Below are 461,373 nucleotides of genomic sequence, written 5' to 3'. Positions count from 1 at the left end.
GCGACCTCGCGGTCCACCCAGTAGCCGACATGGCCCGAGCACATGGAGCCCCAGGTGATGCCCGCCACGGTGAGCTGACCCACCAGCCTGCCCCGGTACTCGATGACGAAGGGGAGCATCCGTCCGGCGTTGGCCTCGGTCCGCAGATGGCGGACCATCTGGCGGTAGGTCGGCCGCCGGGCGGCGGGCGCGCCGGGGACAGGCGGCGGAATGGTCGCCTCCCAGGGGCGCAGCCAGTCGCGGTTGCGGCGGTTGACCTCGCGCCAGTCGCGCTGGTCGCGCAGTTTTATGGGACGGAGAAGGATGTCGCCGTCCCTCAGGACCACCGGCCAGGACGCGTTCAGCGGGGGCCCCCGGCGGTGCTCGGCGCGGCCCCGGGGGAGGGTGCGGACGGGGTCGGCGAGGTGGGCCGGCCGGACGGGGAGGACCGGGTCGGGGAGGCGGACGGGGCGGACGGGGCCGGGTGGTCGCCGCCGCGGAGCTGGTCCACGGTGTGCGGCAGCAGCGGGCCGAGCACGGCGAGACCGTCGCGCACACCCCCGGTGGAGCCGGGCAGATTGACGATCAGGGTGCGGTCCGCGACCCCGGCGAGGCCGCGGGAGAGCACGGCGGTCGGCACCTTCTCCCGGCCGTGGGCGCGCAGGGCCTCGGGGATGCCGGGGATCTCGCGGTCCAGCACGGCACGGGTGGCCTCGGGGGTGCGGTCGGTGGGCGAGACACCGGTGCCGCCGGTGGTGAGGATGACGGCGTAGCCCGCGCGCACCCCGGTCCGCAGGGCCTGTTCGACGGGGGCGCCGTCGGGCACGACCAGCGGCCCGTCCACCGCGAAGCCGAGCGCCGCGAGCCCTTCGGCGAGGAGGGGGCCGCCCCGGTCCGCGTACACACCGGCCGCCGCCCGGTTGGACGCGGTGATCACGAGCGCGCGCGGGGCGCCGTCGCCGGTCGGACCGGTCGGACCGGGCGGACCGGTCAAGGGGCTTCGGCCCGGGCCGGGGCCCGCGTCGGCACCCGGGGCGGAGCCCGCCGCGCGGTCGCCGCCGATCGTCGCGGGGGCGCCGTCGGCGTCCGTGCCCCGGCCGTCCGGGGCCGGGTCCTGGGCGGAACCCTGCGTCCGGGGGCGGTCCTCGGCGGTGCCGTCCCCGCTCATGCCCGGCTCCAGTCGCCGGACTTCCCGCCGGTCTTCTCCTCCACCCGCACCTCGGTGATCACGGCGGCCTTGTCCACCGCCTTCACCATGTCGACGACGGTCAGCGCGGCCACGGTGACGGCGGTCAGCGCCTCCATCTCCACCCCGGTGCGGTCGGTGGTCCGTACCGTCGCGGCCAGCTCCACGGCGTCGTCCGCGACCGTCAGATCGACCGTCACCCCGGAGATCGCCAGCGGATGGCAGAGCGGGATCAGCTCGGGGGTGCGCTTGGCACCCATGATCCCGGCGATCCGCGCGGTCGCGAGCGCGTCGCCCTTGGGGACGCCCCCGCCCCGGAGGAGTTCCACCACCCGGGGGGAGACCAGGACCCGGCCGCTCGCCCGGGCGGTGCGGACGGTGACGTCCTTCCGGGAGACATCGACCATACGGGCCGCGCCCGCATCGTCGATGTGCGTCAGCCTGCTGTCGCTGTTCATCTCGTCGCCGCTCCCGGTCCGGGCCGTCCGGGCCCGCGCCGGGCCCAACTGGGCAGACACGGTACCTTCCCCGGGCCCCGGTCAGCCGAGGAGGACCACGTCCACCCCGGCGCCGGGCTGGAGCGCCGTGTCGTGCTCGGGCACCACGAGCAGGCAGTCGGCGTGGGCGAGCGCCGCCACCAGATGGGAGCCCGCGCCCCCCACCGGGGTGACGGTGCCGCTGTCGGGGTCGTACCGGCCGCGCAGGAACTGCCGTTTGCCCGGGGGTGAGGAGAGCGGCCCGTCCGCCTTCAGCTCGGCCCGCACCCGGGGCCGGTGCAGATCCTCCAGCCCCATCAGCGCCCGGATCGCCGGACGGACGAACAACTCGAACGAGACATACGACGACACCGGGTTGCCCGGCAGCGCGAGCAGCGGGGTGTGGTCGGGGCCGATGGTGCCGAATCCCTGCGGCTTGCCCGGCTGCATCGCGATCGTGCGGAAGTCGACCACGCCCCCGGGGCGCTGTGCGCCGGGCCCGCCCGGGGCACCGTCCGCCGGATCGTCCGCGTCCGGCCCACCGGCCGTCAGCTCACCCGCCGTCAGCTCGCCGACCCCGGACAGGGCCTCCTTGACCACGTCGTACGCGCCGACGCTGACGCCGCCCGTGGTGACCAGCAGATCGGCCCGGATGAGCTGGTCCTCGATGGTGGCGCGCAGGGTGTCCGCGTCGTCCGTGACCGCGCCGACCCGGTAGGCGAGCGCGCCCGCGTCCCGCGCGGCGGCGGCGAGGGCGTAGCTGTTGGAGTCGTAGATCCGGCCCTCGGCCAGACTCTCGCCGGGCTGCATCAGCTCGGAGCCGGTGGAGAGGACGACGACCCGGGGGCGGGGCCGTACCCGCACGGTGGCGCGGCCGATCGCGGCGAGCAGCCCGATCTGGGGCGGCCCGAGCACCGTGCCCCGGACCAGGGCGAGGTCACCGGCCATCACATCGCTGCCGCGCGGCCGGATGTACGCGCCCTCGTCGACGGGGCGGTGGACGCGGACCTCGCCGCTCGCCCCCTCGGGCGCCGCCTGGGCGGGCAGCATCGCGGTGGCCGCGCCGCCCCCGGTGCCGCCGTCGGTCCACTCGACCGGGACGACGGCCTCCGCGCCGGGCGGCAGCGGCGCGCCCGTCATGATCCGCGCGGCCTGGCCGGGGCCGACCGCCGGGGCCCATCCGCCGCCCGCGGCGACATCGCCGACGACGGTGAGGACGGCGGGGAACTCCTCGGTCGCGCCCCGCACATCGGCGACGCGGACCGCGTACCCGTCCATGGAGCTGTTGTCGAAGGGCGGCAGGGCGACGGGGACGGTGACGTCCTCGACGAGGACGCAGCCCTGCGCGTCCAGCAGATGCAGCTCGATCGGGTCAAGGGGCCTGATGGCCGCCAGGATGTCCTCCAGGTGGTCGTCCACCGACCAGATCGCGCTGCTCACCAGGTCACATCTCCTCGGTCACATAGCTGCGGAGCCAGCTCTGGAACTCCGGTCCCAGGTCATCACGTTCGCACGCGAGTCTGACAATCGCCCGCAGATAGTCGCCGCGGTCTCCGGTGTCGTACCGCCGGCCCTCGAAGACGACGCCGTGGACGGGGCCGCCGATCGACTCGTCCTCGACGAGCATTTCGAGGGCGTCGGTGAGCTGGATCTCGCCGCCGCGCCCGGGGCGGGTCTCCCGCAGTATGGCGAAGACGGCGGGGTCGAGGACATAGCGGCCGATGACGGCGAGGTTGCTGGGGGCGTCGGCCGGGTCGGGCTTCTCGACCAGCCGGGTCACCCGGACCACGTCGGACTCGTCGGTCGCGGTGACGGCGGCACAGCCGTAGAGGTGGATCTGCTCGGGGTCGACCTCCATCAGCGCGACGACGCTGCCGCCCTCGCGCTCCTGGATCTCGACCATGCGGGAGAGCAGCGGGTCCCGGGGGTCGATCAGGTCGTCGCCGAGGAGGACGGCGAAGGGCTGGTCGCCGACGTGGGGCGCGGCGCACAGGACGGCGTGGCCGAGGCCGCGCGGGTCGCCCTGGCGGACGTAGTGCATGGTGGCGAGGTCGCTGGACTCCTGGACCTTCTTGAGGCGGTTCTCGTCGCCCTTGCGGGTCAGGGCCTCCTCCAGCTCGTAGTTGCGGTCGAAGTGGTCCTCCAGGGCCCGCTTGTTCCGGCCGGTGATCATGAGGACGTCGGAGAGTCCGGCGGCGACGGCCTCCTCCACGACGTACTGGATCGCGGGCTTGTCGACGACAGGCAGCATCTCTTTCGGAGTCGCTTTGGTCGCGGGGAGAAAGCGCGTTCCGAGGCCGGCGGCGGGGATGACCGCCTTGCTGATCCTGGTGTTCGACTGAGTCATGTCCAGCACAATATCCGGTGATCGAAGCCGCACAGCGGGGGGAGAAGATGATGTTCCGGTTAACTTCGTCCGCAGAGAGCGGGATAGATACGGTAATGGGTGCCGTAATACGGAAGGTTTGCCGGAAATGATGGCCGAGACATCCGAGACGCCTGAGGCATTCGGTATGCGTGGGACAGCCAAGACGCCCGAGGCGTCCGGCGAGTCCGGGGGCGGGGCTCCCGGCCGGACTCCGGGCGGGGCACCCGGCGGGGCTCCGGACACGGCCGCGCACCGGGCCCCGGACAAGCGGGCCGTGCGGGGCGGGCTCCTCGCCGCCCGTCGGCTGCTGCCGCCCGAGGCCGTGGCCCTGGCCGCGGCCTCGCTCGCCCGGCACGCCCTGGACCTGCCGGAGCTGGGCCGCGCCGACACGGTCGCCGCGTATGTCTCCGTCGGCACCGAACCGGGCACCCGGGACCTCCTCGACGCCCTGCGCGCCCGCGGGACCCGGGTCCTGCTGCCGGTGCTCCTGCCCGACAACGACCTGGACTGGGGGGAGTACCGGGGCCCCGGGCGGCTGGCGCGGGCGGGGCGCGGACTCCTCGAACCGGACGGGCCGCGGCTGGGCCCCGACGCCGTCCTCGCGGCCGACGCCGTCCTCGTTCCCGGACTCGCCGTGGACCGGCGCGGGCTGCGGCTCGGCCGCGGCGGCGGCTCGTACGACCGGGTGCTCACCCGGCTGGAACGCTCCGGGGCGCGGCCCGCGCTGGTGGTGCTGCTGTACGCGGACGAGGTGGTCGCCGAGGTCCCCGCCGAGCCGCACGACCGCCCCGTGCACGCGGCCGTCACCCCGGAGGGCGTCCACCGCTTCCGGGCACCGGACGTTCCCTAGGAGCACCGGAGATTCCATGAGGGACCTTCCCTCACGGCGGCGGAACGCGGGAGCGCCCCCGGACGGTGGTCCGGGGGCGCTCTGCCGCCAGGTCGCGGCGGGCGTCTCACCTCGTCGCCCGCTCGTGTCTCACTTCGAGGTCAGCGTCAGCCGGTCGACCGTATTGGTGTCCACCGCGTCCGGTGTGAAGGACCAGTCGAGCAGTTCGCCGTTGGCCCACTTGTCCGTCTGGTCGGTGTAGTGCGCGCTGTAGGCGTGGCCCGAGGCGCCGGAGAGGTTGATCCAGTCCGACTTGTCCCAGTCGCCCACGTTGACCACCATCCGCATGGACGGCACCCAGACGACGTCGTAGCCCGCCGCCGCGTTCCAGCCGGTGGCGTTGACCGCCGCCTCACCGCCGCCGAGGTTCCACGGACCGCGGTTCAGCAGGAACTTCAGGAAGGCGGGGCCCTCGGCGCCGAGGGTCTGGTTCCTGAGGTTGAGCTGGTGCAGCCGACCCCAGTTCCACGTCGACATGTCCTTGCCCAGCTCGGCCGTCAGCTCCCAGCGGGCGTCCTCCATGGCCCGGGCGAACAGCTCGTCCCGGGTGTCGGTCTCCTCGTCCGTGCGGGTGCCGGGCGACTTCCACCAGGCGTTGTCCTCGTCCTTGACGATCTTCCGGATCACCTCGAACCAGCGGTCGCCGCCGTCCGGCTGCGCCGAGTCGGCGTCCCGTTCACCGCACTCGTCCTTCGGCTTGTTCTGCTCGTCGTGCAGGACCGTGCCGTCGACCGGGCGAACGCTCAGGCAGTCGCCCTCGACACGCAGTTCCTTCGGCAGCTTGTTGCCGAACGCCAGCTTGAGGATGTTCCGCCACACCGCGTTGAAGTAGGCGGCGGCCGAGGAGTCCGGCTCCTGGGTGTAGTCCCAGGTCTCCAGCAGCTTCTGCGCCTCGCGGACGTCCTTGTCCTTGACGTCGATCTTCAGCAGATAGGGCGTCAGCAGCTTGCCGATCTCGCTGGCGTTGTCCATCTGCATGGTGCGCATGTCCTCGGTGGAGATCTTGCCGCCACCCTTGATCTTGGACTCGATTAGATTGTTGATCCGCTGGCTGCGCGCACCGTAGCCGTAGTCGGTGGTGATCGGGTACGGGTACTTCTCCGGGTCGACGACCGCCTGGTTGGCGGTGACGATGTAGCCGCGCTTCGGGTTCAGCTCGTAGGGCATCTCGTCGAACGGGATGTACTCGTCCCAGACGTAGGCGGAGTCCCAGCCCGGCGCGGGGAGGGAGCCGTCGCCCTTGCCGCGCACCGGAATCCGGCCGGGGGCCTGGTAGCCGATGCTGCCCTCGCGGTCCGCGTAGATCAGGTTCTGCGAGGGGACGTCGAAGTCCTTGGCCGCGGCGCGGAAGGAGTCGAAGTCGGACGCGCGGTTCAGCGCGAGCAGGGCGTCGAGGGAGGTGCCGGGCTCCAGGGCCGTCCAGCGCAGGGCGACGCCGTAGCCGGTGGCGCGGTCGGGTGCCGCGCTGGAGACGGGGGCACGCTGGCCGACCTGGGCCAGCTCGGTGCTGCGGTCGGAGACCAGGGGTCCGTTCCGGGTGGAGCGGACGGTGATCGTCCGGCTCTTGCCGCCCGCGACCTCAATGACCTCCTTGCGGGTGGTCAGCTCCTGCTGCTCGTCGCCCACCTGGTAGGTGTTCCCGGTCAGCTTCTCCAGATAGAGGTCGGTCACGTCGGCGCCGAGGTTGGTGAGGCCCCAGGCGATGTCGCTGTTGTGGCCGATGACCACGCCCGGCATACCGGAGAAGGTGAAGCCCGCGGTCTGGTACTGGCAGCTCTGGGAGACCTTCCGGCAGTGCAGGCCCATCTGGTACCAGAGCGAGGGGAGCTGCGGGGCCAGGTGCGGGTCGTTGGCCAGCAGGGGCTTGCCGGTGGTCGTGTACTGGCCGGAGACGACCCATGAGTTGGAGCCGATGCCGCTGCCGTTGGGGCCGAGGAGCTGCGGAATGGTGTCCAGGGACTCGGAGAGGGCGGCGAGCTGGGTGTTCAGGCCCTGCGTGGCGTCCGCGGCGGTGCCGGGGAGCGTCCCGGTTCCGGTACCCGTTCCGGTACCCGTGCCCGTGCCCGTGCCGGAGGTTCCGGTTCCCGTACCCGTTCCGGAAGTGCCCGTACCGGTGCCCGTTCCAGAGGTGCCCGTGCCCGTGCCCGTTCCGGTGCCGGTGCCGGTGCCCGTTCCGGAGGTGCCGATGGTGCCCGTGGGCTCGGTCTCCGGGTCGAAGACGCCGGTGACGGGGTTGACGCCACCGCGCTCGACGACCGGCTTGTTCCGGTCCGCCGGGTATGCCGGATACAGGTCCTCGATCTGCTTCTTGCTCAGCCGGCTGGTCATCAGGGAGCGGTCGATCTCGTCCTGCATATTGCCGCGCAGGTCCCAGGCCATCGCCTTGAGCCAGGCCACCGAGTCGACCGGCGTCCACGGCTCGGGCCGGTAGCCGCTGTCCAGGTCGAGCGCCACGTACTCGACGGAGATCTCCTTCGGCGCCTTCTCCTTCAGATAGGCGTTGACCCCCGCCGCGTACGCCTGGAGGTTCTTCTTCGTCGCCTCCGACAGCTTCTCGTCGTACTCCTGCTGCGCCACCCGGCGCCAGCCGAGGGTCCGCAGGAACGCGTCCGTCTCGACCTGGCTCTCGCCGAACATCTCGGAGAGACGGCCCGCCGTCATATGGCGGCGCACATCCATCTCGTAGAAGCGGTCCTGGGCATGGACGAAGCCCTGGGCGCGGAAGAGATCCGCATCGGTGTCGGCGTAGATCTGCGGGATTCCGTAGTCGTCCCGCTTGACCTCCACATCGCCGCTCAGCCCCTCGATCCGGATCGTTCCGGTGGTCTGCGGGAAGGAGGCGCGAACGGCGCTCACCCCCCAGAAACCGGCGAATCCGACACCGCCGAGGAGCGCGAGCACCAGCAGGATCACGAGCAGGCGGGCGCGTCGCCCCTTCTTCTTCTTGGGCGAAGAGGCGGAATTTTTGGAGGGCATCGCTGTCCTTCGAGGCGCAGGCTGGTCCAGGAGTGCTGGAGCCAACCATAGGCGCAGCGCCATGGCGCCCCGGACGCGGTATCCGGAAGCCGCCTGCCGGAACGGGCCCTATTCGTGACCATCACGGCGTCAAGAAAACGTTAAAGATTAGGTAAGGTAACGAAGTGTCGCCGCCCGGATCAGCGATCCGGCACGTAGAGGCGCGAGGGGAAGGATCGGCCACTGACTGTCCAGCAGCTCAACGAACTCCTGCTCAACTGCTCGCTCGTGCTCCTCATCGCCGTCGCGGCGGTACGTGTCTCATCCCGCAGCGGGCTGCCCAGTCTGTTGATCTATCTCGGGATCGGCATCGCCATAGGGCAGGACGGGATCTTCGACGTCAAGTTCGACAACGCCGAACTGACCCAGGTGATCGGCTACGCGGCACTGGTCGTGATCCTCGCCGAAGGCGGACTCGGCACGAAGTGGCAGGAGATCAAACCGGCGCTCCCCGCCGCCGTCGCGCTCTCGACCGTCGGCGTCGCCGTCAGCGTGGGCATCACGGCGACCGCGGCGCACTATCTGGTCGGTCTGGAGTGGCAGCAGGCACTCATCATCGGAGCGGTGGTGTCGTCGACGGACGCGGCGGCCGTCTTCTCCGTGCTGCGCAAGGTGCCGCTGCCGTCGCGGGTGACCGGTGTGCTGGAGGCCGAGTCGGGCTTCAACGACGCCCCCGTGGTGATCCTGGTCGTGGCCTTCTCCACCGCCGGGCCGGTGGACGCCTGGTATGTGCTGGTCGGAACGATCCTGCTGGAACTGGCGATCGGCGCGGGCATCGGTCTCGCGGCAGGCTTCCTGGGCGCGTTCGGGCTGCGGCACGTGGCCCTGCCCGCCTCCGGTCTCTACCCGATCGCCGTCATGGCGATCGCGGTGGCGGCGTACGCGGCGGGGGCCATGGCCCACGGCAGCGGCTTCCTCGCGGTGTATCTGGCCGCCATGGTCCTCGGGAACTCGAAGCTCCCGCACGCCCCCGCCAACCGGGGCTTCGCCGAGGGGCTCGGCTGGATCGCCCAGATCGGGATGTTCGTCCTGCTCGGTCTGCTGGTCACCCCGCACGAACTGGTGGCCGACTTCTGGCCCGCGGTGGTCGTGGGCCTGGTGCTGACGATGGTGGCCCGGCCGGTGTCCGTGATGCTGAGCCTGCTGCCGTTCAGGATTCCCGAGCGCGAGCAGATCCTGATGTCCTGGGCGGGGCTGCGCGGCGCCGTGCCCATCATCCTCGCCACCATCCCCATGGTGGGCGGGGTCGCGGGCAGCGACCGGATCTTCAACATCGTCTTCGTCCTGGTCGTCGTCTACACCCTGGTCCAGGGGCCGACCCTGCCCTGGCTGGCCAAGGCCCTGCGGCTGGGCCCCGGCGGCCCCTCCGACCTGGGCGTCGAGTCCGCGCCGCTGGAGCGGCTGCGCGGCCATCTGCTCTCGGTGTCGATCCCGGAGGAGTCCCGGATGCACGGCGTCGAGGTCTCCGAACTGCGGCTGCCCGCCGGCTCCGCCGTCACCCTCGTCGTCCGGGACGGCAAGAGCTTCGTCCCCTCGCCCGCGACCGTGCTGCGCCGCGGGGACGAACTCCTCGTCGTCGCCACCGACCCGGTGCGGGACGCCGCGGAGAAACGACTCCGCGCGGTGGGCAGGGGCGGCAAACTGGCGGGCTGGCTCGGCTCCGGCTGACCCCGGCCGACAGCCGATATCCGGCAGGCCCCGGCGGGCATCGACCGGGACCATCGGGCGGCGGGGCCGCCACCGGAGCGGGGCCGCGGCCCCGGCGGACAGCCACCGGGCCGGCCACCTGGGCGGTTGTAGGATGGGACGACATTTGATCGACCCACCTCTGCCTGACGCAGAGCTGGCGCGACCGTATGGCGGCCGAGCAGTCCACCTCCCGGACCCGGTATCTACCGCAGTCCCGCGCGCAGAGGACAGCTCTCGGCCGTTCCCGCACCCCCGGCGGGCACCGCTACCAGGCGGCAGAAAGGCATGGCCGTGGCACCCACGGTCACCGACAGCGCACGCCCCGGATACGGACAGCTCCTCCGCACCCCCGGTGCCTGGACCTTCCTCCTCCCCGGCTTCGCCGCCCGGCAGCCCTTCGCCATGCTCACGATCGGCATCGTGCTGCTGGTCGAGCACACCACCGGCTCCTACGGCCAGGCCGGAGCGGTCGCGGCCGTCACCGGCGTCTCCATGGCCCTCTTCGCCCCGCAGAGCGGCAAGCTCGCCGACCGCTTCGGCCAGCGCGCCGTGCTGCTCCCCGGCGTCCTCGTCCACGCCGCCTCCGTCTCCGCCCTGACCTGGCTGGCCCTGGCGGAGGCCCCGATGTGGGCCCTGTTCGCCGCGGCCGTCCCGGCGGGCGCCTCCGTACCCCAGGTCGGCCCGATGGTCCGCGCCCGCTGGGCGGCCCGGCTGGACGGCTCACCGCTGATGCCGACGGCCGCCGCCTTCGAGTCGGTGACGGACGAGTTCACCTTCGTCGTGGGCCCCGTCCTCGCCACCGCGCTCTGCACCGGGGTGCACCCGGCGGCCGGACTGATCGCCGAAGCCGGACTGACCCTCGTCGGCGGTCTGCTCTTCGCCGCCCAGAAGCGCACCCAGCCGCCCGTCGTGCGCACCGCCGCGGACGGTGCCACGGCACCGCGCGCCTCCGCTCTCTCCGTCCCCGGGGTCCGCGTCCTCGTGGTCTCCTTCCTCGGTATCGGCTCGGTCTTCGGCGGTATGCAGGTCTCGATCACCGCCTTCAGCGAGCAGATCGGCAACCCCGGCATCAACGGCGTCCTGTACGGGGTCTTCGCCGCGGGCAACATGCTCGCGGGCATCGCCTGCGGCGCCATCGCCTGGAAGAGCGGCCCGCTGCGCCGGGTGCTGATCGGCTACGCCGGACTCACCCTGGCCGCGTCCACCCTGTGGGCCGTCGACTCCGCCCTGCTGCTCGCCCTGGTCGGACTCGTGGTGGGACTGTGTATCGCCCCCGCGCTGATCGGCGGCTACACCCTGGTCGACTCGCTGGTTCCGGCCACGGCCCGTACCGAGGCGTTCACCTGGCTGACCGGCGCGGTGGCCCTCGGCCAGGCCCTCGCGGTCACCGCCGCGGGCCGGCTGACCGACAGCGGCGGGGCCAGCGCGGGCTTCACGGTCCCGCTGATCGGCACCGCGCTGGCCCTGGTGACCCTGGTCGCGCTGCGCTCCCGGCTGGCTCCCCCGCGGGACCCCGACGGAACCGCGGACTCCGGCCGGATCGCCGCCCGGAGCGCGAGTGGCGTGGATCACCGCTCACCGGCGACGGTGGACTGAGACAGCGGAATACGTCACTATGGACCGTCGTTAGCACTCATTGAGTGAGAGTGCCAGGAGGAAGACCAGTGCCGACCTACCAGTACCAGTGCACCGAATGCGGCGAGGGCCTCGAGGCGGTGCAGAAGTTCACCGACGACGCCCTGACCGTGTGCCCGAGCTGCGACGGACGCCTCAAGAAGGTGTTCTCGGCCGTCGGCATCGTCTTCAAGGGCTCCGGCTTCTACCGCAACGACAGCAGGGGCTCCTCGTCGAGCAGCACCCCCGCCGCCGGGTCCGGTTCGAAGTCGTCCGACAGCAAGCCCTCGGCTTCCCCGTCGGCATCGTCCTCGACCTCGACCTCGTCGTCGTCTTCTTCGTCCTCGTCGTCCTCGTCTTCTTCGTCCTCGTCGTCCTCGTCTTCTTCGTCCTCGTCGAGCAGCAGCTCCGCCGCCTGACCTCGGACTCACTCCCGCAGGACCCCGCTGTCGCGCACGGCGGGGTCCTCGGCGTGAACGGCCCGCCGTTCGGCATACCGTGGGGTGACCATCCGCCGCTAGGGTGACGGTCATGGCTCAGACGAAAGCAGAGATCGGTGTTATCGGAGGCTCGGGCTTCTACTCCTTCCTGGAGGACGTGACCGAGGTCACCGTCGACACCCCCTATGGCACTCCCAGTGACTCGCTGTTCCTCGGCGAGGTGGCCGGACGGTCGGTCGCCTTCCTCCCCCGGCACGGCCGTGATCACCGTGTTCCCCCGCACCGCATCAACTACCGCGCCAACCTCTGGGCCCTGCGCTCCGTCGGTGTGCGCCAGGTGCTCGGCCCCTGCGCGACCGGCGGCCTGCGGGCGGAGTACGGCCCCGGGACGCTGGTCGTGCCCGACCAGATCGTGGACCGCACCCTGACCCGGAAGCAGACCTTCTTCGACGGGGTGACCCGCGAGGACGGGGTGACCCCGAACGTCGTGCACACGACCTTCGCCGACCCCTACTGCCCGGTCGGGCGCGGCGTCGCCATGAAGGCCGCGCGGGACCACGAGTGGGAGCCCGTGGACGGCGGGACGATGGTCGTCATCGAGGGGCCGCGCTTCTCCACCCGCGCCGAGTCCCGCTGGCACGCCGCCGCAGGCTGGTCGGTCGTCGGGATGACGGGCCACCCGGAGGCGGTCCTCGCCCGTGAGCTGGGCCTCTGCTACACCTCCATCGCCCTGGTCACCGACCTGGACGCCGGAACCGAGACCGGCGAGGGCGTCTCCCACACCGAGGTGATGCGGGTCTTCGGCGAGAACATCGACCGGCTGCGCTCGGTCCTCTTCGACGCCGTGGCCGGACTGCCCGGCGCCGAGGACCGCGACTGCCTCTGCACCCATGTCCACGACGGCTGGGACCTCGGCATAGAGCTGCCCTGACCCTCCGCCCACCGGCGACAGGACCCCGCCGCGCCCGCGCCACGGCCGGGCGCGGCGGGGTTCCGCCCACCCGGGAGCACTTGGGGCCGCGCCGCCCGGCGGCCGTGCGCACGGCCCGGGGCGGCCCACCGCCGCCGTACTCTGGGGGTATGACGACCGCCCCCGCCTCCGGCCCGCGCGATGCGAAGCACCACCCCCGACAGCAGCCGTCCCGGCCGGGGATCGTCTTCGACGATCCGCTGGACCAGCAGTCCTCGGACGACACGGACCGTGGGTGGGGTGAGCGGCCCACCACCGGCGGCGGAGCCGCCGACCTCGCGCGCTTCCTGGACGAGAAGCCTCCGCACCACCTCTGAGCGGCTTCGGGAGAAGCTCCCCGACGGGGATGCCCAGGAGCCCCGAGACGCCCGGGGGACCCGGGACAGAGTTCCCGACCGGGCCGGGGCCCCCTCCCGGAAGAAGGCCCCGGAGCAGATCCGGAAGGATCAGGAGGAAGAGCCGGCGGACGAGGGACCGGAGCCCGGTCCGGCACCGGGAGCAAAGCCCGTCCCCGCGCCACCGCCGCGCGACTGCGCCACCAGCGCGTCGCGGATCTCCTTGAGCACCTCCAGCTCCGACAGCTCCACGACCTCCTTCGTGCCTTCCTTCGCCGCGTCCCGGGCCGCCTTGCGCGCCAGATAGCGGGACATCGGCAGAACGATCAGGAAGTAGACGACCGCCGCCGTGATGACGAAGGTCAGGATGGCCCCGAGGACCGAGCCCCACAGAATCCGGATGCCCTCGGCCTGGCCGTTGACCACCTGGCAGGGGCCCTTGAGGCAGGAGCTGTAGGCGTCCAGGTTCTTGGTGCCGAAAGCGCCGACCAGGGGGTTGATGACGCCCTTCACCACGGAGTTCACGACTTGTGTGAACGCCGCGCCGATGACGACGGCCACGGCCAGGTCGATCACATTGCCGCGCATCAGGAAGGTCTTGAAACCCTCCAGAACGCCGACCTTCTTCTCGGTCACCACTGAGCCTTTCTTCGCTGGTACGGGGATGGGGGTCAGGCCAGGGCCTAAACCCTCCGCAACCTACGGCACGGCGCCGCGGCCCTGTCCACTCCGTACCGGCGAAGAGGTGACAGCCCTGCACACCAGTGCGAGTCCGAGCGGCTTCCCCGCCCTGCGGAACGCTCAGCACACCGCCACCGCCAGCCGGAGCGTGGCACTCGCCACGGCCAGAGCGGGGGCGGCACCGCGCGGGACGGAGAGCACCACCAGCGCGCCGCCGCCCTCCGAGGTCACCACCGGCCGCGGCACCTCGGCCACCCGGACACAGGAGGCCACCACCAGGGCGTCGGGCGGGCCGTCGGGTCCGTCCGTGACATCGGGGGCGGCGACCACATCCACCCGGTCGCCGGGGCGCAGCAGCCGGACCGTCTCCGCGTCCGCGATCCGTACCGGGACGGTCACGGGGCCCGCCCCCACCGGGCGCTGGGCCCGTCCGATCGCTCCGCCCGGACGGTGCCCGGTGTCCGTCGCCGGGCCGGGGTCCGCCGTCCCGCCCGGGGGCACCACGCCGTCGTCGGCTCCGGCCGCGCGCCGGGTGCCCCCGTCGCCGCGGTCCTCGGGGGCCCGGGGGGCCGAGGCGGCCAGGGCGGCGGCCGTCAGCGCGATCCCGGCCGCCAGGGTGCGGCGCCGTCGCCGTACCGCCCGCCGCAGCCGGTGGGCGCCCCGGCGCGTCCGCACCGGCCGGAAGTGCGGTACCCCCAGGGGCTCCAGGACCAGCGGGCCCGCCGGGCCCCGGACCCCCACCGGACGGCACCGGTGCGGGACCGCGGTGCCGTCCGGAGCAAGGGAAGGGCTGGCGGAAGGAGCGGATGAAGCGCTGGAGGAGTGGCTGGGGGAAGGACCGGAGGAGGGAGCAGGGAAGGGAGAAGAAGGAGAGGTCATGGGCTGTCGCACCGCCTTCGTCGCTCGATAGCGTGGCCCGGGCGGGACCGCACCGCGCAGAGCACCGCGCGGGACCGCCGGAAGGGCCGTTCGCTCCTCACGGTCCACTCTTCGCGCCGATCCCGCCGACGCCTGTGGACCGTCCACCGGTTGTGGACAACTCCCTCACCCACCCGGGTGGTTCTCCCCCGGCGGCGGCCCCGCCCACCGCCGGACCGCCCGCACCCCGCCCCTTCCCGTTCACTCCCGCCCCTCGTCCTCGCGTCCCCGCCCCGCCCCGTCCTGGCCCGGGTGCCCGGCGGGCGGGCCCCGGCGGCAGCGCGCGTCAACAGACCGCGTCAGCCCCCGGAGTGACGGTTTGACCCGCTCGGCCGCAGGCAGGCGGCCGTACGGCTCCCCCGGCCCCGCTCTCTGTTCTGCTGAGGGCATGACCGCCTCAGGCACCACCGGCAGCCCCTCCGGCGACCCTGCCGGGAACGGGCACGGCAACGGGAGCGAGGACGACGAGGACGACGGCTATGTCCCGCTGCGCCGGATGACCCCCCGCCGCCGGGACGAGGCGCACCGTGCGGCGACCCCGTTGGAGCTCTTCTTCGACCTCTGCTTCGTCGTCGCCGTCGCCCAGGCGGGCGCCCAGCTCGTCCACGCCCTGGCGGAGGGCCACCCCGTGAGCGGCCTCGCCGGGTACTGGTTCGTCTTCTTCGGGGTGTGGTGGGCGTGGATGAACTTCACCTGGTTCGCGTCCGCCTACGACTGCGACGACGTCCCGTACCGGATCGCGACGCTGATCCAGATCGCCGGAGTGCTCGTCTACGCCGCCGGGGTCCCGCGCGCCTTCCAGGACAACGACTGGGTCATCGCCGTCACCGGCTATCTGATCATGCGGCTGGCGCTGACGACGCAGTGGCTGCGCGCGGGCCGGGCCGAGACCGGGGAGGCCCGGAAGGTCGCCTTCACCTATGCGGCCGGGGTCTCCCTCTGCCAGGTCGCCTGGGTGGCCCTGCTCTTCGCGCCGGTGGGCTCGCGGCACTGGCTGTTCCCCCTCGTGATGGTGGCCGAGCTGCTCGTTCCCCTGTTCGCGGAGCGGCACCGGGAGACGCCCTGGAATCCGCGTCACATCGTCGAGCGGTACGGGCTGTTCACCCTGATCGTGCTGGGCGAGACGATGGCGGCGGCCACCGTCGCCGTCCAGTCCGCACTGGACGAGCACAAGGCGGTCGGCGAGCTGCTGCCGATCGCGGCCGGAGGGCTGCTGATCGTGTTCTCGGCCTGGTGGATCTACTTCGCCGTACCGGCGCACGAGCGGCTGATCTCCAACCGGCAGGCGCTGCCCTGGGGCTACGGACATGTCCTGATCTTCGGTTCGGCGGCGGCGATCGGCGCGGGGATGGAGGTGGCCGTGGAACACGCGGTCGGGGTGGCGCACATCTCCGCGCTCGCGGCGGGCGCCGCCGTGACCGTGCCGACGGCGGTGTTCCTGCTGATGGTCTGGCTGCTGCACGCGCGGCACTTCAAGCAGGGCGCCGCGCAGCAGTCCACACTGCCGCTCGCGACCGTGGCGATCCTGCTGTGCAGCTTCGCCGACGGGTGGTCGGTGCTCGCTGCCGGGCTGGTGTCGGCGCTGACGGTCGCGGTCGGTCTGACGCTCTCCCGGCGCGGCGGCATCCCCGTTCACCCCTCCCGGACGGATGGCAGGCGGACAGCATGAGTGACAGGACACCCCCGGCACCGGCGGGGCAGGGGAACGACGCGCTGACGGATGTGGCCGGGCTCCGGGTGGGCCACGCCCGGGTGCCCGGGGAACGGGCGCTCAGCGGCACCACCGTCGTCCTCGCCCCGCACGGCGGGGTGGTCGCCGCCGTCGACGTCCGGGGCGGCGGGCCCGGGACCCGGGAGACCGACGCGCTCGACCCGCGCAATCTGGTGCAGCGCGTCGACGCCGTGGTGCTCACCGGCGGCAGCGCGTACGGCCTCGACTCGGCGCGCGGGGTGATGGACTGGCTGGAGGAACGGGGCCGTGGGGTGTCGGTCGGCGGTCCGGGGCAGGTGGTCCCCGTGGTGCCCGCCGCCTGCCTCTTCGACCTGGGGCGCGGTGGGGACTGGCGGGCCCGGCCCGACGCGGCGACGGGGCGTGCCGCCGTCGAGGACGCGGCGCGCTCCCCGTTCGGCGCCCCGGTGGCGACCGGCGGCACCGGGGCGGGCACGGGCGCGGTCGTCGGCGGGCTGAAGGGCGGCGTGGGCACGGCGAGTGTCCGGCTCGCCGAATCCGGGGTCACCGTGGGGGCGCTCGTCGTGGTCAACGCGGTCGGGAACGCGGTCGATCCGCTGACCGGTGTGGTGTACGGACGGTATCTGGACGGCCCGGTGAGCCCTCCGCCCCCCGAGGCGCACGCGGAGGCGGTGCGGCGGCTGACGGAGGCGCGGGCGACCAGCGGCCCCACGCCACTGAACACGACCCTCGCGGTGGTCGGGACGGACGCGGACCTGACGCGTGCCCAGGCGCAGAAGCTCGCGGGAACGGCGCACGACGGCATCGCGCGCTCCCTTCGGCCGGTGCATCTCCTCAATGACGGCGACACGGTCTTCACCCTCGCCACCGGCGTGGTGCCGCTGGACCCGGAGCAGCCGCTCGCCCTCAACGAGGTGCTGGCAGCGGGCGCGGACCTGGTGTCCCGGGCGATCGTGCGGGCGGTCCTCGCGGCCGAGGGAGTCAATGGACCGGGTGGTTGGTTCCCGTCCTATCGGGAGCTGTACGACATCAACTGATCTACGGCTTATGGACGTTGCCCCGAAACCTGGGAACTTCACAAAGACTTCCCTCGTTTTTCGGAACGAGTGGACGCACTGTCAGATCGAGGGGCTACTTTTAGCAATCAGCGAGTTACTTGCGGCGACTGCCTGGAGACCCACTGTGAACGATCCGTATGAGACGACCGAGACTCACCTCAAGCGGCTCCTGGGCCGGGCGCTCAACTCCTTCGAGCTGCCCGACGCGACCGTCGAGCGTCTCGACTCGGCGTTGGCGCACGCGAGTTCACTGCACTCCTCGCACCACAGCGGCACCCTCGATCGGGCGACCTACCGGCACGCCTTCCTGCTGAGCGACGGCAGTTCCCTGGTCCTCTGGGAGCTGGTCCACAGCTCCGGGCCCGACATCCTTGAGCAGCACGAGCTGTACACGGAGGAGGCGGAGGTGCGGCTCGCCGCCTCCCGGCTGCCCGCCGGATTCCCCGGTTTCGCCGACGCGGGCGATCCGGACGAGCCCGCCGAGCGGGAGCGCCCCGGCCCCTTCGGCACCGTCCCCGGCCTCTCCGGGCCACCCGGGGCGCTGCCGGGGATCGACGCCGAGGTCGCCCTGCTCGCCGGAGTGATGGCCACTCCCCCGGCCGCGCTGCCCCGGATGTACGTCCCGGACAATTCGGCGGACCACGCCCGCCGTGTGCTGCGCCGCGCGGAGAACATGGACCGGCCCGGCGAGGAGACCGCCGGGCTGCTGCGGTCCGCCTTCGCCCACCACATCACGCAGGTCTTCGCCCGGCAGTGCCAGGTAGCGGGCAAGGACGCCGGTTTCACCCTCTACGAGCACGCCTTTCTGCTGTTGGACGGCGCCGAGGTGAGCCTGTGGGAGGTGGAGCACACAGCCACCCCCGACGGCCGCCACATGTGCGAGGTGTACGAGGCCGAGCACACCGCCCGGGAGGCGATGGAGCTGCGCGCCCGGGTGCGCTGAGCCCGAAGCCCCATCCGTAGCCGTACCGCCACCCCCCACACCACCCGGTGAGCGGTCCGCTGCGGTCACAGGGTGACCGCAGCCGTCCCGTCACCGTCGCGCTGTCAGCGGCCCGAGGTCGTGAGCTGCGGTTCCGGCGCTCCCGCCGCGTCACCGTCGCTGTCCTCGCCGCCACCGGCGGCGGCCCCTTCCAGATGCTGCTTCGGCCGCGCGGGCAGCAGGAACATCATCAGGAAGATCAGACCGAGCACTCCGGCGACCCACCCCAGGGAGTTCTGGAAGCCGTCCCCGAAGGCACGGCCGAGCATCTCCCGCAGCGCGTCGGGTTCCCCGGCGGGACCGCCCCCCGCAGCCGGGGCCTCGCCCGAGCCCGGATCGGCACTCCCGTGCCCCGAGATCCCGTCGCCGACAGCGGCGGGCATCGACCCGAAGAAGACCACCGAGACCAGTCCGAGGCCCAGCGCCGTTCCCGTCTGCTGCACCGTGCTGATCAGGCCGGACGCCGAACCCGCGTGCTCACGCGGCACCTCGGACAGGATCGCGTCCGTCAGCGGGGCCACGATCAGACCCATCCCCGCGCCCATGAGCAGCAGCGCGGGCAGCATCTGCCAGGGGCTGATGTCCGTGCCGTAGTGGTCGACCGACCACAGATAGAGGAGCACACCCGCGGCCATGGTGGCCGCTCCGGCCTGGAGCACCTTCCGGCCGAAACGGGGCACGAGCTGCTGCACGGAGACACCGGCGGCCACCGAGACCGCGAGGGAGAAGGGCACACCCGTCAGTCCGGCCTTCAGCGCCCCCCAGCCCAGACCGATCTGCATATAGAGCGTCCACACCAGGAAGAACACCCCCATGACGACGCCGAAGGTGAGCTGGACGGCGATACCGGCGGCGAAGCTCCGCACCCGGAACAGCGACAGCTCGACCAGCGGGGAGCCGTCCTTGCGTGTCTTGTACCGCTCGTACAGGACGAACGCGGCCAGCACCAGCGGGCTGCACAGCATGGAGACATGGCCCCACAGCGGCCAGTCCAGCTCACGGCCACGGGTGAGCGGGTAGATCAGCATCATCAGCGCGGTGGTGACCAGGACGACGCCGACCAGATCGAGCCGGAGCGCCTTCGGGGCGCGGGACTCGGCGATGTAGATCCGGCCCAGGATGACTCCGGCGATGCCCACCGGCAGGTTGATCAGGAAGATGGGCCGCCAGCCCAGGCCGAACAGGTCCCACTCGGTCAGCAGTGCGCCGAGTAGCGGACCGGAGACCGCGCCCAGTCCGACGATGGCGCCGAAGAGGCCGAAGACCTTGCCGCGCTCATGGGCGGGGAAGGTCGCGTGCACGATCGCGAGGACCTGCGGCACCATCAGCGCGGCCATCGCGCCCTGGAGAATCCGGGAGCCGACCAGCATCTCGGTGGTCAGGGCGAAACCACAGAGCGCGGAGGCGAGCGTGAAGCCGGTGATACCGATGAGGAAGAGCCGCTTGCGACCGTAGATGTCGCCGAGGCGGCCACCGGTGATCAGTCCGGCGGCGAACGCGAGCGCGTATCCCGCCGTGATCCACTGGATGGCGCCGAAGGACGCGTCCAGGTCGCTTTCGATGGCGGGGATCGCGATGTTCACGATGGTGACGTCGACCAGGTCCATGAAGGCGGCGGTCATCACGATCGCGAGGGCTATCCAGCGGCGGCGGTCCGCCGGGGCCTCCGGGCCCCCGGCGGCGGCCGGAGACCCGGGCTCGGCGGCTCTGCTGTGCGGTACGGAAGGTCCGCCCGTCCGGGCGGGAGTGGTCTGCGGGTGCGGCGGGCTGGTACCGGACGGGTCGTGTGAACTCATGGGAACGACACTAGGCGCCCTATAGGCCAGAACGCGTCCTATTAAGACGGCATCCTTGGCTCATGACGGACACCCCGGCGAGACTGCTGACCCTGCTCTCCCTGCTCCAGACCCCGCGTGAATGGCCGGGCAGCGAGCTGGCCCGGCGGCTGGAAGTGAGTCCCCGGACCATCCGCCGCGACATCGACCGGCTGCGGGAGCTGGGCTATCCCGTCGAGGCCACAAAGGGACCGGTCGGCGGATACCGCCTGGTCGCGGGCACAGCCATGCCTCCGCTCACCCTCGACGACGAGGAGGCCGTGGCGATCGCCGTCGGGCTGCGCGCCGGAGCGGGCCATGCCATCGAGGGCGTCGAGGAGGCGTCCGTCCGGGCCCTGGCCAAGCTGGAGCAGGTCCTGCCGTCCCGGCTGCGCCACCGGGTGACCGCACTTCAGGCGGCGACCTTCCCGCTGACCCGGGGCGACGGCGCGACGATCGACCCGCACACCCTCACGACGATCGCCGGTGCGGCCCGGGGGCAGGAACGGCTGCGGTTCGACTATCGCGCCGGGGACAGTACCCGCACCAAGCGGCTGGTGGAGCCCTACCGTCTGCTGTCGACCGGCTATCGCTGGTATCTCATGGCCTACGACCTGGAACGGGCCGACTGGCGGACCTTCCGGGTCGACCGGCTGACCGGGCCCTTTCCGACGGGCGAGCGCTTCACCCCCCGGGAGCTGCCGAAGGGAGGCGCCGGGGAACTGCTCGGGCACACCCTGATGCCCCGCCAGGAGTACGACGTGGAGGTGGAGTTCAACGCTCCGGCGGCGACGGTGGCGGCGCGGCTCCCCCGGTCCCTCGCCGCTCCGGAGCCGCTGGGGGAGGCGGAGTGCCGACTGCGGACGCGGTCGACGGACACCCTGGAGTGGCTGGCACTCCGGCTGCTCATGGTCGGCTGCGAATTCCGGGTCGTCGGGCCGGAGCCGCTGGTCACCCATGTCCAGGAGATGGCCGCCCGGCTGGCACGCGCTTCCGGCACCCGCTGACCGCAGGGCCCCTGGGCCCGTACGGACCCGAGGGGCCCGGGTCACGGGGACGGGACGCTCAAGCCGCCTCGTCGAAGCCGGTGTCCCGGGCCATGCGCTTCAGCTCCAGCAGCGCGTGCTTCTCGATCTGGCGGATGCGCTCACGGGTGAGGCCGTGCTCCTTGCCGACCTCCGTCAGCGTGCGCTCACGGCCGTCCATGATCCCGTACCGCATCCGGATGATCGACGCCGTCCGCTGGTCCAGCTTGCCGATCAGATCGTCCAGGCCCTCACTGCGCAGCAGGGTGAGCACCGACTGCTCGGGCGAGACCGCCGAGGTGTCCTCCAGCAGATCACCGAACTGGGTCTCACCGGCGTCGTCCACCGCCATGTTCAGGCTGACCGGGTCGCGCGCCCAGTCGAGGACATCCGTGACCCGCTCCGGGGTGGATCCCAGCTCCTGGGCGATCTCGGCGGCCTCGGGCTCACGGCCCTTCTCGCGGTTGAACTCGCGCTGGACACGGCGTATCCGGCCCAGCTCCTCCACCAGGTGGACGGGGAGCCGGATGGTGCGGGACTGGTCGGCTATGGAGCGGGTGATCGCCTGCCGAATCCACCAGGTGGCGTAGGTGGAGAACTTGAAGCCCTTGCTGTAGTCGAACTTCTCCACCGCGCGGACCAGGCCCGCGTTGCCCTCCTGGACCAGATCGAGCAGGGGCAGACCGCTGCGCGGGTAGCGCCGCGCGACGGCGACGACCAGCCGGAGATTGGACCGGATGAACACGTCCTTCGCGCGCTCACCCTCGGCAACCAGCGCTTCCAGCTCCTTGTGGGTGGCACCGCCGGCATCGCTCTCGACCCCCTGGTCGAGGATCTGCCGGGCATAGACGCCCGCCTCGATGATCTGGGACAGCTCGACCTCTTTGGCGGCGTCGAGCAGCGGCGTCCGCGCGATCTCGTCGAGATACATACCGACCAGGTCGCGATCGGCGGTCTCGCCGCTCACTGCGCGTACGCTACCGGCCCGGCCGGTGGTCCCCTTGGTCTCGGACCGGCGACGGGCGACGGCACGGGTTGCCATGCGAGCTCCCTTGCTGAGTAGGCCGCGACACCCTTGCGGGTGCCCTGCATCCGATGGAAACAACGACTGGAATCCGGACAGAATTCCCAGGCCCCTCGTCAATTTTTACGATCTTGCAGTATCCTGCCCGGCCGCCATGGGCGGGCAGTCGACCGATGGACCGGCAGAGGTGCAGGTCAGGCCAGGTCAGATCGGTTACGGAGGGCGATTCTCCGTGCCCGCCGCGCGCCGCCCCCAGCTGTCCCATGAGACGCCCGTCACATGTCCTGTCCGGCCCTTCCCCGTTTCTGCTCCCCCCGCTGGGAAGACGGCTCCCACCCCGGGAAAGGTTGCCCGGCCCCTCCCTCCCGGCCCCCTCCCGTCTCGGAGCACGCCCGTGCACGGGCGTCGACGCCCGGTCCGGGTCGCCACGGGGCACGGGGCCGGTGCTCACCCGCGCACCGCCCGGAGCCGGCGCCGGGCCGGGAGCCGACCCCGGCGCTGCTCGGCCCGGAGGTGTGGGAACACCGCCCGTCACGGACCTGACCTGCGGCTGCCTGGGGTCCGGCCGTGGAGGACCACCGCACCGCTGCTGCCGCGCCGCCGCCCCCGGACCGCAGCGGGGTCCTCGACGAGGCGCTCGACCGCATCCATGCCGCCGGGCCCGGGCGCGACGGCCGGATCGGCGGCCACGCGCCCATGGCGGTGGAGGCCCTGGTGCGCCAGGGTCGGGCGGGAACCGTCCACCGTCGGCTCGACCGCTGCCAGGACCTCCTGGAGGGGCATGCCCACGCCGAGCGCCGAGGTGACCGCCGGGAACTGGCCCTCGGCGGCCCCCGCCGCACCGCCGACCGGGCCCGCCGCTTCGAGCGCGAGACCGCCGAGCCCCTGACGCACCGTCCTCGCCGGGTGGTGGCCCCGGCCGCCCGCCCGGTCTGGCGGGCGGCGCCACCCCTGCGGTGATCCGCACCCATGGGCCCCGCGCCCTGCGCATCTGCGGACGGGCCCGGCGCGCCGTGCGTCAGCCGTACTGGACGGAGCGCTTGGCCAGCCCCATCCAGAAGCCGTCGATCACACTGCGCCCGGCGTCCAGCTCATCCTCTGCGGCCCCCAGCGTGACGAAGAGCGGGGCGAAGTGCTCGGTCCGGGGGTGTGCCAGCCGTCCCGCCGGGGACGTGTGCTCGAAGTCCAGCAGGGCGTCGATGTCGGCCGCCGCGAGGGCGCGCTGCCCCCAGTCGTCGAACTCGGCGGACCAGGCGGGAATTCCGCCCTGTCGCAGCGCCGCCAGATTGTGGGTGAAGAAGCCACTGCCGACGATCAGTACGCCCTCGTCCCGCAGGGGCGCGAGCCGCCGTCCGATCTCCATCAGCCGCTGTGGATCGAGGGTCGGCATCGAGATCTGGAGCACGGGGACATCGGCGTCCGGGTACATCTCGACCAAGGGGACATAGGCACCGTGATCCAGCCCCCGGTCGGGCATGTCCTGGACGGGAGTGCCCGCGCGGCGCAGCAGCTTGCGCACAGCGGCGGCGAGCCAGGGGGCGCCCGGGGCCTCGTACCGCACCGTGGAGTAGCGCTCGGGGAAGCCCCAGAAGTCGTAGACGAGCGGCCGGGTCTCCGTGGCGCCGAGCGTGAGCGGGGCCTCCTCCCAGTGGGCGGAGATCATCAGGATCGCCCGGGGGCGCGGCAGCCGGGCGGACCAGGCGGCGAGCTGCCCCGGCCAGACGGCGTCGTCCGCGAGGGGCGGGGCGCCATGGGAGAGATAGAGGGCGGGCGTCCGCCCTCCGGTCCTGTCCCCGGCCGGGGACCCGGCGGGGGAGGCTGCGGAGGAGGCGGCCTCAGCGGGCGGGGCGGAGGGACCGGCGGGGAAGCCGGGGGCGGCGGAAGCCGGGGTGGCGGTCATGACGGAACTCCATCATTTGAACTTTCAAGCTCCCCTCACCCTAGACCTATGTAGTTCAACATTCAAGGACAAGTCGTAGAGTGGTGGTATGAACACGGCATCAGCGGCAGGAGGCGAGCGCGAACCGCGCTGGCTCACCGATGACGAGCAACGGGTGTGGCGGGCCTACCTCCATGCCACCACCCTGTTCGACGACCATCTCGACCGCCAGCTCCAGCGGGACGCCCGCATGCCGCACATCTACTACGGGCTGCTGGTGCAGCTCTCCCAGGCGCCCCGGCGGCGCAAGCGGATGACCGAGCTGGCGATCGACGCCAAGATCACCCGGTCCCGGCTCTCCCACGCCGTCGCCCGGCTGGAGAAGAAGGGCTGGGTGCGCCGCGAGGACTGCCCGACCGACAAACGCGGGCAGAACGCCGTTCTGACGGACGAGGGCTTCGCGGTGCTGAAGCAGGCGGCACCGGGCCATGTGGAGGCCGTGCGCCAGGCCATGTTCGACCGGCTCACTCCCGAGCAGGTGCGCCAGCTCGGCGAGATCATGCGGATCGTCGCGGAAGGCCTTCAGCCCCAGGACCCGGCCGCCGACCTGCCCTGGCTGCGCTGAGCCCGCGCGCACCGCACCGCCGGGCAGCCCCCGCACCCACGCATGCCCTGTCCGGTCCGGTCCGGTCCGGTCCGGACAGGGCATCGCGCACCTCCGTCACCCCCCGGGAGGGGCGACGGAGGTGACGGGCCGCAGCGGGCGGGTGCCCCCGGGGCGGCCCGGGACGGCCTCAGTGGACGACGACCGGCACCTTCACCTCGTCCTCCGCGTCCCCGGTGCCGCCCCCGGCCGCACCGATCTCCGGACGTCCGCTGTTGACCAGCGTGAACGCGATCGCCGCCGAGGCGACCAGGATGCCGACCGCCCACCAGATGGCGGAGGTGAAGCCGTGCACCATGCCCTGGAACTCCAGCACCTTCGGATCGGCGGCGCCCGCCGCGTGGTCCGCGATGTACGCGGTGGTCGCCGACGCCGCGATCGTGTTCAGCAGCGCCGTACCGATGGCACCGCCGACCTGCTGCGAGGTGTTGACCATCGCGGAGGCGACACCGGAGTCCGCCGGGTCGACACCGAACGTCGAGAGCGACATCGCCGGCATGAACGCCGTACCCATGCCGAGACCCAGCAGCAACTGCGCCGGGAGCACCACCGTGGTGTACGAACTGTCCAGGTCGAGCTGGGTCAGCAGCAGCATGCCCAGCGCCGCGAGCAGGAAGCCCGGGGCCATCAGCAGCCGGGGCGCCACCCGGGTCATGAGCCGGGTGCCGATCTGGGTCGAGCCCACGATCATGCCGACGACCATCGGCATAAAGGCGAAACCGGTCTTGACCGGCGAGTACCCCCGGACGACCTGGAGGTAGTAGGTGAGGAACAGGAAGAGGCCGAACATCGCGATGACCGCGAGACCGAGCGAGAGGTAGACACCGCCTCGGTTGCGCTCGGTCAGGACACGCAGCGGCAGCAGCGGGGCCTTGACCTTGGACTCGACGGCGACGAAGGCGGCCAGCAGCACGGCGGAGAGGACGAACATGCCGATCGTCCAGCCGTCCGTCCAGCCGGAGTGCTCGGCGCGGGTGAAGCCGTACACCAGGGCCACCAGACCCGTGGTGGAGAGGATCACGCCGGGGATGTCGAGCGGGGCGCGGTTGCGGGCGCCGCTCGGCTCGCGGATCACGAAGTAGGCGCCCAGCGCGGCGACGACCGCGAAGGGGATGTTGACGTAGAAGGTCCAGCGCCAGTCGAGGTACTCCGTGAGGAAGCCGCCGAGCAGCAGGCCGACGGCACCGCCACCGCCCGCGATGGCGCCGTAGATGCCGAACGCCTTGGCGCGCTCCCGCGCGTCGGTGAACATCACCGCGAGCAGCGAGAGCGCGGCGGGCGCCAGCAGCGCGCCGAAGACGCCCTGGAGCGCACGGGCCCCGAGCATCATCGCCTCACTGGTCGCCGCGCCGCCGAGCGCGGAGGCCAGGGCGAAGCCGCCGAGACCGGCGACGAAGGTGCGGCGGCGGCCCCAGATGTCGGCGACCCGGCCGCCGAAGAGCAGCAGTCCGCCGAAGGCGAGGGCGTAGGCCGTGATGACCCACTGCCGGTTGCCGTCGGATATCCCCAGGTCCTGCTGGGCGGTGGGCAGCGCGATGTTCACGATCGTCGCGTCCAGCACCACCATGAGCTGGGCCAGGGCGATGAAGATCAGCGCCTTCCAGCGCTGGGGGTCGGCGGCACCCGGTTGGTTCGGGGCGAGGGGTTCGGACGGTCCGGTGGTACCGGTGGTGTGGGCTGTTTTTGACATGCGTGGAGCCACCTAGGAGAGCGAATCCGCTGAAAACGGAGAGAAGTATTGGGCTGGGTCGGCGGTACGGCGCGGCCGCGGTGCGGTGTCGGCTCAGCACCGCGGGTCACGCGTCGGTCCGGTCCCGTCCCGGTGCCGCTGTGCGTCGGCACCGCGGGGTCCGGGCACGGCGCGGACGGCGCGCCGTGCGGATCGTGGTCACACGGCGGTCGCCGCGCTACGGGTCATGCACGTCGTTCACCCATCGGTACGCGCACATTCGCCTCGCAGGGCCTCCAGGGTGACGGTGCTGCCGGGCAGTTCGGAGCGGGCGGGGGCTTCGAGACCGTCCACGAAGATCTGGACATGCCGGTGGACGAACCGGTCGAAGTGGGTGCACCCGGTCCCGGGCAGCGGGCGGGTGAGCTGGGAGAGCCCGACCATGAAGTCGCCGACCCCGACATCGGGGCGCATCCGGCCCGCGTCCTGCGCCCGCCGCACCAGCTCGGCCACGGCGTCCTCCAGCCGCTGCCGCCCGGCGATCAGCTCGGGGTGGTCGTGGTCGAAGGTGCCGGGGAGCATCAGACAGAGCGCCCCGATCTTCTCCTCGACCGCGTTGTCGGCGAAGCGGCGGACCGCGTCGAAGGGGTCGCTCGCGCGCCCGGCCGCCTCCTCCGCCTTCGCGGTGGAACGGGAGAGCACCGCCACCACGACCCCGTGGACCAGGGCGTCCCGGTCGGGAAAGTGCCGGTAGAGCGTGGCATTGCCGACGCCCGCCCGACGGGCGACGTCGTCCAGCGGGACCGAGGGGCCGAACTCCACGAAGAGCTCGCGCGCGGCCGACACGATCCGCTCCCGGTTCCGCAGGGCGTCCGCCCTGGGCCGGGAGGCCGACCGATGGCCGCCGCCCTTCGCGTGCACGCACACCTCGTGCGACGCCTCCTCGTACACCACGGCCCCCGTGACGCCGTCGGTGCCCGCGGGGCTGCCCGTGGGACTCATGACTCCATCCCCTCTTCTCCCTCTCACCCCTCGAAGCGGGGAAAGCCTCCCCATTTCTTGGGGACATGAAGTCAAACGGGGAACCCGTCCCCGCTTGTTTCCCCATTCGATGTGACCTGCATCACATCCACTATCTCGGTGGGCACCCGGACGGACCACCCCGCGCGCGTACGGCCGTCCCCCGTCACAGGCTGATCGGACAGAGCGCGGCCCGCGCCCGACGGGCCGCCCGGGACCGAAGGCGGTGGGCGGTATGCGGCGCGGACCTCACCGGATACGCCGGATACGCCGCCTCGGCACGCTCACCGCCCTCACGGCACTCTCCTTCGCCGCCCTGACCACGGCGGACGAGATCCCCTACGCCCCCAACAGGACCTCGGCCGGCCCGGCGGCGGTCCCGGGACGGATTGGGGTCGGCACCTGCCGCCTCACCCCCGGCCCGGGCGTCCAGATGTCCGAGGGCACACCGACGCCCCCCGGCTACTCCCGTTCCACCGGCGAGATCCGCGCCCTCAATCTGATGATCGACTTTTCGGACGCGGTCGGCGAGGGAAAGGCGCTGGACCGGCTGGCCGAATTCTTTCCCCAGACGACGGACTGGTTCCGCACCAGTTCCTACGGCCGCCTCCACTACCTCCCGCAGACACCCGTCCGCGACTGGCTGCGGATGCCCCTGCCGTTCGAGGAGTACGCCATAGAGCGCGGCGCCCCGTACGACCCGGCCTACCGCAAGCTCGTCGACGACGTGATCGCGGTCGCCGATCCGCAGGTCGACTTCAGCGCCTACGACCTCGTCAACGTCCTGGTCACCCCCAACGCCGGCCCCTCCGCGCTGGACACCGTGCTCTCCGTGACGTTCTCCGGCAACGCGGAGGCACCCGTCGCCGACGGCGTACCCCTCGCGAACACGTCCTTCGTCTACAGCCGCCAGGACGACGGCTCCGGAACCCACGCGGAAACCGGCTTCCGCGTCCTGCCGCACGAGAACGGCCATGTCTTCGGGCTGCCCGACCTCTACACCGCCGACGGCGGCGGCGCGGTCGGGCACTGGGACATCATGTCCGAGGACTGGGGGGTCAACAACGACCTGCTGGCCTGGCACAAGTGGAAGCTGGGCTGGCTGGACGCGCAGCAGATCGGCTGCGCCTCGGCGCCGGGCAGCACCACCTACACACTGACCCCGCTCGCCCGCCCCGACGGCCCGAAGATGACCTACATACCCCTGTCGGGGAACTCCGGTTACGCCGTGGAGGTCCGTACCCGGGGCGGCAACGACGAGGCCGTCTGCCGCCCGGGTGTCCTGATCTACCGGGTGCACGGCGACGTGGACACCGGGGAGGGACCGGTGACCGTGATGGACAGCCAGGAGGACAGCGGCGGCTGCACCCGGCGCCCCAATGTCCACGCGGAGCTGTCGGACGCGCCGTATCAGCCGGGGCAGACCTTCACCGACAAGGAGAACGGCGTGCGGATCGCCGTCCTCTCCGGACGAAGCGGAACCTACCGGATACACGTCACCCGCACCTGAGCCCCCGCTCCCCGCGGTCACCCGCGCCCGGGCGTCCCGCCGCCCGTCATCCCAGGCCGAAGAAGTCCTTCCGCAGCTCCCGCTTGAGGATCTTGCCCGTCGGGTTGCGGGGGACGTCCCCGAACACCACATGGGCGGGCACCTTGAAGGCCGCCAGCCGCCCCCCGGCGTACTCCCTCAGCTCCGCCTCCCCGGCGCCCGCGCCCGCGCGGAGCTGGACGACGGCCGCGACCTCCTCGCCGAGCTGGGGGTGGGGCACCCCGAAGACCGCCGCGTCCTCGACATCCGGATGCCCGTGAAGCACCCCCTCGACCTCGGCGCAGTACACGTTCTCGCCGCCCCGGATCACCATGTCCTTGAGCCGGTCCACGATCGTCACCCGGCCCTCGTCCATGACGGCCAGATCACCCGTGCGGAACCAGCCGTCCCGGAACGCGTCCGCGGTGGCCCGCTCGTTCTTCCAGTACCCGCGCATCAGCGACTGCCCGCGCAGCCACAGCTCACCGATCCCGCCCTCCGGCAGCGGCTCCCCGTCGGGCCCCGCGATCCGCGCCTCGACGGCCGGTGCCGGACGGCCGACACAGCCGGGCTCCCGCCGGTACTCGTCACCCTGACCGGCCATCACACCGCCGCTGGTCTCCGTCAGGCCGTAGCCGTTGCGCGGAACGATCTGCTCCCCGAACCGGGCGGTGAGCCGCCCCACGAGGTCCGGCGGCGCGGGGGCGCCCCCGGTGCCGAGGCTGTTGAGCGTCTCCAGACCGCCGCCGCGGCGGTCGGCGGCGTCCAGGAGCTGAAGGGCGGTCGTGGGCACACCGGCGTAGCCCGTGGCCTGGTGCCGGACGATCAGGTCGAGCGCCCGTTCCGCGTCCCACTTGCGCATGAGGACGAGGGAGCCGCCCACCGCCATCGACAGCACCAGCGAGCTGAACGCTGCGACATGGAAGAACGGGAAGGTCATCAGGGTGACGGGCGGGGGCTCCGCGCCCGGGACGGCACCCTTCGCGAGTGCGGCGGCGGCGATGTAGAAGAGGGGATTCCGGGCGGCTCCGGCCATCGCGAGCTGGGTGGCCACGGCACCCTTGGGCTGTCCCGTCGTCCCCGAGGTGTACATGATCATGGAGTCGTCCTCGGGCCGCACCTCGACAGCCGGAGGGGCGGTACCGGGATCGGCCGCGCCGAACTCCTCGTACCGTTCGACCGCGGGCGGAACCTGCGCGTCCGCGGCGTGGAACACGATCGTCCGCGCCCCGTTCGCACGGCGCCAGGCGTCGACCCGGGGCAGTCGCTCACCGTCCACGAGCAGCAGCCGCGGAGTGCAGTCGTCCAGCGCGTACGTCAGCTCCTCCTCGGTCCACCAGGCGTTGAGCGGAACGGAGACGAGCCCCGCGAGCTGCGTGGCCCAGAAGGCCACCTGCCACTCGGGGTGGTTCCGCATCGCCAGGGCCACGCGGTCGCCGCGGCGCAGCCCGTACTCCTCGTGGAAACGGCGCGCCAGCGCGCAGGACGCCGCGAAGAACTCCCCGTAGGTGCAGGTGGTCCGCTCGCCGATCAGGAACGGCCGGTCGCCGAAGGCGTGGACGGGCTCCATGAACTCTCTGAGCGTACGGGGACCCGTGGCGTAGACCAGAACGCCGTCCTCGCCCCTGGTCACGGCGAAGGGGGCGCCGGGCGCGCAGAGCGCGGCCTCGTGATCCCGGGGGTGCGCCATGTTCCCGCCTCTCTCCTGAGCGGCTGACCGACTCGGTCCCGACGAACCGCCCGGCGAAGGTACGCGGGCACCCCCTACCCGTCAAGGACCACGACCACACTCGGCCGGTCACGTCCCGGCGATCGTCGGGGCCCGCCCCCGAACCCCGCGCCTCGATCGCCGGCGGGGCCGAGAGTTCCAGCCCAGGGGCGCACTGCACGGGGACGATCGCGGACACCACAGCGAGCGCACGCAGCGAGCACCCCGCAAGGCTGAATTCCAGCCCCCGCGCCCGGCCTTCCCCGAGGCAGAGGGGCGAGCACCCCAGTGGCTGGATTCCGGGCCGTCGGGCCACCCGACCCGTATGCCGAAGGGCCCTGGCCCCGTGCCGCGCGTGGCGGTACGGGGCCAGGGCCCTTCCCGGTCGACCGGAGCCCAGGGCCCCTCAGGTGGTGCGGCGGCGACGGCCGCCGGGGCGGCGTTCGGAGGGGCGGAGGACGTGTTCGCCGGCCTCCACCGCGGTGAGCCGGCGCGCCGCGCCGAATTCGGCCAGCGCCTCGGCCAGCCGGTGCACGGACGGCTCGGGCGACAGGACGTCCACCCGCAACCCGTGCTCCTCCGCCGTCTTCGCGGTCGCCGGACCGATGCACGCGATCACCGTGACGTTGTGCGGCTTGCCCGCGATCCCGACCAGATTCCGCACCGTCGAGGACGAGGTGAACAGGACCGCGTCGAAGCCGCCACCCTTGATCGCCTCACGGGTCTCGGCCGGCGGCGGCGACGCCCGCACCGTCCGGTACGCGGTGACGTCGTCGACCTCCCAGCCCAGCTCGATCAGGCCCGCGACCAGCGTCTCCGTGGCGATGTCCGCACGCGGCAGGAACACCCGGTCGATCGGGTCGAAGACCGGGTCGTACGGCGGCCAGTCCTCCAGCAGACCCGCCGCGGACTGCTCACCGCTCGGCACCAGGTCCGGCTTCACACCGAAGTCGACCAAGGCCCGCGCGGTCTGCTCGCCCACCGCCGCGACCTTGATCCCCGCGAAGGCGCGCGCGTCGAGCCCGTACTCCTCGAACTTCTCCCGCACCGCCTTGACCGCGTTGACGGACGTGAAGGCGATCCACTCGTACCGCCCGGTGACCAGGCCCTTGACCGCCCGTTCCATCTGCTGCGGAGTACGCGGCGGCTCGACGGCGATGGTCGGGACCTCGTGCGGGACCGCGCCATAGGACCGGAGCTGGTCGGAGAGCGACGCCGCCTGCTCCTTGGTCCGCGGCACCAGCACCCGCCAGCCGAAGAGCGGCTTGGACTCGAACCAGGCGAGCTGGTCCCGCTGCGCGGCGGAGCTGCGCTCACCGACCACGGCTATCACCGGCCGGTGCCCGTCCGGGGACGGCAGCACCTTCGCCTGCTTGAGCGTCTGCGCGATGGAGCCCAGCGTCGCGGTCCAGGTCCGCTGCCGGGTGGTCGTCCCGGCGACCGTGACGGTCAGCGGGGTGTCGGGCTTGCGGCCCGCCGCCACCAGTTCACCCGCCGCCGCGGCGACCGCGTCCAGCGTGGTGGAGACGACGGCCGTGCCGTCGCTCGCGCCCACCTCGGTCCAGCAGCGCTCGCTCGCGGTACGGGCGTCCACGAAACGGACGTCCGTCCCCTGTGCGTCCCGCAGCGGCACACCGGCGTACGCGGGCACGCCGACCGCGGCGGCGACACCGGGGACGACCTCGAACGGGATGCCCTCGGCCGCGCACGCCAGCATCTCCTGGCCCGCGTCGGCGTCGAGACCGGGATCGCCGGTCACCGCTCGGACGACCCGCTTGCCGCCCCGCGCCGCCTCCATGACAAGATTGACCGCATCCCTGAGTACAGGGATTCCGGCGGCTGTTGACGCATCGTCAACAGTCGTCAGCTCCGGCGCGCTGACGCTCGCCCGCGCATGGCCGCGTACCACTTCGAGCACCTCTGGCTCGGCGATCAGTACATCGGCACCCGCGAGCGCCTCGACAGCGCGCAGGGTCAGCAGTCCGGGATCGCCGGGACCGGCGCCGAGGAAAGTGACGTGCCCGTGTGCCGAGAACGCCGAGGACGGGTTGGTGGTGGGGCTCAAAGTGCTCGCTCCCCCATAAGACCGGCCGCACCCTTGGCGAGCATCTCGGACGCGAGTTCGCGACCGAGCGCGATGGCGTCGCCGTGCGACGTGGGTACGGGACCGGTGGTGGACAGCTGCACCAGCGTCGAGCCGTCGGTGGTGCCGACGACGCCGCGCAGGCGCATTTCAGTGACAACCTCCTCATCGCCCAACAGGTCGGCGAGCGCTCCCACAGGTGCGCTGCAGCCGGCCTCCAGGGCGGCGAGCAGGGAACGCTCGGCGGTCACGGCGACCCGGGTGTGCGGGTCGTCCAGTGCGCCGAGCGTCGCGGCGAGGTCCGCGTCGGCCGCGGCACACTCGATCGCCAGTGCCCCCTGGCCGGGGGCGGGCAGCACGGAGTCGACCGACAGCACGTCGGTCACCTCGTCCGCCCTTCCGATGCGGTTGAGACCGGCCGCGGCGAGTACCACCGCGTCCAGCTTCCCGCTCCGTACATATCCGATCCGGGTGTCGATGTTGCCGCGGATCGGCACGGTCTCGATGCGCAGTCCGTGCGCGCGGGCGTACGCGTTCAGCTGCGCCATCCGGCGCGGCGAACCGGTGCCGACCCGGGCCCCGTCGGGGAGCCGGTCGAAGGTGAGCCCGTCCCGGGCCACCAGGACGTCCCTCGGGTCCTCGCGCCGCGGTATCGCCGCCAGCGCCAGCTCGTCGGGCTGCCCGGTGGGGAGGTCCTTCAGCGAGTGAACGGCGAAGTCCACCTCACCGCGCAGCAGCGCCTCACGCAGCGCCGCGACAAACACACCCGTGCCGCCGATCTGCGCGAGCTGCTCCCGGGAGATGTCTCCATATGTGGTGATCTCGACCAGTTCGACGGGTCGTCCGGTCAGTCGGCGCACCTCCTGAGCCACCTGTCCGGACTGGGCCATGGCGAGCATGCTGCGCCTGGTCCCCAGCCTCAGTGCCCTCTCGGTCATACGCGCCCTCGGTTCTTGACTTCTGCGTCATTCAGGTCGGCCCGGCTGACGGAGGCGACCGTCTCCGGGTCGAGGTCGAAGAGTGTCCGCAACGCGTCGGCGTACCCGGCGCCGCCGGGCTCGCTCGCCAACTGCTTCACCCGCACGGTGGGCGCGTGAAGGAGTTTGTCGACGACACGGCGGACGGTCTGGGTGATCTCGGCACGCTGCTTCTCGTCCAGGGAGGGGAGCCGGCCTTCGAGCCGGGTGATCTCCCCGGCGACGACATCGGCGGCCATCGTGCGCAGGGCGACCACGGTGGGTGTGATCCGGGCGGCGCGCTGGGCGGCGCCGAAGGCGGCGACCTCGTCGGAGACGATCCGGCGGACCTGGTCCACGTCGGCGGCCATGGGGGCGTCGGCGGACGCCTCGGCCAGCGACTCGATGTCGACCAGGCGGACCCCGGGCACCCGGTGGACGGCATGGTCGATGTCGCGGGGCATGGCGAGGTCGAGCAGGGCCAGCCGGACGGGGCCGCCGGGGACAGCGGTGTCGCCCGCGGGCCCGGGGGCGGGCACGGTGCGGACGGCCACCGGGCGGTCGGCGTTCTCCAGCCACAGCCCGTGCTGGGTCATCTCGTCGGCGGATGTGCCGCGGGTGGTGTCGAGTCCCACGGGACAGCGGGCGTCGGTGCCGTCGGCGGCCTCCGCGGACGCGGTGTCCACGGAACGGTCGTGCACCCGGCCGTCGCGCGCGGCGGTCGCGGCCAGCCGGGCGACCAAGCTGCCGTCCGGGGCGCGCAGATCGGCGGGCTCCGCCGGGGCGGGGACGCCCGCCGGGACGGCGGCGCTGGACTCGGCGAGCGCGGCGAGCACCGCGTCGGCGGTCAGCACCAGACCGGTCGCGCCGGTGCAGGACACCACCGCGTCGGCACGTGTCAGCTCGTCGGCCACGGAGGTCATGGGGACGGCCCGGGCGCTCGCCCCGGTCTCGGAGAGCACCGCCGCCAGCCGGGTCGCCCGGTCCAGGGTGCGGTTGGCGATCACCAGCTCGCCCACGCCGAGGCGGGCCAGCGTCGTCGCGGCGAGCGAGGACATCGAGCCCGCGCCGATCACCAGGGCGCGCTTGCCCGCGGCCCACTGCGCGACCTCGGCGCCGTCGGCGAGCTGTTCGAGGCCGAAGGTGACGAGGGACTGACCGGCCCGGTCGATCCCGGTCTCGCTGTGGGCGCGCTTGCCCACCCGCAGGGCCTGCTGGAAGAGATCGTTCAGCAGCCGCCCGGCGGTGTGCAGGGCCTGTCCGCGGGCGAGGGCGTCCTTGATCTGGCCGAGGATCTGCCCCTCGCCGACGACCATGGAGTCCAGTCCGCACGCCACCGAGAAGAGATGGTGGACGGCCCGGTCCTCGTAGTGGACATAGAGATAAGGAGTCAGCTCCTCCAGGCCCACCCCGCTGTGCTGGGCGAGCAGCGTGGAGAGCTCGGCGACACCGGCGTGGAACTTCTCCACATCGGCGTACAGCTCGATGCGGTTGCAGGTGGCCAGTACCGCCGCCTCGGCGGCGGGCTCGGTGGCCAGCGTGTCCGCGAGCAGCTTGACCTGGGCGTCCACGGAGAGCGCGGCCCGCTCCAGGACGCTCACCGGTGCGCTGCGGTGGCTCAGTCCGACGACCAGCAGGCTCATGCCGGCATCACGGCGGGCATGTCCCCGTCAGGTCCTTTCCGGCCCGGTCCCCCGGACTCCTCACCGGCCTTGCGCTGCTCGTGGAAGGCGAGGATCTGGAGTTCGATCGACAGGTCGACCTTGCGCACGTCGACGCCTTCGGGCACCGAGAGCACCGTGGGCGCGAAGTTGAGGATGGAGGTCACCCCGGCGGCCACCAGCCGGTCGCACACCTGCTGGGCGGCGCCCGCGGGCGTGGCGATCACACCGATCGACACCCCGTTGTCGCTGATGATCTTCTCCAGCTCGTCGGTGTGCTGGACCGCGATGCCCGCCACGGGCTTCCCGGCCATCGCCGGGTCCGCGTCGATGAGCGCGGCGACCCGGAAGCCGCGGGAGGCGAATCCGCCGTAGTTGGCGAGGGCGGCGCCGAGGTTGCCGATACCGACGATCACCACGGGCCAGTCCTGGGTGAGCCCCAGCTCCCGGGAGATCTGGTAGACGAGGTACTCCACGTCGTATCCGACGCCCCTGGTCCCATAGGAACCGAGGTACGAGAAGTCCTTGCGGAGCTTGGCGGAATTCACCCCGGCGGCGGCGGCCAGCTCTTCGGAGGAGACCGTGGGCACGGAGCGCTCGGAGAGCGCGGTCAGCGCCCGCAGATACAGCGGGAGCCGGGCGACGGTGGCCTCGGGAATTCCTCGGCTGCGAGTCGCCGGTCGGTGATTTCGGCCAGTTGCCACGGTGCTCCTGCGGGATGAGCGAGGCTCTGGGCGGCCAAGTGTTCCCAGACCGCCCCGTCGACAGCAGGCTATGTCTTTGTGAACGCGTGCACAAAGATGGTGTCCGTTTTGTCCGAGCAAAGTGATCGGGGTCACGCGCTTTGTCAGCGTAAACATGGAACCGCGAGCCGTACCGGGCCGTTCGAGCGACGAAGGGGGCAAAGCTGGACACACTCCTCACGTAGGGGCCCGCGGGACCGCTCCACTGTGCCCGGTTCCCCCGAGTCTCGATAGAGGCATGACAAGGAACGCCGGAGGCGTCCGCCGTCACAAAGGCAATCGCCACCTCCGCTTCCCGGGCCGCCCCCTCGGCCCTTGCGGGCCCCCGGACCCTCAGCCCTCCAGCTCGCGGCGCAGCCGCCCCGGGTCCACTCGCCAGAACGTGTGCTGCTCACCGTCGACGAGCACCACCGGGATCTGCTCCCAGTACGCCCGGTGCAGCTCCTCGTCCTGGGTGATGTCCCGCTCCTCCCAGGCCGCCCCGGTCTGTGCGCAGACCTCCGCGACCACGGTCCGGGCGTCGTCGCACAGATGGCACCCCGGCTTGCCGATCAGCGTGACCGTACGGTCGCCGGGCTTCTTCTTCCTACGCCGGAACAGAGGACTCATGCTTCCCATTCTCCGCCCGCGCCCGCCCCGCGGAGGGGCCGGGTCCGGTGAGCGGGGGCGCCGGAGGACGGAGCTCCCCTCACTGGTACACGGAACCGGAACGCCAGGAGTTCACCCCACCGTGCCCCGGCGGATCGGGAAGTTCCGAACAGACTGGCTATGCTCGCCCCATGGCCGCACTGGGATGGCTCACCCCCCGTAGACGCTCCGCCACCGCCCGGAGCGTTCTCGCAGGCGAGGCCGCCGCCGAAGCGGCGCGCAAGACCTCGCGGCAGTTCGCGGCGGAGGCCCCCGCGACCGGCGTCGGCACCGGTCCGGACGGGCAGGACGGAGCCGCGTTCCCCGCGGACGCCGCACTCGCCGCGGAGGCCGCAGACGACGCGGAGGCCCCGTTCCCCGTGGAGGGGGACGAGCGGGCCGCCGCCTTCTTCGACCTCGACAACACCGTGATGCAGGGCGCCGCGCTCTTCCACTTCGGCCGCGGTCTGTACAAACGGCAGTTCTTCCAGCGGCGCGAGCTGGCCCGGTTCGCCTGGCAGCAGACCTGGTTCCGGCTGGCGGGCGTCGAGGACCCCGACCATATGCAGGACGTACGGGAGTCCGCGCTCTCCATCGTCAAGGGCCACCGGGTCTCCGAGCTGATGAGCATCGGCGAGGAGATCTACGACGAGTACATGGCGGACCGGATCTGGCCGGGCACCCGCGCCCTCGCCCAGGCACACCTCGACGCGGGCCAGAAGGTGTGGCTGGTGACCGCCGCCCCGGTGGAGACCGCCACGATCATCGCCCGCAGGCTGGGGCTGACCGGGGCGCTCGGAACCGTCGCCGAGTCGGTCGACGGCGTCTACACCGGCAGACTGGTGGGCGAGCCGCTGCACGGCCCGGCGAAGGCCGAGGCGGTACGGGCGCTCGCCGCGGCCGAGGGGCTCGAACTGGGCCGCTGCGCCGCGTACAGCGACTCGCACAACGACATTCCGATGCTGTCGCTCGTCGGGCACCCCTACGCGATCAACCCGGACACCAAACTGCGCAGGCACGCACGCGAGCACGACTGGCGGCTGCGCGACTACCGGACCGGCCGCAAGGCCGCCAAGGTGGGCATCCCCGCGGCTGCCGGAGTGGGGGCGCTGGCAGGTGGCACGGCCGCCGCCGTCGCCATCCACCGCCGTCGCCGCTGACCCGGCGCGCGCCCGCTCGTTCACTCCGAAGAGTCGGAAATCGATCAAATTCGATCAGCATTCGTTCACAATTAGTTACTAAACCAGTCACTAATGTGGCACGGAAGCGACGGAAACGATGATTTGAGCAACTGGGCGTAGCACTGCCTTTACGAAGCGTTATTCTCCTCAGACGCATACGCGGGCCTCTCGGTCGCCACGACGGGTGATCAGCCCCGCACTGCTCGTGATGGAAGCTCTGCCTCTGGGAGTCCCGTGTACCCACACGTCGGGGTTGACGCCTCGGGCCTGGCTACGCTCCGCGCGGCGGTCCTCGACCACTTGCGCGGCTGCGTCCCCGCCGCGCACTTCGTCTCCGCCCTCGCTCTGCCCCGCCTCGCCACCGGTGGTCCCCCCACCACCATCTGCTATGCCCTGGCCGACGGATTCAAGGAGAGCCCGGCGCGCAGCGCCGTCGTCGAAGGGCGGCGTCCGGGCGGCGGACGCGGGGTCGCGAGACGGAGCGGACGGGGCAGCCACAGCGCCTCGACCACCGCCCGCCGCCCCAGCGCCGACAGCGACAGCGCCCGCATGATGGAACTCGTCGAACGTGCCCAGGCCGGTGAGGCCGAAGCCTTTGGGCGCCTGTACGACCAGTACAGCGACACCGTCTACCGCTACATCTACTACCGCGTCGGCGGGAAGGCGACGGCGGAGGATCTCACCAGTGAGACGTTCCTGCGCGCCCTGCGCCGCATCTCCACCTTCACCTGGCAGGGCCGCGACTTCGGCGCCTGGCTGGTGACGATCGCCCGCAACCTGGTTGCCGACCACTTCAAGTCGAGCCGCTTCCGGCTGGAGGTCACCACCGGCGAGATGCTCGACGCCAACGAGGTCGAGCGCAGCCCGGAGGACTCCGTCCTGGAGTCGCTGTCCAACGCCGCCCTGCTGGAGGCGGTGCGCAAGCTCAATCCACAGCAGCAGGAGTGTGTGACCCTGCGCTTCCTCCAGGGTCTGTCGGTCGCCGAGACCGCCCGGGCGATGGGGAAGAACGAAGGTGCGATCAAGACCCTCCAGTACCGGGCCGTGCGCACCCTGGCCCGGCTCCTCCCCGACGACGCCCGTTGACGATATCCGCCTGTACAACTCCGTACCTTTATATACCCGCCTGTATCCGTCCATGCCTGGCCGTATCCATTCCTACCCGCTCGACCGCACCACCCCGTCCCCCGACCTCAACCCACTATCGGTGACGCCTCGATGACGCACTGGTCCGATCATCCTTCGCGCGTAACCCATGTGCCGCGACACTCGTTGTCCGGGATGCAGGCTCCCTGTGGTCACGCCCTGCCCACAGCCATTCGATCGAACGTGTGGATGTGCTCAAGGCGTGCAACCATCCAGACACTCAGGGGAGTCGACCGTCATGACGAGAGGAGGTGCCGCCAGTGATCGCGAACGTATCGGCGCACCGGCGGGCGAACGCCTTCGCCCAGGCCCTGGAAGAGCAGGCGTCCGGAGAGCCGGCGGAGAACCCGGTCGAACCGACCGAGCGCGGACGGATGTTGGCTCTGACGTCCCGCCTCGGCGAACTGCCGGTGCCGGAGCTGGACCCCGAGGTCAAGGTGGTGCAGCGCGCCCAGCTCGTGGCAGCCATGGAGGCCATGCTCCAGGAGGGCACGGCGCGAGGGAGCGATTCCACGGGCCCCAGGGTGCCCGAGCAGCGGAAGTCCGGCCGCGGCGCCCATCGGGCCTCCCCGTTCCGGAAACTCCGCCCCCGCACCCGCTGGCAGAAGGGGCTCGCGGCCGGCAGCATCACCGTGGGGGTCGCGGCGGGGGCCTTCAGCGGGGTGGCCGCCGCCAGCTCCGACGCCCTCCCCGGTGACACCCTCTACGGGCTCAAACGCGGAATGGAGGACATCCGTCTCGGCATGGCCGACGGTGACTCCGACCGCGGTGAGCTGTATCTGGACCATGCCTCCACCCGGCTCAGCGAGGCCCGTCGCCTCATGGAACGCGGACGGGCGGGCGATCTGGACCACGAGTCCCTCGGCGAGGTCCGCCGCGCGCTCAACGGCATGCGCCACGACGTCAGCGAGGGCCACCGGCTGCTGCACGCCGCCTACGAGCGGGACGGCTCACTCGGCCCCATCCAGAAGCTCAACACGTTCTCCCGCTCCCACCGCGAGACGTGGAACGGTCTCCGCGACCGGCTCCCCGTCCAGCTCCAGGACGTGAGCAACGGGGTGAGCGAGGTCTTCGACGCCATAGAGCAAGAGGTCCAGCCACTCAAGTCGCTGCTGCCGGAGCTGCCCGCAGAGCGCCGCGCGCCCGGCGGAAGCACCGGTTCCACCTCCCGGCAGAGCGGCGGGGCGGCCACCCCGGGCGAGCGGACGATCCCCGCGTCCCCCAAGGCCCCCGGGACACCCTCGGGCAAGCAGACCACCAAGGAGCCGAGACCCTCGGGGGCCCCGGTCCCCGAGAGCGGTGGGCTGCTCCCGACGGAGGGGCTGCTCGCCCCTCCGTCGCCGGACACCCCCACGCCGCCCTCGGCTCCGCAGCCCGACCCGGCGTCCCCCGATGTCAGCATTCCGCCGCTGCTCGACGGCATCCTCGGGATCGACATCACCGGCGAGGACCAACCCTGACCCACCAGAAAGCGGGGGTGGTCCCGGAACATTCCGGGACCACCCCCGCTCCGTGCATCTGCCCGGCCCCGTACATCTGCCCCGCTTCGTGCGCTTGGGCGTCAGAGATCAGAAGAAGACCGATCTGCGCTGCACCAGCAGCTTGTACAGGGTGTGCTGGATCTGCTCCCGCACCTGGTCCGTCAGATTGAACATCAACATGGGGTCCTCCGCCGCCTCCGGCGGATGGCCCCCGGTCTCGATCGGCTCCCCGAACTGGATGGTCCACTTGGTGGGCAGCGGCACCGCCCCCATCGGCCCCAGCCAGGGGAAGGTCGGCGTGATCGGGAAGTACGGCAGCCCCAGCAGCCGGGCCAGCGTCTTCGAGTTCCCGATCATGGGGTAGATCTCCTCCGCGCCGACGATCGAGCACGGCACGATCGGCACCCCCGCCCGCAGCGCCGTCGAGACGAAGCCGCCCCGGCCGAACCGCTGGAGCCGGTAGCGGTCGCCGAAGGGCTTGCCGATCCCCTTGAAGCCCTCCGGCATCACCCCGACGACCTCGCCCCGCCGCAGCAGCCGCTCGGCGTCGTCCGCGCAGGCGAGCGTGTGCCCCGCCTTCCGGGCCAGTTCGTTGACCACGGGCAGGACGAAGACCAGGTCCGCCGCGAGCAGCCGCAGATGCCGCCCCGCCGGATGCCGGTCGTGCACGGCGACCTGCATCATCAGCCCGTCCAGCGGAAGCGTCCCGGAGTGATTGGCCACCACGAGCGCCCCGCCCTCGGACGGGATGTTCTCGATGCCCTTCACCTCCACCCGGAAGTACTTCTCATAGAGGGGCCGGAGCACCGTCATCAGTACCTGGTCGGTCAGCTCTTCGTCGTAGCCGAACTCATCGACCTCGTACTCACCGGTGATCCGGCGGCGCAGAAAGGCCAGCCCTTCCGCGAGCCGCCGGTCGAGACCGCCACCGTCGCCTCCGGACTCCGGACGGCGGGGGCTGCGGGGTGCGGAGGCCGAGGAGCCGGACGTCTGCTGTTCCCTGCGGGCCTCGGGTACCGGGCGTACCGCCTTCCGGGCCGCCGACTGCTGCCGCGCACCGGCCCCGCGCCCCGTCGTCCCGGCCCCGCCCTCACCACGGGCGGACCTGCGCACGGCGGAGTCCCGGGCGGCCTTCTTCGGCTTCGGGGCGGCTGTCTTCTGCCGTACGACCCGGGAGGCACCGCCCCGCCGACCGCCCCCGGTGCCTCCGCCGGAGCCGGTGCCCGCGCCACCGGAGCCCTCGGCGGCGGCGCCCGTGCCCCCGCCCCGGGCGCGGTCGTCGTCGAACGGAATGACCTTGGCGTCCGCCATCGTTGCCTACGCTCCTTGTCCGGCGTCGCTCCGGGCGGCGGCGTCCGCCGCCCGGCCGTCCCCCCGCTGCTGCGTCCGTGCGCTCCCCCGGCGGCCGCCCCGGGCGCTCCCGAGGGACCTCAGCCGCTCCCCGACCCGGTCCACGGCGCGTGCCACGGACTGCGGGGGCAGCAGCCCCGGCCCCCGGCTGCGGGCGAAGTCCGCGAAGGTCTCGGCGGTGCTGAACTTCGGGTCAAACCCCAGTGCCTCCCGCATCTGCGCGGTGCTCACCACCCGGCCATGGGTCAGCAGCCGGATCTGTTCGGGGGAGAAGTCCGTGACCCCGACCGTCCTCAGCGCGGTCCCGACCCAGGTGACCGCGGGCAGCAGTACCGGCACCGTGGGCCGGCCGAGCCGCCGCGAGCACTGCGACAGCAGCAGCACCCCGTCGCCCGCCACATTGAAGGTGCCGCTGTTGAGCGTCCCCGGCCGGGGCTCGTTCAGCGCGAGCTGGAGGGCGTCGACGACATCGTCCTCGTGGACGAATTGGAGCCGGGGGTCGTAGCCGAACACCGTCGGCAGCACCGGCAGCGAGAAGTACTCGGCCAGCGGCGAGTCGGCGCACGGCCCGAGGATGTTCGCGAACCGCAGCACGCACACGGCCACGTCGGGCCGCCGCCGGGCGAAGCCCCGCACATACCCCTCGACCTCGACCGTGTCCTTGGCGAAGCCACCGCTCGGCAGCGACTTCGGCAGGGTGGTCTCCAGGAAGACCGCCGGGTCGCGGGGGGCCGAGCCATAGACGCTCGTACTGGACTTCACGACCAGTCTGCGGACCGTGGGCGACTTCTGGCAGGCCCCGAGGAGCTGCATGGTGCCGATGACGTTGGTCTCCTTGACCGCCGTCCGGCCTCCCGTGCCCAGGGGGGTCCCGCTGACGTCGAGATGGACGACGGTGTCGACCGCGTGCTCGGCGAGGATGCGGCCTATCGTCGGGCGGCGGATGTCGGTACGGATGAACTCGGCGCCGTCGAGACGGTGCGCCGGTTCCTCCGCGTCGACCCCGATCACCCGTTCCACCCCGGGGTCCCGGTGGACGCGCCGTACGAGACGGCCGCCGAGCTGCCGGGCAACGCCGGTGACGAGCACGACCTTTCCCAAGATCAGCGCCTTCCCTGAGGTCGAACGTCCATGAGGTGAGGAGACCGCTCCCCAGCGTCACCGTAGCGGTTCACCGGTCCGGTGTGACGACCACCGGCCGCTCTTTCGGCCGGATGGAAAGGCCCCGAACGCGCCGTGGCCCTTCCACCAGGTCGGTGGAAGGGCCACGGTCACGTACAGCCGCCGTCTTACTTCTTGTTACGGCGCTGGACGCGAGTGCGCTTGAGCAGCTTGCGGTGCTTCTTCTTGGCCATCCGCTTACGCCGCTTCTTGATAACAGAGCCCACGACTACCCTCGCTCACTTCTCTTCACTCGGTGCGGGGCGTCTGGGCCCACACGACCTACGTCGGTCCAGCCTACCCGCCAGAGCATCGAGTTCGTAATCCGAGGGCAGCCGCCCGGCTCCGCTAGGCGGATTCCACCCCCACAAAGGACTCACGGAGATAGTCGTGCACCGCCTGTTCCGGCACCCGGAAGGACCTCCCCACCCGGATCGCCGGCAGATGACCGCTGTGCACCAGCCGGTACACCGTCATCTTCGACACCCTCATCACCGAGGCGACTTCCGCCACGGTAAGGAACTTGACCTCATTCAGAGGCCTCTCGCTGCCAGCAGCCATGACCCACCTGTACCTTCCGCACACGACGCCCACCGGCTTCCCCTCCGGTGACTCTTCGTCGCTGTGCGCTCACTCCCCAGACTAGGGGCGGGTGGTACGAGTGGGGAAGAGGAGCAGCCATCGGCCGCCTACTGTGACAGACACGCTCGATTGAGTACATAGCGCGTCAGCGGTCGGTAGTAACAGGACCGCACCGAGTCATCGGGCGGGACCATCGCGACGGCGCACCTCTCCTCCTCACCCCGGGCGGGGCGGGACCGTCGACGACTGCCGGGCCTATCCCCTCACCACCCGGCTGACCTGCCCCGCAGACCCGGCACAGCCCCTCGTGACCAGGCCGTGGAGCCAGGCACCGAGGGGGACGGGGCCCTCAGGGGGCCTCCGCAGCGGAAGGGTGGAATGGGCGTGTGCGCCGGTTTCATCGTGAATCGCCCGTGCGCCGGGTGCCCACGCCATCGCGACTCCCCGTACGTAGTCGAGCTGGTACAGACGTACTCCGAACCGGGTCGGTATGTCGACACATCGGCCCTGCGGGGGTGTGAGGACGAGACATCCTGCCGACGACAAAACGTCTGCCGGTCCACCGTAGAACCCCGGCCGTCCGCGCCGGAGGGTCCCGGGCCAGGTCCTAGACCAGCAGTCCCCGCAGCGGGAACACCGCCTTCCGGGTCGCCAGAACGGCGCGGTCCAGGGCGTCGGCGGGGTCGTACCCCTGCGCCCAGTCCCGCCAGGCCGCAGTCCGTCCGTCGGTCATCCGCCAGGGGCCGGGCTGCCGGGTCCGCGCGTACACCTCGTTCCGCCACTCCTCCGGAATTATCGACTCCGGATCAAGGGGGCTATGGGCGGCGATCGCCACCAGATGCGTCCAGGACCGCGGGACGACGTCGACCACGGCGTATCCGCCGCCGCCCAGCGCGATCCACCGGCCGTCCTCCGTGTACATGTGCGCCAGCGAGTGGCACGCCTCCTGCACCGTCCGCTGGGCGTCCAACGACACCGCCAGATGCGCCAGCGGGTCCTCGAAGTGGGTGTCCGCCCCGTGCTGCGTCACCAGGACCTGCGGACGGAAGTCCGCCAGCAGCTCCGGGACGACCGCGTGGAACGCCCGGAGCCACCCCTCGTCGCCCGTTCCTGCGGGCAGCGCCACATTGACCGCGCTGCCCTCGCCCGGCCCCGGGCCGCCGGTCTCCTCAGGCCACCCGGTGCCCGGGAACAGCATCCGCGGATGCTCGTGGAGCGAGACCGTCAGCACCCGGGGGTCGTCCCAGAACGCCGCCTGGACGCCGTCCCCGTGGTGGACGTCGACATCGATGTACGCGACCCGCTCCGCGCCCAGCTCCAGCAACCGGGCGATGGCGAGGGAGGCGTCGTTGTAGACGCAGAAACCGGCGGCCGAGCCCGGCATCGCGTGATGCAGTCCGCCCGCGAAGTTCACCGCGTGCTCGGCCTCCCCGCTCCAGACCGCCTCGGCGGCCCCCACGGACTGCCCGGCGATCAGCGCCGACGCCTCGTGCATCCCCGCGAACGCCGGGTCGTCCAGCGTCCCGATCCCGTACGCCTGATCGGCCGCGCGCGGGTCTTCCGAGGCCGCGCGTACCGCCGCCACATAGTCCGCGCGGTGGATGAGCCGGAGCGTCGACTCCCCCGCCGGCTTCGCCGCCACCACCCGCAGCGCCCGGTCCAGGCCGTAGGCCCGCACCAACTCCATGGTCAGCGCGAGCCGTACGGGGTCCATGGGATGACTGCTCCCGAAGTCGTACGCCGTTACCGCTTCATCCCACATCAACAACGCCCGGCTGGTCATGCCCGCCACCGTATCCGCCCCGTTCTCAGAAGAGGAGCGCGGGCAGTTCCGTCATCGACCCGAAGTGCGCGTCCGCCCCGGCCAGCCGCTCGGCGGAGGTCATCGCGGTGAAGCCGTACACCGTCATCCCCGCGGCCACCGCCGCCGCGACACCCAGCGCGCTGTCCTCGACCACGACACAGCGCTCGGGGGCGACTCCCATCCGCTGTGCCGCGTGCAGGAAGAGGTCTGGCGCGGGCTTGCCCCGACCCACGTCCTGGGCGCTGAAAACGATCTCCTCCGGGAACCAGCGGTCCAGTCCTGTACGGCGGTGACCTGCCCGAATCCGCTCATGGGTCCCCGAGGACGCCAGACAGAACGGCACTCCGCCGGCGGTCAGCCTCTCCAGGACGTCCGTCACGCCCTCGACCGGTTCCAGCTCCCGTTCGAACGCGGCCACGGTACGGGCGTGCAGGGTCGCGTCGAAGTCCGCGGGCAGCCGTCGGCCGCTCCGCTCCATGATCAGATCGTGGACGCGGTGGACCGCCGCCCCCATGTAGTCCCGGATGGAGTCCTCAAGGGTGGTCGGGTGCCCCAGCTCGGTCAGCCAGTCCGCCAGGATCGCGTTGGCGATGCGCTCGCTCTCCACGAGCACACCATCGTTGTCGAAAATCACCAGATCATGTCTCATGACGGCCACCCTAGATCGCCCGGAACATCCGGAACGCAAAAAAGCCTCGGCCCCCGTGCGTAATGCACGGGGGCCGAGGCATAAAATTTGTTCGGCGGCGTCCTACTCTCCCACAGGGTCCCCCCTGCAGTACCATCGGCGCTGAAAGGCTTAGCTTCCGGGTTCGGAATGTAACCGGGCGTTTCCCTAACGCTATAACCACCGAAACACTATGAAACAATCAACAAACCAGCAATGGGTTGTTCGTGGTTTCAGAACCAACACAGTGGACGCGAGCAACTGAGGACAAGCCCTCGGCCTATTAGTACCAGTCAACTCCACCGGTCACCCGGCTTCCATATCTGGCCTATCAACCCAGTCGTCTACTGGGAGCCTTACCCCATCAAGTGGGTGGGAGTCCTCATCTCGAAGCAGGCTTCCCGCTTAGATGCTTTCAGCGGTTATCCCTCCCGAACGTAGCCAACCAGCCATGCCCTTGGCAGGACAACTGGCACACCAGAGGTTCGTCCGTCCCGGTCCTCTCGTACTAGGGACAGCCCTTCTCAAGACTCCTACGCGCACAGCGGATAGGGACCGAACTGTCTCACGACGTTCTAAACCCAGCTCGCGTACCGCTTTAATGGGCGAACAGCCCAACCCTTGGGACCGACTCCAGCCCCAGGATGCGACGAGCCGACATCGAGGTGCCAAACCATCCCGTCGATATGGACTCTTGGGGAAGATCAGCCTGTTATCCCCGGGGTACCTTTTATCCGTTGAGCGACGGCGCTTCCACAAGCCACCGCCGGATCACTAGTCCCGACTTTCGTCCCTGCTCGACCCGTCGGTCTCACAGTCAAGCTCCCTTGTGCACTTACACTCAACACCTGATTGCCAACCAGGCTGAGGGAACCTTTGGGCGCCTCCGTTACTCTTTAGGAGGCAACCGCCCCAGTTAAACTACCCATCAGACACTGTCCCTGATCCGGATCACGGACCCAGGTTAGACATCCAGCACGACCAGAGTGGTATTTCAACAGCGACTCCACGAACACTGGCGTGCCCGTATCACAGTCTCCCACCTATCCTACACAAGCCGAACCGAACACCAATATCAAACTGTAGTAAAGGTCCCGGGGTCTTTCCGTCCTGCTGCGCGAAACGAGCATCTTTACTCGTAGTGCAATTTCACCGGGCCTATGGTTGAGACAGTCGAGAAGTCGTTACGCCATTCGTGCAGGTCGGAACTTACCCGACAAGGAATTTCGCTACCTTAGGATGGTTATAGTTACCACCGCCGTTTACTGGCGCTTAAGTTCTCAGCTTCGCCAGAACGAATCCTGGCTAACCGGTCCCCTTAACGTTCCAGCACCGGGCAGGCGTCAGTCCGTATACATCGCCTTACGGCTTCGCACGGACCTGTGTTTTTAGTAAACAGTCGCTTCTCGCTGGTCTCTGCGGCCACACCCAGCTCACCAAGCACGTTGGATCACCAGACATGGCCCCCCTTCTCCCGAAGTTACGGGGGCATTTTGCCGAGTTCCTTAACCATAGTTCACCCGAACGCCTCGGTATTCTCTACCTGACCACCTGAGTCGGTTTAGGGTACGGGCCGCCATGAAACTCGCTAGAGGCTTTTCTCGACAGCATAGGATCATCCACTTCACCACAATCGGCTCGGCATCAGGTCTCAGCCTTAATGTGTGACGGATTTGCCTATCACACGGCCTACACCCTTACCCCGGGACAACCACCGCCCGGGCTGGACTACCTTCCTGCGTCACCCCATCGCTTACCTACTACCACCTCGGGTCGTCGGCTCCACCACTCCCCCTCACTCCGAAGAGATCAAGGGCGGCTTCACGGACTTAGCATCAGAGGATTCGATATTGGGCGTTTCAAAGCGGGTACCGGAATATCAACCGGTTGTCCATCGACTACGCCTGTCGGCCTCGCCTTAGGTCCCGACTTACCCTGGGCAGATCAGCTTGACCCAGGAACCCTTAGTCAATCGGCGCACACGTTTCCCACGTGTGTATCGCTACTCATGCCTGCATTCTCACTCGTGAACCGTCCACCACTGCCTTCCGGCGCGGCTTCACCCGGCACACGACGCTCCCCTACCCAACCCAGCACCCGTTGGGGCTATCTGCTGGATTGACACGACTTCGGCGGTACGCTTGAGCCCCGCTACATTGTCGGCGCGGAATCACTTGACCAGTGAGCTATTACGCACTCTTTCAAGGGTGGCTGCTTCTAAGCCAACCTCCTGGTTGTCTCTGCGACTCCACATCCTTTCCCACTTAGCGTACGCTTAGGGGCCTTAGTCGATGCTCTGGGCTGTTTCCCTCTCGACCATGGAGCTTATCCCCCACAGTCTCACTGCCGCGCTCTCACTTACCGGCATTCGGAGTTTGGCTAAGGTCAGTAACCCGGTAGGGCCCATCGCCTATCCAGTGCTCTACCTCCGGCAAGAAACACACGACGCTGCACCTAAATGCATTTCGGGGAGAACCAGCTATCACGGAGTTTGATTGGCCTTTCACCCCTAACCACAGGTCATCCCCCAGGTTTTCAACCCTGGTGGGTTCGGTCCTCCACGACCTCTTACAGCCGCTTCAACCTGCCCATGGCTAGATCACTCCGCTTCGGGTCTTGAGCGCGCTACTGAACCGCCCTGTTCGGACTCGCTTTCGCTACGGCTTCCCCACACGGGTTAACCTCGCAACACACCGCAAACTCGCAGGCTCATTCTTCAAAAGGCACGCAGTCACGAGGATACGAGTAAACTCGCATCCCGACGCTCCCACGGCTTGTAGGCACACGGTTTCAGGTACTATTTCACTCCGCTCCCGCGGTACTTTTCACCATTCCCTCACGGTACTATCCGCTATCGGTCACCAGGGAATATTTAGGCTTAACGGGTGGTCCCGCCAGATTCACACGGGATTTCTCGGGCCCCGTGCTACTTGGGTGTCTCTCAAACAAGCCATGATCATTTCAGCTACGGGGGTCTTACCCTCTACGCCGGGCCTTTCGCATGCCCTTCGCCTATAACCATGGTTTCTTACTTGTCTCACAGCCGGCAGACTGTGAAAGAGAGATCCCACAACCCCGCATGCGCAACCCCTGCCGGGTATCACACACATACGGTTTGGCCTCATCCGGTTTCGCTCGCCACTACTCCCGGAATCACGGTTGTTTTCTCTTCCTGAGGGTACTGAGATGTTTCACTTCCCCTCGTTCCCTCCACACTGCCTATGTGTTCAGCAGCGGGTGACAGCCCATGACGACTGCCGGGTTTCCCCATTCGGAAACCCCCGGATCAAAGCCTGGTTGACGACTCCCCGGGGACTATCGTGGCCTCCCACGTCCTTCATCGGTTCCTGGTGCCAAGGCATCCACCGTGCGCCCTTAAAAACTTGGCCACAGATGCTCGCGTCCACTGTGCAGTTCTCAAACAACGACCAACCACCCGCCACCCCACCACAACATGGTGAGTTCACCGGGGCCGGCAACCGAAGACACTGGCAGAAGCCCGTGCCCTCAGACACCCAACAGCGCGCCCGGCCCAGCAGACCCCACCCCATCCACGTTCCACGCCGAAGCAGTACTAGTGAAAGAAGCAGACCCTACTGTGCCGAATAGTCAACGTTCCACCCATGAGCAACCGTGCGAGACATTCGCTCGCATCCGGCCATGTGCTCCTTAGAAAGGAGGTGATCCAGCCGCACCTTCCGGTACGGCTACCTTGTTACGACTTCGTCCCAATCGCCAGTCCCACCTTCGACAGCTCCCTCCCACAAGGGGTTGGGCCACCGGCTTCGGGTGTTACCGACTTTCGTGACGTGACGGGCGGTGTGTACAAGGCCCGGGAACGTATTCACCGCAGCAATGCTGATCTGCGATTACTAGCAACTCCGACTTCATGGGGTCGAGTTGCAGACCCCAATCCGAACTGAGACCGGCTTTTTGAGATTCGCTCCACCTCACGGTTTCGCAGCTCTTTGTACCGGCCATTGTAGCACGTGTGCAGCCCAAGACATAAGGGGCATGATGACTTGACGTCGTCCCCACCTTCCTCCGAGTTGACCCCGGCGGTCTCCTGTGAGTCCCCATCACCCCGAAGGGCATGCTGGCAACACAGGACAAGGGTTGCGCTCGTTGCGGGACTTAACCCAACATCTCACGACACGAGCTGACGACAGCCATGCACCACCTGTACACCGACCACAAGGGGGGCACTATCTCTAATGCTTTCCGGTGTATGTCAAGCCTTGGTAAGGTTCTTCGCGTTGCGTCGAATTAAGCCACATGCTCCGCTGCTTGTGCGGGCCCCCGTCAATTCCTTTGAGTTTTAGCCTTGCGGCCGTACTCCCCAGGCGGGGAACTTAATGCGTTAGCTGCGGCACCGACGACGTGGAATGTCGCCAACACCTAGTTCCCAACGTTTACGGCGTGGACTACCAGGGTATCTAATCCTGTTCGCTCCCCACGCTTTCGCTCCTCAGCGTCAGTAATGGCCCAGAGATCCGCCTTCGCCACCGGTGTTCCTCCTGATATCTGCGCATTTCACCGCTACACCAGGAATTCCGATCTCCCCTACCACACTCTAGCCTGCCCGTATCGAATGCAGACCCGGGGTTAAGCCCCGGGCTTTCACACCCGACGTGACAAGCCGCCTACGAGCTCTTTACGCCCAATAATTCCGGACAACGCTTGCGCCCTACGTATTACCGCGGCTGCTGGCACGTAGTTAGCCGGCGCTTCTTCTGCAGGTACCGTCACTCTCGCTTCTTCCCTGCTGAAAGAGGTTTACAACCCGAAGGCCGTCATCCCTCACGCGGCGTCGCTGCATCAGGCTTTCGCCCATTGTGCAATATTCCCCACTGCTGCCTCCCGTAGGAGTCTGGGCCGTGTCTCAGTCCCAGTGTGGCCGGTCGCCCTCTCAGGCCGGCTACCCGTCGTCGCCTTGGTAGGCCATCACCCCACCAACAAGCTGATAGGCCGCGGGCTCATCCTGCACCGCCGGAGCTTTCAACCCAAGGGCATGCGCCCCCGGGTGGTATCCGGTATTAGACCCCGTTTCCAGGGCTTGTCCCAGAGTGCAGGGCAGATTGCCCACGTGTTACTCACCCGTTCGCCACTAATCCCCCACCGAAGCGGGTTCATCGTTCGACTTGCATGTGTTAAGCACGCCGCCAGCGTTCGTCCTGAGCCAGGATCAAACTCTCCGTGAATGCTTCCAGGTAATCCTGGTCGACACACACGGGAGCGGAACCAGGAGCAAGGAATAATCACTCCCGGTCCACAGCGTCCTCGCTGTGTGCGCCCCCGCCACCCCACACAATGGGGATGAAACGGAGGACTTTTTCAAAGGAACCTCATCCCGGAGCAGAAGCTCCCGGACGGGGTATCAACATATCTGGCGTTGACTTTTGGCACGCTGTTGAGTTCTCAAGGAACGGACGCTTCCTTCAGGCCCTTTTCACCAGGCCCTCCGGGCAGTTTCCCTTCGGTCTTTCTTGCCTTTCGGCGTTTCCAACTCTACCAGATCCTTTTCCCGCCCCCCGGTCTCCCGGGATTCGGACCTTCAGATCCAGCGGCCAGTTGGACCGGCCTTTCGCCTTTCGGCTGCTCCGACTTTATCAGATCCTTTCGGTCCTGATTCCCGGTCGAAATCGGGTTGTCTTTCCGGCCCTTCGGCCGTTCCGACGAGTGAGACTTTAGCGGAATCCTTTGCCCTGACGCCAATCGAGGGCCGCACCCGAATGAGTGCAGATTCCACACTCCGAAAGAACGCGCCACAAAACAGACGACTGCGAGTCGCTTGCGGTGGTGAGGTCTTGCGGAATGGCTGCCCGGGGACCAACCGGAGTCGGCGCTCACGTCGGGCAACTCGGAGAACACTACGGAGTGGGCGCAAGCCCTGTCAACCCGGGGCCGGGTCCCGTACGCTCCCCTCCATGACAACGCGTATGTGCTCCCTTCAGTGGTGGCCCGCCTGACGGCGGCCACGACCGAGCATGTACTCACGGCCGCCGCCTCGGCGGCCGTTTCTCGTATCCCCGCTCCCTGGGGGTCGGGCCGCCGGAGACGGTGGCTCCGACCAGGACAGGAGAGCGGGATGAAGCGGATCTTCAGCGGGATCAAGCCCACGGGGCATCTGACGCTGGGCAACTACCTCGGGGCCCTGCGCCGGTGGGTCGAGACCGACCAGCACCAGGCGGACGCCGTGTTCTGCGTCGTGGACCTGCACGCGCTGACGGTGGAGCACGACCCCGGGCGGGTGCGCCGGCTCAGCAGGCAGGCGGCGACGCTGATGCTGGCCGCGGGGCTGGACCCGGAGCGGTGCACCGTGTTCGTCCAGAGCCATGTGGACGAACATGCGCGGCTCTCGTATCTGCTGGAGTGCACGGCCACCGACGGCGAGCTGCGGCGGATGATCCAGTACAAGGAGAAGGGCGCGCGGGCGCGGGCCGCCGGGGAGAGTGTGCGGCTGTCGCTGCTGACCTACCCGGTGCTGATGGCGGCGGACATCCTGGCGTACGGGACCGACGAGGTTCCGGTGGGTGAGGACCAGACACAGCACGTGGAGCTGACCCGTGATCTGGCGGTGCGGTTCAACCAGCGGTACGGGCACACGTTCACCGTGCCCCGGGCCACGCACCCCGAGGTGGCGGCGCGGGTCATGGACCTCCAGGACCCCACGTCCAAGATGGGCAAGTCGCACGAGCCGGGGTCGGGGATCGTCTATCTGCTCGACGAGCCGGATGTGACGCGGAGGAAGATCATGCGGGCGGTCACCGACAGTGGGCACGAGGTCCGGTACGACCGGGCGGAGCGTCCCGGGCTCGCCAATCTCCTGGACATCCTGGCCGCCTGCACGGGCGGCGATCCCGAGGAGCTGGCCGGGGCGTACCCGTCGTACGGAGCGCTGAAGAAGGACACGGCCGATGCGGTCGTGGAGCTGCTGCGGCCGGTGCGGGAGCGGCACGCGGAGCTGGTGACCGATCCCGGGGCGGTGGACGCGGTGCTGCGGAGGGGTGCCGAGCGGGCGCGGGGGCTGGCGCGGCCCCGGGTGGACGCGGCCTACGCGGCGGTCGGGCTGCTGCCCGCGGGATGAGACCGTCCGGGGCCGGGCCCGTCCGCTGTCGGACGGGCCCGGCCCCGGGGGCGCGGTGGGGTCAGCCGTTGCCGGAGGCCAGCTCGCGGCTGCGGTCGCGGGCGGCTTCCAGCGCCGCGATCAGGGCGGCGCGCACCCCGTGGTTCTCCAGTTCGCGGATGGCGCTGATGGTGGTGCCCGCGGGGGAGGTGACGGCCTCCCGGAGCTTGACGGGGTGCTCGCCGCTGTCACGGAGCATGACGGCCGCCCCTATCGCGGCCTGGACGATCAGGTCGTGGGCCTGGGCGCGGGGCAGTCCGAGGAGGATGCCCGCGTCGGTCATGGCCTCGACCAGGTAGTAGAAGTACGCCGGGCCGGAGCCGGAGAGGGCGGTGGCGGCGTCCTGCTGGGACTCGGGGACCCGCAGGGTCTTGCCGACGCCGCCGAAGATCTCCTCGGTGTGGGCGAGGTGGGCGCCGGTGGCGTGGCCGCCCTTGGAGATCACGGACATGCCCTCGTCGACGAGGACGGGGGTGTTGGGCATGACGCGGACGACGGGGGTGCCGGTGGTCAGCCGCTCCTCTATGTAGGAGGTGGGGATGCCCGCGGCGGTGCTGATGACCAGGCGGTCCGCGGTGACGTGCGGTGCCAGCTCGTCGAGGAGGCGCTCCATGTCCTGGGGCTTCACGGCGAGGATGAGGGTGTCGGCGCGCTTGGCCGCCTCGGCGTTGGTGACCGGTTCGACTCCGTAGCGGGTGCGCAGCTCCTCGGCGCGCTCGGAGCGGCGGGTGGTGACCAGCAGATCGGCGGGGCGCCAGCCGGCGCGGATCATCCCGCTGAGAAGGGCCTCGCCGATCTTTCCCGTGCCGAGGACTGCGACTGTCTGGGTCATGGCTCTGTTCACCTCGCCGATGGGGGTTGGTGGGGCCATCCTCGCACCGTGGGCGCGGTGGTGCCGTGGTGTCCGAGGGGCGGTACGGGCGGGTGCGCGGCGGGGCGCCGGGCACCCGCCCGGGACAGGGCCCGGGCCCTGTCAGCCGAGGCCCGGGAGGGAGGGGAGGAGGCCCGGGGCACGCCGGGCGAGGCGGAGGGTGCGGACGGTGGAGCGGACGACCTGTTCCTTGACGAGGACCGCGGCCCGGCCGGTCAGGATGCGGTCGCGGGGACTGTCGTCGGCGTTCACGAACTGGATCAGTCCCTCGGTGCGGCCGAGGCTCAGGCACTGCACCGCATAGCGGAAGTCCAGCGTCCCGGGGCGGCGGCCACGGCCCTCGGCGATGATCGCGGAGGCCGCGTGGAAACCGGTGGGGAGGGCGGTGGCGCAGCCCATGCGCAGGGGTCCGGCCGGGCCCGAGTGGGCGGCTGCCGCGTCGCCGACCGCGTAGATCTCGGGGTGGCCGATCGCTCGGAGGGTGCTGTCGACGGCGATGCGGGAGGTGCGCGGGTCGAGTGTGAGTCCGGCGGCCGCGGCGAGGGAGGTGCGGGGTGTCATCGCGGCGGACCAGACGACGGCGTCGGCGGCCAGGGAGTCCGGGTCGTCCACCCGTCGGTCCTCCTCCACCCGGACGCCCAGTCCGGCGAGGACGGTGCGGACATGGTCCCGGCCCCGGGGGGTGTGGCCCGCCGCGACCTGTCCGGCGGAGAGCAGCCGGACGGTCCAGTCGGGGTGGGCCTCGGCGATCTCGGCGGCCATCTCGATGCCGGTGAGGCCGCCGCCGACGACGGCCAGGGTGCCGGGGCGGTCCTGGAGCCGCTTGCGGAGGCGGTCGGCGGACTCGGCGGTGTAGACGTGTTCGCCGGTGACGTCGGGGGTGCGGCTGCCGAGGGCGTAGACCAGGCGGTCGTAGGGGTGGTGGTGGCCGTCGTCGGTGGTGACCGTGCGGGCGGCGGGGTCGAGGGCGGTGGCGCGGTGGGCGGTATGGCGGATTCCGGTGCCGTGCAGCAGCCGGGCGAGGGGGTGGGTGACGGTGGGGCGCGTGCCGGTGAGTTCGTGGAGGCGTACCCGTTCGGTGAAGTGGTCGGCGGGGTCGACGAGGGTCACCCGGGCGTGCGGGGCGAGCCGGAGCGCGGCCAGGAGTCCGCCGTATCCGGCGCCAAGGACGACGACGTTCCGCTTCTGCCGGGTGTGCTGCTTCGCGTTGGTGGTCATGCCCGGGGGACGACGCAGGGGCCCGGAGTGTGACGGTGCTCCGCGTCACACTCCGGCCCGCCGCGGCGGTCACCGCGCGGGCGGGGCCGCTGTGTCCCGGTACGTGATCCGGTCAGTGCAGGGCGTCCGGGGCGATGTGCGAGAGCTTGTCCGGGTTGAGAACGGCGTCGATGCTGGTGATCCGGCCCTGGTCGACGGTGAAGGCGTAGGTCGCCAGCACTCCGCTCTCCCGGTCGACGGCGATCGCGCCCGGGGCGCCGTTGATGTCGCGGACCACGATCCGGACGCGGTCGACGAGATCCCGCCGGACCACGTGTTCGATGAAGTGGGCGACCTTCTCCCGGCCGGTGACGGGCAGACGGGCGGCGATGACCTTGCCGCCGCCGTCGGAGCGCCAGACCACGTCGGGGTCGAGGATGTCGAGGAGCCCGCCGAAGTCGGCACCGGCGGCGGCGGCGAGGAAGGCGTCGACGGCGCGACGGTGCTCGGCCCGGTCCACCGTGCGGCGCGGGGCCTCGTCCCGGACCCGGTGGCGGGCGCGGGAGGCGAGCCGGCGGACGGCTTCGGGGGTGCGGCCGACGGCCTCGGCGATCTCCCCGAACGGGACGGCGAACACGTCGTGGAGGACGAAGGCGGTGCGTTCGGCGGGGGTGAGGCGTTCCAGCACGGTGAGCAGGGCGGTGCCGACCGACTCGTCCAGCGTCACCCGTTCCTCGGGGCCGTCCTGGGTCACGACCGGTTCGGGCAGCCAGGTGCCGGTGTAGGTCTCGCGGCGGGCGCGGGCGGAGGTGAGCCGGTCGTAGCAGAGGCGGCTGACCACGGTCGTCAGATAGGCCCGGGGGCTGTCCGCCGCGCCGTCCGGGAGCGCCTGCCAGCGCAGCCACGCGTCCTGGACGGCGTCCTCGGCGTCGGCCACCGATCCGGTGATCCGGTACGCGATGCCCCACAGTCGGCTGCGTTCCTGCTCGAACTCGGCCTGCTCGGCCATGGACGGGCCTTTCTCTCCGTGGCGCTCAGCGCTTGGCCGGGGTACGGGGGTCCCCGGTCGTGGCCGGTGGGCGGCGGGTGACCGTCAGCAGCACCGTGTACTCCTCGACGACCTGTCCATCGGGGAAGACCATGAGCAGTTCGTCCCGTTCGCGCCGGAGGGTGTCGGCGGCGGTACGCGGGTCCGCGGTCAGGAAGTTCGAGTGGCTGCCGATGTTGTCGAGGTGGGTGGCGAGGGGGACCCGGCGGGTCCAGCGGATGGAGCGTTTGACCGCGGGCACGGTGTCGGGCAGTTCGCGGGCCCGGCCGGGGGCGTCGTCCCCGAAGACCGCGCACAGCCGTTCCGACTGTCCGGCGATCCAGGGGACGCTGTGGTCGGCGGCGTTCCACCACACGGCGAGCGCCCCGCCGGGGCGCAGGACCCGCAGGGCCTCGGGGAGGGAGCGCTCGGGGTCGGTCCAGTGCCAGGACTGGGCGTAGGTGATCAGGTCGGCGGAGGCGTCGGCGAGCGGGAGGGCGTCTCCGTCCGCGCGGAGGAGGGGGACGGCGGGCAGGGTACGCCGGAGGCGGTCCGCCATGCCCGCGCCGGGTTCGACGGCGACGACCCGGGCGCCCCGGGCGAGCAGCGACCGGGTGGCGATGCCGGTGCCCGCGCCGACGTCGACGGTGTCGGCGCCCCCGAGCGGCCGTCCGGCCAGTTCCTCGACCGTGTCGAAGAGCGCGGCGGGGTAGCCGGGGCGGGCCTGGTCGTACTGGTCGGTCGCCCGGTCGAAGGAGCGGGCGCGGTGGGTGTCCTGCCAGATGTCCGGGGCGGGCGCGTGCGGGGCGCCGGCGGAGTGCGGAGGCGGTGCGGCAGCCATGGGACCTCTCGTTCGGGGCCGGGGTCCGCGCGCCCGGGGCGGCGGTTTCGGGCCGACGGCCCGGGGCGGCGGCCCGGGGCGGCGGCCCGGGGCGGCGGCCCGGGGCGGCTTCGCGGCCGAGGCGTGCGGGCGCTCCTCGCGGGAGGTGCCCCTGGGCGCGCCCCGTGCGTCAGCGGCGCTTGCGCCCTCGGTGTGCGGGATTGCCGGAGCGGGTGCTTCTGCGCCGGTCGTACCGGGCGCGGGCGGTCTTGTACTCCTCGCGGTGCAGCTTCTCGCCGGGGGCCTCGATCAGGGCCCGGCAGAAGTACGCCAGCAGGATGCCGACGAATCCGATGGCCTTGAGGCTGTAGAGCGAGTCCGGGCCGGTTCCGGTGGGGCGGCGGGTGAAGCCCTCCCAGGTCTTGCGGAACGCGATCGCGCTGCACACCGCGAACATGACGATGACCAGGCCGTTGACGAAGCCGCCGACCTCCGCGATGGTCAGGCCCTGGTAGCCGAGGCGCAGGACGAAGGCGCCCGCCGCCGCGGCGGCCAGGGCGCCGACGGCGACACCGGCCCGGCGCGCTCCGTAGCCGCCGTCGTGGTCGACCCAGGTCGTACCGAAGAAACGGATGGGCTCGGGCCGGGGGGCCGTGTCACCGCCGGTGCCGGTGCTCGTGCCGCCGCCGTGGCCGGGGTCTGTCTGCTCGCTCACGGAATCGATTATCCCCGGGAACGCCGCGGGACCCCACGGCGGCGGAACGGATCGACGCCCTCCGCCATCAGAAAAGGCAGGCGGGGCCAGAGGCGTACCAGGTCAGAGGCGGGCGAGGGCGTCAGGAGCAGGTGTCAGGAGCAGGTGTCAGGAGCAGCGGATGGCGACATAGCCGTCGCTGCCGGTCTTCACATACGCGTCGGACACATATTCGCCGTTGGCGACGCAGTCCCAGATGGAGGTGGTGCCGTAGGGACCGTTGACCGACTCGCCGGGCTTCTGGCAGAGGATCTGCACCGTGGCGTCGTAGGGCAGGACACGGACGATGCGGAAGCCGGTCCCGGGGCCGCTGCGGACGTTCACCCGGTACCCCGGGGCGACCGAGTAGACCTTGCCCGAGCGGGCCTTCGGCAGCGGCTCGGTGAGGGTCCCAACCACGCCAAGATCAACAGTTTCCGGGCGTACTCCTTCAAGTGCCATCGAACTCTCCCCCGTTGTTGTATGTGCGGATACGCACGCTACGTCGGAGGAAGGCTAACAAGCCACCCAGGGATCGCACGCACCATCGACTAAGCTCCGTGAGTCGCGTGCACCACCCACAGAACAGGGGTAGGAGATGCCGCCGCTGCGCAACACCGGACAGTCCCCCGAAGCGGAACGTCCCGAATATGCCGGGCAGTACCGCCTTGAGGCGTGCCTGGGCACCGGCGGGATGGGTGTGGTGCACCTGGCGGCCTCGGACTCGGGGCTGCGCCTCGCAGTCAAGGTCATCCATGCCGAGCACGCCTCGGACCCCGAGTTCAGAGCGCGTTTCCGGCAGGAGGTCGCGGCGGCGCGGCGGGTGAGCGGGGCGTTCACGGCATCGGTCGTCGACGCCGACCCGGATGCGGAGCGGCCCTGGATGGCGACCCTCTTCATCGAGGGGCCGACCCTGTCCGAGCAGGTGAAACGGAAGCCGCTGGACGGGGTCGCGCTACGGCGTCTGGGGGCCGGGCTCGCGGAGGCCCTGCGCGACATCCACCGGGCGGGGGTCGTCCACCGCGACCTCAAACCGAGCAATGTGCTGCTCGCGCCGGACGGCCCCAAGGTCATCGACTTCGGTATCTCGCGCCCCTCGGACAGCGATCTGCGGACCGAGACGGGGAAGCTGATCGGGACACCGCCGTTCATGGCGCCGGAGCAGTTCCAGCGGCCCCGGGAGGTCGGGCCCCCGGCCGATGTGTTCGCGCTGGGCTCGGTCCTCGTGCACGCGGCGACGGGCAGGGGCCCGTTCGACTCGGACAGCCCGTACATCGTGGCGTACCAGGTCGTCCATGACGAGCCGGATCTGACGGGGGTGCCGGGGGAACTCGTTCCGCTGCTGCGGCGCTGTCTGGAGAAGGAGCCGGAGCGGCGGCCGAGCCCGTACGAGGTGATGGTGGCGCTGCGGGCGGCCGAGCCCTCCTCCGGGTACGACACCCAGGCGCACATCCCGGCGCCGCGCACTCCCGATCCGGTGGAGCGGGTGCCCGCGGAGCCCGGCGGCGACTTCGGCGCGGCCCCCTGGACCGGCACCGGTACGGAGCCCGCCGTGACCGTGCCCGGCCCCGGTCGCGGGCGTCGGCGGGCGGCTGCGGGCGCGGGGGCGGCGGCCCTGGTGCTGGCGCTGGCCGTCGCGGGGGTGCTCGCCGTCCGCGGTCCGGGGGGCGGCGACGGCGGTGAACGGGGAGGGCCGAGCGCGTCCCCGCGGGCGGCGGAGCGGGACTTCGCGGGGTGGAGCACCGTACTGCGGCCGGGGAACGGCGAGAACCGGACACCGGAGTGCACGGCAGCGGCGGACGTCCCCGGGGTGTTCTGCGCCGCGCCGGGGCTGAAAGCCACCCGTCTGGATTCGGACACCGGAAAGCCGTCCTGGTCGCTCCCGGCCGGAGGCGGGTCCACCGGCGGGAGCGATGTGGCCATGCCCCCCGTGCTCGCGGGCGGGCTGCTGCACGTCATCGCGCCGGACAGCGGCAGGCTCGAAGCGCTGGACCCCGGGAGCGGGGCGGTCCGCTGGGACGTGCCCCGGTCCGCGTACGCCTCCGTCCAGTACACCGGCGATCTCGTGGTGCTGACCGGCCGGGACGGGCGGGCCCGCGCGCTCGACGCGGCGGGCGGGCGGGAGCGGTGGTCCCACCGGAGCGGTTCGGTCGGTACGCAGTGGGTGGGCGCGCAGGGTGACGAGGCGGCCGGGCTGCCGGTGCTGAGCTGGGCGCTGTCGGCGGACGGCCGCTCGACCCGGATCACCGCGTACGACCGGGACGGCGGGCGGTGGCTGTGGACCGAGCGGCTGACCGGGAATCTGCGCCCGGCGCAGCTCTCCGGGGGCGTGCTCCATCTGCTCTCCACGGACCGGGACCAGTACACGGACGCGGTGGTACGGCTCGATGTCCGTAACCGTACGGTGCGGAGGCTGCCGCTCGACGCGCCGGTGATGCAGGGACAGGCGTCGGTGTCGGGGCGGACCGTCCTCGTCAGCGGGTCCGGTACGGGTTCGGTCGTGGCGCTCGACGCGGAGAGCGGGGAGCAGCGGTGGCGGCGGGAGACGATGGCCTCCCAGCTCTCCCGGCCGGTGGCGGCGGGGAACGCGGTGTATGTGGCGGCCGGGGACGGCAGGCTGCTGGCGCTGGACGCGCGGAGCGGGAAGGTCACGGGGCAGACGCGGCCCCGGATGGACGACGGGGCGCACACCTACGCGCCCCGGCTGGCGGCTCCGGTGGTCATGGCAGGCGGCAGGGTCTTCGGGACCGCGCCGGACGGGTCGGTCTTCGGGCTGGACGCGGGGCGCGCCGCGCGCTGGTGAGCCCTGTCGTGGGTCTGCGGCGGCCCGGTGACGGCCTCGGCGCGGGAACCTCGGTGCGGGAAGAGCACACGCACCGGTTGCGGACCGGTGGCCGTCGGGACGGCGGGGGCGGCGCACCGTTCACGAGCACGGGCGCCGGGCTCCCGTGACGTCCGCCCGTGGGTCCGGCGCACCGGTACGGACCTACCGGTACGACCACCCGCCGATGCGGACCCACCCGTGCGGCTGCCGTGCCGGTGCGGACCTACCGGTGCGGCTGCCGTGCCGGTCGGAGCAGACGCGGGCGCGGGCACCGCGCCGGTGCCCCGTACCCGGCCCGGCGCCGGAACGGCCGTGCCCCCGGCCTCCGCCGGGCGGCGGGGACCGGGGGCACGGTCAAGCGGGAGAGGCGTCAGCCGGTCAGCTTGGAGACGTCGCGGACCGCGCCCCGGTCCGCGCTGGTGGCCATGGCCGCGTAGGCGCGCAGCGCCGCCGGGATCTTGCGTTCGCGGGTCTTCGGGGCGTACACGCCGCCCAGGGCCTCCCGGCGGGCGGCCAGCTCGGCCTCGGGCACCAGCAGCTCGATGCCGCGGCCGGTGATGTCGATCCGGATGCGGTCGCCGTCCTCGACGAGGGCGATGGTGCCGCCGGACGCGGCCTCCGGGGAGACATGGCCGATGGACAGGCCCGACGTACCGCCGGAGAAGCGGCCGTCCGTGACCAGGGCGCACACCTTGCCCAGGCCCCGGCCCTTGAGGAAGGAGGTCGGGTAGAGCATCTCCTGCATGCCGGGGCCGCCGCGCGGGCCCTCGTAGCGGATGACGACGACGTCGCCGGGCGCGACCTCCTTGCGGAGGATCTTGTCGACGGCCTCCTCCTGGGACTCGCAGACCACGGCCGGGCCCTCGAAGCTCCAGACCGACTCGTCGACACCGGCGGTCTTCACCACGGAGCCGTCGACGGCGAGGTTGCCCTTGAGGACCGCGAGGCCCCCGTCCTCGCTGTAGGCGTGCGCGGCGTCGCGGATGCAGCCGCCCGCCGCGTCGGTGTCCAGGGACTCCCACCGCTCCGACTGCGAGAACGCCTCCGCCGAGCGCTTGCAGCCGGGGGCCGCGTGCCACAGCTCGACCGCCTCGTCGGAGGGGGAGCCGCCGCGGACGTCCCAGGTCTCCAGCCACTGCTTGACCGACGGGGAGTGGACGGTGTGGACGTCCTCGTCGAGCAGTCCGGCGCGGTACAGCTCACCGAGGATGGCGGGGATGCCGCCCGCCCGGTGGATGTCCTCCATGTAGTAGGTGCCGCCGGGGGCGACGTTGGGCGCGACCTTCGCCAGACAGGGGACGCGGCGCGAGACGGCGTCGATGTCGGAGAGGTCGTAGTCCAGCTCGGCCTCCTGGGCGGCGGCGAGCAGATGCAGGATGGTGTTGGTGGAGCCGCCCATGGCGATGTCCAGCGCCATGGCGTTCTCGAAGGCGCCCCGGGTGGCGACGGAGCGGGGCAGCACGCTCGCGTCGTCGTTCCCGTAGTACCGCTGGGTGATCTCGACGACCGTGCGGCCCGCGTTCTCGTACAGGGCGCGGCGGGCGGTGTGGGTGGCGAGGACGGAGCCGTTGCCGGGGAGGGAGAGGCCCATCGCCTCGGTCAGGCAGTTCATGGAGTTGGCCGTGAACATGCCGGAGCAGGAGCCGCAGGTCGGGCAGGCGTTCTCCTCGATCCGGAGGATGTCCTCGTCCGAGATGCTCTCGTCGACGGCGTCCACGATGGCGTTGACCAGGTCCAGCTTACGGACGGTGCCATCGACGAGGGTGGCCTGGCCCGCCTCCATCGGACCGCCGGAGACGAAGACGGTGGGGATGTTCAGCCGCAGGGCGGCCATCAGCATGCCCGGGGTGATCTTGTCGCAGTTGGAGATGCAGATCAGGGCGTCGGCGCAGTGGGCCTCGACCATGTACTCCACGCTGTCCGCGATCAGGTCGCGGGAGGGCAGGGAGTAGAGCATTCCGCTGTGGCCCATGGCGATGCCGTCGTCGACGGCGATGGTGTTGAACTCGCGGGCGATGCCGCCGGCGGCGGTGATGGCCTCGGAGACGATCCGGCCGACCGGCTGGAGGTGGGTGTGGCCGGGGACGAACTCGGTGAACGAGTTGGCCACGGCGATGATCGGCTTGCGCCCGATGTCCGCGCCCGGTACCCCGGACGCGCGCATCAGGGCGCGGGCGCCCGCCATGTTGCGGCCGTGGGTGACTGTGCGGGACCTCAGCTCGGGCATCGTCGCTCGCTCCTCGGGAGAGTACGTCGGGTACGCGGGGTACGTCGGGTATGTCGGTACCGTCGGTACGCCACTGGACCGACCGGTGGGTCACCGGACCGGACTGATCGGTACGTCACTGGCCGACACGTCGGTACACCGGTACGTCATCGACACGTCCCGGTCCCGATATGACTCGCCAGGATACGAGCCTACGCCGGATGCCCAGGGTTCGGACAGGTTGTCCGGGATGCGGAACGAATTGCTCAGAAACGAATCGCTCAGAGCGGACGCGCGCCGCGGGCCTGTCGCGCGGGCGGCTCCTCGGGCTCCCCGGCCGCCCCCGTCCCCGTCCCCGATGTCTTGGCCGGTGCCGGTGCCGGTGCTCCGGGCGGCGGGGTCCCGACCGCTCCGGGCGGCGGGGCGGAGCGGCCCAGGTGGTGCCGGGCGAAGGCCAGCGCCTCGGCGAGGTCGGCCTCGCGGGCGGCCGCGGACTCGGCCCGGCGGGTGTTGACCTCGATGACCACATGCCCCTCGAAGCCGGTGCGCGTCAGCCGGCCGAGCACCTCCGCGCAGGGCTGGCTGCCCCGGCCCGGTACGAGGTGCTCGTCCTTGGCGGACCCCTTGCCGTCGGCGAGGTGGACATGGCCGAGCCGGTCGCCCATGCGGTCGAGCATCGCGAGGGTGTCGCTGCGGGAGGTCGCGGTGTGCGAGAGGTCGATGGTGAAGTGGCGGTAGTCGTCCTTGGTGACGTCCCACTCGGGGGCGTACGCCAGCATCTCCCGCTCGCGGTAGCGCCACGGGTACATGTTCTCGACGGCGAACCGGACGTCCGTCTCGTCCGCCATGCGCCAGATCCCGCTGACGAAGTCCCGGGCGTACTGCCGCTGCCAGCGGAAGGGCGGATGGACGACGACGGTCGACGCGCCCAGCCGCTCGGCCGCCGCGCGGGCCCGCTGGAGCTTCACCCAGGGGTCCGTGGACCAGACCCGCTGAGTGATCAGCAGACAGGGCGCGTGGACGGCGAGCACCGGTACACCGTGGTAGTCCGAGAGCCGGCGCAGCGCCTCGACGTCCTGGCTGACGGGGTCGGTCCAGACCATGACCTCGACGCCGTCGTACCCCAGGCGCGCGGCGATCTCGAAGGCCGTCGCCGTCGACTCCGGATAGACCGAGGCGGTCGACAGGGCGACCTTCACATCGGGGGTACGCGCCGCTGGATCTGCCACGGGAGACAGGGTACGGGGCCCCGCGCCGCGGTGCGGGGGGCGATCGGGCCGCCGCGCCACCGGTGCCGGGGCGTCATCGCGCGGGCAGCTCGGCCGGGAGGTGGTCGAGACGGCGCAGGATCACGCCCTCGCGCAGCGCCCAGGGGCAGATCTCCAGCTCATGGGCACCGAAGAGGTCCATCGCGCCCTCCGCCACCAGGGCTCCCGCCAGGAGCTGACGGGCCCGGCCGCTGCTGACGCCGGGAAGCTCGGCACGCTCGGCGTCCGTCATCTCCGCCAGCCGGGGCACCCACTCCTGGAGCGCCCGGCGGCTCAGGACGCGCTGGACGTGGAGGCCGTCGGCGTCCCGGGCGGCACCGGTGATCCTGGCGAGCTGCTTGAAGGTCTTGGAGGTCGCCACTATGTGGTCGGGGCGGCCGAAGCGGCTGAACTCCCCGACCGTACGGGCGATCTCGGCGCGGACATGGCGGCGCAGCGCGCGGACGTCCTCGGGGCTCGGCGGGTCGCCGGGGAGCGAGGAGGCGGTGAGCCGCCCGGCCCCGAGGGGGAGCGAGACGGCGGCGTCGGGCTCCTCGTCGATGCCGTACGCGATCTCCAGGGAGCCGCCGCCGATGTCGAGGACGAGCAGCTTTCCGGCGGACCAGCCGAACCAGCGGCGGGCCGCGAGGAAGGTGAGGCGGGCCTCTTCCGCGCCGGTGAGGACCTGGAGGTCCACCTCGGTCTCCGCCCGGACCCGGGCCAGGACCAGATCCGCGTTGCTGGCCTCGCGCACGGCGGAGGTGGCGAAGGCGAGCACCTGCTCGCAGCCCTGGTCCTCGGCCGCCTGGACGGCACGGTGAACCGTCGCGACCAGCCGGTCGACACCGCCGGCGCCGATGGCCCCGTCCTCGTCGAGCAGCTCGGCGAGGCGCAGCTCGGCCTTGTGGGAATGGGCCGGCAGCGGGCGGGCGCCGGGGTGCGCGTCCACCACCAGCAGGTGCACCGTGTTCGAACCGACGTCGAGGACTCCGAGTCTCATGGACTGACACGCTACTGCGCCCGGCGGACATACCCTTGCCATGTGCCAAAGACGAAAAAGGCGAAAAAGACGAAGCAGGACAAAGAACGGTCTTCGGTGGGAATCCAGGGCGATGAAAAGGGGCTGGACTTCCCCCGGGCGTGGGTGGAGTTCCCCGACCCGGCGGACGGCGAGCAGATCTTCCGCTGCGATCTGACCTGGCTGACCTCCCGCTGGAACTGCATCTTCGGCAGCGGCTGCCAGGGGATCGCGGCGGGGCGGGCGGACGACGGCTGCTGCACGCTCGGCGCGCACTTCTCCGACGAGGAGGACGAGGAGCGGGTGGCGGGGCATGTGGCCCGTCTCACCCCGGGGATGTGGCAGTTCCACGATGTGGGCGCGGAGACCGGGTGGATCCAGGAGGACGAGGACGGCGAGCGGCAGACCCGGCGGTGGAAGGGCTCGTGCATCTTCCAGAACCGGCCGGGCTTCGCCGGGGGCGCGGGGTGCGCGCTGCACATCCTGGCGCTGCGGGAGGGCCGGGAGCCGCTGGAGACCAAGCCGGACGTGTGCTGGCAGCTCCCGGTGCGGCGGACCTTCGAGTGGATCGAGCGGCCGGACGACACCAAGGTGCTCCAGGTGTCGATCGGGGAGTACGACCGGCGCGGCTGGGGCCCCGGGGGCCACGATCTGCACTGGTGGTGCACGTCGGCGACGTCGGCGCACGGGGCCGGGGAACCGGTGTACGTGTCGTACCGGGCGGAGCTGACGGAAATGATGGGCGAGGAGGCGTACGGCGTCCTGGTGGAGCTGTGCGAGGCGCGGCTCGCGGCGCGGCTGCCGCTGCTGGCTCCGCATCCGGCCGACGGCTGCTGCTGACGGCTGACGGCTGACGGCTGACGGCAGGTGACCGACAGCAGGTGACCGACCGGCTGGTGGCTGACGGCTGGTGATTGACAGCAGGTGACCGACGGCCGGCGGCCGCTGCTGACGACTCGCGGGGCTGCGCGCCGCAGGGCGGCCGGCCGCCGGGGCCTGTGCCCGGGGCCGCACCGGTCCTGGATCTCCGCGGGCGGGACGGGTGTCAGGGCGAGGTCGTCGCCGACGGTTCCGCCGGCATCGTCGGCGACGGCGGCTCCTCCGTCGGGGCGGGCGCCGTGGGCGAGGGGGCCGGGGTCGGCGCGGCCGTCGGGGTGGCGGAGGTGGGCCGGGGCCGGGGGGTCTGCGGTGTCCTCGGGCCGCGTCCCTCGACGGTCAGCACCGTCCCGGAGGGCTCCACACCCACCTTGGCCCGCCAGGGCCCGGCGGGCTGCCGGGCCTCGCGGTGCGCGACCGCCGTCACCCGGACCGTGACGTCCGCCCCCGGCGGGAGCACCCCCGAGGTGCGGCTCAGCCGCAGCCAGGAGGCGTCCGTCCACATCGACCAGGAGACCGGGGCGGCGCCGTGCGCCCGCAGGGTGATCAGGGTGGCGTCGCCGTGCGGCCGGGCCTCGACCGTGAGCCGTCCGGGGGCCCGGGCCAAGGGGCGGGAGGGCTGCGCGGACGCTCCCCCGGCGGACTCCACCGAGGAGTCGGGGGCCCGTGACCCCGCCGTGAAACCGGGTGCGGGCGCGCCGTCGGCCCGCCCGGTCTTCTGATAGCGCTCCTGCGGGTCGGTGTTCTCCCCGGCGTCCGCCCCGTTCTCCCGCGCGCTGACCGAGGTGCCGCCGCGCCCCTCCCCCATGAGGGGCGTGCCCCGGTACGAGGCCCACAGCGCCAGCAGCGGGGCGGCCACCACCGCCGCCACGACCGTGGTGGTCAGGGCGCGGGCCCGCAGCCGGTCGCGGCGGGCCGCGTGGTCGCGGGGGTCGAGCGGAAAGCCGTCCGGACCGAAGCGGGGCATCGCGGGGCGGGCCCGGCGGGTGTGGCGTATCGGGGGCCGGGCGGCGGCCGGGGGCGCGGACACCAGCGGCAGGGTGTCCGGCGTCCGGGGCTGGCCCGGCCAGGGCGCCCGGGCGCCGGCGCGCTCGGCGGCCCGGCGGCAGCGCGGGCAGTCGTCGACATGGCGGACGAGCGTGGTGCGGAGCGCCGGGGTGAGCGGGGCGCGGCGGTCGCCCGCGAGCCGGGCGACGGAGGCGCAGTCGCCGTCCGCGACCACGGCGAGCGCGGTCCGGGTGCGCTCGACCTCACAGGCGGCCGTGGCGAGCAGCTCCCGGGCGGCGATGGTGTCGAGACCCAGGACGGCGGCGACCTCGCGGTGGCCGAGACCGTGGCGAACGGCCAGCTCCAGGGCCTCCCGTTGGTCGGCGGACGTACCGGTGGCCTCGGGCCAGGACAGCGGGGCGAGCCCGGGGCGGTGGCGCCCGTCGCCGTCCGCCGGGGTCCCGGGGCGCGGGCCGGGGGCCGGGGGGCGGCCGGTGTGCGCCCCGGCGCGGTCCGGGCGCCGCTCGGCGAGATCGCGCCGACAGGCCCACCGGGCCAGCGCGTACAGCCATGCCTTGCGGGCCGGCTCCCGCTCGGGGCACCGGCCGCTCTGGCGCTCGGCGACCGTGAGCGCGGCGCCGAGCGCGGAGATGGCGGCGTCGTGATCGCGAAGAGTGAAGAGGCAGTAGGTGAACAGTCCGTCGGCGTGCGGCTCGTGGTGGGCGGGCGTTCGGCCGGACGGCGGAGTGGCCCGGCCCGGCGCGCGCCGGGCCGTCCGGTGTGCGCCGGTGGTGTCCGTGGGTCGGTCAAGCCTGCTGCTTGTCACGCCGAGAAGGTAGGCGCAGTGCGGACCGGCTTCGTAACTCTTGAGCGGTTTTAGCTCGTACGGGTGAAGGCCGTGCTCGGCGGGGGTCAGGAACGATTAATTCCGCCCCTTGTTGGCCCCCGGTGGTGTTCACGATCGCACATAACGTGACATCGCTCCGGGAGGTCGGGACACGGGTCCGGGACGGCGGGGACGGGAGTGGCTGAGGGGACGCGTCACGGGCGGGGAGCGACCGGAGCCGGCGGGCGTGCGACCGGACCGGAGGCGGGCGGGGAGGGGCGGCGCGGAAGGGGGACCCGGGAGCGCCCGGGCGGCGGGCGGCGGACGGCAGGTGCGAGGCACTGATCGGTGGGAGCACTGTCGGTGAGGGCTGTCGGTGGGAGCGCTGTCAGTGCGGGCCGCTACGGTTTCCGCATGGCTGCCCGTACGAAATCCGCGAAGGACCGGCCGTCCTACCGCTGCACCGAGTGCGGCTGGACCACCGCCAAGTGGCTCGGCCGCTGCCCCGAGTGCCAGGCGTGGGGCACGGTCGAGGAGTACGGCACGCCCGCCGTGCGCACCACGGCGGCGGGGCGGGTCTCCACCGCCGCCCTGCCCATCGGCCAGGTCGACGGACGGCAGGCCACCGCGCGCTCCACCGGTGTGGACGAGCTGGACCGGGTGCTCGGCGGCGGCCTGGTGCCCGGGGCCGTGGTGCTGCTCGCGGGCGAGCCCGGCGTGGGCAAGTCCACCCTGCTGCTCGACGTCGCCGCCAAGGCGGCGAGCCCCGAGCACCGCACGCTCTATGTCACCGGGGAGGAGTCGGCGAGCCAGGTCCGGCTGCGCGCCGACCGGATCAACGCCCTGGACGACGATCTGTATCTCGCCGCCGAGACCGATCTCTCCGCCGTCCTCGGCCATCTGGACGCCGTCAGGCCCTCACTGCTGATCATGGACTCGGTGCAGACCGTCGCGTCCCCGGAGATCGACGGCGCGCCCGGGGGCATGGCCCAGGTCCGAGAGGTCGCGGGGGCCCTGATCCGCGCCTCCAAGGAGCGCGGGATGTCCACCCTGCTCGTCGGCCATGTCACCAAGGACGGCGCCATCGCCGGGCCCCGGCTGCTGGAGCACCTGGTCGATGTGGTGCTGCACTTCGAGGGCGACCGGCATGCCCGGCTCCGGCTGGTCCGCGGCGTCAAGAACCGCTACGGCGCGACCGACGAGGTCGGCTGCTTCGAGCTGCACGACGAGGGCATCACCGGGCTCGCTGACCCCTCCGGGCTCTTCCTCACCCGGCGGGACGCGCCCGTGCCCGGCACCTGTCTGACGGTCACCCTGGAGGGCCGCCGTCCGCTCGTCGCCGAGGTGCAGGCGCTCACCGTCGACTCGCAGATCCCCTCCCCCCGGCGCACCACGTCGGGCCTGGAGACCTCGCGGGTCTCGATGATGCTCGCCGTCCTGGAGCAGCGCGGCCGGATCAGCGCGCTCGGCAAGCGGGACATCTACAGCGCGACCGTGGGCGGGGTGAAGCTCTCCGAGCCCGCCGCCGATCTCGCGGTGGCGCTGGCGCTGGCCTCGGCGGCCAGTGACACCCCGCTGCCGAAGAATCTGGTGGCGATCGGTGAGGTGGGGCTCGCGGGCGAGGTCAGAAGGGTCACCGGGGTGCAGCGCAGACTCGCCGAGGCCCATCGGCTGGGCTTCACCCACGCACTCGTCCCCAGCGACCCGGGGAAGGTTCCGGCCGGGATGCAGGTGACGGAAGTGGCGAATGTGGGTGAGGCGCTGAGGGTGCTCCCACGGGGCAGAAGGCGGGCCGCAGAAGACACCCGTGGTGGGGCACCGGGTACGGAGAGCACGGACGCCCCACGGAGCGTCGACACTCGCCGGTAGACTTTGCCCTGGTCTCGCCCACCCGTACGAGCCGGAGGAGTGCAGTGGCAGCAGGCGACCGGGCAGCAGCGTCCGGAAAGTCCGGCGCGGGCTCCGGCAACGAAGCACAGATCCGCGCCGCCCTGAGCGCTGTCGCCCCGGGCATGGCCCTGCGGGACGGCCTGGAGCGCATCCTCCGCGGCAACACCGGGGCGCTGATCGTGCTCGGGATGGACAAGACCGTCGAGTCGATGTGCACGGGCGGCTTCGTCCTGGATGTGGAGTTCACCGCCACCCGGCTGCGTGAGCTGTGCAAACTGGACGGCGCGCTCATCCTGGACAAGGACATCAGCAAGATCCACCGGGCCGGTGTGCAGTTGGTGCCGGACGCCTCGATCCCCACGGAGGAGACCGGGACCCGGCACCGCACCGCCGACCGGGTCTCCCGCCAGTGCGGTTTCCCCGTGGTCTCCGTCTCCCAGTCCATGCGGCTGATCGCGCTCTACGTGGACGGCGAGCGCCGGGTGCTGGAGGAGTCGGCCGCGATCCTCTCCCGGGCCAACCAGGCCCTGGCCACGCTGGAGCGGTACAAGCTCCGGCTGGACGAGGTCGCGGGCACGCTCTCCGCGCTGGAGATCGAGGACCTGGTGACGGTCCGGGACGTCACGGCGGTCGCGCAGCGGCTGGAGATGGTCCGCAGGATCGCCACGGAAATCGCCGAGTACGTGGTGGAGTTGGGTACCGACGGGCGGCTGCTCTCGCTTCAGCTCGACGAGCTGATCGCGGGTGTGGAGCCCGAGCGCGAGCTGGTCGTCCGGGACTACGTTCCGGAGCCGACGTCCCCCCGGGCCGCGCCCGCGCGGGGCACCCCGCGGGCCCGCACGGTGGACGAGGCCCTGGCGGACCTGGACGCCCTCACCCACTCCGAGCTGCTGGAACTGCCCATCGTGGCACGGGCCCTGGGGTACAGCGGCTCGCCGGAGACCCTGGACTCCGCCGTGTCCCCGCGGGGCTATCGGCTGCTGGCGAAGGTGCCGAGGCTGCCCGGCGCGATCATCGAGCGGCTGGTGGAGCACTTCGGCGGGTTGCAGAAGCTGCTCGCCGCGAGCGTGGACGACCTCCAGGCCGTCGACGGCGTCGGCGAGGCGCGGGCGCGGAGCGTGCGGGAGGGGCTGTCGCGGCTCGCGGAATCGTCCATCCTGGAGCGCTACGTCTGACCTCCCGGGCCCCGGGAACCCAGCCCCCGCAGCGAACCGTGCGGCCTGTGCGGTCCCGGCGGACCGGCCGGGCCCGGGCCGTCCGACGCGATGTCAGCCCCCGGTGGGGCCCGCCCCGTTCAGGTCAGCCCCGTGGGAACAGGTCCCCGTCGGAGTCCGGCGCTTGTCGGGATCAGTCCTCGCCGAGGTCGGTCGTTGCCGAGGTCAGTCCTTCTTGAGGACGAAGGACCGCTCCCAGGCCGGCTTCCCCGGGTACTCCAGCTCCACCACATAGGTGCCCGCGGGCACCGCCCCCGCCCTCGGGGTCGCGCACTTCGGCTCGCTGCGGGTCCGGTCCCAGGTCACGGTGTGGCTGACGGTGGTGCCCGCGGGCACCCGCAGCACCGCGCGGTCCCGGGCGTCCGGGCAGTCCTTCGACGACCACACGGCGCCGTCGGCGTCGGTGATGGTGAACACCGCGGCCCTCGGGCCGACATCGGCCTTGCAGGTCTCCTTGGACAGGTTGGTCACGTTCAGCACGAACTCCGGCCTCACTCCCGGCGCGAAGTCGTTGCGCAGCTCCGGGGCCACCTTGAGCGCGCCCGCCGGGCAGGCGGGGAGCGGGGAACCGGCCGGGACGCGCTCGCCCGCGGGGGCGACCCGCAGCGCACCGGAACCGGTGCCCGAGCCGGTGCCCGGTCCGGAACCGGTGCCCGTACCGGAGCCGCCGTTCGCGGAACCGGAGCCGGAGCCGGTATCGGCACCGGTTCCCCCGGCGCCGCTGCCGTCCGCGCCGGAGCCCGTTCCGGCGCCGCCGGAGCCCCCGGTGCCCCCGCCGGAACCGGAGCCGGAGCCCGGACTCGGCCCGGAACCGGGGCCCGGTCCGCCGGGCTCGTCCCGTCCGCCGGGCTGGGTACTGATCGCGGGTCCCGACTGCGAGGGCCCGGGGCCGATGGTCGAAGGCACCGGCTTGGAGGCGCCGTTGGCGCTGTCGGCCTTGTCCCCGTCACCCCCGCCCCTGGTGAACGCCCAGGCTGCCAGCAGGGCGAGCAGCGCCACCAGCGCCAGCGCGACGGCCCTCCGGCGCCAGTAGATGGAGGAGGGAAGCGGCCCGATCGGATTGCGCAGAGATCCCACGTACCGAACTCTACGAGAGAACGCGGCCGACTCCCGTCGCACCCGCCGCCCGCACGGCGAGTTCTGCCGATCATCATCCCGGAGAAGGGGCGGTTCCCCGGGCCGGACGCCCTCGTTCCGGGGTCGGGTGGCACCCCCTGGCTTTCGTCGGGGACCGTTGTCGACCATCGCCGTGGGCGGCCCGCTCCCCTGTACGGATACGGTCGACGACCATGGACAGCAGCATCACCCGCGGTCTCTACCGCGACATCACCGAACTCGCCGAATCCTCCCCCGCCTGGGTCCACACCCTCGCCGAAGTCGGGACGGAGGCCGTGGTCGTCCTCTTCGCCGCCCTCTTCGTCGCGGTCTGGTGGCGGGCGCGCCGCAGGAGTTCGGCGGACCTGGCCATCGCCCTGCTCGGAGCGCTCGGCACCGCGGTCGGCTATGTCGTCAGCGAATCGCTGAAGACCGTCTTCGACGAGGAACGGCCCTGCCGGACGGTCACGGAGGCGGCGGCGTCGATCGCCACCTGTCCGCCCACCGGCGACTGGTCCTTCCCGAGCAACCACTCCGCGATAGCCGGCGGGGCGGCGGTCGCGCTGGCGCTCGCCTGGCCCCGGCTGGTGTGGCTGACGGCGCCGCTGGCGCTGCTCGCGGCCTTCTCCCGGGTCTTCGTCGGTGTGCACTACCCGCATGATGTGATCGTCGGGCTGGCGGTTGGCGGCGTGGTGGCCGGAGTGTTCACGATCGTACTGACCCGCTGGGCCTCGGCGCTGGTCACCACGGTGCGGACGAGCCGCGGCGGCCCGCTGGCCTGGTTCGCGGGCCCGGGCACCCGCTGAGGGGCCCGTCACCCGCTGAGGGGCGCGGGCACCCGCTGCGGGCGAGCCGGGCCGGGACCTCGGGACCGGGGCCGGGGAACGCGTCGCCGGACCGGGGAGCGCGGCCCCGGCGCGCCGGGCCGCACCGGCCCCGTACGGGACGTTCCCGTGGGCGGGGAACCCGTACGGGGCTCCCTGGAGGGCTCCGTTCCGGCCGTGCCTCTGCGCCGCTTAGCGGATGTGCCGGAGCGGGTGCGCCACCCGCTGCCCGGAGCATGCCAGGATCGGAGGTGATGACTGACACCACCACCACAGATCTCGTCCCCGCCGACGCCGCGTCCCTCCACGGGCCCGTCATCGCCTGGTTCGACCAGCACGCCCGCGATCTTCCGTGGCGACGCCCCGAGGCCGGCGCGTGGGGGGTGATGGTCAGCGAGTTCATGCTCCAGCAGACCCCGGTGAACCGGGTGCTCCCCGTCTACGAACAGTGGCTGGCCCGCTGGCCCCGGCCCGCCGACCTCGCCGCCGAGGCGCCGGGGGAGGCCGTACGCGCCTGGGGCCGCCTCGGCTACCCCCGGCGCGCCCTGCGGCTCCACGGAGCGGCGCAGGCGATAACGGAACGCCACGGCGGGGATGTGCCCAGCGACCACGCCCAGCTGCTGGCGCTGCCCGGGATCGGCGAGTACACGGCGGCGGCGGTGGCCTCGTTCGCGTACGGACAGCGCCACGCCGTCCTCGACACCAATGTGCGGCGGGTCTTCGCCCGGGCCGCGACCGGCATCCAGTACCCGCCGACGGCGACCACGGCCGCCGAACGGAAGCTGGCGCGGGCGCTGCTCCCCGACGACGAGTCGACCGCGTCCCGCTGGGCCGCCGCCTCCATGGAGCTGGGCGCCCTGGTGTGCACGGCGCGGAGCGAGGAGTGCGGGCGCTGCCCCATCGCGGACCGCTGTGCCTGGCGGCTGGCGGGCAAGCCCGCGCACGAGGGTCCCGCGCGGCGGGGCCAGACCTACGCGGGGACCGACCGCCAGGTGCGGGGCAAGCTGCTGGCGGTGTTGCGGGAGGCCCGGGGGCCGGTGCCGCAGCAGAGCCTGGACGCGGTCTGGCACGAGCCGGTGCAGCGGGCGCGGGCCCTGGACGGGCTGGTCGCCGACGGGCTGGTCGAACCGCTCGCCGACGGGCTCTACCGGCTGCCCGCCTGAGCCGTCCCCGCGCGGGCGGGAAGGGACCCGTGCCTGGGTCCGCAGGCTCTTCGGGGACTGCCCTCCCCGCGCGGGCGGGAACGGACCGGGGAGCCCTCCGGCGGCCGGACACGGGGCGCCCCGGCCCCGTCGTCCCCCGGGCACCGGAATCCCCGTCCGGCGCGGGCGCGGCCCGCTCCGGGCGGGTCCGCCGCGCGCGCCGGGGCCCGCCCCCGCGCCCCCCGATACCGTCCGGTCACCGGACTGTCACCGACCCGACCCGCGCCGCCAGCGCCTTTCCGGGCCGCTGTTACACAACCGATGGCTGCCCGTGCGCCGTCCGACGGCTACTCCGCACAACGCCGTGACAACCGCTCCGTACCTTCGTCGAACGTAAGCGGAACACAGGTTGTTCGTGGGGGACGGAGGCGGTCGGAATGGCACAGGGCGAGGTGCTCGGCTTCGAGGAGTACGTGCGCACCCGGCAGGAGGCGCTGCTGCGCAGCGCCCGGCGGCTCGTGCCCGACCCGGTCGACGCCCAGGATCTGCTCCAGACCGCGCTGGCCCGCACCTACGGCCGCTGGGACGGCATCGCGGACAAGTCCCTCGCCGACGCCTACCTCCGCCGGGTGATGATCAACACTCGGACCGAGTGGTGGCGCGCCCGCAAGCTCGAAGAGGTGCCCACCGAGCAGCTGCCCGACGCCCGGGTGGAGGACGGCAGTGACCAGCGCGCCGACCGCGCCCTGCTGATGGATGTGCTCAAGGTGCTCGCCCCCAAGCAGCGCAGTGTGGTCGTCCTGCGCCACTGGGAACAGATGAGCACGGAGGAGACCGCTGCCGCCCTGGGCATGTCGGCGGGTACGGTGAAGAGCACCCTGCACCGGGCGCTGGCCCGGCTGCGGCAGGAGTTGGAGAGCCGGGACCTGGACTTCCGCGCCCTGGAGCGCGGCGGCTCCCGGCGTTCCGGCGGGGCGGACGGCACCGGTGCGGTACGGCGGCTGCACGGGGTGCGCCACGACATGAAGGACGACGAGCGGGGGCAGGAGCGGTGCGCGGCCTGAGAGGCGCGAGAAGGACCCCGGTGGACGGAGCGGTGTCCCCCCTGGTGGACCGGCGGCCGAAGGGCGGCCGGGGGCCGGGGGGACACGGACGGCTGGCGGTGACCACGGCGACAGCCGTGCTCGCCGCCCTCGGGCTGTTCACGGCCGGCTGTTCGGCGGGGGGCGACGGCGTCAAGGAGGCGGACTCGGGGCCGAGTACCGCGACCACCGGCGCCCCGAGCCCGCAGACCTCCCCCAGCGGAACGGACCTGAAGGTGACGGACCCCATGAAGGTGGACGCGGTGGGACTGCTCCGCCGTGACCCCAAGGTCCGGGATCTGGTCCGGCAGAATCTCAAGCCGTGCAACAGCGGCGACTACCCGGTGGACATCTCCTACGGGTATCTCACCGGCGGCACCGACCCCGACGTCGTGGTGAACGTGCTGACCTGCACCGACGGTGTCGGCGTCGGCACCTATGTCTACCGTCCGGTCGGGGCCCGGTACGAGAACGTGTTCCAGCGGGAGGAGACCACCGTCAACGCGGAGATCGACGGCGGCGACCTGGTCGTGACCGAGGACGTCTACGAGGGCAAGGACTCGCCCTCCGAGCCGTACGCCGAGGACCGCACCACCTACCGGTGGACCGAGGACAAATTCGCCCGGCTGCACTTCGTCCGCGATGTGATCAGCTCGGCGGTGGGGCAGGACGAACTGACCGCCCCCGATGTGATCGCGCAGAATGGGAGCTGAGGGGCGTCCGATGGCCGACACCCATGTGCTGTTCGTCGAGGATGACGACGTGATCCGGGAGGCGACCCAGCTCGCGCTCGAACGCCACGGCTTCGTGGTGACCGCCATGCCCGACGGGCTGCTGGGCCTGGAGGCGTTCCGCGCGGACCGCCCCGACATCGCCCTGCTCGACGTGATGGTGCCGGGGCTCGACGGAGTGAGCCTGTGCCGCCGTATCCGCGACGAGTCCACCGTTCCCGTGATCATGCTCTCGGCCCGGGCCGACTCGATCGATGTCGTGCTCGGTCTGGAGGCGGGCGCCGACGACTACGTCACCAAGCCCTTCGACGGCGCGGTCCTGGTCGCGCGCATCCGGGCCGTGCTGCGCCGCTTCGGCCGCGCGGGCGCCGGTGACACGGCGGGCTCCGGGCAGGAGGCGCCGGGCGCGCTGCTGAGCTTCGGCGACCTGGAGATCGACACGGAGGGCATGGAGGTACGGAAGGGAGGGGTCCCGGTGGCACTGACGCCGACGGAGATGCGGCTGCTGCTGGAGTTCTCCACCGCGCCCGGCACCGTGCTCTCCCGGGACCGGCTGCTGGAGCGCGTCTGGGACTACGGCTGGGGCGGCGACACCCGGGTGGTCGATGTCCATGTACAGCGGCTGCGCGCCAAGATCGGCCAGGACCGGATCGAGACGGTCCGGGGCTTCGGCTACAAGCTCAAGGGATGAAGCTGCCCGTACTGCGCTCCGGTGTCCGCTGGAAGATCGCGATCGCGATCACGGTGGTCGGGGCGCTCATCGCCGTGGCCCTGAGCCTGGTCGTCCGGAACGCGGCCCGGGTCTCGATGCTCGACAACGCGCGCGAGGTGGCCCTCGACCGGCTGTACACGGCCCAGACCACCCTGGAGACGAACTCCTCCAGGACGGCCCCCCGTACCCGCGCCAAGGTCAACGACCCGTCGCTCCCGCCCGAGCTGCGCAGACTCGTCGAACAGAAGCGCCGGGGCACCTTCGTCAGGGACGGGGACACCCCCGAGATCTGGGCCGCCGTGCCGCTCACCAACGGCGATGTGCTCTCCCTGCACGACACGCTCAACGACCGCAGCGGCTACATCCTCGACAGCCTCGACCGGGCGCTGCTCATAGGTTCGGTCTCGGTGGTCGTCGGCGGCGGCGCGCTGGGGGTGCTGATCGGCGGACAGCTCTCGCGCAGGCTGCGCAAGGCCGCCGCGGCCGCCTCCCAGGTGGCCGAGGGGCAGACGGATGTCCGCGTACGGGACACCATCAGCGGTTTCGTCCGGGACGAGACCGATGAGCTGGCCCGGGCCATCGACGCGCTCACCGACGCCCTGAACGCCCGGATCGAGGCCGAGCGCCGGGTCACGGCGGACATCGCGCACGAGCTGCGCACCCCGGTCACGGGGCTGCTGACCGCCGCCGAGCTGCTGCCGCCGGGACGCCCGTCGGAGCTGGTACGGGACCGGGCGCAGGCGATGCGGACGCTGGTCGAGGACGTGCTGGAGGTGGCGCGGCTGGACGGCGCCTCGGAACGGGCCGAACTCCAGGAGATCGCGCTCGGCGAGTTCGTCACCCGCCGGATCACGGCGCTCAACCCGGACATCCCCGTACAGGTGGTCCATGAGTCCTGGGTGAGCACCGACCCCCGGCGGCTGGAGCGCATCCTGCTGAATCTGCTGACGAACGCCGCCAAGTACGGCAAGCCGCCGGTCGAGGTCACGGTGGAGGGCCGGGTGGTCCGGGTGCGCGACCACGGGCCCGGCTTCCCCGAGGCGCTGCTGCGGGAGGGTCCGAGCCGGTTCCGTACGGGCGCGAGCGACCGGGCGGGCACCGGTCACGGTCTGGGGCTGACGATCGCGGCGGGGCAGGCACGGGTGCTGGGGGCACGGCTCACGTTCCGCAATGTGGCGGCGGGGGGTGCCGCCGCGGCGGCGGAGGGCGCGGAGACCGGGGCGGGCACGGCGGCCGTCTCCGGGGGCGCCGCCGACGGCCGGGGAGCCACCGGCGGTGTGGCGGCCCCGCCGGCCGCCCCGGCGGCCGCCCCGGCGGCCGAGGGCGCGATCGCGGTGCTGTGGCTGCCCGAACACGCTCCGACGAACACCGGCAGCTTCCCGATGCTCCCGATGAGCGACGGGGTCAGGGACTGAGGGCCCCGGCCCGGGTCCGGACAGGCCGACGGCCCCCGGCGCGTGGATGCGCCGGGGGCCGTCGTCCGTCGTGGCCCGCCGCCGTGGCGGCGGGGCCGGGACCCGGACGGGTCAGAGCGTGATGCCCTGGGCCCGCAGGTGGGCGACCGGGTCGACCGCGGAGCCGTAGTTCGGGGTGGTACGGATCTCGAAGTGCAGGTGCGGGCCGCTGGAGTTTCCGGTGTTGCCGGACAGGGCGATCTGCTGACCACCGCTGACCTGCTGGCCGACGCTCACACCGATGGTGGAGAGGTGGGCGTACTGCGAGTACGTGTTGTTGCTGTGCTTGATCACGACGGCGTTGCCGTACGCGGGGCCGTCACCGCCGCCGTTGGGACCGGCCTTCACGACGGTGCCGGGGCCGACGGACTTGACCGGGGTGCCGCTCGGGACGGCGAAGTCCTGGCCGGAGTGGTTGCTCGTCCACATACCGCCGGCCTTGCCGTAGGTGGCGCTCAGCGTGTACTGGTCCACCGGCTTCGACCAGCCGCTCGCGGAGGCGGCGGCGGGCTTGGCGGCGGGGGCCGAGACGGTCTTGGCCTCGGCGGCCTTGCTCTGGGCCTGCGCCTGGGCGGCGACGGCCTGGGACGTGGTGGCGGGCGCGGTCGAACCGGACTCAGCGGCGAACGCGGCTCCCGCGCCGACCATCGCCACCGCTCCCGCACCGGCAGCCAGCAGGGCGGAACGGGTACGGAGGTCGGCAAGGCGGGGGCGACGGATGGTGAAGCGCGACATTCGGTAAAGCCTCCGGGCAATAAGGGACCCGGCACGGGAACGTGTGCCGGGATGCGTTGGCCATCCCTTGGTAACCGAACCGCCCAATTCACCTCAAGCCCCCCAACTACGACATAACGTCGTAGCTGCGATGCCGTGATCCAGACCCTTGACACCCCTGCGCCGCGACCGGAGAAGCGGGCCGCGAGGGGCGGAAAGATCTCCCCCGAATGCGGTTTAGCCGCATACCGCGCAACGGGGCGGAGCCCCCGCACCCCCATCCGGCCCGCCCCGCGCAACGGCGGGGCCCGCACCCCGCTCCACCCGGGCCCCGGGGATGGATCGGAAGGGGTGAATGCCCTCCTAATCCGACTAGTAGCGCGAAAACGGCCTGTGCGCCTTGTCACCCGGGGGCGGGTCGGGGCTGTGGCCCGGGTCACCGGATTTCGGGACGGAATGTGGCCCGGGCCACTAGCCTCGGACCGGGAAAAGGGGCGGAACGAGGGGGAAGAGGGCGTGGAGCAGGTGGACGAGGACGATCCGCCGCACCTGTGGGTCCATATCGAGACCCCGGACCCGGACGCGCCCTACCCGTCGACCACCGGACTGCTGCTCACCCCCGAATACGTCCTGGCCTGCGCCAGCCTGCTGGGGGGTGCCCGCTCCTTCAAGGTCCGCTGGGAAGGCCGCCGCACCGGGGACCACACCTGCCGGGTCGAGTGGACCAGCGCCCCCGAGACCGACGCCGTCCTGCTGCGCTGCTTGGACGACCCCCTCCGCTACCCGGAGGAGCTGGGTACCGACACGCTCTGCCTGGGGCGGCTGGTCAGCGACACTCCCCTGCCCGGCTGGGAGCTGCATGACTCCGGGGAGCCTCCTGTCTCCGGCAGCATCCTCCCGCCCACCGACCCCGGCCATGGCCGGATCTTGCTGGACAGGCCGGAAGGACTGCCGATACGCCTGAGGCCCGAAGGGCCCCTCTTCGCCGGACCCGTCCTCATCGGCCTCACCTCAACGAAGTCCCCCCGCCAGGACGACCGGCACCTGGCCTATGTCCCGATCGAGACCATCCGGAAAGCCCTGCACACCGAAACGGAGATCCGGCTCCCTCCCCCGCGGAACATCACCGGCTCCCGTTTCGGGGACGTGCGGTACGAGGACACCTACGCCACCGCCCTGAGGGCCCACTACCGCAAGCTCGAAGTCTTCGGCATCGACGAGCTGGGCGTCAGCGAGGCCACCTGGGACCTGGACACCGCGTATCTCAGCCTGGAGGCCACCCGGCTCGCCGAGGACGACAGCCCCCGGTACGCGCCGGACGGCCCGTCCGAGGCCCCGACCACGACCGCGCACCGGCCCCAGCGGGTGGAGGACCTGCTCGGACGGCAGCGGCGGACCCTGCTGCGCGGCGAGGCGGGCGCGGGCAAGACGACGCTCGTGTGGTGGCTCGCCGCGCACGCCGCCCGCGGGACCCTGCCCGACCGGCTCGACGCGCTCAACGGCCTGGTGCCCTTCGTCGTCCCCCTGCGCAGCGTCCACGCGCACGGCCGGGGCTTCCCCGCTCCGGACGCCCTCGTCCACGCCGCCGGGCTGTCCGTCGGCACTCCCCCCGAGGGCTGGGCGGAACGGGTCCTCGCCTCGGGACGGGCCCTCCTCCTCGTCGACGGCTTCGACGAGCTGCCCCGCGCCCACCGGGCCGACGCCCGCCGCTGGCTCGCCGGCCTGCTCCGGCGGTACGGCGCCACCCGCGTCCTCGCGACCGTGCGCCCCGGCGCCGTCGAGGCGAAGTGGCTCGCCGACGAGGGCTTCGCCGATCTGCTGCTGCTGCCCATGAGCGACGGCGACATCGAGATGTTCATCGCCGCCTGGCACCGGGCCGCCCGGCTGGAGTACGCGGCGCTCGACACCGCCCGCGCCGGGGCCGAGGCCGAACGGCTCGACGGACTGGCCCAGCGGCTCGGCCGGGAGCTGGCCAACAACCGCGTCCTGCGGGACCTCGCCCGGACCCCGCTGCTCTGCGCCGTCATCTGCGCCCTGCACCGCAAACGCCGGGGCGCGCTCCCCCATACCCGCTGGGAGCTGTACCGGGCCACCCTGGACATGCTCCTCGGCAACCGCGACCGGGGACGCGGCATCGAGGCGCCCGAGGGCTTCGCGCTGGGCGTCGAGGAACACAAACTGCTGCTCCAGCACATCGCGGTGTGGCTGGTCCGCGGCGGACGGGTCCAGCTCACCCCGGGAGAGGCCGAGCGGCAGATCGAACGGGCCATGGCGGCCATGCCCCAAGTCCGCGCCCAGGGCACGCCCCGGCAGGCGCTCGTCCACCTCCTCAACCGCAGCGGGCTGCTCCAGCAGCGGACCGGCGACACGATCCAGTTCATCCACCGCACCTTCCAGGACTATCTGGCCGCGAAGGAGTTCGCCGAGACCGGCAGCGTCGGGGAACTCCTCCAGAACGCGGGGGACGAACTGTGGCGGGACGTCGTCCGGCTCGCCGTCGGCCACTTCGACCGCACCCATGTCAGCAGGCTCATCAGCGAACTCATCGCCCTCGGCGACCGCAGCCCCGAGCCCTTGGCGACCCGTTCCCTGCATCTGCTCGCCGGGTACTGCGCGGTGTCCTCCGTCTTCCTGGACGGCCGCATCCGGGCGAAGGCCGAGCACAGAGTCCGGGCGCTGATGCCGCCTCAGGACAAGGACGAGGTAAGGGAACTGGCGTCCTTCGGCTCCGCCGTGCTGCCGCTGCTGCCGGGGCCGTCCGGCGACGGCACGGCGGACGCGCTGGTCGTGGAGACCTTCGCGCAGGTCGGCGACGAGACGGCGATCGAGCCGCTGGCGCGGTTCACCGGGGACGACGACAAACGGCTGCGCCGGGCGCTGGTGGCCGCCTGGCGCCAGTTGCCCGCCGAGCGCTACGCCCGGCAGGTCCTGGCCCGGGTGGACCTGACCGGGATCGATCTGGAGGTCCACACCGCCGAACAGTTCCGGCAGATCCACCACTGCGGGCCCGTGCCGCTGATGACGGTGGAGGGACCCCACCCGGCGGAGGAGCTGGACACCTGGCTGCCGCGGACCGGCCTGCGCCATCTCGACGTGATCGACAACCCCCTGCTCACCCGGCTGGACCCGGTACGCGAACGCCGCTCCATCAAGACCCTCGGCGTCTATCTCTGCCCGGCCCTGGAGACCTTCGACGACCTCGCCGACCGCGCCTTCGCCTCACTGGCCGTCGACCCCGAACACCTGGACCTCCCCGGCGGACTCCCCCGGGTCCGGACGCTCATGGTCGTCGGGGACACCGAGCCCCGCTACGGGGCCCTCGCCCGCTGGTCCACCGTCCAGCGCCTGGTCGCCGCCGCTCCGGTGCGCTTCGCCCACCTCATGGAGAGAGCCGCCCGGCTGCCCCGGCTCACCGAACTGTCGGTCCAGGAGTTCACCGGGGACGCCCCGGGCCGGGCCGTGGCGGCACCGGGCATCACCCGGCTGACGCTGGACGACGCAGCCTCCCGGCTCGACCCGGCCGACATCGCGCGGCTCTTCCCCGGTCTGCGCACCCTGCGGCTGAGGCCCTTCGCCGTGGACGAGTACACCGTCGATCTGACACCGCTGCGGGACCTGCCCGATCTGATGGTGTACCTCTGGCACCGGCGAGGGGCTCGGATACAGGTGACCGGCGGTGAACTCTTCGGTGAGCGGCTGGAGATCGTCGTCCGCGACTGATCATCCGTCCCGCCTTCTTCACCCCGCCCCGCCCCTCCGGGATGCTCCTCCTATGAGGACCCCTCCCGAGAACCGATCGCGCCCGCCCGTCCCCTCGTCGCTCCGCCGCCGGGTCCGGCCACTGCTCGCCGTCGGCGTCACCGTCCTCGCGCTCGTCCTCCCCGGGAGCGCCCCCGCCGGAGCCGGCCCCTCCGACACCGGGCTGAAGAAGGCCATCGACACGATCCTCGCCGACAGCCGGATGACCGGCGCCACCGCGAGTGTGGTCGTCGCGGACGCCGTCACCGGGGAACGGCTCTACCAGCGCAACGCGGACGACCGGCTGGTGCCCGCGTCCAACACGAAGATCGTCACCTCGATCGCGGCGATGGGGCTGCTCGGGCCGGAGTACCGGTTCACCACCGATGTGCTCGCCACCGGGCGCCGGGCCGGGTCCACCCTCCGCGGCGATCTCCATCTGCGGGGCGGCGGCGACCCGACCACCCTCGCCCGGGACTACGACCGGCTGGCCGCCGCTGTCGCCGCCGCCGGGATCACCCGGGTCAGCGGAGGGCTGATCGCCGACGACACCCGTTTCGACCGGGAACGCCTGGGCCGCAACTGGTCCGCCGACGACGAGTCCGCGTACTACTCGGCGCAGATCTCACCGCTGACGGTGGCCCCGGACACGGACTACGACTCCGGCACCGTCATCGTGGAGGCCGCCCCCGGCGCCCGGGCCGGGGACCGGCCCGTGGTGACGGTGACGCCGAGGACGCGGTACGTGAGGATCGACAACCGGGGCACCACCGTCGAACGGGGCGGCGCGGACACCCTCTCCATCGCACGGGGGCACGGCGGGAACACCGTCACGGTCAGTGGCTCGATGCCCGTCGGCGGCGGTTCGACCAAGGAGTGGACGACGGTGTGGGAGCCCACCGGATACGCCGCCGCCGTCTTCTCGGACGCGCTCGCACGCCACGGGGTACGGGTCGGCGGGGCCACCGTGCTGGGCCGGGCCACCCCGGCGGGGGCCCGGACGCTCGCCTCGCACCGTTCGATGCCGCTGCGGGAGCTGCTGATGCCGCTGATGAAGCTGTCCAACAATATGCACGCCGAGACCCTGACCAAGGCCATCGGATACGCGAAGGCGGGCAGCGGCACCTGGGGCGCGGGGCTCACCGCGATCCGCGGGCAGCTCCGCTCCCTGGGGGTGGACACCGGGACACTGCGGCTGACGGACGGCTCGGGGCTGTCCCGGATGAATCTGATCCCGGCCGCTCAGCTCACCCGGCTGCTGCTGGCCGTACGGGAGGCCCCCTGGTATCCGCGGTGGGTCGCCTCGCTGCCGGTGGCCTGCGCCCCCGAGCGGCCTGTCGGCGGCGGGCTGCGGAGCCGGATGTGCGGCACGCCCGCCGCGCTGAACGCCCGGGCGAAGATCGGTTCGCTGACCGGGGTGTCCTCCCTCGCGGGCTATGTGAAGGACGCCGCCGGGAGGGAGCTGGCCTTCGCGGTCGTCCTCAACAACTATGTCGCCCCGTCGGTGAAGGGGGTGGAGGACGCGATCGTGGTGACCCTGGCCCGCTCGCGCACCGCGGGCACGGCGGGCACGGGGATCGCCCCGGTCGCGCCCCGGCCGCCGCAGGGCGCCGGTGCCGCAGCCGACTCCGGCGAGGTCCGGGCCGAGCTGGAGTGTGTCTGGCGCAAGCCGGACACCTGCTGAGCCTGCCGGAGCCGTACGACAAGGGGCTGCCCCCGACCCGGTGAGGTCGGGGGCAGCCCCTGTGGCCGTTCTGCGGTCGTCAGCCGGTGACCGGCTCACGCCTCCTTGGAGAGGTTCGGGCCGGGCCCGCCCGCAGGCTCGATCGGCGGGACGTCGGGCAGCGGCGACTTCTCCTCGCCGCGGAAGGTGAACTTCTTCTCCTCGCCCTCGCCGTCGGTGTCCACGACCACGATGTGGCCGGGGCGCAGCTCGCCGAAGAGGATCTTCTCGGAGAGGATGTCCTCGATCTCCCGCTGGATCGTCCGGCGCAGCGGCCGGGCGCCCAGGACGGGGTCGTAGCCCTTCTTCGCCAGGAGCGACTTGGCCGTGGCGCTCAGCTCCAGGCCCATGTCGCGGTCCTTCAGCCGCTCGTCCACCTTGGCGATCATGAGGTCGACGATCTGGATGATGTCTTCCTCGGTGAGCTGGTGGAAGACGACCGTGTCGTCGACACGGTTGAGGAACTCGGGCCGGAAGTGCTGCTTCAGCTCTTCGTTGACCTTCGCCTTCATCCGCTCGTAGCCGGTCTTGACATCGCCCTGCGCGGCAAAGCCCAGGTTGAATCCCTTGGAGATGTCCCGGGTCCCGAGGTTGGTCGTCATGATGATGACCGTGTTCTTGAAGTCCACGACCCGGCCCTGCGAGTCGGTCAGCCGACCGTCCTCCAGGATCTGGAGAAGGGAATTGAAGATATCGGGGTGGGCCTTCTCGACCTCGTCGAAGAGGACGACGGAGAACGGCTTGCGGCGCACCTTCTCGGTGAGCTGGCCGCCCTCTTCGTAGCCCACGTATCCGGGCGGGGAGCCGAAGAGGCGGGAAACGGTGTGCTTCTCGCTGAACTCCGACATGTCGAGGGAGATCAGCGCGTCCTCGTCGCCGAAGAGGAATTCGGCGAGCGTCTTGGACAGCTCGGTCTTACCGACACCGGAGGGACCGGCGAAGATGAACGAGCCGCCGGGGCGCTTCGGGTCCTTCAGACCGGCACGGGTACGGCGGATCGCCTGGGAGAGCGCCTTGATGGCGTCCTTCTGGCCGATGACGCGCTTGTGCAGCTCGTCTTCCATGCGCAGCAGCCGGGAGGACTCCTCCTCGGTGAGCTTGAAGACGGGAATGCCGGTGGCCGTGGCGAGGACCTCGGCGATCAGCTCGCCGTCGACCTCGGCGACGACGTCCATGTCGCCGGCCTTCCACTCCTTCTCGCGCTTGGCCTTCGCGGCGAGGAGCTGCTTCTCCTTGTCGCGGAGCGAGGCGGCCTTCTCGAAGTCCTGCGAGTCGATCGCGGACTCCTTGTCCCGGCGGACACCGGCGATCTTCTCGTCGAACTCGCGGAGGTCCGGCGGCGCGGTCATCCGGCGGATGCGCATCCGGGAGCCGGCCTCGTCGATCAGGTCGATCGCCTTGTCCGGGAGGAAGCGGTCCGAGATGTACCGGTCGGCCAGGGTGGCGGCCTGGACCAGGGCCTCGTCCGTGATGGAGACCCGGTGGTGGGCCTCGTAGCGGTCGCGCAGACCCTTGAGGATCTCGATGGTGTGCGGCAGCGAGGGCTCGGCGACCTGGATGGGCTGGAAGCGGCGCTCCAGCGCGGCGTCCTTCTCCAGGTGCTTGCGGTACTCGTCCAGCGTGGTGGCGCCGATGGTCTGGAGCTCACCGCGGGCGAGCATCGGCTTGAGGATGCTGGCCGCGTCGATCGCGCCCTCGGCGGCACCCGCGCCGACGAGCGTGTGCAGCTCGTCGATGAACAGGATGATGTCGCCGCGGGTGCGGATCTCCTTGAGCACCTTCTTCAGGCGCTCCTCGAAGTCACCGCGGTAGCGGGAGCCGGCGACGAGCGCGCCCAGGTCGAGGGTGTAGAGGTGCTTGTCCTTGAGGGTCTCGGGCACCTCGCCCTTGACGATGGCCTGCGCCAGGCCCTCGACGACGGCGGTCTTTCCGACACCGGGCTCGCCGATCAGGACGGGGTTGTTCTTGGTGCGGCGGGACAGCACCTGCATGACCCGCTCGATCTCCTTCTCGCGCCCGATGACCGGGTCGAGCTTGGACTCCCGGGCGGCCTGCGTGAGGTTGCGGCCGAACTGGTCCAGGACGAGCGAGGTGGAGGGCGTGCCCTCGGCGGGGCCGCCCGCGGTGGCCGCCTCCTTGCCGCCCGAGTAGCCGGAGAGCAGCTGGATGACCTGCTGCCGCACCCGGTTGAGGTCGGCGCCCAGCTTCACGAGGACCTGGGCGGCGACACCCTCGCCCTCGCGGATCAGGCCGAGCAGGATGTGCTCGGTGCCGATGTAGTTGTGGCCCAGCTGGAGGGCCTCGCGGAGCGACAGCTCCAGGACCTTCTTGGCACGGGGGGTGAAGGGGATGTGCCCGGACGGGGCCTGCTGGCCCTGGCCGATGATCTCCTCCACCTGCTGGCGGACCGCCTCGAGCGAAATCCCGAGGCTCTCCAGGGCCTTAGCGGCGACACCCTCACCCTCGTGGATCAGGCCCAGGAGGATGTGCTCGGTGCCGATGTAGTTGTGGTTGAGCATCCGGGCTTCTTCCTGAGCCAGGACGACAACCCGCCGCGCGCGGTCGGTGAACCTCTCGAACATCGTTAATCGCTCCTCAGAGCGGTCAGGCAGTAAGGGGTCGGTCCCCTCCCTGTCCTTCCGCAGCTTAGTCCCGCAAGCGGGGACCGCTCATTCCAACTGCCGACACCCGTCTGTGGCCTCCTGACCCCTGAACGCCGACAACTGCTCCAACCCGATGGTGCGAGACGATGTTCCCGCAGGCCAGGCAGTTACCCGCACCGGCAGTACGCCGATGGCGAACGTGAGACCGACCTGGGGGCGTGTCGCCCCTCCTCACTAGGAATGTCTTACCCGCAACCACTGACAGTCCATGCGGCGCACACCGGTTCCCTCAGCTACGGGCGAACAACGTTGCGCCCTTGAATGCCTCCGGGCTCCCCCCTGTTCGACACTCTACGCAATCATTCGCACACGAAGAGTGACCACACGACCGTGTCAGGCCGCCCACCGGGACAGGACGTCCTGCCGTCGGGACGTGCGCCCGCCGGCACGGGGCCGCGGAGACCGGCTCCCGGGGGGCCGCCGTCCGGCGTGCGGCCCCCCGTGCCGGGGCGCGAGGTGGAGCGGGACGCGACGGCAGCGGAGTGCCATCGGGTCCGTTTGCTGCGCATGAATGCCCGGACGCATGGATGTGCGAACGCGTACAAATACGCAGCCTGCGAATACTCGGCCGATTAAGAACCCGCTGAGCGCGGTGCTCAGCCGTTCGCCTTCTCGTATGCCTCACGAACCGTGGCGGGGACACGACCGCGGTCGTTGACCTCGTAGCCGTTCGCCTTGGCCCACGCCCGGATTTCCGCCGTGTCCTTGTTGCCGCTCGCCGCCGCGCGGCCCTTGCCGCGCCCGGAGGAGGCACGACCACCGGTGCGACGGCCGTTCTTCGCGTACGGCTCAAGGATGCTGCGGAGCTTGTCCGCATTGGCGGTGGTGAGGTCGATCTCGTAGGTCTTGCCGTCCAGTGCGAACGTCACCGTCTCGTCCGCCTCGCCACCGTCGAGGTCGTCGACAAGAAGGACCTGAACCTTCTGCGCCACCGGATTTCCTTTCATCGAAAAAGCACTACGCGGAAAGGAAACCGCCTTTCCCCGAAAAACACAAACCCTTGGGAGAGGTTCAGAACCTCAAGAACGCGGGAAACGTACGCGATTCGGACATAGGGATCGCGTCGGACCGGGTCGCAAGAGGTGATCACCGGCTCATCACAGGTGCAGAAGCATCCGGCTGTTGCCCAAGGTGTTCGGCTTCACACGTTCGAGTCCCAGGAACTCGGCGACACCCTCGTCATAGGAACGCAGCAGCTCGGCGTAGACATCTGTACCGATGACATCGGTGTCCGCCGAGGTCTCCCCGATCTCCTGGAAGCCGTGCTTGACGAAGAAGTCCACTTCGAAGGTCAGGCAGAATACCCGCCGCACCCCCAGCCGGCGGGCGGTTCCCAGCAGCTTGTCCAGGAGCAGATGGCCGATGCCCTGCCCGGTGAAGGCGGGGTCGACCGCGAGAGTGCGCACTTCCGCGAGGTCTTCCCACATGACATGGAGCGCACCGCAGCCGACCACCGTACCGTCTTCGTCGCGTTCCGCGACCCAGAACTCCTGGATGGACTCGTAAAGAGTGACGGTCGCTTTGTCGAGGAGGATGCCTTCCCCGACATACGGATCGACGAGCCGGCGCACCGCGCGTACATCGCCGGTCCGGGCGCGGCGGACGGTGACGCTGCCTTTCGGGGCGGTATAAGACATGGGTTGACGCTATCGCCCGGCGGGGTCCCCCTCGCCACCGCCCCGGCCACCTGGAAGTTGTTCGCCCTCTTCACCGGAGCCGTTGCCCGAGTCGCGTCCTGAGTCACGTCCGGAGTCGTCATGGGAGTCGTCTCCGGAGTCGGTGCCGGGAACGTCCCCGGGAACCTCGGCGGGAACGTCCGCAGGAACGTCGGCGGGAAGGCGATGGGCGCGATCCTGTGCGGCCTGAACGCCCTCGTCGCGGTCGTCGTGTTCATCGTGTTCGTCGTCCTGAACGATACGGACGGCCGCCCGCAGGGACTCCCGCTGCTCGGGCGACATCATCCCGAAGAAGGCGACGAGCGCGGCGGCGGGGTTGTCACTCTTGGACCACGCTTCGTTCATCAGTGCGGCCGAGTAGGCGGCCCGGGTGGAGACGGCCGTATATCGATAGGCACGGCCCTCGACTTCCCTGCGGACCCAGCCCTTCTGATGGAGATTGTCCATTACGGTCATGACGGTCGTGTAGGCGATTGACCGTTCCTGCTGAAGGTCTTCCAGGACTTCCCGGACGGTGACCGCCCGGTTCCATTGCCAGACCCGTGTCATGACGGCGTCTTCCAGCTCTCCCAATTGGCGGGGCACATTGCCACCATAGTCGTAGAATCTGGATTTCCCGGTAATGACGTAACAAAAAGGACGTACGGTCGACCCATAGGTCTTCCGTACGTCCTTCCGTACGACACATCACGGCCCTTTCGCGCCCCCGCGCGCACTGTCGGGGGACACGGGGCGGCCGGGCCGGTCAGTCCTTGTCCGCGGAGGTCGCGGCGGCCGGGGACGCCCCGGCGCGGGCGAGCGCCGCGTCCACGATCGCGTCCTCCTTGGCCTTGTTCGGGCCGCCCTGGGTCCTGACGATCGTCACGATCAGGGCGGTGAAGAAGGTGGCCATCACAACGGGCGGCAGCAGGGCGGATACATAGTCCATGGGAGCCAGGTTAGACGGCCCGCTGCTGGGGCGGCGGTGCGGGGCGGCGGCGGGGCGGGAACACCTCGGAGGGCTTGGGTACCGGGCGCTCGCCGGGCGCCGGGGGCCGGGGGGCAGGCTGTGCGGGCTCGGGGGCCGGTCTCGGTTTCGGCTTGGGTTTGGGCGCGGGGTCCCGGTCGGCCGCCGCCCGTCCCCCGGGCAGCGCGAGCAGCCGGGTGCGGGGCGCGGGGGCCGGGGACGGGACCCGTGCGGACCGCCCCGCCGCCCCGCAGCGCTCCAGCAGGGCGGCGGCGACGGGGCCGCCGTCCAGGGAGCGCAGCGCCGCCAGGTCCTCGGGCAGGGGGTGGTATCCGGCCGCCAGCGCGTCCTGGAGCAGCTCCAGATAGCTCGTGGCCGAGCCGGGCAGGGCCGAGCGGTAGCGGTCGAGGTCGGCGAGGAGGAAGGCGCGCAGCCGCCCGGCCTCGCGCGTGGCCTCGTCGACGGAGTCGGCCAGCCGCAGACAGTCCCGGACGTCCTCGTCGGGGAGCGGACCGGGATGGACGGCGACGGCGAGGGCGCGTCGGAGCACACGCAGCTCGTCTGCGCTGAAGGCCATGCCGCCGCGGGAACCGTATGGCGTGGGCATGCTCCGACCATACGTGCGACTTCGACAAAATCGACTTAATGCCAGCAATTCGGGCGCGCCGCGCGGTCGAACGGAGCGGGCCGCGCGGGGCCGTCCGGGCCGTGGGGCTGGGGCCCCGGCGGGCGGCGGGCCGGGCGTGCCTGGCGGCCTGGCGGCCTGGCGGCCTGGCGGCCTGGCGGTGAACGAGCGGGCGGGCGGCGGGCCCGGCCACCGGGAGGTCCGGGGCCCCGGCGGGCAGTGGACCCGGGGCGGCCGAGAAGGCCCGGTACCCCCGGCGGGCGGCGGACCCGACCGCCCGGGGCGCCGGGGCCCGGAGCGCTGGTGCCCGGGACGCCGGGACCCCAGGGGCTCACATCCGGGCGATGTTCCGTTCGTACACCAGGCGCAGCCCGATCAGGGTCAGCCAGGGCTCGTGCTCGTCGATCTCGGAGGACTCGCCCAGCACCATCGGCGCCAGGCCGCCCGTGGCGATCACCCGGACGTCCTCGGGGCGGTCCGGCGCCAGCTCGGTCTTCATCCGGCGCACCACCCCGTCCACCTGTCCGGCGAAGCCGTACACGATGCCCGACTGCATCGCCTCGACGGTGTTCTTGCCGATCACACTGCGGGGGCGGGCCAGCTCGATCTTGCGGAGCTGGGCGCCCTTGACCCCCAGCGCGTCGACGGAGATCTCGATGCCGGGCGCGATCACTCCACCGGTGTACGCCCCGGACGGGCTCACCGCGTCGAACGTCGTCGCCGTGCCGAAGTCCACGACGATCGCGGGCCCGCCGTACAGCTCGACCGCCGCCACCGCGTTGATGATGCGGTCGGCGCCGACCTCCTTGGGGTTGTCCGTCAGGATCGGCACCCCGGTCTTGACCCCGGGCTCCACCAGCACCGCCGGAACGTCGCCGTAGTAGCGGCGGGTCACCTCGCGCAGCTCGTGCAGGACGGACGGGACGGTGGAGCTGATCGCGATGCCCTCGATGCCGTCGCCCAGCTCGACGCCGAGCAGCGGGTGCATGCCCATCAGTCCCTGGAGCAGCACGGCCAGCTCGTCGGCGGTGCGCCGGGAGTCGGTCGAGATGCGCCAGTGCTCCACGATCTCGTCCCCGTCGAAGAGACCGAGGACCGTGTGGGTGTTGCCGACGTCGATGGTGAGCAGCATCAGAGGTCCGCCTCCCGCAGGTCAAGCCCGATGTCCAGGATCGGCGCCGAGTGCGTGAGCGCGCCCACGGCCAGGAAGTCCACGCCGGTCTCGGCGTAGGCGCGGGCGTTGCCGAGGGTGAGCCTGCCGGAGGACTCCAGGAGGGCGCGGCCCGCGACCAGCTCCACCGCCTCGGCGGTGCGGGCCGGGGTGAAGTTGTCCAGCAGGATCAGGTCGGCGCCCGCGTCGAGCACCTCCCGGACCTGCTCCAGGGTGTCCGCCTCGACCTCGATCGGCAGCTCGGGGAACGCCTCCCGCACCGCGGTGAAGGCGGCGGCGACCCCGCCCGCCGCGACGACGTGGTTGTCCTTGACGAGGGCGGCGTCCGAGAGGGACATCCGGTGGTTGACCCCGCCGCCGCAGCGCACCGCGTACTTCTCCAGGGCGCGCAGTCCGGCGGTGGTCTTGCGGGTGTCGCGGACCCGGGCCCCGGTGCCCTCCAGCGTGTCCGCCCAGGCGCGGGTGGCCGTGGCGATCCCGGAGAGCCGGCAGAGCAGGTTGAGCGCGCTGCGCTCGCCGGTCAGCAGCTCCCGGGTGGTGGTGGTGACGGAGAGCAGCTTCTGTCCGGCCTCGACCCGGTCGCCGTCCTCGACGTGGCGCTCCACCGTGAACTCCTCGGTGGCGATCACCGAGAGCACGGCCTCGGCGATCTGGAGCCCGGCCACGGTGCCCGCCTCACGGGCGGTGAAGTCGCCGGTGGCGACCGCGTCGGCGGGGACGGTGGCGACACTGGTGACGTCGACACCGCCGTCCAGGTCCTCACTCAGGGCGACGTGGGCGATGTCCTCGACCTGTACGGGGTCGAGCCCCTGACCGGCCAGGAGCGCCGCCAGCGCCGGGTCGAGGCCGCACTCGACGGCGTCGTCCCCCTCGTGGGCACAGCCGCAGGAGTCCCCGCAGCCGTCGGCGGCCAGCGGCAGGTCCTCACGGAACGGACGGTCGTCGGGCGTGCTCACTGCTGGTGCTCCCTCGGGTGGGTGGGGACTGCGGGGACGACAGGGACGGCGGGGACGGCGGGGACGGCGGGGACGGCGGGGACGGCGGGGAATTCAGTGCCGTCGGTGGGGGTGACGACGAGCGTCCGGTCGGGCGCGAGACGGACGACGAGATGCCGCCGCCAGATGGTGTCGTCGCGGTCGGGGTGGTCCTCGCGCCAGTGGCAGCCGCGGGTCTCCTCGCGGGCCAGCGCGGCGGCGGTCAGCACCCGGGCGACGCACAGGAGGTTGGCGGTCTCCCAGGACTCGACGCCCGGCTCGGCGGTCTTGGTCCCGCCGCCGCCGGGGGTCTCGGCGGTCGCGGCGCCGGGGGCGGGGGCGGCGGACGCCTCCAGGGCCTCCCGGTGGACGGCCTCCAGGGCCGCGGCGGCCTTCCGCAGGCTCTCGTCCGAGCGGAGCACTCCCGCGCCGTGGGACATGATCCGCTGGATGGTGGCGCGGGCGGCGGGGTCGATGAGCGGGAGCGGCGCGGGGGCGGGGGCGGGCGGCGGCACGGGGGCGGGCGGTTGGGCCGGGGCCGGGGTCCGGGCCGGGGCGCGGTCGGTGGCGTCGGTGATCACGGTGGCTGGCTCGTGTGCCTTGGCCGCCGTGCCCGTCGTGCCTGCCGTGCCTGCCGTGCCTGCCTTGGCCGTCGTACCTGCCTCGTCTGCTGTGCCCGCCTCGTGTGCCTTGGCCGCCGTACCTGCCGTGCCCGCCTCGTGTGCCGTGGCGGCGATGTCGGCGGCGATGCGTTCGGCGAAGACCAGCCCCTCCAGGAGCGAGTTCGACGCCAGCCGGTTCGCCCCGTGCACCCCCGTACAGGCCACCTCGCCGCAGGCCCACAGGCCCGGGACGGTGGTGCGCCCGTGCAGGTCGGTCCGTACCCCGCCGGAGGCGTAGTGGGCCGCCGGGGCGACCGGGACCGGCTCGGTGACCGGGTCGATGCCATGGGCCCGGCAGGCCGCGAGGATGGTGGGGAAGCGGTGCTCCCACATCCCGGCCCCGAAGTGGCGGGCGTCGAGATACATGTGGTCGGCGCCGTGCTCGCGCATCCGCCGCATGATCGCCTTGGCGACGATGTCCCGGGGGGCCAGCTCGGCGAGTTCGTGCGCGCCGAGCATGAAGCGGACCCCGTCGGCGTCGACGAGATGGGCGCCCTCGCCCCGTACCGCCTCGGAGACCAGCGGCTGCTGGCCCTCGGAGTCCGTACCGAGGAAGAGGACGGTGGGGTGGAACTGCACGAACTCCAGGTCCGAGACCTCCGCCCCGGCGCGCAGGGCGAGAGCCACACCGTCGCCGGTGGAGACGGCGGGGTTGGTCGTCGCGGCGAAGACCTGGCCCATACCGCCGGTGGCGAGCACCACGGCGGGGGCGTGGACGGCGCCGACACCGTCGTGCTGGCCCTCCCCCATCACATGGAGGGTGACTCCGGCGGTACGGCCCCGGTCATCGGTGATGAGGTCCAGGACCAGGGCGTTCTCGACGGTGCGCAGACCGGCGTCGCGCACGGCCCCGACCAGGGCCCGGGAGATCTCGGCGCCGGTGGCGTCGCCGCCCGCGTGCGCTATCCGACGGCGGTGGTGGCCGCCCTCCCGGGTGAGCGCGATGTCACCGTCCGCGTCCAGGTCGAAGCGGGCCCCCGTGGCGATCAGCCGGTGCACGGCGCCGGGGCCCTCGGTGACCAGGGCGTCCACGGCGGACCCGGCACACAGACCGGCGCCCGCGACCAGGGTGTCGTCCCGGTGCTGTCCGGGGGTGTCGCCCTCGCCGATGGCGGCGGCGATCCCGCCCTGGGCCCAGCGGGTGGAGCCGTCGTCGAGCCGGGCCTTGGTCACGACGACCGTGCTCAGCCCGGCGGCGGCGCAGCGCAGGGCCGCGGTCAGCCCGGCGACCCCGGAGCCGACCACGACGACATCGGCGTCGATGGACCAGCCGGGGGCGGGGGCGGTGAGCCGTATGCCGGTCACGGGCGGTCTCCGGGTCTCGGGGAGTCGGCGCCGTCCTGGGACCCGGTGGGGTCGGCGGGCCCCGTGGTGTCCGGGGTGCCGGTGGGGTCCGTGGTGTCCGGGGTGCCGGGGATGCCCAGCGGGCCGACGGTGATGTTGTCGATGAGCCGGGTGGTGCCGACCCGGGCGGCGACAGCGAGGATCGCGTCCCCCTGGTGATCGGCCCCGACCTCGGTGAAGTCGGCCGGGTCGACCAGGGCGAGATAGTCCAGCTCCAGCGGCGGGGTGGCGCGGCCCGCCTCGTCCAGGACGGCGCGGGCGGCGGCCCGCACCGCGTCGGCGCAACCGGTGACGGCCTGCGCCACGGCGGCGGCGTCCGCCGCGAGCCGGGCCTCGCCCAGCGCGGACAGCGCGGCGGCGCGGGCCAGCGTGCCTCCGGCGGCCTCGGCCCTGGCCGTCAGGGCCTGCTGCGCGGCGAGCCGGTCGCGGGCGGCGAACAGGGCACGGGAGAGCGCGAGCGCGGTCTCCCGTTCGGCGGCCGACAGATAGCGGTTGCGGCTGGAGAGGGCGAGACCGTCGTCCTCACGGACGGTCTCCACCCCGACGATCTCCACCGGGAAGTCGAGATCGTGGACCATCCGGCGGATCAGGGCAAGCTGCTGGGCGTCCTTCTGACCGAAGAAAGCCAGGTCGGGGCGGGTGAGCTGGAGCAGCTTGGCCACCACGGTCAGCATCCCGTCGAAGTGGCCGGGGCGGCTCGCGCCCTCCAGCCGCTCCCCCATGGGGCCCGCGGCGACCGTCACCCCGGGGCGGCCCGCGGGGTACATCCCGGTGGCGGCCGGAGCGAAGACGACGTCCGCGCCCGCCCGTGCCGCGAGGGCGAGATCGGCGTCGAGGGTACGGGGGTAGCGGTCCAGGTCCTCACCCGCGCCGAACTGGAGCGGATTGACGAAGACGGTGACCGTGACGAAGCCCTCCGGGCCCACGCGGTCCCGGGCGGCGCGGATCAGGGTGGCGTGGCCCCGGTGCAGCGCGCCCATCGTCATCACGACGGCGGTACGGCCCGGGACGGCGCGCCGGTCCAGGGTGCGGCGCAGCCCGGCGATGTCGGGCACGAGGTCGACGCCGGGGGTGGGGGTGGCGTTCTCAGGGGCGGCGTTCTCGGGGGCGGCGTTCTCGGGGGCGTGTCCGGTGGCCCCGGGGGTATGGGGGGCGGTCATCGGCGGTCGTCCTCCGCGAGTACGCCGAGCAGGTCCTCGGCCAGCTCCGGCTTGAGCAGTCCCTGGGCCAGGGCCCGGTCGGCGGTGGTGCGGGCCATCGCGAGATACCCCGCGACCGCGCCCGGGGCGTGCCGCCGCAGCTCGGCGATGTGGGCGGCGACGGTTCCGGCGTCGCCCCGGGCGACCGGGCCGGTGAGCGCCGCGTCCCCCGAGCGCAGGGCGTTGTCCAGGGCGGCTCCCAGCAGGGGGCCGAGCATCCGGTCGGGGGCGCCGACACCCGCGGCCCGCAGCAGCTCCATCGACTGCGCCACCAGGGTGACGAGGTGGTTGGCGCCCAGGGCGAGGGCCGCGTGGTAGAGCGGACGGGATTCTTCCGTGATCCACTCGGGCTCCCCGCCCATCTCGATCACCAGGGCTTCGGCGGCGAGCCGCAGCTCCCCGGGGGCCGTGACGCCGAAGGAGCAGCCCGCGAGCCGCTGGACGTCGACGGCGGTGCCGGTGAACGTCATCGCCGGGTGCAGCGCCAGCGGGAGGGCGCCCGCGCGGGTCGCCGGGTCGAGCACGGCGGCGCCGAACCGGCCGGACGTGTGGACGAGGAGCTGTCCCGGGCGGACGGCACCGGTCTCCGCCAGGCCCTCCACCAGGGCGGGCAGCGCGTCGTCCGGCACAGTCAGCAGCACCAGCTCACTGCGGGCCAGGACCTCGGACGGGGTGACCAGGGGGACGTCCGGCAGCAGCTCGGCGGCGCGGCGGCGGGAGGCGTCGGAGACCCCGGAGGCGGCGACCGGGCGGTGCCCGGCGAGCGCCAGCGACGCGGCGAGCGCGGGGCCGACGCGGCCCGCGCCGACGACGCCGACGGTGAGGCGGGCGGGGCGGTCCTGGGGGTCGGGTGGTGCGGTGGGGTTCACACGGTGCCTTCCGTTCCAGTCCTCGGTGGGTACCGGACGATGTGTCCGTCATGCTACGCCAGGCGGTGGGGCGGGCTCGGGGGGCTGGACGGCGCCGGGGGGGGTGGGCCGGGGGGTGCGGCGGGGGCGGTCCGTCGGCTTGCGCGTCGGCCTTGCGTTGGTGCGGGGTCCGTCCTCAATCGCCGGACGGGCTTGTTTTTGTGCGGGTCCGTCTGTGCCCGGGGGTTCGGGGTGCGGGCGGCTCGTTCGGTGCGGGGTGTGGGGGCCTCCGGGCTCGACTCCTCAGGGCCGGCAGACCGGGCGTCCGACGCAGAGTGCGGGCGGTTCTCCGCCGGTCCCTTCCGGGGACGACCCTGCACCCCCCACCACGGGGCCGGGCCGTCCCGGTGCCGGAAGTGGGCACCGTCCCGCCCGGTGGGAAGGGGGAGCCGCAGGTCCCTCCCGCACGCAGGGGGCACACCCCCGCCCCGGGGGGAGACAAACGGCCTCGGGTCCCGCCAGGGAGACCACCCTGCACCCCACGGGGGACCAGCACCTCCGGTGCCGGAAGCGGGCACACTCCCGTCCGGTGGGAGGGAGAAAATACCCCCGCGAAACAGCCCCCGAATGTAGCCCCGTGGAGGTGCCCCCTCTGGGGGAGGTTGGCCCGCGCACATTCCAGCCCCTTGGGGGTGCCCCCTCCGGGGGAGGTTGAGGAGCGGGGGCTCGGGGCCGGCCCCCGACATCGGGCCCGCACGGGCAGTGGGCCCGGACACCACCGGCACAGCGCCTGTGACTCAGCCCCGTGGGCATGCCCTTCCAGAGGAGACCGAGGCTCAGGCCCCGAACCACCGCGGGCGCGGGGCGGCACCCCCCGCGGCCAAGGCGCCCGGAGAACGGACCGTCGCGTCGATTGACGCTCCGCGTCAACCGGGTGACCGGTGCGTCGGCGCACCCCGCACCATGGGAGCCGTGAGCGTCACCATCGACATCAGCGGGCTCCCCCGGGAGCGCATCGTCTTCGAGATATCGCCCCTCGCCGAGCTGGGCGTCGCCCTGCACGCGCTCGCCGAGCCGGGGCACCACCCGGGGCTGCACGGCTGGGCCACCGCCACCTCCGCCGCGCTCCAGCCGGACCTGGCCGACCGGCTGTGCGAGGCGGACTTCCTGTGGCGGTCCACGTTCTCGGACGTGTTCATGCCGTTCGCGGCGCTCCCGCCGGACCCCGCGCGCGGCGCCCGCGGCATGCACACCCTCGCCGACGAACTCGACCTCCTCGACCGGTTCGACGACGAGCGCTTCGTCTCCGCGGCGCTGGAGTTCACCTGCGGCAGCACCTACTCGGAGGGCGGGCCGTCCGCCCTCAGCGACCCGGCCCGCCGGGAGCGCTCCCTGGAGCTGGCGGCCCACCGCGGCCCCCGGCAGCTCGACTTCACCAAGCGGCTGCTGAAGGACCCCGCGGCGGTCCGCGCCTGGGTCCGCAGGCTCTTCGAGGACTGCGAACGCGCCTTCTTCGCGGACACCTGGGCCCGGATCGCGCCCCAGCTCGCCGCCGACGCCCGGCACAAGACGGAACTGCTCCGCCACAAGGGCCTCGCCGAGACCCTGCACGCGGTCTCCCCCGCGCTGACGGTCGACGAGGACCACACCTGCGTCACCGCCGACAAGTTCGCCGAGGGCCGGACCACCGCCGTCGATCCTGACCTCGGGCCGGGCCTCACCCTGGTGCCGTCCAGCTTCGGCTGGCCGCATCTGATGGTGCTGCACGCCCCCGGCTGGCGGCCGGTGATCCACTATCCGATCGGGGCGCCCGCGCTCCAGGGGCCCGGGACGGTGGAACTCCTCCAGCGGCGGATGGAGGCGCTCGCCCATCCGGTGCGGATGCGGCTGTGCCGGAACCTGGCCCGGGCCGCGTACACCACCAGTGAGCTGGCGGAGTCGTACGGGATCACGGCGCCCGAGGTCTCCCGCCACCTCGGGGTGCTCAAGCGGGCCGGTCTGGTGAGCACCCGCCGCCGCGGCCGGTATGTGCTGCACCAGCTCGACGTCACCGCCGTCGCCCGGCTGGGCAGCGACTATCTGGAGACCGTGCTCCGCTGATCCCCGGAGCCTCGGCCCAGCCGGACATGGCACAGCCCGGCCCGTTCCGCGATCCGGTCCGCGACCTCACCGCGGCGAAGCCCTGCCCGCGGTGCAGTTCGTACGCGGTCCGCGTGCTGCCGCCCCCGAAGGGGCCGTTGATCCACAGCGGCACGGGTCCGAGCGTACGGGGGGCCGCCGCCGGGCGGGTGGCTCAGCGCGCGGGGCCGCCGCCCGCCCGCACCAGGCCGGTCTCGTACGCGAGCACCACGACCTGCACCCGGTCGCGGAGGTTGAGCTTGGTGAGGATGCGCCCCACATGGGTCTTCACGGTGGCCTCGGAGAGCACCAGCCGCCCGGCGATCTCACCGTTGGACAGCCCCTGGGCGACGAGCATCATCACCTCGCGCTCCCGCTCGGTGAGCCGGTCCACCTCCTTGTTCCGGGGCTCGGGGCCGCCGCTGGGGAGCATCGGCGAGAAGCGGTCGAGCAGCCGGCGGGTGGTGGACGGCGCGACGACCGCGTCCCCGCTGTGCACCGAGCGGATGGCGGCCAGCAGCTCGCCCGGCGGCACGTCCTTGAGCATGAAGCCGCTGGCGCCCGCCTTGAGCCCGGAGAAGGCGTACTCGTCCAGGTCGAAGGTGGTCAGGATGAGCACCTTGGGCGGGTCGGGCTGGGCGCAGATCCGCCGGGTCGCCTCCACGCCGTCCAGCCGGGGCATGCGGACGTCCATCAGCACCACGTCCACGGCGGTCGAGCGGAGCAGTTCGATGGCCTCCGCGCCGTCGCCCGCCTCCGCGACGACCTCCATGTCCGGCTGGGCGGCGAGCACCATGCGGAATCCGGTGCGCAGCAGCACCTGGTCGTCCACGAGCATCACCTTGATGGACATATCAGCCGGTTCCTTCGGTCTGTCGGGAGTGGGGATGAGGGATGAGGGATGGGCAGGAGGATGAGAAGGAGGGATGAGAGGGGAGGAGGAAGGGGGGATAGGGGGGATGGGGTCAGGCGGGTTTGAGGGGGAGCAGCGCGCTGATACGGAAGCCTCCTCCGGGCCGGGGCCCGGCGTCCAGTGTGCCGCCGACCATACCGACCCGCTCCCGCATGCCGATGAGCCCGTGGCCCTTGCCGTCGGCCCCGCCGTCCTCGTACAGCTCGTGCGAGGCCCCGCGGCCGTCGTCCTCCACCAGCAGTCCGAGCCCGTCGTCGAAGTAGACGAGCCGCACGCTCGCGCCGACCTGGGGTCCGCCGTGCTTGCGGGTGTTGGTCAGCGCCTCCTGGACGATGCGGTACGCGGTCAGCTCGACACCGCTGGGCAGTGGGCGCGGGGTGCCCTCGATCCGGAAGTCGACGGTGGTCCCGGCCTTGCGGACCTGTTCGACGAGGTCCTCGATCTGGCCCACGTCCGGCTGTGGAACGTACTCGTCCCCGTCCGGTCCGTCGTTCGTGCGCAGCACCCCCAGCAGCCGCCGCATCTCCGCGAGCGCCTGGCGGCCGGTGGTCGAGATGGTCTCCAGGGCCTTCTTGGCCTGGTCGGGGGCGACGTCCAGGACATAGGCGGCGCCGTCGGCCTGGACCACCATCACGGAGACGTTGTGCGCGACCACGTCGTGCAGCTCGCGGGCGATCCGGGCCCGTTCGGCGGCGACGGCGACCTTGGCCTGGGCCTCGCGCTCCTTCTCCAGTTGCAGCGCGCGCTCCTCCAGCTGGGCGAAGTACGCCCGGCGGGTCCGGTTCGAGTCGCCGAGGACCCAGGCGAGCACGAACGGCACCACCAGGATGACCACCAGGAAGACCCGCGCGGCGATGCTCACATCGCCCGGCGGCGGCCAGACGAGCTGCGAGACGGGCGCGGCCACGATGCCCGCGACCAGCGCGAGCCTGCGGGCCCAGCGGGCGGCGTCATGGGCGGCGACCGTGTAGATGATCACCAGCATGGCGAAGTCACCGGGGTAGGTCTGGATGCCCGCGACGAGCTGCACCAGCGCCAGCACTGCGGTCAGCAGCAGCATCTGCTCCGGCATCCGGCGGCGCAGGGCGACCACGATGCTGAATCCCACGGAGAGGGGCACGCCGATCCAGCCCGGGTTGTACCGGTCCACCATGGACAGATCCAGCAGGGCGACCGACAGGAGGACGACACCCCAGAAGGTGTCGCTCCCTGTGGGGTGCCTGCGGACGAAGTCATAGACGCGATGCACGTAACCCAGCGTAGGGAAAGGCGACAGCTGTAGGGGTCAACCGTCAGAGCGATCCCCACCGGGGGCGCGTACTCCCCAAGGTGGAGAGCGGGCGACGTCCGCACGGCGGAGACTTGTCGGCGTGACGAACGAGGAAACGGCGTGATGAGCGGGGACGACAAGGTCAGCGCGGTCGGCGGGACCGGCGGGGGCGCAGCCGGAAGCGGAATCTCCGGATGTGGTCGGGAAGGGGCCGGGGCCGTCGAGGTCGGCGCCATCGGTGCCGGAGCCGTCGGAGCCGTCGGGGCCGTCGGGGCCGTCGAGGAGCGCGGCTGGCGCGAGGCGGCCGAGTCCGCGCTGTACGGCCCCGGCGGGTTCTACCGGCGGCCGGAGGGACCGGCCGGTCACTTCCGCACCTCGGTGCACGCCTCCCCGCTCTTCGCGGGAGCGGTCGCCCGGCTGCTGCGGGAGACGGCGCGGCGGCTGGCGGACGAGGGGCGGCTGGAGCCGTCGGGTGCCGTGTCCTTCGTCGACATGGCCGCGGGCCGCGGCGAGCTGGCGACGGGGGTGCTGGCGGCGCTGCCCGACGGCTTCCCCGTCCGCGCGTACGCGGTGGAACGGGCCGAGCGGCCCGCCGGGCTCGACCCCCGGATCACCTGGACCGCCGCGCCCCCGCCGGGGATCAGCGGACTGCTGTTCGCGAACGAGTGGCTGGACAACGTCCCCGTCGATGTCGCGGAGGTGGACGAGGACGGCACCGTACGGCGGGTCCTCGTCGACGAGGACGGGACCGAGCGGCTGGGCCCGCCGGTCACGGGCGCGGACGCGCGCTGGCTCGACCGCTGGTGGCCGCTGGCCCGCCCGGGGGCCCGCGCCGAGATCGGCCGGAGCCGGGACGCGGCCTGGGCCCGGGCCGCGGGCTCCGTGCGGGCGGGGCTCGCGGTGGCCGTGGACTACGCCCACCGGTCCGGGGACCGGCCGCCCTTCGGCACGCTCACCGGCTTCCGCTCCGGCCGCGAGGTGCGGCCCGTGCCGGACGGGAGCTGCGACATCACCGCCCATGTCGCGCTGGACGCCTGCGCCCTGCCCGGCGGGACGCTGACCACGCAGCGGGAGGCGCTGCGCGCCCTGGGCGTCAGCGGCGGGCGCCCGCCGCTGACACTGGCCGCCGCCGACCCGGCGGGGTACGTCCGCGCGCTGGCCGCCGCGGGGGAGGCGGCGGAGCTGACGGCCCGGGGCGGGCTGGGGGACTTCCTCTGGCTGCGGCAGCCGAGATGAGCGCGGGCCCGGCCCGTTCACCGGAGGGGCGCGCCCGGGCGTTCACCAGAGGGGGCGGGCCGGGGGCGGACGACCGGCCCAGGGCTGCGGCTGCCGACTGCGGCAGCGGCCGGTGGCGGGCCGCCGTGGCCCGGGGCGGGCCGGGCCACCAGGGCCCCCGGGGGATACTGACCGCATGACGGAGACGACGTTCGGGATCGGCGGCGCGGCGGAGAGCACCGACATGGTGCTCAACATCGGCCCCCAGCACCCCTCCACCCACGGAGTGCTCCGCCTCCGGCTGGTCCTCGACGGGGAGATCGTGCGGAGCGCCGAACCCGTCGTCGGCTATATGCACCGGGGCGCGGAGAAGCTGTTCGAGGCCCGCGACTACCGCCAGATCATCATGCTGGCCAACCGCCACGACTGGCTCTCCGCCTTCTCCAACGAACTGGGCGTGGTCATGGCGGTCGAGCGGATGCTCGGCATGGAGGTGCCCGAGCGGGCGGTGTGGACGCGCACCCTGCTCGCCGAGTTGAACCGGGTGCTCAACCATCTGATGTTCCTCGGCTCCTACCCGCTGGAGCTGGGCGGGATCACCCCCGTCTTCCACGCCTTCCGGGAGCGCGAAGAGCTCCAGAACGTCATGGAGGAGATCTCCGGCGGCCGGATGCACTACATGTTCAACCGGGTCGGTGGGCTCAAGGAGGACCTTCCGGCGGGCTGGCTCGGCCGGGTCCGGCACACCGTGGCCGAGGTGCGCTCCCGGATGGACGTGTACGACCGGCTGGTCCTCGGCAACGAGATCTTCCGGGGCCGCACCCGCGGGGTCGGGACGCTGTCGGCGGCAGCGGCGCACGCGTACGGCGTCAGCGGGCCCATCGCCCGCGCCTCGGGGGTGGACTTCGATCTGCGCCGGGACGAGCCGTATCTCGCGTACGGGGAGCTGACGGACACACTGAAGGTCGTCACCCGGGCCGAGGGCGACTGTCTGGCCCGCTTCGAGGTGCTGCTCGACCAGACGCACAACTCCCTGGACCTGGCGGACGCCTGTCTGGACCGGATCGCGGGGCTGGCGCCCGGCCCGGTCAACCAGCGGCTGCCCAAGGTGCTCAAGGCGCCGGAGGGGCACACCTACGCCTGGACCGAGAACCCGCTCGGCATCAACGGCTACTACCTGGTCTCCAAGGGGGAGAAGACCCCCTATCGGCTGAAGCTGCGCTCCGCCTCGTACAACAACATCCAGGCGCTCACCGAGCTGCTGCCGGGCACGCTGGTCGCGGACATGGTGGCGATCCTGGGCTCGCTGTTCTTCGTCGTGGGCGACATCGACAAGTAGGAGACAAGCAGGCGGCGAGCAGGCGGCGGGCAACCGACGAGCAGCGGACGCGTGGCCGACAGTGCTCGCGGCGGAACGCGGCGAGGCCCCCGGGGAGCGGTCCCCGGGGGCCTCGCCGCGTTCCGCCGTACCGGCGGCTCAGGAGCTGATGGCGTTCCGCAGCGCTTCGAGGTCGAGCTTCTCGGTCTCGTCGTGCGCGGTCAGATCGATGACGTCGCCCGCCTCGGCCTCCCGCGCGGGAGACGCGGCGGACGCGGTGGCGTCCTTCGCCGCCCGGTCCTTCGCCGCCGATTCCTGCGCAGCCGGGTCCTTCGCCACCGGCCGCTCGTCGGTGGCGGCCGGCTCGGCCGTGCGCTCCGCGAGCGCCTCCTCGCCCACCACGTCGGCGAGGTCCTCCTCCTGCACCGCCGCCTCGATGGCCTTCCGCGCCCGCTCCGGGGACGGGCCCCCGGCGGCGTTGCCGAAGAAGTCGAAGTTCCCCTCCGGGCGATTCTGCGCGGAGCCCCGGCGGGAGCCGTAGGGCACGATCGCCGCGGCCGCCGGAGCACCGGCACCGGCACCGGACGCCGCACGGGGCTTCGCGGCGGGAGCGGGCACCGGGGCGGCGGGCGGAGCGATGGCGGGTGCGGCGACGGCGGCCGTGACCGTGGCGGGCTCGGCGATGGCCACCGACGAGGTCGCGGGGGCGGCGGTGGCGATCGCGGTGTCGACCGCCGCGGAGCCCTGCGGAGCGGCGGGGGACGGCTCGGCGGCGGGCGCCGGGACCCGGGCCGCGCCGGAGCCCGGCCGGTCCACCGGCACCGGGACGGCGGCGGAAGGAACGGGGGCGGAAGGAGCAGGGACGGGGGCTGCGGCCGGGGCCTGCGCCCCGGGGCCCACCGGCCGCGGGCTGCGGACCGGAGCGGGCGGCAGCTCCCCGGGCCGGGCCGCGGGCAGCGCGCCGGGCCGGGCGGGCGCCGGACGGCCCGGCGCGCCCTGCTCGGGGGCCCGCCGCTGACCGGCGGCGCTGCGCGCGAGGTTCTCCAGCGCCCGGGCGGCCTGGAGGTAGCGGGGCGGGGTCGGGGCAGGCGGCAGCGCCTTCGGGGCGCCCGCCTTGGCGTGGGTGTGCGCGGGCGAGGGGGAGTCGGCTTCGAGCTGGCGGCGGTCCTCCAGCACACTGGCCCGTTCGGTCTCGGAGGTCGCGTACCGGCGCAGCAGCGCGGCGTGCTCGCCCCGGAGCCCGGCCAGCTCGATCCGCTTGGCCCGGAGCTTGGCCTCCAGCTTGAGGCGCGACTCGCGGGCCTCCTCGGCCGCGGTCTCCAGCTCGGCGATGCGCTCCTCGGACCGCCAGGCCTCCCCGGCCCGGCTCCGGGTCAGATCGGCGACCCGGCGGCCCGCCGAGCGGTCCCAACGGCGCATCAGCACGCCGCCGGTGACGGCCGCCGCGGCGGACACGGTGGCCAGGGTCTGGAGCAGCAGCGGCTCGGTCAGCAGCCACGAGCCGGCGGCGCACACCACCGCAACTCCGGCCACCGCGGAGGGCGGAAGCAGCCTGTGCAAGGGCGGTGAATGACGATGGCGTCCACGTGGCATGGCCAGAAATTTACCGTGCGAAGTAGCCGAAGGGGATATCGACCCGGCCCTAGTACACAAGTTGTACGGGGCCGGTCGGGCTATCCGACAGCCATTCCTACTTCTTGAGCAGGTCCCGGGAGACCAGATACTCCTTCGCCACGTCCTTGGGCTTGGCCCGTTCGGTGTCGACCCTGCGGTTCAACTCCGCCAGGTCTTCCGTGGTCAGCACGGACGTCAGCCTGCCGAGCGCACTCGCTATCCGGGGGTCGCCCGCGTCCTTCGCATTGACGACGGGCAGCACGTTGTCCGCGTTCTGGAGCTTCTTGTCGTCTTCGAGGAAGACCAGTCCTTCGAGTGCGGCGTCCGTGGTGGTGGTCAGGACCAACTGGGTGACACCGTCCCTGACGGCCTGTTTGGACTGCGGTGTGCCGACGCCCTTGGGGTCGATGCCGGTGACGTCGATCCCGTACACGGACTTCAGTCCGGGGGCGCAGAACGGGCGCACCGCGCACTCGTCACCCGCCGCGATCCGGACCCCGAGCTTGGATTCACCGAGGTCGGAAAGGGTCTTCAGCTTGTTCTTCTCCGCGAATTCCCGGCTCACCGCGAAGGCGTTCTGATCGACGGCCTTGCCGGGCGGAAGCACCTTGAGTCCACGGGGTTCCGCGAGCTTGGAGAGTGCGGCGACGGTGGCGTTCGCATCGCTGGAGGCGACCGGCTTCCGCTCCGGCGCCTTGGGCCCGTTCACCTTCGCATTGAGGAATTCCGCGAGCGTCGCGGCATATTCCGGCACGACGTCGATCTCGCCCTTCTCCAGCGAGGGCTCGTACAGTTCGCGGTTCTTCACCGTGGTGACGGAGGTGCGGTAGCCGGCGTCGGCGAGGAGCTGTGCGTACAGCTCGGCGAGGACCTTGGACTCCGTGAAGGAGGCGGAGCCGACGACGAGGGAGCCCCGCCCGCCGGAGCCGCCGCCCGGGGAGCCGCCCGAGTCCTCCAGGCTGTCGCCGCCGCACGCCGTGAGCGCGGCGGTCAGCGCCGCGGTGGCCAGTACCGCTCCGGCGAGGGTCGGGGTCTTGCGCATCAGCTGCTCCGTCCGGAGGTTCCAGGGGCGGTGGGAAGAGGGGAGGTCCACCGGGCGCGCCGCCCGGCGGCGGTGGCCCGGCGACGCGGATCGAGCAGGCGGTCGGCCGTCACGAGGACGGCCTCCACCAGCAGCGCGAGCAGGGCGGCCAGCAGGGCCCCGGCCACCACCTGCGGGGTGTCGAAGGTGGTGAAGCCGGCCGTGATGATGCGGCCGAGACCGCCCTGGCCGACCATCGAGGCGATGGTGGCGGTGGCGACCACCTGGACGGCGGCCGAGCGCACCCCGGTCATCAGCAGGGGGTAGGCGAGCGGCAGCTCGACCCTGAGGAAGACCTGCCGCGCGGACATCCCCATCCCGCGGGCGGCCTCGACCACGGCGCGGTCCACCTCCCGCATCCCCACATAGGCGTTGGTCAGCAGCGGCGGAACGGCGAAGAGCACCAGTGCGATGATCGTCGGGGTGTATCCGGCGGTGCGCAGCGGAGTGAGCATGAGCAGCGCGAGCACGGCGAAGACCGGTATCGCGCGGCCCGCGTTGGACAGGTTGACGGCGAGCGCGCCGCCCTTGCCGATGTGTCCGAGCCAGCACGCGAGCGGCAGAGCGACCGCGCAGGCCACGGCGAGGGCGACCCCGCTGACATAGACATGCTCGCCCAGCCGGTGCCAGGCCCCGTCCTCCCCGGACCAGTTGGACCCCGTGGCCAGCCAGGTCCAGGCGTCGGCGAGTACCCCCATCAGACGGCCTCCTCGGCCCGGCGTATCCGGGTCCACGGTGTCAGCAGCCGCTGGAGCCCCAGCAGCAGCAGATCCGCCACGACGGCGAGGAGGACACAGAGCACGGAGGCGGCCAGCACCTGTGCCTTGAACGTGGTCTGCACCCCGTCGTCGATGAGATCGCCGAGACCGCCCCGGCCGATCAGCGCCCCGACCGTGGTCAGCGCGACGGTGGAGACGGTCGCCATCCGCACCCCCGCCATCAGCGCGGGCAGCGCGAGCGGCAGTTCGACCTCCCACAGCAGCCGCGCCGGCCCGTATCCCAGGCCGCGGGCGGCCTCCCGGGCCTCCTCGGGGACGGCGGCGAGCCCCGCGAGGATGTTCCGCACCAGGATGGTGAGGGAGTAGAGCACCAGCCCGGTGACGACCAGCGCCGCCGAGAGCCCGAGGAGCGGGAGCAGCAGCGAGAACATAGCCAGCGAGGGAATGGTGTAGAGGAGGGTCGTCAGCCCGAGCACCGGTCCGGCGAAGGCGGGGCGGGAGCGGGCGAGCAGCGCCAGCGGAAAGGCGACCAGCAGCCCGATCAGCACCGAGGTGCCGGTGATCCAGATGTGCTCCACCGTGGCGTCGGTCAGCTCCTGGGCGCGGGTGCGCAGATACTCCCCGCAGATCCAGTCATTGGCCGTCAGGCAGTTCTCCCGTACGGGTGCCACGGCGCCGTGTGCGCTCATTCCCCCCGCCTCCCCGCCCGTTCCGAACATATGTCTGATGACCTTAACCTGGGCCACTGACAGTCAGCGGAATCCGACACACCCACGCAACACGGCCTTCACACACAGCGCACCACAATGGGGAGCCATGATCCGCTTCGAGCATGTCACCAAGCGATATCCGGACGGCACGACCGCCGTCGACGATCTCTCGTTCGAGGTGGCCGAGGGCGAACTGGTCACTCTGGTCGGCCCTTCGGGCTGCGGCAAGACCACCACGATGAAAATGGTCAACCGGCTGATCGAGCCCAGCGACGGGCGGATATCCGTCGACGGCCGGGACATCGCGGCCGTCGACCCGGTCGAGCTGCGCCGCGGCATCGGCTATGTCATCCAGCAGGTCGGCCTGTTCCCGCACAAGACCGTGCTGGAGAACACCGCCACCGTCCCCCATCTCCTCGGCTGGTCGCGGGCGAGGGCACGGGCCCGCGCCGCCGAACTGCTCGACCTCGTGGGCCTCGACCCCGCCGTCCACGGTCCGCGCTATCCGGAGCAGCTCTCCGGCGGCCAGCGCCAGCGCGTCGGCGTCGCCCGGGCGCTCGCCGCCGATCCGCCGGTGCTGCTGATGGACGAGCCCTTCGGCGCCGTCGACCCGGTGGTCCGCGACCATCTCCAGAGCGCGTTCCTCCGGCTCCAGTCCCAGGTCCGCAAGACGGTCCTGTTCGTCACCCACGACATCGAGGAGGCCGTGCGGCTCGGCGACCGCATCGCCGTCTACGGCCAGGGCCGGATCGAACAGTTCGACGCCCCCGCCGCCGTACTCGGCGCCCCCGCCACCCCGTATGTGGCCGATTTCGTCGGTGCCGACCGCGGGCTGAAGCGGCTCTCGGTCACCCCCATCGAGGAGGGCGACCTCGAACAGCCGCCCGTCGTCCGGCTCGACGACCCGCTCCCCCGCGAGCTGGGCGCCCGCTGGGCGGTCGTCCTGGACGCCGCGGGCGAGCTGCACGGCTGGCTCTCCGCCGAGCAGGCCCGAGGGACGGGCACGGTCGGCGAGCGGGCCCGCCGGATGGACGCCTGGCTGCCGCTGGGCGCCTCGCTCAAGCAGGCGTTCTCGACGATGCTCCAGCACGACGCCGGCTGGATCGCGGTGATCGACCCCGAGGGAACCGGCCGTTTCCTGGGGGTGCTCACCCCGGCCCGGCTGCACGAGGCGCTGCGCCGCTCCATCGACGCCGACGCCCACGACATCGCGCGCGCCGATGTCGCGCTGGAGTCGATCGAGACCACCACTCCCGGCTGACCGGGCCCTTCGTCCCACCGGGCGCGCCGGTGGGACGGGCCCGGGCCACCGCCCCGGCGCCCGGGCCCGCGACTGTCGGCGACACGACCTAGGGTGGGCGTATGAGTACGTTGAGCGGGTTGCCGGAGTGGGATCGCTGCGCGGTCATGGGCGTCGTCAATGTGACACCCGACTCCTTCTCGGACGGCGGTCGCTGGTTCGACACCACCGCCGCCGTCAAACGCGGTCTCGACCTGGTCGCCGACGGGGCCGACCTGGTGGACGTCGGGGGCGAGTCCACCCGCCCCGGAGCCAGCCGGGTGGACGAGGAGGAGGAGCTGCGCCGGGTGGTCCCGGTGGTGCGCGGGCTGGCCGCCGAAGGGGTCACCGTCTCGGTCGACACCATGCGCGCCTCGGTCGCCTCCCGGGCCGTGGCCGCGGGCGCCACCCTGGTCAACGATGTGAGCGGCGGTCTCGCCGACCCCGGGATGGTCCCCGCGATGGCCGCCGCCGAGGTCCCCTTCGTGGTGATGCACTGGCGCGGCTTCAGCGAGGACATGAACAGCCGGGCCGTCTACGGGGACGTGGTCGCGGAGGTCGTCGACGAACTGCGGCAGCGGATGGAGGCGGTGGTCGACGGCGGGGTCGCGCCCGAGCGGATCGTCCTCGACCCCGGTCTGGGCTTCGCCAAGGAGGCCGCCCACGACCTCGCCCTCGTCGCCCATATCCGGGAGCTGCGCGCCCTGGGCCGCCCGCTGCTGATCGCCGCGTCCCGGAAACGGTTCCTCGGCCATGTCCTCGCCCAGGGCGGCACCCCGCCCCGGGCCCGGGAGCGGGACGCCGCCACCGCCGCCGTCTCCGCGATCGCCGCGCACGAGGGCGCCTGGGCCGTACGGGTCCACGAGGTCCACGCCACGGCGGACGCCGTCCGTATCGCCCACGCCGTCGGGGCCGCCCGGTGAGCGGGGACGGCTACGCGGACGTCGAGCAGGCCAACACCGCGTTCTACGAGGCACTGGAGCGCGGCGACTTCGAAGCGCTCTCCGCGCTCTGGCTGGACGACGAGATCTCCTGCATCCACCCGGGCTGGCCGGTGCTCTCCGGGCGCGGCGAGGTGCTCCGTTCCTACGCCCTGATCATGGCGAACACGGAGTACATCCAGTTCTTCCTCACCGATGTGAAGATCACGGAGGCGGCCGACACCGCGGTGCTGACCTGCACGGAGAACATCCTCAGCGGCGGCCCCGCCGACGCGGGCGGGGAGCTGGGGCCCCTGATGGGCCAGCTCGTCGTCGCCACGAATGTGTTCCGGCGCACATCCGAGGGCTGGCGGCTCTGGTCGCACCACGGCTCCCCGGTCCTGACGGAGAGCGACGACGAGGGGGAGACGGAGGAGGAAACACCTGCTTAGCACGGTGGTGCCCGGCGCATCGGAGCACGGGGAACCCCACGGGGGTTTGCCGGACCGGGCGCGGGGCAGAGGCGGAGCCCGGGCCCCGGCGGCCGGACACCGCCCCCCGAGGACGGGTGGTGTCGGTGCCCGCAGGTAGATTCGCAGGGGTGCTCCGGGCACGTACGTACGCAAGGGCCGTACCGCCCGGCGAGCCCGTCGGACAACGAGAGCAGGAGTGATTCGCGTGGATCGTGTCGCGCTGCGCGGCCTCAAGGCCCGTGGGCACCACGGTGTCTTCCCCCGGGAGCGGGAGGAGGGCCAGACCTTCATCGTGGACCTGGTGCTCGGCCTGGACACCCGTCCGGCCGCGGCCGACGACGACCTGGCGAAGACCGTGCACTACGGCATCGTGGCCGAGGAGGTCGTCGCCGTCGTCGAGGGCGAGCCGGTGGACCTGATCGAGACCCTGGCCGAGCGGATCGCCCGCACCTGCCTCAAGCACGACGGGGTCCAGGAGGTGAAGGTGGTGGTCCACAAGCCGGACGCGCCGATCACCGTGCCCTTCGACGATGTGACCGTCACGATCACCCGGAGGCGAGTATGAGCGATCCCACGGTGCAGCCCGTGCCCACGTCCGTCGTCGAACAGGTCGACGCGGCCGACATCACCCTCTCCAACCCCCGCTGGGCGGTCCTCTCCCTCGGCGCCAACCTGGGCAACCGGCTGGAGACCCTCCAGGGCGCGATCGACGCGCTGGAGGACACCCCCGGCGTCCGGGTCAAGGCCGTGTCGCCCGTCTACGAGACGGAGCCCTGGGGCGTCGAGCCCGGCTCCCAGCCCTCGTACTTCAACGCGGTGGTGCGGCTGCGGACGACCCTGCCGCCGGACTCGCTCCTGGAGCGGGCCCACGCCGTCGAGGAAGCCTTCGACCGGGTGCGGGACGAGCGCTGGGGCCCGCGCACGCTCGACGTGGACATCGTGGCCTACGCGGAGATCGTCTCCGACGACCCCGTGCTCACCCTGCCCCACCCCCGGGCCCATCTGCGGGCCTTCGTCCTGATCCCCTGGCACGACATCGACCCCGGGGCCGAGCTGCCCGGACACGGCCCGGTGGCCGGGCTCCTGGAGCGGATCGACAGCTCCGGTGTGACCGCCCGCCCCGATCTGGAACTCCGGCTGCCGGAGTAGTCGTTGGACGCATGGCCCCCGGACACGGGGCGAGCGGTCCCGACGGCGGGACGAGCCCTCCCCGGCCCGGGGACGAACGGTGATGGGCGGGACGATCAGTGGTGACGGAAGGACGGCGTGGTCGGTGAAGCAGCTACGGCTCGGGGTACTGGCCGGCATCTTCGCCGGGGCGGGGGTGCTGTCCTGGGCGGCGGCCCGGCTGTGGGAGTCCCTCGGCACCCTGCCGAGCGTTCCGCTGGCCGCGCCGATCGTCCTCGCGGCGATCGCCGCCGTGCTCACCGCCACCGCCCTGTCCCTGCGCTCCCGGCTGAAGGCCCAGCGTGAGCGCCGCCCCGGCGCCAAGGGCGTGGAGCCGCTGATGGCCGCCCGCGCCGTCGTCTTCGGACAGGCCAGCGCCCTGGTCGCGGCCCTCGTCAGCGGGGCGTACGGCGGGGTGGGAGTCGTCCTGCTCGGCGCGCTGGAGCTGCCCGCCCGCCGGGACCAGGCGATCTACGCCGGGTTCTCGGTGCTCGCGGGCGCCGCGGTGATCGCCGCCGCGCTCTTCCTGGAGCGGGTCTGCCGCCTCCCCGACGACTCCGACCCGGCCCAGCAGGGCGGTACCGGTCCGGCCCACGCCTGACCGGTACCGGCGGCCCCGCCGCCGGTACCTTCGCTCCCCCGGGGCTCAGCCGGGCCACGGACCCGCCAAGCCCAGCGGGCTCAGCGGGCTCAGCGGGCTCAGCGGGCCAGGATCAGGCTCATCGCCTCCGCACGGGTGGAGGCGTCCCGGAGCTGCCCCCGCACCGCCGATGTCGTCGTCTTCGCCCCCGGCTTGCGGATACCGCGGACGGACATGCACATGTGCTCGGCCTCGATCACCACGATCGCGCCCCGCGCGTCCAGGATGCGCATCAGGGAGTCCGCGATCTGCGTCGTCAGCCGCTCCTGGACCTGCGGCCTGCGCGCGAAGACCTCCACCAGCCGGGCCAGCTTCGACAGCCCGGTGATCTTCCCGGAGTCCGCCGGGATGTAGCCGACGTGCGCCACCCCGTGGAACGGCAGCAGATGGTGCTCGCAGAGGCTGACGATCTCGATGTCCTTCACCAGGACCATCTCGTCGTGCCCCAGGTCGAACGTGGTCGTCAGCACGTCCTCGGGCCGCTGCCGCAGCCCCGCCAACAGCTCCCGGTAGGCACGCGCCACCCGCGCCGGGGTCTCCCGCAGCCCCTCGCGGTCCGGGTCCTCCCCGACCGCCGCCAGCAGCTCCCGAATGGCGTTCTCGGCACGCTTCTCGTCGAACTCACCGATCGCGCCCTGGCCGTCCAGCGTCACCGGGTCCGTCATCCTGCGCCTCGTTCCTCTTGCTGCTCGTCGGTGCACGACACAACGCCGCGTCCCCCCAGGCTAGAACCTGGGGGGACGCGGTATTCATTCCGGGGCGGGTGGGACTGCTGAGCCCACCGGCCGCGACTCAGCTCTCCGGGCGGTCCTCGGGGGCACTCGTGGTGTCCTTGGTGAGGTCCGTCGCCGACGCGGAGGAGTTCAGCGCGCCATTGGTGAGCGCCAGCTCCTTCGGCGAGAGCACCGGGGGCCGCGTCGACGGGGTGCGCCGGGCCGAGCCGGTCCACGCCGGGCGGGCCGGGCGCTTCACGATCGGGGCGAAGATCTCCGCGATCTCCTCCTTGCCCAGCGTCTCCCTCTCCAGGAGCTGGAGGACGAGGTTGTCGAGGACATCGCGGTTCTCGACGAGGATCTCCCACGCCTCGTTGTGCGCGGTCTCGATCAGCTTCTTGACCTCTTCGTCGACCAGCGCGGCGACCTCTTCCGAGTAGTCGCGCTGATGGGCCATCTCCCGGCCGAGGAACGGCTCGGTGTTGTCCCCGCCGAACTTGATCGCGCCCAGCCGCTCGGTCATGCCGTACTGCGTGACCATGGCCCGCGCCGTGGCCGTGGCCTTCTCGATGTCATTGGCCGCGCCGGTGGTCGGGTCGTGGAAGACCAGCTCCTCCGCCGCGCGCCCGCCCAGCATGTAGGCGAGCTGGTCGAGCATCTCGTTGCGGGTGGTGGAGTACTTGTCCTCTTCGGGCAGGACCATCGTGTAGCCGAGGGCCCGGCCGCGCGAGAGGATCGTGATCTTGTGCACCGGGTCGGAGTTCGGCGAGGCCGCCGCGACCAGGGCGTGTCCGCCCTCGTGGTACGCGGTGATCTTCTTCTCCTTGTCCGACATGATCCGGGTCCGCTTCTGCGGGCCCGCGACCACCCGGTCGATCGCCTCGTCCAGCGCCTGGTTGTCGATCAGCTTCTTGTCGCTGCGCGCGGTGAGCAGCGCCGCCTCGTTCAGCACATTGGACAGGTCCGCACCGGTGAAGCCGGGGGTGCGGCGGGCGACCGCGCCGAGGTCGACGTCGGGCGCGACCGGCTTGCCCTTCTGGTGGACCTTGAGGATCTCCAGCCGGCCCTGCATGTCCGGGCGGTCGACGGCGATCTGGCGGTCGAACCGGCCGGGGCGCAGCAGCGCGGGGTCGAGGATGTCGGGGCGGTTGGTGGCGGCGATCAGGATGACGCCGCCCTTCACGTCGAAGCCGTCCATCTCGACGAGGAGCTGGTTGAGCGTCTGCTCGCGCTCGTCGTGGCCGCCGCCGAGGCCCGCGCCGCGGTGGCGTCCGACGGCGTCGATCTCGTCGACGAAGACGATCGCCGGGGCGTTCGCCTTGGCCTGCTCGAAGAGGTCGCGCACCCGGGAGGCGCCGACACCGACGAACATCTCCACGAAGTCGGAGCCGGAGATCGAGTAGAAGGGGACGCCCGCCTCGCCCGCGACGGCGCGCGCGAGCAGGGTCTTTCCGGTGCCGGGCGGGCCGTAGAGCAGCACGCCCTTGGGAATCTTGGCGCCGACGGCCTGGAACTTCGCCGGTTCCTGGAGGAACTCCTTGATCTCCTGGAGCTCCTCGACCGCCTCGTCCGACCCGGCCACGTCGGCGAAGGTCGTCTTGGGGGTGTCCTTGGTGATCAGCTTGGCCTTGGACTTCCCGAAGTTCATCACCCGGGAGCCGCCGCCCTGCATCTGGTTCATCAGGAAGAGGAAGACCAGGACGATCAGGACGAAGGGCAGCAGGGAGAGCAGCACCGAGATGAACGGGCTCTGCTTCGACGGGGAGACGGTGTACCCCTTGGGGATGTCACCGGCCTCGAACTTCGTCTGGAGCTTGTCGGCGAGGGCGGAGCCCTGGGTGCCGATGTAGCTCGCCTGGATCTTGTCGCTGTCCTTGACCTTGTGGCCGTCCTTGAGGTCGACCTTGACGATCTGTTCGTCGCCGGTGGTCAGCTTGACCTGGTCGACCTGGTTCTTGTCGATCGCCTGGACGACCTGACCGGTGTCCACTGTCTTGTAGCCGCCCGACGAGCCGACGACCTGCATCAACACGACCACGGCGAGGACGGCCAGCACGATCCACATGACCGGCCCACGGAAGTATCGCTTCACGTCCATCCATACGGAGCGATGTCGCCCCGTCCCTCCTGCCCGTAGGTAAATGCTGCTGTGAGAAAAGACTGTTCTTCGGACGGTACCCCAGCATCGCGGCGCTGACCGCACGCTGTGGACGACAAACCTGTCCTCCCGGGGTCCAACGCCCGCGGGGGGCACTTGGTTCCTGCCGGGCGGGCGCTCCCCGGCGCCGCGGACCCGGCCACCGGGGAGGGAGGGTCAGCGACCGGGGACAAAGACCTGGTCAGCCGCCGTAGACATGCGGGGCGAGGGTGCCGACGAAGGGCAGGTTGCGGTACTTCTCCGCGTAGTCCAGCCCATAGCCGACGACGAACTCGTTCGGGATGTCGAAGCCGATCCACTTGACGTCGATCGCGACCTTGGCGGCCTCCGGCTTGCGCAGCAGGGTGCACACCTCCAGGGAGGCGGGCTCGCGCGAGCCGAGGTTCGACAGCAGCCAGGAGAGGGTGAGACCGGAGTCGATGATGTCCTCGACGATCAGGACGTGGCGGCCCTTGATGTCGGTGTCCAGGTCCTTGAGGATCCGCACGACGCCGGAGGACTGGGTGCCCGCCCCGTAGGACGACACGGCCATCCAGTCCATGGTGACGGGGGTGGAGAGGGCGCGCGCCAGATCGGCCATCACCATCACCGCGCCCTTGAGGACACCGACGAGGAGCAGGTCCTTGCCCGCGTACTCCGCGTCGATCTTCGCGGCCAGCTCGGCCAGCTTCGCGTCGATCTCTTCCTTGGTGATGAGCACCGACTGGAGGTCCGTGCCCATGTCCTTCTCGTTCACGCGGTCGCTTTCTCTCTCGCCGGGGTCCGGGGTCCGTCCCCGGACCGGCGGGTGGCCGGGTCCGGGGGGCCGGGCTCCGGAAGCCCGCGCCGGGGCTCCCGGATGACCTCAGCCGCCGTACGGGGACGGGGCTGCGTCAGCCTTGCCGGATGACAAGTCTGCCACTCTGCCGCAGCGCCTCGACGCGGCCCGGCAGATTGATGGCCCCCTGGCCGCGCCAACCGGTGATCAGCCGGTCGACTTCCTCCACATGGCGGGCGAAGAGGGAGCCCGCGGGGGCTCCGGCCTCGATCACGGCCCGGCGCAGCACCCGGCGGCGCACGGCGGGCGGCAGGGCGTACAGCTTGGCGCACTCCAGCTGACCGGTCTCGTCGCGGACCGCGTCGGCCGCGTCGGCCGCCCAGGTGTCGAGGGCGTCGGCGTCGTCGCGGGAGAGCTGCGCGGTGCGGGCCAGGGCCTCGACGACGCCCTTGCCCAGGGCCTTCTCCAGGGCGGGCAGCCCTTCGTGGCGCAGCCGGGAGCGGGTGTAGGCGGGATCGGTGTTGTGGGGGTCGTCCCAGACCGGCAGGGACTGGACCATGCACGCCTTGCGGGCGGTCTGCCGGTCGATCTGGAGGAAGGGGCGGCGGTAGCGGCCGCGGGTCCCGGAGACGGCGGCCATGCCGGAGAGCGAGCGGATGCCGGAGCCGCGGGCGAGCCCCAGCAGGACGGTTTCCGCTTGGTCGTCGCGGGTGTGGCCGAGGAGGACGGCGGCGGCGCCGAGGCGGTCGGCGGCCTCGTCCAGGGCGGCGTAGCGGGCGTCCCGGGCGGCGGCCTCGGGGCCGCCGTCGCGGCCGACGCAGACGGCGGTGGCCTCGACGGGATCGAGTCCCATGGCGGTGAGCCGGGCGGCGACCTCGGCGGCGCGGAGGGCGGAGCCGTCCTGGAGGCCGTGGTCGACGGTGATGCCCCCGGCGCGTACGGAGAGTTTGCGGGCCTCGAAGGCCAGGGCCGAGGCGAGGGCCATGGAGTCGGCTCCCCCGGAGCAGGCCACGAGCACCAGGGGGGAGTGCGCGGCGGTGGCCGAGGCCGCGGCCGGACAGGCGGGGGCGGCCGAGCGCCGCAGCCGGGCGACGCGGTCGCTCCGGTCGGTGCGGGTGCTCTGTGCGTGCTGGGGGGCGGTGAGACTCGGGGGGGCGTAGTCGTTCAGTACGTCGTGGAGTACGCGGCGGACCGCCAGGCGTATCGCCGCGACCGCAGGATGGGGACCCATGTCCGGTGCCCTTCGTGAAGAGGCGGGGGGTGCCTCGGTGAGGAGTGTCGGTGCGGGGGGTGGATCGGTTCCCGGCGGCTGGCGCAGCCGGTGCTTCGGTGCTCTCCCAGTGCCTGTACCGGCGTTCGGTTCGGTCACTGAGAGTGCGTCGATGGTGACAGAACCGAGCCGTTCTCCGAGCATCGCACGGCTGCCTAGGCCCCCAGGGTCCCTCGGATGGGTGATGCTGTGCCCCCCGGGGGGCGTCCCCCGGCCCCCGGGGGGCGTACGGCGGCGCCCCGTCTCATCCGTCGGTCCGGCGGTGCACCCGCGCGATCCAATCCGCCGGTTTGGAGATCTCCGCCTTGGTCGGGAGGGTGTTGGGGGAGGTCCAGACCCGGTTGAAGCCGTCCATGCCGACCTGGTCGACGACGGCGCGGACGAACCGCTCGCCGTCGCGGTACTGGCGCAGCTTGGCGTCGAGACCGAGGAGCCTGCGCAGCGCCAGGTCGAGGCGGCCCGCGCCCTTGGCCCGGCGCTGCTGGAACTTCTCCCGGATCTCGGCGACGGAGGGCACGACCCGCGGGCCGACCCCGTCCATCACATAGTCGGCGTGCCCCTCCAGGAGGGACATCACGGCGGTGAGCCGCCCCAGGATCTCCCGCTGCGCCGGGCTCTGGACCAGCTCCACGAGCGAGCGTCCGCCGTCGTCGTCGCCCACCTCGCCCTCGGGGCGGGCCCCCGCCAGCGACTGGGCGGCCTCGCGCAGCCGCTCCAGGAAGGTCATCGGGTCGACGTCGGTCTCGCCGAGGAAGGACTGGATCTCCCCTTCGAGGTGGTCGCGGAGCCAGGGCACCCCGGTGAACTGGGTGCGGTGGGTCTCCTCGTGCAGCGCGACCCAGAGCCGGAAGTCGTGCGGGTCGACGTCCAGCTCCCGCTCCACATGGACGATGTTCGGCGCGACGAGCAGCAGCCGCCCGCCGCCCGCCGCCCCGGCGGGCAGCTCACGGGTGGCGGGCGCGAAGGTCTCGTACTGTCCGAGCACCCGGGAGGCGAGGAACGACAGCAGCATCCCCAGCTCGACGCCGGTGACCTTGCCGCCGACGGCGCCGAGCACGGCGCCCGTGGGGCCGCCGGTGCGGCGTTCCTGCATCTTGTCCAGGAGGGGGGTGAGCAGTTCACGGAAGCCCGCCACATTGGCCTTGATCCAGCCGGCCCGGTCCACGACGAGCACGGGGGTGTCCTCGGGCTCGTGGCCCTCCGGGATCATCCGGGTGAACTCCCGCACATGCGCCTCGGACGCGCGCGCGTGCCCCCGCAGCTCGGCGACGACCGCGCGCGCCTCGTCCGGGCTCACCTCCGGCCCCGGCCGCACGAAGCGGATCGCGGTCGCCACCGCGAGATTCCAGTCGACCATCTCGGCCCCACCGATGCTCGTCATGCGTCAACCGTACGTGCTGGGCCCGCGCGGCGGTGGGGTGTCCGCCCCGCTGCTCCCCGGGCACGGGTCGGTAGCCGGCCCCCGGGGTCAGGAGGCGAGCGCCCCGGCCAGCCGGTCCAGCGCGCTCTGGGCGCCCTCCCGCGAGGCGGTGTTCCCGGCCAGGAAGGCGAAGGCGAGCAGCCGTCCGTCGGGGGCGACCACGGTGCCGGAGAGCGAGCCGATCCCGGTGAGGGTGCCCGTCTTGGCGCGGATCAGCCCGCTGCCGGGGGTGGTGGCGGAGTAACGGGACTGAAGGGTTCCGGTGAATCCGGCGACGGGGAGCCCGGTGAGGACGGACCGCAGTCCGGGGCGGGCGGGTTCGGCCGCCCGGGCGAGCAGCCCGGTGAGCAGCCGGGCGCTGAGCCGGTCCCTGCGGTCGAGTCCGCTGCCGTCGGCGAAGCGGGCGCCCGCGACCGGGAGGTCCAGCGCGGCGAGCCGGTCGCGGACGGCCCGCTCGGACCCGGTGAAGCTCGCGGGCTCGCCACAGGCCAGCGCGGTCTGCCGGGCCAGCGCCTCGGCGAGGTCGTTGTCGCTCTCCGTCAGGGTCTGCTCGACCAGGGAGGACAGCGGGCGGGAGAGCACCTTCGCGAGCGGGCGGGAGTCCTCGGCGGCCCGTCCGGGCGCGGGTCCGGCGGCGACGCGCACGCCCTCGTCCTCCAGCATTCCGGCGAAGAGCCGGGCCGCGTCCCCCGCAGGATCGTCACTGCGGTCGGCGGGGCCGGTGGTCGCGGGGTCGCGGCGGCCCACGTCGACCATGAGGGGGGTGACGGGGGCGAGATTGCCGTTCCTGCCGATGGGGTGGCGGGTGGTGCCCTCGTACAGGGAGGTGTCGTAGGCGAGCCGCACGGAGGGCGCCGCGCCGCTCTGGATGGCCCGGTCACGCAGGGCGCGGGCGGTGCGCTCGGCCAGGGTGCGCAGGCCCGCCCGGGTCAGGCTCGCGTCCCCGCCGCCGACGAGGGTGAGCCGGTCGCCCGCCGCCGTCACGGCGGTGGGGATGCGGTGGTCGGGTCCGAGCGCGTGCAGCGCGGCGACGGTGGTGGCGATCTTGATCGTCGACGCCGGGGTCATGGGGCGCGCGGCGTCCGTGCCGTAGAGCTGCCGTCCGGTCGCGGTGTCGACGACGGACGCGGAACGGAGCGGTCCGAGCGCGGGGGCGCCGAGCAGTGCCGCCAGCTCCTCGTCCAGCTCCCCCGGCTTGGCGTCGGACGGCGCGGTTCCGGTACGGCCGCCGAGCGCGCTGAGCACGCCGGGCGCGCTGGGTGCCGGGGCGGGGCGCCCGGGGCCCGGGGCGCCCGCTCGGTGATCCGTGCCCGTCCCGTACTCCAGTTCTGCCGCCCGGACCCGCTCCGCGGCGCGTCTGCCGGACTCCCAGGGACCGGCCAGGGCCGCCGCTCCGGTGGCGAGGGCCAGTCCCACGGCGGTCGCACCCGCGACGAGCTGCCATGTTCTGATGATCGGCATCTCGCACCAGCCCCTTTCGCGATCACACACCTGCGTGAGAGACACTTAATCACCAGAACTGCGTCTTGCCGTGTGCACGGCACCCCGGTCAGCACCCGGTCAGCACCAGCGACCATACGGCTGGGGGTCCGGGGGATCGCTCCCCGGAGGGGCACAGCATCACCGGACGTATGTGTTGATCATGGAGGAGTCACCCGTGGAGTTCGACGTCACCATCGAGATCCCGAAGGGTTCGCGGAACAAGTACGAAGTGGACCACGAGACGGGTCGCATCCGCCTGGACCGTCGACTCTTCACCTCGACCAGCTACCCGGCCGACTACGGCTTTGTCGAGAACACCCTGGGCGAGGACGGCGACCCGCTGGACGCGCTGGTCCTGCTGGACGAGCCGACCTTCCCGGGCTGCCTGATCAAGTGCCGCGCCATCGGCATGTTCCGGATGACCGACGAGGCGGGCGGCGACGACAAGCTGCTCTGCGTCCCGGCCTCGGACCCGCGGGTCGAGCACCTGCGCGACATCCACCACGTGTCGGAGTTCGACCGGCTGGAGATCCAGCACTTCTTCGAGGTCTACAAGGACCTGGAGCCGGGCAAGTCGGTCGAGGGCGCCGACTGGGTCGGCCGCGCCGAGGCCGAGGCCGAGATCGAGGCCTCCTTCAAGCGCCTGGAGGCGCAGGGCGGCGCTCACTGACGCCGGTTCTCCGTCGCAGGAACGCACTCCGCCGCGGGCGGGCACCCTTCCGGGGTGCCCGCCCGCGGTGCTGCGCGGGGCGGGCGGTACCCGATGCGGGCGGTACGCCGGAGGCGTGCGGCCACCGGTGGACGGGGTAGGGGACCCGGAGTACGGAGCAGGGGATTCCGGCCCGCGCGGACCTCGCGCCCGAAAGATCCGAGAGGGTCCGAGGCGTCCGAGAGGTCCCAGGGGTCCGAGCGGCCCGCCCTGTTCCGCAATATTCGGAATGCAGGATTCCGGAGTCGTCCGTCGCCAGGTCCCCGCCCATACTGGGCTGACACCGGCGACATCAGAGGGAGCGAGGTCAGCGACGTGGTGGCGGAGCCGGAGGTTCCGGAGGAACGGGGCGGCACGGGCGGGTCGCGCCCTCCGGGACCGGAGGACACACGCGGCGCGAAACCCCCGTCCGACGAGGCGCGGAGCGCGTTCACCCCGCCCGCCGGGGTGGCCCTGCCCGAGGTCCCGGACGAGGACCACACCACCTCGGAATTCGCCGTTCCGGAGGGTGCGCTGCCCGAGCCGCCGCCCGAGCAGGAAGGTTCCGCCTTCGCCACGCCGAGCGTCTACAGCGCCCGGTACTCCCCGCCCGCGTACACCCCGTCCCAGGGCGTGCCCAAGGTCCGGCTGACCAAGGACGCCCCCTGGCAGGACCGGATGCGGACCATGCTCCGGATGCCCGTGGGCGACCGCCCCGTCCCGGAGGCCGTGCAGAGGCACGACGAGGCCGGGCCCGCCGTGCCCCGGGTGCTCGACCTGACCCTGCGCATCGGCGAACTGCTGCTCGCGGGCGGCGAGGGCGCCGAGGACGTCGAGGCGGCGATGTTCGCGATCTGCCGCTCGTACGGGCTGGACCGCTGCGAGCCCACGGTGACCTTCACCCTGCTGTCGATCACCTATCAGCCGTCCCTGGTGGACGACCCGGTGACGGCCAACCGGACGGTGCGCCGCCGGGGCACCGACTACACCCGGCTGGCCGCCGTCTACCGGCTCGTCCACGACATCAGCTCGCCCGACACCGGACTCACCCTGGAGGAGGCGTACCGCAGGCTCGCGGAGATCCGCCGCAACCGCCATCCGTACCCCGGCTGGGCGCTCACCGTGGCCGGCGGGCTGCTCGCCGGATCGGCGTCCGTGCTGGTCGGCGGTGACGGTCTGGTCTTCCTGGCCGCCGCGGTCGGCGCGATGCTCGGGGACCGGTTCGCCTGGCTGTGCGCCGGGCGCGGGCTGCCGGAGTTCTACCAGTTCGTGGCCGCCGCCACCCCGCCCGCGGCGATGGGTGTGGCGCTGTCCCTCTCCCCGCTGGACGTCCGCGCCTCCGCCGTGATCACCGGTGGCCTCTTCGCCCTGATCCCCGGGCGGGCCCTGGTCGCGGGCGTCCAGGACGGGCTCACCGGCTTCTACATCACCGCCGCCGCCCGGCTGCTCGAAGTCGGCTATCTGATCGTCGGCATCGTCATCGGCGTGCTCAGCGTGCTCTCCCTGGGGCTGGCGCTGGGCGCGGGCCTCACCCCCGAGACGGCCCTGCTGTCGGTGGAGCGGCCGGTGGTGCAGACCTGCGCGGCGATGGGGCTCTCGCTGTGCTTCGCGGTCCTGCTCCAGCAGGAGCGGCACACGGTCTGGGTGGTGACGCTGAACGGCGGCGTGGGCTGGGTGGTCTTCGGGGCGCTCGCGCACACCGCCGATGTGAACCCGGTCGCGGCGACGGCGGCGGCGGCCGGGCTCGTCGGCCTCTTCGGCCAGATGCTCGCCCGTTACCGCTTCGCCTCCGCGCTGCCGTACGTCACCGCCGCGATCGGTCCGCTGCTGCCGGGAAGCGCGACGTACTTCGGTCTGCTCGCGATGGCACGCGGCGATCTGAACACGGGGCTCGCCTCGCTCTCCAAGGCCGCGGCGGTGGCCCTGGCGATCGCGATCGGGGTCAATCTGGGCAGCGAGGTCTCACGGCTGTTCATCCGGGTCCGGTCCGCCGGGGAGCCGTCCGAGCCCCGGCGCGCGGCCAAACGGACCCGCGGCTTCTGACGCCGTCCCGCCGCCGGAGGGCAGCGTGCTCCCCGGCGCCACCGCCGCGTCCCCGTACGGCGGGACGCGCTCCGCACCCGCCGGTACGGCCTCCCCGGCCGTCCGCCGACCGCGCCGGGAGCGGGCCCGCAGCAGTTCGACGGCGATCGGCAGCACCGAGAGCACCACGATGAGCAGCAGCATCTTCTCGATGTGCCGGTGGACGAACGGGACCTTGCCGAGAGCCGCGCCGAGCAGGGTGACGCCCGCCCCCCAGAGCACCCCGCCGACCACGTTGAAGACGACGAACGTGCGGTACTCCATCCGGCTGACCCCGGCGACGACCGGGGTGAAGGTCCGCACCACCGGGACGAACCGGGCGAGCACCAGCGACTTGCGCCCGTACGTGGCGAAGAAGCTGTGCGCCGCAGCCACGTTCTCGCGCCGGAAGAAGCGGGAGTCGGGCCGGTTGAAGAGCGCCGGGCCCACCTTGCGGCCGAAGAGATAGCCCGTCTGGTCCCCGGCGACCGCGGCGAGCACGATCAGGGCGCACACGGCCCACAGCGGCACCCCGTCCAGGGTCCCGGTGGCCACCAGCAGGCCGGTGGTGAAGAGCAGCGAGTCGCCCGGCAGGAAGAAGCCGATGAGCAGGCCGGACTCGGCGAAGACGATGACCAGGACGCCGATGAGGCCGAAGGCGCCGATCAGCCGGTCCGGGTCGAGCCAGTCCGGTCCGAGGGCAAGGGGGGTCACGGGGCGCGGCTCCTCACTCGGTGAAGCGGCGAAGGCGGCCGGCGGCGGGCCGCGGGGGCACTCGGTCAACGGGGGGACGTAAGGGGCATTCATCACGTTACCAATGGCCCGTCCGGTCCGGCGCGGACGGCCGCCCCCGCGTTGCGCGCGGCACCCGCCCGTACCAGCCTGGTGCCCGGACCGGGCCGTGCGCGGAGGGCGCGCGCGAGTCCGCCAGGGACGCGTACAGCGAAGGGCGGCGGGATCTGATGCCACTCCACCAGGGCGCGGACGACAGCGCGGGACGCTCGGCGGAGATGCGCCGGCTGTCGCTGAACCCCTTCTACGGGGAGGCCGACCCGGTCAGCGGCATGACCACGGCACCGCCCACCCACCGGCTGCCCGACGGCCCGCTGCCGCCGATGACCGCGTACCAGCTCGTCCGCGACGAACTGATGCTCGACGGCAACGCCCGGCTGAATCTGGCCACCTTCGTCACCACCTGGATGGAGCCGCAGGCCGGGGTGCTGATGGGCGAGTGCCGCGACAAGAACATGATCGACAAGGATGAGTACCCGCGCACCGCCGAGCTGGAGCGGCGCTGTGTGGCCATGCTCGCGGAGCTGTGGCGGGCGCCCGACCCGGCGGCGGCCGTGGGCTGCTCCACCACCGGTTCCAGCGAGGCGTGCATGCTCGCCGGGATGGCCCTCAAACGGCGCTGGGCCAAGCGGCACCCGGACCGCTATCCGTCGAGCGCCCGGCCCAATCTGGTCATGGGGGCCAATGTCCAGGTCTGCTGGGAGAAGTTCTGCGCCTTCTGGGAGGTCGAGGCCCGGCTGGTGCCGATGGAGGGCGAGCGCTTCCACCTCGATCCGCAGGCGGCGGCCGAGCTGTGCGACGAGAACACCATCGGCGTGGTCACCGTGCTCGGCTCGACCTTCGACGGCTCGTACGAGCCGGTCGCCGAGGTCTGCGCGGCCCTGGACGCCCTCCAGGAGCGGACCGGGCTCGATGTACCGGTCCATGTCGACGGCGCCTCCGGGGCGATGGTCGCGCCCTTCGTCGACGAGGAGCTGGTCTGGGACTTCCGGCTGCCCCGGGTGTCCTCGATCAACACCTCCGGCCACAAGTACGGGCTGGTCTACCCCGGGGTCGGCTGGGCGCTGTGGCGCTCGGCGGCCGAGCTGCCCGAGGAGCTGGTCTTCCGGGTCAACTACCTCGGGGGCGACATGCCGACGTTCGCCCTCAACTTCTCCCGCCCCGGCGCGCAGGTCGTGGCGCAGTACTACACCTTCCTGCGGCTGGGCCGGGAGGGGTACCGGGCGGTCCAGCAGACCTCCCGGGACGTGGCCCGGGGGCTCGCCGACCGCTTCGCGGCGGTGCCGGACTTCCGGCTGCTGACCCGGGGCGACCAGCTCCCGGTCTTCGCGGTGACGACCGCGCCGGACGTCACCGCCTTCAACGTCTTCGACGTCTCCCGGCGGCTGCGGGAACACGGCTGGCTGGTTCCCGCCTACACCTTCCCCAAGAACCGCGAGGACCTCTCCGTGCTCCGGGTGGTCTGCCGCAACGGCTTCTCGGCCGACCTCGCCGCCCTGCTGATGGAGGATCTGCACCGGCTGCTGCCGGAGCTGCGCCGCCAGCCGTCCCCGCTGACGACGGACACGGAGAAGGCGACGTCGTTCCACCACTGAGACGGACGGGGCCGGAACCGGCCGTTCACGCCTGCGGCCCTGTCCCTGTATGCGGGCGCCGCCCGCTGTCGTCCGCGTGTGCGGCCGTCGTCCGCCGACGCCGCCGTGCACGCGTTCACCCGGCGCGTGTCACTCGGCGTCTCCCGGATGGCGCTCCCCGGTCCGGTACGGGTTCTCCTCGCCCTCGGCGAGGACCAGGGCGGGCCGCTCGCCCTCCCCCGCGAACACATAGGCGCCGCCCTCGATCCGCTCGATCAGCCCGAGGGTCCACCGGGCCCCGAAGTCCGCCGACGACACCCAGAGGTTCATGATCTCGCCGATGTGTCCGAGCGACTGGGGCCCCTCCTCGGGGGTGTAGTACTCGGTCACCGAGGCGCGCCACTCCCGCATCAGCTCCACCCGGCGTCTCAGCAGCTCCACGGCTTCCGCACGGGGCAGGTCGACGATGAAGCCGACCCCGGCCGACAGGACGTCCATCCGCTGGTCGTAGGCGGTCAGCGCCTCCCGCAGCAGCTTCAGATACTCCTCGTTCCCCGCCGCCGTCAGCTCGTACTCGGTGCGCGGCGGGCCGCCGGCCGTGGACGGGGCGACCTCGTGGGCGTGGAGCAGCTCCTGCTTCGCCATCTGCTTGAGTGCGTGGTAGATCGAGCCGGGCTTGGCGTTGGACCACTCATGGGCGCCCCAGAACTCCAGGTCGTTGCGGACCTGGTAACCGTGCGCCCGCCCGTGCTGGCGGACGGAGCCCAGCACCAGCAAACGGATCGCTGACATCGGCCGATGGCCTCCCTTTCTCTCGCTTCCCCCGCGTTTCCCCGCGCTTTTCATATTTTTCCGGTTTCCCGGGCGTTTCCCACCCGGCGCTCCGCGCACGGGCCGCTCCATGATCCCCGTCGGCCCGCCCGGCAGCCCTTCACTGATCAACTTTGACCACTCTACTCAATTTTGACTACCCTGACCGCATGACCGAGAAGACCATCCCGCTCCTCCCCTGTCAGTCACGGCTGCTCCAGCCGGTGGTGGACTTCTACACAGCCCTCGGCTTCGAGCTGACGTTCCACCAGAAGAGCCCCTACGCGTACGCCGTCGTCTCCCGCGGCGAGGTGGAGCTCCAGTTCTTCGGCATCAAGGAGTACGACCCGGCCGAGGCGTACTCCGGCTGCTACATCCTCACGGACGACGTGGACGGGCTGTACGACACGTTCCGCGCGGGCCTGAGAAAAGCCTATGGAAAGGTGCCCTCCCGGGGGCTGCCCCGGATCGGGCCACTGAAGAACATGTCGTACGGGGTGCGGCAGTTTCTGCTGACCGACCCCACCGGCAACAGCATTCGGGTGGGTCAGCCGTTCAGCGAGGACGGAAGCCATCGGCCGGTACCGCGGGAGACGTATGCGCGGGCCCTGCATCTGGCGGACCTCTATGTGGACTCCAAGCAGGATCTGCTCGGCGCGGCGAAAATCGTCGACCACGCGCTCGAACGGGCGGCGGAAGCCGCGGAAGCGGGGACCGGGGCGGGGCCGACCCCCGTGCAGCGGCTGCGGCTGCTGGTGCTGCGCGCGGATGTCGCCCAGCGCCTCGGCGAGGACGGGGCGGCGGACCGTCTGGAGCGGGCGGCGGCGATCGACCCGGCGGGGTTCACGGACGAGGAACGGGCCGAGGCGGCGGACAGCCTGGCGCGGCTGGCGGAGCTGACGGAACCGGGCTGACGGAACCGGACGGGCCGGGGCACCCGCGACCCGTCCGGTTCCGGCCGGCGTCCGGGCCCGGGGCGGCCCCGGGGCCGCGCCGACCGTCCCCGCCTCAGCCCTCGCCGCGCTCCAGGGCGACCAGTTCCAGCGCCGTCCTCCCGTCCAGCGACTCCCGGATGATGTCCGCGTGCCCGGCGTGCCGCGCGTACTCCTCGACCAGGTGGAGCAGCATCCAGCGCATCGAGACCCGGCCGTCCTCGGGGAACCAGGGCGCGGGCGGCAGCGGGAAGGTGTCGTCCAGGCCGGGCAGGGAGCGGACGAACTCCTCGGTCTCCCGGACCACCCCGTCCCAGAACTCCAGCACCGACGCGACCGACTCGTCCTCGGTGAGGCGGAACCCCTCCTCCCAGGTGCGCCCGGAGTCATACCGCTCGTTCGGCCGCTGTTGGGCCAGCCGCAGCCAGTTCAGCTCCATCTCGGCGACATGCTTCAGCAGCCCGGAGAGCGACAGCCCACTGGCGGTGGGGCGGCTCGCGGCCTGTTCCTCGCCGAGCCCGACGACCGAGCGGCGCAGGCCCCCGCGCTGTGCCTCCACGAAGGCGAGCAGCGCCCCGCGCTCGTCGCCGGGCGCTTCCGCCGGTACCAACGTGACCATGATGTCCACCCTTCACCCGCCGCCCGGAGGGGGCGGCCCGCAGCTTCCAGGGGACGGCTGACGCCTCCCCTGCCGACCTCGCCCACACTAGGGGCCCTTGCGGACGGGAGCTGTCCGCAAGGGCCCTGGGTCGCCGGGGTGCTCAGGCGCCGGGCGCTGCGGCGGTCCGCCGCAGCGCCCGAGGGCTGGTCCGCCGCCGAAGGGCTGGTCCGCCGTCGGCGAGCCCCAGCAGGCTTCAGCAGGTGCAGCGGGCCTCAGAAGGGAAAACGGGAGCGGCCGTGCTGGACCGAGATCCACTTCTGGGTGGTGAACGCCTCGATCATCGACTCGCCGTTCAGCCGGCCGCTGCCGGAGTGCTTCTCGCCGCCGAAGGGCACGATCGGCTCGTCGTGGACGGTGGAGTCATTGATGTGGATCATCCCGGTGTTGATCCGCTTGGCGATCCGCACCCCGCGCTCGATATCGGCGGTGTGGACGGCCCCGCTCAGCCCGTAGGGGGTGTCGTTGGCGATCGTGATCGCCTCCTCCTCCCCGTCGAAGGGCACGATCAGCGCCACCGGGCCGAATATCTCCTGCCCGAGGACGGGGGAGTCGGTGGCGATCCCGGTGAGCACCGAGGGCTCGACGAGATTGCCCTCGGAACCACCCCGCAGCAGCGCGGTGGCCCCCGCCGCCAGGGTCTGCTCGACGAGCGCCGTGACGGCGTCCGCCTGCCGGGAGTTGATCAGCGGGCCGATATGGGTCGACGGGTCGGCCGGGTCGCCCACTCTCAGCGTGCGCACCTTGGCGACGAACTTCTCGGTGAACTCCCGCTCCACCGCGCGGTCCACCAGGACGCGGTTGGCCGCCATGCAGACCTGCCCCTGATGGACGAAGCGGCTGAAGACGGCGGCGTCGACCGCGTAGTCGATATCCGCGTCGTCCAGCACGATGAGGGCGCTGTTCCCGCCCAGTTCCAGGATCGCGCGCTTGAAATTCGCGGCGCAGACCGTGGCGACATGCTGACCGACCTTGTCGGAACCGGTGAAGGAGATGGCCTTCGGCACCGGGTGCTCGATCAGCGCGTCCCCGATCTCGGCGATATCGGTGATGACGACATTCAGCAGACCGGGCGGCAGACCGGCGTCCTCGAATACCTTGCCCACCAGCGCGCCACCGCAGATGGGGGTGTTCTGGTGCGGCTTGAGAACGACTCCGTTGCCGAGGGCGAGCGAGGGCGCGACCGACTTGATGGAGAGCAGGAAGGGGAAGTTGAACGGGCTGATGACACCGACGACACCGACCGGCAGCCGGTAGACCCGGTTCTCCTTGCCGTCCACCGGGGACGGGAGAATCCGGCCCTCGGGACGGAGCGCGAGCTGAATCGCCTCGCGCAGGAATTCCTTGGCCAGATGGAGTTCGAAGGCGGCCTTGGTGCGGGTGCCGCCCAGCTCCGCGATGATGGCCTCGGTGATCTCCTGCTCGCGCTCCTCGATGATCCGCAGCGCGTTCTCGAAGACCGCCCGGCGGCCGTACGGGTTGGTCTCGCCCCAGGCCACCTGTGCCCGCTCGGCCGCCCGGTACGCCTGATCGACCTCGGCGGCGGTGGCGACGGTTATGGAGGCCAGTTTCTCTCCGTCGTACGGATTGAAATCGATGATGTCCCAGGAGCCGGTCCCGGGCCTCCACTCGCCATCGATGTACTGGTAGGCCAGATCGGTGAACAAGGACATATGAACCGATTCCCTTACCCGTCGGAACCTTCAGGGCCGCCCGGGCCCCCGCGGAAGGTCAGAACTCCAGAACGTCAGAACGTCAGAGCCTCACAAAGTGCGTTGCCTGATGTGACGTCACTATACGTCCGTACTAGGTAAGTTGAAGAAGACCACGCAGAAGATCCCGGCTTTCCGCGGCGTCCGGACTGTCCTCCTCCAGCCGCGTCATGACCTTCTCGTACTGGGCCACCTCTTCGCGCTTGTCGAGATAGAGCGCGCTGGTGAGCTGTTCCAGATAGACGATGTCCGACAGATCCGACTCGGGGAAGCGCAGCATCGCGAAAGCACCGCTCTCGCCCGCATGCCCGCCAAAGCTGAAGGGCATGATCTGGAGCGTGACATTGGGCTGCTCGGAGATCTCGATGAGATGCCGCAACTGCCCCTGCATCACGGCGCGGTCACCATAGGGACGGCGCAGCGCCGCCTCGTCGAGAATGGCGTGCAGCCGCGGGGCCCGCTCGGAGACGAGCAGCTTCTGCCGTTCGAGCCGCAGGGCGACCCGGCGGTCGATCTCCTCCCGGGGCGCGTTGGGCATTCCGCGGGCGACCACGGCGTGGGCGTACGACTCGGTCTGGAGCAGACCGTGCACGAACTGCACCTCGTAGAGGCGGATATGGGAGGCCGCCGCCTCCAGTCCCACATATGTCTGAAACCAGCCTGGAAGAACGTCGCTGTAGCTGTGCCACCACCCGGCGACATTGGCCTCCTTGGCAAGGCCGAGCAGCGCCTGGCGCTCCGCCTCGTCGGCCACCCCGTAGAGCGTGAGCAGATCCTCCACGTCCCGCGCCTTGAAGCTCACCCGCCCCAACTCCATACGGCTGATCTTTGATTCCGATGCGCGGATCGAGTAGCCCGCAGCCTCCCGGGTGATGCCACGCGACTCGCGCAGTCTCCGGAGCTGCGAGCCCAACAGGATGCGCCGCACCACGGAACCCCCACCCGGACCCTCGGCCCACGACTCGGCTGCGGTCACGACTCCAACCCTCCCCATCCTCGTCATCCGTCTCGTTCGGTTCCTCTACAGACCCTCTACAGACTGAGGCACCCCCTGAACCTCAAGTGCGGGATTCTGCCACCAAATCACTTCGGGGCGTACTCGGACCGTTACGGAAATGGGAAGCCCTTGGGGAAGCCATGGAAGAGATCCGCGAAAGATATCACCCAGAACTGTGATGGAGATGGACATGGCGGGCACGTGCACGTGCATCTGCCCTTGCATCTGCCTGACGCATTCGGAACCATGGTCCTCACCGCTTCTGCGTGCTCGTCCGTGTTGTTGCCCGTTGTTGACGTTGTGCCGTTGTTGCCCAGTCGCACCACAGCCGCGATTCCCCCGGGAGTGCCTCGCATGGGAACGAATGGATCGACCATGCTCGCGCCGTTACGGCAGGGCCTTCCCGCCAGGGACCCCGCACAGATCTCCAGCTCGGCGTCGTGCACCCTGCCCGCCCGCTATGAAGCGGTGCGCGGGGCGCGGCAGTTCACGGTGACGACACTGGGCGAGTGGAGCCTCGGGGACCGCTCCGACGACATCGCGCTGGTGGTGTCCGAGCTGGTCACCAACGCACTGCGGCACGCCCTGCCCAGCGAGCCGCCGCACGGGGCGCAGGACCCCCCGGTACGGCTGCATCTGATGCGCTGGCCGGGGCGGCTGGTGTGCGCGGTACGCGATCCGAGTCCGGAGTCGCCCGGCGGGGAGGACGGGGCGTTCCCCGACCCCAGGGGGACCGCGGAGTCGGGCCGGGGACTGTTCCTGGTCGAAGCGTTCAGCGACGGCTGGGGCTGGCACCCGCTCGCCGGAGCCCTGCACGGCAAGGTCGTCTGGGCGCTGTTCCGGATCGGACAGAACGGGAACTAGCGCGCGGCGGCGGTTTCCGCGGAGCCGGGAGCGGCGGGCCCAGCTGTCGGGGGGCGGGCCCGCCGCTCCCTCTTTTTCTTTATGGGTCGTTCGGCGGAACGGCCGTCGCCGCGTACGGCTCCGGACGGACATCGGCCGTCGGCGCTCAGGCCCCGGCGATCAAATGGTCGAACTCCCCGTCCTTGACGCCCAGGAGCATCGCCTCGATCTCGGCGGGCGTATAGACGAGCGCGGGCCCCTCGGGGTGCCGTGAGTTGCGCATCGCGACATTCCCTCCGGGCAGTCTGGCGAACTCCACGCAGGAACCCTGGGAGTTGCTGTGCTTGCTCTTCTGCCAGACGACCCCCCGCAGCTCGGTGGCCGCCATGCCGTTGTACGCGTGGTGCACAGGACGCTCCCGGGCTACAAGATGCATTCGTCAACTGTCCCGGATCATAGCTCTGATTCACGTGCCAATGCATGAGCGTCAGCACGGGCATATGCACGTGCACGCGGGGTGTTGCCGCAGTTACACGCACAGCCCGTTACCGGGTCGACGCATGCCGGTTCAGTGGCGTATCGGATACCGGAGGGACCGTGGACACCGGCCGCCGCCCATGGCGCGGAACGATGCCATCCGGGCCGGCGCGTCCACGTCGAATCCCTCTGTACCGATGAAAGACGCTCCTGGGCCCACGGGGGATGCGCGTCCCCGCGTGATAGTCCGAATTCTCTCCCACACAGGGGAGTTGCGTATCTCACAGGCCCCAGAAGGCCACCCTGGTAGCTTGGCGCGGATCTCTCCACCGATCGGCGGATCGAACGATCATCCGATCACCATCGACCAAGGGGCGTTCCGTGCGTATACGTACTTCTCTGGCCGCCACCGGACTCGCCGCCGTCGCCGCGCTCGCCCTGACGGGCTGCGGCGGGGACGACGACAAGGGCGACGGCGGTACGAAGCAGTCTCCGTCCGCGTCGGCGTCGGCACCCGGCGGTTCGCCGGGGAAGGTGGACTCCGCCTCGCTCCAGGGGAGCTGGGCCGGGAAGACCGCCGGGACCAGTGTGAACGTCACCGTCACCGGCACGGCGGTCACCCTGACGGCACAGGGCACCTCCTGCGACGGCGAGGTGGCCGACCACGGCGCGACCATGCTGGCGATGAAGTGCTCCGCCGAGTCGGGACGCACCATGGGAACGGTCGCGTCCGCCGATGCAGCGGGCCTCGTGGTGGACTGGGGCAACGGGCTGACGGACCGGCTGGCCAAGACGGGGTAGCGACGGGCGGCACTCTGGCGGCGGCGCGGTCCGGGCGGGGGCGGCTGACACGGGACGGCGCCGCGACGGGGCGGGCTCGGGGGCGGTGCAGGCTCGGGGGCAGTACGGCAACGGCTAATTCCGGCCATCGTCCAGGGCGTCGGTCAGCTCCTCCAGCGCCTCCGCCAGCAGCGCGGCCCCGCCGCCGAGCACGGGGTGCTCGTGCTCGGCGGCCTCCCACGCGGCGAGGGCCGCCCGGACCCGGTCCCACTGCGGGGTCCGCCGCTCCCGGACCGCACGCGCCGCGCGTTCGGTGTCCTGCCGCAGCGCCTCCGCGAGCGCCCGCGCGGCCGGGACCGGCACCGCTCCGTGCTCGGGGAGATGGGCCTCCAGCAGCATGGCGCTCCGTCCCAACTGCGCGAGCGCGTGCTCCGCCGCCTCCGTCGCCGCCCGGGTCAGCCCCCGGCTGCGCACCGGTTCGTGCACGGCCCGCGCGAGCGCGTCCTGCCAGGCGATCCGGGCGTCGCGCGCGGCGAGCAGCGAGGAGCGGATCTCCTGGCTGTCGGGGTCGGCGGGGCGCGCGTAGTGGTCGACGACCGCCGCCGCGTATCGACCGTCCGCTTTCAGCCAGTCGGCGAGCCGGTGCCGGAGGCGGGGCGTCTCCCAGGCGGGGTACACGGCGTACGACACCATCGCGAGCACTCCGCCGAGCAGGGTGAGCAGCACGCGTTCGGGCACGGTCTGCCCGGCCTCCTGGCCCGCCATGCCGAGCAGGAAGACGACATATGCCGAGATCCCGACATTGACCGCCGCGTATCCGGTGCGCATCACGAGATACACGCCGAAGGCACAGAGGACGGCGAGGGCGCCGGAGAGCAGGACATCGGGGTGCGCGGTCTGCACCACGGCGGTGGCGACCCCCACCCCGACGAGTGTGCCGCCGAAGCGGGCGACGGAACGGGCGTACGTCTGGGAGAAGTCCGGCCGCATCACCATGACGGATGTCATCGGCGCCCAGTAGCCGTGGCCGAGAGGCAGCGCGGCGCCGAGGAGATAGCCCGCGCAGACGACGGACGAGGCCCGGACGGCGTGGCGCAGCACCGGGGAGCCGTGGCGCAGTTCCTTCCGCACCCGGCGGAGCGCGCCGGGGACGAGCCGGTGGAGCGGCGGCCGGTCCCGGTGCGGAGCAGCGTCCTCCGTTTCCCTCCGTTGTTCCCCTCCGTCCCCCCGTTCGCCCTGGGCCAGCTCCACGACGTCGTCGAGGAGGGCGGCGAGCCGGATCGACGCCCTCCGGGCCGGGCCGTCCAGCAGCTCCAGCGTGTCGGGGGTCTTGAGGGTGCCGAGCGCGCCGGGCGGGATGCGGACGGGGGTGCCGTGCCGGATCGCGTACGCCGCCGCGTCCAGCACCTGACCGGCGGCGCCCAGCAGTTCGCGACAGCGGTCCCGTTCCGGCCCCTCCTCGGGGACGCCGACCGCCGGATCGGCCAACGAGGCCAGCACCGGACGGATGCGCTCGGCGACCCCCCGGGCGCCGTGCAGCTCCGCCGGCCGGTGCCGGGCCTGCCAGGGGGTGACGGCGGCGGCGCTCCGCGCGACCATCAGCGGCTCCGGGTCGAACGGCGCGGTCGGATCGTGCCGCAGCCTGCGCGCGTAGTCCGCCTCCGCCGCGAGCGCGTCGGCGAGCGCGTCCCGCTGTGCGCCCCAGCGGCGCACCGGGAACAGCAGGACGAGCAGCGCCTGCACCCCGCCGCCGACGGCGATCACGGCGGCGTGTCCGGCGGCGGTGGCGACGGAGGTCGGGAGGGTGACGGTCACGAGCATGATCGCCACGTTGGAGGCGGCGATGACGCCGACGGTGGGGCCGAGGGCCCAGGCGAGCCCGGAGGCGAAGGTCCACGCCGCGAGCACGAGAACGAAGAGCGGAAGGCTGCCGGCCGCCAGATAGCCGACGAACGTGGAGACCGCGAGGCTGGTGCCCGAGGCGAGCGCGAGCAGCGGCCGGGGCCGCCAGGTGCGCTGATAGGTGGCGATGGCCGCCTGAAAGGCCCCGAACGCGGAGCTGACCGCGACCACGGGCCCGAACAGCGCGAGCGCTCCACCGACGACGACCGCCAGCCCTGCGGCCCCACGCAACGCCACCAGCGGCTCCAACCGCCGCCGCTCGACGGTGAGCCCCGCGCGGGCGGTCTCCTTCAGCGCCCGGAGCCAGGTCATGGGCTGAGGGTAGCGCCGGGATTGCACGGTTTTGCGCATTTTTAACCAAGCCGGGCCCACCGACCCCGAGCCCCCGCGCCTCAAACTCCCTCAGAGGGGGGGCACCCCCAGGGGGTGTTTCGCGGGGGTATTTTCTCCCTCCCACCGGACGGGAGTGTGCCCGCTTCCCGCGCCGAGACGGCCCGGCCCCGTGGTGGGGAGTGCAGGGGGTCGTCCCCTGGGCGGGACCCGAGGCCGTCCGCCTCCCACCGGACGGCACTGTGCCCACTTCCCGCACCGAGTGGGCCGTCTGCCCGTGGTGGGGGGTGCAGGGTCGTCCCCGGAAGGGACCGGCGGAGAACCGCCCGCGCCTGGACGTCGTCCCTTGGGTCTGCCGGCCCTGAGGAGTCGAGCCCGGAGGCCCCCACACCCCGCACCCGACGACCGACCCGAGCACACCAAGCCCGTCCGGCGATTGAGGACGGACCCCGCACCCCACGGAAAACCTCACGCGCAAGCCGACGGACCCCTGGCCCACCCCCCAGGCGCGGCCCCGTCGTCGGGAGCCAGCCCCCGAACCCCCGCTCCTCAATCACCGGAGGGGCTGAATGTGCCCCCGCCCCGCAACCCCCGCCGCGAAGAACCGCCCCCATCATGCACCCGCGCCGCGTCCGCCGCCGCGCGCCCTTCGGACCACCCGGAGGCATCGGTGGCGCCGCGCACCCGGGTGGCGCTGGTGTGGGGGAACAACTCGTCGACATGGGCGGAGACGGCGACCTCACGGGTCGCGAGAACGGGCAGCAGATCCGGCGGCGCGGGCACGGCGGCGGTGGCGCGGGCGAGGCGTTCGCCGAGGCGGGTGGCGTAGGAGAGCAGAAAAGACTGACGGAACGTCTTGGTCCGCTTACGGCCGCCCGCCCGCTGCGCGGCCTCCGCGCGGGTCATGGCCGTCGTGCCCTGGACGAGCAGCGAGGTGTACAGCAGCTCGACCGCCTCCAGGTCGCTCTCGAAACCGACGACCGTGGAGCACCCCAGCTCGCTGTTCCACACCGCACGGCAGCGGTTCGCGGAGGCCGTCGCGTCGAGCAGGATCGCCTTCGCGGTCTCGTAGGGCGCGTCGACCCCGATCCGGCGGGCCGCCGGGGTCTCGGCCCGGTGCTCCGGGAGGGCGGCCTCGTCGAGGGCGTACCGGGCCATCAGTTCCTGGGCCTTCGCGGTGAGCGCCTCAGCCTCCTCGGGGAAGGTCGTCGCCTCGGCCTTCGCGAGCAGGGCCCGGACGCGCGCGAGCATCCGGGGCTCCAGCCCCGCCGCCGCGACGAACGGCGTCCCGGGAACCGGTCCCACCGCTTCCAGCGCCGGCAGTCGGACGAGCACCCGGTACAGCTCCAGCACGGCGGTGGCGTACGAGAACCGGTCCGTCCTCCCGCCCCGCGCGCCCGCGCCGCCGGGGCCGCCCCGCCCCCCGAGGACGTCGAGGGCGTCGAGCTGCACGGCCCAGCGCGGCGGCAGCGTGCCGTATCTCCCGCACTCGGCGAGGACCAGCTCCGTGAGCAGCGGTATGTGGTGCGGGGCGAGGTCCCGTCGCGCCAGGCGGGCCAGGTCGGCGGGCTGCCAGCCCCGCTCCCAGGCGCGGCGGATCAGCTCCTCGCCCCGGCGGGCCAGCTCCGTGTCCGCGTCGGGGGCGGCGGCGAGCAGCGAGGCGCCCCGGTCGAGCGCGGCGTCGTCGTCGGTGTACAGCGCGGCGGCGAGCGCGTCGTCCACGGTCGTCATCAGGGGCACCTCCTCACTCCCCCGATCATCGCAGGCCCCACTGACAGCCGCCCCGGCCGCCCGGCCACCCCACCGCTCGGCCGCGCGCACCCGCCGCCCGTCCGGAACGCTCCGTCCACAGCCTGTGGACAGGGAAACGCCACCGCGCCCCCGTGGCGTCCCCCGGGCCCCACCGGCACGCCCGCGAGGACGCCACGCGCCCCGCCGCCGGTTCCCGTCAACGCCGGAGCGTCCACCAGAAGGTGGAGCATAAGCACCAGAAAGCACCCAAAGAGCCATATGGTGCCGAGTGATCACTACAGCCCCCGGGATGTCAGATGACCCACTCGCCCCTGCCCTCGCACCCCAACCGGCGTTCCCTGCTCACCGTCGGCGCGGGGACCGCGCTGACCGCCGCGTTCGCCCTCACCGGAACCGCGCCCGCGCGCGCCGCGCGCCCTCCGGCCCCCGCCGACCTCGCCGGACCCCCCGCCGCCCTCGTCCACGCCCGGCTCCGCGCGCTGGAGCTGGAGCACTCCGCCCGCCTCGGGGTCTACGGTCTGAATCTGGCCACCGGACGGAGCGTCCTCCACCGCGCGGACGAGCGCTTCCCCATGTGCTCCCTCTTCAAGACGATCGCGGTGGCCGCCGTACTGAGGGATCTCGACCGGGACGGCGCGTTCCTGGCCCGGCGCATCCGCTACACCCAGGCCGACCTGGTGGAGCACTCCCCCGTCACACCGGGCCGGCTGAGCACCGGGATGACCGTGTCCGAGCTGTGCGGCGCCGCCGTCTGCCGCAGCGACAACTCGGCCGCCAACCTCCTCCTGCGCGAGCTGGGCGGACCGTCCGCCGTGACCCGTTTCTGCCGTTCCGTCGGCGACCGGGTGACACGTCTCGACCGCTGGGAACCGGCGCTGAACTCCGCCGAGCCGTGGCGCGCCGAGGACACCACCAGTCCGCGCGCCATCGGACGCACCTACACCCGGCTGGTTCTCGGCCCCGTGCTCGACCGGCCGGACCGGCGGCGGCTGACGGAGTGGCTGCTCGCCAACACCACCAGTGGGGACCGGTTCCGCGCCGGGCTGCCCGGGGACTGGCGGCTCGGCGACAAGACGGGCGCGGGCGAGCACGGCACCAACAACGACGCGGGCATCGCCTGGAAGCCCGACGGCACCCCCGTCGCGCTGGCCGTCCTCACCACCAAGCGGGAGCCCACGGCGCCGTCGGACCCGCCGCTGATCGCGAAGACGGCCGCGCTGCTCGCCCGGGCGCTGGGGTGACGCCGCGGACATCCGGGTACGGATGACCCCGCCCGCACCCGAGAGAGACGAGGCCCACCGTGGGCGAGCAGAAGAACCGCATGCTGGCGGGGGACTGGTACATCTCCGACGACCCCGACCTGACCGCCGACATCGAGCGCCGCATCGCGCTCTGCGCGGCGTACAACGCGAACGGCGGGGCCGCCCTCGGCGACCGCCCCGCGATCCTGGCCGAGCTGCTGGGCTCGGTGGGGAAGGACGTCAGAATCCGGCCGCCCTTCCACTGCGACTTCGGCACCTATGTCTCCATCGGGGACCGCACCTTCGTGAACGTCAACGGGGTCTTCCTGGACGTCGCCCCGATCACCATCGGCTCCGACGTCCAGATCGGGCCGAACGTCCAGCTCCTCACCGCGACCCATGAACTGGACACCGAGCGCCGCCGGGCGGGCTGGGAGAAGGGCCTGCCGATCACCATCGGGGACAACGTCTGGCTGGGCGGCGGGGTGATCGTCTGCCCCGGAGTGACGATCGGGGAGAACACCGTCGTCGGCGCGGGGACGGTGGTGACCAGGGATCTGCCCGCCGGAGTGCTGGCCGTGGGCAACCCGGCCCGGGTGGTCCGCACCCTCGGCTGAGCCCTGAGCCCTGAGCCCTGAAGCCCCTGGGCCCGGGTCCGGCCCTGGGCCCTGGCGGCTCGCCGCCCCGCGGCGCGGCGAGGACGCCGGAACGGCCCGTTCGGGTGAGGGAGCCGCGCCGTCCCGGGGCATTGTCAGACCCTGCTGCCAGAATCGAACCCATGAGCGAAACAGGGGCTCGGTGGGCCCTGGCGGCGGCGGAGGGCGGCGGGGCACGGCTCGTCCCCCTCGGCCCCCGCGGGCTGCCCTCCGGCCCCGTGGTGGAGGCACCCGACCTGGTCACGGCGGTCCGCGAGCGACCCGCCGCGGCACGCTGGATCTGGCGGTCCACGCCGGAGGTCTTCCCCCGGCTGCTGGAAGCCGGTGTCCGCGTCGAGCGGTGCTACGACATCGAGGCCGCCGAGCAGTTGCTGCTGGGCCACGAGGGGCGGCTCGGGGAACCCCGTTCGGCCGCCGCGGCCCTGGCCCGGCTGCGCGGCGGCCCCGTGCCGCCCGATCCGCCACCGCGCACGGCCGAGCCCGGGGCGCAGTCCTCCCTCTTCGAGCCGCAGCCCGCGCCGCTCTCCCTGGAGTCCCTGCTGGAGGTGTACGCGGAGCAGCAGCGCCGCCACGACGCCACCGCGCACCCCGGAAGGATGCGGCTGCTGACGGCGGCCGAGTCGGCGGGCATGCTGGTGGCCGCCGAGATGCACCGCGCCGGGCTGCCCTGGCGCGCGGACGTCCACCGGCAGGTCCTGGACGGGCTGCTGGGCGAGCGGTACGCGGGCGGGGGCGAGCCGCGGCGGCTCGCGGAGCTGGCGGACGAGGTGTCGGCGGCCTTCGGGCGGCGGGTGCGGCCCGAGCTGTCCGCCGATGTGCTCAAGGCGTTCGCGCGGGCGGGTGTGCGGCTGCGGTCCACCCGCCGCTGGGAGCTGGAGGGGATCGACCACCCGGCGGTGCCCCCGCTGCTGGAGTACAAGAAGCTTTACCGCATCTGGGTCGCGCACGGCTGGGGCTGGCTCCAGGACTGGGTCAGGGACGGCCGGTTCCGCCCCGCCTATCAGCCCGGCGGCGCGGTCTCGGGCCGCTGGACCACCCTGGGCGGCGGCGCCCTCCAGATCCCGAAGGTGATCCGGCGCGCGGTGGTGGCGGACGCGGGCTGGCGGCTGGTGGTCGCGGACGTCGACCAGATGGAGCCCCGGGTGCTCGCGGCCGTCTCCCGCGACCCCGGGCTGATGGAGGTGGCGGCCCACGAGGACGACCTCTACACCCGGCTGTCCGACCGCGCCTTCTCCGGCGACCGCGAGCAGGCCAAGCTGGCGCTGCTCGGCGCGGTCTACGGCCAGACCTCCGGCGACGGGCTGAAGAACCTGGCGGCGCTGCGGCGCCGGTTCCCGGCCGCCGTGGCGTATGTGGACGAGGCGGCCCGCGCGGGCGAGGAGGGCCGGCTCGTCCGCACCTGGCTGGGGCGGACCAGTCCGCGCGCCGTCGGGCGGGACGGGGACGACGAGGCGGGCATCCCCCAGGAGGCCCCGGACCCGGCGGGCGACCCCGCCGCCGGGGCTGGCCCCGCCACCGGCTTCACCCCCGGCTACGCCTCGTCCGACGCGCGCGCCCGGGGCCGTTTCACCCGGAACTTCGTCGTGCAGGGCAGCGCCGCCGACTGGGCGCTGCTGCTGCTCGCGGCGGTGCGGCAGGCCCTCGTGGGGATGCGGGCGGAGCTGGTCTTCTTCCAGCACGACGAGGTGATCGTGCACTGCCCGGCCGACGAGGCCGACGCGGTGGTGGAGGCCGTACGGCAGGCGGGCGAGACCGCCGGCGAGGTGGCCTTCGGCAGGACTCCGGTGCGGTTTCCCATGACGACGGCGGTGGTGGAGTGCTACGCGGACGCGAAGTGACGGCGGTGGCGGCATCGGCCGCGCCGGTGACGACGCCGTGGGCGGCGGCGGCCGGGAGCGGCAGAGGCGGAAGGCGGTCGAACGGGTCGTGGGACCCGGGCGTCGCCGCGATACCGGCGGCGACCGGGGAACGGAGGTACGACCCGCGCAGCGGGGGAGCGTGACCTCCGGGCCCGAGTGCCCCGAGTGCCACCGGCCACCCGGGCCTTCCCCTCCATTGAGGCATTGACCGTGACGCGACGGTGATCGGCCGCGTTGGCCTTGAGCCAAGCGCCAGGGACACCGAGACGGGGTTGTATGACACAGCGGACGGAACAGACGGACAACCCGGAGAAACCGGCCCCGGCGGAGCCCGTGCCCGGGGGTAACGGCGCCGCGGCGGCGGCCCCGGGCACAGACGCAGACGGCCGGTCCGACGGCACGGGCCCCGGGGAGCCGCGAGCCGCCGCGGCGAACGGCGGCCGTCCCACGGCGGCGGAGCAGGACGGCCGTCCCGCGGATACGGGCGGCCGGGCCGCGGAGCCGGGTGCGGACGGCCGGAACGCGGAGCCGGATACGGGTGAACGGGAGACAGGGCCGGGCACGGACGGGCAGGACGGGAGGCCGGGCACGGACGGCGGGGACGCCGGAGCCACGAGGGACACCGGGGACCCCCAGGGCGCCGCTCGGTCCCCCGAGGGCGCCGCCGAGGTCTCGGAGTCGGAGCAGTTGCTGTTCGGCGGGCCGCTCCGCTACGACGCGGGCTGGGACCAGCACACCGGCTCGTTCCTCGAACTCGGCCTGCGCACCATGATCGCTCGGATGCCCCGGCTGATCGCCTCCACCGTCCGGCTGGCCCATCGCGCCGACCCGCGCGCCCTGCGCCAGGTCGCGAGCGCCGAGTTCGGCGGCGGTGTCGCCCAGGCGGTCGGTCTGGTGGCGGTCAATCAGGTCCTCGTCCAGGTACTGGCGCCCGGCGCCACCAGCGAGCGGCTCACCGCGGCCCTGCCCGCCCTCCTCGCGGTCGCGCTCACCGCCCTGGTCGGGGCGCTGCTCCGGTCCGCTTCCACCGCCGGCACAGGCAGGCTGGAGCCCAAGGTCTTCCGGGTGGCGACCGAGGAGTACCTGGGCCGGGTGGCCCGGGTCGAGCTGACGGCGGTGGAGGACGAGGAGTTCCACAAGCTGCTCGACTCGGCCCAGTGGGGCGCGGAGTCCGCCCGTCGCATGATCAAGTACTGCACCTCGGTGGTCACGGCGGGGATCTCGCTGATCGCGGCGGCCGGAGTGCTGACCGTTCTGCATCCGGCGCTGCTGCCGCTGCTGGTGCTGATGACCCTGCCCAGCGCCTGGAGTTCGCTGACGATCGCCCGCCGCCGGTATGTCTCGTTCCATATCTGGGTCCAGCACGCCCGGGCCAGCCAGTTGCTCGGGCGGCTGCTCACCGACGCGCAGGCGGCGCCCGAGGTGCGGGTGCACAACATCGGCCCGTTCCTGCTGCGGCACTTCCGGACCATGGCGGAGACCGGCGAGAAGGAGCAGACCCGGCTGGCCCGGCTCGCCGCCCGCACCGGACTGATCGCTTCCGGTTGGACGGGGCTCGCCACGGCCGCCGCGTACGGGACGCTCGGGCTGCTGCTGTGGACGGGCGCGATGGACCTCGCCGTGGCGGGCACGGCCGTGATCGCCATCCGGACCGGCTCCACCAATCTGGAGGCGCTGGTCGTCCAGCTCAACTACCTCTACGAGGAGAGCCTGTTCGTCGCCGACCTGGAACGGCTCTGCCAGGAGGCGGACCGGCGGCTGATCCCGCCGACGGGCCAGGCGCTGCCCCGCGAAGTCGGGGCCATCCGCTTCGAGAAGGTCTCCTTCACCTACCCGGGCGAGGACGGCAAGCCCGCGCTCGACGAGGTCGACGTCACCATCCCCACCGGCCGTATCGTCGCCCTCGTCGGCAACAACGGCAGCGGCAAGTCCACACTCGCCAAGCTGCTCTGCGGTCTGTACGCACCCGACTCGGGCCGGATCATGTGGGACGGGGTGGACGCGGCCCGGGCGGACCGCGCGGAGCTGTTCGACCGGATCGCCGTCGTGGCACAGGACTTCTACCGCTGGCCGTTCACCGCCCGGATCAATGTGGCGATCGGACGCCCGGAGGCCCCGTACGACGACGACTGCCTCGACGCGGCGGCCGAGTACGCGGGGGCGGACCGGACGATCGGCTCGCTCCCGCGCGGCTGGGACACCCTGCTCGCCCGCGGGTACAAGGGCGGGCACCAGATCTCCGGCGGGCAGTGGCAGCGGCTCGGCATCGCCCGCGCCCGCCACCGGGACGCGCGGATCCTGGTGGTGGACGAGCCCACCAGCGCCCTGGACGCCGAGGCGGAGCAGCGGGTCTTCGACCAGATCAGGTCGCTCGCGGCCGAGGGGCAGACCGTCGTCCTGATCACCCACCGGCTGCACAGCGTCCGGCACGCCGACGAGATCTATGTGATGGAGGAGGGCCGGGTGATCGAGCACGGCTCGTTCGAGGAGCTGATGCGGCCCCGGGGCGGGGCGTTCCGCCGGATGTACCTCGTCCAGTCGAACCAGTACGCGTATGCGGGGGAGGAGACCGGATGAACGTGCTCCGGCGGCCGGGGCACGGCACGCCGCGGCTTCCGGACGCACGACGGCCCCCGAACGCGGCGGTCCGTACTCGCGCTTGGGACGCGTCGGCCGGTCCCCGGACCCGGGACACTGCGGCCGGTCCCCGGGCCAGGACCACGGCGCCCGGTCCCCGAACAGCCCCCGCGGCCCGGCCCCGTCCTCCGTGGAGAGACCGCGCCGGATCGGCTCGGCGCTCCCCGCCGGGAAGGCCCTCCGCCCCCTGCCGGCCACCGCGCCGGAGGTGAGCAGGGGGAGCGCCGGGGCATCGGCCCGGCCCCGCCGCGGACGTCGGCGACGAGGGTTTCCTCCACCCGGGCGGCGCCCTCAGGGGGTGGGCGGCTTCCCGGCGGCGGGGAGGGAGACCGGAGGGGCGAGCGCACCCGGACGCTCAAGGGGGTTTCTGTTCCGCATCGATTACGGAACACTTTCGACTCTCTGCCGCGACGACTGTGTGGCATGAGTGGTTTTTAATGCTTTGTCACCCGGTTGCCCGGCTAACGTGTCCGTGCTGCCCACCCCACAGCGACAGCCTCAGCCCCACCGGCCCGTCGCACCCCAGCTCGTCGATGCACTCACACATATGGACACGTGCGGTCGCGCCCTGTGCCGGATCGCCGGCTCCGGGAATGGCCCATGCTCGCGTTTCTGCTTGAGATCAGGGAATGGTGGATCCAGGGAACCGTTTACCCGTTCGCCGTCTTCATGACCATGATCTGGGGCCTGTGGGTACTGCGCATCCTGCTGGCCCGGCGGTACCGGCCCTGGACCCAGCCGCACACCACGACCACCTCCGTGATCATCCCGGTGGTGGACGAACCGGAGGACCTCTTCCGGGCGGTGCTCCAACGGATCATCCAGCAGCAGCCGACCGAGATCATCGTCGTCGTCAACGGCCGCAGAAACCCCGATCTGGAGCGGATCTGCTCCGATCTCGACGTGATGTGGATATGGACCGAGACCCCCGGCAAGCGGAACGCCCTGCGGGTCGGACTCGGCCACGCCACCGGTGAGATAGCCGTCCTGGTCGACTCCGACACCGTCTGGACCAGGAACACCCTGAGCGAGCTGGTCAAACCGTTCAAGGACGCGAAGGTCGGCGGAGTCACCACCCGCCAGCGCATACTGGAGCCGGGCCGCTCCGTGCTCACCCGCTGGGCCGACTGGCTGGAATCCGTACGCTGCCAGTACTCGCTGCCCGCCATGAGCGTCATGGGCACCGTCGGCTGTCTGCCCGGGCGGACCATCGCGTTCCGGAAGCAGATCCTCGACGACTGCATGGAGGACTTCCTGAGCGAGCGGTTCCTCGGGGTCTTCCTGGAGGTCAGCGACGACCGGACGCTGACCAACTACACGCTCAGGGCCGGATACAGGACCGTCTACCAGTCCAGCTCACTGGTGTACACGGACGCCCCGCTGGAGCTGGGGAAGCTGGCGAGACAGCAGTACCGCTGGGCGCGCGGCTCGCAGTACAACACCCTGCGGATGTTCTGGTGGATGCTGCGCCACGCCAAGGTCCTCTGGCTCTTCTATCTGGCGGACATCCTGGTCCCGTTCGTCCTGCTCGGCACCTTCGCCTCCTGGGGCCTGGCCGCCTTCGAACGCAGCCGCCCCGGCATCTACAACGAGCTGCCGCTGCCCGAGACCGGCTGGCACGCGCTCCTCTTCATCCTGGCCCTCGCCGCCGTGATGTCGCTGATCTCCATGGCGGTGCGCTTCGGCAGACACTTCGCCTACCGCCCCCGGGACATGTTCTATCTGCCGGTCTTCATGCTGATCAACACACTGCTGCTGCTGCCGGTACGGCTGCTCGGCTTCTTCCGTATGGCGCACAACGCGAGCTGGGGCACCCGCGCCGACAGCTTCGCCGGTGAGCGCGCGCGCAGTCCCCTGGTCGTCGTTCCCTACTTTCTGGGCGGAGCCATGCTGTTCGGGTCGGTGATGATGAGTGTCCGGTGACAGGTCTGCCGGGGGGAAACGGCTGCACTGGTGGAACCGGGGCACCGGCGTCCGGCTGCGGCTGTGGATGGCGTTCAACATGGTGCTGCTCGCCGGGCTCTGCTACGGCGTCTATCTGCTGGTGCAGTCCAACTCCAGCCCCACCTTCACCGCGTTCGGCCGGCAGGAGGACAGAAGCCTGGCCGACCGGCTGATACCCGGCTCGGGCTCCTCGCCGATACCCGGCCGCGCCGATCTGCTGAAGCCCGAGGGACGCCACTTCGGGGTCAGCACCTATGAGGCGCCGTGGTCCAAGGAGGAGATCACCCGGGTGTCCGACGCGGCCGGGACCCGGCCCACCATGGTCGAGTACTTCGTGAACTGGACCAAGGAGTTCGACCCGCAGGCCATCGACGCCTCGTACCGGCAGGGGATGCTGCCCGTGCTCTCCTGGGAGCCCTGGGCGGGCAAGGAACTCGGCATCGACCAGCCCGACTACCGGCTGAGCACCATCCTCGCGGGGAAGCACGACGCGTACATCGAGCGCTTCGCCCGGGATGTCGCCGCGCACGACTGGCCGCTGGCGATCCGCTTCGCGCATGAGATGAACGGCGAGTGGTACCCCTGGTCCGAGCAGTACAACGGGAACAGGCTCGGGGAGTACCAGCAGGTCTGGCGCCATGTGCACACGATCTTCCAGCGGGCCGGGGCCGACAATGTCATCTGGCTCTGGAGCCCCAATATCCTGCGGCCGGTCCCGGACATCTCGCTCAAGCAGCTCTATCCGGGCAAGGAGTACGTCGACTGGGTCGGCGTCGTCGGCTACGCCGTGAAGGAGAAGAAGGCGGCGGCGGTCTTCGAGCCCACGCTGAAGGAGCTGCGGAGCTTCACCGACCAGCCGCTCTTCATCACCGAGACGGGGGCCCAGCCGAGCGCCCACAAGCACCGGTGGACCACCGACTTCTTCCGCTGGCTGAACGCGTCCCCGGACATCGCCGGGTTCATCTGGTTCGAACGGGACAAGGCGGAGGGCGGCCACTCGGACTGGCGGTTCACCGCCGATCCGCTGACGACGGAGGCGTTCCGGGAGGGCATCGGGACGGTGGACCTGGTGTCGTCGCCGACCCGCTCGTCCCCGGCCCATTCATCCGGGGACGGTGGAGGCCCCTCCGGAGGAGACCCGTCCGGAGGAGACCCGTCCGAGGACGGTGTCGCACCGCGGAACCCCTCGCCGCGGGGCCCCTCGCCGGAATAGCGGAGCCTCGCCGCCTCGCCGGGCCGGGGAACACCGCAGTCGCGGGGCGGGGCAGGGCCGAGGTCCCAGGGGCGGGGTCTCAAGGGCAGGGGCGGCGGATCACGTGGAACGGCCCAGGCCGGACCGCTCGCGGTCGGACTCCCCCAGGTCCGAGTCCCCCACCCGGATCGGCTCGCCGTCGGGCACCCGTGCCAGCTCGACCCACTCCAGCCCGCCCCGGAAGGCCCGCTGGGTGCCCGGAGTCTCGGCGAAGCGCCAGTCCTGCTTGCCCCCCTGCACGGTGTCGCGCTCGAACCACACAAACCCGACGACGTCCGGATTGCGGTCCAGCCACCGGAAGAAATCCGCTATCCAGCCGGCCTTCTCCACGCCCGGCTTCGCCCCGGTCTCCGCGATGAGGATCGGCCGCCGGGTGATCCGCCGGATCTCGTTCAGCGCCGGGTCGAGGACCGCTCCCGCGGTCTTCTCGTGGCGGCGGTAGCCGGTGACCCCGACGAGGTCGACGTACTGGTCACCGGGGTAGAGCGGACGCAGCCGGACCTCCTCCACCGTGCGCAGTATGTTCGGACTCCAGTGCCAGACGACATTGTCGGCCCCGGCCTCGGTGAAGACATCATGGACATGCCGCCAGGCCCTGACGTACTCCCCCGGGCGATTCCCGTTGCGCCCCTCGGCCCAGGGGAACCAGGTGCTGTTCATCTCATGGGCGAACCGCAGGATCAGCGGACGGCCGTGGACGCGTATGTCCTCGGCGAACCTCCTGATGTACGGGTCGTGCCGCCCCTCGGTGATCCGGGCCAGCGCGTACTCGGGCTGCTCGGTGCCCGCCTCCTTGGAGGCCCAGGGTTCCCAGGTCAGCAGGGGTACGGCGGTCTGCTCGTACGCGGCGTCCACGGCCTGTGGCCGGTACTCCTCGTTCCACTTGACGAAGTACTCCAGGAGGTTGGGCCGTACCCCCGCCTTCTCGGCGACGAGGTCGGTCTCCTCCGGGGCGAAGGGCGTCCGCAGCGTGCTGATGCCGAAGTAGACACCCCGCTCGGGGATCAGCCGCTCGGCGGCGAGGGAATTCGCGGACACGGGAGCGGGCGGCGGCCCGTCGTCACCGGATCTTCCCTTCGGCGCCCCGCCGTCCCCCTCGGAGCAGCCCGTCAGCAGCGTCATGAGACACACCGGCAGCACCAGCAGCGTTCTTCGCGACGACGCCCGCCCCAAGGGCCGCCGCCGGGCGGGTGACGGGGCCACGGCCGGAGGGGAAACGAGGAATTCCGGTTGTCTGTGGGACACATGAGCAACCTACCGGGCGGGTCCGGAGCCGCCCCCGGAGCGGGGGCTCACGCAGCGGGGCCGCACCCGTGGGACGAGGACCGACCACCGCACGTGACCGTCGCGCCCCTGGCGGAGACCGGCCGTGGAGAGGTGGGCATCCCTGCGGGACGAGAGCGCGCCGCGGGCCCTCCCGTTCCGGCGGACCGACCTCCTCGGACCGCCCACCGGAGTCCACGGGGCCGCGGGCGGAGGGCACCGTACGCGGGGCCCGCACCATGGCCGGTGACCTCGCCCGGACCACCCCGGCCATGACGCGGTACGACAGCTCCTCGGCGACCCCGTCCCGTCGTTCTCCCCCGGCCGGGTCAGGGCGCTGAGCGGACGGATCGGCACACTCGTCGACGGCCTGCTGGACTCCCTGGAGCTGCGGACCCCGCCCGCCGACCTGCACGACCTGCTCTCCGAGCCGCTGCCGGTCCTGATGATGTGCGAGCTGTTCGGCATCCCCGCCGGGGACCGCGACCGGTTCCACGCCTGGTCCGGGGCGTACGGACGGTACGACGACCCCCGGTGGCACAGGCGGCCGAACGCGCGCTCTTCGGTTGTGTCCGGGAGCTGGTCGACCGCCGCAGGCGGGAGCCGGGCGAGGACGTGATCTCGGACCTCGCCGCCCTGGGGGAGCTGCCCGAGGAGGAGATCGTGGCGCTCACCGCACAATTGATCTTCGCCGGGCACAGCACGGCGGTGCGCCATATCGTCCTCGGGGTGCTGCGGCTGCTGCGGCACCCCGAGCAGTACACGGCGCTCGGCGCCGATCCCTCACTGGTGCCGGGCGCCGTCGAGGAAATGCTGCGGATGAGCGTGCCGAGCGACCACGGACTGGTCCGCTACGCGCACACGGACCTCACCGTCGACAGAGTGACCATCGCCACGAGCGACGCGGTCCTGCTCTTCCACCGCGTGGCCAACCGCGACCCCGCCGCCTTCCCCGACCTGGACCGCTTCGACACCACCCGCCGCCCGGACCACCCCAGCCTGGCCTTCGGCTACGCCACCCGCCTCTGCGTGGGCGCCCAGCTCGCCCGCGCCCAACTCCAATCGATCCTCACCCGCCTCCCCCACCGCTTCCCCGCCCTCCACCTCGCCGTCGCCCCGGACACCCTCCGCCCGACCCCGTCCCGGATCACGGGCGGCCTGGAGGAACTCCCCGTCACCTGGCGATCCGGCCCCACCCCGCAGTGGCGTGGGGCACCCCTGCGGACCCTGTAGACTTAGCCCCGCTGCTGATCCGAACGCTATATCGGACGTATCGGTCCATCCGCAGCTTGCCGCCTTAGCTCAGTTGGCCAGAGCAACGCACTCGTAATGCGTAGGTCTCGGGTTCGAATCCCGAAGGCGGCTCGGAAGAACCTCAGGACTCACTCACCGTGACCTGGGGTTTTTCGCATTTCCGGAGTGGTTTCCGGGTCGGTGGCGGTTCCCGTTCTGTGCTGGCTGGTCCAAGGGGAGCGCAAGGGGAGCGCATGTGCGCAGCCGGTGCGCGGAGGGTGCGCGACGACGGGCGCGGAATTGCGGCCGAGCGGTGCGGACGGACTCTTCATCGGGGCGGATCGTTTTGTGGAATCACTCCAAGATCACCTCGTAGGCTGGGGGTGTGGCTGATCCCCAGGAGACCGTCCAGTTCAAGACCTTGGCCGCACAGGCGAGTGCCGTGCTGCTGACCCGTGGGGTTGAGGTGGAGACCACTGCCGTGCACGGGGTCGTCGCCCACCTCGTCGGCGCGATGGCGGAGCGGGTCGGGACGGACAAGGGAGAAGCTGTCCACCTGGTCACCCCGGAGGCGGTGGCCGAGATCATCGTGAAGGCGGCCGGCGAACGGGAGCCTGGGGCCGCCCCGCCCCATGCCGTGCGGCCGGTCCGGGTGAACGACGGGCTCGTACGCGTCCGGGTCGAATCGCTGGGGCATTTGGTGATGGCCACTGCGCAGGCAGGGAAGTACGCCTCCCTGAACGGCGACGGTCCGATGGCCGCCCATCTGCTGGACCTCGGTACCGAGGTCGGTGCCGCTCTCGTGCAGCGGCATGCTGAGGGGGAAGCGGAGATCCCGGTCGGCGTGCTGGACGAGGTCGCCGACCGGGTGGACACCGTGGCCGACCGCGTCGAGACGGCCGGCTTGCCCTGCCCGTCATGCGGCACCACGCCGCACTCGCGCGGGGGCTCCGAGAGGAGACTGCCAGATAGCGCTCAGTCAGTCAGGGACCGCAGCCGCACCACGGACTCGGTGCCCAGGATGAGAAGCCCGTTCGAGGCGTTGTGCCGCTTGTAGACCGCCCCGGGGATGAGGGCGGGCGACTGCGTGAGCATTCGTCCGAGCCGGGCAGCGTCGACCTGCTCGTTCCCAGGCGCCCACAGCAGCACCGGGTAGTCGCGCCGCGCACTCGGTTCGTGCCAGGTCGGCTTGATGCCGAGTTTGTACCAGATCAGCATGGCTCGGGTCATCAGGGCACTTCGCAGAGGCGTGCAGGACCTGCGGGCCCAGTGGTGGGCGAGCGCGGTCTCCTTGGGCAGGAGAATCTTGCTCGTCCACAAGGGTGCGATTCCCGGATCGGTATGCCAATCCGTCTCCATGTTCAGCCTCCGCCGGAAGTCCCGCCGTGTCCGGCCCGTCGACGCGCGGGAGTCGATCAAGTCGAGACGGCCGCCCGTGGGGAGGTGGATCAGGCGCAGCCGGCGCTTGTTGTGGCTTTCAAGGCGGAGACCGGGGATCCCCGAGACGCGATGCCCGTCGTGGAGCAGCGGGAGCAGACGGGCCGCGATGCGGCAGGCCGTGTTGGTGTGAACGTCGAACTGCCCCGGCCGGGAGACGATCGTGTTGAAGTAGCTCTCCGCGCTGGAGAGCGCGCCGCCCGAGGGTGGCTCGAAGGGGTGCCGATTTTCGTAGGTGCTCATCAGGCAGGTGGCGAGCATTGCCTGGAAGTCCTGCTGCTGTGGTCCGGCGTTGTCGAGACTGGGGCGGCCACAGGAGATGCGCTCGATCGTCCGCTGGTCGATGTAGAGGTGAGCCGTCAGGGCCTTCCGCTGAGCACGGTCGTTCGTGTGCGGGGACATCGGGGGTCCGTTTCCACGGCCGATCACCCGGGCTGCACTCGGCCGCTCGTCACAGGAACCCATGCGGGACAAGACGGCGATGGCGCATACGCGCGGAACTGGGCATCGCACCCGAGAGGCTTCTCTGCATACCCACCCGGGTGGGCCGCCAGCCTGCGGGCTGTTCCAGCCCTTACGGGAAAGCTAGCGCACCACCAGCACGATCAGGGGTGCGACACGCGGGCCGTCCGGAAACAAGGCGGCCCGCGCGTCGCCACCGGCCCGCGCACTTCGAGGGTCAGGCCGTGAGCGCTGCCCCTTGGGATGCGCCGCAGGAGCAGGCGCACGCACAGCCGGGCGCGCTCCCGATCGGGGTGTCCGTCCGGGCGGCGCGCTGGGCGATCACCGAGCGGATCGCCTGCGGGGCGCGGGGGACGAGCTTTACCACGGCCTCGGCGGCTTCGCGGGCGAGGTCGTCGAGGACGGACTGGTAGATGTCCCGGGTGATGCGGGTGTCGGAGTGGCCGAGGGTTTCGGAGACGACCTTGATGTCCACGTCGGCGGCGAGCATGAGGGTCGCGGCGCCGTGGCGGAGGTCGTGGAGGCGGATGGGCGGGAGGCCGGCCTCGGCGACGAGCCGGTCGAACAGGTCCGAGATCTTCCCGGGGTGCAGGAGGGAGCCGTCCTCCTCGGTGAAGATCCGGCCGGTGTCCTGCCAGGCCGTACCCCACGGGGTCTTCTCGGCCTCCTGGATCAGGCGCCGGGCCTCGATGCTTTCGACGGTCTCTGTGTCCAGGGCGACGACCCGCACACCGCTGTTGGTTTTCGGCAGGCCCTCGTGGACCTCCCAGCCGTCCTGGACGAGCTGGGTGGCGATCGTGAGGGAACGATTCTTCGCCGAGAAGTCGGTCCAGCGCGGGGCACAGCCCTCGCCGCGCCGGACACCCCGGAAGGCCAGCAGCCGCCACATCGCCTCCAGGCGGTGGCCCAGGATGTGGTCGAGGAAGGTCCCGAGCTGTTCCGGGGTCCAGACCATGACCGGGGAGGGGCGCACGCTGGTGCGCTTCCACTCGGCGATCCGTTCGTCGGCCCAGAGCAGGGCCTTGGGCTTGGTCCCGGGCAGCAGTTCGACGTGCTCGGCGGCGTTGTAGCCGGAGGGGAGGATGCGCTGGCCGATGGCGACGTTGAGCGCGGCCCGCAGGGTGTCGCGGATGTGGTGTTGGGTGTTGACGCTGGTGACCCGCCTAAAGGGCGGCATCGCGGCGATTGCCGCCTTGAGCGCCTTGCGCCGGGCGCGGTTCTCCAGCCCCTTCCACGGGATCTCGTCCAGCTCGGCGAGGGCGGCACGGCGCTGGGCGTTCTGTTCCTGGATCTCGATGTTGCGCTCGTTGATCGCGTCGAACATCCGGTTCAGGTGCTTCACGGCAAGCTTGTCCAGGCGCAGCTCACCCAGATGCGGCTTGAGGTGGACACGGATGTCGACCTCGTACCGCTTGTAGCCGCCGACGCGCAGGCCCTTCTTCCCGCCCAGCCACTCGTCCAGCCACTCGGCGACGAGGGTACGGGCGTTGAGGGGCTGCCCGGCCTGCAGCCGCTCCCTCGTGCCGTCGTAGTCCGGGAGCACGTCCTTGCTCGCCGCACACGCCTCCAGCATGTCGCAGACGGCGAGGAGTCCCTCGGGGTCATCCGCGTCGGGGAGAGCGAGCAGCGCCCGGACCTTGCCCAGCTCCGTGGTGGCCTCGGTCGAGGACGCGAAGCCGGAGCGCCGGAACTCCCGGCGGGTGCCGTCCGGCCGGTTGGCCAGCTCATGGCGGATCGACCAGGTCCCGTGCCGCCGGTTGGACAGTTTCGGGCAGGAGCTGCCCCAGTTCTTCCCCGTCTCGGGATTCCGGCAGGAGCACCGCCGGGTGACCGTACCGCCCTGGTTGGCCTTGGTGCTCAAACCTGGCCCTCCGCAGAAGGCCCGCCGCCACCCAGCTCGTCCGGGAGCGGAGGCGGGGTGAGGCCGCGCTCGCGCATCCGGTCGCGGAAGGCGTGCAGCTCGCGCTGGTCCTCCCCGGCCAGTTCCTCGTGCGCGGCGACAGTGTCCAGCAGGGCGGCCCGGCGTCCGGCGTCGGTGGCGAGGGTGGCCTTGCGGCGCCGCTCCCTGGCCATGCGGGCGGAGGTGAGGGCGGTGGTGACGGCGTCGCTGTGGGCGCGGAAGAGGTCGAGGACCTCCCGGGGGGAGCCCTCCGGGGCGGGGTGGTCGAGGCGGGTCTCGCCGGTGAACCAGGCGAGTGCGTCCCAGGCCGGGATGTTCTGACCCGGGAGGGCCTCCACGGTGGGCTCGGCGTCCAGCGGGAACAGCAGGGTGACGGGCGGGACCCGGTAGACCTGGGACAGAACGAGGAACTCGCCGAGGTCCACGGAGGTTCGGCGGCCGGTCTCCAGATTGGTGATCGTCGTCGCCGGGATCGGCAGGCTCGCGGAGGCGCATGCCTCGGACGCGGCGGCGACCGTGAGGCCGGCGGCCTTCCGAGCCCGGCGCAGTTGCCCGGCCACCCGGGCGGTGAAGGCGGGAGACCAATCACTTGATGTCATGGTGACAGATTACGGCGCTAAAAAACGTTGCCACAACATTCGTGGTACCAATTCTGCTGTCAGAGCAAATCTCGGCGATCGGATCGCATCATGACAACGCAGAGCCCTGCCCGGGGGATGAGCCGCGAGGACCTCCTCGCCCTGCCGGTCGCAGTCGACCTCGACACCGCCAACCGAGCCCTCACCATCGGCCGCAGCACCGGCTACGCCCTGGCCAAACAGGAGGAGTACCCCGTGAAGGTGCTCCGGCTCGGCAACGCCTACCGCGTCATCACCGCCGACCTTCACCGCCTCCTCGGCATTGCGCCAGAGCTTCCTGTCGGACAGGTCCAGCCGCAGTGATGGCCGGGCGGAGCCGCCCAGCATGGTCCGCTTGTTGCGGGGTATCGCCAGGTGTGGATCGGTTCCCAGTCTCCCCGTAGCCCTCGGAGACAGGCCGACGCCAGGAAGATCTATTTCCGGTCGTCCCTCATCCCACGGCCTCCCAACGCCAAGGGCGGGGGCCCCGAAGGCCCCGGACGCAGGCAAGCCGATACTCCGCCTCCCGGAGCGCGCTCGGGTCTTGACCTGCGGTCTGGAAGGCGAAGGTCACGAGCCGAAGCTCCCTTACGGCCTGCATGATCGGATACCCGGCCCATGCCCGGACGTCGTAGCCGTATGCGGCGCAGAACCGGTCGTACTCCTCGGCGGTCAGCGTGCCGAAGCTGTCCACTTTGACGGCCGTCGAGGTGAGGTCCCACTCGCGCAGGCCCAGCGACACCCGCTCGAAGTCCAAGAGGAACCGCTGGCCGTCCGAGGTGACCGCGCAGTTCCCCTCCCACGCGTCGCCGTGGATCACGCACGGGGGATGTGCGGCCGGGAGTTCTGCCCACGCTCGCTGGAGTTCGTCGAGGCGGGTGAGGAGGAACCGCCGGTCGGTCTCCTTGAGAGAACTCGCGGCGTCGATCCGCTCGCCGACTCTGACGAAGGGGGCCATCCGGCCGAGTGGAACCTCAACGGGCAGTGGCAGTTCGTGCAGTTGGCGCAGGAGGGGTGCCAGATCGGACGGCGTGCCGTTCTGATGTGGTGGCAGCTCCTCCCAGAAGGTCGCGGCCCGCCCGTCGACCTGCACGGGCTGTTCCCGATCGAGAGGGCGTACAGCCGGCAGCCCTTGGACAGCGAGCCACCGGGTGACCGCCACTTCACGGGCCGCCGCCGCTGACTGGCCCGCGCGGGCGATCCGTACCACGACACCCCCCTGGCCCCGGAGCCGCCAGAGATCGTTCTCGGCAAGACGGATCGGTACTGCACCGATGGAGGACAGCCCGACGGCCAAGGTGACCCTGTGCAGGAGATCGAAAGGTCCCTCGACGGGGTCAGTTATCACGCTTGGACGACGCCCTTGATCCGCAAGCGCAGCCCGGAGACCTCCGGGGACTTGTAGCGTGCCGCTGCCCGCGCGAGCGCCCGGACGTCGTCGACAGCCCGCCGGGAACTGAGGCGTCCGACTTCATCCAGAGCCCGATGCCCGGTAGCCACTGCCTCATTCGGGTCTCCCGTGGACATCATGAGGGTCGCCAGCTTGGTGCCGGAGAGTGCCCGGGAACGCACGTACGCCTGGGTGTGGCCGTTGACGGCGGTCCGCAGCCGTTCGGCTGCCTCACGAGGGCTCTGTCCAGGCAGGAGAGCGATATCGAATAGCGCATGGCCCGTATCGCCGTAGTGCTGGGCGTGATCGTAGAACGACATCCAGGCCACGTCTTCCCCGGGCCGTGCCCGGCTGAACGCGTCGTCGGACTGGCCGATGGCAGCCAGGGTCTCCTGGTGGTTCTCCATCCTGGCCCAGGCGCGTGCCCTCGCGTTGTGCAGCATGGCCTGCTCGCGGGAAGTCAGCCTGTCGGCCCGTACCAGTCCGTTCTCGGCATGAGTGAGACCGGTGTCCGGTGAACCAAGCCAGATGTCCTGGCGGGCGAGTACGTTGAGGGCTCGTGCCCGAAGGTGCCAGTTGTCGGCGGCCTCGGCGCACTGGACGCCGAAGGTCACGAGCTTGCGGGCGTTCTCGTGCTCGTAGGCATCGAACGCCGAAGCCCCGATCGTGATGGCGAGTCGCCCGACCGCGGTGAACAGATCGGCTTTCAGGCCGGGCGGGCACTTCACTTCGAGTAGACTCTTTGCCCAGGTCAGATGGCCGATGGAAGCCTCTCGGACCATCCCTCCGCCGCCGTGGAGGTTGTCCCACTTGGCAAGGGTCGTGGCGGCTGCGCCAACCTGTTCGATGTCCTCGGCGTGGACGGTTGTGGGAGGGGGGCTTTGTCCAGACCTTGGGATGAGATCGGCGAGGACCACGGGGAGAGCGGCTCCACCGCTCAGGACGAAGACGCGGCGTTCCACGGGAGGGACTCCATTCAGAGGGGATGTTCGGCCCGACTTCAGGATGCCCGCGCTCTCCCGCTCGACGCCGTCCACGGAGCAGGCGCACTCGGAGTTGTCCGCATCAGCACGCCTCTTGTCCGCTTCCACTCGGCTCCATAGCCGACGTAAGGCACCTCCGGCGTCGAGCACGTCGTCGAACCGGCCGGCCAGGACGGCGTCGCACGGGCGCTCGTTTTTCTCGATGCGCTCGATACTCGTACCACTTAGGTTGACCAGCTCGCCCAACTGTTTTGAGGACAGCTTGCGGACCCGTCGCCAGTTCCGAAGCTCTACGCCCCACCAGTCCCGCGTGGACTTCAGGTCATCCAGTGGTCTCGGCTTCTGCGGCATTGTTCCTCCGAGCAACCTGATGCGGACAGATTGCCAGACATGAGCCCGTCCGCATCGCCGAAAGATTCCACACCATTCGGGCCGGGCTGCTGCCCGCCCGTTCCGCCAGGTCCCTGGACGGGCCTGGCGCGGCACTCACGCAACGTGGCCCGGCACGGATATTTGGGGTGTCCGGGCCGAGCCACGAGCCTTCGATCGTTCAGCTTCGGCGCTGATGAAGCACACCCTCGCGTACTGCATCGGTGAACGTGGTCCATGAGCCGTGTGCGAGACCGAGCACGGGGCCGCCAGGAACCTTCGAGTCCCGAACGAGGACTAGTTGTGGCACGTTCATCGCACACTCGACGCACTCGTTCTGGGGCGAGGCGCTGTAGCTGCTCTTGAACCACTGGGGCTTCGACTGTTCCACTTTTCCTCAGTTCCGGTTTCGCAGATGGGACTTGCTGGCCTCGGTGATCATGTCGGCTGAGGACGCGGGGTCCAGCGCCTCTTGGCGTAGGAACGCCATAGCGCCGGCGAACTCCTCCCGAGCCCGGTCTTCTTCGAGGATCAGCGCTCCGAGCTGGTTCTCGACGAAGGTGATGTCCAAGGAGGGGTCGGAGCCGCCGTACACGATGAAGCTGTTCACTCCGGCCGTACAGACCCCGGCCGAGAACGGCAGGACCTGGATTGTGACGTGGGGCTCGCTGCCTCGCTTCAGCAGGTAGTCGAGCTGGGCGGACATGATGTCCGGGCTGCCCACCGCCCGCCGGATGACGGATTCGTCCAGTACGAGGTGGTACCGGGGCGGGGTGGCGCGATCGAGGATCTGCTGGCGCCGCCGCCTCATGAACAGATACCCCTCAAGAGCCTCGTCGGTCAGCTCGTTTCCGGGTGTTGCTTTGATCGCCCTCGCGTAATCCATGGTCTGGAGCAGGCCCGGGACTACCCCGACCGTGTGCTGGGCGATCCGAGTGGCCTCGTCCTCGACGGCGTACAGCAGCCGCATCGGTTGAGCCAGCTTGGTCGCGTAGGGGACCCACCACCCGTCTTTGACCTTGGAATTCTTCGCCAGGTCAACCAGGGCTTCCCGTTCCTCGTCCGAGGCGCCGTAGGCACGGCAGAGCATCTCGACGTGGTTCCAGCGAACATTGCCCTTCGCGCGCTCGTACCTGCTGACCGTCGCCTTCGAAAGGCCGGCCAGGTCGCCAGCGTGCTCGGCAGTCATGCCTCGTTGTTCCCGAAGGGCCAGCAGCCTGAAGCCGAGCTGCCGTCGGCGGGCCGTCGGCTCGTTCTCCTCACCCGACCTGCTATGGGCGGTCCCCTTGGGCGGATTCGTCATGACCATGCTCCCTTGGTGAATGCAGCAAGTGTTGCCGCTGACCTACGGCAGCCACAAGGAAGTTACACGGTGGAACAACCAGTCACGCTGGCCAGGGATGTTCACGGAACGGCCATGCGGACACTTCCAATGTGAGCGTTACATGCGGAGAGATCCCGGTGCCATACTCCAACCCGATCGCTACTGGAGGCAGTTGATCCGGGACTCCGGGTGATCGTGATGAGAGGTGTATCGCTCCCCAAACAAGGACGTTTCCGATGGGACCCTTGACCGACTTCGCGGCTCATCCCGACAGGGGCACGCGATGCCCGTGACTCTGCGCAGGGGTGGTGCAGCCGCTGTTGCCCCTGCACCACGTCCGTCCCCCGACCGCCACGCCGTGGTCTTCGAGTGCCACCACCCCTTGGCCGGCGAGGCGATCCGCCCCCAGGATGCGCGTCGTGTCGCGCAGATGCGCCGGATCGGGCACGCATCGCTGCGCAAATGGGGGCTGCGACGGGTTGCAGACGAGGCTCTGTTGATCATCAGCGAGTTGGTCACCAACGCCATCGAGAACGGAAGGGGCTCCTCCGTCGGCTTCTCGATCTCGTACACGGGAGCGATCGTGCGGATCGAGGTTGCTGACGGGTCTCATGACCGGCCGTGCGTTCGCAGGCGGGGCGGCCTCTACGACGAGAGCGGGCGGGGCCTGGTGCTGATCGAGGCCATCGCCAGTTCCTGGGGGACCAGTGAGGACGGCACCCGTACCTGGTGTGAACTCCGGATTTCCGAGGCCGAGCAGGGGGAGCCGGTGTGACGCGGCTCGATCACGGTCCGGTTCTCTCGCTCTCCCGGAGACTGCCCGGGGGTCGCAGTGACCCGTGACCTCTTACTCTCTCCCTCCGCCGGGGCGGCTCCCGTGCCGACGTACGTCGATGACCTGCCCGTGCGAGACGCTATGGACCGGCCACGACCGGTCGAACCCGCCCGGCCCGCCTCCCGGGACTTGCTCCTACGGTTGGGCGACAGCCTGCGGAAGTCCTTCATCGAAGACGGTGTAGACGAGGTTCTGGAAAGGATTCTCGGCTGGGGCGCCGCGACGTTGTCCCCGGAGGAGACCCGCAACCTCGTCCGCGCTCTCCGTCCGTGTCTCTGGCCACTGGTGACCGACGCACTGCACGGAGCGAAGGGCCGGCCGGACGACTTCCTTCGCCAACTCGTCGGAGCCGCGTTCCGGCTTGACGCCCAAGGCGCCGCGACGGAGTTCGTGCCGAACGAGTCGTACGCCCGGCTCCTGGCCTCTCTCGTCAGTGACCTCCTGGACGTTGTCGGCGACACGGCAGACAGGGGGTCGGCGTGAGCCCGGTCTCTCTCGCACCTTCGCGCATTCCCCTCATTCCCCCCCGCCCTGGCACGACCTGGAGCACCGCGTGAACGACTTATTCCTTCGACCGTGTCCGATCACAACTTCCCTCCCCGGGGCAATCAGGGACCTGAACGCAGTGTGCCGGGAAGCGGGGCTGCCTCTCTCGGTCAATCCCAGCACCGAGGACCCGGCTCGCCGGGTCGATCTGGGCACCATCGATGAAGACATCGTCCTCCAGTTGACCGACCTGCTGCGCCGGAGCATGAAACGCGCTTACGAGACCCGCGACCGGATGCGGAGGGCGCTGGCCGCCCATGGACTGGACGCTCCCGATCTCGGTCTGGCGGACGGTGAGATCGTCCTCGGTAACCTCACCGTCGCGGCGGCGGACCGGCTGGCCCAGCTCCTGGGGGCGCCCCCGCGCCCACCCCGGCCGGACAGGGATCTTGACGACTGGCCCGAGGCGCAGAAGACCGTCGCGCGGCTCCAGGGCGCGTTCCGCGAGGCCACGGGCGGCGGATTCCTCGACCTGCTGTTCCTCTCCGACTGCCTTCGCTGCGGAGGGGAGCCGGTGGTGTCGACCGGACCCATCCCTCTCAAGTCCGCCCGCCGACTCGTGAGCGCCCTGGAGTTCGGGGGCGACCGATGACCCCACCGCCCGACGGGCAGCACATCGCCCAGGACCTCGTCCATCGCGTGGAGCTGGCCCGCCGGGACAGCCGGCGGCTCCTTCGCCTCCGCGTCCCGACCGTCGAGGCCGCGCGAGCCCGGCACCAGGACTACGAGAACGCCATGGTGCTGCGGAGGGTCGTCGCGCAGTGGGGATGGCCCACCCGGGACCTGGTGGGCGAGGAGGCTCTGGCCGCCGCGTGGGAGATCGCGCTGCGCGCCGACGGGCTCGCGGACTTCCAGCGCCTGGCGCTGGGACTGCTGGGCGGCGCGGTCGCCCGGGGCGAGGCGACCATCCAGCAGTGGGCCCGCCTGCACGACCGGTGCGCGGTGAACGCCGGGGACCGCCAGCGATACGGCACCCAGTTCCGGATGGGGTCGGACGGCCCGGAGCCGGCGCCGGTGGAGGGCCCCGGACAGCTCGACGATCGCCGGGCCGCGGTCGGGCTCCCGCCGCACGCGCAGGCGTGGGCCGCTCTGCGGCGTCGTCTGGGCTGGCCGCCAATGGCCGAACCGCCCCCCGGCGGCGGGACACCGGACGGGGCTCCGGAGATGGTGTGGGTGGCGGCATGACGACGGTTCCCTGCCCGGCGGGCCTGGAGGAGCTGGGGCCCGAGCACTTCGCCTTCCCCCGTGCACCGCGGGTGTACGAGGTCCTGCTCGGCGGGACCGAGACGTACCAGTGCGACCGCGACGCGGCGCTCGACCTCTATATGGTCGCGCCCTGGGTGATGCTCGCCGCCCGGACGAACCGGTGGTTCACCGAGGTGGCCACCGAAGCCGCGCTCCGCCTCGGCGCCCGCCAGTTCCTCGACCTCGGCTGCGGCCTGTCGAACCAGCCCGACCTCCACCACCTCGTGCCCGACGGCTGTCCCGTCGTCTACGCCGACCGCGACCCCGGCGTCCTGGCCCACGCGAAGTCCTGGCTCGACCCCGGCCCGCCCCACCGGACGACCGTGGTGGCGGCGGACCTCCTGGACATGCGCGGACTGCTCGCCCGGCCGGAGCTGCACGGGGCGCTCGACCTCGCGCGGCCGATCGCGGTCACGGTGCACGACGTGCTGCCGTGGAACACCGACGACGCCGCGGTCGCGGACGCGATGACCGTCCTTCGGGACTGGCTGCCGGTGGGCAGCACCCTGTCGATCACCCACCTCACCCCCGACCTCAACCCCGCCCAGGTGCCCGAGGTCGCCTCCGTCTACGAGCAGCACGGCATCCCGGTACGCCCGCGCAGCCGCACCGAGATCGACGCCTTCTTCGGCGGCTTCACCCGCCTCGGCACCGGGCTCACGGCCGTGAGCCAGTGGTCCGCCCACGGCCCGAACGTCCGCCACTTCACCCCGTACCCCGCCCGCGCATCCGACGCCCCGGCGTACGCCGGCATCGCGGTCAAGACCGACCGGGCCCGGCGCTGACGGAACCCGTCCGCACCCCTTTGAACCGCCGCCCCGGGCCCCGGCTGACACCGGTCCCGGACCCCTGGGGCGGCACCACCCACACCCGCAACCGATAAGGAACCGGATGCCCGAGATCACGGTCCACTGCTGGAACCTGGAACGGAACGGCAAACAGGACCCCGCCCTGCGCCTGAAGGCCCACGAACTCCTCGCCATGGACAACCCGGCGCTCGTACTCCGCCAAGAGATGCCCGGCGCGGACGAGAACGGCGCCGCGGTCATGTACGAGCTGGAGGAGACCCTCGGCATGCGGGGCTGGCTCGGCCCTGGTTCCTGCACCGCCGTCTTCGCCGACCAGACCGTGTTCCGCACCGTACGGACCTGGCCGCAGACCGGCCCCCTGTGGACCCTGCCGCCGACCGCCCTCACCATGCGCTACCTGCCCGCCGGCCACGACGCCCTGCCCATGGTCGTCGGCTCCTTCCACCTCAACTACGCCTCCGGCACCGCCCGGATGGCCGAGGCCGAGTGGCTGACCACCTGGGCCGACAAGCGATGGACCACCCCGGAGGGCGACACCGTACGCATCCCGGCGCTCCTCGGCGGGGACACCAACAGCTACCCCGAGCCCAGCGGACTGGACGAACCCCCGCTGCCGGTCCTGGACGCCATCGCCGACGAGCCGCACCGGGCCCACCGCTCCTACCCCACCCCGCAGGGACGGCGGATGGACACCCGCCCGGACGAAGTCCTCTACACCGCCGGACTCCACGACGTCGCCCAGCACCACGCCGACCGACCGGGAGGAAGCACCGACGCCGTGGCCCCCACGGTGGACGCCTGCGAGACGCACGGCCCGGACGCCCGGGTCGACCGCGTGTACGTCACCGCCGAGCTGCTGCCCGCCGTCACGGACGTGGACGTCATCCCCGTACCGCTGCTGATGTCGGACCACCACGTCGTCCGGCTCACCCTCGACGGCGACCGGCTCGCGGACATCCTCAACCGGCTGCCGGTCGGCGCCCTCGCCGTCGGGTGAGGTGAAGGCCATGGAGAAGGTGACATCACCATCCCCCGACAACCACCAGGCCATCAGGGTGGCGGCTGGGGTGATCCTTCAGAACGGATGCCTTCTGCTCGTCAAGCGGCGGGTGCCCGAGGGTTCGCTCACCTGGCAGTTCCCGGCCGGGAAGGTCGAGCCGGGCGAGTTCTCCGCGGACGCCGTCGTACGGGAGGTGAAGGAAGAGACCGGCCTCGTCGTCACCGTCACGGAACAGCTGAGGGAACGAACCCACCCGGCGACCGGCGTTCGTATTGTCTACTTCGCCTGCGTGATCCAGTCCGGCACCGCCCACTGTGCCGCACCGAAGGAGGTCGCGGACATCAGGTGGGTGCCGCTCCGCGACGTTTTCCACTACATACCCGACGGGCTCTATCTGCCTGTTCAGCAGTACTTGGACGCCGCCACCAACAGTCCTGATCAGGGTGCAGCTCCGGGTGGCTCCGCGCGCAGGAACGGGCCGATTCCGGGCGGTCTGCTGGGGGAATCTCGTTGATTTCCGTGATGGGGCAGGACCACGAAATGCGATCGGTAGGGTGACGAAGTGACTACGGTACGAGACAAGAACATCGATGAGGAAGCGGCCTCGTTGCGGGCGGCGATGGTGCGTGAACTGCGGAATCTTGGGGCGATCACCTCCGATTCCGTCGCCGACGCGGTGGCGGCGGTGCCCCGGCATCTGTTCGCCGTCGGCGAGCCGCTGAAGGCCGCGTACGCCGCCAACCAGGCTCTGGTGATCAAGCGGGACGAGGACGGCACGGCGCTCAGCTCGCTGTCGGCCACCCACATCCAGGCGGTGATGCTGGAGCAGGCCGGGATCGAACCCGGGATGCGGGTCCTGGAGGTCGGCTCGGGCGGCTACAACGCCGCGCTGATCGCCGAACTCGTCGGCAAGGAGGGCGCGTCGATCTCGGTGGACATCGACGCGGAGATCGTCGAGCGGGCCCGGAAGTGCCTGGACGCGGCGGGGTACGAGCAGGTCGAGGTGGTGCGGGCGGACGCCGCCGCCGGGGTGCCGGAGCTGGCACCCTTCGACCGCATCATCGTCACCGCCGGGGCCTGGGACATCCCGTCGGCGTGGCTGGACCAGCTCTCCGACCGGGGCCGGATCGTCGTCCCGCTCCGGATGCGCGGACTCACCCGGTCGATCGCGTTCGACCGCGCCGCCGGCCCCGAAGCAGAGCTGGTCAGTGACAGCTACCGCCTGTGCGGCTTCGTGCCCATGCAGGGGGCCAGCGCGTACACCGAGCGGCTCGTCCACATCACCGACGGCCTCGCGCTGCGCGTGGACGACCAGAAGCAGGACTTCGACACCGACGCGCTGGCCGCCGCCGTGCGCTCGCCCCGGCTGGAGGTGTGGTCCGGGGCGGCGTTCGATCTGCCGGACGAGCTGGAGCTGTTCCTGGTGACGAACACGCCGGAGATGGTGATGCTCCACGGCAGCAAGGACCTGGTCGATCAGGGACTCCTCGCGCTCTCGGTGACGCGTGGAGTGCCGACGCTGGTCAGCGGCGGCAGCTTCGCGTACCGCACCAAGCGGCAGAACGAGGAGACCGGCGGCTTCGAGAGCGGGGTCCTAGCCCACGGCCCCGACGCCGAAGCCGTCGCGGCCCGCTACGTCGAACTGCTGCGTCGGTGGGCGTCGGACCACCAGCGGCGCGGCGCGGCCCGTATCGCGTACCGGCCGCTGCCCGCCGGTACGGCCGAACCGTCCCAGGGGGTCGTGGCGAAGCGGCTCGGCGCCGTCGCCTTCTCCTGGTCGTAGGCTCCCCGGCCCCCGCCGCTTCGTCGTCGTGGAGGCATGGGGCATTCGCACCACCCAACTATCAGGGAGGTTGTTGTGTCCGTTCAGCAGATCGAAGACGCGGCGATAGCGCCGCATCCGCAGGGCGCGGGCGAGGAAGGGAGCTTCGAGGACTGGGACCTGGACGTCTCGATCGTGGAGTCCGGCCCGTCAGCCGACCGGCTCATCCGGATGACCGACGACGGCTGCGGCGTGACGTGCGAGTCCGCCTGCTCGACCACCTGCCCGTAGCAGGCCCGAAGCCCTGAACCGTGGTGCCCGGCCGACTGCGGCCGGGCACCACGCTCCACGATGGGAGCCGCCGGTGTACGAGTACCTCGACGCATCACTTCTGCGGGCCGGAGCCTGGGCCTCGAACGATCTCGCGCAGCCGTGGCCCGACCCGGACGGAGACACCAGTTCATGGCGGGCGTGGCTGGAGCGAACCCTTCGGATACCTGGCTTCGCGGAAGCACTGGAGCAGGCCAGCCCGGCACTGGCACAACGCGTACAGGGCATCCGCGACGGGAAGGAACTGCCCGCCCCCGCCGTACGGAAGGCGACGTTCGCCGTCCTGCGGTATCTGCTGCGGGCATCGAGCCGGGCCACCCCGTTCGGCTTCTTCGCGGGAGTGGCGCCGGTATGGATAGGCGACGCGGCAGGCGTGCGCATCGGCACCGGGCACCGGGCCGTCGTCAGGCCCGACGCTGTATGGCTCGCAGAGGCGATCGAGCACCTGGAAGCAGACCGCGCCCTACTGCCCCTGCTGGCCGTTCAGGCCCATGCCCTGGTGGTAGAGAAGGACGGCCACCTGGTGCTCGACCACCGGGGACCCGGCAGCGCGGGCGGCGCCCCGGCCCGGGTTCAAGTCCGTGCCACCCCGCCCGTCCGGTCCGCACTGGACGCGGCACGCCGTCCCATCCGGGTCGCGGACCTTCTCTCCGAACTGGCCGGCGACTTCCCCCGGGTGCCGACCGAGGTCATCGGCAAGCTACTGGCGGATCTGACCGCCCAACGGTTCCTGACCACGAACCTCCGCCCTCCGATTACCGCGACGAACCCGTTGAACCACCTCCTGGGAGCCCTTGAAGCCGCCGGAGCGGAGAGGGTGCCCACGACCACCGCCACCGTCGCGCGAGTGCGGGCTCTGGCCGACACGCTGTCCAGGCCCCGGACCGGAGAACACTGGGCCGGGCTCGCCTCCGGCTCCGGGCCGAGGCCGGGGATCGACCTGCGGATCGACGGAGAAGCGACGATCCCAACCGCGGTCGCCGACGAGGCGGCCCGCGCCGCGACGGTACTCGTCCGGCTGGCCCGGCAGCCCTTCCTCAGCCGCGCCTGGTCGAGCTGGCACGGACGCTTCCTCGAACGGTACGGCCCGCGCGCTCTGGTACCGGTCCTCGACGCCGTGGACGGTGACACCGGCCTCGGCTACCCGGCCGGGTTCCTCGGCGGCCCGCCCGCCCCGGCCGACACCCCGCTGACCGAGCGGGACGGGAAACTGCTGGTGCTCGCACAGAACGCGGCCCTGCGCCGACAACACGAGATCGTCGTGGACGACGTCGTGATCGCCGAACTCGACGAGTCGGGCCCCGATACCGGTGTCCAGCCGACGACGGAGCTGATCGTCCGTGTCAGCGCCCCCAGTACCAAGGCCCTCGCGGACGGAGAGTTCACGCTCGCGGTCACCGGAGTGTCCCGTACCGCCGGGACCGTGACCGGACGGTTCCTCGACCTCCTCGACCCGGACGACCGCGACCGGATGGCGAAGACGTACGCGATGGCGGCGACCGCCACCGACGGCACTCTGCCCGTACAGATATCCGCGCCCCCGCTCCACACCTCCACCGAGAACGTCGCCCGCGTACCGCCGGTGATGCCCGCGCTCCTCACCTGGGGCGAGTACCACGACCCCGACGGCGAACAGGTGCCGCTGGACGACATAGCCGTGACCGCCGACGTCCACCGCCTCTATCTCGTCTCGCGCTCACGGCAGCGCCCGCTGGAGTTCGTGACCCTCAACGCGGTGGAGCCGGTCCACCGCACCCATCCGCTGATCCGGTTCCTCACCGAAGCCACCCACGCGATGAGCACCCCGTGCGCGGTCTTCGACTGGGGCGCCGCGACGACGCTGCCGTTCCTCCCCGCAGTGCGCCACGGGCGCACGACCCTGTCCCCGGCACGGTGGCTGCTCACGACCGCCGACCTCGTCGGCCGCGAGGCGGACCAACCGGCTTGGGACACCTCCCTCGCCGTGTGGCGGGAGCAGGTCGGCGCCCCGAGCACGGCGTATGTCGGCGACGGTGACCAGCGCCTCCGCCTCGACCTGGACGAACCCGCGCACCGGGTCCTGCTGCGCGCGCAGGTGCAGCGCTCCGGCACCGCCGTGCTCCGCGCGGACGCGGCCCCGGATACGGGGTGGATCGGCGGGCGCCCCCACGAGCTGGTCGTCCCCCTCACCCGGACCGGCCCAGGGCAGAAGGCACCATGGTGGCTGGACCGCGCGACCGGAACCGCGAACGGATACGGTCATCTACCCGGCTGCGACGGCCGGTTCCTCGTCAAGCTCTACGCCCGCCCCGAACGCCACGGCGGCATCCTGCGCCGCCTTCCCGAACTGCTCGCGGAACTCGGTGGCACAACCCGGTGGTGGTTCCTGCCCTACCGCGATCCCGACGAGCACCTGCGCCTCCGCCTCGTCGTACCGGCCGACCACGCCGTGGGCGCCCCGGCGGCGATCGGCGGCTGGACCCGGGCACTCCGCCGGGCCGGGCTGATCTCGCGGGTGCGGTGGGACACCGACTTCCCCGAGACCGCTCGCTTCGGCGGCCCGACGGCGATCGACGCGGCCGAGGGGTTCTTCGCGGCGGATTCCGAGGCTGCCGCAGCGCAGATCGCGTCCAGCGCGATGGCCGGCGGACCCCCAGCGCAGGCTCTGACCGCCGCCAGCATGCTCGACCTCACGACCGGCCTGATCGGGAACCCCGCCGACGCGATGACCTGGCTGATCAACCGCGCCCGCACCACCAGCACCGCGCCCGCCCGCGACGTATACGAGCAGGCCGTCGCCCTGGGGAACCCGTACGACCACGGTGTCCTGACCCGGCAGCCCGGCGGCGAACGGATCACCGCCACATGGGCACGGCGCCGCAAGAGCCTGGCCGAGTACAAGGCCGTACTCGATACCGCAGGCACGGTTCAAGCGGACGTATTGCTGGCCGAGCTGCTGCATCTCCACCACACCCGCGTCGCCGGGATCGATCTCGACGCCGAGGGCCAGTGTCTGCACCTCGCCCGCGCCGCCGCACTGAGCTGGACCGCCCGAGGAAGGACCGGCTCATGAGACCGATACCGAAAGCCCTCAGCGCCGCGGACACCATCGCCGCCGAGCTGGCCGACCCGCGCCCCACCGAATCCGGGGCCGACGGCGGACGGGCGTGGCCGCAGTCCCTGGCCGGAGGCGCGGCGGGCATCGCCCTCCTCCACGTCGTACGGGCACGCACCGGACACGGCGACTGGGACACCGCACGCACCTGGATCTTCCAGGCGGCCTCCGACGACCTGACCGCCGCCCCCAACGCCGGCCTCTACCTCGGTGCCCCCGCCCTCGCCTTCCTCCTGCACACCGCCGCAGGCTCGACCGGTCGCTACCGCAACGCGCTCAAGAAGCTGGACGACGCCACCATCTCGCTCACCCGGCGCCGTCTGGCCGAGGCCCACGCTCGTATCGACAGGGGTGAACGGCCCGCGATGAAGGAGTTCGACCTCATCCGCGGGCTCACCGGGTTCGCCGCCCACCACCTCGCCCGCCACCCGGACCACGAGATCACCGCAGACACGCTCGGCTACCTCGTCCGCCTGACCGAACCCCTCAGCCGGGGCGGACCACTGCCTGCGTGGTGGACCGACGTCTCTCCCAGCGGTGAGCCGACTCCGGACTTCCCCAGGGGCCACGGGAACTTTGGGCTGGCCCACGGCATCGGCGCGACCCTGTCGGTCACGTCCCTGGCCCTTCTGCGCGGTGCCGAAGTCCCCGGACTGGCCGACGCCGTGGCCCGGATCTGCGCCTGGACCGACCGGTGGCGGCAGGACGACGAGGCGGGACCCTGGTGGCCGGGCTTCATCACGGCCGGTCAAGCGGCCGGTGGGCACATCGAACCGGCTCTCCGACCCCGGCCCTCCTGGTGCTACGGCGTGGCGGGCACCGCCCGCGCCCAACAGCTCGCCGGGCTCGCCCTGGGCGAACCCACCCGCGTCACCATCGCCGAGAACGCGATGCTCGCGGCCCTGCGCGCCCCGGCCCAACTGAACCTGGTGCCCGAGATCGGGCTCTGCCACGGAACGGCCGGCCTGCTCCACGCCGCATGGCGCATGGCCGACCAGACGGGCAACCCGGCCATCGTGACCGAACTGCCGCAGATCGCCGACCGGTTGATGACCGCACTGGACCGGTCCGACCACGAATCCGAACTCCTCGACGGCGCTGCCGGAGCGGCCCTCGTCCTGCACACCGTCGGCACCGGACACGCCTCCGCCCCGTACTGGGACGCCTTCCTCGCCCTGGCCTGAACACCCCTGGAGACGACTTGGACACCCCCGCGTGGCACCAGGTGAACATCGCCTTCCCTGACTGGACCCGTGCCGAGCACACTGCTCTGGCCCACCTCGCGCCCCTGCTGTTCGCCGCCGAGAACGAAGGCGCGATCACCGTCTGGTTCCACATCCGCAAACGGCCGTGCTGGCGACTCCGCTACCTCCCATCCACCGGTGCCCACCTGCGGATCGGCCGGGAACTGGACGCCCTGGCCGCCGCCGGGCACATCACCGGCTGGACCCCGATCGTGTACGAACCCGAAGTCCACGCCTTCGGCGGAGCCGAAGCCATGGAGACGGCGCACCGCTTCTTCCACCACGACAGCCGCGGTCTGCTCACCCATCTCCGCGACGACGAAGCCGCAGGCGGGCACCGGAGGGAGATATCCCTCCTGCTGTGCAGCACCCTGATGCGCGCGGCCGACCTCGACTGGTACGAGCAGGGTGACGTCTGGGCCCGCGTCGCCGCCCACCGCCTCCCGCCCGCCGGCCAGCAGAGCACCGCCCGGCAGCGTGCCGCCGTACACCGGCTGATCACCGTGGACACGGACGATCAGTCCCACGACCACGACCTCCTCGCCCGCACCACGGAATGGGCCCGCGCGTACACCGCCACGGGGCGCGAACTGATCAGCCTCACCGCTGCCGGAGCCCTCCATCGCGGACTCCGTGACGTCCTTGCGCACCACGTGATCTTCGCGTGGAACCGCCTGGGTCTGCCCTACGCCACACAGGCCGCCCTCGCCGCCACGGCCAAAGACGTCGTCTTCGGTCCCGACCCCGCCGCAACGGGCCCCACCGCTTCCGGTACAGCCCGGACGCGCCGCTGACCACACCGGACCGCTCGCAGAGAAGGGACCCATGGACCCGAACGACCCCATCGCCCGGCGCTTCCCCCTCGTTGCCCGGCCCCGTCCCGCCTGCCTGCCGCTCGCCGAACGTGTGCACGGACTGCTCGACCTCTCCGAGACAGCGGTACAACAGGCCGATCCGGTGCGGGCCTCAGCCGTCTACAACCAGTCCGCCCTGATCGCCTCCGACCTGGGCCTGCCCGCCCTGGCCCGGGAACTGTGCCACCAGCACGCCCACGCCTACCTCTGGGCCTGCCCCCTCCCCGGCCAGAGCGCCATCCGGGCACTCGAACCGGTCGTCAATCTCGCTCGCCTCCACGCCCGCGCCGGGAAGGGAGACACCGCTCGGCAGTACCTCCACACCCTGTACGAGGCCGTCACCACGGGCACGGCGGTGCAGCTCGACAGCATCACCGTCCCGGCACACCTCACCGCGACGACTGAGGACCGCCGCCAAGTCCGGACCTGGCTGTGGACGGTCCTCCTCGCCGATGGAACACGAGCCCTCACCAGCCAGGGCCGGTGGAACGAAGCCCTCACCCACATCGAGAGCCACCGCGGTGTGGGACAGCGGCTGCTCGACGGGCGGCAAGTCGCCGTCCTCGCCGCACTCACCGCAGGCCGAACCGCCGAGGCCGTCGGCCTCCTTCACGACTCCGCACCCGGCGAACCCTGGGAGCAGGCAGTGGCCGTGTGCCTCACGGCGGTATGCCGCCGAGGAAGCGGTCTCCCGGCCGACCGTCCTACCTCCGTCCTGTCGGACATGTATGAACGGTTGGAACCCGAACCGGGCACGGCCGTCTTCAACACCCGCCTCGGCCTGACCATCCTGGACATCACCGGGAACGCCGATGCCCACCGGGCGCGCTGCCTCGTCGGTCATCTGCACCGCCGTGCGACGGCGTTGAACGACGGATACGCAGCCCGTGAGAACCTCACACACCCGATGTTCACCGCCCTCGCCACCGACGTACAGCAGAAGCAGTGCCGGGACCTCGTGATCGCGTGCGCCCTGGGAGCCGGGACGATCCCCGACGAACTCTTTGCCCAGCTCACCGTCGCGCTACGGAGGAGCGATCACACGATCCGAGAAGCAGAGCAGGCTCGATGACTGACCCCGGTCCCCGTTCCTCAGGAGTCGCCCGGGATCAGCCATCCGCCTACGTCAACGGCACAAGGGCAGCCCACGAGTCGGCCAGTTCGTGGCGCATCTCAGCCAGCATCTCCACACGGACCTGTGCCTCTCGTAGCTGGGCATCACAGGCGTGAGACGCCTCAGCGGGGTCGGTGGAGAGAGATGCCCAGAGGAGGCGCTTGTACTCGGCCCGAGTGTCGCCGGCCGGGGCGGTGGCGGGGAGCTGGTGAAGGAGGTCGGCGGCGGAGGTCTCGGAGAAGTCCCACGATCCGTCCGGGTGGCGGGTGGAGCGGATCACGGAACCGGTCTCCGGGGCTAGGACCAGGTGGCAGTCGTCCCCGCCGAGCAGGGCGCCGAGGAGCGGCAGGGGGACGGCGCCGGGGCCGGCGAGTTCGACAGCCTCGGTGGGGGTGGCGGTGAGGCGGGGAGCTGCGGTGCGCTCGCTGGCGAAGGGCAGGCCGGGCCAGGGCACGGAGGGGCGCTCCGGCGTACGGCGGGTCGGCTGCCCGGTAACGGTGGCGGGGGAGCCGGGGGCGGCGTCCTCGTCGGTTCCGGCCCAGGTGATGATCACGGCGCGGGCCCCAGGGAGGGACGCGGGGAACAGGACGTGGCTGATGACCTCGATGGGCTGGTAGTCCATCGAGGGGAGGGCCATCTTGAAGAGGTGGCCGTCGCGGGACTCGGAGACGGCGGCGACGTCCGTGTCCCAGAACGGGCCGCAGACCCGGTCCGCCTTCACGTCGGTGATCAGCTTCGACAGGTCCGTGTCATGCGGGTAGCGGGTGCTGGCGTACCGGAGGAGTTTGACGTACTCGGCGGCGTGGTGGTTCCAGTCGACGTACTGGAAGCGCGCCTCGGGGGACAGCATGGCCCAGCGGATGAGGTTGGCGCCGGGCTGGCGGACCCAGGGCCACAGGGCGGCCATGGCGGCGTTGTAGCCGATGATGTTCCACACCCGGTCGGTCAGATACGCCGGGTTCGGGAGCTGCTGGTCCAGCATCAGCTGGAGGTCGCGCCGCACAGCCGCGCTGCCGAACGAGTCCGGGATCGTGGTCAGCGCGCCGTCGAGGAGGGCGAGCACGAGGGCCTGGTGCTCGTCACGGCCCAGGAGCAGGGTCTTCGCCAGGGCGTCGAGGACCTCGCGGTCCATCTTCGGGCGGGCCCCGTTCTCCAGGTTCTGGTACCAGCCCCGGCTGCGGCCGATGGCCTCCGCCACGTCCGTCTGCGCCAGAGGACCGCCCAGCCCCAGCTTCTCCCCGGCGACCGCGCGCCAGGCACGCAGCAGGCCGGGGTGCCCGAGGAGCTGTCCGGGGGACAGCGGCTCGGAGCCGGTGTCCGGGCGGAGCGCGACAGCGCTGTCGGCCATGGGGTTCCTCCAGGGTGTGGGGGGAATGCGGGCCCGGAGGGTGCCGGGCGCACGGAAAAGGGCGGGAGCACTTGTGGTGCCCCCGCCCTACGTGTCGGTAACCAGAGTAAAGGATGCGCAAAGCGATCATGGAATTGTCGTCCGGGTGATTGACGGGCGACCCCGACTCTGATGTTGTTCGGGATTGAACCAATGTTCCCGCCCGGTCCGATGGGCGATCTTGTTGATTACGGGCTGAAGCGGACATTGGTATGACTTATTTCCGGGCGTGCTCAGTTTTTTGGGCACGCCCATTTTTCTGTGCACGCCCGCCGGGGTGAGCGGCCCCCGCGAATTGGCGATCTTGTAATCCGGTTTCACGCTACGCGTGTAAACCATCCACTGGTCAAGGGAATTGGCGTCGCCGACTGATTCCCGGATCGGCTCCCGGATTTGCCCGGCGGCGGTTCCGTCCGTGGTTTACGGGGCGTTGACGAGGGGATGACGCCCGGTTTAAAACCAAAGGGCCCCGTGATCAGCGGGGCATTCGGCGGACCGGGGAGGGCGGAAGAGATGAGGCGAGGCACCGCACCCTGGGCGCGACCGCCGGCCCCGCCCCCGCCCGACACCTCCTCGTGCACCGGTCCGCCGTCAGGACCTTTCCGCTGAAAGCTCACGGCGGGGTAATCCGGGCCGGTCCCGCATCGTGCGGCGGGCAATGCCGCCGGGAATCCCCGATGCGCCGGGCCCGGCATGGTCGGGGAGCCCTTCGGTGCACTTTCCGGGCGTAGATGTCGTGTTGGTGTCGATGTCCCCGAACACCCTCTGTGCGCTGGAGTGTTGGACGCGTCATGCATATGTTGTTGGTCCCGGCAGCGAAGACCGGACGGAACCAGAAGAAGGAGGGGGAGAGGATGAACGACCTGCCACCGCGCGGCGGGTAAAGGAAACGGCGCCCGGGAGTTAGCCGCTCCCGAGCGCCGATCCGACACCCCGAAGGATGCCCATAACTGAAGCGGGTCGGCTGGCCTTTTCGACGAGAACGGCCGACCCACTCCACCTACAAGTAGGGAATTCTTACATGCCCGCGCACCACAGCGGAAGGGCCCGCATAACCCCGCCCGCCGCAGACCCCGCCGACCGCAGCCGACGGCTCGCCCGCGCCGTCGCCGCGATGATCCCCCAAGCCGCCACCGCCCGGGTCTCCCAGCGCGACCCCGCCCAGGTCTGGCCCAGCCCCCACCTGCGCGCATACGACGCCCACGGCCACCAGCTCCCGGTCACCCGGGCGAAGGCGCTGACCGCCGCCCGCTGGATCATCCGCGCCCACCCCACGGTCGACTGGACCGGCGAAGCCCACGACCTCGACCTCACCACCGGAACCCTCCGCCCCGCCGCCGAGGCGTACGCCACCGCCGGGGGCCGCTGACGATGCCGAGGATCCGCACCATCAAGCCCGAAGCCTTCCGCTCCGAATCCCTCGCCGCCGTCTCCCTCACCGCCGAACGGACCTTCCTCGGCCTGCTCACCGAGGCCGACGACCACGGACGCTTCCGCGACCAGCCCGCCGTCCTCGCCGGAGCCCTCTGGTCCTACCGCCCCGGACACGGCGCCCTCGGCGTCGAAGACGACCTCACCCAGCTCGCCGAACACCACCTGATCTGCCGCTACACCGTCCACGAGGACGGCGAGAACCGCCGCTACGCGCACATCGTCTCCTTCCGCAGGCACCAGCGGATCAACCGGCCCTCCGGGGTCCGCACCCCGCCCTGCCCCCACCACGAGACCCCCACCGCCCCCGCCGGACCGCCCCTCGGCACCACCGCATCGGAGCCTGCGGTGAGGGCTCACGGAGGACTCACTGAGGGCTCAGTGAGTCCTCACGGAGCCCTCACGCAATCCGCCGAACATGACAAAATCGCAGGTCAAGCCGCACTCAGTGAGCCCTCACTGAGTACTCACGGAGGGCTCAGTGAGCCCTCAGTGAGTACTCACGGTCCGGATCTAGGACCTAGGAACCTGGACCTAGGAACTACTTTGTGGGGCGCGAGCGCCCCCGCACCCCGGAGTCCCTCGGCGAAGCAGCTCGTCGACGAGTACGCCGCCGCCTGCGCCCACACACCCCCGAACAGCGTGCTCGGACATCTCGGCCGGGAGACCGCCAAGCTCCTTGCCGAGGGCATCGACCCCGGCCACGTCCGCGCCGGGCTCGCCCGCCACCGGGTCAAGGCCCTGCACCCCAGCACCCTGCCGAGCCTGGTCCACGAGGCCATGAACGCCACCCCCGCCGCCCGTTTGGACCGGCCGGGAAACCCGCCTAACCTGCCCGGGCAGCGGGCCTGGGCCAACCCTGCCGACCCTGCCGCCGCCTACGCCGAGGAGCTGTGATGCGCGACCACGACCCTCAGCATCTCGGCGGTATCGCCCGCCGCCTCGCCCACATCCTCACCACCCGGGGCATCGACCCCACCGCGACGCCGGACGGCGGGCCGGAGCCGGTCCCAGCCCTCCTCGCCGCCGAGTCCCGCATCCCGGCCCGCTACCGGGGAGCCACGGCGGACCACCCGGCCGTCGCCGCCTGGGTCCGCACCATCGCCGAAGCCGGTCGGCCCGGTCCGGGCGGGGCCCCGGGGATCGCGCAGGGGCGGTCGCTGCTGATCGCCGGGACCACCGGCACGGGCAAGACCCACCAGGCGTACGGAGCGATCCGCAGCCTCCTCGGCGCCGGGGTCCGGCTGCGCTGGAAGGCGACCACGGCCGCCGACCTCTACGCCGACCTCCGCCCCCGCCCCGGGCACGACGGCGAACGCGAACTCCGCGACCTGGCCCGCTGCCCGCTGCTGGTCATCGACGACCTCGGGGCGGCGAAGTACAGCGAGTGGACCGAGGAGATCACGATGCGGCTGATCAACCACCGCTACAACGAGATGCTCCCGACCCTGGTCACCACCAACCTCGGCATGGCCGACCTGCGCGCCCACACCGGAGACCGCGTCGCCTCCCGCCTCTCCGAGATGGCCGACAAGGTCATCCTCGACGGCCCCGACCGCAGACGCGCCCACCGACGCCACCCCGTCGCCGCAGTCTGAACCCACCTGCCGCTCTCCGGGCCCACGGGCCCGCCTTCACCGACCCCGGCCGCACACACCTGCCCCGGGATCCTCTGGAGACCCCACATGCACAGCACCACCAGCACGGTCGATGGGCCGCGCACCCTCGGCGACCAGACCTGGCAGAACCAGGCCGCCTGCCACACCAGCCCCAGCGGCGACCCCGACCTGTTCTTCCCCGAACCGGACGAGATGGACCGGATCCGGGCCGCCAAGACCCTCTGCGCCCGGTGCCCGGTCCGCCGCACCTGCCTGGACGCCGCACTGGAGAACGGCGACCGCGACGGCATCCGGGGCGGCCTCACCCAGGAGGAACGCGACGCCCTCCACAGCAAGCTGGCCCAGCGCCTCGACTACGCCCGGATCAACACCGTCCTCGCCGGCGGCGACGTCCACCTCAGCCGGGCCGAACGCCGCGCGGTCGCCCGCGACGCCTACCAGGCCCAGATCCCGGCCGACCAGCTCGCCCGCCTCCTGAAGATCACCAAGGAGCACGCCCAGAAGCTCTACCGCACCGCCGCCCGCGAGATCCGCAACCGCAACACCAAGCCCAGGACCAAGTCCCCCAGGACTGCGAAGGCGGCGCCGATCGCCGCGACGAAGGCCCCTGCCCGTACCGACCTCGGGACGGCCGCGTGAGCGCCCCCGCGCCGATACGGGCGCACACCACCACCGCCTGGGACAAGGCCGCCGTCGTCACCCTCGGTGCCGCCGCCTGCGCCCTCTCCTACGACGCCCTCCAGCAGATGGCCGCCTCCATCCACATCCGGGGTGCCCTCACCTACCTCTTCCCCCTGATCATCGACGGCTTCATCGCCTACGGCGTCCGCGGACTCCTCGTCCTGCACGCCGCGCCCTTCGCCGCCCGCGTCTACGTCTGGACGCTCTTCGGCACCGCCTCAGCGGTCAGCATCTGGGCCAACGCCCTCCACGCCCTGCGCCTCAACCAGCAGGGGCCATCCGCGAGTGGCCTCCAGCTCGGCGACCTCACGGTCGGCGTGCTCTCCACGGTCGCCCCGCTCGCCCTCGCCGGAGCCGTCCACCTCTACATCCTCATCGCCCGCCAGCCCACCACCGGCACCACGGTGGCCGACCGGCCCGGACACCCCGGACAGCCGGACACCCGGGTTGTTCGCACCGACCGGCCCGCCACCGACCGACCGGAACTGACCGACGTGCCGGAGACTGACCGGCCCAATCCGGCTGGCCCGGCCGACCGGGGCCGTCCGGAACTGACCGGGCCTCCGGACACTGACCGACCGGCCTCGGTGACCGCCGGAAACCCGGTGGCCGAACTGACCGCACCCGCCCCCTCCGCCCCGGACACCCGCCCGGTCACCCCGGACGCTCCGGCCGACCGGCCCGGTCAGCCGGTCGCCCTCCCCGACCCGGAGCCCGAGGACACCGGCCGCGCCGGGGCCGTACCGTCCGGTGACCCGGACAGCAGACCCACCACGGACACCCGACCCATCGCACCGGCTGGTCCGGAGGACGAGGACGAACTCCTCCCGATCGCCCGCGTGGCGGTCACCCGGGCGAACCGGGTCACCCGCCAGGTCGTCGCGGACGCGATCCGGGGCCAGGGCATCCCGCTGGCCAATGACCGGCTGACCGCCCTGGTCACCCAGCTCCGTACCGAGGACCGACCGGCCCAGGTCACTCTGACCGGCTGACCGACCGCCCCACGGGGTGACCGGCCCGGACTGTCCGGCCCGGTCACCCCGCCCCGGACACCGCCCACCGGTGGCTGCCCCTGCTGCTCGTATCGGAGACCTTCGTGCGCACCACCCCGGTCACCCCGGCCGAAGCCGACGCCTGGATCACCACTCTGCTCGCCCGTGGATACCTCCATCACGCCGAACGCGGCCCGGACGGGTCCTGGACCGTCCGCCGCACCGCCGACAGCCGGCCGTGGACCCTGCACCACCCGGCCCTCGCCCTCGACTACGCCGCCGAGATCCTCCGGGAACTCCGGCGAACCGCCCCGGAGGCCCCCCGATGACCCGACCCGAACCGGCCGACCCCGCCACCGTGGTGGAGGGAGGCGACTGCCCGGCACGAGGCCGAGCAAGCTATATCGTCCGAAACTCCTCCGCAGCCACGGGCAGCGGAGGAGTTTCGGACGAGCTTGCCCCCACCCCGAACGGGGAGGGGGAACCCTCCCGGCACCAGGGGGTGCCGGGAGGAGGTGAGGTTGGGACCGGGGGCGGACCGCAGCCAGGAGGAGAAGCCGAGCTGTCGTCCGTACGTCGTCAGCGTCCGCGCCTGCGCCAGACCGTCCAGCGCGACCACGTCCGCAGCGTCCGCCTCACCGCCGACGAACTCGCTACCGTCCAGCACGCAGCCAAGTCGGTCGGGTTGACCACGGCCGGGTTCCTCGCCGACGCGGCCGTGGCCGTCGCCCGTACCCATGGCGACGCACGGCTCTGGCTGACCGACCAGCGGGCCCTGGTCGAGGAGCTGATGACCGCCACCGCGCAGCTCGCCCGCGCCGGGAACAACCTCAATCAGGTGGCGAGGGTGCTGAACTCCGGCGGTCACAGCGACGCGGTCGACCAGACGGTCGGCCGCGTCCAGCGGGCGGCGGTCCGGGTCGAGGCCGCCACGGTCGAGATCGCCCGGAGGCGCTGACCGTGGTCCCGGACATCTCCACCGGCAGCCGCACGTACGGGCTCCTCGCCTACCTCTACGGCCCTGGCCGCCGAGACGAACACGAAGATCCTCATATCGTCGCCGCCTGGCAACCGGGCCTCGCCCCGGATCCGGGCCGGGACCCGGCGGCCACGCTCAGGGAGCTGACCGACCGGCTCGACCTCCCCCTCCTGGCCCTCCCCGCCGGCCGACGGCCCAAGCGGCACGTCTGGCACTGCCCCGTCCGCACGGCCCCCGGCGACCGGCACCTCACGGACGCGGAGTGGGGCGAGGTCGCCCGCCGTATCGTCGCGGCGACCGGCATCGCACCCGAGGGCGACGACCAGGCGTGCCGCTGGATCGCCGTCCGCCACGCCGACGACCACATCCACATCGTCGCCACCCTCAAGCGGCAGGACGGCCGCAGCCCCCGCCGCCACAACGACAGCGCCCGTGCCCAGGCCGAATGCCGGAAGATCGAAAAGGAGTGCGGGCTCCAGCAGCTCAACCCGGGTGACCACACCGCCGCCCAGCGTCCCACCAGCGCCGAATGCTCCAAAGCAGAACGCACCGGACGGACCGAACCTTCGCGCGAGACCCTTCGCGAAGCCGTCCGCCAGGCACTGGCCGGAGCCGCGGACGAAGGCGAGTTCTTCGCCCGGCTCACCGCCGCCGGCCTCCGCGTCGAACAGCGCATCGCCCCCTCGGGGGACACCCTCGGCTACAAGGTCGCCCTCCCCGGCGACCGCAATCGGGCGGGCGAGCCGGTCTGGTTCTCCGGCTCCAAACTCGCTCCCGACCTTTCCCTCCCCAAGATCCGCCAACGCCTGGAAACGGGCCCGCTCGACCCCGAGGAGGGGCCCCGGTTGCGCCCCGCCGGTGCCCGCCGTGACGCCGTCGCTCCCGCCGTACGGGCCGCCACTGCCCTTGATCAGGACGACGACGGTACGGCGGTCGCGCAGCTCGTCGGCACCGGGGAACTCCTCGACGCCCTGGCTCTGACGGCCCCGGCCGCCATCCGGCGGGAGCTGTCCCAGGCGGCCCGTGCTTTCGAGCGGGCGACCCGTACGCACGAACGCGCAGCCCGCGCCGACCACCGCGCCCTCCGTTCCGCTGCCCGCGGAGTCCTCCGTGCCGGGGACGCGCTCGGCCGGGGCGAGGACGGCGGCACCACCGCCATGGTCCTGTCCACCCTCGTCCTCGTCACCCTCGCCGCCGCCCGCTGGCACTCCGCCCACGGCCACGCCCAACAGGCAGCAGCAGCACGCCAGACCGCCCAGCACCTCCGCGCCGCCTACCGGACCACCGCCGCACCGCCGTTGAAGGCGATGCGCCACCACGGCCAGCGGCTGCCTGACCTTGTGCGGCATCAGCACACGGCCACCGTCGCGGACGCGCTCCCGGAACAGGCCGACCGGCTTCGAGGAGAACCGGGGTGGGATGCCCTCCTCGCCACCCTCGACCAGGCCCAGCAGGCCGGCCACGACCCCACCGCCCTCCTGAAGACCGCGGTCGGGCAGCGCGAACTCGACACCGCCGACAACGTCAACGACGTCCTCATCTGGCGCATCCGCCACACCACCGGCCTCCCTGCCGCACCGAAGCCGGGCACCCGCCCGGCACCGGCCCGCACCCGGGCCACGAAACCCGCCGAGAGCTCCGCACGCACCACCCCGGCTCCGGCCGAGCAGCGGCGGGCCCGCCGCTGACCAGCACAAACCCCTGGACTCCCACCAACCCCACTGCTATGGCTCGAAGAAGAGACCCCCGAGGAGAATCGTGATCCACGACGGCACCCGCCAGCAGCCCAGAACCACCCAGCAGCCCACCCCGGCCCCGGCCCCGGTGCGGGCCTCCGGCGACGACCCGGTCCTCCGGCTCCAGCAGGAGTACCGCCCCGACGGCGTCCGCATCCGCATGCGCAGCGTCAACCACCCCGAGGAACTCTTCATCACCGGCCTCGTCGTCATCTGCCCGAACTGCGGGGCCCGCCGCGACTGGATGGTCATCTGCGACGGGCCCCGCATTGACATCCGCTGCCGGTGTGCCCACCAGTGGCACGAGCCCGAACTCACCCGCGCCGACTTCGAGGTGATGGTCGGCGACGGCACGGGCCCGGTGTATCCGAGCCTGGACGACGCCGCCCGCGCCACCGGCTACGACGGCACCTTCACCGGCATGTACCTCAACGAGCGCCGCCCGATGGAGTGACCCGGTACACGCCGACGAGGCCGCCCTGAAGATCCGGGCGGCCTCGTCGTAGGGCTGTGGGTCAGGCGGTGGTGAGGGCCTTGGTGGCGACGCGGAGTGCGGCGTGGAGCGCGAGGGTTTCGTAGACGGTGGGGTGGACGGTTCGGCTCCAGTCGCCCCGGAGGCAGGGCCAGGTGGCGAGGGTGACCTCCAGGGTGTTCAGGCCGAGGCGGGCGGTGACGTCCATCCCGCCGCTGGAGGGGGTGGGGGTCCAGGTGAGGAGGAGAGTCCCGGGGCCGAGCCGGTCGCGGCGGCTGTCGGGGGCAGCGTGCCAGGTGGCGCGGAGGATGTCGCCGGGGCACGGGGAGACTTCGCGGACGATGGCTCCCCGCACACCGGAAGGCATGGGCCGCAGGACGGCCTTGCGTAGTGGGAAGAGACCAGTGGGCAGGGTCATTCGCCGGTCCAGTTCAGTTCGGCGGCGACATCGCGCGGGAGGTAGTGGTCCTGGCCGTCCTCGGCGATGTAGACGGCCGGGCCGTCCATGCCGGTGCCCTCGATGACCCGGCCGATGGTGTGGGCGAAGGGCCAGTCGGGGTTGACGGCGAGGAAGACGGGGAGGGTGGGGTTGAGGGTCTGGAGCTGGTGGACGAGCTGGGCGACGGTCAGCGGCTGGGACAGGGCGGCCTCCTGAGCGGATTGGCGGGTGTGGTCAGTTCGGGTTGCGGGAGGCGGTGATGCGGTGGCGGCGGCCCATATCGGCGGCGTAGCCCTTGGTCGCCGAGGGTTCGGTCCAGGTGCCGCAGGTGCAGGTGGCGATGAACCGGCCACGGCCGGTGCAGCCTTCGGCGAGTGGTCTGTTGCTGGTCGTGTACTTGTGGTCGGGCGGGCAGACGGTGCCGTCGGGGTGATAGCTGGTCACGGTGACCTTGTGGGACATGGGCAGTCCTTCGTGGAGACGGCTGGGGGGTCAGGAGCAGTGGGTGCACAGGGCGGTGGGAGTGGCGATGAGGGCGGCGAGGAACCCGGCGACGGCCAGGGCGGGGATCCCGTCGGGGAAGGTCTGCTGCCAGACCGGTTCGCCGTTCGCGTCGAGGGTGCGGATGTGCCAGAGGTCGCCGTGGCGGGCGGCGGGGGCTTCGGGGAGGAAGCCGACGTAGAGGCCGCCGTCCGGGCTGGTGGCGTGGACGTTGGAGTCCGGGTCGGTGATGACGGCCCAGCCCTGGGCGTCGAGCATGGCCAGGACCGGGCCCGCGCAGCCGCAGCCCAGCGGCCACTCCCGTACGGCGGAGGGGAGGCTGGGGCTGAGTTCGGCGGGGCGGGGGAGAGCGAGGGCGGAGTGCGTCACGGGTACGGGTATCCCTTCGTTGACCTGCGGTTTTTCCCGACACCCGTACTTGAACATGGGTCCGAAGGGGTGTTCCAGTCCGTTCGGGCCCGTGTGTGTCTGCCGTGGGCGAATCCCGCCCGGGACGGGCCGGCGGGGCGGAATGAATCGCCCGTCGCCGGAGCCGATTCCGTCGTACGGCGAACGGAACGAACAGCAGGGGGAGCCCGTGAACAGAGACGAGGCCCGGGAGTACGCGGAGCTGGCCGACGACGTCCGGGCGGCGTCGCAGGCGCGGGCCCGGATGGCGGACGGCCGCCGGATCGAACTCACCGTGGACGAACTCACTGCCCTCGTAAGCCCGGAGGGCGGGCCTGGGGAGTCCTAGCGCCGTTTGGCCCGGGGAGCGGCCGGCGGTTCTACGGCCCGGACCGGCCCCTGGGTCGCGGAGGTGTCCGGGGTTGCGGGGGCGGTGCTGATGCCGGTGGTGGTGCGGGCGCGGGCGGCTTCGGCGCGCGGCTCACCGGTACGGGCCAGTTCGCGTGTCAAAGCTTCCGCGAGATGGCCTTCGGGGTGGGCATCGATCACGGCGCAGAGGGCGCGGACGCGGGCGTTGGCCTCGGCGTGGGCGATATGGAGCTGGGTGGCGGCGGAGGTGATGGCGTCCAGTTCGTGGAGGACGGGGACGTGGCCTGGGCGGGTGAGGTGGTGGACCCGCTCCTGATGACCGCTGATCTCGGAGTCGGCGAAGACGATGCTCTGCCGTATCCGCAGCACGGTGAGCAGAGCGGGATCGGAGATGCGGCCTTCGCGCCGAAGAGTCTGGAGGGCGTCGACGGGCCGCTGCCAGGCGGCCTCGATGATGGCGTCGGCGGAGGCCAGGGCCGTGGGCTGGGACATGAGGGACGGGGCTCCTTCAGTGGGGGCGGCTGCCGGTCAGCGACCGGGCATGCGCGGCGGGTTCGGGGTACGGGGGTTGAACGGGAGGACGTTGGACCGGTCCGGGACGACATCGGGCCTGCTCTCCCGCCGAGGTGGTGCCGCGCCCAGGGCCGGGGAGACGGCCCTGGCCGCCGTACTGCGGGGCAGGAGCCAGACGGGGCCGCCGGTGTAGCGGTCGGCCGCCCGCTGGACGAGCCGCTGCTGCTCGTCCAGGGGCAGGGCGTCGATGTGCTGGACGATCCGGGACAGGCCGGAGATGAACAGGGCCTGATCCGGGTTGCCGAAGGCATTGGTCACGGCACGGACGGCTTCGGCCTCGACCATCGGGGCCCAGGAGTAGTCGAGTTCGGCCGCGTCGCAGACGTGCTCGGCACCGCCGTGGAGTGCGGTGGAGAAGGGTTCCCCGGCATCGATGACGGTGGACAGGGAGTCCAGGATGGTCTGGGTCGCGCGGCGCAGGCGGCCGGTCAGCTCGGGGTCGGTCGCCCACGCCACGGGCTGATACGGGGTCGGCGGGCCGCCGGTCGGAGGCGTATCCACAGGGGTCCCGCCGGTTCAGCGGCGCCGGGCCGACGCGGCGGCCGGGGCCGGGGTCGTGGTCCGCCACACCGTGACCGGGGTTGGGATCACAGCGCGGGCGGTGGTGGAACGGGAACGGGCGGCCTGTGCGCGGGCGATGTCCAGCGGGCTGGGCACGGGCGGCTTGACGGGGGTGATGCGGGATGCGGCCCGGTTGCGTTCGGGGAGGTGGTCCTTGTAGCGGGCGACGGGGGCGGGGTCGGCGAGCCGGGCGGTGGTGGCGCTGATCAGGTGCACCGGGGTGTTCGTGGTGAAGGTGGCGAGCCATTCGGACGAGTAGCCGGAGGCACCGCCGCCCATGACCCAGCGGGAGCGGAGGTCGTTGATCTCGTCCTGGTGGTCCAGCCGGCCGTTGACGTGGGTGATCAGGGCGAGCCGGTCGGGTGGCTGGGTCGTGCTCACGTAGGGCCGGTGGTTCGTGCTCCAGCCTGCCTCGGCCAGAGCGAGGAAGGGCTCCGCCCTTGAGGCACCGGGTGGCCGTGGACGGAGGCGTGGTTGCCCTGGGCGTGGTCCTCGGCGAGGGCGGTGGTGAACGCGGCGACGACCTCGACGGGGGTGAAGTGGTCGAAGGTGGCCAGCCACCGGGGCGGGGCGAACGGCCGCTCGTGGCCGGTGATCCGCCACAGGCAGTCGTCCTCGCCTTCCGGTAGCCATCCGACCCGGACCTTCTGGTCCGGTGAGGCCAGGTACGCGTTGGCCAGGTCGTCGTCAACCATGGTGAAGCCGACGTCGAGCAGGGGCCGCAGGGCCGGGTCGCCGGTGTAGGTGGAGCCAGCGAGGTACACCGGGGAGACGTAGACGTCGCCGTCGATCTCTTCGGCAGCGGGCATGGCGGGTGGTTCCGTTCCTCGGGTGGGGGTGGTCAGCGGGTGAGGTGCGGGCGGGAGATCGCGGTGACGGCGGCGGGCACCAGGGGCTGAGCCGCGGGCGGATGCGAGAACAACCCCGGGACCGCCGCTGCGGCAGGCGCGCGCTGGACGGCGACCGCCGCCCATTCGTTGCTGATGGTCTGCGGGCGGACGAGGACCGGCGGGGCCGGAGCCGCAGACGTTGTCGCGGTGGTGGGGTTCCAGGCGGCCAGGGCCGTGTACGCGTCGCCGAGCTGCTCGGCCGCCGGGCTCAGCTCGTACCGGGTGCCCTTGCGTGGGGAGTCCCGGACGATCAGCCCGTCCCGCTCCATGCGTGCGAGGCGCTGGTGGGCCGAACTGGGGGGCAGCCCGGTCGTCTCGACGATCTCGGGGTACGTGAGTGGTCCGTGCCGGTCCAGCGCGCCGAGTGTGGCGGTCGTTCCGACGGGCCGCAGTCGGGCGAGGGTCTCCTCGGCCCGTTCCGCGTCTGCGGTGGCCGGGGTGAAGTGGGTGCGGTGCCAGTCGGCGAGGGCGCGGTGGACCGGCCCGGTCGCGCGCCCGGCCGCCGTGACCCCGTAGGTCCCGTGGCCGTGGCGGTCCACGAGCCCTTGGGCGTACATGCGGTTGAGGACCTGGATCGTGGTCGGGTAGCTGTTCCACGGCATGGCCGCGCCGATCTCCGCCGGGCGCATGGTCTCGTGCTGGCGGAGGGTCTGCAGGGTCCAGGTGGTCCAGCGGGGCGAGAGGGTGACGAGGGCCTGGTCGACGGACTCGGTCCGCCCGGTGAGGGCAGCGCGAAGGGTGGGCACGGGGCTCCTCCGGGGTCAGCGGGGTCGGCGGGCCGGGACGGCGGTGGTGGGCAGGCCGGTGATCGGCGGCACCGGGGCCACGGCGGAGACCGGGCTCCCGGGGGTGCGGGAGACGGCGGCCTCCGCCCGCGAGGCGAGGCCGTGCACCGAGGCCGGGACGGCGGTGTCGTTGGCGAGGGAGCGCTTGTAGGCACCGGCCATGGTCCGCAGATGCTCGGCGCTCTGATCCCGCCGTGCGCTGAGCAGGGCGATCTCGGTGCTGGCCGTCCCGAGGACGGCGGCGCTCTGCCCACCGCGGACGGAGTCCAGCTCCCGGGCGATGCAGGCGGTGCGCTCGTGGACCTTCTGATCGAGGTCGTCGACCTTGAAGGTGGCGTCCGCGATCAGCGCGGTCAACTGCCCGTACGGGCTGAGGAACGGGTGGCGGCCGAGGAGATCGGCGGCCGAGTCGACGCCGAGGGACTCGCGGACGAGACGGGTCCCGAGACCGGGCGGCGGGGTGCCGTGCACAACAACTCCAAAAAGGCGGGAAGGGGTTCAGGTACGGGTGCGGCGCTGGGCGGCCGGTGCGGTGGCCGCGGTCGGCGCGGCAGTCGGGGACACGGGTGGGGTGCCCGTGGTGCGCATGTGCGGGGAGCGGGCGCGTGCCGCTTCCGCGCGCTGGTCCGTCCCGGCGGCGGCCTCGCGGCGCAGACGGTCGGCGGCGGTGCGGTAGACCGTGTTGTCGTACCGTTCGCCGACCGCGACGAGGAAGATCTCCCGCCGGTGCTGCGAGGAGGGCGGGGCGTCGCGGAACTGGAACACCATCCGCCAGCGGGTCTGCGGGTCGACGTAGACCTTGTGGCAGCCGGCCAGCTCCCGGTGCATCCGAGCCCCGCGCTCGTTGCCGTGGACCAGGTGCTGGAGTTCGAGCAGGGCCAGATCCCGGATGTTCCCGGGGACGTTCCGCAGGTCTTCCAGGGCTTCGGGATGCGCGGCGAAGGCGTACCGCGCGGACTTCACGACCGCCCCCGGCCGGTCCGGGCCGTCTCCGAGGAGACGGAGGGGTGGGGTGCGGTGACCGGGTTCGGCGGCACGGCGAGGCGGCCCGGGGCACGGGGAGAGCGGGCGACGGCGGCCTCCGCCCGTACCGCAGCGGGCTCGGGGGCGGCCGGCCAGCCCCTGTCCCTGTCCCAGACCCAGTTGTCGGCGGCCTCGGCCGTAGGAAAGGCCGCCTCCCGCACGGTGTACGTGGTCAGGCTCGGCGCGACCTCCTCAAGGAAGATCCGGTACGGGAACTGCGCCGAGTCGGGGTGCGCGTCACGCACCATGACCCAGGTCTCCATCCCTGCGCTGAAGTCCCCCACCTCGCCGGTGTGGTGGTCAAGAACCTCGTACCGGTCATCGGTGTTGGCCCGCAGCAGCTCCTCCAGCGCATCCGCCGCACGGGGCCCGCCCGCATCCGACAGCTCGACCTTCGTAGGCGGGCACCCCCGCTGGACCAGCCACCGCTGCGCCAGCGGCGAGAGCGGGTGCTTCTGCTCGGCGAACCGGTAGGTGCGCTGCTCGGTGTCCCGGGTGAGGTGCATGGCGACGTAGGAGGCGGTGCCGGGGACGTCGTAGATGTACGTCGGGTCGTGGAACAGGAGGTAGCTGTCGCCGCTGTGGTGGGCGGCCAGAAGCACGAACGAGCTGTCGTCGAGCGTCGCGCGGTGGAAGTAGTCCTCGATCTCCTCGGTGGCGGCGGTGAAGCCGTCGAGCCGGTAATCCGGGGAGGCGAAGAGGTCAGGCTGGTCGTCCGGCCAGGAGGAGAACTGCTCGGTCATGATCAGGCCCCCTCGGCGCCGGGCGCGGCCAGCAGCCGGTGACTCGGCCGGGCCGCGCTGGTGGTGCAGGCGCCGAACGGCCCGTCCGGGGCACGGAGCTGGAGCCACGTCGGATCCAGGTGGTCGCGGTGCCAGGTCGCCGGACCGACCGGACCGGCCTCGATGTCGGTGAACTGCTGCCACGCCAGCCACAGCCCGTGCAGGCGGGCGATGGCCTCGGGATGCTCCCGCCACTGGAAGCACCACGGCCGGCCGGTGGTGATCTCCCGTCCGTAGACCGGCACCAGCAGCCGCTCCACCCACGTGCCGAGCGCGGCGAGTTCCTCTTCGTACGCCTGCCCGGCCAGCGCCAGGATGAAGATCGACGACGGGCCCTCCGTCCCGGCCGGGGATCCGTCCCCGGCGGCGGGCCCGGACGTGCCAGGACTCTCGCCGTCGTCTTCGTCGCCGGGGCCTTCAGTGAGGCGGGCGATGGTTTCACCGTGCCGCTGGGTCTCGGCCATCAGCCGGTGCACGGTGGAGACCAGATCGCCGAGATCGTGGTCCGCGACGCGCACCGGCTCATCAGCAGGCATGGACATGGGGCAGCCCTCGTTTCCGCGGATCGGACGGGTGTTGGGCTGCAGATGGTCCGGACGGAACCCGGTTTGGCCCGGCCGGGAGTCCCGGGGTAGAGGGGGGCTCACCCCGCCCGGTGCGGGCAGTGGCCCAGGGGCGGGGCGAGCAGTTCGACCGCGCGGGCGGCCTGCTGGGGGACGACGCCGTTGCCGAGGGCGGTGAGCTGGGCTGGGCGTCCCAGGCCGGGGGTGTCGGTGACCCAGCCGGGCGGCAGGCCCTGCATCCACTCCACGAACCGCGGACTCAGACGGCCCGCGCCATCGGTCGGCTCCGGCGCCGGGCGGGTGACGTTCTCCCACCGGGCGACGGCTGCGGCGTAGGGCCCCCACGCTCCGACGGGGCCGCCGTCGTCGCCGGTTCCGTGGTGAACAACGGCAGGACCACCGCCGACAGCGGGGGCCGGAACCCCTTGCCCGCACGGCGCCCCGGGGTACCCGTGTCCGTGGCCCGCGGAGTCGGCAGCAGCCGCGCCGCCGCCGACGGCAGCGTCAAATCGCCGTTGCCATGACGCTGATTGGGCGACCCCTTGACCCCGTCCGAAGCCTTCGGGGTCGGCAGCAGCCACTCCACCTCGTCCGCGAGGTTCGGACCGTGCCCGCCTGCCTTCCTCTTCGCCGGATGCTGGCTGCCCCCGTTCGTGCCGATGTTGCTCGTCGGCGTCTTCAACAGAGCGGGGCCAGGCAGTGAGGAAGACCCGCTCACGCTGATGTGGCCCGCCGACGTCGGAGGCGCGAAGCACGCGCCAGCGCGCATCGAACCCGATGTCGGCCAGGGATCCGAGTACGGCACCGAGTGCCCGCACAGCAGGCTGACCTGCGTGGTCTCCCAGACACCACGGGCAGGGTTCCAGCTCGCCAGAGGAGGGGGCGGCGGGGGAGGTGAGGAGCCCCCGGACATTCTCGATCACCACCAGACAGGGTCGGAGGACGGCGATAGCGCGGGCGACGTGGTGCCACAGACCGGACCGGGTGCCCGCGGACAGCCCGGCCCGGCGACCGGCGACCGAGACGTCTTTGACAGGGGAAACCCGCCGTCAGGACACACACCCCCTGGACATCCGCCCAGCTCACCACCGAGATGTCGCCCAGGTTCGGCACCCCGGGCCAGTGCCGGGCCAGAATCCTCGACGCCCCGGGGGCGGTGTCGGCGTGCCAGGCCATCCGCCCGCCCAGGACCGACTGGACCCCGAGGTCGAGGCCGCCGTACCCGGAGCACAGGCTCCCGATCAGCCGCCCGCCCGGCGCGGGCGGTTCAGCGGCCACGGCGCGGCTCCGGGGTGTAGGCGAGCCGGAACACCGGAGCTTTGGCGAGGTCGAACGCGGGCGGGCGGTAGATCGAGTTCGCCGGACGGGCCGAGCGGCTGAGCGCGGCGAGGATCCGGGGCGGTGTGCTGTCGATCCGGTCGGAGGACTCCCGCAGGCTCCGGCTGACCGCGCCGAGACCGTCCCGGGTCAGCTCCAGCCGCCACTGCGCCATCCGGAACGCGGCTTCCCGGGTGTCGCTCAGGTCCCCGCTGTCCGGAGCCAGGGCATGGCGGCGGAGGGTACCGAGCTGGTGGTACGCCTCGGTGTAGTTCGCCAGTGCCTGGCCCGCGTGGATGGAGGCGGCGGTGTAGGCGTGGATGACGGGCCCGAGATCGAGCCCGGCCGTATCGTTGTCGGCGCGGGATTGGACCTCGTCGGCCAGCGTGGTGACCAGGCCGCTCAGCTCGGTGAGGCGGCGGGAGGCGGTCACCAGACCGGGCAGCTCGGCGGGCGACGACGGCACGGTGATCTTTTCGCGGAGTTCATCGACCTCGGCAGCCACGGCGTACAGCTCCTCCTTCTCCATCGAGGCGCGGCCGGTGTGCTCGTGGATCATGCGGGGCTCCGTCGGGAAGTACGGACAGGGGTGACGGAAAGGGCAGCGGCGGCCGGGGCCGGCGGGGCGGCACGGCGAGTACGGCTGCGGGCGCGAGCAGCCTCCGCCCGGTCAGGCGAAACCCCCGCCGGAGCGGGCGCTTGCGGCTTCTCGGGCGCGGGTGCGGTGCGGGCGGTGTGCCAGCGACGGCGGACCTCGTCCAGCGGGCCGAGCGCGTGCAGGGCATGGCCGATGAGCCGCCCGGCGGGCAGCGCCTCGTCCTCGGCCAGGGCCCGGACCTGCTGGGCGGACTCGGCCGCCGTACGCACCAGCGCTGCCCCGACGACCCGCTCGCCGAAGTAGTCGGCCGACCCGGCGACCGCCAGCGGGTCCAGCACCCGTACGACCCGTTCCGCGTCGAGGGTGTGGCCGTTGAGGGCGCCGCGCCGCTGGACCTCCCAGAGCACGGTGAGCTGATCGACCGGCTCGCCCCGGTGGTTCAGAGCCCCGAGCGCCCGGTAGAGCTGTTGATGGCCCGGGTCGGCGAAGTCCTCGGGGCGGAGCCAGCCGACGACCGTGCCGATCTGGTCCGGGCGGGCCGCGAGGCAGGCGAGGAGGAACTCCTCGTCCGCGTGGAGATCCTCGTCCACCGCCGGGGTCCGGGGACCGGGTTCGGGGCCGGCCGGGGGTGGGACGGGGCGGGCGTCGGCGCCCCAGCGGCGGCCGAGATCCGCGAGTACCCCGGCGAGGGCGTCGGCGCGGAGGAGGGTTTCCTCAGTGGCGCCGCGGATGGTGTCGGCGCGGGCGGCCTGGTGGAGGCGGACGGCGTGCTCGGCGACGGTGCGGTGGATGGCGCCCTCCAGCACCATTCGCCCGTAGACCACCGCGTTCCCGGGGTTCGGGCAGGCGGCGGCGAGCTGGTGCGGGTACGAGGCGGTCACACCCCGGGTGCGGGTGCCTGCCTCGGTGACCGCGTCCGCGACCCAGGACACCGGCACCGACCCCGCCGCCGCCGTACTCCCCGGGTGGGATCGGTCGCGCAGGGCGAGGACGGAGGCGTAGAGGGCCTGGTGGGCGGGGCGGTAGAAGTGTTCGGGCCGCAGCCACGACCCGAGGCGGTCGAGCTGGGCGGGGTCGAGGAAGACAGCGCCGATCACGGCCTGTTCGGCGCGGGCGAGAGGGTTCACGCCGGCCCCTGGTGGGAGCGGAGGGCGGCGACGGCCTGCTGGGCGTCGGCGAAGTCGGCGGCGAACCGGTCCAGGCCGGCGGCGACTGCGGGGTCGTCGAGCCGGATCGAGAGGGTGGCGGTGGTGAGCCACCACTCGCCGCTGCGGCGCACGACCGGCGCATCACCAGGCAGTTGGGAAAGAGGGGGTGGGGAGGACACAGGGACTCCGGGAAGTGCGAGGCGGAACAGGGGAGGCGGGCGCGGGGAGTCCGTCTGCGCCGGCGGGAGGCATACGGGGCGGTCATGCGGCGGGGCCGAGGTCGTCGCGGCCGAAGGTCTTGGCGAGGGCGCGCTCGGTGATCGCGGCCGTCGCCGCTGCGGACGCGGCGCCGTGGCGGGCGGCGTCCGGCTCCTTGTACCAGGGCTTCAGGTCGAGGAGCGCGGGGCGGATGCCGGTCGCCAGCAGCAGCGCCGAGCCCTTCGGGAGCGCGCGGATCGCGTCGGCGGGCAGCACCCGCTCCTGCCGCATCGACACCGACGTCGACTTGCCCGACTCACTCGTCGACACCGATACGGTCCGGACGTCGTGGTCGCCGACCAGGCGGGAGAGCTTGTCGGCAAAGTCCGCGTCGTCGATGCCCGACCCGATCAGCTTGATCGTCGCAGCGGACCACAGAGCGTCCATCCCGCTCTCGCCCCACACTCGCACGCCCTGCCGGTAGGACTGGAGGATCGTCACCGGGATCACGCCCCGGGACCCCAAGTGGGAGTACAAGTCCGGGAGATCCTGGATCTTGCAGACGTTGGCGGCCTCGTCGAGGATCGCCAGCAGCGGGGCGTCGAGCCGGCCGCCGTCCCGCTCAGCCTGGATCACGGCCGCGCGCATCACCGCGTCGGCCGCCGCCGCGATGATCGCCGACGCGGAACCGCCGCCGTCCTTGGACAGCAGGAACAGCGTGTCCTTGCTGGTGGCGAACGCCTCCGGCCGGAACTCGGCGATCTTCTCCATCCGACGGGGCGGGGTCACCCAGGCCGCGATCCCCGGGTCGAGGAGACAGCTCGCGTACTGGCGGGCGGTCTCGTAGATGCCGTCGCGGGTTTCGACGGCGCCGGCCACGGTGCCCTGGAGCTGCGCGGCGACCGCGTCCAGCCCCGCGTCGTGGAGAAGGTCGACCGGGGTGCGGTCCGCAGGCGAGGCCAGCCAGGCCAGGACGTCGGTGATCGGGCGGCTGTCGTTCGCCGCCGCCAGGAACAGCGCGGTCAGCGTGTTCGCGGCGGCCGTCGACCAGAAATCCCCCGCGGATGATTCGTCCACCGAGGCAGTGACGAAGTGCCCGGCGAGCCGCCGAGCCCCAGCGAGATCGTGGGCGTCGGCGAGGATGTCCCACCACATCGTCCTCGGGGCATGGGCGATCTGCTGCGGGTCCAGCGTCCACACCGTCCCCACCTCCGCGCGGGCGGTGGCGGTGGCGGTGAACGCGTCGTTCGCGGCCTTGTTCGACGTCAGCAGCACTGGCCCCGGAGCCCGCAGGATTGCCGGAATCGCCAAACCGCTGGTCTTCCCGGAACGCGGGGCCATGATCGCCAGCAGCACGTCCTCCCACGAGGACCGCACCTCGTGACGACCCGGCTTCAGCGTGCCGAGCAGCACCCCGCGGTCGTCCGGCGGCACATCCTTCGGCGCCGTACCCTTCAGACTCGGCCGCAGCCCGACCGCCTTCGCCGCGCCCTCCTTCGGCAGCAGGACGGACAGGTCCCGGGCGGTGGCCAGGCCGTTCGTGCCTCCGCGCCACCGCAGCCACAGCTTCGCGCCCACCACGGCACCGGTAGTCAGGACGAGGCCGGGCAGGACCCAGGCCGTGGTGACCAGGACGGCCTGCGGCAGACCGGGCCACACCTCCCCGGGACGGACGAGAGCGGCGCTCGGGTCGTACGGTGCCCAGGCACCGGAGCCGGCCGCGATGTTGGCGAGGTTGCCGAACAGCCAACCGAGCGACCCGGCACCCATGCCGAGCGCGGCGGCGCCCAGCATCAGATAGAGGAGAAAGTCCGTGCCGGTGGCGGACGAGGGCGGACGAGAGGAAGACACAGAGCAGTCCCGGGCAGCGGAGCGGAGAGGAGGACGGGGCGGGGGCGGCTCGGGACTCTGGCGATCACGGTGGACACGACGGTCTCCTTCAGCGACGGCGGGAAGAGGGCGAGGTTGGGGTGGCCGGAAGCACCGCCGCAACTGCGGTCGGCTCCGGGGCGGCGGGAACACGGGCGGACACGGCGGGAGAGGTGGCGGTGGCCGCACCGCTCCGGTCGGCACGGTTGGAGCGGGTCTCCGTCAGCACGGCCCGGTACGCCGGTTCGGAGACCAGCACGGGATCGAGTTCCGTGCCGAACCCGGCAGCACGGAGCAGGACCGTGGCGCGGGTGGACCGGCTCCGCTCCTCCTCCGTACTGAGTCCGTCGGGCAGCTCGTGCCACACATACAGCGGCGGTATCGAGTTCTCCACGAATCCGGAATCCTTGAGGATCCGGTGGGCGCGGGGATCGGTGGCGTCGGCGATGGCTTCGCTGCTCAGTGGCTTGCGGTAGATCGCGGCATCGGTGCCGGACTCCTTGTGGCGGAAGGACATGCATGAACCTTTCAGCAGGTGGGGGTGGTTACCGGTTCCGCCCGCGGTCCGGGGCGGCGGACGGCGCCGGGGCAGTCGCCGGGTTGGGCGAGGGAGGGCTGGTCCGGCCGGTGGGGGCGGGGGACTGGGCGCGGGCCGCCTCCTGCAGTCCGAGCCCCTGGTCAGCGGCTGTGGCCAGGGCGTGAAGGGTGTCCGGGGTGTCGGCGAGTTCGGTTTCGAGGTCGCTCAGGTCCTCGGACGCCGCAGCCAGGCGGTGCCAGAGCCGGTAGCCGGGATCGCTGTCGGCCATGGACCCGATCAGGCCCTCGGCGTGTGCGGCGACCAGCGACAGGGTCGATGACGCCTGGCCCAGGGCCCCGCGGTCGGTGTCGAAGAACGCCCGCACCCCGGCGGCGATCTCGTGCGGCTCGTCGATCCCGGCCAGACGGGTGTTCAGCTCGGCCAGGGCAGTGTTCACGGACTCGGTGACGGCGACGGCGGGGGTGGCAGGGAACTGGGTCATGGTCGGATCTCCTGGTCAGCGGGAGTGGGGTGCGGAACGGCCCGGGGCGGGCGGGGGAATCACCGGGCGCCCGGCTTCTATGGAGGGCTGTGCCGCAGCCGGGGGCCTGGCCGGCGCGGTGGCGTAGTAGTCGGTCACCTGGGCCCGCCATACCGAGACGGCGCGGGACGGTGCCGGGTCCAGGGCGCGCATTCGGTCGGCGGCGACGTGGAGGTCCTCGCCGAGCGCGGTGACGGTCGCGGCGGCGTCCTCGAAGAGGTACGAGAGATCCCAGCCCTCCTCTGTCCCAGCCTCCTTGGCCTGCTCGGTCGCCGCCTCGAAGAACTCCGACAGCCGCGCCAGGACCCCGTCAACCGGGTCGAGGACCTGCTCGGCGACGTCCGCCGCCTCGGCCGGGGACCCGGCACTGTTGAGCCGGTCGGTCAGCCGAAGGAGCTGCTGCCCGTGCACGAGCCGGCCGACAGGGTCGGAGGGGGTGGTCAGCCGCTCCGTGTCCAGGGAGGGGTCGAGATCGACCCGGAACCCGGCTGCGGTGAGCATTTTCGCCGCCGAGGTGGCCTGCCGGTTCTCGTACTCCCGGCCCATGTCCCAGTGCAGCCGGTACTGCCGGGAGACCGGGCCGTGGTCGTCGATGAAACCGGCGTGCCGCAGCATCTCCACCGCCAGTTCGCCGTGCTCCGCCCGCTGGAAGCCCCGGTGGGGGATGGCGGCGACGTCGCCGCCCTGCTCGCGGACGATCACCACATGCGGCTGCTCGGGCTCGGACATCAAGGACTCCAAGGGGATCGGCGGAAGGAGGATGGTCAGAAGTGGGGGTTCTCGGTGGGCCGGTCGGCCCCGCCGGCGGCGGCCAGCAGCTCGGGGAGGTCGGCCGGGTCGGCGTCGCGCTGGTCGATCCACCAACCGGCACGTGTCACCGGCCGCACCGCGTCCTCGACCTCCGCCCACTTCGCCTCGCTCGTGGTGCCCTCGGTGACGAGGACGGCGTAGGCGGCGGTGACGAGCTGGTGGCGGCACCGGGCGCCCCAGGCGACCGCCCGCTCGCTGCCCTCCAGCGACGGCATTCGGAACTCCCCCTCCCACGCCCGCGCGGCACCAGCCTGGGCGGCCCGCAGTACGGCGATCCGCTCTGCGGCGGCCTCGGCGTCGCCGGTACGGGCGGCCTGCCAGCAGTCGGCGCAGTCCCGCCCGGCCAGCCACCGGGCATACCCCGCCCGCTGATCGGCCGGACGGGCGGACAGATCCACCTCGGCGGCGTGCCCGCAGACATGGTCAACGGGCCAGACGGTCTTGACGGCCATGAACGTGCTCCTCGATACGAGACGAACAGAAGAAAAAGGGAGAGGGGTTCAGCGGGTGCGGCCCGGACGCGCGGACTCCGCCGGAGGGAAGGCGGTGCCCGCGGTCGGCGCGGGGGTGAACGGATGCCGGGGCGGGGCGGCGACTGTGGACCGGGCGCGTGCGGCTTCGGACACCTCCGGTACTGCGGACCGCTCCCGCACCGGGGCCGGAGCGTTGTCCCAGACGGTGTCCGGCATGACCGAGAGGGCGAGCTGGACCTCCAGGAGCTGCTCGCCGAGTGTGACCACCTGGTGCACACCGGCCCGCAGTTCCAGGGCCAGTTCCTGGCCGTGCTCGGTGCCGAGCCGCTCGCACCACACGGCTGTCGAGGCGAAGACGCCCTCCAGGCCGGTGAAGACCCCGTGGTCCTCGTCCAGGACAGGGTCCAGCGCGTCGGCGATATCCATCGCCCGCTCCAGACCGGACAGCTCGGCGGTCACTGCGGTCAGCGACAGCCCCGGCATCGGCTCCCGCACCCTCGCCCCGGCCTCGGCCGGGGCCGCCGGCGGGATCATGACCTGCGGGTCGGCCACCACCGCCAGCCCCGCGCCCTGGAACTCCCGCGACGCCGAGGCCACCATCCGCACCCTGGTGTTGAACGGCGTGCCGGGCGGGAGCTGCCACAGCCGCAGGCGGTTGCTGTAGGCGAAGCGGTGACGGCGCAGGACCTCGGTGAGGAACGGCCGCTGGTCCGCCGTCTCCGCCACCACACCGAACTCCGGATGCGCCCCGAAGGCGACATCGGGCTCCAACTGCATCACCAGCATCCACTCCTCGGGGCGACCTCCCGGACCGGCAGCCCGGTACGGGAGCCCGATGATCGGGCCGGTACGGCGATTTGGTGCGGCCGGGTGTTCCGGGTTAGCGGGCCCGGCCGCCGCGCCGGTCCGGTACGGAACCGGTCTTCGGCCCGGGTGACGGTGCTGGTGCGGGCGTGGAGAGGCCGGTCTGAGGTGAGCGGGCGAGCGCCGCTTGGGCCCGGAGGGTCCTCGACTCCTGGAGTATCGGGCCCGCGAGCGGTTCGGCCGCGCGGGCGATCTCGACGAGAGCGTCGGCGTTCTCGGTCCAGGTCAGCGAGTAGTGCCAGCCCTCGGCGTTGCGCTCGACCAGGGCCTCGGCTCGCACCTCGTCGGTCCGGGGGTGTCCGGGGACCAGGGCGTTCTCGACGGCGAGCCACTCGTCGTGGACGCGCCGGCCGCCGTCGAGGGCTTCCCGCAGGGTTCGCAGGCGCTGGTCCCAGCGCTGTTCGAACCGCTGGCCCTGGTTCAGGCCCGGCAGGATGTCCTCGGCCGGGACGAGCAGCGCCGTCCCCTCGTCGAGGTAGGGGGCGAACAGCGTCCACATGTCAGCGTCGCGCTGCTGCTTTCGCAGGTCGTACCGGTCGTCCAGGGCCCAGCCGTCGGCGTCGCAGAGGCTGTCGGAGACGGCGTCCCAGTCAGCCAGCACCTTCTCCCCGGCCTCGACCGACGCCGCGAGACGGATGAACGGCTCGTCCACGCTCACCGCTCCCCGTCCTGGACCGCACCGTACCGAGCACGGTTGGCCTCGTCGTTCTGAGGGCCGAAGGCATCGGCGCCGAGGTGCACGCGGCCGTGGCCGGACTGGGCCCTGCAGGCGTTGAGGTAGAGCCGTACGAGTTCGTCGATCGCTCGGCGCAGGCGGCGTCGGGACAACAACGGAACGCTCCTTGTATAGAGGGGAGAGGGCGGGGGCCACCGGACCCGAGGTCGGCGGCCCCGTCGGCGAGGGCCCGGGTCAGGCGGACATCCGGGCGTCCGTGTCGAACAGTTCGCGTTCGGCCGGGTGGAGCAGGTGCTGGGTGATGAAGCTCCGGCCTGCGACTTTCCACAGACCCCGTCCCTTAGTGAGGGCGGAGACGGCCTGGGTCTCGACGCCGGTGAGGCCGAGGAGGGTGGCAGCGGAGGCGAGCTGGTCGGCCTCCTGCCGGTAGATGATCCGCGTCGAACAGTCGGTGAGGAGACCTTCGGCGAGGGCGCGGCCCCGGGAGCCGGCCTCGCCCGCGGTCAGCAGGTCGGACAGCCGGTGGATGACCATCATGTTGGCGATGCCCAGACCCCGGGACAGCTTCCACTGGGACTGCATCCGCTCCAGCAGCGCGACGTGCCGCATCACCCGCCACGCCTCGTCGTAAATCACCCACCGCCGCCCGGCGGTCGGGTCGGAGATCGCCGCCTCCATCCACGCCGACGCACACGTCATCGCCAGCACCAGCCCCGTGTCGTCGCCGGTGCCGCCGAGGCGGCACAGGTCGATCGACAGCATCGGCGCCGCCGGGTCGAACCGCACGGTGGAGGGCGCGTCGAACATCCCGCCCAGGTCGCCGTGGATGAGCCGGCGCAGGGCGTGGGCGAGGTCCTCGGCCGCCCGCCCGAGCCGCCCCGAGGACTCGCCGGTCGCGGCGTCGAGGTGCTGGGGCGAGCCCAGGACGTAAGCGACATCCCCCAGCAGCGGGGTGGTGCCGGTCTGGTGGGTGTAGGCGACGACCTGGTCGAGCGCGATGTCCAACGCCGTGTGCTCCATCGGGTGCAGCTCGCGGCGGAGGACGGTCTTGGCCAGGGAGCCGAGGAGGAGCAGGCGGCGCTTGCGGACCTCGGTGGTCCAGTCCTCGTCGCCGATCCCGTACGGCTTCTCCGGCGCGTCCAGCGGATTCAACCGGCCGGGGAGACCGGGTCCGAGGGCGATGGTCTGCCCGCCCAGCTCCCGGGCGACCACCGTCCACTCGCCCTTCGGATCGCAGGGAACGTAGATCCGGTAGCCGAAGGCGGTCGCCCGCAGCGCCAGGCTCTTGGCGAGGGCGGACTTGCCCATGCCGATGATCCCGGCCAGGAGGATATTCGGGTTGGTGAACCCGTCCAGCCGCCCGTACAGGCTGAAGGGGTCGTAGGTGAACGCGGCTTCGGCGTGGACGTCCTGGCCGACGTAGATCCCCTGGGCACCGAGCCCGCCCTCGGCGAGGAACGGATACGCCCCGGACGCGACTGCGGTGGTCATCCGGTGGACCGGGAGCTTCAGGTATCCGCCGCGGGCGGAGGCCGGCCCCGGTCGCCCGGTCGCGGGGTAGGTCGGTTGCAGCTCCGGATCCGGGCCGGAGACCGTGCGGCGGGTGTCGGGGCGGGCGGCGTGGCGGGCCTTGGCCTGCGCGGCGGTGAACTCCGCCTTCGCCCGCCGGTTGGTACGACGGTCGGCGCGGTGGGGGGTGAACAGAGGGCTCGCGGTCGCGCGGGGGCGAACAGACAACGGTGACTCCGGTCGGTCAGAGGTGGTGGGGGCCGGTGAAGGGGGCCCGTAGTTCGGCGGGGGTGTGGGTGCGGCGGACCCGTACGGACATCCGCAGGCGCCGCCCGCAGACGGGGAGCCGGGGTCGGCAGCCGCCGGCGGTCAGCAGCCGGTCGGCGTCGGTGGCCGGGGCGCGGTGCCAGGCGGCGTGCAGATGCTCGGCCGCCTGCCACAGCCGCACCCGCGCCGCCTTCAGCGCCTCGCCCCCGGCCCGGTCGACGGGTGTGGTGCGGGTGGTGTGGGCGTCGAGGAGGGCGTAAAGAGCGAGGCAGTGCTGATGGAGCGCGTCCAGCTCCGCGCGGGACGCGGCGAGAGGCCCGTCGGGGACGGTGATCGCCCGGTGGAAATCCAGGGCCTCGGTGGCGAACGCCAGATCGGTCGGCATCAGGATCTCTGCCGGTCACGGGCGGGCGAGGGGAAGGGCGGCGTTGGTGAACGCTTCGGCCTGCTGCCAGGTCAGCGGACGCAGATCGACCAGAGCCGCCACGGCCGCGGTCTCGATCGCAGCGCAGGCGGAGTTGAGCTGGTCGGGGGTGTCCGCGGACACGGTCACGAGTCCGGTGAGGGCGACGTCGGCGTGTCCGGCGATCAGCTCGCGCTCGCGGTTCTTGATGTCCGCGTACTCCACCGAGTCCTCCTCGGAGTCGACCTGCCCCTTGCGCTGCCGTTCCGTCGCATCCGCGATGACGGTGGCCTTCTTCCGCTGTACGTCCTTCAGCGCCGCGTCCAGGCCCTTCGGGGCGTAGGTCAGGGAGAGGGTGCGCCGGACGCCGGAAGTGAACAGGAGCTGGTGCAGGAAACCCGGACTCGTCTCGATGCGGGGCCAGTTCTCGATCCAGAACGTGGCGTGGTGGGCCGAGTCGGTCTCGATCCGGTCCGCCTTCTCCACCAGCACCACCGGCCCCGCCGCCGCCGGATCGGCCTGCGCCCGGTCGGAAGCCGACCACTGATCCAGCGCCGCGCCCGCCTTCGGGTCGTACGCGGTACGGATCACGGCGGCGATCTCCGGGGCCGAGAGCCAGCCGCCGGGGGTGAGTCCGGCGTTGCGGACGGACTGGTCGAACGTCGCGGTCAACTGGGTCAGCACCGCGAACGCCCCGCTCAGCCCGCCACCGGCCTGGTTGACCAGACGCCGGGCCGCCTTCAGATCCAGCGCGATGGCGACGTAGCTCTCGTGCGGCGCCGCCGCCGGTCCGGCGGCGGCCAGCAGGTCGGTGTAGACCGGTCCGGCGAGATGGGTGGACGGGTCGCCGTACTCCGACCAGTACCGCTGGAGCGCGTCCCCGGAGTCCGGCACCGTCCGCTCCAGCACCTGCACCCGCGCGATATGCCCCGTACGCGACAGCGCCGCCAGGGTCCGGCCCCAGCCGGCGACGTTGTGGTTCTGCGCCGCCGGATCCAGCAGCGCGAACGCCCGCGACGCGACCCGGACCACTGCGGTCAGGGTGCCCTGATGGGGATCGTGGACGGCGCCGGTACGCCGGTCCGGGGAGGTGACGACGCGGAGGGAGGCGGCGGTGCCGGGGAGATGGAGCAGGCCCTCACGCCGGGGCCGGGTCGAGGGGCGGGTCAGCCACACGAGCTGCCCCTTCGCCCGCCGGGACGCGTACCGGAGGGCGATCGGGGCCCAGTCGGCCAGCGACCGCCCCCGGTGGCGGACGAAGACGGCGGCCAGGATGAGTGCCCAGAGCGGGATCAGTTTCAGTGCGCCGGGGACGCCGGATGCCATGAGTACGGCGAGGAGGAGCAGGCCGGTCAGGGCGACGGCGACGAGCTGCGGCGCGGTGAGGCCGAGCAATATGCCCCGGCGGGAGCGGTGGGGGAACTTCACCGTCGCCGGAGCCGGAGAGCTGGTGGTGTCAGGGTGCATGGGCGGAGCCGTCCAAAGAGGAAGAGGGAAGAAGGGGGACCTGGGGGCGGGCGACGGGCCCGCCCCCAGGGGTGCCGGTCACCTGGTCAGGACCGGTCCGTGCCGGTGGGCGGCGCCGGGTAGACCCACCGGGCCGGGGTCGTACCGCCCTGCGGACTCAGCCCAGGCGGAGCCGGCGGCCGGGGCGCGGCCGACGGGCCGGTCACCGCCTGGATCACCGGGGGCGGACCGGTCGGTGCCCCTGTAGCTGCCGGACCGGTGGCGGTCGCCGTCCCGCTCGGGCCCGAGGCCGCCGGTCCGGAGCCTGACGCGGAGGAGGCGGGGGCACTGGTCGCTCCGGTCGCTGGCCCGGTCACCCCACCGCCGGACCCAGTACCCGCACCGCCACCGGGGCGCTGGATGAGCGGCTGCCCGCGGTCGCCGTCGGCGCGGGGCCGGCGGATCAGTGGCTGGCCCTTATCGCCGGTGGCGTTCGGGTCTTCGCCGAACCGGAAGGTGGTCTGCGGCGGCTCGTCCCCGGAGATCCCCTCCGGAGAGGTGTCGCTGCTTCCGGCAGGGTTGATCCCGGAGGCGACGCCCCCGGCGCCCTGGCCGGAGACCTTGGCCGGACCCTGGGGGGCGGGCATCCCCGTGCTGGCCTGCATGGCGAGCTGCCCGGCGGTCTTCGCCGCCCCGGCCGCGACCGCCACACCGGCCACGCCGGTGCGGTGCAGATCGTCCTGCCCGCCGCCCTCGGCCGCCCAGTGCACGAACTTGTACGTCGCGTACGGGCACAGCAGAACGAGGACCATGATCACGATCCCGGCCATGGCGTCCGACAGCGCGCTCAGCCCGTCGGAGGGGTCGGTCTTGCCCATCGCGGACGTGCCGAGCAGGAACACGATCGTCATCAGCAGCTTGGAGACGACCAGGGAGCTGGTGGCCTCGATCCAGCCGCGCCGCCACCTGCGGGCGACCTCCCAGCCGCCGCCCGCCCCGGCGAACACCGCGAGCGTGACCAGGATCAAAATACCGACCTTGCGGGCGACCATGACGGCCCAGTAGAGGAACGCGCCGATCGTGGCGCCGAGGGCGACGATCGCGGGGATCCCCCAGCCGAGCCCGTACATCGCCCCGTACCCGTTGACCTTGATCAGCCGGCGGATCGCATCGTCCACCGAGCTGTTCGCCGCCTTGAACAACCCGGCGGACAGGGCGTCGACGATGGTGAGGGCGACGGTGGTGCAGGCGATGGCGGCGAACGCGAAGAACACGCCGGTCACCGTGCCGGTCACCGCCTGGAACAAGGCTCGCTCGTCCTGCTGCCAGGCGGCCCGGATCAGTTGCAGGCAGAACGTGCCGACGATCAGCACGAGGCCGATCGGGAGGAGGAGTTCGTAGTTCTCGCGGAACCAGGTGGCGTTGAGGTCGACGGCGGTGGTCTTGTCTACGGCCTGGGCGGCGAGGTCGGCGGCGGCCTGGGCCATCTCGCCCATGGACTTGGCGATCCAGGCGCCGATGCCGTCGGTGACGGCCTGGCCGGTCTCGCTGACGACGCCGCCGACCGCGTCGCAGACCGTGTTCATCAGGGGAAGATCACATGCTGAAGGCATGGTTCACCTCCTTTCGGTTCATGGGGCGGTGGCGGGCAGGACGGCCGCGAGACGGCACGCCTGGTCGGGGCGGCACTGGACGGCGAGGGTCGAGGAGCGGGCCTCGGCGCCGGTGCCTTTCTCGGAGCCAGTCCAGGCGATCGACTGCCGTCCGGTGACCGTGACGGCGTAGATGTACGCGTCGGTGATCGCCCCCGGATCGCCTGCGAGGGCGGTCTTGAACGCCTGCGGGAAGTGACCCTCCCCGATGACGGCGGTTGCGTACTGGGCCTGGTCGCCCATCCGCGACCACAGCACCGGATCCGGCACCAGGTCAGCCACCGAGGCCCAGTCGGCGTACTTCTTCTCCGCCGTCATCCAGCGCTTGAGCCCGGCGACGTGCTCGGGCTGGGAGAGGCGGCGGGTGTCGTAGGACCACAGGACCTTCGCCACCGCCTTGGCGAACACCACCGGATCCGTGGTCTTCACGGGCGCCGCCACCTGGCCCCCTTTCGGAGCCTTCACCGGGGCCGGTGCCGGCGGGGCCGACTGCCGGGTCTCCGGCACCGCGCCCCGCTCGGCGGTGCTGGCGGGCTCGTCGCGGGTGAGGTAGGCGACCAGCCCGGCGACCGCAGTCAGCAGCGCCAGCACCACCGCCACGATCAACGACCGGTGCAGCACCGAAGACCCCGGGCCCGCCACCAGCGGACCCCGGGAGGGAGTGGCCCTCCGGCGAGAGGAACGTTCCTTCTGAGAGGTGGGCATTAGTTGACCTGGGTGCCCATCGCGGAGAAGAAGCTGACGATCCCGTTCGCGGCGCCCAGCAGCAGGGCGCAGCCGGCGGCGACGACCGTGCCCTTCTTGCCGTTCGCCTCGGCCTGGTGACCACCGGAGTGGTGACCCCACGCCCACACCAGCGCCGACACCGCGAGCGCGCCGACGACTGCGATGATCCCGAAGAGGTTGATGGAGCTGATGACGTCCTTCAGGACGTCCAGGCCCGGCAGGCCGCCGTCCGCGGGCTTGATACCGGGGTTGAAGGCCAGGAACTGACCCGACTGGCTGACATTCACTGCAAGACTCCTGTTTCAGGGCATAGGGATGCCCGGGAGGAAGAGGGAGAGAGGAGAGGGGGAGGGGAGGGGCGCGTCAGACGACGCGGCGGGCGGCGAGGATGTCCGGCCGCCACTCGGCGAGCGTGGCGATCTTCACGACGTCGCCGGTACGGGGCGAGTGCAGGATCAGCCCGGAGCCGATGAACAGACCGACGTGCTCCGGCACCTGGGCCGTGCCCCGGGTGAACAGCAGGTCACCGGGCTTCAGCGCCGTCGCGCTGACCGGCTTGCCCTCCTTGACCTGGGTGTACGTGGTCCGGGTGAGGGTGACGCCGCCGGCCTTGTACGCGGCCTGCATCAGGGACGAGCAGTCGCACCGCCCCATCGGATCCTGCCCCCGAGGCGCGGAACAGGTTCCGCCCCACTGGTACGGGGTGCCCAGCGCGCCGAGGCCCCAGCGGATCGCGGTCTGCACCGACTTCGGCGCGTCCTTCGGGATCTCGTACCCCTTCGGCAGCACCCCGGCTGGAATCGGACCGAACTCCGACCCGTCACCCCCGGGACCACAACCGGAGGGAGCACCCGGACCACCCGGGCCGCCGACCTCGCCCCCGGCACCGTCGTTGGTGAGGGTGGGGGCGAGGGCTTTCTGCAGCGCGGTGGCCAGCGGCTCCCACTTCGCGTACGCGTCTGGGAAACCGGAGAGTTGCACCGTTTGGGCGGCCTGGGTGACGGTCATCGACTCCCAGCCCCGGACCTTGAGCAGACCCTCGTAGAACTTCGTGGACGCGTGCACCGGGTCCCGCACCTGCTCCGGAGTGCCCCAGCCCATCGACGGGCGCTGCTGGAACAAGCCGAGCGAGTCCCGGTCGCCGTAGTCGAGGTTCCGGAGGCCGGACTCCTGCATCGCGGTGGCCAGGGCGACGATCTGCCCGCGGACCGGGACCTTCATCGCCACCCCGGTCGCCTGGATCGTCCGCGCGTGCGGGATCTGCTCCTTCGGGCTCGTCAGGCCCGGCACCGAAGCACCGTCCCCGTCACCGCCGTTCAGGATCGACTCCACCTGCGCGGCCACCGCCCCGGTATCCACACCCTGTGCACCGGTGTCGCACGTGGCCTGGGCGCTGCTCGCGCCGGTCAGGGCGACGGCGATGGGGGCGATCAGCAGCAGCGGGGCCAGCGCGACCCCGCCCGCGATCACCGCGACCTTCTTCACGACCGCCCCGCCGAATGGGGCGAGGGGCGTATCTGGGCATGCCGCATCGACGGCTCCTTGCGTGTAGGCCGCCCGGCCCCGGCGTTCTCGTCGAAAAGGGCCACCGGAAGTCGGACGGGTCAAAGAAGAAAAGGAGAGAAGAAGGGCCGGGAGGCACCCGGGAGCGGCTAACTCCCGGACGCCCGGCCCGTCCATTCAGAGGCGGCAGCAAGCCGCCCTCGTAATCTCACCCGCCACACAGAAAAAGCCCCCATCGCATAGGCCCGGCCGCCTCGTCCGCTGGACGGGGCAGCACGCAACAGCACAGCTCAACCGCCCTCTGGGCAGGGCCCGGAGCGGCGAACACGACGGGACTGTAGGAGGGAAATCCGGCCGCACCAAACGACCCCGGAAACCCGGAACACGCCATTGGGTGCGGCCGGGAAAGACGGCTACCGTTCGGGCACCGCTCGCCCCGGACAGGGTGTTTGAGCGGGCCGCGCCCGCATGCGCTGAGTGAATGGGCGGGCGTTCAGCCGTCTTTCCGAAGGAGAATCCGCCGTGCCGTACACCCTGCACCGAGGCGACGCGCTCACCGTCCTGAAGTCCCTGCCCGATGAGTCCGTCGACGCCGTGATCACGGACCCGCCGTACAACTCCGGCGGGCGGACGTCGTCGGAGCGCACTGCCCGTACGGCCCGCGCGAAGTACACCAGCGGGGACGCCGGCCACGACCTGGCCAACTTCCCCGGCGAGAACCGCGACCAGCGCTCGTACCGGGCGTGGCTGACCGCGCTGCTGACCGAGTCCTACCGGGCCGCCCGCGAGCACGCCGTGGTGATGGTGTTCACCGACTGGCGCCAGGAGCCGACGACCTCGGACGCGCTCCAGATGGCGGGCTGGACCTGGTCCGGCACCATCCCCTGGATCAAGCCCGCCTCCCGCCCCCGCAAGGGAGGCCCGAAGCAGGACTCGGAGTTCATCCTCTGGGGCGTGAAGGGCACCCTCGACAAGACCCGGGACCTCTACCTCCCCGGCCACTACATCGCCTCCCAGCCCCGCAAGGACCGCGTCCACATCACCCAGAAGCCCGTCGAGGTGATGCGCCAGCTCGTCCAGGTCGCCCGCCCCGGCGGCACCGTCCTCGACCCCTTCACCGGCTCCGGCACCACCGGCGTCGCCGCCCTCCTCGAAGGCCGCTCCTTCGTCGGCGTCGAACTCTCCGACCACTACGCCGACATCGCCGAACAGCGCCTGCGCGAAGCCGTCCTCACCCAGGGCGACCTCGACCTCGCCGGACCGGAGCAGTGAGAAGACCCCCGCCCCGACCGGGGCGGAACGAGAAGAGGGCGGTCGCCGACCCGGTGGTCCGGGGTACGGCAACCGCCCTCAGCATGTGTGCCCGGGGTCAGCCGGCCTCGACGCTCCGCCGGATCAGCTCCCTGGCCCGCTCCAGATCGGCATGGGATCTGATCCGTACCTCCAGATCCCCCGTGCCGTGGAACCCGATACTGCGGACATCCCGGGTGAAGCCCTCGATCAGCTCCACCGAGTCCGGGTCCACCTTCAGCACCACCACCAGGGTCCGCTTCCGGGGCAGGACCTTCACCGACGCGACGTTCTTGATCCGCCGGTACGCGATGTAGCGCTGCAGCGTCTCCCGCTGCACCGACCCCGACTCCATCAGCACCGCGTCCAGATCGGCGAACAGGTTCTTCAACTCCTGCGGCGAGGCATCCAGGTACTCCGGCACCGTTTTGACCCCACCGGAAGCCCGCACCTCCTCCACCGACGAGGCCACCCCGGGCGCGGTACGAGAGCGAGGGACGACCGGAGCGCCGGACGGGCCGGTGAAGGAGGCCACCAGCCGCAGCGTGACCACGTCCTCGAACACCCGGTACGCCACCAGATCGATCCGCTGCCGGATCATCTCCAGCGCCACCAGCGTGTGCGGCGTGAAGTCCCCCGCCACGCACACGATCCGCGGACGGCTCCAGTCCACCGACCTGGCCGCCTCCGCGCCGAGCCGCTCCCGCACCAGGCCCTCGAACTCCGACTGGCTGTCGTTCAGCCAGGCCAGGTACGACAGCGCCTGCGTGACCACCTCTTCTCTGAACTGAGCGAACACCCTGATTTTCTGGCCGAACTTGGTTCTGCCTCTCACTCGATGGATGGCGCTTTATCGATGCCTGGAGGGAGATAATCAGCCACCGTCGATTTGCATCCACCACGGCCGCCCCCGGCACTTCCGTCGCCTGCCCGCCTCTCACCCTGAAGACCTTCAGGTTGCTCACCTGCCTCCCTCAACATTCGTCCCGATTCGCAAGTCACACAATCCAAATGCGGAGGGGGCTATTCCCGGCATGCGTGGACCCCGGCCTTGGAGCACTGCGACCGGGAGTCTCTTCTCCCGCGCTCCAGTGGCGACGGGTTCAGGCCCGTATGGGTCCGGCAGATCCCCGAGTCAGACGTCCTCTGCAGGGAGGGCTTCAAGCAGTTCGTCCACTGGGACCGGGTACTTCGTTTTCATCAGGTCCGAGTAGGAGCGAACGGCCCGTGTGATCTGGGCCTTTGACCTGGGCGCCATGTGAACGAGCAGCAACTCGTAGAGAAGCTGTCCGTTCTCCTTTGCCGTGGCCATTTTGCCCTGCTTGGGGCCATCGGGGGTCTCGATCCAGCAGGAGGAGAACGGAGCCGCTGACATGCGCCAGTCGAGGTCTGCAAGCCGCTTCATCAGCTCGCTCCACTCCAGCGTTCCTTGCTCCAGGAAGTGACGAACTGCCCTTGCCACCTGAACCTGGACGATCGGACGCATGAAGGGGTGTCCTGCTCCATCGCGGCCCTTCGGAGCTCGTACATCCTTTGGCGTCACAGCATCCGTGTAGCGGCGCCGAAGGTTTCCGCACGCGTCAAGAAGTTCCTGCATGCGAGTGGCCAGGATCTCGTAGCTCTGGTCCAGGATTTCGTCTGCTGCACGCTGCGCCGACCTTCCGGCGGCGCAAGGAAGATCGAATCCAATCTCCTTCACGATGTCGTACAAGACCGGGATGCTGCTCCATGCGGGGCTCGTTGACGACACCTGGCGTGAAGCGAGCCTGAGTTCACCGTCGTCTTTGCCAACCTTAGTGAACACGTTGACTACGTGGGCTTGGCTGAGGAAGGCATCTTCATCGAGAAGCCGTCGGGTCAAGATGGCGAAGCTGTCATCCTCATCGAGTGCAATATTCTCGCCAGCGCTGGTGGTCTTGGCGTTTCGGTTGATGTTGGTGAACAGTCGCCTCGTGCGCTGGCGTCCCTCCGGAGTGTTGAAATGAGGGACGACGATGACGGTGATGTCTTCGCTGCCAAGGTCAGGGTTTCTCTTGACGGCGTCCTTGATTGCCTTGAGCCGGTGCTGGCCATCGAGCGCGAAGAATTGGTGCGTTCCGTCAAAGGTGAGGACCCCGAAGTTCCGATCGATACCCTCCAGTACAGCCTGGTTCGCTGCATCGTCGTCCATGGCCAGGGGGAGGTAGTCGGGGTGGCCGCCCCATACTGCCACGATCAGCGCGCCAAGGAATCGATTCTCGTTGGTCAGGAGGTATTCGGTAATATCCTCGGTGCGATTTCCCACGCCTCGCTGAATCATCGTGCCCAGGTCGCGGTTTCCGCCAAGTTCGTGAGCGAAGTTGATCTCGCGTGCCACTTGGGCGTAGCTCATGAGGCAAGAGTAGTAGGTCCAATTTCCCACTTTTGCCTCGAAGGCGGGAACGAACGTTTTTGATGCCATGGCGGTACCTCGATTTCGGGGTGGCGACTAGCTTCGGAGTGCCGGCTTGCGGGGGCCGGCTACCCGGGCACGCAGCTTGGGGCGCTTCTGTACATTGGCTGGCGGGTTGTAGAGGTCGATCAACCGGGTTTCCAGATTCTCTATCTGAGATCGATCGGCGATGGTCGTGAACCAGTACTCCAAGGGCCGCAGCGTGAGGTAGTGAGTGAGGCGACCGCGCCGTGTGTCGGGAGGCTGGGTGGCCCACAGTGCCTCAGGGTTGCCACTGAGGTACTTCCTGTACTCCCGGTACCTGTTGCGAAGTGTGTTCCCCTGCTGTCCGGCTCCGCCGGCCTGGCCGATGTACAGGATCTGGTGAAAGTTGCTTGGTGAGCTGTCAGCCATGGCGAGCTTGAAGGTGGGCCGCCAGACGAACATGTAGAGCCCGGCCTCCTGGGGCAGGGAGTCTGCGAGGTTCTCAACGGCTAAAAGCCGCTCCCATGGCGACGCGTGGACGTTCAGGTCGTCCTCGAGGACTTTGTGGGCCGGCTCGTCGAGCATGGGGACGATGCCGAGCTTGATCTCAACGGCCGGGCTAGGCTCGAGCCGATGTCGGATCACGGAGTGACCGAGGTTGTGAGCGGTCGCCATGCCTCAGCCAGCCTCCACTGCAGTGACGGTAGATACGAGGGTGACCATCCTTGCACGCCCCACTGACAGTCAGTGAGATAAGACGAAAAGCCCTGGTTGGTGATGATTAGTCACCGACCAGGGCTTTCGCGGCACTTGCTCAGAGGTGGCAGACCGAGCAGCCCGCCTCGTCGTCGTCGCTGTCGAGAGCGTCTGACAGGACCTCCAGAAGCGGCCGGTTCGGCTTGACTCGCTTGGCCGCTCGCTCCATTGCGGCCTCGTGCTTCGCCTGGATCTCCTCGCGGCGCGCTATCAACTCCGGGAGAGACTCCCCCTGTGACCAGGTGTAGTCACGGCCCTGCATCGCCGTATGCCGATACCGGACCTTGTCTTCGTAGGCGACGGCCTTGTCGTACAGCTCTGGGTGCCGGTCCTTGAGGCCGACCCACTCGTGCTTGCGCTGGAAGAAGCAGAAGTAGCAGCCCGAGCGGGTGCGCCACTCGTAGTAGCCGGGCAGGCCGATGCCAGCCTCGTCGAGGATGCGCATGACGCCATCCTTGTCGATGCCGTCCTCGCGGAAGGGGAACACGGCCTCGATGTTGGGCTTCGTGCTGACGTAGCCGAGCCGGTTCTCATCCGCGCGGATGGCGACGTAGGAGATCACCTCGTCGTCGCCGACCCACTCCTCCAGCGGCTTGATCTTCAGATTCTTGGTGCACCAGCGCATCTGTGGACTCGGCAGGGTGCCCTGGTACACCTCCATCCAGTGATCGAAGTCCCGATCGGCGTTAAGCCGCACGATGGGCTTGCCGAGGGCTGCTTCGAGGCGGTTGAGGTACTCGTAGGTCTCCGGAAGCTCCGCTCCCGTGTCACAGAAGAAGTACTCCATCTCCGGAACCCGGTCGCGCATGTGGATCGCGAGGGCCGAGGAGTCCTTGCCCCCGGAAATGCCCAGGACGTGGCGGACCTTCTTGGGGTTTGTACTGTCAGCCATGGTCACTCAGTCCTTTCTGCTGCCGTCGTTGTCGCGGGCTCGGTGACGCGCTGGGCGAGGGCGGCGAGCAGGATGCGGGCGCCGTCGGGACCGAGCATCTTCTCAGCTTGCTCCAGGACACTGACAGCGAGGTCCTCCGCCTCCTGCCGGGATTGCTCCGGAACGTAGATCAGCGTCCGCTGCTCGGCCCCGTCCTTGTCCGTCAGGGTGAGGAGCCGCGCTTCGAGCGCCTCGCCCCTGTCGCCATCCGTGGGGCTCTGGTACAGGTGGCTCACTCGGTCGAGGGCCGCGGCCATCTCCTTCACCCGGCGGGGGAAGATGGTTGCGTCTGTGTCGGACCAGTCGCCGAGAGCGGAGTTCGACAGCCGTACGATCACCGGGTCGAGCCAGTCCTCGTCAGCCAATCCTGAGTTGAGGGCGATGGCAACGAATCCCTTGAGCTCCAGGCTCAGGGAGACGCCGGCGAAGCCCCCCAAGCGGGTAGCGAGAGCACGCCGCAGCTCTGGCAGCGAAGCCGGCAGGCGGAATTCCCTGCTAATGGTCTCAATAACTTCTGCTCGCAGCGCTTGTTCGGCACCAGAGATCTCGTCGACTGCAGCCGCGAGCCGGTCCGCATAGCCCTTGTTCCCCGCGGTGGCCCGGCGTGCCTCAGTGGTGATCGGATCCATGCCGAGAGCCCTGGGCAGCGCATTGAACAGCAGGTCGTCGGGGTCCTGCGCCACCAGCAGTGCTGAACGCACGGCGACTGCATCCGCGCTGATGCGCCGAGTACGCCTGGCGTACGGGGTAAGCACCATCACCCTCTCCAGCAATGCCCTGGTGACCGCGAGCAGGGCCGGGTTGCGCAGGGCTTGGGAACGAGGCGATTCGACCTTGAGGGCAACAGACGAGCTCTTCACGACACTCTGGCGCAGGCCGTCCCCGAGAGGGGTGGACTTCACGGCGAATCGCTGGGGAGCCTTGACCATGCGCTCAACGATGTCCGGCGTCAGCCGTGGCAGGTAAGAGCCGTCCTCGAAGAGCGCCACATCCTCGCTGCGCACGATGAGTGCCGTGACGACGAGCAGGGGCACCACGCCTGCCTTGACCCCGTAAGGCGGCACCATGACGACACGGATGATCTCATCGAGCCCGGTGCGCTGGTGGGCCTCTGTGAGCGCAGTCTCCAGAGCATTCCAGACAGGGAGGGTGTGAGGGTGCGCTTCGCTGGGCCGTGAGAACCCGTAAGGGAGAAAGGAGGTCGACGCGTCGTCGGGTGCACTGCGGTTTTCCCTGTGCAGGCCCATGTACTCCAGCGCACCGCTGTACATGGCCCGCTCGGCGGGGTACTTCTCGATCCCGAGGTGCCGTTCTCCAGACTTGCGGAGCATCGCCGTCAGCAGCTCGCGGCGAGACTTTGCGCCCTGGCTCGTGAGCTCGTGTCGGCCGAGCATCTCGTTGCGGATGTGTGGGGCGGCGGAAAACACCTGGTCGCAGGCAAACGACACGAGACCGCTGAGGCTGCGACCTCCAATCGTCTCGCCCTCAGAGGAATCGGCCGGCATACCGGTGCGCCACAGCCGCCAGGTGGCGCTCGCGGACAGCGGGAAGAACGCCGCATCAAGCAGTTCTGTCAGCTCGCGCTGAGCGACTGCCGCACGTCCCTTGACCTCGCGTGCAGCGACGGGGTCCAATGATGAGTCCAGCAGCAGTTCTTGCAAGGCGACGAGGTAGCTAGCGGCGTTCAGGATGATCTCCGGCTCTTCCGTGACTCCGAGGATCACGGGAAGCGTGGAGTTCACCACCGGTCGGTCGCTGACCTTGCCCAGGTGGAAGAGAAGCAGACCGTCGGCCTGATCGTTGAGCTCGTCCGGACCTTGGATGCTCTTCGTCTCAGGGCTGGAGACGCGGACGAAGAACGCCCGCAGCATGCCTGTGACCTGGTTGTGGCGGCCAGCGGCAACGGCAAGCGGGAGATAGTCGCCCAGTCTCTGAATGACCGAGGGCGTGTCGAGGTGGTTGATGATCTCCTTGACACGGCCGTCGATGTCGAAATCCGTGCCTCGCCACACCCGGTACTCGCCGCTGAACTGGCGATGCACGAGGAATCCTCGCGACACCAAGTTCTGCAGCTGCTTCTCCAAGGCCGCGAACGTCTTGCGATCTGCGCCCTCGGTGGGCTCGTGCAGCGCGAAGTGAATCATCGCCGCAGTGGCACGCAGAGCGCCATCGGCGTCGATGAGGTTGAGCATGCCAACGGTGCGCAGAAGGTTCTGGTCCGCGGGGGACATGCCTGCGGCTTCGTTGATGCGCGATTCGATCTCGATCCAGCGGCTGGCGTGGCTGGAGGCCAGCAGTGAGGTACGGCCGGAGTTGAGGAAGAAGTCGTACAGCTGCGGCAGCTGAATGGTGTCAGCTCGGCTGGGCTTGCGACTTGAGAACTGTTCCAGAGCGCGGCGCACCGTGTCGGGTTCGTCGCTGTTCATGAAACCCGACAGGCTGCGGTCGTGCTGGCCGATTTGGGCGGCGAGGAGGGGGGCCGCGACGATGGTCAGCGGATGCAGGGGATAGAGGTCCTCAAAGTGTTGCGCCTTGAGATCGACAACGGCGTTGAGCCCGTGCTCGAGCCATGCGGCTTCGGCGGCTTCGGCCTGCGCTCGGATGAGCGCGCGCCCGGAGTCGGATACACCAGACCGGTCGATCCGGCGGCACATCAGCTGGACCGCGTCGCCGAGATGCGGCGTGAAGGTGATGTCCTCGAACCGGCCCTGGATTTTGGCCCACTCGCGAGTCTGGAGCTGGCTGGAATGGGCGGCGTAGTCCATGAACGACATGTGCTGCAGCGTCATCATGAACAGCGGGAGCCCCTGGGGGCCGGCACTCTTCTCAGCCAGTTCCTGCAGCAGGAACAGGTCGTCTTTGGCGCTGCTCAGATCGCTGTTCCCAGAGAGGTGCTCCAGCGTCTTACCGAACTCGTCGATGATCAACAGGAGTGGCTGCTGCTCGCAGAGAGCGACCACAGCGTCCAGGATGTTCTGTGACGTGGCAGCGGGATCCGCGCAAGCGGCGAGGGCAACTGTGACCGCCTTGGGCGTGCGGGTCTTCCAGCGGCGCCGTGCCGCGGTGTGAAGGGCCCGGGAAAGGGTGGCGACTAGAGGCTCACGGCGCGCGGTGGCAACGGCACCAAGGAAGCCCACAGGGGCGAGTTCCCCGCGACTGGCCGTGAGTCGCTGAACGAGGCCCATGCTGGTCGCACCGAGCACCGACTCAGCCTCGGTACGGCGGACACTGTCCGGACCCAGGAGGGCTTCGATGAAGTTTGCCAAGGTGGACTTACCGGATCCATAGGGTCCGGTGAACGACCACGATCGGGGGCGGCGAAGGTCACCGAGCGCGTTGGTGACGCGATCGACGACATCGACGGCCCGCGCTCCGACGTAGGGGGTGTGCAGTTCGTCCTCGACGTCGCGCTCCAGGTTGGTGGAGCGCATCTGGGAGCCAACGAGGCTGATGCCGTGCGGGAACTGCGGAGTGGCGGGGGCCTTCAGAACAGAGCTAGGCCGCGTGGGGGTTGCGGTGGTCACACGGTCTCCTCGGTCAGGGCGAGCTGCGGGTCGATGATGTCCAGCTGCTTGAGCTCGCGCTTTTCAGCCTCGGCGAGCTTGGGGTACCTGCGAGCCCAATCCTCACGGGTGGGGAAATTCGGCCTGCTGCGGACGTTGTCGTACTGCTCGTCCAGCACGTCCCAGGCAAGATCGAATGGGCCAGAGGTGAACGTCAGGCTCCGTTGGCCCACTGCCTCTACGAGCTGTAGTTCCTGGTGGCTAGCGGCGACCTTCTCCAAGGCCGCCGCGATGTCGGCCTCGCGGATGCGGAAGGCTCGTCCAGGAGCGCCGGGCTCGTTTGCCAAGCGCGCCAAGGAGATCGAGCCTGCATTGCGCGTCGTGCGGGCTGCGTAGTCCAGGCACGCGTAGGCGATGATGCGGGCCGGCAGGGAGGGGCGGGAACCGCTCGTGAATTCCCATTCGCTGCTGCCACGTTGGCCCACCTGCTCCATCAGCCCGAGCTCACGGAACGGGCAGGAGAGAAGATCCTCGAATGCGCCCGGCGCCCCGCCCCTCAGTCGCTGAGCAGGGACGTACATCTTGGTGATGCAGTCGACGTCCTTGGCGATGGAGGCTTCCACCGGGCCTTCAGGGAAGGAGAGGTTGACATGCCGCACGATGACCTGGGTCAGGTCCGCCAGCGTGAACCGGGAGAAGGGAGCCAGGTGGAACGCGACATACCACGAAGGTGCCCAACTCTTCGTCCCCGGTCGGGAAGACAGAAGCCACCAGTGAAGAAGCCACAGGCTGCCGAGCTCTTCCAGGTAGGGGTCGGCTCCATCCTCGTCAAGCAGCCACCGCGCCTCCCAGGTTGGGTAGGACAGCATGGCCCTGGAGTTGGTGTCGTCGCCGTAGTGCTCCCGGGTGAGCTTGAAGGCACGGGACCAGTAGCGCATGGCGTAGACCATGTTTTTGCCAACGCCGAGCTGCACGGGAGCATCATCCGCGAGGAATGCCTCGGGGTTGCTTTGCACCTGCATGTACGCCTTGTGGAGCCACCCGAAGCGCGGCGCGAAGGTCTCGTGGCGCGCGAAGGAGGAATGGGCGGCTTCGGCGAGCCGACTGTCTGACATGCGACGAATCTCCGTGTACGTTCAGATTTTGGTGGGCGTCAGGACTGAATGCTTCAGGTCAGATCGGGATCGCCAAGGCGGCGCGCACTTGCCGGACTGCGCGGATCGTGGAGGCGATGGCCTGATCGACATCGGCGCGAGTTGACGCGTACCCGAGAGAGAACCGGACAGTGGAGTCTGCCTCTTCCCGGCTACGCCCCATGGCCAGGAGTACGTGGCTCGGGCTCGGTGCACCGGAAGAGCACGCACTTCCTTCGGAGGCAGCGACATCTGGCATCGCGGTGAGGACAGCGTCGGCAGGGGCGCCGTGGAATGTGATGCTGGTAACACCAGGTAGCCGGTAGTCGAGCGAACCGTTGATCCGGCAGTCGCCGAGTTGCTCAACGAGAGCACTCTCCAGCAAGTCACGGAGGCGTGCGACCCGTGCGATCTCTTCCGCCAAGCCGCGGTGCGCCGCTGCCGCTGCTGCTCCCGCCCCTGTGATGCCGGCGACGTTGAGTGTCCCGGCCCGCCAGCCGCGTTCTTGCCCTCCGCCGAAGATCAGCGGGTGGTACGGGAGCGCGATGCCACGGCGGACGAAGAGGGCCCCCACTCCTTGCGGGCCGCCGAACTTGTGAGCTGACAGGGACAGCAAGTCCACGTCGACCTCGGCGAGGTCGAACGGCAGTCGGCCAACCATTTGCGTGGCGTCAGTGTGGAAAAGAGCCCCCGCCGCATGTGCCGCTTCCGCAAGCGGTGCGAGGTCGGTCAGGACGCCCGTCTCGTTGTTCCCGGCCATCAGGGAAACGATCGCCACGTCACCCGCCGACAGGGCGGCATGGAGGCCGTCGATATCCACCAGGCCGTCCGCATCCACCGCCAACAGTCTGAGCGCGTCGGGCGTGGTTGCCGTAAGGTTCTTGGCGGTTTCCAGCACTGCAGGGTGCTCGACTGTGCTCGTAATCACAGTCCCGCCGACGCTGTGAGCAGCTCGCAGCGCGAGGTTGTTGGCTTCGGTGGCTCCAGAGGTGAAGATGATCTCGCCAGGGGAGCAGTTCAACAGATCAGCGACTTGGCGGCGAGCCTCGTCTACCCGTTGCGCGGCGTCGCGGCCGGAACGGTGTGCGCTTGACGCATTACCCACCGTTTCCATCGAGGCGAGAGCGGCCTCTCGCGCTTCGGGTCGCATGGGTGCCGTGGCGTTGTAATCGAGATAGGTCAGACCTGAATCAAGCGTCCGTTCTGTCACAATCCACCCCGCTTCTCTCTGATCCGTCTGTGCAACTGGTGGCTGCTCGCGGCGGTGCGGCAGCTTCCACCAGTTGTCAACGGTGAATCCTAGCTGTCGGTGGATGCGGGTGGGACGCAGGCGCGGTTTTCGCGCGTTTGGTGAGTGCATGCGACCGCCGCCGATTCAAACATGTGTTCGCATTATGGCTGCTTCGTGACCACCGGTAAAAGCCATGAGAGCCCGGGGAGTTGAGTCACGCGGCCCCGGTCCGTTCGGCAGCGTCGACTGCCGCTCCACGTGATTGCGCCGAGCCGGCTTCGGCTGTCAGCGGTCAGGGCTAGGGTTGATCACGTGCTGAACCCCCACTGAATGGGGTGCGGTGGATGAGGGGGAAACGATCTGGTAAGGAGATGGGGTTGCACGCGGCAGGGGCGCGGCGAGTAGATGTGACGCAGACGAACTGGGGGGAGCTGTGATCGGGTCTCCGGGCATCGCGTTTCAGGCCGTCCTTGATGCGGCCCCCCTGAGCTACATACGGCGCCTGCTTGGCGAGCACGCCTGCGAACTCCTCACATTGCTGCGGGAGGGGTCCGTTGAGGATGCCATCCGGAAGGTCGCGGCCTCGGCAGTCTCTCCGGAGCAGTTGATCGGCGATCCCGAGGAGCGCGCGCAGCTGCTGGAGCTGCTTCCCGAGGGCAAGAAGGTGGAACTAGCAGAACGCCTCGGTTGGGACAATTCTTCGTCGCCGACGGTATTCCTGTCTGCTCTGCCCTGGACGCTTGAAGAGCGCCGCGTATTCCTTGGCTTCCTTGGGCTCGTCGTTGATCGAGCGCCCGAGGCTCCCGTGTCCTCACGGAGACCGTCCGAACCGAGCTATGGCCTGTTCCCGCATCAGCGGCGTGCGGCCGGCAAGGTGCGGCGTCTGCTCTACTCCGGTGAGCGCCGCACGGTGTTGCACCTGCCGACCGGGGTCGGTAAGACGCGCACCGGCATGGACCTGATCTGTGACCACCTGCGGCAGCATGAGCCCACTCTGGTCGTGTGGCTGGCCCGGGGCCGCGAGCTCCTCGAACAGGCCGCGCTCGAGTTCGAGCGCGCATGGGCCTCTCTCGGCAATCGGGAGGTCACCGTAGCCCGGATGTGGGGGGACGCTCCCACCGATCTTGACGACATCACCGACGGCATTGTCGTACTCGGGCTGGAGAAGGCAGGTGCCGCGGCGAAGAGTACGCCGGGCTTTCTCGACCAACTTGCGCTCCGCACCACGCTCACAGTCTTCGACGAGGCTCATCAAGCCATCGCGCCCACTTACCGCCGGGTGGTCGAAGCCCTCACGCTCCGTAGCGATTCGAGCCTCTTGGGGCTGACTGCCACGCCGGGAAGGACGTGGGCCGACATCTCGGAGGACGAGAAGCTCGCGGACTTCTTCGCACGCCAGAAGGTGATGCTGGAAATCGATGGGTACGACAACCCCGTCACCGCTCTCATCGAGCAGGGGTACCTCGCCCGCCCAGACTTTCGCACGGTCGCGGCTGACTCTGGGATGAAGCTCAGCGCCCGGGACAAGCAGGCTCTCGCTGCGTCCTTTGACATCCCCGATGAACTGATCACACGTCTTGCCGACAACGTGCAGTGGAACCTTCAGGTCGTCCGCACCGTGCTCGATCTCAGCGGACAGCACAGGCGCATCCTGCTATTCGCCGCCTCGATCGAGCACAGCCGCCTGATCGTCGCCATCCTGAGCATGTTCGGAATCGATGCCGAGCAGGTCACGGGCGAATCCTCAACGCGTCATCGCGATCGAGTGATCAACCGCTTCAAGGGCCCTGGAACCCGACCGATGGTCCTCTCGAACTACGGCGTGCTCACCACTGGCTTCGATGCCCCCGCGGCGAGCGCCGCCGTGATTGCCCGCCCTACTCGCTCACTCGTGCTGTACAGCCAGATGGTGGGCCGCGTGATCCGCGGGCCCAAGGCCGGCGGTACCTCCACATGCGACGTCGTGACCGTCGTCGACCCCGCGCTCCCGGGCTTCGGAGACGTGGCAGAGGCATTCACCAACTGGGAAGACGTATGGAAGGCTCTATGACATCCAAGTACTCGATCGTCACATCCGACCTGACGGTCAAAGCTTTGCAGGACAGCGGATACAAGTCGACGGCACACGCCATCGCCGAGCTGATCGACAACGGAATCGAAGCCGGGGCTGATCTCGTCGAGCTGTTCGTTGTTGAGTCGACGGACCGTCCGTCGCAGCGCTCGCGCCACCGAGTCGAGAAGATTGCCGTACTCGACAACGGTAGCGGCATGGATCCCGAGACGCTCCGACAATCCCTCCGCTTCGGTGCGGGAACGCGGCAACAGCGGAAGGGGATAGGACGCTTCGGAGTCGGCCTGCCCAACTCCAGCATCTCCCAGTGTGACCGCGTCGACGTCTGGTCCTGGACCAACGGACCCGACAATGCACTGCACACGTATCTTGATCTGACGGAGGTGCGCGGCGGGCTCGAAGAGGTCCCCGAGCCCAAGCTCGACGGCGTCCCGGACGAATGGCAAGCGCTGGCCGAAGGGCTCGGCACCAGTGGCACCTTGGTGCAGTGGACACAGTTGGAACGGGTCCAGTGGCGTGGCGCGGAGGCAACTCTGGCCAATACCGAGAGCTTGATCGGCCGCATCTACCGTCGGCTGATCGCCGAGGGAACGCGGATCAAGCTGGTACCTGCTCGCGGGTGGGCTCCCTTGCCCGGCGTTCGTGACGCACGCCCCAACGATCCGCTCTACCTGATGTCGCCCAGTGCGACGCCGGCCCCGTTCGACACCAAGCCGATGTTCCGCCCATTCGGTGCCGGCAACGTCGGCGAGATCGGTGTCGAGCGGTTCATGGTCCATGGAGCCGACGGTAACGAGTACCCCGTCTTCGTCCGTTCCTCGATCGCTGTCGATGCAGCGCGACGTCCGGACATCGGAGGCGAGGAATGGCCCAAAGCCGTATCTCCGAGTCTCAACCCCGGTGAAGCTCCGTGGGGCAAGCACGCCGCCAAGAACCTCGGTATCTCGCTGATCCGTGCCAACCGCGAACTCGACCTCGACACGGGCTGGACGAACTCCTATGACCCTGTGGAACGCTGGTGGGGCGTAGAGATCGATTTCCCACCCGCGTTGGACGAAGTCTTCGGGGTCACCAACAACAAGCAAGCGGCCACGATCTTCTCTGACCTTGCCCACTTCAACTGGCGGGAGGAGGCTGCTGGCCTTACCTGGGACGAGTTCCGGGAGCAGCTCCGCGAGGAGGGGGACCGGCGGCTCCCACTCATCGAGATCGTCTATCACATCCGTGAGAAGCTGCTCGGCAAGCTGCGCTCCGACCTCGCTGACCAGACCCGGGGCACGCGCGCCAACCGGAAGCGGCACGAGGACGTGGAGACTAAGGCCGAGGAAGCGGTCAAGCGGCGGCGTGTGGAGACGAAACCCAGCTTCACCGACACGCTCGCCGAGCAGGTCACCGAGGAAGAGAGCAAGGAGATTCAGCTCGAAAACCTCGTGGAGACTCATAAATACACGCCTGCTGACGCGCAGCGGATCATCGAGGAGTCGATCCAGCAGGGCAAGCACGTCCGCCTGCTGACGAGCCGCAACCCAGACTCGCCGGCCTTCTTCAACATTGACTACATCCCCAACCTGCTGCAGGTCACCCTCAATCAGGACCATCCGGTCTATGCAGACCTCATCGCCGTGCTCGACGGCGACATCGACGGCGCCACCAAAGAAGAACTCGCAGAGCGGCTGAGGAGCGCGGCTGGAGCGTTCAAGCTCCTACTCATGTCCTGGGCCAGGTTCGAGGATGAGCTTCCGGACAAGCCTCGGGAGCGAGCCAAGAAGATGCGCCAGGACTGGGGCCGCATCGCCAGCGACTTCCTCGGCGCGGACGAGGCCGACGACGAGGACGATGAGTGACTCGAGATCACGTCTGGCGACAGGTTGAGCAGCTCCTCCTCGGCGCGACTCGCGAAGTGCTCCTGGTGGCCCCCTTCATCAAGCAGGAAACCTTCCAGGCAGTGCTCGCGGCCGTGCCGGACAGCGTGGGACGCATTCACTGCGTCACACGCTGGTCCGTCGCCGAGGTGGCGGCGGGAGTGTCCGATCCGGAAATCGCGGAACTGGCCGAAGCAGACGGACGGGTGGACATCTCGCTGTGTCATAACCTGCACGCCAAGTTGTATGCCGCTGATGACCGTTGCCTCGTCGGGTCTGCCAACCTAACCGGCAAGGCAACTGGACGAGTGCCGGCTGCGAACATCGAGCTGCTCATCGAAGCCGAGCTTGCGCACCCTGAGGTGCGTCGGGTCCTGGACGCCATCGACGAAGTCTCCGTACCCGGTACGGTGCAGCTCGCTCGCCAGATCCGCGAGCAGGCTGACCTCGTGCGGGCCGACGAGGACGCCCCACAGATGCTGGTGGTGGGCGAGACCGAGGCGCAGTCTCGCTGGTTGCCAGAGACCCGGAACCCTGAGCGCCTCTACCGGGTATACAACGGTCGACACGGGAACATCTCCAGCGACGTGCTCGCCGGTGTCCTGCGAGACCTCGTCCATATGGACATCCCTCCGGGGCTGTCCGAGCAGGACTTCGGGGCCGCAGTCCTCCTCCGACTGCGGTCCCTGACCGAAGTCCGCACACTGAACGAGAGCGGGGCCCTGAATCTTGACCACGCGAAGCGGGCACTGATCGTCGGCGGGCTCCACACGCCAGATCAGGCGCAGCGGGCGGTGGAAACGATCGCCAAATGGCTGAGCTACTTCGACGAGGTCTACCTCGTGCCCGTCGGTCCCTGGGAGATCCGCCAGGGCAAAGAGATCAGGTGACGGAGCGCCGGGCTGGTGCGCGCGGAAGCGCCTGCACCAGCCAGCGGCGCGACCTCCGGTAGCCCGTCAGCGCCCAGCTCGTAGAGACGAGCGAGCGATATCGTTAGCAGACCCCGTGTTCAGCTGCGGGGCCTCGACTCGCCAAGATGATCGAAAAGGTGGGGAGCATGACGGCGGTACGCAAGCCGTATCTCCTCGGACACGCCGAGATCGCCGCGCTGTACGGAGTGGAACGCCAGACCTCTCAGAAGTGGAGGGCCGACGGCACACTGCCCGACCCCGACCTGCTGGTCTCCGGAAACCCCTACTGGCTGTTGACCACGGTGCTCAAGCTCAATGGTGTTGGTGGCCGGGAGGCGACGGCGCAGCGGTTGGCCGCGTTCGAAGCCGGCACTCCGGGCGGCTACCGCGCCAAACCGAAGGCTTCGCTGCCGGTCATCCTCGGAATCACGGAGGTGGCTCAGGTCCTCGGCCGAGACAAGCAAGCGATCTCCCGCTGGCGTCACCGCAAGCAGCTGGCGGACGCCGACTATGTGCTGTCCGGGTCGCCGCTGTGGCTATTGAACACCGTCTTGGCCGACGCCAAAGCCCGCGACCGTGTCGTGCAACAGGCAGAGGTCGAGCGACTTCGTACGAGGGAGCGTGGCTCCCAGAAGCCGCGTGGGCGGACGAGCAAGCCACCGGAGCCGCGCACTCAGCCGAGCCCGCTGCCAGTTCCTCGGACCTTTACACGCGACCAGGGCGATGAGGCCGAAGCATTCTTGGCCGCCGCCTTCGCCCAGGGACTCTCGGTCGTCATCCGCCCCAAGCGTCAGAAGCCGTAGCGCCCCCAACGGCGAGCAGCGCGTTGCGTCGCTGTGGCAACAAGAGCATGGGCGTGCCCCGAGCGGAATATACAGTTGATGACATGGTTGGTATCCATAGAAACTCCCACGACCGGACCTCCTCAACTGACGGGATACCCCAATGACAGATGAAAACCTGTACCGCGACGCGAGCGCCCGCCTTCGAGGGGTGAGCGCATGAAGGTCATCTCGTACGGGGGCGGGGTCCAGTCGACCGCCCTCCTGGTGCTCGCGGCCCGAGGAGAAATCGACTATCCCACCTTCCTCTTCGCCAACGTCGGCGACGACAGCGAGCACCCAGCGACCTTGGCCTACATCCGCGAGGTCGCCGCCCCGTACGCCAGCCGCGCCGGGATTAACCTCCAGCAGCTGAACCGCGTGCGCCGCGACGGCACCTCTGAGACCCTCATGCAGAGGCTGAACAGGCCCGGCACCCGATCCATCCCGATCCCGGTCCGGATGGCCAACGGGGCTCCCGGGCGCAGGTCCTGCACCGCTGACTTCAAGATCAGGGTCGTAGGCCGGTGGCTTCGCGAACACGGCGCCACGGCCGCCGGGCCCGCCACTGTGGGCATCGGGATATCCCTCGACGAAATCCACCGGGCCAACCGCCGGCGGTGCGAACCCCACGAGCAGATCGAGTACCCCCTCCTCGACCTCCGGCTCCGCAGAACAGACTGCGAGCACATCATCAAGGACGCGGGGCTGCCCGTCCCGCCCAAGAGTTCCTGCTTCTTCTGCCCCTTCCGTACCGTCGGAGCATGGCGACAGCAGCGGCAGGACGAGCCAGAGCTGTTCATCAGGTCCGTGGAACTGGAGGAAACGATCAACGAGCGCCGCGCCGCGCTCGGACGGGATCCCGTGTACCTAACCCGGTACGGCCGTCCTCTGGCCGAGGCCATCAAGGACTCCGGCACGGTGCGTGGCCGAGACGACACCGGAGACGGAAGCTGTGACTCCGGCTGGTGCATGACCTGACCTGCATGAGGGAGAGTGCGGCGCTGCGAAAGGGCGGGGGCCGACAGCCCCCGCCCTTCCAGGCGCCGACGATCTCCTTCGGGATCGGCGCTCACCGCGTGTCGATTACAGGTCCGGCGGATCCCCGTGGTCCAGCTGCAGCACGGCGAGGTAGTCACCGTAGGAAATCTCCTGATCCACCCACTGGCTGCCTCCCGCAGAGTCGGGGACCCACATCCCTTCGCACAGGAACTTGTCCTCGTTGGGGGCGACGATGTGCCGCTCCTCCACGGCCCAGGCGAGCAGCGCCTGAATGCCTAGGAGAAGAATGGAAGTCGCTTCCTTGCTCGTACAGATCTCGTCGTGGCCAGCGGGGAACGACTGCATATCGTCGTCGTGTGCTGGCTGAGGAATACGAGTAAATCCGTGAGCTGCCAGCTCGTGTACGCCGATGGCCTGGGTGACGGCGACGGCGAGCGAGGAGGGCTCGGAGCTCTCCGTGGCGTGGGCGAGGAAGTGCCGGGTCGCCTCGCGGGCATGCAACGGGGGCTCCTGGCCAGCTCGCGCGAGGCGCAGCTCCGCAGCATCAATGGCCGGGCCCGGGGTGGGAAGATCCGGGAGGAGGACTCGTACGAGGGCTTCCAGCGCCGCCCGGGTGTAGCCCAGGCGCAACTGGTGCAGTTGCCACTCGCCCATCATGTTCGACCAGACGTAGTCGAAGTCATCGCCCGCTGCACACATGCCGCCGTCTTCGTACGCCATGTCGAACGTGACCGTGCGGAGGCCGCTCGCCAGGCGAAGCCAGGCGTAGACGTTGTCCCACGCCTCGCGTTCCACCGGCTCGGACGAAGCAGGGATCCGTTCCACCCAATCAGCGAGCTCGGAGGCGTGCTCTTGGGGATCGAGGAGTGCCATGGCTGACTGCGCGCGGTAAGGGGGCAGGCAAGGGCCTGGGAGCTGTGTGGATGCCATGCATAGGAGCGTCTCACGCCGGTCTGACAACCCGGCCGGGAACAAGGGTTGTTCACCAAATGAGGACCTGCTGGGCTCCCTGGACCCAGCGGGAATCCGGGGTGCGCGAGCGCGTACTTGCGGGGACGCAGCCTCTGCCAGTGCCAGGACCTCAGCTGTCGGAACGGCGGACCAACCGGTGTCCTCGCAGTGCACGGCCGCAACGGGCAAGTGCTCGCTCCCAGCCCTCCTCGTTGCCGATGAGGTGCGTCTCCTCGTAGAGGCCGGCTCTCACCTCGGCGGCGGTGAGACGTTGGTACTTGGGGACATCGGGGTCGTCCGGCGCGAGGAACTCATGCTTCCGGTGTAGCAGAGGACGATTGGTCGAATCCGCGTAAGACAGGAAGGATAACTTCAGCGTCTGCAGGTCAACGCTGTACGACGAGGCCAAACGAGGATGGGGGTCGGTATCGAACGCGGGGTAGTCCAGCCAGCTGGCTCCACGCCCCTGGTGGCGAAGCTTCAGGACGGACCACTCTTCCGGGCGGCCAGCAGCGATGCTGGCGCACTGCTCGTACAGGCGGAGCACGGTCGGGAGCCGATGGACGGCCCGGCGGTGCACATACAGCGCGGTTGCCGTGAACTTGCCCGCAGCCGACCCGGTCATGGCACGCCGTAGGTACGCGTCATCGCGGAGCTTGAACAGAAGCCGATCCGCACGTTTGCACGCTTCTGCGTAGGAAGAGAAGAAGGCCCGGATATCCAGTTGGACGGGAAGTGGCAGGCTGCTCGCGGGTCCGCGCCCGTGGAAGAGTTCGACGGCGAGGAAGAGAAGGGTGTCGAGGGTGGTGCGCTTCCCGCTCTCCTCGACCTTCAGTGGGTCGGCGGACTGCTCGGCGAGTCGCCTGAGCTCGGTTGTCCGCAAGTGGCCGAGAAGGCTGATGATCGGCTGCGGCATTTCTTCGAGGTTCGGTAGCCGGCCGCGGTGTTCGAGATGATCGACGACCGCTGCGATGGCCGATGCGACGTCCTGGGAAGCAAGCCACCCGGCTTCCGGCGTGATCTGCCGGGCAAGATAGCCGAGCCGCGCTTCGTCGCTCTTGAACGCATAGACGATCCCCGGGGCAGCTGAGAGGCAGCGGACGCCAGTGGTCTCCTGAACGTAGTCCCGAAGCTCGCTTGCCGCGAACAGGTGCTGGAACGTATTGCGACTGGTCAGGATGCCATCGCCGTACTCGGTGCCCCTGATTTGGTTCCGCTCCCAACGGAGCCTCGCGGACACCACGAGCGCCGACCTCGTGTTGTTCCAGGCGTCCAGGAGGGTCTGTCGTCGTTCGGCGGGGTCTTCGATCACGTTGAGGACGTAGGTGAGGAGCACGATTTCCGCGGGCTTGAGATCACCGCCCGGGTGGTGAACGGGGTCCCAGCCGGAGACGTCGAGCCCGATGTTCTGAAGAGCGCGTACGTCGCCACCGCGGCCGCAACCGTAGTCCAGGACCCGCATCCTCGGTTCGAGTTGAAGATCGACCACGGCCTGACGCGCCGGGACGGACAACCCGACACGGCCGATGGCCGTCCGGTGGCGTTGGCTACTCCAGAGCTGCTCTGACATGAACGCTTCCTGGGATTCGACCGGCGAATCTACATACGGCAGCACCGAACCTTACGCTGTAGCCGCATCAGCCCGCTCGCCGCTGTGCGGGAGCTGGCGGCTGTCCAGCGGCTCCTCGCGGAACCGACATGCTGTCTGCGACTCCGGAACCCACAGGCAGCTCAGGCATTGCCGGTCCACACGACTTTGCCAGCGAAACCACCCCTCGACGCAGCCTTCTGTGCTCGCCGTTCCTCCAAGCGGCTCGGTGTCATGCCCAGGTCGAGGGCGAGTGCGTGAACCACTTCGAGGATGTCTGCCAGCTCCTCGGCAGCCGCGGAGTCGTCCGCGGTGAGGTCGGCTACCTCCTCGCTGAGCTTGTGGCGCAGCCGCTCCCGGTACTCTTCCGGGCCGGCGACGTAGATCATCGGCTCCGCACCGCTCTCGCGGATGATCTGGGGAATCAGGTCTCGTACGAGCTTGCCGTCTGCCATCAGGCATCCTCAAATGTGGTCCTACGAGGCGTTTCCCCTCGCCTGTTGATTGTGTCGGATGTCGACAAGAAGCGCTCAGGGCTGGTCATCCGATTGCTGTCCGGGGTTGTAGCCTCGCAGGGGGCGACCAGGGGAGCGCAAGGGGAGCGCGGACGCCTTTGGACGGTGCAGCATGGGGCGCGAGCAGCGGGACCGCCACAGGTGCTCTGATCTGGGAAAACGGGATCTGACACGATCACGCGGCACAGCCCGGCATGATCCCTAGCGGGCTCGTAATGCGTAGGTCTCGGGTTCGAATCCCGAAGGCGGCTCCACTGGAAACCCAGGTCAGATGATTTCTGGCCTGGGTTTCTTTTGGTTTCGTGCAGGCGTCGGACACGGCACTGGTGTCTGCCCCGGGAAGCGTGCGTGGGAGCGGGCTTCGAGTTGCGGAGCGGGGGGTGACGGGTTCCGATACTGAGCGGGAGGGATCGTTGCCGTCAGGACCGCTGAGACGCCGCACTCCGAAGGGACAGGGCCGTGGGCCGAGCCGGGAGTGTGTCTGCCGGGCGGTGGGGGATGCTGGCCGTGCTCTGTGCGAGTCTGCTGCTGGTGGCCATGGACGCCACGATCCTCAATGTGGCGCTGCCCTCGCTCATCGAGGATCTCGACCCGGGGGCCATCGCCCAGCTGTGGATCATCGATGTCTATGGGCTCGTCCTCGGCGGGCTGCTGGTCACCACGGGGGCGGTCGGTGACCGGTATGGGCGCAAACTGCTGTTCATCACCGGGATCATGGTCTTCGGGGTCGCGTCGGTCGTTGCCGCCACCGCCGGGACGACCTGGCAGTTGATCGCCGGGCGGGTGCTGCTGGGGATCGGCGGGGCGATGGTGATGCCGTCCACGCTCTCGTTGATCCGGAACATCTTCACCGACGCCCGGGAGCGGACCCGCGCGATCGGTATCTGGGCCGCCGTGGCCGGGGCCGGAGCCGCCGTCGGGCCGCTGGTCGGCGGGGTGCTGGTGGAGGAGTACGGCTGGTCGGCGGCGTTCTGGGTGAATGTGCCCGTCGTGGTGGTGACCGTGGTCGCGGGGGTGTGGCTGCTGCCCGAGTTCAAGGACAGCGGACACGACCGGCTGGACTATCTCGGGGCCGTCCTCTCCGTCGTCGGCATCATCGCGCTGGCCTGGGGCATCAAGCATGTCGCCAAGGGCAGCCCCGCCCCCGCGGACGTCCTGGTGCTGCTCGGCGGGCTGCTGGCGCTCGCGCTGTTCGCCCGGCGGCAGCTCGGGCTGCGGGACCCCCTGCTGGATGTACGGCTCTTCCGGAACCGTGCCTTCACCGCCGCGGCGCTCGCCATCCTGATGGCCATGCTCGCGATCGGCGCGGCGCTCTTCCTGCTCTCCCTCTGGCTCCAGTACGTCCACGGCTACTCGCCCTCCGAGGCCGGACTGCGCACCCTGCCCGCCGCGCTCGCCATGCTCGCGGGGGCGCTGCTCGCCCCCTGGCTGATGGAGCGGACCGCCGTCCGGACGATCATGGCGCTGGGGCTCGGCGCGGTCGTCGCCGGCTTCCTGGTGCTGGCGCTGTCGCCGGAGCCCACGGCCTACGGCTATGTGGCCGTCGTCCTGGTCGCCCTCGGCCTCGGGGACGGGGTGGCAATGACCACCGCCTCGTCCGTCCTCGTCTCCGCCGTCCCCGCCGAGCGCGCGGGACAGGCGGGGGCCGTCTCCGAGACCAGCTACGAACTCGGCGTGGGGCTCGGGGTCGCGCTGCTCGGCTCCATCCACGGCGCCGTGTACGCGAGTCATATGGCCGGGCAGCCCGCCACGGCGGCCGAGTCGATCGGGGACGCGTACGAACTCTCCCTGGCGCTGGGCGGCAGCGCGGGCAGCGCGGTGCTCGCCGCCGGGCGGGCCGCCTTCGACAGCGCGCTGACCACCACCGCGTTCGTCTGCGTCGGGATCGTCGCCGTGGTCACCGCCCTCGTGGTCTGGCTGGTGCCCCGGGGGTTCCACGCCACCGGCGGCCACCACTGAGCCGCCGCGGAGCACCGCTGCCGAGCACCGGCCGGAGACCTCAGCGGCACCGTGTGCCGTCGCGCGGAACCGTCCCCTCCAGCAGATAGCGGTTGACCGCCGTGTCGACGCAGTCGCTGCCCCGCCCATAGGCCGTGTGGCCGTCGCCCTCGTAGGTGAGCAGGGTCCCCGACGACAGTTGCCCGGCCAGCGCGCGGGCCCATCGGTACGGGGTCGCGGGGTCCCTCGTCGTGCCGACGACCAGGATCGGAGCGGCGCCCTCCGCTGTGATGCGGTGCGGGGTCCCGGTGGCGCGGGAAGGCCAGTACGCGCAGTTCAGGGCGGCCCAGGCGAAGCCCCGGCCGAACACGGGGGACGCCTTCTCGAAGGCGCCGGAGGCCCGTTCCACCTCGGCGGGGGAGGAGAAGGCGGGCGGGAGGTCCAGACAGTTCACGGCGGCGTTCGCGAACATGAGGTTCGAGTACGAGCCGTCGCCCGACCGTTCGTAGTAACCGTCCGCGAGGGCCAGCAGCGGCGCGCCGTCCCCGTCCAGGGCGCTGGTCAGGGCCTCGCGCAGCCGTGGCCACGCCCCCTCGTCGTACATCGCGGCCAGGACCCCGGTGGTCGCCAGCGCCTCGCCCAGCCTCCGGGGCTCGCCGGTGGGCAGCGGACGGGCGTCGAGCCGGGCGAGGAGAGCGCGGAGGCGGTCGGCGGCCTGTGCCGTGGACCCGGTGGAGAGCGGGCAGTCCGCGCGCGCGACACAGTCCGCGGCGAACGAACGGAACGCGGTCTCGAAACCGGCCGTCTGGTCCTGGTTGACCTGGCGCGCGGTGCGGGAGGGGTCGAGCGCCCCGTCGAGCACCAGCCGACCCGTGCGGCCGGGGAACAGCTCGGCGTACGTCGCCCCCAGGAAGGTGCCGTACGAGGCGCCGACATAGGTCAGTCTCTCGTCGCCGAGCACCGCCCGCAGGATGTCCATGTCCCGCGCGGCGTCCTCGGTGGAGACATACGGCAGCAGCGCGGCCGAGCGTTCCGCGCAGCCCTCGGCGAAGGAGCGGAAGGCATCGGTGAGCCGCCGGGTCTCGGCCGGGTCGTCGGGGGTCTGGTCGATCTGTGTGTACGCGTCCATCTCCCGGCCGTCTAGGCAGGTCACGGGCTCACTGCCCGCCACGCCCCGGGGGTCGACGGCGACCATGTCGTAACGGGCGCGGACCGGGGCGGGGTAGCCGGTGCCCGCGAAGAGCTGGAGGTACTCGACCGCCGAGCCCCCGGGGCCGCCCGGGTTGACCAGCAGCGAACCGAGCCGTTTCCCCGGTCCCGTGGCCTTCTTGCGGGCCACCGCCAGCTTGATCGTCCCGTCCCCGGGCCGGTCGTAATCGAGCGGAACGGTCAGCCGCGCGCACTGGAACCCGGGGGTCCCGCACGCCCGCCAGACCGGTTTCTGCGTGGTGTACGGCCGCAGCGCGGCGTCGGCCGCCGTGTCCACGGCCGCGTCCCGGTCCCCGTCCGGTCCCGGTCCAGGACCGCCGCACCCCGACGCCAGCAGGGCGGCGGCCATCAGCGCGAGAGCGGAACTGCGGAGCGTGCGCCGTTGGTCCATCCACGGAGCGTAGGGGAGGGAAGCCGGAAAGAGCCCGTTCGGTCACGAACGAGTGACATCTCCCCGCGATCCACGATCCACGATCCACGACCAGCAAGCCACGACCCGCAGTCGCAACCACAGCCGGCACGTCATCGGCCGCGGCCGCGCGCCACCACCCGCGACCCACCGGCCGGGCGCCGCACTCCGTCGCCCGTGCCGGAACGCGAGGCACCACCCGGCCCGGCCACCGCACCCCGTTCTCAGCCCGCCCGCAGCGCCATCGTCATCGCCTCGACCGCCAGCAGCGGAGCCACATTCCCCTCCAGCGCCTCCCGGCAGGCGATCACCGCCTCGATCCGGCGCAGGGTGCGCTCGGGGGCCGAGGCGCGGGCGACCCTCTCCAGCGCGTCCCGGACGTCCTCGTTGGCGATGGCGACGCCGGACCCGAGCTGGAGCGCCAGCACATCGCGGTAGAACCCGGTGAGGTCACCGAGCGCCAGATCCAGGCTGTCGCGCTGGGTCCGGGTGCGGCGGCGCTTCTGCCGCTCCTCCAACTCCTTCATCACCCCGGCGGTGCCGCGCGGCATCCGGCCGCCCTGCGCCGCGCCGAGCGCCGCCTTCAGCTCCTCGGTCTCCTTGGTGTCGATCTCCTCGGCGACCTGCTTGGCGTCCTCGGCGGCGGCGTCGATCAGCTCCTGCGCCCCCTTGAGCGCCGCGCCGATGTCGTCCACGCGCAGCGGCAGCTTCAGCACGGCGGCCCGGCGGGCGCGCGCGTCCCCGTCGGTGGCGAGGCGGCGGGCCCGTTCGACATGGCCCTGGGTGGCGCGGGCGGCGGCGTCCGCCGCGGCGGGTTCGATCCCGTCCCGGCGGACGAGGAAGTCGGCGACCGCCGCGACCGGCGGGGTGCGCAGGGTCAGATGGCGGCAGCGGGAGCGGATGGTCGGCAGGACGTCCTCGATGGAGGGGGCGCAGAGCAGCCAGACCGTGCGCGGCGCGGGCTCCTCGACCGCCTTCAGCACCGCGTTCGCCGACTTCTCGTTCAGCCGCTCGGCGTCCTCGACGAGGATCACCTGCCAGCGGCCGTTCGCGGGGGAGGTGAACGACTTGCGGACGGTGTCCCGCATGTCGTCGGCGAGGATCTGGGAGCCCACGGCGGCGACCGCGGTGATGTCCGCGTGCGTGCCCGCGAGGGCGGTGTGGCAGCCGTCGCAGAAACCGCAGCCGGGGACGCCGCCCAGGGCCCGGTCGGGGCTGACGCACTGGAGCGCGGCGGCGAAGGCGCGCGCCGCGGTGACCCGTCCGGCGCCCGGGGGGCCGGTGAACAGCCAGGCGTGCGTCATCCTCGACGCCTCGGGGAGGTCACCGCCCCGCTCCACGGCGGTGACGAAGGCGTCGGCGTCCCGGGCGGCGTCGGTGAGCTGCTCCGCCAACCGCTCCTGACCGACGAGGTCGTCCCATACGGCCATCCGCCGTCACCTGCCCCATGGCTCCGCGGGCTCCATGCCCTGATCGCTGTGGTGCTGCCGTGCTGCCGTGCTGTCCTCGCACCTGCCGCCGTGCCGCTGTCGTACCGCTTGTCGCTGCTGTACTGCCGTACTGCTGTGTCGCTGCCGTGCTGCCGTGCTGCCGTGCGCGTGCCGCTGCCGTGTACCGCCGCTGCCGTGCACCATGCGGTGCGCATGCCGCAAGGCCGGACGGCCGGGTACGGCGGCCACGTCCCGGTCGTTCCTGTGCACCCCCCATTGTGAGGGAGGGGTACGACAACGCCGTCCCACCACCGGAACGACCGGCCCGCGACGGCTCGTCCTAACGGCGCGGGCCGCGCTCCCGCCCCGTCGTCCCGTCGCCGCCGCCGTTCCCGGGCCGCCGGTGGTCGTCGCCCTCGTACCCGCCCAGCAGCTCGTCGGCGAGCGTGGGCAGATCGTCGAGCGGCGTCTCCTCCGCCCAGGCCGGACGGCGGCGCCGGGGGGACTGCTCCGCCCCGGCGGGCGCGGCGCCGTCAGGGTCGATCCGCGGCAGCTCCCGCGTACGGTCCTGGGGCTCCGCCTGCCCGGCCGGAGCACCGGCGGACGACGGGGCGGCGGACGACGGGGCCGACGGCGGAACGGGCGACGCGCCGGACTCGTCCCGGAAGAAGCCCGGCGGCACCTTGTCCACCGGCCGCTCGTCCCGGACCGGAGGCAGCACCGCCGTCTCCTCCATGTCCGCGCCCGCGTCCCGGACCGGCGGCAGCACCGCCGTCTCGTCCATGGCCGACACCGGTCCTGAGACACCGGAACCGGAGCCCCGGCTCCGGGAGTCCGCCGCGCCGCCGCGCCCCGCCCCCGGCACCTCCTGCGTCTCGTCGTCCGGCCGGACCACGGGCGTGACCACGGTGATCTCGTCACCGTCCCCGTCCGCACCCGCCCCCTCACGGGAACGGGAACGGGAACCGGAACCTTCGGCGGGCGGCGCAGGCAACGGCGTCTCCACCGTCTTCTCCTGCGCCGACAGCTCCGCCGCCGCACGCCGCTCCTCGGCCGCGCGCCGCTCCTGCTCCTCCGCCTCCCGCCGGGCCGCCTCGGCCCGCAGAAGTGCCTCCTCGGCCTTGCGCTGCTTCTCCAGCCGCCGGGCCTCCGCCTCCGCGCGCAGCCTGGCCTGCTCGGCCGCCAGGACGCGCAGCCGCTCCTGCTCCTCGCGGCGCGCCCGCTCCTCGGCCTCCCGCCTGCGGCGCTCCTCCTCGGCCAGTCTGCGGGTCTCCTCGGCGCGCTGCCGGGCCTCCTCCGCGAGCCGTTCGGCCTCCAGCCGCTTGGCCTCCTCTTCCTCCGCCTTGCGGCGCTCCTCCTCCTCGGCCCGCAGCCGGGCGAGCTGCTCCTGGCGCTCCCGCTCCAGGCGCTCCTCCTCTGCCTTGCGGGCGGCCTCCTCCTCGGCCTTGCGCCGTGCCTCCTCCGCGATCCGCTCGGCCTCGCGCCGCCGCGCCTCCTCGCGCGCGCGGACCTCGGCCTCCGAGAGCGGCAGCATCTGGTCGAGCCGGTGGCGGACCACCGTGGTGACGGCCTCCGGCTCCTGCCCGGCGTCCACCACGAGATAGCGCGCCGGGTCACCGGCGGCCAGCGTCAGGAAACCGGAGCGGACCCGCCGGTGGAACTCCGCGGGCTCCGACTCCAGCCGGTCGGGCGCCTCCGTGAACCGCTCGCGCGCGGTCTCCGGCGAGACGTCCAGCAGCACCGTCAGATGCGGAACGAGCCCATCCGTCGCCCAGCGCGAGATGCGGGCGATCTCCGTCGGCGACAGATCGCGGCCCGCGCCCTGGTAGGCGACCGAGGAGTCGATGTACCGGTCGGAGATCACCACGGCGCCCCGCTCCAGCGCGGGCCGGACCACCGAGCCGACGTGCTCGGCGCGGTCCGCCGCGTACAGCAGCGCCTCGGCGCGGTTGGACAGCCCGGCGGAGGCCACGTCCAGCAGGATCGAGCGCAGCCGCTTGCCGACGGGGGTGGCACCCGGCTCACGGGTGACGACGACCTCGTGGCCCTTGTTGCGAATCCAGGTGGCGAGCGCTTCGGCCTGGGTGGACTTCCCGGCTCCGTCGCCGCCCTCCAGCGCGATGAAGAAGCCCGTGGCGGCCGGTGCCTGGGCGGGGTCGGCGCCGCCGCGCAGGGCCTCGCCCAGATCGCGGCGGAGCGGTACACCGGCGCGGTCGTCGGTCCTGGCGAGGACGACCGCGGCGACCGGCAGCAGCAGCGCGCCCGCCAGCATCAGGGTGAAGGCCGCGCCGCCGTGGGCGAGGACGGCGTCCCCGACCGCCAGCCGGTACGGGCCGATCGCGGCGGCCAGCAGCGGCGCGGCAAGCGCGCCCGCCCCGACGGCGACGCGGACGACCGCCTGGAGATGGTCCGTCATGCGCGCCTGGCGCGGGGCCTCGGTCTCCTGGTCGACGAGGGCGTGTCCGACGTTGGCCGCGACACCGGCGGACACACCGGCGAGAACGGCGAGGAACAGCACGGTCGCGGTGTCCGGTACGAGACCGGTCGCCAGCAGGGCGACCCCGGTGACGGCGACCGCGAGCGCCAGCAGCCTGCGGCGCGAGAGCGTGGGCAGCACGGACCGCGCGGCCCGGATGCCGACAGCGGTGCCGCCGGTCAGGGCGAGCACCAGCAGAGCGAAGGCGGAGGGTCCGCCTCCGAGGTCCGCGGCGTGCAGAACGGAGACGGAGACGGCCGCCGCGACCGCACCCGCGACCGCCGCGCACGCCAGCACATAGAAGGGCACCGCACCCGTGCGACCGGCGTCCTTGCCCTCGGCCGCACCGCCGTCCCCTGCCGCACCGCCGTCCACCGCCGCGGCGGCACGGGGCGGCCGACGCAGCCCTTCGAACGGCGAACGCGGCCGGGGCGTCGTTCCGCCCGGCAGGGTGACGGACCAGACCAGCGCGGCGGACGCGGAGAAGAGTCCGGCGGCGACATAGGACCCGAGGGCGGCCTGGTGGACGGAGAACCAGTCGATGCCGGTCCCGAGCAGCCGGCCGATCAGGGTCGCGACCAGCAGCACGGCCGCACCGGCCGGGATCGCCAGGAACGAGGTGCGCAGCCACAGCCGCCGCAGCGCGCCGAGGTGGTCGGGCAGCGGCCGGACGGCCGCGCCCTCCAGCGGCGGAGCGGGCAGCAGCGCGGGGGCGGCGCCGTCGCGGGCGACGGTCCACAGCCGTTCCGCCGCCCCTGTCACCAGGACGGTCGCGAGCAGGATCACGGCCGCGCTGTCGGGGGTCCAGTCGATCCAGAGCGGGGCGAGGACCAGCAGGACGAGCCGTACGCCGTCCGCGCCGATCATCGTCCAGCGCCGGTCCAGCGGTCCCCCGGACGAGGTGAGCCTGGCCAGCGGGCCGAGGAGCACGGCCCCGAACAGGACGGTCGCCACGGCGCGCACGCCGAGCACCGCGGCCACGGAGAGCGCGGCGCCCCGGTAGCCGCCGCCGAACCCGCCCTCCACCACCGCGGCCTGAAGGGTGAGCAGCAGCAGGACGAGGACCGCGAGGGCGTCGCCGATGCCGCCGACCGCCTGGGCGTTCCAGAGGGTACGGAGTGTGGGTACGCGCAGCAGGGCACGCAGCGCCCGCTCACGGGAGTCCGCGGCGAGGGCGTCGGAGTCGTCGGGGCCGGGGGCGGTCCCGGAGACGGGCCCCACGGCCGCCTGCTGCTCGGCCGGCTGCTCGGATCGCGTCATCCGCCCAGCCTATCCGGACCGCGGTGCTCCTCGCGGAGCTCGCCGAACATACGCACGGGACGCCGGTCGGCGGCACGAACCCTCCGTGTCCGGGGCACGACAGGGGGCTGCCCCCGCCCGCCCCCCAGGACTTCGCGGACGACCGTCATGACCTGCCGGAACGCCCCGAGCGCCAGGGCGGGGACCCAGGACGTGGCCGAAAACACCCCATCCGGCACCCCGGAGAGTCCGCCGGTGAACGAACACCTGTCCGGTCGGCGTACGGGGACCTCTCCGGTCGACGCCGGGCCCGGGCCGTCGAGGCCCCCCACCGAGGGAGGCCGCACCACCCGGCCGGTCCGGTCAACCCCGCCGGTCGGGTCAATCCGGCCGGTCCGGTCAATCCAGTCCGGTCAGTCCTCGGCGACCGGGGCCGCCGCCGCCTTCTTGGCCGCGGTCTTCTTCGCGGCGGTCCTGGCCGTCGTGGCCTTGGCCGTCGTCGTCTTCTTCGCCGTCGTCTTCGCGGTGGCCGTCTTCTTCGCCGCCGTCGTCGTCTTCTTCGCGGCGGTCTTGGCGGCCGTCTTCTTGGCAGGCGCCTTCTTCGCGGGCGCCTTCTTCGCCGTCTTCTTGGCGGGGCCCTTGGCCCGCTTCTCGGCGAGCAGCTCGTAACCGCGCTCCGGCGTGATCGTCTCCACGCTGTCGGCGGTCCGCAGGGTCGCGTTGGTCTCGCCGTCCGTGACATACGGGCCGAAGCGGCCGTCCTTGACGACCACGGGGCGCTCGCTGACCGGGTCGGTGCCCAGCTCCTTCAGCGGCGGCTTGGCCGCGGCGCGGCCCCGCTGCTTGGGCTGGGCGTAGATCGCCAGCGCCTCGTCGAGCGTGATCGTGAAGAGCTGGTCCTCGTTCTCCAGGGAGCGCGAGTCGGTGCCCTTCTTCAGATACGGGCCGTACCGGCCGTTCTGCGCGGTGATCTCGACCCCTTCGGCGTCGGCGCCGACGACCCGGGGCAGGGACATCAGCCGCAGCGCGTCCTCCAGGGTGACCGTGTCCAGCGCCATCGACTTGAAGAGCGACGCGGTCCGCGGCTTCACCGCGTTCTTGCCGGTCTTCGGGGTGCCCTCGGGCAGGATCTCGGTGACGTACGGGCCGTAGCGGCCGTCCTTGGCGACGATCTCATGGCCGGTCCGCGGGTCGTTGCCGAGCACGAAGTCACCGCTCGGCTTGGCCAGCAGCTCCTCCGCCAGCCCGACGGTCAGCTCGTCGGGCGCCAGGTCGTCGGGGACATCCGCGCGCTGGTGGCCCTCGGTGTCCTTCTCGCCGCGCTCGATGTACGGGCCGTAGCGGCCGACGCGGAGCACGATGCCGTTGCCGACGGGGAAGCTGGAGATCTCCCGGGCGTCGATCGCGCCGAGGTCGGTGACCAGCGCCTTGAGACCGCCGAGGTGGTCGCCGTCGCCGGTGCGGCCCGCCGCGGCGCCCGTGCCCTCGCCGCCCTCTCCCTCACCGAAGTAGAAGCGCTTCAGCCACGGCACGGCCTGGGCCTCGCCCCGGGCGATGCAGTCGAGGTCGTCCTCCATCTTGGCGGTGAAGTCGTAGTCGACGAGCTGGCCGAAGTGCTTCTCCAGCAGATTGACCACGGCGAAGCTCAGGAAGGACGGGACCAGCGCCGTCCCCTTCTTGAAGACATAGCCGCGGTCGAGGATGGTGCCGATGATCGAGGCGTAGGTGGAGGGGCGGCCGATCTCGCGCTCCTCCAACTCCTTGACCAGCGATGCCTCGGTGTAGCGGGCGGGCGGCTTGGTGGCGTGGCCGTCGGCCGAGATCTCCTCGGCGGTGAGCCCGTCGCCCTCGGTGACCTGCGGCAGCCTGCGCTCGCGGTCGTCCAGCTCGGCGTTCGGGTCGTCGGCGCCCTCGACATACGCCTTCATGAAGCCGTGGAACGTGATCGTCTTGCCGGACGCGGTGAACTCCGCGTCCCGGCCGTCCGACGCGGTGCCGCCGATCCGCACGGTGACGGAGTTCCCGGTGGCGTCCTTCATCTGGGAGGCCACCGTCCGCTTCCAGATCAGCTCGTAGAGCTTGAACTGGTCACCGGTCAGACCGGTCTCGGCGGGGGTGCGGAAACGATCACCCGAAGGACGAATCGCCTCGTGCGCCTCCTGGGCGTTCTTGACCTTGCCCGCGTAGACCCGCGGCTTCTCCGGCAGATAACCCGCCCCGTAGAGCTGGGTGACCTGCGCCCGGGCCGCCGCCACCGCGGTCTCGGAGAGCGTGGTGGAGTCCGTACGCATATAGGTGATGAAGCCGTTCTCGTACAGCTTCTGCGCGACCTGCATCGTCGCCTTGGCCCCGAAGCCGAGCTTCCGGGACGCCTCCTGCTGGAGCGTCGTGGTGCGGAACGGCGCGTAGGGGGCCCGGCGGTACGGCTTGGACTCGACCGAGCGCACGGTGAACGAGGTGTTCTCCAGCGCCGCGGCCAGGGCGCGGGCGTTCGCCTCGTCGAGGTGGAGCACCTGGGCCGACGAGCCGGACTTCAGGAGCCCGTCCGGGCCGAAGTCACGGCCCTGGGCGACGCGCTGCCCGTCGACCGTGTTCAGCCGGGCGGTGAAGGAGGACGGGTCGGAGGCGTCGCCCCGGCGGCCGGTGGCGAACGTGCCGGTCAGATCCCAGTACTCGGCGGAGGTGAAGGCCCGGCGCTCGCGCTCCCGCTCGACGACGAGACGGGTGGCGACGGACTGGACCCGGCCGGCCGAGAGCCGGGGCATGACCTTCTTCCACAGGACCGGCGAGACCTCGTAGCCGTAGAGCCGGTCCAGGATGCGGCGGGTCTCCTGGGCGTCGACCATCCGCTGGTTGAGCTGGCGCGGATTGGCGACGGCGTCCCGGATCGCGTCCTTGGTGATCTCGTGGAAGACCATCCGGTGGACGGGGACCTTGGGCTTGAGGACCTCCAGCAGATGCCAGGCGATGGCCTCGCCCTCGCGGTCCTCATCGGTGGCGAGATAGAGCTCGTCCGACTCGGCGAGCTGCTCCTTGAGCTTCCTGACCTGGGCCTTCTTGTCCGCGTTGACCACGTAGACCGGCTGGAAGTCATGCTCGACATCCACACCGAGACGGCGCACCTCGCCGGTGTACTTCTCCGGCACCTCGGCCGCGCCGTTCGGGAGGTCGCGGATGTGCCCGACGCTCGCCTCGACGACATAGCCGGGGCCGAGGTAGCCCTTGATCGTCTTCGCCTTGGCGGGCGACTCGACGATCACGAGGCGTCGGCCGCCCTGTGCGGTCTCGCTGGTCGGGGACAACTTCGCTCTTCTCTCCGGTCGGCACTCGGTGGGCGCGGTCACCGCGGCACGGCCCGGGGCCGACCGCTGTGGCGCTGTCGTGCTGCTGCAAGGGTGCAGCGTGGTGCTGCTGCCGCTGCGGAGTGTGACGGTACAACCCGCCCCCGTGTCAAACGGCGAAAGCCCGCAACGGCCACTCGAACGGTAACCCGAGTCCGGGCATTCCTGCCGCCCGGACCGGCCCGACGCTGTCCGGTGCCTGTCTCAGACCCGGCCGAAGCACCACACTCCGAGAAGGAGACAGGCCACGCCGCAGACGGCGGTGGCGACGGCGGCCCGTCTCTGGTCCACCCCGTGGGCGACCGGTGCCCGCTGTCCGACCCGGACCCCCGTCCATCCCAGCAGCCCTGCCCCGAACAGCGCGAACGCCGTTCCGGCGAAGATCGCCGGCACGCTTTCCATACCCGTACCCCGATTCTGTCCCGATGTCCGGAGCGATGCCCGGATGATCCGGAAAACATCCCCGGATGCCAACGGGGCCGAGGCTGGCACTTCCGGTCGTCGGAGGCGCGAATTCGGGGTGAACGCCGCGTGGGTTCACCCGGGCGGGGGCCGGTCCTTGGCCGATTCCGCTCCCTGGCCGACGCGATATGCCCCGCTCCGCCGGTCCCCGGGGTCCGGGGGACTCCCGGAGCCCTGGGGCTCCGGTTCCTCGGGGCTCCGGGCGGACCGCCGGGCCCCGTCGGCTCGCGGGCGCGGGGGCCCACCGGCTCCACCGGCGTTCAGGGGTTCAGCGGCTCACGGGCTCCAGGAACCCCTCCTCCACCAGCAGCCGGAGCGCCTGCGGAGTGCGGTCCCGCAGCAGCACCGGGTCCTCGCCGATGAGCTGGGCGATGGCGTCCAGGATGCGGCCCGCGCTCAGCGTGCCGTCGCACGCCCCGGCGAACCCCGCGCCCACCGTGTCCACCTTGGTGGCCCGGCGCATCCCCCGGTTCTGCCGCAGCACCACATGCTCGGGGTGCTCCTCGCCGGGGAGCCCCATCTGCTCCTGGGTGACCTCGGGAACGAGGGCGAAGTGGTCGGCGAGCAGCGCGGCGTCGTCGTGCGTCCGCAGATAGTCCTGCCGGTCGAAGTGGGCCCGCACGGTGGCGCCGAGCGGCTGCTCGACCGGGTGCGGCCACTCCTCGGCCACCACGGAGGGCCGCTCCGACCCCGACTTGCGCAGGGTGATCCAGCCGAAGCCGACGGCCCTGGTCCCGCGCGCCTCGAACTCGTCCAGCCACTCCTCGTACCGGCGGCGGTAGCGCTCGGGGTCGCCCCGGTGGTCACCGCTGTCCCGCAGCCACAGCTCGGCGTACTGCGCGATGTCCTGGACCTCGCGCTGCACGATCCAGGCGTCGCAGCCGCGCGGCACCCAGGAGCGCAGCCGCTCCTGCCAGGGCTCCCCGTCGACATGCTGCCAATTGGCGAGAAACTGTGCGTACCCACCGTCGTTCAGCCGGTCTCCGGCCTGCTGGACGAGCGAACGGCAGAGGTCGTCGCCGCCCATGCCGCCGTCGCGGTAGGTGAGCCGGGCGCCCGGCGAGATGACGAACGGCGGGTTGGACACGATGAGGTCGAAGGTGTCCTGGCCGACCGGCTCGAAGAGCGAGCCCTCCTTCAGCTCGGCCTCCGGCGCGGCGGAGAGGGCGAGGGTGAGCCGGGTGAAGTGCAGGGCACGCGGATTGAGATCGGTGGCCGTGACCCGGGTGGCGTGCTGGGCGGCGTGCAGCGCCTGGATGCCGGAGCCGGTGCCCAGGTCGAGCGCGGAACCCACGGGGGTGCGCACGGTGATTCCGGCGAGGGTGGTGGACGCGCCGCCGACGCCCAGGACGACCTGCTCGTCCTGCCCGGCGGAGCCGCCCGCTCCGCCGACCGCGCAGCCGAGGTCGGAGACGATGTACCAGTCCTGGCCCTCGGGTCCGCCGTACGGGCGCACGTCCACCGTGGCGCGCACCGCGTCGCCGTCGCGGAGCAGCCAGCCGTCGGCGAGGCACTGCTCCAGCGGGAGGGCGGCCCGGGCCCGCTCGGCCGGCACGGGGCACTGGAGCAGGAAGAGCCGTATCAGCGTCTCCAGGACGCCGGTGCTCCGGGTGGCCCGCAGGGCGGGGACGGTCTCGCTGCGGGCGAGCGCCGCGTAGGCGGGGGCGCCGAGCAGGTCGAGCAGGCCGTCGGCGGTGAACGCGCCGGTCAGCAGTGCGTCCCTGAGCCGGGGCGCGGCGGCGGGCGAGGGGAGGCCGGTAACGGCGACACGGGTCGTACTCACACCGCCATTGTGGCCGCCCCCACTGACACCCGCCGACGCACCCGCCGTCTGTGCCGGTCACCCGGGTACGGGACCCGGGCCCGCCGGTCAGCCGTGCGGGCCCGGGGTCGGGAGGCGGGTCAGGAGGTGGTGCCTCCGGTCGAGCCGGACGCCACCGGCTTGCAGCCGGGCTGCTTGGTCATCGCCGTGCCGGTCTCGCCCGCGCGCAGCCGGTCCCGGGCGTTCTGGTTCTGCTCGATCTTCGCCAGCCCGTCCGCGACCGGAACCAGCCCGTCCGCGAATGTCTGCTGGTCCTCGGGGTCGAGCTGGTCGACCTGCTGCTTGAGCTTGAGATACGACGTGGCGTTGGCGTCCAGTTCGGACGCGGCGGCCTTCACCAGCTCCGCGCCGTTCTCGACCGGCGGGGTGCCCGCGGCGCGGAAGGCGCTCGCGTACCCCTTGTAGACGTCGGCGAGTTCCTGGAAGGCCCGGGAGTCCGCGGTCTGGATGTCGCCGGGCTTGCCGTCCGACGCGGTCGAGCGGATCAGTTGCTCGGCCGCCGCCTGCTTCTTGAGCTGCGGCTCGACGGCGTCACAGTACTTCTTGGCCCAGTCGTCGACCGTGAATTTGTCCTCTTCCTCACTACAGCCCGAGAGCGCGAGCACCAGTACCGCGCCGCCGGAGAGCACGGCCGCCAGCTTCTTGTTCACCTTCACCGGATGGGTCCCTTCCAAGGCTCCTCGGCCCGGAACATACACGCCGGACGGGTGGCGGCCCCCAGCGCTTCATGAGGTTCGTACAGTATTGCAACCATTTGCACCACACGAGAGAAGCCTCACCACGGTGGCGGACGGGCCCGGAGCGGCAGCGGCCGACGCGACCGCCGCACAGCGGACGGGCGGGCCGCACCGATGAGGTGCGGCCCGCCCGCCGTGTGGCACCGGCCCCAGGACCCGGGGCTCCGGTTACGACACCACGGCCTACGACACCACGGCCGGATCGGCCGGGGACGACGCGCCGTGCTCGGCGGCCGGGGACTCGTCCCCGCCCACCGTGATGCCGCGGCGCTTGGACACGTACACCGCGCCGACGATGATCAGGACCGCGAGTACCGCCACCAGCGCCCTGATCCCGGCGCTGGCGTCGTCCCCATAGCTGAACTGGACCACAGCGGGCGCGATCAGCAGCGCCACCAGGTTCATCACCTTCAGCAGCGGGTTGATGGCCGGGCCCGCCGTGTCCTTGAAGGGGTCGCCGACGGTGTCGCCGATGACGGTCGCCGCGTGCGCCTCGCTGCCCTTGCCGCCGTGGTGGCCGTCCTCGACGAGCTTCTTGGCGTTGTCCCAGGAACCGCCGGAGTTGGCCAGGAAGACGGCCATCAGGGTGCCGGTGCCGATCGCACCCGCCAGGAACGCGCCGAGCGCGCCGACACCGAGCGAGAAGCCGACCGCGATCGGGGTGAGCACCGCGAGCAGTCCGGGGGTCGCCAGCTCCCGCAGGGCGTCCTTCGTACAGATGTCGACGACCCGGCCGTACTCCGGTTTCTCGGTGTAGTCCATGATCCCGGGGTGCTCGCGGAACTGCCGCCGCACCTCGTAGACCACCGCGCCCGCGGACCGGGAGACCGCGTTGATCGCCAGCCCCGCGAAGAGGAAGACGACCGCGGCGCCGAGCATCAGCCCGACGAGGTTGTTGGGCTGGGAGATGTCCATGACCAGGTTCATGGGGCCGCTGTCACCGACCTTCTCCCCGACGTCCCGGGCCGCGGTCGCGATCGCGTCGCGGTAGGAGCCGAAGAGCGCGGCGGCCGCCAGGACGGCCGTGGCGATGGCGATTCCCTTGGTGATGGCCTTGGTGGTGTTGCCGACGGCGTCCAGGTCGGTGAGGACCCGCGCGCCCGCGCCCCGGACGTCGCCGGACATCTCGGCGATGCCCTGCGCGTTGTCGGAGACCGGGCCGAAGGTGTCCATGGCGACAATCACGCCGACGGTGGTCAGCAATCCGGTGCCGGCCAGGGCCACCGCGAAGAGGGCGAGCATGATCGAGGTGCCGCCGAGCAGGAAGGCCCCGTAGACCCCGAGGCCGATCAGCAGCGCGGTGTACACGGCGGACTCCAGGCCCACCGAGACACCCGCGAGGACCACGGTCGCGGGCCCCGTCAGCGAGGACTTGCCGATGTCCCGGACGGGGCGCCGGTTGGTCTCGGTGAAGTAGCCGGTGAGCTGCTGGATCAGCGCGGCGAGCACGATGCCGATGGCGACGGCGACGAGCGCGAGGACCCGGGGGTCGCCCTCGTGTCCGCTGATGGCCGCCTCGGTCACCCCGTCCAGCTCCGCGTACGAGGACGGCAGATAGAGGTAGACCGCGACGGCCACCAGGGCGAGCGAGATCAGCGCGGAGATGAAGAAGCCGCGGTTGATGGCGGTCATCCCGCTGCGGTCGGCGCGCCGCGGGGCGACCGCGAAGATGCCGATCATCGCGGTGACCACGCCGATCGCCGGAACGATCAGCGGAAAGGCGAGCCCGGCGTCGCCGAACGCCGCCTTGCCGAGGATGAGCGCCGCGACGAGCGTGACCGCGTACGACTCGAAGAGGTCAGCCGCCATTCCGGCGCAGTCGCCGACGTTGTCGCCGACGTTGTCCGCGATGGTCGCCGCGTTGCGCGGGTCGTCCTCCGGGATGCCCTGCTCGACCTTGCCGACGAGGTCGGCCCCGACATCCGCCGCCTTGGTGAAGATCCCGCCGCCGACCCTCATGAACATGGCGATCAGGGCGGCCCCGAGACCGAAGCCCTCCAGGACCTTGGGGGCGTCGGCGGCGTAGACGAGGACGACACAGGAGGCGCCCAGCAGGCCGAGGCCCACGGTGAACATGCCGACCACGCCGCCGGTCCGGAAAGCGATCTTCATCGCTTTGTGCGCGACGGCGGTCAGATCCTTTTCCGGTTCGCCTTCCGCCGGTGTCGCCTCACGGGCTGCCGCCGCCACTCGCACATTCGCCCGTACGGCCAGTCGCATGCCGATGTATCCGGTGGCCGCCGAGAAAAGCGCACCCACCAGGAAGAACACAGAACGTCCGGCGCGCTGGGACCAGTCGTCCGCCGGGAGAAGCATCAACAGGAAGAACACGACGACCGCGAAGACGCCGAGTGTGCGCAGCTGGCGGGCCAGATAGGCATTAGCGCCCTCCTGTACCGCCGCCGCGATCTTCTTCATGGATTCGGTGCCCTCGTCGGCGGCGAGCACCTGGCGCACCAGCACCTGCGCCAACACCAGCGCGGCCACCGCTACAGCGGCGATGACCACGACGATCAGCCGATTGTCGTCCGTGAGTACCGCAGCCGCGAGAGAAGGTGAGAGATCGGTCGGTTCTGAGGTGAAGAGCCCCGCCATTCGTCCTCCTTGACGTCGTCCAGAGCTCAAGATGTGGACGGATTGTAGGGAGCCGAACGGGATCAAAACAGGGCGCTGGAAATGCAATTGACCTTACGCAGCTACTCAGCAAATGATCGAGTTCCGAAAATATGCCCGAAAGCAGTAATGGTGCGAACTCATTGACGCTTGATCGATGATCTATATAAACGATCTAGCGGAAGGAAAAGAGGCCCGGTCGAGGCGGTTTTCCGAGTGCGTTCCCGGGCGTGTGAATACTATCCGGAAACATCATAAGGATGTCGGGAAGGTACTGCGGCGGCTCGGAAAAACGGCCTCCGGGGCGTCCGCGGACGGGTCCGAGGTGTGGCCGGGAGCCGCCCTCGGGGCCCGCCGCGCGACGGGCTTCCGGAACCGGCGGCACAGAGGGGCCGACCGGGCGCAGAGGGGCCGGCCGGGCACAGGCGCTGCGGGCCTTTCACGGCTCCGGACCTCATGGCGCTCCGGGCCTTGCGGGCAGGCAGGGCAGCGGCGGGGCGCGACCGGATACCGGCCCGGGGCGGCCGGGGGCCGTATCGGGCCAGAACGGTGACGGGGGGCGTGGGCCCGTTTCAGGGCAGAACGGTGACGGGGGACGTGGGCCAGGTCATCCTGATCACGCCGCCCCGGTCACTCGCGGTGACTTCCATGTCGTCGACCAGGCCGCTGATGACGGCGAGACCCATCTCGTCCTCGCCCTCCGCGTCCTCCTCGGCACCTGCCCCCGAGGACGAACGGGCGCCCTCCGGGGGTGTCGTGACCTCGTCCCCGACCTCGATGGAGAACTTCTTGTCCTCGTCGGTCAGCACCACCTGGACGGGCGCGGTGATGCCATGACTGCGGTGCAGCCCCACGGCCCGGCTGCACGCCTCGCCGACGGCGAGCCGGACCTCGTCCAGCACCGCCTCGTCCACCCCCGCCCTGCGCGCCACGGCAGCGGCCACCAGGCGGGCGGTCCTGACATGCTCGGGCTGAGCGCTGAAGCGAAGTTCGACGGTGGCCATGCGATCCCCCTCGGACGTACGGGTGCATCTCAGGGGCCCGGGACGGTGGTGCCGTGCCCCTGTCTCATCAGCGGTCTTCCCTGGTCCCCGGCCGCCCGGAAGAAGACCGGCCCGCTCATGGACGCCGGACGGGTACGCCGGAACGGCCCGGTGCGCCCCGACGGCCGAAGGGCCGACGGGACGGCAGCGCACCGGCCGAAGAGCCGTGCCCGCCACCGGACCGGACCGGGCCCGGCCGACGAGCGGCCTGCACCCCGGCGCCCGGCCGGGCGGCGGCCGTCCCCGTCCGGACGGACTCAGTCGGCGGCAGCGACCGCTTCGTCGACCGTGGTGTGGATCGGGAACACCTTGGTGAGTCCCGTGATCCGGAAAATCTTCAGAATGCGCTCCTGGTTGCAGACCAGACGCAGCGAGCCCTCATGGGCACGTACCCGCTTCAGGCCGCCCACGAGCACACCGAGCCCGGTGGAGTCGAGGAAGTCCACGCCCTCCATGTCGACAACCAGGTGGTAGCTGCCGTCATTCACCAGCTCGACCAACTGCTCGCGCAGCTTGGGCGCGGTATACACATCAATCTCGCCACCGACCTCGACGACCGTACGGTCGCCGGCGGGGCCGGTCACATTGCGAGTCGACAGGGACAGGTCCACTGATCCTCCAGCACCTTGCTATCGGGCGCCCGCCCCCACAGGTCTCCCCGGCGGAGCCGGAGGACGGTCGCCAGCCGCGATGGCATTCAATCACTTACCGACAGCCATGCACGACGCCTTGGGACCATTGTCCGTCACACCAGTGACACACTCGGTGCCGATGGCCAAGAATCTGCGTCCCAGACGACCTCCCGGGAACGGGCCCACCCGCCCCTCCCCCGGTGAGGTCCTCGACCGGCTCGCCACAAGGGCGGACCGGGCCGCGCGCATCACTCATACGGAGCACTTGCCCCCGCGGCCGGGCCGCCATGCCGTCTGGCCGCACCGCATCCGCCCAGAAGTGATCAACGCCATTCGGCTGACCGGCGTGGAGCACCCCTGGACGCATCAGGCCGAGGCCGCCGGGCACGCGCTGGACGGCGAGAGCGTGGTCATCGCCACCGGCACCGCGTCGGGCAAGTCGCTCGCCTATCTCGCCCCCGTCCTCACCACCCTGCTCGACGGTGCCGAGGCCCCCAACGGGCGGGGCGCGACCGCGCTCTACCTCGCCCCCACCAAGGCGCTGGCGGCCGACCAGTGCCGCGCGGTGAAGGCCCTCGCAAAACCCCTGGGCCACCGGGTGCGCCCTGCGGTCTACGACGGCGACACGCCCGTCGAGGAACGCGAGTGGGTGCGGCAGTACGCCACCTATGTCCTGACCAATCCAGACATGCTCCACCGCGGGATACTCCCGTCCCACCCGCGCTGGTCCTCCTTCCTGCGGTCGCTGCGCTATGTCGTCATCGACGAGTGCCACACCTACCGGGGCGTCTTCGGCTCCCACGTCGCCCAGGTGCTGCGGCGACTGCGGCGGATATGCGTCCGCTACGGGGCCGACCCCGTCTTCCTGCTCGCCTCGGCCACCGCCGCCGACCCCGCCGTGGCGGCCCACCGGCTGACCGGTCTGCCGGTGGTGGAGGTCTCCGACGACGCCTCCCCGCGCGGCGAGCTGGTCTTCGCCCTGTGGGAGCCGCCGCTCACCGAACTCCGGGGCGAGCGGGGCGCCCCCGTACGCCGCACGGCCACGGCGGAGACCGCGGACCTCCTCACCGATCTGACCGTGCAGGGCGTCCGCACGGTCGCCTTCGTCCGCTCCCGGCGGGGCGCGGAGCTGATCTCCGTGATCGCCAAGGAACGGCTGGCCGAGGTGGACCGCTCGCTGCCCCGGCGGGTGGCCGCCTACCGGGGCGGTTATCTCCCCGAGGAGCGACGGGCCCTGGAGAACGCCCTGCACTCCGGTGAACTGCTCGGCCTCGCCGCCACCACCGCGCTGGAACTGGGCGTCGACGTCTCCGGGCTCGACGCGGTGGTGATCTCGGGCTATCCCGGGACCCGGGCGTCGCTGTGGCAGCAGGCGGGGCGCGCCGGACGGGCGGGCCAGGGCGCCCTGGCGGTCCTGGTGGCCCGGGACGACCCGCTGGACACCTTTCTCGTCCACCACCCCGAGGCGCTGTTCCGGCAGCCGGTGGAGTCCACCGTCCTCGACCCGGACAACCCCTACGTGCTCGCCCCCCATCTGTGCGCCGCCGCGGCCGAGCTGCCGCTCACGGAGGCCGACCTCGCGCTGTTCGGACCGGCCGCGGCTGGGCTGATGCCCCAGCTGGAGGGCGCCCGGCTGCTGCGCCGCCGGGCCACCGGCTGGCACTGGACCCGGCGGGAGCGGGCCGCCGACCTCACCGACATCCGGGGCGAGGGCGGCCGTCCGGTGCAGATCGTGGAGGAGTCCACCGGACGTCTGCTCGGCACGGTCGACGAGTCGGCCGCCCACACCTCCGTCCACGAGGGGGCCGTCCATCTCCACCAGGGCCGCACCTATCTGGTGCGGCGGCTGGACCTGGAGGACTCGGTGGCCCTCGTCGAGGACGCCGTACCGCCGTACTCGACCACCGCCCGGGACACCACCAGCGTCTCCGTGCTCGGCACCGACATCGAGGTCCCCTGGGGCGACGGGCGCCTGTGCTACGGCTCCGTCGAGGTCACCCATCAGGTGGTCTCCTTCCTCCGCCGCAAGCTGATGACCGGCGAGGTGCTGGGCGAGACCAAGCTCGACCTGCCTCCGCGGATCCTGCGTACCCGGGCCGTGTGGTGGACGGTCACCGAGTCCCAACTGGACGCCGCCCGGATCGCCCCGGAGCAGCTCGGCGGCGCCCTGCACGCCGCCGAGCACGCCTCCATCGGCCTCCTCCCACTCTTCGCCACCTGCGACCGCTGGGACATCGGCGGCGTCTCCGTGCCGCTCCACCCGGACACCGGGCTGCCGACCGTCTTCGTGTACGACGGCCACCCCGGCGGCGCGGGCTTCGCGGAACGGGCCTTCCACACCGCGCGGACCTGGCTGGACGCGACCCGCGAGGCCATCGAGGTCTGTGAGTGCGAGGCGGGCTGCCCCTCCTGCGTCCAGTCCCCGAAATGCGGCAACGGCAACGAACCCCTGCACAAGCGCGCCGCGGTCCGCCTCCTGCGGGAGCTCCTGCGCAACGCCCCGGAACCCCTGCGCTGACCCTCCGACCGGCCCTTTGGCCCCCGTACGCCCCGCCTGGACGACCACGCCGGAACGCGGGCCGAAGGACGGTCCCGCGGCGGGCGCACGGGCGAACGAGGACCCCAAGGGGTCCGGCGGATCGACCCGGCCGGGCGGGACGGCGCGGTCCGGCCGGGCGGCCGGGCTCGGTGGGGCAGCGTCCGGCGGGCCCGCGCGGGCCCGGACCTCGGGCGCCCAGGGACCGCGCCGCACCCGCGCGGTCACCTCGGCCAGCTCGCCCCGGACCACGCAGCGCACCAGCTCCGCGCCCTGCTCCCGGGCGACCTCCCCGGCCCGCCCGCAGGCGGCGGACCAGCCCGCCGGGGCGTGGTCGGCGGCGGCCAGGGCCGCGAGATCGGCCGCCGCACCGGCACGGTGGCGGACCGCCACCGCCTGCCCCAGCGCCAGGACCGCGGCGAAGACGGCACAGAGCACTCCCGCCGCCGTCGCCGTCCAGACGCTCGCGGACCCCCGGTCCCCACCCCGCCCGACCTTCCGGGCGGCTCGGCCCGCCACGGGCGCGCGGACGGCCCCGGTGCCCGGCGTCCCTCGGCGGCGGAAGCCGCTCACCGGTCCCACCCGCCCTGGTGGAGCCCTGCGGTGTCCTCGGCCAGAGCCACCGCCTCCGCGCGGACGGTCAGGCCCCAGGAGCCCGTTCCGGGTGCCGGGGCGGAGACGCGGACCCGCCACAGCCGCCCCACCCGCACCAGGTCGATCCGGGCGCCCGCCGGGGCGGCCGAACGGGCCGCCCCCACCGCCTCCGCGTAGGGCTCGGAGCGGGCCGCCGCCCGGGCCCCGGCCCTGGCGGCGTCGACGCACTGGATCTGGGCCAGCACCGCCGTGAGGGCCCAGACCAGCGCCATGGTGAAGAGCACCAGGGCAGGCATCGCGACGGCCGTCTCCGCCGTCACCATCCCCCCGTCCCGGCAGCCGTCCCGGCGACCGCCGCTCCCCGGCCGTGTCCCCGCCACCGCTCCGGCGGCCCTCCTCCGGGGCGGTGGACGACCCCCCACTCCGTGCCCCGCCGGGCCGGTGTCCGGCCCCCCGGCACCCCGGCCACGGCCCTCGGGCGGGGCCTTGCCGCGCCTCTTGTCAGAACTGCGCATCGAGCGCCTTCCCGATCAGCGCCTCCAGCGCCCTGGCGACGGGCCCACTGGTGACGATCCTGTAGAGCACGGCCGCGAGGGCACAGGCGGCGATCGTCACCATCGCGTACTCGGACGTGGCCATGCCCGCGTCCCGCCACCGCCCCGGCGGCCCCGGTCGCCTCCATGGCGCTCGGCACCGTCGCAGCGACGCCGTGAGCGCGCTCACGGGACCGCTGCCCGGTCCACCGGACGCCCTGTCCTCCACACCGTTCCCGAACGGGTTCCCCATCTCCTCGACCCCTCTGTGTCGTGCCATCGCCCTCACCCTCCGTTCAGCAGTCCGTCCGCCAGTCCGATCACCACAGGGGCCACCCCGACGGCCAGGAAGGCGGGCAGGAAACACAGCCCCACCGGGGCGGTGATCAGCACCTGGGCCCTGCGGGCCCGGGCCGCGGCGGCCCGGGCACGGTCGGCCCGGAGCCGCACGGCGACGCGGGCGACCGGTTCGGCCGCGGGCGCCCCGCTGGCGTGGGCCCGCGCCAGACAGCGGGCCAGCTCGGCCGCCCCGGGCAGCCCGGCGACGGCGCCCCACGCCGACCCCGGTTCACCGCCCAGCCGGACCGCGGCGCAGGCCCGGAGCAGCCGTTCGCCGACCGGCCCGCCCAGGGAGTCACCGACCGCCTCCGCCGCCTCGTGCGGCGCCGCACCGGCCGAGAGACACGCGGCCAGCAGATCGGCCGCCAGCGGCAGCCGGGGGTCGTCCGGCGGCGACTCCCGCGCCGCCGCGCCCGGCGGGCGGGAGCGCAGCCTGCGGCGCACCCCCCAGGCGACCGACACCCCCAGGGCCAGGCCGGGCACCCCCTCGACGAGAACCGCCAGGGTGATCAGCGCCCCCGCAGGGGCCGCCCAGGGCCGCGCCAGGGCCGCCAGGCGGGCCCGGTCCGGGAGCCGCCGCCGCGGGGCGGAAGAAGCCCTCAGCAGCACGGCGCCCCGGCCGCGGGTATGCCGCTCCCGGCCCAGGGCGACAGCCGTGAACCCCAGTCGGACCGCCACGGACAGCGCGCACACCGCCGCCCAGAACAGCGCCGTCATCGCGCCCCGCCCGCCTGCGCGCCGGACACGGCCCGGACGATCCGCGCGGCCCACCAGAGCCCGGCCGCCTCCAGCGCCCCGCCGAGCAGCAGACACAGCAGCCCCGCGGGGGTGTGCAGCAGCACCCGCAGCGGATCGGCGCCGAGGGCCCAGCCCATGGCGAGGGCGACCACCGGCAGCAGCGCCAGCAGCCCCACCGTGGCGCGGGCGCCCGCCAACTGGGCCCGTAACTCCTCCCGCTGGTCCCGATCGGCCCGCAGGGCCTCCTCCAGCCGATCGAGGGCGGCGGCCAGACCGGCACCGCCGTCCACGGCCACCCGCCAGCAGGCCGCGACCCCCGCCAGACCGTCCGCCCCCGGCTCCCGGGCCGCCTCCCGCAGCGCCCGGGGCACATCGCCCCCGAAACGGGCCGCCGCGCCCACCGGTGCCCCCGCCGTGCCGAGGGCGTCCGTGGCCCCGGCCGCCGACAGCAGCGCCGGGCCGGGCTGGATTCCCGCCCGCAGCTCGGCGGCGACCGCGCCGCACAGCGCGATCACGGCATCGGCCCGCCGGGCCCGCTCCGCCTCCCGCCGCCGGGCCCGCAGCCCGCGCCGGACGAGCGGCACCGCCGGTGCCGCCGCGCACAGCGGCAGCACCGACGCCCCCAGCACCGCGAGGACCGCGGCGGCGGGCAGGCACCACCACTCCGGGCCCGGCCGCACCCCCGGAGGGACACCGGGCAGCCGCAGCCACGGCGGAGGCCGCCACGGGGCAGGACACCGAGCCCGCCCTCCCGGCACCGGCGACCCCGCCCGGAGCGGGCCGCCGAGGTCCCGGCCCGCCGTCAGCCAGGCCGCCACGCCCAGGGCGAGGGCCGCCGCGTACAGCGGCTCCACCGGCCTCACAGCGCGCTCCCGAGCAGCTTCCGCAGCCGCTCCCAGCCGGGCTCCCGGGTGAACTCCGCCGCGCCCCACCGCAGCGCGGGCACAGTCCGCACCCACCCCGCGGGGTCCCGTTCCAGGGTGTGCACCTCGGCGACCCGCCGACGGCCGTCCCGGTCCCGTACGAGATGGATCACCAGGGAGAGGGCGGCGGCCAGCTGACTGTGGAGTGCGGCCCGGTCCAGTCCGGCGGCGGTGCCCAGCGCCTCCAGCCGCGCCGGGACGTCCGCGGCGGCGTTCGCGTGGACCGTGCCGCAGCCCCCTTCGTGGCCGGTGTTGAGCGCGGCGAGCAACTCCGTCACCTCGGCGCCCCGGACCTCCCCCACCACCAGGCGGTCCGGCCGCATCCGCAGGGCCTGCCGCACCAGGTCCCGCAGCGTGACCCGGCCCGCGCCCTCCTGGTTGGCCGTGCGCGACTGGAGCCGTACGGCATGGGGGTGGTCGGGCAGCAGCTCGGCCGAGTCCTCGGCGACGACGATCCGCTCCGCCGGTCCCACCAGGCCGAGCAGCCCGGCCAGCAGCGTGGTCTTGCCCGTTCCGGTGCCGCCGCTGATCAGGAAGGAGAGCCGGGCGTCGACCACGGCCCGCAGCAGCAGGTCGCCGCCCGGCGGCAGGGTCCCGGCGGCCACCAGCTCGGCCGGGGTGAAGGCCCGGGGCCGCACGACCCGCAGCGACAGACAGGTCGAGCCGACCGCGACCGGGGGAATCACGGCGTGCATCCGGGTGCCGTCCGGCAGCCGGGCGTCCGTCCAGGGCCGGGCGTCGTCCAGCCGCCTGCCCGCGACGGCGGCGAGCCGCTGGGCCAGTCTGCGCACCGCCGCCGCGTCCGGGAAGGTCACCCCGGTCCGTTCCAGGCCGCGGCCCCGGTCAACCCAGACCCTGTCGGGCGCGGACACCAGCACGTCCGTCACCGAGGGGTCGGCGAGCAGGGGCTCCAGCGGCCCGGCTCCCACCAGCTCGCCGCGCAGTTCCTCGGTGCCGCCGAGGACCTCGGCGGCACCCAGCAGCCGGCCCTGGGCCCGCAGGGCCGCCGCGACCCGCGCCGGAGTGGGTTCGTCCCCGCTCTCGGCGAGCCGCTGCCGTACGGCGTCCAGCAGTCCCGCGCTCATGACGCCCCGCCCTTCGCCAGCGCGCGGTCCCAGAAGACCGTGCAGAAACGGGCGAGCGGGGTGCCCGCGCGGCCGGGCGGCGCCCCGTCGGCCGGTCCGGTCGGCGGCCCGGTCTCCCAGGGCAGTTCCCCCGCGAGCGGAAGGCCCAGCGAGGCGGCGACCCAGCCGTCGTCGAGGCCCGGGGCGTACGGGGGCCGGGCCACGACCCGCAGATCGGGAAGGACCATGCCCACGACCGACGCCACCCGTGCGGCGGCGGCGACCGCGCGCAGTTCGCCCGGGACCACGAGCAGCCCCAGATCGAGCTGGGCCAGCGCTTCCGCGACGCCCTCGTCGACCCGGCGGGGCAGATCCACGACGACCACTCCGCCGCGCCTGCGGGCCGCGGCGAGCACCGAGCGCATGGCCTCGGGCGGGATCACCACGGAATCCCCGCGGTCCCAGCTGAGGACCCGCAGCCGGTGCAGCTCGGGCAGCGACTCCTCCAGGGCCCCACCGGCCACCCTGCCCCTGGCACCGGCGAAATCCGGCCAGCGCCGCCCCTCGGTCCGCTCCCCGCCGAGCAGGACATCGATCCCGCCGCCCAAGGGGTCGCCGTCGACGAGCAGGGTGCGGCGGCCCTCCCGGGCGGCGGTCACCGCGAGGGCGCAGGCCAGGTGGGACGCCCCGGCGCCGCCGCTGCCGCCGATGACCCCGACGGTGGTGGCGGGCTCCCCCACGCCCTCCACCGCGTCGGCGATGCGGTCCAGCAGAAAGCGCTCGGCGTCGGGCAGCCGCACCACGCCGTCGGCGCCGATCTCCACGGCGAGCCGCCAGACGTCGGGGTCGTCCTGCTCCCGCCCCACCAGCAGCACCCCGCTCCTGCGCACCGCCCCCCGGCAGCGCTCCGCCGCGTCGTCGCCCACGAGAACCAGCGGGGCGGCCTCCCAGGCGCCCCTGCGTTCGGGCACGGCGTGATGGACCTCGGGCTCGGTCCCCGCGGCGGCGCACAGCCGCAGCAGATCGTCGAGCAGTTCCATGTCCTCGGTCACGATGAGCGGCACGGGCCGCGCCTCTTCGGCGACCGGTGTCCCCTTCGATGTGAGAGATCCAGCCACGGTCTCCACCCCCTGATTGCCGCGATCCCGCTGCGATACGGGATCGGCGATTCCTGGTGCCCGCGGACTTCGCGGGTGGAATCACGGTGCGGCGCACCCGGAAATCGTGTGGATCTTGCCGAAAAGCTGTGGACAACTCAGCGGTTGTGAATATCCCCGTAACCCATACCAGTGACTCCCGGGCGCACCTCTTCCGCTACGGACAGTCACCATGCAGAGTGGTGACAGCCCTGGGAACAGAGGGCACATCAAGGAGAGGCAGAAGCGAAGTGGATCTCGGACGAAAGCGGAAAACCCGTCCGGACATGCGACGACCCCCGCCGGGGGGGAGAGCGGGGGTCGTCTCTCCGGCCGGCTCGGGGGGGGAGGAGCCGGTCCGGGTTAGCACGGTCGCGAACGATCCGTGACTTCCATGGTGTACCCGAGAGCCTTCTCAGGCAAACCCACACGCCCTTGGAGTACGCCGAATGGCGGGCACCTATGCTCTGCTCGTGGAAAACCACTCGTTGCCTCGCACAGCGGCGTTCTTTGACCTGGACAAGACGGTCATTGCGAAGTCATCGGCGCTGACCTTCAGCAAGTCCTTCTACCACGGCGGCCTGATCAACCGGCGGGACGTACTGCGCACCGCCTATACGCAGTTCGTTTTTCTCGCGGGCGGAGCCGACCACGACCAGATGGAGCGGATGAGGGAGTACCTCTCCGCGCTCTGCAAGGGATGGAACGTCCGGCAGGTGAGGGAGATCGTCGCCGAAGCCCTGCACGACCAGATCGATCCGATCATCTACGACGAGGCCGCCTCCCTGATCGAGGAGCACCACACCGCCGGACGGGATGTGGTGATCGTCTCCACCTCGGGCTCCGAGGTGGTGGAGCCGATCGGAGAGCTGCTGGGGGCCGATCGGGTGGTCGCCACCCGGATGGTGGTCGGCGCGGACGGCTGCTACACCGGAGAGATCGAGTACTACGCCTACGGCCCCACGAAAGCGGAAGCCATCAAACAGCTCGCGGAGTCGGAAGGGTACGACCTCGCCCGCTGCTATGCCTACAGCGACTCCGCCACCGATGTTCCGATGCTGGAATCCGTGGGGCATCCCTATGCGGTCAATCCGGATCGCGCGCTGCGGCGGGAGGCGACCGCCCGGGACTGGCCGATTCTTGTCTTCAATCGCCCGGTCCGGCTGAAGCAGCGACTGCCGAGCCTCTCCCTCCCCCCGCGCCCGGCCCTGGTGGCCGCGGCCGCGGTCGGCGCGGCAGCGGCCACGGCCGGGCTGGTCTGGTACGCGAGCCGCCGTCGCGGCCTCGCACCCCTCCCGCGGGCCCTCGCGACCCTCCCGCGGACGGCCGCCCGATTCACCCGAATTTGAACACAAAAGTAAAGAACTGGAGCCAGGGGTTCCGCTTCCCCGTCCGCTGGAGTACAAAGGAGTCAACGGCCCGCGAGACCAAGGACATCCGAGAGGATCACCTGTTCAACGCATCAAGGCCCCACGGACCGAAGCATGGAAGCCGAGCACCCACGCGACGTCGACCCGTCGAATACGGGCCAGCCGCACCAGGTGACGGGCAGAAGTTCCCGGCTTGATGGGCGCAGCTTTTCGAGGACGCTTGGTAACTCGGTGGACATGTCGCGGCGGTACCGGGACCGGTACCGCCGCAACCCTGTCCGGGCCGTCCGCTGCCGGCCCGGGATGAGCCTGCGCGGTCAGGCGGCGCCCCGCTGAAGCGCCTCGCACACGGCCATCGACTCCCTGGCCCCCAGCTCGACCGAGCGTCCGCAGTGCGCGATCCAGGCGGCCATCCCCTCCGGCGTACCGGACAGATAGCCGTCGAAGGCCGCCAGATACGCCGCGCGGCCCTGTTCCGCGTGGCCCACCTCGGCGGGACAGACCGACTTGGGGTCGAGCCCGGCGCCGATGAGGACGATCCGCTCGGCAGCCCGGGCGACCAGCCCGTTGTGCGAAACGAAGGGGCGCAGCGCCAGCAGTTCCCCGTGTGTCACGGCCGCGATCACCAGCGCGGGGGCCGAGCTGCCCGCGCCGATCAGCCCGGCCAGCCCGTCCAGCCGGCCGCTCGCCTCGGCGGCGTCCGGGAGCGGGGCCTCGACCAGGGGCTCGTCCACCGTCTCCCCCGCGAGCCGGGGGCGGCCCACCGCCCGGTCGTCACCGGCTCCGCCCGCCGCGAGCAGATGCAGCCGGGCGAGCACCCGCAGCGGCGACTGCCGCCAGACGGAGAGGAGTTGACCGGCCTCGGCGGTCAGCCGGAGCGCGGCTCCGACGGTTCGCGCCTCGGTGTCCCCGCTGAAGTCACTGCGTCTGCGGACCTCCTCCAGGGCCCAGTCGGCACCGGCCAGCGCGGCGGACCCGCGCGCTCCGCGCAGCGCCGCCTCGGCCGTGATCTCCGCGCTCCGGCGCCGCATGACACGGTGCCCGTAGACCCGGTCGACCGCCGTACGCATCCCGGCCACGGAGTCCGCGACACCGGGCAGTGCGGCCAGCGCGGCGAGCGGATCGGCCGGGGCGGCAGAGGGGTCGGCGGGCACATGGGTACTCATAGGCAGCGAGGCTACGCGCCGTCGACCCGCGTCCCACGTTGGAGTGGTCTTCTTCACTTCACTTGACAACACCAGGCGATCACAGCACTACCCTAGGTGAACATGAAGATCGCTTTCGTAGGCAAGGGCGGCAGCGGGAAGACGACGCTGTCCTCGCTCTTCATCCGCCATCTGGCCGCCCGGAACGCCCCCGTCGTGGCGGTGGACGCGGATATCAATCAGCATCTGGGGGTCGCGCTCGGCCTCGACGAGGAGGCGGCGGGCGCACTGCCCGCGATGGGCGCACAACTACCGTTGATCAAGGAGTATCTGCGCGGTTCCAACCCCCGCATCACCTCCTCCGACACCATGATCAAAACAACGCCCCCGGGCGAGGGCTCCCGGCTGCTGCGGGTCCGTGAGGACAATCCGGTCTACGCGGCCTGCGCCCGCACGGTCCGGCCGGACGGCGGACAGCCGGGCGGCCGCGCGACGGACGGCGGGACGGACAGCGGGGAGAGGAACGGGGGCGGGTGCGGGAACGGGGACATCCGGCTGATGGCGACCGGCCCGTTCACCGAGTCGGACCTCGGAGTGGCCTGCTACCACTCCAAGGTGGGCGCGGTGGAGCTGTGCCTCAACCATCTGGTGGACGGGCGGGACGAGTATGTCGTGGTGGACATGACGGCGGGCTCGGACTCCTTCGCCTCGGGCATGTTCACCCGTTTCGACATGACGTTCCTGGTGGCGGAGCCGACCCGCAAGGGGGTCTCGGTCTATCGCCAGTACACCGAGTACGCACGGGACTTCGGCGTCACGCTGAAGGTCGTCGGCAACAAGGTGCAGGGCCAGGACGACCTGGACTTCCTGCGGGCGGAGGTCGGTGAGGACCTGTTGGTGACGGTGGGGCACTCCGACTGGGTCAGGGCACTGGAGAAGGGGAGGCCGCTCCCGTTCTCCTCGTTGGAGGCCGAGAACCGGCGGGCGCTGGAGACCCTGTGGCGGGCGGCGGACGACTCGTACACCCGGCGGGACTGGGAGCGCTACACCCGCCAGATGGTCCACTTCCATCTGAAGAACGCCGAGAGCTGGGGGAACGCCAAGACCGGAGCCGACCTGGCGGCGCAGGTCGACCCCGGTTTCGTCCTGGGTGAGCAGTCCGCCGGCGTCAGCGCGCCCCTGCCCGCCTGACCGCGCGGAACGGGCCGGTCACCAGCACCGCCACCCGACCGGCCGCGCGCGACGGGCCGATCACCCGCCCGACCGCGCGGAACCAGCCGTTCACCCGGGCTCCGCCGGGGCGATCACGCGGGGGACGTCCCGCTGGGCGGAGTCTCCCGTCGCCCGCCCCGCCACGGCGGCGGGCCGCTCGGCGAGGAAGGCGGGCCATCCGCCCGGGGGCCGCTCACCGACCTCCAGGGTGCGCAACTTCCCCAGCACCCGGGGGTCCTGGGCGTCGAGCCAGTCGGCGAGCTGCCGGAACGACACGCACCGCACGTCCCTGCGTACGCACACGGTGGCGATGGTCTCCTCGACGGCGCGCATATAGGTGCCGCCGTTCCAGGACTCGAAGTGGTTGCCGATGATCAGCGGTGCGCGGTTGCCGTGGTAGGCGCGGTCGAAGGCCCGCACCAGCCCGTCGCGCATCTGGTCGCCCCACAGCCGGTGCAGGGCCGGTTCGCCGTGGACCGTCCCGGACTGGTTGATCATGAAGTTGTAGTCCATGGACAGCGTCTCGTAGGAGTGCCCGGGGAACGGGACGAGCTGCATGGACAGATCCCACAGCCCGTTGTCCCTCTCGGGCCACACCTGGTCGTTGACCCCGCTGGTGTCGTAGCGGAAGCCCAGCTCGCTCGCCGCGCGCACAAAGTTCTTGCGGCCCTCCAGACAGGGGGTGCGCGCGCCGATCAGCTCCTTGTCGTAGTCGAAGGGCAGCGGCGCCTCGGCCCGCAGCCCGGAGTTGGTGCGCCAGTTCTTCACAAAGGACTTGGCCTGGCTGATCTCGCTCTTCCACTCCTCCACGGACCAGGTGCCTACCCCGCCGTCCGCGCCGCAGAAGTGGCCGTTGAAGTGGGTGCCCACCTCGTTGCCCTCCTGCCAGGCCGCCCGCAGCTCCCGCACGGTGTCCCGGATGCCTTCGACGTCGTTGAAACCGATGTCGGAGCGTCCGGCGTCGTGCTGCGGCGGAAGGTACAACTCCGCCTTCTCCTCGGGGAGCAGATAGACACCGCTGAGGAAGTAGGTCATGGCGACGCCGTACTTGCGGCCCACCGAGCGGAAGTGGGAGAAGAGCTTCTGACTGTCCTCGCCCGCCCCGTCCCAGGAGAACACCACGAACTGCGGCGGCCGCTGACCGGGCTTCAGCCGCTGCGGCTTCGGCTGCCGGGGCTGGACGCCGGTGAAGGCGGTGGAGCCGTCGCCGATCAGCCGGGGCGCGACCTTGGGCGGGGCCTGCTTCCCGGCTCCCGGAGCGCCCTCCTTCCCGGGGTCCCCGCCGGGGCCGCCACAGCCCGCGACCCCCGCGACCAGCGTCGCGGCGGTCACACCGACGGCGATCCGCACGGCGGACCTCACAGCGAACCTCTGTGCGGTGGCCTTCATCCACCCGACCTCTTTCGTATGACCAGTACGACCCATAGGACTTGTACGACTTTGTGGTTATCTGATCGGCGCCAAACGCCGACAAAGTCGCATCAAGCGGGCGAGGTAGAGGGAACGACGAGCCGCGTTAACCGGATTAATCACCGATTCGAGTGAAACGCTGGCCCATTTGCCCAAGAAATAATGCCGGACTCTTTACTCTGCATTACGATCCATTTACTGAGAGTTGAGTATCCCGCTGCTGCATGCCGTGACCCACGGCCGCGTCCCCCCCACGTTCCGCGACCGCGCTGCCCCGGAGGAGACGGGAACCATGTCCGCCTGCGTCCCCACTCGCACCGACGACCATCCGCCCGAGCCCTCAGGCCCGGCCGGACCATCCGCCCCCTCGACGTCCGGCCGGGGCACCCCCGGCACCCCACCGGCGTCCACCCCCCAGGGCTCCCGGCGCTTCCGCGTCCAGGGGTCCGACCTGTCCGCGTCCATCTCCGTCTTCCTGATCGCGCTGCCGCTCTCCCTCGGCATCGCGCTCGCCACCGGCGCGCCGCTCCAGGCGGGGCTGGTGGCCGCCGCCGTCGGCGGCCTCGTCGTCGGACGGTTCGGCGGGGCACCGCTCCAGGTCAGCGGGCCCGCGGCCGGGCTGACCGTGGTCACCGCCGATCTGATCCACCAGTACGGCTGGCGGGTCACCTGCGCCATCACCGTGCTCGCCGGGTTCGCCCAGCTCGTCCTCGCCGCCGTCCGGGTGGCCCGTTCGGCGCTCGCCGTCAGCCCGGCGATCGTGCACGGGATGCTCGCCGGTATCGGCGTCACCATCGCCCTGGCCCAGCTCCACATCGTGCTCGGCGGCACCCCCCAGAGCTCCGCCCTCGCCAATGTGCGCGCGCTCCCGGCCCAGCTCGCGGCCCTCCACCCGGCCGCGATCTCGGTCAGCGCGCTGACCGTGGCCGTCCTGCTGGCCTGGCCGCGCATCCCGGGCCGCACCGGCCGGGTGCTGCGCACCGTCCCCGCCGCGCTCGCGGCCGTCGCATCGGCCACGGCGTTCGCGGTGGTGGCCGGGTTGCGGCTGCCCCTGGTCGACCTGCCCTCCTGGTCCAGCCACGCCCTGCCCGCGATGCCGCAGGGCCCCGTCCTCGGTCTGATCGCCGCCGTCCTGACCATCACGCTGGTCGGCAGCGTCGAGTCCCTGCTGTCGGCCGTCGCCGTCGACAAGCTCGCGGCGGCCCGCAAGGTGCCGGACGTACGGATTCCGCGGGCCGACCTCGATCGTGAGCTGGCCGGGCAGGGAGCGGCCAACGTGGTCTCCGGCGCCCTGGGCGGACTGCCCATCACCGGCGTCGCGGTCCGCAGCTCGGCCAACGTCTCCGCCGGGGCGGTCAGCCGCAACTCCACCATGCTGCACGGGCTGTGGATCGTGCTGGCCGCCCTCTTCCTCGTCCCCGTCCTCGATCTGATCCCGCTCGCCGCGCTCGCCGCGCTGGTGATGGTCGTCGGCGTCCAGATGGTCAACATCACCCATCTCCGCAGCGTGAAGCGGAACCGGGAGACGCTGGTGTACGCGGTGACACTGGCCTCCGTCGTCGCCACCGGCGTGCTGGAGGGCGTGGCGATCGGGATCGCGGTCGCGGTGGCCGTCGCCCTGCACCGGCTGACACGGACCCGGATCACCGAGGAGAGCCGGGACGGCCTCCACCGGGTGCGGGTGCGCGGGCAGTTGACGTTCCTCGCCGTGCCGCGGCTCAGCCGGGTACTGAGCCAGGTGCCCACGGGCTCCGCCTGCGTGGTCGAACTGGACGGCTCCTTCATGGACCACGCCGCCTACGAGGCCCTCCAGGACTGGCAGACCTCCCATGTCTCCCAGGGCGGGACGGTGGAGTTCACCGGCCGCGCCGGCAGCCGTATCAGCGAGCCCGCGTCGGAGACCCACGGCTGCTGCCGCCCCTGGACACCCTGGCGCAACCACCACTGCGGCGCCCGGCACGCCACAGGCTCCGCCCATCCCCTGGCGAAGGGCGTCAGCTCCTTCCAGCGGGACACCGCCCCCCTGGTCCGTGATGAGCTGGCCCGGCTGGAGCGTGAGGGGCAGCGGCCCTCCCAGCTCTTCCTGACCTGCGCCGACTCCCGTGTGGTGACCAGCATGATCACCGCCAGCGGGCCCGGTGACCTGTTCACCGTACGCAATATGGGCAATCTCGTTCCGCTGCCCGGCGCGGAGAGCGACGACTCCGTGGCCGCGGCGATCGAGTACGCCGTCGACGTCCTGCGGGTGGACTCCATCACCGTCTGCGGGCACTCCGGCTGCGCCGCCATGCAGGCACTGCTCTCCGCGCCGCCCGTGGGGACCCACACCCCGCTGCGGCGGTGGCTGCGCCACGGGCAGCCGAGCGTGGAACGGATGAGGAGTCCGCACCGCCCCTGGGCGCGGATCTCGGGACGGCTGCCCGCCGACGCGGTGGAACAGCTCTGTCTGACCAATGTGGTGCAGCAGTTGGAGCATCTGCGGTCGCACGAGTCCGTGGCCCGGCGGCTCGCCGACGGCACACTCAAGCTCCAGGGCATGTACTTCCACGGGGGCGAGGCCCAGGCATATCTGCTCACGAGCGACGAGGAGCCGCCCCGCCCGGCGAACGGCCACGGCCACAACCACAGGCGCGACCACGGGCACGGCAGCGGAAACGGAGACGGACCGCGCCACGGCCATGCCCCGCGCCTGGACCACGACGACCATGTGCACGGGCAGCGCCCGGACGGCGGGCACGGCGGTGGACCGGCCCGGCCACAGGAGTTCGCCGCGGTCTTCGCACCGGTCGCGCCCGCCGAATCCGCCCTGGTCAAAGCACGTGCCTGACCGTATGCGACCGAGCGCCGCACGATAGTCCGACAAGACGGTGAACCGTAGCCGGGTCCCGTCCGTACTAAGGAGTGGCCCCTCCTTTCCGCCGCCCGGGAAGGAGGGGCCACCTCGCACCCGCCCCGGCATCCGCCGCCCGGCCCCGCACCCCGCCGCCATGACCGTCGCCGCCGTCTCCGTAGCCGTCGCGGACGGGCGTCTCCGGCCCCGGGAACGGCACGCCGAAACGACACACCGGCACGGATGCGACAGAGCGGGACGACACGCCGATCAAGTACGGCAAATTCCGCTTCCTGGAGCCCATATTCCGGACGGGGAACGACAGGTCTAAACCAATATCCGGAAAGCCTTGTCACTTGGCCCCTTCGGCTGATGAGCTATGGCCTCGGACCCATCCCCACAGAGGACGCCCTGGGAAAGGGAGATGTCGTGAGCAACGAGAGCCTGGCCAACCTTCTGAAAGAGGAGCGCCGCTTCGCGCCGCCGGCCGAACTGGCCGCGCACGCCAATGTCACCGCGGAGGCGTACGAACGGGCCAAGGCCGACCGGCTCGGCTTCTGGGCCGAGCAGGCTCGCAGGCTCACGTGGGCCACCGAACCGACCGAGACCCTCGACTGGAGCAACCCGCCGTTCGCCAAGTGGTTCGCGGACGGCACGCTCAACGTCGCGTACAACTGCGTCGACCGCCATGTCGAGGCCGGGAACGGCGACCGGGTCGCGATCCACTTCGAGGGCGAGCCCGGCGACAGCCGGACCCTCACCTACGCCCAGCTCAAGGACGAGGTCTCGCGCGCCGCCAACGCCCTGACCGAGCTGGGCGTCCGCAAGGGCGACCGGGTCGCCGTCTATCTGCCGATGATCCCCGAGGCCGTGGTGGCGATGCTCGCCTGCGCCCGGATCGGCGCGGCCCACTCGGTGGTCTTCGGCGGCTTCTCCGCCGACGCGGTGGCCTCCCGCATCCAGGACGCCGACGCCAAGCTGGTCATCACCGCCGACGGCGGCTACCGCCGCGGCAAGCCCAGCGCGCTCAAGCCCGCCATCGACGAGGCCCTGACCAAGTGCCCGCAGGTCGAGCATGTGCTGGTGGTCCGGCGCACCGGTGAGGACACCGCCGTCACCGAGGGCCGCGACGTGTGGTGGCACGACATCGTGGACCGCCAGTCCACCGAGCACACCCCCGAGGCGTTCGAGGCCGAGCACCCGCTCTTCATCCTCTACACCTCCGGCACCACCGGTAAGCCCAAGGGCATCCTGCACACCTCCGGCGGCTATCTGACCCAGACGGCCTACACTCACCACGCGGTCTTCGACCTCAAGCCGGAGTCCGACGTCTACTGGTGCACCGCCGACATCGGCTGGGTCACCGGCCACTCGTACATCGTGTACGGGCCGCTGGCCAACGGTGCGACACAGGTGATGTACGAGGGCACCCCCGACACCCCCCACCAGGGGCGGTTCTGGGAGATCGTGCAGAAGTACGGCGTGACGATCCTCTACACCGCGCCGACCGCGATCCGGACGTTCATGAAGTGGGGCGACGACATCCCCGCCGCGTTCGACCTGTCCAGCCTGCGGGTCCTCGGTTCGGTCGGTGAGCCGATCAACCCGGAGGCGTGGGTCTGGTACCGCAAGCACATCGGGGCCGACCGGACGCCGGTCGTGGACACCTGGTGGCAGACCGAGACCGGCGCGATGATGATCTCCCCGCTGCCGGGTGTCACCGAGACGAAGCCGGGCTCGGCCCAGGTCCCGCTGCCCGGTATCTCCGCCACCGTCGTCGACGACGAGGGCCACGAGGTGCCCGACGGCGGGGGCGGCTATCTCGTCCTCACCGAGCCGTGGCCGTCGATGCTCCGCACCATCTGGGGCGACGACCAGCGGTTCATCGACACCTACTGGTCCCGCTTCGAGGGCAAGTACTTCGCGGGCGACGGCGCCAAGAAGGACGAGCAGGGCGACATCTGGCTGCTCGGCCGGGTGGACGACGTCATGCTGGTGTCCGGGCACAACATCTCGACCACCGAGGTGGAGTCCGCCCTCGTCTCGCACCCGAAGGTCGCGGAGGCGGCCGTGGTGGGCGCCGCCGACGAGACCACCGGTCAGGCCATCGTCGCCTTCGTGATTCTGCGCGGCTCGGCCGCCGGCGCCGCCGATGACGCCGGTCTGGTCGCGGAGCTGCGCAACCATGTCGGCGCCACGCTCGGCCCGATCGCGAAGCCCAAGCGGGTTCTTCCGGTGGCGGAGCTGCCGAAGACCCGCTCCGGCAAGATCATGCGCCGACTGCTGCGCGATGTGGCGGAGAACCGCCAGCTCGGCGATGTCACCACGCTGACCGACTCGTCCGTGATGGATCTGATCCAGGCCAAGCTGCCGAGCGCCTCCTCGGAGGACTGAGCCCCCCCCGACAGCTCCGGCACCGTCCGGACGTCCGGCAACCGAACGGGCACCCGGTGGCACCACGCCACCGGGTGCCCGTTCCGCTCTGTCCTGCCTAGAGTGAGTGAGAGGCCGGGTCCACCGGCTCTGTCCCCCCGTACCCCCCCTCCGTACCCCGCCCTCTTGCGCCCTTAGGTAAAGTAAGGAAAGCGTCAAAGACGCGACAAGAAATCCGAGGTGCGCCGGGAAGTCTGGTCGGCATGTGCTCTGCCATGCCCGACCGACGGAGGTTCACCCCGATGGCCCCCACACCCGCCCCCCGCCGCTTCCTCGGCCGTCTCCCGCTGCCCGAGCGCACCTTCGTGGTGAACGCCCTGCGCACCGAGACCGTCGGCGGCGTGCTGCTTCTCCTGGCCGCGATCCTCGCCCTGATCTGGGCGAACACTCCCCTGAGCGACAGCTATGACGCCGTCCGCGACTTCCACATAGGCCCGGCGGCCCTCGGTCTGGACCTCTCCGTCCAGCACTGGGCCGCCGACGGACTGCTCGCGATCTTCTTCTTCGTCGCCGGAATCGAGCTGAAGCGGGAACTCGTCGCCGGAGAGCTGCGCGACCCCAAGGCCGCCGCCCTCCCCGTCATCGCGGCGATCTGCGGCATGGCCGTCCCCGCCCTGGTCTATGTCCTCGTCAACACGGTGGGCGGCGGCTCCATGGACGGCTGGGCCGTGCCCACCGCCACCGACATCGCCTTCGCGCTCGCCGTGCTCGCCGTCATCGGCACCTCGCTGCCCTCCGCGCTCCGGGCCTTCCTGCTCACGCTCGCCGTCGTGGACGACCTCTTCGCGATCCTCATCATCGCGATCTTCTTCACCAGCGAGCTGAACTTCGCCGCACTCGGCGGCGCGGTCATCGGCCTCGGCGTCTTCTGGCTGCTGCTGCGCAAGGGGGTACGGGGCTGGTACATCTATGTCCCGCTGGCCCTGGTCATCTGGGGGCTGATGTACAACAGCGGTGTCCACGCCACCATCGCCGGTGTCGCCATGGGCCTGATGCTGCGGTGCACCCGCCACGAGGGCGAGGCGCACTCCCCCGGCGAGCACATCGAGCATCTGGTGCGCCCGCTGTCGGCGGGACTCGCCGTTCCGCTGTTCGCGCTCTTCTCGGCGGGCGTCTCCCTCTCCGGCGCCGCCATCGGCGGGGTCTTCACCCGGCCCGAGACCCTGGGCGTGGTGCTGGGCCTCGTGGTGGGCAAGGCCCTCGGCATCTTCGGCGGCACCTGGCTCGCCGCCCGTTTCACCAAGGCCGAGCTGAACGAGGAGCTGGCCTGGCCGGACGTCTTCGCCGTCGCCACGCTCGCCGGGATCGGCTTCACGGTCTCCCTGCTCATCGGCGAACTGGCCTTCGCCCAGAACCCCGCGCTCACCGACGAGATCAAGGCGTCGGTGCTGATCGGCTCGCTGATCGCCGCCGTGCTGGCCACGGTCCTGCTCAAGCTGCGGGTCCGGGTCTACCGGGCGCTCTGTGAGGAGGAGGAGCGGGACGAGGACCAGGACGGCATCCCCGATGTGTACGAACAGGACAAGCCGGAGTACCACCTGCGGATGGCCGAGATCTACGAGAAGAAGGCCGCCGAGCACCGCAGGCTGGCCGAAGCCACGGGGGCGTCGCAGGATGACGGCGGCCGTCCGGCATGATCTGATGTCGGACCGGAAGCATGTCGGACCGGAAGCATTCGAGAGAGGGAGCGGAGATGAGCGACCCCGGCACCAGCGCCGAGCGCAGCCTCGGCCAACTGGTCGCCTCGGCGACCGCCGAGATGTCCGCGCTTGTCCACGACGAGATCGCCCTGGCCAAGGCGGAGCTGCGCCAGGACGTCAAGCGCGGGATCACCGGTTCGCTGGCCATAGGCATCGCGGGGGTCTTCGCCCTGTTCTCGCTGCCGGTGTTCAGCTTCGCGGCGGCGTACGGCATCCACAATCTGGGGCTGGGCCTGGCCTGGTCGTTCCTGATCGTGGGCGGCGCCTATGTGCTGCTGGCCACGGTGCTGGCGCTGCTGGCGATCTCCAAGTTCAAGAAGGTCAAGCCGCCGGAGCGGTCCATCGCCTCGGCGAAGGAGACCGCCGCCGTGCTCCAGAACGTCAAGCCGCATCCCCGGGTGCCGGAGCGCAAGATCCCGGCCTGAGCGCCGCCCACCGGGCCGGGTCGGGCCCTGAACCACCCCTCTCCCGGCCCACCGGGGCAAACACGGATGCTCCGGTTGTGGCACGCTCATCAATATGACGGCCCCTGACACCGGAAACGGAAGCCCCGTACGCATCGAGGGTCCCTGGACCCATCGCGATGTGGCGGCCAACGGCGCCCGTTTCCATATCGCCGAGCTGGGTGACGGCCCGCTGGTGCTGTTCCTCCATGGCTTTCCCCAGTTCTGGTGGACCTGGCGGCATCAGTTGACCGCGCTCGCCGACGCGGGTTACCGCGCGGTCGCGCTGGATCTGCGGGGCGTGGGCGGCAGCGACCGCACTCCCCGGGGGTACGACCCCGCCAATCTCGCGCTCGACATCACCGGTGTGGTGCGCTCGCTGGGCGAGCCGGACGCCGCGCTCGTCGGTCATGACCTGGGCGGCTATCTGGCGTGGACGGCGGCGGTGATGCGGCCCAAGCTGGTGCGCAGACTCGCCGTCTCCTCGATGCCGCACCCCCGCCGCTGGCGTTCGGCGATGCTGTCGGACTTCGCCCAGACCCGTGCGGGCTCCTACATCTGGGGCTTCCAGCAGCCCTGGCTGCCCGAACGGCGGCTGGTCGCGGACGACGGCGCCCTGGTCGCCGAGCTGATCGAGGAGTGGTCGGGGCCGGGTGCCCGGGACGAGCAGGAGCTCGCGGTCTATCGGCGGGCGATGTGCATCCCGTCGACGGCGCACTGCTCGATCGAACCCTATCGGTGGATGGTGCGGTCGCTGGCCCGCCCCGACGGAATCCAGTTCAACCGGCGGATGAAGCGCCCTCTCCGGGTGCCGACCCTGCATCTGCACGGCTCGGCGGACCCGGTGGTACGGACGCGCAGCGCGGCCGGGTCGGGCGAGTATGTCGAGGCGCCCTACCGCTGGCGGCTCTTCGACGGGCTGGGCCACTTCCCGCAGGAGGAGGATCCCGTCGCCTTCTCCGCCGAGCTGGTCAACTGGCTCAAGGACCCCGAGCCCGACCGCCGTTAGACGGGTCCCGGCGCCGGGCCCGCCCCTGCCGTCGAGGGCTGTGCCGCACCTCGGGGGGCCGCCGTCCCCCGGGCCGCCGGACCACCGGTCCGACCGCTCGGGCACGGTCCGTGGCCCCGTGATCCCCGCTGGGTGAACATCCGTCCGTCGAACTGCCAAATGCCCGGCGCATAGGCCAATTGGGCGCCCCTGGCACGGTTACGGACCTTGGGCCCCGGGCACACGTCCCGGTATGGGCTGGACGTACGACTACGGTGACGCGGCACGCAACCGTCGCTCGGCCGAGGGGCCGGGCACCCACGACAGCGATGGCCTGCGCGGACGGGGCCACGCCGACTCGGAGCAGGGCATCGGAATCCCGCGCATTCTGCGGCGCCGCGCGCGCTGGATGTCCGCGCGGCTGCGGCACACCCGCCACTGAGCGGTCCGGCCGCCTGGGCCGCCCGTGACCCGGGACCGGACCGGTCGACGGTACGGCGAGCCGCGCGGCGCCGGGCACGTCACGGCATGGCACGGCACGGCACGGCACGGCACGGCACGGCACGGCACCGGATGGTCAGAGTGCGCACCCCTGGCTGTCCACCTGCTGATTCGCCGCCAGACCCTGGGTGATGTCGTCGGCGATCTCGTCCACCGTCAGGGCGTAGCCCGTGTCCGGGTCGTCCAGCGAGCGGGCGAAGATGACCCCGTACACCTTGCCCTCGGGGGTGAGCAGGGGGCCGCCGGAGTTGCCCTGACGGACCGTGGTGTAGAGGGAGTACACATCGCGGCGGACGGTGCCCCGGTGGTAGATGTCGGGGCCGTTGGCGTTGATCCGGCCACGTACCCGGGCGGAACGCACGTCGTACGCGCCGTTCTCCGGGAAGCCCGCGACGATGGCGCCGTCGCCCGAACCGGCGTCGGCTTCGGTGAACTCCAGTGGCCTGGCCTTCAGATCGGGGACGTCGAGGACGGCGATGTCCCGCTCCCAGTCGTAGAGCACGACCCTGGCGTCGTACCTCCGGCCCTCGCCGCCGATCTGCACCGTCGGCTCGTCGACCCCGCCCACGACATGCGCGTTGGTCATCACCCGCCGCTCGCCGAAGACAAAGCCGGTGCCCTCAAGGGACTTGTTGCAGCTCTGGGCGGTGCCCGTCACCTTGACGATGGACTGCTTGGCCCGGGCGGCCACCGGGCTGCCGACCAGCGCCGGATCGGGGGGCCTGACCTCGGTGATGGGCTCGTTCGAGAACGGGCTGAAGACCTGCGGCAGACCGTTCTGCGCGAGGACCGAGGAGAAGTCGTTGAACCAGCTGAACGCCTGCTCGGGCATCACCCGGGAGACCCCGAGCAGCACCTTGGAGTTGCGGACCTCCTTGCCCAGGGTGGGCAGTGCCGTACCGGCGAGCGCGGACCCGATCAGCCAGGCGACCAACAGCATCGCCACCACGTTGACCAGTGCCCCGCCGGTGGCGTCCAGCGCGCGGGCCGGCGTCCAGGTGATGTAGCGGCGGAGCTTGTTGCCGAGGTGGGTGGTGAACGCCTGGCCGACCGAGGCGCAGAGGATCACGACGACCACGGCGACGACCGCTGCCGTGGTGCTGACCTCGGACTTGTCCGTCAGCTCGGCCCAGATGACCGGCAGCAGATAAATGGCGATCAGACCGCCGCCGAGAAAGCCGATCACGGACAGGATGCCGACGACGAAGCCCTGGCGGTAGCCGATGACCGCGAACCACACGGCGGCGACCAGCAACAGGATGTCCAGCACGTTCACCGTCATTTGCCTCGCAGTTCGGTCGCCTCGGTCGTCGGACGGCCCGTCCCGGGTCGCACCGGATGTCCGGTCCGGGTGCCCGGTCCGGCCCATCGGCGGCACGGCCGTCGGGCTCCGGCCCGGCCATGGATCGCAGAAGGTCAGCCTGTCATGCGTGCCAGTCCAGCGGGAGTCGCCGGTTCCGGTCCCAGGGGCGCTCCCATCCGGCGAAGTGCAGCAGTCGGTCGATCACACCGGCGGTGAAGCCCCAGACCAGCGCCCCCTCGACGGTGAACGCCGGGCCGAGGTGGCCCCGGGGGTGGACGGCCATGGCGCGATTGCCGGGGGCCGTGAGATCGGCCACGGGGACGGTGAAGACACGGGCGGTCTCGGCGGGGTCCACCGCGCCGACCGGGCTGGGCTCCCGCCACCAGCCGAGGACGGGCGTCACCACGAAGCCGCTGACCGGGATGTAGAGGCGGGGCAGCACTCCGAAGAGCTGCACCCCGGCCGGATCGAGCCCGGTCTCCTCCTCGGCCTCGCGCAGGGCCGCCCGCAGCGGCCCCGTGGTGGCGGGGTCGCCGTCCTCGGGGTCGAGCGCTCCACCGGGGAAGGCGGGCTGTCCGGCGTGCGAGCGGAGATTCCCGGCGCGCTCCATGAGCAGCAGCTCGGGACCGGAGTCCCCCTCCCCGAGGAGGATCAGAACGGCGGACTGACGGCCACCGCCGTCGCTCGGCGGCAGAAAGCTGCTGAGCTGCCGGGGGCGCGCGGTGCGCGCGAATCGCACCACGGGGTCCAGCCATGGGGGCAGGCCCTCGCTGGTGAGACCCCATCGGTCACCGTCGTGCACTCCGGCCTCACCGATCCCGCCGACCGTCGTCCCGCGTCTCTCGTCGTCCGCGCGCATCTGCACCCCCTCCGTCACAACGCACCGGGGGCCCCGGATCGTTCCGTCATCCGGCCTCCCGGGCGGCGGGCGCCAGGGGCTGGGCCGGGCGCCCCGGGTAGTCCGGCGGCGGGTCGAGCCGCTGGCCCGGCTGGCCGCCCTTCTCGTACTTCAGCAGCTTGGCCGCCTTCTCCGGGTCGGTCTCCCCCTCCCCGTACGAGGGGCACAGATGCGCGATCGGGCATGCCCCGCAGGCGGGTTTACGGGCGTGGCAGATCCGGCGGCCGTGGAAGATCACCCGATGGGAGAGCATCGTCCACTCGGACTTGGGGAAGATCTTCGCGATCTCCGCCTCGACCTTCTCCGGGTCCTCCTGCTCGGTCCACTTCCAGCGCCGCACCAGCCTGCCGAAGTGGGTGTCGACGGTGATCCCGGGGACCCCGAAGGCGTTGCCGAGGACGACGAAGGCGGTCTTGCGGCCCACGCCGGGCAGCGAGACCAGGTCTTCGAGACGGCTGGGCACCTCACCGCCGAAGCGGTCCCGGAGCCCGATGGAGAGGCCGATGAGCGAGGTGGTCTTGGCGCGGAAGAAGCCGGTGGGCCGGATGATCTCCTCCACCTCCTCGGGGACCGCCGCGGCCAGGTCCTCCGGGGTGGGGTACGCGGCGAAGAGCGCCGGCGTGGTCTGGTTCACCCGCAGATCGGTCGTCTGGGCCGAGAGCACGGTGGCGACCAGCAGCTCGAAGGGGTTGCGGAAGTCCAGCTCGGGATGGGCGTAGGGGTAGACCCCGGCCAGCTCGCGGTTGATCCGGCGGGCGCGGCGGACCATGGCCAGACGCGATTCCGGTTTAGTCCTATTTGCTACTTTTCGGCCACCGTTCGGCGGTTGTTCGCCCACAGCGGAATCATGCTTGGCGGACACTCGTCCAGCCCCCTTGGCCTGCGCTCTCACCGGCGAATTGGACACCCGGCCAGCCTACGGCGCAGCACTGACATCCGCTCCGGCCGCCCGGATTCCGGACCCAATCGGGCCCCTGCCGCACGAACAGACGCTCCAGTGCGTCAGACTTGTTGTGATTGATCGCACGAATATTTACTTGCCAAGGGCACCTGGGGGACGCACCGTCCCGCGCGGTGGCCCCGCTCGATGCCGGACCGGCACCGTGCGGTCCGGCATCATGGGGGGCCACGGTCCCTGAGCAGGTCGACAAGGAGAGAACTCGTGGACGACGTTCTGCGGCGCGCCCCGCTCTTCGCGGCGCTCGATGATGAGCAGGCCGCGGAGCTTCGCGGCTCGATGAGTGAGGTGACGCTCGCCCGCGGTGACGCGCTCTTCCACGAGGGCGACCCCGGAGACCGCCTGTACGTGGTCACGGAGGGCAAGGTCAAGCTGCACCGCACCTCGCCCGACGGCCGCGAGAACATGCTCGCGGTGCTCGGCCCCGGTGAGCTGATCGGTGAGCTGTCCCTCTTTGACCCGGGCCCGCGGACCGCGACCGCCACCGCGCTGACCGAGGTCAAGCTGCTCGGCCTCGGCCACGGCGACCTCCAGCCCTGGCTGAACGCCCGGCCCGAGGTCGCGACCGCGCTGCTGCGCGCCGTGGCCCGCCGGCTGCGCAAGACCAACGACCAGATGTCCGACCTGGTCTTCTCCGATGTGCCGGGCCGTGTCGCCCGTGCCCTCCTCGATCTGTCGCGCCGCTTCGGCGTCCAGTCGGAGGAAGGCATCCACGTCGTCCACGACCTGACCCAGGAGGAGCTGGCCCAGCTCGTCGGCGCCTCCCGCGAGACCGTGAACAAGGCGCTGGCCGACTTCGCGCAGCGCGGCTGGCTGCGGCTGGAGGCGCGGGCCGTGATCCTGCTGGACGTGGAGCGGCTGGCCAAGCGCTCCCGCTGACCCGTCCGGCCGGACGACCGTCGGTCGACGGCCACCGGCAGACGGCCGCCGGTCGTCGCTTCGGCTTCGCGAAGGGCCCGCCCGGAACCACTCCGGACGGGCCCTTCGTCCTGTGCCTCCCGTGCTGCGCCTTTCGTTCTCCGCGCCGTCGGGGGCCGCCCGTCGTGGCCCGCCCGCGGAGCGTCAGATCAGACCGTGGTCCCGCAGATACTCCAGCTGGGCCCGGACGGACAGCTCGGCGGCGGGCCACAGTCCGCGGTCGACGTCCGCGTAGACATGGGCCACCACCTCGGCGGCCGTGCGATGGCCGTTCTCGACCGCCGTCTCCACCTGGGCGAGCCGATGGGCCCGGTGGGCCAGATAGAACTCGATCGCCCCCTGGGCGTCCTCCAGTACCGGGCCGTGCCCCGGCAGCACCGTGCGCACCCCGTCGTCCACCGTCAGCGAGCGCAGCCGCCGCAGCGAGTCGAGGTAGTCGCCGAGCCGTCCGTCCGGGTGGGCGACCATCGTCGTGCCGCGCCCCAGGACGGTGTCCCCGGTGAGCACGGCCCGGTCGGCGGGGAGATGGAAGCTGAGCGAGTCCGAGGTGTGACCGGGGGTGGCCACGACCCTCAGCTCCAGGGTGCCGACCTGGATCACCTGCCCCGCGCTCAGTCCCTCGTCCCCCCGTCGCAGCCGCGGGTCCAGGGCGCGGACCGGCGTACCGGTCAGCTCGGCGAAGCGGGCGGCGCCCTCGGCGTGGTCGGGGTGGCCGTGGGTGAGCAGGGTCAGCGTGATCCGCTTGCCCGCCCGTTCGGCGGTCGCGACGACCTCCCGCAGATGGGACTCGTCCAGGGGGCCGGGGTCGACCACGGCGGCCGACTCGCAGTCCGGCTCGGAGAGAATCCAGGTGTTGGTCCCGTCGAGGGTCATCGCGGACGGGTTGGGAGCGAGCACATTGACCGCCCGGGCCGTGGCGGGGCCGGAGAGCACCCCGCCCCGGGGCTGTCCTGGCAGCGCCGCCGCGTCGGTCATCGCGGGCCTCCCAGCGGGATGTGCCGGGTGAACTCCGTGTGCCCGGGCCAGCTCAGGACCACCTCGTCCCCCTCCGTCGTGGCTGTGGCCAGCACGGGCGCCAGATCCTGGGCGGCAGCGGCGGCGACCGCGTCCGCCGCGGTGGCGTAGGGGGCGAGCGCCCGCAGGGTGGCGATGGTGGGCGGCATCATCAGCAGCTCGCCCCGGTCGTAGCCCGCGGCGGCGTCGGCGGCGGAGGTCCACACCGTACGGTCGGCCTCCGTCGACACCTCCCGGGTGCGCTGGCCCTCGGGGAGCGCGGCGACGAAGAACCAGGTGTCGTAGCGTCGCGACTCGAACTCGGGGGTGACCCAGCGCGCCCACGCGGCGAGCAGGTCCGAGCGCAGCACCAGCCCGCGGCCGTCCAGGAACTCCGCGAACGACAGCTTCCGGTCGACCAGCGCCTGTCGGTCGGCCTCCCAGTCCGCGCCGGTGGTGTCCCCGATCACCGTGTCGGGGGTGACTCCCGCGAGCAGGACCCCCGCCTCCTCGAAGGTCTCCCGTACGGCGGCGCAGACCACGGCCTGGGCGGACGCCTCGTCCACCCCCAGCCGGGCGGCCCAGGCGGCGCGGGAGGGACCCGCCCAGCGGACCGGCCGGGCATCCCGGTCGTCCACCCCGCCGCCCGGGTAGGCGTACGCGCCCCCGGCGAAGGCCATGGAGGTGCGGCGGCGCAGCATATGGACGGCGGGAGGACCCCCGGCCGTGTCACGCAGCAGCATCACGGTCGCCGCCCGCCTGGGCGGTACGGGGGTGAGTTCGCCGCGCACCAGGGCGCGGACCCGTTCGGGCCACTCCGGTGGGTACCACTGACCTTGGGACATGGGCGGATGCTAGACGCTCGCGCCCGGATGTTCGAGAGGCCACCAGCGGCCCGGGGCGCTCCGGCCGGGCGGGGCCCGGCCCGGGGCGGGTTCCGGGCGCGGGTGTTCTCCGGCCGGGGCGTCCTCCCTCACGAGGGCCTCTGTCGCGGGCGGCGATGTTTCACGTGGAACATACGAGCGAACGCGCTCCCGTGGTCCGCACCGGGGCGCGGCGCCGGGGCGGCCGGTGGTCTCCGGCCGCCCCCTTCCCGCGCTTCCCGCCTGCGGGGTGTTCTCCATGGGCGACGGTGCTACGCGGCGGCGTTGGAATTGCCGCGCAGTCTGGCGTTGGCCGTACTCGCGCCCTTGATCGCCGTCTCGATCTGGGCCATCGAGGAACCGGAGCCGATCCCCGGCACGGTGGCCGTGTTCAGCGCGTACAGCGTGAACGTGTACGGATGGGTGGAGCCGCCAGGACAGGGGCCGAAGTACTTCTGCGCGTTGGCGCCGCTCCCCATCGCCTTCTGTTTCGCGCCGTCCTGGCCCGGGACGGTGAAGCCGGTGCCCAGCCCTTCGGGCAGGGTGAGCTTGGCCGCCGGAATGTCCCAGATGGCCCAGTGGAGCTTGTTGCCGTTGTTGGCGACGTCCGCGAAGACGACCGCGTAGCCCCGCGCCCCGGCCGTTCCCGCGCCCCAGGCCAGCGGTGGTGAGGGGTCCTGGCCGGGTGAGCCGTCACCGGCACAGGTGTACCGGGACGGGATGGTGCCGTTGTCGTTGAAGGCGCTGCTGCTGAGCTTGAACTCGCCGGGGGTGGGCGGTCCGCCGGAGTAGACGATGTCGATCAGCAGCACCCGGTCGTTGTTGCCGGTGCCGTCCTTGTCGGACGAGGTGGTCAGCCAGATGTCGCCGTCCTGGTCGACCTCGACCGTCCGCAGCCGGTCGTAGGTGCCCTGGAAGTAGGTCTTCTGCTCGACCAGGTTGCTGCCGCTGTCGATCCGCATCCGGTAGACGCGCTCGCCGCGGGTGGTGGCGACGAAGACATGGTCGTTGATGATGGTCAGACCGCTGGGCGAGCCCGCGGAGGTCGGCCAGGTCTTCTTGGGGGCGAGATAGCCGGAGCAGCTTCCGTTGGTGCCCTCGCAGCTCGGCCAGCCGTAGTTGCCGCCCTTCTGGATCAGATTGACCTCGTCCATGGTGCCGTCGCCGAACTCGGCCTGCCACAGTCGGCCCTTGGAGTCGAAGTCGATGCCCTGCGGGTTGCGGTGGCCCATCGACCAGACGGCGTTGCCGAACGGGTTGTCCGAGGGGATGCTGCCGTCGGGGTTGATCCGGAGGATCTTGCCGTTGAGGGAGTTGCGGTCCTGGGCCTTGCTCGGGCCCTGGGCGTCGCCCATGGACGCGTACAGCTTGCCGTCGGGGCCGAAGCGGAGCCGTCCGCCGTTGTGGAACTTGCTCTTGTCCATGCCGCGGAGGAGCACGGTGTAGCCGCTGAGCGTGTTGTTGGTCTCCAGCTTCATCCGGGCGACGCGGTTGCCCTCGGAGGAGGTGTGGAGGAAGTAGAGATAGCGGTCGGCGGCGAAGCCGGGACCGACCTCGACGCCCATCAGACCGCCCTCGCCGCTCGTGGTCTGCGAGTTGGGCACCTTGCCGAGCAGGGTCTTCTGTCCCGACTTGGTGAGCCGGTAGACGTTGAAGCTGTTGCGCTCGGTGAAGACGCCCGAGCCGTCGGGGAGGAAGGCGAGGCCCCAGGGCACGTCGACGCCGCTGGTGATCGTGGAGACCGGACCCGGGTCGGGGACACCGCCGGGCTGGGAGCCACCGGTGGTGACGGTGATCTCCGGGGAGAAGGCGGACCGGTTGCCCTTGAGGTCGAAGGCCCGGACCGTGAAGGTGTACGCGGTGTTCGCGGTCAGACCGGCGACGGTGCCGGTCGTGGCGTCGGCGGTCTCGGCGGGGGCCCCGTCGCGGAAGATCTCGTACCCCGTGACCCTCACATTGTCGGTGGAGGCGGTCCAGGCCAGGTCGACGCTGGTCGCGGTCCTGCCGGTGGAGCGCAGTCCGCTCGGGGCCGTGGGCGGCTCGGTGTCCGGCGGGGCGGGCAGGGTCGCGATGGTGACCTGGTTGCTGGCGACGGAGACATTGCCCGCCGCGTCCCGGGCGAAGACGGTCCAGTCGTACGAGGTCTCGGGGTCCAGGCCGGTCACGGTCGCGGCGAGGGTGTTCCCGTCGACCTCCTTCATGTGCTGGCCGTGCTGGTAGATGTCGTAGGCCACGACCTTCACATTGTCCGTGGCGGCCTCCCAGGCCAGGGAGACGGTGGAGGCCGTCGGCTCCTGGTCCTTGCGGAGGTTGCCCGGAGCGGTCGGCCGCTCGCTGTCGGCGGGGCCGGTCGGGGTGACGGTGAGCTTGTCCAGGTTGGGACCGTCGCCCGAGGACGTCGTCGCCCGGATCTTGTTCTGACCCGCTTGCAGGGTGGCCTGGGCACTGACGGTCCGCCAGGTGGTCCACGCCCCGGTGGGCGGGAAGGAGAGGTCGTCGGCGACCGTGTCGCCGTTCACGCTGATGTCCAGGGAACGGGCGGCCGTCGCCCCGAGGGCGTAGCGGAAGTCGAGCTTCGCATGGGCCGGCTGCGAGGTCTCGACGGTGAACTCGACAAACGCGCCGGTGACCACCTGGAAGTTCACAAAGCCGCGACCCGAGTAACCGGTGTGGTTGGACTCGACGGCCCCCTGCGAGACGGTCCCGTCCTCGGCCTCGTGATCGGTGGCGGCCTGGCCGTCGGGGGGAGTCGCGTCGAGGTAGTCGAGATTGGGACCGCCCTCGGCGCCGGTCGCGGTGGCCCGTACGGTGTTGGCGCCCGCCTTGAGCGTGACCCGGGTGGTCACGGTGGCCCAGTTGGCCCAGCCGCCGGTGGGGGCGAAGGCGAGGCTCGCGGGCGCGCCTCCGTTGACGGAGAGGTTCAGGGGCCGGTCGGCGGAGGCGGCGTTCGCATAGCCGAGAACCAGCGTCGCGGGCCCGGCGGCCGGGGAGTTCACCGTGAACTCCACATAGCCGCCGGTGGTGTTGGCGTAGTTGACGAAGCCGCTGCCGGAGTAGCCGGTGTGGTTGGACTCGGCCGCGCCCTGGGAGATGGTCGCGGTCTCGGCCTCGTACCGTACGGGCGCGGCACGGTCCCGATCGGGCACCGGGCCCGGCTCGGCATGGCTGAGTGGTGGCAGCGCCATGGTCAGGAGTGCGGTGGCCGCTGCCAGAAGGGTGCCGGTCGCTCTGCGCGAACGGCGGGGGTGGCGGCGGCGGGGGGTTGATGCCACTGATCCCTCCACGTTCTGGGACACGTTGGGAACGATGTGCGGGGGTGGGCCCGTCGGCGACCGGTGGCGTCCGTCGCTGCCGTGGGATGGGCGATGCCTCATCGGGTGGCGCGATGACGTGATGGCTCCGGGCGCGGACACCCGGTGACCTGGTGGTTCGGTGGGGGAGACTGCCTCGGTACGCGGACGGGGGCACATGGTGTGCGTCGAGCAGGGCGGGGCAGGGGCCCGGCGAGGCCCCGATGGCTATTCAGATGGATAGGAAACGTTCCTATCCATGAACAGAGGACACCCGTCGGCACTTCCGCGTCAAGAGAGGTGCAAGCGATTGCCGAAGAGCCGCGCAGGAGCGGCGGCGAAGCGGCGGGAGCGCAAGGGAAAGGCCCTGTGCCCATCGGCTGAACGATGGGCACAGGGCCATCACCGGGCTGACCGGCGGGTCAGCGTCCGGGCGTCGGCGGGACGGCCGGGCACGGAGTGCGGCGGTCCTCAGTCCTGGACCAGCTCGACCTGGATCTCGACCTCGACGGGCGCGTCCAGGGGCAGCACGGCGACACCCACCGCGCTGCGCGCGTGGACACCCTTGTCCCCCAGCACCTCGCCGAGCAGCTCGCTGGCGCCGTTGAGCACCCCGGGCTGTCCGGTGAAGTCCGACGCGGAGGCCACAAAACCGACGACCTTCACCACTCGTGCGATCCGGTCCAGATCACCGGCGACGGACTTCACGGCGGCCAGGGCGTTCAGCGCGCAGACGCGGGCCAGCTCCTTGGCCTCCTCCGCGGTGACCTCGGCGCCCACCTTGCCGGTGACCGGGAGCTTCCCGTCCACCATCGGCAGCTGGCCGGCCGTGTACACATACGGGCCCGAGGCGACGGCCGGCTGATAGGCGGCCAGCGGCGGGACCACGTCGGGCAGGGTCAGCCCCAGCTCGGCCAGCCTCGCCTCGACCGTTCCGCTCACGCGGTCTTCTCCCGCTTCAGATACGCCACGAGCTGCTCGGGGTTCGGGCCGGGGACCACCTGGACCAGCTCCCAGCCGTCCTCACCCCAGGTGTCCAGAATCTGCTTGGTCGCGTGCACGAGAAGGGGCACGGTCGAGTATTCCCACTTGGTCATGGGGCCGACTGTAGCCGCACCGGGGGTGCGCCCGGCTCACGAGGGGAGCGGGACGGGCCGTGCACCCGTCCGCCGGACCCATGGGCCCACCGTGCGCCGGACGCGCTCCGGCGTGCCCCGGCGTGACGCAGCCCGCACACCGCCTGTGCGTAGCGCGCCGTGGGACTGGTTAGGCTCGAATGTGTGAGCAGGCTCCAGGTCGTCAGCGGCAAGGGCGGCACCGGTAAGACCACGGTCGCCGCCGCCCTCGCACTCGCCCTCGCGACGGAGGGGAAGCGGACCCTCCTCGTCGAGGTGGAGGGGAGACAGGGCATCGCCCAGCTCTTCGAGACGGAGGCGCTTCCGTACGAGGAGCGGAAGATCGCCGTCTCCTCCGGGGGCGGCGAGGTCTTCGCGCTGGCCATCGACGCCGAGCGGGCCCTCCTCGACTATCTCCAGATGTTCTACAAGCTCGGCGGCGCGGGCCGTGCCCTCAAGAAGCTCGGCGCGATCGACTTCGCCACGACCATCGCCCCCGGTGTGCGCGATGTGCTGCTGACCGGCAAGGCGTGCGAGGCCGTACGCCGCCGTACCCCGCAGGGCTCGTACGCCTACGACTATGTGGTCATGGACGCGCCGCCCACCGGCCGGATCACCCGTTTCCTCCATGTGAACGATGAAGTGGCAGGACTCGCGAAGTTCGGCCCCATACACAACCAGGCGCAGGCTGTGATGCGGGTACTGAAGTCCCCGCAGACGGCTGTCCATCTGGTGACCCTGCTGGAGGAGATGCCGGTCCAGGAGACCGCGGACGGGGTCGCCGAGCTACGGGCCGCCGGGCTGCCGGTCGGCAAGGTGATCGTGAACATGGTCCGCCCGCACATCCTGGACGAGGACGCCGTGCGCAGCGCGTCGGGCGACCGGCGTGCGGAGATCGCCAAGGCGCTCGCGGCGGCCGGGGTGAGCGGGGCGGACACCTTGGTGGGCCCGCTGCTCGAACAGGCGGCGGACCATGCCCAGCGGGTCGAGCTGGAACGCGAGCAGCGGGCCGCGCTGAACCGGCTCGATCTGCCCTCGTATGAGCTTCCCCTGCTCAGTGAGGGTGTCGACCTCGCCGGGCTCTATCAACTGGCGAAGGAACTGCGGAAGCAAGGGACCGGTTCATGACCCTGGACGCGTCGGCGACCCCGCTCGAAGTCGACCCGCTCATCGATGATCCGGCCACCCGCATCATCGTCTGCTGCGGCTCGGGCGGTGTGGGCAAGACGACGACGGCCGCGGCCATCGGGCTGCGGGCGGCCGAGCGCGGCCGCCGCGTGGTGGTCCTGACCATCGACCCGGCCCGCAGACTGGCCCAGTCGCTGGGCATCGCCTCGCTCGACAACACACCGCGCCGCGTCGAGGGCATAGCGAACGGCCCCCGGGACACATCGGCGGATTCCGGGAGCGGCACGGCGGGCCCGAAGGACGGAGCACCGGGCTCCGGGAGCGGCGCACCCGGCGCCTCCGGGGGCGAGCTGCACGCCATGATGCTCGACATGAAGCGGACCTTCGACGAGATCGTCGAGGCCCACGCGGACGCGGACCGGGCCCGGGCGATCCTGGAGAACCCCTTCTACCAGTCCCTGTCGGCCGGTTTCGCCGGTACGCAGGAGTACATGGCGATGGAGAAGCTCGGCCAGCTCAGGGCCCGCGACGAGTGGGACCTGATCGTGGTCGACACACCGCCGTCCCGCAGCGCCCTGGACTTCCTGGACGCCCCCAAGCGGCTGGGCTCGTTCCTGGACGGCAAGCTGATCAAGCTGCTCGTGGCTCCGGCGCGGATGGGCGGCCGGGCGGGGATGAAGTTCCTCAATGTCGGTATGTCGATGATGACGGGGACGCTCGGCAAGCTGCTGGGCAGTCAGTTGCTCCGGGACGTCCAGACCTTCGTGGCCGCGATGGACACGATGTTCGGCGGCTTCCGCACCCGGGCCGACGCCACCTATCGGCTGCTCCAGGCCCCCGGTACCGCGTTCCTGGTGGTGGCGGCCCCGGAGCGGGACGCCCTGCGCGAGGCGGCCTACTTCGTCGAGCGTCTCGCGGCGGAGGGGATGCCGCTGGCGGGCCTCGTCCTCAACCGGGTCCACGGCAGCGCCGCCGACCGGCTCTCGGCCGAACGGGCACTCGCGGCGGCCGAGATCCTTGCCTCGGAAATTACGTCAGAAAATCTTGACGGAAGCCGCATTGTCGATCAGGGGGTAGGGAAGACTGGTGTTCGTGAGACCACGGACACCTCTCCCGAAGACCTGTCCGCGGCCCACATCCCGGCACGCTCCCCCCAGCCGCCGGCGCGCTTTCCCGAGCAGTGCGACGCCCCCAAGACCGACGACCCGGCAGTACCCACCGACCCAGGCCACTCCCCCGTCCCGGGCGGTCATACCACTGAGCAGTTGACGGCGGGTCTGCTGCGTCTGCACGCCGAGAGGATGCAGGTGCTCGCCCGCGAGCAGCGGACCCGCGACCGCTTCACCGCTTTGCACCCCGAGGTGGCGGTGACGGAAGTGGCCGCGCTCCCCGGCGATGTGCACGACCTGGCGGGGCTGCGCGCCATCGGCGACCATCTGGCCTCCGCGGGCACCGTGGGCGGGCCACGCGGTACGCGGATGTGACGCACCCGGACAGGGGCGGGCCCAGGTGGTGCGGGCACCACACGTCATGACACGCCACGACACGCCACGAGAGCGGCTGACACAACGGAACCCATGACACAGACAGGGCAGTGACGCGGATGCGCCAGATACAGATGGTCCGTATATGACGCGGACCGTGCAGGGTGGCGGCGTGGACGGCTGAGTCGACGAAGCCGATGAAGCGGACCGATGAGCCGATAAAGCCGGTCGAAACTGTTGAATCGGCGGAACCCGATGATTCGTCATGTACCGCCGAATCGGCGGATCAACGGATTTCTGGATCAACGACCGTCGGATGGCTCGACGGACCGACCGCGGATGGCGCACCGACCACTCGGCGGACGGCTCCGGTGTGGACCATCCGGATGGTCATCCCACCGCCGCATAGGTTTCATAGGTCTCGTCGTCATCGAGCCCGACGGGCAGAATGCCCACGCCGCGTTCGTACTCCGTGCGGGCCGTCTCCAGCAACCGGCGCCACGAGGTGACCGTAGGGCGCCTGCGCAGAAGGGCGCGTCGCTCCCTTTCGGTCATTCCACCCCAGACACCGAACTCCACTCGGTTGTCGAGGGCGTCGGCCAGGCATTCGGTCCGCACCGGACATCCGGTACACACCGCCTTGGCCCTGTTCTGCGCTGCCCCTTGTACGAACAGTTCATCCGGATCGGTAGTGCGGCAGGCTGCCTGCGCACTCCAGTCGGTTACCCAGCCCATCCCGGCGCCGTCCTCTCCCGAATCGAGGCTCCCCCACGGCGGCAGCGGCATATTCACCGCTGCCAGTTGAGGACGTTACGGAAGGCGGACACAGCGCAACACCCCCTTCGGGCCCAATCTTGAATGGCCCGAACGGACTATGCGTGCGCTTCAGATCACCCAGGGGAGTGATCAGAAGACATAGAGGGCAGGGCACCCATAACCGCACATACCACCCCACCGAAGACGTCAGGCGGACGGAACATAGCGGAGATTTATTGGGAACTCGGACACGGACTGGTGGATTCCACTTCCCTGGTCACTCCTGCCGTAGTGACTATGCGGCACACGGGAGCGAGATCAGGCCACCCCAGGAGACTTGCTACGAAATTGCTACAGACACCCTGTGACCTGGTACGGATTCCAGGAATACCCTGATACAAAACCGCACTGATGTGACAGTTGAGAACAGCTTAGGCCACGGCCTATCCCTGTGTCCGGCGAACGAGAACGTAGGCTTCCATACATGTCGAAGAAGCGCTCCGGTGGTGGGCTGACCGGGACCCAACAAGCCGCCAAATTCCTCGGTGTCAGTGTGCTCGCGGGAGCGGTGCTGGCGGGCATCGCCATGCCCGCCGCCGGGGTGCTGGGGCTCGCCGCCAAGGGGACGGTCAAGGGGTTCGACGAGATCCCCGCCAACCTCAAGCGGCCCCCGCTCAGCCAGCGCACGACGATACTGGACGCCGACGGCGAACAGATCGCCTCGGTCTACTCGCGGGACCGCACGGTGGTCCCGCTCCAGGACATCTCGCCGTATATGCAGAAGGCGATCGTCGCGATCGAGGACTCACGCTTCTACGAGCACGGCGCGATCGACCTCAAGGGTGTGCTGCGCGCGCTCAACAAGAACGCGACCAGCGGCGGCGTCGCCGAGGGCGCGTCCACGCTGACCCAGCAGTATGTGAAGAACGTCTTCGTCGAGGAGGCGGGCGACGACCCCGCCAAGTTCGCCGAGGCCACCCAGCAGACCCTCGGCCGCAAGATCCAGGAGCTGAAGTACGCGATCCAGGTCGAGGAGGAGCTGGGCAAGAAGAAGATCCTGGAGAACTACCTCAACATCACCTTCTTCGGCCAGCAGGCCTACGGCGTCGAGGCCGCCTCCAAGCGCTACTTCTCCAAGCGCGCCAAGGACCTCGCCCTGGAGGAGGCGGCCCTGCTCGCCGGCCTCGTCCAGTCCCCCAGCCGCTACGACCCGGTCAATGACTCGGAGGAGGCCCGGAAGCGCCGGAACGTCGTCCTCCAGCGGATGGCCGACGTCGGCGACATCACCCGGGCCGAGGCCGACCGGGCCAAGGCGGCCGAGGTCAAGCTCAAGGTCAGCAGGCCCAAGAACGGCTGTATCACCGCCGTCAACGGCGCCGGCTTCTTCTGTGACTACGTCTACAAGTCCTTCCTGAACAACCCCGCCTTCGGCAAGACCCGCGAGGAGCGGGTCAAGATCTGGAACCGGGGCGGTCTGACGATCAGGACCACCCTGGACCCGCAGGCGCAGGCGTCCGCCCAGGAGTCGATCAAGGACCACATCTACCAGTCCGACAAGGTCGCCACCGCGGTGACCATGGTCGAGCCCGGGACCGGCAAGATCCTGGCGATGGCGCAGTCCCACCCGTACGGCTTCCAGAAGAACGAGACGCAGATCAACTACTCGGTCGACCGGAAGGACGGCGGCTCGGCCTACGGCTTCCCCGTCGGCTCGACCTTCAAGCCGTTCGTCACGGCGGCCTTCGTCGAGGCGGGCAGGCCGCTGTCGCAGGTGTACCCCTCGCCGTACTCCATGCCGTACCCGTCCTCGATCCCCGCGTGCGACGGCAAGATCTGGACGAACGACCGGCAGGACGTCCTGGAGAACGAGAACACCTCGGAGGTCGGACCGTACGACCTCAAGGAGGCCATGGAGCTGTCGGTCAACACCTACTTCGTCGAGATGATCGACGACATAGGGCTCTGCCCGGTGGTCGACCTGGTCGACAAGATGGGTGTCGTCCAGGGCAACGGCGGCAAGATCCCGGCGGCACCCTCACCGCTGACGCTCGGTTCGACCGGTATGTCCCCGCTGACGATGGCGAACGCGTACGCGACCTTCGCCAACCGGGGCGTGTACTGCACCCCGACCGCCATCTCCTCCATCCGCACGGCGGACGGCAAGGACCTGCGGGTGCCGAAGAGCAGCTGTGAGCGGGCGATGACGGAGCGGACCGCCGACACCGTCAACACGCTGCTGAGCGGGGTGGTCTCGGACGCCGGTACCGGCTCGCTCGCCGGTCTGGGCAGCCGTCCCAACGCGGGCAAGACGGGCACGACCGACGGCCGGAAGAACGCGTGGTTCGTCGGCTACACCCCGAACCTCTCCAGCGCGGTCTGGGTCGGCGCGCCCACCCAGCAGGTGGAGATGTTCAACATCAGCATCGGCGGCAACTGGTACCCGAAGGTCTACGGCGGCGAGGTTCCCGGACCGATCTGGCGGGACGCGATGAGCGGGGCCCTGGACGGCAGGGACGCGCCCGACTTCACCAAGGTCTCCATCCCGGACCGGAAGGCCCAGCGGCCCGGCGGCAACGGGAACGACGGCGACACCGACAGCGGGTCCGACGGCGGCTTCGGCCAGGGCACCGGCGACGGCAAGCCCGGCGACCAGGAGCCGATCCCGGGGATCTCCGTGCCCGAGAACGGGATCGCGGGCAGTGACGGGGACACCGGCGGCGACGGCTCCGGGTCCGATGGCGGCTGGGGAGAGGGCGACGGAGACGGAGAGGGCGGCCTGAACGGCGGCTGGGACTGATCCTCGTCCGCACCACGCCATGAGCGAGGGCCCGGACCCCTTTCGGGGGCCGGGCCCTCGGCACGCGCGGCGGGGCCGATCCGGCCCCGGGGTCAGCCCGCGAGCAGGCGCTTGACCGCGGCGGCGACCCGGCCGCCCTCGGCACGGCCCGCCACCTTCGGGTTGACGATCTTCATAACGGCGCCCATGGCGCGCGGACCCTCGGCACCCGCGGCCCTGGCCTCCGCCACGGCCTCGGTCACGATCCCCGTCAGCTCGTCGTCGGTGAGCTGCTGCGGCAGATACCCGTCGAGCACCGCACCCTCGGCCCGCTCGCGCTCGGCCTGCTCGGCCCGGCCGCCCTGGGCGAAGGCGTCCGCGGCCTCCCGGCGCTTCTTCGCCTCCCGGGCGATCACCTTCTGCACCTCGTCGTCGGAGAGCTCACGGGCGGTCTTGCCCGACACCTCCTCCTTGCTGATGGCCGCGAGGGTCAGCCGGATCGTGGAGGAGCGCAGCTCGTCCCGCGCCTTGATGGCGGTGGTGAGGTCGTCGTGCAGCTTGGACTTGAGCGTGGTCATGTGAACAAGTGTGGCAGGTGACGAATGCCGCGCGCCGCGCATTAAGCACCGGGCGGGCTCCCTTCGTCGCACCCGCCTCGTGTACGGATCTCTCACCCTCTCCGCCACCCTCGTGTACGGATCTCCCGTACGAAGATCAAAAAACCCTGCCCGGCGCGGGAGGCGGCCGAAGGGGTCTGCGACCATGGACGACATGCGCGCACGCTATGGAGTACCCCTGGCCATCACGGCGGTCGGCGCGGCCGGTCTCGCCTACGCCGCCGGCTTCGAGGCCCGTTCCTTCCGGCTCCGGCGACTGACCGTCCCGGTACTGCCCCAGGGCATGCGCCCGCTGCGGGTCCTCCAGGTCTCCGACATCCACATGGTCAGCGGCCAGCGGAAGAAGCGCGCCTGGCTCCAGTCGCTCGCGGGGCTCCGTCCCGACTTCGTCGTCAACACCGGCGACAACCTCTCCGACCCGGAGGGCGTCCCCGAGGTCCTGGACGCGCTCGGTCCGCTGCTGGAGTTCCCGGGCGTCTATGTCTTCGGCTCCAACGACTACTACGGGCCCAAGCCCCGCAACCCTGCCCGCTACCTCCTCGAAAAGGCCCAGGGCCGCCACGGTCTCAACGGCAACGCGCCCGCCACCGGAGTGATCCACAACCCCTGGGAGGAACTGCGGGACGCCTTCGACAGCGCCGGGTGGGTCGGTCTGAGCAACACCCGGGGCCGCCTCAAGATCGACGGCCATGAGCTGGCCTTCACCGGTCTGGACGACCCGCACATCAAGCGCGACCGCTACGAGGAGGTGGCCGGCGGCCCCGAGAAGGACGCCGATCTCTCCCTCGCCGTGGTCCACGCCCCCTATCTGCGCACCCTCGACGCCTTCACCGCCGACGGCTACCCCCTGATCCTGGCGGGCCACACCCACGGCGGCCAGCTCTGCATCCCCTTCTACGGCGCCCTGGTCACCAACTGCGACCTGGACACCGACCGGGTCAAGGGCCTCTCCACCCACACCGCCGGGGAGAACACCTCCTACCTCCACGTCTCCGCGGGTTGCGGCACCAACCGCTACACCCCGGTCCGCTTCGCCTGCCCCCCGGAGGCCACCCTCCTGACCCTGGTCCCCCACGTCTGACACCCCGGGACGGGGCCCACGGCGAACGGCAGCGGGCCCCGCGGCGAAGCGGATTTCGCCTGGGAGCGCCGGTGGGCTAAAGTAATCGATGTCGCCACGGCAGTGGCGACATCGGGGTGTGGCGCAGCTTGGCAGCGCGCTTCGTTCGGGACGAAGAGGTCGTGGGTTCAAATCCCGCCACCCCGACAGCTGAGTAGCAGGTCAGAGGCCACCTACAAATTCTTGTAGGTGGCCTCTGGCGTTGTGCGTGACTAACTGCGTGACTACCGCTCCGGGGGCGGTGGCGTGCCGAAGATCCCGTCCATGGCGACGGCCCCGGTCTGGATCACCGGGCGGATCTGCTTCCGGTAAACCACCTCCGTGACGGCCGTGCTGGAGTGGCCCACGAGCCGGGAGATCTCCTCCAGCGGGATGCCGCGATCCGACAAGATCGAAACGAAGGACGTCCGGGTCTCCCGCGTTGTCCAGTCGTCCGGCTTGATCTCGGTTTCAGGCATCTGGATTTCGGGCATCCGGGCGGCTCGCGCGAGGACCTTGCGGAACTCGCGCCGGACGTTCGCCGCGTCCAGCTCCGTGCCCACAGCCGAGGTGAAGACGAGTCCATTCTCCTGCCACTGATCACCGGCGGCGACCCGCTGCCGGCCCTGGCGCTCCCGCTGAATCTTCAGGGCGTCGATGGCGCGGCCGGGCAGAGCAAGGGTCCGGCGGGACTTCCGGATCTTGGTATCCCCGGTGCTGCGGACCGATCTCCAGACGGCGATGTGCGGCGGAATCTCCGGAACGGCTTCCGGGTCCCCTTCGAGGTCGACGTAGTCCCAGCGCAGGGGTCGCATTTCCTCCGTGCGTCCACCGGTGAGCAGCGACACCACGAAGTACGCGTACAGGGCAGAATCCTCAGCCGCTGTGAGCACGGCTTCTGCCTGCTTGAGGGGCAAGGACTTGGACGGCCGACCAAGGCGCCCGGCGGGGATCGAGCACAGTTCCACGACGTTCCGCTTTACCTTGTCCCGGGCCATGGCTCGCTTGACCGCGCGGTTCAAGCACGAGCGGATCGCTTCCAGTGAGCGAGTGCTGAGGACCTTGGCCTTGGCCGCAAGCCAGTGGTCGACATCGTCCGCACTGAGATCACGGAGTTTCCGGGACCCCAGGGCCGGAATGACATGGGTGTTGCACAGGATCGTATTCGTCGTCACCGTGCTCGGGTCCCGGCCCGCGAGTCCGTACGCGAGCCAGTCGGTCACCGCGTCCTTGACCGTGTAGCCAGTTGGACCAATGGAATGCAGTCCACGGCCGCCCTGTTGGGATACGGCAGGAGTGATGACGTGCACGGTGAGTCCTTAGCTGTCCACCCCTTGACCTTCGTCCGCCAGTCGCGCGGGTGGGGGAAGGCCGAGTTCGCGCGCCTCATGCAGGCGCGGGGGAAGCTCCTCGGCATTCCCCTGGCGACGAACCGCACGACGGTCTGGAAGTGGGAGCAGGAGCCGGACGCGGACGCTCAACGGGTACTCAGCGATCTGCTGTCCGTGCCGTACGAACGGGCTCGGGTGGAAGGGTGGCCTCGGTGGCTTCCGGTCTGGGAGGTGACGGGGCTCACCGCGCCCTGGACTGAGGCTGGCACCGTCGAGGCGCTGGCCGATCTTGTGGGGAGTGGACGGTTGGACCGACGGGGCTTTCTCACCATCACCGGCGCCACGCTGACAGGGCTCGCTGCGAGCTGGGTCGAGGCACCCTCCGCGTTCGCCTCGGCGATCAACGGCGACCGCGTCACCGACGTGATGGTCTCGACGATCGAGCAGCGCGTCAGCACCCTCCGTACCCTTGATGACCAACTGGGAGGCGCCCGGCTGCTGGAACAGGCACGAGGTGACCTCTCCCTGGTCACGGGCCTGCTCAGCGGCGGCCGGTACACGGACGACATCCGTGTCCGCCTGTACGCGCTGGCGGCCCGGGCCTCGCACCTCACCGGCTGGATGGCGTACGACGCGGGGCTGCGGTCCGCAGGGCAGCGGTACTACGTCGGGGCGCTGCGCAGTGCCCGTACCGGCGGGGACGACGCCTTCGGGGCCTTCATCCTGGCCGAGATGGGTGTCCACGTCTCCGAGGCCGGGCGCACGGCTGAGCGGGTCGATCTGATCTCGACCGGCATCGACAACGCTCCGCGCACATTGTCGCCCTCCGCTCAGTGCTTCCTCTATCTGCACAAGGCCGAGGCGCTGTCCCGCGACGGCGATCACCAGAGGGCCGGCACGGCCCTCAACCGTGCCGCTGCCCTCTGGGAGCGCCAGACGGCGGGCGATGCCCCGGACTGGTTCGGCGAGGGCCAAGTGAAGTCGACGGAGGGCAAGGTGCTGCTCCGCGCGGGCCAGGTGGAACGGGCGACGCGTTCCCTGGAGACCTCCGTCGAGAGGGCCGCGCCCCGGGACAAGGCCGTTCGCTCCAGTCGGCTGGCGGAGGCCCGGCTGGCTGGTGGTGACCTGGAGGGAGCGTTGGACGCCGCGAACTACGGGGCCGCGCTTCTGGAGGACAAGGTCAGCTCGGTGCGGGCGCTCGAACGGCTGAAGGAGTTCTCCGCGCAGCTCGAACCGCATAGGGCCGTTCCGACCGTCCGGGAGTTCCGGGAGCGTCTCCAAGCGGTGCCCGCCGCAGCCTGATCGTCCCGGTCTCCGTGCGGGCTCGCCCCTCCGAACAACGGTCCGGGGGTGTCAGGATGGGCGGCATGACGGTGATCAACGGTGAGGTAGCGGCAGGGTTCGAACCGGTACGGGACGCGTTCGCGGCGAACTTCGCCGAGCGCGAGGACATCGGCGCGGCGGTCTGCGTCTACCAGGACGGTCGGCCGGTGGTGGATCTGTGGGCCGGAGTCACCTATCCGGACACCGGTCGACCGTGGGAACGGGACACGCTCCAGCTCGTCTACTCGGCGACCAAGGGCGCGACCGCCACCGCAGCACATCTGCTGGCCCAGCGGGGGGAGCTGGACCTGGACGCACCAGTGGCCGAGTACTGGCCGGAGTTCGCCGCGAACGGCAAGGCGGAGATCCCAGTGCGCTGGCTGCTGTCCCACCAGGCCGGCCTGGTGGCCCTCGACCAGCCGGTACCGCTGGACGAGGCACTGGCCTGGCACCCCATGGCGGCGGCCCTGGCCGCCCAGCGCCCACAGTGGGCCCCGGGCACTGCGCACGGGTACCACGGCCGGACCTGGGGTTGGCTGGTCGGCGAGGTGATCCGCCGGGTGTCGGGGCGTTCACCGGGCCGCTTCTTCGCCGAGGAGATCGCCGCCCCGCTGGGGCTGGACTTCTTCATCGGCCTGCCGGCCAGAGAACGGAACCGGCTCAGCCGCATGGTGTACCGGAAGCCGGACGTCGACCTCACCACCGTGCCCGAGGAGTCGATCCCCGAGGAGCTGCGCGACCTCGTCGCCGCCTGGCGCGACCCGAACTCGCTCAGCAACAGGGCGTACGCGGTTACCGACCCCGCGAACATCGACTTCGACTCCCCCGATGTGCAGGCCGCGGAACTCCCCTCGTCCAACGGTATCGGCACCGCACGCGGGTTGGCGCGCATGTACGCCGCGTTGATCGGCGAGGTGGACGGAGTACGCCTGTTCACCCCGGAGACGCTGGCTTTGGCGACCGAGGAGCAGGCCAGCGGGCAGGACCAGGTGATGCTGGTGCCCAGCCGGTTCAGCACCGGATACATGCTGCCCACCGCGACTATCCCCATGACCGGCCCAAGCGCCTTCGGTCACACAGGCCGCGGGGGCTCACTCGGCTTCGCCGACCCGGAGCGTGGCACCGGCTTTGGCTACGTCATGAACCACGTCATCGGAGGAGCCGGCGACATGCGTGCTACATCGTTGTCCGAGGCAGCACGAGAATCGTTGGGGCTTGCAGATCATTAACTCGCTGTCTTGATCTTTGTCGTGGGGGCGGTGTCGAGGCGGGCGGCGAGGTGTGCAAGGTCGTCCAGGGTGGCCAGTGGGGTGGTGGCGGGTTCGATGGTGTGTCCGATCTGGTCCAGGAGCCGACGGGTCTGGCTGATGGCGCGGTTGAGGGTCACGGGTGTGACGGTGAAGAGCGGGGCGATGACGACCTGGGGGAGCTTGAACCGCTGGTAGAGGATGGTGGCGAGGAGCCGGTCGACGAGGGTGAGACCGGGGCGCCGGCCCGTGTACAGGCCGGCGGCGGGTACTTTCTGCCGGTCTCCGCCGCGTCGTTGGTGGAGGTCTTCTTCCCGCTGGAGTTCGCGGGCGGCTCTCAGCTGGGTGATCAGCCGGTCCCACTGGTCGGGCTGCAGGCCGGTCAGGTCCGGGTGGACGAGCCAGGCGCGGTCGGGGCCGGGTAGGTCCTGGGGTGGGATGGGCGGGGTGCCGTCCCGGCAGTATTCCTCGGGGCGGAGGGTGTAATTCCAGTCGCCGTGCCACTCATGACGGGCCAGGGGAAGAGCGTCCAGTTGCCGGTCGACGACGCGGACTCCGGTGGCGTAGGTGGCGCTGTCGAGTTCGGCGTGGACTTTCAGGCCGGTGCGGGTGGTGGTCGCGGCGATGGACTGCACGATGACCTCGTGGCTCGTTAGAGGCCTGCCGCGCCAGTTCATGGTGATGTGGGAGAACAGCCGGTGCTCGATCCGGTTCCATTTAGACGTGCCCGGAGGAAAGTGACAGACAGTGATGTGCAGGCCTGTTTCCAGTGCCAGGGAGGCGAGTTCAGCTTTCCAGGCGCGGGTGCGGTAGCCGTTGGATCCGCCGGCGTCGGCGGTGATGAGCAGGCGCCTGGCCTGCGGGTAGTCCTGCGTGCCGCGGGCTTTCCACCAGCGGCGGATGGATTCGACGGCGAAGGCAGCGGTGTCGTGGTCAGTGCCGACGCTGACCCAGCCGGTGTTCGCGGCGAGGTCGTAGATGCCGTAGGGCACGGCCTTGCCGAGTTCCCTGTCCGGGAAGTCATGGGTGCTGACCCGCTCGGGGTCGCCTGCGGGCCGCCACTCCCTGCCGCCGTTCTTCAACGGACCCACGACCTCCTTCTTCTTCGTATCGACGCTGATCACGGGATCGCCGACCGCCTGGTGGTCCTTGGCCTGGTCGTTGATGTAGCGGAACTGTCCGTCCCGGTCGGGGTGCTGCTTGCCTTCGATGACCTTGGCGTTGCCCTGGAGGCTGAAGCCTTCCTCGCGCAGCACGTCGGCGACGGTGTCAGCGGATATCCGGTGGCCCTGGCGGGTGAGCTCGGCGGCCAAATGGCGGGTGGACTTCGTCGTCCAACGCAAGGGTGACATCGGGTCGCCCCGCACGTCCGGTTCCACCAGGGCCAGCAGTGCCGGGCGTAGTCCCGGGTCCAGGTCGACCACCCGCTTGCGGCCACCACCGACCCGGCGTACCCGCCCCAAGGGGGCCTCTCCGGAGTCCAGCTCGGTGACGCCCAGTGACACCGTTGCCTCGCGCACGCCAGCGGCACGGGCGACCAGCCTGATTCCGCCATGACCGATCGACCGGGCCTCGGCCGCCAGCAGCAGACGGCGCTGGCGCTCATCCAGATGCGGCAACAGCACCGTGAACTTCGCCGCCAGCGCCACCGCTATGTCTTCGATCGCTTCCATACCACGCCAACGACCACCGAACCGGGAAGCTACGCGTTAATGATCTGCAAGCCCTTGGCCTGAGATTTTTGGCACAACCGGGGAGATTGCGCGAAGTCTGCAGTGCCAGTCCTATGCAGTGAAACCTCGACCTGCTTGTTTACACCTCAGGTGCGCCCCGGGCGCAAGTGCCGGGAGGCTGCCAGACAGGAGGACAGCCATGTCGCCTCAGAGCGGTTGATGATCAGGTCGGCCACAGTGATCATCCCTTCCAAGTCTCCGCCAAGCCGTATTGAGTGATCGCCAACCCGGACCATCTCCCAGTCTGTGTCGCTGTGCCAGAGTCCGGCGGTCTTGTCGCCCCGCCGCTGAGCGAAAACGAGTTCCTCACCATGTTCATTCATGAAGTAGCCGACATAATCTTTGCCGCTGATCGTGCCACCGCAAAGTCTTGCCAGAAGCGGCTCGATCGCGGGAGAGTCGTCGCTCATGCGGTGTATCCCTCAGCTTGGCCGGAGACGTGCTCAGCCGACGAGAGCGCCAGCATCCGCTCCGCAGACTCCAGCAAGGTCTCGTAGGTGATCACTTCGATACGTGCCAGATGCGTGTTGTAGGTCCGCAGCGTGTCAGCGACCTCCTGAGGTGTGACCCCTCCACTGACGTACTGCGAGTGTCCGATCACGACAGTCGCGGAAGCTCTGCGCGTGTCGACCCCGTACCGCGCAAGGATGGTTTCACGGCCCTCGTCCAAGATCCGTAGATAGTTCTGCGTCTGCGAGACCGCGTGGTGGACCGGGGCACCCAGCATGAGTTGACCACTGGGCCGGATAGCCAGTTTCTCTATGTTGGCGCGCTTGAGTTCCACCACGTGCAAGGAGCCATCCCCTCGCAGCAGCGGAATGTCGAGAATGGTGTCCGGTGTGTACTGCCGACGGGCCAGCTCAGACACGAAGGCACCACCGAAGATCCACTCCTGGTTCTTCAGACAGGCATGGATGACAGTCTCAGAGCTATCGGGGCGGTCTACTGCGGCACGCAGGGATGCGAGGCCAGCCCGCCTGGCCCGCAGCTCCAAGAGCTGAGCCAGCATTCCGGCGTCTGCGTCTTCCAGGAACTCATTCATCATCCGGGCGGTCTCAGCGGAGGCTGGTCGGGGCAGATCTCGCAGGATCAGCTCCATATGCCCGAACTGCTGAAGTCGTTTGAGGTACTTGGCGGGCAGTTGGATTCCGCCCTCGCCGTCTCCGATACTCAGATGGTTGGTAGATCGGGCAATGCCGCGGAAGAGAGCAAGGGCGTCGGTGACACTCGCATCGGGATTCTCGGCGCATAGCGCTTCAAGGGCAGACACGGCTCGATCAGAGCCCATGGCAGCCATACGTCGCATGAACTCTTCGCTCCGCTGCCGCGCCTTCGCGTCGTAGTAGTGCTCAACGGTGTCGAGGAAGAGTTTGCCGCCCGCGTACCCGGCGAATCTCTGGAAGCGCTGAGCAAGCGGGAACTCTTCATGGAGCAGGCATGCTTGGGCCACGTCCTCCAGAGCGTTCACCAGCGGTCTTCCCTTGCCGTAAGTTCCGCCGTAGCCCTCGCCCATAATCCGCAGCACAGTGTCAATCCGCTCATGCACTCCAGCATGCTCGGTAAGTTTTCGCGCTTCTTCGACCATGATCTTGAGCGAGAAGCTGGACCGGAATATCGCCATACCGGGACCTTAGAGGTCGGCACTGACAACCACGGTTCGCAGGAGGAGGTCCACACCCGAGCCAGCCGGTCCACATCTGCGAAGGCCTCCTCGTGAGCGAGGCCATGACACGAGACGACCGAAGCCGACGGCCATCACCGCCAGGATCCATGTCGCGAGGTAGCGATCGACGAAGAAGAGCCCCGCTCGCGACCAGGACGCGCAGCCGCCGGTCCCGAGAGCTGGGAGCCATTGGGGAGCCGACTCGCTCCCCAAGCCACCGTGAGACCACTCCACGCCTACCCGCACCAATACCCTGGCCAGGAGAAACACCGTCCAAGCTGGTGCCGAGCTCCGCCGAACCTCATTCGGGACGAAGAGGTCGTGGGTTCAAATCCCGCCACCCCGACAGAGAAGTACCGCATCAGGGCCGCCGACTCATATGAGTCGGCGGCCCTGATGCGTTGTCGGCGCCCCACCCGTGCGACCACCGTTCCAGGGGCGGTGGCAGGCCGGGGGTCCTGGACCTGCCCCTGTCGCCCGTCCGCTCACCGGGCGGGTCGGCTTCTGGGTTTGGCGGACCTCGTCTCTGTGATCTTGACGGGACCCTATGCTCCAGCCATGAACGCAGAGAATCCTGTGGGGTTTTGGAGCTACTCGCACCGCGATGACGAGCTCGACGGCGGGCGGATTCGTCGGCTCGCCGAGTCGATAGCCGGAGAGTTCGAGCTGATCACGGGAGAGCGGCTGCGCGTTTTCGTGGACAACAGGTCGATCTCCTGGGGGGAGGTGTGGCGGGAACGAATAAATACGGCACTGACCAGCACTACATTTCTGATTCCCGTCATCACTCCGGCCTTCCTCAGGAGCAAGGAGTGCCGGCGGGAGGTCACCACGTTCTCCCGTCACGCCGAAAATCTTGGGCTGCAACAGCTCCTGCTGCCGATTTATTACAGCAATGTGCCGCAGCTCAGAGACAATGCGGCGAATGATGAACTCATCTCTCTCATCACAGCTCGGCAGCGGGTCGACTGGCGTGAACTCAGACTTGAGGACGAGACCTCCGCCCGGTACCGAAGGGCCGTGCACGAACTGGCCGTCAGGCTGAGCGGCATCGTTGAGGACGCCGCCACCCCGCCACCGCCACCGGTGCCGGTGGACGAGGGTGACGACCCGCCCGGGGTGCTTGAGACCATGGCCGAGATGGAGTCCGCGCTTCCCGCATGGCAGCGGACCATCGAAAACTTCACGGCGGCCGTGTTGGAAGTGACCGAGCTGTCCTCCTGGGCGACCGGGGAAATGGAACGGTCCGATGCACGGGGAGCTGGATTCTCAGGGAGGGTGCGAATCGCTCAGGAACTGGCGGACAGGCTCAGGGCACCTGCGGAGGAAATGGAATCCTTGGGTGCGAAATACACGGACGAACTGCATACGATCCACGCAGGGATCTTCAATTTGCTCCGAGGGCTTGAATCAGGACCGCAAGAGGTCAGGGCCGAGCGGGATGCAAGAGAGTTTCTGGAGCAACTGGGAATTCTCATCGATGCAGCCAAAGGGATTAATTCGCATCTGGAGGGCTTCGCGGGTGAGATCCGCGAGGCCGCGGGAAGCAGTCGCCATATCCGCCCGTTGATGAACACGGTCGGTGCGGCGGTTCAGCAGGTCCTGGACGGTCGGAGCGTCATCGGGGAGTGGAGACGCGCCCTCGACGGTCTGACCGATGAGGCAGGGGGCGCGCTCGGTGGAGAATGAGCCGTGTGGTGGGAGAGGGCGGTGAAACGATTGCCAGACATCCATGGGCATGCTAGGAGGCTGCCCGGGAGCCGGGAGCCGGGAGCCGGGAGCCGGGAGCCGGGAGCCGGGAGCCGGGAGCCGGGAGCCGGGAGCCGGGAGCCGGGAGCCGGGAAGGCGTCTGAGCAGGGGGTATGCGATCCTGCCCGCAGGCGGAGGTACGCAATGGAGTCCGACGAGCGCATTCTCGTCCCCGTAGGGCATGACGCCACCCGCTGGCGGACCTTCGGCGGCGAGCGGACGGTGGTGGTCGCCGCGCGGACGGTGACCTCGCTGGTACGCGTGGTGGACGTGGTCCCCGAGATCCTGCACGACGATCCGCGGATCGCCGTCGTGTTCGCGTACGACCCGACGTCCGCCTTCAACGACGGAGTGCTCGATCTGCTCCGCTCGCTGGGCTGCCGTACGCTGCCGTGGCCCCAGCTCGCGGAGATCACGCCCGATCTGCTGATATCCGCGTCCGAGAACATCAAGGTGCCGCCCGGCCGCTATCCGGTGCTGGTGCTTCCGCACGGAGTCGGGTTCCAGAAGCAGGTGCCCGACTCCGCCGGGCCGGGCACCCGGCTCTCCGGGCTGGTCCACGACGAGTTGCTGGCGGCCCGGCGCGCCTGGCTCGCGGTGTCCCATCCCGACCAGGAGTCCCAGCTCGCGGCGGCACACCCCGGCACGGTCGGCAGGACGGTACTGGTCGGCGACCCCTGTCTGGACCGGCTCCGGGCGAGCGTCCGGTGGCGGGAGCGCTACCGTGCGGCCCTCGGCGTCCTGCCCGGTCAGCGGCTGGTCCTGGTGAGTTCGACCTGGGGTGAGGAGTCACTCGTCGGATCGTGGCCGGGGCTCCCGGCGGAGCTGCTGGCGCAGCTCCCGACCGACGAGTACCGGGTGGCGCTGGTACTGCACCCGAACATCTGGTCCGGTCATGGCGCCTGGCAGGTCCGGGTCATGCAGCACAGCGCCCTGGAGGCGGGCCTGATCGCCGTCGACCCCACGGACGGCTGGCAGCAGGCCCTGGTGGCCTCGGACCTGGTGATCGGGGACCACGGCTCCGTGACGCTGTACGGGGCGGCGCTCGGACGGCCCGTCCTCCTCGGCGCGTTCGGGTCGGAGGCCGTTCCCGGGACGGCGGGGTACGCGCTGCGGTCGGCCGCCGCGCGGCTGGAGGCGGGACGGCCGTTGCCGCCGCAGGTGGAGGCGGCGGTGGCCGGGCACCGGGCGGACCGGTTCGACGAGGTCGGTGCGGCGGCCTTCGCCGAGCCCGGCGAGGCCCTGCCGCGACTGCGGGAGCTGGTCTACGAGCTGCTCGGCCTGGAGCGGCCGAAGCAGCCGGGCCGGGGGCCACGGACCTTCCCCCTCCCGGCCCCGGACACCACTCGGGCCCGATCGCTGATGGTGCGTACCGCTGTCGTGCGGGACACCGGGGGCGAACTCCATCTGGAGGTCAGCCGCTTCCCCGCCGCGCTGGCCGGGGAGGCCGCGGAGGACGAGACCACGTTCTGGCATCTGGCCTGCGATGTCGACGAGCCGGACACCCGTCTCACCGAGAGTGCCACGGTCGTCAGCTCGGCGTCGGAGGTGCTCCCGACCGAGGCGGCGCGGCGACGTGTGGCGTCCGTCCTGTCCGATTTCCCCGGGGCGCGGATCGCCGCGCTGCCCGGGGAGGACGGCTGCGCCGTCGGGACGCGCGACGGACGGCTGGTGCAGGTCCGCGCCGTCGACGGGCCGAGTCCCGACCCGGGCTCGGCCGCGGCGGCGGTCTACGGGTGTCTGCGCCTCGGTGTGCCGCTGGGGGCCACCGCGGTGGTCCTGGTCCATGGGGCCCGGCGGCAGCGGCTGCTGCTCCGCCCGGTGCCGCCGCCCGGGGATCAGCCCGCGGTGAGCCGGGCCAGGACCTCGGCGGCGCGGGGGCTGCCACCCTCCTCGTAGACCGTGAGGGCACGGCGCAGACAGTCCCGGACGGCCTCCGGGTCGTCCAGCAGGTCCGCCAGGTCTTCCAGCGCCCGGGCCTCGCCCCGCTCCTCCTCGGCCTCCTGGTTGAGAGCGAGTACCTCGTTACCGAGTCGCCAGACATCGACTTCAGCTCTCCCGAGATCCAGGCCACGGGACTCCCCTCGCTCGGCAATGTCGGCACTGCGCACGGGCGGGCACACATGAACGCTGAGCTGATCGGACGGGACCAGGTGATGGTGGTACCGAGCCGCTTCAGCTCCGGGCTCATGCTGCCCACCGACGCCGTTCCCCTGGCCAGACCAGCCATGCAGACCGAGGCGGCTCACTCAGTTACGTCATGAACCACATCGCCGGAGGAGCCAACGACGTGCGTGCGGCATCGCTGGCTGAGGCGGTACGAAGATCGCCGACCTCAGTTCCTGGGCGCGACCGGGGGGATTCCGTGAACCTATGACACCCCGGCTCAACCCAGTGGGTTCTGGCCTGCTGTACGCCTCAGGCGCGAGACTGCCAGGCGGGAAGACAGCCATGCCGCCTCGGATCGGTTGATGATCAGGTCGGCCACAACGATCATCCCTTCCCATTACTCCGTCAAACCGTATTGGTTTGATCACCAACCCAGACCCATCGCCCAGTCCACGTCGCCGTGCCAGAGTCGGGCGGTCTTGTCGCCCGGCCGCTGGGTGATGACGAGTTCCTCGCCGTGCTCGTCCATGAAATAACCGCCGTAGTCCTTGCCGCTGATCGCCAGCGTAGATTATCGCCAGAATCGGCTCGATTACGGAAGATTCGTCGTTCATTCTGTATACCCCTCAACGTGCCAGGTGCGTGTTGTAGGTCCGCAGAGTGTCAGCGCAGCCTCTTGAGTTGTGACCCCCTCACTCATGTCCTATGCGTGCCCGATCACGACAGTCGCGGAAGTTCTGTGTTTTTCGACCCGTACCGAGCGAGAATGGTTTCACGACCCTCACCCAAGATCTGTAGGTAGTAGAGCTATCGGGGCGATCCACCACGGCACGCAAGAAGGCGAGGCCCGCCCGCCTGGCTCGCAGTTCCAGCAGTTGGGCCAGCACTCCGGCATCTACGTCTTCCAGGAACTCACTCATCATCCGGGCGGTCTCGGCGGAGGCCGACCGAGGCAGATCCCGGAGGATCAGCTCCGCGTGCCCGAACTCCTGGAGGCGCTTGAGGTATTCGGTGGCCAGTTGGACTTCGCCCTCGCCATCTCCGATATCCAGATGATCGACAGACCGGGCGATGCCGCGGAAGAGAGCAAGGGCGTCGGTGAAACCCGCATCGGGATTCTCAGCACGCAGCACCTCAACTGCGGACACGGCTCAAGCAGATCCTATGGCATCCATCCGCCGCATGAACCTCTCACTCCGCTGTCGCGCCTCCACGTCGTAGTAATTCTCGACCGTGCCGAGAAAGAGCTCGCCGCCCACGTACCTGGCAAATCTCAGGAAGCGCTGAGCAAGCTCAAAATCCTCATGGAGCAAGCACTCTTGGGCCACGTCTTCCAGAGCACTCACCAGCGACCTTCCCTTGCCGTACGCCCCGCCGAGGCGATCACTCATGATTCGCAGCACCGCGTCAATTCGTTCATGCATGTCAGCGTGTGCGGTGAGTTTTCGCGCTTCTTAGACCATTCTCTTGAGAGAAGCTGGACCAGAATATAGCCATACCGGGACCTTATTGATCAGAAACCCAAGGGGTTCTCGTCCAAGACGTAGCGGACGTGGGGACCAGCGAAGTAGCCACGGACGATGTGTGGCTGACGCTGGCACCTGTGGAAGAATCTGCGGGTTTCGGCGGCGAGTTCGGTCTGGTTCCTGGCCCGGTGGGTGTGGGGCAAACTGCGTTTGAGGTCGGCGTTGACCACCTCGTCCGGGTTCAGTCCGGGTGAGTACGAGGGCAGAAAGTGCAGCTCGATCTCGTCCTTGTGGCCGTCGAGCCAGGCCCGGACGGTCTTCGAGCGGTGGGCCGAGTGCCGGTCGACGACCAGGTGGACCTTCCGGTCGAAGTGCCCGACGATCCGGGCAAGGAAGCGGCACATGACCTTCGCGTCGAACGTCTCGGTGAAGACCATGAAGTGCATCCGGCCACGAGTGCTGATCGCGGACATCGCGTTCACGGAGAAGCGGTTCCCGGTGCGGCGGACGACGGGAGTCGCGCCTTTGGCGCCCCAGGTGCGGCCGGTGACCTGGTCCGATCGGACCCCGACCCGGTCGCCGAAGAGAACCTCGGCGTTCTCCGCCTTCGCCTTGGCCCGAATCGCCGGCCAGGTCTCCTCATGCCAGACACGGACCGCTTCCACGTCCTGTTCGACCGCCCGTTTGTCCGGACGCTGGAAGGTCAGCCCCCAACGCTTGAGGTACTTGCCCACCCCGGGCTCGGTGAAGCGGATCCGGTACAGCTTGAAGACCAGCTCGCCTATCTGCCCCGTGTCCACAACTAACCGGAAAGTCCCAGCCCGGAGGGGATGTGATCGAGGACGGCCTGCCGGACCGCGGCCTGTTCGGCCTCCGACAGGACCTGATGCTCACCCACACGGCGGCCTCGCGGGCGCGACAGCAATGCGTCCCGTCCGCCGGTCTGCCACTTGCCCCACCAGTTGTCCACAGTCCTGACCGAGACCTTGAACAGGGCGGCAACCTCCATCCGGTCCCGCCCCTCCACCAGCGCCGACACCGCCAGCAACCGCACAGCCTCCTGCGCGTCCGACGACCAGGCCCGCGCGTCCCCCACCAGATCACTCACACCCCATCAACGAGCCTGAACTCAAAGCGTTTCGGATCAATAGAGGTCTGCACTGACAACTACGGTTCGCAGGAGTCCAAGCAGGAGACCCACGTCCGACCAGTCGGTCTGCCACCCAACCTCGCGAGCCACGCCTACCAACACCAGCACTGCGTCGTGGGTTCGAATGCCGCCCTCCCCTGTCAGAAACGTCGGCTCAGGAGCTTGATCCATGAGAGTGGATCAAGCCCCTTGCACTGTCCGTGATGATGGCCGACCAGGGGCGGTCAAGACTCGTCGCCTCCGGGTGTTCCCTCGTGGCCCGGACGATGGCTCTCTGGGGGTTCCGGCTCGGGCCAGGAGGAGCGCGGGTCGGTCGGGATGGTGGCCGCGGGGGGCTCAGGGTCGGGAGCAGGACTGTAGGGGGTGAGGTGTTCCCGCAGGTGTTCGGCGGCGGTGGGACGATCGGCGGCGGCCGTGGAGCGGATGAGGCGGTGGACGAAGACCGAGCGTTCGTCGGAGCCCTCGGCCAGGTCGAGGGTCTCCAGCAACTGGGATGTATCACGAAGCAGAGGGTCGACGGTCATGCCATCCTCCGGAATGCGGGAAGACGCTGTCGGGTCGTCCGATCGGCCTGGACTCTCCCAGCGAGCGGCCGGTGGGGGCACCAGGTGCCGGAACAGCTCCGGGACCTCGGCGTTGTTGGACGCGGCAGACAGGCAGGCGAGTGGACCGATCAGATCCACCGCTCGTTCGACCTCATCGTCGTGCTGGGCCAGCCACCAGGTCACCGCGCTGCCCGGGGTGCTCAGTATCTCCGTAGCGAAATACTCGCGTTTATCCCGTTCATACTGCCGTTCATGATGCCAGGTGGCCTGGGTCTTCCTCAGCGTCGCGAGATTCTCCAAGCGCTCCCGGTCCCCTGCGACCAGAGCGAGTGTGACATGGGATGCCATGGCCGTGACCGCAAAGGAGTCGTCGGGGGCAGGGGCTCCGAGTGCACCTTGCAACCGGTATCTGGCCGAATCCCAGTGGCCCGGATGTTCACCACGGGTGATGCTCTCTGCCCGGCTCAGGATGGCGGCGACCGCCTGAGCCGACCAAGCGGGGGTCTCACCCTGCCGTTCCCCGAAGGGCCGCCACCAGATCGAGGCGGAGAAGCGGAAGTCGTAGTCGGCCACCGCGCTCGGAAGCGCAATGTTCTCCACATGCACCACTTCATAGGGCGAGTCCGTAGGGAGAGCTGGTTCCGGTTCCGGGGCGGCGGTGGGAGACCGGTTGGCCCGCCACAGGCCGATCGCGCCGATCGCTACCGCCCCTAGGAAGATCCACGGCCAGATGGGCGACTCCTGTGCGGCCCCCGTGCCGAAGAGGATCAGGCAGAGGGCGGCTCCGAGCCCCAGAGATGGTCCGTTCCTGCGATGCATGAATCGCTCCTGATTCAGAAGGATGTGCTACTGCCACCTGCGGAGCCGACGCCCTGCACCCTGTCGATCATGCTCCAGAAGAGCGTGGCGGTCGCCGCACGGTGATCCGGATGCCGTCCCGGGGTATGGAGAGCCGTCGCGGCCCAATCGCAGGTGATCGCGTACAGCCGGTTGAGTACATCGTTCCGGCCCGAGGCGGCGTCCAGCAGGACCCCGAGGGCGTGATGCCTTCCCTCGTCCGTCCGGAGGGCGGAGAGCCAACGCCCCACAGTGGGGCTCCATGTCTCCACTGGTCCTTCGTCCATGACGGCGGTCCAGAGCTCGGCGAGCTGCGGCCAGGGTTCCCTGGCCCGCAGACCCAGGGGCTCCACGAGGTCGAGATAGAGCTCCAGATTCGCATGACCATTCGAACTCTCCGGGGAGAGGAGACGCCCGGTCAGCCGGGCGCGCAAACGGCGGCTCCCCCGTGCGAGTTCCAGCAGGGCCGTACGGGCCTCCCCGATCTCCTCCCCACCCGGTCTGAGGGCAAGATGGTGCAGTCGCACCAGCGCCTGAGCGGGGTGGGTCGAGGCCATCACCTGTCGGCAGACCTCGGTCAGCACCCGCACGAGGTCCGCCGACAACGCAGTGCGTCCCGCGGCCCATTCGTAGGTCTGGGCGCGGAACCGCCCCCCGTAGCGTTCGTGTGCGAGCCCGCGTTCCAGAGTGGATGCCGCCTCCGCGTTGAGCGACATACGACCCCCCGGACGGGTCCATCGCTCGACGAGACTCCAGAGGTGGTCGGGCCGACCCGCGCCCAGTGCCTGCTCGGCGAAGCGCTCGACCAGGTTCATCCGGTCGTCACGCGTCAGGTCCGGAAGCCGCGCGGCGTATTCGACCCAGTCCCTCAGGCCATCCCGCAAGTCAGGGAAGTTCTTCCAGAAATGGGTGCGAATCGCGCTGTCGTAGGCCAGTCGCTCGAACCCAATCCTGCCTTCGGTGTCGCGACGGATCTTCAGCGACTCCAGTTGTTCACCCAGGTCCGACTGGGCGAGGCGGGGCATCTCGTCCCCCGCGTGGTCGAGCGTTCTCAACAGACAGTCCGAGCCGTGGAAGACCGCGTCCGCGGACGCACCACTGAACATGGCGGCGGTGAGCAGCATCGCCCTTTCCTGCACCGTGCGGTGGGAGCTCACCTGGCGGGCCGCCTCGCCGGCCCAGTCCGTCACCGCGGCCATCGCCTCCGCGCACCATGCGGAGAAGTGGTTGCCGTGCCGGCCGCTGTCCCTCGCCCGGCGAATCAGGTCGGCGAGCTTGGCCAGCTCCCGCATCGGTGCTGTCACCAGGAAGTGGCGCAGCGCCTCCTCGTCCGTCTCCTCCCGGGTGAACGGGATGCCGTCGAGCCGCAGGTACAAGCGGAGGACGGCTGCCCCGCGGGGGCGGCCCAGGTGAACGACCAAGGGCCGGAGGTCGGTGTCGAGCAGATGATCCAGACCGTCGGGGAGTACGACGGCCATACGGGCGCTGGATTCCTCGACCGTCGAACGGTAGGAGGCCAGGAGTCGCTGCGCGCCGAAGTAGTCGGCGTGGGAGACGTTGGAAAGATCAAGAAGGTAGTGGTCGGACGGGCCCGGGTCGAGTCGTCCTTCTCTCTGCTCGGGCTCCGCGGACAGCTCCTCCAGTCGGCCGCCGTCCCCGCAGGATCGGTGCAGCAGCATCGTGGCCGCCGCACGGCGCCCGCTGCCCCGAGGGCCGTCGAGCAGGACCACCGCCCCGGGAGCGGACAGGCGTTCCAGCGCGTCATAGAAATGACGGGGAGGGGCGAATCGGCGACGGAGCAGCCGACGGCGCTGGAGAGAGATCCGGCGTGGGTCGGGCCCTCTCCTGGTCAGCCGTCCGAAAGCGTCCTCGGAGATCCAGATCGGGGCGTTGAACTGGGGGCCGTTGCCACTGTGGACGGGGCCCCGCGGTTCGTTGACCGAGGTGCCGCCGGTCACCGGCCCTCGTCCTCGTGGCGTGGCTCACGGCCCGAGGACTGCTGCACCGTGCCGGAGTTGTCCCCCGCGACATAGCTGACACCCATCCCGTCTCCGGAGAACCGAGGACCGTTGTGCTGCTCGCCCTGGCCGGTGTGGACCGGCCCCCGGGGTTCGTTGACGAAGGTACCCAGGTCTCCGGCGAGGTGGCCGATGCTGCCCCGTAACCGATGGCTGACATCGCGGGCATGGCTCTGGGTGCCCCGGACCTCTCCGGCCGTGTTGCCTACTGGTGCGGTCGTCGGCTCCTCGGGCGGATGTGGCCGGTCACTGTCGGCAGCCGCCAGTTGAGGCACCAGGTCGGCGAGGTCATTTGCCAACCGGGTGAGGTCGCTCCGAGAGTTACGGTGACTGAACCGGCAGTACTGGTAGTCCGCCAGGTCCGCGAGTTCGGGTGGAAGGGCTTCACTGTCCAGGCGAGTGGCCCGGCCCACCAGAACAGGGATGATCAGGGCACTGCTCTCCAGTGCTGTCAGGATCTCCCGTCGAATCCAGTCCTCCGGGTCGTCCAGCGCCCGTCCGCCGTTCCTGGATTTCGCCTCGGCCCAACGCTCGCCGATCACCACCAGTACGGCACTGCTGCGGCGGACGGCCGTGAGCAGCTCCTGCGGGTACCGCTGACCGGGTGGGATCGACTTGCTGGCCCGGAACACGCGGTCGCTGCCGAAACGGCGGGACAGCTCGTGCTCGATCAAGGTGGCTGTGGCCTCTTCGTCCCCGGTGCGGTAGTTCACGAATACGTCGGGCATGCTCGACTCCTTGTTCTGTGTCGGGGTGTCGTCGTGGTGCCGCGGTTCTCTCAGCGAGCGGCGGCGGGCCTGAGTGCCAGTGCCAGCGCAGGCTGGAGGTCACGGACAGCCCGGTTGGCACGGAACCGTGTCAGTTCCCGAGCGAGCCGGGAGAGGTCCGTTCGAACCGTGGCGGACGGCGCGGTGGCGACGATGTCGAGCAGTTCTCCTGCGATATCGCAGCCATGCTCGATCTCACCGTTCGCAACATGGGCCAGCGCCCGCCGCAGTCCGTATCTCGTCCGTGTGCGGAACGCCTGCCGGGGAACACGGAGGCATTCCCGGTCCAGCACTTCGGCGGCTTCTCGGGGCCTTCCGAGATCGTGAAGGCACCAGCCGGTGATCATGGTCACGGGGTCGGACAGATGAGAGGTGCCGATCACGGGCCCGGGGTCGCGCTCATGGAACGCAGAGGTGAAGAGCAGCCGGGCACGGTCGAGGCTCTCCCGACAGGCGTGTTCATCTCCGGCCAGAGCATGACCCTGTGCCTCACGCTGCGCTGCGAGCGCACGGATTCTGGGCGGCAGCCCGCTGTCCTGTGCCCCCCTGGCAAGGTCGACGGTGTGCTGTGCCTCGCCGGCGTAAAAGGTGACCAGAGCACGTCGTACCAGCGCATACGAGGAGAGAGCACGGTCTCCGCCTGCCTGGGCCAGGGCGACAGCGTCCGCCGTCCACGTGAGCGCGGTCTCGGTGTCACCGCTCTCCTGTGCCATCCACCCGGCGTACTCCGCGAAACGGGCGGCGAGGACGAGGAGCTGAGATCTCGCCCCGGCCCCTCCCCGGGCGGCAAACTCGGTCACGGTGTGGGTCTGGGTCTTCAGCAGCGGCAGGAGCAGGGCCGGATCGGTCCGCTGGCCCAACTGCCGCATCTGGTCGAGCTGTGCGCGGAAGGCAGCCACGACGCCGCCTTCCTCGTCCCGGAGGTGTTCGACCGCGGTCGGGGTCGGGGCGAGGCCGGTCAGTGTCCCGCTCCCCAACAGAGTTCCCGTCCCGGCGGCGAGCAGCTCCCGACGGCCCACTCCGCGCCGTCCACCTGTGGTGTCCCCACTGCTCCGGGCAGACGATTTCTCGGCCAGGGACTGTAATCGGCCATCTGCGTTCAGTGTGGAGTCGGCCCGCCGGGCCAGATGGACCGAGGCCCGCCGCAGACCCCGCTCGACCTTGCTGAGATGAGCTTTGTGATACCCCACCAAGGTGGCGAACTCCCTGAGGGATATTCCCCGTTCCTGCCGTAGACGTCGCATTTCCGGACCAAAAACTAATGACGCGCTCATGCCAACATGCTCCTTGCAGGGCATACATCGTCCAACGATGAGGGATGAGGGTGGGGATTCGGCGCGGCCCCGCCGTTCCAGCCATGAGTCTGGCACGAAGAATGTCCCCACGCCCGCGGTCCTGAAGGGTTGCCCGTTGCCAATAAAGGCGCGTGGTTTCGGCACCGGCGCGCACTCATGGCTCTGCAAGGGAAAAAGCGCCGTCGCCTGCACGCGACGGAAACAGTTGGGCGGCGGACCGTTCGCCACGGTCCGCCGCCCATCCTGCGCGGTCAGGACTCGTCGGACTCCAGATTGCCCTCGGATTCGAGGTACGCCTGGCGGAGGGCCGCCAGGACGGCGGGGTCGGGCTTGGCCCACATGCCGCGGGACTCCGCCTCCAGGAGGCGTTCGGCGATGCCGTGGAGGGCCCAGGGGTTGGCCTGCTCCAGGAAGGCGCGGTTCTCCGGGTCGAGGACGTAGGTCTCGGTGAGCTTGTCGTACATCCAGTCGGCTACGACGCCGGTGGTGGCGTCGTAGCCGAAGAGGTAGTCGACGGTCGCGGCGAGTTCGAAGGCGCCCTTGTAGCCGTGGCGGCGCATCGCCTCGATCCACTTGGGGTTGACGACGCGGGCGCGGAAGACGCGGGACGTCTCCTCGACCAGGGTGCGGGTGCGCACCGTCTCCGGGCGGGTGGAGTCGCCGATGTACGCCTCGGGGGCGGTGCCGCGCAGGGCGCGGACGGTGGCGACCATGCCGCCGTGGTACTGGAAGTAGTCGTCGGAGTCGGCGATGTCGTGCTCGCGGGTGTCGGTGTTCTTCGCCGCGACCGCGATGCGCTTGTACGCCGTCTCCATCTCGGCGCGCGCGGGGCGTCCGTCCAGCTCACGGCCGTACGCATAGCCGCCCCAGACCGTGTACACCTCGGCGAGGTCGGCGTCGGTGCGCCAGTCGCGGGAGTCGATGAGCTGGAGCAGGCCCGCCCCGTAGGTGCCCGGCCGGGAGCCGAAGATACGGGTGGTGGCGCGCCGCTCGTCACCGTGTTCGGCGAGGTCGGCCCGGGTGTGGGCGCGGACGTGGTTGTCCTCGTCCGACTCGTCCAGCGAGGCCGCCAGGCGGACGGCGTCGTCGAGGAGTCCGATGGTGTGCGGGAAGGCGTCCCGGAAGAAACCGGAGATACGGAGGGTCACATCGACCCGGGGGCGGCCCAGTTCGGCGAGCGGGATCGGCTCCAGGCCGGTGACCCGGCGGGAGGCGTCGTCCCAGACGGGCCGGATGCCGAGCAGGGCCAGGGCCTCCGCCACGTCGTCGCCCGCGGTGCGCATCGCGCTCGTCCCCCACAGGGAGAGCCCCACGGACGTCGGCCAGGCGCCGTTGTCGTCGCGGTAGCGGGTGAGGAGGGAGTCAGCGAGGGCCTGGCCGGTCTCCCAGGCGAGCCGGGAGGGGACGGCCTTGGGGTCGACGGAGTAGAAGTTGCGGCCCGTCGGCAGGACGTTGACCAGGCCGCGCAGCGGGGAGCCCGAGGGGCCCGCCGGGACGAAGCCGCCGTTCAGGGCGTGCACGGTGTGGTCCAGTTCGGCGGTCGTCGCCGCGAGGCGCGGGGCGACCTCACGGGCCGCGAACTCCAGCACCGCCCTGACCTGGTCGTTCGCATCGGACGGCAGGGCGGAGAGGTCCCAGTCCGCGTCGTCCATCGCCTGGACCAGGGCGCGGGCCCGCTCCTCGGCCTCGTCGGCCGCCGTGCGGTTCGCCGCCGACTCGTCCAGGCCCAGCGCCTCCCGCAGCCCCGGGAGCGCGGTCGTACCGCCCCAGATCTGCCGGGCGCGCAGGATCGCCAGGATCAGATTGACCCGGTCGGCGCCGCTCGGCGCGGAGCCGAGGACATGGAGGCCGTCCCGGATCTGGACGTCCTTGATCTCGCAGAGCCAGCCGTCCACATGGAGGAGGAAGTCGTCGAAGCCGTCGTCGTCCGGCCGGTTCTCCAGACCGAGGTCGTGATCGAGCCTCGCCGCCTGGATCAGCGTCCAGATCTGCGCCCGGATCGCGGGCAGCTTCGCCGGGTCCATGGACGAGATCTGCGCGTACTCGTCGAGGAGCTGCTCCAGCCGGGCGATGTCCCCGTACGAGTCGGCGCGGGCCATCGGCGGCACCAGATGGTCCACGAGGGTCGCGTGCGCCCGGCGCTTGGCCTGGGTGCCCTCGCCCGGGTCGTTCACCAGGAACGGGTAGACGAGCGGCAGATCGCCGAGGGCGGCGTCGGGGCCGCAGGCGGCGGAGAGACCGGCGTTCTTGCCCGGCAGCCACTCCAGATTGCCGTGCTTGCCGAGGTGGATCATCGCGTCCGCGCCGAAGCCGCCGTCCGCGGCCGGGGCCGCTATCCAGCGGTAGGCGGCGAGATAGTGGTGCGAGGGCGGCAGATCGGGGTCGTGGTAGATCGCGATCGGGTTCTCGCCGAAGCCGCGCGGCGGCTGGATCAGGATCAGCAGATTCCCCCGGCGCAGCGCGGCGAGCACGATGTCGCCCTCGGGGTTGGCGCTGCGGTCCACGAACATCTCGCCCGGCGGCGGGCCCCAGTGCTCCTCGACCTGCTCGCGCAGGGCGGCGGGGAGCGTGGCGTACCAGCGCCGGTAGTCCGCCGCCGGGATGCGGACCGGGTTGGCGGCGAGCTGCTCCTCCGTCAGCCACTCCTGGTCGTGGCCGCCCGCGTCGATCAGCGCGCGGATCAGCTCGTCGCCGTCGCCGGAGAGCAGGCCCGGGATCTCGTCCCCGGGGCCGAAGTCGTACCCCTCCGCGATCAGCCGGCGCAGCAGCGCGACGGCGCTGGCCGGGGTGTCGAGCCCGACCGCGTTGCCGATACGGGAGTGCTTGGTGGGGTACGCGGAGAGCACCAGCGCCAGTCGCTTGCGGGCGGCCGGGACATGGCGCAGCCGGGCGTGGCGCACCGCGATGCCCGCGACGCGCGCCGCGCGCTCCTCGTCCGCGACATAGGCCGGGAGGCCGTCCTCGTCGACCTCCTTGAAGGAGAACGGGACGGTGATCAGGCGGCCGTCGAACTCCGGCACGGCGATCTGGCTGGCGGCGTCCAGCGGCGAGACGCCCTCGTCGTTCTCCTCCCAGGCGGCGCGGGATCCGGTGAGGCAGAGCGCCTGGAGGACGGGGATGTCGAGACGGGTCAGCGCGCCCGCGTCCCAGGACTCGTCGTCCCCGCCGGCGGAGGCGTCGGCGGGGCGGGTGCCGCCCGCGGCGAGCACGGTGGTGACGATCGCGTCGGCCGCGCGCAGGGCGTCGATCAGCTCGGGCTCGGGCGCGCGCAGCGAGGCCACGTAGAGCGGGAGCGGACAGGCGCCCGCGCGCTCGATCTCCGTGCACAGGGTGTGGACGAAGGCGGTGTTCCCGCTCATGTGGTGGGCGCGGTAGTAGAGGACCGCGATGACGGGGGTCACGCCGTCCGCCCCGGGGGGCGCGGCGGGGGTGCCGGGCTCGCGCTCCAGCGGGCCCCAGGTCGGCGCCGGGGACGGGGGCTCGAAGCCGTGGCCCGTCAGCAGCACCGTGTCCGACAGGAAGCGGGCGAGCTGTTCGAGGTTGGCCGGGCCGCCGTGCGCGAGATACGCGTGCGCCTCGGCCGCGAGGCCCACGGGGACGGTGGACGCCTCCATCAACTGGGCGTCGGGCGCCTGCTCACCGGTGAGCACCACCACCGGGAGTCCGCTCCCGATCAGCCGGTCGAGCCCTTCCTGCCAGGCGCGCACCCCGCCGAGGAGCCGGACGACGACCAGGCCCACCCCCTCCAGCAGGGCGGGGAGGTCGTCCAGCGGCAGCCGCGCGGGGTTCGCGAAGCGGTACGGGACCGGACCCGCCGCGGCGCGCGCGCTCAGCAGATCGGTGTCGGAGGTCGACAGAAGCAGGATCTCGTGCGGGTGCGGGGCGGTGTGCTCCCCGGACGGCTGATGCATGCGACGTCTGGCCTTCCTCGGGGTTTCCGCGCCCCGGGCGGTGTCGGACGGCGGGAGTTCCTGGCTCACCCGGCCACCGGGCCGGGTTCACAGTGGCGGGACCGCGCCGGAGTCGCACCGGGCTTCCTCCCCTTACGCCGTCTCCGGCGAAGGCGGACCGGGTGATCCGCCGGGAGCCATCGTACGGGCCCGGACCGCCGAACGGGGTGGGTGATGCGGGCAACGGTGCAGGTGGGCGACAGGGGAGGCGAGGCGGGCGAAGGCGCTGGACGAGGGGGCGGACGAGAGGGGGGCGGACGGGGTGACGGGTGGGTGCGGCGGTCCCGGCGCGCGTCTTCGCGGGTGCCCCGTCCCGTCTCCGCGGGTGGCCTCGTCGGCACCCACGGCGGCACCCCGGCGGCAGTCCCGGCGGCAGTCCCGGCGGCAGCCCGGTGGGCGGGGTGGCCTGGTGGGGTCACCGGCGGGGTGGGGTCCACCGGCGGGGTGGGCGGGGGTGGTGCGGCACGGGGCGGGGCCCGCCGGGGCCGTCGGAGCCGTCGGTATGCTCGCCGCCATGTCCATGCCTCCCGCCCGTGCCGACGGCGGTACCGATGCCGACGGTGGGGTCGGTGCCGGAGGCGGCGGCGCGGGGGGCGACTCCTCCGCCGGGTCCCCCGTCGGTTCCTTTCCCGCTGTCCCTGCCGGTTCCCTTGGCGATGCGCCCGCCGATTCCCCTGCCGGTTCCCTCGCCGATCCGCCCGCCGGGGGCGATGCGTCCGCCGGTGCCGGTCGCGGTCGTGATCCCCGCACCCGTGCCCAGGGCGACGCCTGTCCCGGCGCGCTGCGGCTGCACTCCGCCGACGACGGCGCGCTCGCCCGGGTCCGGGTGCCCGGGGGGCTGCTCGGGCTCCGGCAGGCGGACGCGCTGGCCGACGCCGCGCTGCGGCTCGGCGACGGCTCGTTGCACCTCACCTCTCGGGGCAATGTGCAACTGCGCGGGCTCCGCGAGGGCTGCGGGGGAGAGTTGGCGGAGCTCCTCGGCGCGGCCGGGCTGCTGCCGTCGCCCCGCCAGGAACGGATACGGAACGTCGTCGCCACCCCGCTCTCCGGACTCGACGGACGCGGGCACGCCGATGTGGGGCCCTGGCTGCGGCAGCTCGACGCCGCGCTGTGCGCCGGGGGCCCGCTCGCGGCTCTCTCCGGGCGCTTCCTCTTCGCGCTCGACGACGGGCGCGGCGATGTGCTCTCCCTCGGCGCGGATGTGACACTCACTGCGGCCCAAGGGGGTTTCGCCCTGGTCCGGCTGGGGCAGGGGGGCGATGTTCTCCGGGTGCCCGGAGCGGCGGCGGTACGAGCCGCGACCACAGCGGCCGCTGCCTTCCTGGACGCCGTGGCGACGGGCGCGGTGACGACGGGCGCCGTGGCCGAATCCGGTCGGCGTCGGGGTGTCTGGCGCATCGCCGAACTCGGCGATGGCGGAGCCGGGCTGGTGCGGACGGTCAGGGAACGGTTGCGTCATGACGGTGTGACGGTGTGCACTGATCCGGATATGCCGGATATCAGCGCGAGTGGCAGTGCGGGTGCGGGTGGCCATGCGGGTGCGGGTGCGGGTGCGGCGGGAACGTGGTCCGTCGCCGAAGGGCCCGTCCCCGGCCTGATCCCCGGTCCGTCGGCAGCCGACGTCACCCTCTCCGTCCAGGCTCCTTTCGGACGGATCACCGGTGCACAGTGGCGGCTGCTCACCGAGTGCGCCCGCCGGGACGGCCGGGGCGAGCTGCGGCTCACCCCCTGGCGCGGCGTCCTCGTCCCCGCCGTCGGCACCGCCCACGGCCCCGGGCGGCTCGCCCGGCTCTCCGCCGCCGGACTGGTCACCGGACCCGGTTCGCCCTGGCGGGGCGTGGGCGCCTGTGCCGGACGCCCCGGCTGCGCGAAGTCCCTCGCCGACGTGCGCGCGGACGCGGCGGCCGTCGTCACGCTCACCGCCACCGCCACCGCCGCGCCCGCCCCCGTCGCCGCGCTCCCCGTGTACTGGTCCGGGTGCGAGCGCCGCTGCGGACGGCCGCCCGGTGACCGGGTGGACGTCGTCGCCCAGGAGAACGGGTACCGGGTGTCCACCGTCCGCGACGGAACGGACAGTGCTGCGGACGGGGCCGGGGCCGCCCCGGTCCGGGCCGCCCCGGCGGCACTCTCCGACGCCGTCGCCGCGGCCCGTACCGCCACCCCCGCCGCCGACCCCGGGGGCGACACCGTCACGATGGCCACGGCGCGTCCGGCGCCGTCCGCGTCCACCCGGGCGCGGTGACCCCGATCAGCGAGAGCAGCGAGAACACCGTGTTCGACTACGAGAAGGACGGGGCGGCCATCTACCGCCAGTCCTTTGCCACCATCCGCGCCGAGGCGGACCTCTCGGGCCTGCCCGCCGACATCAGCCAGGTGGCGGTCCGGATGATCCACGCCTGCGGGATGGTCGATCTCGTACGCGATCTGTCCTACAGCCCGCAGGTCGTCTCCCGCGCGCGGGCCGCGCTGCGGGCCGGTGCGCCGATCCTCTGCGACGCGCAGATGGTCGCCAGCGGGGTCACCCGCAAGCGGCTGCCCGCCGACAACGAGGTGATCTGCACACTCTCCGACCCCTCCGTGCCCGCGCTCGCCGCCGGACTCGGCACCACCCGCAGCGCCGCCGCGCTGGAGCTGTGGCGGGAGCGGCTCGACGGCGCGGTCGTCGCCGTCGGCAACGCCCCCACCGCGCTCTTCCGGCTCCTGGAGATGATCGAGGAGGGCGCCCCTCGGCCCGCGGCCGTCATCGGGGTGCCCGTAGGCTTCATCGGCGCCGCCGAGTCGAAGGACGCCCTGGCCGGGCATGTCCTGGGCCTCGACCACCTGGTCGTGCGCGGGCGGCGCGGTGGCAGCGCCATGGCGGCGGCCGCCCTGAACGCGATCGCGAGCGAGGAAGAATGAGCGGGACGACGACCACCGGCCGGCTGTACGGGGTGGGGCTCGGCCCCGGCGACCCGTCCCTGATGACCGTACGCGCCGTGGAGGTCATCGCCGACGCGGATGTGATCGCGTACCACAGCGCCCGGCACGGACGGTCCATCGCGCGGTCCATCGCCGCCCGGCACATCCGTCCCGACCATGTCGAAGAGGCGCTGGTCTACCCCGTCACCACGGAGACCACCGACCACCCCGGCGGATACCGGGGCGCCATGGAGGACTTCTATACCGAGGCGGCGGCCCGGCTGGCCGTCCACCTCGACGCCGGGCGGACGGTCGCGGTGCTCGCGGAGGGCGATCCGCTCTTCTACGGCTCGTACATGCACATGCACAAGCGGCTCGCCGACCGGTACGAGACGGAGGTCGTCCCCGGGGTCACCTCCGTGAGCGGGGCCGCGGCCCGGCTCGGCGCGCCGCTCGTCGAGGGCGATGAGGTGCTGACGATCCTCCCCGGCACCCTGCCCGAGGAGGAGCTCACAGCGCGCCTCGCCGCGACGGACGCGGCCGTGGTGATGAAACTGGGGCGTACGTTCCCCAAGGTGCGGCGGGCGCTGGAACGTTCCGGCCGGCTCGCCGACGCGCGTTATGCGGAACGGGCCACCATGGACGGGGAGCGCACCGCCCGGCTGGCCGACGTGGACGCGGAGTCGGTGCCGTACTTCTCGGTGGCGGTGCTGCCGAGCCGGGTCGGTCTCGGTGGCGACGCCGGTGACCACCGGGCCGCCGAGGGGGGCGAGGTCGTCGTCGTCGGCACCGGGCCCGCCGGGCCGCTGTGGCTCACCCCCGAGTCCAAGGGGGCGCTGGCCGCCGCGGACGATCTCGTCGGCTATACGACCTACCTGGACCGGGTGCCCGTACGCCCCGGTCAGCAGCGGCACGGCTCCGACAACAAGGTCGAGTCCGAACGGGCCGAGTTCGCGCTCGACCTCGCCCGGCGCGGGCGCAGCGTCGCCGTTGTCTCCGGCGGCGACCCCGGGGTCTTCGCGATGGCGACGGCGGTCCTGGAGGTCGCGTCGCAGCCGGAGTACGCGGACGTCCCCGTCCGGGTGCTGCCCGGAGTGACCGCCGCGAACGCCGCGGCGGCGGCCGCGGGCGCGCCCCTCGGGCACGACTACGCCACCGTCTCGCTCTCCGACCGGCTCAAGCCCTGGGAGGTCATCGCGGAACGCCTGCGGGCCGCCGCGACGGCGGACCTCGTGCTCGCCCTGTACAACCCCGGCTCCCGCAGCCGGACCTGGCAGGTCGCCAAGGCGCGTGAGCTGCTGCTCGAACACCGGGCCCCGGACACACCGGTCGTGGTGGCGCGGGATGTCGGCGGCGACGGGCAGTGCGTACGGATCGTGCGGCTGGCGGAGCTTGTGCCCGAGGAGGTCGACATGCGGACGATTCTGTTGGTCGGGTCGTCGCGGACGAGGGTGGTGCGGCGGGGGGACGGAAGTGAGGTCGTCTGGACGCCGAGGCGGTATTAGTCCGGGGGGTGTCCCCGGCGGCCCCGAGGCAATCAGCCCTGTGGGGTGCCTGAAAGTCAGCCTCTTGGGGGTGCCCGAAATTCAGCCCCTCCGGCGTTTGAGGAGCGGGGGTTCGGGGGCTGGCCCCCGACGACGGGGCCGCGCGGGGTCCGTCGGCTTGCGCGTGAGCCTTGCGTTGGGTGCGGGGTCCGTCCTCAAACGCCGGACGGGCTGGTTTTGCTCGGGCCACCCGTCAGGTGCGGGATGTGGGGGCCTCCGGGCTCGACTCCTCAGGGCCGGCAGACCGGGCGTCCGACGCAGAGTGCGGGCGGTTCTCCGCCGGTCCCTTCCGGGGACGACCCTGCACCCCCCACCACGGGCAGACGGCCCACTCGGTGCGGGACGTGGGCACACTCCCGCCCGGTGGGAAGGGGGAGCCGCAGGCCCCTCCCGCACGCAGGGGGCACACCCCCGCCCCGGGGGGAGACAGACGGCCCCTTCGGGTCCCGCCAAGGGGACGACCCTGCACCCCACCGGGGACCAGCCCGCCCGGTGCGGGAAGCGGGCACAGCCCCCGCCCGGTGGGAGGGAGAAAATGCCCGCGCGAAACAGCACCCTGGGGGTGCCCCCTCCGGGGGAGGTCGAGGCGCGAGGGCTCGGGGCGTGGCCCCCGCGGTGCGCAGGGCGTCGGATTGCGTGGCGGGCGGTCCGCTGGGCGGGGGCCGTCCCCAGGTGTCGGGCCCGCGGGGGCGGGGCAGCCGGGGGCGAGTAAAGTGCCTGCGTTCCGCAGACCGCCCCAGAGCCCGCAGCGAGGTACCGGCCGTGACCCCCGCACCCCCCGTCGTCACCGTGGTCGGCATCGGTGCCGACGGCTGGGCCGGGCTCCCCGAGGCGTCCCGCGCGGCGCTCCGCGCGGCGGACGTCGTCGTCGGCGGGGCGCGCCAGCTCGATCTGCTGCCCGAGGGGGCCGACGGGTGCCGGGCCGAGCGGGTTCGCTGGCCCTCGCCGTTGCGCCCCGCGGTCCCCGGCGTCGTCGCCGCCCACCACGGCCGCCGGATCGCGGTCCTGGCCAGCGGCGACCCCATGCACTACGGCATCGGGCGCGCCCTCGCCGAAGTGCTCGGCGCGCCCGCGCTGCGGGTCCTGCCGCACCCCTCGTCCGTCTCGCTCGCCGCCGCCCGCCTCGGCTGGGCCGTGGAGGAGACCGAGGTGGTCACCGCGGTGGGGCGGCCCGTCGCCCGGCTGGCTGCCGCGCTCCACGACGGACGGCGGCTGCTGGTGCTCAGCGCCGGGGCCGACACCCCCGCCGACGTCGCCGCGCTGCTGCGTGCGCACGGCTTCGGCCCCAGCCGGATACGGGTCCTGGAACAGCTCGCCGCTCCCGTGGAGCGCGTCCTCGAAGGCACCGCCGACGGCTGGCCGCACCCGCCGGGCGACCCGTTGAACGTCGTCGCCGTGGAGTGCCGCCGCGCCCCCGGCGCGCCCCGGCTCGGCGCGGTCCCCGGGCTCCCCGACAGCGCGTACGAGCACGACGGGCAGCTCACCAAGCGCCATGTCCGCGCCGCGACGCTCGCCGCGCTGGCGCCCGCCCCCGGCGAACTGCTGTGGGACGTCGGCGGCGGCTCCGGGTCGATCGCCGTCGAGTGGCTGCGGACCCACCCCTCCTGCCGCGCCGTCTGTGTCGAACGCGACCCGGAACGCGCCGCGCGCATCGCCCGCAACGCCGACCGGCTGGGCGTACCCGGGCTGCGGGTGGTCACCGGCGCGGCCCCCGGCGCGCTCGCCGGGCTCCCCGTCCCGGACGCGGTCTTCATCGGCGGCGGGCTGACCGCCGCCGGGCTGCTGGACGTCTGCTGGGCGGCGCTGCCCGACCGGGGCAGGCTCGTCGCCAACACCGTGACGCTGGAGTCCGAGGCCCTGCTCGCCGAGGCCCGTCGGCGCCACGGCGGAGAGCTGGTGCGCCTCGCGGTGGCGCACGCCGTGCCCGTCGGCGGCTTCACCGGCTGGCGTCAGGCGATGCCGGTGACCCAGTGGGCCGCAGAGAAGCGCCCCGGGCCCGGCGCCCCCGTACCGCCCGACTCAGGAGACCTCGTATGACCGTGTACTTCATCGGCGCGGGCCCCGGTGCCGCCGACCTCATCACCCTGCGCGGCGCGCGTACCCTCGCCTCCTGCCGGGTCTGCCTCTACGCGGGCAGTCTGGTCCCGCGTGAGCTGCTGGACGGCTGCCCGCCGGAGGCCCGGCTGGTCGACACCGCCCGGCTCACCCTCGACGAGATCACCGCGGAGCTGGTCCGCGCCCATACGGAGGGCCACGACGTCGCCCGGCTCCACTCGGGCGACCCGTCGGTCTTCAGCGCCGTCGCGGAGCAGATGCGCCGTCTGGACGCGGCCGGGGTGCCGTACGAGGTGATCCCCGGCGTTCCCGCGTTCGCCGCCGCCGCTGCCGCGCTCAAGCGCGAGCTGACCGTGCCGACCGTGGGCCAGACCGTCATCCTCACCCGGGTCGCCCAGCGCGCCACCCCCATGCCGGAGGGCGAGGATCTGGCCACCCTCGGCCGCAGCGGCGCGCTCCTCGTGCTCCATCTGGCCGCCGGATACGCCGATCGTGTCGTCGCGGAGCTGCTGCCCCACTACGGCGCCGACTGCCCCGCCGCCGTGGTCGCCTGGGCCAGCCGTCCCGACGAGATCGTGCTGCGCGGCACCCTCGACGGCATCGCCGACCAGGTGAAGGCGGCGGGCATCGTCCGTACCGCCGTCATCCTCGTCGGCCGCACCCTGGGCGCCGAGGGCTTCCGCGACAGCCATCTCTACTCGGCCGACCGCGACCGTCACGACTGCGCGACCGCCCCCTGACCGGCCGGCGGCGACGGCATCCGGGTCCGCGCCCAGGCCGCCGCCGACTCCGGGTCCGGAACGGACACAACCCCCGGCGGCAGCGGCGGACGGCGGACCACCACCACCGGCAGCCCCGCCTCCCGCGCGGCCCTGAGCTTGGGCGCGGTGGCCGCTCCCCCGCTGTCCTTGGTCACGACCACGTCGATCCGGTGCCGAGCCAGCAGTTCCCGTTCGCCGTCGAGCCCGTAGGGACCCCGGTCGAGCAGCACCTCGCAACGTTCCGGAACAGGACCCTCCGGCGGATCGACGGAGCGGACGAGGAACCACAGTCCGTCCCCCGGCGCGAACGCCGCCAGCCCCGTCCTGCCGGTCGTCAGAAAGACCCGCCGCCCCAGGGACGGCAGCAGCGCCGACGCCTCCGCCAGCGAGTCCACCGGGTGCCAGTCGTCACCGGGCTCCCGGACCCACCCGGGGCGGCGCAGCGCGAGCAGGGGAACACGGGTGGCGGCGGCGGCCCGCGCCGCGTGCAGGCTCATGGTCCGGGCGAAGGGATGGGTGGCGTCGATGAGCAGATCGACCGCGTGCGCGCGCAGCCACGCCGCCAGCCCCTCCGCACCGCCGAAACCGCCCACCCTGACCTCCCCGGGCGGCAGCCGGGGCGCCGCGACCCGACCCGCGAGAGAGCTGGTCAGCCGCAGGTCAGGGGTATCGTGCAGCAGCTCCGCCAGTCGGCGGGCCTCGGTCGTACCCCCGAGAATCACGATGTGCACGGAGCGCGGACCCTTTCATGAGCGGTGAGGCGGCGGGCGGACGGGTCGCCCAACTCAAGCACACCGGTCTGCGCCCCGGCTGGACCACCGGCGCCTGTGCGACAGCGGCCACCACGGCCGCGTACACCGCCCTGCTCACCGGCCGTTTCCCCGACCCCGTGACCATCACCCTGCCGAAGGGGCAGACCCCGGCGTTCGCGCTCGCCCGCGAGGAGCTGGCCGACGGGCGGGCGATGGCCGGAGTGGTCAAGGACGCGGGCGACGACCCCGACGTCACCCATGGCGCCCTGGTGCGCTCCACGGTCCGGGTCCTGCCGCCCGGCTCGGGCGTCGTCTTCCGGGCCGGGCCCGGCGTCGGCACGGTCACCCGTCCCGGGCTGCCGCTGGCGGTGGGCGAGCCCGCGATCAACCCCGTGCCCCGGCAGCTGATGCGGGACCACGTCGAACGGGTCGCGCTGCTGCACAACGGCGGGCGCGGGGCCGATGTGGAGATCACCGTCTCCGTCGACCACGGGGCGGAGATCGCCCGTTCCACGTGGAACGGACGGCTGGGAATCCTCGGCGGCCTCTCGATCCTCGGCACCACGGGCGTGGTGGTGCCGTACTCCTGTTCCGCCTGGATCGACTCCATCCGGCGCGGCGTGGACGTGGCGCGCGCCGCCGGGCACCGGCAGGTGGCCGCCTGCACCGGCTCGACCTCGGAGAGGACCGTCGTGGCCGAGTACGGGCTGCCGGAGGACGCGCTCCTGGACATGGGCGACTTCGCGGGCGCCGTGCTGAAGTATCTGCGCCGCCACCCCGTCGCCCGGCTCACCGTCTGCGGCGGCTTCGCGAAGCTGTCGAAACTCGCCGCCGGGCATCTGGATCTGCACTCGGCCCGTTCCCAGGTGGACAAGGGCTTCCTGGCCGGTCTCGCCCGCCGGGGCGGCGCCGGGGAGGCCCTCGTCCAGGAGGTCGCCGCCGCCAACACCGGTCTGGCCGCGCTCCAGCTCTGCCGGGCCGCCGGGGTGCCGCTGGGCGATCTCGTCGCCCTGGCGGCGCGCGACGAGGCGCTGACGGTGCTGCGCGGGGCGCCCGTCGCGGTGGATGTGATCTGCGTCGACCGCGCGGGGAACGTCGTGGGGCGCTGCGCCCCGGCCGGGCCCGGCACCCTGTCCTGAACTCTCCACAAGACCTTCAACCCCCGTCACCCGAAGGGCACTTCACTTTCTGTAGTCGCTCGGTGATGATGTGCGCGTATGAACAGGCACGACCGTCCCGCCGCGCCCCGCCGGGCGACCCCCCTCCCCGGCCCCCTCCGTCCCTCGTCCGCCGCGCCCGTCGCCTCCGGGGCCCGCCGCGCCCCGCGCCCCTCCGCCGCCGCCCGCCGGGGCCGTGGTTTCCGAATACCCGCCGACGGCGCGTCCGCCGCCGTCCGGGGCCTCCGTGCGGGACAGGTCCGCGCCGCGCTGCGGCCGTCCCCGGCGCCCGGCGCCTAGTCCCCGGCGGCTGCTCCCCGGCAGCCTGCCCGACGCGCTCGCTCCGGTACCGCCCGAGCACCCGCTCCGGCGCCGCCCGCCGTGCCGCCCCACACGCCGTTCGCGCCGCTGCCGCAGCCTTCCGCGCCCCGGCCCCGCACGCCTCCGCCTTCTCGCAGCGCACACCCCCACCTGGAGTCCCTGTGACCTCACCGCGCCGCCACCGTTCCCCCGCCCCCGAGGCGGACGGCCCGCCCTACCCCGTCGTGAACGGGGAGACGGAGCATCCGCCCCCGGTGCACGCCGCGCTCACCGCCCTCTCCGATGCCCTGTCCCCCCTCGCGCCCCAACTCGCCCTCGCGGTCCGCGACCTCGGTCAGACCGATGTGGAACACGCCCTGCACGCCCTGCCCGTGCGCCGCCGCCGCCATGTCCTGAGCACGCTGCGGATACCGGTCGTCGGCACCCGCGTCAGCCCCGCGCTCTGCCGCGACCTGCTGACCCGGCTGCGCCGCGAGCCCGCGTCCGCGCGCACCCGGCACGCCGCCTGCCATCTCACCCAGCCCCTGCTGAACGATCTGGTGTACGCGACGGTCCGCGCGGCGACCCGGTCGCAGCCCTCGTCCGCGACGCTCACCCGGCGCTGGAGCCCCGCCCTGCTGCGGCTGACGGTGTGGTCGGTCCTGCGCGTCACCCCGGGGGACGCCCGGATCTGGCTCTGGGTCCTCGACCAGCCCTGGCTGACGGGGCCGGCCGGGGCGGCGGAGCTGGCGGCGGCCCGCGAGGCCGCGCTGCGGCTCGTCCGGCTCACCCCGGAGCTGGACACCCCGGCCCGTGGCCCCTCGGTGCCCGCCGCCGACAGTCCGGCCGCCGGCGCACCGCCCGCCGCGGCGGACGCACCCGGTGCCGCACGGCTCACCACCGCCGTGGAACGGGTCGAACGCGCCCTCACCACCGCCGACGCGTCCTTATCCCACCTCACCGCCGCGCTCGCCGCCCGGGCCCGCCCCGCCGACCCGGACATCGGTGCCCTGACCGCGCTGGCCCACGCGTTCGACGAGGCGCTCGCCACCCTCGACGGCCACGGAGCGCGGGACGTACGGCCGGAACTCGACGCCGTACGCGCGCACACGGCGGTGGCGCTGACCCGGCTCGCCGACGGGGCGGCGCGGGAACGGCTGCGGGAGGTGGAGCGGCTGGCCCGCGCGGAGGGGTCCGCCGTCGCCGATGCCGCACTGGCCGGGGCCCGGGAGCGGGCCGCCGCCCTGATCGCCCGACCCGGGTGGGACGACGGTGAACGGGCCGACGCGGGAGCGATCGGGACCCTGCTGACCATCGTCGGCCTCGCCCGTGACCCGGGCCGCGCGGGCGAGATCCTGGAGCTCCTGGCGGCCCTGTCCCACCGCGCCCCCTGGCTGCTCGGCCTCGCCGCCCAGCACGCGGGCCTGCGGCTCCGGCCCCCCGTCGAACCGCCGGAGCCACCACCGCCGTCCGACGACACGGGGCCCCACGACGGCGATGCCGTCCCCGACATCGGGGGCAGGTCGCCGGCACCCCGGGCGCCGGACGCCGACACCCCCGCCGCCGCCCGGCCCCGCCCGCCCGGCCCCGCACGCACCGCGACCGGCACCAGCGCACACACCACGACCAGCCGCCAACACACCGGACACGGCGAACCGACCACCACCCGACCGACCACCGGCACCGGCACCGGCACCGGCACCGAGACGACGACCCTCCGCCCGGACACCACCGCCACCGCCACCGGCGAAACGGGCACCCCTGCCACCGGCGGCACTCCCGGAACCAGCCACCCGGAAGGCCGTCCGCAGCCCGACCCCACGGCCCCCGGGGCACCGCCGCACACCACGCCCGGCAAACCGAGCACGGGCAGCACCACGGCCCCCGCCGCCACGGACCCGGCGACCGACCGGCCGGAGGCCACCGGCACCGGCGGCCCGGGCGCCGTCCCCACCGGCGGCACTCAGGGAACCAGCCACCCCGGAAGCCCTCCGCGGACCGGCCCCCCGGCCACCGACCCACCGCACACCGCGCACAACGGCAAGCCCACCGGACGCGGCAAACCGGCCACCGCGCGACCGGCCACGGACACGGAGACGACAGCCACCGGCACCGGCGGACCGGGCGGTGTGCTCGCCGTGCTCGTCGGGGGCGGGCAGCACGGGCTCGCCGCCGTGCTCGCCGAGCAGAGCGGCGCACCCGCGCACCGGGTCTCGGTGCTCCGGATCAGCGCGTACGCGGAGACCCTGCGCACCGGCGGCGACGGCGGCTGCGCCCGTATCCGCGCGGAGCTGGCCGGGGCGGATCCGGAGCGGCCGGGCGTCAGCAGGCCGGACAGCCTGCTGGTCACCGCCGCCGTGCTGCGGGCCGTCCTGGTCACCGGTGACCCCGAGACCGGCGCCGCGCTCGGGCGGCTGGCGGCGGTGGTCTCCCCCGCGTTCGCGTCCGTCGCCCGGGAGGTGTCCCAGCGGGCGCTCCAGTCGACGCTGCTCCACGCGCCGCCGCTCGCGCTCGCCCGGGACGCCGCCGGTCTGGAGCGGGCGCTGCGGGAGGTCCGCGAGGAGTGCCGCCAGAGCCTGGAACAGCACCCGCGGCTCCGGTTCAACCGCGCCTCCGACATCGCACGGCAGTGGCTCGCCCGGGACGGCCTCCTCGGCTCGCTCCTCGTCCGTGCCGCCGACGACGACCGCGCCGCGCGGGACGAGATCGCCGAACGGGTGCGGCGGCTGGGCGACGGCACCGCGCTCCAGGAGCGGCTCGCCGACATCGACCGTCGGCTGATGAAGTCCAGCCGCACCCGGCTGGAGGGGGCGTCCCGGCAGAATCTCCTGCGGCTTGCACAGAACCAACTGCGGCTGGTCGAACGGTGGGTGGCCTGTTCCCGCGCCCTGGAGGCGGGGTCCGCAGACTGGGGCGCCGACCAGGTGCAGGAGATGCGGGCCACCGTCCTCGGGCTGCGCGAACGCGTCCTCGCGGAGCTGGCCGAGCACCCCTGCGGCGCCGTACCCGGCGCCCCGGGCGACGCCTACGCCGTGGCCGCCGTGCGGGCCGCGTCCCGCTCCCTGGCGCTCACCTTCCGGCTGCTCTCCGGCGGCACCCGGCTCGCCCCCGCCGGGCCCGGCACCGCGCCCGCGCTCGGGCCCGAGCTGCTGCGGCTGGCGGGCGTCCGGCTGGACGGGGCCACCGGCGACGCCGTCGTCCCCGCCACGCCCCCCGAGGAGTTCCTCGCCGCGAGCCGCCGCGGCCACCGGGGCGCCGTACGGATGCACACGGCGGCCGAACGGTACGACGTGGCCCTGCGGCTGCTCACCCTCGCCGACGGAGCGCCCGAGGACGGGCATCCGGCGGCGCACAGCCGCGAGGACGGCCCCCCGGCGGCCGGACGGCCCCGGTCCGAAGCCCTGTACACGCAGGTCATGGACGCCGGGCGACGGACGGCCGCCGAGTTGGAGCAGCGCCGCCGCATCCTGGAGGACCGGCTGCGCCGGGCCCGGGTGAACGATGTCTTCCAGGAGGACGAGGAGCGCGCCTTCGAGCACCGGCTGCGGGCCGTCCCGCTCACCCCCGGGAGCGATCTGGCCTACGCCAGGGCCCGGTTGGACGGGCTGTCCGAGGAACTGGAGCGGGCGAACGCCGGGTTCACCGCGCGGCTGCGCGTCCGGCTCGCGGAGCTCCCGGGCCTGGGGGCGGAGGCCGCCGCCCGGGTCGGCGCCCTGCTCGACGAGGGCGATCTGCTGACCGCCCATGAGCTGATCTCCTCGCTCGCGGTGGGCGAGCCGATCCCGGACACCCGGCAGACGGACGGCGCGCTGGCCGCGCTGTCGCTGTTCCTGCCCACCGTGCCCGACGCCCTGCCGGACGGCGTCACCGGGGAGCTGATCGGCGCCGTCCGCCGCCGTGAGCGGTATCTCGGTCTGGACGCCCTGGACTGCTCGGCCATGTCGCCGGAGTTCGCGGAGGCGGCGGCCCGGGCCCTGGAGGGCTGGCGGGACATGGCCTCCCGGGAGGGGACCCGGCGGCTGGACGGGCTGAGCGAGGAGAGCCTGCTGATGCCCGCGCTGCGGCTGATCGGCTACCGCAGCCCCCGCAGGCCCCAGCGCGACCAGCAGAAGAGCCCCGGCGGCGAGTACCGCTTCCTCGACGTCCGGGATGTCACCCACACCGGCGAGGCGCTGGTGCCCGACTTCGGCTCCGGGCTGCGCGGGCGGCTGCGGGTGATGCTCGTCTGGGGGCAGCCGACCCCGGAGGCGCTGCTCGCCCGGGTGCGGCAGGACCCCGGCCAGGGCGGGCTGCTGGTGGCGTACTTCGGCACCCTGTCGGCGGCGGCCCGGGTCCGGCTCGCCGCCGAGTGCATCGGCCGCCGTCCGCTGCTGGTGCTGGACGACGCGGCCCTCGCCCATCTCGCCGCCCGCGGCAACCAGCTCATCGGCCCGGCGATGCGGGTGCTGCTGCCGTTCTCGGCGGTGAATCCGTACGTCAGCGAGAAACGCGGCCGGGTCGCCGAGGAGATGTTCTTCGGCCGCAGCGACGAGCTGAAGTCGGTCCAGGTCCCCACCGGCAACCAGGTGCTGTTCGGGGGCCGGGGGCTGGGCAAGTCGGCGCTGCTGCGGGAGGCGGTGCGCCAGTTCGAGCTGGGCACGGGCCAGTCCGGCGGGCAGATCGGCCTGGTGCTCAGCCTGGACTCGACGTACACCGGCACCAACGCCCCGTCCACGACGATCTGGCACATCATCGGGCGGGAGCTGCTGGACCGGGGCGCGCTGGAGCTGCCGCGCAAGGTCCGTTCCGACGTGATCCTGACGTACGAGGAGGTCCTGGCGGGGATCAGGGGCTGGCTGCGGGCGGACAGCGGACGGCGGCTGCTGGTCATGCTGGACGAGGCGGACGGGTTCTTCGAGGCCGACTCGCCCCGGTTCACCCAGACCCGGAGGCTGCGCGATCTGAGCGCCCGTACCGACGACGGGGTGAAGGTCGTCTTCGCCGGTCTGCACTCGGTGCAGCGGTACGCGACCCTCGCGGTGAACAACCCTTTCAGCCATCTCTCGCAGCACCCGGAGCCCATCGGCCCGCTGGAGCCGCAGGCGGCGGCGGATCTGCTGATCGAGCCGCTGACCGTGCTCGGCTTCCGGTTCGAGGAACCGGCGCTGGTCCACCGCGTCCTGGGGCACTGCTCGTACCAGCCGTTCCTGCTCCAGATGTTCGCGCACCGGCTGGTGCAGACGATGCACGACCGGCGGCGCGGCGCGCCCGGGGAACCCCCGTACTTGATCACGCGGTCGGAGGTGGAGCAGGTGCAGTCGGACAAGGAGCTCCAGCGCTCCATCACCGGCGCGTTCCACGACACGCTGCGGCTGGACTCCCGGTACAACGTCATCGCCAACGTGGTGGCCCTGCACGCCTACCACCAGGGGCTGGGTGCCCTGATGACCCCCGCCGAACTGCGTGAGGAGTGCACCTACTGGTGGGCGGAGGGCTTCCGGGACCTGGACCCCGACCAGTTCCGGGCGTATCTGACGGAGATGGAGGGGCTGGGGGTGCTGGCGCCCGACCCCGACCACCGGGGCCGGCATCTGCGCGGCGCCAACGCGCTGAACATGATCGGCACCCTGGAGGACGTGGAGGCCCAGCTCCAGAACGCGGCGAGCCGCGAGATCACCGAACGGCTCTCGGCGCTGGAGTCCCGGCACACCTCCCGCACCACCCACTCGCACTGTCCGCTGACGGCGGCACAGGTGGCGCAGATCCTGCCGGGCGGGCGGCGCGACCCCGACCGGCGCAATCTGACCCGGGTGGTCGTCGGCACCCCGGCGACCGGGATCGACCGGGTGACGGCGGCGCTGCGGGAGATCGCGGAGAGCACGGGGTGGACCATGCCGCCGGTCGGCAGACGCTCCGACTTCGAACGGGAGCTGGTCGGCGGGGTTCCGGGGCACGGCCGCCTCGTGGTCTCCGACCTGCACGCCAAGGCGCCCGTCGCCGGGACCTGTCTCAGCTCGCTGGAGAGCGCGCGGCGGCTGCTGCCGGAGCGGCCGGGGGTGACCCGGTCGGCCGTGATCGTCGCCGGGCCCCGGCAGCGGGCGCTGTGGTTCCCGCCCGACGACCGGGCGGGGGACGTCGACACCGTGCCGCTGCGCCGGTTCACCGCCAGCGGACTGCGCACCTGGGCGCTGGACCTGAACGCGTTCACCTCGGAGGGCGCCGTGGCGGAGCTGGCCGCGACCACGGGAGGCTGGCCGCTGCTGGTGGACCGCGTCGCCGAGGAGATCCGGCGCGGGCGGGGCGAGCGGCAGGCGCTGCGGGGCGTGGCCGACGGGCTGGCCTCCCGGGACGGTGCCGCCGGTTTTCTGCGGCAGGCGGGGCTGAATCCCCGTACCCGGCTGTGGTGGGCGTACCGGGGGGTGCGCGAGTTCATGACGGACGACGGGCTGAGCCGGCGGGACGTCCAGACGGCGGCCGGGACCGGGATGGCGGAGGGCACGGCGGACGGGCGGGTCCCGGGCGACGGCGACGAGGCCCTGCCGGTGGAGCTGGAGGCCCTGGAGGCGGTCCGCACGCTGCGGGCGATGCAGGTCTTCGACGTGGACCGGGCGGGACGGCACCGGCTGGAGCGGGTGCTGCTGTCCTGCTGGCTGCGGGCGGAGACGGATCAGGACGCGGAGACGGATGCGGATACCGCTGTGGGGACGGGGGGCGGGGAGGGGGGACGGGGGTGATCCGCGCCTCCGGTGCGCGTTCCGGCGATGGCGCGAAGTCGCCGGGTGCCCCGGTCCGTACGGGAACCCGGGCGCGCGGCGGGGCGTTGAACGGACCGGAGCCCAGCCGTACGACCCGTTCCGACGACCGGCCCGGCCGGTACGCCCGCCCGCCCCTGACCGCCCCGTCCGCACACGTCCGTTCCGGGACCGCCCCGTTCACGCAGGACCGTCCCGTCCGTGTACGACCGAGTACGACCGTCCCGTCCGCGTACGTCCGTGTACGACCGTCCGCCCGGGTACGGCCGTGATCCGAGGAGAACGCAGAGCATGGCGACCGAGTCCCCCGCCGACAGCAGATCCGTGACGACGCCCGCGCCGCCGCCGGGGGTGGAGCTGGTCTGGTACGGCAGGGTGCCCGCGCTCGCCGCCGACGCGCTCGCCCACCGGGGGCTCCTGGACGCCGGGGAGCAGGCCCGGCTGGACGGCTTCCTCAGACCGCGGGACCGGGACGCCTACGCGGTGGCGCATGTGGCGCTGCGCCGTCTCCTCGGGGAGCGGCTGGGGCTGCCGCCGGGCGCGGTGGTGGTGGAGCGGCGGCCGTGTCTCCACTGCGGCGGACCGCACGGGCGGCCCGTCGTCGCCGGGGACCCGGTGCACTTCTCGCTCTCGCACACCACCGGCGCGGTACTGATCGCGCTGGCCCGGACCGCCGTCGGCGTGGACATCGAGCGGCTGCCCAGCCCGGCGTCGGTCGACGACATAGCCGATCAGCTCCACCCCGGGGAGCGGGCCGGGCTGGCGGCGCTCACGGGCGAGGAGCGCGTCCGTGCCTTCGCTCGCTGCTGGACGCGGAAGGAAGCCTTCCTGAAGGCGACCGGCGCGGGGCTGACCGAGGACCTCTCCCGGACCCTGGTCGGGGCCGGGCCCCGGCCCGCCGAGGTGCCGGGGTGGTCGATCGCCGACCTGGCCGCCGACGCGGGGTACACGGCGGCGGTGGCGGTCCAAACCCCGCAGTGATCTGACCGAGCTGTCGACAGGAGCCCACCGTCATGGAGTTCATCGTCCTCATGACCCTCCCCGGTCTGGTGATCGGGCTGATCCTGATCGCCTTCGCGGATCAGATCCTGCGTGCCACCGGCCGGGGCGGACGGCGGGGTCAGGTCTCCGCCACCGGCTTCGAGCAACTGCACGCCACCTTCTCGCCGGGCAAGCAGAGCGAGTTGAAGGAACGGCAGAGCGCGCTGCTGCTCCGCGACGACGAGGAGGACGGCGCGCCCCCGCACCGTTCCACCGTCGACCTGGACGGCGGGCGGGCGGTGGTCCGCATACCGAGGCACGGCTGAGCCGTCCCGCCGCCGGTCAGCGGGGGCGGGACGCCTTCAGCGAGTACATCAGGGGGATGCGGGGCCGGTCCGCCGGGAAGCGGTAGCGCTGTTCGCCGACCCGGACGAGGGAGTCGAAGCGCTCAAAGACCGTCGTGTCGTGCTCGTGCAGGAATTCGAGCCGCAGTCCGGCGGCGCAGAGCGCGGAGACCACCTCGCCGATGGGGTGCTGCCACTCGACCGTGCGCCGGTGGACGAGGGTCGCGCCGCCGTCGGTGTAGGTGACGGGCTCGTCGTCGACCCAGGCGTTCCGCGAGAAGTAGTCGTGGATGATCCGCGACCCGGTCTCGTCGTCGAGGGCGTCGGTCAGCGGGTGGAACTCGGCGAGATAGAGAAAGCCGCCGGGTGCCACCAGCGAGGCGGCGATCCCGGCCCAGCGCTCGATGTCGGGGAGCCAGTTGAGGGCGCCGGTGCCGGTGTAGACGATGTCGTACGACGGGTCGGGCACCGCCTCGGCCGCGTCGTACACATCGGCGGTGACGAACGCGGCCCGGTCGGGGCCGAGACCCAGCTCCGCCGCCAGGGTACGGGCGGTGTCCACGGCCCGCTCGGAGAAGTCGAGGCCGACCACGCGCGCGGCCCCGCGCCGCGCCCAGGACAGGGTGTCCTGGCCGAAGTGGCACTGGAGGTGCAGCAGGGTGCGGCCGGTCACGTCGCCGACCTCGGCGATCTCGTGCTCGCGCAGGACCTCCCGGCCGGCGCGGAAGGACTCGACCCCATAGAAGTCACTGGCCACATGGATCGGGACGCGCTCGTTCCAGTTGGCCTGGTTGGTGTCGAGCCAACCGGCGGGCTGCGTGGGCTCGGCGGGGGTGGGATGGTCCATGCCCTCGACGTTAACCACGGTCCGCGGGCGGTGCGAGCGGATTTCCAAGGGCCGTTGCCCAGGGTCGAAGGACCATTGCCCAGGGTCGGACGCAGGAATTCCGTTCACCGTTCCGCCTTCTCGGCGACCCGTCGGCCGCCTCTCGCCGAGAGCCGGACCGTCCGGCCCCTCCGGTCAAACGTCGCTCCGGAGATCTGGCCTGATCCACTTCCATTGCACCGCTCCGGCCGGCGCGTCTAGCTTTACGGCACACCGATCCAGAAGAGAGGTGAATCCCATGCGCCACGAGTACTGATCCCGAGGGAATTGATTCCCACTCGGTGCGGCCCCGTCGATATCGGCGGGGCCGCACACATGAGTGCGTTCCCCATAAAATCGATCAGCGGAGTTGAGGACAGCTTGGCGGACTTTGTTTTCGATCCCCTGGATGCCGAATTCCTGGAGAATCCCTATCCCGTCCTGCGCGCACTGCGGCAGGACCACCCGGCGCACTGGCACGAGGGCATGCGCTCGTGGATCTTCTCCCGTTACGACGACTGCCGGGAGATCCTGCACGACACGGAACGGTTCGGCGCCGACCCCCGGGCGGTCGGCCAGGAGCTGCCACCGGCCAGGGTCAGCATCCAGACCCTCGACGGGGAGGAGCACGCCCGTATCCAGCGGGTCGTCGTCGCCGCGCTCCAGGAGGCGGACTTCACGCTCGTCGAGCGCCGGATGGCGCGGCTGCTGCGCCGGCCGCCCGGGAGCGGCGCGGACACCGTCGACTTCGTCCAGGACATCGCGCTGCCGGTGACCACCCGGGCCACCCTCTCCCTCTTCGGGCTCCCGGCCGACGCCGAGGAGCGCATAGCGGACAGCTCCACCGTCATCGTCCGCAGCATGATGCACGGGCTGCTCACCGAGGGGGAGACGGACGCGCTGGCCGCGCGCGCGGCGGTCACCGACATCCTCGACACCTGGTACGGAAGGACGGGGGACGGCCTCCTCGGCGCCATCCACCGCAGGCCCGAAGCCGCCGCGCTGGACCGCACGGCGCTGCTGAACTCGCTGCGGGTGGTGCTGCTCGCCGGGATCAACTCGACCCAGCGCCTGCTCTCCCTCGCCGTGCGCACCCTGCTCGCCCGCCCCCGCGGCCTGAAGGAGTTCCGCGCCGCGCCGTCCGGGAACCGGGCCGTCCACGAGCTGATCCGCTACGAGGGCAGCGCCCAGTCCGCCGCCCGCTTCTGCCGGGAGACGACCACCCTGCACGGCCGCCGGGTCCGGCGCGGGGAGCAGGTCGTCGCCCTGCTGGGCTCGGCCAACCGCGACGAGCGGCGCTTCGCCGACCCGGACGGCCTCGACCTGGACCGGCACCCCAACCCCCATCTGGGCTTCGGCCGGGGCACCCATGCCTGTCTGGGCATCCCCCTCACCCTGTCCATCGCGCGCGGCACCCTGGAGACACTCGGCCGCGACCACCCGGGAGCGGCGCTCGCGGGCCCGGTCGTCATCGAGCCGAACCCCGCGCTGCGCGGGCTGACCTCGCTGCCGGTGAGGCTTCGATGAGCGCCCCGGAGCGCGCGGAGGCGGACGAACCTCCCGCAGACCCCCCGGACCAGACAGAACCGACAGAACCTGCGGACACAGGGGACACAGGGGAAACTGCGGCCCGGTCCGCGGGACGAAGCACGGGCACGGGTGCATGACGGAACCCCGTCCACGGCCCCGGGCCCGGCTCCGCGCCCGGCTGCGCACCCGCGTCGGCCGTCTCCCGCTCACCCGGGAACTGACGGTCCTGAGCCTCGCCGCCTTCGCCACGGCCATCGGCATCGGCATCCTGGCTCCCACGCTTCCGCTCCTCGCCCGCGACTTCGGTGTCTCGAACACCGGCGCCGCCGCCGTCGTCTCGGCCTTCGCGCTGGCCCGGCTGGTGTGCGGCGCGGTGATGGTCCGCCTCGCCCACCGCGCGGACACCCGCCGGGTGATGCTCTGGGGACTCGCGGTCCTCGCCGTCTCCAGCGCCCTCGCCGGATGGGCGACCTCCTATCCGGTCCTGCTGTCCCTGCGGATCGCGGGCGGCGTCGGATCGGCCATGTTCAGCGTCAGCGGCATGGCCCTCGTCACCCGGCACGCGCCGGCCACCGCCCGCGCCCGCGCCACCGGCGTCTACATCGGCGCCCTGCTGCTCGGCACCGCGCTGGGCCCGGCGGCGGGCATCCCGTTCGCCGGGATATCCCTGCGGGCCCCGCTGTTCTGTTACGCCGTGCTCGCGGCACTCTCCTTTCTGCTGGTCCTGATCGGCCTTCCGCGCGGCGACGCGTCAAGACCGGCGGAACAGGGGACGGCCCGGAAGAGAACCCCGCTGCGGCAATTCCTCCGCGGGCGCCCCTATCTGGTCGTCCTCACCCTGAATTTCGCGGTGACCTGGTGCCTCGGGGTGCGTGGCTCCCTGATACCGCTGCATATGGTGGAGAATCTGGGGGAGTCCGCCTCACTCGTCGGCTGGGTGCTCTTTTCGAGTGCGGTGTTCAATATTCTGCTGCTGCCCCTGGGCGGACGGATATCCGACCGCGAGGGGTGGCGCCCCGTTCTGCTCACCGGCTGCGCCCTCGCCGCGCTCGGGCTGCTGACCACGGCGGCCGTGCCCCAGCTCTGGGCGCTCTTCCTGGGGCTGATCCTCTTCGGGGCGGGGGCCGGAATCCTGGAGCCGCCGAGCGGGGCGGTGCTCGCGGAGGTGTCCCGGGACGGGGACACCACCCCGGTCGCCCTCCACTCCACCGCCGGTGACCTGGGCATGATCCTCGGCCCGCTCGCCATGGGCGCCCTGGCCGACGGCCTCTCCTTCACCTGGGCGTTCGCCGTCACCACCGCGGTCATGGCGGCCCCGCTGCTGCTCGCCCTCGGCCCCGGGGGGCGGGAAGGGGACGAACGGCGGACCGGTGCGCGAAAGTGATCACCCGGTGATAACGGGGGAGATCACCCCGGCCCCTGGCCCCGTTCTGGCTGATTTTCCGCGTGTCGGCCCCCGTTCTCCTCGTACACGTGTCCGTAGCTCCGGGCACGGGAGCGGGCCCGGGAAGGTGCGTGGCAGCGGGCCCGGGAAGGTACGCGGGAGCAGGCCCGGGAAGGTGCGTGGGAGCGGGCCCGTCCGCCGGGCCCGGGGGCTGATTGGATGGGCGGCATGACTGATGCCGAAGCCATGCCCGACTGGGAGAAGCGCTTCCGCGCGCCGCGGGTCTCCCTGCCCGACTGGGCCCCCGACGCGCCGGACCGCTCCCTCTTCGTCTCCAACGCCACCGGCACCTACGAGCTGTACGCGTGGGACCGGGCCACCGGGGAGCAGCGCCAGGTCACCGACCGGCCGAGCGGGACGACGGACGGGGTGCTGACCCCCGACGGCACGGCGATCTGGTGGTTCAGCGACACGGACGGGGACGAGTTCGGCGTCTGGCTGCGGCAGCCCTTCGGCGGCGGCGAGGACGTCCCCGCCGCACCCGGGCTCGCCCCCTCCTACGGGGCGGGGCTGGCGATCGGGCGGCACGGCGCCTCGGTGGTCGGGCGCTCCACCGACGAGGACGGCAGCACGATCCATGTCGTCCGCGACGGGGCCGAGCCGGTGGAGATCTACCGGCACCGGGAGTCCGCCGGGGTCGGCGACCTCTCCCACGACGGCACGCTGATCGCCGTCGAGCACACGGAGCACGGGGACGCCATGCACTCCTCGCTGCGGGTGGTGCGGCTGGACGGCTCGACGGTGGCCGAGCTGGACGACACCGAGGGCGGCACTGTGGAGCTGGGGCTCGAAGTGCTCGGCTTCGCGCCGGTCGCGGGGGACACCCGGCTGCTCGTGGCCCATCAGCGGCGGGGCCGCTGGGAGCCGATGATCTGGGACGTGGCCACCGGGGAGCGGTCGGAGCCCGCGCTCGGTCTGCCCGGCGACGTGAGCGCGGAGTGGTACCCGGACGGCTCGGGGCTGCTGATAGCGCACAGCCATGAGGCCCGGGGCGAGCTGTTCCGCTACGACCTGGCCTCCGGCGAGGCGATCCGCGTCGACACCCCGAAGGGTTCGGTCTCGGGCGCCACCGCCCGGCCCGACGGGTCGGTGGAGTACCTCTGGTCGTCGGCGGCGCTGCCGCCGCGGGTGCGCTCGACGGCGGGCGGTGTGGTGCTCGACCCGCCGGGGCCGCGCGCGCCGGAGTCGGTGCCGGTCGAGGACGTGTGGGTGGACGGGCCCGGGGGCCGCGTCCACGCCCTCGTCCAGCGCCCGGCGGGGGCGAGCGGCCCGCTGCCCACGGTCTTCGACATCCACGGCGGTCCGACCTGGCACGACAGCGACTCCTTCGCGGCGGGCCCGGCGGCCTGGGTCGACCACGGCTACGCGGTCGTCCGGGTGAACTACCGCGGCTCGACCGGGTACGGCCGGGAGTGGACCGACGCCCTCAAGCACCGCGTCGGCCTGATCGAGCTGGAGGACATCGCCGCCGTCCGGGAGTGGGCGGTGGCCTCGGGCCTCGCCGACCCGGAGCGGCTGGTCCTGGCGGGCGGCTCCTGGGGCGGCTTCGTGACCCTGCTGGGCCTGGGCACCGAGCCCGGTGTCTGGGCGCTGGGGCTCGCCGCGGTGCCGGTCGCCGACTATGTCACGGCCTACCACGACGAGATGGAGGCCCTGAAGGCGATGGACCGGACGCTGCTGGGCGGCACCCCGGAGGAGGTGCCCGAGCGGTACGCGGTCTCGTCCCCGCTGACCTATGTGGACGCGGTGCGCGCGCCCGTCTACATCTCCGCCGGGGTCAACGATCCGCGCTGCCCGATCCGGCAGGTGGACCACTACGTCGACCGGCTGGCGGCCCGGGGCGCCGTGCACGAGGTGTACCGCTATGACGCGGGCCACGGCTCCCTGGTGGTGGAGGAGCGGATCAAGCAGCTCGCGCTGGAGCTGGACTTCGCGGCCCGGCATCTGGGCACCGCGGGCACCGCGGGCGCGGACCGCCCGTCCGGGGCCCGGACGGAGGGCTGAGAGGGGGGCGGGCCGAGGCGGCGCGGGAGGGTTCCGTACCGTGGAGGGGTGTACCGGTTCCTGCTGACGCCCCGGTGGTGGGGCATCAACGCCTTCGTCGTCCTCGCCATCCCCTTCTGCGTCTTCATGGGGTCCTGGCAGCTCGGCAGGTTCGAGGATCGTGTGGACTCCCACCAGGAGTACCGCGACGCGCCCGCGCCCAGTGAGCGTGCCGCGGCCCCGCTCGCGGAGCTGCTGCCCGTCGACAAGCGGACCGCGGGGCGGGCGGCGACCGCCTCGGGGGTGTACGGCGAGCAGTTCCTCGTCCCCGACCGTGTGGTGGACGACCGGCGGGGGGACTACGTCCTGACCCTGCTGAAGACCGACGACGGACGGGTGCTGCCGGTCGTCCGGGGCTGGATTCCCCCGGGTGAGCGGGCCCCCGAGCCGCCCCCGGGGAGGGTCGAGGTGACCGGCGTCCTCCAGCCGTCCGAGCACATGGGCACGGACGGGGTCGCGGCGGGCGGGCTGCCCGCCGGGGAGCTGGGGATGATCAGCGCGGCCTCGCTGGTGAACCGGGTGCCGGACGCGGTCCACGACGGCTGGATCACCCTGATGAAGGCGGACGGGGGCATGGTGCCCGTACCGCCGAAGATGGTGGACGGCGGCGGACTCGATCTGAAGGCGTTCCAGAACCTCGGCTACACCGGCGAGTGGTTCGCCTTCTCCGCCTTTGTGATCTTCATGTGGTTCCGGCTGTTCCGCCGGGAGACCGAGGAGGCCCGGGACCGCGCGCTGGGGCTGACCGAAACCGCCCCGCAGGCCGACGCCACGCCGACCGGCGCCACGCCCGCCGCCGACCCGCGCACCGGTACCCCACCGGCCGAAACCATGCCGACCGAGGCCGCCGCGCGATCCCAGGGCGCGCCTTCGGCCTGACCGCCCCCTTCCGGACCGACTGCCTGAGCCCGACTGCCTGAGCCCGACTGCCTGAGGCCGACAGCCGAAGGCCCGACTGCCCGAGCCCCGCGCCGGGGCCCGACTGCCCGAGGCCCGGCGCACGGGCCCGGCCCCTGACACCCGCACCCGCTCCGGCGCCCGGCCGCCGGGGCCCGGCCCTGAGACCAGGCCCTGAGGCTGAGCCCCCGCGCCCGGCCGCCGCGCCCGGTCGGCCGAGCCCGGCCCTGAGGCCCGGCGCGTGAGCCCGGCCGCTGATCCCGACTGCCTGCCGCGCCCGGCCCTTGGGCCCGGCCCCGCTCCGGCGCGGCGACGGGCCCCGCGGAAGGAATCCGGCAGGGCCCGCCGCACGGCGAGGACGTCAGGAAGCCGACAGCAGGCCGGTCTGGTAGACGGTGCCCGCGCAGGCGTTGGGCACGGTGGTCCGCGCCATCGGCCCGCCGGACGCGGAGCCGAGCGAGACGGAGATGCCGCCCGCCGCCGGGGCGCCGTCCTCCGTGAGGAGCTGCGGCGCCATGCCGTCGACCCCGGTGTCCGTGCCGCCGCCCGCCCCCTCGCCGTCCGGGGGCAGCTCCGACGGGGTCGGGGCCGGGGACTCCCCGTCGGTGGGACACGCCTCGCTGGGCACCCACGCGAAGCGCACCTCGTACGCGGTGTCCGGGGCCAGCAGTACCGCCGCCGACTCCTGCGAGGGGTCCGGCAGCCCGCTCGCCGGGCCGCCCGAGGTGTGCCGGGCGACGCCGATCCTGGCGGGGTCCGTCGCACCGGTGGCGTGCGCCTCGACGGTGCCGCCGTCGTCGACGGTGCAGCTCGCGCCGGAGATGTTGGCGATGCGGAAGGTGCCGTAGACGGTGCCGTCGGCGTCCGCGGGGCCGGCCTCCGCGAGGGCGACGCCGAGCTGGCCCGGCGCGCAGGCCGTCGGCAGGGGCATGGTCCCGTCGCGCGGCTCCACCGGGACCCCGCCCGCGGCGGCGCCCGGCACGGGCTCCTTGTCGGGGCGGGCGCCGGGCGGTTCGGGCCGGTCCTTCTCGTCACGGTCCTGCGGCTTCTCCGAAGGCCCCGTGGCGCCGGGCGCCGACGGGCTCTCCCTGACCTGCTCGGAGCGGGACGGCGCCTCCCCGGTGCCGCCCTGGGTCTGCTGCGCCTGGCCCATGTTGACGTGGGCGTCCCCGTCGTTCGCGCCCGCGCCGGAGACATGGACGAACGCGGGGATCGCCGTGCCGAGCAGCAGGGCAGCCGCGGCGACGCCGACAAGAGCCTGGCGTCTGCGGGCCCGCCGGGCGGGAACCGCCTTGCGCAGTTGGTCGAGTGCTCCCTCGGAGGGGGCCATCGAGCCCACCGCGTCCTGGAACATCCGGCGCAGGGCGTCCTCGTCCACGCCGCCGTGCTCCTGGTCGTTGCCCACAGTTCCGTTCCCAGTCCGTTCGTCCAGCGGTCCGTCCGGACCGTCGGGACCGTACCGGTCGGACCTCTCCGCGCCACCGGTCACGACGTGGCCTCCATGGAGACCCGCAGCGCGGCGATGCCACGGGAGCCGTACGCCTTGACCGATCCCAGGGATATCCCCAGTGTCTCAGCGACTTGAGCTTCCGTCATATCCGCGAAGTATCGCAGCACGAGGACCTCGCGCTGGCGGCGCTGGAGCCCGCGCATGGCCTTGATCAGGTCGTCGCGCTCCAACTGGTCGTAGGCGCCCTCCTCCGCGCTCGCCATGTCGGGCATGGGCTTGGAGAGCAGCTTGAGCCCGAGGATGCGGCGGCGCAGCGCGGACCGGGAGAGGTTGACGACGGTCTGCCGCAGATAGGCGAGCGTCTTCTCCGGGTCGCGGACGCGTTTGCGCGCGGAGTGGACCCGGATGAACGCTTCCTGCACCACGTCCTCACAGGAGGCGGTGTCGTCGAGCAGGAGGGCGGCGAGTCCGAGCAGCGAGCGGTAGTGGGCCCGATAGGTCTCGGTCAGATGGTCGACGGTGGTGCCCGAGGTCATGACCTGGTCAGCACCGTCCCGCTGGGCCGGGAGCCGGGCGGCGCTCGGGGTGGGCATGGGCGCGATCACGGGCATCCCGCCGGGGAGCCTGCGACGGCGCGCCGGACGTGCGGACGCGCCGCGCCGGGTGTCCTTCCGCTCCTCGCGCCCGGGCGCGGGCTCGGGGGTCCGCACAGGCGCCGGCGCGGCCTGCCGCACGGGCGCGGCTGCCGCCGTACCGCCCTGGAACAGGCGCATCGGCGCTCTGCGGACCGGGACCACCGCTGCGATATCGAGTACCTCTGCCACGCCTGTTGGACACGCATCCCCCCGTCAGGGTTGTACGCGTACGCGATCGCCTTCGGCGATATCGGGTCTGCTCTCATGCGTACTCGTCTCTTCCCCAGTGCCCCATGTCCGCGGCACCGTCTCTGAGGTGCACGCCAAGACGCCTCCCGCCCGGCCGCCGGTTGCGGTACGGGGAGAGAAGAATTTTCGGCCAACCGCGTCCCCGGGGCCAAACGTTTTAGCTCCGCCTTACAGACACAGCGCAGTCACAGGTTGTTCACAGATCCTACAAAAGTGAACGACATTCGTGTCCAGGCCCGATCATGAAACGATGCGATCGGGGGTTTGAGCAACCATCACCGGGGGAATTCTGCGGCGATCAGCTCCGCGATGCGGGCGGAGTTGAGGGCCGTGCCCTGCCGGAGGTTGTCCGCGCAGAGGAACAGCTCCAGCGCGCACGGGTCGTCGGGGGCGCGGCGCACCCGGCCCGCCCAGGTGGGATCGGTGCCGACGACATCGGCGGGGGTGGGGAAGTCGCCCAGCGCCGGTTCGTCGTAGAGGACCACGCCCGGTGAGGTCGCCAGGACCTCGTGCGCCTTCGCGACGGTGACCTCGTCCTCGAAACGGGCGTGCACGGTGAGCGAGTGGGCGGTGAGGACGGGGACGCGGACGCAGGTCGCGGCCACCTTCAGCGCGGGGAGTCCGAGCACCTTGCGGGTCTCCTCGCGCAGCCCCAGCTCCTCGGAGGACCAGCCGTCGGAGCGGACCGCTCCGGTCCAGGGCACCACATTGAGCGCGAGCGGCGCGGGCAGCGGACCGAGCCGCCCCTCGCCCACGGCCCGGCGGACGTCCCCGGTGGCGGTGCCCAGCTCGGTACCGGCCACCAGCGCGAGCTGTTCCCGCAGCGCGGCCACGGCGGCCCGCCCGGCGCCGCTCGCCGCCTGGTACGAGGAGAGCACCAGCTCCCGCAGGCCGAACGCGGCGTGCAGCGCGCCCACGGCGGGCAGCAGGGTGAGGGTGGTGTCGTGGGGGCTCGCGACGATGCCCCGCGGACGCAGCCGCGCGGCGTGCGGATTCAGCTCGGGGACGACCAGGGGGACATCCGGGTCGAGCCGGAAGGCGTCGGAGCTGTCGACGACCACCGCGCCCCGGGAGACGGCGACCGGCGCCCAGCGCGCGGAGACCTCCCCGGGGGTGAGGAAGAGGGCGAGGTCCACGCCCGCGAGGGCGTCCTCGTCCAGCGCCAGGACGGCGCACTCCTCCCCGCGCACGGACAGCACGCGGCCGGCCGAGCGCGGGGAGGCGATCAGTCGTATCCCGCCCCAGACATCCTCGTGACGGGTGAGGATCTGGAGCAGTTCCGAGCCGGCGGCCCCGGTCGCACCGACGACCGCGAGCGCCGGCTTGCGGGTCATCGCCCGGTGCCCCCGTAGACGACCGCCTCGTCGGAGTCGCTGTCGAGCCCGAAGGCGGTGTGCACGGCGCGCACGGCCTCGGTGACGTCGTCGGCGCGGGTCACCACCGAGATACGGATCTCGGACGTCGAGATCAGCTCGATGTTGACGCCCGCGTTCGCCAGCGCCTCGAAGAAGGTGGCGGTGACCCCGGGGTTGGTCTTCATCCCGGCGCCGACCAGCGAGATCTTGCCGATCTGGTCGTCGTAGCGCAGCGACTCGTAGCCGATCTCGCCCTTGGCCTTCTCCAGGGCGTCGATGGCCCGGACCCCGTCCGTCTTGGGCAGGGTGAAGGAGATGTCGGTGAGGGCCGTGGCCGCCGCGGAGACGTTCTGCACGACCATGTCGATGTTCAGCTCGGCGTCGGCGATGGTCCGGAAGATGGCCGCGGCCTCGCCCGGCTTGTCCGGCACCCCGACGACCGTGACCTTCGCCTCGGAGACGTCGTGGGCGACTCCGGAGATGATGGCGTGCTCCACCTGCTGGTCTCCCTGCGGTTCGTTGCTGACCCAGGTGCCGCGCAGGCCGGAGAACGACGAGCGGACATGGATCGGGATGTTGTATCGGCGCGCGTACTCGACGCAGCGGTGCAGCAGCACCTTGGACCCGGACGAGGCCAGCTCCAGCATGTCCTCGAAGGAGATCCAGTCGATCTTCCGGGCCTTGGGGACCACCCGGGGGTCGGCGGTGAAGACGCCGTCCACATCCGTGTAGATCTCGCAGACCTCGGCGTCCAGCGCCGCCGCGAGCGCGACCGCGGTGGTGTCGGAGCCGCCCCGGCCCAGGGTGGTGATGTCCTTCTTGTCCTGGGACACGCCCTGGAAACCGGCGACGATGGCGATATTGCCCTCGTCCAGCGCGGTCCGGATACGGCCCGGCGTCACATCGATGATGCGCGCCTTGTTGTGGACCGAGTCGGTGATGACGCCCGCCTGGCTGCCCGTGAAGGACTGGGCCTCGTGGCCCAGGTTTTTGATCGCCATGGCCAGCAGTGCCATGGAGATGCGCTCTCCCGCGGTCAGCAGCATGTCGAACTCGCGCCCGGCAGGGATCGGCGACACCTGCTCCGCGAGATCGATCAGCTCGTCCGTCGTGTCGCCCATCGCGGACACCACGACAACGACCTGATGGCCGTTCTTCTTGGCATCCACGATCCGCTTGGCGACGCGCTTGATGCCCTCGGCATCGGCAACGGAGGAGCCTCCGTACTTCTGCACGACAAGGCCCACGTGCGCTCCTCGCTCGGTTCTCCACCGCAGCTCGGTACTGCGGTCGGCTCAGTCTAACGAGCGACCTGAATCACTCCTTTTACATTCACATCGTGAGATGTTCCGCTCAAGGAGTGATCACAGTCGCGTTCGGACGACTACTGCCCCGGGAACGGCGCTGTACGCGGGGGTGTGCGGCGGCTCACAGCCCTCCCGGCCGGCCGGCCGGTGCCGTGAGCCTGTCTCCCAAGGGCTGGGAGGGTCGCTCAGAGGCCGGGACGGATGCCCAGCGGGGCGGCGATCTCCTCGGCCATCACCCGGCCCGCCTCCTCCGCCAGCGCCTCCTCGGCCAGCTCGTCGGTGTCCAGCCCGTCCAGCTCCTCCAGCGGCTGGTCCAGCCGGACATGGGCCACCAGGGACTGGAGCGCCCGCAGGGTGGCCGAAGCGGTCGGGCCCCAGTTGGAGAAGTACGAGAACTGCCACCACCACAGCGCCTCCGAGGTCCGGCCCGCCCGGTAGTGGGCCAGACCGTGGCGCAGATCGGTGACGATGTCGGCGAGGTTGTCGGAGATCCGGTAGGCCACCGGCGCCTTGCGCGGCTCGTACGGGTCGAAGACCTCGGAGAACACATCCACCGGGTCCAGCAGCCGGGCGAAGCGCTCGCGCAGCTCGTCCACATCGGGCTCCGGGCCCGTGTCCGGCTCGTACCGCTCGTCCGGCACGATGTCCTCGTGCGCGCCCAGCCGTCCGCCGGTCAGCAGCAGCTGGGAGACCTCCAGCAGCAGGAAGGGCACGGCACTGTCGGGCTCGTCGCCCTTGGCGACCTCGGCGGTCGCGACGATGAAGGACTCGATCGAATCCGCGATCTGGACCGCGAAGTCCCCCGGGTCCTGGTGCGTCGCGTGCAGCATGACGTCAGACATCGAGAAGTCGTCTCCCCTCGAAGGCACGCCCGAGCGTGACCTCGTCGGCGTATTCCAAGTCTCCCCCCACGGGCAGACCACTGGCCAGCCGGGTGACTTTCAAACCCATCGGCTTGATCATGCGCGCCAGATAGGTCGCCGTCGCCTCGCCCTCCAGATTGGGGTCCGTGGCCAGGATCAGCTCGGTCACCGTGCCGTCGGCCAGCCGCGCCAGCAGCTCACGGATCCGCAGATCGTCGGGGCCGACGCCCTCGATGGGGCTGATCGCCCCGCCCAGCACGTGATAACGCCCCCGGAACTCGCGGGTCCGCTCGATGGCCACGACGTCCTTGGACTCCTCCACCACACAGATGACGGCGAGATCCCGGCGCGGGTCGCGGCAGATGCCGCACTGCTCCTCCTGCGCCACATTGCCGCAGACCGAGCAGAACCGGACCTTCTCCTTCACCTCCAGCAGGGCGTGCGCGAGCCGACGGACGTCGGTCGGCTCGGCCTGGAGGATGTGGAAGGCGATCCGCTGCGCGCTCTTGGGCCCGACGCCGGGCAGTCTGCCCAGTTCGTCGATGAGGTCCTGAACCACGCCTTCGTACAACGGACTGCCTCTCCTCGGGTCGTACGGCCCTGTGCCCCGTACGGTAGTTGTTCCGCCCGGCCCTTAGAAGGCCGAATCCTCGGGGCCGGAACTCAGAAGGGCAGTCCCGGCATCCCGCCGAGGCCCTGGGCGAGCGGGCCCAGCTTGTTCTGCTGGAGCTGCTGGGCGTTCTCGTTGGCCGCCTGGACCGCGGCGACGACCAGATCGGCCAGGGTCTCCGTGTCCTCCGGGTCCACGGCCCTGGGGTCGATCACCAGCGCCCGCAGCTCACCGGAGCCGGTCACCGTCGCGGTCACCAGACCGCCGCCCGCCTGGCCCTCGACCTCGGTCCGCGCCAGCTCCTCCTGAGCCCGCGCGAGATCCTGCTGCATCTTCTGGGCCTGCTGGAGAAGCTGCTGCATATTGGGCTGGCCACCACCGGGGATCACGGTCACTCCAGGCACGTCGACAACGATGTTCGGTCGTCCCGAGCCTACGTGGTCACCGAGCGCGGCGCCGCACCCCGCGACGCCACCTCTTTCGAGTGACCGGCCCGCGGCCCCCGGGGCGCCCCTGCGGCTGATCACGGCCCGCCCGCCGGGGGAGGGGCCGCGCACCGGGCCGCGCGGGCGCGCGTTCGGCGGTAGGAAGGGCACGCGTGCCCCGCGCACGCCACGGACATATGACGGACCCGCGCGTGCGCGACGAACGCGCGTCCGCGCCCGTACCCGCCCGTGCACGGAGAGCGACCGGGGCGCCCCGGAGCGGCGCCGCCGTACGTACCGATGCAGAGGAGTGTCCCGGTGAGCCAGCCGGAGATGCAGCCCGGGCCGGGGAGACCGCCCCGGGGGGAACGCGGCGAGCGCGCCCGCGGTGATCTGACCGGGCGGCCCTTCCCGCACGGCGACTGGGGAGTCCCCGCCGAACGTCTGGACGAGCTGTACCACTGGTGCGAGACGGGGGCGCTGCGCACCGCCGAGTGGTATCTGGCCGACCGGGTCGGAAAGCGCCGCACCGGGCGGGCGCTGCGGCTGGCCGGGGCCGTCGGCCTCACCACCGGGGCCGGGCTGCCGCTGGCGGACCTCACGGGGGTGGTTCCCGGGGCCGCGGCCTGGGGCTCGCTCGCGCTGCTGCTGGGGGCGGCGGCGCTCGCGTGCGACCGGTACTTCGGGGTCACCGCCGGGTGGATGCGGAACGTGGCGACGGCGCAGGCGGTGCAGCGGCGGTTGCAGCGGCTCCAGTTCGACTGGGCGACGGAGAGCGTCCGCGAGGTGCTGGGACCGGCCGAGGGGACGGCGGCGGAGGCCGCCGAGCGCTGTCTCGGGGTGCTCCGCCGGTTCTCGGAGGACGTGCTGGAGCTGGTCGGCGCGGAGACGGCGGAGTGGATGCGCGCGTTCGCCGCGCCCCCGCCCCCGCTCGCACCGCACCCGGCCCCGCTGCCCGTCCCCCCGCTCCGCGCCCCCCTTCCGGACCCGCTCCCGCCGCCCCGCTTCCCCCTCCCCCCGGGCCCCCGCCCGAACATGCCGCGCCAGCGCCCCCCGGAGCCACCGCGCTGAGCCCCGCCGAAGGCGCTGTCAGCCGTTCGGCGGGGTGGGTCCCGACGGGCTGAGGTGCTCGGCGTCCGGGCCCGTCTTCGCCGGGGGGAGGGTCAGGCCCCAGGCTCCCGCGCGGACCGTCCAGGTACGGGTGCGGACCGGCCCGGTGACCGTCGCGTCGGCGCGGTAGCGGAAGTCCGGGCCGGAGACGGTCACCGTCAGGGCCCTCGCGGTCAGGGGGGCCTCCGGGCCGCCGGGCCGGACGGTCACCTCGGCCCGGCCGCCCACCGCGCGGACCGTCACCGTCTCCACCTCGCGGTCGCGGTCGGACAGCACCACCCCGTCCGCCTCCACCCGCAGCCGGTGGCCGCCGGGGACCGGGGCCGAGCGGACCAGGGAGCGGGTGACCATCCGCAGCACCGCGCGGACCGGACGCGGACCGGGCGGGGCGGGGGCCACCGGGATGGCCAGCCCGCCCACCACCACCCCGTCGCTCTCGTCCACCAGCAGGTCCCGCCGCCTGACCACCCCGTCCAGCACCGCGCGGGCCGCCGCGACCGCGCCCCTCGGCACCCCCAGCGAGTGCGCGAGCTGCACCATCGGCACGGGCCCCACCGGAACCAGCCCCAGCGCCCCGTCCCCCAGCCAGCGGTCCCGGTGCAGCAGGGTCACCGCCCGCAGCAGCGCCCGGTCGTCGCCGACCACCACGGGGCGCCTGGACCCCCTGCGGGCGAGGGCTCTGGCGAACTCCTCCGGACCGTCCGGAAGGCAGATCTTCACGGATGATCCGCCACACAGCACATCTTTCGCGATCCGAACGGACTCGCCGTCGCTTCGGCGGGCGACCGGGTCGATGACCACCAGCAGCTGGTCGTGAGCCGACACCTCGGTCCTTCCTCGGGTAGCATCTTTGTGCAAGAGCCCCTTGCGCTATTGCGCCAGGGGCTTCGTCTATTCCGGGGCAACCGGTCCGCGGACTCAGGCACGGCTCACGCCCCTGACCTTGGACATGCCCCGCCCGGAAGGGGTGTACGCCTGTGCCCGCACTTGTGCTGCTCGGTGCTCAGTGGGGTGACGAGGGCAAGGGAAAGGCCACCGACCTGCTCGGTGGATCAGTGGATTATGTGGTGCGCTACCAGGGCGGCAACAACGCCGGCCACACGGTCGTCGTCGGCGACCAGAAGTACGCGCTGCACCTGCTCCCTTCCGGAATCCTCTCCCCGGGGTGCACCCCGGTCATCGGCAACGGTGTCGTGGTCGACCCGGCCGTCCTGCTCTCCGAGCTGAGCGGGCTCAATGACCGGGGCGTCGACACCTCCAAGCTGCTGATCAGCGGAAACGCCCATCTGATCACCCCGTACAACGTCACGCTCGACAAGGTGACGGAACGGTTCCTCGGGAAGCGCAAGATCGGCACGACCGGCCGCGGCATCGGCCCGACCTACGCCGACAAGATCAACCGTGTCGGTGTCCGGGTCCAGGACCTGTACGACGAGTCGATCCTCCAGCAGAAGGTCGAGGCGGCGCTGGAGTCCAAGAACCAGCTCCTCGCCAAGGTCTTCAACCGCCGCGCCATCGAGGCGGAGCAGATCGTCGAGGAGCTGCTGGGCTACGCGGACCAGATCAAGCCCTTCGTCGCCGACACCACGCTGATCCTGAACAACGCCATCGACGACGGCAAGGTCGTGCTGTTCGAGGGCGGCCAGGGCACCCTGCTCGACGTCGACCACGGCACGTACCCCTTCGTCACCTCGTCCAACCCGACCGCGGGCGGTGCCTGCACCGGCGCCGGTGTGGGTCCGACGAAGATCAGCCGGGTCATCGGCATCCTCAAGGCGTACACGACCCGCGTGGGCGCCGGTCCGTTCCCGACCGAGCTGTTCGACCAGGACGGCGAGGACCTGCGCCGCATCGGCGGCGAGCGCGGTGTCACCACCGGCCGGGACCGCCGCTGCGGCTGGTTCGACGCCGTGATCGCCCGTTACGCGACCCGGGTCAACGGCCTCACGGACTTCTTCCTCACCAAGCTGGACGTCCTCACCGGCTGGGAGCAGATCCCCGTCTGTGTCGCGTACGAGATCGACGGCAAGCGGGTCGAGGAGCTGCCCTACTCGCAGACCGACTTCCACCACGCGAAGCCGATCTACGAGATGCTGCCGGGCTGGTCCGAGGACATCACCAAGGCGAAGACCTTCGACGACCTGCCGAAGAACGCGCAGGCGTATGTGAAGGCGCTGGAGGAGATGTCGGGCGCGCCGATCTCCGCGATCGGTGTCGGCCCCGGCCGGACCGAGACGATCGAGATCAACTCCTTCCTGTGATCCCCTGATCCGCCGATCTCCTGATCACACGCCGGTGCCCGGACGGGGTTTCCCGTCCGGGCACCGGCGTGTGCGACCCCCGGCCCCGGGTCTCCAGGGCCCCGGGGGCCCCAGGGACCCCGTGGGGGGACATTCCGAACCGATGTGCGCGGCCCCGCCGGGGAGTGACCTCCGCCACCCTGGCTACGTATAGCCACGGCGCACACGCGCACGGTCGCCCCTCCGGGACGGCGCACGGCAAGGGGAGGACGCATGATCACAGCTTCTCGACGGACCGCCGCGGCGGTGGCAGCGGCCCTGGCGGCCGGTACCGCGCTGCTGTTCGGCGGGCCCGGCCCGGCGGCGGCCAGCCCGGAGCCCGGCGGGTCCGGCGCCCACTCCGTCCCCGTACGGCAGGTCTCGCTGCGGCTGGCGAGCGACGCGACCCAGGTCGCCGATGTGTACGACGACGGCCTGGCGGACGACACGAAGATCATCGAGTGGCACTTCAAGCGCTCCGCGAACCAGCTCTGGGAGCCCGACGACATGGGCAGCGGGTACGTCCGCTTCAAGAACGTCCACAGCGGCAAATGCCTGAAGGTCAAGGGTGCCTCCACGGAGCAGAACGCACAGATCGTCCAGGGGCCCTGCGGCACCGAGCCGAGCGAGCAGTGGAAACTGCTGCCGAAGGGCAACGGCCATCAGCTCGCGGCCCGGTCCACCGGGATGTGCATCAACGTCCGGGGCGGGGTCGGGGCGGGCAATGAACTGATCCAGCACCCCTGTTACGAGAACGGGGCACCGAACGACGTCTGGCTCGTCGTCTGGGAGTGACCATGGAGAGGGCGGACCGCGGGGGTCCGCCGACAGCGTGGGGCGGGTCGTCCGGTGTGGGGCCGGACACCCGCCCCACGCCCATGTCCGGCCCCGTTCCCGGCCCGCCCGGGGGCTCCGCCTGCCGGAGTACCGCGGCCGGTCCCGTCGGGGTGCTTCCGTTGGTACAAAACAGCTAAAAGATGACGATTATCAGATAAATAACGCATACGGGGGGAGGGTAGCTGTCTGTGGATCACCCGTCGACGAGGTCGCTGAGCGGCACGGAGGGCACCCCGTATGAGAACCATCCACCGACGGCCCGGCGCGTCCGTCCGCCGGGCCGGTGGCGTGCTCGCGGTCTGCTGCGCGCTGGCGGCCGGGGGGCCGGGCCCGGCGGTCGCCCTCGCCGCGCGGGCCGCCCAGGACCCCGGCGGAACGGCCGCCGCCCCGGCTCTTTCTCCGACCGCCAACCCGGCTGACGCCCCGGCGGAACGGGCGTCCGGCACCGCCGACCTCGCGATCCGGGCCGAGCGGACGCCCCGGGGCCCCGGCCGTCCCGGCGCCGCTGACACCGCCGGCGCGGGTGCGACCACCGGGGCGGCCACGGCCGCCCCCCGGCCCGCCGCCGGGTCCGGGCTGGACGGGGACGGCCCGGAGGCGGCGGACGCCCCCGGCGCCGACGACGGCCGGGACGACGACACCGACCGGGACGACGCCGACGAGGGCCGGGGCGACGACAGCGGTGACCGCGCCGCCGCCACCGCCGACGGGCCCGAGGCCGCGGCCCCCGGCCTCCCCGCCCTCCCGATCCCCGGTCTGGTGCAGCTCGTCGACGGCGAGAACATCTTCGAGTACCGGATCACCGTGACGAACCACGGTCCCTCCCAGGCGGTCGGCGTCCTGGTGACCGACGAGCTGCCCGATGCCCTCGTCTTCGACTCCTCCCCGGACGGCTGCACCGCCCAGGGCAGGCGCATCACCTGCGGACCGCTGGCCCGGCTCGCCGCCGACGAGTCCCACTCCTGGCGGCTGATCGTCAAGCTGGCCGACGACTACACCGGCAACGGCTCCGACATCACCAACGTGGTCGGCGTCTCCTCGTCGACCGCCGACCCCGACCCGGCCAACAACACCGCGTCGACCACCGGGCTCCCGGTGACCCCCGGCACCGCCGACCTCGCGCTCACCAAGACCGCCGTCCTGCCGGAGGGCAAACGCTGGGTCAGCCCCGGCGACACCTACGCCTACCGGATCACCGTGCGCAACAACGGCCCCGCGACCGCCCTCCGGGTCCAGGTCACCGACCCGCTCCCGGAGGTGCTGCGGTTCGTCTCGTCCCCGGACGGCTGCACGGCGACGGGGCAGGACGTGCGCTGTCCGCGGCTCGACCGGCTGGCGCCCGGGGCCTCGGTCACCTACACGATCGACGTCCAGGTGCGGCAGCAGCCGCAGCCGCCGGTACGGGACGCGGGCACACCGCCCGCCGCCACCGCCACCACCGTCACCGCTGTCGACGGCGAGCAGACCGAGGCGGGCGGCGACGGAGGACACGGCGGCGGCCACGGCGGGAACGGAGGCCACGGGGACGGCGGCGGCCATGGGGACGGGCACGGCGGGAACGGAGGCCACGGGGACGGCGGCGGGCACGGCGGGAACGGAGGCCACGGGGGCGGGCACGGGCAGCTCAAGGAGATCGACAACATCGCGACGGTGACCTCCGCGACCCGTGACCCGGAGCCGGGGAACAACAGCAACCGGGCGGGCACCACCGGACCGGACGGCGGGCCGCTGTACCTCAGGACGGTGTCGAAGCCGCACCCCCACCCGCATCCGCACCCCAGCCCCTCGGGCCCCGGCGGCCCGGGTGGGCCGGGGCCGCACCACCCCGGAGAGCCCGGCGGACCCGGTGGACCGGGCGGACCGGGTGAGCCCGGCGGCCCCGGCCCGGGCGGCGGCCCCGGCCCCGGCGGCTCCCTCCCCCACACCGGCGGCGAGCTGCCCGCCTGGCTGCCCCGGTCCGCCGCGCTCTGCCTGGCGACCGGCTCGGCCCTGCTGCTGCTCGCCCGCCGGGCCCGCCGCCCCTGAGCACACGCCCCGCCGCGCCGGTGCCTCCCCAGGCACCGGCGCCCCACCACCCACCACCACGTGACGCGCGAGAGATCCGAGACGAGGGGTCCGCGGACATGAGACTCACCCGGCGCCGAGCCACCGCCTCCCGCCGAAGGCTCGCCCTGGCCACCCTGTGCGGGCTGCTGTTGCTGCTGGCCCCGCGGCACCCCGCCGTATCCACCGAGGCAGCCGGGACCGCCGCAGCCGCGGAAACCACCGGGACCGCCGCGGCCACCGGGACCGCGGCGGTCGCCCGGGCCGTCCCCGCGGCGGCCCCCGCGCGCGCCGCCGCCCCCCGGGCCCTCACCTTCCCCGTCCACGACCCCTTCGACTCGGCGGCGAGCAGCCTCGGCACCGCCGTCGGCAACGCCTCCTTCGTCAGCGGCGGCTGGCTCCGGCTGACCAGCAACGCGACCACCCAGGCCGGTGCCTGGGAGATGAACGACTCGTTCTCCACCGGTCTCGGTATCGTCGCCGAGTTCACCTACGCCACCTACGGCGGCTCCACCTTCGACGGCAAACGCGGCGACGGCCTCACCTTCTTCCTCGCCGACGGCACCGCCGCCAACGGAACCGGCGCCCCCGGCGGCTCCCTCGGCTACGCCTGCGGCGGCGGTCCGCCCACCTGCAACCGCTCCGGGGTCCCCGGCGCCTTCCTCGGCATCGGTGTCGACGAGTTCGGCAACTTCTCCAGCGCGGGCGTCGGCAACGGCGGGCCGGGCTCACAGTCCAACCGGATCGTGCTCCGCGGCGGCGGCAACGGCACCACCGGCTACCGCTTCGGCACCTCCAGCCCCGGCCCCACCCAGGGCGCCTCCTCCTGCTCCCTCCCCAGCACCTCCGTGGAGACCTGCGGTCGCGGCGACTACCGCACCATCCGGGTCACCGTGATGCCGAACGCCGGGCAGCTCCTCGTCAACGTCTGGTCGGACACCGGTCCCGGCACCGCGCTCACCAAGCTCATCACCGACTTCAATGTGTCGACGATCGCCAACCAGCCCGCGCTGCCGTCGACGCTGAAGGTCGGTTTCTCCGGCGGCACCGGGCTGGCCACCAACATCCATGAGATCGGCGATCTGAAGATCAATGTCCCGGCGAACCTGTCGGTCACGAAGACCGCCAACGCCGCCACCGTCCCGGCGGGCACCGGCCCGGTCACCTACACCGTCCGGGTCTCCAACAGCGCCGACAACGACGTCACGGGCGCCGTGGTCCAGGACACCGTGCCCGGACTCACCCATGTGACCTGGAGCTGCACGGCGTCGACGGGCAGCTCCTGCGGGCAGGCGTCAGGCCGGGGCAACACCGTCAACACCACGGCGAATCTGCTGCGGAACGGCTCCGCGACCTACACCATCACCGGCACCGCGCCCGCGCAGCCGGCGACCCTCACCAACACCGCCACCGTCACCCCGCCCAGCGACCGCAGCGACACCGACACCAGCGACAACACGGCGAGCGTCACCACCACGGTGACGGCCCGCGCCGATGTCGCCGCGTTCAAGGCGGGCGTCGGCACCGGCCCCGTCTCCCCCGGGCAGCAGTTCGACTACCGGGTCACCGCGCAGAACAACGGCCCCTCCGACACGGTGAACGTGCGGCTGGCCGACACCCTCCCGGCCGGGCTGGCCTTCGTCTCGTCCGTCACCGGGTGCACGGCCTCGGGGCAGACGCTCACCTGTCCCCCGGTGTCGGGCCTGCCCGCCGGGCGCTCCTTCTCCTGGGTCTTCCGGGTGCTGCTGGACCCCGCGTACACGGGGGACGGCTCGGACCTCGGCAACACCGCGACGCTCAGCCATGACGTGTCCGACCCGGACCCCGCGAACAACACCTCGACGGCCGCTCCGCCACCCGGCGGGGTGACCGCCCCGACGGCCGATCTGAACGCCCTCAAACGGACGGTGACCACGGCGCCCATCGCCCCCGGCCAGACCTTCGAGTTCACCGTCACGGTCGCCAACAACGGCCCGTCGGTGGCCCGTCGGGTCCGGATCGACGACACGCTGCCGCCGGAGCTGACCTTCGTCTCATCGGCGGACCCGTGCACCGCGAACGGGCAGGCGGTGCGCTGCGGACCGGTCGCGTCGCTCGCCCCGGGCGCCTCGGTGACCTGGACGTTCCGGGTGCGGCTCGACCCCGCGTACTCCGGTGACGGCACCGACGTCCGCAACACGGCCACCGCGCGCGCGGACACCGAGGACCCGGACGAGTCCAACAACAGCGGTACGTCGGGACCGCCCGGGGGGCGGGTCCTCGGCCCGACCGCCGACATCGCCCTCACCAAGCGCACCGACTGACCCACCGACGGGACCCGGGCACCCGCCCGGTCCGGCAGCAGAGACGGAACTTCGGCCTCAGGAACGGAACGGAACCGATGTGACATGAGATCGAGACGACATGGACCCCTCAGGGCGCGGGCCGCCGTCGCCGCTCTGGCCTGTGTGCTGCCGCTGTGGTCGGGCCCCGGGCCCGCGCTGGCGGCGCCCCGGCCCGGCCCCGCCGTCGCCGCCGCGCCCGTGGGCGCGGCCCCCGCCGACGGTGTCCGGGGGGCGCGGGCCGCCCGGGTGGTGACCCGGCTGCACCGGGCCGCCGCGAGCGCCGAGGTACCGCCGGGCGGTCTGGTGACCTACACCCTCACCGCCACCAACCACGGCCCCTCCGTGGCCCGCGACGTCATCGCGACGGATGTGCTCCCCGAGGGCATGGAGTTCGTGTCGTCCGCCGACGGCTGCACCGCGTCCGGGCGGAACATCACCTGCGGCCCTGAGCCCCAGCTCTCCGTGGGCCAGACCAAGTCGTGGACCTTCGTCACCCGGATCAGCCCCTCGTACCAGGGGGACGGCTCCGACCTCGGCAACTCCGCCGACGGCACCTCGGAGGCCGTCGACCCCGACCCCGGCAACAACAAGCCGGACCCGGTGATCCCGCCCGGACCGTTCGACCCCGAGTCCGATCTGAGCACGGTGAAGACCTCCCTGGGCACCGGGCCGATCACCCCCGGCGAGGAGTACGAGTACCGCGTCACCACGGAGAACGCCGGTCCCTCCGACGCCCGCAACACGACCGTGACGGACACCCTGCCCGACGGGGTCTCGTTCGTCTCGTCCGGTGATCCGTGCACGGCCTCCGGGCAGCGCGTCACCTGCGGACCGCTCGCCCGGCTCACCCCCGGGTCCAGCGAGACCTGGACCTTCCGGGTCAAGCTCAGCGCGGCCTACAGCGGCGACGGGAACGATCTGCGGAACACCGCGACCTCGTCGTCCGACTCGGCCGACCCCGACCTCAGCAACAACACCTCGTCGGCGGTGCTCCCGCCCGGTGGGGTGACGGCGCCGCAGGCCGATCTGTGGACGGCGAAACGGCCGACCACCACGACGCCGATCTCCCCCGGCGAGACCTTCTCGTACGCGGTGACCGTCACCAACGACGGCCCCTCGCAGGCGCTGAACGCCCGGATCACCGACACCCTGCCCGATCCGCTCGCGTTCGTCTCGTCCCCCGACGGCTGCACCGCGAGCGGGCAGACCGTGAGCTGCGGACCGCAGCCGGTGCTCGCCCCGGGCGCGGCGAGGACCTGGACGTTCGTGGTGCGGCTCGACCCCAACTACCGGGGTGACGGCACGGACATCCGCAACACCGCGACCGTCACGTCGGACACCGCCGACCCGGTGCCCGGCAACAACACCAGCCCCGAGGTGGGGCTGCCCGGCAGCGCGGTCAACCAGCCGTACGCCGATCTCTCGGTGGTCAAGACGGCCGTGGGCACCACCCCGCCCGCGCCCGGCGAGTCCTTCGACTACCGCATCCGGATCACCAACAACGGCCCTTCGGCGGACGCGTTCAATGTCCGGCTCTCCGACGATCTGCCGCCGGGGCTGACCTATGTGTCCTCGTCGCCCGCCGGATGCACGGTCTCCGGGCAGATGGTGAGCTGTCGCCGGACCGCGCCGCTGGCGGTCGGGGACAGCGTCGAGTACACGCTCACCGTCCGGGTCGACCCCGCCTACCACGGGGACGGCAGCGATCTGGCCAACACGGCCCGGGTCACCGCCGACAACATCGACCCGAACAGCGAGAACGACACATCGACCGCGCTGCCGCCCGGCGGCACGGTCGCCACGCCCTCCGCCGACCTCGGGATCGAGAAGCGGCCGACGACCAGTACCCCGATCGCGCCCGGCGAGTACTTCGACTACGAGGTGACCGTGACCAACCACGGCCCCTCGCAGGCGGAGCAGGTCCGGGTGACGGATCTGCTGCCGACCGCGCTGAGCTTCGTCTCCTCGGACGACCCGTGCATGTCCGGCGACACGGTGGAGTGCGGGCCGCTCGACTCGCTCGCCCCCGGCGCCTCGGTGACCTGGGTGTTCCGGGTGAAGCTGGACCCGGAGTACGAGGGCGACGGCTCGGACATCCGCAACCGGGCCACCGTCCACTCGACGACCGAGGACCCGCAGCCGTCGAACAACACCAGCACGGCCGTCGGCACCCCGGGCGGCACCGTGAAGGAGCCCACGGCGGATCTGGAGGTGACCAAGAAGACCCCGTGACGGCGGAGGACCGGTCGCCAGGCGCACACCCCTCTCCCGGGTGGGCGCCTGGCGCCGTTCCGCCTGTAGTAGCACGCGATCCGCGCCCGCGCGGGGCGCGCCCGGTCTTTCCACTCGTACGAGCCGACTTCCGAGCGATGTTCGCCGTCGGACGACAACTGCTGTTCAAGCTGGGACCAGTTGTCACCGAGAGACGCGAGGGACCGAGGAAGACACATGAGCGAACCGACCGAGCACGAGATCTCCGCCGCCCTGCGAGCGACACCCCCGGCCCTGCTGGGCGCCGGGCCGCAGGAGCCGCCGGCCGGGAAGCCGCCGACGCCCGACGCCACCTGGGAGCTGCCCGGCGGCACGGCCTGGGTGTACTACGCGAATCCGCGCTTCGGTCTCGCCCGCCCGGTCCTCATCGCGGACGGCTTCAACTCCGGCCCCAGCACCCTGGAGTTCTCCTGGGCCGGGCTGGAGACCCGGAACTACCCGTTCATCAGCGCGCTGCGCGAACGCGGCCACGACGCCGTCCTCGTCGGCTTCGACGAGCGCAGCATCTCCATCCTCCAGAACGCCAGGACCGCCACGGCGGCGATCCTGCGGGCGAAGGAGGAGCGGCTGGGCGGGCATCCGCTCGTCGTCGGCGGCTTCAGCATGGGCGGGCTGGTCACGCGGTACGCCCTCGCCAAGATGGAGCACGAGGAGTACGACCACCAGACCGCCGTCTACTTCTCGTACGACAGCCCGCACCGGGGCGCCTACATACCGCTCTCGCTCCAGGCGTTCGCCCACTACATCCGGACCGTGGACGACCGCTTCTCCCGGCAGATCAACAGCACCGCGGCACAGGAGCTGCTGTGGCGGCACCTGCCCGAGTGGGACGCCCCGCCCAAGGTGAGCGAGCAGCGCAAGCACTTCCTGGCGGCGCTGCGGGACGTGGGCGACTGGCCGCGGCGGCCCCGCAGGCTCGGGGTCGCCAACGGGGTCTCCACCGGTGTGGGCAACGGGGTCGAGGCCGGGCGGACCGCCGTCCGGGGCAAGGGGATCGGTGTCATCGGCACCGATCTGCGCACCATGCCCGTCGACGACGACTCGCTCGCCGCGTCCCTGCGGTTCATCACCTCGCCCAAGCAGGAGGTCCACGCCCTGGGGCTGCCCGCCGCCGACGGGGCGCCGGGCGGCACGCTCGACAGCTACCGCATCCTCGCGAAGCAGCTCAACCGCGTCCTGGGGCTCGGGGTCGACAACCCGGTCCCCGAGCACTCCTTCGTCCCGACGGTCAGCGCGGTCGATCTGAACGGCCTCGACAGCGACGAGCAGCTCTATGGCGCCGTCGACGCTCTCGACCCGGGCGGGAGCGGTCTGGACGCGTTCCGCTGCGCCTCGCGGAACGAGGAGCACACCAAGGTCACCGAGGAGCTGTGCGGCTGGCTGCTGGACCGGTTCGCGTAGCCGAAGCCCGGGTCCCAACTCCCCGTTCCGTCACCGCCGTGTCCCATGCAAGTGATCATCATGTCCCCATGCTGATCCGCCCGGGGCGGGGAGTCTTCATTCACAGGGACGGGCCCCTCTCCCCCGTCCGAAGGAGAGGGCAGGGCGGCGTACTCCATCCGGGGTAGTCCGCCGGGTGTCGGCTGGCCGGTGCGGGGGGATCGGCGCTGATCTGGTTCTTTCTCTCTCCTTCTGTCCGGTGCCGTCCCTCCCTTTCGCTGCTTGTCGCGCCTTGTGGCGCCTTGCCCCTCATCGTTCCCCGCTGTTCCCTTCCCCACTGTCAGGAGTCACCATGCGCCGCCGCGCGGTCGTCCGTTCCGCCGTCCTCGTCTCCGCCGCCCTGCTGGGCCTCACCGCCGCCGGTCCCGCGGCGATGGCCACCGCGTCCGCCGAGGCCGGGCCGGGGCTGCTGCTGTCCGTCTCGGGACCGGGTGCCGACGGGGCCCGCAGCGTCACCCTGGTGTGCGACCCGCCGGGCGGCACCCACCCGCAGCCGGTGGCGGCGTGCGCGGCGCTCACGGCCGCCGGTGGCGACCCGAACGCGCTGGCCGGTGAGCCGGGGCTGTGCACGACGCTCTGGTCCCCGGTGACGGCGAGCGCCTACGGGGAGTTCCGGGGCGAGGTGGTCACCTGGCGGAAGACCTTCGCCAACGCCTGTGTGCTGCACCGGGACACCACACCCGTCTTCGACTTCTGAGCCCGCCGGTCCTCCAGGGCCTTCAGGGCTTCCGGGCCCTCGGCACGGGCCGGAGCGCGGGCGCGGGGCCGTACGACAGAACGCCGCAGGCGGGGGCCCCGCGCCCGACACAGTGGCCATGCCGTCCCGTACCCCGCGCTCCGTAGGCTCGGGCCATGACGACTCACGCCCGGCCGCCCGCCGACCCCGCCACCGCAGCCGCCGTCAAGGCGGCGGACCGCGCCCATGTCTTCCACTCCTGGTCCGCCCAGGAGCTGATCGACCCCCTCGCCGTGGCGGGCGCGGAGGGCTCGTACTTCTGGGACTACGACGGCAACCGCTATCTCGACTTCACCAGCGGCCTCGTCTTCACCAATATCGGCTATCAGCACCCCCGGGTCGTCGCCGCCATCCAGGAGCAGGCCGCGAAGCTCACCACCTTCGCCCCGGCCTTCGCCGTCGAGGCCCGTTCGGAGGCGGCCCGGCTGATCGCCGAGCGCACCCCGGGCGATCTGAACAAGATCTTCTTCACCAATGGCGGCGCCGAGGCGATCGAGAACGCCGTCCGGATGGCACGGCTGCACACCGGGCGGCCGAAGATCCTCTCCGCGTACCGCTCGTACCACGGGGCGACCGCCGCCGCGATCAACGTGACCGGTGACCCCCGGCGCTGGCCCTCCGACAGCGGCACCTCGGGGACGGTCCACTTCTGGGCGCCGTTCCGCTACCGCTCGCCGTTCTGGTCGACGAGCGACGCGGAGGAGGCCGAGCGCGCGCTGCGGCACCTGGAGGACACGATCGTCTTCGAGGGCCCGTCGACGGTGGCCGCGATCGTGCTGGAGACCGTCCCGGGCACCGCCGGGATCATGATGCCGCCGCCGGGCTATCTCCCCGGGGTGCGGGAGCTGTGCGACCGGTACGGGATCGTCCTGGTCCTCGACGAGGTGATGACGGGCTTCGGGCGGACCGGGAAGTGGTTCGCCGCCGAGCACTTCGGCGTGGTGCCCGATCTGCTGACCTTCGCCAAGGGCGTCAACTCCGGCTATGTCCCGCTCGGCGGGGTCGCCATCTCGGAGCGGATCGCGGCGACGTTCGCGACCCGGCCCTACCCCGGCGGACTCACCTACTCCGGCCATCCGCTGGCCTGCGCCGCCGCCGTCGCGACGATCCGGGTCATGGAGGACGAGGGGATCGTCGAGCAGGCGGCGCGGACCGGTGAGCGGATCGTCGGGCCGGGGCTGCGGGAGCTGGCCGAGCGGCACCCGAGCGTGGGCGAGGTGCGCGGCACCGGCCTGTTCTGGGCGCTGGACCTGGTCCGTGACCGCGAGACCCGGGAACCCCTCGTCCCCTACAACGCCAGTGGCGAGGCGAACGCGCCGATGGCCGCCTTCGCCGCCGCGTGCAAGCGGGGCGGGCTGTGGCCCTTCGTCAACATGAACCGGACGCATGTGGTGCCGCCGTGCACGATCGGCGAGGCGGAGCTGAAGGAGGGGTTCGCGGCGCTGGACGCGGCCCTGACGGTGGCGGACGGGTTCATGGCGTAGCCGCCCGGTCGGCAAGGGGCCCGGTACCCGGCCGCCGACGGGGTACCGGACCCGGCCGTACGCCGGACGCGGCGGGGTGCCGGGCCCCGCGCGCGGTCGGGACGGATGCCGGGGCCCCGCGCGCGGTCGGGACAGGCGCAGGGCCCGGCGCACGGTCAGGGCAGGTGCCGGGGCCCCGCGCGCGGTCGGGACAGGCGCAGGGCCCGGCGCACGGTCAGGGCAGGTGCCGGGGCCCCGCGCGCGGTCAGGACGAGCACCTCTGCAAGTCCGGGTGGTAGGAGTCGTCCTCCTGCGCGAACGCGGTCCAGGGGAGGGCCTCGATCCGGCGGCAGAGCGACTCGGCCACCTTCGCGGGGTCCAGCGCATGGGTACGGGACGCCACATGCGGGGTCGACACCCGCAGCGCCTTCCCGTCGGCGGTGAACGCGAGTGCCAGCACCGGGCCGTCGGCGGGCGGCAGCGGCACGCTGCGGTTCCGCCGGGTGTCCCAGAGCCGTATCCCCCCGCGGGCGTCGCCGACGGCGAGGGTCGCGCCGTCCGGGGAGAACGCGAACGCGACGGGCGGCTCGGCCCGGCTCCCGGGCGGACGCCCCTCCCCCGGGGCCAGCACGCGGGCGCGCCTCTCACCGAAGCCGTCCCAGAGGGTGACCCGGCCGCCCCCGTCGGCCATCGCCACGAAGTGGCCCTCGCGGGAGAAGGCCACCGAGACGGCCCGTCCCTCACCGTGCAGGAAGGCCGCGGAGTCGTCCCCCAGGTCCGTGAGCACCCGCTGACGCCGGTCGGTGAGGTAGCCGGGGCCGTCCGGCAGCCCGGTCAGCACCCTGCCCGCGCGGCTGTCGTGCGCGGTGGCCCAGCCGAAGCCGTACCCGTCGTCCTGCCGGGCGGCTGTCTCGAAGGCGGTCCGCCGGGGTGTCGACCAGGACACCCCGAGGGTGTCGTCGGCGACTTCGGGCGGGAGGAACGCCATCCCGGTGACCCCGGGCCGGGGCGGCAGGACGTACTCGGCCGGCCGCCGCTCCTCCGCCGGGAAGGAGTCAAACTGCCGGGATGTATCCGGGTCCAGGTCGTGGACGACGACCCGGCCCGAGGCGTCCAGCCGGGCGAAGACGTTCCCCGAGCCGTGCAGCGCCATCAGGGGACGGCAGGGCGCGGCGCACTCCCCGACCTCGGGGAAGCCGAAGCCCTGCCGCGGCCGTCCGTCGCCGTGGCGCAGCTCGTACGTCCGGGAGCGCGCGGTGGCCAGGACCTCCGCGTCCTCGTCGAAGGCGGCGGCGGAGAGCGGGGCGGGCTCCCAGGTCCGGGACGTGGTGGTGTCCACGGCCACGGTCCGCACGGTGAGGGCGGACTCCTCCCCCTCACGGAAGCGGACGGCTCCCTCCGCCAGGTCGAGCCGGAGATCGGAACGGGTGATACCGCTCATCGGCAGATGGAGGACGGGCGAGTCGGGCGCCTCCGTGCGCCAGATCTGGAGCGTGGTCGGGGTGAGGGTGGCGAGGTGCGCGCCGCCGGTGCCGAAGGCGAGTTGGGGCAGGCCGTCCGTGGTGATCCGGGGGCGTTCCCGGCCGGTGCGGACCTCGACGGTGCGGACGCCCGTCGCCGTGGCGAAGGCGAGAGCCCGGCCGTCGGGGGTGAAGCGGAACTCCCCGGGGCCGCAGCCGCCGCCGAGGCGGTCCGTCCAGGGGGTGTCCAGGGCCCGGCGGGCGCCGATGTCCCAGATCCGCAGCGGCCCCTCCTCCGGACAGTACGCCAGCAGCCCGGCGCCGGGGGCGACCCGGACGCGGTCGGTCCCGGGCCGGGTGTCGCGGGTGTCGAGGAGTTCCCGGCCGGTGGCCGTGTCCCAGACCTGGAGCGGGCCGCCGGGGGCCCGCGCGGCGAGCACCTCGCCCCCGGGGGCGAACCAGCCCCGGACCCCGCTCGCGCGCGGCCCGAACGAAGGTCCGGTGAAACGCCCTTGGACCAGGTCCCACATCCGGATGCCCCGGGCGGTGGCGAGGGCGACGAAGCGGTGGTCGGGCACGATGGCGACCAGCCGTTTCAGGTTTCCGCCGAGGCCGGGCACGGCCTGGTTCTCCAACTGGCCGCCGACGCCCCAGATCTCGCTGTTGTCGGGGGCCAGGGTGAGCAGGCTGCGGCCGTCGGCGCTGAGGTCGTGGCGCACCCCGGACGGGAACGACTGCCCGTCCGCGACCCGGTACACGGTGGAGTCCGGCTGTGCCGCCGCCGCGAACAGCGCCTCCCGGGTCTCCGGGGTGTCCGCCTTCCGCCAGGCGTCGACGCTGAGCCTGAGCGCGCGCGCCGGGTCCGACTCCCGCAGGGTGTTCGCGGTCTCGGCCGTCCGCCGGGCCTCCGCCTCCACCGCGCGGCGGTCGGCGGCCCGGCTGTCCCTCCAGACGGCGAGCCCGGCGACCGTGACGAGGCAGAGCAGGACCGAGAGGGTCGCGATGAGGGCGCGCAGCCGCCGGGTGGTCCGGGCCGTCGCCCGCAGGGCGGCGTCGTGGGAGCGGAGCGACGCGGCGAGGAAGTCCCGTTCCTGCGGGGTGAGGACGGCCTCGGTGCCGAGCGGGGCGGGGTCGCGGCGAGGGGCGCGGACGCGGCCCGCGCGGGTCCTGCGGTCGGCGAGCAGCCGGGAGCGGCGGACGCGGCGGGCGGTGCGGCGCAAGGCGCTCCGCCCGGCCGGGGGCGGTGCGGAGCCGTCGGCGGCGGGCCGGTCCTGCGGGGTGCCGAAGGTCTCCCGGGCCGCCGCGAGCTGGGCGCCCCGGTAGAGCGCGCCCTCGTCCCGGCCGAGGCGGTCCCAGGTGCGGGCCGCGTCGGTGAGCCTGCGGTGCAGCCGGAGCCGGTCGCGGTCCCGCTCGATCCAGCCGCGCAGCCGGGGCCAGCCCCGGATCAGGGCCTCGTGGGCGAGGTCGACGGTGCCGTCGTCGACGGTGAGCAGCCGGGCCCGGACCAGGCGCTCCAGGACCTGTTCGGACTCGGGCGCGCGGAGCAGTTCGGCGCGCCCGGCCGAGCGGCGGGTGTCCTCGGTGGCGTCGCCCGGGGAGATCAGCCGCAGCAGCAGCTCGCGCGCGGCCTGGGCCTCGGCGCCGGTGAACGAGCCGAAGACCTCCTCGGCGGTGTGGGCTATGGCCCCCTGGACCCCGCCGATCGCCTCGTACGCCGCCACGGTGAGGGTCCGTCCGCGCCGTCTGCGCCAGGTCTCCAGGAGGGCGTGGGACATCAGCGGCAGCCCGCCGGGCTCGTCGGCGACGTCCGCGACGACCCGGGCGGTGAGGGCCCGTTCCACGATCAGCCGTTCCGCCGTGGCGGGGCCGACGACGGCCGCCCGGAGCTGCTCGGGGGTCATCGCCCCGACGAGCAGCACCGACTCCTTGAGCGCGGCGGCGAGGGCGGGGTGTTCGGCGCACCGCCCGGAGAAGTCGGCGCGCACCGCGATGACGACCCGGCAGCCGGAGCCGGTCAGCAGCTCGATGAAGGCGTTCCGTTCGGCGGGGTCCCGGCAGAGGGTGAAGACCTCCTCGAACTGGTCGACGAGGAGCAGGGCGCCCTCGGTCATCAGGGCGCGGTGGGTCCGGGCGGGGGTGGGTCCGGGGGTGAAGACGCGGATGACGGAAGGAGCCGTTCCGTTCCGGGGGCCCGCCGGGCCGTTCCGGGGGACGCCGTCCGCCGGGCCGTTCCGCGAGCCGTTCCGCGGTGCGCCGTTCTGCGGTGCGCTCCGGGGGCCGCCGTTCCGGGGTGCGCCCTGTGGTGCGTTTTGCGGTGCGCTTTGTGGCCCTTCCTCCGGTCCGGCCGCCGTGCTGCCCGGCGCGCGTGCCGCTCCTCGGAGTGCCGGGACCAGTCCCGCGCGCAGCAGCGAGGACTTGCCGCTGCCGGAGGCGCCGACCAGGGCGGCGACCGGGTGGTGCCGGGTCAGCTCCAGCAGATCGGCGACGAGTTCGTCCCGGCCGAAGAAGTGGTCGCTGTCGTCCGTCCCGTACCGGGCGAGCCCGGGGTAGGGGGCGGCGGTGCCGTCCTCGACGGCCACCACGGGATCGTCGGCGAGGGCCCGGTGCCAGCGGCGCTCCCACTCGTCGGGGTCCCCGCCGCAGGCGGCCGCGTAGGCGAGGGTGACGGGGAGCGAGGGGAGCCGTTCCCCGGACGCGGCCGAGGAGAGGGTGGGCGCGGAGTACGGGGAGCCCTCGGCCATCGCCCGGTAGGTGGGCGAGCCCGCCGACCGCCGCAGCGCGCGCAGTTCGTTCGCGAAGGACTCCACCGGTCCGTCGGCGGAGTCCAGCGGCTTCTCCCGGCGTCCCATCCCCGTGCCCCGTCCCCTCGCCGTGTCCCGGCCGCCCCGCCGCCGTGCGGCGGTCGTCCCCGTGCCCCTGTGCGTTCCGGCCCGCCCCGTACGGCCCCGGACCGTCGACCTGTCCCCACCGACGGTCACCCGGGAGCGTAAATCAATTGATGGGTGCGGCGTGGGGGGCCTGCTTATCAATGCCGTGGCCGATGGACTCGACGCATGATCGATACCGCGACCGCTCCCGTCCCGCCGCCGCGCTCCCCGCGTTTCCGGCGCTCCTGGCGCGGGCTGCCGCCGGGGCGGCGCTCCACCCCCCGTGCCCTCCGTCCCGTCCGTGCCGCCCGTACCCGTGCGCCCTGGCAGGTCTGGCTGCCGCCCGCCGCGCTGGCGCTGCTGCTGGGGATGTGGGGACTGGAGCGCGAGGGGACGCTGTGGGGTGACGAGGCGGTCACCTGGGACATGGCCGGGCGGGAGCTGCCGGAGATCTGGCGGACCCTCGGCGCGGCGGACGCCGTCCACGGCCTCTACTACCTGCTGATGCACGGGGTGTTCACGGCCTGGGACCAGGGGCTGGTCCCGCTGCGGCTGCCGTCCGTGCTGGCGACGGCGGCGACCGCCGCCCTGGTCGCGCGGATCGGGCTGCGGCTCGCGGGCCCGCGGGCGGGGCTCCTCTCCGGTCTGGCGCTGGCGCTGCTGCCCGTGGTGCAGCGGTACGCGCAGGAGGGGCGTTCGTACGCGCTGGTGTGCGCGCTGGTCGCCTGGGCGACGCTGCTGCTCCTGGAGCGGCGGTGGCGGGCGTACGCGGCGGTGCTGCTGGGCGCCTGTCTGCTGCACGAGTTCGCGGTGCTGGCGCTGCTCGCGCACGGGGTGACGCTGTGGCTCGGCCGTCCGCCGGGGGCGCTCCGGCCGCCGCGCGGGTGGCTGTGGGCCGCGACGGCGGTGGTCGCCGGTCTGCTGCCGCTCGCGCTGCTCTCGATGACGCAGTCGGGGCAGGTGGCGTGGATCGAACAGCCGAGCACATCAAAACTGACGCGGTTCGCGGTGCTGGTGCTCGTGGGGCTGGTCTGCGCGGTGCTCCCCGGCGGTTCCCGGGCGCGGGTGCTCGCGCTGCCGCTGCTCGTCCTCCCCGGGGGGCTGCTGCTCGCGGTGTCCTTCGTGCACCCGCTCTACTCCGAGCGCTATGTCCTGTTCCACGCGATCGGGCTGGCGCTGCTGCTGGGCACGGTCCTGGACCGGTACTGGTCGAGGCTGGTGGCGGCGGGTGTGTCGGCGGCGGCGCTGCTGCATCTCGCGATCGAGGGGCCGGGGCTGCGTTCCCCGGCGAGCCGCACCGACAACGCGACGGCGGTCGCGGGGACCGTGGAGCGGCTGGCCCGGCCCGGGGACGGGGTGCTCTTCCTCACCGCGCAGCGGCGGGTGTGGACGCTGGCGCCCGGCGACTCCTTCCGGGGGCTGCGCGACCTCTCCCTGGACCGCACGCCGCGCGCCTCGGACACCCTGTACGGGACGGAGGCCCCGCCCGCCGTCGTCCGCGAGCGGCTGCTGAGCCACCCCGGGCGGGTGGTGGTGCTCCAGGACCGGACCGGGAAGTCCCAGGGCGCGGGGGCCTCGGACGCCGTGAAGCGGGAGGTTCTGGACCGGCACTTCCGGCTGGTGGAGGAGCGGCTGGTGAGCCGCGAACGGATCGGGGTGTACGTCCGGACGGACCGTCCGGCCGGTCGCTGAGCCCCCGCCCGTGAGGGGTGGCCCCGGGCGGGCGGGTGCCACCCGGCGGGGTTCCGGGCTCGCTGCCGCCACCGGCCCGGCCACACCCGGCGGGGCACCGGGGCCGGCCCCGCCCCGCACCCCCGGTCACCGATCTGGCTCCCAGGCCCCGGGCAGCCCGGCCCGACCGCATCGGGGCCGACCGGGCGTACCCGGCCGCCACGACCCACGGCTCCAGGCCCCCGGTGCCGCCACCCCGCCCGCCGCGCCCCGGCTTCCGCCCGGCCCGGCGGGCCCCGCCGGGCCGGGGGGGCTCACCCCCCGGCCTCCACCTCCAGGAAGCGCCGGCCGCCCGCGCCCCGGTAGAGCAGCGCCTCCCACCCCGCCTCCGCCAGCACCCGGGCGCACTCCCGCAGCCGTTCGTCCGCCGACAGCCGCGCCCCCTCGCCCGGCGGGCCGGTCCACTCCACGCGCACCGCGCCCGGCCGGTCCGAGGCGCGGACCCGGTAGCCGGTCTCCGTCCGTTCGCCGTCCGCGTCCACCGCCGACGCCGGAACGCCCGCCGCCTCCAGCGCGAGCGCGACCGCCCACACCATGCGCCCGCGCTCCCAGGGCGCGGGCGCGGCGCCGGTGAGCCGCCGGATCTGTATCAGCCCGGCGAAGGCCGCCCGTACCTCCGCCTCGCGCGCCGGACCGCCCCGCGCGGGCCCGTCCCCCGTGGCCGCCTGGAACGCTCCTTCTGCACCACTTTCCGCCATTTGCGCCTCACTTGGTCCACATACCGACTGGCCTATCGTGTCCGGGACCACCTTGGCGAAGGAGAGCCACCCATGCCCGGCCCCGGACCGAACGGCGCGACTGCCGCTGTCACCCGCAGCACCCTGCGGCAGCAGATCGCGGACGCGCTGCGGGACGAGGTGCTGGCCGGACGGCTCGTACCCGGCCAGGCGTTCACCGTCAAACAGATCGCCGAGCAGTACGGGGTCTCCGCGACCCCGGTCCGGGAGGCCCTGGTGGACCTCAGCGCCCAGGGGCTGCTCGACTGCGACCAGCACCGGGGCTTCAAGGTGCGCCACTTCACCGCCGCCGACTACCGCGCGATGGTGGAGTCCCGTTCCCTCGTCCTGGACGGGGTGATCCGGCACGCCGAACGCCGGGGCCACACCGGGACACAGGCGGTCGCCATGGTCGCCGTGCGCCGCCGCGCCGACGAGGCCGCCCGTGCGGCCCGCTGCGGCGATCTGGACATCCATATCGGCTACGACCTGCGTTTCTGGCATGAACTCGGATCACTCCTCTCCAATCCGTATATATCTGACTTTCTCCATAGGCTCCGGATGCAGGCGTGGGTCTTCGCCGTGCCGCACCTCCGGGCCGACGCCGAGCGTCGCCGCTGGCTGTGGAGCGGACACGAGGAGCTGGTCGACGCCATGACCCTCGGCGACCTGACAGCGGCCCGCGCGGTCATCGAGGCCCACCACGACCGGGCCCTCGCCTGGCTGGACCACCTCGGACACCCGGACACCTCCCCCAGGGCCCAGGCCCCGGCCGGTCCACCGCCACCACGGCCGGACCACGGGGAACGGCGGGAGCGGTGATGACCACGGCCCCGCACCACCCGGACCCCGCGCCCGTACCGGCCGCGTCCCGCGGCGACGTGGACCTGAGCGTCGTCGTCCCCGCGTACAACGAGGAGGGCAGGCTCCGCCCCACTCTCGACGCGATCAGCGCCCATCTGTCGGCCGACCCCCACCGCACCTGGGAGGTGATCGTGGTGGACGACGGCTCCACCGACGGCACCGCCCGGGTCGCCCGGGAGGCCGCCGCCGAGGAGCCCCGTATCCATGTGGTCGCCGCGCACGACGGCGCGAACCACGGCAAGGGCGACGCGCTGCGGCGCGGTGTCCTCGCCTCCTACGGCCGCCGGGTCCTCGTCACCGACGCCGATCTCGCCACCCCGATCGAGGAGCTGGACCGGCTCGACGAACTGCTGTCCGCCGAGGACACGGACGCCGCCATCGGCTCCCGCGCCCACCCCGAGTCGCTGATAGAGATCCACCAGTGGCGGGTCCGCGAATGGCTCGGCCGGATGGGCAACCGGCTGATACGCACGGTCGCGGTGCCCGGCATCCACGACACGCAGTGCGGCTTCAAACTCTTCGACGGCGACAAGGCGCGGGCGGCGTTCGCCGACTCCCGGCTGAACGGGTGGGGCATCGACGTGGAGATCCTGCGGCACTTCCGGCGCGCGGGCTGGCCGGTGGCCGAGGTCCCCGTGCGGTGGTCGCACCGGCCCGGCTCCAAGGTGCGCCCGCTGGACTACGGCCGGGTGCTGCTGGAACTGCTGCGGCTGCGCGCGCCGGGCGCGTTCCCGGCGCCGGTGTCGTCACGGTCGTCGCTGTCGTCGCCGTCGTCGCCGTCGTCACGTCCGTCGCTGTCGTCGGTCCGCCCGGTGGACCTCGTGATCGTCCTCGGTTTCCTGCTCGCGTCCGGCGTGCTCTACCACCAGCTCTGGGCCGACCTCGACCGCGGCTATCTCGCGGACGCGGGCCAGGACCAGAACCAGTGGGAGTGGTTCTTCCGGGTCACCGCCGCGAACATCACCGAGCTGCGGAACCCCCTCTTCACCACCCTCCAGGGCCATCCCGAGGGCGTGAACCTGATGGCCAACACGGTGATGCTGGGGCTCTCCGTGCCCCTCACCCCGGTGACGCTGCTGCTCGGACCCACCGTCACCTGGGCCCTCGTCCTCACCGGCGGGCTCGCCGCCACCGCCGTCGCCTGGTACTGGTTCATCGCCCGCCGCCTGGTCGCCAACCGCTGGGCCGCCGCCACCGGCGCCGCGCTCGCCGCCTTCGCGCCGCCGATGATCTCCCACGGCAACGCGCACCCCAACTTCCTCGCGCTCTTCATGCTCCCGGTGATCGTGGACCGCGCGCTGCGGCTCTGCGAGGGGCGGCGGGTCGTCCGGGACGGCGTCCTCCTCGGCCTGTTCACCGCGTACCAGATCTTCCTCGGCGAGGAGGCGCTGCTGCTCGCCGCGATGGGGATGGTGCTGTTCGCGCTCGCGTACGCGGTCCTCCGGCGCGATGTCGCCGCCGCCGTGTGGCGCCCCCTGCTGCGGGGCACCCTCATCGGGCTCGCGGTCTGTCTGCCGATCGTCGGCTTCCCGCTGGGCTGGCAGTTCTTCGGGCCGCAGAGCTATACGCACGTCATGCACGGCGACAACACCCACAACAGCCCACTCGCGTTCGTCGAGTTCGCCGGGCGCTCCCTCGCGGGCAGCGACGCGACCGCCGACCCGCTGGCGATGAACCGCACCGAGCAGAACGCGTTCTTCGGCTGGCCGCTGCTGCTGCTCACCGCCGTGATCGTGGTCCGGCTGCGGCGGCTGGCCCTGGTCAAGGCGCTGGCGTTCACCGCGCTCGCGGCGGCGCTGCTCTCGCTGGGCGTGACGTTCCGCATCCCGTTCACGGACGTGGAACTCACCGGTCCGTGGCGGGCGCTCGCGAACCTGCCGCTCTTCGAGTCCGTCATCGAGTCCCGGGTGGCGATGATCTGCGCCCCCGTGTTCGGCATCCTCGTCGCGCTGGCGACCGACCGGCTGACCGCGCCCCGGGCGGCCCGGGCGGTGCCGGGTGCGCGGCCCGCACGGGCGCACGCGGTGCGGGCGGTGGGGCTGCTCGCCGTCGCGGGCGCGCTGCTGCCCATACTGCCGACGCCGTACCCGGTACGGGAGCGGGCGCCCGTACCCGCCTTCATCACCGAGGGGATGTACCGCCCGTACCTCGCCGAGGGCGAGTCCATGATCACCGTGCCGCTGCCGGGACCCGGCGGCGCCGACCCCCTCCACTGGCAGTCGTCGACCGGCCTCGGCTTCTCCCTGGCGGGCGGATACTTCAACGGCCCCTGGGGCCCCGACCGCATCGGGATCTACGGCGCGACGCCCCGCCACACGTCCAACCTCCTGTCCGACGTGCGCAACACCGGGCAAGTGCCCGAACTCGGCCCCCAGTGGCGGGCCCAGGCCCGGGCCGACCTCGCGGCGTGGCGCGCGGGGGTGGTGGTGCTGCCCCCGCAGTACAACGACCACGCCCTGTACACCGCCCTGGAACAACTGCTCGGCAGGCCGGGCGTGCACACCGGCGGGGTCTGGGTGTGGGATGTCGGCCGTCTGCCGGGTAATGAACGGGAGTGAGACGGAAGAGCGCCGCCCCGCTGCCGTGACCGGGCTTCCTGTGCGACGGTGTCACCGCGGTGCGACGTCCGACCGTGCCGACCCCGTTGGAGAGCGAGTCCCCCTTGGCCTGTGACCTCTGGCTGGTCCCCCTCGTCGACGTGCTGTGCCACAGCCCCGACAACCCCTTCGCCGAAGAGCTGGCGTCCTATGACAAGGCCCTGACGGAGGCGGGGCTGCCGACGGTCCCGGTCTTCTCCTACATGCCGGGGCTGTCCGGGGATGTCGCCCCGGTCGCCGGGTTCGACTACGACGCCCTGCACTTTCTGCGCCGCGCCTATCTGCTCCGGCTCTGCGGTCTCGCCGTGACGCCGGTGGACGAACTCGGCGGCGACTACGAACAGCTCCTGGAGATGTTCGAGCCGACGGCCCAGCAGTCGCATCTCGTCTGGCACTACGACCACGCGGGCGCCTATGTCCCGGTCGATTTCGCGGCACCGCTCGCGACGGACGCGCTGCTGGACGGGGGCGGTCCGCTCGGCTCCACGCAGGGCCTGCTGCGGGAGCTGGAGTTCGTCGCCCCGTCCCTGGGCATCGACCCGTCCAACCCCCCGGCGCCCCCCGCGCCCCCGGCGCGCCCCACCACCCTGGAGGAACCCGCGCCCGCTCCTCCGGACGCGGGCGGCCCCTTCGCCCGGGAACGCCATGTCTGGCTGGGCCTGCACACGGCGGCGACCCGCAGCCTGGGGCAGGGCTCGATGATCGTCTTCAGCTGATCCGCCGCGGAACGGACGGGGTGCCGCCGGGCCTGACGAGGGCCGGGGGCGCCCCGGTCCGTCGGCTTGCGCGTGAGCCTTGCGTTGGGTGCGGGGTCCGTCCTCAAACGCCGGACGGGCTTGATTTGCTCGGGTCGGTCGTCGGCTGCGGGATGTGGGGGCCTCCGGGCTCGACTCCTCAGGGCCGGCAGACCGGGCGTCCGTCGTCTGGACGCGGGTGATTCTCCGCCGGTCCCTTCCGGGGACGACCCTGCACCCCCCACCACGGGGCCGGGCCGTCCCGGTGCGGGAGGGTGCCGATCGATGAGCCTCAGGCGACCGCCGTGGTGACGTGGTGGACGTCGGAGATGGCGACGTCGTGGGAGTAGGCGTATCCGAGTTCCGCCCAGGCGGTCGCGTAGAAGGTTTCGCGCTGCTCCGGGGTGAGTCCTCGGGTCTCCGGCGCGGTGAAGATCGCGCGGGCCGTGGCGCTGCTGGGGCCGGGCCAGGGGCGTGTCCAGGGCGATACGGGCGCGGGGGTGGTGGCGGCCGGTGTGGTGGTGCGGTGTCGGCTGCGGGCGGGCAGTAACAGGGACAGTGTCCAGGCGAGGGCACGGGCGATAGCATCGCGCATGTCGTTCAGCTCCAGGTGGCTGATCGGTGGAAGCCCCGATGGACCGTTGCCGCGGTCTGTCGGGGCGCTTTGCGTTCACGGGTGGGTGGCCCCGGCCGTCCCTGACGGGGCGATGGGACGGCCGGGGCCGGGGAGCACGGGCGCAGGGGCGCTCCCCCGTCCCTTCGGACCTGGCCGGTGCGGACGGCCGGGGCCCGGAGGGGGTCTCACGGCTCCGCCGCCGTCATGCGGGCAGGCGGAGGGCTTCCAGTTCTCGTGCGATCCCGGAGGCGATGACTCCCAGGACGATGGCCCACAGGGAGAAAATCGCCAGGGCGCTCGCTATGGAGTGCCGTTGGGGCTTTCGGGGTCGCACGGAAAACCTTTCGATTCCGGTGGGGGATCGTCCTGAGGGGGGCTCGGCTTGAGCGGACAGTCGGCTTTGGGGCAGTCGCAGGGACCGAAATCGAACGGGTTCAATTCCGGCCCCCTGCGAAAGGGCTGACGCACGGTCAATCTCCGGATGGGGGTGCTGACGAACCACGGCGTCGCAGGGCCTCAGGGGCTCCCGGGCGCGGCATGGCTCCACGGGGGGCTCCGTGGCGGACAGGAGCACCGGCCACCCGCAGGGGCCGCGTCTCCTGCGGCGTCGTGCGGCAGGGCGTCGGCCCGGGGCGGAGTTCGCAGCGGAGCGACGATTCCGGCTGCCGCGTCGTACAGGGCGCGACGGCGGGCACGGTCCGCGTCGCTGCGGTGGGTCATGGCTGCCTCCTGGGGTGTGAGGCCAGACATGAAGACCGTAGGGAAGGCGCGCCCCCCGGCCCACCGGCGCAGCGGCATCGATACCACTGCGCTCGGTGATCAAACTGATACGGAACGCGATGGTTAGCCGACAACTCCCAGGTGAGCGGCCATGTCGCGCATCTCCGCCGTAAGGCCCCTCTTTCGGTTGTGGAGGATGTCCGCCATCATGCGCCGCGCCATGGGCTGGTGCTTGATCCACTCTCCCCTGTCCGCCTTGATGACCACGAGCGTCTCCATCGCGTCCTGGTGGGCGCCCAGCAGGGTGTGCGCCTGTGCCACATCCAGCAGATGACGCCCCCAGCTCGCACCTGAGGGATTCCCCGTGCGCTTGCGCGCCTCGCTCCGCAGAACACCGCGATCCGCCTGGCGGAGCACGGCGCGGGCGTCCGCCCGGCTGTGTCCCTGCACCAAGCAGTCCTCGATGGCTTTGATCCGTGCGGTGACCGGCCCGAAGCTGCCCCACACCGAGGGGAACGTCCCCTCTCCCTCCTCCTTCACCATCCCTGCCGACGCACGGGCGACCATCCGCCGCGCTTCCGCCGCTTCGGTACGCCTGTTGTCCCGTACGGCCGCCGCAGCCGCGCGCATCCACAGCTCCCCCCAGAGGCTCACCCGAGTGGGGTCGACCTCGGAGAACCGGGGCTCCATCGCCTCTGCCGTACGGACGGCCAGGTCGTAGCAGTCACCGAAACGATCCTGCCGCAGCAGCAGCCAGCACAGGCCGACCACCCCGGTCGCCGCGATCGTCCGGTCCCCGGCACCACCGGCCCTCCGAATCGCCTCGGAGAGCGCCGCGTAGGCGAGATCGTACTGACGCACCTGCGTGAGGTACTTGCCGCTGACCAGCAGGGTCATGGTCCACACCCGCTCGGCCTTCCGCCGGGCGCTCTCGCCGTCGGCCTGCGCCACGGACGCTTCCGCTTCGCGCAGGAGATGAGGCAGTGCCCTGGCGACCGCGTCGTAGTCGTCCACCCGGTAAAGATCATGAATAGCAAGCACCCTCCGCCGCAGCGCGGACAGATCACCGACCTTCGGAACGGATGCCACCAGCACTCCGTCGATCCCGATGGGCGGCATCAGCGCCGCACGGATGGCCACCAGACTCTGCTTCGTGGCATCGTCACCGACCACCGGTTCGGGTGGGCCTGCCACGAACAGGGCGGACGTGGTGACACCGAGCCCACGGGCGATCGTGTGCAGCGTCTGGGTGCGCACCGCACCACGCCCTTGTTCGGCCTTCTGCACCGTGCTGACCGACAGCCCCGCCTTCTCGGCCAGCTCCTCCTGGGACAGCCCCTCGGCCCGCCGGTAGCGCTTGATGTTGTCGCCGATTTCTTGCGTCATCGATCCCACCTCTCTCCCGAACCACGGTACTTCGCACCACATAACATGCCCTGGTTTTACCCTTGTTGGCCGAATCGGCACCCTGCGGGGCTGCTCTGCCGGTGGCGTCACGACGCCGAAAAGGCGTCCTCCACCCGGGGGTGCGGGGGCGACGGCCGGGATCTCCCCATCGCCTCGCCCCTTGGATCTGCACAACGACGTCCACGGGGCGCGGTCACCCGGCGGCGCCCGCGTCGAGTGGGCCTTCGTACGCTTCGGCTCACGATGTCGGTCGGGCTCGTGCCGGTGTCATGGACGAGGTCTTCGCGCCGGGGTCCTCGGCCGTTGCCGCCGAACACGAATCAGGAGAACAACTCCTGGTCGTTCAGGTGAAAGCGGTTTGCCATGCCGCGCAACTGCTCGTGTGTAGCGGTGCGTTCGGCGTGGATGATCCTGCGGAGGGTCGCCCGCGCGATGGGGTGGTTCCGCACCAGTTGCGGGGCGAGTGCCTCGGCCTGCCGCAGCTCTCCGAGGGCCTTGTGGCGGTCTCCCTCCCAGAGCCAGGCACGGGCCAGGTCCATCCGGTGGTGTCCCTGGCGGGAGTTGGGGAGCGCGGCGATCTCCTCGGGCCCGGCCTGTTCGTTCCGGCGCAGCGCCGTGGTCTGGTCGCTCAGCTCCAGCGCGACGCTGATGCCGTGGATGGTGACATTGCCCGCCGAGAAGGTCAGCGAGTGCCGGTCCTCGACCGTTGCGCTTTCCGGGAGGTGCAGGCGCGTCGCGGCCTGCCGGGCGAGGCCGATCCGGTGGTCGGCCTCGCCCGCGTTGCCCGCTCGGGCGGCGGAGACCGCCGCCCGGAGCTGGAGGCTGCCCCAGGCCCGTACCGCGAGCGCGTCCCCGCGCTCGTACTCCCGCTCGATCCCGCCCAGCGCCTTGTCCGCCAGCGCGAGGCAGTCGGCCCAGCTCGCCGTGGCCCACATGTCCCAGATCCGCATCCAGTCCGCCACCGCCGGCAGCACCGGGTCACCGGAGAGCCGGGACGCCCACACGGCCCGCTCGCAGGCCATGGCGACCAGCTCCGGATGGCCCAGGGCATGGGCGGCGGTATGGGCGAACTTGCAGCACACCGCGTAGATGCCGAACGCCTCCTCCCGCTCGTGCCCGGCCGCCACCTCGGCCAGGGCCTGCGCCTCCCGCAGGAGGTCGGGAAGGCTCCGGAGGATCGCCACGTTCGCCGCCGCGTCCCGCAGCCGGTGCAGCCGCCTCATGTCCTGCCACAGCGTGCCGGACGGGCGGGGGGTGCCGTCGAAGACCGGCGTCAGGTCATAGCGCCGCAGCTCCCGCAGGATGGACGCGGCGGCCGGCTGCCACTGGTTCTCCGGCGCGGTGCCGACGTACGGGCGGTCGATCAGGTCGTTCGGGTGGCAGTGCAGCGCGGCGGCGATGCTGTTGATCAGCGCGGCCCGGTCCAGCTCGATACGGCCCTTCTCGACCTTGGACACCCAGCCCTGCGACTGGCCGACAGCGGCCCCGAGGTCGGCCTGGGGCATTCCCAGGGCGAGCCGCCGACGCTTGATCCGGCGGCCGATGGCCTCTTGCTCTTCCAGTTCGTACGGCATGGTCGTAACGTCCTGTCCGACGGAGTGGAGCCTCCACCGAACGCTACTCGCGGCCTGCGGACCGTGTGAACGCGTACGGCTCGCGGCCGGAATCCGCAGCGCGGAAAGGACACCCCGTGATCGCCCCCTGAGCACCTGCGTCGGCACGGCCGTAAAGGGAGTGCGCCGGGCTCAACCCCCTGGCTATGGTGCGTGGATGTCATCGATCAAGAAGTTCCAGGTCACTTTCGACTGCGCGGAACCCGAACGTCTCGCCCGTTTCTGGTGCGAGGTGCTGGGGTACGTCGTACCGGCGCCCGATGACGGGTTCGGCGGGTGGGACGAGTACTGGCAGGCCCAGCCTCCGGAGGAGCGGGGGGCCTGGTTCGCGTGCGTCGATCCCTCGGGGGTGGGGCCCCGGCTGTACTTCCAGCGTGTTCCCGAGGGCAAGGTGGCCAAGAACCGGCTGCACCTCGATGTGCGGGTCGGCACCGGGCTCGTGGGGAAGGAGCGCCTCGCCGCGCTCGAAGCCGAGTGCGCGCGGCTGCTCCCGCTCGGCGCGGTGCGGGTGCGGCTGCTGTACGACGGCGGCGACGAATCGTGCATCGTGATGCAGGACATCGAGGGCAACGAGTTCTGCGTCGACTGAGCCGCGCCGCCGCTACAGCTCCACCGGGAGCGCGTGGACGCCCCTGATCACATACCCCGGCTTCCACTGCGGCTCGGCCGCGAGCCGCAGCGTCGGGGTCTCGCGGAGGAGTTCGCCGAAGGACGCGGCGAGTTCGATGCGGGCGAGCGGGGCACCCAGGCAGAAGTGGATGCCCGCGCCGAAGGTGACGTGCGGGTTGTCGGCACGGGTCAGGTCGAGGGTGTCGGGGGACGGGAAGCGGGCGGGGTCGCGGTTGGCGGCGCCGAAGAGCAGGGCGAGTTCGGAGCCGCGCGGGATGACCGTTCCGTCGATCTCGATGTCGTCCAGCACCCAGCGCTCGAACATCTGGAGCGGGGTGTCGTAGCGCATGAGTTCCTCGATCGCCGTCGGCAGCAGCGTGTGATCGGCCCGGAGCGCGGCGAGCTGATCGGGGTGGCGGAAGAGGGTCCACCAGCCGTTCGCGGTGGTGTTCACGGTGGCCTCGTGGCCCGCGTTGAGCAGCAGCACACAGGTCGAGATCATCTCCTGCTCGCTGAGCCGGTCGCCCTCGTCGTGGGCGGCGATCAGCGCGGTGATCAGGTCGTCGCCGGGCCGGGTCCGCCGTTCCGCGATCAGCTCCCGCAGATACGCGGAGAACTCCAGGGACGCGGTGACCGCCCTGCGGGCCGTCTCCTCGGACGGGTTCAGCTCGTACATCCCGCAGATATCCGCCGACCAGGGCCGCAACAGCGCCCGGTCGGACTCCGGGATGCCCAGCATCTCCGCGATCACGGCCACCGGCAGCGGCTCGGCGACATCGGCGAGCAGATCGCCGCCGCCCGCCCGCTTCACCCCGTCGACCAGCTCGGCGGCGAGCCTGCGGACGGTGGGCTCCAGCGCGGAGACGGTACGGGGGGTGAACGCCTTGGTGACCAGCCTGCGGATGCGGGTGTGGTCCGGGGCCTCCAGATCGAGGATGCCGTGGTCGTTGAGCGTGTGGAACGGCTCGTGCGCGGCGGGCGGGGCCGTCCGCCCGAACTCCTCGTGGGTGAAGCGGTGGAGATAGGTCCGCCCCAGCCTGCGGTCCCGCAGCAGCGCCGAGACATCCTCGTGGTGGGGGACGAGCCACTGCCGGGTGGGCTCGAACCAGTGGACCCGTCCCGTCTCCCGCAGTCGCTGGTAGGCGGGGTAGGGATCGGCGACGAATGCGGGCGACCAAGGCTCGAAAAGTGCGCTCATATGCGGACGCTAACCCTCGTCGGCGGTGGGCGGCCAGAGCGGAGCGCAAACCTCCACCCGCTTGTGACCAGTCAGTAGGCACGCCTCGGCCACGGCTTCGGCTAGCCCGGGGTGACCAGCCGTGCCTCGTACGCGAACACCGCCGCCTGGGTGCGGTCCCGCAGCCCCAGCTTCACCAGAATCCGGCTGACATGGGTCTTGATCGTGGACTCGGCGACCACCAGATGGGAGGCGATCTCCGCGTTCGACAGCCCCTGCGCGATCAGCGCCAGTACCTCGGTCTCGCGCTCGGTCAGCTCCCCGAGCTGGGCGACGGAGGCGATCCGGGGGGCCTGGGCCAGCTTGGAGAACTCGTTGATCAGCCGCCGGGTCACGGTCGGCGCGAGCAGCGCCTCACCGCTCGCGACCACCCGCACCCCCTCGGCGAGCTGCCGGGCGGAGGCGTCCTTGAGGAGGAAGCCGGAGGCGCCCGCCCGCAGCGCCTGGTACACGTATTCGTCGAGGTCGAAGGTGGTCAGGACGAGGACCCTGGCCTCCGGGTGGGTGGCGGCGATCTCGCGGGTGGCCTCGATGCCGTTCAGCTCGGGCATCCGGATGTCCATCAGCACCACGTCGGGGCGCAGCTCGGCGACCTTGGTGACGGCCTCCCGGCCGTTGACCGCCTCGCCGACGACCTCGATGTCGGGCATCGCGTTGAGCAGGACGGAGAAGCCCTCCCGGACCATCATCTGGTCGTCGACGATCATCACCTTGATGGTCATGCGGCTGCTCCCTCCCCGCCCGTGCGCCCATCCGCCGACGGGGCCGCGTCCATGGCCCTGTCCCGGGCGGGTTCCTCGTCCAGCGGCACCGGGATGAAGGCCGTGACCTCGTAGCCGCCGTCGTCGGTCGGCCCGTGGGTCATACCGCCGTTCAGCATCGACACCCGCTCCTTCATGCCGGTGAGTCCGTGGCCCGCCCCCGGCGAGGGCTTCACCAGGCCCTGCGGTGCGGTGTTCACGATCCGCAGTCCGAGCCCGCCGAGCACATAGCTGACCTCGATGTCCGCCGTGGAGCCCGGGGCGTGCCGCAGGGTGTTGGACAGGGCTTCCTGGATGATTCTGTACGCCGACAGCTCGACGCCCTGCGGCAGGGTCCGCACCGCGCCGGTGACCGTCTTCCGCGTGGTCAGACCCGCCTCGCGGACGTTGTCGAGCAGGGTGTCCAGATCGGCGAGGACCGGCTGCGGCGCGTCGGGGGCCTCGTAGTCCTCCGCGCGGACGACCCCGAGGATGCGGCGCAGCTCGGTGAGGGCGGCGACGGCGTTCTCCCGGATGGTCGCGAACGCCTTCTCCAGCTCGGGCGGCGGGTTCTCCACCCGGTAGGGCGCGGCCTCGGCCTGTATCGCGACGACGGACATATGGTGCGCGACGACGTCGTGCAGCTCACGGGCGATGGTGGTGCGCTCCTCCAGCAGGGTGCGGCGGTCGCGTTCCACGGCGGTCACGGACTGCTCGGCGGCGACGTCCCGCTCGGCCTTGCGCCGGATGTGCACCAGCGTGGTGATCAGCAGGAGCACGGCAGCGAAGAACAGCATCAGCGGGGAGTTGGGGGGCGCGCCCCCGCCCAGGAAGATCTGGGCGAGCATCGTGTAGAGCGCGGTCAGCCCCCACATCCAGCCGGCGATCCCCGGCCGGGTCCGCAGCGCGGCGAGGACCAGCACGCCCAGATGGCAGAGGAATCCCGAAAGGGACCACGGCCAGAGGTCGGAGGAGCTGAGGGACACGACCGGGGTGGAGAGCAGGGAGATCCAGAACGCCCCGACCGGCCGTATCAGCGCCAGCAGCAGGGTGGCCGTGGGGAGTACCCCGATCACCAGACCGGCACCGGCGGAGACCAGTGATGTCGCGCTCACGAGCACGGCGGATATCCACAGCGCCATCATCGCCACAGCGGCCACCACGGCGTGCGGGAGCCAGGCGACCGCGCCACGTATGCCGTCGGGCAGCCTGCCGGTCAGGGGCCCGTCGGTGCTCATCCGGGGCAGCGGGCGGTGGGCGAAGGCATCGTGGAAGAGCTCCGGCGGGAGTCCTCGGACGGCTCCGGCGGCGAGTTCGTATTCGGGGCTGCGGGTCTTCTGGGTCACGTGAAAAAGGTAGGGGGAGGGGGCGGACGCGGTCGTCACCATCGGTGCGGATTCCGCCGCGTCCGTCCTGAGGACTACGGGGCCGACCCGGGATCGGCCCTACGGGCCCGGTGGACGGGTCAGGTGGTGCCCCCGGCGCGGAACGCGTCCGCGTGGTCCCGCGCCCACTGGGCGAAGGTACGGGCGGGGCGGCCGGTGACCCGTTCCACGGTACCGGAGACGGTCCGGCCCTCCGGCGGGGTGTCGCGGTAGACCGACAGCAGGAAGTCGATCACGTCCTGGGGGTGTCCGGCCGCCCGCCAGCGGGCGATGGCCGCCTCCTCGCTCAGCTCCACCAGCCGGATCGCCCTGCCGCGCGCGGCGGCGATGATGTCGGTCTTGTCCCGGATGGTGAGGGCCTCGGGGCCGGTGATCACATACTGCTGTCCGGCGTGGCCGTCCTCGGTGAGGGCGACGGCGGCGACGGCGCCGATGTCCCCCTCGTGGACCATGGCGCTGAGCCGGTCCGTGAAGGGCTCGGCGATCTCGTCGGCGGTGCGGACGGGGTCGGCCCACTCCAGCGCGTTCGCCATGAACTCGACGGGGACGAGGACGGTCCAGTCGACGCCGCCCGCGCGGACGGCGTCCTCCAGCGGGGTGGGGCCGCCGCCGTGGAGGACGGTGATCCGCCGGACCCCGGCCTCCCGGGCGAGTGCCACGATCCGCGGGCCGGTCTCCAGCGGGGTGTAGTACGGGCCGTCGAAGGTGATCAGGTGCAGTGCGGTGACGCCCTTCAGCGCCGCCCCGAGGGAGTCGGGGTCGGAGAGGTCACCGCGTACGGCCTCCGCTCCGGCGGGGAGGTCGGCCGCGGCCGGGTCGCGGGTGAGGGCGCGGACGGCGTGGCCGCGCTCCAGCAGTTCGCGGACGATCTCACGGCCGACGGTTCCGGTGGCCCCGGTGACAAGGTTGGTCATGGGGACCACGGTAGGGAGGCTTGCGGCCAGCTTCTGTCCGCGATTCGCCCCCGGGCCGGTGCTGCGGTACGCCGGGCCGGTCTCCGGTACGCCGGGTCGGCCCGTTCCCCGTCACGTCACCAGGCGAGCTGGGCGATCTCCTCCGCCACCACCGCGCACGCGTCCGCCGCCGGGTCGATCAGCGGGAAGTGGCCGACATCCTCCAGCAGGGTGAGGCCGACGGTCTCCCCCGCGAGGGCCGCCGTGTCGACGAACGACTCGGCCAGCCCGTACGGCACCACGATGTCCTCGCGCCCCTGGACGACGACGGTCGCGATGCCCGTCGGCAGCAGCGCGGCGGGGTCGGTTCGGGCGCTCCGCTCGGCGAAGGTCTCCTCGCCCTCCCCCTCGCCGCTGCCGCCCCCGCTCGCGCCCAGGAGCTGCCGTACCGCCCCGCCGCACACGTCCCGTTCCACCGCGAGGGCGAAGTCGGCGACCGGCGCGAGGGCGACCACCCCGCGCAGCGCGGGCGGGGCGGGCAGCCGCCAGGGCGAACCGGCGGGGAGCACATGCCGGGCCGCCGCCCACAGCACGAGCTGTCCCCCGGCGGAGTGCCCCGTGAGGACGGTCCGCCCCGGGTCCGCCCCGGGCAGCGCGCGGGCGGCCAGCGCGGGCAGCGCGTCCAGGACGGCGGCGATGTCGTCGAAGGTGTCCGGCCAGCGCCCGGCGACCGGCCCTTCACCGCCCTGCCGGGGCAGTTCGCGGCCCCTGCGGTACTCGACGCTGGCGACGGCGAGCCCGCGCCGGGCGAGAAAGTCCGCGAACGGGGAGACATGCGTGCGGTCGTAGGGGGCGCGCCAGGCCCCGCCGTGCACCAGGACGACGAGCGGCGTCCGCTCCGCGCCGTTCCGGGGCCGGTAGAAGTCGACCACCTGATCGGGGTGGCCGCCGTAGGGCAGGGAGGCGTCCGGGGCCACCGCGGGATGCGAGAAGGCCGACTCGGACTCGGCGTTGTCACGGGCCACAGGGTCCATTGCGGGTGCACCTTCCCGGGAAGTCGCGGATGGGGCCGCGGGCTTGAACGAGCGACCGCGGAACTGATCTGACCAGCGGGGACGGTATCAGTACCCCGGCGCCCTGACCGGGCTCCCGGAGAACTCGGCGGGGACGGCCCGCGGCTTCCTGACGGATTCTCACCGGCGCGGGGCGGGAACGGCGAGGCCACGGGCCCTTCCGCCGGACCACCCCGGCCCCTCCGGGACCTTCCGGGACTTCCGACGGACCCTCCGGGACGTTCCGGGACGTTGTCGGGACGCCCCGGGGCTCCCGGGCACGTCCCCGGACGTCCCGAGGACGCCAGAAGGACACCTGGTGGACCTCCCGGGCCCTCCGACGCCTCCCGGCGGACCTCCGGGGGACATCCGGCAGACGCCCCCTCCCGGACCCTCTGTCAGCGGCCAGTTCCGATTCCCCGCTGGCGGCCAGCCAGTGGGGAATCATCTGGCCGCGATCCGTGACTCTGTGTTGATAGCGGGAGAGCGGGTCATGGCTGGTGCTTGGGCGTGAGCTCCTTCACCAGAAAGATGGCGGGATCTTCGACCGGGTGTTCGGCACCGGTGTCGTCTGTATAGAAGTAGCGGTCCAGGTAGCGGATCGTGGGTCGGTACCCCAAGCGGGCGTAGAGGGCGGCAGCTCGCGGATTCCCGTGATCGTCCACTCCCAGTCCGATCAGGTGTGCGCCTCGTTCACCGGCGAGCTGTTCGGCATGGCGGATCAAGGCGCTGCCTATCCCCCGGGACTGCAGCATGCCGACGACCTGCAAACCGTTGATCTCCGGGCAGCCCGGCACGACGGCCCTCACCTCTGGTGCCACGCAGCCGTCCCACCGTACTTCGCAGGTTCCGGCCGGCTGGGCATCCAGCCAGGCCACCAGGAACGTGCTTGTCCCCGAGACCTGGCGGGCGAACCGCTGAGCGTGGTACGAGACGGCGCTGGAGGACGGCAGGCGCTCTTCCAGCACATCCAGATCTTCTTGCCGGCAGCTCGTGATGTGCATGGGCATCATGATGCTGTCCTGCTCGGCGCCGAGGCGAGGCATTTGCCACCCAGCGCGGCCGGAGCGGTCCGATCCGGCCGCTCCGCGGGCCATCTTCATCACGGAGTGTGATCTCGTAACTGGCCGTACGCGGGGACTTCGAGCTGGCCGCTGTCAACCCTCCGGGGACACTCCCGGACGTCGCCGGGACATCCCCCGAGCGTTCCGGGACATTGTCGGGACGCCCCGGACTCCCGGGGATCATCGGCAGACCTCCCCGGGGTCCCTGGGCACGCCCCCCACACCCGAAGACGTCAGAAGGACCTCCGGCAGGCCGCCCGGGACCCTCCGGGGATTTCCGGCGCACCTCCCGGAGGCTTCCGGGGACGTTCCCGGACATCTTTCAGGGGCACCCCGGGCACCTTCGGGGCGTCCAGGACCTCCCGGGACCCTCCAGGGGACACCCCGGGCACCTCCAGGGACACCCGGCAGACGCCCCCTCCCCGGCCCCCGGGCACACCCACAGACACCGTCGGGACATCCCGGCCCCGGGGGACGTCCCCCAACGTCCCGAGGACAGCGGAAGGACATCCGGCAGACCATCCCGGGCCCGGGGCCCTCCGGCGCCTTCCGGCGGACCTCCGGGGGGGCTCCCGGGGCCTTGTCCACCGGGTCCGGCGTGGTCCGGCCCGGGGCCGGACCGCGCGGACGGCGGCGGTGGGCCCGGGGCCGGGTGGGTCATCCGCCCGAGGGCTCGCCGTATACCTCCGCCGCGACCTCCACCAGGGTCGCGGCGGCCCGTTCCACGTCCGCGAACGACGTGTACAGCGGGGTGAAACCGAAACGCAGCAGATCCGGGCGGCGCAGATCGCCCACCACGCCACGGGCGATGAGCCGTTCCATCACCACCGGGGCCCGGTCGCAGCGCAGGGCGATCTGGCTGCCGCGCTCCGCGTGCTCCCGGGGGGTCACCGGGCGCACCGGACAGCCCGGGTCGCCGAGCCCGCCGGGCAGCCGTTCGTCCAGGCACTCCAGGAAGAAATCGGTGAGTGCCAGGCTCTTCGCCCGGATGTCGTCGACCGACACCCCGTCCCAGACGTCGAGCGCCGCGTCCAGCGCGAGCATCGACAGAATGTCCGGTGTGCCCACCCGGCCCTTCAGCGGGCCGTCCGCCGGGGCGTAGCCGCTGTCCATGGCGAAGGGGTCGCGGTGCGAATTCCAGCCGGGCAGCGGGGAGTCGAAGGCCGCCTGGTGGCGCTCGGCGACATACAGGAACGCGGGCGAGCCGGGGCCGCCGTTGAGGTACTTGTACGTACAGCCGACGGCGAGGTCCACGCCGTGCGCGTCGAGCCCCACGGGGAGCGCGCCCGCGCTGTGGCAGAGGTCCCAGACCGCGAGCGCGCCCGCCCGGTGGATCGCCTCGGTGAGCGCGGGCAGGTCGTGCAGGCGGCCGCTGCGGAAGTCGACATGGTTGAGCAGCACGGCCGCCGTCGTCGGCCCGAGGGCCGAGGGCACGTCGGCGGGGTCGACGGGGACGATCCGGCAGCCCGTCAGCCGGGCCGCCGACGCCGCGATATAGCCGTCGGTGGGGAAGGTGCTCGCGTCCACGAGCACCTCGGTACGGGCCCCTCCCCCCGTACCCGGCGCATCGGTACCGGGGGTCTCCCGGGAGGTGTCCGTACCGGCGAGCCGGACCGCGCCGACCACCGCCTTGAACACGTTCACGCTGGTGGAGTCGCCGACCACGATCTGCCCCGGGGCCGCGCCGACCAGCGGGGCGATCCGGTCGCCGATCCGCTCGGGCGCGGTCCACCAGCCGCTCTCGGTCCAGGAGCGAATCCTCAGCCCGCCCCACTGCCGGGTGACGACATCGGCGATCCGGCCGGGGACGTGCGCGGGCAGCGCGCCCAGCGAGTTCCCGTCGAGATAGACGGTCCCGTCCAGGGCGAACAGCCCGCGCAGCGGGGCCAGTCGATCCGCTCCGTCCAGCGCGGCGGCGCGGCGGGAGGGGAGTCCGGGGGTGGTGGACGCGGTGTGCTGGGGAGTCACAGGGGCCTTACCGGTCTCGTGGATCTCATGGATCTCTTGGAACTCGTGGGTCTCAGGCATGGTCGCGGCATGGGTCTCAGACATGGCTGCGCGCCGTCCACAGCTCGGGAAAGACATGGTTGCGGGCCCGCTTCTCCAGCCAGGCCACCCCGGCGGAGCCACCGGTGCCGACCTTCGCGCCCATGGCACGGCGGGTCGCCACCAGATGGTCGTTGCGCCAGCGCCACACCAACTCGGCGACATCGGTCAACGCCTCGCCGAGCCGGGCCGGTTCGGCGTGGTTCTCCGGGTCCCGGTAGATCTCCGTCCAGACCGCCTCGACCGCCGCGCTGGGTTCGTACCGCCGCGCCAAATTCCGTTCCAGGACCTCCGCGGGCACCGGGAAGCCGCGCCGGGCGAGCAGCCGCAGCACCGCGTCGTAGAGGCTCGGCTGCTGGAGCGCCTTCTCCAGCTCCGCGTGGACACGCGGCGCACCCCGGTGCGGGACGAGCATGGACGCGGACTTCTCGCCGAGCAGGAACTCCATCCGCCGGTACATCGCCGACTGGAAGCCGGAGCCCTCACCGAGAGCGCCCCGGTACGCGTTGAACTGCGCGGGGGTGAGCTGCCCCAGCGGTCGCCACGAGGCGTTCAGCGCCTCCAGCTCCCGCACGGAACGCTTCAGCGCGTCCAGCGCCACGGGGACACGGCCCTCGTCCAGGGCCCGGCTCGCGGTCTCCCACTCGTGGACGATGACGGTGAACCACAGCTCCATCACCTGGGTGGTGACGAGGAAGACCATTTCGCCCGGGTCGTCGGACCGGGGTTTTTGCAGGTGGGTCAGCACATCCGCCTGGACATAGTCCTCGTACGGAGTGGTGCCCGCGAAATCGAGATGCGGGGTCGCGTCGGCGTCATGTGACATCGCTGTCTCCTCGACGTTCCGGGTAGCGGTCCGCCCCTTCCTGTTGGTGGTGGGAGCCCCGGTCCCCATCGGCATCATAAGCCGGGGCCCGCGCCACCCTCCACGCTTGTCACGCGCGGCGCGCGTGGGGCGTATTCGGGTAAGGCACGGGCCCCTGACCTGCTTGGTTCACCGGTCGGTTCGACACGTTCCGCCATCGGGCGCGCCGGAGCGCGCCGTCCCGCGCCGCTGGGCGCCGGGTGCGCCGGTCAGCGCGGGTGCCGACGGCCGGCGGTCGGCAGCCGGCGGTCGGCCCAGGGGTCAGCCCAGGGTGTCGGCGGCCGTCGCGGAGGAGTCGCGCAGGAAGGTCGTGCAGCGCTCGTACTCCTGCTGCTCACCGATCTCGCCCGCGGCCCGCGCCAGCGCGTGCAGCGCCCGCAGGAAACCCCGGTTGGGCGCGTGCTCCCAGGGCACCGGGCCGTGGCCCTTCCAGCCGCTGCGCCGCAGCGCGTCCAGACCGCGGTGGTAGCCGGTACGGGCGTACGCGTACGACTCCACCACGCTGCCGCGCCCGAAGGCGTCGTCGGCGAGGAGCGCCCAGGCGAGCGAGGACGTGGGGTACTTGGCGGCGACCTCGGCGGGGGTCGCCCCGGACTCCAGCAGCTCACGCGGCTCGGGCTCGTCGGGCAGATGGGTGGGGGGCGGTCCCCCCAGCAGGTTCTCGTGGATGACCATGGCCCCAGTCTCCCTCACCGCTCCGCCCTGCCGTCGTCGGCGTCCGCCTCCCCCGTCTCCAGCGGCGGCGCGCCCACCCCGCAGTTGTAGCGGCACTCCGGGTGGACGCAGGTGGGGGCGGGGCGGCGGACGGTCGCGAAGGCGATCAGCGCCCCCAGCACCAGGATGGCGGCGCACCAGGGCATGGCCCGGCGGAAGGACTCGTCGAAGGCGGTCGCGGAGCGGTACGCCTCGGGGCCCATCCCGGTGAGCAGCGGCAGCGCCGCGACCGCCAGCAGGCCCGCCGCGCGGGCGGCGGCGTTGTTGACCCCGCTGGCGATACCGGCGCGGGCGGTGTCCACCGAGGCCAGGACGGTGGCGGTCAGCGGGGCCACCAGGGTCACCATGCCGAGGCCCATCACCAGGATCGCGGGCAGCACGTCCGTCATGTAGGAGGCGTGCTCGCCGACGCGCAGCATCAGCAGCATGCCGACGGCGCAGATCAGCGGCCCGGCGGTGAGCGGCAGCCGGGGGCCCGTCTTCTGGGCCAGCTCACCGGAGCGGGCGGAGAAGAACAGCATCAGCAGGGTCGTGGGCAGCAGCGCGAGGCCCGCCTCCAGCGCGGAGTAGCCGGAGACCACCTGGAGCTGGAGCGCCACCAGGAAGAAGAAGCCGCCGAACGCCGCGTACACACAGAACGTCACCAGGTTCACGGCGGTGAAGAGCCGCGAGCGGAAGATCGACAGCGGCAGCATGGGGTCGGGCCTGCGGCGTTCGACGGCGATGAAGAGGGCGCCGACCACCACTCCGGCCGCCCCGGCCCACCAGGCGGAGCCGATCAGGGCATAGGTCACCAGGGTGAGCGCCGCCGCGCCGAGGGCCGCGCCCAGGACGTCGAAGCGGCCCTGGTGGGCCTGTGGGTCACGGGACTCGGGCACATGGCGGAGCGCGATCGGGACACAGATCGCGGCCAGCGGCACATTGAGCAGGAAGACCCAGCGCCAGCCGGGCCCGTCGACCAGCCAGCCGCCGACGAAGGGGCCGATCGCCGCGCCGACGCCGCCGAAGCCGGACCACAGGCCCACGGCGCGGGCCCGGTCGTCCGGGTGGAAGCTGGCCTGGATCAGGGCGAGCGAGCCGGGCGTGAGCAGGGCGCCGCCGACGCCCTGGAAGGCGCGGGCGAGCACCAGCAGCTCACCGGTGGGCGCGAACCCGCAGAGCAGGGAGCCCAGGGCGAACCAGACCACACCCAGGACGAAGATCCGGCGCCGTCCGTAGCGGTCGCCGAGCGCCCCGCCGAGCAGGATCAGCCCGGCGAGCGCCAGCATGTAGGCGTTGACCGTCCACTGGAGGACCGCCAGATCGGCGTCGAGGCTCTTCCCGATGCGGGGCAGGGCGACATTGACGACGGTCGAGTCCAGCAGGGCCATGCTGGAGCCGAGGACGGTGGTGAACGTCACCCAGCGGCCGGTGGCCGTGGACAGTCGGATCTCTCCCGGGCGGTCAGCCATACCCGGATCATCGCAGCGCCACCGGGCCCGCACGACCGGAACCGCACGACAGGGACCGGGCCCGCACGACGGGGGCCGCACGACGGGGACCGGAACCGCACGACGGGACGGAGCGACGGGGACCGGGCCCGCACGGCCCGGCGGCACAGGGCGACGGCCCGGCGGCATCGGAGGACGGCCCCGATGACAGGACGACGGCCCGGTGACAGGACAACGGCCCGGCGCTCCCCCTGGGACAGGAGGGGCACCGGGCCGCCCATGACCGGGCCCGCCGGTCCACCACGGGTGGCGCCGACGGGCCGGGCGTACCGCTTACTTGATCTTGTTACCGGCCGAGCGCAGCGTGGCGCACGCCTCGGCGACCCGGGTGGCCATGCCCGCCTCGGCGAGCTTGCCCCAGGTCCGGGGGTCGTAGGTCTTCTTGTCGCCGACCTCGCCGTCGATCTTCAGCACGCCGTCGTAGTTGGCGAACATGTGCCCGGCGACGGGACGGGTGAAGGCGTACTGGGTGTCGGTGTCGAGGTTCATCTTCACGACGCCGTTCTCCAGCGCGACAGCGATCTCCTCGGCCGTGGAGCCGGAGCCGCCGTGGAAGACGAAGTCGAACGGGTCGGCCTTGCCGTAGCGCTCGCTCACGCCCTGCTGGAGGTCCTTGAGCAGCTCGGGACGGAGGACGACATTGCCCGGCTTGTAGACGCCGTGGACGTTGCCGAAGGAGGCGGCCAGCAGGTAGCGGCCCTTCTCGCCCAGGCCCAGCGCCTCGGCGGTGCGCAGCGCGTCGTCGACGGTGGTGTACAGCTCGTCGTTGATCTCGTGCGTGACACCGTCCTCCTCGCCGCCGGTCGGGGTGATCTCGACCTCAAGGATGATCTTGGCGGCGGCGGCCTGGGCCAGCAGCTCCTGACCGATGGCGAGGTTGTCGCTCAGGGTCTCGGCCGAGCCGTCCCACATGTGGGACTGGAAGAGCGGGTTCTCGCCCCGGGCGACGCGCTCGGCGGAGACCGCCAGCAGCGGGCGGACATAGCTGTCGAGCTTGTCCTTGGGGCAGTGGTCGGTGTGGAGCGCGATGGTGACGTCGTACTTCGCGGCGACGATGTGCGCGAACTCGGCCAGGGCAACGGCGCCCGTGACCATGTCCTTGTTGTGCTGGCCGCCCAGGAACTCCGCACCACCGGTGGAGATCTGGACGATGCCGTCGCTCTCGGCCTCCGCGAAGCCGCGCAGCGCGGCGTGAAGGGTCTGCGACGAGGTCACATTGATGGCCGGGTAGGCAAACTTTCCTGCCTTCGCCCGGTCCAGCATCTCGTTGTAGACCTCAGGGGTTGCGATGGGCATGTCCGCTCCTTGTGATGTGCGGGGTAAGCGAAATGAGCTGGCCCTGACCTGGGGGGCGACGTCATCGTCAGCCCCTATCTTTCCAGACAGGTCCGGACGCTCCACCCGGCCCGGCCCGATACTCCGTGCGGTGGAACTCCCGTTTCACGTGAAACAATCGAGTTTTTGTCGTTGTCGCAGGTCAGAGGGGGTAGCTGCCAGCTCGGCGGGGGGATGGCACCCCGGGCCGCTGCTCCGCCCGGGGCACAGGGGGCCCGGAAGGCCCCCGGAGGCAGGAGACTCAGGACAGGCCGAGCTCGTCCAGCGAGTACGCGTAGAGGTAGGGCACCCCGGCCGTCTGGCTGATCTTCTCTCCGGCGCCGGTGGCACGGTCCACGATCGTGGCGACGGCGACGACCTCGCCGCCCGCCTCGCGCACGGCCTCGACGGCGGTCAGCGGGGAGCCACCGGTCGTGGAGGTGTCCTCGACGACCAGGCAGCGGCGGCCCGTGATGTCCGGCCCTTCGACCCGGCGCTGCATGCCGTGGGCCTTGGCCGCCTTGCGGACGACGAACGCGTCCACCTGGCGTCCGCGCGCGGCGGCGGCGTGCAGGATCGAGGTGGCCACCGGGTCCGCGCCCAGAGTGAGCCCGCCGACGCAGTCGAAGTCCAGGTCGGCGGTCAGATCGGACATGACCTGGCCCACCAGCGGCGCGGCGGCCCCGTCCAGCGTGATCCGGCGGAGGTCGACGTAGTAGTCGGCTTCCAGACCCGAGGAGAGGGTCACCTTGCCGTGCACCACGGCCTTGTCCTTGATCTGCTGGAGCAGATCGGCACGTACATCACTCATGCCCATGAGCTTAGGCGCTTCGGACACCCTCCCGGCCCGGGCGCCGGGTGGGCGCCCGTGACGGCCGGTGGCCGCCCCGGCGCGGAGGCCCGGTGCACAGCGGGGCCGCACCGGGACAGGGGCGCGGCGGGGCCCCGCCCGTGCAGGGGTGCGGCGGGCGCGGTGCTCAGAGGCGGCGCCAGGTCCAGGTGGTCTCGATCTCCAGCGGGTCGATCGGGGTGACGAGCCGGGGGAGGGTGTTGAGGCCGTTGGGCGGACCCGACTGGGGCTCCACGCAGACCGCCTCCGGCTGCTCGTCGTAGATCACCACCCACTCGGTACGGCCGGTCACGGTCAGCTCCAGCCGTCCGGGCCAGGTGAGCGTCACTCGCACCCCGTCGGGCATGCCGAAGCAGTCGTCCCAGGGGCCGGGCAGCGGATCGATCCGGCGGCCGGTCGGCAGATGGTCCCCGCCGCGCTCCTCCTGCCAGGCGGGGTCGAAGTCGATCCGTACCTCGCTGTCGCCGAGGACGCGCCGGAACCAGGGGTGCCAGCCCGCCTGTGCGGGGAAGGAGTTCTCCGTCGCCTCGATGCCCATCCGGAGCGTCAGCGAGTCCTCCCCCAGCTCCACCACCTGGGTGGCCCGGCCGGGGTACGGCCAGGGCTCGGCCAGCTCGCAGGTGAAGGCCGCCTCGGTGGCCGTGTGCCGGGCGGTGCGCCAGGGCTGGTCCCGGACGGTGCCGTGGATGGCGTGCGGCGCCGCGTTGAGCGGCATCTGATAGCGGTCGGCACCGTCGCGGAAGACACCGTTCTCGATCCGGCCGCACCAGGGGGCCATCGGGAAGCAGCCGTACCGCTCACCCTGGCGGAGGAGTTCGGTGCCGCCGATGGCCAGGCTCTCGATACGGCAGCCGTGGCGCGGGGCGACGGTCAACTCCACATCGCCGGCGGTCAGCCGGACGTTCTCTTCGCTGCTGTTCACCCTTCGGACCCTACTGGCACCCCGGGGCGGCGGCCTCATGTGCGGCGGCGGCGCAGCGCCCGGCCGACGACGACGGAGGCGATCGCCAGCGCGGCGGCGGCGGGCGCGATCCAGTGCAGCGGCAGACCCCGGCGGCCCTCGTCGGGCGCGGGGACGGGGGCGTAACGGCCGCGCGGCGGGGCGTGGTCGACCTCCTCGGCGCTGCGGCCGATCATGGTGCGGCGGGCATGGGCGGCCTCGACGGGGGGCTCGTCGCCCAGGGCGGGCAGATCGTCAAGACCGCCGAGGTCACCGAGGTCTCCGAGGTCGCGCAGCTCCCCGGTGCCGGAGAGGTCCCGCAGGGCGTCGAAGACGCGGTCGTCGTCCGAGGAGCGGCCGTCCCGCGAAGCGTCGGCGTCGGCGTCCGGTGTCGACGCGGCGGCTTCCCGGCCGCCTCCGGTGTCCCCGGTGCTCCCGGCGTCCGCAGCGTCCTCGGGGTCCGCGCCGGGGCTGACGGGGCTGTCTTCCTCTGCCCCGCCGCGACCTCCCCGGGCGGCCTCGCCGTCCATACGGCCGTCGTCCTCGCTCCCGGCCCCGCTCCCGTTCTCCTCGTTCCCGCTCCCGCTGCCGTCGTCGCTGCCGTTCCCGTTGCCGTTCTCGTTCTCGTTCTCGTTCTCGTCGTCGTTCTCGTCAGGGCGGTTGGCGTGGGGGTTTCCGTCCATCGTGTGAGGTTCCTCCCGGCCGTGGGCGAAGGTGTCGTCCGGCCCGGCGCCGGTCGGCGACGGGGTGTCGCACGGGGGTCCGCCGACGGGGCCGGAGGGCTCCAGCGCCACGTCCGCCAGCCGCTCGCCGAAGCGGTCGAGCAGCCGGTGCGCGGTCTGGGCCCGGAGTTCGGGCGCCAGGTCCGCCAGCCGTCCCCCCACCGTCGCGGAACCGTTGATGCCGAGGTTCGTCCCACCGTCCACCGCCGTCGGACGGATCGTCAACGCCACGGCCACGGAGCCCTGGCCCCGCACCTCCGTGCCCTCCCCCCGGAAGGTGAAACCCTCCTCGTCCGCCGCCGTCGTGAGCGCGCCCCGGTAGGTGATGGTGTGCCGCCCGGCGCGGACGCGCAGCCTCCCGGAGAGCGGGCCCGAGGTGTCCCCGGTGGCCCCGGTCGCCTGGGTGTCCTGCTGGAATCCCTGGACGCAGCGGGCGAGCCGGGCCGGGTCGCGGAGCACCCGGCGGACGGCCTCCGCCGGGGCCGGAACGAATACCTGATGGTCCATGGGGTCCGAGCCTACCCAGGGGCCCCGGGCGCGTCTGCGCTCCGGTCCGCGCCCGGGCCGGGAACCGCCGCGCCGGATCAGTTCTCGTAACGCGGATGGACCAGGGTGGAGGGCGCGAGCGCGGGCACCCGGGTGAGCGCGGTCTCCCGGGCGTCGGCCGCCAGTCGGCCGGGGGTGAGCGACGTCAGCGGCGGAGCCCCGGAGTCCAGGCCGAGCCGGGGCGCCGACGCATGGGCCGCGAGCAGGAAACCCCAGTCGCACGGGGCCGTCATCGTGGCGCGCCCCTCCCGTTCGGGGCCCGCGGCGAGCCGGGAGAGCCCGCCGTCCGCGCGGTAGGCGGTGGCGCGGAACCCGGCGGCCCGCAGGGTGGCCTCGACGGTCCAGTAGGTACGCGGCCGGGTGCCAGAGGGACCGGCGTGGACGACGAGCCGCCCGCCGTCGGCGAGCGCGCCGCCCAACAGCCCGTAGAACTCCTGCGAGTAGAACTTCGCGCTGCGGGTGGTGCCCGGCTCGGGCAGGTCCACGATCACCACGTCCCACACGGGTTCGGAACGGGCGGAGCGCAGCCAGCCGAAGGCGTCCCCGGTGACCACGCGGACCCGGGGGTCGCGGTAGGCGTGCCGGTTGAGGGCGGTGAGCGCGGGGTCGGTACGGGCCAGCCGGACCACCACGGGGTCCAGTTCGGCGACGGTGACCGAGGCGGCGCCCCGGTAGCGCAGCACCTCGCGCGCGGCGAGCCCGTCGCCGCCGCCGATGATCAGCACCCGGGTGTGCGGGCCCCGCATGGCCGGGTGCACCAGGGCCTCGTGATAGCGGCGCTCGTCCCCTTCGCTGACCCAGAGCCTGCCGTCGAGGAAGAGATCCAGCGGACCGCCGGGGCCGCCGGTGAGGACGACCTCCTGGACGTCGGTCTCCAGGGCGACACGGACCCGGTCGCCGTAGACCGCGCGGCGCGCCGCCCGTTCGAAGTCGTCGACCAGGACGGTCGCGGTGCCGAGCACGGCGAGGACGGCGGCATTGGCGACCAGCAGCCAGAGGCGGGACCGCCGGGTCAGGTCGTGGCGGAAGAGACAGAGCACGAGCAGCCCGCCCACGACCGCGTTGACCGCGCCGGTCAGCAGTCCGCTGGTGAGCCGGCCGAGCCAGGGCAGCAGCAGAAAGGGGAAGGCGAGCCCGCCGACGAGCGCGCCCACGTAGTCGACGGCGAACAGATCGGCGACGGTGCCCTCGACATCGCGGTCGCGCCGGGAGACGCGCTGGATCAGGGACATCAGCAGGGGCAGCTCCGCGCCGATGAGGACGCCGATGATGAGCGAGAAGGAGACCAGTACCAGCCGGGACCCGCCGCCCCAGGCGAAGGAGGCGTAGAGCACCAGGGCGGAGCAGCCGCCGATGAGCGCGAGGGACAGCTCCAGCAGCCCGAAGCCGACGGCGGCCCGGCAGCGCAGCCGTTTGGCCAGGAGCGATCCGACGCCCATGGCGAAGACCATCACCGAGAGAACCACCGACGCCTGGGTGACGGAGTCGCCGATGAGATACGAGGCGAGGGCGACGAGTTCCAGCTCGTACACCAGACCGCAGGCCGCGCAGACGAAGACGACCAGCAGCACCAGACTGCGTCCGGCCGCCGGGCGCACCCGCAGCGGCGCGGCCTGGGGGGGCGGTGCCAGTTGCTGCGTCCGGTCGATCATGCAGTAACGCTACGTCACGATACAGAAGCGGTTTGTCACCCACACGTGTGCACCTGCCCTGCGCCGGGCGAGCCGGGCGCGGCGTCCTCCCGCCGGAGCGCGGTCCGGGCCCCGCGTGCGATCCGGGCGCGGAAAACGGGGCACACGGCGCGGGGACGGGGCACGCACCACGGCGGACACGGCGCGGGGGGCGCGGCGCGCGCCCGCACGCCGGAGGCACACACGAGAAAAGCGCGGTGCCGGGTCCGGCCCCTGCTCCGGACCCGGCACCGCGCCCCGGACATCCCGGGCGCACACCCCGCGCGCCGCGCCCCTACAGCACGGCGTGCTGCGGCGGGCGCCGCGCTCGCGGTCTCGGGGTGATGGCACCCACCCGGGTACGGGTGACGACCAGCCGCCCCTCCTGTGGATAGGAGTGCCAGGTACGCCACCGCACCTGGCCCTCCTCCCGCTGCGCCATCATCGCGGTGAAGGCGAGCGGGGAGCCGGGGAAGGTCCCGGCCAGCGAGTGCGGGTGGTCGGCGACCAGCGCGAGGAGTTCCTGCGCGCGCCCCGCGAACGAGCCCTTGGAGAGGGTCTCGACGCGCGCGGCGAACTCGTACTCCCAGTCGCCGACGCGCTTGGCCACGCCCAGCGGCAGCGGGGTGCTGCTGCCGGGCATGCAGGCGACGGTTTCGGAACAGGTGCTCCGTTTGGATTCGAGCAGGACTTGGTGCGAGGCACCGAGCAGCCTGAGCTGGAGTTTCGCTCCGGAGAGCTCCAGGTCGAGAACGGCCAGGGCGGGAAGCGGCTCCCGTCCGAGTGCCCAGGCGAGATCGTCGGCACGGGTATCGGTGTAGGCGGTACTGAGAGTCGTGAGCATGGGTCGGCTCCGCAAACACGCGTCGGCGGTGGATACGTGAACCTGAGGCGCCCCCTGAGCGGGAGTTCACAAAGTGGGGGGACCGCCTGATCGAGGCCGTGAGCAGGCCCGACGGCTGGGTGGTTCCAACAGGTTCCGTCAGCGACTGAATCATGAAGTACGCGGGGCTCGCAGTGTTTTTACCCAACTTGAAGGGGTTTCCATCCCCTAGGGGACTTACGGTTCAACTGTTCAACCACATGCTTCACCGCACCCCGGACATCCGGGACAAGGCGCCCCGGGCGCCCCGCGCTCACGGCAGAGGACTTCCCCACCACCGCCCGGAACATGACAGGGGCGCCCGGCGGAAACCCGCCGGGCGCCCCTGCTTCGACCCGGCCGGAAACCGGCCGAGGGCGAGAAGGCCGCTGCCCCGTGTCAGCTGCCTCCGCCGCATCCGCCACCGCCGCCGCCACCGCAGGACGAGCCCGACGAACTCGACGACGTGTCGCAGGAACCGCCGTCCCCCACCCAGACCGAGCCGCTGGAGTGCGAGCCTCCGCCACCCGCGGACGCGCGCCGATAGCGCGGGGGGACCTGGCCGTGCCGATAGAGCGGGGAGACCTGGCCGCGCCGATGCGCCACGACGCCCACGACCCCCGCGATCACCACTGCGGGCGCCAGGAGGAGCACCAGAACCACGAAACCTGTCATATCGCTCCCACCATCTTTCTCTTCCCCCGAAGCGAGATCCCCGCGCCGTCGCGTGACTTGCTTCTGTGTGCCTGTCTGTCTCTGTCGATTCCTGGACGATTCTCCCTGCCTGCCCCCGCCTGCCGCTGCTGATCCCCGCCTATCGGTGTCCATCAGCGCTTGTCAGGGCTTCCTCGTCCTGGTGGAAGGAGAATGCCCCGGACACTCCGCGGCCAAAGCGGACTTGAGGAAGTCCAGAGCTTCCCCCGAGGATGGCGCCATGGTGACCATGGATGGGCCCGGACCGCTGCCGCGGACACGACCACTGCTGAACCGCCGGCTGGCGGAGTTCGGCACCACGATCTTCGCGGAGATGTCCGCGCTGGCGACCGCGACCGGAGCCATCAACCTGGGACAGGGCTTCCCCGACACCGACGGCCCCGAGGAGGTCCGCGAGGCGGCCGTGCGGGCGCTGCGCGACGGCCGGGGCAACCAGTACCCGCCCGGCCCCGGGGTCCCCGAGCTCCGGAACGCGATCTCCGAGCACCAGCGGCGCTTCCACGGGCTGGCCGTGGACCCCGACACCGAGGTCCTCGTCACGGCGGGCGCCACGGAAGCCATCGCGGCGGCGCTGCTGGCCCTGGTGGAACCGGGCGACGAGGTCGTCGCGCTGGAGCCGTTCTACGACTCGTACGCCGCGTGCATCGCGATGGCGGGCGGCCGACGGGTGCCGGTGACCCTGCGCCCCCGGGACGGCGCGTACCGTCTCGACCTCGACGAACTGCGGGACGCCGTCACCGAGCGCACCCGGCTGCTGCTGATCAACACCCCGCACAACCCCACCGGCACCGTGCTGACCCGCGCCGAGCTGGCCGCCGTCGCCGAACTCGCCGTCGAGCGGGATCTGCTGGTGGTCACGGACGAGGTGTACGAGCATCTGGTGTTCGAGGGGGAGCACATCCCGCTCGTCTCCTTCCCGGGGATGCGGGAGCGGACCGTCACCATCAGCAGCGCCGGGAAGACCCTCGCGTACACCGGCTGGAAGATCGGCTGGGCGACGGGCAGCCCGGAGCTGGTCACGGCGGTCCGCTCGGCCAAGCAGTTCCTCACCTATGTGGCGGCGGGGCCCCTCCAGTACGCGGCGGCCGAGGGGCTGCGGCTGCCGGACGCGTACTTCGCGGGGCTGCGCGAGGAGCTGCGGGCCAAGCGGGATCTGCTCTGCGCCGGGCTCGCGGACGCCGGTTTCACGGTCCACCGCCCCGCCGGGACCTACTTCGTCACCACCGACATCCGGCCGCTGGGCGAGGAGGACGGCTTCGCCTTCTGCCGTGCGCTGCCGAAGCGGTGCGGGGTCGTCGCGATCCCCAACGCGGTCTTCTACGACCACCGCGAACAGGGCGCGCCCTTCGTCCGCTTCGCGTTCTGCAAGCGGACCGAGGTGGTGGAGGAAGCCATCCGCAGACTGTCCACACTGCGGGGCTGAGCCCGGGCGACGGGACCCGCCGTCACGCGGCCCGCTGTCAGCCGACCGGGTGGCAACGGGCACGCAACCGGCCGTGTCGTGGCCGCAGCGCTCGCGCGCGGCGGCAGCGGAACGGAAAGTCTCCTTGACGACCCGTGCGCGCCCGGAGGTGTTCCCTGTCCGCAGAGACCTTCGACGACACGACAGCGGACGACCCGGCGGCGGACAGCCCGTCGGCGGACAACGCGGCGACGGATGCCCCGGCGGCGGACAGCCCGTCGGCGGACAACGCGGCGACGGATGCCCCGTCGACGGACAGCCCGTCGGCGGATGACGCGTCGACGGACACCCCGTTGGCGGATGACACGTCGGCGGACGTCCCCGCGGGTACGGGACACCGCCCCGGTCCCCTGGCGCGCGGGGAGCGGCGGGCCGGGGCGGCGGCCCCCTGGCGCGCCGCGCTCCGGCGGGCGGCCCCCGCGCTGGGGCTGTTCGCCGCCGCCCGGCTGACCGGGCTGCTGGTGATGGCGGGCTGGGCCCGGCACATCGACCGTCCGCCCCGCCGGGTCCTGGCGCGGTCCTGGGACTCCGACTGGTATCTGCTGATCGCCGAGCACGGCTACGGCCGCACCCTGACCTGGCCCGACGGCGCCGTCCAGAGCGATCTGGCCTTCTTCCCGCTCTACCCGGGGCTGGTCCGCGCCGTCACCTCGGTCCTCCCCGTCACCGGCGGCACCGCCGGGCTGCTGATCTCCTGGACCGCCGCAGCGGTGGCCGCCTGGGGGGTGTTCGCCGTCGGCAACCGGCTCCACGGACGGCGGACCGCGACCGCGCTGGTGCTGCTGTGGGGGCTGCTGCCGCACTCGATCGTGCTGACCATGGCGTATACGGAGCCCCTGCTCTGCGCCTTCGCCGCCTGGTCGCTGTACGCGCTGATCAGCGGGTACTGGCTGTGGGCCGGTGCCCTCTCCCTCTGTGCCGGGGCCGCGCGGCCCAACGGGGTCGCGGTGGCCGCCGCGGTCGTCGCCACCGCCGCGCTCCATGGGTTCCGCGCCCTCCGCGACGGGGAACGCGTCGGCTGGCGCCCCGCGGCGGGCGCGGCCCTCGCACCCGTCGGCTGGTGCGCGTATGTGCTGTACGTGGGGGTGCGCGAGGGCGATCCGCTCGGCGGCTACTTCGCCGTGCAGCGCCGCTGGACGTCGACGTTCGACTTCGGCGAGGGGTCGCTGCGGGTGGTGCGGGACATCGTGCTGCGGCCCGCGCCGCTCCCGCTGGCGGTGACGCTGACGCTGGTGGCGGCGGGCGTGGTGCTGTTCGCGCTGCTCGTCCTGGACCGGCCGCCGCTGCCGCTGCTGGTCTTCACGGCGGTGCTGGTGCTGATCACCGTCGGCGGCTCGGGCTTCTTCGAGTCCAAGCCGCGTTTTCTGCTGCCCGCCTTCCCGCTGCTGCTGCCCGCGGCGAAGGCCCTGGCACGGGCCCGCCCCGGGCCCGCGGCGGTGGTGACGGCCGCCCTGGCGGCGCTGTCGTTCGCCTATGGGACCTATCTGCTGACCCTGTCCCCGATCGCCCTGTGACCGATCGCCCTGTGACCGCGCGGAGCCGTCGGCGCTTCGCGGGGCCGCACGCACGCGGGGGCCGTCCGGCGTACCGGACGGCCCCCGACCCCGCGCAGGTATGGACGCGGGGACGTACGCGCAGGCGTACGAAGCTCAGCGCGGCTCCACGGCCTCGGGCGTGGGCTCAGGCGTCGTCGCCGGGGGCGTCGCCCTCGGCCTCGTCCCCGCCCGCGGTCTCCAGACCGAGCTGCTCCGCGAACCACTTGTCGAACTCGATCGCGGCCCGCACCCAGCTCACGGTGGAGGAGACGAAGTGGTCCAGGCTGACGCCCATGCCGATGAGCATCTGCGCCTCACCGATGAGGCGGATGGTCGCGCCGCCCTCCTCGTCCTCGTGGAGGTGGGTGTAGACCTTGGGCCACAGCGTGCGGCGGTTCCAGTCGTCGATCACGTCGAGGACCCGGGGACGCTCGTCGGCGGGCAGCGGCCGGTCGTAGAACGTACGGACCGAGAAGACCTGCTGGTCCGCCTCGCCGCGGAACATGAAGTACGTCCGGAACTCCTCCCAGGGAGCCGCGAGGTCGCCCTCGTCGTCGACGACGTACTTCAGCTCCATCTGGTCGAGAAGCTGCTTGACCAAATCCTGGTCGGGAACGACGGGGCCCGCCGGTCCTGCTGCCTGAGGCTGGGGCTGGCCCCCGAAATTCGGAATCGAGGACGGATCGATGGTCACCGTGTACTTCCCTTCGTACGGATGACGCCATCCTCCCCCATGGCGGGTCGGGAGCCGCAACCCCCACCCCCCACAGCACTCCCGTCCCTGGTCTCCGGCCCGGCCGCCGTGCGACGGGGCCGGGGACGAGCGGGTGTTTCCGCCGGCCCCCGCTGCTCAGCCCCCGTCCCGTTCCCGCTCCGTCCTCGCTGCTCCGCCCCGTCCTCGTCCCGTCCTCGCTCCGTCCCGTCCCGGCCGCCCTCGCTCCGTCCCGTTCATTCCCCGGTCGCGGTGGCCGGGCCCACGATCAGCCCGTCCTCGAAGCGGTCGACCCGGACGGTGTCGCCGTCGGTGACCTCGCCCGCCAGGATCTCCCTGGCCAGCCGGTCCCCGATCGCGGTCTGCACCAGCCTGCGCAGCGGCCGGGCCCCGTAGGCGGGGTCGTTGCCCTCGTCCGCGAGCCACGCCAGCGCGGCGGGCGTGACCTCCAGGGTGAGCCTGCGCTCGGCGAGCCGCCGCGCCAGCCGGTCGATCTGGAGCCGTGCGATCCGCTCCAGCTCGTCGCGGTGCAGCGCCGAGAACACCACCAGGTCGTCGAGCCGGTTCAGGAACTCCGGCTTGAAGGAGGCCCGGACCACCTCCAGGACCCGCTGCTTCTTCTCCTCCTCCGAGGTGGTCGGGTCCACCAGGAACGAGCTGCCCAGATTGGAGGTGAGGATCAGGATGGTGTTGCGGAAGTCGACCGTCCGGCCCTGCCCGTCGGTGAGCCGCCCGTCGTCGAGCACCTGGAGCAGGACGTCGAAGACCTCCGGGTGGGCCTTCTCCACCTCGTCCAGCAGGACCACGCTGTACGGGCGTCTGCGCACCGCCTCGGTGAGCTGGCCGCCCTCCTCGTAGCCGACATAGCCGGGCGGCGCGCCCACCAGCCGGGCCACGCTGTGCTTCTCGCCGTACTCGGACATGTCGATGCGGACCATGGCCCGCTCGTCGTCGAAGAGAAAGTCGGCGAGTGCCTTCGCCAGCTCCGTCTTGCCGACGCCGGTGGGGCCGAGGAAGAGGAAGGAGCCGGTGGGCCGGTCCGGGTCGGCGATGCCCGCGCGGGTCCTGCGGACCGCGTCCGACACGGCGCGCACGGCCTCGCTCTGCCCGATCAGCCGACGGCCCAGCTCGTCCTCCATCCGCAGCAGCTTCTGCGTCTCGCCCTCCAGCAGCCGCCCGGCGGGAATCCCGGTCCAGGAGCCGACCACGTCGGCGATGTCGTCGGGGCCGACCTCCTCCTTGACCATCGTGTCGGTCCGCGCCTCGGCCTCGGCGGCGGACGCGGCCGCCAGCTCCCGTTCCAGCGTCGGGATCTCCCCGTAGAGCAGCTTGGACGCCGAGTCGAAGTCGCCGTCCCGCTGGGCGCGCTCGGCCTGTCCGCGCAGCGCGTCGAGGCGTTCCTTCAGCTCACCGACGCGGTTGAGGCCCTGCTTCTCCTTCTCCCAGCGGGCGGTGAGGCCGCGCAGCTCCTCCTGCCGGTCGGCGAGGTCGCGGCGCAGCTTCTCCAGCCGCTGCCGGGAGGCCGGGTCGGTCTCGTTCCGCAGCGCCATCTCCTCCATCAGCAGCCGGTCGACGGAGCGCTGGAGCTCGTCGATCTCGACGGGGGAGGAGTCGATCTCCATCCGCAGCCGGGAGGCGGCCTCGTCGACCAGGTCGATGGCCTTGTCGGGCAGGAAGCGCGAGGTGATGTAGCGGTCGGAGAGGGTGGCCGCCGCCACCAGCGCGGAGTCGGCGATCTGGACCTTGTGGTGGGCCTCGTAGCGGCCCTTGAGCCCGCGCAGGATGGCGATGGTGTCCTCGACGGTCGGCTCCGCCACCAGGACCTGCTGGAAGCGGCGCTCCAGCGCCGGGTCCTTCTCGATCCGCTCGCGGTACTCGTCGAGCGTGGTGGCGCCGACCATCCGCAGCTCACCGCGGGCCAGCATCGGCTTGAGCATATTGCCCGCGTCCATCGCGGAGTCGCCGCCCGCGCCCGCGCCGACGACGGTGTGCAGCTCGTCGATGAAGGTGATGATCTGGCCGTCGCTCTCCTTGATCTCGGAGAGCACCGTCTTGAGCCGTTCCTCGAACTCACCGCGGTACTTGGCCCCGGCGACCATCGCCCCGAGGTCCAGGGAGACCAGCCGCTTGTTCCGCAGCGACTCGGGCACGTCGCCCTTGACGATGCGCTGCGCCAGCCCCTCGACCACGGCGGTCTTGCCGACGCCGGGCTCGCCGATCAGGACGGGGTTGTTCTTGGTGCGCCGGGAGAGCACCTGGACGACCCGGCGGATCTCCTGGTCGCGGCCGATGACGGGGTCGAGCCTGCCCTCGCGGGCGGCGGCGGTGAAGTCCGTGCCGAACTTCTCCAGGGCCTTGTACTGGCCCTCGGGGTCGGCGGTGGTGACCCGGCGGCTGCCGCGCGCGGCCTCGAAGGCGGTGGCGAGCCGGTCGGCGGACGCGCCCTGTCCGACGAGGACGGCCCCGGCCGCGCCGCCCTTGGCGGCCAGCCCCATCAGCAGATGCTCGGTGGAGAGGTACTCGTCGCCCAGCTTCCGCGCCCGCTCGCCCGCGTCGGCGAGGACGGCCAGGAACTCGCGGCCCGGCTGGGGCGGCGCCACCGTGGAGCCGGTGACGCTGGGCAGCGCGGCGAGAACCCGTTCGGCACCCGCGCGGACGGCGGCCTGATCGGCCTCGACGGCGGCGAGCAGATCGACGATGTTCTCGTTGTCCGACCCGGCGAGCAGCGCCAGCAGCAGATGCGCGGGGGTCAGATCGGGGTGTCCCGCGGACACCGCCCGGTTGGTCGCTGCGGTGAGCGCGTCCCGGCTCTTGTTGGTCAGCTCGGCGTCCACGTGCGGTCTCTCCTCCTTGCCCGAGTCCTTGCAGGGAAAGGTGTTCCCCCTGATACTGACTCATCCAACGTGCATAAAGTTGAGTCTATTCCACTCAATCCTCTTGCGCCATGGCGAGCGGCCCGCGCGGGTGCCCCGGACCGGTCGCCCCCGCGCCCGCATGCTTGGCAATCGCAATGCAGCACACCACGGACACGGGCCGGTGCGGGCGGATACGTACCCTGGCGACCATGAGAGCGGACACGGAAACCACCCCCGCACCCGGGGCCCCCGACGGACCCGACGGCTCCGGGGACCTGCTGGGGCTCGGCCCGGAGTACCTCGCCTTCTGGCGTGAGTACCACCTGTGCACCCTGACCACCCAGCGGCCGGACGGCAGCCCGCACCTGGTCCCGGTGGGGGTGACCTTCGAACCGGAGACGGGCACCGCCCGGGTGATCACCAACAGGAACAGCCGCAAGGTCGCCAACATCCTGCGCTCGACGGACGAGGGCGGGGCGCGGGTCGCGGTCTGCCAGGTGGACCGGGGGCGCTGGGCGACGCTGGAGGGCCGCGCCCGCATCCGTACGGAGGAGGCCGTGGTCGCGGACGCGGTACGGCGCTACGCGGAACGGTACGGGCGCACCCCGGGCCCCAACCCGGACCGGGTGGTCATCGAGATCGCGGTACGGCGGGCACTCGGGCGGGGCGCGGGCATCAGCCGGGCGTCCTGACCCCGGCACCGGTCATCGCCGGGCGCGCGGCACACGGGCCGCTCGCCGACGGGAAAAGCACAGCGGCGCCATCGCGTTTCAGGTCCGCGATGGCGCCGCTGTGTGGGGGAAGCGCCTGAGCGATTTGGAACGACGGGGGAATCGCTCAAGCACTGCGGGGGGTGGCGGTGGTGGTATCGGGGTCGGCCATCTGATGGTCGCGCTGGTCGAGGTTGACGAAGATCATTCCGTAGCGGATCGCACACCGCACGGGCTGCGGCGCACCACGGGGGCGGCGCAGGCAGCGGTAGGCGCGCACATCCTCGTCCTCTTCCCGTGCCACGACGATCGGCTCGCCGAACAGGGTGACCATCAACGAGTCGCCACGGTGGGGGATGGCCGTGACGAGATCGATGAAGTGCCACCCAGAGCGGTAGGCGGTCGCCATCTCACGCCGGAAGACCCGGTCGTCCGGGGGGACGGTCATGCTGCCGCACCCTCGGTCGAAGCGGCACGGTCGGCATCGGCGGCGTCCCCCACGCCTCCGGCCTGGACGGAAGCCACGACGGAGCCAGGAGAACTGTCCCAGGTCGGGTCCTGGGGGCCGAGGGTGCCCAGGCCGACCGCGGCAGCCGCTATGGCAAGAGCACAAGTAGCACGTAGCGTCCTAGACATGGGTGATCTCCACCTCGTTTGATCAATCCTCCTCCCCCGCGCATAAGACGATGTCTCACTCCGAACGCTTGCACCAGCGACGGCAGGCATCATGTTCCTGTATTGCAAGAGCCTGAGGGGGGTGCATATGACGCCGCACCATGGTGAAGTGGGACATTCCCATACAGTCGGCGAGCTGTGCGAGGCCGGGAAAAGTCTGTACATCACCGCTCTTCGCACCGGCCGCATCGCCCGGTCGGAGGCGGAGGCCACGCCCTGCCTCTTCGATCTCGCCCTGCTGTACCCGGACCCCGACGACAGTCAGTGGCTGCGCCCCGTTGCGCCCACCGCCGCCCTGTCACAGCTCATACACCCGATCGAAAGGGAGATCCAAGAGCGACGGCGCCGCGCCCTTGCCCTGACCGACGCACTTGAGCCATTCATGGCCTTCACCGCGCAGAACTCCACCGCGCCCCAGGGCATAACGGTCCTGGAGGGTCGCAACCGCATCAACGCGATCCTGGACCAGGTGCTGATGGACTGCTCCGAGGAACTGCTCACGGTACAGCCCGGCAGCGGACGTCAGCCGCATGTGGTCCAGAAGGCCCTGCGCCGGGTGAACCCGCTGCTGGAGCGGGGCGTACGGATGCGCACCCTCTATCAGCACACGGCCCGCCACCACCCCGCGACGCTCGCCTATGTGGAGCTGGTGGGGCCCTCCGGGGTGGAGGTGCGCACCCTTGAGGAGATCATCGACCGTCTGATCATCGTGGACCGCAAGGTCGCTTTCATACCGGCGAGCAGCGACCGTCTCTCCGCGCTGGAGCTGCGGCACAAGGGGATCGTGGAGTACCTCGTCGGGGTCTTCGAGCAGTTCTGGCTGCACGGGCTGCCCTGGGAGGAGCCGGTGTCGTACGGACCCGATCTGAACGGGATCACGGGTGTTCAGCGCTCCATAGCGAAACTGCTGGTGGAGGGGCATGTGGACGAGGCGATAGCGCGTCGGCTGGGGATGAACGTCCGGACCTGCCGGGCCCATATCGCGAAGCTGGGGTCCTCGCTGGGCAGCGGCAGCCGGACCCAACTGGGCTATCTGATCGCCCAGTCGAAGATCCTGGAGGGGGAGTGAGGGCACCTGACCGGCCCTGCGGCTCCCCGCCGGCCGGCCCTTCGGGGGCGCTCCGGACCCGTTCCCGTCCACAGGTGTGAACAAGGCCAAAAAGCATCGCCCCCGGAGCCATGACTCAGGGGGCTGATGTTATTCATGGTGCAGTTGTGCGCCAGGGGACAGAGCTGTCCACACCTGGGCCCCATGTGACGCGGGTAGCTCCGGGTGCCGCCAGGGCCCGGCGGCCCGCGGCGGGGCGGCGCCAGGGCAGAGTCAGCCGTCGGACCGCTTCGGACGCCAGACCACCAACGCCCCCGCCTGCTGGACATCCTGATAGGGCACCAGATCGCGCCGGTAGGACGCGTGCACCTGCGCCTCGCGCTGCTGGATCGCCGCCGCCGCGCCCTCCAGCGCCGCCGCCAGCTCGGCGACCCTGGCCTGGAGTGCGGCGACCTGGTTCTCCAGCTCGATGATGCGCTTGATACCGGCGAGGTTGATGCCCTCGTCCTGGGAGAGCTGCTGGACGGTCCGGAGCAGTTCGATGTCACGGGCGGAGTAGCGCCGCCCCCGGCCCGCGGTGCGGTCGGGGGAGACGAGGCCCAGCCGGTCGTACTGCCGCAGCGTTTGCGGATGCAGACCCGAGAGCTGGGCCGCCACCGAGATCACATACACCGGGGAGTCGTCCGTCAGCTCGTACGGGTTACGACGCCGTCCGTCCATGTCATGCTCCCTTCGCTGCCTGGAACAGCTCGGCCCGCGGGTCCTCGTCCGCGGTGGCCTCGCGGTAGGCCGCCAGCGCTTCCTTCGCCTGCTCGCTCAGCTCGGTCGGCACCGTCACCTCCACGGTGACCAGCAGATCGCCCCGGGAGCCGTCCTTGCGGACCGCTCCCTTCCCACGCGCCCGCATGGTCCTGCCGTTGGGAGTGCCGGGGGGCAGCTTGAGCGTGACGGCGGGCCCGCCGAGGGTGGGCACCTTCACTTCACCGCCCAGCACCGCCTCGGTGAAGCTGACAGGCACGGTGACGGTCAGATTGTCGCCCTTACGGCCGAAGACCGGGTGCTCGTCGACATGGACGACGACATAGAGGTCACCGGCCGGACCGCCGCGCTCGCCCGGTGCGCCCTTGCCGCGCAGCCGGATGCGCTGGCCGTCGGAGACGCCCGCCGGGATACGGACCTGCATGGTGCGCGAGGAACGGGCCCGCCCGCTGCCCTTGCAGACCTCGCAGGGGTCCTGGGCGATCAGGCCCCGGCCCTTGCAGTCCACACAGGGATCGGTCAGCGAGAAGGAGCCGCTGCCGCCGCGGGAGACCTGACCGGTGCCGACACAGGTCGGGCAGACCCGGGGGGTGCCGTTCTTGTCGCCGGTGCCCGAGCACGCCTTGCACGCGGCCGAGCTGGACATCCGCAGCGGGACCGTGGCCCCGTCGACCGCCTCGGTGAAGCTGAGCGACACCTCGGACTCGACGTCCTGCCCGCGCCGGGGCTGGGTACGGGTCGTCGTGCCCGCGCCGCGGTTGAACAGACCGCCGAACACATCGCCCAGACCGCCGCCGAAGCCACCGGCACCGCCGCCGCCACCGCCCTGGGCCCCGCCGCCGAAGAGGTCGCCCAGATCGAAGTTGAAGCTGCCGCCACCGGCGCCGGGACCGGGGCGGAAGCCGCCGTTCCCGAAGAGTGCGCGGGCGTCGTCGTACTCCTTGCGCCGCTTGGGGTCGCCGAGGATGTCGTTCGCCTCGGAGATCTCCTTGAAGCGCTCCTCGGCGCCCGCGTCGCCCTTGTTGGCGTCCGGGTGGAACTCACGGGCGAGCTTCCGGTACGCCTTCTTGATCTCCGCCTCGGTGGCGTCCTTGGGGACGCCCAGGACCTTGTAGTAGTCCTTCTCGACGAAGTCCTTCGTGCTCATCGACGTCCCTCCTCCCGGACGGTCACCGGGTCCGGTGTACCGGCGGTCACCGGGCGCACCGCCCGGGGGCCGTCCGGGGCGCTGCCCGGTACGGCCCCCGGGCGGCTTCCCCGGACGGTCCTTGTCTGGTGTGCGTCAGCCCTCGTCCGGGCCACCGCTCTCCTCGTCCTTCGCCGCCTCGTCCTTGGCGGCCGACGGGGCCGCGCCCGGCTGGGGCTCGGCCACCGCGACCCGGGCGGGGCGGATGGTCCGCTCGCCGATGCGATACCCCGGCTGAAGCACCGCGACGCATGTGGTCTCGGTGACATCCGGCGCGTAGCTGTGCATCAGCGCCTCGTGGATCGTCGGGTCGAAGGGCTCGCCCTCCTTGCCGAACTGCTGGAGGCCCATCTTGGCGGCGGCGGTCTCCAGGGACTCGGCGACCGACTTGAAGCCGCCCACCAGCTCCCCGTGGTCCCGGGCCCGGCCGATGTCGTCGAGCACGGGCAGCAGCTCGGTCAGGAGGGTCGCCGTGGCGATCTCCTTGACCGCGACGCGGTCCCGCTCCACCCGACGGCGGTAGTTCTGGTACTCGGCCTGGAGCCGCTGGAGGTCACCGGTGCGCTCGGCGAGGGCCGTACGCACCTGGTCCAGCTCCGCCGTCAGGCCGACGGTCTTGGCTGCGTCCCCTGCCGGGGCCGCCTTGTCCTCCTTCTCCGGGGACTCGGCGGCCTCGGCGGCGTCGTCGGATGTGGCGCCGGAAGGGACGTCGGGCTTCTCCTCGAAGCCCGGGGTCTCCTCCGTCACGCGGCACCGTCCTTACCGGGCTTCTCGTCGTCGACGATCTCGGCGTCCACGACGTCGTCCTCCGCCTTGGCCTGCTGGCCCGCACCGGCGGCACCGGCGTCGGCACCCGCGGCCTGCTGCGCCTGGGCGTCGGCGTACATGGCCTGGCCCAGCTTCTGCGAGACGGCGGCGACCTTCTCGGTGGCGGTGCGGATCTCGGCGGTGTCCTCGCCCTTCAGCTTCTCCTTGAGCTCGCCGATGGCGGTCTCCACCTCGGTCTTCACCTCGCCGGGAACCTTGTCCTCGTTGTCCTTGAGGAACTTCTCGGTCTGGTAGACGAGCTGCTCGCCCTGGTTGCGGCTCTCGGCGGCCTCGCGGCGGCGGTGGTCCTCGTCCGCGTACTGCTCGGCCTCCTGGCGCATCCGGTCGACCTCGTCCTTCGGCAGCGAGGAGCCGCCGGTGACGGTCATCTTCTGCTCCTTGCCGGTGCCGAGGTCCTTCGCCGTGACATGCATGATGCCGTTGGCGTCGATGTCGAAGGAGACCTCGATCTGCGGCACCCCGCGCGGGGCCGGCGGCAGACCGGTCAGCTCGAACATGCCGAGCTTCTTGTTGTACGCGGCGATCTCGCGCTCGCCCTGGTAGACCTGGATCTGCACCGACGGCTGGTTGTCCTCGGCCGTGGTGAAGATCTCCGAGCGCTTGGTGGGGATGGTCGTGTTGCGCTCGATGAGGCGGGTCATGATGCCGCCCTTGGTCTCGATGCCCAGCGACAGCGGGGTCACGTCGAGCAGCAGGACGTCCTTGACCTCGCCCTTGAGGACACCGGCCTGGAGCGAGGCGCCGATGGCGACGACCTCGTCCGGGTTCACACCCTTGTTGGCCTCCTTGCCGCCGGTCAGCTCCTTGACCAGCTCGGCGACGGCGGGCATACGGGTGGAGCCGCCGACGAGGACCACGTGGTCGATCTCGGAGAGGGCGATGCCCGCGTCCTTGATGACGTTGTTGAACGGGGTCTTGCAACGCTCCAGCAGGTCCGAGGTGAGCTGCTGGAACTGCGCCCGGGTGAGCTTCTCGTCCAGGTGCAGCGGGCCCTCGGCGGAGGCGGTGATGTAGGGCAGGTTGATCGTCGTCTCGGTGGAGGACGACAGCTCGATCTTCGCCTTCTCGGCGGCCTCGCGCAGCCGCTGGAGCGCCATCTTGTCCTTGGACAGGTCGACGCCGTGGCCGTTCTGGAACTGCTTGACCAGGTAGTCGACGACGCGCTGGTCCCAGTCGTCACCACCGAGGTGGTTGTCGCCGTTGGTGGCCTTCACCTCGACGACGCCGTCGCCGATCTCCAGCAGCGAGACATCGAAGGTGCCGCCACCGAGGTCGAAGACGAGGATCGTCTGGTCGTCCTTGTCCAGGCCGTAGGCGAGGGCGGCGGCCGTCGGCTCGTTGACGATGCGCAGGACGTTCAGACCCGCGATCTCACCGGCCTCCTTGGTGGCCTGGCGCTCGGAGTCGTTGAAGTACGCCGGAACGGTGATGACCGCGTCCGCGACCTTCTCGCCCAGGTACGCCTCCGCGTCCCGCTTCAGCTTCTGCAGGATGAAGGCGCTCATCTGCTGCGGGTTGAAGGTCTTGCCGTCGATGTCGATCTTCCAGTCGGTGCCCATGTGGCGCTTCACCGAACGGATCGTCCGGTCCACATTGGTGACCGCCTGGCGCTTCGCGACCTCGCCGACCAGCACCTCGCCGTTCTTCGCGAAGGCGACAACGGACGGCGTGGTCCGGGCACCCTCGGCGTTGGTGATGACGGTGGGCTCGCCGCCCTCCAGAACGCTGACGACGGAGTTGGTTGTGCCCAGGTCGATGCCGACCGCACGTGCCATGTCAATTCCTCCAGCTGACTACTTGAGTGGAACTGACTCAAGGATGCACGAGCCCCCTCCCGGAGTCAACAGACCTGAGTCGAGAAGGCTCAACTTTTATCCTGCGCTTATCCGCAGGGGGTTCGGAAGGGCGTCACGCGTCGTTCCCGCGCATTTCTCCCCTGTCTGCAAGAGTCATTCCCGTTGAGGGGTTTCTCTGCACCTTGATGCCTCTTGGCATGAGATGCACCGATCTGACGACAGACAACGACGGCGGCGGTCGAGGGCGGCGGACGAACGGATGGCGGACAAGCGGCGCGGCACCGGAGACCGGGGCCGGCGCGAGCACCGGAGCCGGGGCCGGGGCGGCGGAAGAGGCTGCGTCTCGGCGCCCGCCAAGCGGGCCGTCGACCTCCTCGGCGCCGCCCTGCTGCTGCTTCTGCTCTCCCCCGCCCTGCTGACGGCCGCGGCGGCGGTCGCGGCGGGCTCCCGGGGCCCCGTCCTCGTCCCCCGGGTCCGGGCGGGCCTCGCGGGCCGCCCCTTCGCGATGCTGGCCTTCCGTACCGACCCGGCCACCCGGAGCGGCCGGTTCCTGCGCCGCCACCGCCTCGACCACCTCCCCGAACTGGCCAATGTCGTGCGCGGCGAGATGTCGCTCGTCGGCCCGTACCCGATCCCCCTGGAACGGGCCTGGTCGGCGACGGGCCCGGAGCGGGCGCGCACGGCGGTGCGCCCCGGCATGACCGGCCCCTGGCAGATCGGGGGCCGCTCGGAGCTGCCCTGGGAGGAGATGGCCGTGCTCGACCTCCACTATCTGGAGGAGCACTGGCTCGGCCTCGACCTGGCGATCCTGGCGCGCACCGTGCCGGTGGCGCTCCGGGGCCGCCCCGCAGGGGGCCGGTAGCCCCGGTCCGGCCGGAAGATCCGGCACCGAGCGATACAGATCACCGGCCGTCCCGCTACAGTGCGGCGCCGTAAGTGGGTAGTCTCAGCACGAACTCAATAAGTTACCGCTTAGTAGTGCCTGAGGGCTGCCTTGCTCGGCGGCGCCGGGCAGTGCGGTGGTCCCTACCCTCGCAGGCCCGAGGAGCCCTCCATGCAACTCGCCGCGATCGTCGTGTCACTGGTCCTGACCGTGGTCGGCGTTGCGCTCATCGCCCGTGCCGTCGCGCAGATCTACCACTTCGTGAAGCTCGGCCAACCGGTGCCCGCGGGCAGCCGGACCGATGAACCCAAGCAGCGCACCCTCACCCTGGCCAGGGAGTTCCTGGGGCACACCCGGATGAACCGCTGGGGCGTCGTGGGCTTCGCCCACTGGTTCGTCGCGATCGGCTTCCTCACCCTGCCGCCGACCCTGGCGCAGGCGTACGGACAGCTCTTCCAGGCGGACTGGGTGCTCCCGGTCATCGGCGGCTTCGTCCCGTTCGAGATGTACATCGAGTTCATCGGCCTGATGACGGTGGTGGGCATCCTCGTCCTGATGGCGATCCGGCTGCTCAGCCTGCCCTCCCGGGCGGGCCGCAAGTCGCGCTTCGCGGGCTCGAAGGCATGGCAGGCGTACTTCGTCGAGTACGTCATCCTCACCATCGGCCTGGCCATCCTGGTGCTGCGCGGCCTGGAGGGCGCGATCCACCACGTCGACGGCTACGAGGCGGCGTACTTCGTCTCGTACCCGCTGGTCCTGGCCTTCGACGGGCTGGACGTGGGCACGCTCCAGAACCTGATCTACTGCACCGCCATGATCAAGATCGGTGTCTCGCTGATCTGGATGATCACGGTCTCGCTCAACACCAATATGGGTGTGGCCTGGCACCGTTTCCTGGGCTTCCCCAACATCTGGTTCAAGCGGAACGCGGACGGGTCCACGGCGCTGGGCGCGCTCCAGCCGATGACCTCCGGCGGCAAGGAGATCGACTTCGAGACGGTCTTCGAGGACGAGGACGCCGAGGTCGACTTCGGCGTCTCCCAGGTCGAGCACTTCTCCTGGAAGGGCATCCTCGACTTCTCCACCTGCACCGAGTGCGGACGCTGCCAGTCGCAGTGCCCGGCCTGGAACACCGGCAAGCCGCTCTCCCCCAAACTGCTGATCATGTCCCTGCGCGACCACGCGCACGCCAAGGCCCCCTATCTGCTGGCGGGCGGCGGCAAAACCGCGGAGGGCGAGGAGAAGGCGTCCGCCGAGGCACTGAAGGACGTCCCCGCGAGCGCGCTGGCCGAGGCCGAGCGCCCGCTGATCGGCACCGCCGGGGCGGTGTCCGACAGCGGCTTCGCCACGGGCGGCGTCATCGACCCGGACGTCCTGTGGTCCTGCACCACCTGCGGCGCCTGCGTGGAACAGTGCCCGGTGGACATCGAGCACATCGACCACATCGTCGACATGCGCCGCTACCAGGTCATGATCGAGTCGGCCTTCCCCTCCGAGGCGGGCACGATGCTCAAGAACCTGGAGCGCAAGGGCAACCCCTGGGGCCTCGCGAAGAAGCAGCGCGTCGCATGGACCAAGGAGGTCGACTTCGAGGTCCCGATCGTCGGCCAGGACATCGAGGACCTGAGCGAGGTGGACTACCTCTACTGGGTCGGCTGCGCGGGCGCCCTGGAGGACCGGGCCAAGAAGACCACCCGGGCCTTCGCCGAGCTGCTGCACATCGCGGGCGTCAAGTTCGCGATCATGGGCGGCGAGGAGAAGTGCACCGGCGACTCCCCGCGGCGCCTGGGCAACGAGCCGCTGTTCCAGCAGCTCGGCCAGGAGAACGTGGCGATGCTGAACATGGCGTTCGGTGAATCCCTCGACGAGGACGGCCGGGTGGAGGAGTCGACGCGGAAGCCGCAGTCGGCGAAGAAGATCGTCTCGACCTGCCCGCACTGCTTCAACACGATCGCGAACGAGTATCCGCAGCTCGGCGGCGAGTACGAGGTCATCCACCACACCCAGCTCCTCCAGCACCTCATCGACGAGGGGCGGCTGATCCCCGTCACCCCGGTCGAGGGTCTGATCACCTACCACGACCCCTGCTATCTGGGCCGTCACAACAAGGTCTACACACCGCCGCGCGAGATCATGGACAAGGTCCCGGGGCTGCGGCAGCAGGAGATGCACCGCCACAAGGAGCGCGGCTTCTGCTGTGGCGCGGGCGGCGCGCGGATGTGGATGGAGGAGCGGATCGGCAAGCGCATCAACAACGAGCGGGTCGACGAGGCGCTCTCCCTCAACCCGGACATCGTCTCCACCGCCTGCCCGTTCTGCCTGGTGATGCTCACCGACTCCGTCAACGGCAAGAAGAACGACGGCCAGGCGAAGGAGGAGCTGAAGGTCGTGGACGTGGCGCAGCTCCTCCTCGAATCGGTGAGGACGCCGCCGTCCGACCCGAGCCCCTCGCAGGAGCCGGCGGGGGCGCCGGAACCGGCTCCCGTGAAGTGACGCCGACACCGGCGCCGACACCGGTGAAGTGACGCCGACACCGATGGCCGGGCCGGTCTCCGACCGGCCGCCGTCGGCCCGCGGGCCCCGTGCCGTGTCCGGTGCGGGGCCCGTCGGCTGTGCGGAGGGGTGCGTTCCCTCTCAGGGGTGAGGCAGTGGCGCCTCAGGGATGAGGGAGTGACACCCCTTAGGGGATGTCACAGGTCGGCCGCAAACAGCCCCTCGCGCCCCTCCCGTACTCATCCGGTGCGCGGGAAGCGGGTACGTTCGAGAGCGTGGCTGGATTCAGGATCGGACGCGGCCGGGACAACCGCACGCAGCAGCAGCGACCGCAGCAGACCGGGGGCCCCGGGCAGCGGCGGGCGCAGCAGGCACCGCCTGCCTACGGGGGACAGGCGGCGCCTCCGTATGCCCAGCAGCAGCAACCACCGCAGTGGCCGCAGTCGCACCCCGGGCACCAGGGACACCAGGGACATTACGGCCCCGGCGGTCAGCCCGGCCACCCGGGCCAGCAGGGCCCCCGGAACCACGGCGGTCCGCCCGGCCACCCGGGCCAGCACGGCGGCCACGACGAGCCGGAGTACTTCGGCGACCCGTACCAGCAGCAGCACCAGTATCAGCAGCACCAGCCGCGCCACTCCGGACCCGCTCCCGCCCCGCAGGACGCGTACGCGAACAACCCGGGGCACACCCAGGCGTTCTCCGTGCAGGACCCCTATGGCGAGAGCGCCGTCTACCAGGCCGGATCGGCGACCGCGCCGCCCGCAGGACCCCGTCTGCCCTGGAAGCAGCTCCTCAGCGGGATCGTGCTGCGCCCCGACGCGACGTTCTGGCAGATGCGGGACTACGCGGTCTGGGGCCCCGCGCTGGTGGTCACCTTCCTCTACGGCGCACTCGCGCTCTTCGGCTTCGACCAGGCGCGCGACGAGACGATCAACGCCACGATCTCGACGGCGATCCCCTATGTCCTGACCACCGGCGTCGCCTTCGTCATCGGCGGTCTGATCCTGGGCGCGGTGACCCACACCCTGGGCCGCCAGCTCGGCGGCACCGGCTCCTGGCAGCCGACCGTGGGCCTCTCCATGCTGATCATGTCGATCACAGACGCGCCCCGGCTGATCTTCGCCATGTTCCTGGGCGGGGAGAACTCTCTCGTCCAGGTCATCGGCTGGCTCACCTGGCTGGCGGCGAGTGCGCTGTTCACGACGATGATGCGCCGTTCGCACGATCTGCCCTGGCCGAAGGCGCTGGGGGCGTCGGCGATCCAGCTCATCGGACTGCTGTCGATCATCAAGCTGGGCACGATCTGAGCACACGGCGAAGGCGGAGGGCCCGGACGGAGTGACTCCGTCCGGGCCCTTCTGCTGTTCCTTGCCGTCCCGCCGCTTCCCGCAGCCTTTTGTCGCTTCTCGTCGCCTCTTGTCAGGCGTCGAGGACCTGGCCGCTCCGCTGGACGACGGGCTTGTCGACGCTCCAGGGGAAGTTGATCCAGTCGTCGGTGCGCTTCCAGACGTATTCGCACTTCACGAGCGAGTGGGACTTCTCGTAGATCACGGCGGAGCGGACCTCGGCGACATGGTCCTTGCAGAAGTCGTGGACCAGCTTCAGGGTCTTGCCGGTGTCCGCGACATCGTCGGCGATGAGCACCTTCTTGTTGCTGAAGTCGATCGCGTCGGGCACCGGGGCCAGCATGACCGGCATCGCCAGGGTGGTCCCGATCCCGGTGTAGAACTCGACGTTCACCAGGTGGATGTTCTTGCAGTCCAGCGCGTATGCCAGACCACCCGCGACAAAGACCCCGCCGCGCGCGATCGACAGCACGATGTCGGGCTCGTACCCGTCGTCCGCGATCGTCTGCGCCAGCTCCCGGATCGCCCCGCCGAACTTCTCGTACGTCAGGTTCTCTCGTACATCGCTCATGCTCACACCTGCGTCCGATGGAAGTTCTGGAACGAGCGCGACGCCGTGGGCCCGCGCTGCCCCTGGTAACGGGAGCCGTAGCGCTCGCTGCCGTACGGGTACTCCGCGGGCGAGGACAGCCGGAACATGCAGAGCTGTCCGATCTTCATCCCGGGCCAGAGCTTGATCGGCAGGGTCGCGAGATTCGACAGCTCCAGCGTGACGTGTCCGGAGAACCCGGGGTCGATGAAGCCGGCGGTCGAGTGGGTGACCAGCCCGAGCCGGCCGAGGGAGCTCTTCCCCTCCAGCCGGGAGGCGATGTCGTCGGGCAGCGAGATGACCTCGTACGTCGACGCCAGCACGAACTCGCCCGGGTGCAGGATGAACGCCTCGTCACCGTCCGGCTCGACCGTACGGGTCAGATCCGCCTGCTCGACCGCGGGGTCGATATGCGGATAGCGGTGGTTCTCGAACACCCGGAAGTAGCGGTCCAACCGCACATCGATGCTCGACGGCTGCACCATGGATTCGTCATACGGGTCGATGCCCACCCGTCCGGCGTCGATCTCCGCCCGGATGTCCTTGTCTGAGAGAAGCACCCCCCGAGGATACGCAGAACGCCCGGACCCGCCCTACTCGGACGCCGCACCGGAACTCGCGCCGCGTCCTCCGGCCGCCTCAACTCCCCCACCGCACAGCCCCATCCGCCCTTCGGGACGACCACGGAGGAAGGGTCCGTACCCGTCGCGGACGGAATGAGGTAAGGTGAGCTGCGCGGTACCGGATCATTCCGGGACCTCAGGCGGGTGTAGTTTAATGGTAGAACATGAGCTTCCCAAGCTCAGAGCGCGAGTTCGATTCTCGTCACCCGCTCCACGATAAAGGCCCAGGTCACAGACCGGGGTCTTTCTTGTTGTCTAGACCAATTCCAGGACCTCGCACCACTACGCACCCGGGGAGTCTTCACAGCGAGGTGCGGGGCATCCCGCCGGGCGGCCTTCTCCGCCGACGTCCCGCATCCCGAGATCGATTTCATGTGACCCCGACCACGGTTTCCTTCTGCCGCTTGGCCGTGGAGTGTTGGTAGATCATCGCGGCCCGGACTGAGGACTGGCCCATCCGGACCATGAGGTCCCTGGTGCTGGCCCCGGTCTCGGCGAGCAGAGTGTTGCCCGTGTGCCTCAGATCGCAGAAGCGGAAGCCCGGCTCCATGCCGACCCGCTCTCGTGCCGCCCGCCATGTACGGCCGAAGGTGGACCGGCGGAAGGGCGCCCCCAACCACACGGGGGCACGTGGCTCAGCAGATCACTGCGGAGCTCCAAGCGGACCGACCGCTCGATCGCTCCCAGAAGCCTGCTCCGGGCCGACGGCGATGCCGCGTACTCAGCCACCTCGTACTGCCTCCTGTTTGTTCCTTCCGCCAGGATTCCGACGGGAGGCTGACGCCTGGTGGAAGATCGAGCGGCCGGACATACCGTGCCCAGCCGCTCATGGAGTGAGCTAGGAGCCGTGCGGAAATCAGGTCTGCCGTCGGACCTGAACCAGGGCATGAGTGCCGCTCGTGCGCCAAGCCCTCCCGGACCGTTCCAGAGCATCCAGCGTCTTCTGCTCCAGCCCCACGATGACGTCGGACTTCAGGGTGCGGAGCGCCGCTACAGCCCCGGGGAAGTACGCCGTGAGGTCCGCGAACCGCGTCCTCGCATCCCACATCCGGTCGCCGACAAGCCGACGGTAGTTGAGATCGCCCTTCAGGATGGTCAGGGTGACGGCCGCGAACTCCTCGCGCAGATCGTCCGGCATCTCCGCGTACGACAGCGGCGCGCAGAAGAACGGGTGGGTGCGGATCTCCACGTGGCCTGTCGCCACGGCCTCCCAGAGACGGTTGCCGATCCGGCCGGCCTCTCCAGGTGCCTCGGTGAGGCGGCGGAGGCAGTCGACGACGTCCGCCGTCATCGCGTCGGACACATAGTACGGAGAGGGCTTGACGTGGAGCACGACCCGCTTGGCGTGCCGGTGCACGAGAAGATGGTCGATGAGGATCAGGTCCGGGATCAACTCTCGCCCCGCGTTGTCCGCCACCACAGCGACAGTGGAACCGGCTCCAGCGGGCAGCAACTGCCACAGCACGGCAGCATCATCGGCGACCAAGCCGTCGGTAGCGTCTCCGGGCGCCGGATCCCCCTCCGTGACACGGAAGCCCAGGTCAGCGCGGTTGCCCCAGAGCGAGGCGTGGAGCAGGGCCGTGGCCCTCTCATCAGCCGAAACGTCGGCGAGCGCGTCCAGCGCCCCGAGTTCCTCGTCCACCACCGCAGTACGCAGTTCCGCCTGCTTGAAGGGGGCGAAGGGATCGACACCCTGCCACGGGCCCGTACCGAAGTACTCGACGGCCCCGAGGAGCCTGCGGTAGAAGTAGCTCTCCGCCCACAGGAACGGAGCGTCGAACCACGGCCGCCCGAAGTGCCCCCGCCCCCATTCCGCCCACTGCCCGTGATCGTGCGCCGAAGGGGCAAGCGGTTCGACGACACCGTTGGTGATCTCGTCCAACAGGGCATCGAGGGCCGCGTGCTGTCGGCGGCCGTACGGGAAGGCATCCCGTACCTGCTGGATCAGGGACGGATGGCGTTTGGCCAGGACTCCCCAGGCGAACGAGCCGGTCTCGTCGCTCAGGATGACCGACGCGCCGGATTCGTCCACCGGGCCGGAATCACGGTCGGCCCCTTCGTCCGAAGTGCGGGAAGTGTTCTCTGGCATAGTGTCCAAGCCCTTCGCTTATCGCTCATGAATCCTTGATCTCCAGTGCTACGACCCCCGCCGCGCTGCCGACCAGCACCTCGCCCGTACCGGCTTCGAAGGCCGCACAGTGCAAGGAGGCATCCACTCTGACCTTGGCGATCTGGCGCTGCTCGCTGAGCGACCACAGGCGCACGGTCCCGTCCGCCGCAGCCGACACCAAGCGGTCCTCGTCGCCGACGAAGCCGAGCATGAGGATGCGTCCGGTGTGCCCGGAGAGGTGAGAGGTGAACCTGTCCGTACCCAGGTGTCGCACCGCGATGTCACCGGTTCCCGCCCCGACCGCCACGCGATGCCCCGGTCTGTCCACGGTGACGGCACGGGCCCACCCGTTGGGGCTGGAGAAGCGGCCTCTGAACTCGCCGGTGGGGGCGTGCCACACACGTACAGAACCGTCACCGCCACATGCGGCGAGGAGGTCTCCGCTGTTGTCGAAGGCCAGCGAGCGCAGTCGACCGGCATGGACATCCTGGCTCCACAGCAGTGCCCCTGTGGAGAAGTCCCAACACCGGATGTGTCCGTCGCCTGTACTCGCGGCAAGGCGCGGTGCCGAACGGGCCATTGCCACGGCCCACGTACGCGGGGTGTCCTGGTTCAGCGTGAGTGACCATGTCACGTCGAGCAGCGACCACACTCTGACTGCCCCGTCGCCACACGCGGCCGCGATGTGCTCCATGCCACCGGCCAGGGACCAGACGCGCCCATGGGCCGCCGCGAGTCTCCGGCTGACCGTCCCGGTCGAGGTATCGATGATGCCGACGCCACCGGCTCCATCGCCGACCGCAGCAGTACGGCCGTCGGCGGCGAACTGTGTGGACCACACGGTGTTCGAGCCGCTGGCCAGCGTCCTGAGCCTGCTTTTTCCCACGGTCCAGACACGAACAGCGCCGTCCTCGCATCCCGCGATCACGGTGCGGTCGCCGGTTCTGGCGAGTGAGCGCACCCAGTCGACACCTGGCGGCGGCTGGGTCTCGCGCGCTGGGCCTTCCGCCGCGAACGCCTGGATTCTCGGCTCTTCGGTGGCGGCGACGATGATGTCGGCGTGCGGAGTCAGAGCGACGGCGCGCACGCGTGCCTTGAGACCGGCGATCTGGCGAACGAGCGTGAGTCGTCCTTCCGCCGTGTCCCACACGATGACGGAGCGGTCTCCTGATCCGGAGACCAGGACAGATGATTCGGGCGCGAAGGCCACAGAGCGTACCCAGCCCCGGTGAGCCGCGTGTTCGTCCAGGAGGCGGCCTGTACGAAGATCGAAGAGGCGGACGAACTCGTCCTCGCCGGCCACGGCCACAAACGAGTGGGAGTCCCCTCCGACCGCCACGGACCAGACGGGAGTGCCGACCGTACGCATCGAACGCACGAGCACCAGTCTGTCTGTGTCCCACACGTGCACAGCCCCGTCCTCGGCCCCGGAGATCAAGATGGGGCCGGAGGGGGAGAAGGCGAGGCTCCGCACGCGGCGATTGTGCCCGGGCAGCACCCCGATGGGGTCCCCGGTGTCCGTACGCCACAACCGGATCGCCCCGTCGTCTCCCGCCGACGCGAGGACCAGGCCATCTGCCGAGAGCACGGTGGCGAACACCCACCCGGTGTGGGCGTGGTGGGCTCGGAGCAATCGGCCGGTGCTGCTGTTCCACAACCTGACCACCCCGTCCTCACCACCCGAAACCACCAGGTCACGGACGGCCGAGACGCTGACGACCGCGCCGATATGGCCGGGTACCGCCGCTTCCGTGGTGGCGTTCTCGGGCGGCAGCAGCCACTTCGGGGTGAACACGGCCTCCGCGTCGATGCCACGGTCGACGGTTCGCGTGGCTTCGGTCAGAGGGGCGCGTCGCAGCACGATGGAGAGTGTCGAGGCAATGTCCGCCGGGCTTTCCACTCCGTTCAGCAGGTATCCAGCGCCGGTCAGGGCGCGGGCAATCAGCCACTCCCTATGTTGAGGGTGGCCCGAGTCGGGCTGGCCGGACAGAGCATCCAGCACAGCCGCGTCCCTGGTCAGAGACTGATGTCCGACAAGACCGACCTTGCGGATGATGTACGGAGGAGAGGCCAGCAGACTGACGACTTCGGCGTCCAGGCCGGCTTCCCGCAGGTGGTACGGAAGGTGCCGCCACAGGTAGCCCTCGGTTCCGTCCAGCGTCGTCCACGCGCCCTCGGTACTCCGGCGGTACGCCTCGGTCAGGGACTGATGAAGAGCCGCCCAGCGGTCGCCGATCAGATGCCGCAGATATGACCGGAACACATCGTGCAGGACAATGGCGTTCCGGTCGGCGAGATACGCGCTGATCAGGGAGCGGTCGGACAGCAGTCGGCAGAATTGCCGCACGACGTGAGGCGCCCATCCGTGCGCGGTCTGCCACCAGTGGGTGAGCACCGACATGGGGATCGGCACCGACGGGGGAAAGACCGCGAGCGAAAGGTACCGATCCCGGAGGTCCGAGTGCCCGGCGATCGAGACGCTCTCCTCAAGGCTGCGGAGGCTGGACGAGAGTGCCTGCCCCATGGCGTTCTTCCGCTGGTCCGAATCCCAGACATCGAATGCCTGGGGGCCGTACGCGCGGATCGTCGCGCTTGTCTCCGCGACCACACGGCCGGCCGGGACGCCGGAGACGACTTCCTGTGAGACATTCGCTCCGACGATCGACGCCAGCAGGGGCCATCCACCGCACACGTCGGCAAGCCGCGCAGATTCGGTCTCATCCAAGGTGCCGACGGTGCGGATGAGCAGCTCTCTGACCTCGCCCGGTGCCATGGGTCCCAGCTGCACCACCCGGGCGGCACTGGGGCATACACGCACGTTCCGCGTGGTGACGAGCCGCACACAGTTCTCCCCGCCCAGGAGGAAGGGGCTGAGGTCGGCCGCGGACCAAACATTGTCGACGACAAGAAGAGCACGTCGGCCCTGGAGCAGACGGGCCAGGTGAAAGCCGGCCTGCTCCGGATCCGTGAAGGACGGCCGGTTGCCGGCCAGATGAACGCACAGATCAGAGATCAGTTCGACGACCCGCGCCGCTGTACACCCCTCGCCCGTCTCCACCCAGAGGATCTCCGAGAAGGAATTTCGTATACGAGGGTCGTCGCATGTCTGCGTCGCCAGCGTCGTCTTCCCGAACCCGCCGGGACCGCACAGGGCGACTGCGGCGGTACTGGCCTCCGCAGACGCCTCCCGCAGGACGGAGACGAGCCTCTCAAAATCATCTGACCTGTGCACCAAGCCGGGCTCCGGGACGGGAATGGGGAAGTAGTGATCCGGTGTGGGCCCGTCGGAAGGAGTGGGAGCACCGACAGAATCCCAGAAGCGCCGCTGTACCTCCGTGTCGCTTCGCTCCAGCGCTGTATCCAATAACGCCTGGGAATCCGGAACGAGAACGATTTTCTCGCCCCGAGCCTCCCAGTTGGACACCGTCCGGTCGCTGACGCCGAGGTAGGCGGCGAAGCGACGCACACTCCGACGCGTCGCGAGTCGCAGAGCACGCGCCTCCCTTCCGGTCCAGCGCTGCACTGTGGCCACCGAGGCTCCTTCGACCGACACCAACGACGGTAACAGCGTAGGGCGGTCTGACCAGCGGCGTAGGGCCTTCACTGCGACAGGAGTTCAGCACGGGTTCAGCACCTGGGGTGCCTCGGCGAGCCCGAGCCCAGGGATGGGCGACCACTCATGTGCGCGATGGCGCTGCCACGCGAGTGCGACACAACGGCAGCCCGCTGTCCGGCATGCCACGGCAGTCTCCTCACCACGGAGCACGACCGCTCCGGATGGTTACGGAAGGGTGGTCATTGAGTGACCGGGACGACAGAGCGGCATGGCGACAGAGGTAAGTGGTCTGAGCACCAGATCGCGTACTACCGAGCGCGAGCCGCCGAATACGACATCGCTTACAGCGAGCGCATGCACATGCCCCGCCTCGCGAACGCCCTGGACGGGCTGCCGATCCACGGTGATGTGCTGGAACTGGCGTGCGGTACGGGCCAGTGGACCCGGCTGATCTCCGACCGTGCTCGTAGCCTGACCGCGCTGGACGCCGCGCCGGAGATGCTGTCCGTGGCACGTGAGCGGTTGCACGGGACACCGACCCGCTTCCTTGAGGCGGACGTATTCGGCTGGGAGCCGGATCGCCGGTACGACACCGTCTTCTTCGCCTTCTGGCTGAGCCATGTGCCGCCGGTGGAGATGGAGGCATTCTGGGACCTGCTGAGGTGGACGCTGGCACCGGGCGGCCGCGTGGTGTTCCTCGACGACGCACCCGCAAAGGCGGAGATCGAGGAGGTCGTCGGCGAGGCTCAGGTGCCCACGGTGCGCCGCAAGCTCGCCGACGGGTCCCACCACCTGGCGGTGAAGGTGCTGCGGGACTCCGCCGACCTCACGTCGGAGCTGCGTGACCTGGAATGGGAAGCCCGGATCGAGCCGGTCGACCGCTTCCACATCGCTGGTGTCGCCCGCCCCTGGCCCAGCGAATGACGGACATCAACGGGTACCCGGCCCGGTCGAGCGTCCGCGCCGGCGAAGTGCTCCGGCTGCATATCGCCACATCGGCCCCGCGTTGCCGCGTGGATTTCTACCGCTGGGGCGCGGTGCCTCACCACGCGGGGCACGTCGAGTGGCCCGGCCGCGTCGCGGAGCCGGACACGTTCGACGCGGACTGGCGGTGGCCCGCCTATGAGTTCCTCGTACCCCCCGAGTGGAGGTCCGGGGTCTACATCGCGACGCTGAGCACGGAGCCGCTGTCGGGCATACCGCCACTGGACTCCCGTGGGGCTCGGATCCTCTTCGTCGTCACACCGTCGGCTCCGACCGGCCGCAGGGTCCTCTTCAAGATTCCGACCTTCACGTACCACGCCTACAACACAGCGGGGGGAGGCAGTCTCTACAGCGCCGCCGGCGTCAGCATGCTCCGGCCCGGAGGCGGTGTCGGCGGCCCCGTCAAGGGCCTGCCCGACCCGTACGACGCCACCTCCCCGCGGCAGACGTTCGCCCACTGGGACGCCCCCTTCATCAGATGGATGGAGGAGAACCGGATCGAGAGCGACTACTGCACCGATCTGGACCTTCACGAAGGCCGACACCTTCATGACGGATACCGCCTCCTGGTCGCCGCCGGTCACGACGAGTACTGGAGCACCGAGATACGCCGAAACGTCACCGCGTTTCGGGACGGCGGGGGCAACATCGCCAACTTCGGTGCCAATAGCTGCTGGTGGCGAGTGCGCGTGGCCCCTGACGGGTCCGGTCTGCACTGCGACAAGTTCCCGCCCGGAGCCCCCGCCGGAACGGATCCTGACAGCTCGCACGGCTGCCCGGATCACTGGTGGGAGTCGGAGCCCGAGAACTCCCTCCTCGGCGTGAGCTACCGCAACGGCGGCGGCCACTGGGACGGATCGCGTACTCAACTCGGCTTCACCGTCACGGACGCGGACCACTGGCTCTTCTCCGGCACGGGCCTGCGGACGGGCGACATCATCGGCCGCGAAGGCGCGCTGGTCGGCTACGAATCCGACGGGGCGGCGTACGAGCTCGCCGCATCCGGACGGCCTCGTCCGACAGGCCAGGACGGGACACCGAAGGACTTCGAGATCCTCGGCATCGCCTCGCTGCCTTCCGACTGGAACTTCGCTGCTCGGGAGGTGGTGGACAGCCCCCGGGCCGCGACGCTCGGCCTCTATACGGCGAACGGCACCGTCTTCACCGCTGCCACGACCGACTGGGCCCGTCTGCTGACCACCGATTCGCAGGTCGCGGCCATCACCCGCAACGTCCTCACCCGTCTCTCCCGACCGAAAGGATGACCTTGTCCGGAAACATACGTCCGCTCAGTGTGATCATCGGTGTCAACGGCATCGGTATGGGGCACTCCGTCAGGCAGAGCGTGATCGCTCAGTATCTCCGCGACCGCGGGCACTCGGTACGCATCGTCACCAACGGTTCCGCCCGCGTGGAGTACTTCCGCGACCTCGGCTTCCCCGCGTGGGACGGATGGATGCCGACGCTCCTCGCCCGCGCGGACCGTATCTACGCGAGTGACGCGGTCCGTGCGAACCTCTTGCGAGCCCCCGTTGGCTTCGCCAAGCACATGCGGTTGCGTCAGATCATCCGCGAGACGGGTATCCCCGACGTATTCATCACCGATTACGAGCCCAACACTCCACGGCTGGCCTACCACTTCGACAGGCCACTGATCTCCGTTGACCAGCAGAGCAAGTACCGACACCTTGACCTGCCAGGTGTCGGTACGTACGCCCGGACCGCCGATGAGCAGCGGCTCCGCCACTTCGCGCCCCGCGTCGACCGGTCCTTCATCTGCTCGTACGTCCCGCTGGAAGCGGACGACCGAAAGGTGGAGTTCATCGCCCCGGTCATCCCCGACTCAGTGCGCTCCACGCAGGTCACCACCGAACCCGTCGCCACGGCCTATTTCTCGCGCTACTTCGACCACGGACCGGAAGACTCCGTCCGAAACCTGATCGCCGTCTTCCGCCAGTACGTTCCGGACCGTGCCCTGCGGATCTACGTACAGCCGACGGAGGCCGAAAAGTTGCGCCGGTACGCAGATGGCAAGATCGAGATCCGCTTCTTCGACCGCGAGGCGTTCATCAGAGACATGGCGCGGTCCGAGGGCATCTTCTCCAACGCCGGTTTCAACCTCATCAGCGAAGCTTTCGTCCTCGGCAAGCCGGTCCATCTGATCCCCCTGCCCACATACGATCAGCACTGGTGCGCCAAGGTCGTCCATGAGGCGGAACTGGGTACATCAGCGCCCCGCGTCGACGGCGGCGCGGTGCTCGACTTCCTCAACCGAAGCCGTGAACTCCGCTCGAACGTCGTACGCCACCGAAGCGAGCATCTCGCGGTCGACCCGCGGGAGCGGATCGCCTCCTACCTGGAGAGTCTGCCCGCAGCCAGTTCGCCGGTCCTCGCGCCGTCCACGCGGTAGGCGCCATGGGGACGCCACCGCTCGCCGTTTATCTGCACACTGCCATGACCGTCGCTGCTGTAGCGGTCTGCTACCGATTCGTGATCTCGCCCGCAGTACGGGGCATCGCACGCCGGTCTGCCGCAGTGATCCTCGTTGCGGGCGTCCCTCCCGCAGTACTGCCCGCCTTCCTTCCGCCGCCCGAGCCAGGGCCTATCCGATGGTTCGTCATGTTCGTTATCGCGCTGCTCACCTGGCAGGGAACGACGAGCGACTACGACGTGACGGAGCCCATGGGGCCGCAGCGCCTGGACAAGCAGCTCCTTCTGGCCCTCGGTGCCGCCGCTTGTTTCTGGCCCCCGGCTCTCCTGGCCTGGATGGGGGTGTACTGCGGAAGGCTCCGAGGCTGGAAGCACCACGCGATGATGCCGTTGCGGCTGCTCAAGGCGTACCTCGCCTGGTTCCTCGCGATGGCGTTCCTTGAGGCTTCGAGTTCCGCCGCCGCACTGGTTCTCGTGCTCGGCTGCGTCTCGTTCTCCCACTACGTGAAGCCGGCGTGGAGCAAAGCCCGACTCGGGCCGCGCCCCTGGTCATGGGCCTGGCACAACCGCACGCACTACCTCATGGCTTCGGCATACGCCTGGGGCTGGGCACGTTTCCTGCGCCCCGAGACCGTGTCCCGCGTGTTGCGCCACGCACGCGGCCTGGATCGCCCGGTCAACGTCCTGACGATGATGACAGAGGCAGTCGGGCTGGTCGCGTTCCTCGATCGCCGTCTTCTGATCGCGGCCCTCGTGGCAACGGCCCTCTTCAATGTTGCCGTCGCCCTCGCCTCCGGCATCCTCTTCTGGGAGAACATCAGCGTCAACGTCGCCCTCGCGATCACCATGGGACTACTGCCCGATGCTGCATACGGCACGGCCTTCGGCTGGCCGGCCGCGCTGCTGGCACTCGTGATGCTCATACTCAGCGCCTCAGATCTGCTGTGGCAACCCTGGCACCTGGGGTGGTGGGACTCCCCGTTCACCGCCCGTATCCACTGGCAGGTGGAAACCGCGTCCGGCAGACGGATGGGCCTCTACAACGACTTCATGTGCCCGTACGAACGGGAGTTCGGCCGCATCCTGGGCTACTTCCTGACCAGCGAACCCGTCCTTCACGACCACCTCGGCATCGTCTGGGACCGGAAGCTCCGAGACCTCATCCTCCAGGCGGACGGGGACCCGGAGACGCTTCGCCGTCTCAGAGAGACCTACGGCCGCGTACGGAAGGACGAACAGCAGGCGAAAGAGCACATCGCCTTCCTGACCACCATGTTCAACCGCCTCAATCATGGTGCCCGGAAAGGCCCCGTGCCCCGGTCATTGCGCCGACTCAAAGCACCCGGCGGCCAGCTCTACCAGTGGGGCGACCTCCCTCCCTACCGCGGCGACGAACCCGTGCGTCGCATCACCATCCGGTACGAGGAGCGCTGCTACCGCCCGTCGACCGGCGACCTCGTCCGGCTCACCGACCACGTCGTACACGAGATCGACCTCCTCTGACCCGGAGCCGACCGAGGGAGCACCTCATGCGCAAGATCTTCATCGACTGCGGCACCAACCTCGGAGTCGTGCTGAACCGCTTCATGCACGAGCTTCCCGATCACGACTTCTACGCCTTCGAGCCGAACCCCGAGCTGCTCCCTTCCATCCGCCGATACGTCGAACAGGCCCATCACCCCACCCGTGTCGAGGTCTCCCAGAGCGCGGTGTGGACCCATGACGGGACGATCGAACTCTTCCTCGGCCACCACGAGAGCTCCACCGTGATGCCCGGCAAGCGCGTGCCGCCCGTGTACGACCAGCAGATCGACTACAGCGCACCGGTACCGGTGCCCGCCATCGACTTCAGCGCCTGGCTGCGGCGGACCATCCGTCCCGACGATCACGTCGTCGTGAAGATGGACATCGAAGGCGCCGAGTACCCCGTACTGACCAAGCTGCTCGGCGACGGGACGATCAACCTCATATCGGTCCTCTACATCGAGTGGCACCACGACCGGTTCCCCGCCATGAGCCGTGCCGAGCACGACCAGGTCGCCGCGGCGGTCTCCGCCTGTGTCGACGTCCGCGACTGGGACTGATCCAAGAAAAGGACGCCACGTCATGCACACCAAGCACATCTACCTGATCAAGCACGGCGAGACCGAGGAGAACCTGCGGGGCATCCACCAAGGCCAGGCAGTCGGCGGCAGGCTCAGCGAGCGGGGCAGAGACGACATCCGCATCGTCGGCAGCGCCCTCGCGGCAGCCGGGATCAGCGCGGACCAGATGCTCGTCAGCCCGATGTCCCGCTGTCGTGAGTCGGTCACGCTACTGGCCGCGGCGCTCAGTCCGGCCGACGTACGTGTGGACAGGCGCTTGGCAGCCAAGAACAGCGGCTACCTCGGCGGTCGGCCCCGAGAACTCGCCGCCGATGAGGCGGCACGGCTTGGTACGCCCATCCACCAGCTCCGCACGCCGAGCGGTGAGTCGTCGGAGGATGTACAGGCCCGCTATGTGAACCTGTGGAACGAGGTACGCACCGGACCACACCGTACGACTGTCCTCGTCGGGCACGGTGGAGGCATCGCCTGTCTGCTGCTGTGGCTGACAGGGAACGGCTTCAAGGACTATCTCCAGTACGTCCCCGGTTCAGCCGGTGTCACCTGGGTCGAGGCGGACGGCACAGCTCCCCGCATCCGGCTGATGAACGTACCGCCCGCCAATCTGCCCGGCTTCCTCACCTCCCGTACCGCCCGATGACAGCACGGACGGTACGGGCCCGGGGCCCACGGTCAAGCGTCCGGAGCGCCGCCGAATCGGGCGCGGTAGGACTCCAGGTCCTCTTCCGTGATCTTCGCGAAGAGCACCGGCGGCACGGTGAACGCGGTTCCTGCCGGTACAGCGCTCAGGGCCTTGGCCTGCTCGGCGGTGACCCAGGTCGCGGTGTCCCCTTCCAGTGCGAAGGCCCCCCGCATGACGGCGGCTGTGGCCGGAATAAACGGCTCCGAGACAATCGCGTACAGATGGATCAGGTTCATCGCGGTGCGCAGCGTCAGCGCGGCGCCGTCCGGGTCGGTCTTGATCTCCAGCCAGGGAGCCTTCTCCTCCAGGTAGGAGTTGCCCGCGGACCACAGGGCGCGCAGTGCGGCGGCGGCCTTGCGGAACTGAAGCGTTTCCATGTGCTCTTCGTACTCGGCGAGCAGCCGTGCGAGCTCCTCGCCGAGCTTGGCCTCCGCCTCTCCGGCGTGGTTGCCCTCGGGCACCTCGTCGCCGAACCGCTTCCGGGAGAAGGACAGCACACGGTTGACGAAGTTGCCGAGAGTGTCTGCCAGGTCCTTGTTCACCGTGGCGGTGAAGTGCTCCCAGGTGAAGGACGAGTCGTCCGACTCAGGGGCATTGGCAAGCAGGAAGTAGCGCCAGTAGTCGCCGGGGAGGGTCTCCAGCGCCGCGTCGGTGAACACGCCGCGCTTCTGGGAGGTGGAGAACTTTCCGCCGTAGTACGTCAGCCAGTTGAAGCCCTTGACGACATCGACTTTCTTCCACGGCTCGCGCACACCCAGCTCGGTTGCCGGGAACATCACGGTGTGGAAGGGGACGTTGTCCTTCGCCATGAACTGCGAGTAGTGGACGGTGTCATCGGCCTCGTACCACCACGACTTCCAATCGCGGGTCTCGCCGTCCGGGGCGGCGTCCGACCACTCCTTCGTCGCCGCGATGTACTCGATCGGCGCGTCGAACCAGACGTAGAAGACCTTGCCCTCGGCCGCGAGATCCGGCCAGGTGTCGGCGGGGACGGGGATGCCCCAGTCGAGGTCGCGAGTGATCGCGCGGTCATGCAGACCCTCCGTCAGCCACTTGCGGGCAATGGAGGTGGACAACTGCGGCCACTGCGCGCTGACGGAGTCGATCCATTCCTCGACCTCCCGCTGGAGCTTGGACTGCAGCAGGAACAGGTGCTTGGTCTCGCGGACCTCCAGGTCCGTGGAGCCGCTGATCGCCGAGCGCGGGTTGACGAGATCGGTTGGGTCGAGGACGCGCGTGCAGTTCTCGCACTGATCTCCACGGGCTTTGTCATAGCCACAATACGGACAGGTACCCACGACATACCGGTCCGGCAGAAAACGACCGTCGGCAGGCGAATACACCTGCCGGATGGCACGTTCCTCGATGAAACCGTTCTCGTGCAGCTTGCGCGCGAAGTGCTGGGTGATCTCCGAGTTCTGCTGAGAAGAGCTCCGGCCGAAGTAATCGAAGGCCAGCTCGAAGCCGTCGTACACGGCCTTCTGCGCGACGTGGGCCTGCGCGCAGAACTCCGCGACGGAGAGCCCGGCCTCTTTGGCGGCCAGTTCGGCCGGCGTGCCGTGCTCGTCGGTGGCACAGATGTAGAGGACGTCGTGACCGCGCTGGCGGAGGTACCGGGAGTACGCATCCGCCGGAAGCATCGACCCGACCATGTTGCCCAGGTGCTTGATCCCGTTGATGTAGGGAAGCGCGCTGGTGATCAGGTGTCGAGCCATCCTCGGATGCTCCATTTCGTACGTACGGCGCCGGTGGCAGTGCCACGGCGGGCCCAAGTCGGGAAGCTGCAGCCAGCGCGATCACCTGGATCGCACATCACCGTGACGCACAGTGACGATTCGAGTCTGCAAGTCCACGCCATCGTATCGAACCGGGGCTCGCGCCATCCCACGGGTTTTCCGGCCGACCCGGGCAGAGGGGAAAGGCACTCGGCCGTTCGAGACAGGCGGCCAAGCGAGTCTCGAACGGCCGAGGCGCTCCCCATCTTAGGGCCGCCGACCCGTCACAGGTCCGCCCGCCGCACGCATCCGCGCGCTCACTCAACGAGGTTGAAAGCATGATCGAGAAACATGGCACCCAACGGCTCCGCGTAGTCGTCGTGGGACAGGGGCATGTCGGGCTGCCTCTCGCGGTGAGGGCCGCCGAGGTCGGGCACCAGGTCGTCGGCTTCGACATGGACGCGCAGCGAGTCAAACGGCTCATGCTCGGAGAGTCCTACATCGAGGACATCAGCGACGCGCGTCTGGCGCCACTCCTCGCCACCGGCGCCTATCGGCCCACTGCCGATCCGTCCGAGTGCGAGGGATTCGACATAGCGGTCGTCGCGGTGCCCACGCCGCTCCGCGACGGAGCTCCGGACCTTTCACATGTCGAGGACTCGGCTCTACTGCTCGGCCACCACCTCGCGCGCGGGGCGACCGTCGTCCTGGAGTCGACTACGTACCCCGGCACCACAGAGGAGGTCTTCGGGCCCCTCCTCGAACGCATCTCCGGTCTGACCGCCGGCTCCGATTTCCACCTGGGCTACAGCCCTGAACGCATCGATCCGGGCAACCACACATGGAGGCTGGAGAACACCCCGAAGATCATCTCTGGAATCGACGAGGCGTCCAGGGAAACGATCCGGCGCTTCTATGCCTCCCTCGTCGACAGGGTCGTCCCGGTGGCCTGCTGCAAGGAAGCGGAACTGGCGAAACTGCTGGAGAACACTTTCCGGCACGTGAACATCGCGCTCGCCAATGAGCTGTCGATCTTCGCCCATGAGTTGGGCATCGATGTCTGGGCGGCCATCGACGCGGCCTCCACCAAGCCGTTCGGCTTCATGCGCTTCACCCCGGGACCTGGAGTCGGAGGCCACTGCCTCCCCATAGACCCCTCCTATCTGTCCTGGCGGGTCCAGCGAACCGTGGGCCGGAATTTCCGCTTCGTCGAGCTCGCCAACGATGTCAACAACCACATGCCCGACTATGTGGTCCGGAGACTGATTGACGGGCTCAACAAACGCAAGAAGTCCGTCAACGGTTCCCGGGTGCTACTGCTCGGCCTCGCGTACAAGGCCAACACCGGGGACGCTCGGGAGACTCCGGCGGCACGGATCGCGGAGCTGCTCATCGGCATGGGAGCGGAGGTCCAGGCCGCCGACCCCCACGTCAGCGACGACGCCCACCCTCGCGCCGACGGCCTGGCGAACATCAAGCGGGTCGAGGTCACTCCCACCGGCCTCGCGGCAGCCGATGCCGTCGTCGTCCTCGCCGACCACGACGCCTTCGACTATCCCCTGATCGCCGCGTACGCCCCCTACATCCTCGACTGCCGCCGTCGGCTCGCCGACGCCCATGTCGACTCTCTCTGAAGGCAGGGCCGCATGAAGATCGCGATCACCGGTGGTGCCGGATTCATCGGCAGCAATCTCGCCCGGGTCCTCACCGAGCAGCCCAAGATCACCCGAATCCAGGTGATCGACAACCTGTCCACTGGCTCCAAGACGAGCATCGCCGGTCTCGGCATCGACTTTTTCGAGGGCGACATCCAGGACGCCGACCTCCTGGATCAGGTGTTCCGTGGCGCGGACGCCGTCGTCCACCTGGCCGCACTGCCCTCCGTGCCGCGTTCAATACGAGACCCCTTGGCCAGCCACCAGGCCAACGCGACCGGAACCCTCCAGGTCCTGGAGGCCGCGCGCCGTGCCGGGGGTCTGCAGGTGATCGCCGCCTCCTCGTCCTCCGTCTATGGCGCGAACCCACGCCTGCCGAAGCACGAAGATCTCACCACGGCCCCGATGAGCCCGTACGCGGTGACCAAGCTCGCCACGGAGGCATATCTGGGCGCCTATCACCACAGCCTCGATCTGCCGGTGCTGCCCTTCCGCTTCTTCAACGTCTACGGGCCTGGCCAGCGCGCCGACCACGCCTACGCGGCGGTGATCCCGAAGTGGATCAGCGCCGCACTCGACGGTCGGCCCGTGACCGTGCACGGCGACGGCACCCAGACGCGCGACTTCACCTATGTGGGCACCGTCTGCCGTGTCCTTACTGAGGCCCTCCTCCACCGAATCGTCGAGCCCCGCCCTGTGAACCTGGCCTTCGGGACCCGCGTATCCCTGCTGGACCTGATCCCAGAGGTCGAGACCGCGACTGGTCGCGTCGTCCACCGTGAGCACATGCCCGCTCGCACCGGCGACGTCGCGCACTCCCAGGCAGACAGCAGCCGTCTGCGGGCGCTCTTCCCGACAGTGGCTCCGGTAGCACTGGAGGACGGGGTCTCCGCGACAGTGGACTGGTTTCGTACCTCGGTCATGAGTGTGGCTCCGAACTGAATCTACCGATGGAGTGAAACCCGAAGGCCGGGCGATCGCGCCGGTCACCCGGCCTTCGGTCATTTGCGCGCGGAGTCCCCGTCAGGAGTGTGCTGCTGACAGCTCATGGGAGCCATGTGGGAGCCGACTTCCGAACGCGGCAGCCCCCATGTCGGCAGAAGCAGCCGGCGACGCCTGCTTGCACCACCGCCGCACTGGTAGGAACGGTCCACAGCGGTCCACACGGGTGATGGAGTGCCTCAGCAAACCGCACGCCGCATGCACCGATCTAGCGCCTGACCTGGAGATACCCGAATCCAGATCATGGGATTCCCAAGCTCAGAGCGCGAGTTCGATTCTCGTCACCCGCTCCAGAGAAAAGCCCCGGGCCAGTGGCCCGGGGCTTTGTTGTTGTCCAGGTGGTGGCACGCGCTGGATGCGGTGCCGGGCGGGCCGGTGGTCGTCGGAGGTGGGTGAGAGGGCCCGGAGGGTTGGCCGGGCCCCCTTGGGTGGGTCAGAGCCAGGAGTCCCAGATGCCGTACGCCGTCGAGCGGGTCGCGGGGTCGGTGCCCGAAGGGTCCAGGAGGGTGACGCGGTAGTAGTGGAGGGCGAGGCGGTTCTCGTGGACCGTGGTGTCCATGTAGAAGGCGGAGCCGCCGGTCGGGGCCTCGGTCAGGGTGGTGTAGGTGGACGTGGTGGGGTCCCAGCGTTCCACCCGGTAGCTCGTGAAGCGGGAGCAGTCGCCGAGGCCGGAGCTCTCCGAGCAGCCGACGTACAGGTTGGGGTACTGGCCCTCGCGGATGTCGGTGGCCGTCCAGCCCGGCGGGCGGGTGTCGGGCAGGGCGACGGAGACCTCGGCGGGGTGGAGCACGTCGAGGGGGGTGTCGCCGTGCTGGAGGCGGTCGTCGGTGGCGGCGACCCTGTAGCTGTGGGTGGCGCCGTCGGGGACGGTCGGGCAGAGGATCTCGGTCCTGGTCAGGGAGGCGCCGGTCCAGCAGTTCTCCTTCCAGACCGTCTCGCCGCTGTCCGGGTCGGTGACGCCCTGCCACACGTGGTAGCCGGCGACGTCGTCGTCCTCGGGCGGCGTCCAGGTCAGCCGGACGCCGAGCGGGACGCGTTCCGCGGTCAGGTCCCGCACCGGGGCGGGGCGCACCGTGTCCGGGGTGGTCGCGCGGGCGGCCGGGCCCGGCCGTGAGTCCTTGCCGTGGCGGTCCGTCGCCACGACGCGGTACTCGTAGGTCGTCTCCGACGCGCCCTGGACCTCCCAGCAGACGCCGTTGACCTGCTTGCGGGCGGACCAGGGGGCGTTGGAGTCCGCCCAGGTCTCATAGGTCTTCGGGGCCTCCAGCGGCTCGTCCCAGGGGGTGGACGGCTTGCACGTGTCCACGGTGGTGCTCTCACCGGTCGCGGTATCGGTGCGGACGATCTTGTACGTGGGGAGGGGGCTTCCGTCGACGGTCCATGGGTCGACGCTGCTCCACTCGACCATCACGCCCTCGCCGAACCGGCTCGCGGTGGTCTTGAACGGGGCGATCGCCTCCGTCCGCTCGGCGGGCTTCAGCGTGATCCCGACCGGCGCGGCGGCGTTGCCCTTGGCGTCCACCGAGCGCACCGCGTAGCGGTAGCTGTCGGCGACGGCGGCCAGTTGGCGCGGCACCACCTCGGTCCGGGTGACGGTGGCCGCACCGGGCCGGGCGTCGCGGTAGTCGCCGGTCGCCGGGTCGTACTGGAGGACCTGGTACGAGGCGGCCCCGGCGACGGGCGACCACACCAGGTGCGGAACGCCCGACCGGTACTCGGCGCGGAGCTGCTCGACGGCGCCCGGCGGGGTCAGGTCGGGGGTGGTGAACGTCAGCGGGGCCGAGTACGGCGTCCAGTTCCCGGCGGCGTCGCGGGCCCGGCCCCGGTAGGTGACCCTGCTGCCGTCGGCGGGGTATCCGGTGTCGCAGATCGCGCCCTTGGCACCGGAGTGGACGGTGCTCCAGCGGTTGGTGGCGGCGTCGAGCCGCTGCATCTCGTACCAGGCGATGTCGGCGGCGTTCTGCACGGTGGTGACGAGCTGCGGCGCCGCGTAGGGCCGGCCCTCCGGGCACGCGTCCCAGTAGACGGACGGCGTGGCGGGCGGCGTCCGGTCGACGGTGACGACGCGCTGGTCGGCGGTGCCGCCGGAGGCGTTGCCCGCCTTGTCGACGGCCCGCACCTCGTAGTAGTACGACGCGCCGGTCTTCGGCGGGGTGCGGTCGGTGTACGAGGCGGCGGTGGTCGTCGCGAGCGGCTTGCCGGGGAACGGCGCGCCCGCCGGGCGCCGGTAGACCCGGTAGTGCGCGAGGTCCAGCTCCTTGTTCCTGGTCCAGGCGAGCCTGGCCGCTCCGGTGGCCCGGTCGTAGGAGACGGCCGCGCCCGCCGGGGTGAGCGGCTTGACCTTGTCGACGGCGGCGGAGGTGCGCGGCGCGTAGGAGTACGCGACGTTCGCGGAGCCGGTCCAGTGGGCGAAGTCGACGCGGAGCGTGTGCCTGCCGCTGGGGATCGTCACGTTGACCGTCTTCTTGACGGTGGTGGAGACGTTCTTCCAGAGGTCGACCCGGCGGACGCCGTCCACGTACACGCGGATGCCGTCCTGGGCGGCGGCCGTGAACGCGAAGGGGCCGCCGGAGCCGAAGTCGCGGGTCACCGTCCAGCGCACGCCGAAGTTGTCGGACGGCACCCCGGAGGCGGGTGCGCCGGTGCGCCAGTTCTCGTTGATCGAGGGGTCGCAGTCCGTCTTCTTGGGCTTGCCCGAGAACGTCGTGTTCGCGAAGATCTCCCGCTGGAAGACGGGGGATTCGCAGCGCACCGGGGCCGCGGACGCGGGTGCGGCGACAGCGGTGAGCGCTCCGGCCGCCGTGGCCAGAACCACGGTGACGGCGGCGGTGCGTCTGGCTGGGGTCATCAAGTCCTTCAGTCCTGTTCGGTGACGCAGCACAGCGGCAGATTCCGCTGATGGGATCGTGCGTCACCGAACAGGACCGGCGAGACGGCCGCTGGGTTGTACGGAACATGGCCGGTTTTCACCCAGGGCCCACAGGGGGTGTCACCGACGAGCGGGAGCGCTCACGGGACCGTCCGGGTCAGCCCCAGTCGCAGCCCGTGCCGTCGTTGTCGCGGTCGAGGTGTCTGCCGTAGCCCGGGTCGCCGCGGTGGACGGGGGCGGCGCCCGCGGCGCGGGCCGCGGCGCAGTTCCGGTAGTAGACGTTCGCACCGGAGTCGGTGGCCGTGTCGCCGGTGTCGGTGGTGGTGCCGCCGCTGTACGCCCGGGGCTTGGCGGTCTTCGTCGCGGTGACGGTCACCGTCGGGCCCGGTTCGGTGATCGTCGTCCTGGGCGCGGGGGCCGCCGGGGCGGTCGCCGTGGCGGTGACGGTCGCCCGCACGGTGGTGGTGGGGCCGGGGCGGGACTTCGCGGAGGCGGAGGTGGCGTCGTCACCCGATGCGGTGGCCCCGCAGCCGAAGCCGAGCAGCATGACCAGCGCGCCCCCGGCGTAGAGACGTTTCATCTTCCACAGCGGTCGCTGCGGCGGCGCGGGCTGGAACTCGGGTGGCGGCGCCATCGGATACGGAGTGCTCAAGATTCCCCCTCATGCGGATACGGCGAGGGGAAACTGTAGCGGTGGAGTGAAGGATCGGGTGGGCGGAGGAGGATTTTCCTACGACATACGAAATCCGGGGTGACGGCCCGTGGTTTCGCCGATCGTACGACGCGGACGGTCCAGGCGGACGGTCCAGGCGCCCGGTCCAAGCGCCCGGTCCGCGAGGACGGTCACGCGCCCGGTCTACTCGGCGGCGGGCGCCGCGGGCCTGCCCGTACCGGAGGCAGTCAGGGCCCAGAGGGCGGCTGCCGCGGCGCCGGTGGCGACAAGACTCCCCACCAGCACCATCAGGACACCGATCGCGAAGAGGCCGCTGCCGTCGTCCGACCAGTCGTGGAAGGCTGCGGCGGCCAGGCCGAACGGGATGCCGAGCACGGTGGCCGTGAGATGGCGCCGGGACACCCCCGCGTACACGAGCGGCAGCAGGGTCAGGACCAGGCCGATGACCTGCCACGGCTGGTACGGGCCGGTCGTCGAGCCGTCGGGGTGCACATCACGCTGCTGGTCCCAGCCGAGCCAGGCGGCCCACAGCGCGGACGTCGCCAGGGCCAGCACAAGGGTGACCAGGGACGGGGACAGGAGTTTCGGCAGCCGTTGTCGCATGGCCCCAGCATCCTGCCGCCGCCGCCCGGTCCACCACCGCACGGATACTCATGCCCGTCTGAGTGCCGGGGCGGAGCGCGGGGTGCGGCACCCGGACGGCATGGCAAGAGGTTGTCATGTTCCCGGCTTTACCTTCACGAGGCACGCACATGCGGGGGACGGGCGGGCGGGGCCGCAGGGAGTGCCGGGCCGCTGTCGTCCGTCCCGCCATGCCCACTTCCCGTCCTCCGGAGGAACGATGACCTCACCCGCACGGCCCCGTCACAGACCCGTCCCCACCGCACCCCTGCGTACCGCTGTCGTCCTGACGGCCGCGCTCGCGCTGAGCGCCCCGCTGGCCCAGGCACCGGCCGCCGCCGCGCCCGCCGTGTCCACGGCCACGGCGCGCGCGGCGGCGGACGAGCTGGTGGTGCCCGCCGCCCAGCGGGCCGTGGCCCGCGCCACACAGATCCTCAACGCGGGGACCACCGGGTTCCTGTGGGCGCAGGAGGGCGACGACCGGCTCCTGTGGACGGCGTACACCGGCGGCACCACCGCCCTGCGGCAGCGGCTGCCCGCGCCGCTCACGTACGACATCGACACCGGCCACTTCGGCACGGCGGCCTCGTTCGAGCCCGGCTGGTACGGGGACGGCTCCGACACCGTCGCGCTCCACTCCGCCGAACCGTCGCCGCGCGTCACCCTGATCCAGGGCGCGGGCACGGCGGGCGACCCGGTGGAGGTGCCGCTGCCCGCGGACCACGCCTACCAGGGCACGTTCGGCGGTACGGTCCTCACCCGCAGCGGCGGCAGCGGCGGCGCTCCCGTGGCGTACCACCGGTGGCAGGTGCGGAACGGGACCGCCGTCGAGGCGCCGGTGACCGGGCTCCCGGCGGACGCGCGGGATGTCGCCGTCGAGGACGGCGACGAGCGGTCCGTCGTCCTCCGGTACAGGACCGCCGACGCCTCGGACCCCTGGCCGCACTGGGGCATCGTCGATCTGGCCACCGGCGCGCTCCGCGAGCTGCCCGACCGGCTCGGCCCGGACAACGGCTGGGAGGTCTCGGCCTTCCGGCTCGGCAGGGACGCGGTGCTGCGGGTGCGCGACGGACGCGGGCAGGCGGAGGTGTACGACCGCGCGGACCTGGCCGCGCAGCCCCGTTCGGTCAGCATCAGCAGCTTCAGTTACCAGGCCGCCTACGGCTTCGCCGGTTCCTCGCTGCTGGCCGTCGAACCGACGCAGCCGGGCAACAACGCCTACCGCGGCCAGCCGCTCTGGGCGCAGCGGTACGACGTCGAGAACGCGCCCATGCGGCCGGTCGGGCGGCACACCGCCCACCAGATCGTGGCGGCGCCGGACGGTTCCGTGCTGGTGGCGGGCGCGAGCGCCGAGGAACACGTCTACGAGGGCGACCTCGACTGGGGCGTGTACCGGGTGCACCAGAAGGCCGACGGGGCGCTCACGCGCACCCGGCTGACCGACGTCCGGCCGGTGCCCGCGCAGATCCACGGCCTCTCCCTCGGCAGCGGCGTCCTCACCACCGCCGACAACAGCACCCAGTACGAGCCGTCCACCATCATCGGCACCTACCGCAGCGCCTGGCTGAGCGCCCCGGCGGCGGGCGGCGCGCCGACCGTTCGGCGGACCACGGTGGACGGCCGGATCAACGGGAGGGACGGCGACTGCTCCAGCGGCACCGTCCGCTGCGTCCGGATGTTCGCGGACGGCACGGGGCGGCACGGCCGCGCCGAACCCACCGAGTGGGGCTGGACCGTGCTCCGGGACAACGGCAGCCCCGACTGGGGTCCGCTCGTCGAGACGCACGGCAGCTCACCGCGGCTCACGGACCTCTCCGGGCGGTACGGGATCGTCGACGAGGCGTCCGGCGGCAAGCAGTACGTCGTCGAGTTCCCCGCGAGCGGCACGGGCACCGTCCTGACGACGCGCGACAAGGTCGCGGCAGCGGTGTGGGGCGACACCCTGTGGAGCGGGGCGAGGAACGGCGGTACGGTCTCGGCCACGCGGGTCCGTTCCGGCTCCGCCGGTGGCACGGGCCCCGCCGTGGAGAGCTTCACCACCCGCGACGGCTGCACCCCGGCCACCCTCCAGGCCGTGGGCCGCTGGGTGTACTGGGACTGCGGGGACCGCTGGAACGCGGCGGACTCGGGTGTCTACGACCGGACCACCCGGCGCACCGTCACCGCCCCGGCGGGGAACGTCCTGCTCGGTGACGGCTATCTCGTCCACCACGTCGAGGACGGCGGGGCCGGCGGGGCCGACGGCGGCCTCAGGCTGCTCGACCTGAGCGGCGGTCTGCCCGCGAGCGGTTCCTCCGCCGACCTGCCCGTCCGTACGGTGGCCGGTGCCGCCGCGCTCGGCCAGGACGGCAGGGCCGGGGTGAGCTGGACCGTCGACCGCTTCGGCGGCGGGGTCGCCTACGCCGACGACCAGCAGCGCGTCCATGTCGCCGGCTCCGGGACGACGGCCTCCGCGCTGAGCGCGATCGACTCCTCGGCCGTCTCCGGGCCCGGGAGCTGGTCCGGCTCGTGGTGGCTGTCGAAGCCCGCAGCGGACTGGGAACTCACCCTCCGCCACCAGGGGACCGGCGCCGTCGTCCGCACCGTGTCCGGCACGGAGGCCCGCGGCCTCCTGACCGCGGCCTGGGACGGCAGGGACACCGCGGGCGCCCCGGCCGCCCCCGGCCCCTACGCCTGGTCCCTCACCGCCCGCCCCGCCGACGGCCAGGGCCCGGACCTGACCCTCACCGGCGCCGCCGAGCTGCCGGAGGTACCGGCACCGGCGGCGCGCAAGTAGCAGGCCCCGCCCGACGGCCCGACGGCCCGAAGGCCCCGGACCTCAGTGGTCCGGGGCCTTCCCTGTGGGCCGGTCAGCGGTCGGCGAACGGGTCCGCCGGGTGGACGCGGCGGTGGGACCTCGGTCCGGTGGGGACGAGGACGGGGGATTCCGGGGGCGGCGGGGTGGGGGCCGGGCGGCGGGGCCACCAGAAGGCGCGGCCGGTCAGCACCGCCATGGCCGGGACCAGGACGAGGGAGAGGACCAGGGCGGCGAGCACGATCCCCAGGGCCGTCGCGAAGCCCAGTTCCTGGTTGGCGGGGTCGGCCGCGAGGCTCGCGAAGGAGCCCGCGAGGACCAGGCCCGCCGTGGTGATGGCGGGGGCCGTGTGGCGGATCGCGTGGGCGACGGCGTGCCAGGCGGGGACCGGCCGTTCCATCTCCTCCTTGATCCGGTCGCTGATCAGGATGTTGTAGTCGGTGCCGAGGGCGACGACGAAGAGGAACAGCACCAGCGGCAGGGTGAACATCACCCCCGGCCGGTCCAGGCCGTGCTGGAAGAGGAGGACGGCCGCCCCCAGCGTCGCGGCGAAGCAGAGCCCCACGGAGACCAGCAGGATCAGCGGGGCGACGAGGGACCGCAGCAGGATCAGCAGGATCAGCGCGATCAGCCCCGCCGCGATCGGGAAGACCCGCCGCAGATCCTTCTCGACCGCGACGGAGACATCCGCGAAGACGGCGGCCGTCCCGGTGATGTGGGCCTCGGTGCCCTCCGGGGTGTTCTTCCCGATCGTGGAGCGCACCGGCCCGGAGATCAGGTCGCGGGCCTGCTGCGTATCGGATCTCACGGTGAGGGCCACGGGTATCCGCGCCGCGGTGCCCGACGCGTTGAGGACGGGACGGGACACCTGCCCCACGCCCTCCGTCGCGGCGAGCGCCGTGACCAGCCCGGAGAGCCGGTCCCCGGCGAGTTTGCGGCCGTCGTCCCCGCGTACGTACACGGTGTGCTGGTCGATCGCGCCCGCGGGCAGGGTGCGGGCGATCTCCTCGGCGACCTTCACCGACTCGGTACGGGGCTGCCCGCTCGGGTCGTAGGTCATCTTCACCCCGACCGCGCCCGCGGCGAGCGCGCCCAGCAGGGCGAGGCTGCCGACGACGGAGAGCACGGGGCGGGTGGTGACGAACAGGCCGAGGCGGGCGGCGAGCCCGCCGGGGCGCTCCTGCTTCCAGGCCCGGGCGGGCCAGAACATGGCGCGCCCGGTGACGGCGAGCAGCGCGGGCATCAGGGTGAGGCTGCCGAGCAGCATCACGAGCACCGAGACCGCGATCGCCGGGCCGAGGATCTTGAGCTGTCCGAAGCTGGCGACGCCCAGGGTCGCGAAGGCGGCGACGATCGTGAGCCCCGCGCAGGCGATGGCGCCGCCGACGCGTCCGGAGGCGAGCGCGGCGGCGGTGGCGGCGTCCTGTCCGGGGTGGGCGCGGAGCTGTTCGCGGAAGCGGAAGAGCAGGAAGAGGAAGTAGTCGATACCGATGCCCAGCAGGACCACATGGATCAGCGCGGGGGTGGACGGGTCGAGCGTGATGCCGAGCAGCTTCGCCGTGCCCGCCACGGCGCCGGTGGCGGCCCCGTTGAGGATCGTCACCGCGAGCAGCGGCAGCAGGGCCGCGAGGACACTGCGGAAGACGACGACGTTGAGGACGACGATCAGGCCCATCGTCAGCGCGCCGACGATCTTCTGCCGGGTCTCCCCGGCGTCGCGGGTGTCCACCGTCGCGGCGATGCCGCCGGTGAACCCGGCCCGCAGTCCGTGCTCGCGGAACTCCTCCTTCGCCGTGTCCCGCACCTCGCGGTAGACGTCCTGGAGTCCGGGGTCGTGCACATTCCCGGTGACGGACACGCTCAGCAGTTGGAAGGAGCCGTCGGGGGCGAGTGCGCCCGGCGTCACCTCCGGCTTCTGGGAGTGGTCCTTCATCAGGGGCTCGGGCGTGGGGGCCGCGACACGGCGGGAGGTCAGCCCGTCCGCGGTGGCGTCGATCGCCTTCCGGTCCGCGGGGGTGAGCTTCTTCCCGTCGGCCCTGGCCACCAGCAGGGTCGCCGTATTGCCGTCGGGCTTCGCGTCGAACTCCGACTCGGCGATGTCCAGCGCGGCGGCGGAGTCATAGCTCTTGGGCAGGAAGTCGCCCGTCTGCGACTCGGTGACACTGAACATCATCGACTGGCCGACGACGGTCAGCGCGACGCCGAGCAGCGTCCAGACGACGATCGTCACCCATCGTCGCCGGGTGGCGAGCGCGGTGAGACTGCGGACCATGGAAGGTTCTCTCCCGGGATCGAGCGGGGCAAAGGGACTCCTTCCAGGGCATCACCCCGCGACCGCCCGGACATCGCCCGCCGGGAGGGGTCGGGAACCGGGACCGGGGTACGGATCATCCTGGGAAGCAGGACCGGAGTCCTGGGGAGCGGTACTCCCGGACCACCGGGGGGAGAGGGGCGAAACGATTCTTCCCGGCCGCCCCCGGCACCCATCCGTCCGCCCGCGGCCGGGCGGCGCGCCGTACTGTCCCCCGTGCCCACCCGCACACCCGCACACCACAGAAGGAGAGGCCCCGTTGGGTCCCGATCAACCCGTCGGTCCCGTCCCCGGTGCGTCCGCGCCCACCGCTCACGGGAGTCGACGGCCGTCGCCCGGACCGCCGCTCATCTCCCTCGCCCGCAACGATCTGCTGCTCGTCGGCTGCGGGTCGGCCATCATGCTGATCGACTTCGCGGGGAACGTCCGGCAGGCCGGCATGGACGTCTCCCCGGTCGCCATACCGCTGCTCGCGCTGGTGCCGGTGCCGCTCCTCGCCCGGCACCGCCATCCGGTGCCGGCACTCGCGGCCGTCATGGCCCTCCTCGTCTGCTACTCCCTCCTCACCGACCTGCCGCAGAGCTACCCGCTCGCCCTCGTCGTGGCGCTGTACCACATCGCCCTGGTCCACAGCCGCCGGACCGCCGCCCTGTGCGCGGCGGCCGTCCTCCTCCAGGAGACCCTCCGCGGGGTGGGGGCGCCCACCATCCCGCAGGAGTTGCTCCTTCTCGCGGACACGGTGACGGTCGTCCTGGCGGTCGTCGCGGGCCTGCTGACGCGGCGCTACCGCGCCCAGGTCGCGGTGAACCGGCAGCTCCTCGCCGAGCGGGCCGTCTCCGAGGAACGCCGCCGGATCGCCCGTGAGCTGCACGATGTCGTGGCCCACCACATCACCACGATGTATCTGATGTCCGGAGGGGCCCGCTCCGTCCTGACCCGGGACCCGGACGCGAGCACGGAGGCGCTGCTGACCCTGGAGGGCTCCGCCCGTACCGCGCTGCGGGAGATGCGGCAGCTCCTCGGGGTGCTGCGCGGCGACGACGGACCCGACGACGGAACGGAGGCGGACGGGGTGCCCGGCGCGGACGGCATCGACCGGCTCGTGGCGGAGTCGGCCGCGTCCGGACTGCCGGTCGATCTCCAGGTCAGTGGCGTCCGGCCGCCGTTGCCCTCGACCCTCGGGCCGACGCTCCACCGGATCGTCCAGGAGGCCCTGACGAACACCCGCAAGCACGCCGGGGCGGGGGCCCGGGCGACGGTGCGGATCGACTACCGGCCCGATCTCGTCCTCGTCGAGATCACCGACGACGGCACCACGGCGGACAGGGGCACGTCAGGTCCCGTCGGCGATCCGGCCGGGTTGATCAGCGGCGGGTACGGTTTGCTGGGTATGCGTGAACGGGTCGCCGTGCACGGGGGGTCGCTGACGGCGGGCCGTCGCGCGGAGGGCGGCTTCCGGGTGGCGGCGCGGCTGCCGCTGCCCCCGCCCGGCGAGGACCCGGCGCCCGGCGGCCCGGTGGGGCCGCTCCCGGAGTCCGGCCTCCGCGAGGCCGGGACCCCGCCCGCGCGGAGCTGGGGAATCCCGCCGTGGGGAACCCCGTGGTGACGGCACCGGACAGCGACAACAACGGCAACGGCAACGACGACAGCGACAGCAGCGAGGGGGAGAGATGGCCTCGATGACACCGACGGGGACACCGGCCGACCGGACACCGGCCGACCGGGCCCACGAGGACGCGGCGAGCCCGCGCGGGACACGGACCGGGCCCGTCACCGTACTCATCGCCGACGACCAGCCGCTGGTGCGGCAGGGTATCGGGCTGATCGTGCGGGCCGCGCCGGAGTTCCGGGTCGTCGGCGAGGTCGACGACGGGGAACAGGCCGTGGCCGCCGCCCACCGGCTCCGCCCCGACGTGGTCCTGATGGACATCAGGATGCCCGTCCTGGACGGTGTCGCGGCGACGGAACGGCTCACCGCCGAGCTGCCCGGCTGCCGGGTGCTGGCACTGAGCACCTTCGACATGGACGAGCACGTCGTCCGCGCGCTGCGGGCGGGAGCCTCGGGGTTCCTGCCGAAGGACGTGTCGCCGGAGGAGCTGACGGCGGCGCTGCGCACCGTGAGCGCCGGGGACGCGGTCGTGGCGCCCCGGTTGCTGACCCGGCTGATCGGGACGTTCGTCGCCCCGCAGCGGACCACGGAGGAGGTACGGCTCGACGGGCTCACTCCCCGGGAGACCGAGGTGCTGCGGCTGATCGCCACGGGCCTCGACAACACCGGGATCGCGGAGGAGCTGGGGATCGGTGTGCAGACCGTCAAGAACCACATCACCAGCGTCTTCGCCAAGCTGGGGCTGCGCGACCGGGCCCAGGCGGTCATCTCCGCGTATGAGTCGGGCCTGGTCAGCCCCCGGACGGACGCCAGGTCCTGAGGTACCGCTTCCTCACCGGCTCCTTGACCTCACCTCGGGTTGAGGTCCTAGCGTCGGCGGAGAATCGAGCGTCCAGGGGTACGGACGGTACAGGGGGTACGGACGGTGCAGCGGAGGGCAGAGCGGTGATCCTGGTGACCGGAGCGACGGGGAACATCGGTGCGCCGCTCGTGCGGGAGCTTCATGCCGCGGGGCGGGAGCCGGTACGGGCGCTCACCCGCGACCCCGGGCGGGCGGCCTTCCCCGAGGGGGTGGAGGCCGTCGCGGGGAATCTGGCCGAACCCTCCTCCGTGGAGACCGCGCTGAAGGGGGCGCGGGCGCTGTTCCTGCTCTCCCTGATGGGGCCGGACGACGAGATCCTGCGGGCCGCCCGGCGCGCGGGGGTGGAGCATGTGGTGCTGGTGTCGTCCATCACCGTGCTGACCCATCCCCGGCTCGGGCCCGCCCGGCAGCACCGCGCGAACGAGAGGCTGCTGCGGGAGAGCGGGATGGCGTGGACGGTGCTGCGGCCCACGCAGTTCGCGTCGAACGCACTGTGGTGGGCGGAGACGATCCGCGCGCACGACACCGTCCGGGTGCCGTATCCGGACATCGGGCTCCCCGTGATCCACCCCGCCGACATCGCCTCGGTGGCCCGGGCCGCGCTGACGGAGCACGGGCACCACGGGCGGACGTACGAACTCACCGGGGGTGAACGGGTCACGCCCCGGGAGCAGGTCGCCGCCCTCGCCCGCGCGCTGGGGCGGGAGGTGCCGTTCGCGGGGATCGGGCGGCAGGAGGCGCGGCGGGGGCTCGCCGCGTTCCTCGGGGAGGAGACCGCCGACGCCGTCCTCGACCTCACGGGCGGCGACGTCAACGACGAACTGCTCGCGGTGCGCGACACCGTCCCGGAGATCACCGGCGCCCCGGCGCGGAGCTTCGCGCAGTGGGCGCGGGAGCACGCGGACGCCTTCCGCTCCCAGGCGCTGCGCGTACCGCCCGGCTGAGTGGCGCACACCGCCGTCGCACCACTGTCACCGCCGTCGCACCACTGTCACCACCGTCACACCGGGGCGAACAGCTCCGCCACCGGGCCCGTGCGGACGGCCCGGCCGTCGGCGAGGACGAGCACGGTGTCCGTACGGGCCGCGAGCAGCGGCAGATCGTGGCTGATGTGGACGAGGGACAGGCCCCGTTCGGCCCGCAGCGACTCCAGCAGGTCCATGATCGCTTCGGCGGTCGCGGCGTCGAGCGCGGAGGTCACCTCGTCGCAGAGGAGGACATCCGGGTCGGCGGCGAGCGCGCGGGCGATGGAGGCGCGCTGCCGCTGGCCGCCGGAGAGTTCGGACGGGTAGCGGTCGGCGTAGGAGGCGGGGAGCCCGACGCCGTCGAGGAGTTCCCGTATCCGCGCCGCCGACTCCGCCCGGCCCGGGGTGCGGCGGTGCAGCCGCAGCGGACGGCCGAGCGCGGCGCCCAGCGTACGGCTGGGGTTGAGCGTCCCGAGCGGGTCCTGCGGAACGAACTGGAGGCGGCGGCGCTGCTCCCGGGTGCGGCCCCGGACCCCGGGGGCGAGCGGGACGCCGTCCAGGGTCACCGTCCCCGCCGTGGGGCGGTGCAGCCCGGCGATCGCGCGCAGCAGGGTCGTCTTGCCGGAACCGGAGGGTCCGGCGACGCCGATCGCGGCGCCGGGGGCGAGCGTCAGAGCGATGTCGTGGAGGACGGGGACGGAGGTGCCCCGGCGGCTGAAGGCGGCGTGCAGGCCGGACACGGCGAGAACGGGTGCGGCGGCCCCCCGGGGGTGGTCCATCCCCGGGTGCGCACCGCCCGCCGCCGGGGCGGTCACCGGGGCGGCGGCCGTCGCGGGCAGCTCCGGGCCCAGGTGCACGACCTCGTCCGCGAGCCGGGAGACGAGGTCGCCGTCGTGGCAGGAGAGCGCGACGGCCAGCCGGTGGCTGAGGGCGAGATGCCGCAGCAGCTCCGCGATCTCGTCCCGCAGGGCCGGGTCGAGGCCCGCGGTCGGCTCGTCCAGCAGCAGCACGGAGGGGCGCCGGGCCAGGGCGCGGGCGAGCGCCACCCGCCGCTGCTGGCCCCCGGACAACTCGCCGGGGCGGCGCGCCAGGAAGGCGCGGTCGCCGGGGAGGCGGACCTCCTCCAGCAGGGCGCCGAGCGCCGCGGCCGAGCGGTCCACGGCGACTTCGGCGAGGAGGTGGCGGACCTTCATCCGGGGGTTGAGCCCGGTGCCGGGGTCCTGCCCGACATAGGCGAGCCGGTGCCTGCGCAGGGCCCGCAGTTCGGCCGCGTCCAGATCCAGGACGTCCCGGCCCAGGATCTCCACCCGGCCGGCGGTGCGGTACGCCCCCGGCGGCAGGGCCCCGGCGACGGCCCGCAGCAGGGTGGTCTTGCCGCTGCCGGAGACCCCGGTGAGCGCGGTGACACGGCCCGGGGCGAGCCGCAGGCCGGCGCCGTCGAGGAGGGCGCGCCCGTCGGCGGTGGCGATGGTCAGTCCGGTGACCCGCACGGTCACCTCGTTCGCGGGGACCCGGCCCTCCGGGTACCACTGCGGGGTGTGGTTCACAGCGCGCTCACCGCTTTCCGGCCGCTTCTCGGCACCAGGGCGGAGGCGGCCAGGTTGACGCTCATGGCCAGCAGGCCGATGGCGATGCTGGGGGCCAGGACGGCCCAGGGGTTGAGGACGATCCCGGCGGCGTTCTCCCGGATCATCAGCGCCCAGTCGGCGGCGGGGGGTTGCGGTCCGACCTGGAGGAATCCCGCCGTGGCGACGATGTAGACGGCGGCGACGAAACGGAGTCCGAAGAGGGCGAGGAGGGTGGCGCGGAGGTTGGGCAGCACCTCGCGCACCACGAGGTGGAGGAGGCGTTCGCCGCCGACGGTCGCGGCCTCGACATAGCCGGACGCGGCGATGGGGGCGGCGGCGCCGGTGACGAGGCGGACGGCGTAGGGCACGCCCATCACCACGGCGGCGGTGATCACCGCGAGACGGCCGCCGTCGGGCCAGGACAGGGCGATGAGCAGGATGCCGAGGACGGCGGGGAGCAGCATCAGGACATCCGCGGCGCGTTCGACGAACCGGCCGACGGCGGGGCGGAGGGCGGCGACGGCACCGAGGGCGGCGGAGACGCCGGTGACGAGGACGGCGACGAGGAGTGAGGTGCCGATGAGTTCCCGGCCGCCCGCGAGGAGTCTGCTGAGCACGTCCCGGCCGAGCTGGTCGCCGCCGAGGGGGGCGTCGTCGCCGGGCTCGGCGTAGGGGACGGTGACGGGCGCGTCGATGGCGTGCGGCGCGAGCCACGGTCCCGCGACGGCCAGCGCGACCAGCACGAGCGCGGGCACCACCCGCAGCACGGCCCCGCCGCGCCGCCGCCTGCCGCCGCCGCTCCCGTGCGGGGCGGCCCCGGCGTTCCGCTCCGGCGGCACGGCCGGGGCCGGTGCGGCGGTGCCCGCGCGGGACGCGCGGGACGGCCCCGCGCCGTGGTCTGCCGCCCCCGCGACGGAATCCACGGCGGCCGTACCGGACCGGGACCGGGGCGGCTCCGTGCCCTCCCCGGCGGTGACCACGGCGACCGTACGCCCCGGCCCACCCGGCCGCCCGCCGGAACGCGCGGCGGCCGTACCCGTGGCCGAGGCGGTACCGTCCCCGGGCCTCCTGCCCCCGGCCGCGACAGCCCCCGGCTCTTCCGCCGAGCGCTCCGGCCCACCCGCCCCCACGGCTCCCGCCCGTACGACGGCACCCGCGGCGGCCGTACCCGCGGCCGCGCCGGACGGTGGAACGGGGCCCGCGCCCGGAACGCCGTCCGCCGACCGCTCCCCGATCGTGTCCGGTGCGGGCCGCGCCCCTGTCCCCCGGCCGTCCGTCCGAACGTCGGAATCCACGGCGGCCGCACCCGTGGCCGGGGCGGCACCGCCCCCCGACCGCTCCCCACCGGCCACGACGGCCACAGGGTCCTCGGCCGGACGCTCCGGCCCACCCGGCCCGGCGGCACCCGCGGCGGCCGCGCCGGTGGCCGTACCGGACGAAGACGGACCCGTACCCCGGCCGTCCGCCGGTACGGCGGCCGTGCCCGAAGGCCGCGCGCGCTCCCCGGTCGTGTCCGGCGCGGGCCGCGCCCCGGGCGGTGGGGCGGCGGGTGCGGGTGCCGGGCCCGTTCCCCTGGGGGACGGGCCGGCGGGGGCGGGCGGTGGCGCGGCCAGGGGGGTGGCGGGCTCCAGGGACGGATGCGGGTCGGCAGGGTTCATGCGCGTGCTCCCGAGGCCCAGGCGCGGATCAGGTCCGCGAGGAGGAGGACGAGGGTGATGACGGCTCCGGTGACCGCGACGACGGCGGCGATCAGCGGGCTGTCGCGGTCGGTGACCGCACCGGCGAGGACGGAGCCGATGCCCGGGTAGTTGAAGACGGTCTCCACCACGACCGCGCCGCCGAGCAGCATGCCCGTGGACGTGGCGATGCCCGCCGTGATCGTGGGCAGCGCCCCCGGCAGCAGATGGTGGGTGAGGACGCGGCGGCGGGTCAGCCCGTCGATGACGGCGGTCTCCACATGCGGGGCGGTGGCCTCGTCGGCGAGGGCCGCGCGCACGATCCGGGTGTTCCAGCCGATCTGCGGCACGGCCAGCGCCAGCACCGGCAGGATCAGCATGTCCCAGGAGGCGGGGGTGCCGTCGGCTCCCGCGAGGGTGACGGCGGGGAGCCAGCCCGTCCACAGCGAGAGGACCAGGACGAGCGCGACCCCGACGACGAACTCGGGGAGCGCGAGCACCCCCGTCGCGGTGGCGGAGACGGCCCGGTCGACGGGGCCGCCCGGCCGGAGCGCGGCCCAGCAGCCGAGGGCGACGGAGACGACGAGGGTGAGCAGCAGCGCGAGCCCGCCCAGCAGCAGGGTGTTGGGGAACGGCCGGGAGAGCAGGCCGGCGATGGACTCGCCGCGCGCGGAGGTGCCGAGGTCGCCGGTGGGCAGCCCAGTCATCCAGTCGGCGAAGCGGATGTGCACCGGCCGGTCCAGGCCGAGGAGTTCCCGCCGCGCGGCCATGTCGGCCGCGTTCTCGCCGCGTTCGGAGGTGGCGGTGGCGGCGTCGCCGGGCAGCAGCTCCACGGCGGCGAAGACGGCGGCGAGCAGGACGGCGAGCAGCAGGGCCCGGCGGGCGAGGACGCCGCCCAGCCACAGCGCCCCGCCCAGGGCCCGCCGCAGGGTCGCCGCCGCCGCGGCGGGCTCCCGCAGGGGGGTGCCCGCCGCGGGGGTCAGCGGGCCAGCCATGCGCGTTCGAGCTGGACGCGGCCGTAGCCGGGCAGTTCGGGCAGGCCGCGGACGGGGGCGGCGGCGAGGTCGATGCCCTCGGCCACGCCCCAGAGCAGATAGCCGGAGGACTCGTGCTGGATGCGCTGGACCTCGCGCAGGGCCTTGGCGCGGGCGGCGGCGTCCTTCGTGCCGATGGCCCTGCGGTAGGCGGCGTCGAACGCGGCGTCCTTCCACCCGGCCTCGTTCTGGCTGCTCTCCGAGCCCATGGTCTTGCTGGCGAAGAAGAGCACGGAGTCGTTGGTGCCCCAGTAGGTGGTGTACAGGTCGCCCTTGAGCCAGGTGTCGGCGTAGAAGCTCGCGGACTCCTGCTTCACCACCTCGACCTTGACCCCCGCCTCACGCGCCTGGGTGGCGAAGAGGGTCGCGGACTCGGCGAGTCCGGGCACGTCCTCCGTGGTCATCAGCCGATAGGTCTTCGCGGTGTCGAAGTCCGCCTCCTTCAGCAAGGACTTGGCGCGGGCGAGGTCGCGGGTGCGCCGCGGCAGGTCCTTGGCGTACGCGGGGTCGCCGGTGCCCATGATGTCGTTGCCGACGGTGCCGTAGCCGGAGAGGACCTGCCGCACCATGGCCTCGCGGTCGACACAGAGCCGCAGGGCCTCCCGGACCCGGGGGTCGGCGAAGGGCCCGGAGGCCGCGCGCATGACGATCGGCATGGCCATGTCGTCGGGGCGGCGGACGATCTGGATGTCCTTGCGTCTCTCGGCGGTGCGGGCGGCGACGGCACCGGCGTTGGAGGCGAGGTCGATCTGCCCCGCGAGCAGGGCGTTCGCCATGGCCTGCGGGGATTCGAAGAGCTTGACCTCGATGGCGTCGAGCAGGACCTCCCCGCCGTGCCACTTCTCGTTGCGGACGAGCCGCGCGTTGCCGGAACGGAACCAGTCGAGCCGGAACGGGCCGGTGCCGGGGGCCTTCGCCAGCGCGCTGTCCGGGGTGTCCTTCTTCAGGACGAAGGTGGAGAGCCGGGTGAGCAACGGCAGTTCGGCGTTGGGGTAGTCGGAGACGAGGACGACGGTGCGGGGTCCGTCGGCGGTGATGTTCGCGGCCTTGATGCCGGGGAGCCGAGAGGCGCCCGCGGGGGTGTTGCGCAGTCTGCGCAGGGACCAGACGACATCGTCGGCGGTGACGGGGGTGCCGTCGTGGAAGAGGGCGCCTTCGGCGAGGGTGAAGCGCCAGGTCCGCAGGTCGGCGGAGGGTTCCCAGCGGGTGGCGAGCCGGGGCGCGGTGTTGCTGGTGCCGCCGCCGGGTGCGGTGAGGGTGTCGTGGACGAGGGCGATGATCAGGTAGTCGCTCTCGTTGGCCTGGGTCCCGTGCGGGTCGCGGGTGACGGCGCCGGCCCGGCCGAGCGCGCCGACTCTGAGGGTGCCGCCCTTTCTGGGCCTGCCCCCGCCGCCGGGCCGCGCGGCGGAGTCCACGTCGCTGTTCGTGCCGCCGGAGCAGGCGGCGAGGAGCGCCGCCGTACCCATCGCCCCGCCCGCCAGGAGCACTTGGCGCCTGTTCACCTTCACGTACACCCTCGATCCCTATCAGAACAGTGACCCGGTCATTCTTAGGCTTGGCTACCCTTACTACAACCACTCACGCAAACTGACGCAGCGTCACACAGCTGAGAAATCTCGCCACAGAGCATGCGACAGCCGGACGGAAACTATCTGTTCCGCAGGGAAAGTTGGGCTGGTTTTGCAGATTTCCTGACGATCTGAGTTAGGTTTGCCTTACCTTACTCAAGTGCTACTGTCCGATGCGCACCACCAGTGATCACCCGATCGCGGTCCGCACGGCCCCGGCCCAGGGCACCGCTGTACCCCCGTACCGCCGCACACCGCCCGCTGCCCCCCGTCGACGACGACGGCCCGGCTCCGGCAGCCGCCGACCCCGCCCCCTCCCTCGTCGACTCCCCCTCTCCCCCTCCTTCCTTCGGCTCCGCACACCGCACCACGACGCCCATGACGCGCCCGACGCACTGACCCCGCGACACCCCGCGACATCCGCGACGCCCTGACCACGCGCCGCCCGCGCCGCCCTCCCAAGGAAACGGAACCCAAGCATGAGCACGGCAGCCGCACCTGCCCGCCAGCTCGACCCCGGCTCCACGGCCGAGATCAACCAGGCCGCCCGAGCGCTCCTGGCCGAATTCGGAACCTCCGCCACATCACCCAGGCTGCTGGAGCGCGTCGCCGGGACGGCCGCCTCCCTCGGCGACGGCGTCCGCCACCACTGCCGCCCCGTCGACACCGAGGACGGCCTCTTCGTCCTCCGCGGACTGACGGTCGACGACGCGTCCGCGGGCCCCACCCCGGCCGGTTGGGCGAGCGCGGGGGACAGCGGCGCCGTCCACGATCTGACACTGCTGCTGCTCGCCACCGTGATGGGCAACCCCATCGCCTGGGAGGGCCAGCAGAACGGCCGCTTCGTGCACAACATCGTCCCCTCGCCCGGCCATGAGGCCGAACAGACCGGAGCCAGCAGTTCCGTCCTGCTGAGCCCGCACACCGAGGACGCCTTCCATCCGGGACGGGCCCATCTGCTGATGCTGGGCTGCATGCGCAATCACGACCGGATCGCGACCACCGCGGCGAGCATCCGCAGGGTCCGGCTGTCCGATGAGGACGTGGCACTCCTGTCCCGGCCCGTGCTGCCGATCCTGCCCGACGACGCCTACGCACAGGCCCAGGGATACGCCGACGAGGCGCCCGTGCCCGTACCGGTCCTGCACACCGCCGACGAGGGGCTGACCCTGCGCTTCGACCCCGCGTACACCCCGCTGGAGCAGGCCGGCGAGGACTGGCGGGCCGCGTACGGACGGCTGGAGGACGAACTCGCGCGGGTCGCCACCGCCGTGAGCCTCGACCCCGGCGAGGTGCTGGTGGTCGACAACGACCTCGTCGTGCACGGCCGGGTGCCGTTCACGGCCCGTTACGACGGCACCGACCGCTGGCTCAAGCGCGCCTCGGTCCGGGTGCCGGGACGCGCCACCCGCCCGCCCGCCGAGGACGCCGAACACGGCTACGGACAGCAGGCCCTGGAGGCCCACGTCCGCTGACGGCGGCCTGGCGGCCCACGTCCACCGACGGCGGCGGGGCGGCACCGAACCGCCCCGCCGCGCCCGACCACCTGGAACTGTCAGCACACCCCTGGGACCGGAGGAACGACAGCACCATGACGGACACCCCCCAACCCCCCGTACCCGACGGCGCCATCCACGCCGACGGCAGCCGCGAGGGCGGCATCCGCGAGGACCAGCGGCTGCGCGTCCTGACCCGGAGCGACCTCGCCGGGCTCGACATCTCCCTCGCCGATGTGATCGCCACCGTGGAGGACGCCTACCGCACCCTGCACGCCGGGCAGTCCGACAACCCCCGCAAGCTGACCGTCAAACCGGCGGACGGCCACTCCGTCGCCTACGCGATGCTCGGCCGCGACGGCTCCCGGAACGCGGTCGCGGTGAAGACCTCGTACAAACACGGCCTGGACAAGGGCCGCGACGAGCAGCACTACTACACCACCCTGACCCTCTACGACGACATCACCGGGCTGCCGCTCGCGATGATGGACTGCGCCCGCATCGGCTCGCTGCGCACCCCCGCGGTCTCCGCGCTGCTCGCCCGCGAGTGCGCCCCGCCCGGCGCCCGCAGCGCCCTCGTCATCGGCACCGGTACCCAGGGCAGGCTGGCGCTGCCGTTCCTGCTGACCGCGCTGCCCGGCCTGGACCGGCTGATGCTGTCCGGCAGCCACCCCGACGGCATCGCGGCGGTACGGGAGGAGTTGCGCCGGCACTTCCCCGACCGGGAGATCGAACTCGTCGACGATCTGCGCACCGCCTCCGGCGAGGCCGATGTCGTCGTGGCCACCGCGGGCGGGCACACCGCCGCCGCCGTCGAGTCGGACTGGCTGCGCCCCGGCACGCTGGGCATCCTCGTCGGCCACGGCCTCGCGCCGTCCACGCTGCACGAGGCGGACCGGGTGATCGCGACCAGCGAGGCCCAGATGAACGTCACCGGGGTCGACATGGCCGACGCGGACGGCACACTGCCGCCGGTGGACGCCGAGTTCCCTGCGGTCGTCGCCGGGGCCGCCGCGGGCCGCCGCACCGACACGGAGCGGATCTTCGCGTACAACAGCGGTCTGGTCGTCACCGACATCGCGCTCGGACACCGCTTCGCGCGGCTCGCCGTGGCGCAGGGCCTGGGCACCGAGGTGACGCTGTGGCGGTGACCCTTCAGTCGGTGCTGCCGGGGCTGCCCGTCCTGCCCGACCCGGCGACCGAGACCGTCCTCGCCAGCGGACTGCTGGAAGAACTCTCCTACGCGTTCGGCGGGCCCTTCCACGTCCTGCTGCCCGACGCCTTCGACACCAACCTCGCCGCGCTGCGGGCCGTCCTCACCGAGGCCGGTGTCGACGGGCAGGTGTACTTCGCGAAGAAGGCCAACAAGGCCGCCGTGTGGGTCGAGCGCTGCGCCGAGGGCGGGGCCGGGGTGGACGTCGCGTCCACCGGCGAGCTGCGCGAGGCCCTGGGGCACGGGGTGCGCGGCGAGGACCTGGTGGTCACCGGCCCCGTCAAGAGCACCGAGCTGCTGCGGCTCGCCGTGCGGCACGGCGCGCTGATCGCCGTCGACGCCCTCGACGAGCTGGACACCGTCGTCATGACCGCGCTGAACGGGCGGTCCCGCCCGGCCAGGGTCCTGCTGCGGGCGCTGCCGACCGGCCAGCCCCACAGCCGCTTCGGCCTCACCGGCGACGAGCTGGGCCTCGCGCTCCAGCGGTCCGCCCGCGCCGGGAAGGCGCTGCGGATGGAGGGCTTCAGCTTCCATCTCTCCGGCTACGACCTCACCGCCCGCGCCGAGCTGGCCGCCCGGCTCGTCCGGCTCTGCCGGCAGGCCCGCGCGCTGGGGCTGACCGCCGACCGGATCAGCATCGGCGGCGGACTGCCCATCAGCTACACCGACGCCGAGAGCTGGCGCGCCTTCCTCGCGGCCCAGCACAGCGGGCACTACCACGCGGGGAAGTCGTTCACCGAGGCCGACTTCTACCCGTACCACTCCCCCGTGTCCGGCGCGGGCGCGCTGCGGGCGCTGCTCGCCGCCCGCCCCGACGGACAGCAGCAGACCCTCGCCGAGCTGCTGCGGGACTCCGACACCGCGCTCCTGCTGGAGCCGGGACGGGCCCTGCTGGACCGGGCGGGCGCGACCGTCTTCGCGATCCAGGGCGTCAAGGAGCGCGACGGCTATCTGCTGCTGACCGTCGACGGCACCAGTCTGAGCCTGTCGGAGCAGTGGTTCGCCAGCGAGTACCTGCCCGACCCCTGGCTGCTGTCGCCCGACGGCGGGGCGGCCCCGGGGCTGCACCGGGCGGCGGTGGGCGCGGCGACCTGTCTGGAGTCGGACCTGGTGAGCTGGCGCAAGATCGGCTTTCTCCAGCGGCCCCGGGCCGGTGACCTTCTCGTGTACCCCAACACGGCGGGCTACCAGATGGATTCCAACGAGTCGTCGTTCCACGACCTGCCGCTGCCGCCCAAGGTCGTCGTCGACCGGACCGAGCGCCCCCGGCCGCGCTGGCGGCTGGACCGGCACTTCCTCTGAGGCGCGTCCGCGCTTCGCCCCGGTGGCCCGGCCCGTCCGATGACCGGACCGGGCCACCGGGCCCTCAGCGATCCCCCCCGGAGTGACAGGAGTACAGCGATGCCCGGAGCGCTCGACCGACCCGCCGTGGTCTCCCAGGTGTCCGACCTCATCGGCGCCACACCGCTGCTGGAACTGGCGGTCACGGAGACCGGCAGCAGACTGCTGCTGAAACTGGAGATGTTCAACCCCACCGGATCGGCCAAGATCCGCATGGCCCGCCAGATGGTGATCGACGCGGAACGGCGCGGGGTGCTGCGCCCCGGCGGCCGGATCGTCGAGTCCACGTCGGGCAATACCGGCCTCGGCCTCGCCGTCGTCGCCGCCGAGCGCGGTTACACGTTCACCGCCGTCGTCGACCACCACGCCGCCGCCGACAAGCTGCGCGCGATGAAGGCGATGGGCACGGAGCTGGTGTACGTCGTCGACGACGGCACGGAGGAACTGGCGACGGCGGCCCGTGAGGAGCTGGCCGAGGAGCTGGCGCGCGGCCAGGAGAACACCGTCTTCACCGAGCAGCACAACAACCTCGCCAACGGGGACGGGTACTTCCCCGTGGCGCACGAGCTGAACGAGGCCCTGGAGGGCCGGATCGACGTCCTCATCGGCGCGGTCGGGACCGGGGGGATGCTCTGCGGGACCACGCGTGAACTGCGTACCCTGATAGGCGGCTTCAGGACGATCGGGGTGGAGCCCAAGGGGTCCATCGCCTTCGGGCCGCCCGCCCACGACTACTACCAGTCGGGGACGGGGACCCCCGAGGGCGCCGAGATCGGGGCCCTGGTCGACTACGGCCTGATCGACGAGGGGGTGAAGGTCGGCGACATCGACGCCTTCGCCACCTGCCGGGCCGTGGCCCGCACCGGGCTGCTCATCGGCGGTTCGGCGGGCGGGGTGGTGTACGAGGCGCTGACCCGGCTGGCGTCGCTGCCGCCGGGGACGACGATGGTCGCGCTGATCAACGACGGCGGTGAGAAGTACCTCGACACCGTCTTCGACGACGACTGGATGGAAGCCCGCGGCCTGCTCTCCGCCGAGGCCGAACGGGAGATCGACGAACTGCTCACCAAGCTCCGCACCACGACATCCCGCGGGCATCGCTCCCCGCAGAAACCGATGACTCCATGCTGACGAAGGCAACGCCCCTGACCACCCTGCGGACCCTGCTCCGCGACAGCCGCGCGCTGGCCTCCCTCGCCGTGCCGCTGATCCTCACCCAGCTCTCCCAGGTCGCCCTGACCACCACCGACACGGTGATGATGGGCATGCTGGGGACCGAGGAGCTGGCCGCGGGCGGTCTGGCGCTGGTGATCTTCAACCAGCTCCGCACGATGGGCGTGGGGCTCGTGACCTCCGTCGCCAACCAGGTGGCGGCTGCGGCGGCCCGCGCGGAGAAGGCGGCCGGTACCGGGGGCGACGCCGCCGCCTCCGCCGCCGAGGTGCGGGGCATCGTCCGCGCGGCGATGGCGCTGGCCACGCTCGCCGGTCTGCTCGGCGCGGTGCTGATGCTGCTCATCGGCGAGACGCTGACCTGGCTCGGCCAGGACGCCGATGTGGTCGTCCTCGTCCAGGAGATGCTGCTGGCGCTGGCGCCGGGGCTGCTGCCCTGTCTGTGGTTCCAGGCCCTGCGCCAGTTCACCGTCGGGATGCGCCGCCCGCAGGCGCTGATCCATATCGCCGTGACCTCGGTCGCCGTGAACGCCGGGCTCAACTGGGTACTGATCCACGGCACCTGGGGCCTGCCCGAGCTGGGCCTCACCGGCATCGCGCTGTCGACGTCCTGCGTCCACCTCCTCACCTTCGTGGCGCTGTACCTGCTGGCCCGGCGGGACGCCGAACTGGGCCCGCTGCTCAGCCTGAACGTGCTGAAGGCGGACCCGGCGACGGTGCGCAGGCTGACCGGGCTCGGGATTCCGGTCGCCGCGACCTATGGCTCCGAGGCGGGTTTCTTCTCGGTGACGGCCCTGATCGCCGGAGCCTTCGGCCCCGCCGCCCTCGCCGCGCACACTGCCGTCAACCAGCTCGTCAGCCTGGTCTTCCAGGTCGCGGTGGGCCTCTCCCACGCCGCGTCGATCACGGTCAGCCGGGAACTGGCCCTCGGCCGCACCGACCGCGCCCGGAGCGTCCGGAACACCGCGCTCGCCTGCGCCGCCGCCGTCATGGCCGCCGTCGGCCTGGTCTATCTGACCGTGCCCGATCTGGTGCTCGCCCCGTTCATGGATTCCGGTACGGAGGCGCAACGGGCCCTCGACATCGCCGCGCAGTTGCTGATCGTGACGGCGTTCCTCCAGTTCTTCGACTGTGCGCAGAACATCGGCGTGGGGCTGCTGCGTGGCCTCGACGACACCAAGAGCGGATTCCGGATCACCCTGATCGGCTACTGGGTGGTGGGGCTGCCCACGGTCTGGGTCTTCTCCCACGCGCTGGGTCTGGACACCCTGGGCATCTGGCTGGGCCTGCTCACGGGCCTGGCGACGACGGCGGTCCTGCTGCTGCGGCGGTATGCGGCCGCCCTCACGGAGAAGGAGAAGGCCCTGGCGGCCGACGGGACATGAGCGTGATCATCTCCGGATGAACAAGACCTGGGCGGGGGCGGCGGCCCTGACCGCCGTACTGGCCGTACTGGCCGTACTGGCCGTACCGGCATGGCAGCTCCTGGTGCGGCCCGCCGCGTTCTTCCTCTTCGAGTACGGCTGCCGCGACCGCGAGGACCGCATCGCCGCCGCGATCGCGGCGGACCCGATCCTGTCGTCGCCCCCACCGGGCAGCGGCCGCCCCGAGTCCGCCGCCGGCTGCGACGACGACGATCAGTGGGTGCACGCGGGCCAGGAGTACACGTACACCTCCCCCGCCGCGACGACGGCCGCGCTGTCCCACTACCGGACGGCGGCCCCGTCCCACGGCTGGACCGCGACGCCGCGCGAGGACTGCTACACGAAGGACGTGGGCGGGGCGCCCGCGTATCTGTCGGTGACGGTGCTGAAGGGGGACAGGGTGTCGGTGGACATCGACGCGGCGGGGGAGGACGGGGAGTTCTGCTGAGGGGGCGGCGTGCTCGCGCCCGGAGCGGGCGCCCTCAGGTCGTGATGAGTCGGCTGTCGAATCCGGCGCGGATCAGACGCTCGAAGGCGTCGTGGACGTCGTCGGGGACGTCCTGTTCGATGGCGAAGCCGAGCCCCGGGTACTCGATGACGCGCTGGAGATCGCCGACGAGCATGTCCACCACGAGCTTCTCGTCGCCGATGGACGTGACGTAGTCGTCGAGCGCGAGCGGTTCGGAGGCGCAGACGACATCGGCCTCGGGCCACAGCTTGCGGCAGGTGGCGTAGGCCCGGCGCTCCATGTACGGCTTGGCGATCAGGAGGAGCGAGTCGACCCCGGTCCCGGCGGTGCTCAGGACCTCGCGGGAGAACGCGATGTTCTGCCCGGTGTTGGCGGCCCGGGCCTCCAGGAGGATCGCTGCGTCGGGGACGCCCAGGGCACGTGCGTGCTCGCGGTAGTGGACCGCTTCGCCGCGCGGGAAGCGGGCGGCGGTCGTGGGGCTGTTGCCACCGCTGAAGACGACGACGGGGAAGAGCCCGGCGTGGTACAGCCCGGCGGCGGCGGTGGCGACCCCCAGGTCGTGGCTCCCCAGCCCGATCGCCGCCGAGCAGGGGCGCGGGGTGTGGCCCATCAGGTGGTAGCGCCAGATCAGATGGGCGTCGCTCCACTGCGCGTCGGTGATCGTGCGGTGCGGCACGGGTGCTCCCTGTGGTGGTGTTCCTGCCGCACGCGCCATCCGCAGCGGTCCGCATACCGCTGCGGGCAGCTTCGGCCCGCAGCGGGCAGATGGTCAGCGCGGAGTCTTCTCGATGGCCTCAAAGATGTCCGCGTCGGTCTCCTGCTGCCAGCCGGGAAGCTCGGGCCAGTCGGCCACGTACCCCGGCTTCGGGTCCTCGAAGTGCTGGAACATCTGGGCGGTCCAGCAGGTGGCGACGAAGCGGCCCTTCTGCTCGCGGGACAGCCGCTTCGCGTGGCCGCCGCTGACCTCGACGAAGTGGCGCACCTGCGCGTACACGGAACCGGCGGCCCGGCGCTCCCACTCCGGGGTGCCCTCCCACGGGGTGACATACCCGGCCTTCGGCTCGCCGGGGAAGTGCCGGCGCACTCCCGCGATCCAGGCTTCCCGGAACAGTCGTGCGCCTTCGGTCTGCGACATCCCAACCCCTCTCGTCACGGTGTCCTCAGCGCGGCGATCTCCGCCCTCAGCTCCGCCACGCGGTGGTCGCGGGCCAGGGGACCGAACTCGTCGCACAGGTCGTGGAGTCTACGGGCGAGGTACCCGGACGATGGTGACAGCCGCGCGAGCCGGGTGGCCCCGAGTACGAGCACCCGGGGCCACCCGCCCCGGTCACCTGCTCAGATCGCCGACGAAGGCGGTCCACGCGGACGTGCTGAAGGCGAGGGCGGGGCCGGTGGGGGTCTTGCTGTCACGGACGGGGACGGTGCCGTGGGCCGACGCGTACGCGGGGGACCACTCGACGCACTGGCCTCCGGACGACCCGCTGTAGGAAGACTTGATCCACAAGGTGGGGCTGTGGCTCTGGTCCGCAGTCATGATCTGTACTCCTTGTGTGCCGACTTGATCAGGGCTACTGAATCATCGGGGGACAGCGCGTGCGCCCGCAAGCGCTCGTAGTTTTCGAGGGCGATCCCGACGTTCGGCTCGGAACGGTAGAGCCTCCCCCCTTGCGGAACATCATCGACGTACAACGCGGTCGACTCGTCGTTGAAGACGAGCAAGGTGAACGCCAGCGTGTGCACGCCTGCCGCGCCCGCCGAGAAGGGCATCACCTGGATGTCGACGTTCGGGGACTCCGCCATACGGATCAGATGCTCAAGCTGCCTCGCCATGACCCCGGAGCCACCCACCACCGTCCGCAGACACGCTTCGTGCAGGATCACCCAGATCGCGGGCGGACGCTCTTGCTCCAGCACTCCCCGTCGCCTTATCCGAGCCGCCACCTGGCCATTGATCACCTCCGGGACCTCACGGGGCTGGCCCGCACGGAAGATGGCACGCGCGTACTCCTCCGTCTGGAGCATCCCCATGATGCTCAACGCGGAGAAGTCCAGAATCCGGACCGCCTTCCACTCCAACTGGAGATACGGAACGAACCAGGAGGGGTGGTCTCCTTCCTCGACGCGGCGGAGCAGACGAAGAAAGAGGCCGTTCGTGGCAAAAACCAGATCGCAGCCCCGCGCGAACCTCTCGCTCGGCATCAGCAATCCCGCTTCGACCTTGCTGACGTACCCGTCGGAGTACTTGACGGCCTTACCGAGCTGTTTCTGGGTGAGCTTGCGCCCCGTGCGTACCTCCCGGACCTCCAGGCCGAAGCGTTCGAGGGGATTCAAACCCTCGGCGAAGACATCGCTACCCATGGACTTGACCTCCAGAGACACTCGCGTGAACTGGGAAGACTTCGTGATCTTGATCTGAGAGACCCGATTCAAGTGGTGCGAGCGTAGGGGGCGTTGTGGTCATCTGGGCACAGACAGCGAACACATCCCCCGAACGAGGTGACGTTTCGTGTTTCCCCCGAACTGTCGTGCGCACGAGACCTGTCCGCCGACCCGCCACGAGGCCCTGGCCGCCTGGGCCGTAACCCGCACCCTGGGCAGCCGCGTCGAGCTGGTGGACTTCCCCGACGACGATCCGCAGGTCTATCTGCCGCTCACGGTGTCGGACGGCAGCATGGGCCACCCCACCGGCCTCTTTCTTGCGACCCACGAGGCGGAGGCGCTGGCCTCGGAGCTGATCGGCATCCTGCGCACGGCGAACGAGAACCGCCGCCGCAAGCCGCGCGAGTTCCGCCGCAACCAGGCGGTGTCCGGGGCAGCGGACGAGTGATCCGGTCCCGACGCCGTCGCCGCTGCATAGCACTGCTGTACGCGGTGGTTTATCTCGGCTCCGTCGTCTTACTGCTCACCGGCGTCCTCCGCCCGAGCATCTACGGCGCCGTGCCCCACCTCGTTTAACGCCGTTTAAAAATGCCCCCGGTCCCGCCGGTCGGCCGTCCTCCCGCAGAGGCCCGACCCCGAGGGCCGGGCCCGTCACCGCCGACCGGGGCACCCTGCACAGCTACCAACGGGTGAGGTCCACCAGCCGGTCACAGTGCGGATCGTTCTCGTCCACCGTCTCCTCCGCGCCGCCCGCGATCAGTGACGGCAGGGCAGCGACCACAGCAGTCGTCGCTCCCGACGGCCGTACGTCGGCGGCGACCACGCCCGGGACTTCCTCCCCGTCGAAGTAGAGCCGCAGCACGTCCTCTTCCCGGAAGAGGAACCCCCGCAGGCGCGCGCCGTACCAGTAGTAGCCCTCATGAGGTCCGAGGTGCGTCACACCGCGCAGAATCCCCAGCGCCTCGTCCTTCAACGACGCGGGCACCGGGGTCTCCTTCTCCATATCTACCTGGATCAGCGTCATGCCCAGCACGTCGCCGACACGATCGCTGGGGTAGATCCGCGTGCCCCTGCCGACCGCCCGCAGCACACCGAGGATCTCCTGCGGCGGCACGGTTTCGTCACCCCTGAGCACCGGCAGCTCAAGAACGAGCCGGAGTTCCGGATCGTAGGAGTCCTTGGGTCCGATCACGATCCGGACGGTCCTGCCCGGAGGCAGTACGGGCAGGACTCCCTGGACGAAGGCTCGTTTGCCCACCCGGGCCTCGACACGGTGGAGCAGCAGGTCCGTGACGGCTGCCTGCTGCTCCGCGACCTCTTCGCCTTCTTCGTCAGTCAATGTCATGCGCTGTTCATCCAGTTGGGGCACTTGTTCATGCCTTTGCAGTAGGCAGTGATAACGCCGATCTTCTGGCCACGGCCTGCGTCGTACTCCCCGTCCTTCGTTTTCCGGGAGTACTGGACCACCACAATGATCTTTACTCGCTTGGCTCCAGGGTGGACGGCATACGCCCAGTACTCCAGTCGGGCATCCTCCCTCTTGTCGACGTTGCCACTCAGGGCCGCATCGACGATCTTGCATGTCCTGATGTTGTGCTTCCCGGAGAAATGCCTCCAGCCCAGCAGATGATTGCCGTAACGGGCGGGGATGGCCCTCCCGTCCGGGTCGGTCTCCCGGCACTTGACCCGCTTCTCCCACGGAGTCGAATCGCTCTCCGCCCGTGCGGGGCTTCGCGCCGTGCGCGCACACCGTTGACGCCCCTCGGGGACCGGCTCCCCGCACATCCCCGCCGCATGATCACCGTCCGTCATCACCCATGGGGGCGACGGGCCGCGCCCGTACACGGAACGCCCGGCTGACACCCACGTCAAGGCGAACGCCCTTACGACCCGTACGACAGACTCGGCCATGGCCTGCCCGCCCTTCCCGCCCCAGGAGCCGCGCGATGCCCTTCGCCCACCCCGTGATCGTCTTCGACCTCGACGGCACCCTCATCCGGAACACCACCGTCTCGCTCCTGCTCGCCGAGGGCGTGGGGCGGCTCCCCGCCGTCGAGGAGCTGGAGCGGCTGTACGACAGCTACGCCATCGACAACGACACGTTCTCCGACCGCGAGGCCGCGCTGCTCGCGGGCCTGACCCCGGAGCAGATACGGGGCTTCCTGGCGGACGCCCCGTGGACAGCCGGGGTCGAGGAGACCCTGCGCACCCTCACCGAGGGCGGATGCACCCTGCTGCTCGCCACGCTGGCCTGGGGGTTCGCCGTCGAGGAGCTGGAACACCGGCCCTGGTTCAGCGCCGTCGGCGCGGCGGACATGGAGTATGTGGACGGCGCGCTCTCCGGGCGGGTGGACCGCTACTTCGACGAGCAGGGGAAGCTCGACTTCGTCCGGGCCTGGTGCGCGGAGCGCGGCGTCCCACTCGATCAGGTGGCCGCCGTCGGCGACTCCCGCAGCGATCTGCGGCTCTTCGCGGGAGTCGGGACGTCCGTCGCGCTCAACGCCAGTGCCGACGCGCGGGCCGCCGCCGATCATGTCCTGGACACGGAGGACCTGCGCGACCTCCTTCCCCTGCTGCGGACGCGGACGGCCTGACACCCGTACGGTCCGACGGGGCTCAGCCCTCGCGGAGGAGTTGCAGCGCGCGTATCCCCGTCTCCAGCGCCTCGTCCGGTTCCCGCACCGCGCGGTGCAGATCGGGGAAGCAGCCGTCGGCGCCGGAGTCGCGGACCGTGCGCAGGACCTCCGCGATGGACTCGGCGGGCGTTCCGGGCGGCACGTTGTAACGGAGCGTGCGGCGCAGCGCGTCCGGGTCGCGGCCCGCGTCCCGGGCGGCGCGGCGGGCCGTGTCCCAGAGGTGGGCCGCGTACTCCGGCGGCAGGACCACCCCCGCCCAGCCGTCGGCGCGGCGGCCCACCCGGCGCAGCGCCGCCTCGCTGGTGCCGCCCAGATGGACCGGCGGTCCGGGGGTCTGGACGGGGCGCAGTCCGATACGCGCCTCGGGGACCGTCCAGCGCTTCCCCTCGTGGCGGAACGGGTCCCGCGTCCAGATCCCGTGCAGCAGGTCAAGGATCTCGTCGAGCTGCTCCCCGCGCCGGGAGAAGTCGGCGCCGACGGCGGTGTACTCCTCGCGGAGCCAGCCGATGCCGAGACCCACGTCGAGCCGTCCGCCGCTGATCCGGTCCAGAGAGGTGAGGGAGCGGGCTAGCAGCAGCGGCGGGTGCAGGGGCGCGATCAGGGTGCTGGTGCCGAGCCGGGCGCGGACGGTCGCGGTCGCGGCGACCGTGAGCACCGCCAGCGGGTCGAGGAAGGTCGTGAACTCCGGCGGGTAGGGCCGGTCCGGTGTGCACCCCGGGTAGAGCGTGCCGGGGGCGACCGGGGCCAGCGCCCGGTCCCCGGCCCAGAGCGTGTCAAAACCGGCGGCCTCCGCGTCGCGCGCGAACGGCGCGATCGATTCCGCGCGGGCCTGGCTTCCGTACTGCGGCAGTGCGATCCCTACGAGCATGATCTTCATCCTGGGACGGGGCAGGGCGCGGACCTCACCGTTTCTCTGTGGTGTCCCTTACATTCGGCGCGGCGAGGCAACCTCCGGCGGACCCCGCCCCTACGATCGGTCGGCTCTGGACCGTACGGGTCCGGACTCTGGGCCGGCAGGTCCGGACTACGGGCGGACTGGAAAGAACGAGGGGGTCACCATGCCGTTGCAGCATGCTGCCTTTTCACCTGATATATCCCGGATACCCGATGCGGTCGGCGGCAACACCCCCGGTGTCTCCTTCCGGCTGCTGGGCCCGGTCGGCGCCTGGGCGGGGGAGCGGCACATTCCCCTCGGCACCCCGCAGCAGCGCGCCGTGCTCACCATGCTGGTGTTCCACCGGGGCGCGGTGGTCACGTCGCAGACACTCGTCGACGGCGTGTGGGGCGAGGAGGCCCCGCGGCGGGCGCAGGGCACGGTACGGACCTATGTCTCCCGGCTGCGGGCGGCGTTCGCCGAGGCGGAGGCCGGGGAACTGGTCTGCGCCCACGGCGGATACGCCCTGCGGGCGCCCGGGGCCACCGTCGACGCGCTCCTGTTCGAGCAGGAGACCACCGGGGCGCTGCGCGGGGACGGCGGCGACCCCCGGGCGGACCACGACCGGCTGACCGGGGCCCTGGGGCGGTGGCGGGGCACCGCCCTCGCTGGGGTGCCGGGGCCCTATGCCGAACGCCAGCGCGACCGGCTGCACGAGGTCCGGATCTGCGCGCAGGAGGCGCTCTTCGAACGGGCCCTGGCGCTGGGCAGTCACGCCCGTTCCATTCCGGAGCTGCACACCCTGGTGGCGGAGTTCCCGCTGCGCGAACGGCTGCACGGGCTGCTGATGCTGGCCCTGTACCGGTCCGGGCAGCAGGCCGAGGCGCTGAGCCGGTACGAGGAGATCCGGCGCATGCTCGCGAGGGAGCTGGGCGTGGGGCCCACGCCGCATCTGGCCGCGCTGCACCAGCGGATGCTCACCGCCGATCCCAGCCTGTCCGCGCCGGACCGGGACCCGTCGCTGCTGCCGGGCCTCTCGGACGCGCCGGGCGCACCCGGCGCAGCGGGCGCACCGCGTTTCCCGGGTACGCCGGGAGCGTCCACGGGGGCGGTACGGCCCGGTACCCCGGGCGGGGCCCCGGTGGAGCCGGGGCAGGGGCCGGGACACCGGGGGCACGCCCCCGCCGCCGACCAGGTGTGGGGGCACACTCCCTGGCCGCCCGCACCTTCGAGCACCGCGCGGAACGGCCCCGCCGGCCAGGAGTGGGGGCCGGTGGGACAGGACCGCTCCGGCCTGCCGGGCCGGGGCCACGGCCCGACAGGCCCCGCGCGCGGGCCGGTGAACCGGACGGACTGGCCCCTGAACCCGGGCTACCGGCTGCCGGTACCGGGGCACGGCCCCGCCGCCGGACCGACGGACCCGGCGCGGAACCCCGACCGGGGCCACCGCCCGACAGGCCAATGCCCGACAGGCCCGACGGACGGACCCCTGGACCCGGACCACCGACCACCGCTGCCAGGGCACGGCCCCGTCACCAGACCGACAAACCCGGCACACGGGACGGGCGCCCGAACGGCCCCGGCACGCGGGCCCCTGGCCCCGGACCGTTCCCCAGCGGGCCGGACCCACCACGCGGAGCCCCCCGGCCGGGGTCACGGCCCGGCAGGCCCGACGGACGGACCCCTGGACCCGGACCACCGGCCGCCGCTGTCAGGGCACGGCCCCACCACCGGACCGGCGGGCCCGGGATGCCCTCCGGCGCACGGAGCACGCGACGAGACGGACCCGGGCCACGCCTCCGCGGCCCCGGCCCACGGCACCACCGCCCCGGACCGTTCCCCAGCGGGCCGGACACACGGACCCGAGAGCCGGACGCACAGACCCCTGGCCCCGGACCACCGACCACCCCTGCCAGGGCACGGCCCCGCCACCGGACCGACGGACCCGGCGCGGAACCCCGGCCAGGGCCACGGCCCGACAAACCCGGCGCACGGGCCGACGGACCACGAGCCCGGGGCAGGGGCAGAGCCAGGGGCCTGGGGAACGCCGTTCCCCGGAACACCCCGGCCGCACCGGCTGCCGCCCGCCGCGGCCGATTTCACCGGCCGCCACGCCGCCGTCGCGGAGCTGACCGCCGTCCTCACCGGGCAGCGCGCCCCGGCCGGGGCTCCGGCCGGGGCCGCGCCGCGCCTCGTCGTCGTCACCGGGATCGGCGGGGTCGGGAAGACGACCCTCGCCGTGCAGGTCGCGCACGCGCTCGGCGAGGAGTTCCCCGACGGGCGGCTCCACGCCGACCTGGGCGCGGGCAGCAGCCCCGTGGACCCCGGCGGCGTCCTCGCCGACTTCCTCGGCGCGCTCGGGACGCCCGCCGCGCGCATCCCGTTCGACCTCGGACAGCGGGCCGCCCTCTTCCGTACCGTTCTCGCCGACCGGCGGGTCCTGCTCGTCCTCGACAACGCCCGGGACGCCGAACAGATCCGGCCACTGCTCCCGGGCACAGCGAGCGCCGCCGTGGTCGTCACCACCCGGGCCCGGCAGCTCACCGTCCCGGGGGCGCACCGGATCGATCTGGAGGTGCCCTCAGGGGACGAGTCGCTGGAACTGCTCGGGGCGATCGCCGGGCCCGGGCGGGTGGCCGGTGCGCCGGAGACGGCCCGGGCGCTGGTCGAGCGGTGCGGCCGGCTGCCGCTCGCGGTGCGGATCGTCGGCTCCCGGCTCGCCGCCCACCCCGGGCGTCCGCTCGACCGGCTGGCCGAACGCCTCGGCGACGGGCCCGCCCTCCTCGACGAACTGCGCTCCGGCGAACTCGCCGTGGAACCCGTCTTCCGCCTCGGGTACGAGGCACTGACGCCCGGGGACGCGCGCGCCTTCCGGGCCCTCGCCCTCCTCGACACGCCCGATCTGCCGCTGACGGTCGCCGCCGTGCTGCTCGACCTCGACCCGTACGCGGCGGAGGCGGCGGCCGAACGGCTCGTGGACGCGGGCATGCTGGAGTCCTACGGACCCGACCGCTACCGCTTCCACGATCTGTTGCGGGCGTACGCGCGCCGTCTCGCGGAGCGGACCGACGGGCCCGGGGAGCGGGACGCGGCCCGTACCCGGGTGCTGGATCTGCTGCTCGCGACCGTGCTGCGCGCGGCGCGGACCGCCGTCGCCGGAGAGCTGCCCACGGGCTGGGTGGTCCAGGGCGACCACCCGGGACTGCCGTTCTCCGACGTCGCGGAGGTCCGGGCGTGGTTCACCGCCGAACACGCCGTCCTCACCTCGGTGGTGGAGCAGTCGCTGCGCCGGGACGGCGAGGAGCTGCGCAAGGCCATGGATCTGCTGGTGATCGTCGCGTGCTGCGGGCTCTTCCCCGGCCGGGCGCGCTACCAGGAGGTGAACAGGATCGCCGATCTCGCGGTGGCGCGGACCCTCGACGACGGGGACGCCGCCAGCCGCTCACGGGCCCTGCACACCCGGGCGTGGCTGCGGTGCACGGCGGCCCGGTACACGGAGGCCGAGTGCGATCTGCGGGCCGCCCTCCACTTCGGGGCGCAGGAGGGGAATCCGACGCGCCTCCATGTCTCGGGGGTGCTGCTGGCGCTGGTGCTGTGGGCGGTCGGCCGGGCGGAGGAGGCCGTGCGGGTGATGCGCGAGGCGGAGGCGCTGGCCGGGGACCCCGAGGACCCGTACAGCCCGGCGTCGGTGGCCCGGTTCACGGCCCGGCTGCATGTGACGCTCGGTTCGGAGCTGCCGGACCTGCCGCTGGTGACCCCCCTGATGCGGGAGGTCGACGCGACGGGCACCTCGCTGGTCACGGACGGGGGCATCCGGCGGCTCGGCGATCTGATGAACCGGTCGGCGCCGCCCCCGCGGTGATCCCCGGCCCCGGGCGCCCCCGGGGCCGGGCGCCCGTCAGGAGAGGTCGGGTCCGACGGCGAGGGCCCGCTCGCCGCCCCGGTCGCGGTCGTGGTCGCGGAGCCGTCGGCCCTCCCCCGTGAGCGTGACGACCTCGGCGTGGTGGGCCACCCGGTCCACCATCGACGAGGTCGCCGGGGAGTCCCCGAAGACCTCCGACCAGCGGCCGAAGGGCCGGTCGGCGGTGACGACGACGGAGCCCCGCGCATAGCGGTGCGAGACCAGCCGGTGCAGGAGCCGGGTGCTCTCCGTGTCGAACGGGACGGCGCCCACCCCGTCCACGATCAGCAGCGCGTACCGGTCGAGCACCACCAGCTCCTCCGTCAGCCGCCCCTCGGCGTGGGCGCAGGTCAGCCGGGCGACCCACTCGGCGGCCGTCGCGAACCTGGTCCCGTGGCCCGCCTGGCAGGCCCGGGTCCCGAGCGCGACGGCCAGATGGGTCGTGCCGGAGCCGGGCGGGCCGAGCAGGACGACATTGCCCCGGGCGCGGACGAACTCCAGCCTGCCCAGCCGGGAGAGGGTGTACCGGTCGAGATGGCGCTCATGGGTGCCGTCGAACTCCTCCAGCGATCTGCGGGCCGGGAACCCGGCGGCACGGACACGGCCCTCGGCCGCCGCCGCGAAGCCCTGGCCGCCGTGGCCGCCCTGGCCGCCGGTGACGGGGCCGGGACGGTGGGCACCGTGGCCCGCGTACCCGTCGGAACCCGCGTACCCGTCGGAACCCGGGTATCCCTCGGGGGCCGGGTATCCGTCGGGGACCGTGTGCCCCGGGAGGACCACCCCGTCGGCGGCCGGTCTGCGCTCCGTACCGGCCTGCGCGGGCAGCAGGTCGCGCAGCCCCGCCGGGCCGGTGAGCCCCTCCGGCAGGGCCCGCTCGGAGATGATGAGCTGGGTCGGCGGGGACGGCTTCGGCGGCCGGGGCGGGCGGGAGTCCGGGTCCGGACCGGGGTGGGGGTGATGGCCGCGCCGCTCCATCGGCCCGGACATGTACGCGAGGATCGCGGCCGAGAGGATGAAGGCCATGTGGATGACCGTCCCCCAGAGCAGCGAGTGCTGCGAGGTGTGGTCGACGTCCACGAACATCTGGAGCAGATGGACCGAGGAGATCCCGACGATCGCCGTCGCCAGCTTCACCTTCAGCACATTGGAGTTGACGTGGGACAGCCACTCCGGCTGATCGCGGTGGCCCTGGAGTCCGATCCGCGAGACGAACGTCTCGTAGCCGCCGACGATCACCATGATCAGCAGGTTGGCGATCATGACGACGTCGACGAGCTTGAGGACCGCGAGCATCACATGCGTCTCGTTGGCGTGGCCGGTGAGGATGTGCGCGACCAGGTGCCACAGCTCGTTGAAGAACTTGTAGACATAGACGCCCTGGGCCGCCACCAGCCCGAAGTAGAGCGGCGCCTGGAGCCAGCGGGTGGCGAACAGGGCGTAGCCGAGCGAGGGGGCCGCGTAGCTCGCGATCCCCGGCTTGGAGGACGTGGGCAGGGAGTGATCGAGCAACGGCATCTCCAGGGTGCAGGGCGGCGAGACGGCGCAACGGGGCAGTCCGTGTACATGACTTCAACGACGGAGCGTGGCGAGTGTCACGGACATCAGCGATCCCGCAGGGCACGGAGATCACATACGTATCGATGAAATACCTCAACGACCCAGATCAGAGCTGGTGTTAGGGATTTTCTTCGCGAACTCCGTTTCGGCTACGGTGAGTTACGACATCGCCTGTCGAGGAGAGGCAGAACAGCAACATCACTTGCCGTTCCCGGGACGGCGCGCTTCCCTGGAACGATGAACGACTCCTCCGTGTCCGACCCCGCACCCGGCTCCGGCTCCGGCTCCACACCCGGCTCCGGCTCCGCGTACGACCCCGCGCCCGCGTCCGACTCCGTCGCCCGGACCCTGAACGAGGTCGGCCCCCGGCTGAAGCGGCTGCGCGCCGAGCGCGGGATCACCCTGGCCGCGCTCGCCGAGACCACCGGGATCTCCAAGAGCACCCTGTCCCGGCTGGAGTCCGGGGGCCGCCGCCCCAGCCTCGAACTGCTGCTGCCGATCTCGCAGGCGTACCAGGTGCCCCTGGACGAGCTGGTCGGCGCGCCCGAGGTGGGCGATCCCCGGGTGCGGCTCACCCCCCGGACGATCCACGGCAGCACGGTGGTGCCGCTGACCCGGCAGCCGGGGCCGCTCCAGGCGTTCAAGATGGTCGTGCCGGTCTCCCGCGCCACCCCCGAACCGGTCACCCACGAGGGCTACGAATGGCTCTATGTCCTCGCCGGGCGGCTGCGGCTGGTCCTGCCCGGCCACGATGTGGTGCTCGGCGCGGGGGAGGCGGCCGAGTTCGACACCCGGCTGCCGCACTGGTTCGGCTCCACCGGGGAGGGCCCGGTGGAGGTGCTGAGCCTCTTCGGCCGGCAGGGGGAGCGGATGCATGTACGGGCCCGGCCCAAGGAGCGCGCGGAACGCGGGGCCGCCGGGGGCCCCGGGAGCGCGGGTCTCGGACCCCGGAGGCATAACCCGGAGACGTAACCCGGGCGGACGCGCAGCGGGTGCCGGGGCGGGGGAAGGGCGACAGGGTGGCAGCGGTGGGACATGTTCGCCCCGGCCCGCCGAACGCCGGCGGGACGACGGACGGCCCCGCCCGGACCGGCCCCGGGACGGACGGGACACCCCAGACCCACCAAGGCCCCCCAGACCCACCAAGGCCCCCCAGACCACCGAGACCGCTGAGACCACCGAGATCGCTGAGACCGCTGAGGCAAAGGACCCGTACCCATGCCCCTGACCGTGCACCACCGCCACCGGCTCACGGCCGCCGCCGGAGCCGCGCTGCTGGCCACCGCCGTCGCGGGCTGTTCCGGTCTGGGCCGGACCGCCGTGGGGACGATCGAGTACGAGACCGCCGACAAGCACCATGTGATGCTCACCAGCCCGCTGGTCACCGGGTGCCACCGGACGACGGACCCCGGGGCGGTCAGCGTCGTCAACAGCACCCTGGTCGACATGATGATGTACCCCACGGACGACTGCTCGGGCGACCAGTCGATCTATGTCCCGACGACGACCTCGAACATCGTCGCGCCGGGGGCGGGCGTCTGGCGGGCGTTCAGCTTTGTCCACTGAGGCCCGGCCCGCCCCGCACGCCGGTGCCACCGGTGCCACGTATGCCGGTGCCACCGGTGGCACGCATGCCGGTACCCCCCGCACCGAGTCCCCCCGGCGTACGTTCACCGGACGGACCGGAACTGTTCACGGCCATTCAAGGCCGAATCGAACGGGCCCAGTTGCCTTTATCGGCGGAGCCCGCGCTATCATCACAGCATGATTACGGACCGGTCGCCCTTCGGTGTTCCGCGGCCCCGGGTATTTCGGGGCCCGCTGCACATCGTCTGGCTGTCCGTACTCACCCTGGCGCTGGTGTTCGCGCACGGGGTGAACCGGGAAAGTCCGGCCCACCACTTCGCCACCGCGAGCTTTTCCCTGATGAATTCCGGCCATTCCACCGCGGATGGACCGGAACGCGGCGGCGCGGACGGCGCCGACCGGGGCGGAGCGGCCACCGGTGACACGGGACCCGTCCGCACGGCGGCCGAGGGCCCCGGCGGACCGGCCCCGGCGGCCTTCCCGCCGCCCGTTCCCGCCGCCGCCAGCCATGCCCGGCTCGGCCCGCACTCCGAGGGCCTGGCCCATCCGGCCGAGCAGTGCATGCCCGGACAGCCCCAGCTCAACACCACGCTGACCAGCCCCGCTTCGGAAGCGGCGGCCCTGGGATCGGCACGCGACCGCACCGCGCGGACGGCTCCCCCCGAGGAGATCCGCAGTGGCGCGGCAACCCCCGCCTGTCCACCCGTCACCGGCATTCTGCGGATCTAGGCCCGTAGCCCGGCTCCACCGCCCCGGGCCGGTCGACTGACCCGTAACGGGCCCTTTCCGCACCCCGCGCACCCCCTCGTGGCAGGTCTTCCCGACCGGCC

General features: G+C 71.7%; 384 protein-coding genes, 3 tRNA genes, 3 rRNA genes, 4 pseudogenes and 1 riboswitch (1 of these 395 cut by a window edge). Of the genes and pseudogenes, 163 read left to right on the top strand and 231 right to left on the bottom strand.

What is annotated here, in order from left to right:
- The 5 genes from CRV15_RS16895 to galU all read right to left on the bottom strand — a co-directional run.
- On the bottom strand, positions 1-326 hold the 5' portion of the coding sequence (locus CRV15_RS16895; protein ID WP_003960782.1) for a GNAT family N-acetyltransferase. 325 nt of this gene lie to the left of the window's left edge; the window shows 326 of its 651 coding nt (coding positions 1-326); the start codon lies at positions 324-326; its stop codon lies beyond the left edge, outside the window.
- 14 nt (positions 327-340) lie between these two features.
- Positions 341-973: a MogA/MoaB family molybdenum cofactor biosynthesis protein gene (locus CRV15_RS16890; protein WP_174391418.1), complete on the bottom strand. Its 633-nt coding sequence runs from the start codon at positions 971-973 to the stop codon at positions 341-343.
- Positions 974-1,143: 170 nt separating this feature from the next.
- On the bottom strand, positions 1,144-1,623 hold the full coding sequence (moaC, locus tag CRV15_RS16885) for a cyclic pyranopterin monophosphate synthase MoaC (protein WP_029182950.1): 480 nt from the start codon (positions 1,621-1,623) through the stop codon (positions 1,144-1,146).
- 81 nt (positions 1,624-1,704) lie between these two features.
- Positions 1,705-3,081 (bottom strand): molybdopterin molybdotransferase MoeA, encoded by a 1,377-nt coding sequence (locus tag CRV15_RS16880; protein WP_003960784.1) that lies wholly within the window; start codon positions 3,079-3,081, stop codon positions 1,705-1,707.
- 4 nt (positions 3,082-3,085) lie between these two features.
- Positions 3,086-3,988, bottom strand: coding sequence for a UTP--glucose-1-phosphate uridylyltransferase GalU (galU, locus tag CRV15_RS16875; RefSeq protein ID WP_003953822.1), 903 nt, complete (start codon positions 3,986-3,988; stop codon positions 3,086-3,088).
- 166 nt (positions 3,989-4,154) lie between these two features.
- Between galU and CRV15_RS16870 the strand changes: the two genes are divergently transcribed.
- Positions 4,155-4,859: a 5-formyltetrahydrofolate cyclo-ligase gene (locus tag CRV15_RS16870; RefSeq protein ID WP_003960785.1), complete on the top strand. Its 705-nt coding sequence runs from the start codon at positions 4,155-4,157 to the stop codon at positions 4,857-4,859.
- A 129-nt stretch (positions 4,860-4,988) separates the two neighbouring features.
- On the opposite strand, the gene CRV15_RS16865 is transcribed toward CRV15_RS16870, so the two are convergent.
- Positions 4,989-7,874: a penicillin acylase family protein gene (locus CRV15_RS16865; RefSeq protein ID WP_003953824.1), complete on the bottom strand. Its 2,886-nt coding sequence runs from the start codon at positions 7,872-7,874 to the stop codon at positions 4,989-4,991.
- A 267-nt stretch (positions 7,875-8,141) separates the two neighbouring features.
- Here CRV15_RS16865 and CRV15_RS16860 point away from each other — a divergent pair, with 267 nt between their 5' ends.
- The 5 genes from CRV15_RS16860 to CRV15_RS16840 all read left to right on the top strand — a co-directional run bounded on the left by CRV15_RS16860 (position 8,142) and on the right by CRV15_RS16840 (position 12,943).
- A complete protein-coding gene (locus CRV15_RS16860; protein WP_003953825.1) occupies positions 8,142-9,581 on the top strand; it encodes a potassium/proton antiporter in 1,440 nt (479 codons plus the stop codon).
- A 312-nt stretch (positions 9,582-9,893) separates the two neighbouring features.
- Complete coding sequence (locus CRV15_RS16855) at positions 9,894-11,198, top strand: MFS transporter (protein ID WP_003953826.1); 1,305 nt, start codon at positions 9,894-9,896, stop codon at positions 11,196-11,198.
- Between the two features lie 68 nt (positions 11,199-11,266).
- Positions 11,267-11,635 carry an FmdB family zinc ribbon protein gene (locus CRV15_RS16850; protein ID WP_003953827.1) on the top strand — a complete coding sequence of 123 codons (369 nt, stop codon included), beginning with the start codon at positions 11,267-11,269 and terminating at the stop codon, positions 11,633-11,635.
- 112 nt (positions 11,636-11,747) lie between these two features.
- A complete protein-coding gene (locus CRV15_RS16845) occupies positions 11,748-12,587 on the top strand; it encodes an S-methyl-5'-thioadenosine phosphorylase (RefSeq protein WP_003953828.1) in 840 nt (279 codons plus the stop codon).
- Between the two features lie 149 nt (positions 12,588-12,736).
- Positions 12,737-12,943 carry a hypothetical protein gene (locus tag CRV15_RS16840; protein WP_009996462.1) on the top strand — a complete coding sequence of 69 codons (207 nt, stop codon included), beginning with the start codon at positions 12,737-12,739 and terminating at the stop codon, positions 12,941-12,943.
- Between the two features lie 129 nt (positions 12,944-13,072).
- Here the strand turns inward: CRV15_RS16840 and mscL are convergent, their stop codons facing one another.
- Complete coding sequence (gene mscL / locus CRV15_RS16835) at positions 13,073-13,597, bottom strand: large conductance mechanosensitive channel protein MscL (RefSeq protein ID WP_009996463.1); 525 nt, start codon at positions 13,595-13,597, stop codon at positions 13,073-13,075.
- A 165-nt stretch (positions 13,598-13,762) separates the two neighbouring features.
- The gene (locus tag CRV15_RS16830) at positions 13,763-14,383 is read right to left on the bottom strand and encodes a hypothetical protein (protein WP_009996464.1); all 621 of its coding nucleotides are present in this window, start codon (positions 14,381-14,383) and stop codon (positions 13,763-13,765) included.
- Positions 14,384-14,948: 565 nt separating this feature from the next.
- Between CRV15_RS16830 and CRV15_RS16825 the strand changes: the two genes are divergently transcribed.
- From CRV15_RS16825 to CRV15_RS16815, 3 genes are all read left to right on the top strand, one after another.
- Positions 14,949-16,229: a low temperature requirement protein A gene (locus CRV15_RS16825; protein WP_003953831.1), complete on the top strand. Its 1,281-nt coding sequence runs from the start codon at positions 14,949-14,951 to the stop codon at positions 16,227-16,229.
- Complete coding sequence (locus CRV15_RS16820) at positions 16,226-17,287, top strand: P1 family peptidase (RefSeq protein ID WP_003953832.1); 1,062 nt, start codon at positions 16,226-16,228, stop codon at positions 17,285-17,287. The genes CRV15_RS16825 and CRV15_RS16820 overlap by 4 nt, the downstream gene beginning before the upstream one ends.
- Positions 17,288-17,432: 145 nt before the next feature.
- Positions 17,433-18,251 (top strand): DUF6227 family protein, encoded by an 819-nt coding sequence (locus CRV15_RS16815; protein ID WP_003953833.1) that lies wholly within the window; start codon positions 17,433-17,435, stop codon positions 18,249-18,251.
- Between the two features lie 104 nt (positions 18,252-18,355).
- Here CRV15_RS16815 and CRV15_RS16810 read toward each other — a convergent pair whose 3' ends face one another.
- Positions 18,356-20,086, bottom strand: coding sequence for an MFS transporter (locus CRV15_RS16810; RefSeq protein WP_003960794.1), 1,731 nt, complete (start codon positions 20,084-20,086; stop codon positions 18,356-18,358).
- A gap of 62 nt (positions 20,087-20,148) precedes the next feature.
- Here CRV15_RS16810 and CRV15_RS16805 point away from each other — a divergent pair, with 62 nt between their 5' ends.
- Complete coding sequence (locus CRV15_RS16805) at positions 20,149-21,111, top strand: helix-turn-helix transcriptional regulator (RefSeq protein WP_003953835.1); 963 nt, start codon at positions 20,149-20,151, stop codon at positions 21,109-21,111.
- A 58-nt stretch (positions 21,112-21,169) separates the two neighbouring features.
- On the opposite strand, the gene CRV15_RS16800 is transcribed toward CRV15_RS16805, so the two are convergent.
- Positions 21,170-22,171 carry a sigma-70 family RNA polymerase sigma factor gene (locus CRV15_RS16800; RefSeq protein WP_003953836.1) on the bottom strand — a complete coding sequence of 334 codons (1,002 nt, stop codon included), beginning with the start codon at positions 22,169-22,171 and terminating at the stop codon, positions 21,170-21,172.
- Between the two features lie 549 nt (positions 22,172-22,720).
- Between CRV15_RS16800 and CRV15_RS16795 the strand changes: the two genes are divergently transcribed.
- Positions 22,721-23,113: a hypothetical protein gene (locus tag CRV15_RS16795; RefSeq protein WP_003960795.1), complete on the top strand. Its 393-nt coding sequence runs from the start codon at positions 22,721-22,723 to the stop codon at positions 23,111-23,113.
- Positions 23,114-23,171: 58 nt separating this feature from the next.
- Here CRV15_RS16795 and CRV15_RS16790 read toward each other — a convergent pair whose 3' ends face one another.
- Positions 23,172-24,053, bottom strand: coding sequence for a dioxygenase family protein (locus CRV15_RS16790; RefSeq protein ID WP_003953839.1), 882 nt, complete (start codon positions 24,051-24,053; stop codon positions 23,172-23,174).
- Between the two features lie 88 nt (positions 24,054-24,141).
- On the opposite strand from CRV15_RS16790, the gene CRV15_RS16785 reads away from it, so the two are divergent.
- Complete coding sequence (locus CRV15_RS16785; protein ID WP_003953840.1) at positions 24,142-24,657, top strand: MarR family winged helix-turn-helix transcriptional regulator; 516 nt, start codon at positions 24,142-24,144, stop codon at positions 24,655-24,657.
- A gap of 169 nt (positions 24,658-24,826) precedes the next feature.
- Here CRV15_RS16785 and CRV15_RS16780 read toward each other — a convergent pair whose 3' ends face one another.
- Both CRV15_RS16780 and CRV15_RS16775 read right to left on the bottom strand, forming a co-directional pair.
- Positions 24,827-26,386 carry an MFS transporter gene (locus CRV15_RS16780; RefSeq protein ID WP_003953841.1) on the bottom strand — a complete coding sequence of 520 codons (1,560 nt, stop codon included), beginning with the start codon at positions 26,384-26,386 and terminating at the stop codon, positions 24,827-24,829.
- A 237-nt stretch (positions 26,387-26,623) separates the two neighbouring features.
- On the bottom strand, positions 26,624-27,367 hold the full coding sequence (locus tag CRV15_RS16775) for a TetR/AcrR family transcriptional regulator (protein ID WP_003960796.1): 744 nt from the start codon (positions 27,365-27,367) through the stop codon (positions 26,624-26,626).
- A 253-nt stretch (positions 27,368-27,620) separates the two neighbouring features.
- Here CRV15_RS16775 and CRV15_RS16770 point away from each other — a divergent pair, with 253 nt between their 5' ends.
- Positions 27,621-28,895, top strand: coding sequence for a M6 family metalloprotease domain-containing protein (locus CRV15_RS16770; RefSeq protein WP_003960797.1), 1,275 nt, complete (start codon positions 27,621-27,623; stop codon positions 28,893-28,895).
- 46 nt (positions 28,896-28,941) lie between these two features.
- Here the strand turns inward: CRV15_RS16770 and CRV15_RS16765 are convergent, their stop codons facing one another.
- The 6 genes from CRV15_RS16765 to CRV15_RS16740 form a co-directional block, all read right to left on the bottom strand.
- Entirely contained in the window at positions 28,942-30,603 is a 1,662-nt protein-coding gene (locus CRV15_RS16765) for a class I adenylate-forming enzyme family protein (protein WP_003953844.1), read from the bottom strand.
- Positions 30,604-31,027: 424 nt separating this feature from the next.
- Positions 31,028-32,686, bottom strand: a complete 1,659-nt coding sequence (locus tag CRV15_RS16760; RefSeq protein ID WP_003953845.1) for a bifunctional uroporphyrinogen-III C-methyltransferase/uroporphyrinogen-III synthase — start codon at positions 32,684-32,686, stop codon at positions 31,028-31,030.
- Positions 32,683-33,642, bottom strand: coding sequence for a hydroxymethylbilane synthase (gene hemC / locus CRV15_RS16755; protein WP_003953846.1), 960 nt, complete (start codon positions 33,640-33,642; stop codon positions 32,683-32,685). Before hemC ends, CRV15_RS16760 begins: the two co-directional genes overlap by 4 nt.
- The gene (locus CRV15_RS16750; protein WP_003960798.1) at positions 33,639-35,303 is read right to left on the bottom strand and encodes a glutamyl-tRNA reductase; all 1,665 of its coding nucleotides are present in this window, start codon (positions 35,301-35,303) and stop codon (positions 33,639-33,641) included. Before CRV15_RS16750 ends, hemC begins: the two co-directional genes overlap by 4 nt.
- Positions 35,300-36,025, bottom strand: coding sequence for a redox-sensing transcriptional repressor Rex (locus tag CRV15_RS16745; RefSeq protein WP_003960799.1), 726 nt, complete (start codon positions 36,023-36,025; stop codon positions 35,300-35,302). Before CRV15_RS16745 ends, CRV15_RS16750 begins: the two co-directional genes overlap by 4 nt.
- A gap of 372 nt (positions 36,026-36,397) precedes the next feature.
- A complete protein-coding gene (locus tag CRV15_RS16740) occupies positions 36,398-36,673 on the bottom strand; it encodes a glutaredoxin family protein (protein WP_009996473.1) in 276 nt (91 codons plus the stop codon).
- Between the two features lie 170 nt (positions 36,674-36,843).
- On the opposite strand from CRV15_RS16740, the gene CRV15_RS16735 reads away from it, so the two are divergent.
- The 3 genes from CRV15_RS16735 to CRV15_RS16725 all read left to right on the top strand — a co-directional run bounded on the left by CRV15_RS16735 (position 36,844) and on the right by CRV15_RS16725 (position 40,478).
- Positions 36,844-37,851 (top strand): HAD family hydrolase, encoded by a 1,008-nt coding sequence (locus CRV15_RS16735; protein WP_003960800.1) that lies wholly within the window; start codon positions 36,844-36,846, stop codon positions 37,849-37,851.
- A gap of 255 nt (positions 37,852-38,106) precedes the next feature.
- The gene (locus CRV15_RS16730) at positions 38,107-38,958 is read left to right on the top strand and encodes an ECF subfamily RNA polymerase sigma factor, BldN family (RefSeq protein ID WP_003960801.1); all 852 of its coding nucleotides are present in this window, start codon (positions 38,107-38,109) and stop codon (positions 38,956-38,958) included.
- Between the two features lie 320 nt (positions 38,959-39,278).
- Positions 39,279-40,478, top strand: coding sequence for a DUF5667 domain-containing protein (locus CRV15_RS16725; RefSeq protein ID WP_009996475.1), 1,200 nt, complete (start codon positions 39,279-39,281; stop codon positions 40,476-40,478).
- Between the two features lie 108 nt (positions 40,479-40,586).
- Here the strand turns inward: CRV15_RS16725 and CRV15_RS16720 are convergent, their stop codons facing one another.
- The 11 genes from CRV15_RS16720 to CRV15_RS16675 form a co-directional block, all read right to left on the bottom strand.
- Positions 40,587-41,810, bottom strand: coding sequence for a lysophospholipid acyltransferase family protein (locus CRV15_RS16720; protein WP_003960802.1), 1,224 nt, complete (start codon positions 41,808-41,810; stop codon positions 40,587-40,589).
- A gap of 6 nt (positions 41,811-41,816) precedes the next feature.
- A complete protein-coding gene (locus CRV15_RS16715) occupies positions 41,817-42,950 on the bottom strand; it encodes an NAD-dependent epimerase/dehydratase family protein (RefSeq protein WP_003960803.1) in 1,134 nt (377 codons plus the stop codon).
- A gap of 188 nt (positions 42,951-43,138) precedes the next feature.
- On the bottom strand, positions 43,139-43,237 hold the full coding sequence (locus tag CRV15_RS16710; RefSeq protein ID WP_003948845.1) for a 30S ribosomal protein bS22: 99 nt from the start codon (positions 43,235-43,237) through the stop codon (positions 43,139-43,141).
- Positions 43,238-43,358: 121 nt separating this feature from the next.
- The gene (locus CRV15_RS16705; RefSeq protein ID WP_003958488.1) at positions 43,359-43,571 is read right to left on the bottom strand and encodes a helix-turn-helix domain-containing protein; all 213 of its coding nucleotides are present in this window, start codon (positions 43,569-43,571) and stop codon (positions 43,359-43,361) included.
- A gap of 128 nt (positions 43,572-43,699) precedes the next feature.
- Complete coding sequence (locus CRV15_RS36775) at positions 43,700-43,786, bottom strand: phosphatase (RefSeq protein ID WP_231406018.1); 87 nt, start codon at positions 43,784-43,786, stop codon at positions 43,700-43,702.
- A gap of 61 nt (positions 43,787-43,847) precedes the next feature.
- Positions 43,848-44,138 (bottom strand): phosphatase, encoded by a 291-nt coding sequence (locus CRV15_RS36770; protein ID WP_003960805.1) that lies wholly within the window; start codon positions 44,136-44,138, stop codon positions 43,848-43,850.
- A gap of 61 nt (positions 44,139-44,199) precedes the next feature.
- Positions 44,200-45,375 (bottom strand): acetoin utilization protein AcuC, encoded by a 1,176-nt coding sequence (locus CRV15_RS16695; RefSeq protein WP_003960806.1) that lies wholly within the window; start codon positions 45,373-45,375, stop codon positions 44,200-44,202.
- A 25-nt stretch (positions 45,376-45,400) separates the two neighbouring features.
- Positions 45,401-46,045, bottom strand: a complete 645-nt coding sequence (locus CRV15_RS16690) for an HAD family hydrolase (protein ID WP_003958485.1) — start codon at positions 46,043-46,045, stop codon at positions 45,401-45,403.
- 89 nt (positions 46,046-46,134) lie between these two features.
- Positions 46,135-46,251: ribosomal RNA gene (gene rrf, locus CRV15_RS16685) — 5S ribosomal RNA — on the bottom strand.
- 75 nt (positions 46,252-46,326) lie between these two features.
- A 23S ribosomal RNA gene (locus CRV15_RS16680) occupies positions 46,327-49,452 on the bottom strand.
- 284 nt (positions 49,453-49,736) lie between these two features.
- A 16S ribosomal RNA gene (locus CRV15_RS16675) occupies positions 49,737-51,264 on the bottom strand.
- Together the 16S, 23S and 5S rRNA genes form the textbook arrangement of a ribosomal RNA operon.
- Before the next feature lie 887 nt (positions 51,265-52,151).
- On the opposite strand from CRV15_RS16675, the gene trpS reads away from it, so the two are divergent.
- On the top strand, positions 52,152-53,150 hold the full coding sequence (gene trpS / locus CRV15_RS16665) for a tryptophan--tRNA ligase (protein ID WP_003960807.1): 999 nt from the start codon (positions 52,152-52,154) through the stop codon (positions 53,148-53,150).
- 61 nt (positions 53,151-53,211) lie between these two features.
- Here the strand turns inward: trpS and proC are convergent, their stop codons facing one another.
- From proC to CRV15_RS16635, 6 genes are all read right to left on the bottom strand, one after another.
- Positions 53,212-54,021, bottom strand: a complete 810-nt coding sequence (proC, locus tag CRV15_RS16660) for a pyrroline-5-carboxylate reductase (RefSeq protein WP_009996480.1) — start codon at positions 54,019-54,021, stop codon at positions 53,212-53,214.
- 141 nt (positions 54,022-54,162) lie between these two features.
- Positions 54,163-55,278, bottom strand: coding sequence for an NAD(P)/FAD-dependent oxidoreductase (locus CRV15_RS16655; protein ID WP_003960810.1), 1,116 nt, complete (start codon positions 55,276-55,278; stop codon positions 54,163-54,165).
- Between the two features lie 112 nt (positions 55,279-55,390).
- Entirely contained in the window at positions 55,391-56,266 is an 876-nt protein-coding gene (gene sigJ / locus CRV15_RS16650) for an RNA polymerase sigma factor SigJ (RefSeq protein ID WP_003959032.1), read from the bottom strand.
- Positions 56,267-56,291: 25 nt separating this feature from the next.
- Complete coding sequence (locus CRV15_RS16645) at positions 56,292-57,125, bottom strand: class I SAM-dependent methyltransferase (protein ID WP_003959033.1); 834 nt, start codon at positions 57,123-57,125, stop codon at positions 56,292-56,294.
- Between the two features lie 169 nt (positions 57,126-57,294).
- A complete protein-coding gene (locus CRV15_RS16640) occupies positions 57,295-57,819 on the bottom strand; it encodes a hypothetical protein (protein WP_003959034.1) in 525 nt (174 codons plus the stop codon).
- A gap of 147 nt (positions 57,820-57,966) precedes the next feature.
- A complete protein-coding gene (locus CRV15_RS16635) occupies positions 57,967-58,299 on the bottom strand; it encodes an SH3 domain-containing protein (protein ID WP_003959035.1) in 333 nt (110 codons plus the stop codon).
- A 136-nt stretch (positions 58,300-58,435) separates the two neighbouring features.
- Here CRV15_RS16635 and CRV15_RS16630 point away from each other — a divergent pair, with 136 nt between their 5' ends.
- Positions 58,436-60,640, top strand: coding sequence for a serine/threonine-protein kinase (locus CRV15_RS16630; RefSeq protein ID WP_003959036.1), 2,205 nt, complete (start codon positions 58,436-58,438; stop codon positions 60,638-60,640).
- Between the two features lie 391 nt (positions 60,641-61,031).
- Here the strand turns inward: CRV15_RS16630 and ilvD are convergent, their stop codons facing one another.
- From ilvD to CRV15_RS16615, 3 genes are all read right to left on the bottom strand, one after another.
- The gene (gene ilvD / locus CRV15_RS16625) at positions 61,032-62,888 is read right to left on the bottom strand and encodes a dihydroxy-acid dehydratase (protein ID WP_003960811.1); all 1,857 of its coding nucleotides are present in this window, start codon (positions 62,886-62,888) and stop codon (positions 61,032-61,034) included.
- A 260-nt stretch (positions 62,889-63,148) separates the two neighbouring features.
- A complete protein-coding gene (locus CRV15_RS16620) occupies positions 63,149-64,096 on the bottom strand; it encodes a sugar phosphate isomerase/epimerase family protein (protein WP_003960812.1) in 948 nt (315 codons plus the stop codon).
- Positions 64,097-64,169: 73 nt separating this feature from the next.
- Positions 64,170-65,114 (bottom strand): Ppx/GppA family phosphatase, encoded by a 945-nt coding sequence (locus CRV15_RS16615; RefSeq protein WP_009996486.1) that lies wholly within the window; start codon positions 65,112-65,114, stop codon positions 64,170-64,172.
- A gap of 42 nt (positions 65,115-65,156) precedes the next feature.
- On the opposite strand from CRV15_RS16615, the gene CRV15_RS16610 reads away from it, so the two are divergent.
- Complete coding sequence (locus CRV15_RS16610; RefSeq protein WP_372461418.1) at positions 65,157-65,972, top strand: DUF3109 family protein; 816 nt, start codon at positions 65,157-65,159, stop codon at positions 65,970-65,972.
- 205 nt (positions 65,973-66,177) lie between these two features.
- Here CRV15_RS16610 and CRV15_RS16605 read toward each other — a convergent pair whose 3' ends face one another.
- On the bottom strand, positions 66,178-67,821 hold the full coding sequence (locus CRV15_RS16605; RefSeq protein WP_003960815.1) for an RNA polymerase sigma factor: 1,644 nt from the start codon (positions 67,819-67,821) through the stop codon (positions 66,178-66,180).
- A 414-nt stretch (positions 67,822-68,235) separates the two neighbouring features.
- Between CRV15_RS16605 and radA the strand changes: the two genes are divergently transcribed.
- Both radA and disA read left to right on the top strand, forming a co-directional pair.
- Entirely contained in the window at positions 68,236-69,690 is a 1,455-nt protein-coding gene (gene radA, locus CRV15_RS16600) for a DNA repair protein RadA (protein ID WP_003960816.1), read from the top strand.
- Between the two features lie 44 nt (positions 69,691-69,734).
- A complete protein-coding gene (gene disA, locus CRV15_RS16595; RefSeq protein WP_003960817.1) occupies positions 69,735-70,886 on the top strand; it encodes a DNA integrity scanning diadenylate cyclase DisA in 1,152 nt (383 codons plus the stop codon).
- 204 nt (positions 70,887-71,090) lie between these two features.
- On the opposite strand, the gene CRV15_RS16590 is transcribed toward disA, so the two are convergent.
- Positions 71,091-72,002, bottom strand: a complete 912-nt coding sequence (locus CRV15_RS16590; protein WP_009996489.1) for a hypothetical protein — start codon at positions 72,000-72,002, stop codon at positions 71,091-71,093.
- Positions 72,003-72,214: 212 nt separating this feature from the next.
- On the opposite strand from CRV15_RS16590, the gene CRV15_RS16585 reads away from it, so the two are divergent.
- From CRV15_RS16585 to cseC, 6 genes are all read left to right on the top strand, one after another.
- Positions 72,215-72,826 carry a phosphatase PAP2 family protein gene (locus CRV15_RS16585; RefSeq protein ID WP_003960819.1) on the top strand — a complete coding sequence of 204 codons (612 nt, stop codon included), beginning with the start codon at positions 72,215-72,217 and terminating at the stop codon, positions 72,824-72,826.
- Positions 72,827-73,098: 272 nt separating this feature from the next.
- The gene (locus CRV15_RS16580) at positions 73,099-74,007 is read left to right on the top strand and encodes an HhH-GPD family protein (protein ID WP_009996491.1); all 909 of its coding nucleotides are present in this window, start codon (positions 73,099-73,101) and stop codon (positions 74,005-74,007) included.
- 416 nt (positions 74,008-74,423) lie between these two features.
- On the top strand, positions 74,424-75,050 hold the full coding sequence (locus tag CRV15_RS16575; protein ID WP_003960821.1) for a SigE family RNA polymerase sigma factor: 627 nt from the start codon (positions 74,424-74,426) through the stop codon (positions 75,048-75,050).
- A 98-nt stretch (positions 75,051-75,148) separates the two neighbouring features.
- On the top strand, positions 75,149-75,781 hold the full coding sequence (locus CRV15_RS16570) for a hypothetical protein (RefSeq protein WP_307786342.1): 633 nt from the start codon (positions 75,149-75,151) through the stop codon (positions 75,779-75,781).
- A gap of 10 nt (positions 75,782-75,791) precedes the next feature.
- Positions 75,792-76,490 (top strand): two-component system response regulator CseB, encoded by a 699-nt coding sequence (cseB, locus tag CRV15_RS16565; protein WP_003960823.1) that lies wholly within the window; start codon positions 75,792-75,794, stop codon positions 76,488-76,490.
- A complete protein-coding gene (cseC, locus tag CRV15_RS16560; protein WP_003960824.1) occupies positions 76,487-77,926 on the top strand; it encodes a two-component system sensor histidine kinase CseC in 1,440 nt (479 codons plus the stop codon). Before cseB ends, cseC begins: the two co-directional genes overlap by 4 nt.
- A 111-nt stretch (positions 77,927-78,037) precedes the next feature.
- On the opposite strand, the gene CRV15_RS16555 is transcribed toward cseC, so the two are convergent.
- Positions 78,038-78,700, bottom strand: coding sequence for a M23 family metallopeptidase (locus CRV15_RS16555; RefSeq protein ID WP_003958848.1), 663 nt, complete (start codon positions 78,698-78,700; stop codon positions 78,038-78,040).
- Between the two features lie 495 nt (positions 78,701-79,195).
- Here CRV15_RS16555 and CRV15_RS16550 point away from each other — a divergent pair, with 495 nt between their 5' ends.
- Positions 79,196-82,399, top strand: a complete 3,204-nt coding sequence (locus tag CRV15_RS16550; protein ID WP_009996494.1) for an NACHT domain-containing protein — start codon at positions 79,196-79,198, stop codon at positions 82,397-82,399.
- A 52-nt stretch (positions 82,400-82,451) separates the two neighbouring features.
- Positions 82,452-84,101: a D-alanyl-D-alanine carboxypeptidase/D-alanyl-D-alanine endopeptidase gene (gene dacB / locus CRV15_RS16545; RefSeq protein WP_003960826.1), complete on the top strand. Its 1,650-nt coding sequence runs from the start codon at positions 82,452-82,454 to the stop codon at positions 84,099-84,101.
- 95 nt (positions 84,102-84,196) lie between these two features.
- Here the strand turns inward: dacB (CRV15_RS16545) and CRV15_RS16540 are convergent, their stop codons facing one another.
- From CRV15_RS16540 to CRV15_RS16480, 11 genes are all read right to left on the bottom strand, one after another.
- On the bottom strand, positions 84,197-86,722 hold the full coding sequence (locus CRV15_RS16540; RefSeq protein WP_003958851.1) for an ATP-dependent Clp protease ATP-binding subunit: 2,526 nt from the start codon (positions 86,720-86,722) through the stop codon (positions 84,197-84,199).
- A 677-nt stretch (positions 86,723-87,399) separates the two neighbouring features.
- Positions 87,400-87,735, bottom strand: a complete 336-nt coding sequence (locus CRV15_RS16525; RefSeq protein ID WP_003958854.1) for a histone-like nucleoid-structuring protein Lsr2 — start codon at positions 87,733-87,735, stop codon at positions 87,400-87,402.
- Positions 87,736-87,900: 165 nt separating this feature from the next.
- Positions 87,901-88,440, bottom strand: coding sequence for an amino-acid N-acetyltransferase (locus CRV15_RS16520; RefSeq protein WP_003958855.1), 540 nt, complete (start codon positions 88,438-88,440; stop codon positions 87,901-87,903).
- Between the two features lie 9 nt (positions 88,441-88,449).
- Positions 88,450-89,028: a BlaI/MecI/CopY family transcriptional regulator gene (locus CRV15_RS36765; protein ID WP_003958856.1), complete on the bottom strand. Its 579-nt coding sequence runs from the start codon at positions 89,026-89,028 to the stop codon at positions 88,450-88,452.
- Positions 89,029-89,224: 196 nt separating this feature from the next.
- The gene (locus tag CRV15_RS16510) at positions 89,225-89,407 is read right to left on the bottom strand and encodes a hypothetical protein (protein ID WP_003958857.1); all 183 of its coding nucleotides are present in this window, start codon (positions 89,405-89,407) and stop codon (positions 89,225-89,227) included.
- 10 nt (positions 89,408-89,417) lie between these two features.
- Positions 89,418-90,002: a hypothetical protein gene (locus CRV15_RS16505; protein ID WP_009996496.1), complete on the bottom strand. Its 585-nt coding sequence runs from the start codon at positions 90,000-90,002 to the stop codon at positions 89,418-89,420.
- Positions 90,003-90,381: 379 nt separating this feature from the next.
- On the bottom strand, positions 90,382-91,182 hold the full coding sequence (locus CRV15_RS16500; RefSeq protein WP_003960831.1) for a type III pantothenate kinase: 801 nt from the start codon (positions 91,180-91,182) through the stop codon (positions 90,382-90,384).
- Positions 91,182-92,177, bottom strand: coding sequence for a carboxylating nicotinate-nucleotide diphosphorylase (nadC, locus tag CRV15_RS16495; RefSeq protein ID WP_003960832.1), 996 nt, complete (start codon positions 92,175-92,177; stop codon positions 91,182-91,184). The genes CRV15_RS16500 and nadC overlap by 1 nt, the downstream gene beginning before the upstream one ends.
- On the bottom strand, positions 92,174-94,162 hold the full coding sequence (locus tag CRV15_RS16490) for an L-aspartate oxidase (protein ID WP_003960833.1): 1,989 nt from the start codon (positions 94,160-94,162) through the stop codon (positions 92,174-92,176). Before CRV15_RS16490 ends, nadC begins: the two co-directional genes overlap by 4 nt.
- The gene (gene panC, locus CRV15_RS16485; protein WP_003960834.1) at positions 94,159-95,361 is read right to left on the bottom strand and encodes a pantoate--beta-alanine ligase; all 1,203 of its coding nucleotides are present in this window, start codon (positions 95,359-95,361) and stop codon (positions 94,159-94,161) included. Before panC ends, CRV15_RS16490 begins: the two co-directional genes overlap by 4 nt.
- Complete coding sequence (locus CRV15_RS16480; protein WP_003960835.1) at positions 95,358-96,269, bottom strand: Rossmann-like and DUF2520 domain-containing protein; 912 nt, start codon at positions 96,267-96,269, stop codon at positions 95,358-95,360. Before CRV15_RS16480 ends, panC begins: the two co-directional genes overlap by 4 nt.
- A gap of 942 nt (positions 96,270-97,211) precedes the next feature.
- Here CRV15_RS16480 and CRV15_RS16475 point away from each other — a divergent pair.
- Entirely contained in the window at positions 97,212-98,348 is a 1,137-nt protein-coding gene (locus tag CRV15_RS16475; RefSeq protein ID WP_003960836.1) for a DUF5937 family protein, read from the top strand.
- A gap of 193 nt (positions 98,349-98,541) precedes the next feature.
- Here CRV15_RS16475 and CRV15_RS16470 read toward each other — a convergent pair whose 3' ends face one another.
- The gene (locus CRV15_RS16470) at positions 98,542-99,219 is read right to left on the bottom strand and encodes a response regulator transcription factor (RefSeq protein ID WP_003960837.1); all 678 of its coding nucleotides are present in this window, start codon (positions 99,217-99,219) and stop codon (positions 98,542-98,544) included.
- A 112-nt stretch (positions 99,220-99,331) separates the two neighbouring features.
- Positions 99,332-100,528: a sensor histidine kinase gene (locus CRV15_RS16465; RefSeq protein WP_003960838.1), complete on the bottom strand. Its 1,197-nt coding sequence runs from the start codon at positions 100,526-100,528 to the stop codon at positions 99,332-99,334.
- Between the two features lie 144 nt (positions 100,529-100,672).
- On the opposite strand from CRV15_RS16465, the gene CRV15_RS16460 reads away from it, so the two are divergent.
- Together CRV15_RS16460 and CRV15_RS16455 are read left to right on the top strand one after the other, a co-directional pair.
- Complete coding sequence (locus CRV15_RS16460) at positions 100,673-101,785, top strand: SAM-dependent methyltransferase (protein ID WP_003960839.1); 1,113 nt, start codon at positions 100,673-100,675, stop codon at positions 101,783-101,785.
- Between the two features lie 175 nt (positions 101,786-101,960).
- On the top strand, positions 101,961-103,103 hold the full coding sequence (locus CRV15_RS16455; protein WP_003960840.1) for an NADH-quinone oxidoreductase subunit D: 1,143 nt from the start codon (positions 101,961-101,963) through the stop codon (positions 103,101-103,103).
- Between the two features lie 138 nt (positions 103,104-103,241).
- Here CRV15_RS16455 and CRV15_RS16450 read toward each other — a convergent pair whose 3' ends face one another.
- The 4 genes from CRV15_RS16450 to CRV15_RS16435 form a co-directional block, all read right to left on the bottom strand.
- Complete coding sequence (locus tag CRV15_RS16450) at positions 103,242-104,642, bottom strand: hypothetical protein (protein ID WP_029182953.1); 1,401 nt, start codon at positions 104,640-104,642, stop codon at positions 103,242-103,244.
- A 130-nt stretch (positions 104,643-104,772) separates the two neighbouring features.
- Positions 104,773-105,738: an ABC transporter substrate-binding protein gene (locus tag CRV15_RS16445; RefSeq protein WP_003953586.1), complete on the bottom strand. Its 966-nt coding sequence runs from the start codon at positions 105,736-105,738 to the stop codon at positions 104,773-104,775.
- The gene (locus tag CRV15_RS16440) at positions 105,738-106,475 is read right to left on the bottom strand and encodes an ABC transporter permease (RefSeq protein WP_003953587.1); all 738 of its coding nucleotides are present in this window, start codon (positions 106,473-106,475) and stop codon (positions 105,738-105,740) included. The genes CRV15_RS16445 and CRV15_RS16440 overlap by 1 nt, the downstream gene beginning before the upstream one ends.
- Positions 106,475-107,185: an ABC transporter permease gene (locus CRV15_RS16435; protein ID WP_003953589.1), complete on the bottom strand. Its 711-nt coding sequence runs from the start codon at positions 107,183-107,185 to the stop codon at positions 106,475-106,477. Before CRV15_RS16435 ends, CRV15_RS16440 begins: the two co-directional genes overlap by 1 nt.
- 127 nt (positions 107,186-107,312) lie before the next feature.
- Between CRV15_RS16435 and CRV15_RS16430 the strand changes: the two genes are divergently transcribed.
- The 6 genes from CRV15_RS16430 to CRV15_RS16405 all read left to right on the top strand — a co-directional run bounded on the left by CRV15_RS16430 (position 107,313) and on the right by CRV15_RS16405 (position 111,646).
- The gene (locus CRV15_RS16430; protein WP_003953590.1) at positions 107,313-108,467 is read left to right on the top strand and encodes an ABC transporter ATP-binding protein; all 1,155 of its coding nucleotides are present in this window, start codon (positions 107,313-107,315) and stop codon (positions 108,465-108,467) included.
- A gap of 101 nt (positions 108,468-108,568) precedes the next feature.
- Positions 108,569-109,408: a dihydropteroate synthase gene (gene folP / locus CRV15_RS16425; protein ID WP_003953591.1), complete on the top strand. Its 840-nt coding sequence runs from the start codon at positions 108,569-108,571 to the stop codon at positions 109,406-109,408.
- Positions 109,405-109,857, top strand: coding sequence for a nuclear transport factor 2 family protein (locus CRV15_RS16420; RefSeq protein WP_003953592.1), 453 nt, complete (start codon positions 109,405-109,407; stop codon positions 109,855-109,857). The genes folP and CRV15_RS16420 overlap by 4 nt, the downstream gene beginning before the upstream one ends.
- Positions 109,858-110,083: 226 nt before the next feature.
- Complete coding sequence (gene folB / locus CRV15_RS16415) at positions 110,084-110,443, top strand: dihydroneopterin aldolase (protein ID WP_009996503.1); 360 nt, start codon at positions 110,084-110,086, stop codon at positions 110,441-110,443.
- Entirely contained in the window at positions 110,440-111,027 is a 588-nt protein-coding gene (folK, locus tag CRV15_RS16410; protein ID WP_003953593.1) for a 2-amino-4-hydroxy-6-hydroxymethyldihydropteridine diphosphokinase, read from the top strand. The genes folB and folK overlap by 4 nt, the downstream gene beginning before the upstream one ends.
- A 124-nt stretch (positions 111,028-111,151) precedes the next feature.
- Positions 111,152-111,646 (top strand): DUF3180 domain-containing protein, encoded by a 495-nt coding sequence (locus CRV15_RS16405; protein WP_003953594.1) that lies wholly within the window; start codon positions 111,152-111,154, stop codon positions 111,644-111,646.
- Positions 111,647-111,744: 98 nt separating this feature from the next.
- Here CRV15_RS16405 and folE read toward each other — a convergent pair whose 3' ends face one another.
- The 6 genes from folE to dacB (CRV15_RS16375) form a co-directional block, all read right to left on the bottom strand.
- On the bottom strand, positions 111,745-112,350 hold the full coding sequence (folE, locus tag CRV15_RS16400) for a GTP cyclohydrolase I FolE (RefSeq protein ID WP_003953595.1): 606 nt from the start codon (positions 112,348-112,350) through the stop codon (positions 111,745-111,747).
- A 127-nt stretch (positions 112,351-112,477) separates the two neighbouring features.
- A complete protein-coding gene (gene ftsH, locus CRV15_RS16395) occupies positions 112,478-114,496 on the bottom strand; it encodes an ATP-dependent zinc metalloprotease FtsH (protein WP_003960846.1) in 2,019 nt (672 codons plus the stop codon).
- 241 nt (positions 114,497-114,737) lie between these two features.
- Positions 114,738-115,277 (bottom strand): hypoxanthine phosphoribosyltransferase, encoded by a 540-nt coding sequence (hpt, locus tag CRV15_RS16390; protein WP_044954996.1) that lies wholly within the window; start codon positions 115,275-115,277, stop codon positions 114,738-114,740.
- A gap of 151 nt (positions 115,278-115,428) precedes the next feature.
- Positions 115,429-116,544, bottom strand: coding sequence for a tRNA lysidine(34) synthetase TilS (gene tilS, locus CRV15_RS16385; RefSeq protein ID WP_003953598.1), 1,116 nt, complete (start codon positions 116,542-116,544; stop codon positions 115,429-115,431).
- 283 nt (positions 116,545-116,827) lie between these two features.
- A complete protein-coding gene (locus CRV15_RS16380) occupies positions 116,828-117,964 on the bottom strand; it encodes a zinc-dependent metalloprotease (protein WP_003960847.1) in 1,137 nt (378 codons plus the stop codon).
- An 87-nt stretch (positions 117,965-118,051) separates the two neighbouring features.
- Positions 118,052-119,464, bottom strand: a complete 1,413-nt coding sequence (dacB, locus tag CRV15_RS16375; protein ID WP_003960848.1) for a D-alanyl-D-alanine carboxypeptidase/D-alanyl-D-alanine endopeptidase — start codon at positions 119,462-119,464, stop codon at positions 118,052-118,054.
- A gap of 196 nt (positions 119,465-119,660) precedes the next feature.
- Here dacB (CRV15_RS16375) and CRV15_RS16370 point away from each other — a divergent pair, with 196 nt between their 5' ends.
- On the top strand, positions 119,661-120,155 hold the full coding sequence (locus tag CRV15_RS16370; RefSeq protein WP_003953602.1) for an inorganic diphosphatase: 495 nt from the start codon (positions 119,661-119,663) through the stop codon (positions 120,153-120,155).
- A gap of 354 nt (positions 120,156-120,509) precedes the next feature.
- Positions 120,510-122,216 carry a threonine/serine exporter family protein gene (locus CRV15_RS16365; protein ID WP_009996505.1) on the top strand — a complete coding sequence of 569 codons (1,707 nt, stop codon included), beginning with the start codon at positions 120,510-120,512 and terminating at the stop codon, positions 122,214-122,216.
- On the opposite strand, the gene CRV15_RS16360 is transcribed toward CRV15_RS16365, so the two are convergent.
- Positions 122,136-122,948 carry a DedA family protein gene (locus tag CRV15_RS16360; RefSeq protein WP_003953605.1) on the bottom strand — a complete coding sequence of 271 codons (813 nt, stop codon included), beginning with the start codon at positions 122,946-122,948 and terminating at the stop codon, positions 122,136-122,138. The two genes, CRV15_RS16365 and CRV15_RS16360, sit on opposite strands and share 81 nt — an antisense overlap.
- 248 nt (positions 122,949-123,196) lie before the next feature.
- On the opposite strand from CRV15_RS16360, the gene gad reads away from it, so the two are divergent.
- Positions 123,197-124,621 carry a glutamate decarboxylase gene (gene gad, locus CRV15_RS16355; RefSeq protein WP_003953606.1) on the top strand — a complete coding sequence of 475 codons (1,425 nt, stop codon included), beginning with the start codon at positions 123,197-123,199 and terminating at the stop codon, positions 124,619-124,621.
- Positions 124,622-124,750: 129 nt separating this feature from the next.
- Here gad and CRV15_RS16350 read toward each other — a convergent pair whose 3' ends face one another.
- Positions 124,751-125,392 (bottom strand): PadR family transcriptional regulator, encoded by a 642-nt coding sequence (locus tag CRV15_RS16350; RefSeq protein WP_003953607.1) that lies wholly within the window; start codon positions 125,390-125,392, stop codon positions 124,751-124,753.
- Between the two features lie 188 nt (positions 125,393-125,580).
- Between CRV15_RS16350 and CRV15_RS16345 the strand changes: the two genes are divergently transcribed.
- Positions 125,581-126,324 carry a bleomycin resistance protein gene (locus CRV15_RS16345; RefSeq protein WP_003960852.1) on the top strand — a complete coding sequence of 248 codons (744 nt, stop codon included), beginning with the start codon at positions 125,581-125,583 and terminating at the stop codon, positions 126,322-126,324.
- Positions 126,325-126,418: 94 nt separating this feature from the next.
- On the opposite strand, the gene CRV15_RS16340 is transcribed toward CRV15_RS16345, so the two are convergent.
- The 3 genes from CRV15_RS16340 to CRV15_RS16330 form a co-directional block, all read right to left on the bottom strand.
- Positions 126,419-126,961 carry a DinB family protein gene (locus CRV15_RS16340; RefSeq protein ID WP_003960853.1) on the bottom strand — a complete coding sequence of 181 codons (543 nt, stop codon included), beginning with the start codon at positions 126,959-126,961 and terminating at the stop codon, positions 126,419-126,421.
- 254 nt (positions 126,962-127,215) lie between these two features.
- Positions 127,216-128,673 (bottom strand): aldehyde dehydrogenase family protein, encoded by a 1,458-nt coding sequence (locus CRV15_RS16335; protein ID WP_003953610.1) that lies wholly within the window; start codon positions 128,671-128,673, stop codon positions 127,216-127,218.
- Positions 128,674-128,806: 133 nt separating this feature from the next.
- Positions 128,807-129,715, bottom strand: coding sequence for a helix-turn-helix domain-containing protein (locus CRV15_RS16330; RefSeq protein WP_003960854.1), 909 nt, complete (start codon positions 129,713-129,715; stop codon positions 128,807-128,809).
- A 348-nt stretch (positions 129,716-130,063) separates the two neighbouring features.
- Between CRV15_RS16330 and CRV15_RS16325 the strand changes: the two genes are divergently transcribed.
- Positions 130,064-130,573, top strand: coding sequence for an ATP-binding protein (locus CRV15_RS16325; RefSeq protein ID WP_003953613.1), 510 nt, complete (start codon positions 130,064-130,066; stop codon positions 130,571-130,573).
- A 145-nt stretch (positions 130,574-130,718) separates the two neighbouring features.
- On the opposite strand, the gene CRV15_RS16320 is transcribed toward CRV15_RS16325, so the two are convergent.
- The gene (locus tag CRV15_RS16320) at positions 130,719-130,961 is read right to left on the bottom strand and encodes a DUF397 domain-containing protein (RefSeq protein WP_003953614.1); all 243 of its coding nucleotides are present in this window, start codon (positions 130,959-130,961) and stop codon (positions 130,719-130,721) included.
- A 449-nt stretch (positions 130,962-131,410) separates the two neighbouring features.
- Here CRV15_RS16320 and CRV15_RS16315 point away from each other — a divergent pair, with 449 nt between their 5' ends.
- The gene (locus CRV15_RS16315; RefSeq protein WP_003953616.1) at positions 131,411-131,830 is read left to right on the top strand and encodes a hypothetical protein; all 420 of its coding nucleotides are present in this window, start codon (positions 131,411-131,413) and stop codon (positions 131,828-131,830) included.
- Positions 131,831-131,944: 114 nt separating this feature from the next.
- Here CRV15_RS16315 and CRV15_RS16310 read toward each other — a convergent pair whose 3' ends face one another.
- Both CRV15_RS16310 and CRV15_RS16300 read right to left on the bottom strand, forming a co-directional pair.
- Positions 131,945-134,023, bottom strand: a complete 2,079-nt coding sequence (locus CRV15_RS16310; RefSeq protein WP_009996513.1) for an FUSC family protein — start codon at positions 134,021-134,023, stop codon at positions 131,945-131,947.
- A 567-nt stretch (positions 134,024-134,590) separates the two neighbouring features.
- Positions 134,591-135,772, bottom strand: coding sequence for a DUF2786 domain-containing protein (locus tag CRV15_RS16300; protein WP_009996514.1), 1,182 nt, complete (start codon positions 135,770-135,772; stop codon positions 134,591-134,593).
- Positions 135,773-136,089: 317 nt separating this feature from the next.
- Here CRV15_RS16300 and bla point away from each other — a divergent pair, with 317 nt between their 5' ends.
- From bla to CRV15_RS16270, 6 genes are all read left to right on the top strand, one after another.
- On the top strand, positions 136,090-137,034 hold the full coding sequence (bla, locus tag CRV15_RS16295; RefSeq protein ID WP_003960860.1) for a class A beta-lactamase: 945 nt from the start codon (positions 136,090-136,092) through the stop codon (positions 137,032-137,034).
- Positions 137,035-137,093: 59 nt separating this feature from the next.
- Complete coding sequence (locus CRV15_RS16290) at positions 137,094-137,651, top strand: sugar O-acetyltransferase (protein WP_003953621.1); 558 nt, start codon at positions 137,094-137,096, stop codon at positions 137,649-137,651.
- A 161-nt stretch (positions 137,652-137,812) separates the two neighbouring features.
- Positions 137,813-139,528: a bifunctional 3'-5' exonuclease/DNA polymerase gene (locus CRV15_RS16285; RefSeq protein ID WP_003960861.1), complete on the top strand. Its 1,716-nt coding sequence runs from the start codon at positions 137,813-137,815 to the stop codon at positions 139,526-139,528.
- Positions 139,529-139,825: 297 nt separating this feature from the next.
- Positions 139,826-142,126, top strand: coding sequence for an ATP-binding cassette domain-containing protein (locus CRV15_RS16280; protein ID WP_003960863.1), 2,301 nt, complete (start codon positions 139,826-139,828; stop codon positions 142,124-142,126).
- Between the two features lie 660 nt (positions 142,127-142,786).
- The gene (locus tag CRV15_RS16275; protein WP_003953626.1) at positions 142,787-144,109 is read left to right on the top strand and encodes a glycosyltransferase family 2 protein; all 1,323 of its coding nucleotides are present in this window, start codon (positions 142,787-142,789) and stop codon (positions 144,107-144,109) included.
- Complete coding sequence (locus tag CRV15_RS16270) at positions 144,099-145,343, top strand: glycoside hydrolase family 26 protein (protein ID WP_009996515.1); 1,245 nt, start codon at positions 144,099-144,101, stop codon at positions 145,341-145,343. The genes CRV15_RS16275 and CRV15_RS16270 overlap by 11 nt, the downstream gene beginning before the upstream one ends.
- Positions 145,344-145,442: 99 nt before the next feature.
- Here CRV15_RS16270 and CRV15_RS16265 read toward each other — a convergent pair whose 3' ends face one another.
- Positions 145,443-146,504 carry a glycoside hydrolase family 26 protein gene (locus CRV15_RS16265; RefSeq protein WP_230864131.1) on the bottom strand — a complete coding sequence of 354 codons (1,062 nt, stop codon included), beginning with the start codon at positions 146,502-146,504 and terminating at the stop codon, positions 145,443-145,445.
- Positions 146,505-147,179: 675 nt separating this feature from the next.
- On the opposite strand from CRV15_RS16265, the gene CRV15_RS16260 reads away from it, so the two are divergent.
- The 3 genes from CRV15_RS16260 (at position 147,180) to CRV15_RS16250 (ending at position 148,935) form a co-directional block, all read left to right on the top strand.
- Positions 147,180-147,878 (top strand): cytochrome P450, encoded by a 699-nt coding sequence (locus CRV15_RS16260; protein WP_009996517.1) that lies wholly within the window; start codon positions 147,180-147,182, stop codon positions 147,876-147,878.
- 58 nt (positions 147,879-147,936) lie between these two features.
- Positions 147,937-148,010, top strand: a tRNA-Thr gene (locus tag CRV15_RS16255).
- A gap of 253 nt (positions 148,011-148,263) precedes the next feature.
- A complete protein-coding gene (locus CRV15_RS16250) occupies positions 148,264-148,935 on the top strand; it encodes a hypothetical protein (protein ID WP_003953631.1) in 672 nt (223 codons plus the stop codon).
- Here CRV15_RS16250 and CRV15_RS16245 read toward each other — a convergent pair.
- From CRV15_RS16245 to CRV15_RS16235, 3 genes are all read right to left on the bottom strand, one after another.
- Complete coding sequence (locus tag CRV15_RS16245) at positions 148,854-149,717, bottom strand: hypothetical protein (protein ID WP_009996521.1); 864 nt, start codon at positions 149,715-149,717, stop codon at positions 148,854-148,856. The two genes, CRV15_RS16250 and CRV15_RS16245, sit on opposite strands and share 82 nt — an antisense overlap.
- Before the next feature lie 277 nt (positions 149,718-149,994).
- Positions 149,995-151,638 carry a tyrosine-type recombinase/integrase gene (locus tag CRV15_RS16240; RefSeq protein ID WP_003953633.1) on the bottom strand — a complete coding sequence of 548 codons (1,644 nt, stop codon included), beginning with the start codon at positions 151,636-151,638 and terminating at the stop codon, positions 149,995-149,997.
- Positions 151,635-152,276, bottom strand: coding sequence for a helix-turn-helix domain-containing protein (locus CRV15_RS16235; RefSeq protein WP_003953634.1), 642 nt, complete (start codon positions 152,274-152,276; stop codon positions 151,635-151,637). Before CRV15_RS16235 ends, CRV15_RS16240 begins: the two co-directional genes overlap by 4 nt.
- Before the next feature lie 90 nt (positions 152,277-152,366).
- Here CRV15_RS16235 and CRV15_RS16230 point away from each other — a divergent pair, with 90 nt between their 5' ends.
- The gene (locus CRV15_RS16230) at positions 152,367-152,618 is read left to right on the top strand and encodes a hypothetical protein (protein ID WP_003953635.1); all 252 of its coding nucleotides are present in this window, start codon (positions 152,367-152,369) and stop codon (positions 152,616-152,618) included.
- Between the two features lie 127 nt (positions 152,619-152,745).
- Here CRV15_RS16230 and CRV15_RS16225 read toward each other — a convergent pair whose 3' ends face one another.
- The 4 genes from CRV15_RS16225 to CRV15_RS16210 form a co-directional block, all read right to left on the bottom strand.
- Positions 152,746-153,642: a phosphotransferase family protein gene (locus CRV15_RS16225; protein WP_003953636.1), complete on the bottom strand. Its 897-nt coding sequence runs from the start codon at positions 153,640-153,642 to the stop codon at positions 152,746-152,748.
- A complete protein-coding gene (locus CRV15_RS16220; protein WP_003960869.1) occupies positions 153,639-155,018 on the bottom strand; it encodes a helix-turn-helix domain-containing protein in 1,380 nt (459 codons plus the stop codon). Before CRV15_RS16220 ends, CRV15_RS16225 begins: the two co-directional genes overlap by 4 nt.
- 199 nt (positions 155,019-155,217) lie before the next feature.
- Positions 155,218-155,427: a DUF397 domain-containing protein gene (locus CRV15_RS16215; protein ID WP_003953638.1), complete on the bottom strand. Its 210-nt coding sequence runs from the start codon at positions 155,425-155,427 to the stop codon at positions 155,218-155,220.
- 6 nt (positions 155,428-155,433) lie between these two features.
- A complete protein-coding gene (locus tag CRV15_RS16210) occupies positions 155,434-156,339 on the bottom strand; it encodes a helix-turn-helix domain-containing protein (RefSeq protein ID WP_009996528.1) in 906 nt (301 codons plus the stop codon).
- Positions 156,340-156,718: 379 nt separating this feature from the next.
- Between CRV15_RS16210 and CRV15_RS16200 the strand changes: the two genes are divergently transcribed.
- The 13 genes from CRV15_RS16200 to CRV15_RS16140 all read left to right on the top strand — a co-directional run bounded on the left by CRV15_RS16200 (position 156,719) and on the right by CRV15_RS16140 (position 169,151).
- The gene (locus CRV15_RS16200) at positions 156,719-157,135 is read left to right on the top strand and encodes an ATP-binding protein (RefSeq protein ID WP_009996529.1); all 417 of its coding nucleotides are present in this window, start codon (positions 156,719-156,721) and stop codon (positions 157,133-157,135) included.
- A 201-nt stretch (positions 157,136-157,336) separates the two neighbouring features.
- The gene (locus tag CRV15_RS16195; RefSeq protein WP_230864132.1) at positions 157,337-157,678 is read left to right on the top strand and encodes a DUF6415 family natural product biosynthesis protein; all 342 of its coding nucleotides are present in this window, start codon (positions 157,337-157,339) and stop codon (positions 157,676-157,678) included.
- A 142-nt stretch (positions 157,679-157,820) separates the two neighbouring features.
- Positions 157,821-158,333 carry a hypothetical protein gene (locus CRV15_RS16190; RefSeq protein ID WP_009996531.1) on the top strand — a complete coding sequence of 171 codons (513 nt, stop codon included), beginning with the start codon at positions 157,821-157,823 and terminating at the stop codon, positions 158,331-158,333.
- Complete coding sequence (locus CRV15_RS16185) at positions 158,330-158,926, top strand: DUF6624 domain-containing protein (protein WP_003953644.1); 597 nt, start codon at positions 158,330-158,332, stop codon at positions 158,924-158,926. The genes CRV15_RS16190 and CRV15_RS16185 overlap by 4 nt, the downstream gene beginning before the upstream one ends.
- Complete coding sequence (locus CRV15_RS16180) at positions 158,923-159,771, top strand: SAM-dependent methyltransferase (protein ID WP_003953645.1); 849 nt, start codon at positions 158,923-158,925, stop codon at positions 159,769-159,771. Before CRV15_RS16185 ends, CRV15_RS16180 begins: the two co-directional genes overlap by 4 nt.
- Before the next feature lie 106 nt (positions 159,772-159,877).
- On the top strand, positions 159,878-160,792 hold the full coding sequence (locus tag CRV15_RS16175) for a hypothetical protein (RefSeq protein WP_003953646.1): 915 nt from the start codon (positions 159,878-159,880) through the stop codon (positions 160,790-160,792).
- A gap of 10 nt (positions 160,793-160,802) precedes the next feature.
- On the top strand, positions 160,803-161,309 hold the full coding sequence (locus CRV15_RS16170) for an NUDIX hydrolase (protein WP_003960872.1): 507 nt from the start codon (positions 160,803-160,805) through the stop codon (positions 161,307-161,309).
- Between the two features lie 48 nt (positions 161,310-161,357).
- Positions 161,358-162,578, top strand: coding sequence for a methyltransferase, FxLD system (gene fxlM, locus CRV15_RS16165; protein ID WP_003953648.1), 1,221 nt, complete (start codon positions 161,358-161,360; stop codon positions 162,576-162,578).
- Between the two features lie 75 nt (positions 162,579-162,653).
- Positions 162,654-162,848, top strand: a complete 195-nt coding sequence (locus CRV15_RS16160; RefSeq protein WP_009996537.1) for an FxLD family lanthipeptide — start codon at positions 162,654-162,656, stop codon at positions 162,846-162,848.
- A gap of 73 nt (positions 162,849-162,921) precedes the next feature.
- A complete protein-coding gene (locus CRV15_RS16155) occupies positions 162,922-165,939 on the top strand; it encodes a lantibiotic dehydratase (protein ID WP_003960873.1) in 3,018 nt (1,005 codons plus the stop codon).
- Entirely contained in the window at positions 165,936-167,165 is a 1,230-nt protein-coding gene (locus CRV15_RS16150) for a lanthionine synthetase C family protein (RefSeq protein ID WP_003953651.1), read from the top strand. Before CRV15_RS16155 ends, CRV15_RS16150 begins: the two co-directional genes overlap by 4 nt.
- A 17-nt stretch (positions 167,166-167,182) precedes the next feature.
- On the top strand, positions 167,183-168,019 hold the full coding sequence (locus tag CRV15_RS16145; protein ID WP_003953652.1) for a thiopeptide-type bacteriocin biosynthesis protein: 837 nt from the start codon (positions 167,183-167,185) through the stop codon (positions 168,017-168,019).
- 31 nt (positions 168,020-168,050) lie between these two features.
- The gene (locus CRV15_RS16140; protein ID WP_003953653.1) at positions 168,051-169,151 is read left to right on the top strand and encodes a hypothetical protein; all 1,101 of its coding nucleotides are present in this window, start codon (positions 168,051-168,053) and stop codon (positions 169,149-169,151) included.
- 49 nt (positions 169,152-169,200) lie between these two features.
- Here CRV15_RS16140 and CRV15_RS16135 read toward each other — a convergent pair whose 3' ends face one another.
- Complete coding sequence (locus tag CRV15_RS16135) at positions 169,201-170,541, bottom strand: helix-turn-helix transcriptional regulator (RefSeq protein ID WP_003960874.1); 1,341 nt, start codon at positions 170,539-170,541, stop codon at positions 169,201-169,203.
- A gap of 1,060 nt (positions 170,542-171,601) precedes the next feature.
- On the opposite strand from CRV15_RS16135, the gene CRV15_RS16125 reads away from it, so the two are divergent.
- The 9 genes from CRV15_RS16125 to CRV15_RS16085 all read left to right on the top strand — a co-directional run bounded on the left by CRV15_RS16125 (position 171,602) and on the right by CRV15_RS16085 (position 178,472).
- Positions 171,602-171,949: a hypothetical protein gene (locus CRV15_RS16125; protein ID WP_009996538.1), complete on the top strand. Its 348-nt coding sequence runs from the start codon at positions 171,602-171,604 to the stop codon at positions 171,947-171,949.
- 2 nt (positions 171,950-171,951) lie between these two features.
- Positions 171,952-172,908: a hypothetical protein gene (locus tag CRV15_RS16120; protein WP_003960875.1), complete on the top strand. Its 957-nt coding sequence runs from the start codon at positions 171,952-171,954 to the stop codon at positions 172,906-172,908.
- Positions 172,908-173,609, top strand: coding sequence for an ATP-binding protein (locus tag CRV15_RS16115; RefSeq protein ID WP_003953658.1), 702 nt, complete (start codon positions 172,908-172,910; stop codon positions 173,607-173,609). The genes CRV15_RS16120 and CRV15_RS16115 overlap by 1 nt, the downstream gene beginning before the upstream one ends.
- 87 nt (positions 173,610-173,696) lie before the next feature.
- Positions 173,697-174,269 carry a WhiB family transcriptional regulator gene (locus CRV15_RS16110; protein WP_003953659.1) on the top strand — a complete coding sequence of 191 codons (573 nt, stop codon included), beginning with the start codon at positions 173,697-173,699 and terminating at the stop codon, positions 174,267-174,269.
- Entirely contained in the window at positions 174,266-175,303 is a 1,038-nt protein-coding gene (locus CRV15_RS16105) for a DUF2637 domain-containing protein (RefSeq protein WP_003953660.1), read from the top strand. The genes CRV15_RS16110 and CRV15_RS16105 overlap by 4 nt, the downstream gene beginning before the upstream one ends.
- A gap of 104 nt (positions 175,304-175,407) precedes the next feature.
- Complete coding sequence (locus CRV15_RS16100; protein WP_003953661.1) at positions 175,408-175,632, top strand: hypothetical protein; 225 nt, start codon at positions 175,408-175,410, stop codon at positions 175,630-175,632.
- A complete protein-coding gene (locus tag CRV15_RS37895; protein ID WP_003953662.1) occupies positions 175,629-176,261 on the top strand; it encodes a MobC family plasmid mobilization relaxosome protein in 633 nt (210 codons plus the stop codon). Before CRV15_RS16100 ends, CRV15_RS37895 begins: the two co-directional genes overlap by 4 nt.
- 2 nt (positions 176,262-176,263) lie before the next feature.
- The gene (locus tag CRV15_RS16090; RefSeq protein ID WP_003960876.1) at positions 176,264-177,970 is read left to right on the top strand and encodes a relaxase/mobilization nuclease domain-containing protein; all 1,707 of its coding nucleotides are present in this window, start codon (positions 176,264-176,266) and stop codon (positions 177,968-177,970) included.
- A gap of 70 nt (positions 177,971-178,040) precedes the next feature.
- Positions 178,041-178,472, top strand: a complete 432-nt coding sequence (locus CRV15_RS16085; protein WP_003960877.1) for a hypothetical protein — start codon at positions 178,041-178,043, stop codon at positions 178,470-178,472.
- Between the two features lie 61 nt (positions 178,473-178,533).
- Here the strand turns inward: CRV15_RS16085 and CRV15_RS16080 are convergent, their stop codons facing one another.
- From CRV15_RS16080 to CRV15_RS16065, 3 genes are all read right to left on the bottom strand, one after another.
- Complete coding sequence (locus tag CRV15_RS16080; protein WP_009996543.1) at positions 178,534-178,857, bottom strand: hypothetical protein; 324 nt, start codon at positions 178,855-178,857, stop codon at positions 178,534-178,536.
- A gap of 306 nt (positions 178,858-179,163) precedes the next feature.
- A complete protein-coding gene (locus CRV15_RS16070; RefSeq protein WP_003953667.1) occupies positions 179,164-179,391 on the bottom strand; it encodes a hypothetical protein in 228 nt (75 codons plus the stop codon).
- A gap of 30 nt (positions 179,392-179,421) precedes the next feature.
- Complete coding sequence (locus CRV15_RS16065; RefSeq protein ID WP_009996548.1) at positions 179,422-179,799, bottom strand: SPDY domain-containing protein; 378 nt, start codon at positions 179,797-179,799, stop codon at positions 179,422-179,424.
- A gap of 208 nt (positions 179,800-180,007) precedes the next feature.
- Here CRV15_RS16065 and CRV15_RS16060 point away from each other — a divergent pair, with 208 nt between their 5' ends.
- Positions 180,008-180,166 (top strand): hypothetical protein, encoded by a 159-nt coding sequence (locus tag CRV15_RS16060; protein WP_230864133.1) that lies wholly within the window; start codon positions 180,008-180,010, stop codon positions 180,164-180,166.
- Here CRV15_RS16060 and CRV15_RS16055 read toward each other — a convergent pair.
- The 30 genes and pseudogenes from CRV15_RS16055 to CRV15_RS15930 all read right to left on the bottom strand — a co-directional run bounded on the left by CRV15_RS16055 (position 180,163) and on the right by CRV15_RS15930 (position 201,862).
- A complete protein-coding gene (locus tag CRV15_RS16055; protein ID WP_003953670.1) occupies positions 180,163-180,678 on the bottom strand; it encodes a hypothetical protein in 516 nt (171 codons plus the stop codon). The two genes, CRV15_RS16060 and CRV15_RS16055, sit on opposite strands and share 4 nt — an antisense overlap.
- A gap of 36 nt (positions 180,679-180,714) precedes the next feature.
- Complete coding sequence (locus CRV15_RS16050; protein WP_197363903.1) at positions 180,715-181,215, bottom strand: hypothetical protein; 501 nt, start codon at positions 181,213-181,215, stop codon at positions 180,715-180,717.
- A gap of 60 nt (positions 181,216-181,275) precedes the next feature.
- Positions 181,276-181,701, bottom strand: a complete 426-nt coding sequence (locus CRV15_RS35960) for an SPDY domain-containing protein (RefSeq protein ID WP_003960878.1) — start codon at positions 181,699-181,701, stop codon at positions 181,276-181,278.
- Positions 181,698-182,129 (bottom strand): SPDY domain-containing protein, encoded by a 432-nt coding sequence (locus CRV15_RS16040; protein WP_003960879.1) that lies wholly within the window; start codon positions 182,127-182,129, stop codon positions 181,698-181,700. Before CRV15_RS16040 ends, CRV15_RS35960 begins: the two co-directional genes overlap by 4 nt.
- A gap of 32 nt (positions 182,130-182,161) precedes the next feature.
- Entirely contained in the window at positions 182,162-182,956 is a 795-nt protein-coding gene (locus CRV15_RS16035) for a MarR family transcriptional regulator (protein ID WP_003953673.1), read from the bottom strand.
- Positions 182,957-182,971: 15 nt separating this feature from the next.
- Positions 182,972-183,466, bottom strand: a complete 495-nt coding sequence (locus CRV15_RS16030; protein ID WP_003953674.1) for a hypothetical protein — start codon at positions 183,464-183,466, stop codon at positions 182,972-182,974.
- A 27-nt stretch (positions 183,467-183,493) separates the two neighbouring features.
- Positions 183,494-183,958: a type II toxin-antitoxin system RelE family toxin gene (locus CRV15_RS16025; protein WP_003953675.1), complete on the bottom strand. Its 465-nt coding sequence runs from the start codon at positions 183,956-183,958 to the stop codon at positions 183,494-183,496.
- Positions 183,955-184,761, bottom strand: a complete 807-nt coding sequence (locus tag CRV15_RS16020) for a hypothetical protein (RefSeq protein ID WP_003953676.1) — start codon at positions 184,759-184,761, stop codon at positions 183,955-183,957. Before CRV15_RS16020 ends, CRV15_RS16025 begins: the two co-directional genes overlap by 4 nt.
- A 2-nt stretch (positions 184,762-184,763) precedes the next feature.
- Positions 184,764-185,342, bottom strand: a complete 579-nt coding sequence (locus CRV15_RS16015) for a DUF4913 domain-containing protein (RefSeq protein WP_003953677.1) — start codon at positions 185,340-185,342, stop codon at positions 184,764-184,766.
- Positions 185,343-185,443: 101 nt separating this feature from the next.
- Positions 185,444-185,611 carry a hypothetical protein gene (locus CRV15_RS36750; protein WP_003953678.1) on the bottom strand — a complete coding sequence of 56 codons (168 nt, stop codon included), beginning with the start codon at positions 185,609-185,611 and terminating at the stop codon, positions 185,444-185,446.
- A gap of 495 nt (positions 185,612-186,106) precedes the next feature.
- Positions 186,107-186,337, bottom strand: a pseudogene (locus CRV15_RS37450) (DNA cytosine methyltransferase); the annotation flags it as partial.
- 118 nt (positions 186,338-186,455) lie between these two features.
- A pseudogene (locus CRV15_RS37445) lies at positions 186,456-186,641 on the bottom strand (DNA cytosine methyltransferase); the annotation flags it as partial.
- Complete coding sequence (locus CRV15_RS16005) at positions 186,631-187,239, bottom strand: hypothetical protein (RefSeq protein ID WP_003953680.1); 609 nt, start codon at positions 187,237-187,239, stop codon at positions 186,631-186,633. The gene CRV15_RS16005 and the pseudogene CRV15_RS37445, both read right to left, overlap by 11 nt.
- Positions 187,236-188,405 carry a DnaB-like helicase N-terminal domain-containing protein gene (locus tag CRV15_RS16000; RefSeq protein ID WP_009996558.1) on the bottom strand — a complete coding sequence of 390 codons (1,170 nt, stop codon included), beginning with the start codon at positions 188,403-188,405 and terminating at the stop codon, positions 187,236-187,238. Before CRV15_RS16000 ends, CRV15_RS16005 begins: the two co-directional genes overlap by 4 nt.
- Complete coding sequence (locus CRV15_RS36320) at positions 188,402-188,557, bottom strand: hypothetical protein (protein WP_009996559.1); 156 nt, start codon at positions 188,555-188,557, stop codon at positions 188,402-188,404. The genes CRV15_RS16000 and CRV15_RS36320 overlap by 4 nt, the downstream gene beginning before the upstream one ends.
- Before the next feature lie 130 nt (positions 188,558-188,687).
- Entirely contained in the window at positions 188,688-190,418 is a 1,731-nt protein-coding gene (locus CRV15_RS15995; protein WP_009996561.1) for a type IV secretory system conjugative DNA transfer family protein, read from the bottom strand.
- A 145-nt stretch (positions 190,419-190,563) separates the two neighbouring features.
- Entirely contained in the window at positions 190,564-191,010 is a 447-nt protein-coding gene (locus CRV15_RS15990; RefSeq protein WP_003953683.1) for a hypothetical protein, read from the bottom strand.
- Between the two features lie 28 nt (positions 191,011-191,038).
- Positions 191,039-191,512 carry a hypothetical protein gene (locus CRV15_RS15985; RefSeq protein WP_003953684.1) on the bottom strand — a complete coding sequence of 158 codons (474 nt, stop codon included), beginning with the start codon at positions 191,510-191,512 and terminating at the stop codon, positions 191,039-191,041.
- Positions 191,513-191,527: 15 nt separating this feature from the next.
- Positions 191,528-192,280, bottom strand: a complete 753-nt coding sequence (locus CRV15_RS15980; protein WP_003960882.1) for a hypothetical protein — start codon at positions 192,278-192,280, stop codon at positions 191,528-191,530.
- Between the two features lie 35 nt (positions 192,281-192,315).
- Positions 192,316-192,813, bottom strand: coding sequence for a hypothetical protein (locus tag CRV15_RS15975; RefSeq protein WP_003960883.1), 498 nt, complete (start codon positions 192,811-192,813; stop codon positions 192,316-192,318).
- Positions 192,814-192,861: 48 nt separating this feature from the next.
- Positions 192,862-193,620, bottom strand: coding sequence for a hypothetical protein (locus CRV15_RS15970; RefSeq protein ID WP_003953686.1), 759 nt, complete (start codon positions 193,618-193,620; stop codon positions 192,862-192,864).
- A 94-nt stretch (positions 193,621-193,714) separates the two neighbouring features.
- Entirely contained in the window at positions 193,715-194,350 is a 636-nt protein-coding gene (locus CRV15_RS15965) for a hypothetical protein (RefSeq protein ID WP_003953687.1), read from the bottom strand.
- A gap of 2 nt (positions 194,351-194,352) precedes the next feature.
- Complete coding sequence (locus tag CRV15_RS35950; RefSeq protein WP_003953688.1) at positions 194,353-194,526, bottom strand: hypothetical protein; 174 nt, start codon at positions 194,524-194,526, stop codon at positions 194,353-194,355.
- Positions 194,527-194,608: 82 nt separating this feature from the next.
- Positions 194,609-196,111 (bottom strand): hypothetical protein, encoded by a 1,503-nt coding sequence (locus CRV15_RS15960; RefSeq protein WP_003960886.1) that lies wholly within the window; start codon positions 196,109-196,111, stop codon positions 194,609-194,611.
- Between the two features lie 16 nt (positions 196,112-196,127).
- A complete protein-coding gene (locus CRV15_RS15955; protein ID WP_003960887.1) occupies positions 196,128-196,535 on the bottom strand; it encodes a DUF6238 family protein in 408 nt (135 codons plus the stop codon).
- A gap of 15 nt (positions 196,536-196,550) precedes the next feature.
- Positions 196,551-198,020, bottom strand: a complete 1,470-nt coding sequence (locus tag CRV15_RS15950) for an SCO6880 family protein (RefSeq protein WP_003953692.1) — start codon at positions 198,018-198,020, stop codon at positions 196,551-196,553.
- An 86-nt stretch (positions 198,021-198,106) separates the two neighbouring features.
- Positions 198,107-199,612, bottom strand: coding sequence for an SCO6881 family protein (locus CRV15_RS15945; protein ID WP_003960888.1), 1,506 nt, complete (start codon positions 199,610-199,612; stop codon positions 198,107-198,109).
- 18 nt (positions 199,613-199,630) lie between these two features.
- Positions 199,631-200,272 (bottom strand): hypothetical protein, encoded by a 642-nt coding sequence (locus tag CRV15_RS15940; protein ID WP_003953694.1) that lies wholly within the window; start codon positions 200,270-200,272, stop codon positions 199,631-199,633.
- Positions 200,273-200,355: 83 nt separating this feature from the next.
- Complete coding sequence (locus CRV15_RS15935; protein ID WP_003953695.1) at positions 200,356-200,664, bottom strand: DUF6112 family protein; 309 nt, start codon at positions 200,662-200,664, stop codon at positions 200,356-200,358.
- A gap of 76 nt (positions 200,665-200,740) precedes the next feature.
- Positions 200,741-201,862 (bottom strand): C40 family peptidase, encoded by a 1,122-nt coding sequence (locus CRV15_RS15930; RefSeq protein WP_003953696.1) that lies wholly within the window; start codon positions 201,860-201,862, stop codon positions 200,741-200,743.
- Between the two features lie 540 nt (positions 201,863-202,402).
- On the opposite strand from CRV15_RS15930, the gene CRV15_RS15925 reads away from it, so the two are divergent.
- Entirely contained in the window at positions 202,403-203,152 is a 750-nt protein-coding gene (locus tag CRV15_RS15925) for a DNA-methyltransferase (protein WP_003953697.1), read from the top strand.
- A gap of 97 nt (positions 203,153-203,249) precedes the next feature.
- Here the strand turns inward: CRV15_RS15925 and CRV15_RS15920 are convergent, their stop codons facing one another.
- The 7 genes from CRV15_RS15920 to CRV15_RS15890 all read right to left on the bottom strand — a co-directional run bounded on the left by CRV15_RS15920 (position 203,250) and on the right by CRV15_RS15890 (position 213,098).
- A complete protein-coding gene (locus tag CRV15_RS15920) occupies positions 203,250-203,969 on the bottom strand; it encodes a DUF5655 domain-containing protein (protein ID WP_230864134.1) in 720 nt (239 codons plus the stop codon).
- Positions 203,970-204,305: 336 nt separating this feature from the next.
- Positions 204,306-205,610, bottom strand: coding sequence for a DNA sulfur modification protein DndB (locus tag CRV15_RS15915; RefSeq protein WP_003960890.1), 1,305 nt, complete (start codon positions 205,608-205,610; stop codon positions 204,306-204,308).
- 27 nt (positions 205,611-205,637) lie between these two features.
- On the bottom strand, positions 205,638-206,240 hold the full coding sequence (locus CRV15_RS15910; protein ID WP_003953700.1) for a hypothetical protein: 603 nt from the start codon (positions 206,238-206,240) through the stop codon (positions 205,638-205,640).
- Between the two features lie 139 nt (positions 206,241-206,379).
- The gene (locus CRV15_RS15905) at positions 206,380-207,213 is read right to left on the bottom strand and encodes a phosphoadenosine phosphosulfate reductase family protein (protein WP_003953701.1); all 834 of its coding nucleotides are present in this window, start codon (positions 207,211-207,213) and stop codon (positions 206,380-206,382) included.
- A gap of 2 nt (positions 207,214-207,215) precedes the next feature.
- Positions 207,216-210,776 carry an AAA family ATPase gene (locus CRV15_RS15900; RefSeq protein ID WP_003960891.1) on the bottom strand — a complete coding sequence of 1,187 codons (3,561 nt, stop codon included), beginning with the start codon at positions 210,774-210,776 and terminating at the stop codon, positions 207,216-207,218.
- The gene (locus tag CRV15_RS15895) at positions 210,773-211,870 is read right to left on the bottom strand and encodes a DUF4007 family protein (protein WP_003953703.1); all 1,098 of its coding nucleotides are present in this window, start codon (positions 211,868-211,870) and stop codon (positions 210,773-210,775) included. Before CRV15_RS15895 ends, CRV15_RS15900 begins: the two co-directional genes overlap by 4 nt.
- Before the next feature lie 58 nt (positions 211,871-211,928).
- A complete protein-coding gene (locus tag CRV15_RS15890) occupies positions 211,929-213,098 on the bottom strand; it encodes a cysteine desulfurase family protein (RefSeq protein WP_029182956.1) in 1,170 nt (389 codons plus the stop codon).
- 454 nt (positions 213,099-213,552) lie between these two features.
- Here CRV15_RS15890 and CRV15_RS15885 point away from each other — a divergent pair, with 454 nt between their 5' ends.
- The 5 genes from CRV15_RS15885 to CRV15_RS15865 all read left to right on the top strand — a co-directional run bounded on the left by CRV15_RS15885 (position 213,553) and on the right by CRV15_RS15865 (position 219,765).
- A complete protein-coding gene (locus CRV15_RS15885) occupies positions 213,553-215,169 on the top strand; it encodes a DEAD/DEAH box helicase (RefSeq protein ID WP_003960893.1) in 1,617 nt (538 codons plus the stop codon).
- Positions 215,166-217,034, top strand: coding sequence for an ATP-binding protein (locus tag CRV15_RS15880; protein ID WP_003953706.1), 1,869 nt, complete (start codon positions 215,166-215,168; stop codon positions 217,032-217,034). The genes CRV15_RS15885 and CRV15_RS15880 overlap by 4 nt, the downstream gene beginning before the upstream one ends.
- The gene (locus CRV15_RS15875; RefSeq protein WP_003953707.1) at positions 217,031-217,942 is read left to right on the top strand and encodes a phospholipase D family protein; all 912 of its coding nucleotides are present in this window, start codon (positions 217,031-217,033) and stop codon (positions 217,940-217,942) included. The genes CRV15_RS15880 and CRV15_RS15875 overlap by 4 nt, the downstream gene beginning before the upstream one ends.
- Positions 217,943-218,088: 146 nt before the next feature.
- Positions 218,089-218,766 (top strand): hypothetical protein, encoded by a 678-nt coding sequence (locus tag CRV15_RS15870; RefSeq protein ID WP_003953708.1) that lies wholly within the window; start codon positions 218,089-218,091, stop codon positions 218,764-218,766.
- A gap of 198 nt (positions 218,767-218,964) precedes the next feature.
- Positions 218,965-219,765 (top strand): hypothetical protein, encoded by an 801-nt coding sequence (locus tag CRV15_RS15865; RefSeq protein ID WP_003953709.1) that lies wholly within the window; start codon positions 218,965-218,967, stop codon positions 219,763-219,765.
- A 105-nt stretch (positions 219,766-219,870) separates the two neighbouring features.
- Here CRV15_RS15865 and CRV15_RS15860 read toward each other — a convergent pair whose 3' ends face one another.
- From CRV15_RS15860 to CRV15_RS15850, 3 genes are all read right to left on the bottom strand, one after another.
- Positions 219,871-220,659: a hypothetical protein gene (locus CRV15_RS15860; protein ID WP_009996576.1), complete on the bottom strand. Its 789-nt coding sequence runs from the start codon at positions 220,657-220,659 to the stop codon at positions 219,871-219,873.
- Positions 220,660-220,867: 208 nt separating this feature from the next.
- The gene (locus tag CRV15_RS15855) at positions 220,868-222,307 is read right to left on the bottom strand and encodes a DNA phosphorothioation-associated putative methyltransferase (RefSeq protein ID WP_009996577.1); all 1,440 of its coding nucleotides are present in this window, start codon (positions 222,305-222,307) and stop codon (positions 220,868-220,870) included.
- Positions 222,308-222,468: 161 nt separating this feature from the next.
- The gene (locus tag CRV15_RS15850; protein WP_003953712.1) at positions 222,469-222,780 is read right to left on the bottom strand and encodes a nucleoside triphosphate pyrophosphohydrolase; all 312 of its coding nucleotides are present in this window, start codon (positions 222,778-222,780) and stop codon (positions 222,469-222,471) included.
- A gap of 558 nt (positions 222,781-223,338) precedes the next feature.
- Between CRV15_RS15850 and CRV15_RS15845 the strand changes: the two genes are divergently transcribed.
- The gene (locus tag CRV15_RS15845; protein WP_009996578.1) at positions 223,339-224,799 is read left to right on the top strand and encodes an MFS transporter; all 1,461 of its coding nucleotides are present in this window, start codon (positions 223,339-223,341) and stop codon (positions 224,797-224,799) included.
- Between the two features lie 40 nt (positions 224,800-224,839).
- Here CRV15_RS15845 and CRV15_RS15840 read toward each other — a convergent pair whose 3' ends face one another.
- From CRV15_RS15840 to CRV15_RS15790, 10 genes are all read right to left on the bottom strand, one after another.
- Positions 224,840-226,378: an alpha/beta hydrolase gene (locus tag CRV15_RS15840; RefSeq protein ID WP_003953714.1), complete on the bottom strand. Its 1,539-nt coding sequence runs from the start codon at positions 226,376-226,378 to the stop codon at positions 224,840-224,842.
- 242 nt (positions 226,379-226,620) lie between these two features.
- Complete coding sequence (locus CRV15_RS15835) at positions 226,621-227,826, bottom strand: DNA polymerase III subunit delta' (protein WP_003953715.1); 1,206 nt, start codon at positions 227,824-227,826, stop codon at positions 226,621-226,623.
- A 340-nt stretch (positions 227,827-228,166) separates the two neighbouring features.
- A complete protein-coding gene (gene tmk, locus CRV15_RS15830; RefSeq protein WP_003960897.1) occupies positions 228,167-231,562 on the bottom strand; it encodes a dTMP kinase in 3,396 nt (1,131 codons plus the stop codon).
- 392 nt (positions 231,563-231,954) lie between these two features.
- Complete coding sequence (gene topA / locus CRV15_RS15820) at positions 231,955-234,843, bottom strand: type I DNA topoisomerase (RefSeq protein ID WP_009996581.1); 2,889 nt, start codon at positions 234,841-234,843, stop codon at positions 231,955-231,957.
- 243 nt (positions 234,844-235,086) lie between these two features.
- The gene (locus CRV15_RS15815; protein WP_003953721.1) at positions 235,087-235,284 is read right to left on the bottom strand and encodes a hypothetical protein; all 198 of its coding nucleotides are present in this window, start codon (positions 235,282-235,284) and stop codon (positions 235,087-235,089) included.
- Between the two features lie 328 nt (positions 235,285-235,612).
- Positions 235,613-237,127 carry a DUF7059 domain-containing protein gene (locus CRV15_RS15810; protein ID WP_003953722.1) on the bottom strand — a complete coding sequence of 505 codons (1,515 nt, stop codon included), beginning with the start codon at positions 237,125-237,127 and terminating at the stop codon, positions 235,613-235,615.
- Positions 237,128-237,246: 119 nt separating this feature from the next.
- Positions 237,247-237,840: a hypothetical protein gene (locus tag CRV15_RS15805; protein ID WP_003953723.1), complete on the bottom strand. Its 594-nt coding sequence runs from the start codon at positions 237,838-237,840 to the stop codon at positions 237,247-237,249.
- A 246-nt stretch (positions 237,841-238,086) separates the two neighbouring features.
- Positions 238,087-240,498, bottom strand: coding sequence for a sodium-translocating pyrophosphatase (locus CRV15_RS15800; protein ID WP_003953724.1), 2,412 nt, complete (start codon positions 240,496-240,498; stop codon positions 238,087-238,089).
- A 590-nt stretch (positions 240,499-241,088) separates the two neighbouring features.
- On the bottom strand, positions 241,089-241,520 hold the full coding sequence (locus tag CRV15_RS15795) for an ATP-binding protein (protein ID WP_003953725.1): 432 nt from the start codon (positions 241,518-241,520) through the stop codon (positions 241,089-241,091).
- A gap of 296 nt (positions 241,521-241,816) precedes the next feature.
- A complete protein-coding gene (locus CRV15_RS15790; RefSeq protein ID WP_003953726.1) occupies positions 241,817-242,170 on the bottom strand; it encodes an STAS domain-containing protein in 354 nt (117 codons plus the stop codon).
- A gap of 79 nt (positions 242,171-242,249) precedes the next feature.
- Here CRV15_RS15790 and CRV15_RS15785 point away from each other — a divergent pair, with 79 nt between their 5' ends.
- On the top strand, positions 242,250-244,709 hold the full coding sequence (locus tag CRV15_RS15785; RefSeq protein WP_003960901.1) for a DEAD/DEAH box helicase: 2,460 nt from the start codon (positions 242,250-242,252) through the stop codon (positions 244,707-244,709).
- A 246-nt stretch (positions 244,710-244,955) separates the two neighbouring features.
- On the opposite strand, the pseudogene CRV15_RS37890 reads toward CRV15_RS15785, so the two are convergent.
- The 7 genes and pseudogenes from CRV15_RS37890 to ssd form a co-directional block, all read right to left on the bottom strand.
- A pseudogene (locus tag CRV15_RS37890) lies at positions 244,956-245,165 on the bottom strand (Rv3654c family TadE-like protein); the annotation flags it as partial.
- A 131-nt stretch (positions 245,166-245,296) separates the two neighbouring features.
- Positions 245,297-245,644 (bottom strand): TadE family type IV pilus minor pilin, encoded by a 348-nt coding sequence (locus CRV15_RS36740; protein WP_009996593.1) that lies wholly within the window; start codon positions 245,642-245,644, stop codon positions 245,297-245,299.
- Positions 245,645-245,822: 178 nt separating this feature from the next.
- Positions 245,823-245,960, bottom strand: coding sequence for a DUF4244 domain-containing protein (locus CRV15_RS36735; RefSeq protein ID WP_009996595.1), 138 nt, complete (start codon positions 245,958-245,960; stop codon positions 245,823-245,825).
- A gap of 179 nt (positions 245,961-246,139) precedes the next feature.
- Positions 246,140-246,910: a type II secretion system F family protein gene (locus tag CRV15_RS15765; RefSeq protein ID WP_003960904.1), complete on the bottom strand. Its 771-nt coding sequence runs from the start codon at positions 246,908-246,910 to the stop codon at positions 246,140-246,142.
- A complete protein-coding gene (locus CRV15_RS15760; protein WP_003960905.1) occupies positions 246,907-247,794 on the bottom strand; it encodes a type II secretion system F family protein in 888 nt (295 codons plus the stop codon). The genes CRV15_RS15765 and CRV15_RS15760 overlap by 4 nt, the downstream gene beginning before the upstream one ends.
- Positions 247,791-248,939, bottom strand: a complete 1,149-nt coding sequence (locus tag CRV15_RS15755; protein WP_003960906.1) for a TadA family conjugal transfer-associated ATPase — start codon at positions 248,937-248,939, stop codon at positions 247,791-247,793. The genes CRV15_RS15760 and CRV15_RS15755 overlap by 4 nt, the downstream gene beginning before the upstream one ends.
- Positions 248,936-250,036, bottom strand: a complete 1,101-nt coding sequence (gene ssd, locus CRV15_RS15750; RefSeq protein WP_029182959.1) for a septum site-determining protein Ssd — start codon at positions 250,034-250,036, stop codon at positions 248,936-248,938. The genes CRV15_RS15755 and ssd overlap by 4 nt, the downstream gene beginning before the upstream one ends.
- 467 nt (positions 250,037-250,503) lie before the next feature.
- Between ssd and CRV15_RS15745 the strand changes: the two genes are divergently transcribed.
- Entirely contained in the window at positions 250,504-251,403 is a 900-nt protein-coding gene (locus tag CRV15_RS15745) for an HAD family hydrolase (RefSeq protein ID WP_003960908.1), read from the top strand.
- Between the two features lie 338 nt (positions 251,404-251,741).
- On the opposite strand, the gene CRV15_RS15740 is transcribed toward CRV15_RS15745, so the two are convergent.
- Entirely contained in the window at positions 251,742-252,590 is an 849-nt protein-coding gene (locus tag CRV15_RS15740; RefSeq protein WP_044972199.1) for a Fic family protein, read from the bottom strand.
- A 102-nt stretch (positions 252,591-252,692) separates the two neighbouring features.
- Between CRV15_RS15740 and CRV15_RS15735 the strand changes: the two genes are divergently transcribed.
- The gene (locus CRV15_RS15735) at positions 252,693-253,760 is read left to right on the top strand and encodes an ATP-binding protein (RefSeq protein ID WP_003956789.1); all 1,068 of its coding nucleotides are present in this window, start codon (positions 252,693-252,695) and stop codon (positions 253,758-253,760) included.
- Positions 253,761-253,850: 90 nt separating this feature from the next.
- Here CRV15_RS15735 and CRV15_RS15730 read toward each other — a convergent pair whose 3' ends face one another.
- The gene (locus CRV15_RS15730; protein ID WP_009996601.1) at positions 253,851-255,170 is read right to left on the bottom strand and encodes a polysaccharide deacetylase family protein; all 1,320 of its coding nucleotides are present in this window, start codon (positions 255,168-255,170) and stop codon (positions 253,851-253,853) included.
- Between the two features lie 313 nt (positions 255,171-255,483).
- Here CRV15_RS15730 and CRV15_RS15725 point away from each other — a divergent pair, with 313 nt between their 5' ends.
- From CRV15_RS15725 to CRV15_RS15700, 6 genes are all read left to right on the top strand, one after another.
- Complete coding sequence (locus CRV15_RS15725) at positions 255,484-258,018, top strand: SulP family inorganic anion transporter (protein ID WP_003960911.1); 2,535 nt, start codon at positions 255,484-255,486, stop codon at positions 258,016-258,018.
- A 432-nt stretch (positions 258,019-258,450) separates the two neighbouring features.
- Complete coding sequence (acs, locus tag CRV15_RS15720; protein WP_003956794.1) at positions 258,451-260,415, top strand: acetate--CoA ligase; 1,965 nt, start codon at positions 258,451-258,453, stop codon at positions 260,413-260,415.
- A 281-nt stretch (positions 260,416-260,696) separates the two neighbouring features.
- Positions 260,697-262,091, top strand: a complete 1,395-nt coding sequence (gene nhaA / locus CRV15_RS15715; RefSeq protein ID WP_009996606.1) for a Na+/H+ antiporter NhaA — start codon at positions 260,697-260,699, stop codon at positions 262,089-262,091.
- Between the two features lie 56 nt (positions 262,092-262,147).
- Complete coding sequence (locus tag CRV15_RS15710) at positions 262,148-262,579, top strand: phage holin family protein (RefSeq protein WP_009996608.1); 432 nt, start codon at positions 262,148-262,150, stop codon at positions 262,577-262,579.
- A 94-nt stretch (positions 262,580-262,673) separates the two neighbouring features.
- Positions 262,674-263,606 carry an alpha/beta fold hydrolase gene (locus tag CRV15_RS15705; RefSeq protein WP_003956798.1) on the top strand — a complete coding sequence of 311 codons (933 nt, stop codon included), beginning with the start codon at positions 262,674-262,676 and terminating at the stop codon, positions 263,604-263,606.
- A 232-nt stretch (positions 263,607-263,838) separates the two neighbouring features.
- Entirely contained in the window at positions 263,839-264,027 is a 189-nt protein-coding gene (locus tag CRV15_RS15700) for a hypothetical protein (protein WP_003956800.1), read from the top strand.
- Between the two features lie 135 nt (positions 264,028-264,162).
- On the opposite strand, the gene CRV15_RS15695 is transcribed toward CRV15_RS15700, so the two are convergent.
- The 3 genes from CRV15_RS15695 to nth all read right to left on the bottom strand — a co-directional run bounded on the left by CRV15_RS15695 (position 264,163) and on the right by nth (position 267,125).
- Positions 264,163-265,362 (bottom strand): MarP family serine protease, encoded by a 1,200-nt coding sequence (locus tag CRV15_RS15695; RefSeq protein WP_003956801.1) that lies wholly within the window; start codon positions 265,360-265,362, stop codon positions 264,163-264,165.
- A gap of 148 nt (positions 265,363-265,510) precedes the next feature.
- Entirely contained in the window at positions 265,511-266,248 is a 738-nt protein-coding gene (locus CRV15_RS15690; RefSeq protein WP_003956802.1) for an NUDIX hydrolase, read from the bottom strand.
- A 46-nt stretch (positions 266,249-266,294) separates the two neighbouring features.
- Entirely contained in the window at positions 266,295-267,125 is an 831-nt protein-coding gene (gene nth, locus CRV15_RS15685) for an endonuclease III (RefSeq protein ID WP_230864226.1), read from the bottom strand.
- A gap of 324 nt (positions 267,126-267,449) precedes the next feature.
- Between nth and CRV15_RS15680 the strand changes: the two genes are divergently transcribed.
- Positions 267,450-268,124, top strand: coding sequence for a Crp/Fnr family transcriptional regulator (locus CRV15_RS15680; RefSeq protein ID WP_003956804.1), 675 nt, complete (start codon positions 267,450-267,452; stop codon positions 268,122-268,124).
- A 183-nt stretch (positions 268,125-268,307) separates the two neighbouring features.
- Here the strand turns inward: CRV15_RS15680 and CRV15_RS15675 are convergent, their stop codons facing one another.
- The 5 genes from CRV15_RS15675 to sp36 form a co-directional block, all read right to left on the bottom strand.
- Complete coding sequence (locus tag CRV15_RS15675; RefSeq protein ID WP_003960916.1) at positions 268,308-269,138, bottom strand: MBL fold metallo-hydrolase; 831 nt, start codon at positions 269,136-269,138, stop codon at positions 268,308-268,310.
- Positions 269,135-270,001 (bottom strand): NUDIX hydrolase, encoded by an 867-nt coding sequence (locus tag CRV15_RS15670; protein ID WP_003956806.1) that lies wholly within the window; start codon positions 269,999-270,001, stop codon positions 269,135-269,137. The genes CRV15_RS15675 and CRV15_RS15670 overlap by 4 nt, the downstream gene beginning before the upstream one ends.
- Before the next feature lie 290 nt (positions 270,002-270,291).
- Positions 270,292-273,291, bottom strand: coding sequence for a PQQ-dependent sugar dehydrogenase (locus tag CRV15_RS15665; RefSeq protein ID WP_230864136.1), 3,000 nt, complete (start codon positions 273,289-273,291; stop codon positions 270,292-270,294).
- Positions 273,292-273,780: 489 nt separating this feature from the next.
- Positions 273,781-274,251, bottom strand: coding sequence for a RidA family protein (locus CRV15_RS15660; protein ID WP_003956808.1), 471 nt, complete (start codon positions 274,249-274,251; stop codon positions 273,781-273,783).
- Positions 274,248-274,406, bottom strand: coding sequence for a Sp36 family protein (gene sp36, locus CRV15_RS15655; protein WP_003956809.1), 159 nt, complete (start codon positions 274,404-274,406; stop codon positions 274,248-274,250). The genes CRV15_RS15660 and sp36 overlap by 4 nt, the downstream gene beginning before the upstream one ends.
- A gap of 183 nt (positions 274,407-274,589) precedes the next feature.
- On the opposite strand from sp36, the gene bagA reads away from it, so the two are divergent.
- Entirely contained in the window at positions 274,590-275,552 is a 963-nt protein-coding gene (gene bagA, locus CRV15_RS15650; RefSeq protein WP_009996615.1) for an ATPase BagA, read from the top strand.
- The gene (locus CRV15_RS15645; protein WP_003960919.1) at positions 275,549-277,036 is read left to right on the top strand and encodes an ArsA family ATPase; all 1,488 of its coding nucleotides are present in this window, start codon (positions 275,549-275,551) and stop codon (positions 277,034-277,036) included. The genes bagA and CRV15_RS15645 overlap by 4 nt, the downstream gene beginning before the upstream one ends.
- Positions 277,037-277,426: 390 nt before the next feature.
- On the opposite strand, the gene wblA is transcribed toward CRV15_RS15645, so the two are convergent.
- On the bottom strand, positions 277,427-277,771 hold the full coding sequence (wblA, locus tag CRV15_RS15640) for a transcriptional regulator WblA (protein ID WP_003956814.1): 345 nt from the start codon (positions 277,769-277,771) through the stop codon (positions 277,427-277,429).
- A 505-nt stretch (positions 277,772-278,276) separates the two neighbouring features.
- On the opposite strand from wblA, the gene CRV15_RS15630 reads away from it, so the two are divergent.
- Complete coding sequence (locus CRV15_RS15630; RefSeq protein ID WP_003960921.1) at positions 278,277-280,589, top strand: transglycosylase domain-containing protein; 2,313 nt, start codon at positions 278,277-278,279, stop codon at positions 280,587-280,589.
- 92 nt (positions 280,590-280,681) lie between these two features.
- Here CRV15_RS15630 and CRV15_RS15625 read toward each other — a convergent pair whose 3' ends face one another.
- Positions 280,682-281,146, bottom strand: coding sequence for a GatB/YqeY domain-containing protein (locus tag CRV15_RS15625; RefSeq protein WP_003956817.1), 465 nt, complete (start codon positions 281,144-281,146; stop codon positions 280,682-280,684).
- A 193-nt stretch (positions 281,147-281,339) separates the two neighbouring features.
- Here CRV15_RS15625 and CRV15_RS15620 point away from each other — a divergent pair, with 193 nt between their 5' ends.
- Positions 281,340-282,266: a metallophosphoesterase gene (locus CRV15_RS15620; protein ID WP_003956819.1), complete on the top strand. Its 927-nt coding sequence runs from the start codon at positions 281,340-281,342 to the stop codon at positions 282,264-282,266.
- 112 nt (positions 282,267-282,378) lie between these two features.
- A tRNA-Pro gene (locus CRV15_RS15615) sits at positions 282,379-282,452 on the top strand.
- A 77-nt stretch (positions 282,453-282,529) separates the two neighbouring features.
- On the opposite strand, the gene CRV15_RS15610 is transcribed toward CRV15_RS15615, so the two are convergent.
- On the bottom strand, positions 282,530-283,594 hold the full coding sequence (locus tag CRV15_RS15610) for a site-specific integrase (RefSeq protein ID WP_003956821.1): 1,065 nt from the start codon (positions 283,592-283,594) through the stop codon (positions 282,530-282,532).
- Between CRV15_RS15610 and CRV15_RS15605 the strand changes: the two genes are divergently transcribed.
- A complete protein-coding gene (locus tag CRV15_RS15605) occupies positions 283,589-284,917 on the top strand; it encodes an NsdA family TPR-like regulatory protein (RefSeq protein ID WP_029182961.1) in 1,329 nt (442 codons plus the stop codon). The two genes, CRV15_RS15610 and CRV15_RS15605, sit on opposite strands and share 6 nt — an antisense overlap.
- 65 nt (positions 284,918-284,982) lie before the next feature.
- Complete coding sequence (locus CRV15_RS15600; protein ID WP_009996619.1) at positions 284,983-286,167, top strand: serine hydrolase domain-containing protein; 1,185 nt, start codon at positions 284,983-284,985, stop codon at positions 286,165-286,167.
- Here the strand turns inward: CRV15_RS15600 and CRV15_RS15595 are convergent.
- The 3 genes from CRV15_RS15595 to CRV15_RS15585 all read right to left on the bottom strand — a co-directional run bounded on the left by CRV15_RS15595 (position 286,164) and on the right by CRV15_RS15585 (position 289,539).
- Positions 286,164-287,858 (bottom strand): ISAzo13-like element ISScl2 family transposase, encoded by a 1,695-nt coding sequence (locus tag CRV15_RS15595; protein WP_003960926.1) that lies wholly within the window; start codon positions 287,856-287,858, stop codon positions 286,164-286,166. The genes CRV15_RS15600 and CRV15_RS15595 overlap by 4 nt on opposite strands.
- Positions 287,859-288,004: 146 nt before the next feature.
- The gene (locus CRV15_RS15590) at positions 288,005-288,328 is read right to left on the bottom strand and encodes a hypothetical protein (RefSeq protein WP_003956824.1); all 324 of its coding nucleotides are present in this window, start codon (positions 288,326-288,328) and stop codon (positions 288,005-288,007) included.
- Complete coding sequence (locus tag CRV15_RS15585; protein WP_003956825.1) at positions 288,325-289,539, bottom strand: Shedu anti-phage system protein SduA domain-containing protein; 1,215 nt, start codon at positions 289,537-289,539, stop codon at positions 288,325-288,327. The genes CRV15_RS15590 and CRV15_RS15585 overlap by 4 nt, the downstream gene beginning before the upstream one ends.
- Before the next feature lie 600 nt (positions 289,540-290,139).
- Here CRV15_RS15585 and CRV15_RS15580 point away from each other — a divergent pair.
- Both CRV15_RS15580 and CRV15_RS15575 read left to right on the top strand, forming a co-directional pair.
- The gene (locus CRV15_RS15580; protein WP_003956826.1) at positions 290,140-291,270 is read left to right on the top strand and encodes a toll/interleukin-1 receptor domain-containing protein; all 1,131 of its coding nucleotides are present in this window, start codon (positions 290,140-290,142) and stop codon (positions 291,268-291,270) included.
- A 204-nt stretch (positions 291,271-291,474) separates the two neighbouring features.
- Positions 291,475-293,229, top strand: coding sequence for a CDP-glycerol glycerophosphotransferase family protein (locus tag CRV15_RS15575; protein WP_009996626.1), 1,755 nt, complete (start codon positions 291,475-291,477; stop codon positions 293,227-293,229).
- Here CRV15_RS15575 and CRV15_RS35945 read toward each other — a convergent pair.
- The 10 genes from CRV15_RS35945 to cobN form a co-directional block, all read right to left on the bottom strand.
- Entirely contained in the window at positions 293,169-293,441 is a 273-nt protein-coding gene (locus CRV15_RS35945) for a hypothetical protein (RefSeq protein WP_029182962.1), read from the bottom strand. The two genes, CRV15_RS15575 and CRV15_RS35945, sit on opposite strands and share 61 nt — an antisense overlap.
- 690 nt (positions 293,442-294,131) lie before the next feature.
- Entirely contained in the window at positions 294,132-294,587 is a 456-nt protein-coding gene (locus tag CRV15_RS15565) for a hypothetical protein (RefSeq protein ID WP_003956832.1), read from the bottom strand.
- Positions 294,588-294,590: 3 nt separating this feature from the next.
- A complete protein-coding gene (locus tag CRV15_RS15560; protein WP_230864137.1) occupies positions 294,591-294,830 on the bottom strand; it encodes a hypothetical protein in 240 nt (79 codons plus the stop codon).
- Between the two features lie 122 nt (positions 294,831-294,952).
- Positions 294,953-295,705 carry an IS630 family transposase gene (locus CRV15_RS15555; RefSeq protein WP_003956834.1) on the bottom strand — a complete coding sequence of 251 codons (753 nt, stop codon included), beginning with the start codon at positions 295,703-295,705 and terminating at the stop codon, positions 294,953-294,955.
- A gap of 2 nt (positions 295,706-295,707) precedes the next feature.
- Complete coding sequence (locus tag CRV15_RS37885; protein WP_003956835.1) at positions 295,708-296,013, bottom strand: helix-turn-helix domain-containing protein; 306 nt, start codon at positions 296,011-296,013, stop codon at positions 295,708-295,710.
- Positions 296,014-296,279: 266 nt separating this feature from the next.
- A complete protein-coding gene (locus tag CRV15_RS15545) occupies positions 296,280-297,419 on the bottom strand; it encodes a hypothetical protein (protein ID WP_003960928.1) in 1,140 nt (379 codons plus the stop codon).
- Positions 297,420-297,433: 14 nt separating this feature from the next.
- Positions 297,434-299,395 carry a hypothetical protein gene (locus tag CRV15_RS15540; protein WP_003956837.1) on the bottom strand — a complete coding sequence of 654 codons (1,962 nt, stop codon included), beginning with the start codon at positions 299,393-299,395 and terminating at the stop codon, positions 297,434-297,436.
- A complete protein-coding gene (locus tag CRV15_RS15535) occupies positions 299,392-300,183 on the bottom strand; it encodes a toll/interleukin-1 receptor domain-containing protein (RefSeq protein ID WP_003956838.1) in 792 nt (263 codons plus the stop codon). Before CRV15_RS15535 ends, CRV15_RS15540 begins: the two co-directional genes overlap by 4 nt.
- 50 nt (positions 300,184-300,233) lie before the next feature.
- Positions 300,234-301,466, bottom strand: a complete 1,233-nt coding sequence (locus tag CRV15_RS15530; RefSeq protein WP_307786281.1) for a helix-turn-helix domain-containing protein — start codon at positions 301,464-301,466, stop codon at positions 300,234-300,236.
- A gap of 302 nt (positions 301,467-301,768) precedes the next feature.
- Positions 301,769-305,428 (bottom strand): cobaltochelatase subunit CobN, encoded by a 3,660-nt coding sequence (gene cobN, locus CRV15_RS15525; protein WP_003956840.1) that lies wholly within the window; start codon positions 305,426-305,428, stop codon positions 301,769-301,771.
- Between the two features lie 48 nt (positions 305,429-305,476).
- Positions 305,477-305,588: riboswitch (cobalamin riboswitch) on the bottom strand.
- A gap of 399 nt (positions 305,589-305,987) precedes the next feature.
- Between cobN and CRV15_RS15520 the strand changes: the two genes are divergently transcribed.
- The 5 genes from CRV15_RS15520 (at position 305,988) to cobM (ending at position 312,704) form a co-directional block, all read left to right on the top strand.
- Complete coding sequence (locus tag CRV15_RS15520) at positions 305,988-307,709, top strand: cobalamin biosynthesis protein CobG (RefSeq protein ID WP_003960931.1); 1,722 nt, start codon at positions 305,988-305,990, stop codon at positions 307,707-307,709.
- A gap of 29 nt (positions 307,710-307,738) precedes the next feature.
- A complete protein-coding gene (locus CRV15_RS15515) occupies positions 307,739-308,365 on the top strand; it encodes a precorrin-8X methylmutase (protein WP_029182964.1) in 627 nt (208 codons plus the stop codon).
- Positions 308,362-309,870 (top strand): precorrin-2 C(20)-methyltransferase, encoded by a 1,509-nt coding sequence (locus CRV15_RS15510; RefSeq protein ID WP_003960933.1) that lies wholly within the window; start codon positions 308,362-308,364, stop codon positions 309,868-309,870. Before CRV15_RS15515 ends, CRV15_RS15510 begins: the two co-directional genes overlap by 4 nt.
- An 801-nt stretch (positions 309,871-310,671) precedes the next feature.
- A complete protein-coding gene (locus CRV15_RS15505; protein WP_003960934.1) occupies positions 310,672-311,946 on the top strand; it encodes a bifunctional cobalt-precorrin-7 (C(5))-methyltransferase/cobalt-precorrin-6B (C(15))-methyltransferase in 1,275 nt (424 codons plus the stop codon).
- Positions 311,943-312,704, top strand: a complete 762-nt coding sequence (gene cobM / locus CRV15_RS15500) for a precorrin-4 C(11)-methyltransferase (protein ID WP_003960935.1) — start codon at positions 311,943-311,945, stop codon at positions 312,702-312,704. Before CRV15_RS15505 ends, cobM begins: the two co-directional genes overlap by 4 nt.
- On the opposite strand, the gene CRV15_RS15495 is transcribed toward cobM, so the two are convergent.
- Positions 312,680-313,456 carry a cobalt-precorrin-6A reductase gene (locus CRV15_RS15495; RefSeq protein WP_003960936.1) on the bottom strand — a complete coding sequence of 259 codons (777 nt, stop codon included), beginning with the start codon at positions 313,454-313,456 and terminating at the stop codon, positions 312,680-312,682. The two genes, cobM and CRV15_RS15495, sit on opposite strands and share 25 nt — an antisense overlap.
- Before the next feature lie 17 nt (positions 313,457-313,473).
- Here CRV15_RS15495 and CRV15_RS15490 point away from each other — a divergent pair, with 17 nt between their 5' ends.
- The 5 genes from CRV15_RS15490 to CRV15_RS15470 all read left to right on the top strand — a co-directional run bounded on the left by CRV15_RS15490 (position 313,474) and on the right by CRV15_RS15470 (position 322,972).
- Positions 313,474-314,616 carry a cobalt-precorrin-5B (C(1))-methyltransferase gene (locus CRV15_RS15490; protein ID WP_003960937.1) on the top strand — a complete coding sequence of 381 codons (1,143 nt, stop codon included), beginning with the start codon at positions 313,474-313,476 and terminating at the stop codon, positions 314,614-314,616.
- Between the two features lie 78 nt (positions 314,617-314,694).
- Positions 314,695-314,934 carry a hypothetical protein gene (locus tag CRV15_RS15485; protein WP_009996636.1) on the top strand — a complete coding sequence of 80 codons (240 nt, stop codon included), beginning with the start codon at positions 314,695-314,697 and terminating at the stop codon, positions 314,932-314,934.
- Positions 314,935-315,116: 182 nt separating this feature from the next.
- Positions 315,117-321,647, top strand: a complete 6,531-nt coding sequence (locus CRV15_RS15480; protein WP_003960938.1) for a hypothetical protein — start codon at positions 315,117-315,119, stop codon at positions 321,645-321,647.
- Positions 321,648-321,956: 309 nt separating this feature from the next.
- The gene (locus tag CRV15_RS15475) at positions 321,957-322,646 is read left to right on the top strand and encodes a 4'-phosphopantetheinyl transferase family protein (RefSeq protein WP_003960939.1); all 690 of its coding nucleotides are present in this window, start codon (positions 321,957-321,959) and stop codon (positions 322,644-322,646) included.
- A 32-nt stretch (positions 322,647-322,678) separates the two neighbouring features.
- Positions 322,679-322,972, top strand: coding sequence for a DUF6191 domain-containing protein (locus CRV15_RS15470; RefSeq protein ID WP_003958766.1), 294 nt, complete (start codon positions 322,679-322,681; stop codon positions 322,970-322,972).
- Between the two features lie 16 nt (positions 322,973-322,988).
- Here CRV15_RS15470 and CRV15_RS15465 read toward each other — a convergent pair whose 3' ends face one another.
- Complete coding sequence (locus tag CRV15_RS15465; protein WP_003958767.1) at positions 322,989-323,837, bottom strand: class I SAM-dependent methyltransferase; 849 nt, start codon at positions 323,835-323,837, stop codon at positions 322,989-322,991.
- A 399-nt stretch (positions 323,838-324,236) separates the two neighbouring features.
- Here CRV15_RS15465 and CRV15_RS15460 point away from each other — a divergent pair, with 399 nt between their 5' ends.
- From CRV15_RS15460 to CRV15_RS15440, 4 genes are all read left to right on the top strand, one after another.
- A complete protein-coding gene (locus CRV15_RS15460; RefSeq protein ID WP_009996639.1) occupies positions 324,237-325,382 on the top strand; it encodes a cytochrome P450 in 1,146 nt (381 codons plus the stop codon).
- A 136-nt stretch (positions 325,383-325,518) separates the two neighbouring features.
- Entirely contained in the window at positions 325,519-326,769 is a 1,251-nt protein-coding gene (locus CRV15_RS15455) for an MFS transporter (RefSeq protein ID WP_003958769.1), read from the top strand.
- 219 nt (positions 326,770-326,988) lie between these two features.
- Positions 326,989-328,833, top strand: coding sequence for a S9 family peptidase (locus CRV15_RS15445; protein ID WP_003960940.1), 1,845 nt, complete (start codon positions 326,989-326,991; stop codon positions 328,831-328,833).
- Positions 328,834-328,881: 48 nt separating this feature from the next.
- A complete protein-coding gene (locus CRV15_RS15440; RefSeq protein WP_003958771.1) occupies positions 328,882-329,751 on the top strand; it encodes an SURF1 family protein in 870 nt (289 codons plus the stop codon).
- A gap of 379 nt (positions 329,752-330,130) precedes the next feature.
- Here CRV15_RS15440 and CRV15_RS15435 read toward each other — a convergent pair whose 3' ends face one another.
- The 7 genes from CRV15_RS15435 to CRV15_RS15405 all read right to left on the bottom strand — a co-directional run bounded on the left by CRV15_RS15435 (position 330,131) and on the right by CRV15_RS15405 (position 336,627).
- Complete coding sequence (locus tag CRV15_RS15435; protein WP_230864139.1) at positions 330,131-331,174, bottom strand: hypothetical protein; 1,044 nt, start codon at positions 331,172-331,174, stop codon at positions 330,131-330,133.
- An 80-nt stretch (positions 331,175-331,254) separates the two neighbouring features.
- Positions 331,255-332,043 (bottom strand): SigE family RNA polymerase sigma factor, encoded by a 789-nt coding sequence (locus tag CRV15_RS15430; RefSeq protein WP_230864140.1) that lies wholly within the window; start codon positions 332,041-332,043, stop codon positions 331,255-331,257.
- Positions 332,044-332,378: 335 nt separating this feature from the next.
- Complete coding sequence (locus tag CRV15_RS15425) at positions 332,379-333,437, bottom strand: aspartate-semialdehyde dehydrogenase (RefSeq protein WP_003958775.1); 1,059 nt, start codon at positions 333,435-333,437, stop codon at positions 332,379-332,381.
- A complete protein-coding gene (locus CRV15_RS15420; protein ID WP_003958776.1) occupies positions 333,434-334,705 on the bottom strand; it encodes an aspartate kinase in 1,272 nt (423 codons plus the stop codon). Before CRV15_RS15420 ends, CRV15_RS15425 begins: the two co-directional genes overlap by 4 nt.
- Positions 334,706-334,950: 245 nt before the next feature.
- On the bottom strand, positions 334,951-335,607 hold the full coding sequence (locus CRV15_RS15415; RefSeq protein WP_003958777.1) for a DUF5063 domain-containing protein: 657 nt from the start codon (positions 335,605-335,607) through the stop codon (positions 334,951-334,953).
- Complete coding sequence (gene recR, locus CRV15_RS15410) at positions 335,600-336,199, bottom strand: recombination mediator RecR (RefSeq protein WP_003958778.1); 600 nt, start codon at positions 336,197-336,199, stop codon at positions 335,600-335,602. The genes CRV15_RS15415 and recR overlap by 8 nt, the downstream gene beginning before the upstream one ends.
- A gap of 92 nt (positions 336,200-336,291) precedes the next feature.
- Positions 336,292-336,627 carry a YbaB/EbfC family nucleoid-associated protein gene (locus CRV15_RS15405; RefSeq protein WP_029182966.1) on the bottom strand — a complete coding sequence of 112 codons (336 nt, stop codon included), beginning with the start codon at positions 336,625-336,627 and terminating at the stop codon, positions 336,292-336,294.
- 336 nt (positions 336,628-336,963) lie between these two features.
- On the opposite strand from CRV15_RS15405, the gene CRV15_RS15400 reads away from it, so the two are divergent.
- Positions 336,964-337,734 (top strand): SLATT domain-containing protein, encoded by a 771-nt coding sequence (locus CRV15_RS15400; protein WP_003960943.1) that lies wholly within the window; start codon positions 336,964-336,966, stop codon positions 337,732-337,734.
- A gap of 18 nt (positions 337,735-337,752) precedes the next feature.
- Here the strand turns inward: CRV15_RS15400 and CRV15_RS15395 are convergent, their stop codons facing one another.
- Positions 337,753-338,598 carry a serine/threonine-protein kinase gene (locus CRV15_RS15395; RefSeq protein ID WP_009996645.1) on the bottom strand — a complete coding sequence of 282 codons (846 nt, stop codon included), beginning with the start codon at positions 338,596-338,598 and terminating at the stop codon, positions 337,753-337,755.
- Positions 338,599-338,750: 152 nt separating this feature from the next.
- Between CRV15_RS15395 and CRV15_RS15390 the strand changes: the two genes are divergently transcribed.
- The 8 genes from CRV15_RS15390 (at position 338,751) to CRV15_RS15355 (ending at position 351,187) form a co-directional block, all read left to right on the top strand.
- Positions 338,751-340,034: an adenylosuccinate synthase gene (locus CRV15_RS15390; protein ID WP_003960945.1), complete on the top strand. Its 1,284-nt coding sequence runs from the start codon at positions 338,751-338,753 to the stop codon at positions 340,032-340,034.
- Between the two features lie 252 nt (positions 340,035-340,286).
- Positions 340,287-340,847 carry an RICIN domain-containing protein gene (locus tag CRV15_RS15385; protein ID WP_029182967.1) on the top strand — a complete coding sequence of 187 codons (561 nt, stop codon included), beginning with the start codon at positions 340,287-340,289 and terminating at the stop codon, positions 340,845-340,847.
- A 279-nt stretch (positions 340,848-341,126) separates the two neighbouring features.
- Positions 341,127-342,914: a DUF11 domain-containing protein gene (locus CRV15_RS15380; RefSeq protein WP_009996649.1), complete on the top strand. Its 1,788-nt coding sequence runs from the start codon at positions 341,127-341,129 to the stop codon at positions 342,912-342,914.
- 98 nt (positions 342,915-343,012) lie between these two features.
- Positions 343,013-345,235, top strand: coding sequence for a DUF11 domain-containing protein (locus CRV15_RS15375; protein WP_003960947.1), 2,223 nt, complete (start codon positions 343,013-343,015; stop codon positions 345,233-345,235).
- Positions 345,236-345,319: 84 nt separating this feature from the next.
- Positions 345,320-347,488, top strand: coding sequence for a COG1361 S-layer family protein (locus CRV15_RS15370; protein ID WP_003960948.1), 2,169 nt, complete (start codon positions 345,320-345,322; stop codon positions 347,486-347,488).
- A 216-nt stretch (positions 347,489-347,704) separates the two neighbouring features.
- Positions 347,705-348,928: an esterase/lipase family protein gene (locus CRV15_RS15365; RefSeq protein WP_003959130.1), complete on the top strand. Its 1,224-nt coding sequence runs from the start codon at positions 347,705-347,707 to the stop codon at positions 348,926-348,928.
- A gap of 331 nt (positions 348,929-349,259) precedes the next feature.
- Positions 349,260-349,664 carry an SSI family serine proteinase inhibitor gene (locus tag CRV15_RS15360; RefSeq protein ID WP_003960949.1) on the top strand — a complete coding sequence of 135 codons (405 nt, stop codon included), beginning with the start codon at positions 349,260-349,262 and terminating at the stop codon, positions 349,662-349,664.
- Between the two features lie 155 nt (positions 349,665-349,819).
- On the top strand, positions 349,820-351,187 hold the full coding sequence (locus CRV15_RS15355) for an aspartate aminotransferase family protein (RefSeq protein ID WP_003959133.1): 1,368 nt from the start codon (positions 349,820-349,822) through the stop codon (positions 351,185-351,187).
- Positions 351,188-351,431: 244 nt separating this feature from the next.
- Here CRV15_RS15355 and CRV15_RS36310 read toward each other — a convergent pair whose 3' ends face one another.
- Complete coding sequence (locus CRV15_RS36310; protein WP_009996654.1) at positions 351,432-355,475, bottom strand: nSTAND1 domain-containing NTPase; 4,044 nt, start codon at positions 355,473-355,475, stop codon at positions 351,432-351,434.
- A 204-nt stretch (positions 355,476-355,679) separates the two neighbouring features.
- Here CRV15_RS36310 and CRV15_RS15345 point away from each other — a divergent pair, with 204 nt between their 5' ends.
- Complete coding sequence (locus tag CRV15_RS15345) at positions 355,680-357,185, top strand: glycosyltransferase family 39 protein (protein ID WP_003960951.1); 1,506 nt, start codon at positions 355,680-355,682, stop codon at positions 357,183-357,185.
- Between the two features lie 293 nt (positions 357,186-357,478).
- On the opposite strand, the gene CRV15_RS15340 is transcribed toward CRV15_RS15345, so the two are convergent.
- Positions 357,479-357,922, bottom strand: coding sequence for a hypothetical protein (locus CRV15_RS15340; RefSeq protein ID WP_003960952.1), 444 nt, complete (start codon positions 357,920-357,922; stop codon positions 357,479-357,481).
- Positions 357,923-357,994: 72 nt separating this feature from the next.
- Between CRV15_RS15340 and CRV15_RS15335 the strand changes: the two genes are divergently transcribed.
- From CRV15_RS15335 to CRV15_RS15325, 3 genes are all read left to right on the top strand, one after another.
- On the top strand, positions 357,995-358,762 hold the full coding sequence (locus CRV15_RS15335; protein ID WP_003960953.1) for a GntR family transcriptional regulator: 768 nt from the start codon (positions 357,995-357,997) through the stop codon (positions 358,760-358,762).
- Positions 358,762-361,362 carry a glycosyltransferase gene (locus CRV15_RS15330; protein ID WP_003960954.1) on the top strand — a complete coding sequence of 867 codons (2,601 nt, stop codon included), beginning with the start codon at positions 358,762-358,764 and terminating at the stop codon, positions 361,360-361,362. The genes CRV15_RS15335 and CRV15_RS15330 overlap by 1 nt, the downstream gene beginning before the upstream one ends.
- A 104-nt stretch (positions 361,363-361,466) precedes the next feature.
- Entirely contained in the window at positions 361,467-362,117 is a 651-nt protein-coding gene (locus CRV15_RS15325; protein WP_003955120.1) for a hypothetical protein, read from the top strand.
- Positions 362,118-362,427: 310 nt separating this feature from the next.
- Here CRV15_RS15325 and CRV15_RS15320 read toward each other — a convergent pair whose 3' ends face one another.
- The 4 genes from CRV15_RS15320 to CRV15_RS15305 form a co-directional block, all read right to left on the bottom strand.
- The gene (locus CRV15_RS15320) at positions 362,428-362,730 is read right to left on the bottom strand and encodes a hypothetical protein (RefSeq protein ID WP_003955119.1); all 303 of its coding nucleotides are present in this window, start codon (positions 362,728-362,730) and stop codon (positions 362,428-362,430) included.
- Between the two features lie 223 nt (positions 362,731-362,953).
- A complete protein-coding gene (locus CRV15_RS37440) occupies positions 362,954-363,085 on the bottom strand; it encodes a hypothetical protein (RefSeq protein WP_003955118.1) in 132 nt (43 codons plus the stop codon).
- Between the two features lie 509 nt (positions 363,086-363,594).
- The gene (locus tag CRV15_RS15315) at positions 363,595-364,857 is read right to left on the bottom strand and encodes a helix-turn-helix domain-containing protein (RefSeq protein ID WP_003955117.1); all 1,263 of its coding nucleotides are present in this window, start codon (positions 364,855-364,857) and stop codon (positions 363,595-363,597) included.
- A gap of 341 nt (positions 364,858-365,198) precedes the next feature.
- The gene (locus CRV15_RS15305; protein ID WP_009996657.1) at positions 365,199-366,452 is read right to left on the bottom strand and encodes a helix-turn-helix domain-containing protein; all 1,254 of its coding nucleotides are present in this window, start codon (positions 366,450-366,452) and stop codon (positions 365,199-365,201) included.
- A gap of 196 nt (positions 366,453-366,648) precedes the next feature.
- On the opposite strand from CRV15_RS15305, the gene CRV15_RS15300 reads away from it, so the two are divergent.
- Positions 366,649-367,080, top strand: a complete 432-nt coding sequence (locus tag CRV15_RS15300; protein ID WP_003955114.1) for a VOC family protein — start codon at positions 366,649-366,651, stop codon at positions 367,078-367,080.
- Between the two features lie 12 nt (positions 367,081-367,092).
- Here CRV15_RS15300 and CRV15_RS15295 read toward each other — a convergent pair whose 3' ends face one another.
- The 17 genes from CRV15_RS15295 to CRV15_RS15215 all read right to left on the bottom strand — a co-directional run bounded on the left by CRV15_RS15295 (position 367,093) and on the right by CRV15_RS15215 (position 386,165).
- Entirely contained in the window at positions 367,093-368,298 is a 1,206-nt protein-coding gene (locus tag CRV15_RS15295) for a cytochrome P450 (RefSeq protein ID WP_003955113.1), read from the bottom strand.
- Between the two features lie 101 nt (positions 368,299-368,399).
- Positions 368,400-369,059, bottom strand: a complete 660-nt coding sequence (locus CRV15_RS15290; protein ID WP_003955112.1) for a response regulator — start codon at positions 369,057-369,059, stop codon at positions 368,400-368,402.
- Positions 369,056-370,465 (bottom strand): sensor histidine kinase, encoded by a 1,410-nt coding sequence (locus CRV15_RS15285; RefSeq protein ID WP_003960957.1) that lies wholly within the window; start codon positions 370,463-370,465, stop codon positions 369,056-369,058. Before CRV15_RS15285 ends, CRV15_RS15290 begins: the two co-directional genes overlap by 4 nt.
- Positions 370,466-370,542: 77 nt before the next feature.
- Positions 370,543-371,376: an NAD(P)H-binding protein gene (locus CRV15_RS15280; RefSeq protein WP_003955110.1), complete on the bottom strand. Its 834-nt coding sequence runs from the start codon at positions 371,374-371,376 to the stop codon at positions 370,543-370,545.
- Between the two features lie 116 nt (positions 371,377-371,492).
- Positions 371,493-372,389: an alpha/beta hydrolase family protein gene (locus CRV15_RS15275; protein WP_003955109.1), complete on the bottom strand. Its 897-nt coding sequence runs from the start codon at positions 372,387-372,389 to the stop codon at positions 371,493-371,495.
- 509 nt (positions 372,390-372,898) lie between these two features.
- On the bottom strand, positions 372,899-373,453 hold the full coding sequence (locus CRV15_RS15270) for a GNAT family N-acetyltransferase (RefSeq protein WP_003955108.1): 555 nt from the start codon (positions 373,451-373,453) through the stop codon (positions 372,899-372,901).
- 675 nt (positions 373,454-374,128) lie between these two features.
- Positions 374,129-375,523 carry a kynureninase gene (locus tag CRV15_RS15265; protein ID WP_003960959.1) on the bottom strand — a complete coding sequence of 465 codons (1,395 nt, stop codon included), beginning with the start codon at positions 375,521-375,523 and terminating at the stop codon, positions 374,129-374,131.
- Positions 375,516-376,343: a tryptophan 2,3-dioxygenase gene (locus CRV15_RS15260; RefSeq protein ID WP_009996663.1), complete on the bottom strand. Its 828-nt coding sequence runs from the start codon at positions 376,341-376,343 to the stop codon at positions 375,516-375,518. The genes CRV15_RS15265 and CRV15_RS15260 overlap by 8 nt, the downstream gene beginning before the upstream one ends.
- Positions 376,344-376,643: 300 nt before the next feature.
- Positions 376,644-377,057 (bottom strand): DUF3151 domain-containing protein, encoded by a 414-nt coding sequence (locus CRV15_RS15255; RefSeq protein WP_003955106.1) that lies wholly within the window; start codon positions 377,055-377,057, stop codon positions 376,644-376,646.
- 14 nt (positions 377,058-377,071) lie between these two features.
- On the bottom strand, positions 377,072-378,547 hold the full coding sequence (locus CRV15_RS15250) for an MFS transporter (RefSeq protein WP_003955105.1): 1,476 nt from the start codon (positions 378,545-378,547) through the stop codon (positions 377,072-377,074).
- 312 nt (positions 378,548-378,859) lie between these two features.
- Positions 378,860-379,882, bottom strand: a complete 1,023-nt coding sequence (gene fbaA / locus CRV15_RS15245; RefSeq protein WP_003955104.1) for a class II fructose-bisphosphate aldolase — start codon at positions 379,880-379,882, stop codon at positions 378,860-378,862.
- Between the two features lie 280 nt (positions 379,883-380,162).
- Complete coding sequence (pyrE, locus tag CRV15_RS15240; protein ID WP_003955103.1) at positions 380,163-380,711, bottom strand: orotate phosphoribosyltransferase; 549 nt, start codon at positions 380,709-380,711, stop codon at positions 380,163-380,165.
- Positions 380,712-380,877: 166 nt separating this feature from the next.
- Complete coding sequence (locus CRV15_RS15235; protein ID WP_003955102.1) at positions 380,878-381,672, bottom strand: aldose epimerase family protein; 795 nt, start codon at positions 381,670-381,672, stop codon at positions 380,878-380,880.
- A gap of 35 nt (positions 381,673-381,707) precedes the next feature.
- Positions 381,708-382,919, bottom strand: coding sequence for an SRPBCC family protein (locus CRV15_RS15230; RefSeq protein WP_003955101.1), 1,212 nt, complete (start codon positions 382,917-382,919; stop codon positions 381,708-381,710).
- Positions 382,920-382,996: 77 nt separating this feature from the next.
- A complete protein-coding gene (locus CRV15_RS15225; RefSeq protein WP_003955100.1) occupies positions 382,997-384,610 on the bottom strand; it encodes a polyamine aminopropyltransferase in 1,614 nt (537 codons plus the stop codon).
- A gap of 313 nt (positions 384,611-384,923) precedes the next feature.
- Positions 384,924-385,472, bottom strand: coding sequence for a DUF2617 family protein (locus CRV15_RS15220; RefSeq protein ID WP_003955098.1), 549 nt, complete (start codon positions 385,470-385,472; stop codon positions 384,924-384,926).
- Between the two features lie 417 nt (positions 385,473-385,889).
- A complete protein-coding gene (locus tag CRV15_RS15215) occupies positions 385,890-386,165 on the bottom strand; it encodes a hypothetical protein (protein WP_003955096.1) in 276 nt (91 codons plus the stop codon).
- 259 nt (positions 386,166-386,424) lie between these two features.
- On the opposite strand from CRV15_RS15215, the gene CRV15_RS15210 reads away from it, so the two are divergent.
- Positions 386,425-387,627 (top strand): pyridoxal phosphate-dependent aminotransferase, encoded by a 1,203-nt coding sequence (locus tag CRV15_RS15210; RefSeq protein WP_009996666.1) that lies wholly within the window; start codon positions 386,425-386,427, stop codon positions 387,625-387,627.
- A gap of 134 nt (positions 387,628-387,761) precedes the next feature.
- On the top strand, positions 387,762-389,180 hold the full coding sequence (locus tag CRV15_RS15205) for a hypothetical protein (RefSeq protein ID WP_003960968.1): 1,419 nt from the start codon (positions 387,762-387,764) through the stop codon (positions 389,178-389,180).
- A gap of 166 nt (positions 389,181-389,346) precedes the next feature.
- Here the strand turns inward: CRV15_RS15205 and CRV15_RS15200 are convergent, their stop codons facing one another.
- Together CRV15_RS15200 and clpB are read right to left on the bottom strand one after the other, a co-directional pair.
- Positions 389,347-389,895 carry a type III secretion system chaperone family protein gene (locus CRV15_RS15200; protein ID WP_003955092.1) on the bottom strand — a complete coding sequence of 183 codons (549 nt, stop codon included), beginning with the start codon at positions 389,893-389,895 and terminating at the stop codon, positions 389,347-389,349.
- Positions 389,896-390,149: 254 nt separating this feature from the next.
- Complete coding sequence (gene clpB, locus CRV15_RS15195) at positions 390,150-392,747, bottom strand: ATP-dependent chaperone ClpB (RefSeq protein ID WP_003955091.1); 2,598 nt, start codon at positions 392,745-392,747, stop codon at positions 390,150-390,152.
- 230 nt (positions 392,748-392,977) lie between these two features.
- Between clpB and CRV15_RS15190 the strand changes: the two genes are divergently transcribed.
- Entirely contained in the window at positions 392,978-393,460 is a 483-nt protein-coding gene (locus CRV15_RS15190; protein WP_106428635.1) for a pyridoxamine 5'-phosphate oxidase family protein, read from the top strand.
- A gap of 145 nt (positions 393,461-393,605) precedes the next feature.
- Here the strand turns inward: CRV15_RS15190 and CRV15_RS15185 are convergent, their stop codons facing one another.
- Complete coding sequence (locus CRV15_RS15185; RefSeq protein ID WP_003955088.1) at positions 393,606-393,926, bottom strand: Rieske (2Fe-2S) protein; 321 nt, start codon at positions 393,924-393,926, stop codon at positions 393,606-393,608.
- A 279-nt stretch (positions 393,927-394,205) separates the two neighbouring features.
- Between CRV15_RS15185 and CRV15_RS15180 the strand changes: the two genes are divergently transcribed.
- Positions 394,206-395,222, top strand: coding sequence for a helix-turn-helix domain-containing protein (locus CRV15_RS15180; protein WP_003955086.1), 1,017 nt, complete (start codon positions 394,206-394,208; stop codon positions 395,220-395,222).
- Between the two features lie 252 nt (positions 395,223-395,474).
- Here the strand turns inward: CRV15_RS15180 and CRV15_RS15175 are convergent, their stop codons facing one another.
- The 4 genes from CRV15_RS15175 to dnaK form a co-directional block, all read right to left on the bottom strand.
- Complete coding sequence (locus CRV15_RS15175; RefSeq protein WP_003955085.1) at positions 395,475-395,921, bottom strand: heat shock protein transcriptional repressor HspR; 447 nt, start codon at positions 395,919-395,921, stop codon at positions 395,475-395,477.
- Position 395,922: 1 nt separating this feature from the next.
- The gene (gene dnaJ / locus CRV15_RS15170; RefSeq protein WP_003960972.1) at positions 395,923-397,107 is read right to left on the bottom strand and encodes a molecular chaperone DnaJ; all 1,185 of its coding nucleotides are present in this window, start codon (positions 397,105-397,107) and stop codon (positions 395,923-395,925) included.
- A gap of 135 nt (positions 397,108-397,242) precedes the next feature.
- Positions 397,243-397,893 (bottom strand): nucleotide exchange factor GrpE, encoded by a 651-nt coding sequence (grpE, locus tag CRV15_RS15165; RefSeq protein ID WP_003960973.1) that lies wholly within the window; start codon positions 397,891-397,893, stop codon positions 397,243-397,245.
- The gene (gene dnaK / locus CRV15_RS15160; protein ID WP_003955082.1) at positions 397,890-399,749 is read right to left on the bottom strand and encodes a molecular chaperone DnaK; all 1,860 of its coding nucleotides are present in this window, start codon (positions 399,747-399,749) and stop codon (positions 397,890-397,892) included. Before dnaK ends, grpE begins: the two co-directional genes overlap by 4 nt.
- A 280-nt stretch (positions 399,750-400,029) precedes the next feature.
- Here dnaK and CRV15_RS15155 point away from each other — a divergent pair, with 280 nt between their 5' ends.
- The 3 genes from CRV15_RS15155 (at position 400,030) to CRV15_RS15145 (ending at position 404,456) form a co-directional block, all read left to right on the top strand.
- Entirely contained in the window at positions 400,030-400,632 is a 603-nt protein-coding gene (locus CRV15_RS15155) for a sugar transferase (RefSeq protein ID WP_009996673.1), read from the top strand.
- A gap of 192 nt (positions 400,633-400,824) precedes the next feature.
- Complete coding sequence (locus CRV15_RS15150) at positions 400,825-403,146, top strand: (Fe-S)-binding protein (protein WP_003960975.1); 2,322 nt, start codon at positions 400,825-400,827, stop codon at positions 403,144-403,146.
- Between the two features lie 275 nt (positions 403,147-403,421).
- A complete protein-coding gene (locus CRV15_RS15145) occupies positions 403,422-404,456 on the top strand; it encodes a Yip1 family protein (RefSeq protein ID WP_003955079.1) in 1,035 nt (344 codons plus the stop codon).
- Positions 404,457-404,568: 112 nt separating this feature from the next.
- On the opposite strand, the gene CRV15_RS15140 is transcribed toward CRV15_RS15145, so the two are convergent.
- The gene (locus CRV15_RS15140) at positions 404,569-405,066 is read right to left on the bottom strand and encodes a phosphoribosyltransferase (protein WP_003955078.1); all 498 of its coding nucleotides are present in this window, start codon (positions 405,064-405,066) and stop codon (positions 404,569-404,571) included.
- Positions 405,067-405,068: 2 nt separating this feature from the next.
- Positions 405,069-405,644: a dCTP deaminase gene (dcd, locus tag CRV15_RS15135; protein ID WP_003955077.1), complete on the bottom strand. Its 576-nt coding sequence runs from the start codon at positions 405,642-405,644 to the stop codon at positions 405,069-405,071.
- Between the two features lie 203 nt (positions 405,645-405,847).
- Between dcd and CRV15_RS15130 the strand changes: the two genes are divergently transcribed.
- Positions 405,848-405,921, top strand: a tRNA-Gly gene (locus CRV15_RS15130).
- A 162-nt stretch (positions 405,922-406,083) separates the two neighbouring features.
- On the opposite strand, the pseudogene CRV15_RS15125 reads toward CRV15_RS15130, so the two are convergent.
- From CRV15_RS15125 to CRV15_RS15115, 3 genes and pseudogenes are all read right to left on the bottom strand, one after another.
- A pseudogene (locus CRV15_RS15125) lies at positions 406,084-406,320 on the bottom strand (tyrosine-type recombinase/integrase); the annotation flags it as partial.
- A gap of 243 nt (positions 406,321-406,563) precedes the next feature.
- The gene (locus tag CRV15_RS15120) at positions 406,564-407,796 is read right to left on the bottom strand and encodes a damage-control phosphatase ARMT1 family protein (RefSeq protein WP_003960978.1); all 1,233 of its coding nucleotides are present in this window, start codon (positions 407,794-407,796) and stop codon (positions 406,564-406,566) included.
- 25 nt (positions 407,797-407,821) lie between these two features.
- Positions 407,822-411,241, bottom strand: coding sequence for an NB-ARC domain-containing protein (locus CRV15_RS15115; RefSeq protein ID WP_230864142.1), 3,420 nt, complete (start codon positions 411,239-411,241; stop codon positions 407,822-407,824).
- Positions 411,242-411,727: 486 nt separating this feature from the next.
- On the opposite strand from CRV15_RS15115, the gene CRV15_RS15110 reads away from it, so the two are divergent.
- From CRV15_RS15110 to CRV15_RS15085, 6 genes are all read left to right on the top strand, one after another.
- Positions 411,728-412,297 carry a class I SAM-dependent methyltransferase gene (locus CRV15_RS15110; RefSeq protein WP_003960980.1) on the top strand — a complete coding sequence of 190 codons (570 nt, stop codon included), beginning with the start codon at positions 411,728-411,730 and terminating at the stop codon, positions 412,295-412,297.
- Positions 412,294-413,622 (top strand): N,N-dimethylformamidase beta subunit family domain-containing protein, encoded by a 1,329-nt coding sequence (locus tag CRV15_RS15105; RefSeq protein ID WP_003960981.1) that lies wholly within the window; start codon positions 412,294-412,296, stop codon positions 413,620-413,622. The genes CRV15_RS15110 and CRV15_RS15105 overlap by 4 nt, the downstream gene beginning before the upstream one ends.
- Positions 413,619-414,767: a glycosyltransferase family protein gene (locus tag CRV15_RS15100; protein ID WP_003955071.1), complete on the top strand. Its 1,149-nt coding sequence runs from the start codon at positions 413,619-413,621 to the stop codon at positions 414,765-414,767. The genes CRV15_RS15105 and CRV15_RS15100 overlap by 4 nt, the downstream gene beginning before the upstream one ends.
- Before the next feature lie 209 nt (positions 414,768-414,976).
- Positions 414,977-416,290 carry a hypothetical protein gene (locus CRV15_RS15095; RefSeq protein ID WP_009996688.1) on the top strand — a complete coding sequence of 438 codons (1,314 nt, stop codon included), beginning with the start codon at positions 414,977-414,979 and terminating at the stop codon, positions 416,288-416,290.
- Positions 416,291-416,316: 26 nt separating this feature from the next.
- Complete coding sequence (locus CRV15_RS15090) at positions 416,317-416,871, top strand: FkbM family methyltransferase (protein ID WP_003960982.1); 555 nt, start codon at positions 416,317-416,319, stop codon at positions 416,869-416,871.
- A 22-nt stretch (positions 416,872-416,893) separates the two neighbouring features.
- Positions 416,894-417,532, top strand: coding sequence for a histidine phosphatase family protein (locus tag CRV15_RS15085; RefSeq protein ID WP_003960983.1), 639 nt, complete (start codon positions 416,894-416,896; stop codon positions 417,530-417,532).
- Positions 417,533-417,564: 32 nt separating this feature from the next.
- Here CRV15_RS15085 and metG read toward each other — a convergent pair whose 3' ends face one another.
- A complete protein-coding gene (gene metG, locus CRV15_RS15080) occupies positions 417,565-419,289 on the bottom strand; it encodes a methionine--tRNA ligase (RefSeq protein WP_003955066.1) in 1,725 nt (574 codons plus the stop codon).
- A gap of 338 nt (positions 419,290-419,627) precedes the next feature.
- Here metG and CRV15_RS15075 point away from each other — a divergent pair, with 338 nt between their 5' ends.
- Both CRV15_RS15075 and CRV15_RS15070 read left to right on the top strand, forming a co-directional pair.
- Positions 419,628-420,923, top strand: a complete 1,296-nt coding sequence (locus tag CRV15_RS15075) for a nucleotide sugar dehydrogenase (protein WP_003955065.1) — start codon at positions 419,628-419,630, stop codon at positions 420,921-420,923.
- Between the two features lie 12 nt (positions 420,924-420,935).
- Positions 420,936-421,886 carry an NAD-dependent epimerase/dehydratase family protein gene (locus CRV15_RS15070; RefSeq protein WP_003955064.1) on the top strand — a complete coding sequence of 317 codons (951 nt, stop codon included), beginning with the start codon at positions 420,936-420,938 and terminating at the stop codon, positions 421,884-421,886.
- Between the two features lie 493 nt (positions 421,887-422,379).
- Here the strand turns inward: CRV15_RS15070 and CRV15_RS15065 are convergent, their stop codons facing one another.
- The 3 genes from CRV15_RS15065 to CRV15_RS15055 all read right to left on the bottom strand — a co-directional run bounded on the left by CRV15_RS15065 (position 422,380) and on the right by CRV15_RS15055 (position 426,091).
- Positions 422,380-424,794: a PA14 domain-containing protein gene (locus tag CRV15_RS15065; RefSeq protein WP_003955063.1), complete on the bottom strand. Its 2,415-nt coding sequence runs from the start codon at positions 424,792-424,794 to the stop codon at positions 422,380-422,382.
- Positions 424,795-424,972: 178 nt separating this feature from the next.
- Positions 424,973-425,449, bottom strand: a complete 477-nt coding sequence (locus tag CRV15_RS15060; protein WP_003955062.1) for an excalibur calcium-binding domain-containing protein — start codon at positions 425,447-425,449, stop codon at positions 424,973-424,975.
- A gap of 222 nt (positions 425,450-425,671) precedes the next feature.
- Positions 425,672-426,091: a hypothetical protein gene (locus CRV15_RS15055; protein WP_009996692.1), complete on the bottom strand. Its 420-nt coding sequence runs from the start codon at positions 426,089-426,091 to the stop codon at positions 425,672-425,674.
- Positions 426,092-426,329: 238 nt separating this feature from the next.
- On the opposite strand from CRV15_RS15055, the gene CRV15_RS15050 reads away from it, so the two are divergent.
- Positions 426,330-428,885 (top strand): FlgD immunoglobulin-like domain containing protein, encoded by a 2,556-nt coding sequence (locus CRV15_RS15050; protein ID WP_003960985.1) that lies wholly within the window; start codon positions 426,330-426,332, stop codon positions 428,883-428,885.
- A gap of 73 nt (positions 428,886-428,958) precedes the next feature.
- On the opposite strand, the gene CRV15_RS15045 is transcribed toward CRV15_RS15050, so the two are convergent.
- Complete coding sequence (locus CRV15_RS15045; RefSeq protein WP_003955058.1) at positions 428,959-431,175, bottom strand: MMPL family transporter; 2,217 nt, start codon at positions 431,173-431,175, stop codon at positions 428,959-428,961.
- Positions 431,176-431,473: 298 nt separating this feature from the next.
- On the opposite strand from CRV15_RS15045, the gene CRV15_RS15040 reads away from it, so the two are divergent.
- From CRV15_RS15040 to CRV15_RS15030, 3 genes are all read left to right on the top strand, one after another.
- On the top strand, positions 431,474-432,820 hold the full coding sequence (locus tag CRV15_RS15040) for a sensor histidine kinase (protein WP_003960986.1): 1,347 nt from the start codon (positions 431,474-431,476) through the stop codon (positions 432,818-432,820).
- A 64-nt stretch (positions 432,821-432,884) separates the two neighbouring features.
- A complete protein-coding gene (locus CRV15_RS15035) occupies positions 432,885-433,643 on the top strand; it encodes a response regulator (protein WP_003960987.1) in 759 nt (252 codons plus the stop codon).
- 125 nt (positions 433,644-433,768) lie between these two features.
- Complete coding sequence (locus CRV15_RS15030; RefSeq protein ID WP_003955056.1) at positions 433,769-434,629, top strand: SDR family oxidoreductase; 861 nt, start codon at positions 433,769-433,771, stop codon at positions 434,627-434,629.
- A 56-nt stretch (positions 434,630-434,685) separates the two neighbouring features.
- Here CRV15_RS15030 and CRV15_RS15025 read toward each other — a convergent pair whose 3' ends face one another.
- From CRV15_RS15025 to CRV15_RS15010, 4 genes are all read right to left on the bottom strand, one after another.
- Entirely contained in the window at positions 434,686-436,197 is a 1,512-nt protein-coding gene (locus CRV15_RS15025) for an ABC transporter ATP-binding protein (RefSeq protein ID WP_003960988.1), read from the bottom strand.
- The gene (locus CRV15_RS15020; RefSeq protein WP_106432024.1) at positions 436,194-437,057 is read right to left on the bottom strand and encodes an ABC transporter permease; all 864 of its coding nucleotides are present in this window, start codon (positions 437,055-437,057) and stop codon (positions 436,194-436,196) included. The genes CRV15_RS15025 and CRV15_RS15020 overlap by 4 nt, the downstream gene beginning before the upstream one ends.
- Positions 437,058-437,872: 815 nt before the next feature.
- Positions 437,873-438,889, bottom strand: a complete 1,017-nt coding sequence (locus CRV15_RS15015; RefSeq protein WP_003960990.1) for an ABC transporter permease — start codon at positions 438,887-438,889, stop codon at positions 437,873-437,875.
- Complete coding sequence (locus tag CRV15_RS15010) at positions 438,874-440,436, bottom strand: ABC transporter substrate-binding protein (protein WP_029182970.1); 1,563 nt, start codon at positions 440,434-440,436, stop codon at positions 438,874-438,876. The genes CRV15_RS15015 and CRV15_RS15010 overlap by 16 nt, the downstream gene beginning before the upstream one ends.
- Positions 440,437-440,975: 539 nt before the next feature.
- Between CRV15_RS15010 and CRV15_RS15005 the strand changes: the two genes are divergently transcribed.
- The 6 genes from CRV15_RS15005 (at position 440,976) to CRV15_RS14980 (ending at position 447,588) form a co-directional block, all read left to right on the top strand.
- Positions 440,976-441,971, top strand: a complete 996-nt coding sequence (locus tag CRV15_RS15005) for a TauD/TfdA family dioxygenase (RefSeq protein WP_003955050.1) — start codon at positions 440,976-440,978, stop codon at positions 441,969-441,971.
- 116 nt (positions 441,972-442,087) lie between these two features.
- Positions 442,088-443,143, top strand: a complete 1,056-nt coding sequence (locus CRV15_RS15000; RefSeq protein ID WP_003955049.1) for an ornithine cyclodeaminase — start codon at positions 442,088-442,090, stop codon at positions 443,141-443,143.
- A complete protein-coding gene (locus tag CRV15_RS14995; protein WP_003955048.1) occupies positions 443,134-444,507 on the top strand; it encodes a type III PLP-dependent enzyme domain-containing protein in 1,374 nt (457 codons plus the stop codon). The genes CRV15_RS15000 and CRV15_RS14995 overlap by 10 nt, the downstream gene beginning before the upstream one ends.
- Before the next feature lie 99 nt (positions 444,508-444,606).
- Positions 444,607-445,677: a cysteine synthase family protein gene (locus CRV15_RS14990; RefSeq protein ID WP_003955046.1), complete on the top strand. Its 1,071-nt coding sequence runs from the start codon at positions 444,607-444,609 to the stop codon at positions 445,675-445,677.
- Positions 445,671-447,101, top strand: a complete 1,431-nt coding sequence (locus CRV15_RS14985; protein ID WP_003960994.1) for an MATE family efflux transporter — start codon at positions 445,671-445,673, stop codon at positions 447,099-447,101. The genes CRV15_RS14990 and CRV15_RS14985 overlap by 7 nt, the downstream gene beginning before the upstream one ends.
- A 16-nt stretch (positions 447,102-447,117) precedes the next feature.
- Entirely contained in the window at positions 447,118-447,588 is a 471-nt protein-coding gene (locus CRV15_RS14980) for a hypothetical protein (RefSeq protein ID WP_003960995.1), read from the top strand.
- A gap of 34 nt (positions 447,589-447,622) precedes the next feature.
- Here CRV15_RS14980 and CRV15_RS14975 read toward each other — a convergent pair whose 3' ends face one another.
- The 5 genes from CRV15_RS14975 to CRV15_RS14960 are packed head-to-tail and all read right to left on the bottom strand — an operon-like array spanning position 447,623 to position 449,967.
- On the bottom strand, positions 447,623-448,324 hold the full coding sequence (locus tag CRV15_RS14975; RefSeq protein WP_003960996.1) for a YdcF family protein: 702 nt from the start codon (positions 448,322-448,324) through the stop codon (positions 447,623-447,625).
- 54 nt (positions 448,325-448,378) lie between these two features.
- The gene (locus CRV15_RS14970) at positions 448,379-448,744 is read right to left on the bottom strand and encodes a hypothetical protein (protein WP_003955042.1); all 366 of its coding nucleotides are present in this window, start codon (positions 448,742-448,744) and stop codon (positions 448,379-448,381) included.
- Positions 448,745-448,758: 14 nt separating this feature from the next.
- The gene (locus tag CRV15_RS35940) at positions 448,759-448,917 is read right to left on the bottom strand and encodes a hypothetical protein (RefSeq protein ID WP_003955041.1); all 159 of its coding nucleotides are present in this window, start codon (positions 448,915-448,917) and stop codon (positions 448,759-448,761) included.
- 19 nt (positions 448,918-448,936) lie between these two features.
- Entirely contained in the window at positions 448,937-449,143 is a 207-nt protein-coding gene (locus tag CRV15_RS14965) for a DUF397 domain-containing protein (RefSeq protein WP_003955040.1), read from the bottom strand.
- On the bottom strand, positions 449,140-449,967 hold the full coding sequence (locus CRV15_RS14960) for a helix-turn-helix domain-containing protein (RefSeq protein WP_003955039.1): 828 nt from the start codon (positions 449,965-449,967) through the stop codon (positions 449,140-449,142). Before CRV15_RS14960 ends, CRV15_RS14965 begins: the two co-directional genes overlap by 4 nt.
- Before the next feature lie 148 nt (positions 449,968-450,115).
- Between CRV15_RS14960 and CRV15_RS14955 the strand changes: the two genes are divergently transcribed.
- On the top strand, positions 450,116-450,436 hold the full coding sequence (locus tag CRV15_RS14955) for a hypothetical protein (RefSeq protein WP_003955038.1): 321 nt from the start codon (positions 450,116-450,118) through the stop codon (positions 450,434-450,436).
- 231 nt (positions 450,437-450,667) lie between these two features.
- Here CRV15_RS14955 and CRV15_RS14950 read toward each other — a convergent pair whose 3' ends face one another.
- Both CRV15_RS14950 and CRV15_RS14945 read right to left on the bottom strand, forming a co-directional pair.
- The gene (locus tag CRV15_RS14950; protein ID WP_003960998.1) at positions 450,668-451,333 is read right to left on the bottom strand and encodes a hypothetical protein; all 666 of its coding nucleotides are present in this window, start codon (positions 451,331-451,333) and stop codon (positions 450,668-450,670) included.
- Complete coding sequence (locus CRV15_RS14945) at positions 451,330-451,899, bottom strand: hypothetical protein (protein WP_003960999.1); 570 nt, start codon at positions 451,897-451,899, stop codon at positions 451,330-451,332. The genes CRV15_RS14950 and CRV15_RS14945 overlap by 4 nt, the downstream gene beginning before the upstream one ends.
- A gap of 35 nt (positions 451,900-451,934) precedes the next feature.
- Between CRV15_RS14945 and CRV15_RS14940 the strand changes: the two genes are divergently transcribed.
- Entirely contained in the window at positions 451,935-452,582 is a 648-nt protein-coding gene (locus CRV15_RS14940; RefSeq protein WP_003961000.1) for an HAD family hydrolase, read from the top strand.
- A 22-nt stretch (positions 452,583-452,604) separates the two neighbouring features.
- On the opposite strand, the gene CRV15_RS14935 is transcribed toward CRV15_RS14940, so the two are convergent.
- Positions 452,605-453,492, bottom strand: a complete 888-nt coding sequence (locus CRV15_RS14935) for a TIGR03619 family F420-dependent LLM class oxidoreductase (RefSeq protein ID WP_174391380.1) — start codon at positions 453,490-453,492, stop codon at positions 452,605-452,607.
- Between the two features lie 190 nt (positions 453,493-453,682).
- Here CRV15_RS14935 and CRV15_RS14930 point away from each other — a divergent pair, with 190 nt between their 5' ends.
- The gene (locus CRV15_RS14930) at positions 453,683-457,360 is read left to right on the top strand and encodes an AfsR/SARP family transcriptional regulator (RefSeq protein ID WP_003961002.1); all 3,678 of its coding nucleotides are present in this window, start codon (positions 453,683-453,685) and stop codon (positions 457,358-457,360) included.
- A gap of 36 nt (positions 457,361-457,396) precedes the next feature.
- On the opposite strand, the gene CRV15_RS14925 is transcribed toward CRV15_RS14930, so the two are convergent.
- Positions 457,397-458,914, bottom strand: a complete 1,518-nt coding sequence (locus tag CRV15_RS14925) for a TIGR00645 family protein (protein ID WP_003961003.1) — start codon at positions 458,912-458,914, stop codon at positions 457,397-457,399.
- A gap of 279 nt (positions 458,915-459,193) precedes the next feature.
- On the opposite strand from CRV15_RS14925, the gene CRV15_RS14920 reads away from it, so the two are divergent.
- The 3 genes from CRV15_RS14920 to CRV15_RS14910 all read left to right on the top strand — a co-directional run bounded on the left by CRV15_RS14920 (position 459,194) and on the right by CRV15_RS14910 (position 461,272).
- Positions 459,194-459,928 carry a helix-turn-helix domain-containing protein gene (locus CRV15_RS14920; RefSeq protein WP_003961004.1) on the top strand — a complete coding sequence of 245 codons (735 nt, stop codon included), beginning with the start codon at positions 459,194-459,196 and terminating at the stop codon, positions 459,926-459,928.
- A 246-nt stretch (positions 459,929-460,174) separates the two neighbouring features.
- Complete coding sequence (locus CRV15_RS14915; RefSeq protein ID WP_003961005.1) at positions 460,175-460,522, top strand: hypothetical protein; 348 nt, start codon at positions 460,175-460,177, stop codon at positions 460,520-460,522.
- A gap of 198 nt (positions 460,523-460,720) precedes the next feature.
- Complete coding sequence (locus CRV15_RS14910; RefSeq protein ID WP_009996705.1) at positions 460,721-461,272, top strand: hypothetical protein; 552 nt, start codon at positions 460,721-460,723, stop codon at positions 461,270-461,272.
- Positions 461,273-461,373 lie beyond the last annotated feature (101 nt).

This window comes from Streptomyces clavuligerus, assembly GCF_005519465.1.
Lineage (GTDB): Bacteria > Actinomycetota > Actinomycetes > Streptomycetales > Streptomycetaceae > Streptomyces > Streptomyces clavuligerus.
Note: the sequence above shows the minus strand (reverse complement) of the source record. Positions and strands in the feature narration are given on the sequence as shown.

What these genes read in the sequence shown, in the direction of transcription:
- dnaJ (WP_003960972.1), bottom strand. Translation starts at nt 397,107, where the DNA reads ATGAGCACGAAGGACTTCGTCGAGAAGGACTACTACAAGGTCCTGGGC.
- CRV15_RS16380 (WP_003960847.1), bottom strand. Translation starts at nt 117,964, where the DNA reads ATGACGAGCATCGGTGGGGCCGAGATGGTCGACTGGAATCTCGCGGTG.
- CRV15_RS16540 (WP_003958851.1), bottom strand. Translation starts at nt 86,722, where the DNA reads ATGTTCGAGAGGTTCACCGACCGCGCGCGGCGGGTTGTCGTCCTGGCT.
- CRV15_RS16150 (WP_003953651.1), top strand. Translation starts at nt 165,936, where the DNA reads ATGAGACCGATACCGAAAGCCCTCAGCGCCGCGGACACCATCGCCGCC.
- dnaK (WP_003955082.1), bottom strand. Translation starts at nt 399,749, where the DNA reads ATGGCACGTGCGGTCGGCATCGACCTGGGCACAACCAACTCCGTCGTC.
- cseC (WP_003960824.1), top strand. Translation starts at nt 76,487, where the DNA reads ATGAAGCTGCCCGTACTGCGCTCCGGTGTCCGCTGGAAGATCGCGATC.
- folE (WP_003953595.1), bottom strand. Translation starts at nt 112,350, where the DNA reads ATGACGGACCCGGTGACGCTGGACGGCCAGGGCGCGATCGGTGAGTTC.
- CRV15_RS16230 (WP_003953635.1), top strand. Translation starts at nt 152,367, where the DNA reads ATGACAACGCAGAGCCCTGCCCGGGGGATGAGCCGCGAGGACCTCCTC.
- CRV15_RS15620 (WP_003956819.1), top strand. Translation starts at nt 281,340, where the DNA reads ATGCGCGCACGCTATGGAGTACCCCTGGCCATCACGGCGGTCGGCGCG.
- CRV15_RS16040 (WP_003960879.1), bottom strand. Translation starts at nt 182,129, where the DNA reads ATGCCCGCTGCCGAAGAGATCGACGGCGACGTCTACGTCTCCCCGGTG.
- CRV15_RS15000 (WP_003955049.1), top strand. Translation starts at nt 442,088, where the DNA reads ATGACGGACACCCCCCAACCCCCCGTACCCGACGGCGCCATCCACGCC.
- CRV15_RS15865 (WP_003953709.1), top strand. Translation starts at nt 218,965, where the DNA reads ATGAAGGTCATCTCGTACGGGGGCGGGGTCCAGTCGACCGCCCTCCTG.
- CRV15_RS15290 (WP_003955112.1), bottom strand. Translation starts at nt 369,059, where the DNA reads ATGACCATCAAGGTGATGATCGTCGACGACCAGATGATGGTCCGGGAG.
- CRV15_RS15185 (WP_003955088.1), bottom strand. Translation starts at nt 393,926, where the DNA reads ATGACCGTCCCCCCGGACGACCGGGTCTTCCGGCGTGAGATGGCGACC.
- CRV15_RS15340 (WP_003960952.1), bottom strand. Translation starts at nt 357,922, where the DNA reads ATGGCGGAAAGTGGTGCAGAAGGAGCGTTCCAGGCGGCCACGGGGGAC.
- CRV15_RS15065 (WP_003955063.1), bottom strand. Translation starts at nt 424,794, where the DNA reads ATGACCCCAGCCAGACGCACCGCCGCCGTCACCGTGGTTCTGGCCACG.
- CRV15_RS15140 (WP_003955078.1), bottom strand. Translation starts at nt 405,066, where the DNA reads ATGAGCGATGTACGAGAGAACCTGACGTACGAGAAGTTCGGCGGGGCG.
- CRV15_RS14970 (WP_003955042.1), bottom strand. Translation starts at nt 448,744, where the DNA reads ATGTCGCAGACCGAAGGCGCACGACTGTTCCGGGAAGCCTGGATCGCG.
- CRV15_RS15210 (WP_009996666.1), top strand. Translation starts at nt 386,425, where the DNA reads ATGGTGACCATGGATGGGCCCGGACCGCTGCCGCGGACACGACCACTG.
- CRV15_RS15520 (WP_003960931.1), top strand. Translation starts at nt 305,988, where the DNA reads ATGCCTCCCGCCCGTGCCGACGGCGGTACCGATGCCGACGGTGGGGTC.
- CRV15_RS16580 (WP_009996491.1), top strand. Translation starts at nt 73,099, where the DNA reads ATGACTGACACCACCACCACAGATCTCGTCCCCGCCGACGCCGCGTCC.
- CRV15_RS16125 (WP_009996538.1), top strand. Translation starts at nt 171,602, where the DNA reads ATGCCCGCGCACCACAGCGGAAGGGCCCGCATAACCCCGCCCGCCGCA.
- CRV15_RS15510 (WP_003960933.1), top strand. Translation starts at nt 308,362, where the DNA reads ATGAGCGGGACGACGACCACCGGCCGGCTGTACGGGGTGGGGCTCGGC.
- CRV15_RS15300 (WP_003955114.1), top strand. Translation starts at nt 366,649, where the DNA reads ATGTCATCGATCAAGAAGTTCCAGGTCACTTTCGACTGCGCGGAACCC.
- CRV15_RS36310 (WP_009996654.1), bottom strand. Translation starts at nt 355,475, where the DNA reads ATGGGACGCCGGGAGAAGCCGCTGGACTCCGCCGACGGACCGGTGGAG.
- hpt (WP_044954996.1), bottom strand. Translation starts at nt 115,277, where the DNA reads ATGGGCACGGACCTCCAGTCGGTGCTCATCACCAAGGAAGAGATCGAC.
- CRV15_RS15285 (WP_003960957.1), bottom strand. Translation starts at nt 370,465, where the DNA reads ATGGTGACGACCGCGTCCGCCCCCTCCCCCTACCTTTTTCACGTGACC.
- CRV15_RS16615 (WP_009996486.1), bottom strand. Translation starts at nt 65,114, where the DNA reads ATGAGACTCGGAGTCCTCGACGTCGGTTCGAACACGGTGCACCTGCTG.
- CRV15_RS15155 (WP_009996673.1), top strand. Translation starts at nt 400,030, where the DNA reads ATGGCGGACAAGCGGCGCGGCACCGGAGACCGGGGCCGGCGCGAGCAC.
- CRV15_RS16325 (WP_003953613.1), top strand. Translation starts at nt 130,064, where the DNA reads ATGGGAACGAATGGATCGACCATGCTCGCGCCGTTACGGCAGGGCCTT.
- CRV15_RS16080 (WP_009996543.1), bottom strand. Translation starts at nt 178,857, where the DNA reads ATGCCTTCCGGTGTGCGGGGAGCCATCGTCCGCGAAGTCTCCCCGTGC.
- CRV15_RS15075 (WP_003955065.1), top strand. Translation starts at nt 419,628, where the DNA reads ATGATCGAGAAACATGGCACCCAACGGCTCCGCGTAGTCGTCGTGGGA.
- CRV15_RS15335 (WP_003960953.1), top strand. Translation starts at nt 357,995, where the DNA reads ATGCCCGGCCCCGGACCGAACGGCGCGACTGCCGCTGTCACCCGCAGC.
- CRV15_RS15765 (WP_003960904.1), bottom strand. Translation starts at nt 246,910, where the DNA reads ATGACGGCGCTGTTCTGGGCGGCGGTGTGCGCGCTGTCCGTGGCGGTC.
- CRV15_RS15015 (WP_003960990.1), bottom strand. Translation starts at nt 438,889, where the DNA reads ATGGCTGGCCCGCTGACCCCCGCGGCGGGCACCCCCCTGCGGGAGCCC.
- CRV15_RS15250 (WP_003955105.1), bottom strand. Translation starts at nt 378,547, where the DNA reads ATGGCTGACCGCCCGGGAGAGATCCGACTGTCCACGGCCACCGGCCGC.
- CRV15_RS15365 (WP_003959130.1), top strand. Translation starts at nt 347,705, where the DNA reads ATGAGCGAACCGACCGAGCACGAGATCTCCGCCGCCCTGCGAGCGACA.
- moaC (WP_029182950.1), bottom strand. Translation starts at nt 1,623, where the DNA reads ATGAACAGCGACAGCAGGCTGACGCACATCGACGATGCGGGCGCGGCC.
- CRV15_RS16120 (WP_003960875.1), top strand. Translation starts at nt 171,952, where the DNA reads ATGCCGAGGATCCGCACCATCAAGCCCGAAGCCTTCCGCTCCGAATCC.
- CRV15_RS16015 (WP_003953677.1), bottom strand. Translation starts at nt 185,342, where the DNA reads ATGTCCATGCCTGCTGATGAGCCGGTGCGCGTCGCGGACCACGATCTC.
- CRV15_RS15575 (WP_009996626.1), top strand. Translation starts at nt 291,475, where the DNA reads ATGGAGTCCGACGAGCGCATTCTCGTCCCCGTAGGGCATGACGCCACC.
- CRV15_RS15585 (WP_003956825.1), bottom strand. Translation starts at nt 289,539, where the DNA reads ATGGCGATATTCCGGTCCAGCTTCTCGCTCAAGATCATGGTCGAAGAA.
- CRV15_RS14915 (WP_003961005.1), top strand. Translation starts at nt 460,175, where the DNA reads ATGCCCCTGACCGTGCACCACCGCCACCGGCTCACGGCCGCCGCCGGA.
- CRV15_RS15815 (WP_003953721.1), bottom strand. Translation starts at nt 235,284, where the DNA reads ATGGAAAGCGTGCCGGCGATCTTCGCCGGAACGGCGTTCGCGCTGTTC.
- CRV15_RS16440 (WP_003953587.1), bottom strand. Translation starts at nt 106,475, where the DNA reads ATGGGGGTACTCGCCGACGCCTGGACCTGGCTGGCCACGGGGTCCAAC.
- CRV15_RS16690 (WP_003958485.1), bottom strand. Translation starts at nt 46,045, where the DNA reads ATGAGACATGATCTGGTGATTTTCGACAACGATGGTGTGCTCGTGGAG.
- pyrE (WP_003955103.1), bottom strand. Translation starts at nt 380,711, where the DNA reads ATGAGTGATGTACGTGCCGATCTGCTCCAGCAGATCAAGGACAAGGCC.
- CRV15_RS16285 (WP_003960861.1), top strand. Translation starts at nt 137,813, where the DNA reads ATGAGCGAAACAGGGGCTCGGTGGGCCCTGGCGGCGGCGGAGGGCGGC.
- CRV15_RS36765 (WP_003958856.1), bottom strand. Translation starts at nt 89,028, where the DNA reads ATGACACGGGTCTGGCAATGGAACCGGGCGGTCACCGTCCGGGAAGTC.
- CRV15_RS16245 (WP_009996521.1), bottom strand. Translation starts at nt 149,717, where the DNA reads ATGTCCCCGCACACGAACGACCGTGCTCAGCGGAAGGCCCTGACGGCT.
- CRV15_RS15225 (WP_003955100.1), bottom strand. Translation starts at nt 384,610, where the DNA reads ATGATCGACCGGACGCAGCAACTGGCACCGCCCCCCCAGGCCGCGCCG.
- CRV15_RS14945 (WP_003960999.1), bottom strand. Translation starts at nt 451,899, where the DNA reads ATGGCCGAGTCTGTCGTACGGGTCGTAAGGGCGTTCGCCTTGACGTGG.
- CRV15_RS16785 (WP_003953840.1), top strand. Translation starts at nt 24,142, where the DNA reads ATGAACACGGCATCAGCGGCAGGAGGCGAGCGCGAACCGCGCTGGCTC.
- CRV15_RS16780 (WP_003953841.1), bottom strand. Translation starts at nt 26,386, where the DNA reads ATGTCAAAAACAGCCCACACCACCGGTACCACCGGACCGTCCGAACCC.
- CRV15_RS16445 (WP_003953586.1), bottom strand. Translation starts at nt 105,738, where the DNA reads ATGCGCAAGACCCCGACCCTCGCCGGAGCGGTACTGGCCACCGCGGCG.
- CRV15_RS15870 (WP_003953708.1), top strand. Translation starts at nt 218,089, where the DNA reads ATGATCGAAAAGGTGGGGAGCATGACGGCGGTACGCAAGCCGTATCTC.
- CRV15_RS15085 (WP_003960983.1), top strand. Translation starts at nt 416,894, where the DNA reads ATGCACACCAAGCACATCTACCTGATCAAGCACGGCGAGACCGAGGAG.
- CRV15_RS16220 (WP_003960869.1), bottom strand. Translation starts at nt 155,018, where the DNA reads ATGCCGCAGAAGCCGAGACCACTGGATGACCTGAAGTCCACGCGGGAC.
- CRV15_RS14935 (WP_174391380.1), bottom strand. Translation starts at nt 453,492, where the DNA reads ATGCTCGTAGGGATCGCACTGCCGCAGTACGGAAGCCAGGCCCGCGCG.
- CRV15_RS15580 (WP_003956826.1), top strand. Translation starts at nt 290,140, where the DNA reads ATGAACGCAGAGAATCCTGTGGGGTTTTGGAGCTACTCGCACCGCGAT.
- tilS (WP_003953598.1), bottom strand. Translation starts at nt 116,544, where the DNA reads ATGGGTCCCCATCCTGCGGTCGCGGCGATACGCCTGGCGGTCCGCCGC.
- CRV15_RS15280 (WP_003955110.1), bottom strand. Translation starts at nt 371,376, where the DNA reads ATGACCAACCTTGTCACCGGGGCCACCGGAACCGTCGGCCGTGAGATC.
- gad (WP_003953606.1), top strand. Translation starts at nt 123,197, where the DNA reads ATGCCACTCCACCAGGGCGCGGACGACAGCGCGGGACGCTCGGCGGAG.
- folP (WP_003953591.1), top strand. Translation starts at nt 108,569, where the DNA reads ATGAGTACGTTGAGCGGGTTGCCGGAGTGGGATCGCTGCGCGGTCATG.
- CRV15_RS15980 (WP_003960882.1), bottom strand. Translation starts at nt 192,280, where the DNA reads ATGTCCGAGCCCGAGCAGCCGCATGTGGTGATCGTCCGCGAGCAGGGC.
- CRV15_RS15785 (WP_003960901.1), top strand. Translation starts at nt 242,250, where the DNA reads ATGGCATTCAATCACTTACCGACAGCCATGCACGACGCCTTGGGACCA.
- CRV15_RS15560 (WP_230864137.1), bottom strand. Translation starts at nt 294,830, where the DNA reads ATGAGTGATCGCCTCGGCGGGGCGTACGGCAAGGGAAGGTCGCTGGTG.
- CRV15_RS14985 (WP_003960994.1), top strand. Translation starts at nt 445,671, where the DNA reads ATGCTGACGAAGGCAACGCCCCTGACCACCCTGCGGACCCTGCTCCGC.
- CRV15_RS16845 (WP_003953828.1), top strand. Translation starts at nt 11,748, where the DNA reads ATGGCTCAGACGAAAGCAGAGATCGGTGTTATCGGAGGCTCGGGCTTC.
- CRV15_RS15470 (WP_003958766.1), top strand. Translation starts at nt 322,679, where the DNA reads ATGGAGTTCATCGTCCTCATGACCCTCCCCGGTCTGGTGATCGGGCTG.
- CRV15_RS15630 (WP_003960921.1), top strand. Translation starts at nt 278,277, where the DNA reads ATGTCGAAGAAGCGCTCCGGTGGTGGGCTGACCGGGACCCAACAAGCC.
- CRV15_RS15255 (WP_003955106.1), bottom strand. Translation starts at nt 377,057, where the DNA reads ATGGTCATCCACGAGAACCTGCTGGGGGGACCGCCCCCCACCCATCTG.
- CRV15_RS15320 (WP_003955119.1), bottom strand. Translation starts at nt 362,730, where the DNA reads ATGCGCGATGCTATCGCCCGTGCCCTCGCCTGGACACTGTCCCTGTTA.
- CRV15_RS15465 (WP_003958767.1), bottom strand. Translation starts at nt 323,837, where the DNA reads ATGGACCATCCCACCCCCGCCGAGCCCACGCAGCCCGCCGGTTGGCTC.
- CRV15_RS15475 (WP_003960939.1), top strand. Translation starts at nt 321,957, where the DNA reads ATGGCGACCGAGTCCCCCGCCGACAGCAGATCCGTGACGACGCCCGCG.
- CRV15_RS14990 (WP_003955046.1), top strand. Translation starts at nt 444,607, where the DNA reads ATGCCCGGAGCGCTCGACCGACCCGCCGTGGTCTCCCAGGTGTCCGAC.
- CRV15_RS16840 (WP_009996462.1), top strand. Translation starts at nt 12,737, where the DNA reads ATGACGACCGCCCCCGCCTCCGGCCCGCGCGATGCGAAGCACCACCCC.
- CRV15_RS15120 (WP_003960978.1), bottom strand. Translation starts at nt 407,796, where the DNA reads ATGCCAGAGAACACTTCCCGCACTTCGGACGAAGGGGCCGACCGTGAT.
- CRV15_RS16655 (WP_003960810.1), bottom strand. Translation starts at nt 55,278, where the DNA reads ATGACCACCAACGCGAAGCAGCACACCCGGCAGAAGCGGAACGTCGTC.
- CRV15_RS15880 (WP_003953706.1), top strand. Translation starts at nt 215,166, where the DNA reads ATGACATCCAAGTACTCGATCGTCACATCCGACCTGACGGTCAAAGCT.
- CRV15_RS15675 (WP_003960916.1), bottom strand. Translation starts at nt 269,138, where the DNA reads ATGACCGACGCGGCGGCGCTGCCAGGACAGCCCCGGGGCGGGGTGCTC.
- CRV15_RS16185 (WP_003953644.1), top strand. Translation starts at nt 158,330, where the DNA reads ATGACCCCACCGCCCGACGGGCAGCACATCGCCCAGGACCTCGTCCAT.
- CRV15_RS15330 (WP_003960954.1), top strand. Translation starts at nt 358,762, where the DNA reads ATGACCACGGCCCCGCACCACCCGGACCCCGCGCCCGTACCGGCCGCG.
- CRV15_RS16210 (WP_009996528.1), bottom strand. Translation starts at nt 156,339, where the DNA reads ATGACGAATCCGCCCAAGGGGACCGCCCATAGCAGGTCGGGTGAGGAG.
- CRV15_RS16635 (WP_003959035.1), bottom strand. Translation starts at nt 58,299, where the DNA reads ATGGCACTTGAAGGAGTACGCCCGGAAACTGTTGATCTTGGCGTGGTT.
- CRV15_RS14920 (WP_003961004.1), top strand. Translation starts at nt 459,194, where the DNA reads ATGAACGACTCCTCCGTGTCCGACCCCGCACCCGGCTCCGGCTCCGGC.
- CRV15_RS15385 (WP_029182967.1), top strand. Translation starts at nt 340,287, where the DNA reads ATGATCACAGCTTCTCGACGGACCGCCGCGGCGGTGGCAGCGGCCCTG.
- CRV15_RS16790 (WP_003953839.1), bottom strand. Translation starts at nt 24,053, where the DNA reads ATGACCGCCACCCCGGCTTCCGCCGCCCCCGGCTTCCCCGCCGGTCCC.
- CRV15_RS15180 (WP_003955086.1), top strand. Translation starts at nt 394,206, where the DNA reads ATGTTCCTGTATTGCAAGAGCCTGAGGGGGGTGCATATGACGCCGCAC.
- CRV15_RS15400 (WP_003960943.1), top strand. Translation starts at nt 336,964, where the DNA reads ATGCAGAGGAGTGTCCCGGTGAGCCAGCCGGAGATGCAGCCCGGGCCG.
- CRV15_RS15985 (WP_003953684.1), bottom strand. Translation starts at nt 191,512, where the DNA reads ATGACCCAGTTCCCTGCCACCCCCGCCGTCGCCGTCACCGAGTCCGTG.
- metG (WP_003955066.1), bottom strand. Translation starts at nt 419,289, where the DNA reads ATGGCTCGACACCTGATCACCAGCGCGCTTCCCTACATCAACGGGATC.
- CRV15_RS16345 (WP_003960852.1), top strand. Translation starts at nt 125,581, where the DNA reads ATGACCGAGAAGACCATCCCGCTCCTCCCCTGTCAGTCACGGCTGCTC.
- CRV15_RS16630 (WP_003959036.1), top strand. Translation starts at nt 58,436, where the DNA reads ATGCCGCCGCTGCGCAACACCGGACAGTCCCCCGAAGCGGAACGTCCC.
- CRV15_RS15705 (WP_003956798.1), top strand. Translation starts at nt 262,674, where the DNA reads ATGACGGCCCCTGACACCGGAAACGGAAGCCCCGTACGCATCGAGGGT.
- CRV15_RS15855 (WP_009996577.1), bottom strand. Translation starts at nt 222,307, where the DNA reads ATGTCAGAGCAGCTCTGGAGTAGCCAACGCCACCGGACGGCCATCGGC.
- CRV15_RS16235 (WP_003953634.1), bottom strand. Translation starts at nt 152,276, where the DNA reads ATGACATCAAGTGATTGGTCTCCCGCCTTCACCGCCCGGGTGGCCGGG.
- CRV15_RS16695 (WP_003960806.1), bottom strand. Translation starts at nt 45,375, where the DNA reads ATGACCAGCCGGGCGTTGTTGATGTGGGATGAAGCGGTAACGGCGTAC.
- CRV15_RS15535 (WP_003956838.1), bottom strand. Translation starts at nt 300,183, where the DNA reads ATGCCCGACGTATTCGTGAACTACCGCACCGGGGACGAAGAGGCCACA.
- CRV15_RS16740 (WP_009996473.1), bottom strand. Translation starts at nt 36,673, where the DNA reads ATGAGTCCTCTGTTCCGGCGTAGGAAGAAGAAGCCCGGCGACCGTACG.
- CRV15_RS16720 (WP_003960802.1), bottom strand. Translation starts at nt 41,810, where the DNA reads ATGGCGGACGCCAAGGTCATTCCGTTCGACGACGACCGCGCCCGGGGC.
- CRV15_RS15370 (WP_003960948.1), top strand. Translation starts at nt 345,320, where the DNA reads ATGAGATCGAGACGACATGGACCCCTCAGGGCGCGGGCCGCCGTCGCC.
- bla (WP_003960860.1), top strand. Translation starts at nt 136,090, where the DNA reads ATGACCCACTCGCCCCTGCCCTCGCACCCCAACCGGCGTTCCCTGCTC.
- CRV15_RS15800 (WP_003953724.1), bottom strand. Translation starts at nt 240,498, where the DNA reads ATGGCGGGGCTCTTCACCTCAGAACCGACCGATCTCTCACCTTCTCTC.
- CRV15_RS16500 (WP_003960831.1), bottom strand. Translation starts at nt 91,182, where the DNA reads ATGCTGCTCACCATCGACGTCGGCAACACCCACACGGTCCTCGGTCTC.
- CRV15_RS15150 (WP_003960975.1), top strand. Translation starts at nt 400,825, where the DNA reads ATGCAACTCGCCGCGATCGTCGTGTCACTGGTCCTGACCGTGGTCGGC.
- CRV15_RS15840 (WP_003953714.1), bottom strand. Translation starts at nt 226,378, where the DNA reads ATGGACCAACGGCGCACGCTCCGCAGTTCCGCTCTCGCGCTGATGGCC.
- CRV15_RS15990 (WP_003953683.1), bottom strand. Translation starts at nt 191,010, where the DNA reads ATGTCCTTCCGCCACAAGGAGTCCGGCACCGATGCCGCGATCTACCGC.
- cobM (WP_003960935.1), top strand. Translation starts at nt 311,943, where the DNA reads ATGACCGTGTACTTCATCGGCGCGGGCCCCGGTGCCGCCGACCTCATC.
- CRV15_RS15915 (WP_003960890.1), bottom strand. Translation starts at nt 205,610, where the DNA reads ATGGCATCAAAAACGTTCGTTCCCGCCTTCGAGGCAAAAGTGGGAAAT.
- CRV15_RS15545 (WP_003960928.1), bottom strand. Translation starts at nt 297,419, where the DNA reads ATGCATCGCAGGAACGGACCATCTCTGGGGCTCGGAGCCGCCCTCTGC.
- CRV15_RS14980 (WP_003960995.1), top strand. Translation starts at nt 447,118, where the DNA reads ATGAACAAGACCTGGGCGGGGGCGGCGGCCCTGACCGCCGTACTGGCC.
- CRV15_RS16170 (WP_003960872.1), top strand. Translation starts at nt 160,803, where the DNA reads ATGGAGAAGGTGACATCACCATCCCCCGACAACCACCAGGCCATCAGG.
- CRV15_RS16705 (WP_003958488.1), bottom strand. Translation starts at nt 43,571, where the DNA reads ATGGCTGCTGGCAGCGAGAGGCCTCTGAATGAGGTCAAGTTCCTTACC.
- CRV15_RS15970 (WP_003953686.1), bottom strand. Translation starts at nt 193,620, where the DNA reads ATGCTGGTGATGCAGTTGGAGCCCGATGTCGCCTTCGGGGCGCATCCG.
- CRV15_RS15835 (WP_003953715.1), bottom strand. Translation starts at nt 227,826, where the DNA reads ATGGCCGTATGGGACGACCTCGTCGGTCAGGAGCGGTTGGCGGAGCAG.
- wblA (WP_003956814.1), bottom strand. Translation starts at nt 277,771, where the DNA reads ATGGGCTGGGTAACCGACTGGAGTGCGCAGGCAGCCTGCCGCACTACC.
- CRV15_RS15955 (WP_003960887.1), bottom strand. Translation starts at nt 196,535, where the DNA reads ATGCCGACCGATCTGGCGTTCGCCACCGAGGCCCTGGATTTCCACCGG.
- CRV15_RS36735 (WP_009996595.1), bottom strand. Translation starts at nt 245,960, where the DNA reads ATGGCCACGTCCGAGTACGCGATGGTGACGATCGCCGCCTGTGCCCTC.
- CRV15_RS37895 (WP_003953662.1), top strand. Translation starts at nt 175,629, where the DNA reads ATGACCCGACCCGAACCGGCCGACCCCGCCACCGTGGTGGAGGGAGGC.
- CRV15_RS14925 (WP_003961003.1), bottom strand. Translation starts at nt 458,914, where the DNA reads ATGCCGTTGCTCGATCACTCCCTGCCCACGTCCTCCAAGCCGGGGATC.
- CRV15_RS16330 (WP_003960854.1), bottom strand. Translation starts at nt 129,715, where the DNA reads ATGACGAGGATGGGGAGGGTTGGAGTCGTGACCGCAGCCGAGTCGTGG.
- CRV15_RS15090 (WP_003960982.1), top strand. Translation starts at nt 416,317, where the DNA reads ATGCGCAAGATCTTCATCGACTGCGGCACCAACCTCGGAGTCGTGCTG.
- CRV15_RS16805 (WP_003953835.1), top strand. Translation starts at nt 20,149, where the DNA reads ATGACGGACACCCCGGCGAGACTGCTGACCCTGCTCTCCCTGCTCCAG.
- CRV15_RS14975 (WP_003960996.1), bottom strand. Translation starts at nt 448,324, where the DNA reads ATGGCGCGTGCGGCAGGAACACCACCACAGGGAGCACCCGTGCCGCAC.
- CRV15_RS15315 (WP_003955117.1), bottom strand. Translation starts at nt 364,857, where the DNA reads ATGACGCAAGAAATCGGCGACAACATCAAGCGCTACCGGCGGGCCGAG.
- CRV15_RS16435 (WP_003953589.1), bottom strand. Translation starts at nt 107,185, where the DNA reads ATGAGCGCACACGGCGCCGTGGCACCCGTACGGGAGAACTGCCTGACG.
- CRV15_RS16350 (WP_003953607.1), bottom strand. Translation starts at nt 125,392, where the DNA reads ATGTCAGCGATCCGTTTGCTGGTGCTGGGCTCCGTCCGCCAGCACGGG.
- CRV15_RS16340 (WP_003960853.1), bottom strand. Translation starts at nt 126,961, where the DNA reads ATGGTCACGTTGGTACCGGCGGAAGCGCCCGGCGACGAGCGCGGGGCG.
- CRV15_RS14965 (WP_003955040.1), bottom strand. Translation starts at nt 449,143, where the DNA reads ATGACTGCGGACCAGAGCCACAGCCCCACCTTGTGGATCAAGTCTTCC.
- folK (WP_003953593.1), top strand. Translation starts at nt 110,440, where the DNA reads ATGAGCGATCCCACGGTGCAGCCCGTGCCCACGTCCGTCGTCGAACAG.
- CRV15_RS16455 (WP_003960840.1), top strand. Translation starts at nt 101,961, where the DNA reads ATGACGGAGACGACGTTCGGGATCGGCGGCGCGGCGGAGAGCACCGAC.
- CRV15_RS15455 (WP_003958769.1), top strand. Translation starts at nt 325,519, where the DNA reads ATGACGGAACCCCGTCCACGGCCCCGGGCCCGGCTCCGCGCCCGGCTG.
- CRV15_RS15600 (WP_009996619.1), top strand. Translation starts at nt 284,983, where the DNA reads ATGACGGTGATCAACGGTGAGGTAGCGGCAGGGTTCGAACCGGTACGG.
- CRV15_RS15625 (WP_003956817.1), bottom strand. Translation starts at nt 281,146, where the DNA reads ATGACCACGCTCAAGTCCAAGCTGCACGACGACCTCACCACCGCCATC.
- CRV15_RS15530 (WP_307786281.1), bottom strand. Translation starts at nt 301,466, where the DNA reads ATGCGACGTCTACGGCAGGAACGGGGAATATCCCTCAGGGAGTTCGCC.
- CRV15_RS16505 (WP_009996496.1), bottom strand. Translation starts at nt 90,002, where the DNA reads ATGGCCTTCAGCGCAGACGAGCTGCGTGTGCTCCGACGCGCCCTCGCC.
- CRV15_RS15725 (WP_003960911.1), top strand. Translation starts at nt 255,484, where the DNA reads ATGTCCGCCTGCGTCCCCACTCGCACCGACGACCATCCGCCCGAGCCC.
- dacB (WP_003960848.1), bottom strand. Translation starts at nt 119,464, where the DNA reads ATGCCGATCATCAGAACATGGCAGCTCGTCGCGGGTGCGACCGCCGTG.
- CRV15_RS15490 (WP_003960937.1), top strand. Translation starts at nt 313,474, where the DNA reads ATGAGCGGTGAGGCGGCGGGCGGACGGGTCGCCCAACTCAAGCACACC.
- CRV15_RS16735 (WP_003960800.1), top strand. Translation starts at nt 36,844, where the DNA reads ATGGCCGCACTGGGATGGCTCACCCCCCGTAGACGCTCCGCCACCGCC.
- CRV15_RS15005 (WP_003955050.1), top strand. Translation starts at nt 440,976, where the DNA reads ATGAGCACGGCAGCCGCACCTGCCCGCCAGCTCGACCCCGGCTCCACG.
- CRV15_RS16775 (WP_003960796.1), bottom strand. Translation starts at nt 27,367, where the DNA reads ATGAGTCCCACGGGCAGCCCCGCGGGCACCGACGGCGTCACGGGGGCC.
- CRV15_RS15975 (WP_003960883.1), bottom strand. Translation starts at nt 192,813, where the DNA reads ATGGCCGTCAAGACCGTCTGGCCCGTTGACCATGTCTGCGGGCACGCC.
- ftsH (WP_003960846.1), bottom strand. Translation starts at nt 114,496, where the DNA reads ATGGACGTGAAGCGATACTTCCGTGGGCCGGTCATGTGGATCGTGCTG.
- CRV15_RS15740 (WP_044972199.1), bottom strand. Translation starts at nt 252,590, where the DNA reads ATGAGTACCCATGTGCCCGCCGACCCCTCTGCCGCCCCGGCCGATCCG.
- CRV15_RS15710 (WP_009996608.1), top strand. Translation starts at nt 262,148, where the DNA reads ATGAGCGACCCCGGCACCAGCGCCGAGCGCAGCCTCGGCCAACTGGTC.
- CRV15_RS16310 (WP_009996513.1), bottom strand. Translation starts at nt 134,023, where the DNA reads ATGACCTGGCTCCGGGCGCTGAAGGAGACCGCCCGCGCGGGGCTCACC.
- cseB (WP_003960823.1), top strand. Translation starts at nt 75,792, where the DNA reads ATGGCCGACACCCATGTGCTGTTCGTCGAGGATGACGACGTGATCCGG.
- CRV15_RS15050 (WP_003960985.1), top strand. Translation starts at nt 426,330, where the DNA reads ATGACCTCACCCGCACGGCCCCGTCACAGACCCGTCCCCACCGCACCC.
- CRV15_RS16300 (WP_009996514.1), bottom strand. Translation starts at nt 135,772, where the DNA reads ATGACGACCGTGGACGACGCGCTCGCCGCCGCGCTGTACACCGACGAC.
- CRV15_RS16865 (WP_003953824.1), bottom strand. Translation starts at nt 7,874, where the DNA reads ATGCCCTCCAAAAATTCCGCCTCTTCGCCCAAGAAGAAGAAGGGGCGA.
- CRV15_RS15060 (WP_003955062.1), bottom strand. Translation starts at nt 425,449, where the DNA reads ATGGCGCCGCCACCCGAGTTCCAGCCCGCGCCGCCGCAGCGACCGCTG.
- CRV15_RS16070 (WP_003953667.1), bottom strand. Translation starts at nt 179,391, where the DNA reads ATGTCCCACAAGGTCACCGTGACCAGCTATCACCCCGACGGCACCGTC.
- CRV15_RS15190 (WP_106428635.1), top strand. Translation starts at nt 392,978, where the DNA reads ATGAGAGCGGACACGGAAACCACCCCCGCACCCGGGGCCCCCGACGGA.
- CRV15_RS14950 (WP_003960998.1), bottom strand. Translation starts at nt 451,333, where the DNA reads ATGACATTGACTGACGAAGAAGGCGAAGAGGTCGCGGAGCAGCAGGCA.
- CRV15_RS15700 (WP_003956800.1), top strand. Translation starts at nt 263,839, where the DNA reads ATGGGCTGGACGTACGACTACGGTGACGCGGCACGCAACCGTCGCTCG.
- CRV15_RS14960 (WP_003955039.1), bottom strand. Translation starts at nt 449,967, where the DNA reads ATGGGTAGCGATGTCTTCGCCGAGGGTTTGAATCCCCTCGAACGCTTC.
- CRV15_RS16265 (WP_230864131.1), bottom strand. Translation starts at nt 146,504, where the DNA reads ATGACGCTGCTGACGGGCTGCTCCGAGGGGGACGGCGGGGCGCCGAAG.
- CRV15_RS16810 (WP_003960794.1), bottom strand. Translation starts at nt 20,086, where the DNA reads ATGAGTTCACACGACCCGTCCGGTACCAGCCCGCCGCACCCGCAGACC.
- CRV15_RS15380 (WP_009996649.1), top strand. Translation starts at nt 341,127, where the DNA reads ATGAGAACCATCCACCGACGGCCCGGCGCGTCCGTCCGCCGGGCCGGT.
- CRV15_RS15110 (WP_003960980.1), top strand. Translation starts at nt 411,728, where the DNA reads ATGCACATGCCCCGCCTCGCGAACGCCCTGGACGGGCTGCCGATCCAC.
- CRV15_RS16770 (WP_003960797.1), top strand. Translation starts at nt 27,621, where the DNA reads ATGCGGCGCGGACCTCACCGGATACGCCGGATACGCCGCCTCGGCACG.
- CRV15_RS15275 (WP_003955109.1), bottom strand. Translation starts at nt 372,389, where the DNA reads ATGGACCCTGTGGCCCGTGACAACGCCGAGTCCGAGTCGGCCTTCTCG.
- CRV15_RS16575 (WP_003960821.1), top strand. Translation starts at nt 74,424, where the DNA reads ATGGCACAGGGCGAGGTGCTCGGCTTCGAGGAGTACGTGCGCACCCGG.
- CRV15_RS15945 (WP_003960888.1), bottom strand. Translation starts at nt 199,612, where the DNA reads ATGCCTTCAGCATGTGATCTTCCCCTGATGAACACGGTCTGCGACGCG.
- CRV15_RS15445 (WP_003960940.1), top strand. Translation starts at nt 326,989, where the DNA reads ATGGGCGGCATGACTGATGCCGAAGCCATGCCCGACTGGGAGAAGCGC.
- CRV15_RS15595 (WP_003960926.1), bottom strand. Translation starts at nt 287,858, where the DNA reads ATGGAAGCGATCGAAGACATAGCGGTGGCGCTGGCGGCGAAGTTCACG.
- CRV15_RS16430 (WP_003953590.1), top strand. Translation starts at nt 107,313, where the DNA reads ATGATCCGCTTCGAGCATGTCACCAAGCGATATCCGGACGGCACGACC.
- CRV15_RS14940 (WP_003961000.1), top strand. Translation starts at nt 451,935, where the DNA reads ATGCCCTTCGCCCACCCCGTGATCGTCTTCGACCTCGACGGCACCCTC.
- CRV15_RS16825 (WP_003953831.1), top strand. Translation starts at nt 14,949, where the DNA reads ATGACCGCCTCAGGCACCACCGGCAGCCCCTCCGGCGACCCTGCCGGG.
- CRV15_RS15905 (WP_003953701.1), bottom strand. Translation starts at nt 207,213, where the DNA reads ATGGCTGACAGTACAAACCCCAAGAAGGTCCGCCACGTCCTGGGCATT.
- CRV15_RS15995 (WP_009996561.1), bottom strand. Translation starts at nt 190,418, where the DNA reads ATGCTGGGCGCCGCCGCGCTCGGCATGGGTGCCGGGTCGCTCGGTTGG.
- CRV15_RS16275 (WP_003953626.1), top strand. Translation starts at nt 142,787, where the DNA reads ATGCTCGCGTTTCTGCTTGAGATCAGGGAATGGTGGATCCAGGGAACC.
- CRV15_RS16820 (WP_003953832.1), top strand. Translation starts at nt 16,226, where the DNA reads ATGAGTGACAGGACACCCCCGGCACCGGCGGGGCAGGGGAACGACGCG.
- CRV15_RS15845 (WP_009996578.1), top strand. Translation starts at nt 223,339, where the DNA reads ATGCTGGCCGTGCTCTGTGCGAGTCTGCTGCTGGTGGCCATGGACGCC.
- CRV15_RS16460 (WP_003960839.1), top strand. Translation starts at nt 100,673, where the DNA reads ATGAGCGGGGACGACAAGGTCAGCGCGGTCGGCGGGACCGGCGGGGGC.
- CRV15_RS15735 (WP_003956789.1), top strand. Translation starts at nt 252,693, where the DNA reads ATGAAGATCGCTTTCGTAGGCAAGGGCGGCAGCGGGAAGACGACGCTG.
- CRV15_RS16475 (WP_003960836.1), top strand. Translation starts at nt 97,212, where the DNA reads ATGGGAGCCGTGAGCGTCACCATCGACATCAGCGGGCTCCCCCGGGAG.
- cobN (WP_003956840.1), bottom strand. Translation starts at nt 305,428, where the DNA reads ATGCATCAGCCGTCCGGGGAGCACACCGCCCCGCACCCGCACGAGATC.
- sigJ (WP_003959032.1), bottom strand. Translation starts at nt 56,266, where the DNA reads ATGGCCGAGCAGGCCGAGTTCGAGCAGGAACGCAGCCGACTGTGGGGC.
- CRV15_RS16135 (WP_003960874.1), bottom strand. Translation starts at nt 170,541, where the DNA reads ATGGCCGACAGCGCTGTCGCGCTCCGCCCGGACACCGGCTCCGAGCCG.
- hemC (WP_003953846.1), bottom strand. Translation starts at nt 33,642, where the DNA reads ATGACCGAGAGGGCACTGAGGCTGGGGACCAGGCGCAGCATGCTCGCC.
- CRV15_RS16280 (WP_003960863.1), top strand. Translation starts at nt 139,826, where the DNA reads ATGACACAGCGGACGGAACAGACGGACAACCCGGAGAAACCGGCCCCG.
- CRV15_RS15795 (WP_003953725.1), bottom strand. Translation starts at nt 241,520, where the DNA reads ATGGCCACCGTCGAACTTCGCTTCAGCGCTCAGCCCGAGCATGTCAGG.
- CRV15_RS15270 (WP_003955108.1), bottom strand. Translation starts at nt 373,453, where the DNA reads ATGCCTCGCCTCGGCGCCGAGCAGGACAGCATCATGATGCCCATGCAC.
- fbaA (WP_003955104.1), bottom strand. Translation starts at nt 379,882, where the DNA reads ATGCCCATCGCAACCCCTGAGGTCTACAACGAGATGCTGGACCGGGCG.
- CRV15_RS16870 (WP_003960785.1), top strand. Translation starts at nt 4,155, where the DNA reads ATGCGTGGGACAGCCAAGACGCCCGAGGCGTCCGGCGAGTCCGGGGGC.
- sp36 (WP_003956809.1), bottom strand. Translation starts at nt 274,406, where the DNA reads ATGACCAAGTGGGAATACTCGACCGTGCCCCTTCTCGTGCACGCGACC.
- CRV15_RS16750 (WP_003960798.1), bottom strand. Translation starts at nt 35,303, where the DNA reads ATGAGCCTGCTGGTCGTCGGACTGAGCCACCGCAGCGCACCGGTGAGC.
- CRV15_RS14930 (WP_003961002.1), top strand. Translation starts at nt 453,683, where the DNA reads ATGCCGTTGCAGCATGCTGCCTTTTCACCTGATATATCCCGGATACCC.
- CRV15_RS16765 (WP_003953844.1), bottom strand. Translation starts at nt 30,603, where the DNA reads ATGGCGCACCCCCGGGATCACGAGGCCGCGCTCTGCGCGCCCGGCGCC.
- CRV15_RS15035 (WP_003960987.1), top strand. Translation starts at nt 432,885, where the DNA reads ATGGCCTCGATGACACCGACGGGGACACCGGCCGACCGGACACCGGCC.
- CRV15_RS36775 (WP_231406018.1), bottom strand. Translation starts at nt 43,786, where the DNA reads ATGGTCCCGCCCGATGACTCGGTGCGGTCCTGTTACTACCGACCGCTG.
- CRV15_RS15670 (WP_003956806.1), bottom strand. Translation starts at nt 270,001, where the DNA reads ATGTCCCAAGGTCAGTGGTACCCACCGGAGTGGCCCGAACGGGTCCGC.
- CRV15_RS15045 (WP_003955058.1), bottom strand. Translation starts at nt 431,175, where the DNA reads ATGGTCCGCAGTCTCACCGCGCTCGCCACCCGGCGACGATGGGTGACG.
- CRV15_RS16055 (WP_003953670.1), bottom strand. Translation starts at nt 180,678, where the DNA reads ATGTCCCAGCCCACGGCCCTGGCCTCCGCCGACGCCATCATCGAGGCC.
- CRV15_RS15375 (WP_003960947.1), top strand. Translation starts at nt 343,013, where the DNA reads ATGAGACTCACCCGGCGCCGAGCCACCGCCTCCCGCCGAAGGCTCGCC.
- CRV15_RS15355 (WP_003959133.1), top strand. Translation starts at nt 349,820, where the DNA reads ATGACGACTCACGCCCGGCCGCCCGCCGACCCCGCCACCGCAGCCGCC.
- CRV15_RS16555 (WP_003958848.1), bottom strand. Translation starts at nt 78,700, where the DNA reads ATGTCGCGCTTCACCATCCGTCGCCCCCGCCTTGCCGACCTCCGTACC.
- CRV15_RS15590 (WP_003956824.1), bottom strand. Translation starts at nt 288,328, where the DNA reads ATGAGCGACGACTCTCCCGCGATCGAGCCGCTTCTGGCAAGACTTTGC.
- trpS (WP_003960807.1), top strand. Translation starts at nt 52,152, where the DNA reads ATGAAGCGGATCTTCAGCGGGATCAAGCCCACGGGGCATCTGACGCTG.
- CRV15_RS14910 (WP_009996705.1), top strand. Translation starts at nt 460,721, where the DNA reads ATGATTACGGACCGGTCGCCCTTCGGTGTTCCGCGGCCCCGGGTATTT.
- CRV15_RS16005 (WP_003953680.1), bottom strand. Translation starts at nt 187,239, where the DNA reads ATGATCCACGAGCACACCGGCCGCGCCTCGATGGAGAAGGAGGAGCTG.
- CRV15_RS15220 (WP_003955098.1), bottom strand. Translation starts at nt 385,472, where the DNA reads ATGCTCACGACTCTCAGTACCGCCTACACCGATACCCGTGCCGACGAT.
- CRV15_RS16140 (WP_003953653.1), top strand. Translation starts at nt 168,051, where the DNA reads ATGGACCCGAACGACCCCATCGCCCGGCGCTTCCCCCTCGTTGCCCGG.
- CRV15_RS15910 (WP_003953700.1), bottom strand. Translation starts at nt 206,240, where the DNA reads ATGGCGACCGCTCACAACCTCGGTCACTCCGTGATCCGACATCGGCTC.
- tmk (WP_003960897.1), bottom strand. Translation starts at nt 231,562, where the DNA reads ATGACGCGATCCGAGCAGCCGGCCGAGCAGCAGGCGGCCGTGGGGCCC.
- CRV15_RS16335 (WP_003953610.1), bottom strand. Translation starts at nt 128,673, where the DNA reads ATGTCCTTGTTCACCGATCTGGCCTACCAGTACATCGATGGCGAGTGG.
- galU (WP_003953822.1), bottom strand. Translation starts at nt 3,988, where the DNA reads ATGACTCAGTCGAACACCAGGATCAGCAAGGCGGTCATCCCCGCCGCC.
- dacB (WP_003960826.1), top strand. Translation starts at nt 82,452, where the DNA reads ATGAGGACCCCTCCCGAGAACCGATCGCGCCCGCCCGTCCCCTCGTCG.
- CRV15_RS15415 (WP_003958777.1), bottom strand. Translation starts at nt 335,607, where the DNA reads ATGTCTGACGTCATGCTGCACGCGACGCACCAGGACCCGGGGGACTTC.
- CRV15_RS15745 (WP_003960908.1), top strand. Translation starts at nt 250,504, where the DNA reads ATGGCGGGCACCTATGCTCTGCTCGTGGAAAACCACTCGTTGCCTCGC.
- radA (WP_003960816.1), top strand. Translation starts at nt 68,236, where the DNA reads ATGGCTGCCCGTACGAAATCCGCGAAGGACCGGCCGTCCTACCGCTGC.
- CRV15_RS15295 (WP_003955113.1), bottom strand. Translation starts at nt 368,298, where the DNA reads ATGAGCGCACTTTTCGAGCCTTGGTCGCCCGCATTCGTCGCCGATCCC.
- CRV15_RS15645 (WP_003960919.1), top strand. Translation starts at nt 275,549, where the DNA reads ATGACCCTGGACGCGTCGGCGACCCCGCTCGAAGTCGACCCGCTCATC.
- CRV15_RS16115 (WP_003953658.1), top strand. Translation starts at nt 172,908, where the DNA reads ATGCGCGACCACGACCCTCAGCATCTCGGCGGTATCGCCCGCCGCCTC.
- CRV15_RS15105 (WP_003960981.1), top strand. Translation starts at nt 412,294, where the DNA reads ATGACGGACATCAACGGGTACCCGGCCCGGTCGAGCGTCCGCGCCGGC.
- CRV15_RS16520 (WP_003958855.1), bottom strand. Translation starts at nt 88,440, where the DNA reads ATGTCTTATACCGCCCCGAAAGGCAGCGTCACCGTCCGCCGCGCCCGG.
- CRV15_RS15345 (WP_003960951.1), top strand. Translation starts at nt 355,680, where the DNA reads ATGATCGATACCGCGACCGCTCCCGTCCCGCCGCCGCGCTCCCCGCGT.
- CRV15_RS16585 (WP_003960819.1), top strand. Translation starts at nt 72,215, where the DNA reads ATGGACAGCAGCATCACCCGCGGTCTCTACCGCGACATCACCGAACTC.
- CRV15_RS15425 (WP_003958775.1), bottom strand. Translation starts at nt 333,437, where the DNA reads ATGACCCGCAAGCCGGCGCTCGCGGTCGTCGGTGCGACCGGGGCCGCC.
- CRV15_RS16800 (WP_003953836.1), bottom strand. Translation starts at nt 22,171, where the DNA reads ATGGCAACCCGTGCCGTCGCCCGTCGCCGGTCCGAGACCAAGGGGACC.
- CRV15_RS16510 (WP_003958857.1), bottom strand. Translation starts at nt 89,407, where the DNA reads ATGGACTATGTATCCGCCCTGCTGCCGCCCGTTGTGATGGCCACCTTC.
- CRV15_RS15095 (WP_009996688.1), top strand. Translation starts at nt 414,977, where the DNA reads ATGTTCGTTATCGCGCTGCTCACCTGGCAGGGAACGACGAGCGACTAC.
- CRV15_RS15360 (WP_003960949.1), top strand. Translation starts at nt 349,260, where the DNA reads ATGCGCCGCCGCGCGGTCGTCCGTTCCGCCGTCCTCGTCTCCGCCGCC.
- nhaA (WP_009996606.1), top strand. Translation starts at nt 260,697, where the DNA reads ATGGCCCCCACACCCGCCCCCCGCCGCTTCCTCGGCCGTCTCCCGCTG.
- CRV15_RS16180 (WP_003953645.1), top strand. Translation starts at nt 158,923, where the DNA reads ATGACGACGGTTCCCTGCCCGGCGGGCCTGGAGGAGCTGGGGCCCGAG.
- CRV15_RS15950 (WP_003953692.1), bottom strand. Translation starts at nt 198,020, where the DNA reads ATGCACCCTGACACCACCAGCTCTCCGGCTCCGGCGACGGTGAAGTTC.
- CRV15_RS15100 (WP_003955071.1), top strand. Translation starts at nt 413,619, where the DNA reads ATGACCTTGTCCGGAAACATACGTCCGCTCAGTGTGATCATCGGTGTC.
- CRV15_RS15215 (WP_003955096.1), bottom strand. Translation starts at nt 386,165, where the DNA reads ATGACAGGTTTCGTGGTTCTGGTGCTCCTCCTGGCGCCCGCAGTGGTG.
- proC (WP_009996480.1), bottom strand. Translation starts at nt 54,021, where the DNA reads ATGACCCAGACAGTCGCAGTCCTCGGCACGGGAAAGATCGGCGAGGCC.
- CRV15_RS15230 (WP_003955101.1), bottom strand. Translation starts at nt 382,919, where the DNA reads ATGGACCATCAGGTATTCGTTCCGGCCCCGGCGGAGGCCGTCCGCCGG.
- ilvD (WP_003960811.1), bottom strand. Translation starts at nt 62,888, where the DNA reads ATGCCCGAGCTGAGGTCCCGCACAGTCACCCACGGCCGCAACATGGCG.
- CRV15_RS16470 (WP_003960837.1), bottom strand. Translation starts at nt 99,219, where the DNA reads ATGTCCATCAAGGTGATGCTCGTGGACGACCAGGTGCTGCTGCGCACC.
- CRV15_RS15260 (WP_009996663.1), bottom strand. Translation starts at nt 376,343, where the DNA reads ATGTCACATGACGCCGACGCGACCCCGCATCTCGATTTCGCGGGCACC.
- CRV15_RS16020 (WP_003953676.1), bottom strand. Translation starts at nt 184,761, where the DNA reads ATGACCGAGCAGTTCTCCTCCTGGCCGGACGACCAGCCTGACCTCTTC.
- CRV15_RS15305 (WP_009996657.1), bottom strand. Translation starts at nt 366,452, where the DNA reads ATGCCGTACGAACTGGAAGAGCAAGAGGCCATCGGCCGCCGGATCAAG.
- CRV15_RS15265 (WP_003960959.1), bottom strand. Translation starts at nt 375,523, where the DNA reads ATGTCTGAGACCCATGCCGCGACCATGCCTGAGACCCACGAGTTCCAA.
- CRV15_RS15175 (WP_003955085.1), bottom strand. Translation starts at nt 395,921, where the DNA reads ATGGACGGACGGCGTCGTAACCCGTACGAGCTGACGGACGACTCCCCG.
- panC (WP_003960834.1), bottom strand. Translation starts at nt 95,361, where the DNA reads ATGACCGCCCCCCATACCCCCGGGGCCACCGGACACGCCCCCGAGAAC.
- CRV15_RS16110 (WP_003953659.1), top strand. Translation starts at nt 173,697, where the DNA reads ATGCACAGCACCACCAGCACGGTCGATGGGCCGCGCACCCTCGGCGAC.
- CRV15_RS15070 (WP_003955064.1), top strand. Translation starts at nt 420,936, where the DNA reads ATGAAGATCGCGATCACCGGTGGTGCCGGATTCATCGGCAGCAATCTC.
- CRV15_RS15850 (WP_003953712.1), bottom strand. Translation starts at nt 222,780, where the DNA reads ATGGCAGACGGCAAGCTCGTACGAGACCTGATTCCCCAGATCATCCGC.
- CRV15_RS15690 (WP_003956802.1), bottom strand. Translation starts at nt 266,248, where the DNA reads ATGCGCGCGGACGACGAGAGACGCGGGACGACGGTCGGCGGGATCGGT.
- CRV15_RS36740 (WP_009996593.1), bottom strand. Translation starts at nt 245,644, where the DNA reads ATGGTGACGGCGGAGACGGCCGTCGCGATGCCTGCCCTGGTGCTCTTC.
- CRV15_RS15860 (WP_009996576.1), bottom strand. Translation starts at nt 220,659, where the DNA reads ATGGCACTCCTCGATCCCCAAGAGCACGCCTCCGAGCTCGCTGATTGG.
- CRV15_RS16645 (WP_003959033.1), bottom strand. Translation starts at nt 57,125, where the DNA reads ATGGCTGCCGCACCGCCTCCGCACTCCGCCGGCGCCCCGCACGCGCCC.
- CRV15_RS15730 (WP_009996601.1), bottom strand. Translation starts at nt 255,170, where the DNA reads ATGAAGGCCACCGCACAGAGGTTCGCTGTGAGGTCCGCCGTGCGGATC.
- CRV15_RS15485 (WP_009996636.1), top strand. Translation starts at nt 314,695, where the DNA reads ATGAACAGGCACGACCGTCCCGCCGCGCCCCGCCGGGCGACCCCCCTC.
- CRV15_RS15895 (WP_003953703.1), bottom strand. Translation starts at nt 211,870, where the DNA reads ATGTCAGACAGTCGGCTCGCCGAAGCCGCCCATTCCTCCTTCGCGCGC.
- CRV15_RS15755 (WP_003960906.1), bottom strand. Translation starts at nt 248,939, where the DNA reads ATGAGCGCGGGACTGCTGGACGCCGTACGGCAGCGGCTCGCCGAGAGC.
- CRV15_RS15055 (WP_009996692.1), bottom strand. Translation starts at nt 426,091, where the DNA reads ATGCGACAACGGCTGCCGAAACTCCTGTCCCCGTCCCTGGTCACCCTT.
- CRV15_RS16175 (WP_003953646.1), top strand. Translation starts at nt 159,878, where the DNA reads ATGCCCGAGATCACGGTCCACTGCTGGAACCTGGAACGGAACGGCAAA.